Source organism: Burkholderia sp. F1 (genome assembly GCF_050813845.1).
In the GTDB taxonomy this organism is placed as follows: Bacteria; Pseudomonadota; Gammaproteobacteria; order Burkholderiales; family Burkholderiaceae; genus Burkholderia; species Burkholderia ubonensis.
The window spans coordinates 345,286-806,658 of sequence record NZ_CP172423.1 but is presented as its reverse complement, the minus strand read 5'-3'; the positions used below and the strand labels follow the sequence as shown (position 1 = coordinate 806,658).

Annotated in this window: 374 protein-coding genes, 2 tRNA genes, 3 rRNA genes, 12 pseudogenes and 1 riboswitch (2 of these 392 cut by a window edge); of the genes and pseudogenes, 232 read left to right on the top strand and 159 right to left on the bottom strand. The window is 66.6% G+C overall.

The window, feature by feature from the left end; translation table 11 throughout:
• Both ACFIMZ_RS37730 and ACFIMZ_RS37725 read left to right on the top strand, forming a co-directional pair.
• On the top strand, positions 1–1,098 hold the 3' portion of the coding sequence (locus ACFIMZ_RS37730) for an adenylosuccinate synthase (RefSeq protein ID WP_431825768.1). 201 nt of this gene lie to the left of the window's left edge; the window shows 1,098 of its 1,299 coding nt (coding positions 202–1,299); its start codon lies beyond the left edge, outside the window; it ends in the stop codon at positions 1,096–1,098.
• 354 nt (positions 1,099–1,452) lie between these two features.
• Positions 1,453–2,394, top strand: coding sequence for a LysR family transcriptional regulator (locus ACFIMZ_RS37725; protein WP_060197405.1), 942 nt, complete (start codon positions 1,453–1,455; stop codon positions 2,392–2,394).
• A gap of 156 nt (positions 2,395–2,550) precedes the next feature.
• On the opposite strand, the gene ACFIMZ_RS37720 is transcribed toward ACFIMZ_RS37725, so the two are convergent.
• Positions 2,551–3,267, bottom strand: a complete 717-nt coding sequence (locus tag ACFIMZ_RS37720; RefSeq protein ID WP_431825767.1) for a dienelactone hydrolase family protein — start codon at positions 3,265–3,267, stop codon at positions 2,551–2,553.
• Between ACFIMZ_RS37720 and ACFIMZ_RS37715 the strand changes: the two genes are divergently transcribed.
• The gene (locus ACFIMZ_RS37715; protein ID WP_431825766.1) at positions 3,266–3,436 is read left to right on the top strand and encodes a hypothetical protein; all 171 of its coding nucleotides are present in this window, start codon (positions 3,266–3,268) and stop codon (positions 3,434–3,436) included. The genes ACFIMZ_RS37720 and ACFIMZ_RS37715 overlap by 2 nt on opposite strands.
• A 276-nt stretch (positions 3,437–3,712) precedes the next feature.
• Here ACFIMZ_RS37715 and ACFIMZ_RS37710 read toward each other — a convergent pair whose 3' ends face one another.
• Positions 3,713–4,015 (bottom strand): DUF4148 domain-containing protein, encoded by a 303-nt coding sequence (locus ACFIMZ_RS37710; RefSeq protein WP_431825765.1) that lies wholly within the window; start codon positions 4,013–4,015, stop codon positions 3,713–3,715.
• Between the two features lie 349 nt (positions 4,016–4,364).
• Between ACFIMZ_RS37710 and parS the strand changes: the two genes are divergently transcribed.
• From parS to ACFIMZ_RS37680, 6 genes are all read left to right on the top strand, one after another.
• Positions 4,365–4,820 carry a type II RES/Xre toxin-antitoxin system antitoxin gene (gene parS, locus ACFIMZ_RS37705; protein WP_431825764.1) on the top strand — a complete coding sequence of 152 codons (456 nt, stop codon included), beginning with the start codon at positions 4,365–4,367 and terminating at the stop codon, positions 4,818–4,820.
• Positions 4,817–5,296, top strand: coding sequence for an RES family NAD+ phosphorylase (locus tag ACFIMZ_RS37700; RefSeq protein WP_431825763.1), 480 nt, complete (start codon positions 4,817–4,819; stop codon positions 5,294–5,296). The genes parS and ACFIMZ_RS37700 overlap by 4 nt, the downstream gene beginning before the upstream one ends.
• Before the next feature lie 210 nt (positions 5,297–5,506).
• Entirely contained in the window at positions 5,507–8,956 is a 3,450-nt protein-coding gene (locus tag ACFIMZ_RS37695; protein WP_431825762.1) for an adenylate/guanylate cyclase domain-containing protein, read from the top strand.
• A gap of 77 nt (positions 8,957–9,033) precedes the next feature.
• Entirely contained in the window at positions 9,034–10,083 is a 1,050-nt protein-coding gene (locus ACFIMZ_RS37690; RefSeq protein WP_431825761.1) for a patatin-like phospholipase family protein, read from the top strand.
• Between the two features lie 54 nt (positions 10,084–10,137).
• On the top strand, positions 10,138–10,749 hold the full coding sequence (locus ACFIMZ_RS37685; protein WP_431825760.1) for an HD domain-containing protein: 612 nt from the start codon (positions 10,138–10,140) through the stop codon (positions 10,747–10,749).
• 188 nt (positions 10,750–10,937) lie between these two features.
• Complete coding sequence (locus ACFIMZ_RS37680) at positions 10,938–11,978, top strand: methyl-accepting chemotaxis protein (protein WP_431825759.1); 1,041 nt, start codon at positions 10,938–10,940, stop codon at positions 11,976–11,978.
• A gap of 47 nt (positions 11,979–12,025) precedes the next feature.
• Here ACFIMZ_RS37680 and ACFIMZ_RS37675 read toward each other — a convergent pair whose 3' ends face one another.
• Positions 12,026–12,520, bottom strand: coding sequence for a GSCFA domain-containing protein (locus tag ACFIMZ_RS37675; RefSeq protein WP_431825758.1), 495 nt, complete (start codon positions 12,518–12,520; stop codon positions 12,026–12,028).
• 164 nt (positions 12,521–12,684) lie between these two features.
• Here ACFIMZ_RS37675 and ACFIMZ_RS37670 point away from each other — a divergent pair, with 164 nt between their 5' ends.
• The 6 genes from ACFIMZ_RS37670 (at position 12,685) to ACFIMZ_RS37645 (ending at position 20,288) form a co-directional block, all read left to right on the top strand.
• Positions 12,685–13,449 carry a hypothetical protein gene (locus ACFIMZ_RS37670; RefSeq protein ID WP_431825757.1) on the top strand — a complete coding sequence of 255 codons (765 nt, stop codon included), beginning with the start codon at positions 12,685–12,687 and terminating at the stop codon, positions 13,447–13,449.
• Between the two features lie 134 nt (positions 13,450–13,583).
• Positions 13,584–14,834, top strand: coding sequence for a metallophosphoesterase family protein (locus ACFIMZ_RS37665; RefSeq protein WP_431825756.1), 1,251 nt, complete (start codon positions 13,584–13,586; stop codon positions 14,832–14,834).
• Between the two features lie 3 nt (positions 14,835–14,837).
• Entirely contained in the window at positions 14,838–18,308 is a 3,471-nt protein-coding gene (locus ACFIMZ_RS37660; RefSeq protein WP_431825755.1) for an AAA family ATPase, read from the top strand.
• A gap of 74 nt (positions 18,309–18,382) precedes the next feature.
• Positions 18,383–18,907 carry an HD domain-containing protein gene (locus tag ACFIMZ_RS37655; RefSeq protein WP_431825754.1) on the top strand — a complete coding sequence of 175 codons (525 nt, stop codon included), beginning with the start codon at positions 18,383–18,385 and terminating at the stop codon, positions 18,905–18,907.
• Positions 18,908–18,909: 2 nt separating this feature from the next.
• Positions 18,910–19,554 (top strand): DUF429 domain-containing protein, encoded by a 645-nt coding sequence (locus tag ACFIMZ_RS37650; RefSeq protein ID WP_431825753.1) that lies wholly within the window; start codon positions 18,910–18,912, stop codon positions 19,552–19,554.
• A 38-nt stretch (positions 19,555–19,592) separates the two neighbouring features.
• Entirely contained in the window at positions 19,593–20,288 is a 696-nt protein-coding gene (locus ACFIMZ_RS37645; protein WP_431825752.1) for a LuxR C-terminal-related transcriptional regulator, read from the top strand.
• Between the two features lie 29 nt (positions 20,289–20,317).
• On the opposite strand, the gene ACFIMZ_RS37640 is transcribed toward ACFIMZ_RS37645, so the two are convergent.
• The 15 genes from ACFIMZ_RS37640 to ACFIMZ_RS37570 form a co-directional block, all read right to left on the bottom strand.
• Positions 20,318–21,211, bottom strand: a complete 894-nt coding sequence (locus ACFIMZ_RS37640) for an AEC family transporter (protein WP_431825751.1) — start codon at positions 21,209–21,211, stop codon at positions 20,318–20,320.
• Between the two features lie 160 nt (positions 21,212–21,371).
• Entirely contained in the window at positions 21,372–23,219 is a 1,848-nt protein-coding gene (locus ACFIMZ_RS37635; protein ID WP_431825750.1) for a fatty acyl-AMP ligase, read from the bottom strand.
• Positions 23,220–23,235: 16 nt separating this feature from the next.
• Positions 23,236–24,126, bottom strand: a complete 891-nt coding sequence (gene fabD, locus ACFIMZ_RS37630) for an ACP S-malonyltransferase (protein ID WP_431825749.1) — start codon at positions 24,124–24,126, stop codon at positions 23,236–23,238.
• A complete protein-coding gene (locus ACFIMZ_RS37625) occupies positions 24,127–24,558 on the bottom strand; it encodes a hypothetical protein (RefSeq protein ID WP_431825748.1) in 432 nt (143 codons plus the stop codon).
• Positions 24,555–26,423 carry an AMP-binding protein gene (locus tag ACFIMZ_RS37620; protein WP_431825747.1) on the bottom strand — a complete coding sequence of 623 codons (1,869 nt, stop codon included), beginning with the start codon at positions 26,421–26,423 and terminating at the stop codon, positions 24,555–24,557. The genes ACFIMZ_RS37625 and ACFIMZ_RS37620 overlap by 4 nt, the downstream gene beginning before the upstream one ends.
• A gap of 29 nt (positions 26,424–26,452) precedes the next feature.
• On the bottom strand, positions 26,453–27,709 hold the full coding sequence (locus ACFIMZ_RS37615; RefSeq protein WP_431825746.1) for a diaminopimelate decarboxylase: 1,257 nt from the start codon (positions 27,707–27,709) through the stop codon (positions 26,453–26,455).
• Entirely contained in the window at positions 27,706–28,959 is a 1,254-nt protein-coding gene (locus ACFIMZ_RS37610; RefSeq protein WP_431825745.1) for a fkbH domain protein, read from the bottom strand. Before ACFIMZ_RS37610 ends, ACFIMZ_RS37615 begins: the two co-directional genes overlap by 4 nt.
• Entirely contained in the window at positions 28,956–30,017 is a 1,062-nt protein-coding gene (locus tag ACFIMZ_RS37605; RefSeq protein ID WP_431825744.1) for an NAD(P)-binding domain-containing protein, read from the bottom strand. Before ACFIMZ_RS37605 ends, ACFIMZ_RS37610 begins: the two co-directional genes overlap by 4 nt.
• Positions 30,018–30,022: 5 nt before the next feature.
• Positions 30,023–41,731 (bottom strand): thioester reductase domain-containing protein, encoded by an 11,709-nt coding sequence (locus tag ACFIMZ_RS37600; RefSeq protein ID WP_431825743.1) that lies wholly within the window; start codon positions 41,729–41,731, stop codon positions 30,023–30,025.
• Between the two features lie 56 nt (positions 41,732–41,787).
• Positions 41,788–43,200 carry a gamma-aminobutyraldehyde dehydrogenase gene (locus tag ACFIMZ_RS37595; protein WP_431825742.1) on the bottom strand — a complete coding sequence of 471 codons (1,413 nt, stop codon included), beginning with the start codon at positions 43,198–43,200 and terminating at the stop codon, positions 41,788–41,790.
• Positions 43,194–44,615 carry an aminotransferase gene (locus ACFIMZ_RS37590; protein ID WP_431825741.1) on the bottom strand — a complete coding sequence of 474 codons (1,422 nt, stop codon included), beginning with the start codon at positions 44,613–44,615 and terminating at the stop codon, positions 43,194–43,196. Before ACFIMZ_RS37590 ends, ACFIMZ_RS37595 begins: the two co-directional genes overlap by 7 nt.
• Positions 44,616–44,623: 8 nt before the next feature.
• On the bottom strand, positions 44,624–45,649 hold the full coding sequence (locus tag ACFIMZ_RS37585; RefSeq protein ID WP_431825740.1) for a TauD/TfdA family dioxygenase: 1,026 nt from the start codon (positions 45,647–45,649) through the stop codon (positions 44,624–44,626).
• A gap of 53 nt (positions 45,650–45,702) precedes the next feature.
• Complete coding sequence (locus tag ACFIMZ_RS37580) at positions 45,703–46,221, bottom strand: SET domain-containing protein-lysine N-methyltransferase (RefSeq protein ID WP_431825739.1); 519 nt, start codon at positions 46,219–46,221, stop codon at positions 45,703–45,705.
• Positions 46,222–46,319: 98 nt separating this feature from the next.
• The gene (locus ACFIMZ_RS37575) at positions 46,320–54,356 is read right to left on the bottom strand and encodes an alpha/beta fold hydrolase (RefSeq protein WP_431825738.1); all 8,037 of its coding nucleotides are present in this window, start codon (positions 54,354–54,356) and stop codon (positions 46,320–46,322) included.
• Positions 54,357–55,459: 1,103 nt separating this feature from the next.
• Positions 55,460–55,897, bottom strand: a complete 438-nt coding sequence (locus ACFIMZ_RS37570; RefSeq protein ID WP_431825737.1) for an ATPase — start codon at positions 55,895–55,897, stop codon at positions 55,460–55,462.
• A gap of 743 nt (positions 55,898–56,640) precedes the next feature.
• On the opposite strand from ACFIMZ_RS37570, the gene ACFIMZ_RS37565 reads away from it, so the two are divergent.
• The 5 genes from ACFIMZ_RS37565 (at position 56,641) to rrf (ending at position 61,815) form a co-directional block, all read left to right on the top strand.
• Positions 56,641–58,173, top strand: a 16S ribosomal RNA gene (locus ACFIMZ_RS37565).
• 63 nt (positions 58,174–58,236) lie between these two features.
• Positions 58,237–58,313 (top strand) — tRNA-Ile (locus ACFIMZ_RS37560).
• Positions 58,314–58,352: 39 nt separating this feature from the next.
• Positions 58,353–58,428: transfer RNA gene (locus tag ACFIMZ_RS37555), tRNA-Ala, on the top strand.
• A 276-nt stretch (positions 58,429–58,704) separates the two neighbouring features.
• Positions 58,705–61,586, top strand: a 23S ribosomal RNA gene (locus ACFIMZ_RS37550).
• 116 nt (positions 61,587–61,702) lie between these two features.
• Positions 61,703–61,815 (top strand): 5S ribosomal RNA (gene rrf, locus ACFIMZ_RS37545).
• The 16S, 23S and 5S rRNA genes sit together here with 2 tRNA genes alongside, the layout of an rRNA operon.
• Positions 61,816–61,904: 89 nt before the next feature.
• On the opposite strand, the gene ACFIMZ_RS37540 is transcribed toward rrf, so the two are convergent.
• Positions 61,905–62,597: a TetR/AcrR family transcriptional regulator gene (locus ACFIMZ_RS37540; RefSeq protein WP_431825736.1), complete on the bottom strand. Its 693-nt coding sequence runs from the start codon at positions 62,595–62,597 to the stop codon at positions 61,905–61,907.
• Positions 62,598–62,951: 354 nt separating this feature from the next.
• Between ACFIMZ_RS37540 and ACFIMZ_RS37535 the strand changes: the two genes are divergently transcribed.
• The 11 genes from ACFIMZ_RS37535 to ACFIMZ_RS37485 all read left to right on the top strand — a co-directional run bounded on the left by ACFIMZ_RS37535 (position 62,952) and on the right by ACFIMZ_RS37485 (position 76,530).
• Positions 62,952–64,232, top strand: a complete 1,281-nt coding sequence (locus ACFIMZ_RS37535) for a Zn-dependent hydrolase (RefSeq protein WP_431825735.1) — start codon at positions 62,952–62,954, stop codon at positions 64,230–64,232.
• Positions 64,233–64,357: 125 nt separating this feature from the next.
• On the top strand, positions 64,358–65,695 hold the full coding sequence (locus tag ACFIMZ_RS37530; RefSeq protein ID WP_431825734.1) for an NAD(P)-dependent oxidoreductase: 1,338 nt from the start codon (positions 64,358–64,360) through the stop codon (positions 65,693–65,695).
• A 68-nt stretch (positions 65,696–65,763) separates the two neighbouring features.
• The gene (gene preA, locus ACFIMZ_RS37525) at positions 65,764–67,071 is read left to right on the top strand and encodes an NAD-dependent dihydropyrimidine dehydrogenase subunit PreA (protein WP_431825733.1); all 1,308 of its coding nucleotides are present in this window, start codon (positions 65,764–65,766) and stop codon (positions 67,069–67,071) included.
• Positions 67,072–67,177: 106 nt separating this feature from the next.
• Complete coding sequence (locus ACFIMZ_RS37520) at positions 67,178–68,686, top strand: NCS1 family nucleobase:cation symporter-1 (protein WP_431825732.1); 1,509 nt, start codon at positions 67,178–67,180, stop codon at positions 68,684–68,686.
• Between the two features lie 38 nt (positions 68,687–68,724).
• Complete coding sequence (hydA, locus tag ACFIMZ_RS37515) at positions 68,725–70,182, top strand: dihydropyrimidinase (RefSeq protein WP_431825731.1); 1,458 nt, start codon at positions 68,725–68,727, stop codon at positions 70,180–70,182.
• A 324-nt stretch (positions 70,183–70,506) separates the two neighbouring features.
• Entirely contained in the window at positions 70,507–71,496 is a 990-nt protein-coding gene (locus ACFIMZ_RS37510) for a nucleoside-specific channel-forming protein Tsx (RefSeq protein WP_431825730.1), read from the top strand.
• Between the two features lie 49 nt (positions 71,497–71,545).
• Positions 71,546–72,592, top strand: a complete 1,047-nt coding sequence (locus ACFIMZ_RS37505; protein ID WP_431825729.1) for a purine-nucleoside phosphorylase — start codon at positions 71,546–71,548, stop codon at positions 72,590–72,592.
• Positions 72,593–72,695: 103 nt separating this feature from the next.
• The gene (locus ACFIMZ_RS37500) at positions 72,696–73,949 is read left to right on the top strand and encodes a NupC/NupG family nucleoside CNT transporter (RefSeq protein ID WP_431825728.1); all 1,254 of its coding nucleotides are present in this window, start codon (positions 72,696–72,698) and stop codon (positions 73,947–73,949) included.
• 15 nt (positions 73,950–73,964) lie between these two features.
• Positions 73,965–74,762 carry a deoxyribose-phosphate aldolase gene (gene deoC, locus ACFIMZ_RS37495; protein ID WP_431825727.1) on the top strand — a complete coding sequence of 266 codons (798 nt, stop codon included), beginning with the start codon at positions 73,965–73,967 and terminating at the stop codon, positions 74,760–74,762.
• An 11-nt stretch (positions 74,763–74,773) separates the two neighbouring features.
• Positions 74,774–76,093 (top strand): thymidine phosphorylase, encoded by a 1,320-nt coding sequence (deoA, locus tag ACFIMZ_RS37490; RefSeq protein WP_431825726.1) that lies wholly within the window; start codon positions 74,774–74,776, stop codon positions 76,091–76,093.
• A gap of 47 nt (positions 76,094–76,140) precedes the next feature.
• Positions 76,141–76,530, top strand: a complete 390-nt coding sequence (locus ACFIMZ_RS37485) for a cytidine deaminase (RefSeq protein WP_431825725.1) — start codon at positions 76,141–76,143, stop codon at positions 76,528–76,530.
• A 52-nt stretch (positions 76,531–76,582) separates the two neighbouring features.
• On the opposite strand, the gene ACFIMZ_RS37480 is transcribed toward ACFIMZ_RS37485, so the two are convergent.
• The 4 genes from ACFIMZ_RS37480 to msrB all read right to left on the bottom strand — a co-directional run bounded on the left by ACFIMZ_RS37480 (position 76,583) and on the right by msrB (position 81,151).
• Complete coding sequence (locus ACFIMZ_RS37480) at positions 76,583–77,692, bottom strand: Rieske 2Fe-2S domain-containing protein (RefSeq protein WP_431825724.1); 1,110 nt, start codon at positions 77,690–77,692, stop codon at positions 76,583–76,585.
• A 270-nt stretch (positions 77,693–77,962) separates the two neighbouring features.
• A complete protein-coding gene (gene msrA, locus ACFIMZ_RS37475) occupies positions 77,963–78,703 on the bottom strand; it encodes a peptide-methionine (S)-S-oxide reductase MsrA (RefSeq protein WP_431825723.1) in 741 nt (246 codons plus the stop codon).
• A gap of 32 nt (positions 78,704–78,735) precedes the next feature.
• Positions 78,736–80,604, bottom strand: a complete 1,869-nt coding sequence (locus tag ACFIMZ_RS37470; RefSeq protein WP_431825722.1) for a cytochrome c biogenesis protein DipZ — start codon at positions 80,602–80,604, stop codon at positions 78,736–78,738.
• A gap of 31 nt (positions 80,605–80,635) precedes the next feature.
• Positions 80,636–81,151 carry a peptide-methionine (R)-S-oxide reductase MsrB gene (gene msrB, locus ACFIMZ_RS37465; RefSeq protein WP_431825721.1) on the bottom strand — a complete coding sequence of 172 codons (516 nt, stop codon included), beginning with the start codon at positions 81,149–81,151 and terminating at the stop codon, positions 80,636–80,638.
• Positions 81,152–81,582: 431 nt separating this feature from the next.
• Here msrB and ACFIMZ_RS37460 point away from each other — a divergent pair, with 431 nt between their 5' ends.
• A complete protein-coding gene (locus ACFIMZ_RS37460) occupies positions 81,583–82,659 on the top strand; it encodes an MBL fold metallo-hydrolase (protein ID WP_431825720.1) in 1,077 nt (358 codons plus the stop codon).
• Positions 82,660–82,815: 156 nt separating this feature from the next.
• Here the strand turns inward: ACFIMZ_RS37460 and ACFIMZ_RS37455 are convergent, their stop codons facing one another.
• The gene (locus ACFIMZ_RS37455; RefSeq protein WP_431826054.1) at positions 82,816–83,430 is read right to left on the bottom strand and encodes a c-type cytochrome; all 615 of its coding nucleotides are present in this window, start codon (positions 83,428–83,430) and stop codon (positions 82,816–82,818) included.
• Between the two features lie 668 nt (positions 83,431–84,098).
• On the opposite strand from ACFIMZ_RS37455, the gene ACFIMZ_RS37450 reads away from it, so the two are divergent.
• The 3 genes from ACFIMZ_RS37450 (at position 84,099) to ACFIMZ_RS37440 (ending at position 88,692) form a co-directional block, all read left to right on the top strand.
• Positions 84,099–84,833, top strand: a complete 735-nt coding sequence (locus ACFIMZ_RS37450; protein ID WP_431825719.1) for a response regulator transcription factor — start codon at positions 84,099–84,101, stop codon at positions 84,831–84,833.
• A complete protein-coding gene (locus tag ACFIMZ_RS37445; protein WP_431825718.1) occupies positions 84,830–86,344 on the top strand; it encodes a HAMP domain-containing sensor histidine kinase in 1,515 nt (504 codons plus the stop codon). The genes ACFIMZ_RS37450 and ACFIMZ_RS37445 overlap by 4 nt, the downstream gene beginning before the upstream one ends.
• A gap of 419 nt (positions 86,345–86,763) precedes the next feature.
• Complete coding sequence (locus ACFIMZ_RS37440; protein WP_431825717.1) at positions 86,764–88,692, top strand: SMI1/KNR4 family protein; 1,929 nt, start codon at positions 86,764–86,766, stop codon at positions 88,690–88,692.
• Between the two features lie 18 nt (positions 88,693–88,710).
• On the opposite strand, the gene ACFIMZ_RS37435 is transcribed toward ACFIMZ_RS37440, so the two are convergent.
• Positions 88,711–89,814, bottom strand: coding sequence for an AraC family transcriptional regulator (locus ACFIMZ_RS37435; protein WP_431825716.1), 1,104 nt, complete (start codon positions 89,812–89,814; stop codon positions 88,711–88,713).
• A 435-nt stretch (positions 89,815–90,249) separates the two neighbouring features.
• Between ACFIMZ_RS37435 and ACFIMZ_RS37430 the strand changes: the two genes are divergently transcribed.
• Positions 90,250–91,356, top strand: a complete 1,107-nt coding sequence (locus ACFIMZ_RS37430) for a hypothetical protein (protein WP_431825715.1) — start codon at positions 90,250–90,252, stop codon at positions 91,354–91,356.
• On the opposite strand, the gene ACFIMZ_RS37425 is transcribed toward ACFIMZ_RS37430, so the two are convergent.
• Positions 91,328–92,248, bottom strand: coding sequence for an AraC family transcriptional regulator (locus tag ACFIMZ_RS37425; RefSeq protein WP_431825714.1), 921 nt, complete (start codon positions 92,246–92,248; stop codon positions 91,328–91,330). The two genes, ACFIMZ_RS37430 and ACFIMZ_RS37425, sit on opposite strands and share 29 nt — an antisense overlap.
• Before the next feature lie 132 nt (positions 92,249–92,380).
• On the opposite strand from ACFIMZ_RS37425, the gene ACFIMZ_RS37420 reads away from it, so the two are divergent.
• The 3 genes from ACFIMZ_RS37420 to ACFIMZ_RS37410 all read left to right on the top strand — a co-directional run bounded on the left by ACFIMZ_RS37420 (position 92,381) and on the right by ACFIMZ_RS37410 (position 96,335).
• Positions 92,381–93,346 carry an SDR family NAD(P)-dependent oxidoreductase gene (locus ACFIMZ_RS37420; RefSeq protein ID WP_431825713.1) on the top strand — a complete coding sequence of 322 codons (966 nt, stop codon included), beginning with the start codon at positions 92,381–92,383 and terminating at the stop codon, positions 93,344–93,346.
• Between the two features lie 200 nt (positions 93,347–93,546).
• Positions 93,547–95,184 (top strand): AMP-binding protein, encoded by a 1,638-nt coding sequence (locus ACFIMZ_RS37415; RefSeq protein WP_431825712.1) that lies wholly within the window; start codon positions 93,547–93,549, stop codon positions 95,182–95,184.
• A complete protein-coding gene (locus tag ACFIMZ_RS37410) occupies positions 95,184–96,335 on the top strand; it encodes an AraC family transcriptional regulator (protein ID WP_431825711.1) in 1,152 nt (383 codons plus the stop codon). Before ACFIMZ_RS37415 ends, ACFIMZ_RS37410 begins: the two co-directional genes overlap by 1 nt.
• 92 nt (positions 96,336–96,427) lie before the next feature.
• Here the strand turns inward: ACFIMZ_RS37410 and ACFIMZ_RS37405 are convergent, their stop codons facing one another.
• A complete protein-coding gene (locus tag ACFIMZ_RS37405) occupies positions 96,428–97,624 on the bottom strand; it encodes an FAD-dependent oxidoreductase (protein WP_431825710.1) in 1,197 nt (398 codons plus the stop codon).
• 112 nt (positions 97,625–97,736) lie between these two features.
• Here ACFIMZ_RS37405 and ACFIMZ_RS37400 point away from each other — a divergent pair, with 112 nt between their 5' ends.
• The 5 genes from ACFIMZ_RS37400 (at position 97,737) to ACFIMZ_RS37380 (ending at position 104,453) form a co-directional block, all read left to right on the top strand.
• The gene (locus tag ACFIMZ_RS37400) at positions 97,737–98,567 is read left to right on the top strand and encodes an AraC family transcriptional regulator (protein WP_431825709.1); all 831 of its coding nucleotides are present in this window, start codon (positions 97,737–97,739) and stop codon (positions 98,565–98,567) included.
• A gap of 263 nt (positions 98,568–98,830) precedes the next feature.
• Positions 98,831–100,621: an acyl-CoA dehydrogenase gene (locus ACFIMZ_RS37395; protein ID WP_431825708.1), complete on the top strand. Its 1,791-nt coding sequence runs from the start codon at positions 98,831–98,833 to the stop codon at positions 100,619–100,621.
• Between the two features lie 30 nt (positions 100,622–100,651).
• On the top strand, positions 100,652–102,325 hold the full coding sequence (locus ACFIMZ_RS37390) for an electron transfer flavoprotein-ubiquinone oxidoreductase (RefSeq protein WP_431825707.1): 1,674 nt from the start codon (positions 100,652–100,654) through the stop codon (positions 102,323–102,325).
• Between the two features lie 43 nt (positions 102,326–102,368).
• A complete protein-coding gene (gene bktB, locus ACFIMZ_RS37385) occupies positions 102,369–103,565 on the top strand; it encodes a beta-ketothiolase BktB (protein ID WP_431825706.1) in 1,197 nt (398 codons plus the stop codon).
• Between the two features lie 33 nt (positions 103,566–103,598).
• On the top strand, positions 103,599–104,453 hold the full coding sequence (locus ACFIMZ_RS37380) for a 3-hydroxybutyryl-CoA dehydrogenase (RefSeq protein ID WP_431825705.1): 855 nt from the start codon (positions 103,599–103,601) through the stop codon (positions 104,451–104,453).
• An 89-nt stretch (positions 104,454–104,542) separates the two neighbouring features.
• On the opposite strand, the gene ACFIMZ_RS37375 is transcribed toward ACFIMZ_RS37380, so the two are convergent.
• On the bottom strand, positions 104,543–105,202 hold the full coding sequence (locus tag ACFIMZ_RS37375; RefSeq protein WP_431825704.1) for a TetR family transcriptional regulator: 660 nt from the start codon (positions 105,200–105,202) through the stop codon (positions 104,543–104,545).
• A 91-nt stretch (positions 105,203–105,293) separates the two neighbouring features.
• Here ACFIMZ_RS37375 and ACFIMZ_RS37370 point away from each other — a divergent pair, with 91 nt between their 5' ends.
• Together ACFIMZ_RS37370 and ACFIMZ_RS37365 are read left to right on the top strand one after the other, a co-directional pair.
• Complete coding sequence (locus ACFIMZ_RS37370) at positions 105,294–105,476, top strand: hypothetical protein (protein WP_431825703.1); 183 nt, start codon at positions 105,294–105,296, stop codon at positions 105,474–105,476.
• A gap of 3 nt (positions 105,477–105,479) precedes the next feature.
• Positions 105,480–105,965, top strand: coding sequence for a DUF1772 domain-containing protein (locus tag ACFIMZ_RS37365; protein WP_431825702.1), 486 nt, complete (start codon positions 105,480–105,482; stop codon positions 105,963–105,965).
• Between the two features lie 27 nt (positions 105,966–105,992).
• On the opposite strand, the gene ACFIMZ_RS37360 is transcribed toward ACFIMZ_RS37365, so the two are convergent.
• Positions 105,993–106,793 carry an AraC family transcriptional regulator gene (locus ACFIMZ_RS37360; RefSeq protein WP_431825701.1) on the bottom strand — a complete coding sequence of 267 codons (801 nt, stop codon included), beginning with the start codon at positions 106,791–106,793 and terminating at the stop codon, positions 105,993–105,995.
• 90 nt (positions 106,794–106,883) lie between these two features.
• Here ACFIMZ_RS37360 and ACFIMZ_RS37355 point away from each other — a divergent pair, with 90 nt between their 5' ends.
• Positions 106,884–107,792: a DMT family transporter gene (locus ACFIMZ_RS37355; protein ID WP_431825700.1), complete on the top strand. Its 909-nt coding sequence runs from the start codon at positions 106,884–106,886 to the stop codon at positions 107,790–107,792.
• Between the two features lie 17 nt (positions 107,793–107,809).
• Positions 107,810–108,748 (top strand): ATP-binding protein, encoded by a 939-nt coding sequence (locus tag ACFIMZ_RS37350; protein ID WP_431826053.1) that lies wholly within the window; start codon positions 107,810–107,812, stop codon positions 108,746–108,748.
• Positions 108,749–108,896: 148 nt separating this feature from the next.
• Here ACFIMZ_RS37350 and ACFIMZ_RS37345 read toward each other — a convergent pair whose 3' ends face one another.
• The 3 genes from ACFIMZ_RS37345 to deoC (ACFIMZ_RS37335) all read right to left on the bottom strand — a co-directional run bounded on the left by ACFIMZ_RS37345 (position 108,897) and on the right by deoC (ACFIMZ_RS37335) (position 115,556).
• The gene (locus tag ACFIMZ_RS37345; protein WP_431825699.1) at positions 108,897–109,328 is read right to left on the bottom strand and encodes a hypothetical protein; all 432 of its coding nucleotides are present in this window, start codon (positions 109,326–109,328) and stop codon (positions 108,897–108,899) included.
• Positions 109,325–114,160, bottom strand: coding sequence for an RHS repeat-associated core domain-containing protein (locus tag ACFIMZ_RS37340; RefSeq protein ID WP_431825698.1), 4,836 nt, complete (start codon positions 114,158–114,160; stop codon positions 109,325–109,327). Before ACFIMZ_RS37340 ends, ACFIMZ_RS37345 begins: the two co-directional genes overlap by 4 nt.
• A 715-nt stretch (positions 114,161–114,875) precedes the next feature.
• Complete coding sequence (gene deoC, locus ACFIMZ_RS37335) at positions 114,876–115,556, bottom strand: deoxyribose-phosphate aldolase (protein ID WP_431825697.1); 681 nt, start codon at positions 115,554–115,556, stop codon at positions 114,876–114,878.
• 138 nt (positions 115,557–115,694) lie between these two features.
• Here deoC (ACFIMZ_RS37335) and deoR point away from each other — a divergent pair, with 138 nt between their 5' ends.
• Complete coding sequence (deoR, locus tag ACFIMZ_RS37330) at positions 115,695–116,465, top strand: DNA-binding transcriptional repressor DeoR (RefSeq protein ID WP_059610072.1); 771 nt, start codon at positions 115,695–115,697, stop codon at positions 116,463–116,465.
• Between the two features lie 16 nt (positions 116,466–116,481).
• On the opposite strand, the gene ACFIMZ_RS37325 is transcribed toward deoR, so the two are convergent.
• The 3 genes from ACFIMZ_RS37325 to rbsK are packed head-to-tail and all read right to left on the bottom strand — an operon-like array spanning position 116,482 to position 119,905.
• Entirely contained in the window at positions 116,482–117,552 is a 1,071-nt protein-coding gene (locus ACFIMZ_RS37325) for an aldose 1-epimerase family protein (protein WP_431825696.1), read from the bottom strand.
• 2 nt (positions 117,553–117,554) lie between these two features.
• Positions 117,555–118,928 carry an L-fucose:H+ symporter permease gene (gene fucP, locus ACFIMZ_RS37320; protein ID WP_431825695.1) on the bottom strand — a complete coding sequence of 458 codons (1,374 nt, stop codon included), beginning with the start codon at positions 118,926–118,928 and terminating at the stop codon, positions 117,555–117,557.
• A gap of 50 nt (positions 118,929–118,978) precedes the next feature.
• Entirely contained in the window at positions 118,979–119,905 is a 927-nt protein-coding gene (gene rbsK / locus ACFIMZ_RS37315) for a ribokinase (RefSeq protein WP_431825694.1), read from the bottom strand.
• Between the two features lie 362 nt (positions 119,906–120,267).
• Between rbsK and ACFIMZ_RS37310 the strand changes: the two genes are divergently transcribed.
• The 4 genes and pseudogenes from ACFIMZ_RS37310 to ACFIMZ_RS37295 form a co-directional block, all read left to right on the top strand.
• Entirely contained in the window at positions 120,268–120,606 is a 339-nt protein-coding gene (locus ACFIMZ_RS37310) for a tyrosine-type recombinase/integrase (protein ID WP_431825693.1), read from the top strand.
• Between the two features lie 103 nt (positions 120,607–120,709).
• Entirely contained in the window at positions 120,710–120,955 is a 246-nt protein-coding gene (locus ACFIMZ_RS37305; RefSeq protein WP_059610068.1) for an AbrB/MazE/SpoVT family DNA-binding domain-containing protein, read from the top strand.
• Positions 120,952–121,350, top strand: a complete 399-nt coding sequence (locus ACFIMZ_RS37300; RefSeq protein WP_431825692.1) for a PIN domain-containing protein — start codon at positions 120,952–120,954, stop codon at positions 121,348–121,350. Before ACFIMZ_RS37305 ends, ACFIMZ_RS37300 begins: the two co-directional genes overlap by 4 nt.
• Before the next feature lie 77 nt (positions 121,351–121,427).
• A pseudogene (locus tag ACFIMZ_RS37295) lies at positions 121,428–122,174 on the top strand (IS3 family transposase); the annotation flags it as partial.
• Between the two features lie 165 nt (positions 122,175–122,339).
• Here ACFIMZ_RS37295 and ACFIMZ_RS37290 read toward each other — a convergent pair.
• The 3 genes from ACFIMZ_RS37290 to ACFIMZ_RS37280 all read right to left on the bottom strand — a co-directional run bounded on the left by ACFIMZ_RS37290 (position 122,340) and on the right by ACFIMZ_RS37280 (position 129,338).
• Positions 122,340–125,336, bottom strand: a complete 2,997-nt coding sequence (locus tag ACFIMZ_RS37290; RefSeq protein ID WP_431825691.1) for a GH92 family glycosyl hydrolase — start codon at positions 125,334–125,336, stop codon at positions 122,340–122,342.
• A 67-nt stretch (positions 125,337–125,403) separates the two neighbouring features.
• Positions 125,404–127,863: a GH92 family glycosyl hydrolase gene (locus ACFIMZ_RS37285; protein WP_431825690.1), complete on the bottom strand. Its 2,460-nt coding sequence runs from the start codon at positions 127,861–127,863 to the stop codon at positions 125,404–125,406.
• A gap of 989 nt (positions 127,864–128,852) precedes the next feature.
• A complete protein-coding gene (locus ACFIMZ_RS37280) occupies positions 128,853–129,338 on the bottom strand; it encodes a hypothetical protein (RefSeq protein WP_431825689.1) in 486 nt (161 codons plus the stop codon).
• Positions 129,339–129,826: 488 nt separating this feature from the next.
• On the opposite strand from ACFIMZ_RS37280, the gene ACFIMZ_RS37275 reads away from it, so the two are divergent.
• Positions 129,827–133,372, top strand: coding sequence for a beta strand repeat-containing protein (locus tag ACFIMZ_RS37275; RefSeq protein ID WP_431825688.1), 3,546 nt, complete (start codon positions 129,827–129,829; stop codon positions 133,370–133,372).
• Positions 133,373–133,549: 177 nt separating this feature from the next.
• Here ACFIMZ_RS37275 and ACFIMZ_RS37270 read toward each other — a convergent pair whose 3' ends face one another.
• On the bottom strand, positions 133,550–134,407 hold the full coding sequence (locus tag ACFIMZ_RS37270) for a DUF2071 domain-containing protein (RefSeq protein ID WP_431825687.1): 858 nt from the start codon (positions 134,405–134,407) through the stop codon (positions 133,550–133,552).
• Between the two features lie 80 nt (positions 134,408–134,487).
• The gene (locus ACFIMZ_RS37265) at positions 134,488–135,528 is read right to left on the bottom strand and encodes an AraC family transcriptional regulator (protein WP_431825686.1); all 1,041 of its coding nucleotides are present in this window, start codon (positions 135,526–135,528) and stop codon (positions 134,488–134,490) included.
• Positions 135,529–135,684: 156 nt separating this feature from the next.
• On the opposite strand from ACFIMZ_RS37265, the gene ACFIMZ_RS37260 reads away from it, so the two are divergent.
• The 18 genes from ACFIMZ_RS37260 to ACFIMZ_RS37175 all read left to right on the top strand — a co-directional run bounded on the left by ACFIMZ_RS37260 (position 135,685) and on the right by ACFIMZ_RS37175 (position 157,240).
• Positions 135,685–137,370, top strand: a complete 1,686-nt coding sequence (locus ACFIMZ_RS37260; RefSeq protein ID WP_431825685.1) for an acyl-CoA synthetase — start codon at positions 135,685–135,687, stop codon at positions 137,368–137,370.
• A gap of 15 nt (positions 137,371–137,385) precedes the next feature.
• Positions 137,386–138,153 carry a 3-hydroxyacyl-CoA dehydrogenase gene (locus ACFIMZ_RS37255; RefSeq protein WP_431825684.1) on the top strand — a complete coding sequence of 256 codons (768 nt, stop codon included), beginning with the start codon at positions 137,386–137,388 and terminating at the stop codon, positions 138,151–138,153.
• A 19-nt stretch (positions 138,154–138,172) separates the two neighbouring features.
• A complete protein-coding gene (locus ACFIMZ_RS37250; RefSeq protein ID WP_431825683.1) occupies positions 138,173–139,366 on the top strand; it encodes an acetyl-CoA C-acyltransferase in 1,194 nt (397 codons plus the stop codon).
• A gap of 357 nt (positions 139,367–139,723) precedes the next feature.
• A complete protein-coding gene (locus tag ACFIMZ_RS37245; protein ID WP_431825682.1) occupies positions 139,724–140,050 on the top strand; it encodes an H-NS family nucleoid-associated regulatory protein in 327 nt (108 codons plus the stop codon).
• Positions 140,051–140,519: 469 nt separating this feature from the next.
• Positions 140,520–140,846: a hypothetical protein gene (locus ACFIMZ_RS37240; RefSeq protein ID WP_431825681.1), complete on the top strand. Its 327-nt coding sequence runs from the start codon at positions 140,520–140,522 to the stop codon at positions 140,844–140,846.
• Between the two features lie 294 nt (positions 140,847–141,140).
• On the top strand, positions 141,141–141,713 hold the full coding sequence (locus tag ACFIMZ_RS37235) for a GNAT family N-acetyltransferase (protein ID WP_431825680.1): 573 nt from the start codon (positions 141,141–141,143) through the stop codon (positions 141,711–141,713).
• A gap of 622 nt (positions 141,714–142,335) precedes the next feature.
• Positions 142,336–143,037, top strand: coding sequence for an energy transducer TonB (locus ACFIMZ_RS37230; RefSeq protein WP_431826052.1), 702 nt, complete (start codon positions 142,336–142,338; stop codon positions 143,035–143,037).
• Positions 143,038–143,112: 75 nt separating this feature from the next.
• Entirely contained in the window at positions 143,113–144,039 is a 927-nt protein-coding gene (locus tag ACFIMZ_RS37225) for a MotA/TolQ/ExbB proton channel family protein (protein ID WP_431825679.1), read from the top strand.
• Positions 144,040–144,056: 17 nt separating this feature from the next.
• Positions 144,057–144,479 (top strand): ExbD/TolR family protein, encoded by a 423-nt coding sequence (locus ACFIMZ_RS37220; protein ID WP_431825678.1) that lies wholly within the window; start codon positions 144,057–144,059, stop codon positions 144,477–144,479.
• Positions 144,480–144,488: 9 nt separating this feature from the next.
• Positions 144,489–144,917 carry an ExbD/TolR family protein gene (locus ACFIMZ_RS37215; RefSeq protein WP_431825677.1) on the top strand — a complete coding sequence of 143 codons (429 nt, stop codon included), beginning with the start codon at positions 144,489–144,491 and terminating at the stop codon, positions 144,915–144,917.
• Positions 144,918–145,157: 240 nt separating this feature from the next.
• Complete coding sequence (locus tag ACFIMZ_RS37210) at positions 145,158–145,733, top strand: helix-turn-helix domain-containing protein (protein WP_431825676.1); 576 nt, start codon at positions 145,158–145,160, stop codon at positions 145,731–145,733.
• Positions 145,734–145,983: 250 nt separating this feature from the next.
• Complete coding sequence (locus ACFIMZ_RS37205) at positions 145,984–148,728, top strand: TonB-dependent receptor (RefSeq protein WP_431826051.1); 2,745 nt, start codon at positions 145,984–145,986, stop codon at positions 148,726–148,728.
• An 86-nt stretch (positions 148,729–148,814) separates the two neighbouring features.
• Positions 148,815–150,692 carry an extracellular solute-binding protein gene (locus tag ACFIMZ_RS37200; RefSeq protein WP_431825675.1) on the top strand — a complete coding sequence of 626 codons (1,878 nt, stop codon included), beginning with the start codon at positions 148,815–148,817 and terminating at the stop codon, positions 150,690–150,692.
• 14 nt (positions 150,693–150,706) lie between these two features.
• A complete protein-coding gene (locus tag ACFIMZ_RS37195; RefSeq protein WP_431825674.1) occupies positions 150,707–151,759 on the top strand; it encodes a microcin C ABC transporter permease YejB in 1,053 nt (350 codons plus the stop codon).
• Positions 151,713–152,819 carry an ABC transporter permease gene (locus ACFIMZ_RS37190; RefSeq protein WP_431825673.1) on the top strand — a complete coding sequence of 369 codons (1,107 nt, stop codon included), beginning with the start codon at positions 151,713–151,715 and terminating at the stop codon, positions 152,817–152,819. The genes ACFIMZ_RS37195 and ACFIMZ_RS37190 overlap by 47 nt, the downstream gene beginning before the upstream one ends.
• The gene (locus ACFIMZ_RS37185; protein WP_431825672.1) at positions 152,819–154,453 is read left to right on the top strand and encodes an ABC transporter ATP-binding protein; all 1,635 of its coding nucleotides are present in this window, start codon (positions 152,819–152,821) and stop codon (positions 154,451–154,453) included. The genes ACFIMZ_RS37190 and ACFIMZ_RS37185 overlap by 1 nt, the downstream gene beginning before the upstream one ends.
• Complete coding sequence (locus ACFIMZ_RS37180; RefSeq protein WP_431825671.1) at positions 154,446–155,882, top strand: TldD/PmbA family protein; 1,437 nt, start codon at positions 154,446–154,448, stop codon at positions 155,880–155,882. The genes ACFIMZ_RS37185 and ACFIMZ_RS37180 overlap by 8 nt, the downstream gene beginning before the upstream one ends.
• Positions 155,879–157,240: a metallopeptidase TldD-related protein gene (locus ACFIMZ_RS37175; RefSeq protein ID WP_431825670.1), complete on the top strand. Its 1,362-nt coding sequence runs from the start codon at positions 155,879–155,881 to the stop codon at positions 157,238–157,240. Before ACFIMZ_RS37180 ends, ACFIMZ_RS37175 begins: the two co-directional genes overlap by 4 nt.
• 54 nt (positions 157,241–157,294) lie before the next feature.
• Here the strand turns inward: ACFIMZ_RS37175 and ACFIMZ_RS37170 are convergent, their stop codons facing one another.
• Positions 157,295–158,164 (bottom strand): LysR family transcriptional regulator, encoded by an 870-nt coding sequence (locus ACFIMZ_RS37170; RefSeq protein WP_431825669.1) that lies wholly within the window; start codon positions 158,162–158,164, stop codon positions 157,295–157,297.
• 77 nt (positions 158,165–158,241) lie between these two features.
• Here ACFIMZ_RS37170 and ACFIMZ_RS37165 point away from each other — a divergent pair, with 77 nt between their 5' ends.
• Positions 158,242–159,480, top strand: coding sequence for a multidrug effflux MFS transporter (locus tag ACFIMZ_RS37165; RefSeq protein ID WP_431825668.1), 1,239 nt, complete (start codon positions 158,242–158,244; stop codon positions 159,478–159,480).
• Positions 159,481–159,915: 435 nt separating this feature from the next.
• Positions 159,916–160,491, top strand: coding sequence for an isochorismatase family cysteine hydrolase (locus ACFIMZ_RS37160; RefSeq protein ID WP_431825667.1), 576 nt, complete (start codon positions 159,916–159,918; stop codon positions 160,489–160,491).
• Here ACFIMZ_RS37160 and ACFIMZ_RS37155 read toward each other — a convergent pair.
• The gene (locus tag ACFIMZ_RS37155; protein WP_431825666.1) at positions 160,488–161,198 is read right to left on the bottom strand and encodes a DUF3142 domain-containing protein; all 711 of its coding nucleotides are present in this window, start codon (positions 161,196–161,198) and stop codon (positions 160,488–160,490) included. The genes ACFIMZ_RS37160 and ACFIMZ_RS37155 overlap by 4 nt on opposite strands.
• Before the next feature lie 7 nt (positions 161,199–161,205).
• Positions 161,206–163,377: a hypothetical protein gene (locus ACFIMZ_RS37150; protein ID WP_431825665.1), complete on the bottom strand. Its 2,172-nt coding sequence runs from the start codon at positions 163,375–163,377 to the stop codon at positions 161,206–161,208.
• A gap of 590 nt (positions 163,378–163,967) precedes the next feature.
• Between ACFIMZ_RS37150 and ACFIMZ_RS37145 the strand changes: the two genes are divergently transcribed.
• Positions 163,968–164,462 carry a hypothetical protein gene (locus ACFIMZ_RS37145; RefSeq protein ID WP_431825664.1) on the top strand — a complete coding sequence of 165 codons (495 nt, stop codon included), beginning with the start codon at positions 163,968–163,970 and terminating at the stop codon, positions 164,460–164,462.
• A gap of 68 nt (positions 164,463–164,530) precedes the next feature.
• On the opposite strand, the gene ACFIMZ_RS37140 is transcribed toward ACFIMZ_RS37145, so the two are convergent.
• Positions 164,531–165,034, bottom strand: a complete 504-nt coding sequence (locus tag ACFIMZ_RS37140) for a hypothetical protein (RefSeq protein ID WP_431825663.1) — start codon at positions 165,032–165,034, stop codon at positions 164,531–164,533.
• A gap of 493 nt (positions 165,035–165,527) precedes the next feature.
• Here ACFIMZ_RS37140 and ACFIMZ_RS37135 point away from each other — a divergent pair, with 493 nt between their 5' ends.
• The gene (locus tag ACFIMZ_RS37135) at positions 165,528–166,793 is read left to right on the top strand and encodes a leucine-rich repeat domain-containing protein (RefSeq protein ID WP_431825662.1); all 1,266 of its coding nucleotides are present in this window, start codon (positions 165,528–165,530) and stop codon (positions 166,791–166,793) included.
• 109 nt (positions 166,794–166,902) lie between these two features.
• Here the strand turns inward: ACFIMZ_RS37135 and ACFIMZ_RS37130 are convergent, their stop codons facing one another.
• Positions 166,903–167,451 carry a hypothetical protein gene (locus ACFIMZ_RS37130; RefSeq protein ID WP_431825661.1) on the bottom strand — a complete coding sequence of 183 codons (549 nt, stop codon included), beginning with the start codon at positions 167,449–167,451 and terminating at the stop codon, positions 166,903–166,905.
• A 60-nt stretch (positions 167,452–167,511) separates the two neighbouring features.
• On the bottom strand, positions 167,512–168,225 hold the full coding sequence (locus ACFIMZ_RS37125) for a hypothetical protein (RefSeq protein ID WP_431825660.1): 714 nt from the start codon (positions 168,223–168,225) through the stop codon (positions 167,512–167,514).
• Between the two features lie 374 nt (positions 168,226–168,599).
• Here ACFIMZ_RS37125 and ACFIMZ_RS37120 point away from each other — a divergent pair.
• The 3 genes and pseudogenes from ACFIMZ_RS37120 to ACFIMZ_RS37110 all read left to right on the top strand — a co-directional run.
• Positions 168,600–168,779, top strand: a pseudogene (locus ACFIMZ_RS37120) (transposase); the annotation flags it as partial.
• A gap of 228 nt (positions 168,780–169,007) precedes the next feature.
• Positions 169,008–169,259: pseudogene (locus ACFIMZ_RS37115) on the top strand (transposase domain-containing protein); the annotation flags it as partial.
• 62 nt (positions 169,260–169,321) lie between these two features.
• On the top strand, positions 169,322–170,164 hold the full coding sequence (locus ACFIMZ_RS37110) for a PhzF family phenazine biosynthesis protein (RefSeq protein WP_431825659.1): 843 nt from the start codon (positions 169,322–169,324) through the stop codon (positions 170,162–170,164).
• An 89-nt stretch (positions 170,165–170,253) separates the two neighbouring features.
• Here the strand turns inward: ACFIMZ_RS37110 and ACFIMZ_RS37105 are convergent, their stop codons facing one another.
• The gene (locus ACFIMZ_RS37105; protein WP_431825658.1) at positions 170,254–170,868 is read right to left on the bottom strand and encodes an intradiol ring-cleavage dioxygenase; all 615 of its coding nucleotides are present in this window, start codon (positions 170,866–170,868) and stop codon (positions 170,254–170,256) included.
• 371 nt (positions 170,869–171,239) lie between these two features.
• The gene (locus tag ACFIMZ_RS37100) at positions 171,240–172,124 is read right to left on the bottom strand and encodes a LysR family transcriptional regulator (RefSeq protein WP_431825657.1); all 885 of its coding nucleotides are present in this window, start codon (positions 172,122–172,124) and stop codon (positions 171,240–171,242) included.
• Positions 172,125–172,283: 159 nt separating this feature from the next.
• Here ACFIMZ_RS37100 and ACFIMZ_RS37095 point away from each other — a divergent pair, with 159 nt between their 5' ends.
• Together ACFIMZ_RS37095 and ACFIMZ_RS37090 are read left to right on the top strand one after the other, a co-directional pair.
• Positions 172,284–172,619, top strand: coding sequence for a nuclear transport factor 2 family protein (locus tag ACFIMZ_RS37095; RefSeq protein ID WP_431825656.1), 336 nt, complete (start codon positions 172,284–172,286; stop codon positions 172,617–172,619).
• A gap of 148 nt (positions 172,620–172,767) precedes the next feature.
• Complete coding sequence (locus ACFIMZ_RS37090; RefSeq protein ID WP_431825655.1) at positions 172,768–173,289, top strand: N-acetyltransferase family protein; 522 nt, start codon at positions 172,768–172,770, stop codon at positions 173,287–173,289.
• 585 nt (positions 173,290–173,874) lie between these two features.
• Here ACFIMZ_RS37090 and ACFIMZ_RS37085 read toward each other — a convergent pair.
• Together ACFIMZ_RS37085 and ACFIMZ_RS37080 are read right to left on the bottom strand one after the other, a co-directional pair.
• Positions 173,875–178,164 carry a S8 family serine peptidase gene (locus ACFIMZ_RS37085; protein ID WP_431825654.1) on the bottom strand — a complete coding sequence of 1,430 codons (4,290 nt, stop codon included), beginning with the start codon at positions 178,162–178,164 and terminating at the stop codon, positions 173,875–173,877.
• A gap of 1,017 nt (positions 178,165–179,181) precedes the next feature.
• Positions 179,182–179,499: pseudogene (locus ACFIMZ_RS37080) on the bottom strand (hypothetical protein); the annotation flags it as partial.
• A gap of 154 nt (positions 179,500–179,653) precedes the next feature.
• On the opposite strand from ACFIMZ_RS37080, the gene ACFIMZ_RS37075 reads away from it, so the two are divergent.
• Positions 179,654–179,959, top strand: a complete 306-nt coding sequence (locus tag ACFIMZ_RS37075; protein ID WP_431825653.1) for a hypothetical protein — start codon at positions 179,654–179,656, stop codon at positions 179,957–179,959.
• A 45-nt stretch (positions 179,960–180,004) separates the two neighbouring features.
• Positions 180,005–180,799: a helix-turn-helix transcriptional regulator gene (locus ACFIMZ_RS37070; protein WP_431825652.1), complete on the top strand. Its 795-nt coding sequence runs from the start codon at positions 180,005–180,007 to the stop codon at positions 180,797–180,799.
• 219 nt (positions 180,800–181,018) lie between these two features.
• Here the strand turns inward: ACFIMZ_RS37070 and ACFIMZ_RS37065 are convergent, their stop codons facing one another.
• From ACFIMZ_RS37065 to ACFIMZ_RS37020, 10 genes are all read right to left on the bottom strand, one after another.
• The gene (locus ACFIMZ_RS37065; RefSeq protein ID WP_431825651.1) at positions 181,019–182,563 is read right to left on the bottom strand and encodes a tetratricopeptide repeat protein; all 1,545 of its coding nucleotides are present in this window, start codon (positions 182,561–182,563) and stop codon (positions 181,019–181,021) included.
• A gap of 34 nt (positions 182,564–182,597) precedes the next feature.
• Positions 182,598–183,509: a hypothetical protein gene (locus ACFIMZ_RS37060; protein ID WP_431825650.1), complete on the bottom strand. Its 912-nt coding sequence runs from the start codon at positions 183,507–183,509 to the stop codon at positions 182,598–182,600.
• A gap of 185 nt (positions 183,510–183,694) precedes the next feature.
• Positions 183,695–184,150: a GNAT family N-acetyltransferase gene (locus ACFIMZ_RS37055; protein ID WP_431825649.1), complete on the bottom strand. Its 456-nt coding sequence runs from the start codon at positions 184,148–184,150 to the stop codon at positions 183,695–183,697.
• 168 nt (positions 184,151–184,318) lie between these two features.
• Positions 184,319–185,179: a PhzF family phenazine biosynthesis protein gene (locus ACFIMZ_RS37050; protein WP_431825648.1), complete on the bottom strand. Its 861-nt coding sequence runs from the start codon at positions 185,177–185,179 to the stop codon at positions 184,319–184,321.
• A gap of 140 nt (positions 185,180–185,319) precedes the next feature.
• Positions 185,320–185,745, bottom strand: a complete 426-nt coding sequence (locus ACFIMZ_RS37045; RefSeq protein WP_431825647.1) for a GNAT family N-acetyltransferase — start codon at positions 185,743–185,745, stop codon at positions 185,320–185,322.
• A gap of 55 nt (positions 185,746–185,800) precedes the next feature.
• Positions 185,801–186,922 (bottom strand): ABC transporter permease, encoded by a 1,122-nt coding sequence (locus ACFIMZ_RS37040; protein ID WP_431825646.1) that lies wholly within the window; start codon positions 186,920–186,922, stop codon positions 185,801–185,803.
• Entirely contained in the window at positions 186,919–187,977 is a 1,059-nt protein-coding gene (locus ACFIMZ_RS37035) for an ABC transporter permease subunit (protein ID WP_431825645.1), read from the bottom strand. Before ACFIMZ_RS37035 ends, ACFIMZ_RS37040 begins: the two co-directional genes overlap by 4 nt.
• A 6-nt stretch (positions 187,978–187,983) precedes the next feature.
• The gene (locus ACFIMZ_RS37030) at positions 187,984–189,861 is read right to left on the bottom strand and encodes an extracellular solute-binding protein (protein ID WP_431825644.1); all 1,878 of its coding nucleotides are present in this window, start codon (positions 189,859–189,861) and stop codon (positions 187,984–187,986) included.
• A gap of 5 nt (positions 189,862–189,866) precedes the next feature.
• Positions 189,867–192,017 carry a TonB-dependent siderophore receptor gene (locus tag ACFIMZ_RS37025; protein ID WP_431825643.1) on the bottom strand — a complete coding sequence of 717 codons (2,151 nt, stop codon included), beginning with the start codon at positions 192,015–192,017 and terminating at the stop codon, positions 189,867–189,869.
• Positions 192,018–192,109: 92 nt separating this feature from the next.
• The gene (locus ACFIMZ_RS37020) at positions 192,110–192,736 is read right to left on the bottom strand and encodes a TetR/AcrR family transcriptional regulator (RefSeq protein ID WP_431825642.1); all 627 of its coding nucleotides are present in this window, start codon (positions 192,734–192,736) and stop codon (positions 192,110–192,112) included.
• An 856-nt stretch (positions 192,737–193,592) separates the two neighbouring features.
• Here ACFIMZ_RS37020 and ACFIMZ_RS37015 point away from each other — a divergent pair.
• The 24 genes and pseudogenes from ACFIMZ_RS37015 to ACFIMZ_RS36900 form a co-directional block, all read left to right on the top strand.
• Positions 193,593–194,306 carry an autoinducer binding domain-containing protein gene (locus ACFIMZ_RS37015; protein WP_431825641.1) on the top strand — a complete coding sequence of 238 codons (714 nt, stop codon included), beginning with the start codon at positions 193,593–193,595 and terminating at the stop codon, positions 194,304–194,306.
• Positions 194,307–194,638: 332 nt separating this feature from the next.
• Positions 194,639–196,510, top strand: coding sequence for a hypothetical protein (locus ACFIMZ_RS37010; protein WP_431825640.1), 1,872 nt, complete (start codon positions 194,639–194,641; stop codon positions 196,508–196,510).
• A complete protein-coding gene (locus tag ACFIMZ_RS37005; RefSeq protein WP_431825639.1) occupies positions 196,507–198,063 on the top strand; it encodes an AMP-binding protein in 1,557 nt (518 codons plus the stop codon). Before ACFIMZ_RS37010 ends, ACFIMZ_RS37005 begins: the two co-directional genes overlap by 4 nt.
• Entirely contained in the window at positions 198,060–198,317 is a 258-nt protein-coding gene (locus ACFIMZ_RS37000) for a hypothetical protein (protein ID WP_431825638.1), read from the top strand. Before ACFIMZ_RS37005 ends, ACFIMZ_RS37000 begins: the two co-directional genes overlap by 4 nt.
• Before the next feature lie 10 nt (positions 198,318–198,327).
• The gene (locus ACFIMZ_RS36995) at positions 198,328–198,915 is read left to right on the top strand and encodes a GNAT family N-acetyltransferase (RefSeq protein ID WP_431825637.1); all 588 of its coding nucleotides are present in this window, start codon (positions 198,328–198,330) and stop codon (positions 198,913–198,915) included.
• On the top strand, positions 198,890–199,984 hold the full coding sequence (locus ACFIMZ_RS36990; protein ID WP_431825636.1) for a C45 family autoproteolytic acyltransferase/hydolase: 1,095 nt from the start codon (positions 198,890–198,892) through the stop codon (positions 199,982–199,984). Before ACFIMZ_RS36995 ends, ACFIMZ_RS36990 begins: the two co-directional genes overlap by 26 nt.
• A 42-nt stretch (positions 199,985–200,026) precedes the next feature.
• Positions 200,027–200,362, top strand: coding sequence for a ferredoxin FdxA (gene fdxA / locus ACFIMZ_RS36985; protein WP_431825635.1), 336 nt, complete (start codon positions 200,027–200,029; stop codon positions 200,360–200,362).
• Between the two features lie 16 nt (positions 200,363–200,378).
• Positions 200,379–201,839, top strand: coding sequence for an MFS transporter (locus ACFIMZ_RS36980; protein ID WP_431825634.1), 1,461 nt, complete (start codon positions 200,379–200,381; stop codon positions 201,837–201,839).
• Positions 201,840–201,869: 30 nt separating this feature from the next.
• On the top strand, positions 201,870–202,175 hold the full coding sequence (locus tag ACFIMZ_RS36975; protein ID WP_431825633.1) for an acyl carrier protein: 306 nt from the start codon (positions 201,870–201,872) through the stop codon (positions 202,173–202,175).
• A complete protein-coding gene (locus ACFIMZ_RS36970; protein ID WP_431825632.1) occupies positions 202,172–203,389 on the top strand; it encodes a beta-ketoacyl synthase N-terminal-like domain-containing protein in 1,218 nt (405 codons plus the stop codon). Before ACFIMZ_RS36975 ends, ACFIMZ_RS36970 begins: the two co-directional genes overlap by 4 nt.
• Positions 203,386–204,306: a beta-ketoacyl synthase N-terminal-like domain-containing protein gene (locus tag ACFIMZ_RS36965; protein WP_431825631.1), complete on the top strand. Its 921-nt coding sequence runs from the start codon at positions 203,386–203,388 to the stop codon at positions 204,304–204,306. The genes ACFIMZ_RS36970 and ACFIMZ_RS36965 overlap by 4 nt, the downstream gene beginning before the upstream one ends.
• Positions 204,307–204,310: 4 nt before the next feature.
• Positions 204,311–205,264 carry an alpha/beta fold hydrolase gene (locus tag ACFIMZ_RS36960; protein ID WP_431825630.1) on the top strand — a complete coding sequence of 318 codons (954 nt, stop codon included), beginning with the start codon at positions 204,311–204,313 and terminating at the stop codon, positions 205,262–205,264.
• Between the two features lie 6 nt (positions 205,265–205,270).
• Positions 205,271–205,987, top strand: coding sequence for a TenA family transcriptional regulator (locus tag ACFIMZ_RS36955; protein WP_431825629.1), 717 nt, complete (start codon positions 205,271–205,273; stop codon positions 205,985–205,987).
• Between the two features lie 9 nt (positions 205,988–205,996).
• Positions 205,997–206,806: an aldolase gene (locus tag ACFIMZ_RS36950; protein ID WP_431825628.1), complete on the top strand. Its 810-nt coding sequence runs from the start codon at positions 205,997–205,999 to the stop codon at positions 206,804–206,806.
• 28 nt (positions 206,807–206,834) lie between these two features.
• Positions 206,835–207,764: a diiron oxygenase gene (locus ACFIMZ_RS36945; RefSeq protein ID WP_431825627.1), complete on the top strand. Its 930-nt coding sequence runs from the start codon at positions 206,835–206,837 to the stop codon at positions 207,762–207,764.
• Positions 207,765–207,801: 37 nt separating this feature from the next.
• A complete protein-coding gene (locus tag ACFIMZ_RS36940; protein ID WP_431825626.1) occupies positions 207,802–208,971 on the top strand; it encodes an acyl-CoA dehydrogenase family protein in 1,170 nt (389 codons plus the stop codon).
• 8 nt (positions 208,972–208,979) lie between these two features.
• Positions 208,980–209,726 (top strand): SDR family NAD(P)-dependent oxidoreductase, encoded by a 747-nt coding sequence (locus ACFIMZ_RS36935; RefSeq protein ID WP_431825625.1) that lies wholly within the window; start codon positions 208,980–208,982, stop codon positions 209,724–209,726.
• Between the two features lie 49 nt (positions 209,727–209,775).
• Positions 209,776–210,213 carry an acyl-CoA thioesterase gene (locus tag ACFIMZ_RS36930; protein ID WP_431825624.1) on the top strand — a complete coding sequence of 146 codons (438 nt, stop codon included), beginning with the start codon at positions 209,776–209,778 and terminating at the stop codon, positions 210,211–210,213.
• Positions 210,210–210,674 carry a 3-hydroxyacyl-ACP dehydratase FabZ family protein gene (locus ACFIMZ_RS36925; RefSeq protein ID WP_431825623.1) on the top strand — a complete coding sequence of 155 codons (465 nt, stop codon included), beginning with the start codon at positions 210,210–210,212 and terminating at the stop codon, positions 210,672–210,674. Before ACFIMZ_RS36930 ends, ACFIMZ_RS36925 begins: the two co-directional genes overlap by 4 nt.
• Before the next feature lie 49 nt (positions 210,675–210,723).
• The gene (locus ACFIMZ_RS36920; protein ID WP_431825622.1) at positions 210,724–211,017 is read left to right on the top strand and encodes an acyl carrier protein; all 294 of its coding nucleotides are present in this window, start codon (positions 210,724–210,726) and stop codon (positions 211,015–211,017) included.
• Positions 211,014–211,748 carry a hypothetical protein gene (locus tag ACFIMZ_RS36915; protein WP_431825621.1) on the top strand — a complete coding sequence of 245 codons (735 nt, stop codon included), beginning with the start codon at positions 211,014–211,016 and terminating at the stop codon, positions 211,746–211,748. Before ACFIMZ_RS36920 ends, ACFIMZ_RS36915 begins: the two co-directional genes overlap by 4 nt.
• A 164-nt stretch (positions 211,749–211,912) precedes the next feature.
• Positions 211,913–212,653 carry a hypothetical protein gene (locus ACFIMZ_RS36910; protein ID WP_431825620.1) on the top strand — a complete coding sequence of 247 codons (741 nt, stop codon included), beginning with the start codon at positions 211,913–211,915 and terminating at the stop codon, positions 212,651–212,653.
• A gap of 184 nt (positions 212,654–212,837) precedes the next feature.
• A complete protein-coding gene (locus tag ACFIMZ_RS36905; protein WP_431825619.1) occupies positions 212,838–214,517 on the top strand; it encodes a DKNYY domain-containing protein in 1,680 nt (559 codons plus the stop codon).
• A gap of 141 nt (positions 214,518–214,658) precedes the next feature.
• Positions 214,659–214,742, top strand: a pseudogene (locus ACFIMZ_RS36900) (ferredoxin--NADP reductase); the annotation flags it as partial.
• Between the two features lie 462 nt (positions 214,743–215,204).
• Here the strand turns inward: ACFIMZ_RS36900 and ACFIMZ_RS36895 are convergent.
• The 9 genes from ACFIMZ_RS36895 to ACFIMZ_RS36855 all read right to left on the bottom strand — a co-directional run bounded on the left by ACFIMZ_RS36895 (position 215,205) and on the right by ACFIMZ_RS36855 (position 222,782).
• Entirely contained in the window at positions 215,205–215,846 is a 642-nt protein-coding gene (locus ACFIMZ_RS36895; RefSeq protein WP_431825618.1) for a hypothetical protein, read from the bottom strand.
• Positions 215,847–215,851: 5 nt separating this feature from the next.
• On the bottom strand, positions 215,852–216,037 hold the full coding sequence (locus ACFIMZ_RS36890) for a hypothetical protein (RefSeq protein ID WP_431825617.1): 186 nt from the start codon (positions 216,035–216,037) through the stop codon (positions 215,852–215,854).
• A complete protein-coding gene (locus ACFIMZ_RS36885; RefSeq protein ID WP_431826050.1) occupies positions 216,034–217,203 on the bottom strand; it encodes an MFS transporter in 1,170 nt (389 codons plus the stop codon). The genes ACFIMZ_RS36890 and ACFIMZ_RS36885 overlap by 4 nt, the downstream gene beginning before the upstream one ends.
• A gap of 215 nt (positions 217,204–217,418) precedes the next feature.
• Positions 217,419–217,856 carry a FixH family protein gene (locus tag ACFIMZ_RS36880; RefSeq protein ID WP_431825616.1) on the bottom strand — a complete coding sequence of 146 codons (438 nt, stop codon included), beginning with the start codon at positions 217,854–217,856 and terminating at the stop codon, positions 217,419–217,421.
• On the bottom strand, positions 217,853–218,770 hold the full coding sequence (locus ACFIMZ_RS36875) for a branched-chain amino acid ABC transporter permease (RefSeq protein WP_431825615.1): 918 nt from the start codon (positions 218,768–218,770) through the stop codon (positions 217,853–217,855). Before ACFIMZ_RS36875 ends, ACFIMZ_RS36880 begins: the two co-directional genes overlap by 4 nt.
• Positions 218,767–219,690, bottom strand: a complete 924-nt coding sequence (locus ACFIMZ_RS36870) for a branched-chain amino acid ABC transporter permease (protein WP_431825614.1) — start codon at positions 219,688–219,690, stop codon at positions 218,767–218,769. Before ACFIMZ_RS36870 ends, ACFIMZ_RS36875 begins: the two co-directional genes overlap by 4 nt.
• 1 nt (position 219,691) lies before the next feature.
• Positions 219,692–220,411 carry an ABC transporter ATP-binding protein gene (locus tag ACFIMZ_RS36865; RefSeq protein ID WP_431825613.1) on the bottom strand — a complete coding sequence of 240 codons (720 nt, stop codon included), beginning with the start codon at positions 220,409–220,411 and terminating at the stop codon, positions 219,692–219,694.
• Positions 220,408–221,649 (bottom strand): ABC transporter substrate-binding protein, encoded by a 1,242-nt coding sequence (locus ACFIMZ_RS36860; RefSeq protein ID WP_431825612.1) that lies wholly within the window; start codon positions 221,647–221,649, stop codon positions 220,408–220,410. Before ACFIMZ_RS36860 ends, ACFIMZ_RS36865 begins: the two co-directional genes overlap by 4 nt.
• Positions 221,650–221,846: 197 nt before the next feature.
• Positions 221,847–222,782, bottom strand: a complete 936-nt coding sequence (locus tag ACFIMZ_RS36855) for a LysR substrate-binding domain-containing protein (RefSeq protein ID WP_431825611.1) — start codon at positions 222,780–222,782, stop codon at positions 221,847–221,849.
• 156 nt (positions 222,783–222,938) lie between these two features.
• Here ACFIMZ_RS36855 and ACFIMZ_RS36850 point away from each other — a divergent pair, with 156 nt between their 5' ends.
• Both ACFIMZ_RS36850 and ACFIMZ_RS36845 read left to right on the top strand, forming a co-directional pair.
• On the top strand, positions 222,939–223,955 hold the full coding sequence (locus tag ACFIMZ_RS36850; RefSeq protein ID WP_431825610.1) for an alpha/beta hydrolase family protein: 1,017 nt from the start codon (positions 222,939–222,941) through the stop codon (positions 223,953–223,955).
• Between the two features lie 34 nt (positions 223,956–223,989).
• The gene (locus ACFIMZ_RS36845; protein ID WP_431825609.1) at positions 223,990–224,202 is read left to right on the top strand and encodes a hypothetical protein; all 213 of its coding nucleotides are present in this window, start codon (positions 223,990–223,992) and stop codon (positions 224,200–224,202) included.
• A gap of 38 nt (positions 224,203–224,240) precedes the next feature.
• Here the strand turns inward: ACFIMZ_RS36845 and ACFIMZ_RS36840 are convergent, their stop codons facing one another.
• The 3 genes from ACFIMZ_RS36840 to ACFIMZ_RS36830 all read right to left on the bottom strand — a co-directional run bounded on the left by ACFIMZ_RS36840 (position 224,241) and on the right by ACFIMZ_RS36830 (position 227,346).
• Positions 224,241–225,383, bottom strand: a complete 1,143-nt coding sequence (locus ACFIMZ_RS36840) for an aminodeoxychorismate synthase component I (RefSeq protein WP_431826049.1) — start codon at positions 225,381–225,383, stop codon at positions 224,241–224,243.
• Between the two features lie 131 nt (positions 225,384–225,514).
• A riboswitch (ZMP/ZTP riboswitch) is annotated at positions 225,515–225,600 on the bottom strand.
• 65 nt (positions 225,601–225,665) lie between these two features.
• Positions 225,666–226,703 (bottom strand): LLM class oxidoreductase, encoded by a 1,038-nt coding sequence (locus ACFIMZ_RS36835; RefSeq protein ID WP_431825608.1) that lies wholly within the window; start codon positions 226,701–226,703, stop codon positions 225,666–225,668.
• Between the two features lie 19 nt (positions 226,704–226,722).
• The gene (locus tag ACFIMZ_RS36830) at positions 226,723–227,346 is read right to left on the bottom strand and encodes a glutathione S-transferase family protein (protein WP_431825607.1); all 624 of its coding nucleotides are present in this window, start codon (positions 227,344–227,346) and stop codon (positions 226,723–226,725) included.
• A 126-nt stretch (positions 227,347–227,472) separates the two neighbouring features.
• Here ACFIMZ_RS36830 and gcvA point away from each other — a divergent pair, with 126 nt between their 5' ends.
• Positions 227,473–228,363, top strand: a complete 891-nt coding sequence (gcvA, locus tag ACFIMZ_RS36825; protein ID WP_431825606.1) for a transcriptional regulator GcvA — start codon at positions 227,473–227,475, stop codon at positions 228,361–228,363.
• Between the two features lie 79 nt (positions 228,364–228,442).
• Here gcvA and ACFIMZ_RS36820 read toward each other — a convergent pair whose 3' ends face one another.
• On the bottom strand, positions 228,443–229,042 hold the full coding sequence (locus ACFIMZ_RS36820; protein WP_431825605.1) for a LysE family translocator: 600 nt from the start codon (positions 229,040–229,042) through the stop codon (positions 228,443–228,445).
• 106 nt (positions 229,043–229,148) lie between these two features.
• Here ACFIMZ_RS36820 and ACFIMZ_RS36815 point away from each other — a divergent pair, with 106 nt between their 5' ends.
• Both ACFIMZ_RS36815 and ACFIMZ_RS36810 read left to right on the top strand, forming a co-directional pair.
• Complete coding sequence (locus tag ACFIMZ_RS36815; protein ID WP_431826048.1) at positions 229,149–230,015, top strand: LysR substrate-binding domain-containing protein; 867 nt, start codon at positions 229,149–229,151, stop codon at positions 230,013–230,015.
• Positions 230,016–230,119: 104 nt separating this feature from the next.
• A complete protein-coding gene (locus tag ACFIMZ_RS36810; RefSeq protein WP_431825604.1) occupies positions 230,120–230,653 on the top strand; it encodes a hypothetical protein in 534 nt (177 codons plus the stop codon).
• Between the two features lie 245 nt (positions 230,654–230,898).
• Here ACFIMZ_RS36810 and ACFIMZ_RS36805 read toward each other — a convergent pair whose 3' ends face one another.
• From ACFIMZ_RS36805 to ACFIMZ_RS36795, 3 genes are all read right to left on the bottom strand, one after another.
• On the bottom strand, positions 230,899–231,234 hold the full coding sequence (locus ACFIMZ_RS36805) for an H-NS family nucleoid-associated regulatory protein (RefSeq protein ID WP_431825603.1): 336 nt from the start codon (positions 231,232–231,234) through the stop codon (positions 230,899–230,901).
• A gap of 72 nt (positions 231,235–231,306) precedes the next feature.
• On the bottom strand, positions 231,307–232,593 hold the full coding sequence (locus ACFIMZ_RS36800; RefSeq protein WP_431825602.1) for an MFS transporter: 1,287 nt from the start codon (positions 232,591–232,593) through the stop codon (positions 231,307–231,309).
• Positions 232,594–232,725: 132 nt separating this feature from the next.
• Positions 232,726–233,631, bottom strand: coding sequence for a LysR substrate-binding domain-containing protein (locus ACFIMZ_RS36795; RefSeq protein WP_431825601.1), 906 nt, complete (start codon positions 233,629–233,631; stop codon positions 232,726–232,728).
• Between the two features lie 765 nt (positions 233,632–234,396).
• Here ACFIMZ_RS36795 and ACFIMZ_RS36790 point away from each other — a divergent pair.
• The gene (locus tag ACFIMZ_RS36790; protein WP_431825600.1) at positions 234,397–236,943 is read left to right on the top strand and encodes an EAL domain-containing protein; all 2,547 of its coding nucleotides are present in this window, start codon (positions 234,397–234,399) and stop codon (positions 236,941–236,943) included.
• Positions 236,944–237,063: 120 nt separating this feature from the next.
• Here ACFIMZ_RS36790 and ACFIMZ_RS36785 read toward each other — a convergent pair whose 3' ends face one another.
• The 5 genes from ACFIMZ_RS36785 to ACFIMZ_RS36765 form a co-directional block, all read right to left on the bottom strand.
• On the bottom strand, positions 237,064–238,083 hold the full coding sequence (locus tag ACFIMZ_RS36785) for an extracellular catalytic domain type 2 short-chain-length polyhydroxyalkanoate depolymerase (protein ID WP_431825599.1): 1,020 nt from the start codon (positions 238,081–238,083) through the stop codon (positions 237,064–237,066).
• A gap of 514 nt (positions 238,084–238,597) precedes the next feature.
• A complete protein-coding gene (locus tag ACFIMZ_RS36780; RefSeq protein ID WP_431826047.1) occupies positions 238,598–239,026 on the bottom strand; it encodes a hypothetical protein in 429 nt (142 codons plus the stop codon).
• Positions 239,027–239,132: 106 nt separating this feature from the next.
• Positions 239,133–239,495, bottom strand: a complete 363-nt coding sequence (locus tag ACFIMZ_RS36775) for a hypothetical protein (RefSeq protein WP_431825598.1) — start codon at positions 239,493–239,495, stop codon at positions 239,133–239,135.
• A gap of 212 nt (positions 239,496–239,707) precedes the next feature.
• Positions 239,708–240,796 (bottom strand): ATP-binding protein, encoded by a 1,089-nt coding sequence (locus ACFIMZ_RS36770; protein ID WP_431825597.1) that lies wholly within the window; start codon positions 240,794–240,796, stop codon positions 239,708–239,710.
• Complete coding sequence (locus ACFIMZ_RS36765; RefSeq protein ID WP_431825596.1) at positions 240,793–241,563, bottom strand: response regulator; 771 nt, start codon at positions 241,561–241,563, stop codon at positions 240,793–240,795. Before ACFIMZ_RS36765 ends, ACFIMZ_RS36770 begins: the two co-directional genes overlap by 4 nt.
• Positions 241,564–241,661: 98 nt before the next feature.
• Here ACFIMZ_RS36765 and ACFIMZ_RS36760 point away from each other — a divergent pair, with 98 nt between their 5' ends.
• The 36 genes from ACFIMZ_RS36760 to ACFIMZ_RS36585 all read left to right on the top strand — a co-directional run bounded on the left by ACFIMZ_RS36760 (position 241,662) and on the right by ACFIMZ_RS36585 (position 288,703).
• On the top strand, positions 241,662–242,828 hold the full coding sequence (locus ACFIMZ_RS36760) for an efflux RND transporter periplasmic adaptor subunit (protein WP_431825595.1): 1,167 nt from the start codon (positions 241,662–241,664) through the stop codon (positions 242,826–242,828).
• A gap of 20 nt (positions 242,829–242,848) precedes the next feature.
• Positions 242,849–246,010, top strand: a complete 3,162-nt coding sequence (locus tag ACFIMZ_RS36755; protein WP_431825594.1) for a multidrug efflux RND transporter permease subunit — start codon at positions 242,849–242,851, stop codon at positions 246,008–246,010.
• 28 nt (positions 246,011–246,038) lie between these two features.
• A complete protein-coding gene (locus ACFIMZ_RS36750; RefSeq protein ID WP_431825593.1) occupies positions 246,039–247,463 on the top strand; it encodes an efflux transporter outer membrane subunit in 1,425 nt (474 codons plus the stop codon).
• A 385-nt stretch (positions 247,464–247,848) separates the two neighbouring features.
• The gene (locus ACFIMZ_RS36745) at positions 247,849–249,333 is read left to right on the top strand and encodes a flavin monoamine oxidase family protein (protein ID WP_431826046.1); all 1,485 of its coding nucleotides are present in this window, start codon (positions 247,849–247,851) and stop codon (positions 249,331–249,333) included.
• An 11-nt stretch (positions 249,334–249,344) separates the two neighbouring features.
• Complete coding sequence (locus ACFIMZ_RS36740; RefSeq protein WP_431825592.1) at positions 249,345–250,001, top strand: c-type cytochrome; 657 nt, start codon at positions 249,345–249,347, stop codon at positions 249,999–250,001.
• A gap of 34 nt (positions 250,002–250,035) precedes the next feature.
• Positions 250,036–250,728, top strand: a complete 693-nt coding sequence (locus ACFIMZ_RS36735; RefSeq protein WP_431825591.1) for a hypothetical protein — start codon at positions 250,036–250,038, stop codon at positions 250,726–250,728.
• 124 nt (positions 250,729–250,852) lie between these two features.
• On the top strand, positions 250,853–251,473 hold the full coding sequence (locus ACFIMZ_RS36730) for a TetR/AcrR family transcriptional regulator (protein ID WP_431825590.1): 621 nt from the start codon (positions 250,853–250,855) through the stop codon (positions 251,471–251,473).
• A 280-nt stretch (positions 251,474–251,753) separates the two neighbouring features.
• Complete coding sequence (locus ACFIMZ_RS36725) at positions 251,754–252,587, top strand: phytanoyl-CoA dioxygenase family protein (RefSeq protein ID WP_431825589.1); 834 nt, start codon at positions 251,754–251,756, stop codon at positions 252,585–252,587.
• A gap of 16 nt (positions 252,588–252,603) precedes the next feature.
• Complete coding sequence (locus ACFIMZ_RS36720; RefSeq protein WP_431825588.1) at positions 252,604–253,017, top strand: RidA family protein; 414 nt, start codon at positions 252,604–252,606, stop codon at positions 253,015–253,017.
• Between the two features lie 355 nt (positions 253,018–253,372).
• Entirely contained in the window at positions 253,373–254,740 is a 1,368-nt protein-coding gene (locus ACFIMZ_RS36715; protein ID WP_431825587.1) for a DUF1329 domain-containing protein, read from the top strand.
• Between the two features lie 77 nt (positions 254,741–254,817).
• On the top strand, positions 254,818–256,659 hold the full coding sequence (locus tag ACFIMZ_RS36710; protein WP_431825586.1) for a DUF1302 domain-containing protein: 1,842 nt from the start codon (positions 254,818–254,820) through the stop codon (positions 256,657–256,659).
• 63 nt (positions 256,660–256,722) lie between these two features.
• Positions 256,723–259,083: an efflux RND transporter permease subunit gene (locus ACFIMZ_RS36705; protein ID WP_431825585.1), complete on the top strand. Its 2,361-nt coding sequence runs from the start codon at positions 256,723–256,725 to the stop codon at positions 259,081–259,083.
• A 31-nt stretch (positions 259,084–259,114) separates the two neighbouring features.
• Positions 259,115–259,411 carry a hypothetical protein gene (locus ACFIMZ_RS36700; RefSeq protein ID WP_431825584.1) on the top strand — a complete coding sequence of 99 codons (297 nt, stop codon included), beginning with the start codon at positions 259,115–259,117 and terminating at the stop codon, positions 259,409–259,411.
• 31 nt (positions 259,412–259,442) lie between these two features.
• Positions 259,443–260,408 (top strand): WD40/YVTN/BNR-like repeat-containing protein, encoded by a 966-nt coding sequence (locus tag ACFIMZ_RS36695; protein WP_431825583.1) that lies wholly within the window; start codon positions 259,443–259,445, stop codon positions 260,406–260,408.
• Positions 260,409–260,473: 65 nt separating this feature from the next.
• On the top strand, positions 260,474–261,976 hold the full coding sequence (locus ACFIMZ_RS36690; RefSeq protein ID WP_431825582.1) for a flavin monoamine oxidase family protein: 1,503 nt from the start codon (positions 260,474–260,476) through the stop codon (positions 261,974–261,976).
• Positions 261,977–262,651 carry a c-type cytochrome gene (locus tag ACFIMZ_RS36685; RefSeq protein ID WP_431825581.1) on the top strand — a complete coding sequence of 225 codons (675 nt, stop codon included), beginning with the start codon at positions 261,977–261,979 and terminating at the stop codon, positions 262,649–262,651.
• A 30-nt stretch (positions 262,652–262,681) separates the two neighbouring features.
• Positions 262,682–262,849 (top strand): hypothetical protein, encoded by a 168-nt coding sequence (locus ACFIMZ_RS36680; RefSeq protein ID WP_431825580.1) that lies wholly within the window; start codon positions 262,682–262,684, stop codon positions 262,847–262,849.
• Positions 262,850–263,035: 186 nt separating this feature from the next.
• Positions 263,036–264,169 (top strand): saccharopine dehydrogenase family protein, encoded by a 1,134-nt coding sequence (locus tag ACFIMZ_RS36675; protein WP_431825579.1) that lies wholly within the window; start codon positions 263,036–263,038, stop codon positions 264,167–264,169.
• 42 nt (positions 264,170–264,211) lie between these two features.
• Positions 264,212–265,765: a class I adenylate-forming enzyme family protein gene (locus tag ACFIMZ_RS36670; RefSeq protein ID WP_431825578.1), complete on the top strand. Its 1,554-nt coding sequence runs from the start codon at positions 264,212–264,214 to the stop codon at positions 265,763–265,765.
• A gap of 38 nt (positions 265,766–265,803) precedes the next feature.
• Positions 265,804–267,045, top strand: a complete 1,242-nt coding sequence (locus ACFIMZ_RS36665; RefSeq protein WP_431825577.1) for a thiolase family protein — start codon at positions 265,804–265,806, stop codon at positions 267,043–267,045.
• A 156-nt stretch (positions 267,046–267,201) separates the two neighbouring features.
• Positions 267,202–268,545, top strand: a complete 1,344-nt coding sequence (locus ACFIMZ_RS36660; protein WP_431825576.1) for an NAD(P)/FAD-dependent oxidoreductase — start codon at positions 267,202–267,204, stop codon at positions 268,543–268,545.
• Positions 268,546–269,051: 506 nt separating this feature from the next.
• Entirely contained in the window at positions 269,052–269,726 is a 675-nt protein-coding gene (locus ACFIMZ_RS36655; protein ID WP_431826045.1) for a TetR/AcrR family transcriptional regulator, read from the top strand.
• A 170-nt stretch (positions 269,727–269,896) separates the two neighbouring features.
• Complete coding sequence (locus tag ACFIMZ_RS36650) at positions 269,897–271,186, top strand: acyl-CoA dehydrogenase family protein (RefSeq protein WP_431825575.1); 1,290 nt, start codon at positions 269,897–269,899, stop codon at positions 271,184–271,186.
• Between the two features lie 178 nt (positions 271,187–271,364).
• The gene (locus tag ACFIMZ_RS36645) at positions 271,365–272,114 is read left to right on the top strand and encodes an electron transfer flavoprotein subunit beta/FixA family protein (RefSeq protein ID WP_431825574.1); all 750 of its coding nucleotides are present in this window, start codon (positions 271,365–271,367) and stop codon (positions 272,112–272,114) included.
• A 15-nt stretch (positions 272,115–272,129) separates the two neighbouring features.
• A complete protein-coding gene (locus tag ACFIMZ_RS36640; RefSeq protein ID WP_431825573.1) occupies positions 272,130–273,074 on the top strand; it encodes an electron transfer flavoprotein subunit alpha/FixB family protein in 945 nt (314 codons plus the stop codon).
• 194 nt (positions 273,075–273,268) lie between these two features.
• The gene (locus tag ACFIMZ_RS36635) at positions 273,269–273,943 is read left to right on the top strand and encodes a histidine phosphatase family protein (protein WP_431825572.1); all 675 of its coding nucleotides are present in this window, start codon (positions 273,269–273,271) and stop codon (positions 273,941–273,943) included.
• Between the two features lie 25 nt (positions 273,944–273,968).
• Positions 273,969–275,000 (top strand): phosphotransferase, encoded by a 1,032-nt coding sequence (locus tag ACFIMZ_RS36630; protein WP_431825571.1) that lies wholly within the window; start codon positions 273,969–273,971, stop codon positions 274,998–275,000.
• A gap of 59 nt (positions 275,001–275,059) precedes the next feature.
• Complete coding sequence (locus tag ACFIMZ_RS36625; RefSeq protein ID WP_431825570.1) at positions 275,060–275,824, top strand: SDR family oxidoreductase; 765 nt, start codon at positions 275,060–275,062, stop codon at positions 275,822–275,824.
• 7 nt (positions 275,825–275,831) lie between these two features.
• On the top strand, positions 275,832–276,590 hold the full coding sequence (locus ACFIMZ_RS36620) for an SDR family NAD(P)-dependent oxidoreductase (protein ID WP_431825569.1): 759 nt from the start codon (positions 275,832–275,834) through the stop codon (positions 276,588–276,590).
• Between the two features lie 81 nt (positions 276,591–276,671).
• Positions 276,672–277,934 carry an acyl-CoA dehydrogenase family protein gene (locus ACFIMZ_RS36615; RefSeq protein WP_431825568.1) on the top strand — a complete coding sequence of 421 codons (1,263 nt, stop codon included), beginning with the start codon at positions 276,672–276,674 and terminating at the stop codon, positions 277,932–277,934.
• Positions 277,935–278,099: 165 nt separating this feature from the next.
• Positions 278,100–278,423, top strand: coding sequence for a hypothetical protein (locus ACFIMZ_RS36610; RefSeq protein WP_431825567.1), 324 nt, complete (start codon positions 278,100–278,102; stop codon positions 278,421–278,423).
• Positions 278,424–278,493: 70 nt separating this feature from the next.
• The gene (locus ACFIMZ_RS36605; RefSeq protein WP_431825566.1) at positions 278,494–279,390 is read left to right on the top strand and encodes a LysR family transcriptional regulator; all 897 of its coding nucleotides are present in this window, start codon (positions 278,494–278,496) and stop codon (positions 279,388–279,390) included.
• A gap of 278 nt (positions 279,391–279,668) precedes the next feature.
• Positions 279,669–280,823 carry a branched-chain amino acid ABC transporter substrate-binding protein gene (locus ACFIMZ_RS36600; protein ID WP_431825565.1) on the top strand — a complete coding sequence of 385 codons (1,155 nt, stop codon included), beginning with the start codon at positions 279,669–279,671 and terminating at the stop codon, positions 280,821–280,823.
• A gap of 287 nt (positions 280,824–281,110) precedes the next feature.
• Complete coding sequence (locus ACFIMZ_RS36595) at positions 281,111–282,307, top strand: ABC transporter substrate-binding protein (protein WP_431825564.1); 1,197 nt, start codon at positions 281,111–281,113, stop codon at positions 282,305–282,307.
• A 45-nt stretch (positions 282,308–282,352) separates the two neighbouring features.
• On the top strand, positions 282,353–286,045 hold the full coding sequence (locus ACFIMZ_RS36590) for a response regulator (RefSeq protein ID WP_431825563.1): 3,693 nt from the start codon (positions 282,353–282,355) through the stop codon (positions 286,043–286,045).
• A 36-nt stretch (positions 286,046–286,081) separates the two neighbouring features.
• The gene (locus ACFIMZ_RS36585; protein WP_431825562.1) at positions 286,082–288,703 is read left to right on the top strand and encodes an EAL domain-containing protein; all 2,622 of its coding nucleotides are present in this window, start codon (positions 286,082–286,084) and stop codon (positions 288,701–288,703) included.
• Here ACFIMZ_RS36585 and ACFIMZ_RS36580 read toward each other — a convergent pair.
• The gene (locus ACFIMZ_RS36580) at positions 288,634–290,262 is read right to left on the bottom strand and encodes an AAA family ATPase (protein WP_431825561.1); all 1,629 of its coding nucleotides are present in this window, start codon (positions 290,260–290,262) and stop codon (positions 288,634–288,636) included. The two genes, ACFIMZ_RS36585 and ACFIMZ_RS36580, sit on opposite strands and share 70 nt — an antisense overlap.
• Positions 290,229–290,573 (bottom strand): hypothetical protein, encoded by a 345-nt coding sequence (locus tag ACFIMZ_RS36575; protein WP_431825560.1) that lies wholly within the window; start codon positions 290,571–290,573, stop codon positions 290,229–290,231. The genes ACFIMZ_RS36580 and ACFIMZ_RS36575 overlap by 34 nt, the downstream gene beginning before the upstream one ends.
• On the opposite strand from ACFIMZ_RS36575, the gene ACFIMZ_RS36570 reads away from it, so the two are divergent.
• From ACFIMZ_RS36570 to ACFIMZ_RS36555, 4 genes and pseudogenes are all read left to right on the top strand, one after another.
• On the top strand, positions 290,572–291,048 hold the full coding sequence (locus tag ACFIMZ_RS36570) for a universal stress protein (RefSeq protein ID WP_431825559.1): 477 nt from the start codon (positions 290,572–290,574) through the stop codon (positions 291,046–291,048). The genes ACFIMZ_RS36575 and ACFIMZ_RS36570 overlap by 2 nt on opposite strands.
• Positions 291,049–291,163: 115 nt before the next feature.
• On the top strand, positions 291,164–291,439 hold the full coding sequence (locus ACFIMZ_RS36565) for a DUF1488 domain-containing protein (RefSeq protein WP_431825558.1): 276 nt from the start codon (positions 291,164–291,166) through the stop codon (positions 291,437–291,439).
• A gap of 47 nt (positions 291,440–291,486) precedes the next feature.
• Positions 291,487–291,678: pseudogene (locus tag ACFIMZ_RS36560) on the top strand (Hsp20/alpha crystallin family protein); the annotation flags it as partial.
• A 47-nt stretch (positions 291,679–291,725) separates the two neighbouring features.
• Entirely contained in the window at positions 291,726–291,965 is a 240-nt protein-coding gene (locus ACFIMZ_RS36555; protein WP_431825557.1) for a hypothetical protein, read from the top strand.
• A 36-nt stretch (positions 291,966–292,001) separates the two neighbouring features.
• Here ACFIMZ_RS36555 and ACFIMZ_RS36550 read toward each other — a convergent pair whose 3' ends face one another.
• From ACFIMZ_RS36550 to ACFIMZ_RS36540, 3 genes are all read right to left on the bottom strand, one after another.
• The gene (locus ACFIMZ_RS36550) at positions 292,002–293,774 is read right to left on the bottom strand and encodes a SulP family inorganic anion transporter (protein ID WP_431825556.1); all 1,773 of its coding nucleotides are present in this window, start codon (positions 293,772–293,774) and stop codon (positions 292,002–292,004) included.
• Between the two features lie 162 nt (positions 293,775–293,936).
• Positions 293,937–294,224, bottom strand: a complete 288-nt coding sequence (locus tag ACFIMZ_RS36545; RefSeq protein WP_431825555.1) for a hypothetical protein — start codon at positions 294,222–294,224, stop codon at positions 293,937–293,939.
• 173 nt (positions 294,225–294,397) lie between these two features.
• Positions 294,398–295,399, bottom strand: coding sequence for an Acg family FMN-binding oxidoreductase (locus ACFIMZ_RS36540; RefSeq protein ID WP_431825554.1), 1,002 nt, complete (start codon positions 295,397–295,399; stop codon positions 294,398–294,400).
• 191 nt (positions 295,400–295,590) lie between these two features.
• Here ACFIMZ_RS36540 and ACFIMZ_RS36535 point away from each other — a divergent pair, with 191 nt between their 5' ends.
• Positions 295,591–296,580 (top strand): zinc-dependent alcohol dehydrogenase family protein, encoded by a 990-nt coding sequence (locus ACFIMZ_RS36535; RefSeq protein WP_431825553.1) that lies wholly within the window; start codon positions 295,591–295,593, stop codon positions 296,578–296,580.
• Between the two features lie 70 nt (positions 296,581–296,650).
• Here the strand turns inward: ACFIMZ_RS36535 and fnr are convergent, their stop codons facing one another.
• From fnr to ACFIMZ_RS36515, 4 genes are all read right to left on the bottom strand, one after another.
• Positions 296,651–297,424: a fumarate/nitrate reduction transcriptional regulator Fnr gene (gene fnr, locus ACFIMZ_RS36530; protein ID WP_431825552.1), complete on the bottom strand. Its 774-nt coding sequence runs from the start codon at positions 297,422–297,424 to the stop codon at positions 296,651–296,653.
• A gap of 447 nt (positions 297,425–297,871) precedes the next feature.
• On the bottom strand, positions 297,872–298,705 hold the full coding sequence (locus ACFIMZ_RS36525) for a universal stress protein (RefSeq protein WP_431825551.1): 834 nt from the start codon (positions 298,703–298,705) through the stop codon (positions 297,872–297,874).
• Entirely contained in the window at positions 298,702–299,205 is a 504-nt protein-coding gene (locus ACFIMZ_RS36520; protein ID WP_431825550.1) for a universal stress protein, read from the bottom strand. The genes ACFIMZ_RS36525 and ACFIMZ_RS36520 overlap by 4 nt, the downstream gene beginning before the upstream one ends.
• A 141-nt stretch (positions 299,206–299,346) precedes the next feature.
• Positions 299,347–300,186: a universal stress protein gene (locus ACFIMZ_RS36515; RefSeq protein ID WP_431825549.1), complete on the bottom strand. Its 840-nt coding sequence runs from the start codon at positions 300,184–300,186 to the stop codon at positions 299,347–299,349.
• 260 nt (positions 300,187–300,446) lie between these two features.
• Between ACFIMZ_RS36515 and phbB the strand changes: the two genes are divergently transcribed.
• The 3 genes from phbB (at position 300,447) to ACFIMZ_RS36500 (ending at position 304,157) form a co-directional block, all read left to right on the top strand.
• The gene (gene phbB / locus ACFIMZ_RS36510) at positions 300,447–301,193 is read left to right on the top strand and encodes an acetoacetyl-CoA reductase (RefSeq protein WP_431825548.1); all 747 of its coding nucleotides are present in this window, start codon (positions 300,447–300,449) and stop codon (positions 301,191–301,193) included.
• Positions 301,190–303,019 (top strand): PHA/PHB synthase family protein, encoded by a 1,830-nt coding sequence (locus ACFIMZ_RS36505; protein ID WP_431825547.1) that lies wholly within the window; start codon positions 301,190–301,192, stop codon positions 303,017–303,019. Before phbB ends, ACFIMZ_RS36505 begins: the two co-directional genes overlap by 4 nt.
• 97 nt (positions 303,020–303,116) lie before the next feature.
• A complete protein-coding gene (locus ACFIMZ_RS36500; protein ID WP_431825546.1) occupies positions 303,117–304,157 on the top strand; it encodes a zinc-dependent alcohol dehydrogenase family protein in 1,041 nt (346 codons plus the stop codon).
• Positions 304,158–304,223: 66 nt separating this feature from the next.
• Here the strand turns inward: ACFIMZ_RS36500 and ACFIMZ_RS36495 are convergent, their stop codons facing one another.
• Entirely contained in the window at positions 304,224–305,627 is a 1,404-nt protein-coding gene (locus tag ACFIMZ_RS36495; RefSeq protein ID WP_431825545.1) for an MBL fold metallo-hydrolase RNA specificity domain-containing protein, read from the bottom strand.
• Between the two features lie 160 nt (positions 305,628–305,787).
• Positions 305,788–305,979 (bottom strand): DUF2964 family protein, encoded by a 192-nt coding sequence (locus ACFIMZ_RS36490; RefSeq protein ID WP_431825544.1) that lies wholly within the window; start codon positions 305,977–305,979, stop codon positions 305,788–305,790.
• A 350-nt stretch (positions 305,980–306,329) separates the two neighbouring features.
• Here ACFIMZ_RS36490 and ACFIMZ_RS36485 point away from each other — a divergent pair, with 350 nt between their 5' ends.
• Positions 306,330–306,989, top strand: a complete 660-nt coding sequence (locus ACFIMZ_RS36485; protein ID WP_431825543.1) for a dienelactone hydrolase family protein — start codon at positions 306,330–306,332, stop codon at positions 306,987–306,989.
• 118 nt (positions 306,990–307,107) lie between these two features.
• On the opposite strand, the gene ACFIMZ_RS36480 is transcribed toward ACFIMZ_RS36485, so the two are convergent.
• Positions 307,108–307,305 (bottom strand): hypothetical protein, encoded by a 198-nt coding sequence (locus ACFIMZ_RS36480; protein ID WP_431825542.1) that lies wholly within the window; start codon positions 307,303–307,305, stop codon positions 307,108–307,110.
• A gap of 278 nt (positions 307,306–307,583) precedes the next feature.
• Between ACFIMZ_RS36480 and ACFIMZ_RS36475 the strand changes: the two genes are divergently transcribed.
• Positions 307,584–308,777: an NnrS family protein gene (locus ACFIMZ_RS36475; RefSeq protein WP_431825541.1), complete on the top strand. Its 1,194-nt coding sequence runs from the start codon at positions 307,584–307,586 to the stop codon at positions 308,775–308,777.
• Between the two features lie 34 nt (positions 308,778–308,811).
• On the opposite strand, the gene zwf is transcribed toward ACFIMZ_RS36475, so the two are convergent.
• Positions 308,812–310,287: a glucose-6-phosphate dehydrogenase gene (gene zwf / locus ACFIMZ_RS36470; RefSeq protein ID WP_431825540.1), complete on the bottom strand. Its 1,476-nt coding sequence runs from the start codon at positions 310,285–310,287 to the stop codon at positions 308,812–308,814.
• 193 nt (positions 310,288–310,480) lie between these two features.
• Between zwf and ACFIMZ_RS36465 the strand changes: the two genes are divergently transcribed.
• Both ACFIMZ_RS36465 and ACFIMZ_RS36460 read left to right on the top strand, forming a co-directional pair.
• On the top strand, positions 310,481–311,059 hold the full coding sequence (locus ACFIMZ_RS36465) for a TetR/AcrR family transcriptional regulator (protein ID WP_431825539.1): 579 nt from the start codon (positions 310,481–310,483) through the stop codon (positions 311,057–311,059).
• A 95-nt stretch (positions 311,060–311,154) separates the two neighbouring features.
• Positions 311,155–312,030: an SDR family NAD(P)-dependent oxidoreductase gene (locus ACFIMZ_RS36460; protein ID WP_431825538.1), complete on the top strand. Its 876-nt coding sequence runs from the start codon at positions 311,155–311,157 to the stop codon at positions 312,028–312,030.
• A gap of 28 nt (positions 312,031–312,058) precedes the next feature.
• Here the strand turns inward: ACFIMZ_RS36460 and ACFIMZ_RS36455 are convergent, their stop codons facing one another.
• A complete protein-coding gene (locus tag ACFIMZ_RS36455; RefSeq protein ID WP_431825537.1) occupies positions 312,059–312,598 on the bottom strand; it encodes a hypothetical protein in 540 nt (179 codons plus the stop codon).
• Positions 312,599–312,756: 158 nt separating this feature from the next.
• On the opposite strand from ACFIMZ_RS36455, the gene ACFIMZ_RS36450 reads away from it, so the two are divergent.
• On the top strand, positions 312,757–313,290 hold the full coding sequence (locus ACFIMZ_RS36450; protein ID WP_431825536.1) for an aldo/keto reductase: 534 nt from the start codon (positions 312,757–312,759) through the stop codon (positions 313,288–313,290).
• On the top strand, positions 313,287–313,709 hold the full coding sequence (locus ACFIMZ_RS36445) for a lipocalin-like domain-containing protein (protein WP_431825535.1): 423 nt from the start codon (positions 313,287–313,289) through the stop codon (positions 313,707–313,709). The genes ACFIMZ_RS36450 and ACFIMZ_RS36445 overlap by 4 nt, the downstream gene beginning before the upstream one ends.
• 2 nt (positions 313,710–313,711) lie before the next feature.
• Here the strand turns inward: ACFIMZ_RS36445 and ACFIMZ_RS36440 are convergent, their stop codons facing one another.
• Both ACFIMZ_RS36440 and ACFIMZ_RS36435 read right to left on the bottom strand, forming a co-directional pair.
• Positions 313,712–314,128: a YybH family protein gene (locus tag ACFIMZ_RS36440; RefSeq protein ID WP_431825534.1), complete on the bottom strand. Its 417-nt coding sequence runs from the start codon at positions 314,126–314,128 to the stop codon at positions 313,712–313,714.
• Positions 314,129–314,187: 59 nt separating this feature from the next.
• Positions 314,188–314,886, bottom strand: coding sequence for a helix-turn-helix transcriptional regulator (locus ACFIMZ_RS36435; protein ID WP_431825533.1), 699 nt, complete (start codon positions 314,884–314,886; stop codon positions 314,188–314,190).
• 101 nt (positions 314,887–314,987) lie between these two features.
• Between ACFIMZ_RS36435 and ACFIMZ_RS36430 the strand changes: the two genes are divergently transcribed.
• The 3 genes from ACFIMZ_RS36430 to ACFIMZ_RS36420 all read left to right on the top strand — a co-directional run bounded on the left by ACFIMZ_RS36430 (position 314,988) and on the right by ACFIMZ_RS36420 (position 317,376).
• Positions 314,988–315,356, top strand: coding sequence for a VOC family protein (locus tag ACFIMZ_RS36430; RefSeq protein WP_431825532.1), 369 nt, complete (start codon positions 314,988–314,990; stop codon positions 315,354–315,356).
• Positions 315,357–315,560: 204 nt separating this feature from the next.
• Positions 315,561–316,643, top strand: coding sequence for a sensor histidine kinase (locus ACFIMZ_RS36425; protein ID WP_431825531.1), 1,083 nt, complete (start codon positions 315,561–315,563; stop codon positions 316,641–316,643).
• 1 nt (position 316,644) lies between these two features.
• Entirely contained in the window at positions 316,645–317,376 is a 732-nt protein-coding gene (locus tag ACFIMZ_RS36420) for a LytR/AlgR family response regulator transcription factor (protein ID WP_431825530.1), read from the top strand.
• Between the two features lie 41 nt (positions 317,377–317,417).
• Here the strand turns inward: ACFIMZ_RS36420 and ACFIMZ_RS36415 are convergent, their stop codons facing one another.
• Complete coding sequence (locus tag ACFIMZ_RS36415; protein ID WP_431825529.1) at positions 317,418–318,326, bottom strand: LysR family transcriptional regulator; 909 nt, start codon at positions 318,324–318,326, stop codon at positions 317,418–317,420.
• Between the two features lie 121 nt (positions 318,327–318,447).
• Between ACFIMZ_RS36415 and ACFIMZ_RS36410 the strand changes: the two genes are divergently transcribed.
• Positions 318,448–319,191, top strand: a complete 744-nt coding sequence (locus tag ACFIMZ_RS36410; RefSeq protein WP_431825528.1) for an SDR family oxidoreductase — start codon at positions 318,448–318,450, stop codon at positions 319,189–319,191.
• A gap of 58 nt (positions 319,192–319,249) precedes the next feature.
• On the opposite strand, the gene ACFIMZ_RS36405 is transcribed toward ACFIMZ_RS36410, so the two are convergent.
• Complete coding sequence (locus ACFIMZ_RS36405; RefSeq protein WP_431825527.1) at positions 319,250–320,023, bottom strand: AraC family transcriptional regulator; 774 nt, start codon at positions 320,021–320,023, stop codon at positions 319,250–319,252.
• Positions 320,024–320,121: 98 nt separating this feature from the next.
• Here ACFIMZ_RS36405 and ACFIMZ_RS36400 point away from each other — a divergent pair, with 98 nt between their 5' ends.
• From ACFIMZ_RS36400 to ACFIMZ_RS36390, 3 genes are read left to right on the top strand one after another with little or no spacing between them, the layout of a single operon-like run.
• Entirely contained in the window at positions 320,122–321,603 is a 1,482-nt protein-coding gene (locus tag ACFIMZ_RS36400) for an efflux transporter outer membrane subunit (protein WP_431825526.1), read from the top strand.
• Positions 321,604–321,645: 42 nt separating this feature from the next.
• Positions 321,646–322,764, top strand: coding sequence for an HlyD family secretion protein (locus ACFIMZ_RS36395; protein ID WP_431825525.1), 1,119 nt, complete (start codon positions 321,646–321,648; stop codon positions 322,762–322,764).
• Positions 322,761–324,344 (top strand): DHA2 family efflux MFS transporter permease subunit, encoded by a 1,584-nt coding sequence (locus ACFIMZ_RS36390; protein ID WP_431825524.1) that lies wholly within the window; start codon positions 322,761–322,763, stop codon positions 324,342–324,344. Before ACFIMZ_RS36395 ends, ACFIMZ_RS36390 begins: the two co-directional genes overlap by 4 nt.
• Before the next feature lie 168 nt (positions 324,345–324,512).
• On the opposite strand, the gene ACFIMZ_RS36385 is transcribed toward ACFIMZ_RS36390, so the two are convergent.
• The 3 genes from ACFIMZ_RS36385 to ACFIMZ_RS36375 all read right to left on the bottom strand — a co-directional run bounded on the left by ACFIMZ_RS36385 (position 324,513) and on the right by ACFIMZ_RS36375 (position 327,597).
• Positions 324,513–325,322 carry a TlpA family protein disulfide reductase gene (locus tag ACFIMZ_RS36385; RefSeq protein WP_431825523.1) on the bottom strand — a complete coding sequence of 270 codons (810 nt, stop codon included), beginning with the start codon at positions 325,320–325,322 and terminating at the stop codon, positions 324,513–324,515.
• Positions 325,323–325,410: 88 nt separating this feature from the next.
• Complete coding sequence (locus tag ACFIMZ_RS36380; protein ID WP_431825522.1) at positions 325,411–326,616, bottom strand: sugar transporter; 1,206 nt, start codon at positions 326,614–326,616, stop codon at positions 325,411–325,413.
• A 45-nt stretch (positions 326,617–326,661) separates the two neighbouring features.
• Positions 326,662–327,597: a LysR substrate-binding domain-containing protein gene (locus ACFIMZ_RS36375; protein ID WP_431825521.1), complete on the bottom strand. Its 936-nt coding sequence runs from the start codon at positions 327,595–327,597 to the stop codon at positions 326,662–326,664.
• Between the two features lie 225 nt (positions 327,598–327,822).
• Here ACFIMZ_RS36375 and ACFIMZ_RS36370 point away from each other — a divergent pair, with 225 nt between their 5' ends.
• The 6 genes from ACFIMZ_RS36370 (at position 327,823) to ACFIMZ_RS36345 (ending at position 332,885) form a co-directional block, all read left to right on the top strand.
• Positions 327,823–329,205, top strand: a complete 1,383-nt coding sequence (locus ACFIMZ_RS36370) for a 2-hydroxycarboxylate transporter family protein (protein ID WP_431825520.1) — start codon at positions 327,823–327,825, stop codon at positions 329,203–329,205.
• A gap of 31 nt (positions 329,206–329,236) precedes the next feature.
• Positions 329,237–330,415 carry a CaiB/BaiF CoA transferase family protein gene (locus ACFIMZ_RS36365; protein WP_431825519.1) on the top strand — a complete coding sequence of 393 codons (1,179 nt, stop codon included), beginning with the start codon at positions 329,237–329,239 and terminating at the stop codon, positions 330,413–330,415.
• 19 nt (positions 330,416–330,434) lie between these two features.
• On the top strand, positions 330,435–331,241 hold the full coding sequence (locus ACFIMZ_RS36360) for an HpcH/HpaI aldolase/citrate lyase family protein (RefSeq protein ID WP_431825518.1): 807 nt from the start codon (positions 330,435–330,437) through the stop codon (positions 331,239–331,241).
• Positions 331,242–331,469: 228 nt separating this feature from the next.
• On the top strand, positions 331,470–331,778 hold the full coding sequence (locus ACFIMZ_RS36355; RefSeq protein ID WP_431825517.1) for an H-NS family nucleoid-associated regulatory protein: 309 nt from the start codon (positions 331,470–331,472) through the stop codon (positions 331,776–331,778).
• Between the two features lie 136 nt (positions 331,779–331,914).
• Complete coding sequence (locus tag ACFIMZ_RS36350) at positions 331,915–332,220, top strand: H-NS histone family protein (protein ID WP_431825516.1); 306 nt, start codon at positions 331,915–331,917, stop codon at positions 332,218–332,220.
• A 176-nt stretch (positions 332,221–332,396) separates the two neighbouring features.
• Positions 332,397–332,885: a hypothetical protein gene (locus tag ACFIMZ_RS36345; protein WP_431825515.1), complete on the top strand. Its 489-nt coding sequence runs from the start codon at positions 332,397–332,399 to the stop codon at positions 332,883–332,885.
• A 218-nt stretch (positions 332,886–333,103) separates the two neighbouring features.
• Here the strand turns inward: ACFIMZ_RS36345 and ACFIMZ_RS36340 are convergent, their stop codons facing one another.
• The 3 genes from ACFIMZ_RS36340 to ACFIMZ_RS36330 are packed head-to-tail and all read right to left on the bottom strand — an operon-like array spanning position 333,104 to position 335,827.
• Entirely contained in the window at positions 333,104–334,138 is a 1,035-nt protein-coding gene (locus ACFIMZ_RS36340) for an extracellular solute-binding protein (protein ID WP_431825514.1), read from the bottom strand.
• A complete protein-coding gene (locus ACFIMZ_RS36335; protein ID WP_431825513.1) occupies positions 334,135–334,950 on the bottom strand; it encodes an ABC transporter permease in 816 nt (271 codons plus the stop codon). Before ACFIMZ_RS36335 ends, ACFIMZ_RS36340 begins: the two co-directional genes overlap by 4 nt.
• A complete protein-coding gene (locus tag ACFIMZ_RS36330; RefSeq protein WP_431825512.1) occupies positions 334,934–335,827 on the bottom strand; it encodes an ABC transporter permease in 894 nt (297 codons plus the stop codon). Before ACFIMZ_RS36330 ends, ACFIMZ_RS36335 begins: the two co-directional genes overlap by 17 nt.
• A gap of 289 nt (positions 335,828–336,116) precedes the next feature.
• On the opposite strand from ACFIMZ_RS36330, the gene ACFIMZ_RS36325 reads away from it, so the two are divergent.
• Positions 336,117–337,190, top strand: coding sequence for an AraC family transcriptional regulator (locus ACFIMZ_RS36325; RefSeq protein WP_431825511.1), 1,074 nt, complete (start codon positions 336,117–336,119; stop codon positions 337,188–337,190).
• 71 nt (positions 337,191–337,261) lie between these two features.
• Here ACFIMZ_RS36325 and ACFIMZ_RS36320 read toward each other — a convergent pair whose 3' ends face one another.
• Positions 337,262–337,600, bottom strand: coding sequence for a hypothetical protein (locus ACFIMZ_RS36320; RefSeq protein ID WP_431825510.1), 339 nt, complete (start codon positions 337,598–337,600; stop codon positions 337,262–337,264).
• On the opposite strand from ACFIMZ_RS36320, the gene ACFIMZ_RS36315 reads away from it, so the two are divergent.
• The 5 genes from ACFIMZ_RS36315 (at position 337,599) to ACFIMZ_RS36295 (ending at position 344,137) form a co-directional block, all read left to right on the top strand.
• On the top strand, positions 337,599–339,008 hold the full coding sequence (locus ACFIMZ_RS36315; RefSeq protein ID WP_431825509.1) for an HD domain-containing phosphohydrolase: 1,410 nt from the start codon (positions 337,599–337,601) through the stop codon (positions 339,006–339,008). The two genes, ACFIMZ_RS36320 and ACFIMZ_RS36315, sit on opposite strands and share 2 nt — an antisense overlap.
• Before the next feature lie 92 nt (positions 339,009–339,100).
• Positions 339,101–340,870: a histidine kinase gene (locus ACFIMZ_RS36310; RefSeq protein WP_431825508.1), complete on the top strand. Its 1,770-nt coding sequence runs from the start codon at positions 339,101–339,103 to the stop codon at positions 340,868–340,870.
• 283 nt (positions 340,871–341,153) lie between these two features.
• Positions 341,154–342,593, top strand: coding sequence for a UbiA family prenyltransferase (locus ACFIMZ_RS36305; RefSeq protein ID WP_431826044.1), 1,440 nt, complete (start codon positions 341,154–341,156; stop codon positions 342,591–342,593).
• Complete coding sequence (locus ACFIMZ_RS36300; protein ID WP_431825507.1) at positions 342,594–343,799, top strand: hypothetical protein; 1,206 nt, start codon at positions 342,594–342,596, stop codon at positions 343,797–343,799. It abuts the gene before it with no gap.
• Positions 343,799–344,137 carry a small multidrug resistance protein gene (locus tag ACFIMZ_RS36295; RefSeq protein WP_431825506.1) on the top strand — a complete coding sequence of 113 codons (339 nt, stop codon included), beginning with the start codon at positions 343,799–343,801 and terminating at the stop codon, positions 344,135–344,137. Before ACFIMZ_RS36300 ends, ACFIMZ_RS36295 begins: the two co-directional genes overlap by 1 nt.
• An 84-nt stretch (positions 344,138–344,221) precedes the next feature.
• On the opposite strand, the gene ACFIMZ_RS36290 is transcribed toward ACFIMZ_RS36295, so the two are convergent.
• Both ACFIMZ_RS36290 and ACFIMZ_RS36285 read right to left on the bottom strand, forming a co-directional pair.
• On the bottom strand, positions 344,222–344,563 hold the full coding sequence (locus tag ACFIMZ_RS36290) for a hypothetical protein (protein WP_431825505.1): 342 nt from the start codon (positions 344,561–344,563) through the stop codon (positions 344,222–344,224).
• A gap of 343 nt (positions 344,564–344,906) precedes the next feature.
• Complete coding sequence (locus tag ACFIMZ_RS36285; protein ID WP_431825504.1) at positions 344,907–345,569, bottom strand: LysE family translocator; 663 nt, start codon at positions 345,567–345,569, stop codon at positions 344,907–344,909.
• Between the two features lie 300 nt (positions 345,570–345,869).
• Here ACFIMZ_RS36285 and ACFIMZ_RS36280 point away from each other — a divergent pair.
• From ACFIMZ_RS36280 to ACFIMZ_RS36190, 19 genes and pseudogenes are all read left to right on the top strand, one after another.
• Positions 345,870–346,070, top strand: a pseudogene (locus ACFIMZ_RS36280) (hypothetical protein); the annotation flags it as partial.
• A gap of 100 nt (positions 346,071–346,170) precedes the next feature.
• Positions 346,171–346,656 carry a hypothetical protein gene (locus ACFIMZ_RS36275; protein WP_431825503.1) on the top strand — a complete coding sequence of 162 codons (486 nt, stop codon included), beginning with the start codon at positions 346,171–346,173 and terminating at the stop codon, positions 346,654–346,656.
• A 323-nt stretch (positions 346,657–346,979) separates the two neighbouring features.
• A complete protein-coding gene (locus ACFIMZ_RS36270; RefSeq protein ID WP_431825502.1) occupies positions 346,980–348,443 on the top strand; it encodes a PepSY-associated TM helix domain-containing protein in 1,464 nt (487 codons plus the stop codon).
• Between the two features lie 166 nt (positions 348,444–348,609).
• Positions 348,610–348,762 carry a hypothetical protein gene (locus ACFIMZ_RS36265; RefSeq protein ID WP_431825501.1) on the top strand — a complete coding sequence of 51 codons (153 nt, stop codon included), beginning with the start codon at positions 348,610–348,612 and terminating at the stop codon, positions 348,760–348,762.
• Positions 348,763–348,813: 51 nt separating this feature from the next.
• Positions 348,814–350,934, top strand: coding sequence for a TonB-dependent receptor (locus ACFIMZ_RS36260; protein ID WP_431825500.1), 2,121 nt, complete (start codon positions 348,814–348,816; stop codon positions 350,932–350,934).
• Positions 350,935–351,364: 430 nt separating this feature from the next.
• Positions 351,365–351,892, top strand: a complete 528-nt coding sequence (locus ACFIMZ_RS36255) for a sigma-70 family RNA polymerase sigma factor (protein WP_431825499.1) — start codon at positions 351,365–351,367, stop codon at positions 351,890–351,892.
• A gap of 3 nt (positions 351,893–351,895) precedes the next feature.
• Positions 351,896–352,909, top strand: a complete 1,014-nt coding sequence (locus ACFIMZ_RS36250; RefSeq protein ID WP_431825498.1) for a FecR domain-containing protein — start codon at positions 351,896–351,898, stop codon at positions 352,907–352,909.
• Between the two features lie 326 nt (positions 352,910–353,235).
• Positions 353,236–355,611: a TonB-dependent siderophore receptor gene (locus tag ACFIMZ_RS36245; RefSeq protein WP_431825497.1), complete on the top strand. Its 2,376-nt coding sequence runs from the start codon at positions 353,236–353,238 to the stop codon at positions 355,609–355,611.
• A 412-nt stretch (positions 355,612–356,023) separates the two neighbouring features.
• Positions 356,024–358,186, top strand: coding sequence for a TonB-dependent siderophore receptor (locus ACFIMZ_RS36240; RefSeq protein ID WP_431825496.1), 2,163 nt, complete (start codon positions 356,024–356,026; stop codon positions 358,184–358,186).
• A gap of 143 nt (positions 358,187–358,329) precedes the next feature.
• On the top strand, positions 358,330–359,400 hold the full coding sequence (locus ACFIMZ_RS36235) for a TauD/TfdA family dioxygenase (protein WP_431825495.1): 1,071 nt from the start codon (positions 358,330–358,332) through the stop codon (positions 359,398–359,400).
• Positions 359,401–359,407: 7 nt separating this feature from the next.
• Positions 359,408–360,454: an ornithine cyclodeaminase family protein gene (locus ACFIMZ_RS36230; RefSeq protein ID WP_431825494.1), complete on the top strand. Its 1,047-nt coding sequence runs from the start codon at positions 359,408–359,410 to the stop codon at positions 360,452–360,454.
• Positions 360,448–361,830, top strand: a complete 1,383-nt coding sequence (locus tag ACFIMZ_RS36225) for an alanine racemase (protein WP_431825493.1) — start codon at positions 360,448–360,450, stop codon at positions 361,828–361,830. Before ACFIMZ_RS36230 ends, ACFIMZ_RS36225 begins: the two co-directional genes overlap by 7 nt.
• A gap of 2 nt (positions 361,831–361,832) precedes the next feature.
• Positions 361,833–362,879 carry a cysteine synthase family protein gene (locus tag ACFIMZ_RS36220; protein ID WP_431825492.1) on the top strand — a complete coding sequence of 349 codons (1,047 nt, stop codon included), beginning with the start codon at positions 361,833–361,835 and terminating at the stop codon, positions 362,877–362,879.
• Positions 362,876–364,252, top strand: a complete 1,377-nt coding sequence (locus tag ACFIMZ_RS36215) for an MATE family efflux transporter (protein ID WP_431825491.1) — start codon at positions 362,876–362,878, stop codon at positions 364,250–364,252. The genes ACFIMZ_RS36220 and ACFIMZ_RS36215 overlap by 4 nt, the downstream gene beginning before the upstream one ends.
• On the top strand, positions 364,249–365,334 hold the full coding sequence (locus ACFIMZ_RS36210) for a FecCD family ABC transporter permease (RefSeq protein ID WP_431825490.1): 1,086 nt from the start codon (positions 364,249–364,251) through the stop codon (positions 365,332–365,334). Before ACFIMZ_RS36215 ends, ACFIMZ_RS36210 begins: the two co-directional genes overlap by 4 nt.
• Positions 365,331–366,398, top strand: a complete 1,068-nt coding sequence (locus ACFIMZ_RS36205; protein WP_431825489.1) for a FecCD family ABC transporter permease — start codon at positions 365,331–365,333, stop codon at positions 366,396–366,398. The genes ACFIMZ_RS36210 and ACFIMZ_RS36205 overlap by 4 nt, the downstream gene beginning before the upstream one ends.
• Positions 366,395–367,258, top strand: coding sequence for an ABC transporter ATP-binding protein (locus ACFIMZ_RS36200; RefSeq protein WP_431825488.1), 864 nt, complete (start codon positions 366,395–366,397; stop codon positions 367,256–367,258). Before ACFIMZ_RS36205 ends, ACFIMZ_RS36200 begins: the two co-directional genes overlap by 4 nt.
• Positions 367,245–368,228: an ABC transporter substrate-binding protein gene (locus ACFIMZ_RS36195; protein WP_431825487.1), complete on the top strand. Its 984-nt coding sequence runs from the start codon at positions 367,245–367,247 to the stop codon at positions 368,226–368,228. Before ACFIMZ_RS36200 ends, ACFIMZ_RS36195 begins: the two co-directional genes overlap by 14 nt.
• A 32-nt stretch (positions 368,229–368,260) precedes the next feature.
• Positions 368,261–368,659, top strand: a complete 399-nt coding sequence (locus ACFIMZ_RS36190; protein WP_431825486.1) for a ParB N-terminal domain-containing protein — start codon at positions 368,261–368,263, stop codon at positions 368,657–368,659.
• A 254-nt stretch (positions 368,660–368,913) separates the two neighbouring features.
• On the opposite strand, the gene ACFIMZ_RS36185 is transcribed toward ACFIMZ_RS36190, so the two are convergent.
• On the bottom strand, positions 368,914–371,100 hold the full coding sequence (locus ACFIMZ_RS36185; protein ID WP_431825485.1) for a hypothetical protein: 2,187 nt from the start codon (positions 371,098–371,100) through the stop codon (positions 368,914–368,916).
• A 1,284-nt stretch (positions 371,101–372,384) separates the two neighbouring features.
• Positions 372,385–372,768, bottom strand: a complete 384-nt coding sequence (locus tag ACFIMZ_RS36180) for an ATP-dependent protease (protein ID WP_431825484.1) — start codon at positions 372,766–372,768, stop codon at positions 372,385–372,387.
• 648 nt (positions 372,769–373,416) lie between these two features.
• Between ACFIMZ_RS36180 and ACFIMZ_RS36175 the strand changes: the two genes are divergently transcribed.
• From ACFIMZ_RS36175 to ACFIMZ_RS36125, 11 genes and pseudogenes are all read left to right on the top strand, one after another.
• Positions 373,417–374,001: a hypothetical protein gene (locus ACFIMZ_RS36175; protein ID WP_431825483.1), complete on the top strand. Its 585-nt coding sequence runs from the start codon at positions 373,417–373,419 to the stop codon at positions 373,999–374,001.
• A 239-nt stretch (positions 374,002–374,240) separates the two neighbouring features.
• Positions 374,241–374,685, top strand: a pseudogene (locus ACFIMZ_RS36170) (integrase); the annotation flags it as partial.
• A gap of 263 nt (positions 374,686–374,948) precedes the next feature.
• Complete coding sequence (locus ACFIMZ_RS36165) at positions 374,949–377,456, top strand: type VI secretion system Vgr family protein (protein WP_431825482.1); 2,508 nt, start codon at positions 374,949–374,951, stop codon at positions 377,454–377,456.
• Positions 377,457–377,509: 53 nt separating this feature from the next.
• Complete coding sequence (locus ACFIMZ_RS36160) at positions 377,510–380,587, top strand: lytic transglycosylase domain-containing protein (RefSeq protein WP_431825481.1); 3,078 nt, start codon at positions 377,510–377,512, stop codon at positions 380,585–380,587.
• Positions 380,571–381,440 (top strand): hypothetical protein, encoded by an 870-nt coding sequence (locus tag ACFIMZ_RS36155; protein ID WP_431825480.1) that lies wholly within the window; start codon positions 380,571–380,573, stop codon positions 381,438–381,440. The genes ACFIMZ_RS36160 and ACFIMZ_RS36155 overlap by 17 nt, the downstream gene beginning before the upstream one ends.
• 31 nt (positions 381,441–381,471) lie before the next feature.
• Entirely contained in the window at positions 381,472–381,723 is a 252-nt protein-coding gene (locus ACFIMZ_RS36150) for a PAAR domain-containing protein (RefSeq protein WP_431825479.1), read from the top strand.
• 1,293 nt (positions 381,724–383,016) lie between these two features.
• A pseudogene (locus ACFIMZ_RS36145) lies at positions 383,017–383,181 on the top strand (type VI secretion system protein TssA); the annotation flags it as partial.
• Between the two features lie 96 nt (positions 383,182–383,277).
• Positions 383,278–385,284: a type VI secretion system Vgr family protein gene (locus ACFIMZ_RS36140; RefSeq protein WP_431826043.1), complete on the top strand. Its 2,007-nt coding sequence runs from the start codon at positions 383,278–383,280 to the stop codon at positions 385,282–385,284.
• 12 nt (positions 385,285–385,296) lie between these two features.
• Positions 385,297–386,589, top strand: coding sequence for a DUF2169 family type VI secretion system accessory protein (locus ACFIMZ_RS36135; RefSeq protein WP_431825478.1), 1,293 nt, complete (start codon positions 385,297–385,299; stop codon positions 386,587–386,589).
• Positions 386,574–386,930 carry a DUF4150 domain-containing protein gene (locus ACFIMZ_RS36130; protein WP_431825477.1) on the top strand — a complete coding sequence of 119 codons (357 nt, stop codon included), beginning with the start codon at positions 386,574–386,576 and terminating at the stop codon, positions 386,928–386,930. Before ACFIMZ_RS36135 ends, ACFIMZ_RS36130 begins: the two co-directional genes overlap by 16 nt.
• A 7-nt stretch (positions 386,931–386,937) precedes the next feature.
• Positions 386,938–387,957 (top strand): ParB N-terminal domain-containing protein, encoded by a 1,020-nt coding sequence (locus tag ACFIMZ_RS36125; protein ID WP_431825476.1) that lies wholly within the window; start codon positions 386,938–386,940, stop codon positions 387,955–387,957.
• Positions 387,958–388,571: 614 nt separating this feature from the next.
• Here ACFIMZ_RS36125 and ACFIMZ_RS36120 read toward each other — a convergent pair.
• From ACFIMZ_RS36120 to ACFIMZ_RS36110, 3 genes are read right to left on the bottom strand one after another with little or no spacing between them, the layout of a single operon-like run.
• Complete coding sequence (locus ACFIMZ_RS36120) at positions 388,572–389,045, bottom strand: RES family NAD+ phosphorylase (RefSeq protein ID WP_431825475.1); 474 nt, start codon at positions 389,043–389,045, stop codon at positions 388,572–388,574.
• Positions 389,042–389,470 carry an antitoxin Xre/MbcA/ParS toxin-binding domain-containing protein gene (locus ACFIMZ_RS36115; RefSeq protein ID WP_431825474.1) on the bottom strand — a complete coding sequence of 143 codons (429 nt, stop codon included), beginning with the start codon at positions 389,468–389,470 and terminating at the stop codon, positions 389,042–389,044. Before ACFIMZ_RS36115 ends, ACFIMZ_RS36120 begins: the two co-directional genes overlap by 4 nt.
• Before the next feature lie 21 nt (positions 389,471–389,491).
• Positions 389,492–389,704 carry a ribbon-helix-helix domain-containing protein gene (locus ACFIMZ_RS36110; protein ID WP_431825473.1) on the bottom strand — a complete coding sequence of 71 codons (213 nt, stop codon included), beginning with the start codon at positions 389,702–389,704 and terminating at the stop codon, positions 389,492–389,494.
• 558 nt (positions 389,705–390,262) lie between these two features.
• Between ACFIMZ_RS36110 and ACFIMZ_RS36105 the strand changes: the two genes are divergently transcribed.
• The 4 genes and pseudogenes from ACFIMZ_RS36105 to ACFIMZ_RS36090 all read left to right on the top strand — a co-directional run bounded on the left by ACFIMZ_RS36105 (position 390,263) and on the right by ACFIMZ_RS36090 (position 394,673).
• A complete protein-coding gene (locus ACFIMZ_RS36105) occupies positions 390,263–391,849 on the top strand; it encodes a glycosyl hydrolase family 18 protein (RefSeq protein WP_431825472.1) in 1,587 nt (528 codons plus the stop codon).
• Positions 391,850–391,969: 120 nt separating this feature from the next.
• A pseudogene (locus tag ACFIMZ_RS36100) lies at positions 391,970–392,158 on the top strand (hypothetical protein); the annotation flags it as partial.
• Between the two features lie 256 nt (positions 392,159–392,414).
• Complete coding sequence (locus tag ACFIMZ_RS36095) at positions 392,415–392,651, top strand: hypothetical protein (RefSeq protein WP_431825471.1); 237 nt, start codon at positions 392,415–392,417, stop codon at positions 392,649–392,651.
• Between the two features lie 483 nt (positions 392,652–393,134).
• Positions 393,135–394,673 carry an IS3 family transposase gene (locus ACFIMZ_RS36090; protein WP_431825470.1) on the top strand — a complete coding sequence of 513 codons (1,539 nt, stop codon included), beginning with the start codon at positions 393,135–393,137 and terminating at the stop codon, positions 394,671–394,673.
• A 67-nt stretch (positions 394,674–394,740) separates the two neighbouring features.
• On the opposite strand, the pseudogene ACFIMZ_RS36085 reads toward ACFIMZ_RS36090, so the two are convergent.
• A pseudogene (locus tag ACFIMZ_RS36085) lies at positions 394,741–394,824 on the bottom strand (nuclear transport factor 2 family protein); the annotation flags it as partial.
• Between ACFIMZ_RS36085 and ACFIMZ_RS36080 the strand changes: the two are divergent.
• A pseudogene (locus tag ACFIMZ_RS36080) lies at positions 394,822–395,247 on the top strand (LysR family transcriptional regulator); the annotation flags it as partial. The pseudogenes ACFIMZ_RS36085 and ACFIMZ_RS36080 overlap by 3 nt on opposite strands.
• 74 nt (positions 395,248–395,321) lie before the next feature.
• Here the strand turns inward: ACFIMZ_RS36080 and ACFIMZ_RS36075 are convergent.
• The 12 genes from ACFIMZ_RS36075 to ACFIMZ_RS36020 form a co-directional block, all read right to left on the bottom strand.
• On the bottom strand, positions 395,322–396,347 hold the full coding sequence (locus ACFIMZ_RS36075) for a methyltransferase (RefSeq protein ID WP_431825469.1): 1,026 nt from the start codon (positions 396,345–396,347) through the stop codon (positions 395,322–395,324).
• A gap of 83 nt (positions 396,348–396,430) precedes the next feature.
• Positions 396,431–396,826 carry a nuclear transport factor 2 family protein gene (locus ACFIMZ_RS36070; RefSeq protein ID WP_431825468.1) on the bottom strand — a complete coding sequence of 132 codons (396 nt, stop codon included), beginning with the start codon at positions 396,824–396,826 and terminating at the stop codon, positions 396,431–396,433.
• A gap of 24 nt (positions 396,827–396,850) precedes the next feature.
• Complete coding sequence (locus tag ACFIMZ_RS36065; RefSeq protein ID WP_431826042.1) at positions 396,851–397,849, bottom strand: NAD-dependent epimerase/dehydratase family protein; 999 nt, start codon at positions 397,847–397,849, stop codon at positions 396,851–396,853.
• A gap of 18 nt (positions 397,850–397,867) precedes the next feature.
• Complete coding sequence (locus tag ACFIMZ_RS36060; RefSeq protein ID WP_431825467.1) at positions 397,868–400,675, bottom strand: AMP-binding protein; 2,808 nt, start codon at positions 400,673–400,675, stop codon at positions 397,868–397,870.
• Positions 400,676–401,518: 843 nt separating this feature from the next.
• Positions 401,519–402,490 (bottom strand): alpha/beta fold hydrolase, encoded by a 972-nt coding sequence (locus ACFIMZ_RS36055; protein WP_431826028.1) that lies wholly within the window; start codon positions 402,488–402,490, stop codon positions 401,519–401,521.
• A gap of 6 nt (positions 402,491–402,496) precedes the next feature.
• A complete protein-coding gene (locus ACFIMZ_RS36050; RefSeq protein WP_431826027.1) occupies positions 402,497–402,916 on the bottom strand; it encodes a PaaI family thioesterase in 420 nt (139 codons plus the stop codon).
• A 13-nt stretch (positions 402,917–402,929) separates the two neighbouring features.
• Positions 402,930–404,747: a fatty acyl-AMP ligase gene (locus tag ACFIMZ_RS36045; RefSeq protein ID WP_431826026.1), complete on the bottom strand. Its 1,818-nt coding sequence runs from the start codon at positions 404,745–404,747 to the stop codon at positions 402,930–402,932.
• Positions 404,744–405,730, bottom strand: a complete 987-nt coding sequence (locus tag ACFIMZ_RS36040) for an amidohydrolase family protein (protein WP_431826025.1) — start codon at positions 405,728–405,730, stop codon at positions 404,744–404,746. Before ACFIMZ_RS36040 ends, ACFIMZ_RS36045 begins: the two co-directional genes overlap by 4 nt.
• Before the next feature lie 39 nt (positions 405,731–405,769).
• The gene (locus ACFIMZ_RS36035) at positions 405,770–406,795 is read right to left on the bottom strand and encodes an acyl-CoA desaturase (protein ID WP_431826024.1); all 1,026 of its coding nucleotides are present in this window, start codon (positions 406,793–406,795) and stop codon (positions 405,770–405,772) included.
• The gene (locus ACFIMZ_RS36030) at positions 406,792–407,724 is read right to left on the bottom strand and encodes a class I SAM-dependent methyltransferase (RefSeq protein ID WP_431826023.1); all 933 of its coding nucleotides are present in this window, start codon (positions 407,722–407,724) and stop codon (positions 406,792–406,794) included. Before ACFIMZ_RS36030 ends, ACFIMZ_RS36035 begins: the two co-directional genes overlap by 4 nt.
• Positions 407,725–407,736: 12 nt before the next feature.
• A complete protein-coding gene (locus ACFIMZ_RS36025; protein ID WP_431826022.1) occupies positions 407,737–408,021 on the bottom strand; it encodes an acyl carrier protein in 285 nt (94 codons plus the stop codon).
• 25 nt (positions 408,022–408,046) lie between these two features.
• A complete protein-coding gene (locus tag ACFIMZ_RS36020; protein WP_431826021.1) occupies positions 408,047–409,081 on the bottom strand; it encodes an acyl-CoA desaturase in 1,035 nt (344 codons plus the stop codon).
• Positions 409,082–409,522: 441 nt separating this feature from the next.
• On the opposite strand from ACFIMZ_RS36020, the gene ACFIMZ_RS36015 reads away from it, so the two are divergent.
• Positions 409,523–410,926, top strand: a complete 1,404-nt coding sequence (locus tag ACFIMZ_RS36015) for a GGDEF domain-containing protein (protein WP_431826020.1) — start codon at positions 409,523–409,525, stop codon at positions 410,924–410,926.
• Positions 410,927–410,995: 69 nt separating this feature from the next.
• Here the strand turns inward: ACFIMZ_RS36015 and uvrA are convergent, their stop codons facing one another.
• Positions 410,996–416,902: an excinuclease ABC subunit UvrA gene (gene uvrA, locus ACFIMZ_RS36010; protein WP_431826019.1), complete on the bottom strand. Its 5,907-nt coding sequence runs from the start codon at positions 416,900–416,902 to the stop codon at positions 410,996–410,998.
• A 262-nt stretch (positions 416,903–417,164) separates the two neighbouring features.
• Here uvrA and ACFIMZ_RS36005 point away from each other — a divergent pair, with 262 nt between their 5' ends.
• The 3 genes from ACFIMZ_RS36005 (at position 417,165) to ACFIMZ_RS35995 (ending at position 419,030) form a co-directional block, all read left to right on the top strand.
• On the top strand, positions 417,165–418,505 hold the full coding sequence (locus ACFIMZ_RS36005) for a zinc carboxypeptidase (protein WP_431826018.1): 1,341 nt from the start codon (positions 417,165–417,167) through the stop codon (positions 418,503–418,505).
• Between the two features lie 62 nt (positions 418,506–418,567).
• On the top strand, positions 418,568–418,870 hold the full coding sequence (locus ACFIMZ_RS36000) for a type II toxin-antitoxin system Phd/YefM family antitoxin (RefSeq protein ID WP_431826041.1): 303 nt from the start codon (positions 418,568–418,570) through the stop codon (positions 418,868–418,870).
• Positions 418,871–418,886: 16 nt separating this feature from the next.
• On the top strand, positions 418,887–419,030 hold the full coding sequence (locus ACFIMZ_RS35995) for a hypothetical protein (RefSeq protein WP_431826017.1): 144 nt from the start codon (positions 418,887–418,889) through the stop codon (positions 419,028–419,030).
• Between the two features lie 139 nt (positions 419,031–419,169).
• On the opposite strand, the gene ACFIMZ_RS35990 is transcribed toward ACFIMZ_RS35995, so the two are convergent.
• The 6 genes from ACFIMZ_RS35990 to ACFIMZ_RS35965 form a co-directional block, all read right to left on the bottom strand.
• Entirely contained in the window at positions 419,170–420,405 is a 1,236-nt protein-coding gene (locus ACFIMZ_RS35990; RefSeq protein WP_431826016.1) for a hypothetical protein, read from the bottom strand.
• Between the two features lie 38 nt (positions 420,406–420,443).
• Positions 420,444–421,115, bottom strand: coding sequence for a hypothetical protein (locus ACFIMZ_RS35985; RefSeq protein ID WP_431826015.1), 672 nt, complete (start codon positions 421,113–421,115; stop codon positions 420,444–420,446).
• A 417-nt stretch (positions 421,116–421,532) separates the two neighbouring features.
• Positions 421,533–422,924 (bottom strand): dihydrolipoyl dehydrogenase, encoded by a 1,392-nt coding sequence (lpdA, locus tag ACFIMZ_RS35980; RefSeq protein WP_431826014.1) that lies wholly within the window; start codon positions 422,922–422,924, stop codon positions 421,533–421,535.
• A 5-nt stretch (positions 422,925–422,929) separates the two neighbouring features.
• Entirely contained in the window at positions 422,930–424,210 is a 1,281-nt protein-coding gene (locus ACFIMZ_RS35975) for a dihydrolipoamide acetyltransferase family protein (protein ID WP_431826013.1), read from the bottom strand.
• Between the two features lies 1 nt (position 424,211).
• Positions 424,212–425,255 (bottom strand): alpha-ketoacid dehydrogenase subunit beta, encoded by a 1,044-nt coding sequence (locus ACFIMZ_RS35970; protein WP_431826012.1) that lies wholly within the window; start codon positions 425,253–425,255, stop codon positions 424,212–424,214.
• Positions 425,256–425,257: 2 nt separating this feature from the next.
• A complete protein-coding gene (locus tag ACFIMZ_RS35965) occupies positions 425,258–426,490 on the bottom strand; it encodes a 3-methyl-2-oxobutanoate dehydrogenase (2-methylpropanoyl-transferring) subunit alpha (protein WP_431826011.1) in 1,233 nt (410 codons plus the stop codon).
• 133 nt (positions 426,491–426,623) lie between these two features.
• Here ACFIMZ_RS35965 and ACFIMZ_RS35960 point away from each other — a divergent pair, with 133 nt between their 5' ends.
• Positions 426,624–426,878, top strand: a complete 255-nt coding sequence (locus ACFIMZ_RS35960) for a hypothetical protein (RefSeq protein WP_431826010.1) — start codon at positions 426,624–426,626, stop codon at positions 426,876–426,878.
• On the opposite strand, the gene ACFIMZ_RS35955 is transcribed toward ACFIMZ_RS35960, so the two are convergent.
• The gene (locus tag ACFIMZ_RS35955) at positions 426,866–428,014 is read right to left on the bottom strand and encodes a porin (protein WP_431826009.1); all 1,149 of its coding nucleotides are present in this window, start codon (positions 428,012–428,014) and stop codon (positions 426,866–426,868) included. The genes ACFIMZ_RS35960 and ACFIMZ_RS35955 overlap by 13 nt on opposite strands.
• Positions 428,015–428,307: 293 nt before the next feature.
• Between ACFIMZ_RS35955 and ACFIMZ_RS35950 the strand changes: the two genes are divergently transcribed.
• Positions 428,308–430,245 carry an SMP-30/gluconolaconase/LRE-like region family protein gene (locus ACFIMZ_RS35950; RefSeq protein WP_431826008.1) on the top strand — a complete coding sequence of 646 codons (1,938 nt, stop codon included), beginning with the start codon at positions 428,308–428,310 and terminating at the stop codon, positions 430,243–430,245.
• Positions 430,246–430,979: 734 nt separating this feature from the next.
• Here ACFIMZ_RS35950 and ACFIMZ_RS35945 read toward each other — a convergent pair.
• Positions 430,980–431,855 carry a LysR family transcriptional regulator gene (locus ACFIMZ_RS35945; protein ID WP_431826007.1) on the bottom strand — a complete coding sequence of 292 codons (876 nt, stop codon included), beginning with the start codon at positions 431,853–431,855 and terminating at the stop codon, positions 430,980–430,982.
• Between the two features lie 102 nt (positions 431,856–431,957).
• Between ACFIMZ_RS35945 and ACFIMZ_RS35940 the strand changes: the two genes are divergently transcribed.
• Positions 431,958–432,938, top strand: a complete 981-nt coding sequence (locus ACFIMZ_RS35940; protein ID WP_431826006.1) for a zinc-binding dehydrogenase — start codon at positions 431,958–431,960, stop codon at positions 432,936–432,938.
• Positions 432,939–433,094: 156 nt separating this feature from the next.
• On the top strand, positions 433,095–433,403 hold the full coding sequence (locus ACFIMZ_RS35935) for a YciI family protein (protein ID WP_431826005.1): 309 nt from the start codon (positions 433,095–433,097) through the stop codon (positions 433,401–433,403).
• A gap of 527 nt (positions 433,404–433,930) precedes the next feature.
• Here the strand turns inward: ACFIMZ_RS35935 and ACFIMZ_RS35930 are convergent.
• From ACFIMZ_RS35930 to hyfB, 9 genes are all read right to left on the bottom strand, one after another.
• Positions 433,931–434,617, bottom strand: coding sequence for a tectonin domain-containing protein (locus tag ACFIMZ_RS35930; protein ID WP_431826004.1), 687 nt, complete (start codon positions 434,615–434,617; stop codon positions 433,931–433,933).
• Between the two features lie 178 nt (positions 434,618–434,795).
• A complete protein-coding gene (locus tag ACFIMZ_RS35925) occupies positions 434,796–435,008 on the bottom strand; it encodes a twin transmembrane helix small protein (RefSeq protein WP_059529979.1) in 213 nt (70 codons plus the stop codon).
• Positions 435,009–435,010: 2 nt separating this feature from the next.
• Complete coding sequence (locus ACFIMZ_RS35920; protein ID WP_431826040.1) at positions 435,011–435,355, bottom strand: hypothetical protein; 345 nt, start codon at positions 435,353–435,355, stop codon at positions 435,011–435,013.
• A gap of 80 nt (positions 435,356–435,435) precedes the next feature.
• Positions 435,436–435,951 (bottom strand): NADH-quinone oxidoreductase subunit B family protein, encoded by a 516-nt coding sequence (locus tag ACFIMZ_RS35915; RefSeq protein ID WP_431826003.1) that lies wholly within the window; start codon positions 435,949–435,951, stop codon positions 435,436–435,438.
• On the bottom strand, positions 435,951–437,510 hold the full coding sequence (locus tag ACFIMZ_RS35910; protein WP_431826002.1) for an NADH-quinone oxidoreductase subunit C: 1,560 nt from the start codon (positions 437,508–437,510) through the stop codon (positions 435,951–435,953). Before ACFIMZ_RS35910 ends, ACFIMZ_RS35915 begins: the two co-directional genes overlap by 1 nt.
• Positions 437,511–437,513: 3 nt before the next feature.
• Positions 437,514–438,977, bottom strand: a complete 1,464-nt coding sequence (locus ACFIMZ_RS35905) for a hydrogenase 4 subunit F (RefSeq protein WP_431826001.1) — start codon at positions 438,975–438,977, stop codon at positions 437,514–437,516.
• The gene (locus tag ACFIMZ_RS35900) at positions 438,970–439,629 is read right to left on the bottom strand and encodes a formate hydrogenlyase (RefSeq protein WP_431826000.1); all 660 of its coding nucleotides are present in this window, start codon (positions 439,627–439,629) and stop codon (positions 438,970–438,972) included. The genes ACFIMZ_RS35905 and ACFIMZ_RS35900 overlap by 8 nt, the downstream gene beginning before the upstream one ends.
• Positions 439,630–440,580 (bottom strand): respiratory chain complex I subunit 1 family protein, encoded by a 951-nt coding sequence (locus ACFIMZ_RS35895; RefSeq protein WP_431825999.1) that lies wholly within the window; start codon positions 440,578–440,580, stop codon positions 439,630–439,632.
• On the bottom strand, positions 440,574–442,580 hold the full coding sequence (gene hyfB, locus ACFIMZ_RS35890; RefSeq protein ID WP_431825998.1) for a hydrogenase 4 subunit B: 2,007 nt from the start codon (positions 442,578–442,580) through the stop codon (positions 440,574–440,576). Before hyfB ends, ACFIMZ_RS35895 begins: the two co-directional genes overlap by 7 nt.
• Positions 442,581–442,829: 249 nt before the next feature.
• Here hyfB and ACFIMZ_RS35885 point away from each other — a divergent pair, with 249 nt between their 5' ends.
• Together ACFIMZ_RS35885 and ACFIMZ_RS35880 are read left to right on the top strand one after the other, a co-directional pair.
• Positions 442,830–443,597, top strand: a complete 768-nt coding sequence (locus ACFIMZ_RS35885) for a YoaK family protein (RefSeq protein WP_431825997.1) — start codon at positions 442,830–442,832, stop codon at positions 443,595–443,597.
• 106 nt (positions 443,598–443,703) lie between these two features.
• Positions 443,704–443,889, top strand: coding sequence for a CopG family transcriptional regulator (locus tag ACFIMZ_RS35880; protein ID WP_010097212.1), 186 nt, complete (start codon positions 443,704–443,706; stop codon positions 443,887–443,889).
• A gap of 25 nt (positions 443,890–443,914) precedes the next feature.
• Here the strand turns inward: ACFIMZ_RS35880 and ACFIMZ_RS35875 are convergent, their stop codons facing one another.
• Both ACFIMZ_RS35875 and ACFIMZ_RS35870 read right to left on the bottom strand, forming a co-directional pair.
• The gene (locus tag ACFIMZ_RS35875) at positions 443,915–444,757 is read right to left on the bottom strand and encodes a spermidine synthase (protein WP_431825996.1); all 843 of its coding nucleotides are present in this window, start codon (positions 444,755–444,757) and stop codon (positions 443,915–443,917) included.
• A gap of 54 nt (positions 444,758–444,811) precedes the next feature.
• The gene (locus ACFIMZ_RS35870) at positions 444,812–445,156 is read right to left on the bottom strand and encodes a zinc ribbon domain-containing protein YjdM (protein WP_431825995.1); all 345 of its coding nucleotides are present in this window, start codon (positions 445,154–445,156) and stop codon (positions 444,812–444,814) included.
• Positions 445,157–445,349: 193 nt separating this feature from the next.
• Between ACFIMZ_RS35870 and ACFIMZ_RS35865 the strand changes: the two genes are divergently transcribed.
• From ACFIMZ_RS35865 to ACFIMZ_RS35850, 4 genes are read left to right on the top strand one after another with little or no spacing between them, the layout of a single operon-like run.
• The gene (locus ACFIMZ_RS35865) at positions 445,350–445,811 is read left to right on the top strand and encodes a hypothetical protein (protein WP_431825994.1); all 462 of its coding nucleotides are present in this window, start codon (positions 445,350–445,352) and stop codon (positions 445,809–445,811) included.
• A 9-nt stretch (positions 445,812–445,820) separates the two neighbouring features.
• On the top strand, positions 445,821–446,084 hold the full coding sequence (locus tag ACFIMZ_RS35860; RefSeq protein ID WP_431825993.1) for an HPr family phosphocarrier protein: 264 nt from the start codon (positions 445,821–445,823) through the stop codon (positions 446,082–446,084).
• 5 nt (positions 446,085–446,089) lie between these two features.
• Positions 446,090–446,896, top strand: a complete 807-nt coding sequence (locus ACFIMZ_RS35855) for a fused MFS/spermidine synthase (protein ID WP_431825992.1) — start codon at positions 446,090–446,092, stop codon at positions 446,894–446,896.
• Positions 446,897–446,946: 50 nt separating this feature from the next.
• Positions 446,947–447,168: a hypothetical protein gene (locus ACFIMZ_RS35850; protein WP_431825991.1), complete on the top strand. Its 222-nt coding sequence runs from the start codon at positions 446,947–446,949 to the stop codon at positions 447,166–447,168.
• A 19-nt stretch (positions 447,169–447,187) separates the two neighbouring features.
• Here the strand turns inward: ACFIMZ_RS35850 and ACFIMZ_RS35845 are convergent, their stop codons facing one another.
• From ACFIMZ_RS35845 to ACFIMZ_RS35810, 8 genes are all read right to left on the bottom strand, one after another.
• Positions 447,188–448,348 carry a VWA domain-containing protein gene (locus ACFIMZ_RS35845; protein ID WP_431825990.1) on the bottom strand — a complete coding sequence of 387 codons (1,161 nt, stop codon included), beginning with the start codon at positions 448,346–448,348 and terminating at the stop codon, positions 447,188–447,190.
• 14 nt (positions 448,349–448,362) lie between these two features.
• Positions 448,363–450,621: a DUF5682 family protein gene (locus ACFIMZ_RS35840; RefSeq protein WP_431825989.1), complete on the bottom strand. Its 2,259-nt coding sequence runs from the start codon at positions 450,619–450,621 to the stop codon at positions 448,363–448,365.
• Positions 450,621–451,712, bottom strand: a complete 1,092-nt coding sequence (locus ACFIMZ_RS35835) for an ATP-binding protein (RefSeq protein WP_431825988.1) — start codon at positions 451,710–451,712, stop codon at positions 450,621–450,623. The genes ACFIMZ_RS35840 and ACFIMZ_RS35835 overlap by 1 nt, the downstream gene beginning before the upstream one ends.
• Positions 451,709–453,283 (bottom strand): DUF5691 domain-containing protein, encoded by a 1,575-nt coding sequence (locus ACFIMZ_RS35830; protein WP_431825987.1) that lies wholly within the window; start codon positions 453,281–453,283, stop codon positions 451,709–451,711. Before ACFIMZ_RS35830 ends, ACFIMZ_RS35835 begins: the two co-directional genes overlap by 4 nt.
• On the bottom strand, positions 453,280–454,806 hold the full coding sequence (locus tag ACFIMZ_RS35825) for an SWIM zinc finger family protein (RefSeq protein WP_431825986.1): 1,527 nt from the start codon (positions 454,804–454,806) through the stop codon (positions 453,280–453,282). Before ACFIMZ_RS35825 ends, ACFIMZ_RS35830 begins: the two co-directional genes overlap by 4 nt.
• Positions 454,807–454,822: 16 nt before the next feature.
• Positions 454,823–455,380 (bottom strand): sugar O-acetyltransferase, encoded by a 558-nt coding sequence (locus ACFIMZ_RS35820; protein ID WP_431825985.1) that lies wholly within the window; start codon positions 455,378–455,380, stop codon positions 454,823–454,825.
• Positions 455,381–455,502: 122 nt separating this feature from the next.
• Positions 455,503–456,033 (bottom strand): N-acetyltransferase family protein, encoded by a 531-nt coding sequence (locus tag ACFIMZ_RS35815; RefSeq protein WP_431825984.1) that lies wholly within the window; start codon positions 456,031–456,033, stop codon positions 455,503–455,505.
• Positions 456,030–456,623: a helix-turn-helix domain-containing protein gene (locus ACFIMZ_RS35810; protein ID WP_431826039.1), complete on the bottom strand. Its 594-nt coding sequence runs from the start codon at positions 456,621–456,623 to the stop codon at positions 456,030–456,032. The genes ACFIMZ_RS35815 and ACFIMZ_RS35810 overlap by 4 nt, the downstream gene beginning before the upstream one ends.
• A gap of 180 nt (positions 456,624–456,803) precedes the next feature.
• Here ACFIMZ_RS35810 and surE point away from each other — a divergent pair, with 180 nt between their 5' ends.
• Complete coding sequence (surE, locus tag ACFIMZ_RS35805; RefSeq protein WP_431825983.1) at positions 456,804–457,598, top strand: 5'/3'-nucleotidase SurE; 795 nt, start codon at positions 456,804–456,806, stop codon at positions 457,596–457,598.
• On the opposite strand, the gene ACFIMZ_RS35800 is transcribed toward surE, so the two are convergent.
• From ACFIMZ_RS35800 to ACFIMZ_RS35780, 5 genes are all read right to left on the bottom strand, one after another.
• Positions 457,524–458,903, bottom strand: coding sequence for a DUF6895 family protein (locus ACFIMZ_RS35800; RefSeq protein ID WP_431825982.1), 1,380 nt, complete (start codon positions 458,901–458,903; stop codon positions 457,524–457,526). The genes surE and ACFIMZ_RS35800 overlap by 75 nt on opposite strands.
• Before the next feature lie 53 nt (positions 458,904–458,956).
• On the bottom strand, positions 458,957–459,181 hold the full coding sequence (locus tag ACFIMZ_RS35795; RefSeq protein WP_431825981.1) for a hypothetical protein: 225 nt from the start codon (positions 459,179–459,181) through the stop codon (positions 458,957–458,959).
• A 387-nt stretch (positions 459,182–459,568) separates the two neighbouring features.
• A complete protein-coding gene (locus ACFIMZ_RS35790; RefSeq protein ID WP_431825980.1) occupies positions 459,569–459,952 on the bottom strand; it encodes a DUF4150 domain-containing protein in 384 nt (127 codons plus the stop codon).
• Positions 459,953–459,964: 12 nt separating this feature from the next.
• Positions 459,965–460,633, bottom strand: coding sequence for a DUF3540 domain-containing protein (locus ACFIMZ_RS35785; protein WP_431825979.1), 669 nt, complete (start codon positions 460,631–460,633; stop codon positions 459,965–459,967).
• 40 nt (positions 460,634–460,673) lie between these two features.
• On the bottom strand, positions 460,674–461,373 hold the 3' portion of the coding sequence (locus ACFIMZ_RS35780; protein ID WP_431825978.1) for a pentapeptide repeat-containing protein. 383 nt of this gene lie beyond the right edge of the window; the window shows 700 of its 1,083 coding nt (coding positions 384–1,083); the start codon falls outside the window, past its right edge; it ends in the stop codon at positions 460,674–460,676.

Here is a 461,373-nt window from a genome sequence, read left to right as displayed (position 1 = left end):
GGCAACGGCGTCGCGCTCGACCCGGAAGCGCTGCTCGCCGAGATCGCGCGCATGGCGGAACTCGGGGTCGCGGTGACGCCGGACAACCTGTCGATCGCCGAGAACGCCACGCTGGTCCTGCCGATTCACCGGGCCGTCGATCGCGCACAGGAGCAGTTGCGCCGCGAACCGATCGGCACGACGCTGCGCGGGATCGGCCCCGCCTACGAAGACAAGGTCGGCCGCCGGGGGCTGCGGGTCTGCGACCTGGCCGATCCTGACGGACTCGCGCACAAGCTCGACGCGCTGCTCGATCATCACAATGCGTGGTTCCGTGGCCTGGGCCTCGACACGTGGTCACGCGACGCGATGCTGCCGATGCTCGCCGACCTGGCGCCCAAGGTGCTGCCGTTCGTGCGGCCGGTGTGGGCCGACCTCAACGACGCGCACGACCAGGGCAGGAAGATCCTGTTCGAAGGCTCGCAAGCCGTGATGCTGGACATCGACTGGGGCACGTATCCGTTCGTGACCTCGTCGGGCACGGTCGCGTCGGCGGCGGCCGCCGGCACCGGTCTCGGCGCGTCGAAGCTCGGCCACGTGCTGGGCGTGACCAAGGCCTATGCGACCCGCGTCGGCGGCGGGCCGTTCGTCACCGAGCTTGCCGACGAGGTCGGCGAGCGGCTGCGGGAACGCGGGCGCGAGTACGGCGTCAATACCGGCCGGCCGCGCCGCTGCGGATGGCTCGACGCCGTCCAGCTGCGCCAGGCCGTCAAGGTGTCCGGCATCGATTCGCTGGCGTTGACCAAGCTCGACGTGCTGGACGGGTTCGACGTGATCCGGCTCGGCGTCGGCTACGAGCTCGACGGAAAGCGCATCGATCATCTGCCCGCGAGCCTTGCTGCGCTGGCCCGCGCGAAGCCGGTCTACGAGCAGTTCGACGGGTGGGCCGGCACGGTCGCCGGAACACGGCGGCTCGGCGACCTGCCGCAAGCGGCGCGCCGCTTCGTCGAACGCGTCGAGGCGATCGCGGGCGTGCCGGTTTCGCTGATCACGACCGGACCGGAGCGCGACGACACCATCGTGCTGCGGAGTCCGTTCGATTCGTCCGTGCGCGCGTAGCGCGCCGCAGGCAACCCGGTCGCCCACGCCGGTAGCACAGTCAGGAGTCCGGCCGAGCGGGCGTGTGGCGACATCGACGATGCGTCGTCCGGAAGCGTCGGGCTGACCGCCACGGTCGGGATCATGCCGAACTGGACACGCCCTTACCGCTCCTGTACTGTTCCGCACCATTCGTGCCGAAGCGGAATGCGCGCACACATATGCCTGTGTGGATGTCCCGCTTCGGAGCGACGCCGTCGGCAGCTTGCGCAGCAAGGCTCGCGCGGCGGCGATCCAGGCACGGTCCCGGCCTCGCGCAACGCGACGCGCCCGGGCCGCGTGGCGCGAGGCGATCTCATTCCCGGGGGCTGGTCGATGGACACGCTGCAGATGATGCGCATATTTGTCCGCGTCGCGGAGGAAGGCAGCTTCACGAGCGCTGCCCAGCGCCTGGACATCACGACCGCCTACGCATCGCGTTCGGTTGCGCAACTGGAAACGCATCTGCGCACGCGCCTCCTCAATCGCAGCACGCGCCGCATCGCGCTCACCGATGCGGGGCAGCGCTACCTGGATCGCTGCCAGCGGGTGCTCGCCTACATCGACGAGGCCGAGGCGGAAGCGGCGGACGCGCAGGCCAAGCCGTCGGGCCGGCTGCACGTGCACGCGACGACGAGCTTCGGCCAGGCGTACGTGGTGCCGGCGGTCGTGCGCTACCGCGAGCGCTATCCGTCGGTGGCGGTCGAGCTGACGCTGTCGCAGCATGTGCCCGACATCATCGACGAAGGCTACGACGTGTCGCTGCAATTGAGCACGACGGAGCTGCCCGATTCGGGACTCGTGTCGCAGCGGCTCGGCACCGTGCACAGCGTGCTGTGCGCGTCGCCCGCGTACCTGCGCGAACACGGCACGCCGCAGACGATCAAGGACCTCGAAGCGCACGCCTGCCTGCAGATCGTCACGCCGGTGTTTCCGCGCGACCGCTGGCATCTCGACGGCCCTGACGGCCGAGAGACCTTCGAGCTTCCGCTACCCGACTTTCAGGTGAATGTCGCCGATGCGCTGGGCGCCGCGCTGCGCGCCGGTCTCGGCATCGGCTCGCTGCCGATGTCGACCGCGGTGCCCGCCCTGCGCAGCGGCGCGCTGGTCCGCGTGCTGCCCGAATACCGGCTGCAGAAGCTGACGGTCTACACGCTGTATCCGTCGCGGCAGTATCTCGACGCGAAGATCCGGACGTTCGTCGAGTTCCTGCGGGAATGCGTGCCCGAGATGCTGGCCGCCGACGAGGCGGCGCTGTGCGGTTCCGGTCAGTCCTGAGTCGGCGCGGCGTCGCCGGCACGGCGTAACGCGCTCCGGTTGCACTGTTCTTTGCGAACCGATGGCGGCCGGCACGACGCATCCGGGACCCCGACCATCATCCGCCGGCCGCATGCTCCCGGCCGGCAGACGACGATCACGCGTATCGCAACGCGCTTACTTCGGCTCGGTCGTCCACAGCGTGCGGCCGAGGAACGTGAGCGTCCGGTCCCATGCGATCTGCGACCATGCCGGATCGTACTGCGTGTCCGGCAGGCGGCCGGCGCCGACGGCGGTCTCGTTCGCGAACGCGTGATGCGCGAGGTAGCGATGGAACGTGAAGTCGACGTTTGCGGCGCCCAGCTTCTTTTCCAGCGCGTCCACCTGATCGATCGTGAAGAACGCATCCTGCGTCGCCCAGTGGCCCATCACGGGCGCCTTGATCTTCGATGGGTCGATGTAGTCGAGCGGGGGCAGGCCGTACCACGCGATGCCGGCCGCCACGTCGGCGTTCTGCAGCGCGAGCAGGGTCAGTGCGCCGCCCATGCAGAAGCCGGTGACGGCGATGCGCCCGGCGCGCGTCTTCAGGTACTGCACCGCGCCGGGAATGTCCTGCGACGCCGCGTCGCCGAAGTCGAGCGCGCTCATCAGGTGGTGCGCTTCTTCCGCCTCGACCGTCGATTTCCCGCGGTACAGGTCGGGAACGAGCGCGAAGTACCCGGCCCGGGCGAGCCGGTCCGCGACGCCGCGGATCTGGTCATTCAGGCCCCACCATTCCTGGATGACGACGACCGCGGGCGCGCCGTCGGTCTTTTCCGGCGTAGCCAGATAGCCCTGCAGTTCCTGGCCGTCCGGGCGGCGAAAGGTGATCATGGATCCGGATGCTTGAGACATGAAACCGCTCCTTTTGAAAAATGCGCATGGGTACCGCTTCAGAACAGCCGGCGAGCGCGGCAGCGACCGGGATCTTCCCGGCGGTCTTCACGACCTGCCCGCGGCCGCTTCGGCCGGCTCCGTACTCGCCGGAATTCTATGCTCAAACGTGCCGGGTCTGCGCTCGTGATGATGGCGGTCGGCCGGCCCGGAACGTGGCCGTCGTCGGGGCGCGAGGTGCGAGCGCAGGTTCCGGCCGCTGGCGCGGCGGTACGGCGCTCGAAGCGCGTCGACTGGCCGGAATTCAAGCATTCCTGATTATTTCGGGCGGAAACGGCTTCGCATGCCGTGGGGACGTTCGCGGCGACCATGCGCGGCCGAATGTGAAAACACCACGCCCCCGACGATCGGGGGCGTGGTGTTCCGTCGTTCGACCGTGCTCGCTATGCGCGAGCGACGGGCGGACTCAATGACCGAAGTAGACCGAGCCGGGGCCGCTCTGCGTGAGCGACACGACGTGGCCCGCGCGAACGCCGGCGGCTGCCTGCGCGCCATAGCCGGTTTCGTCGGCGCTGGTGACGCGCGTCTGCGCGGCCTGGAGCGCCTGCGGGTAATGGACGTCGGACACTTCCGGCTTGTACCCGGCCTGCTCGAGCTGGACCAGTTCCGCGCGAACCTGCGCGCGCGTCGGCTGGCTCGATTGGGCGAATGCGCCATACGATGCGGACAGGGCAGTGGCTGCGACCACGGCGTAGATGAACGATTTCATGTTGACCTCCGGTTTCGTTGATTTCGCGCTTCACTGGTAGTGCTGAGCGGTTGATTGCATCGTAGCGATGGCGATACCGGCCGGAAATACCGATTCCCGCGAAAAATTATTGCAATTGAGTTAACGATCCGGGGTGGAGTCCGGGCTTTGTCGGGTGATTGTTGGGAGGGCGTGGAATGATCGGAGGCGGGCTCCCCGTTCACATGTTTGAGCTTCGAAGAGTTGTTACGTGACAAAGTCGGGATCGATCAGCCGATCGTTTCCCGCCGATCCGACCACGCGCTATCCCGCATCGCCAACGGTTCGGCAAAACGCCTATAATGATTGGGCAAATTGCCGAGGAGGGTCCATGGCAACCATCGCTTTCCATCCGTCCGGCGTCGCGCATCCGCGCCAGGCCGAGTTCGCGATTCTCGAACAGTTGCTGGCAACCCGCGTCCGGTCGGGCGCGGATCTCGCCGAGCTGGCGAGCGCGCGCGTCGACGTCGCGGTCATCGACCGGCTGTCGGAGCGCGGGCTCAAGTCGGACGAGCTGGCTTTCATCATCCCGCGACGGACGCTGAGCCACCGCCGCCAGGCGCATGAGCGCCTGTCTCCCGAAGAGTCCGACAAGGCGATCCGTCTTGCGCGGATCGTCGCGCAGGCCACCGCGACCTTCGGCGACCCGGACAAGGCGATGGCATGGTTGCGCGGCGGGCTCCAGCGCTTCGGCGGCCGGACCTCGCTCGACATGGCAAGCACCGAGCACGGCGCGCGGCTCGTCGAAGAGGCGCTCACGCAGATCGACGAAGGGTACTTCGCTTGACGACGCTGTGGCGGATCAGCAATTACGCCGACCTGAAGGGCATCGGCGGATTGCGTGCCGGCGGCCGCTGGCATTTTGCGGGGCAGCCGGTCGTGTATCTCGCCGAGCATCCGGCGCTGGCGCTGCTCGAGACGCTCGTCCATCTGGAGATCGCCTCCGTCGCGCAACTGCCGGACGGCTACCAGCTGCTGCGGGTCGAGGTGCCCGACTCGGTTGCGGTGGCCGAGATCGCCGAGCACGACGCGCCGGCCGACTGGCGGACGAATCCCGACTGGACGAAGGGCGCGGGCACCGAGTGGCTGCAGACGAAGCCGAGCGCGTTGCTGCGCGTGCCGAGCGCGGTCGTGCCGCATGCGCATAACTTCCTGCTCAATCCTCTTCACCCGGCCACCGCCGAGATCCGCGTCGCGGAGATCGTGCAAGCCCCGTACGACAGCCGGATCCTGCGGCTGATCCAGCCGAAGCCGACGGCGTGACCCCGCATGCGCCGCGCGGCATGCCCGCCGGCTCGCGTGAAGCCGGCATCGCGTCGGCAGGCCGCTCGACGATGCGGATGACGTCGCGCGCATGACGCGCATGGCCGTCGGTCGGAACCGAGGGAATGCCGTATCCCGATCGCCGCTTGCCGCACGCAGGTGCGGCACTAGAATGTGTAGGAGCAGGTTCCGGGCAGGGGAAGCGATCGTATGCGCTGCGCACATTGCGGATTCGACAACCCCGCCGGGGCCGGCTTCTGCGAGACCTGCGGGGCCGCGTTGACGCGCACCTGCCCGCGCTGCGGCCACGAGTCGGGCGCCTCCGCGAAGTTCTGCAGCGAATGCGGCGCGCCGCTGGCCGATGCAGGCCCCTCGCCGCGTCCGCTGCCGGCCGCCGGGCCCGCCGCTCCGCCGCCGGCGCCGATCCCGCCGATCCATTACACGCCGCAGCACCTCGCCGAGCGCATCCTCGCCGAACAGGCGGCGATGGAAGCGCGCGGCGAAACCGCCGGCGAGCGCAAGACCGTCACCGCGCTGTTCGCGGACATGGCCGGCTCCACCGCATTGATCCACGATCTCGATCCGGAAGAGGCCCATCGCCTGATCGAGCCCGTCGTCGCGCTGATGATGGAAGCCGTCCACTACTACGAAGGCTACGTCGCGAAATCGCTCGGCGACGGCATCCTCGCGCTGTTCGGCGCGCCGATCGCCCACGAGGATCATCCGCAGCGCGCGCTGTTCGCGGCGTTGCGCATGCAGCAGGCGATGCGCCGTCACAGCGACCGGATTCGTCTGGAGAGAGGCATTCCGCTGCAGATCCGCGTCGGCGTGCATACCGGCGAAGTCGTCGTGCGCTCGATCCGCACCGACGACCTGCACACCGACTACGATCCGGTCGGGCACACGATCCACATCGCGTCGCGGATGGAGGGCATCGCGACGCCGTCGTCGATCCTCGTCAGCGAGTCGACCCATCGGCTGGCCGAGGGCTATTTCGAGTTCAAGGCGCTCGGCGCCACCCAGGTCAAGGGCGTTCCGGAGCCGCTGCCGGTGTACGAGGTGCTGGGTCTCGGCGCGCTGCGCACGCGGCTGCAACTGGCCGCGCACCGCGGCCTCGCACGGTTCGTCGGCCGCGAGGCCGAGCTGGCGCACCTGCACGGCGCGCTGCAGCAGGCCGGCGCGGGACGCGGGCAGGTCGTCGCGGTGGTCGGCGAGGCCGGCGTCGGGAAGTCGCGGCTGTTCCACGAGTTCAAGGAGCGCACGCGGCGCGGCTGCCTGCTGCTCGAGACTTTCTCGGTGTCGCACGGCAAGGCCTTCGCGTATCTGCCGCTGATCGAGCTGCTGAAGAACTATTTCCAGATCACCGCGCAGGACGACGAGCGGCGCTGCCGCGAGAAGGTGATGGGCAAGGCGCTGACGCTCGAGCGCAGCTTCGAGGATCTCGTGCCCTATCTGCTCTACCTGCTCGGCATCGGCGAGCCCGGCGCGGCGCTGGCGGAGATGGACCCGCGCATCCGCCGCGAGCGCACCTTCGACGCGATCACGCAACTGCTGGCGCGCGAGAGCCGCGACCAGCCGGTCGAGCTGCTGTTCGAGGACCTGCAATGGCTCGATCGGGAGACCGAAGCATTTCTCGCCTGCCTGATCGAGCGCGTCGAGCGCACGCGGATCCTGCTCCTCGTGAACTACCGGCCGGAGTACCAGCCGGTCTGGACGCACGCGGCCCATGGCAGCCAGCTGCGGCTGGAGCCGCTGGGCCCGGCCGAGGCCCAGGGTCTGCTCGCCGCGCTGCTCGGCGACGATCCCACCCTCGCGCCCCTCAAGCAGCTGATCCTCGAAAACACGGAGGGCAATCCGTTCTTCATGGAGGAAGTGGTCCAGACGCTCGTCGAGGAACACGCGCTGCTCGGCGAACCGGGGCGCTACCGGATCGAGCAGATTCCGGCCGCGCTGCATATTCCGACGACCGTGCAGGGCGTGCTGGCCGCCCGTATCGACCGGCTCGCGATCGACGAGAAGGAGCTGCTGCAGATGCTCGCGGTGATCGGCAAGGAGTTTCCGTTCAGCCTGATCCGCCGCATCTGCGACGGCCAGACCGCGCGGACGGACGACGATCTGCGCCGTCTGCTGGCACGGCTGGAGGTCGCGGAATTCATTTACGAGCGGCCCGCGTTCCCGGAGGTCGAGTATTCGTTCAAGCATGCGCTGACGCAGGAAGTCGCCGGGCACTCGCTACTCACCGAGCGGCGCAGCGCGCTGCACGAGCGCACCGCGCAGGCGATCGAGGCGCTGTTCCCGACCCGCATCGCGGACTACTGCGGCGAACTCGCGCACCACTACCGGCTGAGCGGCAACGTGCCGAAAGCCGTCGAGTACCTGTACCGCACCGGGCAACAGGCGCTCCAGCATTCCGCGCAGCCGGACGCGATGCGTCACCTCGGCGCGGCGCTGGAGCTGCTCGAGCGCATGCCCGATACGCCCGAGCGCGCGCATCAGGAACTGACGCTGCGGATCGCGCTGGGACCGGCGTTGATGGCGGTCCGCGGCTATGGGGCGCCAGACGTCGCGGCGAACTATACGCGCGCGCTGGCGCTGTGCGAGCAGATCGGCGAGATCTCGCAGCTCTTTTTGGTGCAGCTCGGGCTGAGGACGCATTACCACTTGCGAGCGGAGTACGCGACTGCCCGCGAGATCGGCAACAGGATGTTGCGCATGGCGCGCCAGGCAAAGCATCCGGGGCTGCTCGTGGAGGCGCATCTTGCGCTGTCGGCCGGCCTGTTTTTCGAAGGCGATCTCATGCGCGCCCGGGCTCACGAGGAGCGGGCGCTGGCACTGCTCGACGCCGAGCCGCGTTCCGGGCCCGTGTTCGCCGGCACGATCGATCCGGGCATCCGCTGCCTGAATTTCCTCGCGTGGACCCTGTGGCATCAGGGCTGCGCGGATCAGGCGAACCTGCGCTGCCGGCAGGCGCTCGCGCGGGCCGGGCAGGTCACCCATGTTCCGACGCTGGCGCTGACGCTCGCCTATGCGGCCCAGTTTCGGCAGCTCCGGCGCGAAGCCGACGCGGCGCGCGAGCACGCCGAAGCGCTGATGACGCTTGCGACCGAGCAGGGGCTGCCGTTCTGGCATGCGTGGGGCGCGGTCCTGCGGGGCTGGGCGCTGAGCGAGCAGGGCGACCTCGCGAACGGGATCGCGCAGATGCGCGCGGGCCTCGACGGCTACCGCGCGACCGGCGCCGCGATGGGCTGCACGCACTTCCTCGCGCTGCTCGCGGACAGCTGCGCACGCGCCGGCGATCCGGCGGCGGGCCTCGGCGCGATCGACGAAGCGCTGGCGCTGGCGGCGCGCACCGGGGAGCGCTGCTACGAGGCCGAGCTGCATCGACTCAAGGCGTCGCTGCTGCTCGGCGCGGCGGGCGGTGCGGATGACGCCGAAGGCTGTCTTCGTCGTGCGATCGACGTCGCGCGCCGCCAGCGCGCCCGTTCGTTCGAGCTGCGCGCGGTGCTGAGCCTCGCGCGCGTGTGGCAAGGCCAGGGCCGGACGGCCGACGCGCGGCGGATGGTGTCCGACGTGTACGGCGGCTTTGCGGAAGGTTTCGATACGGCCGACCTGCGCGATGCCGCCGCGCTGCTCGACCAGCTTGCTTCGAACGGCGGGTGAGCCGCACGCGCTGAAGCGCATCGGCGACGCGTGCGCGCGCGGCCGGCGCAAGCCGGCATCATGACGGGAGACCGAAGATGGCCACGAAGAGCGAAAGGCGCCGCGGACGTGACGAATGCAAGCCGGTCGCGCTGGCGCTGCAGGGCGGCGGCATGCACGGCGCGTTCACGTGGGGCGTGCTGGATCGCCTGCTCGAGGACGGCAGGCTGTCCATCGAAGGCGTCAGCGCGACCAGCGCCGGCGCGATGAATGCCGCCGTGCTCGCGCATGGCCTGCTGCAGGGCGGCGAGGCCGCCGCGCGCGGCGCGCTGCACGATTTCTGGCACGCGGTCGCGGAGTCGGCCGAGCAATACAATCCGCTGCGCTGGATGCCCTGGCTGAAGGGCACGCACAGCTTCGGGCTCGACCACTCGCCGCTGTATGCGTTCGCGGACATGGTGCTGCGGATCTTCTCGCCGTACCAGTTCAATCCGCACAACCTGAACCCGCTGCGCGAGGTGCTGGAGCGGCACGTCGATTTCGACGGGCTGAGGAAGCGCTGCCCGATCGGCCTCTACCTGAGCGCGACCAACGTCGAGACCGGCAAGATACGGATCTTCTCGGGCGACGACGTCTGCGCGGAAGCCGTGCTGGCGTCGGCCTGCGTGCCGACCCTGTTCCATGCGATCACGATCGACGGCCAGCACTACTGGGACGGCGGCTACATGGGCAATCCCGCGATCTATCCGCTGATCTACCACTGCGACACGCGGGACGTCGTGATCGTGCACATCAACCCGCTCGTTCGCCCGGGCGTGCCGGTGACGGCGGCGGACATCCTCAACCGCATCAACGAGATCAGCTTCAATTCGTCGCTGATGCGCGAGATGCGCGCGATCGCGTTCGTCACCGAACTGATCCAGCAAGGCAAGCTCGCCCGCGACGAGATGAAGGAAATGCGGATTCACTCGATCCGCTCCGACGAAGCGATGTGCGCGCTCAGCGTCTCCAGCAAGTACAACGCGGACTGGGATTTCCTGTGCGGACTGCGCGACAACGGGCGGCGCGAGGCGGACGCGTGGCTCGCGGAGAACTACCGGCATGTCGGCGAGCGGTCGAGCATCGACATTCGCAGGGAATTTCTTTGAGCGCCGCCGCGAAACGGACGCAAGGGCCGGACGCGTTGACGCAAGGGAACCGGGATGAGCCAGACGCAGGCGCGCTTCGTCGCATTATGGACCCGCAGCGGCGGCCTCGATGCCGAAGCCGTCTATGCGGACCTTGCCCGGCGCTATGGCGAAGCGGCGCGTCACTACCACACGCTGCGCCATATCCGCCGCTGCCTGCGCGATCTCGACCGGGCGCGCGACGTGGTGCCGCATCCCGACCGGGTGGAGCTCGCGCTGTGGTGCCACGACGTGATCTATCGGCCCGGCGCCCGCGACAACGAGGCGCGCAGCGCCGACTGGTTCCGGCACTGGGCGGCGGGGCGCATCGCAGCGGGCGAGCGCATTCGCGACATGATCCTGGCGACGCAGCACAGCGTCGTGCCGGCGGAGCCGGATGTCCGCTTCGTGGTCGACATCGATCTCGCGGTGCTGGGCGCGACGCGCCGCCGTTTTCGCGAAGACGGCCTGCGGCTGCGCGCCGAGCGCACGGACCTCGACGATCGCGCGTACGACCGCCAGGTCCGCGCGATCCTCGGCGAGCTGCTGGCGCGCCCGAGGATCTATCACACCGATCTGTTCCACGCGCGCTGCGAAGCGCGCGCGCGCCGCAACCTGACGTGGCGGCTCGGCTTGCCGACGCCTTGAGCCGGCCGGGCGGCGCGCTCGCCACCAATGTGGTGCATCGCCTGTGCGACAACCGTGCATCGGCGGCGCGGCGCGGGCTGCCGGAATGCGTGCATGGCCGTGCGGCAAAGCAGGCCCGATAGCAGGCCCGATACTTGCGTTCCTCTGTCGAAAAGGAATCGCGACACCACTACGAGAGAGACCCGCACATGGCCAACCCGCAAGCAATCGTCGAACTGACCCATGAAGTGAAGAAGCTGGCCACCGGCAAGATCGGCGATATCAACGACATCAACCGCGAGACGACCTTCCTCGCGTTGAACGCCCTGATCGAGGCGGCGCGCGCAGGCGATGCCGGCAAGGGCTTCGCCGTCGTTGCGAACCAGGTGAAGCACGTGTCGAAGCGCATCGGCGACATCACCGACGGGCTCAACAAGGAGCTTGCGGGCGCGCTGACGCGTCTGACCGAGCTCGGCGACAGCATGATCGAACGGATGCGCTCGCATGAAGGGCAGCGCTGCGCCGACCTGGCGCTGAACATGATCGACATCGTCGATCGCAATCTCTACGAGCGGTCGTGCGATGTCCGCTGGTGGGCGACCGATTCGTCGGTCGTCGATTGCGTGGCGCACGAGAGCCCGGCGGCGACCGCGCACGCCTCGCAGCGGCTCTCGGTGATCCTCGACAGCTATACGGTCTACAAGGACCTGTGGGTCGTGAATGCCGACGGCGTCGTCGTCGCGAGCGGACGCGAGGCGACCTATCCGGCGCAGGGGCGTCACGTGGGGGACGCACGCTGGTTCAAGGCCGCGATGAAGACGTCTTCCGGGGCGGACTACGTGGCGTCGGACGTCGAGCGGCTGCCGTGGCTGAAGCAGGCGCAGGTCGCGACCTATTCGACGGCGATTCGCGACGGCGGGCGCGAGCACGGCCGGGTGCTCGGCGCGCTGGTGATCTTCTTCGACTGGGAAGCGCAGGCGGCGGCGGTCGTCAACGGCGTGCGGCTGAGCGACGACGAGTGGGCGCGGACGCGCTGCATGATCGTCGACGCGTCGTCGCGCGTGATCGCGAGCTCGGACGGCAAGGGCGTGCTGCAGGAGCCGTTCCGCCTGAAGACCGACGGCAAGGCCGCGGGCTTCTATCGGCTGCACGACGGCACGACCGTGTCGTTCGCGGCGACGCCCGGCTACGAGACGTACAAGGGGCTCGGCTGGTATGGCGTGATCTGCCAGCGGCCGCAGGGAGCGTAGGCGCTTGCCGCCGCCGGGGCCGCGGCAAGCGCCGCGGCCCGGTCAGGTCACGAGTAATGCTCGATGAACAGGTCGGTGATGGCCTTGACCACGTCGTCGCCGACGTGAAGGGCGGCATCGTCGTCGTGGCCGTAGAAGGGCCCGACATGCCCGCCGAGCCAGCGCACGACCTCGAAGCTCGGCCAGTAGGCGACGTCCGGATGCTTCGTGACGAACTCGTGGGCGACGACGCGCAGCGTCGACTTCGAAACGCAGTCCGCCTGCATCGCCGACTTGAATTCGAACGTGGTCGTCAGCGGCACCGTGCTCACGGTAATCATGATCTTCACGTTCGGGTTCAACGTGCGCATGTACGACGCAATGTACTCGAGATTCTCCGGGTTCTCCTGCACCGTCGTGGTCCGGAAGTCGTACATTTCCGCGAAGGCGCGCGACGCGAACGTCGAGCTCGACGGCATCACGAACTCGCCGGACTGCCTGTCGAAGAAGGCCGGCGCCACGCCGAGCGTGTAGATGAACACGTTCGCCGCGACGTTGCGCACCGCGCGCCATGCTTAAATATCGGGTCCGATCGCAACCGGCGGCCGGCTTTGCCGCGCCGGTTGCCGATGGCCGCCCCGTCCGATCGACATCGTGACGGCACTTGACACGAAATTGCCGCGCCCGGGCCCCGGCGCGGCCGATAACATTCCGAGGATTGACGACCATGACCGTCCTGTTCCGTCTGCTTGCGCTCGTTTGCGCGCTCTGGCTCGCTGCCTGCAGTTCATCGTTCCCGCCGCCCGCCGGCACCGCCGCTTCCGCCGCGCCGGACGCCGGCGAGCGTCGCGGGCTCGGCACCGCATGGGGCGAGGCGGTGCGCTCCGAGACGCGCCGCGTCGATTTCGAGCGCGCGAACCCGACCACGCCGACCGACGTAACGTCGGTCTACTACAACGACGCGCTGCCCGGCCGTCCGGCCGCGGCGGCGGTGCGCAAGCTGCCGACGCGGGTCGCGCTCGCGAAAGGCGACGTCGAGCTGTCCTTTGCGGACGAGCGCGGCGCGCCGCTGCGCCTCGCGCGCAGCGACGGCCGCTGGCACATGGCGGGCGTCGAGGGCGCGCGCTACGTGATCGTGCTGCGCAACCAGGGGCGCCGCACGTTCGAGGTCGTGTCGACGGTCGACGGGCTCGACGTGCTGTCCGGCCGCCAAGGCAGCTACCGGAACGGCGGCTACGTGCTCTACCCGGGCCGCACGCTGACGATCGAAGGCTTCCGCAAGAGCCAGGACGAGGTGGCGGCATTCCGTTTCGCGTCGGTGCCGGACAGCTATGTCGCGAACGCGAAGTTTGGCGATACGGCGAACGTCGGCGTGATCGGCGTCGCGCTGTTCGCGCAGAAGGATGACGAAGACGCGTTGCGCCGCAATGCGAATCCGTTCCCGGGCAACGACGATCGCTATGCGCCGCCGCCCGTGCCGCGCGGCGAATGACCGGCGCGGCATTGTGTGCGGTCGCGGCGGATTGACCACTACAATCTGCCGGTTGACGCCGGTTCGGCGCGACGCCGCCGCAACCGGCGGCAGCGCGCACCGGCCACTCCCCGCCAAGCATCAAAGGAATCGTCGTGAAGTTCATCCACGCGGCAGACATTCACCTGGACAGCCCGCTGCACGGCCTGAGCGCCTATCCCGATGCGCCGGCCGCGCAGCTGCGCAATGCGTCCCGCGACGCGCTGCGGCAGCTCGTGGATCGCGCGATCGAGGAGGAGGTGGCCTTTCTCGTCATCGCCGGCGATCTCTACGACGGCGACTGGAAGGATCACAACACCGGCATCTTCTTCGGCCAGCAGATGGGGCGCCTGCGCAAGGCGGGCATCCGCGCGTTCGTGCTGTGGGGCAACCACGACGCCGAGAGCGAGATGACCAGGAAGCTCACGCTGCCGGACAACGTCACGGTGTTCAGCCCCCGCAAGCCGGAAGTCCATCGCCTGCCCGAATTCAACGTCGCGCTGCACGGGCAGAGCTTCAAGGACAAGGCGGTCGTCGAGAATCTCGCGGTCGGCTATCCGGAACCCGTGCCCGGCTGCTACAACATCGGCGTGCTGCATACGGCGCTCGAGGGTTACACGGCGCACGCGAGCTACGCGCCCTGCACGCTTGCGGAGCTGCACGCGAAAGGCTATGACTACTGGGCGCTCGGGCACGTCCACGAGTTCCAGCAATGGTCGGGGCCGTCGACGATCGTGTTTCCGGGGAACCTGCAGGGCCGGCACATCCGCGAGACGGGCCGGCGCGGCGCGGTGCTCGTCACGGTCGAGGGCGGCGAGACGCGCGTCGAGCGCCTGTATCTCGACGTGCTGCGCTGGGAGGCCGTCGCGGTCGATGCGGCCGATTGCGTCACGATCGCCGACCTCGCGCGGAAGATCGGCCAGTCGCTGGAAGCGCTGCTGACGGTCGACGGCCACGTGCCGCGCGCGGTGCGCGTGACGGTCACGGGCCGCACGCCCGCGCACGGGCTGTTCTTCGGGCGCGCGACGCAGCTGCGCGCGGAAGTGCTGAACCAGATCGGCATCATCGGCAACGAGCGGCTCTGGCTCGAGAAGGTCAAGGTCGCGACGTCCGCGATGGATCTGTCGCAAGGCGAGACCGAGCAGCTCGAAGCGCTCGAGGACCTGAAGCAGATCCTCGCGGACGCCGCGCACGATCCGGAATTTCTCGCGCTGCTCGAACGCGACCTGAAGCCGTTCGTCGGCAAGGTGCGCAGCGAGGTGAAGGAAGAGGTGCCGTTGCTGTCGCTGGCGCGGTCCGGCGAGCTGACGGCATTGGTGCAGCAGGTCGGCCCCGCGTTGCTGGCGCGCCTGGCCCAGGGGGAATGAACGATGCGCATCAAGCGACTCGACCTGATCAAGTACGGCAAATTCACCGACGCGGCGCTCGGCTTTCCGCGTGCGGACCACGATTTTCATGTGATCGTCGGGCCCAACGAGGCCGGCAAGTCGACGATCCGGACGGCCGTGTCGGAGCTGCTGTTCGGGATGAAGCTGCAGACGCCGCTCGATTTCCTCCACAGCACGCCGGAGCTGCGGATCGGCGGCGTGCTCGAAGGCGCGGCCGGCGAGATGGCGTTCCATCGCGCGAGAGGCCGCACGCCGCTGCGCACGCCGGCCGACGAGCGGCTGCCGGACGACTATCTGGCGGCCGTCCTCGACGGCGCGAGCAAGGAATTCTTCGAGCAGATGTTCGGACTCGATCACGGGCGGCTGGTCGAGGGCGGCAGGAGCATTCTCGACGCGTCCGACAAGCTCGGCCAGGTGCTGTTCGAATCGGCGGCGGGCGTCGGCAGTCTCGGGCCGGTGCGCGAGGAGCTGGAAGCGCGCTCGGGCGAGCTGTGGGCGCCGCGGCGCAGCGGCAGCGCGTTCGCGGTGGCCGAGACGTCCTTCGCCGAAGCGGTGGGTGAGCTGAAGGCGGTGCAGGTGCGCACGCGGGACTGGGTCGATCGCAAGGAGGCCCGCGAAGCCGTCGATCACGAGATCGAACGGGCGCGCGCCGACCAGCGCCGGCTCGAATCGCTGCGCTCGAAGCTCGAGCGCGTGCGGCGGCTCGCGCCGTATCTGAAGGAGCTGACGGTCAAGGAAGCCGCGCTGGTCGAGCTCGGCCTGGTCGTCGAGCTGCCGCCGACCGCCCAGGCGGATCTGCTGAAGGCGCAGGGCGATCTCGCGGCGGAGCGGAAGGTGCTGGAGGAGCGGCGCACCGATCTGGCCGGCAAGCGGCACGCGCGCGATGCGATCGTCGCGGACGGCGACGCGCTCGCGCTGTCCGCCGACATCGATGCGCTCGACCGGCTGCGCAGCGCGTGCGCGAATCATCCGCAGGACCTGCTGCTGCGCGACGCGGAAGTCGAGCGCCACCTGCTGGCCGCGTTCGGCGCCGCGGCGCAGCTCGGCTGGCCCGCGGACGAAGCGGCGTTGCGCGCGGCGCTGCCGAAGGCGCTGTCGCTGAAGACGGTCACCAACCTGCTGCGCGAGCACGGCGCACTGCATCAGGCGCTGATCGGCGCGCGCGAATCGCTCGACGAGAAGGTGCGCGAGCTTGCGCAACTGCAGGACCAGCTCGACCGGCTGTCGACGGTCGAGGCGCCCGAGGCGCTGCGCATCGCGCTCGCCGACGCGCAGGGCTTCAGGAACAGCGCGTCGCGGGAACAGGCGCTCGAGCGCGAGGTCGCGCTGGCGGAACGCGCGCTGACGGACGCGCTCGATGGGCTCGGGCAGTGGCGCAAGCCCGTGGCGGCGCTGCGCACGCTCGACCTGCCGTCGACGGCGCGGCTCGTCGCGTGGCAAAAGGACGACAACGAGCATGCGGGCGCGGTCGCGGCGGCGCGCGACGCGCTGGATCATGCTCGCGAAGAGCTCGAGCGGCTCGAATTGCAGGAAAAGCACTTCGCCGAAGACCACAAGGTCGTCACGACCACGGACGTGCTGGCGGCGCGCGCGCGCCGCGACGGCGCGTGGGGCGACATCAAGCGCGGCGCGGTCGGCCTCGACGCCGGCGCGCCGGCGCTCGACGACGCGATCCGGCTCGCGGACGAGCTCGTCGATTCCCGGCTTGGCACGACGCAGGCGGCGGCGACGCTGCAGGCGCTGCGTCAGCAGGTCGAGTCCGCCCGCACCAGTGTGACGCGCAGGCAGGCCGCGCTGGGCGAACGCGAGCAGGAACTGTCCGCGCACCGGGACGCGTGGACGCGGCTCGCGATGAACGCCGGCGTGCCGGGCATGCCGCTGGCCGACATGACCGACTGGCTGGCGAAGCGCGAGACGGTGTTCGCCGCGCAAGCCGAATGCGAGCGTCAGGCGCACGAGTTCGAATCGACGCGCGCCGCGCGCGTGGCGGCCCAGGCGGCGCTGCTGTCCGCGTTGCGTGCGGTGTCGCGCGGGAGCGAGGCCGACGGGCTCGCGGCGCTCGTCGCTGCCGCGGAGTCGTTCGTGCAGTCGGCGGAGAAATCGATCGCGCAACAGGGCAGCCTGGAGGATCAGGCGCGTCAGGCCGAGCGCGCGTGCGCGGGCGCGCGGGCGAAAGCCGATCACGCACAGGCGGCCTATGACGCGTGGCAGGCGCAATGGCGGGAGGCGCTGGCGGACGCGAGGCTCACCACGAGCGCGGTGACGCTTGCGGCGGCGGAGGGCGCGGTCGAGCTGGCGAACGCCGTCGCCGCCGAACTGGCCGCCGCGGACGCGCCGCGCAGCCGCATCGCCGCGATCCGCGCTGACCTGGCTGCGCTGGAACGCGATGCGCGGCGGCTGGCCGAAGTGCTCGATCCCGAGCTGCTGGCCGCCGGCAACTGGCCGGAAGTCGCGCGCCGGCTGACGGCGCGGCTCGTGGCCGCCACGGAGACCGCGAAAGCGATCGACCGCGCCGACGACGCGATTCGGCACGCGGAGGGCAAGGTGGCCGATGCCGTTGCCGCGGTCGCGGGCGCGGACGCCCGGATTCAGCCGCTCCTCGAGATGGCCGGCGTGGAGGCGATCGACGCGGCGCTGCCGCTCGCCGAGCGCTCCGACCGGCATCGCCAGCTTCGGCAGGCCGTCGATGCGGCGCGGGAGGCGCTCGTGCGGGATGGCGACGGTCTTTCGCAGGAAGCGATCGAGGCCGAGATCGCGGAACAGGACCTCGCCGACGTGCCGGCGCTGCTCGAATCGGCGAAGCAGGCGCTGGGCGATGTCGGCAAGCGCCTGAACGAGCTTGCGCAGAAGCAGGTGGTCGCGGAGCAGGCGTTCGGCGCGATCGACGGCCAGGCGAATGCGGCCGTCGCCGAGGCGAAGCGGCAGGAAGCGCTGGCCGCGATGGGCGACGCCGCCGAGCAGTACCTGGAGGCCGCGACGGCAAGCCGGCTGCTGAAGTGGGCGACGGATCGCTATCGCGACCAGAAGCAGGGGCCGATGCTCAAGCGCGCCGGGGAAATCTTCGCGGGGCTCACGCTGGGCGAGTTCGCGCGGCTGACGGTCGATACCGAGCGCACGCCGCCCGCGCTCCATGCGAAGCGGACGAAGGGCACGGCGGTCGAGGTGACCGGCATGAGCGAGGGAACACGCGACCAGCTGTTCCTGGCGTTGCGGATCGCCGCGCTCGAACTGCAGCTGCGCAACCGGACCGCGCTGCCGTTCGTTGCCGACGACCTGTTCATCAACTTCGACGACGAGCGCGCGAAGGCGGGCCTCGAGGCGCTGCGCGACCTGTCGACGCGCACGCAGGTGCTGTTCCTCACGCACCACGACCATCTGCTGCCGCTGGTGAAGGCGGTGTTCGGCGAACGGGTCAACGTGGTGGCGCTGCAGCGCGAGCCGGCGGCCGCCTAGTCCGCAAGCATGCACGAGGTCACGAAAGGCCGGCGCGCTTCGCGCGTCCGGCGACTTGGGGGGAGGGGACAATCATGAACAAGCTGGTGGCGGCCATCGCGTTCGCGGCGGACAAGCATCGCAATCAGCGGCGCAAGGACGGCGAAGCGTCGCCGTACATCAATCACCCGATCGCACTGGCCGACGTGCTGGCCAACGAGGCCGGCATCGAGGACGAGCGCGTGATCGTCGCGGCGGTGCTGCACGACACGCTCGAGGACACGGAGACGACCGAGCAGGAATTGCTGCGCCTGTTCGGCAAGGACGTCGCGGATATCGTGATGGAGGTGACGGACGACAAGTCGTTGCCGAAGGACGAGCGCAAGCGTCTCCAGATCGAACACGCGGCGCACATCAGCCGTCGCGCGAAGCTGGTCAAGCTGGCCGACAAGATCTGCAACGTGCGCGACGTCGCGCGGCATCCGCCCGCGGACTGGCCGCTCGAACGCAGGCAGGCGTATTTCGACTGGGCCAAGGCCGTGGTCGATCGCATGCGCGGCGTGCATCCGGGGCTCGAGGCCATCTTCGACGCCGCGTATGACGCGCGGCCGTCGGCGTGACCATGCGCGCGAAGCGATCGGCTTGCGTCGCCGGCGTTGATGTGGGCGGGAACCGGAAGCAATGCGATCTCGTGATTCTGTGCGGCACGTCGGTCGTGTATCGCGCCGACGGCGTTGCGCCGGAAGCGCTGCCGCCGCTGTGCGTCGAGCACGATGTCGTGGCCGTCGGTGTCGATTCGCCTTGCCGATGGTGGGCCGGGGAAGGCCATCGGCCGGCCGAGCGTGCGCTGGTGCGCGAACGGATTTCGTTGTTCTCGACGCCGACGCGCGAGCGCGCGCTGGCCAACGCCACCGGCTTCTATGACTGGATGTTCGTCGGCGAGCGGGTCTATCGGGCGCTTGCCGGCGCATACCCGCTGCTGACCGCGCCGCACTACGCGGGCGGGCGCGTGAGCTTCGAGACCTATCCGCACGCGATCACGTGCGCGCTGCTGGGCAAGGACGTCGCGTCCGCGAAGCAGAAGCGCGTCCAGCGCAGGCAGCTGCTGGAAAGGATGGGAATCGACGTTGCGACGCTGACTTCCGTCGACGCGAGGGATGCCGCGCTGTGCGCGTTGACTGCGCAATGCGTGATCGAAGGGCGTGCCGACGTTTATGGGGACGCGGAAGGCGGATACATACGGGTGCCCATGACGCGCGCGCCGTAGCGGCGCCGACTTCCGCGCGGACGCGTTCGCTTCCGCGTATGCCGGTTCGCGTCGTGCGTCGTCCCGCACCGGCGACGGGCTATTTTTCCGGCATGACGTTAGACCTTATTGTTGCGGACGACCAGCCGATATTCGCGTTGGGTGTGGAGCGAGTGGTCGCGGGTCACGGCATCGGATGCGTGACTCGTCGCGTGTCGGACAGCACGACGCTGATCGCGATCCTGCACTCGGACGCGTGCGATGTGCTGGTGACCAACTTCATGTTCGAGGGCGACCAGCAGGGGGGCGGATTGCGTACGCTGGGGTACGTTCGACGGAATTTCCCTGCGCTGCCGATCGTGGTCTTCACCGTAGCGGAGAACTACGCAATCTGTCGGGAGATCTGGCGCCTGGGCGTCGCCGCGCTCGTCAGCAAGGCCGACTCGCCGGGTGAGCTGCTGCTGGCGATACGGTCGGCCACTTCAGGGCAGCGTTATCGCTCCGCGATGATACGAAGATGCCTCGAAAGCGCGCCCAGCCTTCGAGGGGCGTGCCGCCTGTCGCCTAGGGAAGTGGAAATCCTGCTGCTTTTCGTGACGGGGTTGTCCGCTTCCGAGGTGGCCGAGCGCCTCAAGCGCAGTGTCAAGACGGTGAGTCGACACAAGCGCTCCGGCATGGAAAAGCTTGGCGTGTCGACCGATTACGAGTTGTTCAATTACATGAGGGAGTTTGGTGGCGGGGGTGTCGATGGATGACGGACCGGATCGCCGCGGAAGCGGCCCGGCTACGTCAATCGAACCCACAGCCACGCGGCGGCGATCGACGCGGGCACGCCCAGCGTCATCAGCGCGCCCGCGAGCGGCGGATCGAGCTTCTTGTCGATGGCGATGAGTCCCGCGACGATCATCGGCGGCATTGCCGCCTGCACCAGCGCGACGGCGAGCGGCACGCCCCGCTGCGAGAACACGTAGAGCCCGCAGCCGAGCACGATCGCCGGCACGACGAGCAGCTTCAGACCGATGCCGACCATGAAATTGCGCGCGGCGTCGCGCGCGCTGCGCAGGCTGAAGCTCGCGCCGACCGAGATCATCGCGATGGGCGTGAGGGTGGCGCCGAGCGCGTTCAGCACGTCCTCGACGACGGGCGGGAACGGCACCGGCCGCAGCAGCAGCGCAAGCGCCATCGCCTGAATCGGCCGGTAGCCGGCGAGCTGCCGCGCGACGCCGCGCCAGCGCATCGCGCCGCCCGCGTACAGGTCGGCGACGACGAGGCCCGCCGTGCACATCACGATGAAGTTCGCCTGGTCGACGACGAGCGCATGGCCGATCGCGGCGCTTCCGATCAGCGCCTGCACGACCGGCACGCCGACGATCGACGTGTTGCTCGTGCCGCACACGAGCGTGAGGCAGCCGACCGTCGCCTTGTCGAGGCGCAGCAGCGTGCCCGCGGCGAGCGCGAGCGCGGCCGTCGCCGCGAACACGATCGCAGGCGTCGCGAACAGCCACAGCACGTCCGCGCCGAACGCGATCTTGTGCAGATGCTGCAGCACGAGCGCGGGCAACGAAATCTGGATCGCGAAGAAGTTGAGGCTGGCCGGGAAGTTGGCCGGCAGGCGCTTGCTCCGCGCGAGCGCGGCGCCTGCGACGAGGCAGGCGAGAACGAGAATCAACGAAGCCATCGATCGGCGTTTGAACGAATCGGGTGCCGGAAGGCCCGGCGGGCCACCCGTGCGGGTGGGGGGCGAAAGCCGGCGCGGGACCACGACAAAGGCGACGGACCGGGCGCGCGCCCCGCCGGACTATAACCCGGCAGGGCGCGCGCCGCGAGGCTGCGCCGGATCAGTGCGTAACCGACGCGCACCGTTCGACCACGGGTGCGAGCCATGCCTGCGCGGCGCCGTGCAGATACGCGTCCTCGATCGTGTACGCGCCGTCCGCGAGCATCCTCGCGCAGGTCGCACGCTGGATCTTGCCGCTCGACGTCGTATGGATCTCGCCTTTCTTCACGCGGACGATACCGCTCAGCGTCAACTGGCACGCGTCCCACACCTCGCGGGCGATCTCCGGCGCGAGCGTGGCGAGGTCGAACGGGCCGGTCGCCTCGAGCACGACGACGACGCCCGCCTGCGCGTCGCGCTCGACCATGATCGCCGCGAGCCGGTTCGGGCGAATCTGGTCGGACACGTTCAGGACCGCGCCTTCGATGTCCTGCGGATAGTAGTTCGCGCCGTTCAGGATGATCAGGTCCTTGATCCGCCCGGAGATGAACAGGTGGCCGCGGTCGTCGACGAAGCCGAGGTCGCCCGTGCGCAGCATGCCGTGCGGAAACGCGTCGGAGCGGTATGCGCGGAACGTCGCGTCGGTCGCGTCCGGGCGGCCGAAGTAGCCGTGACAGACGCTGTCGCTCGCGACGCAGATCTCGCCGATCTTGCCGGCCGGCTGCACATCGCCCGTCGCCGGATCGACGATGCGGAACGTCTGGTCCGCATCCGCGAGCGCGCCGACCGACACGACGTCGATCGACCTGCCGTCGCCCCCGTGCGGCTCGAAGCGTCCGTCGGCGAGCGCCGCGTAGTCCGCGCGCCGGATCACGACGGGTGCACCGATCTGCGTCGACGTTGCGACGAGCGTCAGCTCCGCGAGCCCGTAGCATGGCGCGAAGGCGTCGTAGCGAAAGCCGGCGGACGCGAACGCGTCGGAAAACTTGCGCATGATCCTTGGTTGTACCGGCTCCGCGCCGTTGAAAGCACACTCCCACGTGGAGAGGTCGAGCGAGCCGACATCCATGCGGTCTGCGCGTCGTTGGCAAAGATCGTACGCGAAGCTCGGTGCGCCGCTGCAGGTCGCGCCGTATTCGGACACCGCATGCAGCCAGCGGGTCGGCCGCTGCAGGAAATCCTGCGGCGACATGAATACGGCGGGCCGCCCCGCGTAGATCGGCTGCAGGATCCCGAGGATCAGCCCCATGTCGTGATAATGCGGCAGCCACGACACGCCCAGCCAGCGCTCGCGGTCGCCGCCGAAATGCCGGTAAAGCAGCCGCGCGTTCGCGACCAGGTTGTCGTGGCCGACCATCACGCCCTTCGGATCGGACGTCGAGCCGGACGTGTACTGGAGGAACGCGATGCTGTCGGGCGCGACGGCGGGCAGCGCGGGCGCGGCGTCGCCGAGGTCGCCTAGGTCGCCGTTGCAGTCGGGAATCGCGCCGGCTTCACGGCACGGCGGCGTGACGATGCCCGCTGCGCCCAGCTCGGCGCGCACGGCGTCCATCTCGCCGTTGCCGCAGATCGCGAACGACGGCGCGCAGTCGCGCGCGATCGAGATCAGCCGGCGGCGTTCCTTCTCGGTGCGCGGCGGCAGCGCCGGCACGGCCATCCGGCCCGCGTAAAGGCAGCCGAAGAACGCCTCGATGAAGTCGGCGGCGGACGGGAAGATCAGCAGCACGGGGTCGCCCGGCCGGCCGTGCGCGACGATCTCGCGCGCGATCGCCAGCGCGCGGCGATGAATGTCGCGGTAGCGCATCACGCGATCGGGCATGCGGCCGAAGCCGAGGTAGCCGTACGCGAATTCGTCGGGCGTCGTCTCGGCGCGAAAGCGCAGCACGTCGGCGAAATTGGCCGCGGGCGCGAGCGGCGGCGGCGCGGTCAGCGAGCGGCAGGCGGCGAGGGCGGACTGGATGGATGACATGTCGGATCGAGCCTCTTCAAAGTGGGGCGGGTTGCAACGCGGCGGGCCGCCCGGATGGTTCGCGCCGGATCGCGTCGACCAGGCGCGTGAGGATCCGGCGGCCGGGGCCGAGCTCGACCCATTCGTCGACGCCCGAGCGCAGCATGGTGCGGACGCTGTCGCGCCAGCGCACCGGCTGGTCGAGCTGCTCGACGAGATAGTCGGCGGGCGTGCCGGGCGGCTGATAGGGGCGCGCGGTCACGTTCGACACGACGGGCCGCGCGGGCTGGGCGAGCGCGAAGCGCGCGACGAACGCTGCGAACGCCGGCTTGAGCGGCGTCATGCAGCGCGAGTGAAACGCGCCGCTCACCTTCAACGGAAGAACGGTGACGTCGCCGCATGCGTCCAGCATGCGCGCGGCGGCGTCGACCGACGCGGCCGGACCCGCGATCACGGTCTGCCCGGCGCTGTTGAAGTTCGCGAGATCGACGTCGTCGAGGCCGGCGGCGCGCAGCCGGCGGCCCAGCTCGGCCGCGGTGACGCCGACGATGGCCGCCATCGCGCCGCCGTTCACCGACGCGAACAGCTCGCCGCGCCGCTTGACGATCTCGAGCCCGGTGCGGAAGTCGAGTGCACCCGCGGCGAGGAGCGCGCTGTATTCGCCGAGGCTGTGCCCGGCGAGCCAGACGTCCGTGTCGTCATGCGCGTCGCGCCAGGCGGCGAGGTGCAGCGCGTTGACGACGAAGATCGCGGGCTGCGCATAGCGGGTGTCGGCGAGCAGGCCGTCCGGATCGTCGATGCAGAGCCGCTCGACCGACAGGCCCATCACGTCGTCCGCCGTTTCGACGAGCTCCGGAAAACGCTCGAAGAGGCCCTCGCCCATGCCCGCCGCCTGCGCGCCCTGGCCGGGAAAAATCAATGCCTTCATTTATGCTCCCGCGAACATGTAGCCGCCGATGCCGAGCGCGGCGAGCATCGCCATCGCGACGATCCCGCCGAGCTTGTGCTGCACGCGATCGATGCGCTCCCACGCGGCGTAGTCGCCGCGCGCCGCGTAATGCCGGCGCCGGACGACGATCCACACGCACACGGCATTCAACGCGATCGCGAGCATGCCGAACGCGACCTTCGTCAGCAATAGCGGCGTCGGCGCGCGATGCGCGAGCAGGATCGCGCCCGTGACGAGCACGATCGTGAATGCCGGAATCTCGACGTACTTGTCGGTGGCCCAGTGCAGATTCGAGATGAACGTGCGCTGCTCCGGACTCCGATCGATCGCGTGTTCGAAGATGCCTTCGACGATCACGCAGCTCATCCACGCGGCGACGAAAACCAGATGCAGGAACAGTACGAGCCTCATGGCGTCTCCTTCACGGGGTCGCGCAGCGTCGCGAAATGCTCGAGCAACTTGCGGCGGAGAATCTTGCGCGTCGGGCCCTTCGGCAGTTCGGGCAGATCGTCGAGCGCGTTCAGCAGCACGACGTGCCGCGGGCACTTGTAATGCGCGATGCGGCCTTCGCACAGGCGGCGAACGTCGTCCTGGCGGAGCGTCGACGACACGCGCAGCTTCACGTACACGCACACCTCCTGCCCGAGAATCGGATCGGGCACGCCGAGCGCCGCGCATTCGACGACATCGTCGCAGCCGTGCAGCACGTTCTCGATCTCGGCCGGGTAGATGTTCTCGCCGCCCTTGATGATGAGGTCGTCGACGCGCGTCGCGAAGAAGAAGCTGCCTTCGTCGTCGCAATAGCCGTAGTCGCCGGTATGCAGCCAGCCGTCGCGAAAGCGCTCGGCGCTCAGCTCGGCGCGCGCGTGGTAGCGCGTCGCGACGTTGTCGCCGCGGATCAGGATCTCGCCCGTTTCGCCCGCCGCGGCCTCGCGGCCGTCCGCCGCGACGATCCGCAGCGCGTTGCACGGCAGCGCGACGCCGATCGAGCCGAAGCGGCGGCGCTCCGCGGGATGGCGGTTCATCGTCGCGAACGACGTCGTCTCGGTGAGCCCGAAGCCCTCGAACACCGGCACGCGGTATTCGCTCTCGAAGCGGCTGCGCACTTCGTCGAGCAATACCTGGCCGCCGCAGACGATGCCGCGCAGCGTGTCGTCGGTGCGCTTCAGCCCGTATTCGAGGAACGCGGACAGGAACGCGGGCATCACGCTCGTCCAGTTCACGCGATACGTGTCGACCAGCTTCCAGAACGACGGCAGCGCCGACCTGCCTTCGAGGATCACCGAGCTGCCGCCCGCGATCAGCGGCGACAGCAGCGTGATCACCTGGCCGTTGTTGTGGAACAGCGGCAGGATGCACATCGTCCGCGTGCCGGGCTCGAACGCGAACCAGTCGACGAGCGCGCGCGCGTCGGACAGGAGGTTGCGGTGCGACAGCACGACGCCCTTCGGGTGGCCCGTCGTGCCGGACGTGTAGAGGATGCTCGCGTCGTCGTCGGCCGCGAGATCGGTTTCGGGCGAGACCGACGCATGCGCGGCCGCGGCCGCGAGCGCTTCGAGACCGAAGCCGGAGGCGGCGTCCGCGCTGGCGATGCGCGCGCCGCCATTGCCGCTATCGCTGCCGCCTAGCTCGGCGCGTACCGCGTCGCACAGATGCGTCATGCGCCGGTCGAACACGACGAGCTTCGCGCCGCTGTTGCGGACGATGTACGCACACTCGGCCGCGCTCAGCGCCGGATTGATCGGCACCGACACGACGCCGAGCAGGTGCGCGCCGAAGTAGTACGCGAGGAACTCGGGGCCGTTCGGCAGCACGACCGACAGGCGGTCGCCGCGCCGCAGCCCGTGCTCGCGCAGCCTTTCGGCGGCCGCGCGCGCGAGCCCGTAAAACGCGCGATACGTGTAGCGGCGATCGTCGGCAGGGAAGAACAGGAACGGCTGGTCGGACAGCGTGTCGGCGCGCGCGCGCAGCAGCGCGCCGATCGTGTCGGGCTCCGTGCCGGCCGCCGCGTCCGGCGTCGCGGGTGCCTGCGGCGCGTCGCCGCCCGGCCCGCGTTGCCGCTCGATGTGCTGCAGCAGCCGCTCGAAGCTGTCGAGCCGATAGGCCTCTTCGATGTCGATGTCGACGCCGAACTCGGCGGCGACCTTGCCAAGCAGCTGGACGTGCGCGAGCGACGACCATTCGGCGAGATTCTGCATCGACACGCCGGGCCCGAACGGCGCGCTCGTGAAGATCCGGCTGCCGAGGGCGCTCAATTGTGTTGAAAGCGAGGACACGCTGGGGCTCCTTGTCGTTGAGGTTGGAATCAGTGCGGCGCGGCGCCGAACAGCGCGAGCTCGCGAAACTGTCCGCGCAGGCAATGGTTCGAGCTCATCGACGACGCATAGCCGCCCGCGTTCAGCAGCGCGACGAAGTCGCCCGGCTCGACGGGCGGCAGGCTCACGTCGCGGCTCCACAGATCGAGCGCTTCGTTGATGTTGCCGGCGAGACACACCGATTGCGCGGCGCCCGGTCGCCGCACGCACGGGACGGGTTCGCACGGCAGGTCGTAGAACGCGGGCTCGATCGCGAGATTGAAGCCGCCGTTCAGTCCGACGAAGCGGCGGTCGCGCTTGAGCTCGACGTAGGCGACGCGCAGCACGAGCATGCCGCCGTCCTTCGCGATGAAGTCGCCGGGCTCGATCGCGAGCGCGAGCGGCCGCGCGCCGAAGCGTGCGTGCACGGCCGCGCGCCAGCGTTCGAGGTCGAGCGGCCGGTCGGTCGCGCGATGCGGCAAACCGAGCCCGCCGCCGAGATTGATGCCGCGCAGCCCCGGCACGCGCGCGACGAACGCGTCGAGCGCATCGAGCACGCGCTCGAACGATGCGAGCTGCGGATCGAGATAGCCGCAGCCCGCGTGGCAATGCAGCCACGTCACGGTCAGGCCGTGCCGCGCGGCGAGCTCGAGCGCCGCGCCGAACTGCTCCGCGTAGATGCCGAACTTCGTGACGGTCGCGCCCGCGTAGCTCAGGCGCTCGCTGTCGCCGTAGCCGATGCCGACGCCGGGGTTCACGCGTATGCCGATCTCGCGTCCGGGCGAGCGGCTGCCGAGCAGCGCGATTGCTCCCAGGGTGTCGCAGTTCACGTGCACGCCAGGCAGTGCGGCGAGGAGCTCGGCTTCGTCCGGCATCATCCCGTGCGCGGTGTACGAGATGCGCTCCGGCGCGAAGCCGCACGCGAGCGCTTCGCGCAGCTCCTCGGGCGAACACGCGTCGATGCCGAAGATCGGCGAGCGCCGCAGCTCGGACAGCAGCGGGCGGAAGCGATTCGCCTTCATCGCGTAATGGATGCGGAAGTCGCCGCGTTGCAGGCCGCCGAGCGCGCGTTGCAGGCGCGCGACGTTGTCGACCGCGCGCTGCGGGTCGTACAGGAACACCGGCTCGGCGAACGCGGCCGCGAGCGCGGCGACGTCGCGGCCGCAGAAATGCAGCCCGCCGTCGCGATAGTGCAGCCGGTCGCGCGCCCACCAGTCGGCGGTCGGCGCGGCGCCGGCGGGAGTGAAGGCGTCGAGGTTCGCGTTCATTGATGGGTGGCCAGGTGAGCGGTTGAGCGGGAGAAAAGCGGCGCGAGATCGAGCGCCTGCGCGGTCGCCGCAAGCGCTTGCGGCACCTTGGCGCACGCGAGCACCGCATCGGCGAGCGCGGACGGCGCGATGCGCAGCCGCGCGCGCGGGCCGCTTCGATCGATGGCGACCCCCGCTTGCGCGGCGATCGCGTCGATGAAGTCGACGGCCGGCTGGTTACCGTCCGTGCGGATGGTGTCGAGCGCGACGGCCGGCAGCGCGGCGCGTTGCGCCGCATGCGCGAGCGCGAGCAGCACGCCGTGCTCGACCTGCTTGCCGAGCACCGTGCAGCTCAGCACGAATTCGGCGAGGACGGGCAGGCCGGCGTCCGTGCGCACGAGCGCGAAGCCGCTGCAGCCGTATTGGCCGAAGCGGTCGGCGACGGTCAGCGCGAGTCCGCACGCGTCGCGCGAAGTCACATCGAGCAGGTCGGCTTCGAGATACGCGTGGCCGCTCAGATGGAATGTCGCGGCCGTATGGCTCAGGCGCGCGCTCTTCGCGAGCGCCGCCTCGTCGTCGAGCGGGACGCTCGCGATGCGCAGTTGCAGGCGCTCGAAGAAGCGGGCGAGCGACGGGGCAGGCGTCGCGGGCGCTGCGTCGGCGTGCGCGCGCGTGTGCGGCGTCACGGCGTCGAGCGCGTCGGCCGCAGCGGCTTCGCCGCGCAAGCGCCCGGCGAGCCATCGCGCGAACGCCGCGAAGCCGTCGATCGTCAGCGGCACGTGGCCGAGCCTGTCCGCGACCGGATCGAACGGCTGCGCGATCGCGCTCGACGCGACGAAGTCGGCCCAATCGAACGCGCGCAAGCCGGGCAGGTCGAGCAACGCGCGTTCGAGCCGCCGGCACGTGTCGGCGAGCGCCGCGCCGTGCGCGTCGAGCGCCGGCGACGGCAGCACGACGATGCGAGGCGGCGTCGCACGGCCGTCGGCGAACGACGTGAGCGCATCGAGCCACGCATCCGCGCGTTGCGCGAGCAGCGCGGCAAGCGCGTCCGGCGATTGCGCGCGGTCGCTCACTTCGTGCCGCACGAAGTCGGCAAGCCGCACGAGCAGCAGCGTCGCGTCGTCCGCGTGCTGCGGATCGGGCGCGAGCAACGCTTGCAGCAGCTGGCCGTAACGCGTGAACGCGATCGCGTCGAAGCCCTGCGCGCGCAGCAGCGGGTCGAGCGGCGACGCGGTGAACGTCGCGCCGACGTAGAGGCGCCGGGCGCTCATCGTGCGGCCTCCGGCTCGGCGTCGGCGGCCGCGGGCGGCGCCTGGTAGAGCCCCCCCGCGGCTTCGGTCGGGAACCGGAACGCCGCGCGGACTTCCGCGTGCGCGACGTTGAGCGGCCGCTTCAGCACCGCGCGGCGCGCTTCGTCGAGCGACGCGTAGTCGTTTGCCGCATGCGTCTTCAGATACGCGGAGAAGTCGCCGCTATCGATCTGGTCGAGCACGCGCGCGGCCAGCTCGCGCACGGCGGCGGGCAGCGTGCGGCCGCGCCAGCGGTGATAGCCGACCTGGCAGGTCGGCGAGCCTTGCAGCGCGACGACTTCGTCGAGCCCGATGTCCGCGCCGTCGAGCATCATCTTGCCCATCTCGCCCGAGCCGTAGACTTCGAGCAGCGCGGCCTTCGGATTGAAGCCGCGCTCGACGAGCACCTGGAAGCCGGTCTCGACGAGATCGACGAGCGCGGGCGCGAGGAACTGCTCCTGGAACAGATCGAGGAAGGTCTCCTGCCGGTAGCTCAGCGCCATCACGCCCGCGCGCGTGAAGCCGACCGCGCGCGCGATCGCGAGCACCCTGTCGCGCGCGCGGCCGGTGTGGTCCGCGACGATGTCGAAATACGCGGGCGCGCCCTGCCCCGCGAGGTAGTAGCGGCGGATCGGATCGCCGTACATGCGCGGCGCGAGCATCGCGAGGTCGCGTCCGGCGAGCGGACGCACTTCGCCCTGCACGAGCGAGTGCCCGTGCGCGACGCACAGCAGCGCGCCTTCGCGCAGGTTCGGCGCGATGTCGACGTCGAACACCGCGCCGTGCGCCTCGTCCGGAATCAGCAGCAGCACGATGTCCGCGTGCGCGACCGCTTCGGCGATGCTCGTCACGCGATGGCCTTCGGCACGAGCGAGCGCGAAGTAACGGTCGTCGATGTTGCCGACGCGCACCGACACGCCGCTGTCGCGCAGGTTCGCGGCGAACGCGCGGCCCTGGATGCCGTAGCCGATCACGCTCACGGTGAGGCCTTCGAGCGGCTGCAGCGATGCATGTTCGTCTTGATAGATGAGATCGTTCATGAATGTCACGTGTGGGAGTGAAGGGGAGAAGCGCGCTCGCCGTCGTCCGGCGGGGCGGCGAGCGCGCGCAGGTCCGCGTCGTCGTCGAACATGCCGCGCAGGTATCGCTGCAGCAGTGCGTCGTCGAACGCGGGCACGACGATGCCGGCTTCCGCGAGCTCGCGATGGGTCGCCGTGCAGTCGTAGATGAACGTCGTTTCCTCGCGCTCGCGTGCGAGCTTCACGAGCTCCGCGTCGCTCATGTTCATCATCCATTGCACGACGGGCACGATCGATTGCACGTCGCCGCGCCGGTAGCGCACGCGCAGCTCGTCGATCCACGCGAGGTGCGCGAGCATGCGCATCGGCGTCGGCAGATGCGCGTTCATCATCTCGAACACCGTGCGCATCGGCGTGACCTGCATCGTCGACAGATGGAATACGCCGCCGCCGCGCGGATGCTTCGCGCCGAGATGCGCGAGCGCGCGCGCGACGTAGTCGACGGGCGTGATCACGAGGTCGTAGCGGAAATCGTCGAATGCCGCGCCCATCAGCACGCAGCTCTTCAGCAGCCGGTAGTACGCCTGCTGCTCGTCGTAATGGCCGTGCCGCACGTCGCCCGTCACGAGGCCGAGACGGAACACGTTGCACGGCACGCCGCGCGCGGCCGCGAGATGCGTCAGCTGCTCGCCGACCCATTTGCTGGTCGTATAGCCCTGGTCGGACGGGTGCCTTTCGGCGTCGATCGGCGCGGATTCGGCGAACACGTGCGTGCCGGTGCGCTCGCGCATGCTGAACACCGCGAGCGTCGACACGTAGTTGAACGTCTTCGGCCTGCCTTGCGTCGCGATCCGCAGCAGCTCGATCACGCCGTCGACGTTCGCCGCGCGCGCCATCTCGAACGATTCGAGATGGTTCATGCTGGTGCCGTTGTGATAGATCGCGTCGACCTCGGCGACGAGCCGCGCGCGATCGGCTTCCGACAGGCCGAGCCGCGGGCGGCCGAGATCGCCCGGCACCGCGACCACGCGCGCGTCGTCGCCGTCGCGCCACAGCGACCATCGTTCGAGTGTCGCGCGGATTCGTGCGAGGCCCTGCGCAGCGTCCGGCGAGCGCACGAGGCAATGGATCGTCGCGTCGGTGCGGTCGATCAGCTCGCGCAGCAGGTGGCGGCCGACGAAGCCGGTCGCGCCTGTCAGCAGCAGCGCGCGCGGCGCGTCGGCGACCGGCGCGGGCAGCGGCGCGACGTCGCCGGGCAGCACGGCCGCGCGCGCGAGGTCGACGTACTCGGGGCCGTCCGGCGCGTCGCGCATCCGCTCGGCGAGGCGGCGCACGGTCGGCGCCATGAAGATGTCCGCGACCGACAGCGACGTGCCGCATGCCTCGTTGATCTGGTAGACGACGCCGATCGCGAGCATCGAGTGGCCGCCGCAGTCGAAGAAGTTGTCGTCGATGCCGAGCGCGTCGAGCTTCAGCGCGGCCGCGAAGATCGGCGCGAGCGTCGCCTCCGCTTCGTTCGTCGGCGGCGCGTACGGCGCGCGGCGCGCGTGCGCGTCATCGGCCGGCGCGGCGAGCAGGTGCTCGGCGTCGTCGCGGATTTGCGCGGCGAGCCGGTTCCATGCGTCGTCGAGCGGCACCGACGCGTGCTGGAACGCGACGCGCGCGATGTAGCTCGCGAGCGCCGCGTAGTACTCGCTCGTGAACGGCACGTGGCCGGCCGCGTCCGCATGCGGATCGAACACGTCGGCGACCGGATAGATCGCGGCGACGTCGCGCCAGTGCGCAACCGTGATCGACGGTCGATCCGCGAGTGCGGCAACGAGCGCGAGGTAGGGGGCGAGCGACGAGTCGATCGCGGGGGTATCGTCCTGCTCGTCGATGTGCTCATCGTGCGCGGCGAGCGACCCCGCATCGTCCGGCAGCACCAGCACGAGGACCGGCACCGCGAGCGACGGCGCCGCGTCGCTCAGCGCGTCGGCGAGCTCGTCGACATGGCGCGCGATCCGTCCGGCCGCCACGTCGGCGTTGTCGGTGGCATCGGCGGCATCCGCGTCGTCGTAGCGCAGCCAGTCGCGCGGCCGAACGAGCACGACGTTGATCCCGTGGCGATTCGCATGGAACGGCGTCGACGGATCGTAAAGCGTCTGGAACAGCTGGCCGTACGGCGCGAAGCCCGGCTCGATCGGCTGGCCGGTCGCGGCGCCCCAGTAGCGCAGCGTGCCGGCGAGCGGGCGGTCGGTGAACGTCGACGCGATCTCGATGCGCAGCGGCGGCATCGCGTCGGCGATCGTCCGTTCGAGCGCGAGCTCGGCTGGCGGCGCGAGACCCGCGAGCGGCAGCGAAGGATGCGCGAGCAGCGTGCGCAGCAGCTCGACGTAGTACGTGGCGATGGTTTCAGCCGTCGAACGATCGAAGAGGTCGGCGCTGTATTGCAGCACGCCGTCGATCGCGCGATTCGACGCGCGCAGCCGCACGAACAGATCGTAGTCGAGCCAGCCGGAATCGACTTCGACGGGCTCGACGCCGTCGGGCAGCACCGGCATCGGGATCACGTTGAACATGATCTGGTAGAGCGGATTCGCGCCGCCGTGCCGCGCCGGCTTCAGCGCTTCGACGAGCCGCGGGTACGGCACGCCGAGATGGTCGAACGCGCCGTGCACGGTGCGCCGCACGAGCGAGAGGGCGTCGGCGAACGTCTCGGCCTCGCCGAGTCGCGTGCGCAGCACGAGCGCGTAGGCGAGGCTGCCGATCATGTCGGCCGTGTCGTCGTCGGCGCGGTTCGCGTAGGGGCTGCCGACGACGACGTCGTCGCGGCCCGACAGCACGCGCAGCGCGACCTTGAACGCGGCGAGCATCACGACGAAGCGCGACAGCCGGTGCGCCTTGCAATACGCGTCGAGCTGCGCGGTCAGTTCCGGCGGGAACGCGAGCGGCACGCTCTGCCCGCGGTAGCTCGGCACGGACGGCCGCGCGCGGTCGCACGGCAGCGGCAATGGCGGCGGCACGTCGCGCAGGCGCTCGAGCCAGTACGGCAGCTCGCGCTCGACCGTCGCCGGCAACGCGTCGCGTTCGCGCGCGGCCCATTGCGCATATTGCGGCTGCGCGCCGTTCGGCACGCAGGCTTGTCCCGTCAGCGCGGCGCGCGCGAGCGCGTCGAGCAGCACGACGACGGACACCGCGTCGCCGACGATGTGATGCAGGTTCAGCAGGATCACGTGGTCGTCGTCGCGCAATTCGAGCACGGTCAGCCGGCTCGGCTCGCCCTGTTCGAGCGCGAAGCCTTCGCGGCTCGATTCGGTCAGGCACTCGGCGATGCGTGCGGCCTGATGCTTCGGCAGCAGCGCCGACAGGTCGTGACGGCGGATCGTCGCCGCGCGGTGCGGCGCGACTTCCGCGCACGGCTCGCCGCCGCGCACGACGAAGCGGGTGCGCAGCACGTCGTGCGAATCGACGAGCGCCTGGTACGCGGCTTCGAGCGCATCGGCATGCCATTCGCCGCGCACGCGCAGCGCGCCCGGCAGGTTGAACGCCGGATTGGCGGGGTTCAGGCGGTCGAGGAAGAAGAACTGCTGCTGGTTCGACGACAGCGTGTGAACGCGCGGGCGAGCGTCGCGCGATGCGGGCGCCGGGCACGGCTGAGGTGCGGATTCTCGCGTGGACGTGCCGGCGCTCGGCATGCCGCTTGAGGACGCGCTGTCCGATGCGATGCAGGTCGCCCTTGACGGTCCCGTCTCCGTCAGCAGCACGTCGATCGCCTGCGCGCATTCGGCCAGCGTCTGCGCTTCCAGCATCAGGCTGAGCGGGATCTTCACGTCGAGCGACTGCTGTAGCAGCCGGTGCACGCGCGCCGCGCGGATCGAGTCGCCGCCGAGCGACAGGAACGACTCGCTCATGTCGACGTCCGGATAGCCGAGCAATTGCGCGACCGTTCGGCGCACGAGTGTGGCGACATCGGGCGTCGACGTGTCCGGCGGGGCGGCGTTTGCGCCGTGCGTTGCAAGCGCGCTATCGGTCGTCGATTCGCGCACGGGCTCGGCAGCGAGCGTCGCATCGTCGCGGAGCCAGTAGCGCGGGCCGTCGAACGGATACGTCGGCAGGTGCACGCGCCGGCGCGCGCGGCCGTGATGCAGCACCGACCAGTCGACGCCGAGCCCCTGGCACCAGAGGGACACGAGCCTGTCGAGCTTGCCGGTCGCGATGCATTGGTCGACGAGCGACGCGCGCAGCTCGAGATCGGCGTCCAGCTCGGCGAGGCCGTGGCGGTCGCCGGTGAGCCGATGCGCGTGCCAGCCGCGCGATGCGTCGCCTTCGACGAACGCGGCGAGCGCCGCTTGCAGCTCGCCGACCGACCCGACGACGCAGCCGAAACGCGAAGCCATCGCGTCGCGCCCGATCTGCAGCGTGCAGGCGAGATCGTGCAGGTGGTCATCGTCGACTTCGCCGGCGGCGAGCACCGCGTGCAATTGCTGCGCGCGGCGGCGCAGCGCGTCGTCGGTCGCGGCGGACAGCACGACGATCGCCGGTCCGGCGTGGTCGTCGCCGGTCGCGACGCGCGTGTCGACGAACTCTTCGAGCACGACGTGCGCATTCGCGCCGCCCGCGCCGAACGACGACACGCCCGCGATCCGCGGCCATCCGTCGAGATCCGGTTTCGGCCACGGCGCGAGCGTGCGTTGCAGCACGAACGGCGATTGCGCGAAATCGAGGTCGGGATTCGGCTCGTCCGCGTGCAGCGTCGGCACGAGCTCGCGATGCTTCATCTGCAGCAGCACCTTCGTGACGCCTGCGACGCCTGCCGCGCTCTCGCAATGGCCGATGTTCGACTTGACCGAGCCGAGCGCGCAAAAGCCGCGATCGGCGGTCGCGTCGGCGAACGCGCGCGTGAGGCCCGTGAGCTCGATCGGATCGCCGAGCGCGGTGCCGGTGCCGTGCGCCTCGACGTAGCCGACCGCGCGCGCGGGCACGCCGCTTCGCGCGAGCGCGGCGCCGACGACCGCCTGCTGCGCGCGCGGGTTCGGCACCGTGAGGCCGTGCGTCTTGCCGCCCGCGTTGATCATGCTGCCGCGGATGATGCCGTGGATCGCATCGCCGTCGGCGAGCGCGCGCGACAGCGGCTTCAGCACGAGCACGCCGACGCCTTCGCCGTCGACGAAGCCGTCCGCGCCCGCGCCGAACGCGCGGCACGCGTCGCCTGCCGACAGCATCGTCAGCGACGACAGTCCGACCAGATGCTTCGGATGCTGGATCAGGTTGACGCCGCCCGCGAGCGCGCAGTCGCAGGTGCCGCTGCGCAGGCTGTCGAGCGCGAGATGGATCGCGGTGAGCGACGACGAGCACGCGGTGTCGACGGCGAGGCTCGGGCCGTGCAGGTCGAGCGCGTGCGACACGCGGTTCGCGATGCTCCAGAACTGCGTGCCCGTCGGGTAATCGCCGTTCATCACGCCGACGAACACGCCGACCTGGCGGCTCGCGCTGAGCGTCGCGGGCGTGTAGCCGGCGTCCTCGATCGCGGCCCACGATTCCTCGAGGAACAGGCGGCCTTGCGGATCGATGTGCGCCGCGTCGCTCGGCGCGATCCGGAAGAACGCGGCGTCGAAGCGGTCGATCTGCTTCAGGAAGCCGCCCCACCGGCTGTACGTGCGGCCAGGCGCGCCTTTTTCCGCATCGAAGTGCGTGCGCCAGTCCCAGCGCTCGGCGGGCACTTCGGTGATGCAGTGGCGGCCCGCGCGGAGATTCGCCCAGAACTCGCGCAGGTTGTCCGCCTGCGCATAGCGGCCGGACATGCCGATCACGGCGACGGCCGTGTCGTCGGCGCTCGAGGGTGTCGCGGGGCGCGCGGGCGGGGGCGTCGTGTCCGGCTGCTCGATCGCGCGTTTCGCCGGCGACGCATGCGTCGCGGCCGCCGCATCGCCGCCGAGCACGCGCTCGCATGCGGCGCGATGCTCGGCGACGAAGAAGCCGGCGAGCGCGTTCAGCGTCGCGTGCTCGAACAGCGTCGCGTTCGGCAGCGCGACGCCGAGCGCTTCCCGCAGCGTCTTCGTCAGGCCGATCACGAGAATCGAGTCGACGCCGTAATGGCCGAGCGGCTGATCCGGCGCGAGCTTGCCGGCCGGCATCTTCAGCGTCCGCGCGACGAGCTGCGCGAGCCATTGGACGCAGCGCTCGCGCAGGTTCGCGCCGGTCGGCGAAGCCGCGGGCGCGTGCGTGGCCGATGCGGCCGAATGCGCAACGGTTGCGCGCGAGTCGGCATCGTCGCGCGCCGCGTCGCGTGCGTCGGCGATCATGGGCTGCACGATCACGCCGTCGCTGACCGCGACGATCACGCCTTGTCCCGCCGGCGCAGGGCCGGCCGGACCGCCGTCGGGCACCGCGAAGCCGGCTTCGCGCAACGCGCGCGTCCAGCCGTCGCGCGACAGCAGCGGGCTGCCCGGCAGCCGGCGCGCGCTGTCGCGATGCCGCCACCAGCCCGGCAGCAGGCCGAACGTCGCGTGCGCGAAGCCGTGCGTGTCGAGCAGCTCGTTGACGATCAGGCGGCCGCCCGTCTTCAGCAGCGCCTTCGCGTTGCGCAGCGTGACGCCGATGTCCTGCGTCGCGTGCAGCACGTTGGTGGCGATCACGATGTCGTAGCCGCCGGCGTCGAGCGCCTGCCCGGCGACGGGGCGCTCGACGTCGAACAGCCGGTAGCGCAGCACATCGCGGCCGTGGCCGAACGTCTGCTCGGCGTTCAGAAGGAACGCCTTCGAGATGTCGGTGAAGTCGTAGCGGCCGAGGCGCGCGCCGCTCGCGTCGAGCGCCGCGAGGAGCGGCACGGTCGTGCCGCCCGTGCCCGCGCCGATCTCGGCGAGCGTCGCCGCTTGCGCGGCCGGCGCGCGGCCGACCAGGTGCAGCACCGCATCGGCGAGCGCGCGATTGCAGCGGTCCGCCTGCTCGTTGCGCTGATAGACGGCTTCGACGCGGCTCAGGTCGCCGTCGGGGAACAGGATCGACGTCGCGGGCACGCTGCCCTGCAGGATCGCGGGCAGTGCGTCGAGCGTCGCGTCGACGAGCGCGAGGTGGGCATCGAGCAGCGCGGTGCGTTCGAGCCCGGCGCGCGCGTGGGTCCATTCGGTGCGCGCGATGTCCGGCGACGGCGGCGCGCCGGCGATGCGGCCCGTGCGACCGTCCCACGCGATGTGGTCGTGTTGCGCGATCAGCGTCAGCGCGTGGGCGAGCCAGCGTCGGTACGCGGGCGCGATGCGGCCGGCGCGCAGCGCGGCGTCGAGGTCGAACCTGGTGTCGCCCGACGCATCGCCGTCGCCGAACACGCGCAGCGCGTCGAGCTCCGCGAACAGGCGGTGCGCAATCGCGCGATCGAGCGACGCGAGCGCGTGCTGCCACTGCGGGCTGTCGCCCGTCGCGTCGACGCGCGGCAGCGGCGTGTTGGCGAGCGCTTCCGTGGGCGGCGCGATGCGGGCGGCGAGTGCGGGCGCGAGCGTCGGCACCGCGGCGCGCGCGATCGTCTTCAGATAGCCGACCTGGTCGACGGGCGCGACGAGCAGCGCATCGACGACCGCCATCGCGGCCGCCGGCTCGATCGAGCCGATGCCGAGCGCGGCCATGCGCCGGCGATACGCGTCGGACGCGACGACGCCCGTTTGCCCCCAGTAGCCCCAGCTCACGACCTTGACCGCGCATCGGACCTGCGTGCGCAGCCAGTCGGCGAACGCGTCGCGGAACGTGCAGCCCGCCGCGTAATTGCTCTGGCCCGCCGCGACGAATGCGCTTTGCAGCGACGAGAAGAACAGGATGAAATCGAGCGCGTCGTCGCCGAACACGCGCGCGAGGTTCGCGGTGGTCGCGACCTGCGCGTTCAGCGCCGCGCTGAACTGCGCTTCGTCGAGCTGCGCGAGGCCGCCGTCCTGCAGCACGATCGCCGTGTGCACCACGCCGTCGATCCGGCCGAAGCGAGCGAGCACCGCGTCGCGCGCGGCGCGCAGGCTGCCGGCGTCGCCCGCGTCGGCGCTCAGGTATGTCGGGCGCGGCCCGAGCGCGGCGAGCGCATCGCAGTGCGCGTCGATCTGCGCGTCGAGCGGCCGTCGCCCGATCCACACGACTTGCGCGCCGCATGCGCGGATCGCGTGCTCGGTCCACACGCGGCCGATGCCGCCCGCGCCGCCGATCGCGACGTAGACGCCGCCCGGCCGGTACGGCGGCGTGGCAGGCGACGGCAACGCCGCGAGCGGCACGAGCCGGCGCGCGAACCACTGGCCGTGCCGGTGCAGCAGCAGCGGATGGCCGGCTTCGGCCTCCTGCGTCCGCCAGTCGGCGGGCAGCGCGTCGGCGTCGGACAGATCGATGAGCCGCACGCGCCAATGCGGGTATTCGTTCGCGAGCGATCCGCACAGTCCTGCGAGATCCGGGTGCGCGGGGAACGCGGGTGCGTCGCCCGGCATCGTCCACGAGCGGACGGTCAGCACCGTCAGCTCGAACGCGCGATCGCCGACGCCGAGCGCGAGCAGCCGCTTGACGAGACGGAAGCCGTCGAGGCCCGCGCATCGCGCGAGCGGCGCGTTCGCGTCCGCCGCCGTGGGCGGGAGCCAGACCAGATGATCGATGTGCGCGTCGAGTTCGGCGATGTCGTCGATCACGCGCGGCGGCGTCGGATGCGTGGCCGCGAGCGCGGCGCGCTGGGCCGGCGTGCCGCCGAGTACGGCCAATGCGCCGGTGCGCCGGGAGCGCGTGGCGGTGCTCGCCGCGTTCGCCGCAGACGGCAGCCATTGCGGCGCGAGCAGATGGTCGCCCGGCGTCGCGAGGCACGGCGCTTCGCGCGCGGTGCTGCTTCGTGCCGATGCAAGGGCGAAGCCGCGCAGCGACGCGCACGATTCACCGCTCGCGGTCACGAGATCGAGATCGAACGTGCGACGGCCGGTCTCGTTCGGCACTTCGCGGATCCACGCGTGGCTGCTGTCCGCAACCGGCCCGGTCAGTTCGATGCGCGCGAGCGCCGCGGGCAGGAGCGCGACTTCGATGCGTCCCGCGTCCGCGAGCTGCAGGCCCGCAATCGCCTGGAACGCGCCGTCGAGCAGCGCGACGATGCGCGCGTCGCCCGCGGTGCGCGCGAGCGCCGCCGCGTCGAATTCGGCGAGCGCCTCGTCGCGGCCGACCGCGATCGCGCGGAGCGGGCGAAAGGTCGGACCGTAGTCGATGCCGATCGCGGCGAACGCGTCGTAGCACGTATCGGCCGGGATCGATTGCGTGCAGCGCGCACGGATCGCTTCGAGGTCGAGCGCGGACGCGCCGGTTGACGTGCTCGCGACCCGCGTCGCGTATCCGTGGCCGAGCGGCGTATCGACGGCGGGGGAGACGGCGATCGCGAACCGTGCGTCGTCGTTGACGCGTTCGTCGCGTGCAAGCGTGACGTGCAGATCGGTCGGCGCGCCGATTGCGATCGGCGCGAGCCATGCGATGTCGTGCAGCGCGACGTTCGTGTCCGCGTCGATCGCGCCCGCTTCGAACGCGCGCCACGCGATCACGATCTGCGCGGCGGCGGCGAGCACGGGCTCGCCGGCGAGCCGATGATCGGCGACGAGCGGCGCATCGGGCGCGATCGACAGCCGGTACGCGCCGTCGCCGTCGGGTGCGAGCGCGAAGCGCGTCGGCGCGGCTTCGTCGGTCGGCCAGTGCCGCTCGCCTTCGAACGGATAGACGGGCAACCGGAGGCGCGGCGTCGCCTCGTCCCATGCGGCCGGCAGCGGCTCGGACCCGCCCGCGAGCCACGCCGCGTGTGCGCTCGCGGGCGGCTGCAGGCGAGCGTCGTCGCGCACGAGCGTATCGGCAGGGCCGTTCAGCGCGATCGCGAGCTGCGCGCGCAGCTCGTCGAGCGACGCGCAGGTGATGCCGAAGCGGCATGCCATCGGCTCGCGGCCGACCGACAAGGTTTTCGCGAGCGCAGGCAGCCATGCGTCGTCGGCACGCTCGACATCGAGCCAGCTTGCGAGCTGTGCGGCGCGCGCGCGCAACGCCGTGCCGGTGCGTGCGGACAGCGGGATGAACCACGCGAGCGGACCGGCGGCATCGGACGCGCTCGCCGGAGCGATCGGTCGGTCCTCCGCGGATTGCAGCACGACGTGCGCGTTCGACCCGCCGAAGCCGAACGAGCTGACGCCCGCGCGCAGCGGCGTCGGCGTCGCGTCGTCCGGCCACGGCGTCGGTTCCGTGACGACGTGGTAGCGGCTGTCGTCGAGCTTCAGATATGGATTCAGCGCGCGGCAATGCAGGCTCGCCGGCAGCATTCGCCGGTTCATCGCGAGCACGACCTTGACGACGCCCGCGAGGCCCGCCGCCGCTTCGAGGTGCCCGATGTTGGTCTTGACCGAACCGAGGCCGCAGCGCGCCGGCGCGTGCGCATCGACGCACTCGCGCGCGTACGCGTCGAAGCCCTGGCGCAGCGCCTGCACTTCGACCGGATCGCCGAGCGACGTGCCGGTGCCGTGCGCTTCGACATATGAAACGGTGGCGGGGTCGACCCCCGCATCGCGATACGCGGCCGCGACCAGCGCGGCCTGCGCGTTCACGTCGGGCGCGGTGAGGAACGCCGCGCGGCCGCCGTGATTGACCGCGCTGCCCTTGATCACCGCGCGCACCGGATGCCCGCCCGCGCGCGCGCGAGCGAGCGGCATCAGCACGAGCGCCGCGACGCCTTCGCCGCGCACATAGCCGTTCGCCGATGCGTCGAACGTCCTGCACCGTCCGTCGGGACTCAGCATGCCGGCGGCGGCGAGCGCGCGATGCAGCCGCGTCGTCAGCATCGCGTTGACGCCGCCGACGATCGCGACGCTGCTCTCGCCGCGCCGCAGCGCGCGCACCGCGCGGTGCAGCGCGACGAGCGAGCTCGAGCATGCGGTGTCGACGGCCTCGCTCGGTCCGTGCGTGCCGAGCAGGTGCGACAGCCGGTTCGGCAGCATGGCGTGCGCGTTGCCGACCGCGAGATGGCCGTCCGCGCCGGGCAGCAGCGCCATGTAGTCGGACGTGCTGACGCCGACGAACACCGCCGCGTCGCTGCCCGTCAGATCGGACGGGCGGACCGCCGCGTCTTCGAGCGCGGCCCACGCGGTCTGCATCAGCAGGCGCTGCTGCGGGTCCATCTGCTCGGCTTCGCGCGGCGAGATGCCGAAGAACGCGGCGTCGAAATATTCGATCCGCGGAATGAAGCCGCCCCAGCGCGACGCGGGCTCGCCGTCGACCGCGCGCCAGTCCCAGCGCGACGGCGGCGTTTCGGCGATCAGATCGTCGCCCGCGGCGAGGTGCCGCCAGAATTCGTCGAGGTCGGCCGATTGCGGGAAGATGCCCGCCATGCCGACGATCGCGATGTCGCTTTCCGCGTCGTCATGCGTATCGTCGGCTTCCGCGCGGCTGCCTGGCGCAGCGGCGGGCGCGTCGGCCGGCGCGTTCGTATCGTTCCCGATCTCGAAGCCGTGCCTGCGCGCAACCTCGGCCGCGTGCCGCGCGAGCAGATGCGTGGCGATCGCGCGGGGTGCGTGCACGTTGAAGAACAGGGTTGGATCGAGATCGAGACCGTAGTAATCGCTCAGGCCTCCGGACAATTCGACGAGCTGCACCGAGTCGAAGCCCAGCGTGTGCAGCGGACGCTCCGAGGCCGACGCGTCGAACGTGCGGCCGGCCACGTCGCCGGCGAGCGACAGGACGGCCGCCTCGACGGCCGCGGCGAGTTCGCGGGAAGGAAGGGATGGGGTCATGGGAATCGTCTGTGTCGGGTTCGAAAAGGCACGCGCCGCGCGATGCGCCGTGCGCGTCAATGCCGCCACATCACGTGGCGCGGCTGCGTGTAGTCGGCGAGGCCGAGCGTCGACAGATCGGAGCCGTAGCCGGACTGCTTGGTCCCGCCGTGCGGCATGTCGGACGTGTAGGTGAAGTGCGCGTTCACCCATGTGACGCCCGCCTCGATGCAGGCGGCGAGCCGCATGCCGCGCGCCGCGTCGCGCGTCCACACCGACGACGCCAGTCCGTATTCGGAGTCGTTCGCCCACCGGAGCGCCTGCGATTCGGTGTCGAACGGCGTCAGCGTGACGACCGGGCCGAACGCTTCGCGGCGCATCGGCGCATCGTCGTGCCGCACGCCGGCGATCACCGTCGGCGCGTAGTAGCAGCCGGGGCCGTCAAGCGGCGCGCCGCCGCAGAGCACGGTCGCGTGCGGCAGCGCGGCCGCATCCTGCACGAAGCGATCGACGCGCGCGCGATGCGCGGCGCTGACGAGGGGGCCCATCTCGACGTCGGCGCGATCGGGCGCGCCGACGCGCAGCGTGAGCGCCGCGTCGGCGAGCCGCTGCGCGAGCGCGTCGTGGATGCCGCGCTGCGCGTAGATCCGCGTCGCCGCGGTGCAGTCCTGCCCGGCGTTGTAGAAGCCTGCATAGCGGATGCCGGCGACGACCGCGTCGAGATCGGCATCGTCGAACACGAGGACGGGCGCCTTGCCGCCGAGCTCGAGATGCGTGCGCTTCAGGTTGCCGGCCGCCGCGGCGAGCACGGACTTGCCGGCTTCGACCGAGCCCGTCAGCGAAATCATCCGCACGCGCGGATGCGCAGCGAGCGCGCGGCCGACTGTCGCGCCGTCGCCGGGCACGACGTTGACGACGCCAGCCGGAAAGAGGCGCGCGAGCGTCGCTTCGAGCGCGACGATCGACAGCGGCGTCCACTCCGACGGCTTGAACACGACCGTGTTGCCGGCCGCGAGCGCCGGCGCGAGCTTCCACGCAGCCATCATCAGCGGGTAGTTCCACGGCGCGATCTGCGCGACGACCCCGACGGGATCGCGCCGCACCATGCTCGTGTGTCCGTGGACATACTCGCCCGCGGACGGCCCGCTCGCGGTGCGCGCCGCACCCGCATAGAAGCGGAAGCAGTCGGCGGCAGCGGGCAGCTCGTCCTGGACGACGAGATGGAGCGGCTTGCCGGTGTTGCGGCTTTCGATGCGCGCGAGCGTGTCCGCCTGCCGCTCGATCTCGTCGGCGAGCGCGAGCAGCAGGCTCGCGCGCGTCTGCGGCGTCGTCGCGCGCCAGGCGGGGAATGCCGCTTCGGCTGCCGCGACGGCGCGCTCGACGTCGGCGACGCTCGCGGCGGCGGGCGACGCGAGCGGCTCGCCCGTTGCCGGATCGACGAGCGCAAGGGGCTCGCCGCTTCCCTCGATGCAGTTGCCGTCGATCAGCATGTCTCGCTTTCCTCGCGAACGGGTGCGCGTTCCGCGAGCTCGCGCTGCGTGCGCTCGAGCGCGGTCGCGAGAATCGCGCAGATTTCGTCGATGTCGGCGCGGGTCACGGTGAGGGGCGGCGACAGGATGCACATGCTCTCGTACGGCCGCACGAGGAGGCCCATCTCTTCGCAATGGCGATCGACGCGCTGGGCAATCGCGATGTCCGCCGGCGTCGGCGCCGCGCCCGTCGCGCCTGCGCCGCTCGTGCATTCGATGCACGCCATCAGGTGGTCGCCGCGCACGTCGCCGACGATGGGGAAACGCCGCAGGGTTTCGAGCTGGCGAATGAAGTAAGGGCCGACGTCGCGCACGTGCTCGCAGATCCGCTCGCGCGCCATCAGGTCGATGTTCGCGAGCGCGGCCGCGCAGGCGACCGGATGGCCCGAATATGTGAAGCCGTTCGTGAATACGCCGTTGCCGTACGCGTGCTCGCCGGACACCGCAGCGACGAGCCGCTCCGAGATCAGCAGCGCGCCGAGCGGCTGATAGCCGGACGTGAGCCCCTTCGCGACGACGATCATGTCGGGCTCGATGCCGAAATGCGCCTGCGACGCGAAGAAGTGGCCGACGCGGCCGAAGCCCGTGACGACTTCGTCGGAGATGTACAGGATGTCGTGTCGCCGGCAGCGCTCGCGCATCGCGGCGAGGTAGCCGGGCGGCGGCACGATCACGCCGCCCGACGCGAGGATCGGCTCGGCGATGAAGCAGGCGATGCGGTCGGCACCGAGCGTCGCGACCAGCGTGTCGAACTCGTCGACGAGCATCGCGCAGAACGCGTCGACGCTCATGCCGGCCGGCCGCCGGTACGGATTCGGCGACGACAGGTGATGGACGATCGTGTCGTCGTAGTGGAAGCACGTGCGGTCCCATGCCTTGCCGGACACCGATGCGGCGAGATACGTGCTGCCGTGGTACGCGTCGCCGCGCGTGACGATGTGGCGCTTCTGCGGGCGGCCCGTCGCGCCGAAGTAGTAGTGCGCGAAGCGCAGCGCCGATTCGACCGCGGTCGAGCCGCAGGTGGTCAGGTGCACGCGCTTCAGGTCGCCGGGCGCGAGGTCGGCGAGGCGCGCGCCGAGCGCGGCGGCCGGCTCGTTCGTCATCGCGCCGAATGGTGTGTAGAACGGCATGCGCAGCGCCTGGTCGCGGATCGCGTCCGCGATCTCGCGCCGCCCGTAGCCGACCGTCACGCACCACATGCCGCCGATCGCGTCGAGATAGGTGCGGCCTTCGGCGTCGGTGACGCGCGTGCCCTGCGCGTCGACGACGACGGTCGGCGTCTCGCGGCCGAGCGCGGACAGGTCGGCCCATGGGTGCAGCAGGTGGCGCGTGTCCTGCTGCGCGCTCGTGACGGGGGAATCGATTTGGTATGCCATCTGAAACCTCAATCGGTCAGGCTGACGAGATGCAGCCGCGGCCCGGAGAACGCGAAGCGGCCGTGCTGCACGTAGATGTTGTCGAGCACGAGCACGTCGCCCGGCCGCATCGCGACCGCGCGCGACGTGCGCCACAGTGCCGCGCGCAGCTCCGTGACGAGTTCGGGATCGATCGGCGCGCCGTCGCCGTACGTCGTCGTCGCCGGATAGCGCGCGTCGTCCCGGTCGGACGGGAAGAGCGGATGGCTGCGCCAGTACGACGCGTTCAGCTCCGTCACCTGGTTGAACCACAGCGGTGCGCCGCCTGCGGGATCGTCGAGGAACGCGTCGTGCACGTAGCCGTAGCCGAGGCCGGCGTCGTCGAGCCAGCGGTGCTCGTAGCCCTTGTCGCGCATCAGCGCGTCGACCGCGTGACGGTCGCGCAGGCCGAACGTGTCCATCCAGCCGATTTGCGTCGGCGTCGATTCGCGCGGCAGATAGCGGTGATAGCCGATCCGCCTGCGCTCGAACCTCGCGAGAATCTCGTCGGGGATCTGCCCGGCGGCGAGCCGGATGTCGTTGATCGGCACTTCGCCGCCTTCGTCCGCGGCGGCGGCGCAGAAGAAGAACACCTTGCGCGGCGGATTCGGCAGATAGGCCATCTCGTTGTGCGGCGCCATCGTGATGCGCGGATCCTCCTGGCTCGCGAGGAGTGCATAGCCTGCGTCGCGCGCGCGCACCGCGATGCCGCCGTCGTAGCTGTGCGGCGCGTAGCCGAGCGCCTGCATGAACGCGTCGAAGCCGGCGCGGTCCGCGATCGGCAGCCCGCGGAACAGCAGTGCGCCCGTATCGGGCAACCGTGCGTCGATCGCGTCGCGGCAGAGCGTGGCCGCTTCGGCCGGCGTCTCGGCGGCATGCGCGAGCCCGAGCGCCAGATCGTTCGCGACCGGAATCGTCACCGGCACGCTCGGGCTGTCGGCGCCCGCGAGGTAGGCGCGGCCGCGGACGGGCACCTGGCGCCGGTCGTTTTCCTGCAGTTCGATGAAGCCATCCATAAACCGTTTCCCCATTCTGTTGATGAAGCGGGCGGCGCGGCGGCGCACGCCGCTCACACGAGCGTGTGCGTCTGCAATGTGGCTAGAAACACTTGCCCGTTTTCGTTCGGCAGCTCCTTCGCGCCCGTGATCCAGCGCCGGCAGTTCGGCGCGCCGCAGTGGCATTCGAACTGGCGCATCAGCACGTCCTCGGTCGACGCATAGTCCATCGTCAGCATCTCGTCCGCCGCGATGTCGCGCAGCGACCAGAGCTCGAAGCCCGCCATGTCGAGGCGCACGTTCGGATCGCACGAATGCAGCAGCAGCCCGGTGAAATGCGGGTCGTACAGGTGCGTGTGGGCGTTGATCTGCAGCGTGTGCAGCCGGCAGAACGCGGTGATTTGCCCGGACACGCGCGCCATCCGCCGGCCGCGCGCGAACGCCTTCAGCGCGCGCACGCCCGCGCCGCGGCCGTCCTGCGTCTGGATGATCTGGAACGCGTCGGTCGACGGATAGCCGTCCTCGACCATCAGGTCGGCCGACGGATAGATTCCCGTGCATTGCTGGACGGGTTCGATGAGGGTGATGGTCATGCTGCTCTCCTTGACTGGATTGGTGCGCCGGGCGGGAGCGCCCGGCGACCTCTTCTTTGCGGCCGCGTCTGAATGCGCGGTTCACGGGATGGGCGGATCTATTCGTCCGCGATGCCGGCGACATTCCGCATCCGGCGGGCCAGCTCGCCGATCTTCAGCGTCGGCGATGCAAGCGTCGAAAGCGGTATCTGCACACCGAATTTCTTGAAAAAGCCGTTGCGCATCTGCGCGAGATCGAGTGAATCGAGCCCGAGCGTCGCGAGATCGAGCCGCTCGTCCCAGCGGCTCACGTAGTCTTCGAGGAACGCGCGAACGGGGTCGCGTACGCTGGCGGGGCGTGCCGGTCGTGCGGGTTCGCTTGCCGCTTGTATCGAGCGTGCCGAACCCGGGCCGCCGGCGCCGCGCATGACGGCCGCTGTGCCGGATGCGGGGGCGCGCGCCGACGCGAAGACGGCCGCGTCGCCGCGCGCGATCTCGGCGACGATCGGCGCGTCGCGCCACGGCGAGCGCGGCCAGTCGACGTCGCAGACCGCGAACTGGCGCCCGGCCGTCGCGCCGCCCAGCGCGTCGGCGAGCAGCGCGCCGAGCGCGGCGAATGCGGCGTCCGGCGCGAGCGGGCGCTCGCCGTCCTGGATCGCGCGACGCAGCGCCCGGTCGTTGCGCGCGCTCATCCCGACGTCGGCCCAACTGCCCCACTGGATGCTCAGCACGGGCGGCTGTCCGGGCTTTCCGGGCTGCGGGGGCCAGCAGGCGAGCTGATCGAGCCACGCGTTCGCGGCCGCGTAATTGGCCTGGCCCGGCACGCCGAGCAGCGCGCTCGTCGACGAGAACGCGACCGTCCAGCGCGTGCGCCAGCGCGGCGCGTGCGCGAGCAGCGCGGCGAGGCTCTGCTTCGGCGCGAGCACGCGGCGCAGCCGCGCGTCGTCAAGATTCGCGATGAGGCCATCGTCGAGCACGCCGGCGAGATGGAAGATGCCTTCGACTTCGTCGAGCGATTCGAGCGCGGCGTCGAGCGCGCGCGCGTCGGCAAGGTCGACCGATACGGCGCGCACGCCGCGCGGCGCGCACGCGGCGTCGCGGCACAGCGCGATGATCCGGTCCGGCGCCACTTGCTGCTCGTCGATCAGCCAGTCGACGAGCGCGCGGCCGACGCCGCCCGTCGCGCCGGTGACGAGATACGGGCCGCCCGCCGCGCCGAGCGCACCGGCGGGCAACGCCGGCGCCGCGTGCGGCAGCAGGCGCGGCACGCAGATCCGGCCGGCGCGGCGCAGCAGCCACGGTTCGTTCGCGACGCGCGCGGCGTCGCGCGCGAGCTCGGCGGCCCAGCGCGCATCGGCGGCGCGCGGCGCGAGATCCGGATGATCGTCGGCGAGCACGAGCCGCACGCGCAGCGCCGCTTGCTCGGCGCTCGCGACGCGCGCCGCACCGACGAGCGGGCCGCTTCCCGCGTCGGCGGGCAGCACGAGCGACAGCGTGCCCGCGCATTCCCGCGCGGCGAGCGCCTGCCACAGCTTGACGAAGCCCGCGCATCGCGCGACGCCGAGCGGATCGTCGGCCGCGCCGACGCACAGCAGCACCGCGTGGCCGTCGCTCGCGCGCAGGCGCGGCGCGAGCCATTCGAACGCGTCGGCTTCGTGGCCCGTCGTGTAGACCGCGCAGTCGGGCAGTGGCGCGGCGTGCGTCGCATCCACGACGCTCGGCTGCCAATGCAGCGCGAACGTCGGCGCGGGCGGCGTCGTGCGCGCATCGCGCTGCGGTCGCAGCCACGCGGCCACGCGCGCGACGATGTCGGCTTCGCATCGGATCATGAAGTCGTGGCCGCCCGGGTACGCGTGCCGGCCCGCGAGCGGCGCGGACGAGATCCGCGCCCAGTCGCCGGCGAGCCGCCAGTCGAACGCCGGATCGTGTTCGCCGCCGTGAATTTGCAGCGGGATCGTCAGCAGCGGCTGCCGGCCGCCGTCGCGCCAGCGCTGCGCGATCCGGCGCGCGGTGCGCGTATCGGCGTCGAGGTCGGCTTCGAGCACCGGCCGGAAGATTTCCTGCCACAGCGGATCGTCGCGCAGCGCATCGGGGACGAGCAGGAAGCTGTCCGCGGGCGCGTCGATCGCGGGCTGCTCGAGGAGCGGCGCACGGCCGACGACGACGAGCCCCTTCACCCGGCCGCTCGCCGCCCAGGCACGCAGCGGCCCGACCAGCAGCTCGGTCGCGGCCGCGCCGCCGTAGCTCAATCCGCAGAACGCGACGGGCAGGTCGCCCGCATCCGCGACGATCGCGGCGGCGATCGCGTCGCGCGCGGCGAGGTCATCGGCGTCGTCGTGCGCGGGCGATTCTTCGGCGCGCGCGTTGCGGCCGGGCCATTCGATCGCGACGATGTCGAGCCAATCGGGCGCGGTGCGCGCCCAGCCGTCGAAGCTGCGGCTGCTGCCGCCCGCATACGGGAAGCAGTACAGCTTCATGCGCGGCCGGCGGCGCGGCCTGGGTCGCGCGAGCCAGCGCGATGCGCGGGCGTGCGGCGGGTCGATGCGGGAGCCGGACGCGGCGTCGTGGCCGGCCGCGCCGCAGGATCGCGATTCGGCGGCGCACGCGCATGCGCCAGAGCACGTTCCCGTCGACGCTTCGGCTTCGGCCGAAGCGGGCGCCGCGTCGACGTAGATCGACGCGTCCGGCCTGGTCCAGTAGCTGTCGGGTTCGAACGAATACGCGGGCAGCGGCGCGCGCGCGAGCGCGCGGCCGGGCGACGCGGCCTCGTGCGCGTGATACGCGCGCCAGTCGATCGGCACGCCCGCGCTCCACAATTCGCCGATCATGTTGCAGAAGTGCTCGGCATCGTTCGCTTCGCTGCGCGCGGCGGGCAGCGACGGCAGCACGCGCGGCGCGCCGGCATCCGCCGCGAGATGCTTGCCGATCAGGCTGCACAGCACTGCGCCGGGGCCGATTTCGAGCACGACGTCGGGCTGCCAGCGCAGCAGTGCGGCGACGTTGTCCGACCAGCGCACCGGCTCGAGCAGATGGCGCGCCCAGTAGTCGGCCGATGCGGCGTCGGCGCCGAGCCAGCCGCCCGACACGTTGCACGTCATCGGAATTCGCGGCGTCGCGCCCTCGATGCGCTGTGCGGCGAGCGCGTCGGCGACGGGCTGCATCAGCGGCGTATGGAACGGGTGCGACACCGGCACCGGCCGGCATCGGCAACCAAGCGCGGCGAGCGAGCGCGCGGCGTCGGCGAGCGCCGGTTCGGCGCCCGCGAGCACGAGCGTGTCGGGCGCGTTGCGCACCGCGATCCAGAGATCGGCGCGCTGCGCGATCCACGGCTCGATGCGCGTTTCGTCGCCCGTCACGGCGAGCATGCCGCCGCGCGCGTGCGTGCCGTCGGCGGCGACGAACGTCGTCAACGCGTCGGTCGCGCTCGCGCGCACGGCGACGAGCGCGGCCGCCTGATCGAGCGTGAGCGCCTCGGCGGCGACGGCGGCCGCATACTGGCCGATGCTGTGTCCCGCGACCGCCACGGGCCGCACGCCGTACTCGCCGAGCACCGATGCAAGCGCGTGCTCGACCGCGAACAGCCCGCATTGCGTGACGAGCGGACGGCGCATCGCGTCGTCGTCGGCGTTCAGAATTGCGGCCGCGATCGGCGCGCCGAGCGCGCGTTCGAGCGCCGCGCACGCCGCGTCGAAGTGGTGGCGGAAGCGGCCGGCTTCCGCGTTCGATCGATACAGCTCGCGCGCCATGCCCGGATGCTGCGAGCCCTGGCCGGAGAAGCAGAACGCGACGGTCGCGCCGGGCTTGGCCCGCACGGTGGCGCCGGGTGCATCGAGTGCTTCGGCAAGCGAGCCGGCGCGTTCCCGGAGCGCGGCGGCTGCTTCGGCCGGCTGCGCGGGCACGGCGACCGCGACCCGCAGCGGATGCGCTTCGCGCGCGACGTGCAGCGTATACGCCGCGCATCCGAGTTCGGCGGCGTCCGTCGTCGCGACGCGCTCGGCGAGCGCGCGCAGGTTGCGCGCGAGCGCGCCCGGCGTGCGTGCGGACACGGTCATCAGGTGGCGCGCGCGCGGCACGCCGTCGGCAGGCGCGGCGGCGCGCGCGGGCGCTTCCTCGACGATCACGTGCGCGTTCGTGCCGCCGATCCCGAAGCTCGAGACGCCGGCGCGCCGCGGCAATTGCGTCGACGGATCGGCGACCGACCAGTCGTCGACGTCACGTTGCACGACGAACGGCGACGCATCGTGCCCGACGAACGGCACGAGCTTCGGATTGAGCGTGTCGAAATGCACGGTCGGCACGCGCTGCCGGTGCTGAAGCTGCAGCACGGTCTTGATGAGCCCGGTGATGCCGGCCGCGCAGTTCGCATGGCCGATGTTGCCTTTCACGCAACCGATCGCGCAGCTGCCCGCGACGGGCGCGTCGTCGCCGCGCGTCTGCGCGAACGCGTCGGACAGTCCCTTCAGCTCGATCGCGTCGCCGATCAGCGTCGCGGTCGCATGGCACTCGACGTACGAGATCTGCCCGGAGCGCACGCCCGCCATGTCGAGCGCGTCGACGATGCAGCGCCGCTGCGCGTCCGCATTCGGCGCGGTGTAGGCCGCCTTCATCCGGCCGTCGTTCGACAGCCCGACGCCCGAGATCACCGCGAGGACCGCATCGCCGTCCGCTTCGGCCAGATCGAGGCGCTTCAGCACGACCGCGCCGACGGCATCGCCGAACAGCGTGCCGCTCGCGCGCGTGTCGAGCGGCCGCACGTGGCCGTCGGCGCTGCCGACGAGGCCGTCCTCGTAGCAGAAACCGAAGTTCGGGAACGACAGCGCGGACGCGCCCGCGATCGCCATCTCGCATTGGCCGGCGCGGATCGCCTGCACGGCCTGCGCGACCGCGACGAGCGCGCTGCTGCATGCGGCGCCGACCGACACCGCGGGCCCGCCGAGATCGAGCTGGTACGCGACGCGCGTCGCGATGTAGTCCTTCTCGTTGCCGATCTCGGTGAGCATCAGGCGGCCCGGATCGAGCGGCGTGAGCAGCCCGCCGCCTTGCAGGTGATGGACGAGATAGCCGTCGATCCCGCAGCTCGCGAACACGCCGGTGCGCGTGCGATAGCGGTTGTCGCTGCGCGCGTAGCCCGCCTGTTCGAGCGCGGTCCACGCGACTTCCATGAAGAGCCGGTGCTGCGGGTCCATCAGCACGGCTTCGCGCGGGCCGATGCCGAAGAACAGCGCGTCGAACTTGTCCGCGTCGCCGACGACCTGCGCGGCCGACACCCAGTCCGGATGATCGAGCTGCGCGGCGTCGACGCCTTTCGCGAGCAGCTGTTCGCGCGTGAAGCGCGACAGGCTGTCGACGCCTTCCGTCAGGTTGCGCCAGAACGCGTCGACCGAGCTCGCGCCCGGGAAGCGTCCGGCCACGCCGACGATCGCGACTTTCGGCGCGTCGGCGGCCGATGCGGCGCGCGCGGCGTGCGGCCGGCGGGCGTCGTCCGCGCGCGGGTGCCCGGCGGCGTCTCGCGAGCGGCGGCAGTAGTCGGCGAGATCCTGCAGCCGGCTGTGCTGGTACAGATCGACGACGGCGAGCGTCAGCCCGAGCCGCTCGCCGAGCAGGCCGACCGCCTTCGCGGCGCTCAGCGAGTTGCCGCCCAGCTCGAAGAAGTGATCGTCGCGCGCGACCGACGCGACGCCGAGCACGTCGCGCCAGACATCAGCGAGCCGCGCCTCGAGCCCGTCGCCCGCGACGGGGGCCGCGGCGTCGCGCGAGGCGGTCGGCGGAGGCGGCGGCAGCGCTTGCTTGTCGAGCTTGCGCGACGTGCCCGCGCGCAGCGGAAACGTGTCGAGGCCGATGAAATGCGCGGGCACCGCGTATTCGGGCAGCTTCGCGCGCGCTTGCTGGCGCAGCCGCGCGAGCGTCGTGTCGGACGGCGCGCCGTCGACGCCGACGACGTACGCGGCGAGCGTCGACGGTTGCCGCGTGTGCGGATCGTCGATCGGCACGACGAGCGACTTGCTGACGCCGTCGACCGCGTCGAGCACGTTCTCGATCGCATGCAGCAGCACCTTGAAGCCGCGGATCTTCACCGTGTTGTCGATGCGGCCGAGGATCGCGATCTGGCCGTCCGGCAGCAGCCGCGCGCGGTCGCCGGTCCGGTAGACGGGCGCGTCGTGGCCGTGCTCGGCGAGCGCGCGCACGGACGGCAGGAATTTCTCGGCGGTGCGGGCCGCATCGTCGAGGTAGCCGGGGCCGAGGCCGGGCGTCGCGATATACAGCTCGCCCGTCTCGCCCGCCGGCACCGCGTGTCCTTCTTCGTCGAGCACCGCGAGCGCACAGCCGGGCAGCGGCCGGCCGATCGGCACGCGCTGGCTGCCGGCGTCGGTGCGCGACGGCAGCAGATCGGCGTAGCAGACGTCGAGGCTTTCCCACGTGCTGTACGCGTTGACGAGCCGCACCGACGGCGGAAACGCCGCGCGCGCCTTGTCGACGACGCGCTGCGGCACGACTTCGCCCATCAGGAACCACGCGGACATGTGCGCGAGCGCGTCGCGCAGTTGCGCGGCGATGCCGGGGAAATCGAGCACGCTTTCGAGCAGCGACGGCGTGACGACGAGCCGCGTGATCCGTTCCTGGCGCAGCAGCGCGACGAGCCTGGGCGGATCGAAGATCACGTCGTCGCCGATGACGACGGCCGGGAGGCCGAACATCAGCGGACGCAGGCATTCCCATGCGAGGAACACGTTGAGCCCCTCGCGTTCGCCGTCGGCGTACGGATACAGCGCGTCGCGCGCGTGGAAGCAGTAGCTCGTGCCGACGTGCGTCGTGAGGACGGCCTTCGGCTTGCCGGTCGAGCCGCTCGTCAGCGACACGAACGCGATGTCGTCGCGCCGGGCCGAGACGGGCGTCCATTCGCGATCCGCGCGCGGCGCTTGGGCGCCGACGAGCGTGCAGCGCGCGTCGGGCAGATGCCTGGTCGCGCGCGCGAGCAGCGCGGGGATCGTCGCGATCTGCGCGACCCGGCAGCTCGCGACGAAGTCGCCGACGAGCGAATCCGGCCAGCTCTTTTCGAGCAGGCACACCGACGCGCCGATCGACCACGCGGCGACGATCGTCAGCACGTACTCGGCGCCGTGCGGCAGAAAGACGCCGACGACGTCCTGCCGGCCGACGCCCGCCGCGCGAAACGCGTCGGCGAGCTCGACCGCATGCGACGCGAGCTGCCGGTAGGTCCACGTGCGTTCGCCGTCCTTCAGCGCGAGCGCATCGGGCGTGCGCGCGACGTGCTCGCGAATCGCGGCGAGCACCGAATGCGCATCGCCCCAATCGTCAACCGCGCGCAGGCACGCGGCGACGCGCGTGTTCGCATCGGGCGCGGCCGCGACGATCGACGCGGGGCGTGCCGCGAGCCACCGCTCGATGTGGCCGGCGACGCTCGCGCACAGTGCCGCGCGGGATGACGGATCCAGAAAATAGAAGTGATTGCCGTCGAACGATTCGACCGGGCATGCGTGTTGCGGCGAAACGTGCGCGCGCCATGCGCGCAGGTCGTCGACGGTCGTGCTCGAATCGGCCGCGCCGCCGTAGATCGCGCAGGGCGCACGCAGCACGTCGCCGCGCGCGTGCAAATAGGTTTCCGCGAGTCGGAGGTCGGCCCGCAATGGCGGGAGAACGTAGCGGGCGACGTCGGGATCGTCGAGCGCGGCGTCCGGGAAGTAGCCCCAGCGCCGCACGGCCTCGACGAAGCCGGCGTCGGGCAGCGTGTGCGTCTGCCGACGCCATGCACCGGTTGCGCGTTCGCGCGAGGGCGCGGGATGGCCCGACAGGAAGACGCCGGCCGGCTGCACGCCGCCGCGTTGCTCGAGCTCGCGCGCCACTTCGTAGGCGAGCAATGCGCCGAGGCTGTGGCCGAGCAGGAACAGCGGTGCGCCGTCGTCGAGCCGCGCGACCTCGGTCGCGAGATCGTCGACGAGAGACGGCCAGTCGTCGTAGAACGGAATGTGCTGGGTCGCGCCGCGACCGGGCAGGCTGAGCGTCGTGAAAGCGAATGCGTCGCCGAGTCCACGCGCGATGTCGGCGTAGCTGGCGTCGCTGCCGCCCGCGAACGGGAACGCGACGATCCGGGCCCGGCTATCGAGAGATCCGTTGCTCGTTGAAACTATTTGCTTCATGAGAACCACTCCAAATGAGCGCCGTCAACCTTGTATCTTTAACCTCAACACCAATCGACGAAACTCGACCAATGGCAATTCGAAAATACTGGCTATAGTGAAGTGCAGCTCGCGGCATTGATTGAAATGCGCGCAGGGTGGCCATTGCTTGGAAATGGCGGTGTGAAACGCGATCCATCCATGTAGGATAGTTGCGAGAAGATAGCAAATTTATGTGGTTTGAAATCTGAGATTTTTCTCAGTTTTAACTGAATATCATCTGGTTTGATCCTGGTCATACAAAATCACGCATTTATTTCGCATGTATTTTTATGCGTGCCGGAGCTGCCCCATGCATCTCGGAGCACGACGATCCCCTGATATGGCGAGCAGTCTTGCGACTATCACCTTCTGGTGCCGAGTGCATGGGTACGGGACGTAAAGGCCGGCGAATCAGTCTTGCCGGCGTCTGAGTTGGCTGCTAAGGGGGAAGATGTGAAACTGCGTCGATGGCGATCGGGTGAGGACTTGCTGCCCGCTCCCGGTTACCGAAATGTCGTATGTGTTGGACGCGGCGCCATTTGCTCCAGTGTTGGATCGGCAACGCTTCTTGGAGATGCGTTCATATCAAAACGGCGTCGAATTGACGAAAATCAATATGTTTTTCATCCGTGTCATCGCGTCATAAGATGAAGCCATTGCCGTGTTTTCCCCATATTGACAATTCCGTGAATTACCGATGCGGGCAATGTGCGGGCGTTTTTAGTCGTTCGGGTGCCCGTGGGATTAATTGGTATGAAATGGTTACTTACCTTGCTCTGGTGGCTTCCGCGCTTATTAATGCGGCCGCAACCCATGCTCAGGCGGCTTGGATATATTTGACGCGGATTAGCTGAATCGATGTGGGTCCGTCGCTCAAGGTGAGCTTTTACGGGAAGCGGACAGGCGGCGCGAGCGGATGTGCATCAGGCCAACTGTGCTGTCGATCCGGGAGGGCTCGAATAGAGTCGGTTTCTGCTTCTGATAATGAGCGAGTCGCCCGGGCGGTGCGGCCTGCATCGCCGAGCGGAGCAGTGAGCCGTTTTGCATGGACTCACTGCCTGTTGCCGGTGTTCCCAGGCTGCTCAATCGTCGAGCAGGGACGGCGGCACGTCGGCGGGATTGGTTTCCTGCGCCATGCCGTAGTGCATTTCCGCATCGTCGATCATGACCGTCGCGACGTCGATCAGTTCGTCAAGGCGCTGCAGCAATGCATCGCGCCACTCCGCGTCCTCGTCACGTTCGGGCGTCTTGTCCAGCTGTTCGACGATCGATTTCGCCGTCTGCAGGAAGGGGATCGCCTGCTGATAGTTTTCGATGGCCACCAGTGCGGCATTGCGCGCGCCGACCAGCAGCTCCCGGTAATCATCCGCCGGCTCGGACTGTCCCCCGATACGAGGCAATACATCTGAAATGCGTTGCAGGAGCGGCGGGACCTGTTCCTCCAGCGCGGCGGCGCGCTGGTGTAGTGCTGCGTATTCGGCGCGGAGATCGGCTTCGTCGGATTGAGTGGAGCTGTCCATCGTTGGTCATTGTGCGTGGTGCGATCGCGGCATGATACTCGACGGCGCATTCAACCTTCATCCCATAAATGGGACCCTGTATGGAGGCGTGGCGCCGGCGCGGTCAGCCAGGCGCAGGCAGCACGATCGGGTTTGTGGAGCGCGTCCCGTTGCGGCACCTGACGTCTTATCTATATATAGAGAGACATGCGTCAATGGATGATGCGCCTTACGCGGGCCAAGGGCGTTGCGACTCACGGTTCATAAATTCAAAAGCCCCCGTGCGCTGCCGCGCACGGGGGCTTTTGAATTTATTTTACGAAACCCCTTGCGCGGAACGCGGGAGGTGCCTAGAATCACGCCTCTTTCGCGCTCACGGCAACGCGGCGCGGAAGGGGGAAACGGAGCTGGTTGGCGGTCGTGGTTGGACACCCGGTCAGCGAAGGAAGATGAACCCCGCAGTCGCAACGATGTAGTAAAAAAAGTTGTTGACGAACTGCGAAACAGTGTTCATAATCTCGTTTCTCTGCTGCTGACAACGCAGCGCTGCTGGGAAAGACGAAGTGCTTCTCGCAGAAATGCTCTTTAAAAATTAACAGCCGATAAGTGTGGGCGCTTGATGACCGCGAGCCGATCTTCGGATCGGATTAGCAAAAGTATCAAGAGTCTCACACTAAAGTAAGTCAGGTTTATGAAGCAATTCATATTCCTGTCAGCTTTGAGTGAGCGACCGGTTCTACGGAACCGAAAACAGTAACAGGTTTGAACTGAAGAGTTTGATCCTGGCTCAGATTGAACGCTGGCGGCATGCCTTACACATGCAAGTCGAACGGCAGCACGGGTGCTTGCACCTGGTGGCGAGTGGCGAACGGGTGAGTAATACATCGGAACATGTCCTGTAGTGGGGGATAGCCCGGCGAAAGCCGGATTAATACCGCATACGATCTACGGATGAAAGCGGGGGATCTTCGGACCTCGCGCTATAGGGTTGGCCGATGGCTGATTAGCTAGTTGGTGGGGTAAAGGCCTACCAAGGCGACGATCAGTAGCTGGTCTGAGAGGACGACCAGCCACACTGGGACTGAGACACGGCCCAGACTCCTACGGGAGGCAGCAGTGGGGAATTTTGGACAATGGGGGAAACCCTGATCCAGCAATGCCGCGTGTGTGAAGAAGGCCTTCGGGTTGTAAAGCACTTTTGTCCGGAAAGAAATCCTCTGCCCTAATATGGCGGGGGGATGACGGTACCGGAAGAATAAGCACCGGCTAACTACGTGCCAGCAGCCGCGGTAATACGTAGGGTGCGAGCGTTAATCGGAATTACTGGGCGTAAAGCGTGCGCAGGCGGTTTGCTAAGACCGATGTGAAATCCCCGGGCTCAACCTGGGAACTGCATTGGTGACTGGCAGGCTAGAGTATGGCAGAGGGGGGTAGAATTCCACGTGTAGCAGTGAAATGCGTAGAGATGTGGAGGAATACCGATGGCGAAGGCAGCCCCCTGGGCCAATACTGACGCTCATGCACGAAAGCGTGGGGAGCAAACAGGATTAGATACCCTGGTAGTCCACGCCCTAAACGATGTCAACTAGTTGTTGGGGATTCATTTCCTTAGTAACGTAGCTAACGCGTGAAGTTGACCGCCTGGGGAGTACGGTCGCAAGATTAAAACTCAAAGGAATTGACGGGGACCCGCACAAGCGGTGGATGATGTGGATTAATTCGATGCAACGCGAAAAACCTTACCTACCCTTGACATGGTCGGAATCCTGAAGAGATTCGGGAGTGCTCGAAAGAGAACCGGCGCACAGGTGCTGCATGGCTGTCGTCAGCTCGTGTCGTGAGATGTTGGGTTAAGTCCCGCAACGAGCGCAACCCTTGTCCTTAGTTGCTACGCAAGAGCACTCTAAGGAGACTGCCGGTGACAAACCGGAGGAAGGTGGGGATGACGTCAAGTCCTCATGGCCCTTATGGGTAGGGCTTCACACGTCATACAATGGTCGGAACAGAGGGTCGCCAACCCGCGAGGGGGAGCTAATCCCAGAAAACCGATCGTAGTCCGGATTGCACTCTGCAACTCGAGTGCATGAAGCTGGAATCGCTAGTAATCGCGGATCAGCATGCCGCGGTGAATACGTTCCCGGGTCTTGTACACACCGCCCGTCACACCATGGGAGTGGGTTTTACCAGAAGTGGCTAGTCTAACCGCAAGGAGGACGGTCACCACGGTAGGATTCATGACTGGGGTGAAGTCGTAACAAGGTAGCCGTATCGGAAGGTGCGGCTGGATCACCTCCTTTCTAGAGCTATCTCGCACAAGTTGAGCGCTCACGCTTATCGGCTGTAAATCAAGACAGACTCAGGGGTCTGTAGCTCAGTCGGTTAGAGCACCGTCTTGATAAGGCGGGGGTCGTTGGTTCGAATCCAACCAGACCCACCAATTGTCTGGCGGAACACACCTGAGGAAGTCTCTGTACATGGGGGCATAGCTCAGCTGGGAGAGCACCTGCTTTGCAAGCAGGGGGTCGTCGGTTCGATCCCGTCTGCCTCCACCAATCTTCAATGACAAGCGTTCGACGTGGTCGAATCCTTGTCATTGGCGATTGAGCCAGTCAGAGTGATATGAGTAACACCATATCGGCTGTCGTTCTTTAACAATCTGGAAGAAGTAAGTAATTTGGATAGCGGAAGCGTCTTTGAGATGGACGTGAAAACTATCCGGGTTGTGATTGTATCGATGTATCTCAAGATGATTCGAACTTCATGTTCGGCTCAATTGGAATACGGCACAACGCGAGAACTCAACCTGTAACGAGACAGACTCGTTATAGGGTCAAGCGAACAAGTGCATGTGGTGGATGCCTTGGCGATCACAGGCGATGAAGGACGCGGTAGCCTGCGAAAAGCTACGGGGAGCTGGCAAACAAGCTTTGATCCGTAGATGTCCGAATGGGGAAACCCACTCCTTTTGGAGTATCCATAGCTGAATACATAGGCTATGTGAAGCGAACGCGGTGAACTGAAACATCTAAGTAACCGCAGGAAAAGAAATCAACCGAGATTCCCAAAGTAGTGGCGAGCGAAATGGGATGAGCCTTGTACTCTTTATTTGTATTGTTAGCCGAACGCTCTGGAAAGTGCGGCCATAGCAGGTGATAGCCCTGTAGGCGAAAACAGTATGAAAGAACTAAGTGTACGACAAGTAGGGCGGGACACGTGAAATCCTGTCTGAAGATGGGGGGACCATCCTCCAAGGCTAAATACTCGTGATCGACCGATAGTGAACCAGTACCGTGAGGGAAAGGCGAAAAGAACCCCGGGAGGGGAGTGAAATAGATCCTGAAACCGCATGCATACAAACAGTCGGAGCCTCGCAAGGGGTGACGGCGTACCTTTTGTATAATGGGTCAGCGACTTACGTTCAGTAGCAAGCTTAACCGTATAGGGCAGGCGTAGCGAAAGCGAGTCCGAATAGGGCGTTCAGTTGCTGGGCGTAGACCCGAAACCAAGTGATCTATCCATGGCCAGGATGAAGGTGCGGTAACACGTACTGGAGGTCCGAACCCACTAACGTTGAAAAGTTAGGGGATGAGCTGTGGATAGGGGTGAAAGGCTAAACAAACTTGGAAATAGCTGGTTCTCTCCGAAAACTATTTAGGTAGTGCCTCGTGTCTCACCTTCGGGGGTAGAGCACTGTCATGGTTGGGGGGTCTATTGCAGATTACCCCGCCATAGCAAACTCCGAATACCGAAGAGTGCAATCACGGGAGACAGACATCGGGTGCTAACGTCCGGTGTCAAGAGGGAAACAACCCAGACCGCCAGCTAAGGTCCCCAAATATAGCTAAGTGGGAAACGAAGTGGGAAGGCTAAAACAGTCAGGAGGTTGGCTTAGAAGCAGCCACCCTTTAAAGAAAGCGTAATAGCTCACTGATCGAGTCGTCCTGCGCGGAAGATGTAACGGGGCTAAGCTATATACCGAAGCTGCGGATGCGTGCTTGGCACGCATGGTAGGAGAGCGTTCCGTAAGCCTGCGAAGGTGCGTTGAAAAGCGTGCTGGAGGTATCGGAAGTGCGAATGCTGACATGAGTAGCGATAAAGGGGGTGAAAGGCCCCCTCGCCGTAAGCCCAAGGTTTCCTACGCAACGTTCATCGGCGTAGGGTGAGTCGGCCCCTAAGGCGAGGCAGAAATGCGTAGCTGATGGGAAGCAGGTCAATATTCCTGCACCATTGTTAGATGCGATGGGGGGACGGATCGCGGAAGGTTGTCCGGGTGTTGGAAGTCCCGGTCGCTGCATTGGAGAAGGCGCTTAGGCAAATCCGGGCGCGGAATTCAAGGGTGTGGCGCGAGCTTCTTAGGAAGCGAAGCAATTGGAAGTGGTTCCAAGAAAAGCCTCTAAGCTTCAGTCTAACGATGACCGTACCGCAAACCGACACAGGTGGGCGAGATGAGTATTCTAAGGCGCTTGAGAGAACTCGGGAGAAGGAACTCGGCAAATTGGTACCGTAACTTCGGGATAAGGTACGCCCTTGTAGCTTGACCAGCCTGCGCTGGAAGGGTGAAGGGGTTGCAATAAACTGGTGGCTGCGACTGTTTAATAAAAACACAGCACTCTGCAAACACGAAAGTGGACGTATAGGGTGTGACGCCTGCCCGGTGCCGGAAGATTAAATGATGGGGTGCAAGCTCTTGATTGAAGTCCCGGTAAACGGCGGCCGTAACTATAACGGTCCTAAGGTAGCGAAATTCCTTGTCGGGTAAGTTCCGACCTGCACGAATGGCGTAACGATGGCCACACTGTCTCCTCCCGAGACTCAGCGAAGTTGAAGTGTTTGTGATGATGCAATCTACCCGCGGCTAGACGGAAAGACCCCATGAACCTTTACTGTAGCTTTGCATTGGACTTTGAACCGATCTGTGTAGGATAGGTGGGAGGCTATGAAACCGGAACGCTAGTTTCGGTGGAGCCGTCCTTGAAATACCACCCTGGTTTGTTTGAGGTTCTAACCTTGGCCCGTGATCCGGGTCGGGGACAGTGCATGGTAGGCAGTTTGACTGGGGCGGTCTCCTCCCAAAGCGTAACGGAGGAGTACGAAGGTACGCTAGGTACGGTCGGAAATCGTGCTGATAGTGCAATGGCATAAGCGTGCTTAACTGCGAGACCGACAAGTCGAGCAGGTGCGAAAGCAGGTCATAGTGATCCGGTGGTTCTGTATGGAAGGGCCATCGCTCAACGGATAAAAGGTACTCTGGGGATAACAGGCTGATACCGCCCAAGAGTTCATATCGACGGCGGTGTTTGGCACCTCGATGTCGGCTCATCTCATCCTGGGGCTGTAGCCGGTCCCAAGGGTATGGCTGTTCGCCATTTAAAGAGGTACGTGAGCTGGGTTTAAAACGTCGTGAGACAGTTTGGTCCCTATCTGCCGTGGGCGTTGGATATTTGAAGGGGGCTGCTCCTAGTACGAGAGGACCGGAGTGGACGAACCTCTGGTGTACCGGTTGTCACGCCAGTGGCATCGCCGGGTAGCTATGTTCGGAAGAGATAACCGCTGAAAGCATCTAAGCGGGAAACTCGCCTTAAGATGAGATATCCCTGGGGACTAGATCCCCTTGAAGGGTCGTTCGAGACCAGGACGTTGATAGGTCAGGTGTGTAAGCGCAGTAATGCGTTCAGCTAACTGATACTAATTGCCCGTAAGGCTTGATCCTATAACAAGTCTGTTTTACAGCGGTTGAATGACCGCGATGTGTGCGATACGCACAACCTAAATTACTGCTTCTTCCAAGATTGGTCGCGCTGCGAAGCGACGCGACAACCCTCTTTGCCTGATGACCATAGCGAGTCGGTCCCACCCCTTCCCATCCCGAACAGGACCGTGAAACGACTCTACGCCGATGATAGTGCGGATTCCCGTGTGAAAGTAGGTAATCGTCAGGCTCCCTAAGCCAGAAACCCCCGCCTAACCGGCGGGGGTTTTTGCATTTCCGGCACCGAAAATATCTCCGTCGACCGCGCGGCATTGCCGCCTATCGTTTCGCGTTCGGCGAAACCGCCCCGCACGCACGAATCACGAGCCGCACGACCTGCTCGGTCTTCTCCGCGAACGCCTTCTGCGTCAGCGCGCGCTTGCCGCTCAGCGCGCGGATCTGCGCATCGAAGTCCGCGTAGTGCTGGGTCGTCGCCCAGATCAGATACATCAGCGCCTGCGCGTCGATCGGCGCGAGCAGCCCGCGCGCGATCCAGTCGTCGATCACCTTCACGCGCGTATCGAACCACGGCTTGACGCGCTGCGCCAGGATGTCCTGCATGTGTTCCGCGCCGTGGATGATCTCGTTCGCCCACACCTTCGAGCCCAACGGCCGCCGGCGCGACAGCTCCATCTTCGCTCGCACGTAGCCGCCGATCGCTTCGACCGGATCGTCGCTGTTCTCGAACGTGTTGGCCGCCCGATGCCAGTCCTCGAACAGGTCTTCCAGCACCCGGCGGTACAGCGCCAGCTTCGTCGGGAAGTAGTAATGCAGGTTGGCCTTCGGCAGGCCCGCGCGTTCGGCGATCATCGCCGTGCTCGCGCCTTCGAGCCCGCGCTCCGCGAACACGGCTTCGGCGCACGCAAGCAGATGCGCTTCATTCGACTCCCGGATGTGCGCCTTGCGCCGCCGCAAAGGCGTGGGCGTTGCGTCGCTTTCCATCGCTTCGGTTACGGCTTCGTCACGTTTCATCGTTGGCCTCGCACGGCGCGGATGCCGCGTTGCGCTTCATTCTAGCCGCTCGTCCACGGGCTGGCACGCACCCGGATCGCGTTGCGCATCACGCGATGCTGCGACGCAGTGGCACGCTTCTCGCTACAAGTCTTCACGCAAGAAAGACATTGATTTGCCAATGGGATTCGCCTAAAACCTGTCCAATCGGACAGGATTGGACGAGCGGCGGAGGACCCGGGCGAATCGCCCGGTCACTCGCCGGCAGTGAACCGGAAACGTGCACCTTGCGCGTGCGGCCATGCCCCGGAACAGGCCGCGCATGCACCGGCAGCGACTGAACCGACAGCATGACTGATCAGAGGAGCGACGCGAATGAACGCGGTATCCGAAGCAGCGAAGCGAGCGGTACTCGACCCGTCGATCAAGGTCGACGGCAAGCGTTTGTGGGACAGCCTGATGCAGATGGCGAAGATCGGCGCCACGCCGAAAGGTGGCGTCTGCCGTCTCGCCCTCACCGATCTGGACAAGGCCGGCCGCGACCTGATCGTCAGCTGGGCGAAAGCCGCCGGCTGCACGGTGACGGTCGACCAGATGGGAAACGTGTTCATGCGCCGCGAGGGCCGCGTGCCGGGCGCGCCGCCCGTCGTCACCGGGTCGCACGCGGATTCGCAGCCGACAGGCGGCCGGTTCGACGGCATCTACGGCGTGCTGGGCGGGCTCGAAGTGATTCGCAGTCTTGATGACCACGGGATCGAGACCGAGCATCCGGTCGAAGTCGTGATCTGGACCAACGAGGAAGGCTCGCGCTTCGCGCCCGCGATGGTCGCGTCGGGCGTGTTCGCCGGCGTGTTCTCGCTCGACTACGGCCTGTCGCGCAAGGACGTCGACGGCAAGACGATCGGCGACGAGCTCGCGCGCATCGGCTATGCGGGCGACGTGCCGTGCGGCGGGCGTCCGCTGCACGCGGCGTTTGAGCTGCATATCGAACAGGGGCCGATTCTCGAAGCCGAACAGAAGACGATCGGCGTCGTCACCGACGCGCAGGGGCAGCGCTGGTATGAAATCACGCTGACGGGACAGGAGGCGCATGCCGGCCCGACGCCGATGCCGCGTCGCCGCGATGCGCTGCTGGGCGCATCGCGCGTCGTCGATCTCGTCAACCGGATCGGGCTCGATCACGCGCCGTTCGCGTGCGCGACGGTCGGCATGATGCAGGTCTTTCCGAATTCGCGGAACGTGATCCCCGGGCGCGTGTTCTTCACCGTCGACTTCCGGCATCCGGACGACGCCGTGCTTGCGCAGATGGACGCCGCGCTGCGCGACGGCGTCGCCCGCATCGCGGGCGGCATCGGTCTCGGCACGCAGCTCGAACAGATCTTCTACTACAAGCCCGTTGCATTCGATGCCGACTGCGTGGGGGCCGTGCGCGCCGCGGCCGATCGCTTCGGCTATTCGCATCGCGACATCGTGTCGGGCGCGGGCCACGACGCGTGCTATCTCGCACAGGTCGCGCCGACGTCGATGGTGTTCGTGCCGTGCGTCGACGGCATCAGCCACAACGAGATCGAGGACGCGACGCCCGAATGGATCGAGGCGGGCGCGAACGTGCTGCTGCACGCGATGCTGTCGCGCGCGTGCGAACCCGCTTCATGACGACGCAGCCCTAGCCGGCATGTCCGTTATCGACTGACCGCATCGCCCATAAAACCGCCGTCCCGGCTGCGCATTCGCGCAGCCGGCAGGCACGGCTATGTCCTCACTTTGACGAAGGAACGTGTATGGCCACCCAGCAAACCGGCGATATCGCCGCGCACCGCCTGTCGTCCACGCAACTCTCGTGCGAATTCGCCGACATCGCGCCGCTGCTCGATCCGACCGCCGCGGCCGCGGCGGCAAGCCGCTGTCACTACTGCTACGACGCACCGTGCGTGCACGCATGCCCGACGCAGATCGACATCCCCGGCTTCATCCGCAAGATTGGCAACGGCAACCTGAAAGGCGCGGCGACGGACATCCTGTCCGCGAACCCGCTCGGCGGAATGTGCGCACGCGTGTGTCCGACCGAGATCCTGTGCGAAGGCGCATGCGTGCGCAATCACCAGGACGCGCAGCCCGTCGCGATCGGCGCGCTGCAGCGGCACGCGACCGACTGGGCGATGGCATCGGGCGCCGTAGCGTTCCGGCGCGCGCCCGACACGGGGCGTCACGTCGCGGTGGTCGGCGCGGGGCCGGCCGGGCTTGCGTGCGCGCATCGGCTCGCGCTCGCGGGGCACCGCGTCACGCTCTTCGATGCGCACGCGAAGGCGGGCGGGCTCAACGAATACGGCATCGCGGCCTACAAGACCGTCGACGATTTTGCGCAGCGCGAGGTCGACTGGCTGCTGTCGATCGGCGGCATCGAGCTGAAGACGGGCGTCGCGCTCGGACGCGACGTGACGCTCGACGCGCTGCGCCAGCAGCACGATGCCGTGTTTCTCGCGATCGGCCTCGGTGGCGTGCGCGCGCTGGCGCTCGCCGGCGAGGACCTGGCCGGCGTGATGAATGCAGTCGATTTCATCGAGCAGGTGCGGCAGGCCGATGCGCTCGAGAACGTGCCGGTCGGGCGTCGCGTGGTCGTGATCGGCGGCGGCAATACGGCGGTCGATGCGGCGGTGCAGAGCCGCAAGCTCGGCGCAGCCGGCGTCACGATGGTCTATCGCCGCGGCGTCGAAGCGATGAGCGCGACCTGGGCGGAACGCGAGTTCGCGCAGAAGAGCGGCGTCACGCTCGTCACGCACGCGAAGCCGGTGCGCCTGCGCGGCGTCGACGGGCAGGTGACGGGCGTGGAGTTCGAGGCGGCGTCGGGCGAGCACTTCACGATCGACGCGGACATGGTGCTGAAGGCGATCGGCCAGACCCTCGTGCCGGTCGGCATCGAGCGCGAACTGCTGACGCTCGACGGCAGCCGGATCGCGGTCGACGCGGACGGGCGGACCACCTTGCCGGATGTCTGGGCGGGCGGCGATTGCGCGGCCACGGGCGGCGTCGACCTGACGGTCCAGGCCGTGCAGGACGGCAAGCACGCGGCGGCGTCGATCGACGCCGCCCTCGTGCAGCGCGACGCGCAGGCGGCCTGAGCCGGCAGCACGTACACGCCGAGCACCCGACCGATCACGACAACGACCCCACCCTCACGGAGCCGAACATGGCCGACCTTCGCTGCACCATCGCGGGCATCACTTCGCCGAATCCCTTCTGGCTCGCGTCCGCGCCGCCGACCGACAAAGCCTACAACGTGAACCGCGCGTTCGAAGCGGGCTGGGGCGGCGTCGTCTGGAAGACGCTCGGGCTCGATCCGCATGTCGTCAACGTCAGCTCGCGCTACGGCGCGGTGCAGTGGAACGGCCAGCGCATCGCGGGGCTGAACAACATCGAGCTGATCACCGACCGCCCGCTCGACGTGAACCTGCGCGAGATCGCCCAGGTGAAGCGCGACTGGCCGGACCGGGCGCTGATCGTGTCGCTGATGGTGCCGTGCAACGAGCGCGACTGGAAATGGATCCTGCCGCTCGTCGAGGATACGGGCGCCGATGCGGTCGAACTCAACTTCGGCTGCCCGCACGGGATGAGCGAACGCGGGATGGGCGCGGCCGTCGGGCAGGTGCCGGAGTACGTCGAGATGGTCACGCGCTGGGTCAAGGAAGGCACGAAGCTGCCGTGCCTCGTGAAGCTGACGCCGAACATCAGCGACATCCGGATGGGCTCGCGCGCCGCGTACAAAGGCGGTGCGGACGGCGTGTCGCTGATCAACACGATCAATTCGATCGTCGCGGTGGATCTCGACCAGATGGCGCCGATCCCGACGGTCGACGGCAAGGGCACGCACGGCGGCTACTGCGGGCCGGCGGTCAAGCCGATTGCGCTGAACATGGTCGCCGAAATCGCGCGCGATCCGCACACGCCGAACCTGCCGATCTCCGGCATCGGCGGCATTTCGACGTGGCGCGACGCGGCCGAGTTCATCGTGCTCGGCGCGGGCAGCGTGCAGGTGTGCACGGCCGCGATGCATTACGGCTTCCGGATCGTGTCGGATCTCGTGGACGGCCTGTCGAACTGGATGGACGAGAAAGGCTACGCGACGCTCGACGACGTGCGCGGACGCGCGGTGCCGAACGTCACCGACTGGCAATACCTGAACCTGAACTACGACATCAAGGCGCGCATCGACCAGGATCGCTGCATCCAGTGCGGGCTGTGCCATATCGCGTGCGAGGACACGTCGCACCAGGCGATCACGCGCGCGAAGGACGGCGTGCGCCACTTCGAGGTGATCGACGCGGAATGCGTCGGGTGCAATTTATGCATGCATGTCTGCCCGGTCGAGCAGTGCATCACGATGGAGCGCGTCGATGCGGGCGGCTATGCGAACTGGACCACGCATCCGAACAATCCGGCGCGCGTCGACGCAGGCGCGAGCGCGGCGGAGCCCGCGAAACACGCGAAGGCTGCCTGACCGGCGTGCGGCGTCCGGTACCGGTCCGGGCGCCGTTTCCGATCCTTCCGGTCCGGCGTCGCGCGCCACGCGGCGCGGGCGTGGTTGATTCCGTGGAGCGTTTTCGATGAAGCTGACAGCGAACCCCGCCGATCCCGACGGCGCAGCCGCGCACGGCGGCAGTCTCTACAACGACGACCTTGCGCCGACGACGGCCGCGCAGCGCACGTGGAAGTGGTATCACTTCGCGGCGCTGTGGGTCGGGATGGTGATGAACATCGCGTCGTACATGCTCGCGGCCGGCCTGACCGAGGAGGGCATGTCGCCGTGGCAGGCGGTGCTGACCGTGCTGCTCGGCAACCTGATCGTGCTCGTGCCGATGCTGCTGATCGGCCACGCGGGTGCGAAGCACGGCATCCCGTACGCGGTGCTGGTGCGCTCGTCGTTCGGCACGCAGGGCGCGAAACTGCCGGCGCTGCTGCGCGCGATCGTCGCGTGCGGCTGGTACGGCATCCAGACCTGGCTCGGCGGCAGCGCGATCTACACGCTGCTGAACATCCTGACCGGCAATGCGTTGCACGGCGCGGCGTTGCCGGTCCTCGGCATTTCCGTCGGGCAGCTCGCGTGCTTCCTGGCGTTCTGGGCGCTGCAGCTCTACTTCATCCTGCACGGCACCGATTCGATCCGCTGGCTCGAAAGCTGGTCGGCGCCGATCAAGGTCGTGATGTGCGTCGCGCTCGTCTGGTGGGCGACGTCGAAGGCGGGCGGATTCGGCTCGATGCTGTCGGCGCCGTCGCAGTTCGCGGCCGGCGGCAGGAAGGCCGGGCTGTTCTGGGCGACGTTCTGGCCGGGCCTGACCGCGATGGTCGGCTTCTGGGCGACGCTCGCGCTCAACATCCCGGATTTCACGCGCTTCGCGCATTCGCAGCGCGACCAGGTGATCGGGCAGTCGATCGGGCTGCCGGTGCCGATGGCGCTGCTGTCGGTCGTGTCGGTGGTCGTGACGTCGGCGACCGTGGTGATCTACGGCAAGGCGATCTGGGATCCGATCGACCTGACGAGCCGGATGACGGGCATCGGCGTCGGCATCGCGCTCGTGATCCTCACGCTCGACACGATGTGCTGCAACCTCGCCGCGAATCTCGTCGGTCCTGCCTACGATTTCTCCAGCCTGTGGCCGAAACGGATCTCGTATCGCACGGGCGGCCTGATCACCGCGACGATCGCGATCGTGATGATGCCGTGGAAGATCCTCGCGACGACCGACGGCTACATCTTCACGTGGCTGGTCGGCTATTCGGCGCTGCTCGGGCCGGTCGCGGGCATCCTGATGGTCGACTACTTCCTGATTCGCGGCACGCAGCTCGATACGCGCGCGCTGTTCGACGAGAACGGCCGCTTCAGCTACGCGCGCGGCTGGAACCCCGCGGCGCTCGCCGCACTGGCGGTCGGCGTGCTGCCGAACCTGCCGGGGTTCCTGCATACGGCGTTTCCCGCATCGTTTCCGAACGTGCCGGCGTTCTTCAACATGCTCTACACCTATGCCTGGTTCGTCGGCCTCGTGCTGGCGTCGGCCGTGTATGGAACGTGGATGAAATGGCGCGCCGGGCAAAGCGCGCAGGTGGCGAGCGCCTGAACGGCACCGACATTGTCAGTCAACGAGGAGGCAGCAACATGGCAACCCTGATTCGCGGCGGCACCGTCGTCGATGCGGACCGCACGCATCGCGCGGACATCCTGTGCGCCGACCCGCAGGACGGCGGCACGATCCTGCAGATCGCGGAGCGGATCGACGCGCCGGCCGGCGCATCGATCGTCGACGCGCACGACCAGTACGTGATGCCGGGCGGCATCGATCCGCATACGCACATGGAGCTGCCGTTCATGGGCACGACGGCGAGCGACGATTTCTTCACCGGCACCGCCGCGGGGCTCGCGGGCGGGACGACGAGCATCATCGATTTCGTGATCCCGAGCCCGAGGCAGCCGCTGATGGATGCGTTCCGCGAATGGCGCGGCTGGGCGGAGAAGGCGGCGGCCGACTACGGCTTCCACGTCGCGGTGACGTGGTGGGACGAAACCGTGCACCGCGACATGGGCACGCTCGTGCACGATCACGGCGTGTCGAGCTTCAAGCATTTCATGGCGTACAAGAACGCGATCATGGCCGACGACGAGATTCTCGTGAACAGCTTCTCGCGTTCGCTCGAACTCGGCGCGCTGCCGACCGTGCATGCGGAAAACGGCGAACTCGTGTTCCGCCTGCAGCAGGCGCTGCTCGCGCGCGGGATGACCGGGCCGGAAGCGCATCCGCTGTCGCGCCCGCCGGAAGTGGAGGGCGAGGCCGCGAACCGCGCGATCCGCATCGCGCAGGTGCTCGGCGTGCCGGTCTACATCGTCCACGTATCGTCGAAGGACGCGGTGGACGCGATCGCGCGCGCGCGCATCGACGGCCTGCGGGTGTTCGGCGAAGTGCTGCCGGGCCATCTCGTGATCGACGAAGCCGTCTATCGCGATCCGGACTGGACGCGCGCGGCGGCCCACGTGATGAGCCCGCCGTTCCGCTCGGCCGTGCATCGCGAGGCTTTGTGGCGCGGGCTGCAATCCGGGCAGCTGCATACGACGGCGACCGATCACTGCGTGTTCTGCGCGTCGCAGAAGGCGATGGGCCGCGACGACTTCACGAAGATCCCGAACGGCTGCGGCGGCGTCGAGGACCGGATGTCGGTGCTGTGGCATCACGGCGTCAATCACGGGCGCATCACGCCGAACGAATTCGTGCGGATCACGTCGACGAACGCCGCGCAGATCTTCAATCTGTACCCGCGCAAGGGGGCGGTGCAGGTTGGGGCGGACGCCGATCTGGTCGTGTGGGATCCCGCCGCGACAAAGACGATCTCGGTCAACACGCATCATCAGAAGGTCGACTTCAATGTGTTCGAAGGGATGACGGTGCAGGGCGTCGCGACGCATACGCTGACGCGCGGCGCGCTGGCGTGGGCGGACGGCGAGCTGCGCGCGGTGCGCGGCGCCGGGCGCTATCTGAAGCGGCCGCCGACCGCGGCCTACTACGACGCGGCGCGGCTCGCGAACCGGCTCAGGGAGCCGCATCCCGTCGAGCGAGACGGCTGAGCCTTGCGCGCGGCTTCGTCGCCGTGCGTCGCCGCCGGGCCGGAACCGGGTCGCGGTCCCGGCGGCGAGCACGGCGGCGGCCGGATGCCGCGCGCGCCGCAACCTGTCCGAACGGTCAATATATGGCACGGGTTGTGCTTGATCCTTCCTGCTTCATCCGCAGGACACGCCTGAAGCTGACTGATTGGTCAACATCGATGCGCGTGCGCACCTGAAGCAGGCGGCGCGCTCGAATGTGGGGCAACCGGGACGCGGGGCGAGACATGCTCGACGAGACGCGCGTCGAGCCTTCGACAACAACAATACGGACGCAGGATCAGGCGCATGTGCATAGAAGAACTGAACAACGAGTCAAGAGGCGAAAGGCATTCGAAATACCCGGCGGCACGCATCGGCCTCGCGCTGCTGACCCTGGCGGCCGGCATGCTGGCCGCGACGCCGGCGCGGGCCGAGTCGCCGCCGGCCGGACCGCTGCTCGCCGAGAGCGGCGCGGTCGTGCCGAACCCGCCGCCGCCGCCTGCGCCGTCGCCGTATCTGTCGACGTGGTTTCACCAGAGCCTCGGCGTGATCGGGTCGAAGAACATCCGTTTCGGGCCGCACCGGACCAACGACGTGTACCTGGAATACGAGTACTTCGGCAGGAAGGGCCCGTTCGACCTGTACGGCTACGTGGACGTGCCGCGCGTGTTCGGCGTCGGCAACGGCTACGACACCGGCATCACGAACAAGGGGTCGCCGCTCTTCAGCGAACAGGAGCCGCGCGTGTCGATCGACGACCTCGTCGGCCGCCGCCTCGGCTTCGGTCCGTTCAAGGAGTGGTATGTGGCGTTCGACTGGATCTACGACCAGGGGCACAACACGGCGGGACGCCAGAACACGCTGTATGCGGGCTTCGGTACCGACATCGACACGCATACGAAGCTGCTGTTGTCCGCGAACCTGTACGTGCGCCGGCAGTGGGAAAACTACGGCGCCGCCAACCAGAACTCGTGGGACGGCTACCGCGCGCAGATGAAGTACATCTACCCGATCGGCACGTTCAACGGCGGCAACCTCACCTACGTCGGCTTCTTCAACTACGACTTCGGCTCGAAGCTGCGCGAGCAGTCGGGCGGCGACGCACGCACCGACACCGCGTTCGTCGCGACGAACGTGCTGATCTATTCGTTCAAGCACTGGCGGTTCTGGACCGCGGCCCGCTACTTTCATAACGGCGGCCAGTGGAACGGCACGGAGCTGAACTTCGGCGACGGGCCGTTCCAGAACCGCTCGACCGGCTGGGGCTATTACGCGAGCGTCGGCTACCAGTTCTGACGCCCGACGCCATCGCAGCAACCAAAGAACCACTCACGCGAGGATTTCCATGCTCAAGAAGGGATTGCTTCAACTGCTTGCCGTGCTGGCACTGGCAGGCACGTTCGCGGCCGGCGCGCATGCGGCACGCGACGGCGCGCGGCGGCCGCGTCCGGTCAAGGTGCTGATCGTCACGATGTTCGGGCCGGAAGGCAACGCGTGGCTCGATCGTCTCGGGCCGCTGCAGCGGATCGCGGTGCCGGGCCTGTCGCCCGACTATCCGGCCGTGAGCTGCACGCGCGACGACGTGTGCGTGCTGACGACCGGGATGGGCCACGCGAACGCGGCGGCCTCGATGGCCGCGCTGGTCTACTCGCGCCGGTTCGACCTGCGCCGGACCTACTTCCTCGTCACCGGCATCGCCGGCATCGATCCCGCGCAGGGCACGCTCGGCTCGGCGGCGTGGGCCCGCTACCTGGTCGACTTCGGCATCCAGTGGGAACTGGATGCGCGCGAGATCCCGGCCGGCTGGAAGTCGGGCTATCTCGGCATCAACACGAAGAGCGAGAGCGACAAGCCGCCGCTCGACTACCGCACCGAAGTCTTCCAGCTGAACGAGGCGCTGCTGCAGAAGGCGCTCGCGCTGTCGCGCGGCGTGACGCTGCACGACAGCAAGGAGGCGGCCGCCTATCGCGCGAAGTATCCCGATGCGCCGGCCAACCAGCGCCCGACGGTGATCCAGTGCGACACGCTGGCGGGCGACACGTGGTTCTCCGGCACGAAGCTCGGCGAGCGCGCCAGCGCGTGGACGCGCCTGCTGACCGACGGCAAGGGGGTGTACTGCACGACGCAGCAGGAAGACAATGCGACGTTCGAAGTGATCAGGCGCGCGGCGGCGGCGGGCCTTGCCGATCCGCAGCGCGTGGCCGTGCTGCGCTCGGGCTCGGATTTCGACCGTCCGCCGCCCGGCGGCTCGGACGTCGACAACCTGCTCGACTATCAGAACCAGGGCGGGTTCGTGCCGGCGCTCGACAATCTCTATCTCGCCGGTTCGCCGCTCGTCAACGCGATCGTGAAGGATTGGGCACACTGGCAGCACGGCGTACCGGCCGAGTGACGGCGGCCATGCGCGTCGCACCGGCTCGCGCCGGATGCGGCGCGTTCATTTGACGGGCTCGCTTCCGGCGAGCGCGTTCCAACAACGAGAGAGGGGGCACCACGTGGATATTCTGCGCAGTCTGTCGGGCATGCTGTTCCTGCTGTTGATCGCCTATCTGCTGTCGAACAACCGGCGCGCGGTGCGCGGCCGCACGATGATCGCCGCGCTGCTCACGCAGCTCGCGATCGGCGCGCTCGTGCTGTTCGTGCCGGCGGGCCGCGCGGCGCTCGCGACGGCCGCCAACGGCGTCAACCGCGTGCTCGACATGGGCAACCACGGCATCGCGTTCGTGTTCGGCGGGCTGGTCGACAACCGGATGTTCCAGCTGTTCGGCGACGGCGGCTTCGTGTTCGGGCTGCGCGTGCTGCCGATGATCATCTTCGTGACCGCGCTGATCGCGGTGCTGTACTACATCGGCGTGATGAAATGGATCGTCGCGATCCTCGGCTCGGCGCTCGCGAAGCTGCTCGGCGTGAGCCGGATCGAAGCGTGCTCGGCCGTCGCGACGATCTTCCTCGGGCAGAGCGAGATGCCGGCGCTCGTGAAGCCGTTCGTGAAGCAGATGACGAGCGCGGAGATCTTCACGGTGATGGCGAGCGGCATGGCGTCGATTGCGGGCTCCGTGCTGGTCGGCTATGCTGGCCTCGGCGTGAAGATGGAGTACCTGCTCGCCGCGTCGTTCATGGCCGTGCCGGGCGGGCTGCTGTTCGGCAAGCTGCTGTTCCCGACCGTCGAGCCGAGCCGCATCGTCGTCGAGGGGCTCGATTTCGACGACAAGCGCGCGGCCAACGTGATCGAGGCGGCCGCGTCCGGCGCGTCCGTGGGCTTGAGGATCGCGATCAACGTCGGCGCGATGCTGATCGCGTTCGTGGGGCTGATCGCGCTGATGAACCTGATCGTGAGCGGCGCGGCGGCGCTGGCCGGTTTCCCGCACGTCACGCTGCCGGGCCTGCTCGGCCGCGTGTTCGCGCCGCTCGCGTGGATGATCGGCGTACCGTGGCATGATGCGGTGCTGGCCGGCAACTTCATCGGCGAGAAGCTGATCTTCAACGAGTTCGTCGCGTACGGCGACCTGTCGCCGTACCTGAAGAACGGTGCGCAGGGGCTCGATCCGAAGACGATCGCGATCGTGTCGTTCGCGCTGTGCGGCTTCGCGAACTTCTCGTCGATCGCGATCCTCGCGGGCGGCTTCAGCGCGGTCGCGCCGGAACGCCGCTCGGAGGTGGCCCGGCACGGCCTGCGCGCGCTGACGGCCGCGACGCTGTCGAACCTGATGAGCGCCGCGATCGCCGGCCTGTTCTTTTCCCTGCATTGAGCGAGATTTGCCCGCATGAAGGCTTCCCCCATCGATTCCGTGTCACGCAACCTGCTGGCCGAAGCGGCGCTCAGGGCGCTGCATCTCGTCGATCTGACGTCGCTGAACGACGACGACACCGACGCCCGGATCGACGCGCTGGCCGCGTCGGCCGACACGCCGGTCGGCACGCCTGCGGCGCTGTGCGTGTATCCGCGCTTCGTTGCGACCGCGCGCGCCGCGCTGGCGGCGCGCGGCCTGGCGCTGCCGATCGCGACCGTGACGAACTTCCCGTCCGGTGACCTGCCGCCCGACGCTGCGGCGCGCGAAACCGCCGATGCGGCCGCGCTCGGCGCGGACGAGATCGACGTCGTCTTTCCGTATCGCGCGCTGCTCGCGGGCGACGCGCAAATCGGCCGCGAGCTGGTCGCGCAATGCCGCGCGGCCGCGGCCGGCAAGTGCCTGAAGGTGATCGTCGAATCGGGCGAGCTGCGCGAGCCGGCGCTGATCCGGCAGGCGAGCGAGATCGCGATCGAGGCCGGCGCGGACTTCATCAAGACGTCGACGGGAAAGGTGCCCGTCAACGCGACGCTCGACGCGGCCGCGATCATGCTCGGCACGATCCGCGAGTCCGGGCGCGCGGTGGGCTTCAAGGCGGCGGGCGGCGTGCGCACCGCTGATGAGGCGGCCGCCTATCTCACACTGGCCGAACAGGTGTTCGGGCCGGGCTGGGCGACGCCCGCGACGTTCCGCTTCGGCGCGTCGAGCCTGCTCGCGAATCTGCTTGCCGTGCTCGGGCACGCGCCCGGCGCGGTCCGGCCATCTTCCTATTGAGGGTATCGACGATGTTTCTGCCGCAGGAATTCATTCGCAAGAAGCGCGACCGCCAGCCGCTCGGCCGCGATGAGATCGCCGCGTTCGTGCGCGGCGTGACCGACGGGAGCGTTACCGAAGGCCAGGTGGCGGCCTTTGCGATGGCCGTGTATTTCAACGACCTGAGCGTCGACGAGCGCGTCGCGCTGACGCTCGCGCAGCGCGATTCGGGCGAGGTGCTCGACTGGCGCGGGCTCGACCTGGGCGGGCCCGTGATCGACAAGCATTCGACCGGCGGCGTCGGCGACGTCGTGTCGCTGATGCTCGGCCCGATGGTCGCCGCGTGCGGCGGCTTCGTGCCGATGATTTCCGGGCGCGGGCTCGGCCATACCGGCGGCACGCTCGACAAGCTGAGTGCGATTCCCGGCTACGACGTCACGCCGGACACGCAGGCGTTTCGCCGCACGGTGCGCGACGTCGGCGTCGCGATCATCGGCCAGACCGCGCAGCTCGCGCCGGCGGACAAGCGGATCTACGCGACTCGCGACATCACCGCGACCGTCGAATCGGTCGCGATGATCACCGCGTCGATCCTGTCGAAGAAGCTCGCGGCGGGGCTCGACGGCCTCGTGATGGACGTGAAGGTCGGCTCCGGCGCGTTCATGCCGACCGACGAGAAATCGGTCGAGCTGGCGCGCAGCATCGTCGACGTCGGCAACGGCGCGGGGATGAAGACGACCGCGATCCTCACCGACATGAACCAGTCGCTCGCGCCGTGCGCGGGCAATGCGATCGAGGTCGCGTGCGCGATCGACTACCTGACCGGCAAGTCGCGGCCGGCGCGTCTGCATGAGGTCACGATGGCGCTGTCGGCGCAGTTGCTCGTCACCGGCGGGCTGGCTGGAGATGCCGCGCGCGCGCACGCGATGCTGCAGCAGGCGCTGGATTCGGGCGCGGCCGCGGAGCGCTTCGCGAAGATGATCGCGATGCTGGGCGGCCCGGCGGACCTGATCGACGCGCCCGCGCGTCATCTCGCGCGGGCCGCCGTGACCGTGCCGGTGCCGGCGCCCGCGAGCGGCGTCGTGCAGCGGGTCGATTGCCGCGCGCTCGGGCTGGTGGTCGTCGCGCTCGGCGGCGGCCGCACGCGCGCGGAAGACGCGATCGATTACGGCGTCGGGCTGTCGGCGCTGGCGGAGCTCGGGCAGCGCGTGGCGGCCGGCGAGCCGCTCGGCTTCGTGCATGCGCGCGACGCGGACGCCGCCGCGCGCGCGGTCGCCGAGATCCAGCGCATCTATACGGTGGGCGAAGCGGTCGAGGCGCTGCCGCCGACGATTCATCGGTGGGTCGATTGATCGCCGGCGCCGATTCTTCCAATCTTCGAACCTGAGAGGGCACCGCAATGGAACGAGACGATCTGATCGAACACGCGAAGGCCGCGCGCGAACGCGCGTATGCGCCGTATTCGCGCTTCAAGGTCGGCGCGGCGCTGGAAGCGCGCGACGGCACGGTCTTTCACGGCTGCAACGTCGAGAACGCGTCGTACGGGCTGTGCAATTGCGCGGAGCGCACGGCGATCTTTGCCGCGATCGCGGCGGGGTATCGTCCGGGCGACTTCACGCGGCTGGCCGTCGTGGCCGACACGGACGGCCCCGTCGCGCCGTGCGGCGCGTGCCGGCAGGTGATCTCCGAAATCGGCACGCCCGATATCGAAGTGATCCTCAGCAACCTGAAAGGCGATGTCGAGGTGACGAGCGCGCAGGTGTTGCTGCCGGGCGCGTTTCGACTGTAACGGGCACACGCGGCGGCGGCGCGCTGTTGCGCCGCCACACCCGTGCGCCGTATCAGGCGTCGTCGCCCGCGTCGCGGATCGGGATCACCGCGCGGCCGCCGCAATGGCGCAGCAGGTCGCGCAATTCGTTGATGACCGGAAACACCTCGTGGTTCCAGTCGGCGCCTTGCGCGTCGTGCGCCTCCTGCTCGAGCTCGACGATCCAGCGGTCCTCCTTGAAGATGCGTTCGGTGAACCACACGAGCAGCGGCCACGCGAGGTCCAGCGCGAACGGGATGCCGGGCTTGCGGATCGACAGCAGGCCGAACGTGCGGTTGGTGCGCTGCGCCGCGTCGAGCGGCACGTAGACGATCCACAGGTCCATCACCAGCGTGCCTTCGCTCGAGAGGATCCGCAGCGTCTGGTATGGATAGCCGGTGCGGACCGTCATCACGCTCTTGTCGGTCTGGTCGCCGGCTTTCTTGCTGGCGCCGAACACGAGCGCCTCGCCGACGGGCTGCTTGCCTTCCATCCGCGCGAATGTGTAGTCGACCTCGACCCAGTCGTCGCCGCGACGGCGGCCCACGGAACGCGCGCGCATCTGCCCCATCTGCCGCCGATGCAGGAACTGGTGGTTCATGTCCATCAGGTTCTCGTGCATGAACGAGTAGTGGCACTTGACCTCGCGGCCGAAGCGGCGCGTCTTGTACGCGTTGTCCGCGACCGACGGCAGCTCGGGCAGCGACCGCTCGCCGGCCAGCGCGGCATCGCCGGGAAACACGAAGATCAGGCCGTGCGCCTCGCGGCACGGATACGCGCGCACGCCGTTCGGCAGGCGCTCGCGGCCGAGGTAGGGCACGTCGATGCAGCGCCCGGTGCAGTCGTAGGTCCAGCCGTGATAGCAGCAGCGGATCGATTCGCCGGTCACGACGCCCGCGTGCAGCGGCACCTGCCGGTGCGCGCAGCGGTCCTCGAGCGCGAACACCGCGCCGGACCCGGTGCGCACCAGCACGATCGGATCGCCGGAGAAGCGCACGCCGAGCGTGCCGCCGCGCTTGACCTCGCGCGACCAGGCGAGCGGATACCAGTGATCGGGGTGAATCGGCACGCGCCGCAGGTCACGCGTCTGCGTGCTGGCGGGCGGTTCGACAGGATTACTGTCCAGCAAAGGCGCAATACGCATGCTTGACTTCTCCATCCGGGGCGGGAGCGGCGACCGTCGCCGAACGCGAGCGGCCACCGTGATCCAGTCTACGCGAAGTTGGCAGGGGGAAGCCGGCCTTGCGCGGCAGGGCTAGGGTTGTTCTCTACGAATCCGCGCCTGCAGGAGGGCGATGCGGCGGTTGCGTGCGATGTGATCCGCCGCAACGCGCAACGATCCGCGTGGCACGGCGACGTGCACGAAGCGGATCGTTGCGCGCGCGTCGATCTCGATGGCGGCTCGACGGGCGCGTCAGAGGTGCGTCTGACGCCACAGCACCGCGTCGGACCGGTAGATCGACGGGAACAGCTGCTTCAGTCCGGCGACCTTCGGCAGGTCGTTGATCGCGATGTACGGCGCGTCCGGATGCAGCTCGAGATAGTTCTGGTGATAGGTCTCGGCCGGGTAGAACCCGTTGAACGGCTCGACGCGCGTGACGATCGGCGCGGGGAACGCGTGCGCGTTGCCGAGCTGCGCGATGTACGCGTTCGCGACCGCGCGCTGCTGCGCGTTGGTCGGGAAGATCGCCGACCGGTACTGCGTGCCGTCGTCGGGGCCCTGGCGGTTGAGCTCGGTCGGATCGTGCACGACCGAGAAGAAGATCTGCAGCAGCCGGCCATAGGTGATCTGCGCCGGGTCGTAGACGATGCTGACCGATTCCGCATGGCCGGTCAGCCCGGTGCCGACGAGCGTGTAGTGCGCGGTCGCCGCCATGCCGCCCGCGTAGCCGGCCGTGACCTGCTTCACGCCCTTCACGTGCTCGAACACGCCCTGCACGCCCCAGAAGCAGCCGCCGGCGAGGACGGCCGTCTCGTTGTGCGATGCCGCGGGCGTTTCGTCGAGCGCGGGCGCCGGCATGGCGGCGACCGGTTCGGCGGAGCGGACGATGCTTTGATAACCGAACGCGGCCGCGGCGGCGACTGCGAGAACGGCGAGGCGATGCCGGACGGCCCCGCGTCGCGGGGGCGAGTGGCGCGATGATGTCGTACTCACGATGTGCTCCTGTGCAAGAAGTCCGCCGGCGCTCAGCCGAACGTAAACGAATACGCGCGCACGCCGGGGTCGGCAAACTCGATCGAGAACGTGCGGTCCGCGATCGGGCCGGCCTGGCGGACGAGCTGATACAGCCGCTGTCCGGTCACGGTGCCGTAGCCGCGCGCGTCCACGTCCGCGCCGTGCGCGTCGCCGGGCGCCGCGCCGTCGAGCGTGACCCGGAAGCGCACCGGCCGGCCGTTCGCGTCGGGCCCGAGCACGAGGTGCAGGTCGCGCGCATGAAAGCGGTAGACGATCCGGCCGGCCGGCGCCGCGAGCGCCGCGTCCTCCGCGCCGACCTTCCACGTGCCGGCGAGGCCCCAGTCGTTCAGGCCGGGCCGGGCCGGCGCGTCGTAGCGATGCGCGGCGTCGCGCACCACGCCGCCGGGCGACGCGAAATCCGCCGCGCGCGCATAGCCGACGTAGGTTTCTGGCGACCGGACGTCCGCGTTGTCGGCGGCGGCCTGCGCGCCTTGCGCGGGTGCGCCGGCAAGCCCGACCGGCACCTTCAGCGCGTCGGGACGACCCGCTTCGGCGAGCAGCGCCTGGATCGCCCGCTCCGATTCCGCATAGTCGCCTTCGCCGAAGTGGTGGCGGCGGATCCGGCCCTGTGCGTCGACGAAGTAGTGCGCCGGCCAGTATTCGTTGCCGAACGCGCGCCAGATCGCATAGTTGTTGTCGATCGCGACCGGATAGCCGATGCCGAGATCGTGGACGGCCTTCCGCACGTTGCCGATGTCGCGCTCGAACGCGAATTCCGGCGCGTGCACGCCGATCACGACGAGCCCGTACGGCGCGTACTTGCGCGCCCACGCATTGATGTACGGCAGCGTGCGCAGGCAGTTGATGCACGAGTAGGTCCAGAAGTCGACGAGCACGACCTTGCCGCGCAGGCCGGCGGTCGTGAGCGGCGGCGAGTTCAGCCACTGCACCGCGCCGTCGAGCGGGGGCAGCGTGCCTTCGACCGGCAGCGCGGCCGGTGCGGCGGCGCGCATCGCCTGCACGGCCGGTTGCGGCGATGCGTCCGCGGCCCGCATCATCGCGCCGTCCGGCTGCGCGGGCGCGCCTGCGGCGGTCATGACGCCGGTGGTCGCCGCGCCGCCCGTCGTGGCCATCGCCGGTTGCGCGGCCGACCCGCGTTCGGTGAGGCGGTCGACGAGCTTCGTTTCGAGGCCGGCCGTGGTGACCGTCGACAGCTGCGCAAGCGCGCCCGTATCGAGGCCGAGCGCGATCGCGCCGACCCCGGCCAGCAGCGCGGCGCCGATCCCGCGCTTGATCCATTCGCCCGCGCCGAGCGAGCGCTTCATCGCCGCGAACACCTTGCCGCCGATCACGAGCGCGACGCCGAGCGACGTCGCGGCGCCGGCCGCGTACGCGACGAGCAGCAGCGTCGTGCCGACGTTCGCGCCGTGCAGCGCGGCGCCGGTCAGCACGAGCCCGAGGATCGGCCCGGCGCACGGGGCCCACAGCAGGCCGGTCGCGATGCCGAGCAGGAGCGACGAGCCGGGGCCGGCCGGGCGGCCGTCGCGCTGCGCGAGGCCGGTGAGCCGGTTGCCGGCGGCGACCAGCGGGCGGGTCAGGTGTTCCGCGAGCCGCGGCATCAGCAGCGTCAGCCCGAACACCGCGAGCAGCGCGAGGGCGGCCCAGCGGCCGGCCTGGTTGGCCTGCGCGGCCCAGCCGCCGCCGACGGCGGCCAGCGTCGCGACGACGGCGAACGTGAGCGCCATGCCGGCGAGGAGCGGCAGGCCGCTGCGCGTGAACGGCTGGTCGGCGCGCGCGAACACAAACGGCAGCACGGGCAGGATGCACGGGCTCAGGATCGTGAGCACGCCGCCGAGATAGGCGAGGACGATGAGCAGCATGGGGCAGTCTCCGGGAGGTTTCGGGGCGGGATCAGGTCGAGGCCGGGTGGAACGCGAGCGCGAGGCCGTTCATGCAGTAGCGCAGCCCGGTCGGCTTCGGCCCGTCGTCGAACACGTGGCCGAGATGGCCGCCGCAGCGGCGGCACAGCACTTCGGTGCGGATCATCCCGAACGACAGGTCGGTCTTCGTGATGACCGCGTGATCGAGCGGCGCCCAGAAGCTCGGCCAGCCCGTATGGCTGTCGAACTTGGTCGTCGACGAGAACAGCGGGAGCTGGCAGCCCGCGCACGCGAACGTGCCGCGCCGGTGCTCGTCGTTCAGCGGGCTGCTGTACGGCCGCTCGGTGCCGGCTTCGCGCAGGATCTCGTACTGGGCGGGCGTCAGCAGCCGATGCCATTCGGCGTCGCTGCGGGTGACTTCGAAGCCGCCGGCGGCCGGGGCCGCGACGGCGCTGCGCAATAGCGCGCGGCGGCCCGCGGAGGTCAGCGCGGCGAGCGCCGCGAGACCGGTGGCGCCGGCGAACAGAAAGCGTCTGCGGGTGTGCATGATGGGCTCCTGGGTGCGGGTCCTGGAAACATGCGCACATCGTAGAAACGGGCCGGTGTCGAAGTCCTCACGGAAAGTTAAAAGATTTGTGATTGTTGCCGGTGTGTTCAGGGACTGGCCGACCGTTCGTGCCGGTGCTCCGGAACTGCCAACGATTCACTCCACGAGGCGCCGGATGCTCGCGGCGACCGTGCAGGATCGAACACGTCGCGCATCGTCCGGGGCCTTCAACCATCTTGATTCATGTCAATATGCGGTCGCCTGGAAGGTCGAAGTTGAAAACAAGGTGCTTTGATTCACTGCGTTGATCAACGCGTGCGGCGAGGGAAACGTCTCGGAAAGCCCCACGTTGAACATCGATACAGCATGCGAATGCCGGGGAACGGGACATGGGTTCAACCCGCACGCATCGATCAATCGGTGATACTGAAATGAGCGACGACACCCTGGCCACCCCTGTCGAGACCAGACCCGTTCTGGATTACCCGTGCGGCGACGCAGAGGTGCCAGGAGCGGCGCGCGAGGTTGCGCCAGGGGTGTTGTGGATGCGTATGCCAATGCCGCTCAGCCTGATGAATCACGTCAATCTGTGGGCCGTGCGGGACGGCAACGGGTGGGCGGCCTTCGACACCGGACTGCAGACCGGCGATACCGCAGATGCATGGCGGGGGCTCTTCGCAGGCGGTGGTGCGCTAGCGCAGGGTGGATTGACACGGCTCTTCGTCACACACGCGCATCCGGATCATAGTGGCTTGGCAGGGTGGTTGACGCGAAAGTTCCGCTGCCGGCTCTGGATGACACGGACGGAATACCTGATGTGCCGCGTCGTGGCGGCCGATGTCGGTCGCGATACGCCCGACGATGTCGTGAGCTTCTATCGAAGGGTAGGCTGGGACGAAGATGCGATCGACGTCTACCGCACTTGCTTCGGCGGATTTGGCAAGTATGTGTACGCTCCACCGGACAGTTATCAGCGCGTGCGTGACGGCGAGGAACTGCGCATTGGCGATCACATGTGGCGCGTCGTCGTTGGCACCGGGCACTCGCCGGAGCATGCCTGCTTCCATTGTTCTGAATTAAAGCTGCTGATCTCGGGCGATCAGGTGCTGCCGCGTATTTCGCCCAACGTTTCCGTCATCCCGACCGAACCCGATGCCAACCCGACGGGCGACTGGCTGGATTCACTCGACAAGATGCGGCTGGAGATACCCGATGATGTCCTGGTTTTGCCGGGTCACGAAGAGCCGTTTCGCGGGCTCCACCGTCGGCTCGGCTATCTGAAGCGTAGCCAGCACCTTGCATTGGATCGCCTGCGGGAGGCGTTGCGGGAACCCAGGCGGGCAGTTGACGTATTTGCGCAGTTGTTCTCGCGTCCCATAGGATCCGATCCCGATCTACTGGAGGTGGCCACCGGTGAGAGCATTGCGCATCTGAATTATCTGCTGCATCGGAGCGAAGCCGAGATGAAACTCGATAACGGCGGCATCGCCTGGTACCGCATGAAATGAGGCAGCGCGGAGCCCAGTGGGTGACGATCGCCAGACTTGCAATTGTCCTTCGAATCAATTGCCAAGCATGCGCCGCGAAGCGGTATTGCCACCCCGGGATCCCTCGACTGGCTCGAATTGCGGTGACGATGATCCTTGTCGGGATCGTCGCTAGCACTACTGCGATTCGAGCCACGTGGCGACTGCTTTGGCGTCGTCGGAATCCAGTGTGTGAGCGACGGCCGTCATGACGGGGGCATTGGCGCGCGTCCCGTTCTTGAAGAACTCGATCTGCCGAAGCAAGTAGTTTTGGTGTTGTCCTGCAAGCCGCGGAAATATGCCGGCACCCTGGCCTTGCGGGCCGTGGCACGACGCGCATGCGGGGGTTCCCCGGTCCGGGGCGCCATGCTCGAAAATATCCTTCCCTCTCGCCATCAGCGCGGCGTCACCGGCCTTGCCATGCACCGGTTCCTGATGCGAGTAATAGTCGGCAAGCGATGCGATCGTCACGTCGTCGAGCCGCGACGCGATACCCCACATATACGCGCGTGCATGCGTCTCGCCCCGCGTGTGCTCGCGGAAGCCCCTGAGCTGCATGGTGAGATATTCCGGCGTCTGAGCGCTCAAGCGCGGGAACATGGGTGATTCGCTGTGTCCGCGAGCACCGTGGCAAGTGGCACAGAGCTGCTGGGCGAGACGCTCCCCGTCCTCAGCGCGAGCAAGCGACGGGAAGCTGCCGATCGCGATGACGATCGGTAGCAGTGACAACGGCAAGAGAAGCATCGTCTTCATCTTTCTTTGCTGCCAGTCGAACTGCGGTGCAACCACACGATAGGCATCGGTCACTTGCTTTGACATCGACGTCTTCCATGTCCGGCTAATGCCTGCATCGCGATAATGAATACAGTGTGAGAGTGCTGGAAGGCGGTGGCCTTGATTCAAGTCAAATGCGAAAATTTTCCAACGTCCTCGTTTTCAGCGTGCGTACCCTGTCATTTTCGGGATGCGCTCAGCTGAGGCCGCGCGGAGGTCTCGCAATGACGCTCGGTGCGCAGGGAAGGTGCAGCAAACCGATGACGGTGCGCAGCACGTCGGCACGTCGACCTCCATCAACGCGGCGCTTCCGCCTCGGCAGGGAACGAATGCTCCATCACTCACATTCCCGCACGGCTGACCGTGAGCGCCGCATGGGAATTCCGCCAGCGCTCGCCAAGGGCCGCTTCGCCACCTCCGCTTTTTCGTGTTTATTTGGTGTTCGAACCGGGATGAGGGACATCTCATTTCGGAAGCCGTAACGAAGGGCCTTGCTGGTATTGGCTCGCGGCAAGCGCGCCATCCAAAGTTAAATTAAATGTGATCACTTGCCGCCGCAAAATTTTGCACAATGGCGGCAGGGCGGCATCCGCCGCCATCCGACCCCGACCGAGACCCCGACGCGCCGCGTGCGGCGCCGCTCCGATATGGACTACCCGAAGGACCACCCGAAACGCATCCTGATCGTCGAGGACGACGCCGACATCGCCGACGTGCTGAGCCTGCACCTGCGCGACGAGCGCTACGAGGTCGTGCACAGCGCGGACGGCGCCGAGGGCCTGCGGCTGCTCGAGCAGGGCAACTGGGACGCGCTGATCCTCGACCTGATGCTGCCGGGCGTCGACGGCCTCGAGATCTGCCGGCGCGCACGCGGGATGCAGCGCTACACGCCGATCATCATCACGAGCGCGCGCTCGAGCGAGGTGCACCGGATCCTCGGCCTCGAGCTCGGCGCCGACGACTATCTCGCGAAGCCGTTCTCGGTGCTCGAACTGGTCGCGCGGGTCAAGGCGCTGCTGCGCCGCGTCGACGCGCTCGCGCGGGATTCGCGCGTCGACGCGGGCACGCTCGACGTCGCGGGGCTGTCGGTCGACCCGATCGCGCGCGAGGCGAGCGTCGACGGCGTGCGCATCGACCTGACCCCGCGCGAGTTCGACCTGCTGTATTTCTTCGCGCGGCATCCCGGCAAGGTGTTCTCGCGGATGGACCTGCTGAACGCGGTGTGGGGCTACCAGCACGAAGGCTACGAGCACACGGTCAACACCCACATCAACCGGCTGCGCGCGAAGATCGAGGCGGATCCGGCCGAGCCCGCGCGGATCCTCACCGTGTGGGGACGCGGCTACAAGCTGGCCGCGCCGGGCCAGCGGGACGCGTCATGAAGCTGACGCTCACCCAGCGGCTGTCGCTCGTGTTCTCGGTGCTGCTGCTCGCGTGCTCGGGCGCGTCGGCGTGGCTGCAGATCCGCGCGAACGACATGCGCGAGATGGAAGTCGTGCAGGGCCTGTCGCGCGATCTCGCCGCGCACATCGCGAACATCACGCCGCTGACGGACGCGAACGGGCTGCGCCCGGACGCCGTGCGCACGCTGTTCGGCCAGCTGATGGGCGTGAACCCGAGCGTCGAGGTGTACCTGCTCGACGACGCGGGGCGGATCAAGGGCGACGATGCGCCGCCCGGGCACGTGAAGCGCGACCGCGTCGATCTCGCGCCGGTGCAGCGCTTCCTCGCGGGCGAGCCGCTGCCGATCCTCGGCGACGATCCGCGCAGCCCGAGCGCGCGCAAGATCTTCAGCGTCGCGCCGCTGCGCCGCGCGGGGCAGGCGCCGGCGGGCTACATCTACGTGGTGCTGCTCGGCGAGGCGCACGACAGGCTCGCGGCGCGGTTCGACGCCGGCAACGTGCTGCGCACGACGCTGTGGTCGATGGCGCTCGTCGCGCTGCTCGGGCTGCTGGCGGGCCTGACCGCGTTCAGCTTCATCACGCGCCCGCTGCGCCGGCTGACCGACGCGATGCGCCGCTTCGACGCGGACGGCGAGCCCGACACGCAGCCGGCCGTGCCGCGCTCGCCGCCCGGGCGGCGCGGCGACGACATCGCGCTGCTCGAATCGACGTACGCGCAGATGGCCGACCGGATCGGCGAGCAATGGCGCGCGCTGACGCGGCAGGACCAGCAGCGGCGCGAGCTGATCACGAACATCTCGCACGACCTGCGCACGCCGCTCACGTCGCTGCACGGCTACCTGGAGACGCTGTCGCTGAAGACCGACTCGCTCGGCGACGCCGAGCGCCGGCGCTACCTGTCGATCGCGCTCGCGCAGAGCGCGAAGGTCGGCCGGCTCGCGCAGGCGCTGTTCGAGCTCGCGCGGCTCGAATCGGGCGGCGTGCAGCCCGAGCGCGAGCCGTTCTCGCTCGTCGATCTCGTGCAGGACGTGTTCCAGAAGTTCGAGCTGGCCGCGAAGGCGCGCGACGTCGCGCTGCATGCGCGGATCCCGCCGCGCGTGCCGAACGTGTCGGCGGATCTCGGGATGATCGAGCGCGTGCTGACCAACCTGCTCGACAACGCGCTGCGGCACACGCCGGAGCATGGCGAGGTCGAGATCGCGCTCGAGCCGCGCGACGACACGGTCGTGGTGACGGTCGCGGACACCGGCCCGGGCATTCCGCCGGAGCGGCGCGACGGGCTGTTCCGGCGGCCGCAGCGACCGACGGGCGCGGGCGGCGCGGCGCAGGGCGGCGGGCTCGGGCTGTTGATCGTCCACCGGATGCTGCTGCTGCACGGCAGCGCGATCCGGCTGGTCGACCGGGCCGGGCGGGGGGCGGTGTTCGAGTTCGCGTTGCCGGCGGCGAGCGGCGCGGGCGATGCCGGGAGCCGTTCGGGGGCCGCGCGCTGAGCATTGAAATATCCGGCTCAGCGTTAAGGATGACGTTCATCCCGGATGATGGGCGTGCTTGAAATTACATTCCTGACAAAGCTGTCAGTTATATTTCAATCGAGTGATTCGCTAAATTCGGTGCGTAGCGAAAAACTCATTTTGATGATCCGAAAGTCAGGAGGGAGCGCGATTTCGTGGACTGCCACGATTCACGCGCATGCCGAAAGCGCCGTCGACGTATCGCCGATCCGTACGACGGTCTCCTGTCCCATCTCGACGTAGACATCACGCCGGTCGACCGTGGCCGACGTTGCGTTGGTTCGAGGATCAGTGCGAACCGCTGCATACCCATACGGCAATCCATGAACGAACGCGCGAACTTTCCTGCCTGGCTCAGGCACGCATACGAACGATGTGAAGATACGGTCCCGGGCGCGATGCAAAGCGAGACGGTGCCGATCGAGGACGCGGTGTCGCGCGTCGCGGCGACCGACGTGATCGCTCCCGAGGACGTGCCGTCCATTCCACTCTCCGCATGCGAAGGCTATGCGCTGCGTGCGTCCGACACCGCTCGCGCCTCTCGTCGCGAGCCGGTCGAGCTCGACGTCGAATCCAATTGGCGCATGCTGGCGTCGCGCGTGAGCAGTCCGGCGGATCGAGCGATCGGCGCGCAGCGAGCGGTCGAAATGCCGGCCTACTTTCCGTTGCCGGAAAACGCCGACGCGGTTGTGCCGAAATCCGAGCGTTCGATGACGTTTCCGGGCCTGCGGTTGCAGGCTCCGTTGCCGCCCGGCCATCACGTGATTGCGCCGGGCAGCGAATACCGGAAGGGGGACGTGTTGCTGCCGAAGGGGGAGCGGATCACCGCCGGGCGGCAGGCCGCGCTGATCGCCGCGGGCGTGCGCGAAATCGCCGTCTCGAAGCGGCCGCGCATCGGCGTCGTGATCGTCGGCTACGATCAGGTGCCGCCCGGAGACGCCCGCAAGCCGTGGCAACGGCCGGACACGAGCGGGCCGTATATCCGCGCGACGCTGCGCCGATGGGGGTATGACGTGCCGCCCGTCGAATATCTCGATCCGCCTGACATGACGCGGTCCCTGGTTGACAGGCGGCAGGACGAATACGCATTCAAGGTGAAGCTGGTCGAGCTCGCGCAGCGCTACGACCTGATCGTCGGCGCGGGAGTGCCGGCGGAGTCGTCTCTGCAGATCCAGGGCCTGAATGCGGAACAGATGTACTCGAACGGCCAACAGCGCGTCCAGCTCAAGCAAACGCCGGCCGGCCGCTTCAATTTCGGGCGGAGCGACAATCGCTCGCCGCCGAAGCGGTGGACGGTTGCGCTGACGAGACCTGACGGCACGCAGCGTGGAACCCTGGCGCTGACGTCCTACGACCAGGCGACGCTCATCAATCTGCCGGGCCATGTCAGCGCGGTGGCGGTGTTGATGCATACGATCGTGTCGCGCGTGCTCGATTTGCTCGAGCACGTCGCGACGCCGGGACCGGTTTGGGAAACCGGGGCGCTCGCGCACGATGTCGAACGCAATGCCGAGTGCAACGCCATGCAATGGGGCAACCTGTGCCGCGGCGCCCACGGCGAGTCGCGGATCCGGCTGCTGCCGTTCCAGGGCGATGGGCCGATCCGCGGGGTCGCGCATGCCGATGTGGTCGTCGCGATTCCCGCAGGGGAAAGCCCGCTGCCGGCCGGCGCATCGATACTTTTCCTGCGGCTCGACCGCATCGGCCCCGAGGCGGCGCCGATTGCAGCAATGCCGGTCGCGGCGGACGCCGCGACACGGCCGTTGCAACCGGCCGCGGCCCGGACATCCGTTTCCGACGTCGCGAGCGCGGATCTGCGCGAAACGTGGAAATGGCTCGAGGACTGGTTCGCCACCGATTCGGCGCGCCTGCCGGGCGGACTCAACGGGCCGGCTTCCGACGTCGATCTCGCGGCGTTGCAGGCGACGCTCGGCGCAACGCTGCCGGAGGAATTCGTCGCCAGCCTCCGGATTCACGATGGTCAGGCGGAACCGGGCGCCGCGTTTGCCGAAAGCGACGCGCTGCTGAGCGCGCGGGAGATCGTCGCGCAATGGTCGATCTGGAAAGGTCTCGTCGCCGGAGGCGATTTCGACGAATTCACCTCCGAGCCGGACCCCGGCATCAAGGACGACTGGTACAACCTCAAGTGGATTCCGTTCACGCATGACGGCAGCGGCAATCACTTGTGCATCGATCTCGATCCCGCGGAAGGCGGCGTGGCGGGGCAGGTGATCCGCGTCTGGCACGACGACGCGCAGCGCGAGCGCGTTGCAACGAGTTTTCCGGCGTGGCTTGCGCGCGTCGCCGCCGAGCGCATCACACGCTGATGCCTCGACGATCGGCCACTATCCCCGCTTGCGCCGCACGTCGCTCGGCGTCGTGCCGGTCCAGCGCTTGAACGCGTGGCGGAAACCCACCGCATCGCTGAAGCCGAGCGTTGCCGCGATGTCCTCGGTGCTGAGCGTGGTCGTGCTCAGGTAGTCGATCGCCAGCGCCTTGCGCACGCTCGTCAGCAGTTCGCTGTACGACGTGCCTTCCGCCTCGAGCTTGCGGCGCAGCGTGCGCGCGGTGATGCACAGCGTCTGCGCGATCGCGTCGATGTCCGGGAACTGCCCCGGCGTGCGCGTGAGTTCCTGGTAGACGCGGCGCGTGATGCCCGACTGGGTGCGCAGTTCGTCGAGCAGCCGCGCGCAGTGCGACGACACCTGCGCGGCGGTGATCGGGTTCGCGAGCTGCGGCGCGCGCGTCAGCCACGCGGCCGGATAGCTGAGCACGTTGCGCGGCTGGTCGAACGCGAGCGGGCATTCGAGCGCGTCGGACAGCATGGCCGCGTGCGGCGGCTCCGGCTGCGTGAACTGTGCACGCGCCGGCACGCACCACGCGCCCATCACGTCCTTGATGATCGTCACGTGCAGCGCGAACTGCATGTCGATCAGGAAGCGGTACAGCGGCTCGTCGAGACAGGGCAGCGGCATGGTTTCCCGATCGGGAAACAGCCACGACACCGTGTCGTCCTGCACGACCCAGCGGATCTCGAGCATGCGGTTCGCGAGCTGGTGGTATTTGACGGCCGAATCGAACGCGTGGCCCATCGATTCCGAGCACAGCATCGCGTAGCCGTACATCCCGTAGCTCGACACGTGCAGCCGATGCCCGACCCGCACGCCGAGATCCGGGTTGCCGTATCCGCGGATCGCGTTGCTCGCGGCCGTCAGGAACTGCTGCGACGACGTCAGCGTGAACGGATCGGCGATCGCGGCGGGATCGAGATCGGTCCCCGCCAGCACCGCAGCGGCGTCGAGCCCCAGGTCCGACGCAACCTGCAGCAGGACGGCGAGCTTGGACGGCGAGAAGCACTTCTCGCGCAGCATGGCGGGCAGCGCGGCGTCGGGCGACCGATCGCCGGGGGGGCGTGTCTGAGCCGGTTTCAACAGCGCATCGCGCAGCATGAGTGAGTCCTGAGTCCGATTCGATACCGATTCCGGGTACGCGATTCTGCCCCCGAATGCGCCGGGTCGCCACAGGGTTCACCCTGAGTGCGGCCGTCGCCGGCGGGATGGATTGCCCGCCGCGCGCGGCGGATGAAAAACTTGATTGAGGTGTTCAGGTTCTCTTGTATGCCAGCTTGAACTCATTGTCACTGGCTGGACATCGGATGTATTTAGACGTTGATTGCGGCAGTCTGTTCAGGGCGAGCTGCACAAGGTGAAGTTTCGATCGGGATAACCGCACATTTGTTGCGAATAAATCGTTCAGTTTGTGCGCGGCCCTCTAGTCAGCGGAAGGCAATTCTTGCGAATATAAGCAGCCACGTAGACGGCCGGCTGTTGCTTTTGGCACAACCGGAACTTCCCACTGCTACCACGAGGATGTCGGCAAGATAAATGCATAAATACCTTACAATTCCATTATTTCTCGCGCTCCTGTTTGCTGTTGGCGGCGTTGCCGAGAAATATTACGTCGTTGCAAGCCTGGGCTGGGCGATCGGAATGGCTATCTTGTTTTTTATCCCCAAGACGGGTGAGAACATGGGGTGGTTCAGTTCAAAAAAGATCGCAAATTCCTATTTTTTGACTGGGTTGCTGATGGTTGCCGCAGGGGCGCTTGGTGCAGGGTTTGCAATATCGCAGCTGAAGCTTCAGGCGGATCAGCTTGCAATAGCGAAGTTCGCGGTGCTGGCATCATCCGCACTTCCAGGTGGTGCTTTGTGCGCGGACGCGATTCTTGGATTGGATATCGAAGCAAGTCAAAAGAGGATCTCCCTTGGATTTTCCCTGATTTTTGGTGGAGTGTTTGCGCTGGCAGTTGCGGTATGTATTGTTTTTCTCAAAAAGGGTGGAGATTTTCCAGATTTAAAATATTTTAATTTCTATCTGCATACGATTGGTGCGAGCTTACTATCCTGCTTGGGGCCGATTCTTGGAGCCTACGCCATACAAAGGATGGAGGAGGCTCGTCATACGAGCACGTTTCGTAGTGCGGACATGCTTGCGCTCAGCGGCGTATTGGGTATCGGGGCCTCAATCATGGCTCTTTTTATAACCAAATCCGCGATGCCGATGCTGGATTTGGGGGGCGCCGCCGAGACCTTCGTCGATGAGATTCTCCCTGCGTACGGCGCAACGGTTTCCGCATGCCTGCTTGCGAAGGCACTCGAAATCAATCGTTTGGCATTTGACGAAGAAGAATGGCTGCGTCGAATCGGAGTTGCGCTCACGAACAACGGAGGATACGAGATCAGCACGAACGGGAGAAATCAGAAAATTCTCAAAATCTCAGCCAATTCGGCATTCAATCTCAAGGTCGACGTCGAGGTGTCGCTTAGCGGGCCCGTGCGTAAACGGCTTGCCGAAGGTGGTGGGTTGATTCGCTTCGCAATATTCGAACTTGCCATGAAATATCTGAAAAACAAATTTCATAAATCACCGGAGGCTACGCACTTTTCGATAAAGGAGGATATCCTCACTGCGCTCGAAGGTTATGGATCCTGACGCGAAATTCTCGAGGCGAGCAACCGACGATTCGCTTGAACGCATGGCTGAACGCACTATCGGAGTCGTAGCCAAGCGACTGTGCGACCGCGGATACCGATGCGGTCGAACGTCGCAGCGTGCGCATCGCGAGTTGCATGCGCCAACGCAACACGTATTCGAGCGGGCCGAAGCCCATTCGTTGCTTGAAGCGAGCCGCGAACGTGGAGCGTGACACATTGCAGTGCGCTGCGAGATCGTCGACGGTCCAGCGCCTTGCCGGCTCCGCGTGGATCGCGGTGAGCGCGGTTGCGATGCGCGGGTCCGTGAAGGCGGCGAGCCAGCCGGTGTCGTCGTGCGCCCGCGTGCCCGCGTGGATTCGCAGGATCTGCACGAGCATCATATGCGCGAGGTGGCGCACCATCAGCGGTGCGCCAAGCGACGTCGAGCCGAACTCGTGCGCGAGCCGCTGCAGAGCCCAGCGCAGCACCGTCGCCGGTTCCGAGCGACCGCTCACGATTACCACGGCGGGGAGGTCGCCGAGCAGCAGTCGCGCGTCGTCCTCGAACGTGAAGCGGCCGCCGACCAGAAAGCAATTCGTCGGCTCGCCATAGTGAGCGATGCCGTCCCGTGTCTCACGGTAGACATCGGCTGCCGCGACGGGGGGCACGGCGAGATCGCTCGCCAGCACGAATCTGCGCGGTGCGGCGAGCAGGAAGCAGTCGCCCGCCTCCAGCCGCGCCGGCGGGCCGGCGCCGTCGACTGCGAGCCAGCAGCTGCCGTCGACTACCGCGTTGAATTTGATGCCGTCGGGAGGGGGGATGTCGATCGCCCAGTCACCGCCCGCTCGCAGGCCGGTGAAGTATGAGCTGCGCGTTTCCAGCGACGACAACACTTCAGATAGCGGATCCATGGTGCATTTTGGACGATCTCGACGATTTTCAGGATTTTATGGCATTCCCGGTCCAGCTCTGCTCTCCGAGAATCAGGCGACACGACAGCGCGATCGATGACCGGACGCGCGTCGCCCACGCAAGGAGCTCAGATGACGAACCAGCAGATTCCCCTTTCCTCCGGATTCAATGCGGCCTCGACGGCGCGTGACGTGCTCGTCGGCGTCGACCTCGCTGGTACGACCGCGATCGTCACCGGCGGCCACTCGGGCCTGGGTCTCGAGACGACGCGCGCGCTGGCCGCGGCTGGCGCGCGGGTGGTCGTGGGCGCGCGACAGCCCGACGCTGCGCGCAATGCGACACGAGACATGGATGGCGTCGAGATCGCGGAGCTGGATCTCGCGGACCTCACGAGCGTGCGTGCGTTCGCCGCGCGTCTCGTCGACGCGCGGCGCGCCGTGCGCATCGTGGTCAACAGCGCGGGCGTGATGGCCTGTCCCGAGGCGCGAGTCGGACAGGGGTGGGAGGCGCAGTTCGCGATCAACCATCTCGGGCACTACGCACTCGTCAACTGGCTGTGGCCCGTGCTCGCGCATGGCGATGGCGCGCGCGTGGTAGCGGTGTCGTCGCTCGGCCACCGGCTGTCCCCGATCCGCTGGGACGACGTGCAGTTTGCAGGCGGCTACGACAAGTGGCTCGCGTACGGGCAGTCGAAAACCGCGAATGCACTGTTCGCCGTTCACCTCGACGCACTCGGCGCGCCTTGCGGCGTGCGTGCGTTCTCACTGCATCCGGGCAAGATCGCGACGCCGCTGCAGCGGCACCTGACGCGCGAGGAGATGATGGCGGCCGGCTGGATCGATCAACATGGCCGGCCCGTCGATCCGACCTTCAAGACGCCGGAGCAAGGCGCCGCGACCCAGGTGTGGGCGGCGACGTCGCCGCTTCTTGACGGACTCGGCGGCCTGTACTGCGAGGACTGCGACGCCGCGCCGGTCACGACGGGCGATGAGGAGGCCGGCGTGCGCCCGCACGCGATCGATCGGGAGCAAGCCGCGCGACTCTGGCAGTTGTCCGCGCGCCTGACGGGGGTCAACGCATTCGAGCGACATGACTGAAACGACCCGCTTGTCCGTTTCGATCATCTTTACGGCCGCGTCGATCATTTGCAAAGCGCGCCCGGCGGGCGATAGTCGGCGTTCGTGAGACGGTCCGCGCCCGAGCGGGACGGGGCGTCGACCGAGCGGCGCCAACATCGATCCGGGAGCGGGTCCCGCGATGCGCGAAGCCTGTGCGCCGGCCGCCCAAGGATACCTACATGATCAAGAGACACTGGACCGCGTCATACGGCGCGATCCCCGCCGAAATCGATCCCGATCGCCATCCCTCGATAAATGCGCTGCTGGACGACGCGATGCGCCGGTTCGCCGACAAGCCGGCGTTCCGCGCGTTCGGCCAGACGCTGACCTATGCGGACGTCGACCGCCTGTCGACCGCGCTGGCCGCCTATCTGCAGCAGGTCGTCGGGGTCCGCAAGGGCGATCGCGTGGCCGTGATGCTGCCCAACGTGCCGGCGTTTCCGGTCGTCTTCATCGCCGTCGCGAAGATCGGCGCCGTCCAGGTCAACGTCAATCCGCTCTACACCGCGCGCGAGCTCGAGCACCAGCTCAACGACGCGGGCGTCGAGACGGTCGTCGTGTGCGGCGGCTCGACGCGCACGTTCGCGGACGTGATCGCCAACACGCCGCGCATCCGGACCGTGCTTACCGTGGGCCGCGGCGATCTCGGCGTCGTCGACGTGCCCGACGCCGTGCGCGAAGCGCTGCCGCGCGACGCGATCGCGCTGACGGACGCGCTCGCCGCAGGCGAGCGGCTCGCCTGCGAGCCGGTCGCGCTCGGCGGCGACGACCTGCTGCTGCTCCAGTACACGGGCGGCACCACCGGGCTGTCGAAGGGCGCGGCGCTGTCGCATCGCAACCTGCTCGCGAACATCGCGCAGTTCGGCGTGTTCGTGTTCGATGCGCAGCGGCCGGGCGAGGAAGTCGTCGTCACCGCGATCCCGCTGTATCACATCTTCGCGCTGACGGTGAATTTCCTGTCCTATTTCGCGATCGGCGCGGAGAACTGGCTGATCGCCAATCCGCGGGACATCGACGCGTTCATCGACGTGCTGAAGGCCGCGCGGCCGACGGTGTTCGTCGGCGTGAACACGCTGTACGCGGGGCTCGCGAACCACCCGCGCCTGAAGGAGATCGACTGGTCGCGCCTGGTGCTGTCGGCGGGCGGCGGCACGGCGGTGATCGACGTGATCTCGGCGCGCTGGAAGGCCGTGACGGGCTGTTTCATCCGCGAAGGCTACGGGCTGTCGGAAACCTCGCCCGTGGTCACGTTCAATCCGCCGTCCATCGACGCGTTCACGGGCACCACGGGCCTGCCGCTGCCGTCCACCGACGTGAAGCTGCTCGACGACAACGACCGCGAGGCCGCCATCGGCGCGCCCGGCGAAGTCTGCGTGAAGGGGCCGCAGGTGATGCGCGGCTACTGGCAGCAGCCGGAAGCGAACGCGCGGGCGTTCACCGCGGACGGCTACTTCCGCACCGGCGACATCGGCGTGTTCGACGACAAGGGCTTCCTGAAGATCGTCGACCGCAAGAAGGACATGGTCATCGTGTCGGGCTTCAACGTCTACCCGAACGAGGTCGAAGCGGTGGCGACCGCGTTCCCGGGCGTGGCCGAGTGCGCGTGCATCGGCGTGCCGGACGCGAAGACGGGCGAGGCGGTCAGGCTGTTCGTCGTCGCGGCGGAGGACGCCGTCATCACCGAGGCGGACCTGATCGCGCATTGCCGCGCGAACCTCGCGGCGTACAAGGTGCCGAAGGTGATCCGTTTCATCGAACGGCTCCCGAAATCGACCGTCGGCAAGATCCTGCGGCGGGAACTCAGCCACGCCGATTGATGCGGGGGCGGCAGCGCGGCGCCGGGGCGTTTGCGGCGGCGGCGGGCGCCGTCCGCCGGCGCCGGGTCAAGTACAATGCCAGCGGTTCGTTGGACGCGTACGCCATGACCGGCCCAGATTCCAGTTCCTCCCAGCCTGACCGACCGTCGACGTCGCCGAGCGCGACGGTGCCGATTTCCCTCGTCAACGGTTTCCTCGCGAGTGCGGGCCTGCAGCCCGACGTGATCCAGCGCTATCTGCGCGGGGCCGGCATCCCGAGCGAGCTGCAGGGCGAACCGAATGCGCGCGTGACCGAGGAGCAGTTCTCGACGCTGTACCGGACGCTCGCGATCGACCTCGACGACGAAATGCCCGGCATCTTCTCGCGCCCGCTGCGCGGCGGCACGCTGAAGTACCTGTGCCTCAGCCTGCTCGATGCCCGCAACCTCGAAACCGCGCTGCATCGCTTCGGTCAGTTCTTCCACATCCTGCTCGACGACTTCTTCGTCGAATCGAAGCGCGATGGCCTGATCGGCCAGGTCGTGATCCGGCCGAATCCGGCCCTCGGCCCGCTTGGCCCGCTCGGCCACGAGCTGATGCTCAAGCTCGTGCACGGCGTGTGTTCCTGGCTGATCGGCCAGAAGATTCCGCTGCTGCAGGTCGAGTTCGCGTGTCCGCGGCCGCGCCATGCGGTCGATCACCTCTACTTCTTTTCGGGGCCGGTGCAGTTCGACTGCAGCCGCACGCTGATGCGCTTCAGCGCCGGCTACCTCGACGTGCCGATCCGGCAAAGCAAGCGCAACCTGCGGAAATTCCTCGCCCGCGCGCCCGGCGACTGGATTTTCGAATCGTTCAGCGAGCAGCTCGTCTGCCATCGCGTGCGGCAGTATCTGTCGGGCCGGCTGCCCGACCTGTCGACGATCGAGGAGGCCGCCGCGAGCCTGCACTGCTCGGTGCGCACGCTGAGCCGCCACCTGCTGGCCGAAGGCTCGACGTTCCAGGTGCTGAAGGACGAACTGCGGCGCGACATCGCGATCCAGCGGCTCACCGACACCCACGACACGATCGCGGCGATCGGCGCCGATCTCGGCTTCGACGATCCGAGCGCGTTTCATCGCGCGTTCCGGCACTGGACGGGCAGCACGCCCGGTACTTACCGGCGACGCACGTAGCGTCGCGGCGGCCTCTCGCCTTGCTCCCGATCGGGATGCAACGTGACCCCGATCGACGGGGACTTCGGATCGAGCACGAAAGCCGGCTTGCATCAGGAAAACAGCAGTGCCGCCGCGCGGTCCGATGCGGCCACGGCGTCGGTTGCCCACCCGCGCATCTGTTCGGCGTAACGGGCGACGGCATGCCGGACGCCGTGACCGTTTCCCGCGTGCTCGGCCAGGAGGGCGGCCAGCGCGCCGGCGCCCTTGAGCGCGGTGTTGGCGCCTGCGCCTCCCGCGGGGCTCATCGCATGGATCGCATCGCCGAGCAGCGTGACGGGCCCGGCAGGCAGCGGTAGGTCGGGTCGCCCGCGGCGAACGGGCAGCGCGGCGACGGCGGACGGCGGCGTGTCGCACAGCAGGCGCTGCAGGGCCGGGTGCCAGTGCCGCACGACTGGCTCGAGCGCGGCAGGCAAGCGGGGCGCGACTGCGGACGGGCTGTCCAGCCCGAAACGACTGCGCGGCCCGATCAGCGCCCAGTAGAAGTAGTCTTCCGGCGGCGAAAGCCGGCAGCGCGGCACGGTGCTCGCCGCGCGCGCGGGCAGGTCGGTCCGGAAGCGCATGTCCTCGAGGACCGCGCTGCAGCCGTCTGCAAACACCACGCTGGTGCCGCCGCGCAGCACGGCTTCGTCGCCTTGCGCGACGCCGGCGTGCGGCAGCCGGGTCTTGCCGTAGAGGCAGATGCTGCCGGTGTCGTCCGGTGCGGCGGCAGGGGCAAGCTGCGACCGGATTGCGGAGTTGACGCCGTCCGCTCCCACCAATACGTCGCAATGGACCCAATCGCCGTGTGCGAACAGCGCCTGCACGCGTCCGTCGGGCAGCATCCGGTAGTGGTCGATCGCGTGGGCGAAATGGACGTGGCGCTCGATGCCCGCCATCAGGATCTCGCGCATGGTCAGCCGGTTGATGCTCAGGTCGGCCAGGTCTTCCGGTTCCGGTGCTTGCGGATCCGGCTGCCAGCAGGCCGGCACGCGCCCGGCAGCGGGTGCGAGCCGGGGCGTCAGGAACCGCGTGCCGGCTGTGCGCTGCGAGGCCGACGCGCGGAGCAGCGCGTAGGACCCGGCGGGCAGGCTGGCGGCCAGCGCGCGCTGCCCCGTCGCGTCGATGCGGATGCGGAAACCCTGCTGGCGACTGTCGATCGCGGGATCGCGCTCGTACACGTCGAAGGCGATGCCGGCGCGTTTCAGCGCCTGGGCGAGGCACAGGCCGCCCAGGCCCGCGCCGACGATGGCGACATGGATTTTCTGCATGTGAACGTCTCCGAAAGTCGCGCCAAACGGCGCGGTCCGGCGCACATTGTTCCGTGATCGCGATCACGCACGATAACGGCATATGGCCATCGAATGCCGTAAACTGGCCAACATGAAAGAAGCCGTGGCGACCGAGACGACCTCCCCCGATTTCAGCGAGTGGCTGGACGGCCCCGCGCTGATCGCGCTGCGCGGCAACGACGATCCGGCGAGTGCCTATCGTCTTGGCACGCGCGAGTACGACTGGCACACGCATGCGCGCGGTCAGGTGCTCTGCGTGGAGGCGGGATTGATTCATGTGCATACGCCGCACGGCGCCTGGCTGCTGCCGCCTCGCCGCGCCGGCTGGGTGCCGCCGGGCGCGCCGCACCGGGTGCGGGTCAGCGGCGCGCCGAGCGGCTGGGTGCTGCTGGCCTCGCCGGCGTTCTGCGCGAGCCTGCCGGCCCGGCCGTGCGTGATCGGCGTCAGCGAGGTGCTGCGGGCGCTGGCATATCGCGCGATCGACTGGGACAAGCAGGCGGCGCTGGCACCCGAGCACGAGCGGATGGCTGCGGTGATCCGTGACGAGATCCGGCGCGCACCGCGCGAGGCGCTGCATGTGCCGATGCCGGGCGATCCGCGGCTTGCGCGCGTGGCGCGGGCCGTCCTCGACGAGCCCGGCAGCCCGCGCACGCTCGATGCGTGGGCGGCGTTCGGCACGATGTCGCCGCGGACACTGCGGCGGCTCATGGTGGCAGAGACAGGGCTGAGCTTCGCGCAGTGGCGCCAGCAGGCGCGGCTCGCTCACGGTCTCGACATGCTCGCGCGCGGCCGGCCGGTCGCCGAGGTGTCGGACGCGCTGGGCTATGCGTCGCCCAGCAACTTCATCGCGATGTTTCGCAAGGCCCTGGGCGATTCGCCGGCGCACTATTTTTCCCGCCGGCCCGACGGGCAGCCGGACTGAGCGCGTTGCATCGCGACCCGGCCGTTTGCCCGAGTGCGGTTGCCGCGTCGACGTTCGCGTTCGACCGGCTCCCGTGACGACGATGACGACGCCGGGCGGCAATGCATTCCGTGGCCGATTTTGTCAGTAGGTGGGCCGGATATGACAATGGGAATCCGGAAGCATGACGGTACGATCTGCCGGACATCGCCGTTCGCTGGCCGATTTTGCCGTATCGGACCGCATGGCGAACCCCTAATTCCCGCCTGATTGGAAGATCGACCATGAGCTATACCGCCCCCGTCAAGGACATGCTGTTCGTGCTGAAGGAACTGGCCGGCATCGACGCCGTCGCGCAGCTGCCGGGTTTCGAGGACGCGGGCTTCGACACCGCGCAGGCGGTGCTCGACGAATCCGCGAAGTTCTGCGGCGAAGTGCTGGCGCCGCTGAACGTCGACGGCGACCGCGATCCGAGCAGCTGGAAGGACGGCGTCGTGACCGCGACGCCGGGCTTCAAGGAGGCGTTCCGCCAGTTCGTCGAAGGCGGCTGGCAGGGGCTGCAGCATCCGGCCGAGTATGACGGCCAGGGGCTGCCGAAGCTGATCGCGACGCCGTGCATCGAGATGCTGAACGCGGCGAACCTGTCGTTCGCGCTGTGTCCGCTGTTGACCGACGGCGCGATCGAGGCGCTCCTGACGGCAGGCACCGACGAACAGAAGCAGCGCTACGTGCCGAAGCTGATCTCGGGCGAATGGACCGGCACGATGAACCTGACCGAGCCGCAGGCCGGCTCGGACCTCGCGCTGGTGCGCTCGCGCGCCGAGCCGCAGGGCGACGGGTCGTACAAGGTGTTCGGCACCAAGATCTTCATCACGTGGGGCGAGCACGACATGGCCGAGAACATCGTCCACCTCGTGCTGGCGCGCACGCCGAATGCGCCGGAAGGCGTGAAGGGGATTTCGCTGTTCATCGTGCCGAAGTTCCTCGTCAACGACGACGGCAGCCTCGGCGCGCGCAATGACGTGCACTGCGTGTCGATCGAGCACAAGCTCGGCATCAAGGCGAGCCCGACCGCGGTGCTGCAATACGGCGACCATGGCGGCGCGGTCGGCTACCTGATCGGCGAGGAGAATCGCGGCCTCGAATACATGTTCATCATGATGAACGCGGCGCGCTTCGGCGTCGGGATGCAGGGGATCGGCGTGGCCGATCGTGCGTACCAGAAGGCGGCGGCATTCGCGAAGGAGCGGGTGCAGAGCCGGCCGGTCGACGGCTCGGCGAAGCAGTCGGTGGCGATCATCCAGCACCCGGACGTGCGGCGGATGCTCGGCACGATGCGCGCGCTGACGGAAGGCGCGCGGGCGCTGGCCTATGTGGCGGCCGCGCACAGCGACATTGCGCACCGCCATTCGGACGAGGCGACGCGCGCGCGCCACCAGGCGATCTACGAGTACCTGGTGCCGGTCGTGAAGGGCTGGAGCACGGAGATGGTGAACGACGTCGCGAGCCTGGGCGTGCAGGTGCACGGCGGGATGGGCTTCATCGAGGAGACGGGGGCCGCGCAGTACTACCGCGACGCGCGGATCCTGGCGATCTACGAAGGGACGACGGCGATCCAGGCGAACGACCTGGTGGGCCGCAAGACGGTGCGCGACGGCGGCGCGGTGGCGAAGGCGCTGCTCGGCGAGATCGGTCGGACGGTCGACGCGCTGGGCAAGCTCGACGGCGCGGCGGCGGCGTCGATGAAGGCGCAGCTGGAGAAGGGCGCGCGGGCGCTGTCGGCGGTGGTCGATTATGTGGTGGCGAACACGAAGCAGGATCCGAACGCGGTGTTCGCGGGCAGCGTGCCGTACCTGAAGCTGGCGGGCGTGGTGCTGTGCGGGTGGCAGATGGCGCGCGCGCTGGTGGTGGCGCATGCGAACCGCGCGAGCGATCCGGCGTTCTTCGATGCGAAGATCGCGATCGCGCAGTTCTACGCGGAACACATTCTCGTGCAGGCGGGCGGGTTCGAGGCGTCGATCGTCGGCGCGAAGGGCGGCGAGGGTGTACTCGCGTTGACGGAAGACCAGTTCTGATCCGGAACTGCGGCAGGAGGAGACTCAGCTTTGACCAAAGATGAACTGATCGCGCAATACGGCCCGCGCGAATCGATGGAATACGACGTCGTGATCGTCGGCGGCGGCCCTGCCGGGCTGTCCGCGGCGATCCGGCTCAAGCAGCTCGCCGCTGAAAAAGGCGCCGAGATCGGCGTCTGCGTGCTCGAGAAGGGCTCGGAAATCGGCGCGCACATCCTGTCGGGCGCGGTGATGGACCCGCGCGCGATCAGCGAGCTGTTCCCCGACTGGAAGGAACAGGGCGCGCCGCTCACCGTCGAGGTGACCGAAGACCGCTTCCTGTTCCTGTCCGAGAAGAGCGCGATGCAGACGCCGAACTGGGCGCTGCCGGACAACTTCAAGAACCACGGCAACTACGTGATCTCGCTGGGCAACGTCACGCGCTGGCTCGGGGCACAGGCCGAGGCGCTGGGCGTCGAGATCTTCCCGGGCTTTCCGGCCGCCGAGATCCTGTACAACGACGACGGCTCCGTGAAGGGCGTCGCGACCGGCAACATGGGCATCGGCAAGGACGGCGAGCCGACCGAGAACTTCCAGCTCGGCATGGAGCTGCACGCGAAGTACACGCTGTTCGCGGAAGGCTGCCGCGGCCATCTCGGCCGCCAGCTGATCTCGAAGTTCAAGCTGGACGCGAACGCCGATCCGCAGGCGTACGGGATCGGCATCAAGGAACTGTGGGAAATCGATCCGGCCAAGCACAAGCCGGGCCTCGTGATCCACACCGCCGGCTGGCCGCTGAAGTCCGATACCTACGGCGGCTCGTTCCTGTACCACATGGACAACAACCAGGTCGTGGTCGGCTTCGTGGTCGGCCTCGGCTATACGAACCCGTACCTGTCGCCGTTCGAGGAATTCCAGCGCTACAAGACGCACCCGTCGATCCGCGCGTTCCTCGAAGGCGGCAAGCGCGTATCGTACGGCGCGCGCGCGATCACCGCGGGCGGGCTGCTGTCGCTGCCGAAGACGGTGTTCCCGGGCGGCGCGCTGATCGGCGACGACGCGGGCTTCCTGAACGCGTCGCGGATCAAGGGCAGCCACGCGGCGATCAAGACCGGCATGCTGGCGGCCGACGCGGCGTTCGACGCGGTGCAGGCCGGCCGTCAGAGCGACGAGCTCAACGCGTATCCGGATGCGTTCAAGCAATCGTGGCTGTACACGGAGCTGTACCGCGCGCGCAACTTCAAGCAGTGGATGGCGAAGGGGCTGTACCTCGGCACGCTGATGGTCGGCCTTGAGCAGAAGGTGATGGGCGGCAACGTGCCGTGGACGCTGCATCACAAGCACGCGGACCACGAGATGCTGAAGCCGGCGTCGCAGTGCGAGCCGATCGAGTATCCGAAGCCGGACGGCAAGCTGACGTTCGACCGGCTGTCGTCGGTGTTCATCTCGAACACGAACCACGAGGAAAACCAGCCGGCGCACCTGACGCTGAAGGATGCGAACGTGCCGGTGGACGTGAACCTGCGCACGTACGCGGGGCCGGAAGGCCGGTTCTGCCCGGCGGCGGTGTATGAATTCGTGAAGAACGACGACGGCAGCGACCGGCTGGTGATCAACGCGCAGAACTGCGTGCACTGCAAGACCTGCGACATCAAGGACCCGACGCAGAACATCGTGTGGGTCACGCCGGAAGGCGGCGGCGGACCGAACTATCCGAACATGTAATGCGTGACCGCGCATGCGTGCGCGAACGAACTGGAGAGAGATGATGAGCCAAGCAGCAAAGGAAGTGGTGGTGGTGAGCGGCGTTCGCACCGCGATCGGCGATTTCGGCGGCAGCCTGAAGGACTTCGCGCCGACGGAACTCGGCGCGAAGGTCGTGCGCGAAGTGCTGTCGCGCGCGAACGTGCCCGGCGACGCGGTCGGCCATGTCGTGTTCGGCCATGTCGTGAACACGGAACCGCGAGACATGTATATCGCCCGCGTCGCGGCGATCGAAGGCGGCGTCGCGCAGCACACGCCCGCGCTGACCGTGAACCGGCTGTGCGGCTCGGGCCTGCAGGCGATCGTGTCGGCCGCGCAGACGATCCTGCTCGGCGATGCCGACGTCGCGATCGGCGGCGGCGCGGAGAGCATGAGCCGCGCGCCGTACACCGTGCCGGCCGCGCGCTTCGGGCAGCGGATGGGCGACGGCAAGCTCGTCGACATGATGCTCGGCGCGCTGCACGACCCGTTCCAGACGATCCACATGGGGGTGACGGCGGAAAACGTCGCGCGCAAGTACGGCATCACGCGCGACGACCAGGACGCGCTCGCGCTCGAATCCCATCGCCGCGCGGCGCGCGCGATCGCGGAAGGGCGCTTCAAGGACCAGATCCTGCCGATCGCGATTCGCACGCGCAAGGGCGAAGTGCAGTTCGATACCGACGAGCATGTGCGCAACGACGCGAGCACCGACGATTTCACGAAGCTCAAGCCGGTGTTCCAGAAGGAGAACGGCACGGTGACGGCCGGCAACGCATCGGGCATCAACGATGCGGCGGCGGCCGTGCTGATGATGAGCGCGGATGCGGCGCGCGCGCAGGGCGTGAAGCCGCTCGCGCGGCTCGTGTCGTACGCGCATGCGGGCGTCGATCCGGCCTACATGGGCATCGGCCCCGTGCCGGCGACGCAGAAGGCGCTCGAGCGCGCGGGGCTGACGATCGCCGATCTCGACGTGATCGAGGCGAACGAAGCATTCGCCGCGCAAGCCTGCGCGGTGACGAAGGAGCTGGGTCTCGATCCGGCGAAGGTCAACCCGAACGGCTCGGGCATCTCGCTCGGCCATCCGATCGGCGCGACCGGCGCATTGATCACGGTCAAGGCACTGTACGAACTGAAGCGCATCGGCGGCCGCTACGCGCTCGTCACGATGTGCATCGGCGGCGGGCAGGGGATTGCGGCGATCTTCGAAAACCTCCAGTAATCGAACGCTCAACACCCGACCACAGGAATCGTCATGGCAATCGAAACCGTAGGCGTCATCGGCGCCGGCACCATGGGCAACGGCATCGCGCAAACCGCGGCCGTTGCGGGACTCAACGTCGTGATGATCGACGTCAACGACGCGGCGCTCGCGAAGGGCGTCGCCACGCTGAAGGGCAGCCTCGACCGGCTCGTATCGAAGGACAAGCTCGACGCCGCGACGCGCGACGCCGCACTCGCGCGCATCGAGACGTCGACTGACTACCAGCGCCTCGCTGCGGCCGACATCGTGATCGAGGCGGCCACCGAGAACGTCGAGCTGAAGGCGCGTATCCTGAAGCAGATCGAAGCGGTGGTGCGTGCGGACGCGATCGTCGCGACCAACACGTCGTCGATCTCGATCACCGCGCTCGCCGCGCCGCTGGCCGACCCGTCGCGCTTCGTCGGCATGCACTTCTTCAATCCGGTGCCGCTGATGCCGCTCGTCGAGATCATCCGCGGGCTGCAGACGAGCGACGCGACCGCGGCCGCGGTGCGCGCGCTGACGGAGCGCTTCGACAAGTCGCCGATCGGCGTGCGCAACTCGCCGGGCTTCGTCGTCAACCGCATCCTGGTGCCGATGATCAACGAGGCGTTCTTCGTGCTCGCCGAAGGGATCGCGTCGGCCGAGGAGATCGACCAGGGGATGAAGCTGGGCGCGAACCATCCGATCGGGCCGCTCGCGCTCGCGGATCTGGTCGGCCTCGACGTGTGCCTCGCGGTGATGGACGTGTTCCTGAAGGACTTCGGGGATCCGAAGTATCGTGCGTGCCCGCTGCTGCGCGAGATGGTGACGGCCGGTCGCCTCGGGCGGAAGACGGGGCACGGGGTGTACGACTACAGCGCGTGATGCTGCCGCATCGTCGCGACGGGCCGGGGGGGCCGGTCGTCGCGGCGATGCATGCTTTCCGGATTTGCCGGTATCGGCGCAAATACCCCCTACGCCGCAAGCACCGCCAGATCCACCGGCAACGTCCGCTTGAACATCGCCAGCCGCTGCCTTGCCGCCTTTGGCGGCAACCCGATCGCGTAGCGGACCGCCGCCGCGATCAGCACCATCGTCAGTTCCGAGAACGCGGACAACTGCGCATCGCGTGCCTCCGGCGCGATCTCCCGCAGCCGCTCCGTCAGCAACCCCGCCAGAAACGCGCCGTCCGCCTCGTCGAGCGCCTGCAGCGCCCGGTCGGCCTGCGTCGCGCGCCAGATGTCGCGCATCAGCGGCTCGTCGACGAACATCCGGTAATAGCTGTCCGTGATGCGGCTCAGCGTGCCATGCAGGTCCTCGACTCTCTTCATCCGCGACAGATCGCGCCGCACGCATTCGTGCCCGAGCGCGTTGTAGCGCTCCGCCAGCGTGCCGATGACGGCCGTCTTGTCCGGAAAGTACTGGTAGAGCGAGCCGAACGCGATGCCGGTCCGCTCGACGATGTCGCTCATCCGGAACGCGTCGCAGCCCTTCTCGACCATCACCTCGGCCGCGCACGCGAGAATGCGCTCGAAACGCTCGCGGCTGCGCTGCTGGGTCGGAACGAGCCGCGCCCGGCCCGGAGCGCTCGCGACGTCGTCGCTGCCGGTCTGCTCCGATTTTCGCGTTGCCATGCCCCCTCCGGAAAAACTTGATCTTTCAAATACGAGAGTCTATCGTGTTTTAAAAACGCGAGACATGCTCGCTTTCCAGAAGGAGACGCTCATGGCAACGCTTCCTGTCCTCATCGTCGGCGGTTCAGGCAAAACGGGCGCACGCGTCGATGCGCGCCTTCGCAAGCTCGGCATCGCGACCCGGCCGGTGTCGCGCTCGACCGGCATCGCGTTCGACCGGGCGCGTCCCGGCACGTGGCGCGCGGCCGCCGCGACCGGCGTGTGGAGCGCCTGAACCATGCGCGCGCTCGTCACGCTGGTCCTGCTGTGGTTTTCCGCGATCGGCTGCGGCTTGATGGCCGGGGTTTATTTCGCGTTCTCGACGTTTGTGATGACGTCGCTCGGCCGCGTCGCGCCGGCGGCCGGCGTCGCCGCGATGAACGCGATCAACGTCGACATCGTCAGGTCGCTGTTCATGCCGGTCTTTCTCGGCACGACGCTGGCGTCGCTGGCGCTGGCGATCCTCGCGCTGCTTCATCGCGGCGAACCCGGCGCGATATGGATCGTCGCGGGTGGCGCGAGCTACGTGCTCGGCATGTTCGTCGTCACGATGGTCTTCAACGTGCCGCTCAACGACGCGCTCGCCGTGACCGATCCGTCCGGCGCGGAAGGGGCCGCGTTCTGGACGCGCTACCTGCGCGACTGGACGCTCTGGAATCATGCGCGCACGGTGGCATCCGCGGCGGCGTGCGGCTTGTTCATCGCCGCGCTCGCGGCGAGATAGCGCCGCCGCGCGACCGTGCCGCGCGGACTACGTGTAGAACGCCGACGGCGACACGCCGAAATGGCGCTTGAACATCGCGGAGAACGCGCTCTGGCTGCTGTAGCCGTGGTCCATCGCGACGGTCAGCACCTTCTCGCCGTGCGCGAGCCGCTTGAGCGCGAGCAGCAGCCGCGCCTGCTCGCGCCAGCGGCGGAAGTTGAGCCCCGTCTCGCGCAGGAACCCGCGATGCAGCGTCCTGACCGACAGGCCGAGGATGTCCGCCCAGTCGGCGATCGTGCGCAGGTCGTCGGGGGCGGCGACGAGCGCGTCGCAGATCGTCCGCAGCCGCGTGTCGTGCGGCCACGGCAGGTAGAGCGGCAGCAGCGGCGCCGCGGTCACTTCGGCGAGCAGCAGGCGCATCAGGTGATCGTGGCGGGAGCCCGGCGCGTAGGCAAGCGGCACGTCGACGGCCGCGAGGATCAGTTCGCGCAGCAGCGGATGCACTTCGACGACGCAGCTCCGCCCGGGCAGATGCTCGATCGCGCCCGGCTCGACGAACACGGTTCGCATCTGCACGTCGCCGCTCATCTGCACCGTATGGTCGAGCCCCGCCTCGAGCCAGACGCCGCGCGTCGGCGGTACGACCCACGACGCGCCGTCGGACTGGACGTGCATCACGCCCTCGATCGCATACAGCAGCTGCGCGCGGCGATGGCGATGCGGGGCGATGCAGGTGCCGTGCGGGAACGTCGCCGCCATCGCCGACACGGGCATCGGCGTCGACTCGTAAGGCAGGTGGGCATCCGGGCTCGTGGATGCGAGTGTCCGATTGGCGACAAGTCGTGGCATGTTGGCGCGAGACAGGCAGTTGGGCGGGCAGGCACGATGACGCTTCGATTCGCATCAGGTGCCAACAACGATATTAATCGCTCATACGCCATGAACAAGACCCGCGCGCTTTTCCCTTTTTTCGCGATCGCACTCTGGGCCGGCAACGTCATCGTGTCGAAGCTGTCCGCGTCGACGATCGATCCTGCGGCGATCACGTTCTATCGGCTGCTGCTGGCCGTCGCGCTGATGAGCGTTTTCACGCTGCGTCCGGCGTGGCGCAATCGCGCCGTGCTCGCCGCGCACCTGCCGAAGCTGGCCGTGCTCGGCCTGCTCGCGATGGCGCTGTTCCAGTGCCTGTCCTACGAGGCGGCGAAGACCGCGACCGCGACGAACATGGCGATCATCACGGCGCTCGTGCCGCTGATGACGATGGCGCTCGGTTCGCTGCTGCTCGGCGATCCGCCGGGCGCCGGCATGGTCGGCGGCGGGATGCTGTCGCTCGCCGGCGTCGTCTGCCTGATCACGCAGGGCCACCCGATGGCCGCCGCTGCGCGGGGCGTGCATGCGGGCGACCTGCTGATGCTCGCCGCGTCGGCCGCCTATGCGTTGTACGGCGTGCTGCTCAAGCGCTGGCACATCGGCAGGCTGCCGGTCTGGCAAGCCACGTACGTGCAGGCCGTCGCCGCGCTGGCCTTCATGACGCCGATGCTGCTGCGGCTGCCGGCGCAGGCCGCATGGCCGACGCGGGCGAGCGTGCCGCTGATCCTGTACGCGGGCGCGCTGGCGTCGGTGGTGCTGCCGTATCTGTGGATGCAAGGCGTGAAGCACCTCGGCCCGAGCCGTTGCGCGATGTTCATGAACCTGCTGCCGGTGATGACGGCCGGCATCGCGATCGGCGCGCTCGGCGAGTCGCTGCAGCCTTACCACCTGTTCGGCGGTGGCGTCGCGCTCGCCGGCGTGATGGTCGCGCAACGGTTCCCGCTTTCGGCGCGCCAACCGCAAGGCGCGCGGCAATGAACGTCGGCCCGCGCACGATGGACCCGGTCCCGCTGTCGGAAGGCGTCCTGCTGACGCTCGCGCACAAGCTCGAGCGGATCGCGAACGCGCTCGAGGCGATGACGCGCACCGAGCGTCCGATGGAGGTCGATTTCGACGCGTCTGTCGCGTTCCGCTGGCGCGGCTTCGACAATCCGCGGCGCGCGGCGCCCCTTGAACCCATCCCGTCGCCGGCGCTGATCGCATTCGATGCGCTGCGCAACGTCGAGCGGCAGGCGGCCGTCGTCGAACGAAACACCCGGCAGTTCGTGCGGGGCCGCACGGCGAATCACGTGTTGTTGACGGGTGCGCGCGGCACCGGCAAGTCGTCGATCGTGAAGGCTTGCCTGCATGCGTTCGCGAAGGACGGGCTGCGCGTGATCGAGGTCGGCAAGGACGGGCTGAAGGATCTGCCGGCGATCGTCGAGCTGGTCCGTGCGCGGCCCGAGCGCTACGTCGTGTTTTGCGACGACCTGTCGTTCGAGGCCGGCGAGACCGGATACAAGGCACTGAAGACCGTGCTCGACGGGTCGGTGGCGACGGACCTGTCGAACGTGCTCGTGTACGCCACCTCGAACCGCCGGCATCTGCTGCCCGAGCACGCGAGCGACAACGCGGACGTGTCGCGCGCGGAGAACGGCGAGCTGCATCCTGGCGATGCGGTCGAGGAACGGATCTCGCTGTCCGAGCGCTTCGGCATCCGGGTGACGTTCTACGGCTTCACGCAGGAACAATACCTGGCCGTTGTCGAAAGCCGCCTGGCCGCCGCCGGCTTCGATGCGGGGCAGATTCGCGCGGCGCGCGAGCCCGCGTTGCAGTGGGCGTTCGAACGCGGCGCGCGGTCGGGCCGGATCGCGGCGCAGTTCGTGCTCGATCATGCGGGCCGGCTCGATGTGGCCGAGGCGGACGGATGCGTCCGCGCGCGGCATGCGGGGTGAACCGCTCGCTGTCTCGTTCATTTGACGTCGCGTGCTGTTCGGATTCCGATGATATCAACGCGAGATTCACAGCCTTATTGGTCACAAAATTCCGCCGCAGGTCATGGTCATAGCGGGCGATTGCCTGTTACCGCCGAACGAACTTATGTTATTCACCTCCCTCGTCGGGAAGTTTTTTTGCTTCATCAACAATGGCATCAATATTTGCGGAAAGAAAACTGCAAAACCTTTCCAGCCAGGCATCGCATGCTGTGCGAGAGGAAGGCCAATCCGCAAATTTTTCCATTAACTTTGGACCTTCCAAAATAACGCGTCCGGAATTCTCGCACGCATCAGAATCAATATTTATGCGGCCGTCGGAAATGTCAACGGAAACAGTAATTGCTATTTCGTCTCCATTTTTATGCTTTAGTATGCTCAAATATGCAAATAGAATGAAATTTTCCGTCCCATACGCCCCCACAAGGATTGTCATCCCATCCGTGCGGCAAATGATATCCTCCTTCAATTTCTCTAGGGCTTCGATTATGGGATTTAATAGAAATCCAACATCCTTGCTTACATTTCGTATTGCCGTCATTTTTTCATAACTCCCACAACAGCATTTTCGAGTTCTTTTGTCAGCGGATGATCCCCTCCTTCTGCTCTGCTTTGAATCCAGCCAGCCATCTGCGAGGGATCTTTGGGTTTGATGGAAATGTGTCCTGTTTTCTTGTTGTCGCAAATGGCGCACAATTTGTTTAATTTGGATGAGTCAATGGCGACATTCTTGCCCGGAACGGGATTAATGTTGGCAGATAATCCCGTCGCGTCCTGCGTACGGGGAGTCAAATTCACTGGAGTTCGACTACCCCCGCGATATATTACTCCGAGGTTTTCGCCTTCCAGCCCAAGCGGATCAATCCATGTGATGGGATTTCTGCCATAAGCATAGACGTTGATGCCACCCGCCAGCCCGATCGGGTCCTGCGATATGAACCGCCCCGACGTCGGATCATAGTACCGATACCGGTTGTAGTGCAGCCCCGTCTCGTCATCATGGTACTGCCCCTGGAACCGGATCGGGTTCCCCGCTTCATTGCGTTCCGGCTGCGCCTGCCAGATGGTCTTCGCCGCCCCCCACGCGCGAGACCGGCCGAGCCACACCACCTTCCCCGACTCGTCCAGCAGTTCCTGCGGCGTCCCGAGATGATCGTTCTGGTAAAACAGCGTCGCATGCCGCGTCTTCGCCGGCACCTGCACGAACCGGCCATCCGTCCCCGTCGCGATGAACGCCGCTTCCACCAGCGTCTCGTCCAGCCGCGCCAGCGGCACGAACGTGCCGGGTTCATGCAGATAGATCGACGCCCCTTGCCACTGATGCCGCTCGCTGAGCGTATGCATCCGCTGCGCCACCGGCAGCGCGTACGCATCGTCCGGATCCTCGCGCGCGATCTGGACCGGGCGGAAGGTCAACGGCTCACGTTCGCCCGGCTGCCGCGGCGGCAGGTGGAAGCGCTCTTCCATCAGCAGCACGTCGCCGTCCCACGTGAACACCGTCCGGTCGATGCGGCCGTCCGGCCGGCCCACCTCCTTCAGCGTGCGCCGCCCGAACGCGTCGTATTCGAAGCTCACCTGCAATGCCGGCCGCACCGTGCCCGGGATGAACGCGGTGCCGTCCTGCGTCCGCTCGATCCGGTCGATCTCGTTCGCCGCCGGCGGTTTCGCGTAGCGATCGGCCCGCTTCAGCCGGTTCGCCGCATCGTATGCGTACAGCCACGTCACGCCGCCCGGCTCGGTTTTGCGGATCAGGTTGCCGTGCGCGTCATGGTCGTAGCGGATACGGTTCAGCGCCTTCAGCACGTTGCCCATGCATTTCGGCAGCGCGCGCTCCCACTCGATCAGCCTCCAGTATTCCGCCGCCTCCTGTTTGCGTCGCTCGAAGTGGGCCCGTGGTTCGTCCTGGCCCGGGTGCGCGCGCCGCCATTCCACATCTCGCGCGGCGGCCCGGCCATGCCGCGCCGTCATCTCGTCCAACGTTTCCTCGGTCGGGCGCGGCGGAAGCTGCTCCGGATCAATCGGATTGCCGGCCGGATCGAACGCAAAGACTTCCTTCAGGTCTGGCGTCACCGCCTTCAGCAGCCGTCCCACCGGATCGTACGTGTAGTCCGTCGCCCCGCGCGTGCGATCCTCGATGCGCGTCAGCTGGCCCGCCGCGTCGTACCGGTACTGTCGCGCGGCGATCCAGTCCGTCGGCAGCGTGTGTGCATCGCGACGCACGATCACCCGCTGCAGCCGCCCCGCCGGGTCGTATTCACGTCTCTGCTCGAAACTGCGGTGACGGCGGGCGATCTCGCGATGCAACTTGTCGCGCTCGAAGTCGACCAGCGGCTGGCCGTCCAGCAGCACGCCGTGCACATGGCCCGAGCCGTAGCGCAGCCAGTCGATCGTGCGCGTATTCGGCAACTGCGTCCGGATCCGGTTGCCGAGCGCGTCGTATTCGTGCCGCGTCACCGCCGTGTAGGCGACACCCGTGTCCGGGCAGTGGGTCTGCTCTTCGGCAATCAGGTTGTCGGCATCGTCGTAATGCAGCCGGACCTTGCTGCCGTGGCTTTGCGCGGTCGTCAGCCGGCCGCGCGCGTCGTAATAGAAGTGCTCGGCAACCCGGCCGCGGCCATCCGGACCTTCGATCTCGCGCCGCGTGAGCCGCCTGAGCGGGTCGTGCGTGTAGACCGTTTTGACGTCGCCTTGCTGTGAGCCGGCCAGCCGGCCCGCCTCGTCCCACCGGTAGCGGGTCGTGCTGCCGTCGAAATCCGTCTGTTCGATCAGCTGCCCCAGCGCGTCGTAGCGGAACCGGGTCTGCTCCTGGTTCTCGTTGGTCAGTGCGGTCAGCCGCCACTGCCGGTCGTACGCATACGTCAGTTGTCGGCCTGCGGCATCCTTGCGCCAGGTCGGCCGCCGGCGCGCGTTGAATGCATACTCCGTCACCTGGCCCGCGCCGTCCCGGTAGGTGCGCAGGTTGCCTTCGCCGTCCCACGTGAAGCGCTCCTTGACGTCGTCCGGATACGTGACGCTGACGACCTGCCCCCGCGCGTCGCAGCGGTAGCGCGTCGCGTGGCCCTCGGCATCGGTGACGCGCGACAGGTGGCCGCGCTCGTCATAGCCGTAGCGCGTCGCGTGGCCGGAACAGTCGGTCGACTCGACGAGCCGCCCCGCGTTGTCGTGGCGGAAGCGCTTCACGCCGCCTGTCGGGTCGGTCAGCGACAGCAGGCGGCCGTTGCCGCTCCATGCGTAGCGCGTGGTCCGCCCGGCGGCGTCGGTTGCCGATACCGGCCGGCCGAGCGAATCGTATTCGGTCTGCGTGAGACGGCCATCCGGCGCCGTGACCGTGATCGGCAAGCCGTCCGCGTTGTATTCGGTGCGTGTCGTGTTGCCGAGCGCATCCGTTTCGGCGGTGAGGCGCCCCTGCGCGTCGTAGTCGAAGCGCTGCGTGTGGCCCAGTGCGTTTTTGGTGCCGACGAGGCGGTGGTGTGCGTCCCACTCGAATGCGTCCGTGGTTCCATCCGCATATTCGACCAGCACGATCCGGTTGTGATAGTCGTAGCGATGGAGCGTCGCGTGGCCGTCCGCATCGGTGACTTTCGTGTACCAGTGCTCGCGGTGGTACTCGAAATGCATCTCGTCCTGAATGTGCTGCCCGTCCTCACCGAGCCAGGTGCGCACGCACTTCGCATCGGCCGGCGCGGGCTCGCCTGCGCGCTTGCCCGGCCAGTCCCATTCCAGATTCGCGGCGTTGCCGTTGAAGTCCGAGTAGCGCGTGAGCAGGTGCTGCTGGTACGCGTACGTGCGCCGGAATCCCAGCATGTCGACGTGGCTGGCCAGGTCGCCTGCCGCGTCGTAGGAGTAGCGGGCGAGCGCTTCCCGGGCGAGACCCGCCACGCTGGTGCGGTAGATCCCCGACACCCGTCCGTTGACGTATTCGAGGCGGATCGTGTTCTCTGCACCGTCGCTGAGCGTGGCGAGTTCGCCGGCTTCGTTGTACGAGAAGGCCAGGCCAAGACCGTCGCGGCCCTGGCGGGTGACGAGGCGATAGCACACATGCATCACCGTGCCATGCCGTTCGTAATCCTCTCGACTGCCGTCGGGATAGGTCAGTTGAATGCGCCGATTATCCGGGCGCGTGATGACGAACTGCTCGGCCGGCACCTCGACCGATTCGCCGATCCCCACCGGCGGCAACGGCACCGCGCGGTTGTCGGGATCGAAGAACGTCAGGAGGCCGTCCCGTTCTTCCAGCGACAGGTGATACGGGCTGCTCCAGCGTGCGCCGAGCGGACTCGCGTCATACGCCGCGAGGCTCGACCGGTAGCGCCGTGTCCACACGATCGGCACGATCCCGTCGAGCATGAAGTCCGTCTGCTCGAGGTTCTCGTCGCCCATTGCGTAGTTGACCGGCTTCGCGCTCGCGGTGGGCGGGCACCCGCAGCCGTCCTTCGCCGGTAGCGGGCTCGGCTCCGCACCCTTCTGCGTCGAATCGCGATGCTCGCCGCGCTTCTTGTGCGGCGCCAGCATCGTGCCCGGTGCGGCCTGCGCGACATGCGACGGCACCTTGCGCGCGCGCCGCGCCTTGATCTCCGCGGTGATCTGCGCGGCCATGAACAGCAGGCTGCCGGCCTGCGCCACGTCGCCGAACGCCGCGTCGAGCATCGGCCCCGTGTTGCGGTCGAATTCGTCGAGCCACGCGACGATCGCGTCGCGCTGGCCGGACAGCTCGAGCAACTGATCGATGCCGTGCAGCGCGATTGCTTCGGTCGACGGCACCCAGGACAGGAATCCGCTGTTTTTTTGGATGCGCCCCATCTGCTCCGCAGCCGAGACCGGATTGATCACGAAGCGCCGCACCGTCCGCGACGCCTCGCGCACGCCCTTGACGATGTCGTCCTTACATTGCTTCAGGTGCGCATCCAGATCGGCCATGAACGCGATCACGTCGCCGCCGGCCGTTGCCCAGAACAGATCGACCAGCACCGCCGCGCCCGCGCCCTTCGCGAACGCGAGCAGCACCTCCTTGACGACCACGCGGGCCGGCCGGGTCGCATTGCCCGCCGCGGGCACGACCCCGATCGCGTCGATCGCGAGGATGCTCCAGCTGAGGACCTTCTTCGCGCCGCCCGGCTCGCTGCAGATCCGGTAGATGTCGACGCCGACGTCGTAGAGCGACATCGCATTGCCGACGACCGGAAGCATGTACAGGCACTGGATGAAAATCTCGAGGCCGTGGTTCGTGACCGATTCGGCGCGGGCTGCGACCACCTTCGGCGATGTCGCGGGAGCGGGAACCGGGCTGACGATCACGCGCCGGGCTTCGGCGTTCTGCTGGATGGCTTGGGGAATCGGGCGCTGCGGGGTGGGAAGGGTCTCGGTGCAGGCCATGAGTTTGTTCTTTGTCTGGAGGAATCGGATGCGGGTGCCAAAGCCAGGGGCAATTCGACGCAATGGTCTTGGTCAGGCTTGGGGGGAGGGGGGATACGCGCGCCACCATTCGAACAAGAACTGGGCGAAGCGCAACGGACGTCGCCTCCAATCGCCATGTCCGATTCCGGCACGCACGCTGACTGATAGATGCGCATCGCTTGTATGAATGGCGCGGCAAACGGCTCGACGACCACCCGACACGATTCGAAATCGCGCGCCTTGCGTATCTGACCGAAGCCGTTCGTCGTAGGCGAACGAGATGATCGACAAATCTTGCGTCTGAGGCGCCCGCTGGCACCGCAAGGAAATGTGACTGGCGATCAGATAACCACTGCAAGAGCGCGCCATGTGCACCTCGTTCTCGTGCCATCCCGTTCTCTCAGTTACATTTTTGTTCGCGAAAGCTGAAGAGATAACGGATGGCTGAAGGCACGTCCAGCAGATGGAAACGGTTAGCAACAATGTTCGTGAGCGAACATCCTTGGCGTCACAGAAGATTTGCGGACGCTTGTTTCGGAAGAGGTGCTTTTGTCATTGGCGTACTTAAACGCGCACAAACGGACCGCTACCGGATAGATATTGTGAAAGCGGGGAAACACTTGCCGTGCCGCTGCGCGCTTCGTCAAGCGCGCAGCGAACGCATCGGCATTTCCGGGCATCGGCGCCCGGCGTATCAATAGGCGCCGTCGCTCGCGCTTGCGTCGGTCACGATCGTGATGCCCGAGCTCGTGCCCAGCCGCGTTGCGCCGGCGTCGATCATCGCGACGGCGGCCGCGCGGTCGCGCACGCCGCCCGACGCCTTCACGCCGATCTCCGGCCCGACCGCGCGGCGCATCAGCGCGACGTCCGCGAGCGTCGCGCCGCCATGACCGAAACCGGTCGACGTCTTCACGAACGCGACGCGCAGCTCGCGGCAGATCTCGCAGACGCGCACCTTCTCGTCGTCGGTCAGCAGCCCGGTCTCGAGGATCACCTTGAGCGGCACCGGGCCGCACGCGGCCTGCACGGCGGCGATGTCCGCCGTCACGTCGGCGAGGCGGCCGCTCTTCAGCGCGCCGAGATTGATCACCATGTCGATTTCGCCGGCGCCGGCCGCGATCGCGGCCGACGCTTCGAACGCCTTCGCGGCGGAGAGGCCCGCGCCGAGCGGGAAGCCGACGACCGCGCACACGTTGACGTCCGTGCCGTCGAGCTCGCGGGCCGCGAGCGGCACGTTCGCCGAATTGACGCAGACCGAGTAGAAGCGGTGTTCGGCCGCCTGGCGGCACAGTTCGCGAATCTGCGCATCGCTGGCGTCGGCCGCGAGCAGCGTGTGATCGATGGTTTGGGCGAGTTGGGCGTTGGAAAGCGGCATGTTTCAGACTCCACTGAGCCGTGCGGCGGGACCGCCGCACGAAAAGTTGATGTTTTCACATCGGTTTGTTACAAATACGACATTTCGGCCGGGCGCTGGCGTCCGGCCCGACGAGCGGCTGGCAAGCAGGGCACGAGCATGGAAACGAAGAAGGGCGAACGGATCAAGACGCTGATGAATGTGCTGCAGGGGCAGAACGCGATCCATCTGCGCGAAGTCGCCGAGCTGTTCGGCGTGTCCGAAATGACGATCCGCCGCGATCTCGCCGACAACCCGCACGGCGTCAGCCTGATCGGCGGCTACGTGACGCGCCATTTCGCCGCGCAGCGCAGCGACATCGGCGAATACCTGATCAGCGCCGAGAACAACCGCCAGACCGAGGAAAAGCGCCGGATCGGCAAGCTCGCCGCGCAGTTCGTGAAGACCGGCGACACGATCTTCGTCGATTGCGGCTCGACCACGCCGTTCGTCGTCGACTTCATTCCGGACGACCTCGAATTCACCGCCGTCTGCAATTCGCTGAACGTGTTCGCGAAGCTGCAGCAGAAGCCGCACTGCAGCGTGATCCTGTGCGGCGGCACGTATCACCGCAAGAACATGGTGTTCGAGTCGGTCGCCGAATCCGGCATTCTCGACACGATCCGCGTGTCGAAGGCCTTCATCTCGGCGGCGGGCGTCAGCGACCGCTGCGGCGTCACCTGCTTCAACTTCCACGAAGTCGATGCAAAGAAGAAGGTGATGCAGCACGCGCAGAACCGCTTCCTGCTCGTCGACCACACGAAGTTCGACGAAGTGCGCGCCGCGTACTTCGCCGAGCTGACCGACTTCAACTACGTGATCTCCGACGGGCAGTTGAGCCGCCGCTACGAAACGGCGATCCGCGAGCACGGCATCGCGCTCGTGACCTGACGCACGGCTTGCGACGTCACGCATGCGGCGCGGCCGTCCGGATGCGCGCTTCTTCGGCGCTCAGGTAGCCCGTGAGGACTTCGAACCGGCGCGTTTCGGCCGGCGCGAGCTGCGCGACATGGCCCTTGCGGCGCTCCGCTTCGTAGCCTTCCGGCTCGCAGGTCGACGGCAGTGCGAATGCGGCGACCTGCTGGTCCGCGTTGTGCAGGACCCAGCGCGTCACATGCGGAAACTGCTCGGGGCGATACGCGGTGTGGAACGCGCCGCCGTCCGGATGCGCGAGCAGGAAATGCGCGACGCCGTTCTCGTCGGTTTCCGCGCCGTTCATGAAGAAGACGATCTCGGGGTCGTACAGCACGGGCGCATCGAGCGTGCCGAGCCGTTCGGGTTCGCGCGCGAGCGCCGCCGTGTAGTCGCGCCAGGCGGCGGTCGGCTTCACGTGCGCGGGGACGCTTGCGCGCAGGCGCAGGCCGCCGCGCGGCAGCGCCTGCACGAAGCGCGCGCCCGGCACATATGCGTAGTTCAGGTGCGCCATGTACATCAGGTCCATCGGCGCGCCGCCGAGGTTCGTGACCGCCATGCGGACCGTCATCTGCGCATCGCGTTCCGCGAGCCGCACCGACGGCCGCGCGACATAGTGGCTGCCGAACCCCTGCACGTATTCGTATTCGCCGGTCACTTCGACAAAGGCGCCGTTCGCATCGGCGCCGACCACCAGGCTGGCGCGATCCATCGGCGCGCAGGGCATCTCGCCGTGCAGCGCGTGGGTGTCGTCCGGGCCGGGGCAGCCGTTGCGCAGCAGGCCGCTGTGGAACATGAAGCAGCCATACGTATCGATGATCGACGCCGCGCGCTTCGGCTGCCGGAACATGTGCTTCATCGTCAGGTCGCGGCCGTCGAACGCGGCGGCCCAGATCATCTGGCCGAGATACGGCAGCACGACGAGATGGCCGCGGCGGTTCTCGATCTTCAGCGCCTCGACGCCGGACGGATACGTGTACGCCGTTACCGTGAGCCCGTCGGTCCGGTACAGCACGCGCGGCGCTTCGCGGAAGTCGTCGCGCCGCAGTTCGATTTCGCCTTGCATGCTCAGGCTCCCGACGGATTGCGTGTGTCGGTGTAGCGCGCTTGCGCATTCGCCGCTGGCGCCGCATCAGGCGTGGCGGCGGGCAAGTGCCGCAGGCAGTGGAAGCCGTAGTAGACGATCACGACGAAGCACGCGAGCGGCACGGCGAACGCGAGCTGCATGTTGCCGCCGGTGTGGTCGGAGATCAGCCCCTGGATCAGCGGCACGACGGCGCCGCCGACGATGCTCATCACGAGGATCGAGCCGCCGTACTCGGTGTCCTTGCCGAGGCCGTCGATCGTGAGGCCGTAGATGGTCGGCCAGCACGGGCCGAGGAAGATGCTGACGCCGACCGCCGCGTACACCGCGGTGATGTCGTGCACGCTGATCGTGTACGCGAGCAGCGCGATGCACAGGATGCCGTAGACGATCAGCACCTTGGCCGGGCCGACGCGCTTCATCACGAGCGTCGCGATCAGCTTGCCGACGAAGAACGCGAAGAAGGTCGCGAGCAGGTAGCGCGACGCGCCGCGCTCGGTGAGCCCGCCGATCTGCATCGCGAGCCGGATCGTGAAGCTCCACACGCCGACCTGCGCGCCGACGTACAGGAACTGCGCGACGACGCCCGCGACGAAGCGGCGGTTGCCGGCGAGGCGCGCGAGCGTGCCGCGCGCGTCGACGCGGTGCGTCGCGGCGTCCGAGCCGTTGCCCTTGCAGGCCGGGTACGGCGTCAGCGCGAACACGACGAACACCGCGACGAGCACGACGATCAGCCACCGGTACGGCTCGAGCGTGGCCCGGATCATCGCGAGCTGGTGCAGGTGCGCGTCGGCGGCCGACATGGCCGCGAGCTGCGCATGCGACGCGTCGCCTTCCTTGAAGATCAGGAAGCTGCCCATGACCACGCCGGCCATCGCGCCGAACGGATAGAACGTCTGCGAGATGTTGAGGCGACGCGTGCTGGTTTCGCGCGGGCCCATCAGCGTCGAGTACGAGTTCGACGCCGTTTCGAGGAACGACAGGCCCGCGGCGATCACGAACAGCGCGACGAGGAACATCCCGTACTTCGCCATCGACGCGGCCGGAAAGAACAGCAGGCAGCCGATCGTGTACAGCAGCAGGCCGACGAGGATCGTCGTCTTGTAGCTGAACTTCTTCACGACGGTCGCGGCGGGAATCGCGACGAAGAAATAGCCGAGATAGAACGCGGATTGCACGAACGCCGATTCGAAATCGGACAGGAAGAACGATTTCCTGAACTGCGCGATCAGCACGTCGTTCAGGTTCGCCGCGGTGCCCCACAGCGCGAACAGGCAGCACAGCAGCGTGAACGCGAAGAGGGGCGTGCGGTTCAGGTAATAGCCGTCGGGTGTGGGTTCGATTCTGGTTCGGCTCATGGGTGTCTCCTTCCCGGGTTGTCTCGTCTTTGGACGTCGCGTCGCGGCCGTCAGAGACCGGCGTCGCGCATGAAGCGTTCGAAGGTGGCGGCGTCGGCGTACGACTTCTGCGTGCCGAGTCCGGTCACCGAGTGCGCGGCATACGCGGACGCGTAGCGCATCGCGGCGGCGGCGTCGCGCGTTTCGACGTAGTAGCGCGCGAAGCAGCCGATGTACGCGTCGCCCGCGCCGGTGGTGTCGCGCGCGTCGACGCTGACGCCCGGCACGTGGCGCACGCCGTCGCGCGACACGAGCAGCGAGCCTTGGTCGCCGAGCGTGACGATCACCTGCCTGAGCCCGCGCTCGACCAGCGACGCGGCGGCGCGCGCGGCGGTTGCGGGGGAATCGACGGGCAAGCCGGACACGATCGCGAGCTCGGTTTCGTTCGGGACGAAGAATTCGACCGGGCGGATCCGCTCGAAATCGAGGTCGGGCACGGCCGGCGCGGGATTCAGCAGCACCGGGATGTCGTGCCGCGCGCCGAACGCGATCGCGTGATAGACGGTGTCGAGCTCGATCTCGAGCTGCAGCACGATCAGCCCGCATTCGCGCAGCGTCGGCGCGGCCGCGTCGATGTCGGCGGGCTTCAGGTGGCGGTTCGCGCCCTTGACGATCAGGATGCTGTTGCTCGAATCGGGCTCGACGAAGATCGGCGCGACGCCGCTCGGCACGCCGGGCACCTTGCGCACGTGCTCGGTGTCGATGCCGGCGCGCTCGAAGTTGCGGATCGTGTTGTCGGCGAACACGTCGTCGCCGACTTTCGTCACCATCACGACCCGCGCGCCGAGGCGCGCGGCCGCGACGGCCTGGTTCGCGCCCTTGCCGCCGCAGCCGAGCTCGAAGCCGGGCGCTTCGAGCGTTTCGCCGCGCGCGGGCATGCGGGTGACGTAGGTCACCAGATCGACCATGTTGCTGCCGATGACCGCGATTGTCTCCATGCGTTGTTTTCCTTGGAATGATTGGGGCGGATGCCGGGGAGGGGGCAGGCCGCGAATGTATGATAATAAAATAACACAAAATGTGAAAATGCAATCTTTGTATGTGATGGGGGTCACGGGCGGACGTTGCCGCCGCGAGGCCGCTCACACAACTAAAGTCGTGTCGATCGAGCGCTCGCTTCTGCCCCGGCCCCCTGCAGCACGCGGGCGCCGGACAGCCAGGCTTTATCACCAAGGGCTGTCGGCCGCGCTGCATCTTCCTCTCACATCCGAGGGCACTCGAAGCCTTCGACCGCTATGTCGAGTGGCGGTATCGTCGTAGTGCCGGCGTGTCGCTGGATCGTCGCGAGTATCGAGGCCTCATGCCTCGCACACGGTTGATTCTCACGCAGAAAGGTGGCCCGTTCGAGCTGAGCGTGAAGCGCCACGTGAACTTTGCCGGAGATCCCGTCGAATACCTGGCCGCCGACAGCCTGCAGAGTTACGTCACCAGCTTGTATCGCGCTGCAGGCCTCAGGGCCGGCTGCAGCAGCCACAGCGGCCGCCGGACCTTTGCGAGCCGCCTGGTCGCGCAAGGCCACTCGCTTGATACGGTACAGATCCTCTTGGGCCATTCGCATCTCGATCACGTCTCGCCCTATTTGGACGTGTCGGAACGCGATCGGCGGGAAGCCGTCGCCGAGATTGATCTCGGCGAGTGATGCCGGCCAATCTCGGCGGTCATTTGCCGTTCGGTACGTCTGCGGTTCACCCTTGCTTTTCGATTTGCCTTACCTTAAAGTAAGGAATATTGGAGGTATCACCATGACAGCAGCAACTATCACTTCGAAGGGCCAGGTCACGATCCCTGTGGACGTGCGCAATCAGCTTGGCCTGGCGTCGGGAGACCGGATCGAATTCAGCTTCAATGAGACGACCGGCCGGTATGAGATCTACCCGGCCACGCGCTCGCTCGCGTCGCTCAAGGGCATCGTGAAGAAGCCCGCTAAACCGGTGTCGGTCGAAGACATGAATCGGGCCATCGCCGAGCAGGGGGCATCCGCACGATGATCGGACTGGATACGAACGTGCTGGTTCGCTACTTTGCCCAGGACGACGTCGTTCAGTCGAAGAAGGCGACGGCGCTGATGGAGTCCCTGTCGGCCGAGCGGCCGGGGTACGTTTCGCAGGTCGCACTGGTCGAGGTCGTGTGGGTACTCGGGCGCTGCTATGGTGTCGAGCGAGGGCAGATGAAAGACATCATCGACTCGATGATCGGCACCAAGGAATTGATCGTTGAAGGCGCGGACACGGTGCGGAAGGCGCTTCGGGTTTTTGTGGCGTCTGCGAAGTCAGATTTCGCGGACTGCTTGATCGAGCGTTCAGGGCATGTAGCCGGGTGCGAGTTCACGGCTACTTTCGACGTGACGGCCTCGAAGGTCGCAGGGATGCAGTTGATTAAGTAATCACGGCACGAGCCGATAAACTGGAAAACGGAGAGTATCCACGAGTACAGGACCTCCATTTTCGCAGCAAGACGCCTGCCCTGGACGATATTCCGCTCGTCATCGAGCTGCGAGCACTGGTTGCAGACCTGCCCACGTACGGCTACCAACGCGCATGGGCGCTGCTGAGACGAAGCCGGGACACGCTGGGCCGCCCTCGTGTCAATGCAAAACGGGTTTATCGCGTCATGCGTTGCCACGGCCTGCTGCTCGAACGCCGACCTCGTCATGCCCCATCTACCCGTGGGCACGATGGCAAGGTTGCCGTGGACAGGAGCAACGTGCGCTGGTGGCCGGACGGTTTCGAATTCCGCTGCGACGACGGCGCGCCCTTGCGCGTCAGCTTTGCGCTGGACTGCTGCGACCGGGAAGCCATGAGCTGGGCCGCGACCACGGGAGGCTACACCGGCGACATGGTGCGCGATGTGATGCTTCAGGCTGTCGAAAGCCGCTTCCACGGCGCACTGCGAACTGACGGCGAAATCGCGTGGCTGAGCGACAACGGTTCCTGCTGCATTGCCGGCGAGACGCTGACGTGCTCGCAGCAAATCGGCTTGAAACCCGTCACGACACCCGTGAGAAGTCCGCAGAGCAACGGGATGGCTGAGCGCTTCGTCAAAACGATGAAGCGCGATTACGTTTCGTGGATGCCCAAGCCCGACGTCAGAACGGCGCTGCAAAACTTGGCCATTGCGTTCGACCACTACAACGAGTCGCATCCGCACAGCGCCCTGAAATACCGTTCGCCACGCGAGTTTCGCCACCAAGCAAATTCTCCAACCTAAGCGTGATCGCCTGTCCGGTCATGCAGGGGCAAGTCCAGTCGGCATCTCCCGGCACCGGCCGCCGAAACGTCCGTCGATTCAAGCCAACGAGCGCGCACGCCCGTCCGAATGGAAATTTGGCCTGCATCCGGAGCCATCGCAATCTGGAGGCAGGCCACGTCACGGTCAGCCGCCAACCGCTATCGCAAACACGTGCTGACGCCCGCTGCTGACCTGATACGGGAACGTGACGCTTTTCACGGCCCGGGTCGGATCGATAGCCTGCGTCCACTGGAACACCTTGGCCGATACATTATCCGCGCTGCCATCCATCTGCACGCGCGTCGGCGTCGACAGCGCAACCGTGTTGTAGGCGCCCGGTTGCCTGCTTCCGCCGTTCAGCGTCCAGTCGTCGAATGTCAGATCGAATGCCGCCTGCGTGCCGTCGACATAGGTGACGGTCAATTTGCCGGTGGACGGGCCATTGGTCGCGCTGCCGAGCAGCGACAGCGACGTGCCGCGCAACGGTGTCGAAAACGTGATCGTCTGCCCCTGGACGACCATGTTGTCCAGCCCCATCTTGCCGTCCGGCCAGACGAACGCCAGGCCGTTGAATGCGAGCTGCGCACCCGGCGCCGCGCCGACCGCGGCGAGCGCCTCCCGCGAATATCGCCATCCCGATCCATCGAACGTATAGCCTTCGGCGGCGAGGTCCGGCCTCGAACCGTTCGCGCCGATGCCGGTGTTGTTGAGCGCATCGGCGATGCCGGTGAATCCGTCGAGGCCATAGGACGGCAATTTCCCGGCGGCGGATGCGCCCCATTTCGACGGCTCGCTGCCCATCGCGATATCGAGTCTCGCCCCCTTGCGCAGATCGTCCCGCAGCCATATCCACGGCGCGTCGAATGCGGAGCCGTTGAGCGAAGCGCTCTGGATGTAGCGCGAGTCGGGGCCGGCTCCGATCGCGTTGATGACCAGTTGCTTCGTGCCGTCCGCCCAGCGAACGACGGCCTTCGGAAACACGGGCGAGTGCAGTGCGAGCCCGCCGACGGACGGGATGGCCGGGTACGCACCGAGCGCGGCCCATACGTACCACGACGATACCGCGCCGAGATCGTCGTTGCCGGGCAGCCCGCCGGGGCCGTCGCTGAACACGGCGGCGATGTTCTCGCCCGGATTGCCGTTGACGATGTCGCGCACCACCTTCTGCGTGCGCCACGGCGCGCCGGCCCAGTTGTAGTGCCACGGCGAAGCGAAGCTTGGCTCGTTGCCGATATAGAAATTCGGCGGCGACATGCCGGCGTTCAGGTTGGAAAAGTACGCATCCAGTCGCTTCACGACAGCGTCGTTTCCGCCCATGAGCGCATACAGTTCGCGCGTGTCGTGCAGCGTCATCCACGTATATTGCTCGGCGTTGCCCTCGACCATGTCCTGGTTCGCAATCGGCGAAAGTTTCCAGCTGCCGTCGTCGAAGCGCGGCAGGATCTGCTTCTGCTGCGCATTGAACATGTTCTTCCACTGCGCGGCGCGCGCGAGGAACTGGCGATAGGCCGGTTCGTTGCCGAGCGATTTCGCGAACGATGCGATCGCAAAGTCGACGGCGCTGAATTCGGGCGTGAGCGAGCCGGCCCACCACCCTCGGCTGAGCGAGACGAAACCGCGCGTCAGGTGATCGCCCATCCGGTCATCGCCGTCGCGCGGAATCGTGTTGCCGCAACGAACCACGCGTTTGTTGCCGGCCAGCCTCATGTACTTCAGTGCGCCCGCGGTATCGAAGGCCGTGGCGCCGAATGCATGGCCGCCGACGATGACGGGCACGCCGGAGTCGCCCGGCATGATGCCTTGGTCGACGTTGATCGGCGACCAGCGCGGAATCGCGCCGCACTGGTCGGCGTCGGTCACGAGCGACTGCAGCATGTCGCTGGTCTCGTGCGGGAACAGCATGCCGAGCAACGGCATCAGGCTTCGATACGTGTCCCAGTTCGAATAGTTCACGTATTGCGTGCGGCCGCTCTCGACCCGGTGAACCTTCCTGTCGAAGCCGATGTAGTCGCCGGTGACGTCGCTGTTGACGTTCGGCGACAGCATCGAGTGATACAGCGCCGTATAGAACTTGCGCTTGTCGACGAGCGATCCGCCATCCACCTGGATCGTATTCAGCCGATCGTTCCATTTGTCGTCGGCGGCCTTGCGCACGGCGTCGAAATCCCAGTTGGTCGCGGGATTTTCCGCATCCAGGTTCCGCTTCGCGTTGTCGATACTGACGTACGACAACGCCACCTTCATCTGAATCGGCGCGTTTTTCGCGGCAAAGCGCACTTTCGCGTTGCCGTTGCCGAGGTCGGTCGCCGTCTTGTCGATGTTGCGGTCGAACCGGATGTAGAAATAGACCGTGTAGTTCGGTGCGCCGCAGAAGCCGCCGCCAACCGTCGAGCCTTGCAGCGCATCGTTGGCCGCATAGCCGATGCTGCCGGTCGTCGATGCCTTGGTGTTCGTGCGCGTGGCGTCGATCACGAGCGCAGGCGCCTGCGCGCTGTCGGGAAAGGTGAAACGCCCGAAGCCGGTGCGTGTCGTCGCGGTCAGCTCCACCTTGATGCCGTCGTTCAGCGCGACGCGGTAGTAGCCCGGCGACGCGGTTTCGTTCTCATGCTTGAAGTTCGCCGCCGGCTTGACGAGGTTCGATGCCACGGTGGCCGGATCGAGTGCCGGCATGACCGGGAGTTCGCCGGAATTGCCGTCGCAGCCCGCGCCGCTCATCTGCGTGAGCGGGAAGCCGATGATCGTGTTCTCCGTATAGACATAGCCGACCGGCGTGTCCTTCCCGCCGCCGGGCGTGATACTGGGCGTCATCGGCGTCCACTGCACCATGCCGAACGGCGTGGTGGCGCCGGGGAACGTGCCGCCGCGCTCGCCGGCCGGCACCGGGTCGGTCGCCCGGACACTGGCGTTGGCGGTGCCGATGAACGGATTGACGTACTGGGTCAACGCCGCCCGCACGTATGATTCCTCGGGGACGACGGTCGTGCTGTCCGACGGGCTGATCGGGCTGCCCGCCCCGGGCTGCGCGGCATCCGCACGCGTCGACGAAACCTTGGAAGGCGACATGTCGTCTTCCCCGTTGCAGCCGACGAGCAGCAAGCTCGCCAGGAGTGCAGTCAATACGGCGTTGTATCGTCTCTTCATGCCTCCTCCTTTGATTTTGCAGTAGTAGGACAACCGCGTCGCGCAGCAACCTCGACTTGCGACAGGATCAGGGCGACGGTTTCGCGACGGCCTTCGTGTAGTCCGCGCCCGGGCCGGACGGCGGCGCCAGCGCGGCACCCGTTGCCCAGTCGGTCGGCGTGGACGACAACGTGTAGGTCAGCGTGCCGCCGTCGGCAATTGCCGCGAGCGGCAACCACGATCCCTGATAGGCCTTTCCGTTGAGCCGCACGGACTTGATGTACGGCTTGCCGTTCAGCAGCGCCTCGTCGTCGGACTCGATGCGCAGCTTCTTCGTGCCGTCGGCGAGCCAGACCGTCATGCCCTTGAACTGCGGCGTCGACATCGCAAGGCCAGGCGCCGACGGCACGACCGGATAGAGACCGAGGCTCGCCCACAGGTAGAGGCCGGACGTTGCGCCGAAGTCGTCGTTGCCGGGCAGGCCGCCGGGTGCGTTGAAGAAGGTCCGCGTCATCACGATCGGGATCACGCGCTGCGTGAGCTGCGGCCTGCCGGTCCAGTTGTATGCCCACGGCGTCTGCAACGACGGCTCGTTGCCGATGTACAGCGTGCTGCCCGATTCGCCGCTGTTGAGCGTCGATGCGCTCGGCAACGGGCCGTTGAACGGATCGGTCTGGCTGAGGCCGAACAACGTGTTCAGTCGCGCGATGGCCGCGGCGTTGCCGCCCAGTTGGTTGATCAGCTCTGCGTAGTCATGGCCGATCGTCCAGGTGTAGTTCGGCTCGGTTGATTCATGGAAGCCGCGATTGTTGTTGAGACTGAAGTCCCATTGTCCGCTCGAGTTCTTCGTGACGAGCCCCTTCGTTTCACCATAGTAGTTGTTGCCGGACGGAATATTCGCGTTGAAGATGTTGATCCAGTTGCGGCCGCGCTTGCGCAGCGCAGTGACGGTGCCCGCGTCGTCGGTGCGTCCAAGCGCGGCGAGGAAGTTGCCGATCGACGTGTCCGTCGCGGTCAGTTCCAGCGTCATCGAGCCCGCGTGATGGCTTCCGGCAACCTCGGTCGACACATAGCCGTTCTTCAGATAGAAGTCGCCGACCGTGTTCACGCCGGCGCCGTCGTCGACGCTGCCCATGTTGTTGCATGCGCCCTCGACGAACGGGCTGCCCGGTCCGCCCGTGCCGAACGCGGATTGCAGCATGTACCTGCGAGCGGCGCCGATATCGAAGCCGCGTGCGCCGAACGCATAGGCACCCGCGATCGCGTTCGGTGCGTGGTCTCCTTCCATCGGCTTGGTGTCGTCGCTGCCGTCCACCCAGTGCGGGAACGCGCCGCACTGCTTCGCATCGGCCACGAGCGATTGCATCATGTCGCTCGTCTCGCCCGGGAACATCAGCGCCTGCAATTGCGTCAGCGAGCGGTACGTATCCCACAGCGAGAATCCCGAATAATGCGTACGGTACGCATTCGGATTGCCAGGTACCGGATACTGCGACACGTTGGCCGTGTCACGTCGGGGCGCCGTGTTCGACGGATCGGCGAGATTGGCCTGGCGCATGCCGCGATAATCGCCGTTGACATCGCTGTAGACCGTCGGTCCCGCCATCGCGTGATAAAGCGCCGTATAGAACTGCGTGACGTAATCCTTCGCGGTCTTGGCTTGCGCATCCCCAAAGCTTCCCATCGCACCCGGTTGGGCGAGATCGAGCTGGATCGTGTTGAGCCGGCTATTCCAGGTCGCATCCAGCTTGCCCCTGACCTTGTCGAACGACCAGCCGGGGTTTTCCGTCGTCAGATTCAGCCTGGCATTCGCCACGCTGACCGACGAAATGCCGGCCTTCAACTGCACGGTCGTCTTGCCGCCATCGGCCTTGGGCACGAACACGAGCGTTGCGACACCGTTGGCGACTTTGGTTGCATTCGGATCGAGCGGGGTATCGAACGTGATGTAGAAGTTCACCGGCTTGTACCAGGTGCCGCCACAGAACGCACCGACCACCGTCGTGCCGGACACGACGCCCGCCTGGGCATCGACCGTGATGTTGACCGAGTCCGGTATCAGCGTCGTCGGAACGCCCGACTTCATGCCATTGCTGCGCAATGCATTGATGACGAGGGTCGGCGCCGAACCGGACGGATAGGTGAGGCGCGCCATCCCGGTACGCGTCGTTGCCGTGAATTCACTGAGAATGCCATTGCTGGTCGTCACGCCGTAATAGCCGGGCGACGCCACCTCGTCATCGTGCGAGAACGACAGCGAACCACCGCCCGGAATCATTGCGACGGCGCCCTGCCCGCGGCAACCGGGGCCCGCCAGATGCGTCAGGCTGAAAAAGTCGATGGTCGTATCGGAGTAGTAGTAACCGCCGGAACCGTTACCCCATGGCGACCTGCTGCCGGGCGTATCGGGACCAAAGCTGACCATGCCGAACGGCGCTTGCGCCGCCGGGTTCAGATTACCCGGGAAAAGGCCGCCGGCCTTGGGCGCGCCCGTGCCGATGAAGACATTGACGAACTTCGTCAGGCCAGCGATATCGTTACGCTTCACGGACGCGGGCGCGTTATCGCTGCCACCGGTCGTCTCGGGATTCGCATTGGCGGAGCCGCCATTTCCTGGAGGATTGACCACGGCTCCCGAAACAAGACGTATGGCGGGCGTGGACTCGACCGAGTCGCCACCGCATCCTGATGTAATCAGGGCGATTGTCATGGCGGTTACCACCGCCCAATGCATCCTTCCGTTCATTCAGGTATCCATATCATTGATTTAAAAAACATGCGGCTTTCCACTGTCCACCGCAGTTTGCCTTGGGGAAGCGTATATCTTCCACCAGGGAATTCTCCCTATTTTTGGTGTGTTTATCTAAACAATGCTTATTTGCTGGAAGGTTAAACAAATAAGGCGTGATGTGTCATACGAGCATGAAACCGAAAACCGAGGCGGGACAATTGCAAACGCGTCTACAGACTGTATCGGTCGGCAGGCGTGCCGACCGGCCCGAAAGTCGTCCGCGTATTGATTAACCCTAAAGACATCGGCGGCGGGAGGTCGTAAATCCATCCTGTCCTCGATCCAGCTCAACCACTGGCTGATAAGCACCTGATCGGGCGGGCATTCCCGCGTTTTCGCATCCTCGAAAACGCGCCAGACGCCATGCCGTGCGCGCTTCACGTGCGACCGAGAACGGGTTTTTGGACACGTTTTCGGGGACGATTTGGCCGCTGCACGGATCTGCTGGATTTGCCGCATTATTTCGCTTTCAGCCGAGCCGGTTCTTCGTTACGTCCTGACGCCGCCCCGATAGTAATCGTTGTTAGTCGCCGCACGACATCCGGCTGCTCCAGTGCCGTCGGTTTCGCATCACGTGCCACTGGCTCTTCAAGTATGCGACCGGCAGGCTCCCTTGGCCTACCTTGTGTGTGCGCCGGCGCGGGTGCCGCGTCTGTTCGTCCGGATGTCAGCGCTCGACGAGGTATCGAGCGCGTGGGTGGGCTGCGTGCGGAATCGTGTCGCGCGCCTTGGCGCGCGAACGGGCGCTAGATCAGCCGTTCCGACAGCACACGAAACGCGACGCCGGGAACGACGAAGCAGAACGGCGCGCCGACCGCGCCGATCCGCTGCAGGAACTCGCCGTGGCCGACCGGCTCCACCGGCCTGAGCGGCTTGACAGCCTCGACGTCGATCGGCAGGTCGATGCAGGCGTGGGCGAGGCCATTGCAATCCTCGACGTGCGCAACCGCGCCGTGCTGCAGGCTCAGGAACGTCACCGCGCTGTGCCATGAATCGAAGAACGGCGCGAGTTCGGCGGGCAGCGTGCTGAATCGTCCGTCATGCGGCGTGTGTTCGAAGCGCTGCGCGAGTTGCGACGGCCGCGCTTCCCGGCCAGTAATCCGTGAGGTGTTGCATGTCGCCCTTGAAACCACCAGACTTCCGGATGCCTTTGGCCCGGCGCTTATGTTTGTTTCAAAATATTTAACTATGTCGACTTTGTTGATGAATGTTTGAATTTTCACCATCAGCATGAGCTCGCGGGGAATGCCTCCCGGCGGGAGTCGGCAAACTTGTATATCTTTTCGACCATGCTCGGCATCGAATTGGCGTTACCGGTGTCGCTGCGACAAAGGCGCATTCTTTCAATTTAATGACATATGTATTACGTGCGGGGTCGATGTGAGGAAATGGCTTTTGCTTGCTCTAAATGTTGTGGCAACATTGACCGTTACTTGTTTTTTTCTGTCTTGTTCTTATCGCCTGGCCTTTCCAATGGGGAAGCATGACAGGCAAATTTCGATCGTCGAATTATTCATGCTGCTGCCCACGGTGATCAGTATTTTGTGGCTGCTGGCACGGTTATTAAGAAAAGATCGATCCGGGACTTGCCTTTATAGATTTTGCTCCTGGGCGGCTGATGGCAAGCCCCATCGCCGTCTGGTCGCGAGCATCATCGGTGCAATGGTACTCGTTGGAATCTTGAAGTTTTCAGCCTTGATTATGAGGACGGTGCTTTAACATGGATCCTGTTACATCTACGATTACTTTGCTTGTTATCGGAGACAACACGCTCTCCGCCAGTAATGCCGGGCTGAAAGAAGGAGCGACGCTCGTCTCTTCGAGTGGTCAGATCGTGGGGTTGATCGGCTCGGTGAACCCGGCTGGAACGATCGCAACCAACCCGGCCGCAGCCGTGGTTACGGCATTGAAAATAACCGTCGACGTTCAGTCTGGGAAGCCGATACAGCTGGGAGACCTCCTTGCCGTAACTGGCAATCTTGTCGCAACTGCCGGGGCCGTTGCATGCTATATACCTGGTGGTCAGGCCGTTGGCGTAGGTGCGATTATTGTAGGTGACTTGCTGAATATCGGTGGACTTTATCTCGATCGCTACCAGATAGGAGATGCATTTAAATCCGTTTACAACGCCATCTCCCAGAATGGATCCGTTCCCGTCAACTCGCCCGATGGCGCAACGCTCCAAAGTTTCGTCGCGAACCATAACGGCAGGGATAGCGGAGGCGCAACCGTCGCGGCAACCTTCAACACCGACGACACGGTGGGCAAGATAACGTCCTACGACAAGTCCGGCAACATCATTCAGACAGACAGTTATACCTATACCAAGGACGGAACCGGAAAGGTCGCGACGGTCACCGAGAATCTCTACAACGCCAGCGGCACGTTACTGTCGTCCACGGTGACTGACGCGGATAACTCCAGCGCGACAACCGTCTACAACAGCCCGGCCGACTCGCATCTCGTCACCGTCACCAACAAGGATGCCAACGGCAAGATCACTCAAATTGCCACTACCGTTGCCGACACCAGCGCGAATACCTATGACACGACCGTCACCGACGCTTCCGGGAAAGTGCTTTACACACGGATCAGCACATATGTCGACGGCATGCTGTCGACCCAAGCCGAATACGACCCGTTAGGGGTGCTGACTCGTCAAACTGCTTTTTGGTCCGGAAAGCTCCTCCTGATCGATAGTTACTCGGGCGGCACCCTTGTCGGTCGGCTCGAGTATCGATACGACGACAACGGTAACTTCATCGATATCAACGCGTCCGGAGCAAGCTCGATCACGGGAAGCAATCTGCAGATCACCCTGGACCGATACAATATGATGCGCTTTTCGCCCGCAGCGAACCTGACGCTGGTCGGCACCGGCAATACGGTGACGGCTGCATGGCTCAACGAGCCCTACCACGGCTACGACTCTGTTTTCAATTTGGTGGCAGGCGATAGCATCAATATCGTCGACATGGGGGGTATTACGATCAATGGCGGTGCAGGCGAAGCCATTACGCTGACGAGTGTCGGCCCCGGCCCCAGCGATACGGTCAACGTGAGCGGCGACTCCGCGAACCTTGTCGCCGCGGATGGCCAAGCCGCGGGCATTACCTTGACGCAGGGTTCCGCAGCGACTTTCTCCGGCAGCGGCAACACGATCAGGGCTGCCGCAAGAGCAAGCATCTACAACGCAACCGGCGACGACATCGTCCTGACCGGCAACGACGTGCTCTTGCAATTCGGCAGCGGCAATCGGATTGTCGCCGCCGACGGCGCCAGCGTGAATATCCTCAATGAAACGAACGACACGATCACCGGTAACAACGAAGTGATCGTCTTCGGCGGCAGCCTGACGTTGAAAGGAACCGGCGATGTCGTCTCCGGCGGCGGCACTTTGACCCTCATCGACAATGCAAGCGTGACCTTCAACGGCGGCGGCACGATCAAGGCCGGCGCCGGTGATGCGATCACGATCGGCAGCGACGCGGGCGTGGTGACGATCAACGTGAACGGCGATGCCGCCGGCGGCAGGACAACCGACGGCAAAGCAACGGGCATCGTGCTGGGCCGCAACGTCAAGGCGACGATCGTCGGCGCCGGCAACGCGGTCACGGCCGCCGGAAGCAACAACCTGACAGCAAGCCACGACGACATCACACTGAACGGCAGCAACGTCACCGTAACGGGCGAAGGCAATCACATCACCGCGATTGCCAACGCCACCATGACCTTGTCCGGCGTGAACCTCGACGAAACGATCGTCGGCGATGGCGAAACCATCGAGGCGTTCGGCCAAGGTTCCTTGACGCTACGGGGCACCGGCGACATCGTCACGGCCAACCGCACCACGCTCACGCTTGCAAATTCCGGATCCCGTCTGACGCTAGGCGGTGGCGATGACACGATCGTCTCCGGCGGAGGCGATGCGATCACGATCACTTCCGCGCAGGCTGGAACCCGGCACGACGAGTACACGCTCAAGGTCTCCGGCTCTGACAGCGTCGTGCTCGGCCAAAACGTCGACCTGTCGATTGACGGCAGCGGAAACGCCATCACCGCTGCGGGCAACGACAACATCACCGGAAGCGGAAACAAGATCGCGTTGACCGGCGACGGCACCTCGATTACCGGCGATAAGAACGCGATCACGGCGTCGGGCAGGACCGTGATCGTCGAAAACAGTAATGACGATACGTTGTTCGGCGACAACAATACGATCGAGGGCGGCGTCTCGACGCTGAGGCTGGAAGGCACCGGCAACACGGTGGCCTCGGGCGCGATCGCCGTGACGCTCGTCGCCGGCGCCAGCGTCACGGTGAGCGGCGGCGGAAACACCGTGTATGCCGGGTCGGACAACGCGGTGACGATCAATGCGCCGACGGACCCTTACAATAATTCGACCAACTACGTCGAGGTGAGCAACGATACAGCCGGGATCGTAGTGAACCAAGGCGGGCGGGTCAGTATCAAGGGAACGGGCAACCGCATCACGACGCATGGCGCCTACAACGTCGGGGCTGACGGCAGCACCATTACCTTGGACCGGAGCGGCACCGACGTCTCTGGCGACAACAACGTGCTATACGCGGCCGACAACCTGAGCTTGTACGTCTATGGGAGGAACAACGTGGTCTTCGGCAATAACGAGACCATCAATTCCTACGTCGGCAGCCTCACGCTGAAGGGCAGCGGTGACAGCGTGACGACGTCCGGCAGCACGCTGACGGCGAACGGCATCGGCGTCACGCTCACCGGCACGAACGACACGATCGTCGGCGATAACGATGTGCTGACGCTCGGCAGCGGCACCATGAACCTCACGGTCCAAGGGGCCGGCGAAACGATCGTCCTGTCCGATCCCACGATCACCGCGGCGTCGTTGAAGGTGAGTGCCTCCGCTAACGGAAAGGACTTGCTGTTGACCGATAGCGCGACGGGCAATCAAAGGATCGCATTCGACGGAATGCTGGCGGCAGGCAATCAGGGCGCGACGCAACTGCAGTTCGCCGACGGCACGGTGTGGACGCGTGCGCAGATGCTGTCGATGGCGCATGCGGCGGGTACGCCGAGTGTTCCGCCGTCTCCGGTTGGGACGCCGGGCAAGAACGCAACCGATGTTCAGGCCAGCCAACTGATCCATGCGATGGCGGCGTTTTCGGCAAATCGCTCGAGCGCGGATTGGATGTCGCCGGCGAGTCCGGTGACGGCCGACACAGCGGTATTGGCCCAAGGGTATTCCGCATCGCATCTGCACAGGCCGTAAAGGCGCCGACGCAGTGAATGTCAAGCGCGGGCCGTCGACGGCGGCCCCGCGCGGCGGCGCTTTTGTACGTGCCGCCAGTCCGTCTCATTGAAATCGAACAGGGCGAGTTTTCGAGGAGAAACAGTAGCCCCGACACGATGCTTGCTTCGTGGGGCGAGGCGGCGACACGTATCCAGGCTAGATCAGCCGCTCCGACAGCACACGAAACGCGACACCGGGAACGACGAAGCAGAACGGCGCGCCGACCGCGCCGATCCGCTGCAGGAACTCGCCGTGGCCGACCGGCTCCACCGGCCTGAGCGGCTCGACGGCATCGATGTCGATCGGCAGGTCGATGCAGGCGTGGGCGAGGCCATTGCAGTCCTCGACGTGCGCAACCGCGCCGTGCTGCAGGCTCAGGAACGTCACCGCGCTGCGCCATGAATCGAAGAACGGCGCGAGTTCGGCGGGCAGCGTGCGTTCGGAGGTCGTCTCGGCGACGCAGCGAAAATCCGGCGCGCTGCCGTCGCCGCCCGCGAGCAGCGTGCTGAATCGTCCGTCACGCGCCGTATGTTCGAAGCGCTGCGCGAGATGCGACGGCAACGCGTCGCTGAACAGCCGGCTGCCGAGCGCATAAAGCGGATGGTCGAAGACGTTCTTCACGAACAGGACCGTCTGTTTGGCCGGCGCCTGCTCCGGAAGGGTATCGACGTAAAGCCGCCAGTTGCTTTGCAGCGGCGACGGAAAGAGCCGGCGCAGCGGGCCGGCGGCGCGCGGGCCGAAGTGGCGGTGCGCGTAAGTCAGGATGGTGAACGGCGTCTTGCCGTCGCGCGCGGCCAGCCCGACGCCGGGCGGCACCAGGTGGGCGACGTCCGCGAGATCGACGAGCCACGTGCAATACACGACGTCCCGCACGTCACTGGCGAGTTGCAGGAACGGCAGCCGCGACAGCAGCGCGCGGCGGGCGCGCAGCAGCGGCCGGCTCGCGACGACCCGGTTGGCGAGGCGGCCGACGATGCCGGCGGACGGATGGACGAATGCGTTGGTATCAGACATGGCCGTTGTTGTTGTGATGGACTGACGCGCGGCGCGAAAGCAAACACCTTCGGCTTTGGCGGGCGCGCGTGCAAGGTACCTCAATTGCCGGCATCGCGCCGCTTTCGATCGAGTTCTTCGGGAGGCGGGCCGGATGGGCGACGCAAGCCCGCATGATCCGACCGAAACCCGCCGGGCGACTGCCCGGTCCATTTGCGGAACGCGCGATGAAACGCGCTCGGCTCGGAGAAGCCCAGCTCGCCCGCGATGTCGGCCACGCTGCGCGTGCCGTCGCGCAGCAGCGACTGCGCGATGACGCTGCGCATCTCGTCCTTGATCGCCGCGAAGCTCTGCCCTTCGCTGCGCAAGCGCCGCCGCAGCGTCGCCGGCGGCATGTCGAGCCGCGCGGCCAGCGCGTCGAAGTTCGGCCAATCCGCCGCCGGAATGGCCTTCAGGTGCGCGCGGATCTTCGCGACCCATCCCGAGTCGTGCCGGTAGCGCACCAGGATGTTGGCGGGCGCGCCGCGCAGGAAGGTCTTCAGCGCCTGCTCGGAGCGGATCGTGGGCAGGCGCAGATAGGCCGCGTCGAACGCGAGCCGGCAATCGGGCCGGTCGAAATGCACCGGCGCGCCGAAGAACTGGCTGTAGTCGGCGCGATGGACGGGGCTCGCGCACGAGAAATCGATGCGCCGCAACGGAATGCGCCGCCCGATCAGCCAGCACGCGAGCCCGAGCAGGATCAGCCAGAACGTGCGGTAAGCGAACGCGGGGCGTGGCCCGCCCGCGTCGGCGAGCACGATGCGCGCCTCGCCGCCGGCCACCTGCAGCCGGCCGTGCGGATGGTCGAGCACCACCCGCAGAAACCGCAGCGCGCGCCGCAGCGCCTGCTCGAGCGTGGCCGCATGCAGGACCGCGTGACACATGAGCGCGAAGCTGCCGACCCGCATCGGCCGCGCGGCGAGGCCGAAGAACTCGTCGTCCAGCGCGTCGGCCATCGCCAGCCACAGCCGCCCGTACTGCTGGATCGTGACCGGGCTGTCCACCTCGGCCGGCAGCCCGGCCGCGCGCAGCAGCGGCTGCACGTCGACGCCTTGCTGCCGCAGGCACGCGAGCGCGTCCTCGACGAAGCCCGGCGCAATCATGTGCCGTTCCACCACAGACCCTCCGGATATGGCATTTCCGATCAGGATCGTAGACTCGATTTGTCATTGTTTGCAATGTCGGCGATGACTACCATCGGGAACGAATCTGCCGCGCCGGCCGATCTGCCGGCCGCGAGTCAACGGGAGGAGACACCCATGCCAGACCAGATCGCCGACGCCGTACCCGCTTACGCCGACGCGGTGGCCCGCTTCAGCCTCGACGCCGCCGCGGCGCGCCTCGACGGCGACCTCGCGCGCGGGCTGAACGCCTGCGTCGAATGCTGCGACCGTCACGCGGCGGCCGGCGGGACCGCGCTCGACTGGATCGACGCCGGCGGCCGGCATCACAGCTTCAGCTTTGCGGAGATGCAGGCGCTGTCGGCGCGCGTCGCCCATCTCCTCGTCGCGCAGGGCGTCGGGCCCGGCGACGTCGTGGCCGGTTTGCTGCCGCGCACGCCCGAACTGGTCGCGACGATCCTCGGCGTGTGGCGCGCGGGCGCGGTCTACCAGCCGCTGTTCACGGCGTTCGGGCCGAAGGCGATCGAGCACCGGCTGCGCATGAGCGACGCGAAGCTGGTCGTGACCAACGTCGCGAACCGCGCCAAGCTCGACGAAGTCGCGGCGTGCCCGCCGGTGGCGACCGTGCGCCGGCCGGACGAGCCGCTGCATGGGCCGGACGAGCCGCTGCGCGGCGGCGACATCGATTTCCTCGCCGCGCTCGATGCGCAGCCCGAAGCGTTCGAGCCCGTGCCGCGCACCGGCACGGACCTGTTCCTGATGATGTCGACGTCGGGCACGACCGGGTTGCCGAAGGGCGTGCCGGTGCCGCTGCACGCGTTGCTCGCGTTCGGCGCGTACATGCGCGACGCGGTGGACCTGCGCCCGGACGACCGGTTCTGGAACATCGCGGACCCGGGCTGGGCCTACGGGCTCTATTACGCGATCACCGGGCCGCTGCTGCTCGGCCATGCGACGACGCTGGTCGAAGGCGGCTTCTCCGTCGACGCCACCTATGACGTGATCGAGCGGCTCGGCATCACCAGCCTCGCCGGCTCGCCGACCGCGTACCGGCTGCTGATGGCGGCCGGCGCCGAGCCGGCCGCGCGCATCCGGGGCCGCCTGCGCGTCGTGAGCAGCGCGGGCGAGCCGCTGAATCCGGAAGTCATCCGCTGGTTCGACGCCGAGCTTGCCGCGCCGATTCGCGATCACTACGGGCAGACCGAGCTCGGCATGGTGGTGAGCAACCATCACGGCCTCGCGCATCCGGTGCATCCCGGCTCGGCCGGCGTCGCGATGCCCGGCTACCGGGTCGCGGTGCTCGATGACGCGGGCCGCGAACTCGGGCCGAACCGGCCCGGCGTGCTCGCGGTCGACATCGCGCGCTCGCCGCTGCTGTGGTTCACCGGCTACTGGCGCCAGCAGACGCCGGCCATCGCCGGCGGCTATTACCGAACCGGCGACAACGTGGAGCTGGAGCCGGACGGCAGCATCAGCTTCATCGGCCGCGCGGACGACGTGATCACGTCCGCCGGCTACCGGATCGGACCGTTCGACGTCGAAAGCGCGCTGATCGAGCATCCGGCCGTGATGGAGGCGGCCGTGATCGGCGTGCCCGATCCGGAGCGCACCGAGATCGTCAAGGCGTACGTCGTGCTGTCGGGCGGCTACGCGGGCTCGCCGACGCTGGCCGACGAGCTGAGCCTGCACGTGAAGAAGCGCCTGTCGGCGCATGCGTATCCGCGCGCGGTCGAATTCGTCGACGCGTTGCCGAAGACGCCGAGCGGCAAGATCCAGCGCTTCGTGCTGCGCAAGATGGCGATCGAACAAAACGCGACGAACTGAACGGAGGAACAACGAATGAACATCGACAACCGCGTATTTCTCGTCACGGGCGCCGGCTCCGGCCTGGGCGCGGCCGTGGCGCGCATGGTCGTCGAGCACGGCGGCCGGGCGATGCTGGTCGACGTCAACGGCGACGCCGCGGCGGGCGTCGCGCGCGAACTCGGCGCGGCGGCGCGCTGCCACGCGGCCGACGTGACCAGCGAAGCCGACGGGCAGGCCGCGCTCGCCGCCACGCTCGACGCGTTCGCCCGGATCGACGGGCTCGTCAACTGTGCGGGCGTGGCGCCTGGCGAGAAGGTCGTCGGGCGCGACGGGCCGCACCGGCTCGCGAGCTTCGCGCGCGCGGTCTCGATCAACCTGGTCGGGACCTTCAACATGATCCGGCTGGCGGCCGACGCGATGTCGAAGCAGGACGCCGACGCGAACGGCGAGCGCGGCGTGATCGTCAACACCGCGTCGATCGCCGCGTTCGACGGGCAGATCGGGCAGGCGGCCTATGCGGCGTCGAAGGGCGGCGTGGTCGGGATGACGCTGCCGGTCGCGCGCGAGCTTGCGCGCTTCGGCATCCGCGTCGTGACGGTCGCGCCGGGCATCTTCGCGACGCCGATGATGACCGGGATGCCGCAGGACGTACAGGACTCGCTGGGCCGGAGCGTGCCGTTTCCGTCGCGTCTCGGCCGCCCGGAGGAGTTCGCCGCGCTGGTGCGGCACATCGCCGAGAACACGATGCTGAACGGCGAAGTCATTCGACTCGACGGCGCGCTGCGGATGGCGCCGCGCTGACTCTCAAGGAGAAGGAATCATGACGACACAACACGATCCGATTGTCATCGTCGGTGCGGCCCGCACCCCGATGGGCGGTTTCCAGGGCGACCTGGCCGCCGCGACGGCGAGCGAGCTGGGCGCGGTGGCGATTCGCGCGGCGCTCGAACGCGCCGGCGTGCCGGCCGACCAGGTGGACGAGATCGTCTTCGGCTGCGTGCTGCCCGCGGGGCAGGGACAGGCGCCGGCCCGGCAGGCGGCGCTGAAGGCGGGGCTGCCGCTGGCGGCGGGCGCGACCACGGTCAACAAGATGTGCGGGTCCGGCATGAAGGCCGCGATGTTCGCGCACGACCTGCTCGTCGCGGGCTCGGCGCGCGTGATGGTGGCGGGCGGCATGGAGAGCATGAGCAACACGCCGTACCTGCTGCCGAAGGCGCGCGGCGGCTACCGGATGGGGCACGGGCAGGTGCTCGACCACATGTTCCTCGACGGCCTCGAGGACGCGTATGACAAGGGCCGCCTGATGGGCACGTTCGCCGAGGACTGCGCGGCGACCTACGGCTTCACGCGCGACGCGCAGGACGCGTTCGCGATCGCGTCGCTCACGCGCGCGCAGCAGGCGATCGCGAGCGGCCGGTTCGCTGCCGAAGTGGCGCCGGTGCACGTGCGCGCGGGCAAGACCGACACGGTGGTGAGCATCGACGAGCAGCCGGGCAAGGCGAAGCTCGACAAGATCCCGACGCTCAAGCCGGCGTTCCGCGAAGGCGGCACGGTGACGGCCGCGAATTCGTCGTCGATCTCGGACGGCGCCGCGGCGCTGGTGCTGATGCGCCGGTCGGAAGCGGAGAAGCGCGGCCTGACGCCGAAGGCGGTGATCGTCGGCCATTCGACTTATGCCGACAAGCCCGCGCTGTTCCCGACGGCGCCGGTCGGTGCGCTGCGCAGGCTGTCGGAGAAGACCGGCTGGGCGTTGCGCGACGTCGACCTGTTCGAGATCAACGAAGCGTTCGCGGTGGTCGCGATGGCCGCGATGCGCGATCTCGACCTGCCGCATGACAAGGTCAACGTGCACGGCGGCGCGTGCGCGCTCGGCCACCCGATCGGCGCGTCCGGTGCGCGCGTGATGGTCACGCTGCTCGCGGCGCTCGAGACGCATGGGCTGCGGCGCGGCGTGGCGTCGCTCTGCATCGGCGGCGGCGAGGCGACCGCGATCGCGATCGAACGCCTGTCCTGATCCGGCGACGCGGATCCGGCGTCCGGATTCGCGGTGACGTCGTGCGAGGGGCAGGGCCGGGGCGGGCTGCAAGGGCCCGCCCCGGCTCGTTTACGTTCCCGCCTGTCGGCCGCGAACGTCGAAGGAAGCGGCGATGCCCGCTCGGACTGCTACAATCGCGACTTGTTTCATTCAGTGTGCTTGACGTTACGGACTCTGAACGGCTCGCGAGCGGCATGATCGACTTGCGCAGAAGGCCGGGCGGTCACAACCCCGACACCGCATCATTCGGCAACGGTCAGGCAGACTGTGAACGAATGATGGGAATCCGCGTGCCCCGGTCGATGCCGGGCACCGCATCGACGAAGAAAACGCCACGTGACATCCAGCAAAATTCAGACGCTGCAGCAGCAGCTCGGCCACCTCAACCTCCTCCTCGAAGAAGCCCGGACAAAAGAGAAGGCGGAAGCATTGGCCAGGATCCGGGAACAGGTCAAGGAATACGGCATCACGGAGGTGGAACTCCTCCGTGCGGCCGGCTTCGTGAAGGACCGGCCGAAGAAGCAACCCGCCAAGTACTACGATCCGTCGTCGGGTAATTCCTGGTCGGGTCGCGGCGCCCGCCCGAAATGGCTGGCCGGCAAGAATCCGGACGACTATCTGATCCGACCCGAAGCCAAGCCCTGGTGGCCGGGCGAGGACTGATGCCATCCGGTCGGGCGTCGCCGATCCGGCCCGCCTGATCCCGGCCGCTCGGCCGGCGCTGTCGTTTTCCGCCGTCGTTTCCCGCTGTCGTTTCCGCATGTGACGGAAGCGAGTCAGCGAAGTGACATGCTTGCGCCCCCCCTGAATCGAACGGCGACGCGTGCGCCGCGCGATGGCCGGCCGAGGTCGTTCGAGCCTTCGCTTGGGGTCTGATCCGTTCATTCATCCGATCGCGAGCCTGCGCTCGACCGGCGGCGCGCGGTCGCTCCACGCGCGCGACGACGAACGGGGCGTCTCCGATGACCTACACTAGAAGCCCGCTCCTCGTGGAGCCGGTGGCCGTCCGGGCGCAATCAACCTGCATCGCTTCGTCCCACGGCTTGCCGCCTGCGGATGGCGGTGGAACGGAAACACGGCGTGATCGGCTGCCCGGATGCGCCGGGCGCCGACATTCATGTAGGAGGTCATCATGTTGCAAGCCAGCGAGATGCAACAGCGCTTCAGCCACCTGCAGCAGACGATCAGCGAGGCATCACGGACCTGCCACTCGGACAAGACAGCGCCCAGGGACTTGCTGAACTGGGTGGACGAACTCGACAGGGAATGCAAGACGGCGAAGAAGGTCATCGCGTCCCGCGACGACGATCGCATCCGCCAATGGGTCGACGATCTCGAGCGGATCGGCGATCGCGCCGAGCAAGCCTGCATGCAGGCCAGCGGTGTCGATGCCGGCATCATGAATGCGGTGAGCTCGATGCATTCGGAGCTCTCGGATCTGAAGCGGCAACTGCACTGAGCGATTCTCCCGGTATGGCGCGTCGCCGGGCGGGTAAACCGCGACGGGGTTTACCTGTGTCGAACGCGGGATTTTCGAGGAGTACGATCAGTTGTCCAGTTTGTTTTTGAGGTTTCTCAGAGCGAAGCTCGCCCGCGTACCGCGGGCATTTTTTTTGTCCGCGATCCGGGCCACCGCACGGATCCGCAACGCCTCCGCCTTTTCGTCTGATCAGGCGCGTGTGGGCGCTCATGCCGACGACGGCAGGCTGCGCTATCTTCCCGCCTTCGACTTCCGTTCCTGCCCAATCCGCCGATGAAATTCGCGATCCCGATCTTGCCGAACCCGCTCGTCACCGACCGCCTGCTGCTCCGCCCGGCCAATCGGGCATACGCGCCGGATCTGCTCGCGTACTACGTCGAAAACCGGACGCATCTGATGCCGTGGGAACCGTCGCGGCCCGATTCGTTCCATACGCGACATGCGATCGAGATGCGGCTGCAGTCGATGGAGGAGAACATCGCCGCCGGCCGTGCCGTGCACCTCCTGATATTCGATAAGGATGACGATCGATTGATCGGCGATTGCAATTTCACGCAGATCGTTCCGGAGCCGTTCCGCGCGTGCTATCTCGGGTTTTCGATCGCACGCGATTGCGAAGGGCGGGGACTGATGCACGAGTGCCTCGAAACCGCGATTCGCTACGTGTTCGACGAGCTCGCGCTGCATCGCGTGATGGCCAATCATCGTCCCGAAAACCGGCGCAGCGCGCGGCTCCTCGAACGGCTCGGATTCGAGCGGGAAGGCTATGCGCGCGCGTATCTGCGCATCAACGGCGCATGGGCCGACCATGTCCTGACCGCGCTGATCAATCCGGCGCTGGTTTGACGGCGTGCATCGGTGGTGCGTTTCCGCGCTGATCGCCAATTAATTTCCGGTACTTAATGATCGGATGACGAAATTATGTGAAGGCCGTTTTTGCTTCGCGAGAGGCGGTTTCAAGCGGCCATATCCGGATAAAAGTTTGATGTGATCAAACTTTATCTGATTATTCTAAATCGTGGATATAAAAGATGTTTGATTCAATCAAACGTCCTGTATTTTTCGTAATTAATTTGTTAAGTTTGATGTGGTCAAACTTTGAGTGTTTCATCAAAAAAAGTTTGACGCTCATTTTTTTTCCTTGATATCTTCCTCAATCACGAAGCGACGGTTTGTTTAGGAATATTCAATCAGCTCGGGGTTATTTCTCGGCGCGGCCCGCTTGATTTCGGCTTGGCCGCACGCTGCCGGCCGCCGTTCGAGCGGACGAATATTCGCTACATTTCCCTGAATCGAATTGGGCTCGATGAATGAGCCGCCTTGTCCGTGCGTGAGCGGCGGGCAACGTGAATTGCATATTAATAAATAAGCAAATCATGATTAATGGGAATGGCATTCAAGTCCGTCGTAATCCGGGCCGTTGTCCGAAAAGACCGGCGAATTTCGCGTTGGGGGACTGAAGGTGGGTATCAAAGTCGACGAAGGAGTGCTCGCGTCCAACAGTGGGCTGGCCCGGCTCGGGCGGCCGCGGCAATTCGGCGGGAAGCCGCGGAACCCGGTGCGCCGGTTCGGCGGTATCGCGATCGTGCTGCTGCTGCACGTCGTACTGGTCTATGCGCTCCTCAACGGCCTCGCGACCAAGGTCGTCCAGGTCATCCAGCATCCGATCGAAACCCGCATCATCGAACCGGTGAAGCCGCCGCCGCCTCCGCCGATGCCGGTGGTCAAGCTGCCGCCGCCGAAAGTGGCGCTGCCGCCGCCGCCGTTCGTCCCGCCCCCGGAAGTGCCGGTGCAGGCGCCGCCGCAGGCGACGATCACCCACCAGGCCGCACCGGTGCCGTCCGCGCCGGCCGTGCAGGCGCCCGTCGTCGCGCCGCCCGCGCCCGTCGCGAAGCCGGTGAGCCACGAGGTCGGCGTCGTCTGCCCGAATTCCGATCAGATGCGCGCATCGATGCAGTATCCGAAGGAAGCGCAGGAAAACAACATCACCGGCGACGTCACGATCGAATTCGTCGTCGACGCCGACGGCAACATCACCAACGAGCGTGTCGCGCAATCGGCGGATCCGATCCTCGACCGCGCGGCATACAACACGGTCAAGCGATTCAAGTGCGTGGCGCAGGGGCAGTCGGTGCGCGTGCAGGTTCCGTTCTCGTTCAACCTGAACTGAGCAGGGAAGAGCGGTGCCGGAACGGCAAGATCTGGCATGTAAATTAGTAAGTTAAACGAAAGAATTGGAGTAGGTATGGAAAAGCGTTCACTGGCCGCGCTGGCGGCCTGCATGTTGATTTCCGTCGCCGCGGTCGATGCGGTCGTCGCGCCGCAGGCGGCGTTCGCGCAGGCGAGCGGGCCGGCCGCCGCCCCGGCATCGGCCACGACAGCGGCCACGACAGCGGCCGCGACGACGTCCGCGCCGCAGGCCGCCGCGGATGCGCCTTCGCCGCCGCCCGCGCCGGCGGCGACGAAAGCCGTCGAGAATCCGTACGGTCTCGGCGCGCTGTGGAAGAACGGCGATTTCGTCGCGCGGTTCGTGCTGATCCTGCTCGTGATCATGTCGATGGGCAGCTGGTACATCATGATCGCCAAGTTCCTCGAGCAGTTCCGCGCGAACCGGCGCGCGAAGCTCGCGGACGAGCAGCTCTGGTCGGCCCCGTCGCTGGCGGACGGCGCGAAGCTGCTGGACGACGCGTCGCCGTTCCGCTTCATCGCGGAGACCGCGATCGAGGCCGGCGAGCATCACGACGAGGCGCTGCTCGAGGCGGTCGACCGCAATACGTGGATCGACGTGTCGGTCGAGCGCGCGATCACCAACGTGTCGAACCGGCTGCAGGACGGCCTCGCGTTCCTCGCGACGGTCGGCTCGACCGCGCCGTTCGTCGGCCTGTTCGGCACCGTGTGGGGCATCTACCACGCGCTGACCGCGATCGGCATCGCGGGGCAGGCGTCGATCGACAAGGTCGCGGGCCCGGTCGGCGAGGCGCTGATCATGACCGCGATCGGGCTGGCGGTCGCCGTGCCCGCGGTGCTCGGCTACAACTTCCTGGTTCGCCGCAACAAGTCGGTGATGGAGCGCGTGCGCAACTTCGGCGCGCAGCTGCACACGGTGCTGCTCGCGGGCAGCCGGCGTCCGGTGCGGGCCGCCGGCGCGCGGGCCGCGTCGCTCGTCCACTGACGCGGGCGGGGTGCGCGATGGCCATGAGCGTCGGGCAGGACGACAACGACGAGGTGATCGCCAACATCAACACGACGCCGCTCGTCGACGTGATGCTGGTGCTGCTGATCATCTTCCTGATCACGATCCCGGTCGTGACTCACACGATCCCGCTGGCTCTGCCGAAGGAAACGGTGCAGCCGCTGCAGACGACACCAAAAAGCGTCGAGATCGCGGTGAATCGCGACGGGCAATTCTTCTGGGGCGAAACGCACGTGGACGGCCCGACGCTGCTCGCGAAGCTGAAGGGCATCTCGCAGATGTCGCCGCAGCCCGACGTGCACGTGCGCGGCGACGAGAACACGCGCTACGAATTCATCGGACGCGTGATCACCGCGTGCGAGCGCTCGGGTATCGCCAAGGTTTCATTCATCACGGAGCCGCCGGCGCGCGGCGGCTAGGAGTCGACGATGGGCATGAACGTATCTTCGGGTAGCGGCGGCGAGCCGGACGTGATGGTCGACATCAACACCACGCCGCTGATCGACGTGATGCTGGTGTTGCTGATCATGCTGATCATCACCATTCCGATCCAGATGCACTCGGTCAGGATGGACCTGCCGGTCGGCAATCCGCCGCCGCCGGCGAAGCCGCCGGAGGCCGTGCAGATCGACATCGGCGCCGACGGCGCGACGAACTGGAACGGCGCGCGGGTGCCGGATCGCGCGGCGCTCGAGCAGAAGCTGGCGCAAGTCGCCGCGCAGCCCGAGCAGGCCGAGATCCGTCTGCGGCCGGACCGGCTCACGCCGTACAAGGCGGTTGCCGGCGTGCTGGCCAGCGCGCAGCGCGTCGGCGCGACGAAGATCGGCCTCATCGGCAACGAGCAGTACATGCCATGAAGCGGGCGGGCCTGCCGACGATCCGGTAACGGCAGGAATCGAGAAAAGGCGAGATATCCACATTGGTTTGCAGTGCGAATTGACGTGAGGCGATGTGAATAGCGGGAAAACCGTAACATCGAATCCAGGTCGCGTGACCACGGCTCCTGCCGGTACGCAGCCGCGCTGGAGGCGTGCTGCGATCGTGTCGGCCGGGCGCGCATTCATCAAACAGTTTCGACTACGGGTTCGTGTCTCACTATGGCTTCGCCTTCCGATGAATCGATGCTTGTCGCCACCTCGATGGGGAACAGGATTCGCACGCTGCGGCGGCAGCTCAAGCTGACGCTGGACGTGACCGCCGCGGCGGCCGGCATTTCCAAGCCGTTTCTGTCACAGATCGAACGCGGGCGCGCGATGCCGTCGATCGCGTCGCTCGTCGGGATCGCGAGGGCGCTGGGCGTGACGATCGACCGCTTCGTCGGCGCGCCGGACGAAGCGCCGCCGGCGTGCCAGTGCGAAGCGCTGCCGCAGCCCGGCACCGAGGCGATCGCGCACGCGCTGGCCCACGTCTCTCACCTGGCGAACGGGACGAAGCTGGACGCGATGCTGTTCCGGATACCGGCCGGTCAGGCGGCGCCGGAAGTCGCGTCGTACGCGGGGGAGGAATTCCTCTACGTGATGACCGGCGAGATCGAGCTGACGCTTGACGACCGCACCTTCGTGCTGAAGGCGGGCGAGACCGCGCATTACGAATCGACGGTGGCCCATGCGTGGAGCAACGCCGCCAACGAGGAAGCGGTGATCGTCTGGGTCGGTGCACCAGGACAGGGATGATCGACGAAATGGGCACCGCGTGCCCGGCCGGACGATTACATCAGGATGACTGAATGAGTCGAGTCGTCTGATTCGCAACGCAGAAGGACGAACACGGCATCGCGCGTCGCGTCGCCGGCGGGTTCGAAGCAGCGCAAGTGGCAGGTCCGCAATAACGGGGACCGGTATGCAGACGCCCGGCATCGGGCGGGGATCGATGAGATCCCGCTGCAAAACCGGCGGATTCTTATCGATGAGCGAGTGGGGCAAGATGAAGCAGAGAGCTTTGGCGTTGGCGATCAAGAGAATGATCTGGGCGGAAGTGGCGCTGACGGCCACGCTGGCGGCGCCGGCGTTCGCGCAGAGCCAGCCGTCGCCCGGGGGGGCGGCGGTCGCGGAGGCGGTTGCGAACGACGCGCCATCCGGCGGGGAGGCCGCGGCGCAGGGCAAGAACAAGGTCGCGCAGATCAGGCGCTTCGAGGTCACGGGCTCGCTGATCCGCAGCGCGGACAAGGTCGGCTTCAACCAGGTCCAGACCGTCACGGCCAAGGACATCGAGCAGAGCGGCTATACGACCGTGTCGGATTTCCTGCGCGGCGTATCGGCCAACTCGTCGAGCAGCTGGGGCGAGGGCTCGGGCGCGCAGGGCAGCTTCGCGCCCGGCGGCGCGGGCATCGCGTTGCGCGGGCTGAGCGAGAAATACACGCTGGTGCTGGTGGACGGGCAGCGCGTCGCGCCGTACGCGTTCGCGGTGAACGGCACCGACCAGTTCTTCGACCTGAACACGCTGCCGATCAACATCATCGACCGGATCGAGATCGTCAAGACGGGCGCGGTGTCGCAGTATGGTTCCGACGCGATCGCAGGCGTCGTGAACATCATCACGAAGAAGAACTTCCAGGGCCTCGAGCTCGACGGCAGCTACGGCGGCGCGACGCAGGACGGCGGCGGCGCGGGCACGACCCGGTTCAGCATCCTGGGCGGCATCGGCGACCTGAATGCCGACCGCTTCAATGTCACGGCGGCACTCAGCTACTACAAGTCGAACGGGATTCTCGCATCCGACCGTGACATGACGCAGAACCAGGATTTCTCGAACTTTCCCGGCGGCCTGAACAACGAATCGCTGTCGTACTGGCGGCGCAACGGCGCCAACATTCCGCTCGGCCCATGCCCGAGCGGCGGCCGGCAGCTTCCGTCCGGTTCGACCGCGCAGGCGTTCGGCTCGGCCGGCACCGTGTGCGGCAACAACACCGCCTACGCGTCGTCGATCTCGCCGTGGACCGAGCGCCTGAGCGCGAAGGTGCACGCGGACTTCAAGATCAGCGACGCGATGCAGGCGTTCGCCGATCTGTGGGAAAGCAACAATACGACCGTCACGAACACCGGCGTCGGCCGCCTGGGCTCCAGCACGCAGACGTTCGATCCGGCGACGGGCGGCGTCAAGCTGGTGTCGAACGTGGTGCCCGGCAGCAATCCGTACAATCCGTTCGGCGTGCCGACCCAGTTGCGCTATGCGTTCGGCCAAACGCAGTCCGTGCGTACCAGCGCGAACTTCTGGCGCGCGGCGACGGGCGTGAAAGGCACGTTCGCGACGCCGAAGGCCGGCGACTGGGACTGGTCAGTCGCGTACTCGCACTCGCAGAGCGTGGTGTCGAACAACTTCTCGAACCGGATCCGCGCGTCCGTGCTGGAGAACCTCATCCAGAACGGCGGATTCGACTTCGCGAACCCGTCCGCCACGCCGAACGGCCTGAACGGCCTGTACGGCAACGCGCAAACGCAGGCGATCACGAAGCTCGACACGGTCGACGCGACGATCGCGACGCCGAACCTGTTCACGCTGCCGACCGGCAACGTCGGCCTCGGCCTCGGCGCGCAGTTCCGGCATGAGTCCCAGTACATCGGCACCGGCCTCGGCTGGGCGGACGGCACGTTCATCGCGCCGGCGATGCAATCGGTGAACGGCCAGCGCAACGTCGCGGCGATCTACTACCAGATCGACGTGCCGATCCTGAAAAACCTCACCTTCAGCCAGTCGGGCCGCTACGATCACTACAGCGATTTCGGCGGCGCGTTCTCGCCGCGTTTCGCGCTGCGCTTCCAGCCGGTGCGCGAGTTCACGACGTATGCGTCGTATACGCGCGGCTTCCGTGCGCCGACGCTGATCGAGAACACGTCGTCCCGCACCTTCGGCACGCAGGGCGTGATCGATTCGCACGATCCGAACAACCCGGGCGCGTACAACCTGACCGAGGAGATCCAGGCGGGCAACCGGAACCTGCAGCCCGAGCGCACGAAGAACTACAACATCGGCTTCCAGCTTTCGCCGACGCGCACAACCGACATCGGCTTCGACTGGTACAAGATCCACGTCGACAACGTGATCGGCACCGACGACGTGCAGGCGGTGGTCGACGCGAACGACCCGTCGCGCGTGGTCCGCAACCCGAACGGTTCGATCGCGTACGTGCTGCTGCCGTACAAGAACCTGTCGCATCTCGACACGGACGGCTTCGAGACGACGTTCCGCCAGTCGGTGAAGACGGCGGTCGGCACGTTCACGCTGTCGGGCGACTGGGCGTACGTGTGGCACTTCAAGATGCCGGTGGGCGGCGTCGAGACGGACTTCGCGGGCAACAACGGCTCGGTGAACCAGCCGTTCGGCGGCAGCTTCCCGCGCTGGAAGGGCAACACCGACCTGAACTGGAACTACCGGAAGTGGAACACGACGCTGACGTGGATCTACGTGGGCCCGTACAGCCAGGCGATCCTGCCGGCCGGGAACTATCCGGGCCAGCAGGACAGCGTCGCGTCGTACAGCCAGTTCAACCTGAACGTCAGCTACACGGGGTTCAAGCACTGGACGCTGTATGCGGGCATCAACAACATCTTCAACCGCAAGCCGCCGTTCGATCCGGTGTACATGAACGCGGCCTACCAGACCGGCTACGACACGTCGCTGTACACGTACGTCGGCCGCTTCGCGCAGGCCGGCGCGACGTACCGGTTCTGACGGCGCAGGGCCGGCCGCTTGCGTGCCGGCATTTCGAATCGACCTCGCATCGGCCGCGCGCCGATGCGACCACACGAAAATTGACGATGACAGTGTTGATGTTGCATGTGCGCTCGCTCGCGACGCGCGTCGCCCGCGTCGTGAGCGCGGCCGTGCTCGCTTACGGCGTCGCGACGGCGGGCGCGGCGGCGGCGCCGGCGATCGCGCAGTTCGGCCAGCCGAAGTATCCCGCGGGGTTCACGCATTTCGACTATGCGGACCCGGACGCGCCGGACGACGGCACGCTCAGCTTCCAGAACTACGACGAGGCGCAGAGCTACGACTCGCTGAATCCGTTCCTCGTGCGCGGCTCGGCCGCCCCGGACATCCTGCATCTGATGTTCGACACGCTGATGCAACGGAGCTGGGACGAGCTTGCGTCCGAGTACGCGTTGATCGCCGACGACGTGCAGGTCGCGCCCGACGGGATGTCGGCGACGTTCCATGTCGATCCGGCCGCGCGTTTCTCGAACGGCGACCCGATCACCGCGGCGGACGTCAAGTACTCGTTCGACACGCTGTCGAGCCCGCAGGCGTCGCCGCTCTTCAACGCGCAGTTCGCGGTGATCCGGCGCGCGGTGGTCGTCGACCGGCAGACGGTCCGCTTCGACTTCAACCGCGCCGAGCGCGCGGCGCCGCTGATCGCGGGGGACCTGCCGGTGTTCTCGCCGAAGTGGGGGATGCGCCCCGACGGCACGCGCCCGCCGTTCGACCAGATCGCGACCGCGCCGCCGATCGCGAGCGGCCCGTACCTGATCGGGCAGCGCAAGAACGACAAGCAGATCGTCTACGCGCGCAATCCGCGCTACTGGGCGGCGCGCCTGCCGTCGCGACGCGGCATGTACCGCTTCGCGCGCGTGTCGTTCAAGCTGTATCTCGACCAGTACACGATGCTCGAGGCGTTCAAGGCGGGTGACATCGATGCGCGGGCGGAATACAGCGCGACGCAATGGGCGCGCCGGTACGTCGGCAAGCATTTCCGCAGCGGCTTGCTGACGCGCGCGACCTTTCCCGACGGCCCCGCGCAGATGCAGGGCTTCCTGATCAACCTGCGCAAGCCGCAGTTCAGCGACGTGCGCGTGCGCCATGCGCTGGCGCTCGCGTTCGACTACGAGTGGATGAACCGGATGATGTTCTACGGGCAGTACCGCCGCACGAACAGCTTCTGGGAAGCGAGCCCGTTCGGCGCGCAAGGCGTGCCGAGCGAGAAGGAGCTTGCGCTGCTCGCGCCGTATCGCGCCGAGCTGCCGCCCGAGGTGTTCGGCCCGATGGTCCGGCAGCCGTCTACGCTGCCGCCCGGCTCGCTGCGCGACAACCTGAAAGCGGCGCGCGACCTGCTCGCGCAGGCCGGCTGGCGCTACCGGGACGGCGCGCTGCGCGACGCGAACGGCACGCCGATGACGATCGAGATCATCGACGACCAGCCGGGGATGGACCGGCTGATCCTGCCGTACATCCAGGCGCTCGGCACGCTCGGCATCCGCGCGTCGCTGCACGAGCTCGACAGCGCGCTGTACCAGCGGCGCATGGACAACTTCCAGTACGACATGACGACCTTCATCTACCCGCCGGTCACGATCCCGGGCGCGGAGCTCGCGCGCCGCTTCGGCAGCGCGGCGGCGTCCGAGGTCGGCTCGGAGAACTATCCGGGCGTGCGCTCGAAGGCGGTCGACGCGCTGATACGCGCGGCGCTCGCCGCCGACACGCTGGAAGACCTCGAGACGGCGACGCGCGCGCTCGACCGCGTGCTGATCAACCTTTACCTCCTCGTGCCGCAGTACTACCTGCCGAATGCGCGGATCGCCTACAAGACCACCTTCGGGCATCCGGCCGTCCTTCCAGGCTCCTACTCGTACGAGGACTGGATCATCGACTACTGGTACCGGAAGCGGCCCGCGGGCGCCGCGCCGGTTGCCGGCACCTGACGGAGGGCGAGACAATGCTTGCCTACATACTCAGACGGCTGCTGCTGATGATCCCGACGCTGATCGGCGTCGTGACGATCACGTTCGTCGTCACGCAGTTCGTGCCGGGCGGTCCGGTCGAGCAGGTGCTGACCCAGTTGCGCCACGGCAACGCGCATGGCGGCGAAGCGGGCGGCGGCGGGGGCGGCTATCACGGCAGCCAGGGGATCGACCCGCAGCAGATCGAGCAGATCCGCAGGCAGTTCGGTTTCGACAAGCCGCCGCTCGTGCGCTACGGGATGATGCTGACGGCCTACGCGCGCTTCGATCTCGGCCAGTCGTACTTCGTGCATGCGCGCGTGTGGGACGTGATCCGCTCGAAGCTGCCGGTGTCGATCACGCTCGGCCTGTGGACGGTGTTCCTCACCTACCTGATCTCCGTGCCGCTCGGCATCGCGAAGGCGGTGCGCAACGGGTCGCGCTTCGATACGGCGACGAGCGTGCTCGTGCTCGCCGGCTACGCGATTCCCGGTTTCGTGCTCGGCGTGCTGCTGCTGATGCTGTTCGGCGGCGGCACGTTCTGGCAGCTGTTCCCGATGCGCGGCCTCACGTCCGACGACTTCGACGAACTGACGCTGGCCGGCCAGGCGCTCGACTACCTGTGGCACATCGTGCTGCCCGTCACGGCCGCGGTGATCGGCAATTTCGCGATCGTCACGATCCTGACGAAGAACACGTTCCTCGACGAAATCGGCCGGCAGTACGTGCTGACCGCCCGCGCGAAGGGCGCGCCCGAGCGCGACGTGTTGGGCAAGCACGTGCTGCGCAACGCGGCGATCCCGCTGCTGACCGGGCTGCCCGCCGCGTTCGTCGGCGCGTTCCTGAACGGCAACCTGCTGATCGAGACGCTGTTCTCGCTCGACGGCATGGGCCAGCTCTCGTACGACTCGGTGATCCGCCGCGACTATCCGGTCGTGCTCGGCTCGCTGTTCCTGTTCACGCTCATCGGTCTGCTGACCAAACTCATCGCCGACATCTGCTATGTCCTCGTCGACCCCCGCATCCAATTCAACCGCCTGGACCGCTGAGAAGGCGCGCGCCGGCCAATCCGCGTCGCCGTGGCGGCGCACGTGGCGGCGCTTCCGCGCGCAGCCGCTCGGCTACTGGAGCTTCGTGATCTTCGTCGCGCTGTTCGCGCTCAGCCTGTGCGCCGACGTGCTGTCGAACGACCGGCCGCTCGTGCTGCGCTACGACGGGCACTATTACTTTCCCATCGTGAAGGACTATCCGGAAACGCAGTTCGGCGGCGATTTCCCGGCGAAGACGAACTATCTCGATCCGTATATCCGCGCGAAGCTCGACGCGCGCGGCAACCTGTCGGTCTATCCGCCGAACCGCTTTCGCTACGACACGATCGACTACTTCGCGTCCCGGCCGTACCCGGCGCCGCCGTCGGCCGGCAACTGGCTCGGCACCGACCAGTTCGGCCGCGACGTGCTCGCGCGACTGCTGTACGGCTTCCGGCTGTCGGTGCTGATGGCGCTCGCGCTGACCGCGTCCGGCACGCTGATCGGCGTGCTGGCGGGCGCGCTGCAGGGCTTCTACGGCGGCCGCACCGACCTGATCGGGCAGCGGCTGATCGAGATCTGGAGCGCGCTGCCGGACCTGTACCTGCTGATCATCTTCGCGTCGATCTTCGAGCCGTCGCTGTGGCTGCTGTTCGTGCTGCTGTCGATGTTCGGCTGGCTCTTGCTGTCCGACTACGTGCGCGCCGAGTTCCTGCGCAACCGCGGGCTCGACTACGTGAAGGCCGCGCGCACGATGGGGCTGACGAACCGCCAGATCATGTGGCGGCACGTGCTGCCGAACAGCCTGACGCCCGTGATCACGTTCCTGCCGTTCCGGATGAGCGCGGCGATCCTGTCGCTGACGAGCCTCGACTTCCTCGGGCTCGGCGTGCAGCCGCCGACGCCGAGCCTCGGCGAGCTGCTGAAGCAGGGCAAGAACAATCTCGATGCGTGGTGGATTTCGGCGTCGGCGTTCGCCGCGCTGGTCGTCACGCTGCTGTTGCTGACGTTCATGGGCGACGCGCTGCGCAACGCGCTCGACGCGCGCACGCGCGGGTCCGCATTCGGCGGAGGCCAATGATGACGAAACCGTTGCTGGAAATCGACCGCTTTACCGCGCAGTTCGGCGACCGGACCGTCGTGCGCGAGCTGAGCCTGTCGGTCGCGCGCGGCGAGCGCGTGGCGCTCGTCGGCGAATCGGGCTCGGGCAAGAGCGTGACCGCGCTGTCGATCCTGCGCCTCGTGCGGCAGGCGCGGCTGTCGGGACGCGTGCTGTTCGACGGCGAGGATCTGCTGACGAAGACCGAGCAGCAGATGCGCGGGATTCGCGGCGCGGACATCGCGATGGTGTTCCAGGAGCCGATGACGGCGCTCAATCCGCTGTATACGATCGGCCGGCAGATCGCGGAAAGCCTGCGGCTGCACGAAGGGCTGCGGCCCGGCGCGGCGCGCGCGCGGGGCATCGAGCTGCTGCGCCGCACCGGGATTCCGGAGCCAGAGCGGCGCATCGACAGCTATCCGCACCAGCTGTCGGGCGGCCAGCGGCAGCGCGCGATGATCGCGATGGCGCTCGCGTGCCGGCCGCGCCTGCTGCTCGCCGACGAGCCGACCACCGCGCTCGACGTGACCGTGCGCCAGCAGATCGTCGACCTGCTGCTCGAACTGCAGGCGCAGGAGGCGGCCGCGCGCGGGATGGCCGTGCTGCTGATCACGCACGACCTGAACCTCGTGCGCCGCTTCGCGCAGCGCGTCGCCGTGATGGAGCGCGGCGTGCTCGTCGAGACGAACGCGACCGGCGCGCTGTTCGACGCGCCGCAGCATCCGTATACGCGCCGCCTGCTCGACAGCGCGCCGCGCCGCGCGATCGAGCCGGTCGCGGCCGACGCGCGGACGATCCTCGACGTGCGCGCGCTCGCGGTCGACTACCGGACCGCGGCCAGGGGCTGGCGCGCGGTGTTCGGCCAGAGCGCGTTCCGCGCGGTGCACGACGTGCAGCTGCGCTTGCGTCGCGGCGAGACCATCGGTATCGTCGGTGAATCGGGATCGGGCAAGTCGACGCTCGCGTCCGCCGTGCTCGGCCTGCAGCAGCCGGCGGCCGGCGCGATCGAGATCGACGGGCTGCCGCTCGCGGCGCTGCGCGCGAACGCGGGGCGGCGCGCGCTGTACGGGCGGATGCAGGTCGTGTTCCAGGACCCGTTCGGCTCGCTGTCGCCGCGCATGACGATCGAGCAGATCGTCGGCGAAGGGCTCGCGCTGCATCGGCCCGAGCTGACGCTCGCGGCGCGCCGCGCGCGGATCGCCGCGCTGCTGGAGGAAGTCGGGCTGCCGGCCGACGCGCTGCCGCGCTACCCGCACGAATTCTCCGGCGGGCAGCGGCAGCGGATCGCGATCGCGCGCGCGCTGGCCGTGGAGCCCGAGCTGCTCGTGCTCGACGAGCCGACCAGCGCGCTCGACGTGTCGATCCAGAAACAGGTGCTGACGCTGCTGACGAACCTGCAGGCGCGCTACCGGCTCAGCTACCTGTTCATCACGCACGATCTGGCCGTGATGCGCGCGATGGCGCATCGGGTGATCGTGATGCAGGCGGGGCGCGTGGTCGAGGAAGGCGAGACGCTGCAGGTGCTGCATGCGCCGTCCCATCCGTATACCCGCGCGCTGATGGCGTCGTCGATGCTGACGCCGATGCGTGAAACGAGCGAGAGGGCACATGATTGAAGAGAGTTGGGCGCATGCCGCCCGCGGATTGCGCAGCGACGCCGACTTCTGGTCGCTGCGCGTCGTCGACGAGACGACCGAGGATCACCAGGTCCGCAACGACGTCGCGCTGCCGCTGGCCCGCGTGCGCGACCGCGGCGCGATGCTGGTCGCGTGGGCGGGCGCCGGCGCGGGCTACGCGGCGACCGCGAACCTGTCGGCGGCCGGACTCCAGGCGGCGCTCGACGTGGCGACCGCGCGCGCGAAGGCGAGCGCCGCGTGGTCGCTGATCGATCACCGGCAGGCCGCGCGTCCGCGCGAGAGCGGCGCCTATGCGTCGCCGGGCCTCGATGCGTCGCTGCCGTCGCGCGCCGAGTGGATCGAGCGACTCGCGCACGAATGCGCGGCGGCGCGCGTCGACGCGCGGATCGTCGAGCGCACGGCCAGCGTGTCGATCACGCACACCGACCAGCTGTACGTGACGAGCGACGGCGTGCGGATCGACCAGCGCTTCCGCTTCCTGATGCCGGAGCTGAGCGTCGTCGCGCACGCCAACGGCGACACGCAGGTGCGCTCGCTCGGCCAGTCGGGCACGCTCGCGCAGGGCGGCCTCGACGTGCTCGCGCGCTACGGCTTCGACGGCGCGGGCGCGCGGGTCGCCGACGAGGCGCTGCAGCTGCTCGCCGCGCCGAATTGCCCGTCGGGCCGTCGCGACCTGCTGCTGATGCCGGACCAGATGATGCTGCAGATCCACGAATCGATCGGCCATCCGCTCGAGCTCGACCGGATTCTCGGCGACGAGCGCAACTTCGCGGGCTGGAGCTTCGTGACGCCCGGGATGTTCGGCGCCTATCAGTACGGCTCGTCGCTGCTGAACGTCACGTTCGATCCGGGCCTGCCGTCCGAGGCCGCGTCGTACGCATTCGACGACGACGGCAGCGCCGCGCGCAAGCAGTACCTGATCCGCAACGGCGTGCTCGAGCGGCCGCTCGGCGGCGCGCTGTCGCAGCAGCGCGCGGGCCTGGCCGGCGTCGCGAACTCGCGCGCGTCGAACTGGAACCGCCCGCCGATCGACCGGATGGCGAACCTCAACGTCGAGCCCGGCGACCAGCCGCTCGACGCGCTGATCGCGGGCATCGAGCACGGCATCCTGATGCGCACCAACACGTCATGGTCGATCGACGATCGCCGCAACAAGTTCCAGTTCGGCTGCGAGTTCGGACAACTGATCGAAGACGGCAAGCTGACGCAGGTCGTCAAGCAGCCGAACTACCGCGGCATTTCCGCGAGCTTCTGGCGCAGCCTGCGCGCGGTCGGCGACGCGAGCACCTTCGGCGTCTACGGCACGCCGTTCTGCGGCAAGGGCGAACCGATGCAGGTGATCCGGGTCGGCCACGCGTCGCCCGCGTGCGTGTTCGCCGACGTCGACGTTTTCGGGGGCGCACGATGACGGGATTCGATACGACGAGGGCCGCCGCGGCGCTCGACTGGCGCACGCACTTCGCGCGGCTCGCCGACGAAGCCGGGCGGCTCAAGGCGCCCGGCGAGACGGTGCTGCTGTGGTTCGCCGGCGAGACGACCGATTTCGTCCGCTTCAACGAAAGCCGGATTCGCCAGACCGGGCGCGTGGTGCAGGGCAAGCTGTCGGTGCGGCTGATCGACGGCGCGCGGCAGGCGAGCTGCACGTCGACGCTGGCCGGCGATACCGCCGCCGACCTGCCGGACCTCGCGGCGACGCTTCGCGCGCTGCGCGACGGGTTGCGCGACGCGGCCGACGATCCGCACCTGCTGTACGACACGTCGACGTGGACGCAGGACACGCGCCGCACCGGCCGTCTGCCGGACGCGGATGCGCTCGCGCGGATCGTGGCCGAATGCGCGCGCGGGCTGGATTTCGTCGGCTTCTACTCGGGCGGCTCGCTGGCGCGCGGCTTCGCGTCATCGACGGGCAGCCGCGGCTGGCACGAAGTCGAGAACTTCGATTTCAACTGGTCGCTGTACGAGCCGGGCGGCCGCGCGATCAAGACGGCCTATGTCGGCGACGACTGGGACGACGCGGTGTTCGCGCGCAAGGTCGAAGCGGCCGCCGCGCGGCTGCCGGTGCTCGGTCGCGCGCCGAAGGCGCTCGCGCCCGGCCGCTATCGCGCGTATTTCGCGCCGGCCGCGATCTACGAGATGACCTACCTGATCGGCTCGGACGGCTTTTCGGCGCGCGCGCACCAGAGCGCGCGCAGCGCGCTGCACAAGCTGCACGCGGGCGACGTCGCGCTCGATCCGCGCGTGTCGATCTCTGAGGACCTGGCGCTCGACCTCGTGCCCGCGTTCAACGCGGACGGATATCGCCGCGAGAGCGTGCCGCTCGTCGTCGCGGGGCGCAGCGCGGCGCGGCTCGTCGGCGCGCGCAGCGCCCGCGAGTACGGACTGACGCCGAATGGCGCGGACGCCGGCGAGATGCCGCAGTCGCTGTCGATCGCGGGCGGCACGCTGGCGGACGACGACGTGCTCGCCGCGCTCGATACGGGGCTGTACGTCGGCAATCTCTGGTACCTGAATTTCTCGGACCGGATGAATTGCCGGATGACCGGGATGACGCGTTTCGCGACGTTCTGGGTCGAGGGCGGCAGGATCGTCGCGCCGGTCGACGCGATGCGCTTCGACGACAGCTTCTATCGGCTGTTCGGTTCCGGGCTGGAGCAGCTCGGCGCGACGCCTGCGCTGCAGTTGAACGATGCCGGCTGGGGCGAGCGCGCGACGGGCGGCGCGAAGGTGCCGGGCGCGCTCGTGCGTGCGTTTGAATTGACGCTGTGAAGGAAGGGGCGATGCCGATCGGCGGCGCGTCCCGTCGCCCACCTCCCGCGTGCGTCAACGCGCAAACGCATCGACAAGCGCGTCGACCACGACCCGCACCCTCGCCGTATGCGCCAGATCCTGGTGCAGTACCAGCCAGGCTTCGTATGGCCTGGCGCGATGCCGGTCGGGCCAGATGCGCACCAGGTCGGGGTCGCGAAGCGCGAGGTAGCCGGGAAGCTCGCCAAGCGCGAGGCCCGCGCGCACGAACGTGGCGAGCATGAGACTGGAGTCCAGTTCGGCCACGACGCGCCCCTCGGTCATGGGTTCGCCGACCAGCGTGTCGTCTTGCTGTTGCGTGACGCCCGTCTGGTATCGGGCAATATCGTGCCCGGCGAAATGGCTGCCGGGCCGGGGCTCGCCGAAACGGTCCAGGTAGCGCCGTGTCGCGTAGAGCCCGACCTCCCAGCGCCCGAGCAGGCGCACGATCAGTTCGGGCTGGTCAGGGCGCGACGTGCGCACGGCGATATCCGCTTCGCGCCGCGCTAGATTGAGCACGCGCGGCGTGGTGCCCATGATCACGCGCACTGCCGGGTGGCGGCACTGCAAGCGCTCGATCGCCGGCACCACGAAATCCACCGCCAGCGCGTCGGTCGTGGTCACGCGCACGTCGCCGGCCGGCAGCGCGTCAGCGCCTTCGCTGCGCCGCTCGAACGAGATGGCCATGCATTCCATGGCCTCGGCCGTTCCCAATACCTGCTGGCCGCTGTCCGTCAGCGTGAGGCCGCCGGTCGTGCGCAGGAACAGGCGGCTGCCCAGGTCACGCTCGAGGCTGCCCAGCCGCCGCCCCACCGTCGTCTGATCGACGCTTAGCTGCTCCGCCGCGCCGCGCAGCGTGCCGGCGCGATGCACGGCGAGAAAGATTCGGACGTCGTCCCAGTTCATATGTCCCGTCGAGGCTGCAAATTTGCAGATCATATCTGCGAATTCATGCATTTTCACCTATTCGACGGATCCGTAACATGGCCCGCTCCTATCTCAATCACGCATGCCGGCGGCGCCGGCGTGCCCGGAGTTTCGTCATGCCACGACTATCGTTGATTCTCACCGTCGCGGTGCTGAGCGCGTTCGGCCTCATCGCGTCGGACGTCTATCTGCCCGCCATGCCGGACATGTCCATCGAGTTCGGTATCGCGGACTGGCAGATGCCGCAATCCGTCTCCGCCTATCTGCTGGTGCTGGCGGTCGCGCAACTGGCCTACGGCCCGCTGTCCGACCGTCACGGCCGCAAGCCGGTCCTGCTGGCGGGTATCGCGGTTTACATCGCGGGCTCGTTGGGCTGCGCGTTGGCCGGCAGCTTCGCGGCCTTCCTGATCTGGCGCATGGTGGAAGCGTTGGGGGCAGCGTCGGGCCTCGTCATCGGCCGGGCCGTCATCGCCGACACCTGCGACAAGCGCACGTCCGCCAAGGTCTATGCGGTGGTTTATCCGCTCGTTTCGCTTTCGCCGGCCCTCGCGCCCGCCATCGGCGGCCATCTCGCCGCGGCGGTCGGCTGGCGTGCCGACTTCCTGTTCGTCGCGGCGTTCGGCGCGGCCGCTCTGCTGATGGTGCTCGCGTTGCTGCCCGAGACGCTTCCTGGCGGCGTTCGAACCCGGACATCGCCGTTCGCCGGCTTTCGCGATGTGTTGCGTGACCCCGCCTTCCGCCGCTATACGCTGGTGGTCTGCACGATCTATTGCGCGTGGTTCGTCTACCTGACGCAGTCGCCCTTCCTGTTCGCGCGGCAAGGCCTGAGCGAGGAACAAAGCGGTTGGCTGTACCTGCCGCTGACGGCCGGCATCATCTCGGCCAACCTGCTGGCCAAGCGCTTGCTCGACCGTTGGCCGTACGACCGCATCGTCGCGGCCGGCATCGCCTGCTTCGTGCTAGGCGGCTTGGCCTTTGCCGCCGTGGCCACGTTTCGGCTTCAGGGCGTCGCAGCGGTGGTGCTGCCGATGTGCGTGGTCAGCCTGGCCAACGGGTCTTCGCTGTCGCTGGCCGTTTCGGGCGCGGTCGCGAGCGAGCACGGCCGTTCAGCCACGGCGTCGGGTCTCGTCGGCTTTTGCCAGATCGGCAGCGCGGCGCTGGTCGCGACGAGCGTGAGCGCGCTGTTCGGTACAAGCGGCAAGGTGCTCGCCGCGTCGGTTCTGGTGCTCGGACTGCTGGCGCTCTCGACATGCGTTCCGCAACGTCGGCACATGCGTTCGGTGGACCCTGCATGACGCGTCTGGCCGTTCGGAACCGCTTGATTCGGTTCTTCCCCGCCATTGCCGCATTCGACATGACCTCGTGCCGCATCGGTTTGTATGTATACTCGATCGCTCAACGAGCGGGGCGTATCGGAGGACAATAACCGCGTCCTGGCAAGCTTGGTCAAATGCAGTTCAAACGAGTAGAACGATAATGACTGGCACTTGCGACGCTACGCTTGTCGGGCTTTCCTGTCTCCTTGCAGTCTTTGCATCGTTCACGGAATTGAATGTTTCGGACCGCCTGGACGCGATCGGAAATCGACCGCTCGGCCCGTGGATCGTTTTCGGCGGCTGGGTCATGGGGCTCGGCTCCGGTCGATGCATTTCATCGGCATGCTGGCCAGCGAAGCGCCGCCCAGGTGGTGAATATGAACCGCGTGTCGACGTAAAGGAGAAGGGCCCAGCATGAGCTCACAGACTTCCGCCATCGTGCCGGCGCAAACCGCGCTCATCGTCATGCATTACCAGACCGACATTCTCGGGCTCTTTCCATCGGTCGCGCCGGACTTGCTCGCCAATACGCGCAAGCTATGCGACGCGGCGCGGGCCAAAGGCGTCGCCGTCTATTTCGCGAACCTCCGGTTCAGTCCGGGCTATCCGGAAGTCAGCCCATTGAACAGGAACGGGCAGGGGATCAAGCAACTGGGTCTCTTCGTCGACGACCGGACCGCGCCGGAGTTGGGCCAGCAGGCGAATGAACCGCTCATCACCGCGCATCGCGCCAGCGTGTTCTTCGGCACCGATCTTGAAGTGCGACTCTCCGCACAAGGCGTCGATTCGCTGATCATGGTCGGCATTGCGTCGACCGGTGTCGTGCTGTCGTCGGTCGCGTATGCGAGCGACGCGGATTTCCGCCTGTATACGGTCAAGGATTGCTGTTACGACCCGGATCAGGTCGTACATGAACATCTGTTCTCCACCGCATTCGATTCGCGCACGAAGGTGCTGTCGCTCGCGGATGCGTTGCAATTGCTCGCCTAGGATGCATTGCGCAGGAATACGACGTAGCCGCGAAACCACGGATTCGCCGCGAGGTAGGGCGGCGCATCCCACTCGCCGCCTTCGATCACGCCGATGCGGAACGGCAGCTGCAGCCGGGCGACGCGGGGGAGATAGGCTGCGTAGGTTGGGATCGTGCTGCGCCCCTGATAGGTCTGCACGACCACTTCGTCGACGATCCCCCGGAGCTGGTTGACCTGGTCGGTATCGATGCGGCTGCTCCAGTCCAGGAGCCCCGTGATGCTCAACCGGCAATCGGCGGGCAAGGTCTCGCGCAGGGTCCGCAGAAACGCCAAGTAGTCCTGAAGATGGCGCGTGCGCGCATCGAAGTCGATCTGGATGCCCGTGATCGTGCGGCCCGACGCACGCCAGCGCGCGAGCTGGGCCAGCATGATCTGCGTGACCCGCGGCGTCCAGCGCAGCGTATGGGCGCGATAGACGAGCCAGATGCGCGCGTTCGGCGCGGGCGGCAGCGCGACGCCCTGGGCGATGAAGCGCACTTGCGCATCGTCCTGGGGCGACGCCTCGATCTGGCCTTGCAGCACGTAGACGGTGCGTGCATCGCGCACGACTGCTTGCGGCTTCACGCCCGCCCATAGCCAGAACGCGTCGTACTGCGCGGGGTCGACCGTGCCGGCTAGCGCGATGCGCGCATAGAGCAGCAACGCGGTGCACAAGATGCGCTTCACGCCTGGCTCACCAGTAGTACTTGAGCGCCTGCGCCCATGGGCTGCCCGGATAGGCGGACTTCAGCGTATTGAACCAGCGCTTGCGGGTGTTCTTCGGAACGTCGTTCCCGCCGCAATCGTTGTAGCCCGACGGCGCATAGCATTTGATCGCCCGATAGAGCGCGTAGGCCCGGTCGTTGGAGTTCGCCTGCGCATCGTCCATCACCGCGACGTAGCTCGGCATCCGCTCGTACCGCTTGCCCTTGAACAGCGACGGCGCACTCCCGAGCGTCGGCGGCACGCGCGCGGCGCTGGCAGGTGCGGGGCTGGCAGTCCACGACGGCATCGAATATTCGCCGAGACCCGGAGCGGGCGGATGGCGGCGCACGAAGTCGGCGAGGCAGTTCACACTTTTCGCATCGGCGGGATCCTGTTGCAGCGCCGCCGCGATGTCGCGCGCGGACGGGCACGCGTAGCCGTCCTCGTTCCTGGCGCCGGGCAGGGTGAACGGCTTCAACGCATCGGAAGGCGCGTCGGGCACCAGCGCGACGTCCGCGACGAAGTCGGCGTAGCGCGCGCGCGTTAGCTCCTTGTACAGCAGCGTATAAAGCGCGATGTCGCGCAGCGCGCCGCTGGTCGATTTGTTCTGCGCTTGCGCGCGCAGCAGGTCCGCATTGGCCGCGCGTTGCAGCAGGACTGCACGGATGGCGGCGTTCTGCACGGGTGAATCGTCGGCGAATGCGTCGTCGGCGAGGCCGGCCTGTTCCAGGTTGATGGCGAGTGCAAGTTCCAGCGCCTCGCGCTGGAAGCGGAGTTTCGCGAGCGGGATCAGGTCGCGCCAGAGCTGCCGCGCCTTGTCGGACTGGCCGCTGTCCTCCAGCGCGAAGGCGCGCAGCGTCTGCTGGCTCAGGCCAAAGTAGTCGAGCGACGCGCCGGGCGTCTGCGGCAACAAGCCGAGCGCCGCGTCCGGTTTATGCCCGACATGGACGTACCAGGTGGCAAGCAGATAGTCGTAGAGCGCGGGCGCGCCGGCGAATCGCGGCTTCTGCGCCTGCAATTCGCCCAGTGCCAGCGGCTTGTCGCGGCTCGAGTCGCCGCTGTTCGACGTGCGCATGCGCAGCAGGTCAGCGGTTGCCAGCACCGCGGGCGACTGGATCTGGCGCGCGTCGAATCCCGATGCGAACAGCAGCTTGTTGTCGAGTTCATTCGCCAGCTGCATGAGCGGCACGTTCGACGCCGTGGGCGACCAGCGCGCGAACGCCTTGTCGTAGAGATCGGCTTGCTGCGCGACGTTCCCGCCGAGCCACGCGACGCGCCGCAAGAGACCCGACGCGGAGGCCGCATAGCGCCCTTGCGGATAAATCCGCAAGTACGTGCGAAAGACCGTATTCGCGGCGTCGAGCGAGACCTTCGTCACGCTCCCGCGTGACGGCGTGGGGCTGTCGTTGTCGAAGGCATTGGCCTGCGCGGCGTTCAACTGCGCGCGCCCGGCCATATAGAGCCCGGTCTCCATCAGCCACGGGTTGGCGCTGCGCGATATGCCGGCGAACGCCTTGGTCGCGGCGAGGAAGTCATGGCGGTAGAACGCGTTCGTGCCGTCGAGGTAGGCCGCGAACTGCTGCCCGATCGGCGATTTGAGCGCGGGCTGCTTCCAGGCGGCATCGGCGCCGCCCGCGTGGCAGGTCTTTTGGGCGATTTCGGCGCGCGCGGCGCGCAGGCGCGCGGCTTCGTCGGTGGGGAGGTCCTTTGCGGCGTTCAATGCGTCGCTGAATGCGTCGGAGCCGGAATTCATGCTGCGGCAAATGCTGCCTTCGCCATCGGCGTATTGATTCGCCGGGGCGGCGGCGTTCGACGCGTTGTTGGCCGTGTCGGGCTGCTTCTGGCCGATGTCGATCCATCCGGAGAAGTCGTACGAGAACGGCACGATGATCCGGTTTACCCGGTCTGCAGGCGGGATGGTCTTCGGGTCCGGGAAGAGCTGCGCGACCTTGCCGCTGTCGACCATCAGCAGCATCGCGTTGATGCGCGTGTCGTTCGCGGGGCTCAGGATCGGCATGCCCCCGCAGGAGTAGGTGTTCTGCCGGAGCGTGACGGGTGAATAGCAACTTTCGTCCGAGCTTGCATGGGCGCTGGAGATGCAAAGCAGGCTCGCCGTCAGCGAGGCGATCAGGTTTCGGTGCAGCAACGTGGTTTTCGGCATTGTTCTTGTGCTGGGGTGGAGTCGGGCGGATTCGAGATTTCGGCCATGGGCTCGAAGCCGCTTGTGCAAGGCGTGCTTGCTCGGGGGAGCAAGGCCAAAGGGCTTGATTCTATTGAATGTGGATTGTGGCTAGCAAGAGTGCAAGCCGAGCGGCTGTCGGCGAGACCACGCCGGAGTATGCACGCGGCCACGCGGAACGTTGTTGCTCAAGGGGCCGGGAGCACGAACACGTTGCGACTGGGCGTGTTTTGGCGCGTGCCGTGCGGTAGCGAAAGACCGGGTTGCGCGGCCGCCGACGTCGTCGGCACTTCGATTGTGGAATTCAACGTGCTGATGGTGACGTCGGCGGGCAATTTCAGTGGTCGTGGCCGACCCGGAGGAGACATTGGTGGCGCCAGAAAGCGGACATCACTCCGCGTCTGCGGCGCTTCACTTCGAGCGCTGGATCTCCATCTGCGGCTGGCGCGACTTTAATCAGCTTCAGGATGGTCCAGCCCCGGCATTCCATGGTGTGTCGCTCAAGTTTCTACCATCTCGTGTCGTATACGTTTCTGACGAACAGACATAAACAACACGGAAGAATACGAAACATGCGACGACTCGATTTCTTGCTGGTCGCTTTGATGATATTGACATTATCAGGCTGCGGCACTATTGGTCCATCGGTATATCAAGAGCCATCGGAAGGCGACACGGCTACTCTGGTGTTTAGTAAGGGCGGACACATGCTGGTAATACCCAATATCTACTCCGGCGCTGCTGAATGCACAGATAGAACGCGCCTGCCGCCTGTTCCCGATGACGGTGAAGTCGCACGGAAAATCATGGCTGGGCGACCGATTTCATTTTCTCTCGTGCGTACGGAGAATTATCTGGCAGAAGGCTGCATCAGTACGGTCACCTTCATACCCGAGGCAAATCATCGGTACACTGCTCGCGTGAAGGGACATGGAACCACATGTCGCATAGATCTCGCCGATGCCGGAAAACCGGGCGATGAATATGCACCGCCCAGGGTAGTGCCCACGACGAACCGCAAATGGCGCCGCCCTTTGAGTGAGCATGGCCCGTTTTGCACTGACTAGCCGTTGAACTGAAGGAGAACGCTTGTCCAGTATCGCCGGTGTCCCATTTTTCACCGGCGGTGCCTATGCTATTGCCCGACAGGCTCCAAGGCGAGATCGCTGGGGTAACGATCTCGCATGCTCCGGCGGACAAGATATCCCGAGTGCGAAGTGACATTTCTGAACATCGTGTACCCTGCACTTGTCTTTGCACCCGGGCGACCATGCATAAAGCTCCAGTACCGATCGTCCTCGTCCTGGCATGCTATCGCATGAATGATCGAATTAGGGTCTGCATTTGCCAGTGAATTGGTGTAGGAGCCGGCGAGCGAATGACAAGTGTCAAGATGAAGAACTCGACCGGTCTCCTCAACCGTTACGGTTGCAGTACGGCCTTCGCCGAATACCACGTCAATGGTCTTGCGCTTCATTGAGTCGTCGCCGGTTGCGTCAGAAACGAAATACCGTCCCTGAAACTCTCCGGAATAATCGTCGGACACGATGTGCGCGGTAGTGCATCCGCCCAGCATAAAAGTGCAAGCGCATCCGGTGGCGAATGCTGTAAGCAGCTTGATCAGCAGATTCTCGGTCATCCTTTCCTCGTCCATCCTTCCACCTGGCAATTGTCGTGCGGTATCGATCTGTAATGTCGACTCGGCACGGGAATACTTGAGGGTAATTGTTACTGCTGCGGGTTCCGGTGTATTGCTGTCGCGCTTTCGGACATGTTTGGGGGAGTACGCCTACTGTCAAAGATACTCAGGGTTCGGAACAAGCGGCTGCGAGGGCATTCCCGATCGCGGGTCGGCATTCCTTTCCACCGATATCGAAATGGCCGGATTGTCGCCAATCCGGAAGCGTTCGGCCAACGACTGTTTCTGGCCGAGGCCGGAAGCTCGAAGCCGGGTGCCGGTTGTGCGCTGACGACCCGACCGCCGACTTCCGTGGTCGCCCCACGCCGGACGTCGACTTGGCGCCACCTCTACGTCGACCTGGCAGTGCGGTGCTCCCTGTAGATGCCTTCATCGCAGGACGGCCTCGCTGTTCGTGTATAAAGGAGGCAACCTTGGACATGCGGAGGCCGGTGTGGCCGAAACCCCACCCTCGAACACAAAGCCGGCTGCGGAAGGCTTGCGCAAATCGGGTTGGCGTCGTGCCAGGCCATGGGCCATCGGCGGCGGCATCGGCCTTCTGCTCGCATGCTTGCTGGCGGTCTTGAGCCCTTTGCGGGAAAAATCGGATGAACGGGCGCTGACCGACCTGGGATTTTCCAGGGGCACCTGCAATGACAGCAATGGTTCAGGTACCACATCCGATTCAGGATGCCTGGCGTTGCGGGCAAAGCCGGAATTGACGACGGCGCAGGTCGCGGCCGCGATGCCACGTCTAAGAAAGCTCGGCCTGAGGCTCGAACTGAGTCTGGCAGACACCGAGGTCGATAGCATCGACTCGCTGAATGGACTGGATCGCCTGGAATCTCTCGACCTCGCGGGCACCCCGGTCTGGAACATCGAGGCGCTGAAGGGAATGCGTTCCCTTAAAAATCTTGTACTCCACCGCACCAAAGTCGAGAACATCGATGCGCTAAAAGGATTGACCGGCCTGCAATCGCTGAATCTCTGGGAGACCCGGGTCTCCAATCTCGATGCGTTGAAGGACCTGACTGACCTGCGGCAACTCGACATTCGCGGCACGCAGGTTCGGGACCTCGACGCGCTCGGGAAATTGCCTCACCTGGAAACACTCAAACTGGGCGGCGCCAGGAATGTCCGCGACATCGAGCCACTCAGCCGGCTCACCACCCTGAAGACGCTCGACCTTAACGAGACCCAAGTCGAGAGCATCGATGCGTTGAAGAAGCTGCACGATCTGCAAGCACTCTATCTGGCAAACACGCCCGTCCGGAACATCGATTTGCTGAGGGAAATGCCCACGCTGACCACGCTCGTACTCGACGGCTCCAAAGTCGAGAACGTCGCTGCGACGCGGGGATTGGTCCAGCTGGAAACACTCGTTCTTGCGCGCACGCAAGTCACGAACATCGATGCGCTGAAGGGCCTGACGGGCCTGAGAAGACTCAACCTCGCCGACACCAGGGTCGAAAACATCGATGCGCTGAGCGGCCTGACGGGCCTCCTGATGCTCAATCTCTTTCGCACCAGGGTTCGGAATATCGACGCGCTAAAGGGTCTGACCGGTCTGCAAGAGCTCTATCTCGCAAACACGCCGGTCCAGAACGTCGAAGTGCTGAAAGGCCTGACCGGACTGCGAGAGCTCGTTCTCTATGGCACCATGGCCAGCAACGTCGATGAGCTCAAGGCGGCCTTGCCAAACACTCGAGTCGTCTGGTGAATGGCTCGATAAACGATAACTGTCCACCCAAGTGCAGTTCGAGCACTCAAGTTGCCGCGACCAATGCGTCGACTCCCAATCCGTTTACTCGTCTGGTCATAGCGTTCGCCTAACATGCTGTGCCGCCTTCGACACGCAGGGTTACGGTCGCGCCCTTGTGGGTGACTATCAGGAAACCGGTTTGCTCGGTCGAATCGGCTTGCTCATTCGTGGCTCGATTCTCGAGCGTCTCGATCACCCGAGTGGTGTGCGAAGCATCTTCGAACACGTGGGTGTACCGGAGCACATCCTCGGCGCTCGACTTATCCGCCTTGCTGGAGGTCAAATGCACTCGGGTGAGCGTGCCATCAATCCGAACGAAGCCGGTTCCCTCGGTATCCGAGCTACTATCGCGGAAGACGGGTCCAGCCGACTCTGGCGCCCCCACACGCGTCAATTCGGTCGTGCAGCCATTAAGTTCATTTTCACCGTCGTCGAGCGAAAGCGTATCGACTGCGAAGGAACGAGGCGACGCGGATTTCGATGACTCAGGCTGCGCCGTTCCAGCGTGATAAGCGGCGGCATGAGATGGCGTCGCCGAATGGTCGTTGCAGGCCGTGAGCGAGCTCGCCGCGCCGCACAGCATCACCAAGGACGGGATGATTTTTTTTATTGGCATGGATGGATGGGCCGAATTTCTGAAACTTGAGATATTTAGGCGTCCCTTATCTCATCAAACTCACGTAGCGCCCGCAGCCGTCATCGGTGGCGGATAAGCGGAAGGCGACAGGTTTCGAAGCACCATGCGATCAAGCTCGGCTCGCGCATGCGCAATTTTCGCGTCGGCTGCAACGATTCTCTTTTGGTGGCGATAACGCGCCACGAGAACCGAACCGATTATCACCAGACCGAAGACGACATTCGCAACGGCCGGCGTATCGTCTGCCAGCTGGCCGGCCACGGTACCCACGATCGCCCCGGCAGGCACGCCGATCGCAGCAGCCAGGATGCCATCGACGATCCAGTTCTTCGAAGGGTATTTGAGCCGGGCGACATTGAGTGCGACGACGGCATCCACCATGCCTTCCACCTTGCCCTGTACGGTATCAAGCTGCTCCTCGATGACCTCCATCAGGTGACGGGCACGCTCCTTGTCCGATTTGGCAAGCACACCGGCGCTGGAATAGGTTTGCAGGATGCGTTCCACTTCTTTCCACGTGGCTTCCAGATCGGTCGAAACCAGACCTTCTTCCCGCAGATGGTTCCACCCGGTGTCGACATCGTTGAGGTCGACGTAGGTGCCGTACGTTGCACAGCACTCGAAAACCGCAAATGCGCGACGTAGCGCAAGTTCAGTGGTGAAGTTGTCATTGACGCGCGACCGTTGGCTTTTCGCCATGTCGATCGTCGAGGTGCTTGATGATTCGCTGCGTTTTCCGAATCCGAATCCCATGCGCGTCCTTCGTTTGTTTGGAGGCCAGGATTCAACATGTTGAGATTTCCCGACCGGCCAATTCTACGACAATTACATCCACACATCGACTTCGCTGCCTTCAGCTTCCAAACGTGCGAAGCCCATTTTTCACGATTCAAATCCTGCTCGCGAACAGGCCGAAGCGACAGTCAATAAACGTCTGGAACCTGCTTGGCCCCCTTGCTCACTGATTGTTGACGATCCTGGGTGCGATGCCGGATGTCTCAAATTAGCCGATTCGAGTCGGTGCGCTTGGTTGCGTTCGCAACGTAATGGGCTCGGCCCGACCGTTTCCCGATGCTGATTTTTCCGATACATGATGGGCGCGTTTAGATTGACGGAGCCAGTCAGCCATGTCGAACGCAGCGGGCCGCACCCATCCCCGTCGCACGTACGCGCGAGAAATCAAGCAGCAGGTGATCAGAGGGACGTTGGAGCCCGGCATGTCGGTGTCGATTGTTGCGAGACGGCACGACATCAATGCCAATGTGGTGTTCGGATGGCGCAAGCAATATCGTGAAGGCAAACTGGTCATCCCTGCACCCGACGCTGCGCCGAGCGTGTCAAGCACGGAGTTGCTGAGTGTCGACGTGATCGACTCGGCATTGGTACTTCGGGCGCCGGAGCCGATAGTGACGTCGGAAGCGACGAGCAACGTACCGATGCCGGCGCCCATGTGCGAGATCGCGCTGCCGGCAGGGACGCGCATCTGGCTGGCAGCCGGCGTGACCGACATGCGCTGCGGGTTCCAGGGGCTGGCCGAACGCCTGAAGGTGCAAATCGACAAGCTCAGGCGCATGTGCTTCGGGAGCAAGTCCGAGAAACTGGCCCGGCAGATCGATAAACTCGAGGCGCGGCTGGAAGACCTGACGGCGGGCCAAGGGGCGGCAGAGACGCGAGGGCAGCGAGACAAGGCGTCGAAGGGACCGCCCAGTCGAGGGCCCACGCGAGAACCACTGCCACCGCACTTGCCACGCGATGAAATCGAACTTGCGCCGGATCCGGCTTGCCCCATACACGAGGGTGAGATGGAGTGTAGACTCGCCGTCCTACCAGAACACCAACAGGACACTCCATGAGTTCCCTGCGCTTCAAGCAGGTCGACGTCTTCAGTTCCACGCCCCTCAAGGGCAACCCGGTGGCTGTCGTGTTCGATGCCGACGGGCTCGATGACCGGCAGATGGCGACCTTCGCCAACTGGACCAACCTCAGCGAGACCACCTTCATCCTCCAGCCCAGGGACCCGCGGGCCGACTACCGCCTGCGGATCTTCACCACCCAGGACGAACTGCCGTTCGCCGGACATCCGACCCTGGGCAGCTGCCACGCCTGGCTGGAGTCCGGCGGTGTGCCCCAGGGGGAGGAGATCATCCAGGAATGCGCGGTGGGGCTGGTGCGGATCCGCCGCCAGGGGCGGCAGTTGGCGTTCCTGGCACCGCCCTTGCTGCGTTCCGGGCCGGTGGCGGCCGAGCTCCTCGAACAGGTGCGCCTGGGGTTGCGCCTGGCACCCGGGGCGATCGTCGCCGCCCAGTGGGTCGACAACGGCGCCGGCTGGCTGGCGGTGATGCTCGCCAAGCGCCAGCAGGTACTGGACCTGCAACCCGACTATCCGGCGTTGAGCGGGCTGGCGGTGGGGGTGATCGCACCCTGCGACCCGCAGCACGACGATATTGACGCACAGTTCGAGGTGCGGGCCTTCATCGCCGGCGACGGCATGCCCGAGGACCCGGCCACCGGCAGCCTGAACGCCGGCATTGCCCAGTGGTTGCTGGGGGCCGGACTGGCACCAGCGCGCTACCGCGTCAGCCAGGGCCTGAGCATGGGGCGCGCCGGGTGCGTCGAGGTGGAGCAGGTGGGCGACAAGGTGTGGATCGGCGGCAACGCCATGACCTGCATCGAAGGCCGCCTCATCCTGTAGCCCAAGCCTGCGGCACCCGTGGCGTTCTTACGGCAGATCGTCGCAGCCTGCTCCACGGTGGCCGCAGCGAGTGCCTGCTCCGACTTTCGCTACGTGAACGCGAGCACGAAATCGAACCGGGCCGCCTTTTGCTCGCCGTGGTCGTCGAGCGTCATCAGCAGTCGCCGATCGAACAGGAAATCGCGAGCGTTGCGCGGCTCCCCGGGAAAGTACAGTTGGGTAGTGAGGATCGGCCCGTTCGGCGGCTGCACCGTCACATGGAAGTGTCGTGTGCGTCCCGGATATAGACCCGGCACGATGGTCTCGAGGCGGTAGCGTCCTTCGCCGTCGGTGAATTGGTGGCCGCGCAGCCGGAACCCCTCGACGTCGTACTCCCCGGCGTCATTGGCGTGCCAGAAATCGAGCAAAGCCCCGGGCAGCGCCCTGCATCGTGTCGACAGTACCCGCCCGGTCAGGACGATCTTCGTTCCGTTGATCCCCGGTTCGAGCAGCGATGCGCGTTGCGGCGAGTGCGGCAGGAAGAACGGGCCCGCGGTCTGCCGCGGCGTCGGTTCGTGATCGTCGGCGCAGGCGGGCGTAGCAGAAACTTCGCCGGTCCGGCCATAGCTGGCATTGCCGAGGGCCAACAGCAGCAACGTGGACGGCACTGCACCCGACTTGCGAAGAAAATCGCGCCGTCCCTGGCTCACACTTCGTGTACGCATCGTGGACGCTCCTTGCTTCCCGCCCGATCGTCACGCTGCGCGGTGCGCGCTGCGGCGCCGACGAGCGTCCGTGCGGGCGTCGTCGCGATGAGCGGAGCCCGCACCTGTGCCAACCATGGTAAGCCGAAACTTCAGGTCGGGTGAGTCTTCAGAGGCGCAGTTGGCGAATGACCGGTCGTCGGCGATCCAAGCCCCCGTTCGTGCCATCACGACAGGCTCGTTCCGCAATGACCGCTTCTGAGCGATTCGAATTGGCGCTATCGACCCTATTCGGTCAGTCAATTTTCTACAACGCGGTCATTCATGCGTCGCGGCATGTGATATGCCTGTTGCCCCGACAGCAGCGAACCGAACCGGCAAATGGTAAAACCCTACGCCAATCGCAGATCCCACAGCACATCAAGTACGTGCTGCGTGGAACGCTCAACGTACCCCGCACGATGGGCAATGCCGAGCCGACGCCACAACGCCGGGCGCAGTGGACGCATGACAATGCGCTTGTCGGGTAATGGCGTAGTGGCTTCATGGGGCAGCAGCGCTGCGCCGTAACCTGCCGCTACCAGACTCTTGATCGCGTCGTTGTAGTTGAGCTGAATGCGCGGCACGGGATGGTGCCCGCCGGTCGCGAACCACTCCGTAGTCAGACGCGAGAGGCGCGTGGCCGCGTCATTGAGAATGAGCGGCTGGGCGGCGAGCCATTCAGGCGTGACGCGGGCCGGACACCGCCAATGCGCCGGGACAAAGGCCATCACGGGGTCGCGGCGCCAGGGCTTGATCACGAGCCCGGCCACCGGGGGCTGAGGCAGTGCGACCAGCCCGACATCGAGCGTTCCATCCGCCAGCCGGGATAGCGTTTCGTGCGAAGTGAGCACGGCAATCTGAATGTCGATAGCGGGATGCTGCTGGCGCAGCACCTCGAGCGCCTGCGGCAACAGGTGCGCGATCACGCCGGTCGACGCGCCGAGCCGCGTGCGCCCCTCGAGCCCCTGCACCTGGCGCTGAATATCGTCTAACGCCTGCTCCGCATCGGCCAGCAGCCGGCGCGCGCGCTCCACCAGCACCTCTCCTATCGCCGACGGCCTCACATGTCCGCGCTTGCGTGACAGAAGGGGCGCCCCAATGCGGTCTTCGAGTTCGGCGATGTGGAGGCTGACCGTGGGCGGCGCCAGGTGCAATGCGCGCGCCGCTTCGGCAAATGAGCCGCGGTCGGCAATGGCGACCAGAGTGCGCAAGCGGTCCAGGCTGATCTCTCGCATGTCGGTGTCCAGATTCAGAAAAACTGAATATTTACGTCATAAAATTCAACTTTCTCTATTCTAGCGATCCATTGAACATAGGGGCGCCCCCTCATCCTGAAGAAGTTTCCCGAAAAAATGACCAGCACCCCGTGTTCCCCTGCTTCGATCGAGTTTCCGGTGCAACAGCAACTCGCCGCATACAATGCTCGAGACATCGACGTATTCATGCAATGGTGGGCTGATGACTGCGAGTACTATGAGTTTCCCTCGCGTCTTCTCGCTCACGGCGCTTCGGAAATTCGAGAGCGTCACGTTACCCGCTTCAAGGAACCCGACCTCTTCGGGCGGCTGATTCACCGCGCAGTAGTCGGCAATCTTGTCATTGATCAGGAGTGTGTGACACGCACATTCCCGCAGGGTGTGGGCGAGGTCGATGTGCTTGCGATCTATGAGATCGTCGAAAGCAGGATCGCGAAGGCCTGGTTCAAGATGGGCAGCCCACGACTATATTAACGACGGGTAGGGCATACTCCGGACGTTACCACGCAAACATTGCGCACGTAGAGCAATGGCAAAATTCTATTGCCGAATCGATGCGTTCGACTTCGTCTCGGCAGATCAGCAAAAGCTGTCCATGTGACCCTGAACCGCTGGAGCACCGATGAGAATCCGTATTGCGACGGTGGCAGATGCATTGCCACTTGCCGAATTGAAACGTGACACATTCCGCGAAACATTTCTTTCGGAGGGGTATGGCATCGACTACCCGCCGAGCGATCTAATCAAGTATGAGGAAGAAAACTACTCGGTAACTACCATCACTGACCAGCTCAACAAGCGAGAGAATCGCACGTGGGTAGTTGAGTGCGAGGACGGCGGCTTGATTGGTTACGCGCAGGTGGGGCCGTGCAAGCTTCCGCACCCGGATGTACCAGAGGGGGCGGCGGAAATATATCAAATCTACATTCGGCGCAGTGCGCAGGGAACCGGCGTTGGACGACAGTTGTTTGACTCGGCGCTCGCCTATCTGGCAGTGGAACGCCCCGGCGCGGTATGGCTCGGAGTGTGGTCCGGTAACACGAAGGCCATTGCGTTCTACGAAAAGGCAGGTTTCAGCCTGGTCGGCACTTACGATTTCAAGGTCGGCAAATCGACTGATCTGGAGCTGATCTATCGTCGTTGATTCGTGCTGTCGGGATCAACCGGCTACGGCGGTCGACGATTGCGGTCCAGGGGCGACCTTCGAGCCGGTCTTTATGACGCGCAGATGAGTAGGCGCGACGTTTCGATCGGCTTCCGGTCCGCTAACGGGTGCCAACGATCCAGACTGCATCGCTGACTGACCGCCTCTGGCCGGTTACTGACCGATGAGCAGTCCGCGGAATAAAGCTTCCGCAGGGAGTCGAGAGTGCGAATCCCATAGCCTGCTTCACTCGCCTTCTTTCCATTGCTGCCGATGCATGATGTGTCGACAGCGACAGCGACAGCGACACGGCTGAGCGGTCTGAACGCGCCCGCGTCGACTTCCACTTGATTGGACATGTCAATTTCGCGACTGGATTCCCCCTGCCGGATCAGAAAGCGCGCGATGCCGGTACCGGCACCAACGCATCCCGCGTTCGACGACGATGGGCCGATATAAACCGGCCCGGCCGCAAATGCGACCGGGCCGTCAGTGCCCGACCTTCGCGATACACCGTTCGATTCCTCGAACGAAACGATGACTGAACGGCATTACGCGCCAGACGGACGTTCTTTCAAGCCTGGGTCAGCACACATTCACCAGTGCCGGGCCGACGCTCGAGCCGATACCCGCGATGTTCTGCTGCGGCGCCCAGGTGAAGCCGTCGAAGGTCGAGAACCAGGCACCCTGGTCACCGACGACGCCCTTCCAGGCCATGAACACCTTGCCGGCGTAGACGGTCAACGAGGGGCCGAAGCTTGTGCCGACGCCGGGCACGTTTTGCTGTCCCGACCAGCCGCTGCCATCGAACGTGGCGAACCAGATGCCCTGGTCGTCGTCCATGCCTTTCCACGCAGCCAGGACCTTGCCCTGGTAGACCGTGAGCACCGGTCCGACGCTGGAAGCCACGCCGGGAATCTGTTGCTGGGGCGCCCACCCGTTGCCGTCGTAAGTCGTGTACCAAAGGCTCTGGTCGCCGTCGACGCCTTTCCACGCCATCAACACCTTGCCCTGATAAGCCACCACGGAAGGCCGCTCGCTTGTGCCGACGCCGGGCACGTTCTGCTGCCCACTCCAGCCCAGGCCGTCATAGGCGGAAAACCAGATGCCCTGATCGCCGTCGATGCCTTTCCACACCATGAACAGGCGTCCCCCGAAGGTGGTCAGTGACGGGCCCACGCTGCTGCCGACGCCGGGGATGTTTTGCTGCGGCGCCCAGCCATTGCCGTCATAGCTGCTGAGCCACAGGCGCTGATCTCCGGCGATGCCTTTCCACGCCATGTGGATCTTGCCGTCGAAGAGCGCGAGCGTCGGGCCGATCTCGCTGCCCACGCCGCCCACGTTGCGTTGCGGCAGCCAGCCGTTGCCGTAGAAGCTGGTGAACCAGATTCCCTGGTCGCCTTCGATACCTTTCCACGCCATGAAGGGCGGTTGCGTGAGCGCCAGCGCCGGCCCAACGCTGGTGCCAACGTTGTTGACGTTCTGCTGCGGCGCCCAGCCGTTGCCGTCGAAGGTGGCGAACCAGATGCCCTGGTCGCCTTGCACCCCTTTCCAGGCCATCAGCAAGGTGTCGCCCAGCGACACGAGCGACGGGCCCACACTGGTGCCCACACCGCCGATGTTCTGCTGTGGAGCCCAACCGTTGCCGTCGAAGGTGGTGAACCAGATGCCCTGGTCGCCTTGTACCCCTTTCCAGGCCATGTATAGCCGTCCTTCGAAAACAGCCAGGGCGGGGCGGAAGCTTGTGCCGACGCCGGCAATACTCTGCTGCGGCGCCCAGCCGTTGCCGTCGAACGTCGAGTACCAAATGCCTTGGTCTCCGTCCACCCCCTTCCACGCCATCACGACGTTGCCGTTGAACGCAGCGAGCGCCGGACCGACGCTGGTGCCCACGCCGGCGATATTCTGCTGCGGCGCCCAGCCGGTGCCATCGTAGACGGAGAACCAGATGCCCTGGTCCCCGTCCACCCCCTTCCATGCCATCACGACCTTGCCGTTGAACGCAGCGAGCGCCGGACCGACGCTGGTGCCCACGCCGGCGATGTTCTGCTGCGGCGCCCAGCCATTGCCGTCGTAGACCGAGAACCAGATGCCCTGGTCGTTCTCGACGCCCTTCCAGGTCATCAGTGTCCCGCCGTCGAACTCGGCGAGCGCAGGGCCGACGCTGGTACCCACGCCGGCGATGTTCTGCTGCGGCGACCATCGGTCGCCATCGAAGGTCGAGAACCAGATGCCCTGGTCACCATCGACGCCTTTCCAGGCCATGACCGCATTGGTGCTCGTCGGGAATGGCGGCGAGTAGCTGCACGAGCCTGCCGGCGCCGGACAAACCGTGGCTGACGCCGGAGAGACGATGCCGTTGATGTAGTAGGCGTAGCCGGCAGGCGCCGCCCCTTGCGTCGAGACGATGAAGTTGTTGCTGTCGTCGAAGTAGTTCAGGTAGACAGTCTGGCAATTGGGCCCGCAGCCGTCGCATACCTCCGGGTTGACCAGATTCGCCTGTGGATCCACCGCGGTCTCGGCCATTTCGTGACTGAGCACTTGCGCGTAGCTGCCCGCGGCATCCGACAGCGTCAGGCCGGTGCCGAACAGGTTAATGAACATGTAGGGCAGGTTGGCTTTCGAGTGATAGCCGCCGATGCCGTTGGACGCAAGCGCATTGGTGTTGAGCATACCCACCGGATTCAGCACGACGACGCAATCGTTCGAACCAAGGCCGTTGGTGTTCGCGACCGCATTCACCCAGCCCTGCAGCTGGCTGTCGTTGTACTGATTGCTCGGCAAGGTCACGGCGAGCTGCAGCACGTTGGGGGACACCGACATGCTGTTGCTGCCGAATTGCGACGCATATTCGCAGATCGGTGTGCGGGCCAGTGTTGCATAGGCAATCGCAGTCGACATGTCGGCGTTGGGCACGGCAATCGCTTGTCCTGTGTCTTGTGCCGTGAACGTGATGCTGGCGAAGTAGAGCGTGCCGTTGAACAGCGGATCGCGCAGCGTGACCCCGGTGGATGGCAGCAGGTTCGAATCGAACAACTCGGCGATCCGGGCCTTGAAGCGGGTCTCGGGCAGAGCGTCGACGTCGCCGCGCGTCCGGATGCGGTGCAGGTGCTTCAGCACCGATGGCGGCACCAGGCTCAGCAAACCTTGCGCGGGCTCCTCCCTCGGCACCAGGTCGGGCGCGAGCCGTTGCAGATGGCGGGCATTCTTCATCGCCCGGGTAACGGAGATGCGCTCGACGTGCTGGCCGGGACGCTTCGCAATGGTGGTCGATGCGAGGGGCAACTTTGCCAGCAGCGCGGCGCCGTCCGGGCTGCCCCAGCCGGTGACCGCGTCGAAGCCGACGCCGGCCGAATAGCCCGCCGCCGTGCCGGCCGCATTGCCGCCCACGGTGATGTCGTTGCAGCTGACCGCGCCGAGCGGCTGGCCGTTGGTGTTCGGATTGGCCTGATACAACAACGGCGTCAGGAAGCCGATCGGCTTGCCCGCCTGCCGCAGGCGGGCGATCAACGCGGCCCACAGCGGCGTGGCGGCGCTGGTGCCGCCCGATACCTGCGGCGTGTTCTGCGCCACCATGAAATAACCGGTGCCGCCGGCCGCGTTCGCGGCCACGTCGGGCACGATGCGGCCGGCCGGCGCGTGCGGATTGACCGACGGAATGTTGGCGGTTTGCCAGCTCGGCCGCGGGTTCATCGCACTGACACCGCCGCCGGTGCTGCCGCCCTGGTCGCGACGCAACCCATCGCCCTCGAACCACACCACCTCGCTGCCGGTCGCCCGCGTCAGTGTGGTGCCGCCGACCGACAGCACATACGGGCTGGAGGCGGGGAAGCTGACGTGCGCCTGGCCGTCTGCCACCTGGTCGTCCGAGCCGTCGTCGCCGCTGGCCGCGCACACGGTGATGCCGACGGCCGCCAGCTCCTTCAACGTCGCGTTGATCTCGTCGATCGCCTGTTGCGTCCAGATGTCCTGGCCTTCGGCCAGTCCGTAGCTGACGGACAGCACCGACAGCGTCGCGTTGTCGGTGATCGCGGCGTCAAGGATGTCGATCCAGCCTTTCTCGGTCCACTGGCTGAAGTAGACGACGATGTCGGCCTTGGGACACACGCCGGCAATCACCTCGACATCGAGCATCGTTTCACCGATCGCGTCGGGGTCGTTCTTTTGCTGCGGCGGCAGCACATGGACATTCTTCACCGCCACGCCGGGGGTGGCCGGCAGGCCGCCCAGCTGCACGAAATGCTGCAGGTCGCGGGGGAGGTACTCCCCGCCGAACTCCAGGATCCCGATGGTCTGACCGGCGCCGTCGCCGGCCGGGAACCGGTAGGCATCGGCAAGTTCCTGCGGCAGGTACCACGGCCGCGCCTTGGCCGGCGGCAGCGCATCGGCGGCCTGCAGTTCCATCAGCTTGCGGTGCTTGATCATCGGGCGGGAGTCCAGCCCGAACACGCCGGTGACGATGCCGTCGAGCGAATGCGGGATGTGGATGTCGCCGACGCGGCCACGGTAGAGCCACTTGTCGTGCTTCACCCGAAACAGCTGCACGCCGAACGCCTTCTCCATCGCGTCGACCGGGCCGGCGACCTGCACGGCGCGCGTTGCGGTGCTCTTGGACGTCACCGTCAAGCCAAAGGAGGCCAGCACCTTTTCGACAGTGTCGAGGTCGCCGGCTTCGGCTCCATATTTGCTGACCAACTCGTCATAGCTCATCGCCTGGCTGGGTACCGGCTCCGGTAGGGGGGTCTTGCGGCGCACCTTCACCGTGACTTCGCACCACTCGTGACCATCGGAACGGCCCAGCACCTGAGAACCGGGGCGCGGGTAACGTCGTGATCCCTTGAGCGGCAGATAGGCATCTGCACTGCTGGCAATCATGATTCGTCCTCCTTAATCAATGACTGAAGGCTTGTTCAGGGTGAATAGGCGCTGTGCACAAGCCCATCAATCACAGCGCTTGATTGGGAGAACCATGCCGTGCACGTTCCCGGACTTGGGCCAAAGCGGATCGGCGTCGCTGTCGTTCAGTGCGAGAACGGATGGCGACACCGTTCCGTCCTTGACGCAGGTGAGCGTGGAAATACCGCACACGGCATCGCAGCGGTTGATGCGATCCGGTCCAGCGAGACATCACGGCAGCGAGCCTCCCGCGCATGGCCGCCAACTGCCAATACCGAGGATGAGCGCCAGCATTCAATAGCGCGATATCGAGGCATGCATGGTGTGGCTCGCATCCTGATCGAAACAGTGGGCATCATTGCGCGCCAATTCGGCGGTCGAAATATCGATATCCGGCATGCGCGAACAATGCCGGCCTGCAAGAGCCATTTCCACATCGCTGCCTTTTTCATTACCTCACTCCTGATAGCCTGGAGACGCGGCGGCGAGACGTTCCCGAGCGGGCCGTATCCGGGCTGACGGCGCATGACGCTACTGGGGGTGTCCAGGGTGCGCGCTGGATGCAAGTGTCCATAGTCACCGCATTATTTTTTTATTTTCTTGTTTAATTACCGACTGTCCCCGGACACAAATCAGGCCCACCACGATAGGTGAGAAGTACGTCTTTTTTTCAAGTTTTCTCGGGACATCGAGCAGTCCAGTCCAACCCGGTCGACAAATTCCTTACCGCATCTCCGCAATGCGATGCTCCGCGTGCACACACTTGCGCTACCGGCTTTGAATTGTGCAAACCGGCGACGAAAGCGGGTATGGGGGACCTGCCTATCTTTGCAGTAGGCAAATTCTCACCGCCGGTTCGCGGCTTGCGAGTGGACGAATCACGAAGTCACCCGTGCCGAGTTCGGTCGCGGACCGAAGATCGACCGAGGCGATCGTTCGACGCAACCGCCGCGATCGTCGCTGAGAACGTCCGCTTTCTGCGACCGGGGCAGCCCACTATCGACCTGCTGCCGCCGGTCGGCAGATTCTTATGGACGTCGGCAATGCAGCGCGTCGCTTGAAGTATGTCGCTAATGGGTTGGACGTTTCCTTCCATCGCAGTGGAGTCAAATCGATCCGTCCGCTGTCGCGCCCGAGGCGGTATCGGTTGCCTCTACCGGTGCGCCGCTTACCTCGGCCAGGTTTGCCGGGATGCCGTCGAGGAAGTTTCCCGTTCCACCTTCCGGCACCGTTTACCCAGGCGACATGCAGGGTGCCCTCGCTATCAACGAGAAATACGTCGGTCTGATCTGAAATGCCGAATTGATTTGAGGCGGGCAACTTGACCATTTTCTTTCCCCGTCCTGTGCAATAACGTGTCGCGTTTTGCGTTTCGCACTTGACACGCCCTTGCCTATACTTTCGTTCAGATTGAGTACGTTCGGCACTCCCATTTGGGAGGGGAATCGTCCTCAGACCGGTGGCAACCATGACGCGCGTCGAAGCAATCCATCAAGCGATCCGGCATGTCTATGAAGCGGCGCTTGCACCCGACGGCTGGTCACACGCGGGTATCTCAGTCACCGAGGCGACTGGAGCGCACAAGGCAATTTTCCTGGGGGTTTCGGCAGCGACGGTACCTGGGTCGGCAATCACGACCGGCTTCGATGCCGAGTACGCGCGGCGCATGCAACGGAAATTCGACACGCAGCCACCGAACTGGGTCAAGGCGATTCCGGTCGGCGTGCCACTGCGCCAGACTTCGTTTGTCTCGGACGGGGCGTTCCGGCGATAGGATTTCTATTGCGACGCAGTGCGACCGACGGGTGGATTTTATGGAATGCTCGCGCCGCTTGTTCCCGATCGATGTGTGTATTTTGTCGTGGGCCGAGATCTCGGGGTGGCCGATTTCAGCGACGACGATGTCGAGGCCGCCCGATTGATCGTGCCGCATCTGACGACGGCGCTGCGGGTACAGAATCGTCTCGCTGCAGCGGATCTCAGGACAAAGGACGCATACGAAGTCATTTCGCGTCTGGAGTTCGGCGTGATTCTCCTCGACGCGAGGATGCGCCCAATTTTCGCCAATCGTCGGGCCGAAGCATTGGCGCGCCGCGGCGACGGGCTTCTGCTCAATCGCAACGAAGTGTCTGCGGCGTCGCCCGCCGACGCCAGGAGCCTGCACAACGCGATTGCGATGGCGGTCGGCTTGAACGCCGGCGGCCGAGATGCCAGCGAAGCCGTCGCGCGACCCTGGGCGCCGCTGAAATGCCATGTGTCGCGCCCTTCGCCCCATCTTCCGCTGGTCATTCGTGTGGTGCCGGTCTCTGCGTCGGAAGTACCGAACGGAATAAGTACAGCCACACGGGTCATTCTGTTCGTGATGGAACCGGCTAAGCCGCCGGAGATTGATCCGGGCTTCCTCGTCGCGACTTTTGACCTCACGCGACGCGAGGCGACGCTTGCGGCGCTGCTCGCGCGCGGCCCGGACCTCGCCGAGGCGGCGTCGCAATTGGGCATAGGCCTGGGAACCGCGCGCGGTTATCTGAAGCAGATCCTGGCGAAGACGGACACGCACCGGCAGGCGGAACGGGTATCGCTGCTGCTTCGCGCGAGCATGCCAATCGTGCGTTGAGCAGGCAGGAGATCCAGCGCCGGCCGACCTGCCGGCTCGCCGCCGTGCAGCCTCGAATGTGTTGCATCGCCCAGTTGAATCCGCAGCCGAGTCCGGATCGATGACGCGGTTGGTGTTCGGATGGCCGATGCTGTCCTGAGCCTGCTTACGCCGCCCCTATTGCACGCGTACGCAGAGTATCCGTACAGCAGTCATTCACCCGGCTTCTTCCTCAGGAATTCAATGACCTGGCGAGAACGGTGCATTCAGATTGAACGCGGACAGTCCCCCATAACCGACCGGCTTGTCCGCGAGCACGATATCGCGGCCGATCTGCCATCGTTCGGCCGCCTGTCGTCCCTGAACCTGCTCGTCGTAAGGCAGGCCCAGCGACATTCTCTGGAGCTGCTGCTGCGCGAATTCATATCCGCGCCGCGCCGCGAGCCAATTCCACGCAAAGCCACGGCGCGCATCGCGCGGGACGCCCTTTCCCGCGTACCAGGCGTGCGCGAGATCGTATTGCGCGCGCGCATCGCCGGCCATCGCGGCCGGTTTCAGCCAGCGGACCGACGCGGCGTAGTCGACCTTCACGTATTTGCCTTCCTGATACATCCAGCCGAGATTGCGCTGCGCTTCGGGCGCGCCTTGCAACGCCGCGCGCTCGAGCCAGCGAACGCCTTCCGCGTTGCTCTGGGGCACGCCGCGCCCCAACAGATAGAACCTGCCGAGCGCAGCCTGCGCGGGCGCGTTCCCGCGTTCCGCGCCTTGCCTGTACCAGTTGGCGGCCGCGACGTCATCCTTGGGTACGCCCCGGCCCCATTCGTACATGTAGCCCATCGACGTCATGCCGCCCGCGTCGTTCAGGGCGATCGCCTTGCGGTACCACGCGAGCGCGCCGACGAAATCGGCCTTGCCGTCGATGCCTTGATACGCGAGGTTGCCAAGTTCCGCATAAGCGTGTGGGTCGCCCGCACGCATGCCCTTGAGCAGCCACGTATTGGCGAGCTTCAGGTCAACCGGCACGCCGAGGCCGTGCAGATACATCCGGCCGACGTTGGTATTAGCCTGTCCGACGCCTCCGCCAGCCGCCTGCGTGTACAGGGCGAGCGCCTTCTGGTAATCGAGCGGCACGTATCGGCCGCCTTCATAGAACGTGCCGAGATTGTTGCGCGCGATGGCGAATCCCTGCGTACTCGCCTGCTCGTAGAGCCGGACGGCGCGTGTGCCGTCGCGCCGCACACCGATGCCGTTGTCGTACAGATACGCGAGCGCGCTCAGTGCGCACGGATTGTTCTGATCCGCCGCGCGCTGAAACCATCTGGCCGCCGTCTCGGGATCGCGCTGCACGCCCGCGCCGTAGAGGTAAAGCACGCCAAGGCCGTGCTGGCCGTACTCGTTGCCTTGCTTGGCGTACTTGCGGAAGATCGTCTCTGCTTTCGCATAACTGTCGGCGCCGGGCCTTTTCGCCATGCCGAACGCGGCAAGCGCAAGTTCGCCGTATGCATCGCCGCGACGCGCGGAGCGTTCGAGCATCTCGAACGCGGCCGAATCGTTGCGCGCCACGCCCAGCCCCTGCATCGTCAGGATCCCAAGCTGGGCTTGCGCGCGCGCATCGCCTCGCTGCGCGAGCGGTTGCAACATCAGCGCGGCCATCTCGTATTGCTGACGCTTCAGGGCCGCTTCGGCGTCGCCGAGGCTCGCGGCCGCAACCGGCAGGCTGGCGGCCACGGCCGGCGTTAAAGACAGGCAAACGCCCGTGAGGCGCAGGGTCGTTCCGATTGTCATGAGGTCTGGATGGATTGAACGAAGCATTTGCACATCAGGCGAAATCCGGCAGATCGCCGTGCGGTGGCGGCGTCTTGTTCCGCCTGCGCCGCGCAAACACAAGCAGCAGCCATGCAATGATGGCGACCACGGTCACGCCGAAGTTGGCCGCTCCCCACTCCATTTCGTACGGGCGGAATGCGGGGCCGAGATAACGCGCGAGTGACGCGGTGTAGGGAACGAAGCCGATCAGGGCCGCGGTGATTGCGACGACGAACACCATTAACGCTACGCCGCAATGCCAAGCGCGCGCACCGCGCGGCGCCACCAGCGTCGCCGCGACGAGCAGGGCAAGCGAGACGAGGAAGTGAAACTGGGGGGCACGGTCACCAAATTGTGCATCCATCCAGCCGTTGCCGAGAAACATGCCAAGGTAGGTGCTGTAGAGCAGCGCGATCGACGCGACGAACAGAACACGCGTGGCGAGCGACCGCAGTCCTTGCCGCGCATCGCCGCGAGTTGCATTCAAATGCCGGTCCCCTGCCTTGCTGTAGAGCGCCGCTATCGTGGCCACGATCGGCGGCACGGCGCTCGATGCGAGTGTCCAGGGTAACAGCGCGAACCAGGCGGTGCCCGCCACCGCCGCGCCAGACGCATACAGCTTGCGTCCCCACGCGCGCCCCCGCAGCGCCGCAATGCTCGCGACAAGCGTTGTCATCGACCACAGCGCCGCGACGCCCCAGGCGCTGCGTTGCTGCACGGAGTACGTGGTGGCAAGCGCGGCCCAGTCTCGCCAAAAGACACCCGCATAGGACGCAAGCGAAACAAGTGACATGGTCGACTGAAGTATCGACGCAAGGATCATTACGTAGAGCGTTGTGTTTCTTTTCATCACTGCTTGTTCTGCCGGGGCGACGTCAGCACGGCCTTGTTCGGAAGGGGGCGAGTCGTCATGTTTCAGATGCAACCATCAATTTTCGACGCAAAGCTGGCGACCAAACGCGCTCCGCTGGTTGCGCCATGCGCCATCGAGCGAGTCGCTGTCGTTGGCACGGCAGCCATTCCTCATCGCCAGAGCAAGGCTGCGGATTCAACTCGTCAACGAGCAGCTACCTGTCCAACGGAACTTCATTGTCCGCACGAAGCTCGGCCTCAGGCTGCGATGTGTTTCTGCATGAATACACTCAGTGGGTCGTTCGTATAATTGCCAAACGGTCCCCGGCGCTCATAGCCGGTTGACGCATACAGGGCCAGCGCTTCATGTTGATACGGTCCGGTTTCGAGCTTGAGCAACTTGCAGCCGGAGTCAATCGCCCGCGACTCGAGCAGAGCCAGGAGTCTCTTGGCGACGCCTTGCCCTCGACCGCGAGGGCTGACATACATGCGTTTGAGTTCGCCAAATTCAGGGCAGAGGACGATCGCCCCGCAGCCGATTGCGTCGCCCGTACCATCCCTCGCAACGGCGAACAGGACATTCGGTTGCTTCAACGATGCCAGGTCAAGGATGTGCCTGCTCTCTGGCGGATACAGGGTGTCCTGATAGGCGTCCAGCTCTGCAATGAGGGCAATCACGTCGGGTTGATCGGGTGATTCGAAAGCGATAGTCATGGCTGAAGAAGCGGAGCGAAACGGAAGCTGGAGTACCGGTCGACGAAAGAACGACCGATGACGGCCGCTCCCCGACCCGGAACGGTCGGTTGGCTTGATCCGAAACGGTCATTCAGGCGCCAGAAGGCGCCTGCTGTCATGCAATGCCTGTTGGCGGATAAGCTGCCTTTAGACGTTGACGACACCGCGTCCGAGTTCTATTACCCGGCCGCCAACGCCGATCTCGCCATTCGCGCTAACCGATAGCCGCAGCAGACAAGGCCGGCCAACGGCTTCACCTTGCTCAACCTGAAAGGCGGCGGGCACATTCTGGTTGGTGGCAAGCAACCAGCCACCGAGATTCGCACAGGCTGATCCGGTACCCGGGTCCTCCGAGATGCCGCCTCCCGCCTTCGCAAAGAAATAGCGGGAGACCACCTTCCCGGGGCGGCTGGAGTCAAACGCGAACACATATGCCGTCTTGCGGCCGAGACTGCTTTTCGGCCACATATCGAGCCATGCGCTATCGGGCCGGGCGCGGCGCACGGCGTCAGTGTCCTTGACTGCGACCAGCAGTTGATCCGCGCCGGTGTCGACCCAGATGGGGGATGCGAGCAAATCACCCTCCGTCAGTCCCAGCAGCGCTGCGGCTTTTGCATCAGGCAGCTCGCAAGCGGCTGTTTTCGGCATGCCCGCGTGCGGCGCAGCGAATGTCCACACGTCGTCATCCGCATGGACGGCTACCACCCCGGCTTTGAATTCAAGTTCGAGATCGTTGCCCGCATCAAGCATGTCTCGCACGACATGCGCTGTACCGAGCGTGGGATGCCCCGCAAAGGACATTTCATAGCCAGGTGTGAAGATGCGTACCCGCGCATGTGCACGGTCCGACGGCAAAACAAATGTCGTTTCGGACAGGTTGAACTGTACGGCCAGTGCCTGCATTGTCGCTTCATCAAGGCCCCGCGCATCTTCGAACACACACAGGGGGTTGCCGCCAAACGTAGATTCGGCAAATACATTCAGCAGGCGGAAGGCATATGTTGTCATTCGACTCTCGTGTTGGTATCGCGATCACCGTACTTCAAGGGAGCGGTGACGGGCTGGTCGCGTTGGGGGGAAGATTGTCGCCGATGTATGTTGAATGTTCGAGGATTGCTTTGTCAACGAATCGCGAATCCATACAGCGGTCATTCACCCAGCTTCTTCCTCAGGAAAATCCGCGAATGCCCGACGGGGTAGTCCGGCAATTCGCCGAAGCAAACGTACCCGAGCTTTTCATAGAACGGCCGCGCCTGGAATTCGTGCGTATCGAGCCATGCGCTGTGGCACCCGCGCGCAATTGCCTCCTGTTCGGCCAACTGCATGAGACGGGTTCCAACGCCCTGACCGCGCGCGCTGTCCGGCACGACGAGCAGCTGGGTGAACAGCCAGCCATATCCCGTGGCCCCCCACAACCCGCCGACGACCTTGTCTTCCGTATCGCTCAGCACGACGACCAGCGGGCGAGAGTGGCTGGGGCCGGCCTGGCTTTCGTTGAACCGGACGAGCGGCTCGACGATCTGCTTGCGCGTGTTTTCGTCTGCGTGGTCCGTCAGTGTGTATGTGTAGGTCATCGAGGGCCTCGGATGATGAATGGTAGTCGAGCAACATCCCGGATAGGGCATTGCATCATAAATCACCGGCCTCCGCGCCCGCCTGCTCGCGCTGCGCGAACACCTCGCGCAACGCATCGCCGATGAAGGTCAGCAACAACAACGTCACCACCAGCACGCCGATAGCCGTCGCCGAAATCCACCACGCATCCAGATGCGCCTTCCCTTCGGCGAGCAGTTCGCCGAGGCTCGGCGCAGGCGGCGGCACGCCCATCCCGAGAAAATCCAGGCTCGTGAGCGCGACGATCGCGGCGCTCATCCGGAACGGCAGATAGGTAATCACGGGCGTGAGACTGTTCGGCAGGATGTGCCGACGCATGATCTGCCAGTCGGAAAGCCCGAGCGTTCGCGCGGCGCGCACGTAATCGAGCGAGCGCTGCCGCAGGAACTCGCCGCGCACGTAATCGGACAGCGTGATCCAGCCGAACGCGGCGAGCAGCGCGAACAGCAGCGGCAGGCTCGGCTCGAAGATCGACGACAGGATGATCAGCAGATAGAGGTCGGGCAGCGCATTCCAGATCTCGATCAGGCGCTGCCCGACCAGATCGACGCGCCCCGCGTGGTAGCCGAGCACCGCGCCCGCGAGCACGCCGACGAGCGCGCCCGACAGCGTAAGCGCGGCGGCGAACAGGATCGAGCTGCGAAAGCCGTACAGCGCGCGCGCGAACACGTCGCGGCCGAACGCGTCGGTGCCGAGCCAGTTCTCGGCGGAAGGCGGCGCGGGAAACGGCCGCGCCGCATGATAGGCGACCGTGTCGTAGCGATAGTGGTCCGGCGCATAGAGCGCGAAGTTGCCGGGCCGCGCGAACTGGTCGCGGATGAACGGGTCGAGGTAGTCGGCCTCGGTCGGCAGTGCGCCGCCGAATTGCCGGTCGGCATACGCGTGCAGCGCGGGGAAGAGCCAGCGCCCGTCGTAACGGGCGACGAGCGGCCGGTCGTTGGCGAGGCAGCCGGCAAGGAGACTCGCGGCGAACAGGATCCCGAAGACGACGAGGCTCGCGAAGCCGACCTTGTGACGGCGAAAGCGCTGCAGGATGCCGGCGGTGCGAGCGGGCGCACCCGTCTCCGGGAGCGCGATCGTGCCGGCAACGTCAGGGTGAGCAGGGGAAGCGGCTGTCAACGAAGTAGACGGTTTCATCGTGCAATGCCGCCAAAGTGAATGCGCGGATCGATCAGCGCATACATGAGGTCGCCGGCCAGCTTCGCGAGCAGGCTCACGGCGGTGAAGACGAACAGCGAGCCGAGCACGACCGGATAATCCCGGCCGACGATCGCGTCGTACGAGAGCCGCCCGACGCCGTCGAGCGAGAAGAGCGTTTCGATCAGCACGCTGCCGCCGACGAAGGCGGCCACGAACGCAGCGGGAAAACCGGTGGCGATCGGAATCAGCGCGTTGCGCAGCACGTGCCGCCACACCACGCGGCGTCGGGACGCGCCTTTCGCGCGGGCGGTCAGCACGTACTGCCGCGCAAGCTCGTCGAGAAACGCGTTGCGCGTCAGCATGACGACCATCGCAAGGCTGCTCGCGACCGATGCCGTCACCGGCAGGACGAGGTGCCACAGGCGGTCGAGCACGCGCTCGGCGAACGGCAGCTGGTCGTAGCCGTCCGACGCGAGGCCGCCGAGCGGAAACAGGTGCAGGAATCGGTCGCCGCTGAGCAGCATCAACAGCAGCACACCAAGCACGAAGCCGGGAATCGCATAGCCCGCGAGCAGCGCGGCGCTCGTCGCGAGGTCGAACGCCGAGCCGCGGCGCAGCGCCTTGGCGATGCCGAGCGGCACCGAGATCAGGTACGTGAGCGCGAGCGTCGCGCCGCCGAGCGCGATCGTGACGGGCAGCTTGCCGCAGATGAGCGCCCACACCGAACGGTGCTGGAAGAACGACTGGCCGAGGTCGAGCCGTGCGTAGCGCGACAGCATCCGCACGTAGCGCGTGAGCGGTGGCGCATCGAAGCCGAACTCATGGCGGATCGCGGCGACCTGCGCGGGATCGACGCCTTCGTTGCCGTGATAGCCGCCGTCACCGTTGCCTCCGCCGCCGCCTTCGCCATGCGGCGACGCGCGCTGCAGTTGCGCCATCACCTGTTCGACGGGGCCGCCGGGCACGAACTGCATGACGGCGAAGGTGACGGTCAGCACGCCGAGCAGCGTAGGGATCATCAGGAACAGCCTGCGGCCGATGTACGCGATCATCAGGAACTACTCCTTGTGTGCGGTCGCGGCCTCGGGGCTGGCATGCCACCAGCCGATCACCCAGTCGGCCCAGCGATATTGGCGGGGCGTGCGCGCGGGCGGCGCGATGCGCCGGTTCCACGCGATCCGCGCATGCGTGATGTGCCACTCGGGCACCATCACGTGCTCGCCCAGCAGCACGCGGTCCAGCGCGCGCGCCGCCGCGGTCAGCTCGCGTTTGCCGCGCGCGTGCTGCACGGCCGCGATGAGCGCGTCCACGGCCGGCGACGCGACGCCCGCGTAGTTCTCCGACCCGGGCGTGCGCGCCGCGCGGCTGCCGAAGCGCCGTTCGAGCTCCGCGCCCGGCAGGCTGGCCGCGCGGTAGCCGACCGTGGTCATGTCGAAGTCGAAGCGCTTGAGCCGTTCGTTGACGACGGTCTGGTCCATGATGCGCAGCCGCGCGTCGATGCCCAGCAGGCGCAGGTTGCGCACCACGATCAGCAGGATGCGGTCCATGCCGGAGCCGTCGTCGAGCAATTCGAGCGTGAGCGGCGTGCCGCCGGCGTCGCGCAGCACGCCGTCGCGATATCGCCAGCCGGCGTCGGCGAGCAGCGCTTCGGCGGCCGCGAGGTTGCGGCGCAGGCCGTCCGGGCCCGACGTATCGGGCGGCGGCGGCAGCGTGCCGAACACGCCGGCCGGCACCGTATCGCGCAACGGTTCGAGCAGCGCGCGCTCGTCCGCGCCGGGCGCGCCGGTCGCCGCGAATTCGCTGTCGTCGAAATAGCTGCGGGTGCGCGTGTACTGGCCGTAGAACATGTTGCGGTTGATCCACGCGTAGTCGAGCGCCAGGCCGATCGCCTCGCGCACGCGCCGGTCGCGGAACTTCGCGCGGCGCAGGTTGAAGACGAGGCCCTGCATGTCGCTGATGCCGTGCTCGGGGAATTCGCGCTTGAAGAGCGTGCGGTTCGCGAATGCGGGGCCGGCATAGCTGCGCGTCCATTGCCCGGCGCTGCCTTCGAACATCGCGTCGATCTCGCCGGCGCGGAACGCCTGCAATGGCGCGTACGGATCGCTGTAGAGCCGGAAGCGCACCGTCGAGAAATTGAACATGCCGCGCCGCACCGGCAGGTCCGCGCCCCAGTAGCGCGGATCGCGCCGGTAGACGATGTCGCGGTTGCTCGCGCGCGACGCGATCCGGTACGGGCCGCTCGCGACCGGCGGCACCGTCGCGAGCTGATCGAAGGTCAGCGTCGCGCCGCCGGGGGCGCGCGCCCAGTTGCGCGAGAACACGTAGAGATCGCCGGCGGCGAGGGCGGCGCGCCGGCCGGGCGTGCGGAATTCGAAACGCACCGTCTGCGCATCGACGACGACCGCCGCGCGGATCAGCGCATAGCGGCTGCTGTAGACAGGTGACGCGGCCGGGCTCGCGAGACGCTCGAACGAATCGCGCACGTCGTCGGCCGTGACGGGCGTGCCGTCGGAGAAGCGCGCGGCCGGGTTCAGGTGGAAGGTGGCGGAGAGACCATCCGGCGCGAGCGCGACGCGATCGGCGAGCAGCGGGTATTGCGTGCCGACGTCGTCGAGGCTGCGCTGCATCAGCGTTTCGAACATCAGGTTCAGCAGGTCGGGCGCCGGGTTGCCGCGCAGCAGGAACGGATTGAGCGAATCGTAGGTGGAGAACGCGTCATAGTTCGCGAGCGTGAGCGTGCCGTCGCGCGGCGGCTCGGCGTCGGTCCATGGAAAGCGCGCGAACGCCGGGCCGGGCGACATGTCGTCGAAGGCGGACAGCACGGTTTGCCAGTGCGGCGCGGTGTCGACGGGCGCACCGGCGGCCGCGCGCGCGACAGGCGCGCCCGTGGTCGCGGTCGCGGCACACAGCGCCGCGACCGCTGCGGCACGGCGCATCGCGCTCACAGGTCGAACCTCGCGTTCAGCGCGACCGTGCGCGGCGCACCGACAAAGAGGTAGCCGGACTGCAGGAAGCCCCAGTAGCGGCGATTGAAGAGATTGTCGACTTCGGCACGCAACGTGACGCCGTGACCGCCGACCGTCGTCCGGTAGCTGACGCCCGCATTGAACAGCGTGTAGCTCGGCAACGTGTACTGGTTGAAGCTGTCGGCCATCATCGCGCCGAAGTAGTGCGCCTCGGCGCTGGCCGTCACGCCGGGCAGGCCCGGAATCCGGTCGCTGACCTGCAGCACGCCCTGCCAGCGCGGAATGCCTTCGACGCGCTTGCCGACGAGATCGGCTTCGGTCTCGTTATAGGTGCCCGCGGTCCACGACGCGCCGGCCGTGACCCGCAAGCCGGCCGGCAGGTCCGCGCGAGCGTTCAGCTCGAGCCCCTGGATGCGCTCGGAGCCGTTCGACACGTAGACGTTCTGCGCGTTGCCGTATTCGGCGCCGCGTTCGATCCGGAACAGCGCGGCTGATGCGCCGACCTTCGCGCCGTCGAATTTCACGCCGACTTCGTACTGCTTGCTCTTCATCGGCTTGAGCACTTCGTTCGCGTTCACGTAGGTCTGGCCGGCGGTGCCGCCGTCTTCGAGCGCTTCCACGTAGCTCGCGTAGAACAGCAGGTCGCTGCGCGGACGGAACATCAGCGCCAGCGTGGGCGTGATCGGCGTGTACGTGTAGGTCGCGCTCGCGTCGCCCGGCCTGGTTCGCGACGACTGGTGGTAGTTCGTGTAGCGGATGCCGGCGAGGAACGACCAGTACTTGAGGAAGCTGAGCGTGTCGCTCGCGAACACCGATTTCTGCTGCGAACTGAAGTTGTCGAATTGCAGGCCGTAGTCGTAGGTGCCGTTCCACGTATGCGTCGTGATCGGCCCGTACAGGTTGTTCGTGCCGATGTCCGTAAACAGCGACTTCGGCACGGTCTTCTTGCTGAGCCATTGCTCGGCGACGCCCGCCACGACCTGATGGGCGATCGGGCCGGTGGAGAACCTGCCTTCGACCGTCGCCTGCACCTGGTCGTAGATCGACGAGCCGCGCGCGCGGTTGAGGAACGTATCGAAGTCGCCCTGCGGGTCGAGCAGGCCGAGCCACTGCCCCGAGTAGCTGCGCTCGTCCTTGCTGTGGCTGTAGTCGACGCTGGCCTTCCAGACCGGATCGATCTGCCAGTGCAGGCCGGTGCCGAGGAAATAGACGTTCGAGTTGAACCACGTATCGTCGTAGGCCGACAGGTTGGTGCGGCCGCTCGGCGCGCGCGGCAGGCTTGCGCCCTTGTACGCGTCGAGCTTGAGATCCTGGATGCCGCCCGCGACCTTGCGCGACTGGTAGATGCCGTCGAAGGTCCACGTGAGCGCGTTCGTGAGCCGCGCGTCGAGCGACAGCGATTCGGAATTGCGCAGCACCGACGAGCCGCTGTAGGTGCCGCCCTGCTCGTGCGTGATGTTGAAGCGGTAGCCGAGCCGGCGGTCGGGGCCGAAGCGTCCGCCGGTGTCGATGTGCTCGCTGAACACGCCGTCCGAGCTGTAGCCCGCATCGGCACTGAACGTGAAGGTGTCGGTCGGCTTCTTCGTGACGAAGTTGATGATGCCGCCCGGCGCGCCGAAGCCGTACATGAAGCCGGACGCGCCCTTGAGGAGCTGGATCGACTCGAACGACTCGACCGGCAGCTCCACCGTCGTCATGTAGAACGGCAGGCCGTTGATCTTGTAGCCGTTGTAGTCGTCGAGCGCGATGCCGCGCACGTTGATCGAATACGCGTTGAACGAATAGGTGTCGCCCAGCGACAGGACGGCCGCATCTTCCGCAAAGACCTTGCCGAGCGCCTTGACCTGGCGGTCCTCCAGCTCCTGCTGCTTCACGACGCGCGTGGAAAACGGCGTTTCGAGGTCGGAGCGCGTGCCGAGCGCGCCGCTCGATACTTGCGGCGCATGCTGGCGTTTGCCGTTGACGGTCACGGTCGCGAGGCTGTGGACCTTGCCGTCGGCGGGCTCGCGGTCCTTCGTGGGCGGCTTCGGCGCGGCGGGCGTCGTGGTCGAGGCGTCGTCCGCGGCGTGCGCGACGGACAGGGCAAGCGTTCCCGTGCCCAGCAGCAGGGCGGAAAGCATGCGCATGCGGAATGCTCTTGTCTTCATCAATAGGAGTGCGATATTTCAGGTGGATTCCGGCAGGCCGGGAACGGGTGGCAATCAGCCGTGGAAGAAACTCATGCGGAATCGGCGCTCGGCTGGTCGAGGAACGCGTCGAGCATGTCGACGAAATGCTCGAACGCGCGATCGGGAATCGCATGGTCGCGCACGAACAGCTCCTGGAAACACAGCCCGCGGATGAAGCACGCGATCACATAGCGTGTGAGCTCGGGCGAGCGCGACGCGTCGATGCGGGTGCGCGGCAGGTGGTCGCTCGCGTCGTCGCCCACCGGATGCGTGAGCAGCGCGGCGTTGAAGCGCTCGCGCAGGTCGCGGTCGTTGCGCAGCGCCCAGTAGAACTCCTGGGTCATCGAAAACGTCTCCTTCATCTGCGCGCGCCACGCCGCCACTTCGTCGCGCACGCCGGCTGCCGGCTGGAGGCGCGCCTCCAGCGTCGCGAGCTTGCCCTCGAGCCACACCATGTACGACGCGACCAGCAGCTCGTTCTTGTGCGGAAAATGGTGCAACAGCGCGCCGCGCGACAGGCCGGCGCGCTTGCAGATCTCGGTGATGGACGTCTTCGCGACGCCGATTTCCATCAGGCAATCGAGCGTGGCGCTGATCAGCGCGAAGCGGGCGGACGCGCTGCGCTCGTGCTGCGAGCGTCGCGCGCGCGGCGGCGTGGTCGATACGGCATTCGTCATGGTGTGGCGTGCGGCGCGCCGGCTCACGCCGCGCCCCGTTGGATTGCGCTGAACAGGGAAAGAACCAGGAAACAGTACGAGCGGTATGTTATTGAGCGGCGCAGGGGGTGTCCAAGAACATCCTGTCACATGCTTATCTGCGTGACGGACGGCGCTGTACGGTTTTCGTCGAGGCCCGGGCGGGCGCAGCGCGCGATGGGCACGGATTGAACCCGAATGCGGGTCGATTATTCTCCGGGTCTGGTCGGATGATTTACTCCGATATTTTGACCGAAGCACCAATTCGGCTCGCTTCACTAAATGACCCTGTTTGAAACGGGTTATCAGTGCCCGTGTCTTGACAAAATGCGGGTAATTCGAAATCGTCAAGGTACTTTTTTGATTATCGAAATAATTTCGATGATTATTCGGGTGACTCTGGGGAAATTCACGTTTCCAGGCCACGCTGTCGCTGCTGGTATGCGTCCGGCGCATGCGAATTCTGCAAAAATGTAATTTGAGTCGCATGGGGTATTCACCTCCAATACAAAAGCCCTTTTTTTGGGGGCAGAAATCAAAACAGTTCTCGTCGTTCTTTTAAAATAATTCGTAAAACGTGACGGAGCATCACGGGGGGGCGCCGGTCACGGGATGACGGCTTGTCCGATTCCGCCGCGTCGAAGCGAAATCTTGTCGTCGTTGTACATCGAGCAGTCCCACCATGGAATCAAAGTCCCCGGCGTGCTTTTCTCGATCGTGGCCGGACGGTAACCCCGTCCGGGCGCACACGCGCGTCGGCCGGGCCGCGGCGTCCGTTCGACGCGCCGGCTCCGCGCATGACGCGCCGGCACAACCGGAGACGCGATCAGGAGCCAAGATGACAAACTGGGTTGAAGAGCTGTTGGCCGGACTGGAGCAGGCCGGTTCCGAACGGGAGATCTACGGCTGGATCGAGCACGCGGCGCGCAGTCTCGGCTACGAGTACTGCGCGTACTGCCTGCGCATGCCGTGGCCGGTGTCGCGGCCGAGGATCTATATGCTCAACAACTATCCGGAAGCGTGGCAGAAGCGCTATCAGGAGGCGCGCTACGCCGACATCGATCCGACCGTGAAGCACGCGCGCCGCTCCCAGGCGCCGATCGTCTGGAGCGACGCCTGCTTCGCCGCCACGCCGGAGCTCTGGTGCGAGGCGCAGGCGCACGGATTGCGGCACGGCTGGACGCAATCGGCGTTCGACAGCTGCGGCGTATCCGGCATGCTGACGCTCGCGCGTTCCAAAGGGCCGATCACGCCGGCGGAACTCGAGCAGAACGAGTTCAAGATGCGCTGGCTCGTCAGCACCGCGCATCTCGCGATGACCGGCGAGCTGATGCCGAAGCTCGCGCCCGACACCGAGCGCGGCCTCACCGATCGCGAGGTCGAAGTCCTCAAATGGGCGGCGGACGGCAAGACGTCGGGCGAGATCTCGACGATCCTGGTGATCTCCGTCGATACCGTCAACTTCCACGTCAAGAACGCGGTGACGAAGCTCAAGACCGCGAACAAGACCTCCGCCGTGGTGCGCGCGACGATGCTCGGGCTGCTGAGCTGAACCGCCGCGCGTTCCTTCCCCGCTGATCGTGCCGAAGCCGCGCATGCACCGACGCCGTGCACTCGCTGCCGCATCGCATGCGCGCTGTCCGAGCGTCGCATGCGATGCGCAGACGGTTGTAGCTCCTAACTTTGGTAGTTGTCGCGCCGCACGTCGCGCGCTGAAATCTCACTCCAGCGAATGGTCACGTGAGATTGCCGCAGTGTCCGCACGAATCGGTCGTTCGCCTCGCTTCGTCCGGTCGAAACGATGCACCCCGGCAGGCGTGCTCTCCGGCAGGTCCGGCGCGCGCGTCATTTGATCGAGTTTCCTTGCTTGAGGAGAGGTTGACGATGGACCCCAGAGCACACATGCCGACGCAGGACCGCGGATCGCACAGCCTGTACGGGTTCGACATGACCGAGTACCTGCGCGGCGGCTCGCATGCGGGCCGGCCGGCCGGCGACGTCGCGCGGCACGCGGTCACGCACGGCGGCATCTATCCGGTCGAGCAGGCGCGCCTTGCGCTCGGCGCCTACGAACGCGCCGCGCTCGACGTGCTGCAGCGCCATCGTGAACTGCTCATCGACGCGGATACGCCGGCTGCCGCCGGCGGCGCCGCAACGCTCGCGCTCTACGTGAATTCGCTCGGTCGCCTGCACATCCGGCCGGCATCGGCGCCGAAGGTCGCCTATGACGCGCACGACCGCTGGGTCGATCTCGGTACCGTGACCGTCGGCGCCGACGTGCTCGCCGAGATCGACGCGGGCGTCGCCGCGTGGCGCGCGATCGAGCGCCGCAGCTTCGCCGAGGTGCGCGCCGCGATGGACCGCGTGCATGCGCAAGGCCAGCTGCCGCGCGTGCTCGAGGAAGTCATCGATCACGTCGAGCACGTCGAATCGGTGTGCTTCTACGTCGGCGATCGCTTCTTCGCACTGATCGACCGCTACACGAACCTGATCGACAGCAAGGGCGGCAAGGGCCATCTGCCCGGGCTGCGCGACCAGCCGTACCCGGCCTGGAGCGACGACGACGTGCTGATCGTCGCGGCGCTGCACGCGCTGTTCCTGTCGGGCCGCTCGGTGCGCTTCGAGGAATTCAACGGCGCGCTGCTGAGCGCGCAGGACGTCGTCGGCCGGCTCGACCGGCTCGCGGCCGCCTATACGGACGCCGGGTGCGAGGTCGCGGTGCCGCACGGGCTCGACCTGTTCGAGCGCGCGCGGAAGATCCGCGAGCAGACGCTGTGCGCGATCGGCAAGCCGTGGCTGCGCTACCGGTGGATCTACGGGCTCAACTTCCAGAAGACCGAACGGATCCTGCGTTCGAGCGCGTCGACCGAGGCGCACGACCAGTGGTATCGCGAGTTCGGCGACGACTTCCGCCAGTTCGCGTCGCCGCACGGCGAATTCTCGCCGCCCGAATACGTCGCGATGGCGCTGCTCGCGAACGCCGCGATCGCGCGCGACGTCGCGGGCGTGCGCTGCGACGCGGGCAGCACGGCCGTCACGAGCTGGATCGAATACCTGATCGAGAAGACCGTCGCATCCGCGGTGCTCGCGACCGGCTCGGACTACGGGATGTCGAGCTCGCTGCGCGATATCGGCCAGCTCGTCGCGTACGACGAGACGACGCTGCTCGACACGATCCACGCGCTCACGCCGGCAAGCTTCTTCACCGCCTACGTGTCGCACCGGACGATCGAGCGCTTCGGCGAGCCGGAGAGCACGATGATCGCGAGCTCGGTGCAAAAGCGCATGCAGTTCAACCGCTGGCACTTCATCCCGGGCAACTTCGACCGGCCGCTGATTCGCGCGTCGCGCCACTGGTACTACCCGCCGCTCGTGCCGGACATCTCGTCGCACTCGGACATGCACCGCGCCGCGCACAACCGCGCGCGCGTCAAGTACTCGATCCGCGTGCCGGGCCCGGACATGTCGCGCCCGCCGCTGAACATCGCGGGCCAGCGCTATCGCGGCTTCTACGACGTGCGCGTCGTGCGCGCGGAAGGCGACGAATATTCGACCGAGGACATGCTGCGCGTGCGCCGCCGCACGCTGTGGCTCGAAGCGCTGTACACGGCGCTGGTCAACTACCTGATGACGCCGGACGCGCGCCGGCTCACCGTCAAGGGATTCGACGCGGGCACCTATCTCGACCTCGCGGGCGACGTGCTGCCGAACGCCGCCGATGCACTGCGCGCGACGGCCACGGAGGGCGCACTGTGACCGCGTCCACGGCAAGCGTCGTCAATACCGTCGCCGCGAACGGCGGCAAGCGCGCGACGCATCGCGTCACGTTCTTCCAGCAGGGCGGGCGCATCGTGCTCACGCATGCGCAGCTCGACGCGCAGGCGGCGCGGCTCGCGCACGCGTTGCGCGCGGGGGGGCTCGCGCCCGGCGCGCGCATCGGGATCGTCGCGCGCAACGGGCTCGCTTGGGTGCTGCTCGATCTCGCCGCGCTGAAGGCGGGGATCGTGACGGCCGGCTTCGAGTTCGGCAAGTTCCGGCCCGACCAGGCGCTCGTCGACAAGTACGCGCTCGACGCCGTCTATGCGGACGGCGCCACGTCGTTCGATCCGGCGCGCGACCTGCGCGCGCTCGTCGATGCGCATGTGCGCACCTGCGGCGACGGGCGCGGCGTCGATCCGGTCGCGCCGCCGTTCGATTCCGCCGCGTATGCGCGCGACGACGTCACGACGATCAAGTTCACGTCCGGCAGCTCCGGCGAGCCGAAGGGGCTCGCGGCGCGCGCGGGCAGCATCGACGCGTCGCTCGCGGCGGTCCAGCAGCTCTACGCGCACGGCGACGGTGACGACGTGCTGGTGTTCCTGCCGCTGTCGCTGCTGCAGCAGCGCTACTGGATCTATTCGGCGCTGACCTACGGGCACGACGCGACCGTCGCGCCGTTCGAGTTCGCGCTCGAGGCGACCCGCGAGCAGCCGCCGACGGTCGTGATGGGCGTGCCGGGCTTCTACGACGGCGTGAAGAAGCGCATCGAGCGGACCACGCCGCCGGACGATGCCGGCCTCGACGCGCGGCGGCGGCGGATCGACGCGCTGCTCGGCCCGCGCATCCGCTACCTGTGGACGGGCTCCGCGCCGGCGAACCCGGCGACGCTGCGCTTCTTCGACGAAGCGGGCGTGCCAATCTTCGAAGGCTACGGGATGAACGAGACGTGCATCGTGACCAAGAACCATCCGGGCGCGGCGCGCACGGGCAGCGTCGGCCGGCTGATCCCGGGCAAGCGCGCGCGGATCGACGACGACGGCGTGCTGATCGTCGGCGCGGACGAGCCGGTCAACACGCAATACCTGTACAGCGAGCCCGGCGCGAGCGAGCGGATCTTCCTGCCGACGGGCGAGGTGCGCACCGGCGATCTCGCGCGCTTCGACGACGACGGCTACCTGTACATCCTCGGCCGCGCGGACGACCTGATCGTGCTCGCGAACGGCAGGAACGTGCATGCGCGCAAGCTGGAGGAGCAGGTCAAGGCGCACGTCGGCGTCGAGGAATGCGTGCTGTACGGCGCGGGCCGGCCGTACCTCGTCGCGGTGATCTCGCCGCAGGACGCGCGCGCCGACCACGCGGCGATCCACGCGCATCTCGCGGACCTCAACGCGACGCGCGTGCCGCACGAACGGATCGTGAAGGCGTTCATCGCGCCGCAGCCGTTCGGCGGCGAGACGCGCTTCGTCACATCGCAGTTCAAGCCGAAGCGCAAGGAAATCTTCAGCGCGTTCAAGAACGAAATCGATCGACTTTATGGAGGGCAAGCGTGACCGACATCGAATCCATCGTGCGGCGCCACTTGTGCGACGTAGCGGGACGGCCCGCGTCCGATGCGGCGACGCTGCCGCTCGACGACGACCTGACGTTCGACTTCGGCCTCGCGTCGCTCGAACTGATCGTGCTGCTGAGCGGCGTGTGCGAAACCGCGCGCGTGCCGCTCACGGCATTCGGCGAGGACGATCTCGCGACGCTGCGCACCGGCCGCGACATCGTCAGCCTGCTGGCCGGCAAAGTACACGCATAAAGGACCACTGATGAGCTGGAGCATTCCGAACCTCCTGAGCGCGGCGCTCGAGAACGACGTCGTGAAGCTGCGCCGCATCGGCGTCGACGACAAGGCAGGCTTCGCGCAGATCGCCTACGACCCGGACAGCTGGACCTACATGGTGTCGGCCGTGCAGGACGAGCCGGGCCTCGTCGCATTCCTCGAACGCGCGATCGCGGATTCGCTCGCGGGCACGCGGATCGTGTTCGCGATCATCGACAAGGCGAGCGGCCGCTTCGCGGGCACGACCGCGTTCGGCAACCTCGCGCCGGCCGACCGCCGGATCGAGATCGGCTGGTCGTGGCTCGGCGCGCCGTATCGCGGCACCAGCGTGAACCGCGCGGCGAAAGGGCTGCTGCTCGACTACGCGTTCGGCGAACTGGGCTGCGAGCGCGTCGAGTTCAAGACCGACGTGCTGAACGCGCGGGCGCGCGCGGGGCTGCAGGCGATCGGCGCGACCGAGGAAGGCGTGATGCGCAGCTTCAACGTCATGCCGAGCGGCCGCCGTCGCGACGCGATCTACTACAGCATCCTCAAGGCGGAGTGGCCCGATGTCCGTGCGACCCGATTTCGTTGAGCCGGCGGTGCGCGTGCCGCACGACACGCCGTTCGCGATCGACGCCGACGTCGGCCCGGCGCGCCGCGTGCGGCTCGCGGGCAGCCGCCGCGAGATCGGCCGCCGGCACGGCGTGGCGCTGCGCGACGCGATCGGCCAGTTCCTGACCGATCGCATCGCGCGGCTCGCGCCGCTCGTCACGGCCGCGCGGCTGCGCGAGCTGGCGCCGCTCGTCGCGAGCCACGCGCGGGTGATCGAGCGCGCGCTGCCCGATCTCGCGGAAGAGGTGCACGGGCTCGCGGAAGGCGCGGGCATCACGCTCGAGGATGCGTACCTGCTGCAACTGCGCCGCGAGCTGACGGGCTTCCAGCGGATTCCCGCGCGCGGCGACTGCACGACCTTCGCGCGGCATGCGAACGGGCAGGCGGTGGTCGCGCAGACCATCGACCTGAACGGCGACATGGCGGGCGAGCTGAGCGTGCTGGAGATCGCGCCCGACGCGGGCGGCGCGCACGTCGCGCTCGTCAGCTTCACCGGGCTGCTCGGCTATCTGGGGATCAACGGCCACGGCGTCGCGATCGGCCTGAACCTCGTGCTCGGCGGCGAATGGCGGCCCGGCATTCCCGGCTACCTGACGATCCGCCATCTGCTCGACACCTGCGCGAGCGTCGACGAATGCGTGGACACGCTGCGCCGGCTGCCGCGCGCCAGCTCGCGCGCGCTGACGATCGCCGACGCGCAACGCGTCGTGACGGTCGAGTACCTGCCCGACGACCTGGTCGTGATCGAAGGCGCCGAGCATGCGCACACGAATCACTTCCTGCATCCGGCCTTCGCGGCCGGCGACGCGCTGAACCCGTTCGCGCGCACGTCGTCGCTGCGCCGGCTGGACGCGTGCCGCGCCGGGCTCGCGCGCCTGCCGGACGACGCGGATGCGGCGGCCTGTCTCGCGCTGCTCGGCGAGCCGCCGATCGAGGTCGCGCCGGCGGGCGACGTGCGGCGCGAGTGCACGGTCGCGTCCGTCGCGATGTTTCCGGCGCGGCGCGCGCTGCACGTGCGCGGCCGGCCGGGTGCGCCGCCGCACCGATGACCTGGACCGACTCCTGATTCCCGTCCCCACCGGAGACCCGCGATGACCTACGTCGTCACCGAGAACTGCATCAACTGCAAGCACACCGACTGCGTCGAGGTGTGCCCCGTCGACTGTTTCCACGAGGGCGAGAATTTTCTCGTCATCGATCCGGACGAGTGCATCGACTGCGGCGTCTGCGAACCGGAATGCCCGGTCGGCGCGATCCGCCAGGACGTCGCGCTCGATGCGGACCAGATGCTGTACGCGAGCCTGAACCGCGAGCTCGCGCAAAGCTGGCCGTCCCTCACGATCCGCAAGCCGGCGCTGCCTGACGCGGCGCAGTGGAAGGATGTCGAGGGCAAGTTTCAACAACTCAAGCGCGATGCGATCGCGTAAGCAACCAGGATTTTTTATGTCGAATGTTGGAATCAACCGGGCCGGCGTCGCCGATGCGGCGTCCGAACGCGCCGCGCCGCACCGCCGGATGCTGCCGCTGCTGCTGATCGGGCAGGGGATGGCCGCGATGGACACGTCGATCGTGAACGTCGCCGCACCCGCGCTGCGCGCGGACCTGGGCATCTCGGGCGCGCTGCTGCAGCTCGTCGTCGCGGGCTACATCCTCGCGTACGCGGTGTTCCTGATCACCGGCGCGCGGCTCGGCGACGATTACGGCTACCGCCGGCTGTTCGTGTCCGGGCTCGCGATCTTCACGGTGTCGTCGCTCGCGTGCGGCGTCGCGCCGAGCACGTGGCTGCTGATCGTCGGGCGCATCGCGCAGGGCGTCGGCGCAGCGATGCTGGTGCCGCAGGTGATGTCGCTGATCCAGCGCAGCTTCGAGGGACCCGCGCGGGCCCGCGCGATCGGCTACTACTCGATGATCCTCGGCCTCGGCTCGACCGCCGGCCAGGCGCTCGGCGGCGTGATCATCACCGCCGACTTCGCGGGGCTGTCGTGGCGGCCCGCGTTCCTGATCAACGTGCCGATCGGCATCGTGCTGCTCGCGCGCGCGCGCTCGGTGCTGCCGGCGCTCGCCGGGCCCGAGCGGCGCAAGCTCGACCTGGTCGGCGTCGCGCTGCTGACGGGCGCGATGCTGCTGATCGTCGTGCCGCTCACGTTCGGTCACGACGTCGGCTGGCCCGCGTGGGTTTGGGCGTCGCTCGCGGCGGGCGTCATCGGCGTCGCGACTTTCCTGCGTTTCGAGCGCGCGCTCGCGCAGCGCGGCGGCAGCCCGCTGCTCAACCTCGACGCGGTGCTCGCCACCGGCATTCGGCCCGGGCTCGCGGTCGTGTCGATCGGCTTCATCGGCTACGGCGGCTGGCTGTTCGCGTGCGCGCTGTACCTGCAGACCGGCCTCGGCTTCTCGCCGATGATCTCGGGCTTCGTGTTCGCCGCATACGCATTCGGCTTCGGCATCTCGAACGTGAGCTGGTCGAAGCTGCCCGCGCGCCTGCTGCGCTTCACGCCGGTGGTCGCCCTGATCGCGATGGCGGCGGCAAACCTCGCGTTCGGGATGACCGCGCGCCACGCCGGCTGGGTCGCCGCGGTGATGGTGCCGCTGCTGTTTTGCGCGGGCGCGAGCCACGGCCTCACGTTCGGCACCACCGTCAACCAGATGACGCAGCGCATCGCGCCGCAGCACGCGCCCGCGCTGAGCGGGCTCGTCACGACGTCGGTGCAGCTGTCGATCGTGATCGGGGTCGCCGCGCTCGGCGCGATCTACCTCGCGGTCGCGGCGCCCGGCGCGCACGTGGCGTCCGCGCACGCGATCGCCGACGTGACGTTCGCGATCGGCGCGCTCGCGCTCGTCGCGATCGCGTGCTCGCTGCGCCTCGCCACCGCGCGCGCGCCGGCCGCGGCGCCGCAGCCGGCGTGATTCCCCGGAACGAACCACAAGGACCGATTCGTGAACGACCAACCGCTGATCCTCGACGCCGCCGTTGCGCCGTCGCCCGTGCCGTTGCGCGCGCAACTGATCGACGAATTGCGCGCGACGGTCGCGGCGACGCTGCACGTCGCGCCCGACGCACTCGACGCCGACCTGCCGCTCGTCGACGCGGGCCTCACGTCGGTCGAGCTGATCGACCTGGTCGTCGCCTGCCAGGCGCGCCATGCGATCGCGTTCCCGCCGGAGCTTCTGGTCGGGCTGACGCTCGGCTCGCTCGCGGATGCCATCCTGGCCGCCCGCGACGCGGGAAAGGACGCGCGATGAGCACGCCGATCGCCATCACCGGCTTCGGCGTGCTGTCGCCGGCCGGCGCGACGCCGGACGCGCTGTGGCGCGCGCTGGAGACCCGCGCGGTGCTGAACGGGCCGTGGCCGAAGCGGCCGCTGGCCGGCTATCCGGCCGACAACGTGATCGCGGTGCCCGAGGTGGTCTGGCGCACGCTCGAGCCGGCCGCGACCGGCGTCGAGAACCGCGCGGCCGCGCTCGCGCGCCACGCGATCCGGCAAGCGTTGGCCGACGCGCGGCTCGCCGGCGCGGGCAGCCTGCGGATCGGCTGCATGCTCGGCACGACGACGGCCGGCGTCGAGGTCGCGGAGAACGTGCTCGTCGACGCGCCCGGCAGCGACGCGGCCGGCGCGGCGGATCTCGACGCGAGCGCGTCGCTGCCGGGCCACGACGGCCGCTGGCGCGGCCCGCTCGCGGTGCTGTCGACCGCCTGCTCGTCGGGGCTGCTCGCGCCGGCGCTCGCGATCGACGCGCTCGCCGCCGGCGAGGCCGACGTGATGATCGCGGGCGGCGTCGACGTGCTGCTCGAATACACGATCTGCGGCTTCAACGGGTTGCGCGTCGCGACGCGCGACCGGTGCCGGCCGTTCAGCGGGGACCGGCAGGGTGTGGTGCTGTCCGAGGGCGTCGCATGCGTGTGCCTCGAACCGCTCGACGCGGCGCTCGCGCGCGGCGCGCCGATCCGGGCCGTCGTGACCGGCCATGCGGCGGGCTGCGACGCGGCGCACGCGACCGCGCCGGACATCGGCGGCGTCGCGCGCACGATCGCCGCCGCGCTCGCGGCGAGCGGCGTGGGCGCGGACGCGCTCGGCGGCGTGTTCGCGCACGGCACCGGCACGCAGACCAACGACGGCGCCGAAATCGCCGCGCTGCGCCGCGCGTTTGCCGACACCTACGGCCGCGACGCGCTGCCGCCCGTCACGTCGATCAAGTCGACGCTCGGGCATCCGCAGGCGGCGGCCGGCACGTTCTCGCTCGTCGCGGCGGCGCTCGCGCTCGCGCGGCGGCGCCTGCCGCCGACCGCGAACCTCGACGTGCGCGACGACGCGCTCGGCGACGTGCGGATTGCCGACGGCGACGGCCTGCCGCTGGCGGGCGACAGCGTGCTCGTCAACGCGTTCGGCTTCGGCGGCAACAACTGCGTGATGGTCGTTGCCGACGCCGCGCGCGCCCGTCAGGAGGCCAGCGCATGAGCACCGTGACGCCCCGCGCGTCCCGCCGCGCGCTCCGGATCGCGGCGGCCGCCGCGATCGTGCCCGCCGCCGACGGCGTGCTGACCGACGCGCATCTGCATGCCGAGCGCCGCTCGCGCAAGGTCGGCCCGCTGCCGCTGAAGGCGCGGATGACGCTCGCCGCGGCCGAGCGGCTGCGCGCCGCGCTCGGCGACGCCGACCGCGCGACGCCCGTCGGCCGGATCGGCGTGAGCTTCGGCACGCTGTTCGGCGCGATCGACGTCGCCGAGCAATGCGTCGGCACCGTGCGCGCGGAAGGCTTCGAGCAGGTGACGCCGTCTTGGTACGCGGCGGGCCTGCCGAACGCGACCGCCGCGATCGTCGCGTCGCTGTTCGACTGGCGTGGCCCGAACCTGACCTTCCTCGGCTACCAGGCCGGCCTCGACGCGATCGTCGGCGCGTGCCGGCAGCTTGCCGCCGGCCACGCGGACGCGGTGTGCGCGGGCGGCTTCGACCTGCCGAGCGCCCGCTACGTCGAGCGCGCCGGCGCGCCGCTGCGCGACGCGCAGGCGCTCCATCCGGGCGCGGGCGTCGTGTGGCTCGCGGCCGGCGCGGCGCGCGCGGGCGACCTCGGCCGGATCGTCGGCTGGTCGCAGCAGGCGTTCGACGCCGATGCGTTCGACGCGGCGCACGCGCGCGGCTTCCCGGCGCTCGTCGCGGCCGCGCTGCCCGGCGCGCCGGCCGATACGGCGCCGGCGGTGCACGTCGTGCGCCCGGGCGCGCCCGGCGCGATCGAACGGCTCGCGGCAAGCGCGCCGGTCGCGCTCGCCGAAGGTCTCGCCGGCGCATGGCGGCCGGGGCTGCACGCGCTCGTTGTGAAAGGGCTCGGCACGCTCGCCACGTGCGTGATCGTCGACAACCAACCGGTCAGGGAGTGACGCGATGGCCGACCTCATCGACCTGCGCGTGGCGCTGCCGTACCTCGATGCGCGGCTGCGCGCGTTCGATGTGCTGCGCCCGCTCGACGCGCTGACGCCGCGCGCCGTGACCGCGAGCGACGGCACGCCGCTCGCCGCGTTCGACGCGGGCGACCCCGATGCGCCGACGGTGCTCGTCGTCAACGCGCTCGGCGTATCCGCCGCGTTCGTCGCGCCGCTCGTCGCGCGGCTTGCCGATCGCTGCCGCGTGATCACATGGGAATCGCGCGGGCTGCCCGACGCGCGCGGCGATGCGTCCGACCTGTCGCTCGCGCGCCATGCCCGGGACGCGGCGGACGTGCTCGCCGCGCTCGCCGGCGCGAGCGCGCGCGTCGCGGCGATCGTCGCGTACTGCTCGGGCGCGAACGTCGCCGCGTACGCGCTCGACGAGCGCGTGCTGGCCGCGAACCGGCTCGCGATCGTGAGCCCGTCGCTCGAAGTCGCGGGCGTCGCGGACAAGACGCTCTACCAGAGGACGGTGCCGCCGCTGTGGACGCGCATCGCGGAGGCGGGCGCGCAGCACGCGGCGCTCGTGCGCGTGCTGCTGAGCCAGGCGCGGCGCGTCGACGACGGCTCGCTCGACTACCAGCTCGCGACGCTGAACGGGCTGCCGTTCGGCGACGACGATTCGATCTGCCGCTATGCGCGGATGCAGGCCGCGTGCCTGCGCGAGGACTGGGCGGCGCGGCTCGGCCGCCTCGCGCTGCCCGCGCTGGTGCTGCACGGCGCGCGCGACGACGTGATTCATGCCGCGACGTCGCGCGGCGTGGCGCAGGCGCTGCCCGGCGCCACGCTCGAGACGATCGACGACGCCGGCCACTTCGGCGTGTACACGAGCCGGGCCCTGCGGGAACGGGTCGCGGCGTTCCTGGGCGGCGCCGGCCGGCCCGCAGGCGAACGACATCCTGACAAGGAGTGATGGACGATGAAGATGCATCTCACCGTGCTGGAACAAGCGAAGGCCGATCTCGTCGGCCGGATTCGCGATCATTCGTTTCTCGCGCGCTGCCGCTCGGGCGACGTGCCGCTTGACGAGCTGAAGCTGTTCCTCGTCCAGCAGGGCCTCTACAGCGGCTACTTCACGCGCTATCTGTGCGCGCTGATGGCGAACCTGCCGGACAACGCGGACGTGCTGAAGCTCGCCGGCAACCTGTGCGAGGAGCTCGGCCTCACCGACGACAGCGAGACGCCGCACAGCCTCGTCTACCGCGCGATGCTCGAGCACTTCGGGCTGACGACCGAGGGCGCGCAGCCGCTGATCGGCACGCGCCGGCTGATCGACGCGATGTTCGACCACTGCCGCCACCCGGACGCGTCGCGCGGCCTCGCCGCGCTGTGCCTCGGCGCGGAGGCGCTGGTGCCGACCGTCTACGCGGACATCATCAAGGGCTTCGAGCGGCACGGCGTCGCCGCGCCGGCGCTCGCGTTCTTCCATCTCCACGTCGAATGCGACGACGGCCATGCGGAGACGATGCGCGACATCATGGTCGACATCGCGCAGCGCGACCCCGAGCGGATTCCGGCGATGCTGAGCGCGGGCTACGCGCTCGTCGACGCGCGCCTGGCGTTCTTCGATTCGATCGAGACGGGCTTCGCGCAGCGCGGCGACGCGCACCACCCGCAGCTCGAAACGATCCAGTAAGGGGGCGCGATGGCCGATACGCTGATGCTCGACAAGGCGACGCTCGTCGCCCGCGCGAAGGGCGAAATGCGCACGCATCTCGCCGCGCTCGACGCGACGGTGCGCCAGAAGGTGGCGCTGACCTGCGGGATCCTGTTCTCGCACGGGCACGATTCCGGGCTCGCGGGGCAGATCACCGCGCGCGCCGCCGCGCCCGGCACGTTCTACACGCAACGCCTCGGGCTCGGCTTCGACGAGGTGACCGACGCGAACGTGCTGACCGTCGACGAGGACCTGAACGTGCTCGACGGCGACGGGATGCCGAACCCCGCGAACCGCTTTCATACGTGGGTCTATCGCGCGCGCCCGGACGTGCAGTGCATCGTGCACACGCATCCGCCGCACCTGTGCGCGCTCGGGATGCTCGGGCGGCCGCTGAAGGTGTCGCAGATGGACGCGTGCATGCTGTACGACGACGTCGCCCATCTCGCCGCATGGCCCGGCCTGCCGGTCGGCAACAGCGAAGGCGAGATCATCGTCGGCGCGCTCGGCCGGAAGCGCGCGCTGCTGCTCGCGCATCACGGGATCGTCGTGGCCGGCCGCTCGGTCGAGGAGGCGTGCGTCGTCGCGGTGCAGTGCGAGCGCGCCGCGCGGCTGCAGCTGCTCGCCGAGGCGGCCGGCGAGATCGTCGACATCGACCCCGCGCTCGCCCGCGAGGCGCACGACTGGATCCTGCAGGACACGCGCTCGCGCGCGTCGTTCTTCTATTTCACGCGCCGCCTGCTGCGCTCGCTCGACGCGCAAGGCCGCCGCGCGTACGGCCCGCTCGCGCTCGCGTGAGCGCCGCCTTTCACGGAAGACCCGACACATGTACACGACGCTCAATCACGACGCGAGCTTCACGCAGAAGGTCGTCGAACGCCTCGCGGCCAGCTGGAACCACCGCGTGGCCGTGCGCCAGGAACGGCTCGACCTGACGCAGTATTGCGACGACGCGATTCCCGAGTTCCCGGTGCCGATGGTGCCGTTCTGGGACGACGCGGATTTCGCGCGCCTGGCCGACGCGCGGAAGCGGCGCTTTCTCGGCGCCGCGTGGGTCGCGTACAACGAGAAGGCGATGTATCTCGAGGACGAGATCGTCCAGCCGCTGTGCAGCCTGCTGCTGAAGGGCCGGCTGCCGGGCGCCGGCGACCCGCGGCTCAAGCAGGTGCTCGCGCAGATCCAGGTCGACGAGCAGTTCCACATCCTGATGTGTCTCGACGTCTGCCACTGCGCGCGCGAGCGCCATGCGCTCGACGGCTACGCGATGCCGGAGCCGCTGGTCGGCGCCGGGCAGCGTGCGCGGCTCGCGCAGGTGGGCGACGACGCGCGCCGCGCGGCGATCGTGCGGCTCGCCTATGCGTCGATCGCCGAGATGTCGATCAACGCGTACCTGACGCAGGTGTCGGGCGACATGACGATCCAGCCGCTGAACCGCATCAACACCGACATGCACCGCCGCGACGAGGCCGCGCACAGCACCGCGTTCCACGAGATCGTCGCGTCGGTGTACCGCGCGCTCGACCCCGCCGGGCAGCAGGCGTTCCGCGACGAGATCGCCGCCGCGCTCGACGTGTACACGACGCCCGATGCGAGCGCGTGGGCGTCGATCCTCGCGTTCCTCGACGTGCCGGGCCGCGAGCGGATCCTCGCCCGGCTCGACGCACGCACGCGCGGCGTGCGGCTGAATCGCGACTACGCGACGCTGCGCAGCCTGTTCGACGAGCTCGGCATCGCCGCGCCGCGCGCGTTCGCATGACGCGCGCCGCCGACCCCTCCGCCTAATCGGGAGCCGTATGAAGATCTTCGATGCCTCGATCCTGAACCTGCCGTTCTACGACGCCGCCCACCGCACGCTCGCCGCCGACCTCGAAGCGTGGGTCGACGCGCACGCGTACCTGCCGCGCGAATACGCGCACCTGAGCCCGTCCGAGCGCGGCCGCGTCTATGCGCGCGTGCTCGGCGAGCACGGCTGGCTGCGCCATGCGGTCGATCCGGCGCCGGGCCGCACGCGGCCCGACGTGCGCAGCCTGTGCCTGATCCGCGAGGCGCTGTCGTATCTCGACGACCTCGTCGACTTCGCGTTCGCGATCCAGGGCCTCGCGGCCGCGCCGATCGCGTGGTTCGGCTCCGATGCGCAGCAGGCTGCATGGCTCGGCGCGCTGCGCGACGGCACCGCGGTCGGCTCGCTCGCGCTGTCCGAGCCCGACGTCGGCTCGAACCTCGCGGCGCTCGCGGTGGCCGCCGAGCGCACGCCGGACGGCTATGCGGTCAACGGCCGCAAGACCTGGGTGTCGAACGGCACGATCGCGACGCACCACTCGGTGCTGCTGCGCACCGGCGACGGCCCCGGCGGGCTCGGCCTGAGCTTCCTGTCGGCGCCGGCCGCGACGCCGGGGCTCACGGCGACCGGGATCGAGCTGGTCGCGCCGCGCGCGTTCGCGAGCCTGGCGTTCGACCGCGTCGCGCTGCCTGGCGACGCGCTGATCGGCGCGTCCGGCGCGGGCTTTCGCTACGCGATGGAGATCCTGAATCTCTACCGCGTGACGGTCGGCGCGACCGCGCTCGGCTTCGCGCGGCGCGCGCTCGCCGCGTCGCTCGACTGGTCGCGCCAGCGCACGGTCGCGGGCGGCAAGCTGGTCCAGCAGCAGTTCACCGTCGACAAGCTGGCCGGGATGGCGACTTTCGCCGACGCCGCCGCGCTGCTCGTCGCGCGCTCGGCGTGGGAGTTCGACACGGGCGTCGCCGACGTCGCCGCGCACGCGAGCATGGCGAAGCTGTTCGCGACCGACGGCGTCGCGCAGGTCGTCGACGACACCGTGCAGCTGTTCGGCGCGGCCGGCCTCGTCGCCGGCTCGACGCCCGAGCAGCTATACCGGCAGGTGCGCGCGCTGCGCATCTACGAAGGCACGTCGGAGATCCAGAAGATCGTGATCGCGGGCAGCGTCTCGCGGCCGCGCAAATGAGCGCGGGGGTGGGTACGGGCGTGGGCGACGGGCGCGCCGTGCTCGTGACGGGCGGCACGCGCGGCATCGGGCTCGCGATCGTGCGCCGGCTCGCGGCGGCCGGCTGGCGGGTCGCGGCGTCGTATCGCGGCGACGCGGCGGCCGGCGCGCGGCTCGCCGATGCACTGGCGAGCGCCGGCGTCGAGCACGCGGTGCTGCAGGCGGACGCGACCGAGCCGGACGCGGTGCGCCGGCTCGTCGCCGACGTCGTCGCGCGCTTCGGCAGCCTCGACGCGCTCGTCAACAACGCGGGCATCGTCGACGACGCGCCGTTCGTCACGCTGCCGCGCGAGCGCTGCGCGAACGTGCTGCGCACCAACCTGCTCGGCGCGATCCGCACGACCGGCGCGGCGCTGCCGCACCTGCTGAAGTCGGCGCGGCCGGCGGTCGTCAACGTCGCGTCGCTCGGCGGCGTCGTCGGCAAGGAAGGGCAGGTCGCGTACGCGGCGAGCAAGGGCGGACTGATCGGCTTCACGCAGTGGCTCGCGCGCCGCTACGGCGACGCCGGGCTCGCGGCGAACGCGGTCGCGCCGGGCTTCATCGACACCGACATGATCGCGTCGCTCACGCCCGCGATGACCGCGCACATCGTCGGCGGCAGCGCGGCGAAGCGCATCGGGCGCGCGGACGAGGTCGCGCAGGCCGTGCAGTTCCTGCTCGAGCCCGGCTACGTGCACGGCACGACGCTGCGCGTCGACGGCGGCTTCAACCGGTGACCCGGACATCGGGTCTTCATCAGGATCAACCCGGCAACGGACACGCATCATGCGAACAAACGAAGACGACACGACGCTCGACTACGAAGTGGGCTACGCGGACACCGACGCGGGCGGCATTGTCTACCATGCGCGCTACATCGAGATGGCGGAGCGCGCGCGCAACCGGCTGATGCGCGCGGCCGGCTACTCGTTCGCGCGGCTCGCGGACGACGGCGCGCTGTTCATCGTGCGCCGCGTCGAGGCCGTGTATCACGCGAGCGCGTGGCTCGAGGACCGGCTGACGCTGCGCGCGCGGATCGCGAGCGTGTCGGTGTCGCGCTCGGTGTGGGTGACCGACGTCGCGCGCGACGGCACGCCGATCGCGCAGGTCACGATCGAGATGGTCGCCGTCGATCGCGCGACGCGGTGCGCGGTGCCGCATCCGCCCGCGCTGATCGACTGCCTCGCGCCGTATGCGGCGCAGCGCGCGGTCGCGCCGGCATGACGGCCGCGACCGACGCGGGCGTCACGCTCGCCGCCGCCGACGTGCTGCGCTGCCTGCCGCACCGGCCGCCGTTCCTGTTCGTCGAGCGCGCGCAGGTCGCGGCGGACGGGCTCGCGATCGTCGGGCATCGGACTTTCGCACCTGATGAGCCGTGGTTCGCCGGGCATTTTCCGGGCGATCCGCTGGTGCCGGGCGTCGTGCTGATCGAATTCGTCGCGCAGACGGCCAACCTGCTGGTCGGCCATCTCGCGGGCGGCGAGGCGCGCTGCCATCTCGTCGGCGTGCGCAACGCGCGCTTCGCGCAGCCGGTGCGGCCCGCGCAGGCGATCGAGGCGCACGTGCGCGCGGGGCCCGACGGCGCGCTGCCGCGCGCGGGCGGCATCGCGACGTTCGACGCGGCCGTGCTGCGCGGCGGCGCGCGCTGCATGAGCGCGAGCGTGACGATTTACCTGACGCAGTAACGCAATCCGCCCGGCTCGCACCGGGCCATCAACCGGAACGGAGACGCAGATGAGCCAGCCTTGGACGAAGGACCAGGTGATCGACGTGATCAGGACGGAGCTGCTGCCGGCGCTCGAATCGGCGGCGGGCGTGGCGCCGGAATCGATCGGCGCAGAGACCGCGCTGCTCGACAACGGGCTCGCGCTCGATTCGCTCGACGTGCTCGATCTGCAGGTGGCGCTCGAGCGCCGCTTCGGCGTGAAGCTGCCGGTGTTGAACCGGCAGCTGATCGACGGGCCGCGCAACAGCGTCGGCGGCCTCGCGAGCCTCGTGCTCGACCATCTGCCGCAGGTCACGGCTTGAGCGCGCGGGTGCTGGTGATCGACGCGCACGGCCCGGTCGAGCGCGCGCTCTGCGCGTGCCTCGCCGAAGCCGGGCTGCGGGTCGTCGCGCATGTCGCGGACGACGCGGACGCTGGCGCAGCGGACTTGTTGAACCTGCCTGGCGTGCAGGTTGTGCGCGCGGCCGATCCGGCCGCCGCGCTCGACGACTGGAACGACGCGCACGGCCCGTTCGACCGCATCGTGTTCGGCCAGCCGCGCGATACGCGCGCGGGTTCGGACGCTCAGGAGGACGATCCATTCGACGCGCTCGCGGACGGCGTCGAAACGCGGCTCGACGCGTTCCTCGCGACGCTGCAGGTGGCGTCGGCGCTCGCGCTGCGTCGTGGCGACGGCGCGCAGATCTGGGCGCTGACGCAGGACGACAGCGTCGGCTATTACCTGGACACCACGCCCGGCGCGCTGCCGATCGACGTGCGCGCGCGGCACGCAGCGCTGAAGAGTCTCGGCAAGGAGATGCTGCGCTTCGGCGTGCGCGTGAACGTCGCGCACCTGCAGCCGGTCGCCGAGGCGGCGGCCCCGGACGCGTGGCATGCGGCGCGCGACGGCCTGAAGGCATTCGCGCTGCGGTTCCGGCCGTCGCCCGCGGCGTCCGTCGCGGCCGCGCTCACCGCGTGGATCGCGCGCGACGACCTGCCGCTCGCCGGCATGGTGGTGCCGATCGGCATCGGTTTTGCGGAGAACAACGTGTGAAGGCCGGTGAATGGCTGGTCGATGTCGGTGCGCCCGGGATGCCGGTGTCGCGGCCTTCGACCATGACAACGAGCGCGGCCCATATACGGATTCGATACTTAAATGCTGCTCTCGCACATCGCGACGCATATACCGTCGATCGTCGCTATTTACGGTTTTCGTGATTGAATCATATAATTTATTTGTCAGATTTGAGTTTGCCATCTGACAATTTTGCGAGCTTCCAGTCGCATCATGCGGTCGAAGTCTTCTTCATATGCAGTGAAAAATTCAACAAGGAGATTCTTATGAGATCGGTGTGTATGGGCGTGATTTCGTTTATGTGTGGCGTTGGCATGGCTATTGAGCCGGTGATTGCCGCGGAATTATTTCAAGCATCCGAAGTCGCTGCGAATAATATTTCAAGCGCGAGCGGAAAAAAGGGGGGCTTTAAACTGGATGCCGCGCAACAAGCCGAGCTCGATCAGGCGCTCGGTTCCTATCCCCGGCAAAACTATCAGGGGCCTTACTTTGGCGCGACGCCTTACTGGAATCCAGGCTCGGGGCCTTTTTGTCTCTACAATTGCCCCCCGCCGGTAGGCAGCGTATCGGCATCTCCTCAACAAGTCAGCGTTCCGCAAAATGGGACGGGCGCAACAACGCTGCACTGGACATGGGATGAATCGCGCAGACAACCGATTGCCGAATATGCATGCCTTTGGGTGAGCGCCGGTAATGAACCCAATGCTCACATGGTGGATTGTGAACATCCTGGTAACCCATATACGGTCAATGTTCCCTGGATCGCGCCTGGCACGTATACATTCTGGGTGGCTCTGGGTAACCCCAAGGGAGGGCCTTCTACCGTGCCAATTGTCAATCTGATTCGATTTGCCCAGACAACCGTGGTAGGCATTTCCCAGTAGTTGCGGTGACGTTGCCAAACGCGTCGACACAAACCACCCTCCAGCAGTTCCAATGCAACCCGGAATGATATATTCCCGCGCAGTGTTGAGCGTGCTGTGCTCTTGGGGTGGTTAAGCAAGGCGACCCGGCTGCGGCCGGGTCCCATCCGAGTATTCTGTAAAAGACGATAACAAGGATTTCCTGATGTCAGAGCCGTTGTTGCTGGTTGCCACTATCCCGTGTTCCGCGGCCGCCTTCCGTCGCTGGCTGGATGCCCCGGCCGACGCGGTGTTTGACGATTGGCCGGAAGTGCTGGCGGGTCTGCCGCCGACGATTGCCGCCGCCACCATCAAGGACGAGCTGATTAAACGGATGGCCAACGCGCTTACCGCTGGCGACGGGTACCTGCTGTGCCTGCATGACCAGGCCGCGCGCGAATTGCGCTTCGCCGCCTACGAGAACTATGGCGACACTGTGCAAAGCCGGGCCGCCATGCGCGATCTGCTGGCCCTGCTGCGTACCGCCGCGGACTTCCGCGACGGCAGGAGCGAGGACCATGCCGTGGTGTACGACCTGGGCAGTACCAAGCCGGTGGCCATCGTCGGCATTCGCCAAGGCCGGAGCGAGGTGCTGGCGAGCACGGAGGCGGTCTGGCCGGAATGGCTGCGCGACTGGTTGGTCAGTCTCGGCGAGATCGGTCCGGATGCCGACCTGAGTCGTGCACTTGCCCCGCCCTTGCTGCGCGGACTCAAGCAGCTGATCAACCTGGGAGCGGCCAAGGCGACGCCGCAGCAGCCTTTCCGCTATGACCTGGAATTCCACACCGACGGCAGCCAGGTCATTCACCACAGCTTTGTTAACGATCACCCGCCGGCCGTCGTGGCGGGAGCCGACCCCGGCTCGTTCCGCCGCGTTACCGCCGGCAGCCATGGCGAGGCGTTCTATGCCGACCGCCACGGCGTGTGGTACCTGGATTTCCAGAGGCGCCTGTATCGCCTGCAGGACCGTACCGGCACCATGCTGCGCGGCTTTCGGCCTGGCGGCGCGGACGGCGAACCGCTCCTGCTATGCGGCAACACCGTCCGGCACCTGGTCAGGACCGACTATGTGGACAACACGCCCGCAGGCCGGCAACGCTTATTGGAAGAGACGGTGCAACGAGGCGGCCTGCCGGTGTGCGAAGCGGTGCACCAGCTTTTCTGGTTGGCGCATGCCGACGTGGACGGCGCCAGCTTCCGCCATCTCGACGAATACCTGTTCGAAGACGACAAGCATGTCTACCTGATCGCGACCGACAGCGCGTTGAGCATGCTCGATGGTATCCATCCGGGTACGTTGCAACGTGTCGGCGACCTGTGGTGCAGTGCCGATGAAGCTTTTTTCTGGTCACGGCGCATCCCGCTGCGCCATGGCCCCTTGCGCCATCTGGGCGGCCACTACTATGGCGACGACCGGCACGGCTACTACCTGCACGGCACCCTGGTGCCTCTGGAGGGAGCCGGTGGAACACTGGTCCGCGCGCCTTTCCATCGCGCCCTGGCCTACGACGGCGGGCAGGTATGGTACGAAGGCAAGCTGGTGCCGGATGCCGATGGCGACACGGTAAGCGCCGTGCCGAATGCAGGCTTCCACTATTGGCAGGATGCCCGGCGGGTTTACTACGCCGCGCACCCGCTGCCCGGCGCTATTCCCGGCGAGTTGCGGGTCTTTCCCGAATCGGTCTACGCCCGCCAGGGGCAGGAGATCTACTTCATGCAGGTGCCGATGCTCAACGCGGACGCCGACAGCTTCGAAGTCATCGACTGGTGCAGCGCCCGTGACGCCAGGCACGTGTATTACCGTGACGCGCCGCGCACCGAACTGGCGGAGGAGGAAGATGAATAGGCGATCGCGCAGTGACTCAAGCCATTGACGCGCATGCGTCTCATCATGTTGGGTACCGTCACGTGTCCAACGAGACGGAGGACGGCTTATGGGCCGGGTAAGGCTACGTGCGCCGCTTCATGCATGCGATTCCCGACGCCGGGGAGGTTGATGCGCGACAAGCTCGTCTACTACCCGACGGTCACCCGCGAGTCGTACCGCAATTGCGGCCGCATCACGAATCTGGCTCTTGTCGGTGTCTCCGGCCGATAGCGCGGACGCGCGCCGCCCGCATTGTTTGCAAACTGCCAGGAAAGAAAGCGAAGGAAAGCAAGGAAATAGGCATTGCAAAACCGGCACCATCTTTGAAGCTGGTTGTTGTCTCTCTTCTTTGCGCGTGCTCGGTTCTTCCTTTAAGCATGTTTCTACCGTCCGAAGCATGTCCGACGCTTCTCAGCTCGACTCGTTTCTGGGGTTACACGGTCTGCCTCGCCTGTTCGACCGGTGCATTCCATGCATTCCTCACCGGGGCACCCATGACTGCAAGAATCTTGTTCAACGTGTCGCCCGCGGCACTGGGTGCGTACATGGGGGCCATTACATTGGGGTTCATGTCGGGAAGCTTCCTGTCCGGACGCTATTCATCGAGCCGGCAGTTGAGCGGGGCGATTATGTGGCTGGGCCGCGCGAGCTGGCCGCGATCGGCCGCTACGTCCGCCCCGGCTCGCCACGCATCATCACGCGCCGCACCAGTGCGCGCCATTGCGCGGCACGCGCCGGCGCGCACGGGCGTTCGAGCGTCGCGACCCGCAGCCGCGGCGGCACGCGCATGCCGTCCGGCGGCGGGCCGTTCATCCCGCACACCGTAAATCCGTGACGGGCGAACGTCGCGTGGCGCTCGTCGAGATCGGGAAACACCGCGCAGCGCACGGCCGCGCAGCCGTCCAGTTCGGCCAGCGCGGCGATCCGCGCCAGCAGCGCGCCGAGCACGTCGGCGGCGTGCGCGCCGTCGCGCACGTACAGCCGGCGGATCTCGCGCGGGCTTCCGGGCCCGCCGCCGGCCGCGACAGCCGCAACCGCCGCGCAACCGAGCGGCACGCCGTCGACGCGCGCGACGTACACGGCGCCGTGCGGCGGCGCGTACGGACCCGGCAGCGACGTCAGCTCCGCACCGAGCCGCGGCATCGTCACGCCGTGCCGCAGCAGCGCCATTTCGTATTCGAGCAGCAGGTCCTGCACGATTTCCTCGTCGTCGGGAAACGTCGCGACGCGCACGTCGACCGGACGCGCGCGCGCCGCGGCGCCGAGCCGGGCCGGAAGCGAGGAGGAAAGCGTGGACGAAAGCGTCATGGGCGTCACCCGCAGAGCGAGAAGCCGGTGAGCAGCGACAGGAGCGCGGACGGCGTCAGGTAGCCGGCGAAGCTCCACGCGACGAGCGCGAGCAGGCCGAGCGACACGGCCCCGACGCGCGCGATGCGCATCGTGCGGGCCGCGCGGCCGGAGCGGACCGCGTGGCGCGCGGGATGGAGTGCGGTACTCATGCGGGCTGGGCCGCCGCCGGCACGGCGAGCCGCGCGACGCGCCGGTCGTTGATCGGCAGGTGCAGCAGCCCGGCGATCACGCCGAGCGCGATCGAGCCGTACCACAGCAGGTCGTACGAGCGGGTCGCGTCGTACACGACGCCGCCGAGCCACACGCCGAAGAAGCTGCCGAGCTGATGGCCGAAGAACACGAGGCCGAACAGCGTCGTGATGTAGCGCACGCCGAACACCTGCGACACCACGCCGTTCGTCAGCGGCACCGTGCCGAGCCAGATGAGCCCCATCACGAACGAGAACACGTAGAGGCTCGCCTGCGTGAGCGGCAGGAGCACGAACAGCGCCATCGCGGCCGAGCGGATGAAATAGATGCCCGCCAGCAGGTACTTGCGCCGCAGGAAGCCGCCCGCGTAGCCGCACAGGAACGTGCCGATCGTGTTCGCGAGCGCGATCGTCGCGAGCGCGATGCTCGCCTCGCGCGCGGTCATGCCCTTGTCGAGCAGGTACGCGGGCATGTGCGCGGCGATGAACGCGAGCTGGAAGCCGCACGCGAGAAAGCCGAGATTGAGCAGCCAGAAGCCGCGGTGCGACAGCGCTTCCTTCATGGCCGCGCGGATCGTCTGGTCATGGCCGCCTTCGGCGCCGTGGGTGACCGGGCGATCGCGCAGCCAGCCGGCGAGCGGCGCGGTCGCGAGCATCACGACGGCCAGCACGACGATCGCCGTCACCCAGCCGAGCCCGCCGATCATCCCCTGCGCGAGCGGCACCATGCAGAACTGGCCGAGCCCGCCGATCGTGCCGGCGACGCCGAGCGCCCAGCCGCGCTTGTCCGCCGCGAAGAGCCGCGACAGCGCGCCGTACACCGCGCCGAATGCGGTGCCCGACAGCGCCACCCCGACCAGCACGCCGGTGCCGAGCGTATAGACGCCCGTGGTCGCCGCGTACGCCATCACGAGCAGGCCGAGCGCATACAGCACCGCACCCACGAAGATCACCCGCGCGGACCCGAAACGGTCGGCGATCATCCCCGTGAACGGCTGCGCGACGCCCCACAGCAGGTTCTGCAGCGCGAGCGCGAGGCCGAACGCTTCACGCGACCAGCCGCGGTCGAGCGTGACCGGCATCAGGAACAGCCCCTGCACGTTGCGCACGCCGAGCGCCGCGCCCATCACGATGCCGCCCGCGATCACGAGCAGCCAGCGGCGCTTCCACGCCTCTTCAGGTCCGATCACCGTCGTCTCCTTCTCCTGTTGGACACGTTCATGCGTCCGTCGCACGCAGGCGACGACCGTTCGGCTATTAGAGCGCCGGCCGGACCGTTCCCTCAAGTGACTCTTCAGGCGGCTTCGCATGCACGGCGCGCATGCGAGACGGTCAGCCGGGCTCAGCCGGCGCTGCTGCCGCCGCCGTCGAAGCGCAGCTTGCGCACCACGCGGTCGCGCACCGGCGAGCTGAACGTCAGCTTCACGAGCCACACGCCGTCCATTTCCAGCGCGAGCCGCGCGCGGTAGTGCCCCGGGCGGCCGCCGGGCGCCGCGTCGACCGGCGCAAGGTTGTGCGCCATCGGCATCGACGGCATGTCGGCCGTCACCGTGAAGCGCGCGCCGTCGACGGGCGCGTGCGTGCGCGGGTCGGCGAGATCGATCGCGCAGTCGTAGGCGGACGCGGCGCCGGCGGGCACGCATGCGATCCGTGCGTCGGGCGGCGCGGCCCGCGCGGCGGGCACGGCCGTCGACAGCGCGGCGAGCGCCGCGACGACGCGCGCGACATGCCGCATCGGCCGGGCGAGGGCACGGAAAGGGGCGGGATGCGGGAAGGTCATGCTTGCTCCGGTTGGCGTCGCGCCGCGCGGCGGCGCGGGCGTCGCAGCGGCAGCCGCAGCGACGCGACGAGGGTTTCGTCGATCAGCCCGCGCGGGCGCACGACGAGGATCACCGCGACGAGACCGCCGAACACGATCATCCGGTAGCCGTGAAACAGCCGGCTGCCCTCGAGCAGGCCGAGATCGACGGCGACGCCCGCGAACGGCCCGAGCGGCGCGCCGAGCCCGCCGATCAGCGCGTACGACAGCCCGTGGATGCCGAGCATCACGTCGAAGTTGTCCGGCTCGACATAGGTGTTGCAGTGCGCGTACAGCGCGCCGCCGAGCGCCGCGATCCCGCCCGCGAGCGCCGCCGCGCCGAGCTTCGTGCGCCGCACGTCGATGCCGAGCGCGCCGGCGAGCGCCGGGTCCTCGCCGGTCATCCGCAGCGCGCGGCCGAAGCGCGTTCGTTCGAGCACGACGAGCCCGGCGAGCACGAGCGCGAGCGCGCTCCACACGACGAGCGCGACGTCGCCGGGCGTCATCCCGTGCTCGAACACGTAGCGGATCCCGGCAAAGCCTTCCGCGCCGTTCGGGCCGACCGGCTCGCCGTCCGCGCCCGGCCGCTGCACGCGCACGACCGCCAGCGCCTGGCGCACCGTTTCGGCGGCCGCGAGCGTCGCGAGCGAGAAGCCGAGCGCGTGCAGCCGCAGCGTGAGCGCGCGCAGCACGAGCCCGGTGGCGACGCCGACCGCCGCGGCGAGCGCGAGCGCGGCCGCGAGCGGCCACGCGAGGAGCACCGTCGCCGCCGCGCCCGCATACGCGCCGAGCGCGAACGGCGCCTGCTGGCCGAACGACCAGTCGCCGCCGATCGCGAGCACGTACGCGGACAGCGCGAGAAACGCCAGCAGCCCGAAGTTCGCGAGCAGCGTCATTGGCCGGCCTCCACGCGGCCGAGCAGCGCGGCGCGCGCGCGGGTGCCGGGCACGAGCGACGCGAGCCCGCCGGGCCGCACGCACAGCACCGCGAGCAGCAGCAGGTTCGACGCGAGATCGCGGTATTCGGCGCCGACGCGGGCCTGCAGCACGGTCTCGACCGCGCCGAGCGCGAGCCCGCCCGCGATCGCGCCCGGCATCGAGCCGAAGCCGCCGAGCACCGCGGCGGCGAGCCCCTTGAGCGTCGCCCACATCGCGAACATCGCGCTCACCTGGCCCTGGAGGCCGGCGATCAGGCAGCCGCCGAGCGCGCCGAGCGCCGCCGCGAGCGCGAACACCCGCGCCGACACGCGGCGCACGTCGATGCCCATGAACGCGGCGGCCGCGGCGTCGTCGACGACCGCGCGCACCGCGAGGCCGAACCGGGTCCGGTGGATCAGCAGCCAGCAGCCGAGCGTCGCGAGCGCGGCGCAGCCGAGCGCGATCGCGTGATCCGCGCGCAGCGGGCCGGCCTGCCACGCGGCCGGCAGCCGCGCGAACGGCGACGGGAACGGGTTCGCGTGCGCGGGCAGCAGCAGCACGCTCGCTTCCTCGATCTGCATCCACACGGCGAAGCTGGCGGCCATCGCGGTGACGTTCGTGCCGACCTTCGCGCCGCCGCGATGCGGCGCGAAGCACAGGCGCTCGACGTACAGGTTCGCGACGAGCGTCGCCGCCACCGCGACGAGCGGCGCGGCGAACAATGCGGCGACGGGCGGCAGCGGCGCCGTCAGCCGGATCGCGGCGTACAGCCCGAACATCACGGTCGCGCCGTACGCGAGATTCACGCGCCGCAGCACGCCGAACACGAGCGTAAAGCCCGACGCGAGCAGCGCATACGACGCGCCGAGCGCGAGGGCGTCGAACGGCAGCGCGCCCATGTCAGCCCGCGGCGAAGCCGGGTTGCGGGGCCGGCGCGTCGCCGAGATACGCGCGGCCCACGGCCGGATCGGCGAGCACGCGCGCGGGCGTGCCGGCCGCGAGCACGCGGCCGCGTTCGAGCACGACGATGCGCTCGGCGAGCTGCGCGACGAAGCCGACCCGGTGCTCGACCAGCACGATCGCGACGCCGCGCGCACGCAGCGCGGCGAGCCGTTCGCGCAGCGTCGCCAGTTCGTCCGCGTCGAGCCCCGACGCCGGCTCGTCGACCAGCAGCACGCGCGGGCGCAGCGCCAGCGCGCGCGCCAGTTCGAGCCGGCGCCGCTCCGCGAAGGTCAGCGTCGCCGCGAGCGCGTGCCGCCGGTGCGCGAGCGCCGCGTCCAGCAGCGCGGCGTCGGCGGCGTCACGCCCGGCCGTGGCGAGGTTGTCGCGCACCGACAGCCGCTCGAACACCCGCGGCTGCTGCGACGTCCATGCGATGCCGAGCGCGACGCGCCGCCACGCGGGCACGCGCGTCACGTCGGCGCCCGCGAAGCGGATCGCGCCGGCCGTCGGGCGCAGCGTGCCCGCGACGAGGCCGAGCGTCGTGCTCTTGCCGGAGCCGTTCGGCCCGATCAGGCCGACCGTCTCGCCTGCCGCGACGTCGAGGTCCAGCCGGTCGATCGCGCACACGTCGCCGAAGCGGCACGTCACGCCGCGCAGCGCGACAAGCGCTTGCGTCACGGCTGGCGAACCGTCGGCGCGGCGCCCGCGAGCTCGCTGCGCGGCGCGGGCCGCTCGATGACAGTCCACTCGTTGCGGCGCGCCTCGACGAGCACGAACGGCTTGATCGACTCGCGATCCGCCGTGCGCTTCACCGGGCCGAGCAGGCCGTCGGCCGTCTTCATCGCGGCGAGTCCCTCGCGGATCTTCTCGCGGTCGGCCTGCACGGTGTCGGGCTTCGCGAGCACGCCGCGCGTCTCGATCGCGGCGCGGATCATATGGAGGATCTCCCACGCGGCCATGCTGTGCAGGTCCGCGTAGCCGCCATAGCGGGCGGTCTCGGTCGCGGCTTTCTGCGCGTCCGGGTTGATCGTCGCGAAGCTGGTCGGGATCACGAGCCCCTCGGCCGCCGGCCCGCACACCTTCAGCAGCTCGGGCGTCGAGCTGCTCGTGAGGCCGACCAGCACCTTCGGCCGCACGCCCTGGCGCTGCATTTCCTTGAGCACGCCGCATGCCGAGTACGGGTGCGCGGAGATCGCGACGACGTCGGCATGGGTCGCCTTGATCGCGCGCACCTGCTCGGCGAAGTTCGTGTCGTCGAGCAGCCAGCGCGTCTCGCCGAGCACGTCGAAGCCGGCCGCCTGCGCGCGCGGCTTCATCACCTGGTACCAGGTCTGGTTCGAGTGGACGAAGTTCTGCTCGACGCCGCCGTACACGGTGCGCGCGTCCGGGTGCGTGCGCCGGACCCACGCGAACACGTCGTCGTACATCGCATTCTCGTCGGGAATGTTGCGGAACGACCAGTCGGACATTTTCGCGAGACCGATCTTCATCGCGACGTCGGTGAAGACGGGCAGCTGCAGGCCGGAATCGGTCGCGTCGCCGGCCTTCTTCTGCAGCGACCCGTACACCGCCTGCACGACCGGCGAACAGGTCGTGCCGACCGCCGCCAGCGTGTCGGTCTGCGCGAGGCGCCGCACGATGTCGACGCCCTCGGTCGGCTTGCAGTTGTCGTCGAGGTAGCTGATCTCGATGCGGCCGCGCGCGCCGTCGCCGAGCTTCACGCCGCCCGCGCGATTGATGTCGTCGGCGGCGGCGCGCAGCGCCGCCTCGCTGTTGACGCCGAACGGGCGCAGCACGCCCGACGTCGCGCCGAAGCCGGTGATCCGGATCACGCGCTCTTCGGCGGCGGCGCGGCCCGCGCCGGCGAGCGTCGCCAGCGCGAGCGCGGCGGCCAACCAGGGTTTGAGGTGTTTCATCGCGAGTGCCTCCTGATGCGCGGCGGGCGGACGCCCGGCTCGGGCGCCGCGGACGCTGCGGTGCGGTCGTTGGAACGTCGTCGATTTCACCGCGTTGCGCCGAGCGCGGACAACTACCAGCTTTGGTAGGTGGCGGCGCGGCGCGGGGTGCGCGAAGGTCTCGGGGGGCCGGCGAACGGGCGTGGCCGGCCGGGGCGCTATGCGGCCGGCGACGGCGCGGCGGCGTCGCCCGCGGCCGTGCGGGCCTCGTCGACGATCCAGTCGACCACCGCGCGCACGTCGGCGCGCAGCGTCTCGTCGGCCTGGCACAGCCAGTATGCGTGGCCGGAGGCGCGGCCCGCGGGCGCGTCGCCGATCGCGACGAGCCGGCCGTCCGCGAGCAGCGGCTCGATCAGCGCGCGCCGGCCGAGCGCGATTCCCTGGCCGGCGAGCGCTGCCTGGATCACCTGGTCGTACTGGTTGAAGCGCAGGATGCCGCGCGGCCGCAGCGTGTCGAGGCCGAGCGCGCCCAGGTGATCGGACCATTGCAGCAGCGGCCGGCGCGCGCCGTCGAATTCGAGCAGCACGTGGCGGGCGACGGTGTCCGCATCGAGCGTCGTGATGCCGAGCGACGCATGCGCGACCGGCACGATCGTTTCGTCGAACAGGCGGATCGCGGCCGGCGGCACGCCGCTCGCCGGCGCATAGCGGATCGCGAGATTGATCCCCTCGGTGCGCGCGTCGAGCACCCGGTCGGTCGCGGCGACCCGCAGGTCGATGTCGGGATGGCGGCGCTGCAGGTTGCCGAGGCGCGGCAGCAGCCACAGCGCGGCGACGCCGATGCTCGCGGTGACCGTGACCGGCTGGCGCGCCTTCGGATGCGTCAGCAGATCGACGACGTCCTGCATCTGCTGCACCGCGGCGTCCGCCGCGCGGAACAGCCGCTCGCCTTCGGCGGTGAACGTGATCGCGCGGTAGCCGCGGTTCAGCAGCCTGACGCCGAGCGCCTCCTCGAGCGCGTTGACCTGGCGGCTGACCGCCGACTGGGTGAGACAGAGGTCCTGGGCCGCGAGCGTGATGCTCATGCGGCGGCCGACCGCGACGAAGCCGCGGACCAGGTCGAGCGACGGTAGCCGGACGAGCGGGACTGCCATGCGTGCTCCTCATGCGAGAGATGCAAGAAGATTGATTGAGCGAAACAGCCCGGTCAAGTGAAATAGGCACAGTGGCGTATCCGCGTGGGTCGTGCGCGGCCTTGGCGATGCGACACGCATGACACTCGGGCATGTGGAGATTTTCGAATGAGCGGAATGAGTGACAGGGACACGAACATCGCCGAGCCGGAATCGATTGCGCTGACGGCGGCGGACGGCTATCCGATCAAGGGCTTCGTCTGGCGCCACCGCGCGGGCCAGGACGATGGCGAGCCGCGGCCCGTCGTGATCGTCAACGCGGCGACGTCGGTGCGCTGCCGCTACTATTTCCGGTTTGCCGCGTACCTGCACCGGCACGGCTACGACGCGATCGTGTACGACTATCGCGGGATCGGCGAATCGCGGCCCGCGCAGCTCGCGCGGCTCGACGCGACGTGGCTCGACTGGGGCGAGCGCGATTTCGAGGCGGTGCTGCGATATGCGCTCGCCGAGTTTCCGGGCCAGCCGATCGACGTGGTCGCGCACAGCATCGGCGGCTTCGTCGCCGGCCTCGCGCCGTCGAACCATCTGGTCCGCCGCGTGTTCACGATGGGCGCGCAGTACGCGCACTGGCGCGACTACGCGCCGCGCGGCAAGCTCGCGATGCTGTGGAAGTGGCATGTCGTGATGCCGGTGCTGTCCGCGCTGTTTGGCTACTTTCCGGCCAAGCGCCTCGGCTGGATGGAGGACACGCCGAGGGGCGTTGCGCTGTCGTGGAGCCGCAGCCGGCCGGATTTCGAGGACACCTACCGGCGCGCGCCGATCGCGCGCGACGACGCGCAGCGCCGCGCGCTCGTCCGGCGCTTCGCCGGGATGCGCGCGCAGGTGCTCGCCGCGAGCGTCACCGACGACCCGTTCGGCACGATTGCCGCGATCGAGAGGCTGCTGCGGTATTTCACGCGCAGCAGCGTCGTGCATCTGCGGATCCCGCCGGATGCGATCGGCGTCGACAGCATCGGCCATTTCGCGTTCTTCCATAGCCGCTTCGAAGCGACGCTGTGGCCGATTTCGCTCGGCTGGCTGAAGACCGGGACGCTCGCGCCGGCGACGCCCGGCCGGATCGTGTCCGAGCGCGACGCGCCGAGGCAGGCCGATGCGGAGCCGGCGGTCGAGCATCAGATCGTGCTGTTGTGAGCGGGCGGGTTGACCTGTCGAGCGAGGTGCGGATGTGCTGCTGAGTCCACATGAAATCGCCGCGCTGATGGTGCTGGCCAGCGCGCCATGCCAGCTGGACGGCGAGCTGGCGGAGGTCCGTGCGCTGCTCGGCCACGGCCTCGTCCAGCTCGACGCCGATGCGAGCGAGCACGCGCGCGTGCTGCTGTCGGTTCAGGGGCGGGACGTCGTGTCGCGGCTGGCGTCGACGCCGGCTGCGCGGGGGTAGTGGTCAGCGCGTACCCGGGGCGCCGGTAACCGGGATCGTCAGTTCCATGCTTCGCCAAACACGTCACCCAGCACGCGGGATTTCCATTGGCATTCGCGCCACTCGAGATCCGCTTCGGAGTCGAACACCACGCCGCCGCCGACGCCATATACGCCGGTGCCGTTTCTTTCCAGCACAAGCGTCCGGATGGCGACATTCAGCGAAAAATCCCCGTTGGGCGCCATCCATCCGATGCTGCCGCAATAGAGGCCGCGATCCGCCATTTCAAGTTGCCGGATGCCGCGCATGGCGGCGATCTTCGGCGCGCCGACGACCGAGCCGCACGGGAAGAGTGCGCGCAGCACGTCGAAGAAGGGGGTGTGCCCGATATCCGCGTTGATCGTCGACGTCAGCGTCCAGATGGACGGGTAGCGTTCAAGCTCGAACAGCTTCCCGACGGTGACGGAGCCGGTGCGGGCGATTCTGCCCATGTCGTTGCGCAGCAGGTCGACGATCATCGCGTTCTCGGCCCGGTCTTTCGAGCTTGCCTGCAGCATGCGCGCGGACATCCGGTCCGCTTCCGGGTCCGCATGCCGGGGCGCGGTGCCTTTCATCGGGCGGCTCGTCAGGATTCCTCCGGAGCGGGACAGGAAAAGCTCGGGCGAGAAGGACAGGACATATGAGTCGCCATCGTCGATATAGGCCGCATGCGAGACCGGGTGCAGATTGATCAGGCTGCGATAGAGCGACTCCGGGTCACCTTCGTACCTGACGTCGACCGGAAGCGTGTAGTTGATCTGGTAGACATCCCCATTCTCGATCGAGCGCTTGATGGCCGAGATCCTTTCCTTGTATTCGTCGAAGCCGATTCTCGGGCGAGCACTGAGAATGCGGCTGGAGCGATGCGCCGGCAGGGATTTCCACGCGGGCTCGTGCGACGCGCGCTCGAAGACGAGGGCGGTCAGGCGAGGCGTGGCGTTGTCCGCGGAATGCGAACCGTTTTCCATCAGCGCGGGTTCGAGCCACTCGCCCAGGGAATAGGCGAGTTTGAGGGCAATCCAGCGGCCTTCCTTTTGTGCATCGTCGATATCGGCGATGGCCTGCGGCAGTTCATCGACCGTGCTGGCGGAAATTTTCTTGACGAATCCATGCAGCGCAAGGGCGCTGTCCTGGATGGCATTTTCAAAGCGGCAAGTGACCATCAGACCCGCCGCGCGATGAGCGCGCCGGTTTCCGGCGCATGCGTGGACGAACGGAATGATCCGGGAACCCGGAGGCAATGGGAGGCGCGGGAGAGGGCGGGCATATTCCTGACCGTCGAATGGTTCAAAGGGAAACAGGCCCAGGCGCGCGGCAACACGATTCACGTCGCGCTTCCCGATAGTGTTCTATCTCGTGGCGCCAGTTACGCGACGCGCCGATTCTCTCATACCCGTATCGGCTTTTGTCGTTCGTGTCGTGAGCGCATTCAATGCGGGACGCGGTCACCACGAGGCCGCGAATGCCGCCGGTCCTTCGTGCGATGGAAAATGCGGCAGCACTTCCTCGGCCAGTTCCTGTATCACCTCCGCCGCTGGCCGTGGCGAGAACTGGATACCCAGCGCGGCATGGTTGACGCCCGCTTCCCGCCATTCCTGCAGCAACGCGATCAGCCCCTTGCGTCCGGTTCGCAATATGAACCCGCCGCGCAGCGGGGTGCGCGGGAAGTCAGGATCGTCCACCAGATCCAGCCATTCGTTGGTCATGTGCGGCCGGAATCCGCCGTCGGGAATCAAGGCGCGCCACACGCGGATTTTCTCGGCCAGGCGCTGCGGCCCCAGGCAGTCGTGCGTGGCGCCGGGATAGGTCAGCCAGCCATCCGCTTGCGCGGCGATCCATGCCTGCGACTGGCCGGACGAACCGGTGACGATCAGCGGAACCATGCCGGCGGCGGGCTTGGGCAGGCACTCGGCGCCGTCGAAACGCCCCAGCGGCGAATCGATCGCCAGGTGGCCCGCCCCCATGAGCTGGCGGAAATACCCGACCGCCTGCGCGAACCGTGCGCCCCGTGCTTCATGTGCCAGGCCATAGGCCGGAAATTCGATGGGCCGGTCGCCTGACGCGATGCCCAGCACCAGCCGGCCGCCCGACAACCGGTCGATGGTGGCTGATGCCTTGGCCAGGTCGATCGGATGGCGCAACGAGAAGATTGCGCTGCCCGTTGCCAGTGCAACTTTCTTCGTCCTTGCGGCAAGGAAGGCCAGATAGGTGAAGGGATCGAATACCTGTCCGGCGTCGCCGAACGACGGATCGAACAACGGCACGTCGCGCACCCATACGGCGGCAAAGCCGCGGCGGTCGAGGTCCGCGACGAGGTCCGCCTGCCCGGCCAGCGCGCGCATGTCGCCGTCATAGACGCGCAGCGGCAGAAAGATGCCGATCGTCAGCCGGTCGGGCGCGAACATCCGCCGGTAGCCCGGATGCACGGCAAACGCGGGATAGGAGGCCCCGCATGGAGCCTGGAGGGAATCCATGTCGTTCATGTTCTTTGAGTCCTTGAATTCATGCATGCGTTGCGGGCGCGGGCAGCGTGACGCCCTTGCGTACCGCGGGTCGTGCCGAGACACGCTCATGCCACGCGCACAGGTGCCGATGCCGGCCGAAATCCAGGTCGATGATCCGCGCGATGTGCGTCCAGCCGAAGGTGGCGATGTCGGCGATGGAATAGTCGTTGCCGGCCAGGTACGCATGCGCGGCCAGGCGCGCGTCGAGCACCGCGAAGGCGTCCTCCGTCAGGCGCCGGTAGCGTTCGATGGCGGCCGGGATGCGTTCGTCGGCGAGCAGCTCGAAGTGGACGCGCTGACCGAGGATCGGCCCCATGCTCGACGCTTGGAACTGCAGCCACTTGATCGCCTCCCAGCGGGCCTGGGTACCTTTCGGCAGGAGCCTGCCGGTCTTTTCGGCGAGATAGAGCAGGATGGCAGCCGACTCGAACAGCGTGATGCCGGTCTCGTCATCCGTGATGACCGGAATGCGGCCGTGCGGATTCAGCGCGAGAAACGCCGGCTGCCGGTGTTCGCCCGAGTCGACTCGGACGTGATGCAGGCGATAGGGCAGCGCCAGTTCCTCCAGCGCAATCGTTGCCTTGAAGCCGTTGGGCGAGCTGTCGGTGTAGAGGTCGATCATCGTGCGCTTTCTATGTTTAGATAATCTGAATCAAGTTGAAAAACTAAACTTGAGTCATTGTCTTTCACGTGAAACGTCCGAAAAAGCGATAATTTCTACCCGACGAATTTAGATAATCTAAATCCAATGTCCACCTTTCTTCCGTTGCAGGCCTTGCGTACCTTTGTCGAAGTCGGTCAACGCGGCAGCGTCAAGGCGGCTGCCCAGGCGCTGCATGTCACGCCGGGCGCCGTCAGCCAGCAAATCCGGCTGCTGGAGGACCGGCTCGGCGTGGCGCTGTTCGAGCGGGCGCGACAGGGCGTGCGCCTGACCGAGGCCGGCGCCGGCGTCCATCCGTCGCTGCGCGATGCCTTTGCACAGATCGATGCGGCCGTGGATGCGCTGGAAGCGATCAAGGCTCGCCAGACCCTGACGGTCAGCACCGTGGCGACCTTTGCCGCGTCGTGGCTGGTGCCGCGTCTGGGGCGCTTCAACGCGCGCCACCCGCATATCGAGGTGCGCGTCGAGGCGACGTCCGCGCTGGTGGATTTGCGCCGTGATCGCGTGGACGTGGCGCTGCGTCACGGTCTGGGGCGTTATCCCGGGCTGGAGGTCACGCGGCTCATGGCGCCGGTGCTGGTGCCGGTGGCCAGCCCCGGCCTGGTGGCGAAGGGCCTGATGGTTGGGAATCCTGGAGATTGCCTGAACTATCCGCTGCTGCACGATTCCGACCGTGCCGACTGGCCGCTCTGGTTCGCCGCGCATGGTGTGCCTGACGATCCGCGCGCCGCACGCGGGACGGCCTTCGAGGATGATTTCCTGCTGATTCGCGCCGCGGAAGCGGGGCAGGGCCTGGCGCTGGTGCCGGAGGTGTACGCGCGGGAAGAAATTGCCGCGGGGCGTCTGGTGCAGGTCCTGGACCGGCCTTGGCCGGCCAGGTTCGCCTACTATGCGGTCACCCGGCCGGACGCCGCGCAGCGGCCGGTAGTGCGCGCGTTCATGGATTGGATCGTTGAAGAGGCCGCGGGCGTGGCATGACGGGGCACGCGGCTTCCCGGGGCGTTGAAGCGTTCTCCGATCATCCTCTTGTTCGCATGCGCGGGTCGGAAATTCGACGCTACGACAGCCACATCGGAATGATCGAGGCCACGAGCAACAGCGCCAGCATCCCGTTGAGCAGCCGCCATTGCAGATCGGTTCGCAGCAGGCGGGCGAACAGCAGCCCGGCGGCGCACCACACGGACAGCGACGCCATCGCCGCGACGCCGAACGCGCAGCCGAGCAGCACGCCCAGCCGAAGCGGCCCGGGCGCGAGCGCCGCGAACGATGCGGCCGCGCCGAGCGTCATCGCCCATCCCTTCGGGTTGTGCCACAGCATCCAGACGCCGCTCGCGAAGCCGGCCGGCTTGCGCAGATGCGCGTCGAGATGCGGTGCGCCGCTGCGTCCGATGCGCGAGGCGAGCCACACCAGATAGCACGAGCCGATCGCTTTCATGCCGAGCTGCAGCGCAGGCATCGCCAGCAAGATGCCGCCGAGCCCCGCGGCCGCGGCGGCGGCCATCGACGCGAGGCCCGCCGCGATGCCCGCCATGTAGGGCAGCGACCGCCGAAAGCCGAAATGGGCGCCCGATGCGGTCGCCAGGGTCGTTGCGCCGCCCGGCGTAACGGTGGAGACGATGACGAACAGGAACAACGGCAGGTAATCGTGGAGCAGCACATGGTCTCCAGGCGGTCGAAGATGACGATCTGCTGTTTTACCTGCGCGCCGCGCGTAGAAACAGCGAATGTTCCTGATGCGTGCCATTAGCCTCCATAATGCCGGGATGCCACGCAATCTCGACATCGCCTTGCTCCGCGCCTTCGTCACGGTCGCCGACCGCGGCAGCATGACGGCTGCCGGTCATGTGCTGCATCTGACGCAAGGCGCGGTCAGCCAGCAGATCGCGCGGCTCGAGGCGCTGTCCGGGCCGTTGTTCTTTCGCGAATATCGCGACCTGCGCCTGACCGCGGCGGGGGAGCGGATGCTGGGGCACGCGCGGCGCCTGCTGGACGTTCACGACGCGTTGTGGACGGACATGACGGCGGGCGCGGTGGACGGCGTGGTTCGCCTCGGTGCGCCGCAAGACCTCGTCGGCGCGTATCTCGGTCCGATCCTGAAGGGCTATGCGCAGGCGCATCCGCAGGTGGAGCTTGCGCTGACCTGTGCGGCTTCGCCGGCGTTGCTGCTGGCGCTCGAGCGCGGGGAAATCGACGTGGCGCTGATCGAGGAGCCGGCGGGCGCGTCGCGCGGCGAATGCATTGCCGTCGAGCGGCTGGTGTGGGTCGGGGCGCGAGGAGGAAGCGCGCATCGGATGCAGCCGCTGCCGGTGTCGATGGTGGATGAGACCTGCGGGTTTCGGCAGGCGGTGCTCGATGCGCTGCGCGAATGCGGGCGGGCGTGGCGGACCGTGTTCGAAAACGGCAGCATCGATGCGACGGCGGCGACGGTGCGCTCGGATCTGGCGGTGACGGCCTGGCTGGCGTCGACGGTTCCGGACGGCCTCGATGTTCTGCCGTCGGAAAGCGGGTTGCCTGAATTGCCGGGCTTCGCGATCAATCTTCATGTGTCGCTGGGGCAAGGGTCGGCGGCGGTGGGGGAGTTGGCGCGGTGCTTGAAAGAGGGGTTGGGGCGGGGGCGGCAGGCGGCGTGATTGGCGTCCGTTTGGCCCGGTGATCGAAATCCGGTGGACTTGCGCCGATGGTGCCGAGATTGTGCCGAATGCCGTCGCGGATCTGAGCAATGGCCGGACACCCAATGAGAAACTGCACGCAGGCCACCTGCACATCACTGCAAATGATCCGGAAATCCATAGGCGCGATTTTTACCGTGGGGCGCACATGCGGGCTTGGCGCGCTGGCGCTTGGACTCGGTGCGTGGGTCGTGCCGGCAATGGGTGCGGCGCAGGACGCCGACGGGTCAACCTGTCATGCAATTCACATGAAACGGGTCGTCACGCTGTCGGGACAGTACGCGGTCGACTACGACGACGAAGCGATCGGGTCGGACGTCTGGTTTACAGAGGACGATGCATCGGCGAAACGGCTCCCCGATCGTTCGCAACGATCCGGCGTGCTCGTGTTCACGAACCGGAGCGATGCGGCGCGCCGCCTGCGGATTCCGGCAGAGCGGCCACGCGGTGTATGCCGGCTCGAAGGGACCGCGAAAATAGCAATCCGGGAACTGGAAACCACCTGCCCGGGGCAGGAGGCGCCGGATCATGCCGTTCTGGAACGGGTCGTCAGCGCGAGCGCGCCAAAGCGGGTTGCCTGTGACGCCTCTGCTCGATGATCGGATGAAAACCGGTTGCCGTACCCAATCAGCTCGACCGAGTCCGGCCAAGAAAAAAGGCGATTGCTGTCAAGCAATCGCCTGAAACCATCCGCTGGTACGCAAGGCCACCCAGCACAGACGGGACACGGCCATGCAGCCGCGCCTAAGGCACTCGAGGCCGAGCAGGTGCCCGAGCCGGAAAGCGACGGGCTATCTCGGCGACCATTCGCATGAATTCCGTCGGGACCTTCGCGAGCGACCGGTCATCTCGCGCCGCGTTCACGCTGCCGCGTGATCAGGAACGGGTCCCGGCTCCTGCCCGCGATCCACAGCGGCGGTCTGCCTCGACCGCTCCACGTCGCGCCGGTTTCCGGGTTGCGGTACTTCGGAGCGACCGAACCACGGCGTTTCCCTCGACCTCCGTTCGGCTTGGCTCGGCCAAAGATGTCCTCCGCGGAAATGCCGTACTGACAGACGGTCTGTCGTATCGCCTTGATCGCGTCCGCAGCTTCCTTTTTCCGTGCAATCTCGGCCGCCTCCGACACCGACTTCAATCTCGCCTGGAGCTCTCGATAGGTTTCAGAATTCAGTTCGCTCATTTTTACGTTGCCTATATAAATTTCCATCCCCGATCGTTGAATTCGACGAGATGTTCCGCTCACGCGAACGGCTCACTCCTTGCGCGGGGACCAACATGCCGTTGCGATAAAGCTGAGGGCAGCGGTTCCCATCACGTAAAAAGCCGGAGCAAGATTATTCTGCGTTGCTGCAATTGCCCACGTGAGAATCGCTGCGGAAAAGCCCCCGAACGTAATGACGGCAAGGTTGTACGAAATCGAAATGCCCGTGGAGACGATTTGACGCGGAAACGTATCGCTCAACGCGGCGAGGATCGGCCCTTCATAGCACGCGATAACAAGTCCGAACACGATCTGGAACAGCAGCAGCGAATGCAGCCCGGGGCTCGCATTCAGGAGCTTGAACAGCGGGTGCGCGGCAATGATGGCCATGACGAGCGCCCCCATGAGAAACGGACGCCGTCCGTATCGATCGGAGAGGTGACCAAAAACGGGCGTGACGAAAAGAACGATCGACGCCCCGACGAGAACGGCGATAAACCCTGTCGATGCCGGCAAGTGCAGCACTTTTGTTGCATACGTGGGGATATAGAAGAGCAGGACATACGAGCACACGGTCCAAAAAATCACCAGACCGAATCCGATCAGCGCCTTGCTCTTCCACCGGCGCGCAATCTCGATCACCGGCGTGCGCTCCCGAACGCGGGAAACGTCCTCCGTGGAATCATGCGCCTGGTTGCGGATGTAGATCCCGAGCGGCCCCAGGCACAAGCCAATCAGGAACGGTATGCGCCACCCCCATGACTCGACCTGATCCACACTCAGATACTTGACGAGCACGACCGCCAGAACCGATGCAAGAATGATCGCAAATCCGATGCTCGCCTGAATCCAGCTGGTGTAGTAGCCCAGCCGCTCGGCAGGCACATGGTCTCTCAGGAATCCGGTGGCGCCACCCATTTCGCCGCCGGCGGAAAAACCTTGCAGCAGGCGCGCGCACACGATCATCAATGGCGCGAATATTCCGGCATCCTTGTAGGTCGGCGCAAAGGCAATCAAGGCCGTGCCGACCGTCATCAACGATATCGTGATAACGAGCGTTGCACGACGCCCGATCTTGTCCGCCATGCCTCCGAGGATGATGCCGCCCACCGGCCGCATGAAAAATCCAACGCCAATCGTGGAAACGGACAGCAGCAGGGACAGGTTGTCATCCGAGGTGGGAAAGAACAGTTTCGCAATAATGACCGAAAAGAAACCATAGGAAATAAAATCGAACCACTCGAATCCATTTCCGATGATGACGGCGACGACAGCCTTCGTCCTTTCCTGTGCGGTGGAGTCTCGCCTGCTGTCGTGCAAGCCAACGGTGGTTTCCATATTCTTGTGACCTCGGATTTTGATGTTATGGCGCCATTGGCATTGATCAGTGGCGCAGCCAATGGTACGGGTTTTTCCTGACTATTTACTCTGAAATTTTTTCCGGCAAGGCCGAGTTTCTGGAATGCCTGGTTATCGCCTGCGTGGCATCCGCTTCAGCAGCCACTCCCGGAATCGCGCCACGGCTGCCGTATCGCGCCGATCGTCGGGCCAAACCAGCTGGTACGCGCCGCCGAAGCTTGCGCTTGCATCCGACGCGAGCACCAGGTCATTGCTTTCAACCAGCGGCGTGATCATATGGTTCCATCCAAGCAGGACGCCGTGGCCGCGCAGCGCAAGCTGCAGCAATACGGGATAGCTGTTGGCGGTGATCGTACGCAATGGCTTGTACGTGATCTCGCTGTCGCACAGATGAAACCAGTCGCGCCAACTCATCCATTGACGCTGCTGTTCCTCCGCGACCAGCAATGTCGAACTCATCAATTCGAGCGGCAGGACACGCCGGCGGCCCAGATAATTCGGCGCACAATACGCGTGCACCTCTTCCTCGATGATGCGAATGCCGCTCATGCCGGGGGGCGGCGCGTCGCGAATGTAATAAACGCCGATGTCGAATTCGGCGGGATTCAGATTGAAAACCCCCTCCCGAACCAGGATCCGGATCGCCACGCTCGGGTACTCGCGGCTGAATTCGGCAATGATAGGAGTCAGGAACATGCTGGCCGTGCCGGATGCGCATGCAATCGTGATGCTATGGGGAGTCGGCTCTTTCATGACGAGCGCCGTGGCCTCCGAGCAGGAAACCAGCATGTCGTGAATCCGGTCGGCATAGGTTTGCCCGGCACGCGTCAGATGAAGCGCCTTTGCGTCTCGCACGAACAATTGCATGCCCAGGAAACTTTCCAGCTTGACGACCTGCTTGCTGACCGCGCCTTGCGTCACGTTCAGTTCCTCGGCTGCACGCGTGAAGTTGCCATGCCGGGCGGCGGCATCAAAGAAGACAAGGCATTGCAGGGGCGGAATCGGGTGGATTCTCATGCGCGTTCCATATGACGTGGCTTGACCGACATGCGATCGCAAGCCTATGCAAGCACTTGGCGGCACGTCTTTCAGCGATCGAAAAAATGGTCATTCAAGCGAAGCGTTCTTCGAGGGAGCTTCCTGTCACCGTCAACCGATAACATGTCGCCCCCCTCCGGAACTCGGTATGTCGCGACGAATGAAACAGCCGAGTTATGTGTTTCCTGACGGTGTGCGGCACGCTATCGGAATGGAACCGAATAATCAAGAACCGTTGGCGCGGATCTCCCGAATGCGCACTCTACGCCGGCATCTCATAATGCCGCTGTATAGACAGCTCGGATGCGCGAGGGTGCATGAAAAGATGAATACTTTATTTTAATATTTAATAAAATTGAATTATTGCGATACCGTAAGGTAACGACGTGGCGATGTATTTGTTATACAGGTCGATTCGCCGAGCCGGCGCGCCGCGCCCGCGGTCGCCGCGGCCCTCAACTCTTGCCCGAACCTGTCGTTAACCCGGGATGGTCACCTCGGGGTATGTGCGACCCGAAGCGTGGGCCACGTTGATACGGGATCGTCAGATGCGCCATCGAGGCCAGTGTGCCGTGTTCTCCGCCGCGACGCGCCGAGCGATCGGTCACAATTCCTGTTTGCGAGGTCATGGGATCCGCAGCCGTCGACGGCACGTGCGGGCGCAAGCCGCTTGCCGCGGCGCGCAAGCCCGCCGGTTGCCGGATCGAAGCTCGCGTACGAGGGTTCACTGTCTTTGGTCTGAGCATGTATCCGAGCACCTACGATGTTCCCATTGCGCGCCTCGTTGCGCGTCCGATACTTTCCTGCACGCGAACCACGCCGGTGCGAGAGGTCGCCCGACGCATATTCGCCGAGCGTTGCAGTTCGATCGTCGTGATGGAGGAAGGCGAGGTCGTCGGCATCTGGACCGAGCAGGACGCGCTGGCGGCCGGGGACAGCCCGCAGGCGCTCGACCGGCCGGTCGGCGACGTGATGAGCAGCCCGGTGCTGACGCTGGAGGCCGATACGCCGCTCGGCGAAGCGGCGGTGAAGTTCAAGCAGTCGGGCGTCCGTCACTTCGTGGTCGTCAGGGACGGCGTTGCGATCGGCGTGCTGACCCAGACCGATGTCGTGGTGAACCAGGGGGCCGAGTTCTTCCTGCGCCTGAAGCCGATCGAATCGATTCGCGTCCATTCGCCCGTCATGGTGCCCGAGCATGTCGCGCTGCATGAGGTCGTTGCGCGGATGCGCGCGGAGAGGCTCGATGCCGTCCTCGTCGCCTACGACGATGGCGAGCATGGCATCCTGACCGAGCGCGACATCGTCCGGCTGATTGCGGGGGGCGGCTTGCAGGGGGCTGTCGGCGAGCATGCGAGCAAGCCGCTGCAGATGCTGGCCACGAATCAGAGCCTGTACGCGGCCCACCGCTACATGATGCAGCAGAACATGCGCCATGTCGGCATTCGCGACGACCACGGCGGCCTCACCGGGCTGCTCAGTTTTGCGGACGTCCTGCAGGGTATCGAGCACGAATACGTCAACGAGCTTCGCAGCGCGTTGCGCGAGCGCGACGAAGCGCTCGGCCTCGCGCGCTTCAACCTGCGCATGGCGGATCGGGTCTTCGAGTCGGCGCTCGAAGGCATCATGGTGACCGACCGGCACGCCCGGATCGAGCGCGTGAACCAGGCGTTCACGCGCCTGACCGGGTACACGGAGGACGAAGTGGTCGGGCGTGATCCGAGCCTGCTGAGTTCCGGCCGCCAGACGCCGGATTTCTACCAGAAGCTCTGGCATTCGCTCACGACCGACGGCCACTGGCAAGGCGAAATCTGGAACCGGCGGAAAACCGGCGAGCTGTTCCTCGAATACCTGACGATCACCAGCATTCGCGACAACGACGGCAAGATTTCGCACTACGCGGCGATCTTCTCCGACATCACCCAGCGGCGTCAGGCAGAGGAGCGGCTGGGCTACCTCGCCACGCACGACGTGCTCACCGGCCTCGCGAACCGGACGCTGTTCGAGGAGCAGCTGGCGCATGCGATCGTTCAAGCGAAGCGGCGCAGCGGCAAGGTCGCGGTGATGTATCTCGATCTCGATCGATTCAAGCTCGTCAACGACACGCTCGGCCATAACGCCGGCGACGAAGTGCTGAAGGTGGTGGCCGGCCGGATCGTCGCGGGAGTGCGCGCGAGCGACACGGTGGCGCGCATGGGCGGGGACGAATTTGCGCTCGTACTCGAGGAATTCGACGATGTCCGCGACGTCGGGCGGATTGCGCGCAAGCTGCTGGATGAAGTGGGGCAGGCGATCGATCTCGGCGGCCGCGAGATCTTCGTGACGCCGAGCATCGGCATCAGCATCTATCCCGACGACGGCGCCGAGGCGGAGCAATTGATGCTGCTCGCGGATCAGGCGATGTACGGCGCGAAGAGCCGGGGCAGGAACGTCTTCCAGTTCTTCGAGAGCAAGATGACGTCGTCGGCGATGGAGCAGCTCGAAACGCTCGGCGAACTGCACCGCGCGCTCGAGCAGAACGAATTCCGTCTCTTTTATCAACCGCAATACGATCTGTCGAGCGGCAGGATCGTCGGCGTCGAGGCGCTGCTGCGCTGGCTGCATCCGCACAAGGGGCTCGTGCCGCCGGGCGACTTCATCGGGCTCGCGGAACGATCCGCGCTGATCGTGCCGATCGGCAAGTGGGTGCTGCGCGAAGCATGCCGGCAGGCGCGCAGGTGGCTGGACGACGGCTTCGAATTCGGCCGCATCGCGGTGAACGTGTCGGCGCGGCAGTGCTTCGCCGACAGCTTCCTTGCCGACCTGACGACCATTCTCAGCGAGACCGCGTTGCCGCCCGAATACCTGCAGCTCGAATTGCTCGAAAGCATGGCGATGAACACGCGCGAGGAAATCGGCATTCTGCTGCGGGAGCTGGCGACCCGGGGGATCAGCCTCGCGATCGACGATTTCGGCACCGGCTATTCGTCGCTCGTGTATCTGAAGGACCTGCCGGTCGATACGCTGAAGATCGACCGGTCGTTTCTCGCCGATTGCGGCTCGGACAGTCCGGACGACGCGATCGTGCGGGCGATTGTCGCGATGGGGCGCGCGCTCGGTCTCGACGTCGTCATGGAGGGCGTGGAGACGGAGAAGCAGCTGGCGTTTCTGCAGGAGATCGGCTGCCACCAGGTGCAAGGGTTCCTGCTGGCACGGCCGCAGCCGGCCGAACAGCTGGTCGGGATTTCGCAGAGTCGCAGCGACGGCCGCGCGGCGGCCGGAGACGATTGCGGGGCGGAACTGCTGGCCGGGTGAGCGCGCGGGTGGGGGCAACGCACTGCCGGTGGTCAACGTCGCGCAGCGAATCGTCGAAGGCGTCGCCAGCCCGTCCCGCATGCGCCGCACCCGCCCGGCGCATGCGTTCGCTCCGCCGCGTCAGGGCTTCGACGTGAGCCGCCCGATCATCGCGTTGACGGCAACCATCTGCACGCCGGCCTTCACCGCGTAATCCTTGCCCGTATAGCCGAACCAGTCCCAGCAGCCTTGCGGGTTGTTCGGCTGGGTGGACGCGTCGACCTGCGGGTACAGGACCACGATGTTGTTGGTGTCGGCCCAGCGGTTGTAGCTGGTCTTCTGATAGAAGTCGTCGCCGACGACGCTCGCCGATTGCTTGCAGCCGTGGAACGCGACATGGACCCGGCACGCGGTGCCCTGCGTGCATGCCTGCGGCACATACGCATACGCCTGATCGGCCATCCCGGTCGCGGTGCCGGCGAACTCGCGCTGGTTGAACGCGATGATCTTTCCGCCGGGCTGGTCGGCCGGCGGATTCAGCGGGCCGTAGATGAACGACAGCAACGCGCCCGGCTGGTCGTAGCTCTGCTTGTCGACCGTGCAATGGTTGATGTACGGGGTCGCCGTGATCGGGCAGTTGTTGCCGAAATCCGGCGTAATCAGCGCATGCCCGGCCGGGACCGTCTTCACGTACTTGAGATTGCCTTCCGGCACGCCGGCGTCCTTGAAGAACGACACGGTCGTGTCGACGGCCCGCTGGTACACCACCGTATCCTTGGTGCCGCTGAACACGTAGATGCGGTCGTTCTGCAGGCCGGCGAGCGGATCGATCTCGCCGCGCGCGGCGAAGCCCTTGGCGGTGCGCAGCAACTGCGCGGGATTGGGCAGGACGCCCGGGAGCATCCCCATGCATTTGCTGGTGTTCGCCAGCTTGCCGGTTGCGCAGTAGTAGGGGCCGCCGGCGACGATCCCCGAGCCGACCACGGAGTCGGAGTAGGCGACCTGGTACTGCACGGCCATGAACGCGCCGGACGACAGCCCGGAGACCGACGTATGGGCGGGATCGGCGCCCAGCGCGGGCAGCGGATCGACGGCAAAGGCGGCACGGGAACACAATGCGGTGCCGATCGCGGCAGCCGCCAGGGTGCGGTGGAATTTCACGGCAATACTCCTGTTTCGTCGAGGGTTCGAATGCACGAAGCGTCCATGGGCGCAGCAGTCGAATGGCTGGCTGCTGCGTTTGTCACGACACAAGCAGATACGATTGCGTGAATCTTGAAGCGGCGGATCGAAGCGCCGGAGGGCGGTCGGCCCGGGCACGCGGGCCGGCTTGTCCGGCTGAGGATATTGCCATCGCATGGATGACGGTTTCGAGGCGGCGCGCGACGTGTCGAAGTCACCGCGCGCTGCCGGGTCGTCACGCACGCCGGATGGCGGAAAGCGGGAAGCATCCCGCGGGGGAAAACTGTGCATGAAAAACGATTGTTGAGGCACCTGCTTCATCTGACAGGTGCGGCAATCGTTCGCATTCCGTGCCGGGATCAATGCGGGCCGGAAATCGCTTTGGGCGATTATTCCTTCATTGGCCGCGTGATCCGGATTGGCGGAATGATGCGGCTGATTGGACAGCGGATTTGCTCTGTGTCACGTAAAGGAGGATCCCCTTGCGGCGTGGCTATTGCGTCGTGCTTGGCGGGCTCTTGGGTGGCGGCGGCGGCGGGGCATAGACAGGCCGTCCTGGCTTCGGCGCCACGGCCATCTGGCCATAGACGGGCACTCGGTGCCCGCTCGCATACATGCACTGCACGTAGGCTATATCGTAGCGGCGCTGCACGGCATGGCCGGAGTACTGAGCATTGCCGGCGCCCAACGCGGAACCGGCCAGCAGGCCCGCGCCCGCACCCACCGCGGCACCGGGGCCACCATTGAAGGCCGCTCCGGCGGCAGCCCCCACTGCGGTGCCGACGGCCGCGCTGGCGACTGCGCTTTGTGCGCTCGCCTGCGACGCCGTCGCTCCACCCACCTGTCCGAGCGCATATTGGCGGCAGCCGGCGTCATCGGCGCGGAACTGATCGAAACTCTTGCCGGTACCGGGCAGCACCATCACGCTGGGGCCCGTCGGCATCACGGTGCACGCGGCAAGCGTTAGCGCCGCTAGTGCGGGCAGGTATCTGGCAGACATGGGAGGCATGACGACACCTCTGCTTTGCTCAGTTGCTGGCCGGCGGCTGCGCGGGTACCTCGCGCCAGCCCCCAGGACAGGTCTGTACATAGGGATAGAAACCTTCGGGTTGGTCGCAGCGATACCAACTGCTTTGCTGCATCACCTCGTCCGCCTGTTCGATGTATTGCGGGGGCGAGGTTGGCACGGCTACCACTTCCGGCGGGTAGTAGTACCAAGGGTAGCCAAAAGGATAGCCAAAGCCGAAGCCCGAGCCGACAAAGACGTGTACCCGGGAGTGATGAAAGCCGTGATGGCCCCCGTGGAAATGAGGATGATCGGCCAGAGCCGCACCGGTTCCGGTGATTGCCGCAAGCACCAGTGCCAACTGGCACAAGTTGCGCCCGTTCATACGATTTACCCAAAGCGAATACAGACCCGGCCCAAACAGGGAACCGGGCTATTTCTATTGAATACCAAACTGTGAATGGTGGGAGGGGTGGCGCGTGCATTGAAACCCGGCGTTACCGCTGTTACGTGAACAGGACGCGGGAAAGCCGTTGTAATGCGGCGCACCTGGCGAAATCCCGCGCCTACTCGAATCGCCGCGACAGCGCACCGCCTTCAGGCCTGAACCCGCTCCGGCATGCGCGCCGACGCCAGGTCATCGGGCCACTGCAATTCGAACACCGTGCCGCCGCCGGCGGCCGGACGGCACGTCGCCTGTCCGCCGTGCGCATGCGCAATGGCCGCCACGACGGCCAGCCCGAGGCCGGTGCCCTTGCCGGAACGCGCCCCGTCCGCCCGCCTGAACGCGTCGAACACGTGCGGCGCGAAGTCGGCGGGGATGCCCGGCCCATCGTCCTCGACGCTCAGATGGCAGCGTCCGTGCTCGACGCGCGTCCGGATGCGGATCGAACCGGGCACCGCGTGCAGGCGCGCGTTTTCGAGCAGGGCCAGCAGCGCTTGCCGGATCCGCACCGGGTCGCAGCGCATGGGACGCTCGTCCAGGTCGAGCACGGCATGCTGGCCCGCCGCCTTGAGCGCATCGTCGAACACCGCGACGACGGCCTCGACGTCGGCGCCCAGGTCGGCCTCCTGCACCTGGAGGTTCAGATGGCCGCTTTCCGCGAGGCCGACCACGCGCAGGTCCTCGATCAGCCGCCCGAGCCCCTCGACCTGGGTCAGCAACCGGCGGAACTGCGTTTCGTCGGACGGAAACACCCCGTCAGCCAGGCCCTGCAACCGCCCGCGCAGGATGGTGACGGGCGTGCGCAGCTCGTGGGCGATCGCGGCATTCCAGAATGCCCGCTCCGCGGTCACGCGTTGCAGTTCGCTCGCGAGCGCGTTGAAGTCGTCGGCCAGCAACGCCGCTTCGTGCAGCGAGCGGTCGCCCGCGACGGCGCGCGCGTCGAGATCGCCCTGCGCGACGCGGCGGATGCCGTTCGCCACCGAGTTGAGCGGCACCAGGATCCGGCGCGCGAGCCTGATCGCCATCAGGACGGCCAGTGCGAGGCCGAGCAGCGTGGTGGCGATCAGCCATGCCCATTCCGGCCCGGTCGGCACCCAGCCCATTTGCGCGCATAGCTTGGGCCAGTAACGGAATGTCAGAAAGTAAAAAGCATAGGACGTCGATATGAGCAGCGCCGCCACGCCGAACGCGATGGTCGCCATCGACAGCGCGATCTGGCGGCTCATTCCCTCCAGCTTCATTCGAGGCTCCAGAGCTTGTAGCCGACGCCGCGCACGCTGCACGGGATGCCCTTGACGCCGAGATCCTCCAGCTTCTTGCGCAGCTTGCTGATGTGGCTGTCCACGGTCCGCTCCATCGCGTCGCCTTCGGGCAGGCAGGCGGTCATCAGTTCCGCGCGGCTGAACACGCGCTTGGGCGCGCGCGCCAGTTGCGTGAGCAACTTGAACTCGGTCAGGGTCAGCGTGAGGGAATGGCGCTGCTGCCCGACCTGCACCACGGCTTCGTAGTGGTCCAGATCGATTTCCAGCGGCGGCACGCGCAGCACGCGCTGCTCGCTGTCGTGCAACGCGGCCATCGACCGGCGCAGCACCGCCTGCGTGCGCGCGACGACTTCCGCGGGATTGAACGGCTTGACGACGTAATCGTCCGCGCCGATGCGCAGCCCCATCAACTTGTCGATGTCCTGATCGAGCGCCGTCAGCAGGATGACGGGGGTGCTGCCCCGGTGGCGGATCTCGGTCAGCACCTTCCAGCCGTCGACGTGCGGCATCTGCACGTCGAGCAGCACGAGGTCGGGCTTGACGGACAGGTGGAGATCCAGCGCGCGGCGCCCGTCGGCGGCGTGCACGGTGCGAAAGCCGCTGCGCGCGAAGTAGGCGGCGAGGATGTCCGCGATCTCGGGCTCGTCCTCGGCAATGAGGATCAAGGCTTGGGCATGGTGAGCCGCGCCGGGCGGCTTGGGGGTGTCGGGCGTGACCACTACGTTGCATCCATTCGGCGGCTCCATCGAATCTCCATACTACCGTAGAAGAAACGCCATCGGGCGCACGCACACTGCCGCGTGTCAGGGTCGGCAATTGGCTGCCTGCGTCTCATGGAGTCCATATGAAGAATGAACAACTGGCCCGCTACGGCGGCGTCTACGCGCTGGTGGCCGCATTGCTGGCGGGCTGCGGGCAATCCGACAAGCCGGCCGCCCCGCCTGCGACCCCGGTCGCCGCGATGACCGTGGCGCCGGCTCCGCTGAAGCTGACCGAGGACCTGCCCGGCCGGATCGCGGCGGTGCGGATCGCCGAGATCCGGCCGCAGGTCAGCGGCATCGTGTTGCGCCGGATGTTCGAGCAGGGCACCGAGGTGCGCGCCGGCGATCCGCTGTTCCAGATCAACCCGGCGCCGTTCAAGGCCGACATGGACACGGCCGCCGCCGCGCTGCAGCGGGCCGAGGCGGCGCTCGAGCGCGCCAGGGTGCAGACGGCGCGGCTCAAGCCGCTGGTCGAAGTGGACGCGATCAGCCGCCAGGTCTATGACGATTCCGTGTCGCAGCGCGACCAGGCCGCGGCCGATGTCGCGCAGGCGCGCGCGACGCTGGCGCGCCGGCAGCTCGACCTGAAGTTCGCCACGGTGGAGGCGCCGATCACGGGCCGCATCGACCAGGCGCTCGTGACCGAGGGCGCGCTCGTCAGCGGCACCGACGCCGTGCCGATGGCGCGCATCCAGCAGATCGACCAGGTCTACGTCGACGTGCGCCAGCCGGCGTCGTCGCTCCAGCACCTGCGCGACACGCTGGCGTCGCAGGACGGCTATGCCCGCACCGGCCTGCCGGTCGAGGTGCTGCGCGACGACGGCACGCCTTACGACGTGAAAGGCCGGATGCTGTTCTCCGGCGTGAACGTCGATGCCGGCACCGGCGACGTGCTGGTGCGCGTGCTGGTGGACAACTCGAAGCGGCTGCTGCTGCCGGGCATGTACGTGCGCGCCCGGATTCCGCGCGCGAACTACGCGAACGCGCTGACAGTGCCGCAACAGGCGGTGGTGCGCGCGGACGGCAAGGCGCAGGTCTGGGTGCTCGACGCGAAGAACCAGGCGCATCTGAAGCCGGTCGAGCTCGGCGAGCAGGCGGGCCGCAGCTACCGCATCAAGTCGGGGCTGCAGGCGGGCCAGAAGGTCGTCGTGGAAGGGATGGAGCGTCTGGCCGACGGCGTCCCGGTCGCCGCGAGCGCGTGGAAGTCGCCTGATGCAGCGGCCACCGCGGCCACCGCGGCCGCGCGCTGAGTCACGGGGAGCGTCCTGCCATGTCTCAATTCTTCATCCGGCGCCCGGTTTTCGCGTGGGTCGTCGCGCTGTTCATCATCCTGATGGGCGTGATCGCGATCCCGCAACTGCCGATCGCGCGCTATCCGACGGTCGCGCCGCCGACCGTCACCATCAACGCGACCTACCCGGGCGCCACGCCGCAAACCATGAGCGACGGGGTGCTGAGCCTGATCGAACGGGAGCTGTCCGGCGTCAAGAGCCTGCTCTACTACGAGTCGTCGGCCGACACGTCCGGCACCGCGAAGATCACCGTCACGTTCAAGCCCGGCACGGATCCGGCGCTCGCGCAGGTCGACGTGCAGAACAAGCTGAAGGCCGTCGAGCCGCGCTTGCCCGCGGTCGTGCGGCAGAACGGCGTGATCGTCGAGTCGGCCTCGTCCGGCTTCCTGCTGTTCGTCGCCCTCAAGTCCGATAGCGGCCGTTTCGACGAAGGCGAGCTGTCCGACTACATGGCGCGCAACATCGTCGAGGAGCTGCGTCGCGTCGAGGGCGTGGGCCGCGTGCAGATGTTCGGGTCCGAACGGGCGATGCGCATCTGGGTCGATCCGTCCAGGCTGATCACCTACGGCCTGTCGATGAGCGACCTGACGGCCGCCATCAGCCAGCAGAACGTCCAGATCGCGCCGGGCAGCGTCGGTGCGTTGCCGGCCATGTCGGGGCAGCGGGTGACCGTGCCGCTGACCGTGCAGGGCCAGCTGACGACGCCGGAACAGTTCGCCGCGATCGTGCTGCGCGCCAACGCGAACGGCTCCAAGGTCGTGCTGGGCGACGTCGCGCGGGTGGAGCTCGGCTCGCAGTCCTACAACTTCGTCAACACCGAGAGCGGCAAGCCCGCCGTCATCGCCGGCGTGCAGCTCTCGCCGGGCGGCAACGCGGTCAAGACCGCGGATGCCGTGCGGGCGCGGCTGGAGGAGCTGCGCAAATCGATGCCGTCGGGCATGAGCGATTCGATCCCGTTCGACACCGCGCCCTTCGTCAAGATCTCGATCGAGAAGGTGCTCCATACGCTGCTCGAGGCGATGGTGCTGGTGTTCCTGGTGATGTACCTGTTCCTGCAGAACGTGCGCTACACGCTGATCCCCGCGATCGTGGCGCCGGTCGCGATGCTCGGCACCTTCACGGTCATGCTGGCCTCCGGCTTCTCGATCAACGTGCTGACCATGTTCGGCATGGTGCTCGCGATCGGCATCATCGTCGACGACGCGATCGTCGTGGTGGAGAACGTCGAGCGCCTGATGGCGGAGGAGGGCCTGTCGCCGAAGGACGCGACGGTCAAGGCGATGAAGGAGATCACCGGCGCGATCATCGGCGTCACGCTGGTCCTGACCGCCGTGTTCCTGCCGATGGCGATGTCCAGCGGCTCGGTCGGCGTGATCTACCAGCAGTTCACGATGGCGATGGCGGTGTCCATCCTGTTCTCGGCGCTCCTCGCGCTCACGCTGACTCCCGCGCTGTGCGCGACGATGCTCAAGCCGATCGCGCATGGGCACCACGAGAAGCGCGGCTTCTTCGGCTGGTTCAACCGCCGTTTCGACCGCATGACGCAGTGGTACGCGACGCGCGTCGGCCGGCTGATCGGCCGCGCGGGACGGGTGATGCTGCTGTTCGTCGCGATCTGCGGCGTGCTGGTGGCCGGCTTCCGCGAGCTGCCGTCGTCGTTCCTGCCCGAGGAGGATCAGGGCTACTTCATGACGGGCTTCCTGCTGCCGTCCGACTCGACGGCCGAGCGCACGCGGGATGTGGTCAAGACGCTCGAGCGGCATATCGCGTCGCGCCCCGGGATCGAGTCCAGCATTTCGATCGTCGGCTACGGCTTCTCCGGCTTGGGTCCGAACGCGGCATTGAATTACGCGGTGCTGAAGGACTGGGACAAGCGTAACGGCGCGACGGCCATGGACGAAGCGATGCAGGCCCAGCAGGCGATGGCGGGCGTGACCGAAGGCTCGGTGATGAGCCTGATGCCGCCGGCGATCGACGAGCTGGGCACCAGCTCGGGCTTCTCGATGCGCCTGCAGGACCGCGCGAACCAGGGCAATGCGGCGCTCAAGGCGGCCGAGGCCAGGCTGCTCGAGCTCGCGGCGCAAAGCAAGGTCGTGGTTGGCGTCTATCCGGACAGCCTGCCGGCCGGCGCCAGCATCCGCCTGGACATCGACCGGCAGAAGGCCGAGGCGCTGGGCGTGTCGTTCACGAGCATCAGCGACACGCTGTCCGGCGCGATGGGCTCGACCTACGTCAACGACTTCCCGAATGCGGGGCGCATGCAGCAGGTGATCATCCAGGCCGATGCGCCGGCGCGGATGCAGATCGACAGCGTGATGAAGCTCTACGTGCGCAACGCGAGCGGCGGCATGGTGCCGTTGTCCGAAGTGGTCCGGCCGGTCTGGTCCGATACGCCGCTGCAGATGGTGCGCTACCAGGGCTACCCGGCCGCGCGCATCTCGGGCATGGCCGCGCCCGGCTACTCGAGCGGCGCGGCCATGGACGAGATGGAGCGTCTGGCCAAGCAGTTGCCGCCGGGCTTCTCGGTCGCGTGGACGGGCCAGTCGCTGCAGGAGCGCCAGTCCGCTTCGGAGGCGCCGATGCTGATGGCGCTGTCGATGGTCGTGGTGTTCCTGGTGCTGGCCGCGCTCTACGAGAGCTGGTCGATCCCGCTGTCGGTGATGCTGGTCGTGCCGCTGGGCCTGATCGGCGCGATCGGCGCGGTGATGCTCCGCGGGCTGCCCAACGACGTGTACTTCAAGGTCGGGATGATCACCGTGATCGGCCTGTCCGCGAAGAACGCGATCCTGATCGTCGAATTCGCGAAGCAGTTGCGCGAGGAAGGCAAGGGGCTCATCGAGGCAGCCGTGGAGGCGTCGCGGCTGCGGCTGCGCCCGATCCTGATGACGTCGCTGGCGTTCGGCCTGGGCGTGGTGCCGCTGATGATCGCGGTGGGCGCGAGCGCCGAGACGCAGCACGCGATCGGCACCGGCGTGTTCGGCGGGATGGTGACCGCCACGGTGCTGGCCATTTTCTTCGTCCCGGTGTTCTTCGTGTTCGTGATGGGCGCGCAGGAGCGCATCGAGCAGTGGAAGGCGTCGCGCCGGAAACCTGCGTCGCCGGGGCATGAACCCAAGGGGCAATGCGATGACGCCGCCTAATGTTTCCGCTGACAAAAGAGTGCATGTGATGAGGTCGCTGATTCTTCCGATGGTGCTGGCGTTGTCGGCCTGTTCGCTGGCGCCCACGCTGGTGAAGCCCGAGCTGCCGGTGCCGACCGCCTACACGCAAGGCGCCGCGCCGGAAGCCGGTGCGCACGCGGCCGATCTCGGCTGGCGCACGATGTTCGGCGATCGCCGCCTGCAGCGCCTGATCGAGCTCGCGCTCGAGCACAATCGCGACCTGCGCCTGGCCACGCTGAACGTGGAGGCGGCGCAGGCCCAGTACGGCATCCAGCGCTCGGCCCGGCTGCCGTCCATCAATGCCGGCGCCGGCTTTACGCGCCAGCGCACCCCCGCGGATTCGCAATCGAACCCGCCGATCCTCGAATCCACGCAGAATCAGTACGGCGTGAACGTCGGGATCAGCGCGTTCGAGATCGATCTGTTCGGCCGCGTGAAGTCGTTGTCGGATGCCGCCTTTGCGCGCTATCTGGCAACCGACGAAGGGCGCCGGGCCGTGCAGATCTCGCTCGTCGGCGCGGTGGCGGATGCGTACTTTGCCGAGCGCCTCGCGCAGGAGCAGCGCGCGCTGTCCGAACGCACGCTCGCCGACTGGCGGCAGTCGCTCGACCTGGCGCTGCGCCTGAGGGAAGCCCATCAGGCCAGCGGCGTCGACGTCGCGCAGGCCGAAGGCCAGGTCGCGAGCGCGGCCGCGGACCTCGAAGCGCGCACGCGCGCCGTCGACCAGGCGCGCAACGCGCTGCGGCTGCTGGTCGGCACCGAGCTGCCCAAGGACCTGCCCGAACCGGTGCCGCTGGAGCGCCAGCCGGTCATCACCAGGCTGCCGGCGGGGTTGCCGTCCGAGCTGCTGTTCCGGCGGCCGGACATCCTGCAGGCCGAGCAGAACCTGGTGGCCGCCAACGCGGATATCGGGGCGGCGCGCGCCGCGTTCTTCCCGCGGTTGTCGCTGACGACGACGCTGGGCTTCATCAGCCCGACCTTCGGCAACCTGTTCGACGGCGGCCAGCGTACGTGGGCCTTCTCTCCGCAAGTGACGGTGCCGATCTTCCAGGGCGGCAGGCTGCGTTCCGAACTGCGTCTGGCGGAGGTGCGCAAGTCGAGTGCCGTCGCCGAATACGAGCGGGCGATCCAGACCGCGTTCCGCGAGGTCGCGGACGGCCTCGCCGGCCGCGAAACCTACGGCCGGCAGATCGACGCGCAAACCCGCGTGGTCGTCAGCGCCGAACGCCGCACCGACCTGTCGAACCTGCGCTATCGCGCGGGCATCGAAGGGCGACTGGAACTGCTGGATTCGCAGCGGCAACTGTATGCGGCGCGACAGGCGTTGCTCGACCTGCGACGCAGCGAACTCGGCAATGCCGTTGCGCTTTACAAGGCGCTCGGCGGCGGCCTGACGGATACCGACGTCGCGCCGATGGCGAAAGCGCAATGACGCCAGGCCGGCGCGTCGCGCGCGGCACACGCGCCTGGCCCGGAACGGGCAGCCGGCATCGGGATGTTCGCCGGCGGCCTGTCGAATCCGGTTTTTGAGCGGGGCGCGTCAGCAGTCTGAAGACAGGGGAATACCCTGTCTTTTTTTTTCTCCGTAATGTTATGTATCATGACCTATGTTTTGTAACATGTACTAATAATGATGAGGCAGGAAGCCAGAAATCCTTCCGGTGCCGAAGGGGTTTTATTTCGGAAGCCGAAAGGATTTATGGCCGCCGGCGCATTTCCTTCGACTCGATCCGGATCCAGATTCCGGGCAACCGTTTCGCGCGCGCTGCCTCGACGGGCCACTGACGCACGACTTTCCTGGCATGAGAAAAGACACCATGGCGAAGAAGTCTTCACCCAACCGTTCGGCCGACCTGCAGCGAAGGCAATGGCTCAAGTACGCCGGCACCTCCGTCGCCGCCGCGGGTATCGCAATGGGCGCCGCCCGTGCAAACGCCGGCGCCGCCCAGGCGGCCGGCAACCCGGGCGACGTGCTCGATGTCGTCATCGTCGGCGCGGGGCTGGCCGGCCTGACCGCCGCGCGCGACCTGCGCCACGCCGGCTGCGAGTCGTTCCTGGTCCTGGAAGCGCGGGACCGCGTGGGCGGGCGGACGCTCAACTACGACGCGGGCGGCGGCTATGTCACCGAAGTCGGGGGCCAGTGGATCGGGCCCGGCCAGACCGCCGTGGCGGATCTGGCGCGCGAGCTGGAGGTCGACACCTTCCCGAGCTACTACAAGGGAAAGACGGTCGTGCTCGGCGGCGACGGCCGCGTGGAGGTGGACCTGAACGGCACCTTCGGCACCGACGAGGCCATCGGCGCGAAGCTCGGCAAGCTGTCGCGCGACGTGCCGTCGGGCGCGCCGTGGAAATCGCCGAAGCTCGCCGAGCTCGACAAGCTTTCGGTCGGCGACTGGCTGGCCGCGCAGAACATCGCGGCTGAAGATCAGGTGGGATGGAACGGGTCGGTCGCGCTTTCCGGCGGCGTGATGCCGGCCAAGATGGGGCTGCTGCACTTCCTTTCGATGATCAACTCGGCCGATTGCGATTACTCGCAGCTCGACTCCATCCGGCATAGCGCCCAGGAAACCCGCTTCGTCGGCGGCTCGCAGATCCTCAGCATCAAGATGGCCCGGCAGCTCGGCGACAAGGTGCGCCTGTCGTCGCCGGTGCGCCGGATCGCCGACTGGGATCGCGAGGTCGTCGCGCTGCATACGGACCGTGGCGTGGTGCGCGCCCGGAAAGTCATCATGGCCATCCATCCGGCGTTGTGCAATCAGGTGCAATTCGATCCGCCGCTGCCGGACAAGCGGGCCGCGCTGCAGCGCGCATGGCCTGCTCATTCGCCGGCGCGCAAGACGGCGATGATCTACAAGCGCCCGTTCTGGCGCGACAAGGGGTTGAACGGCCACATCTTCCAGTTCGACGGACCGATCATCTGGGCCTACGACAACTCGCCTCCGGGGGGCGAGATCGGGATCATCAATGCGTTCGTCAAGAACGCGGTGATGCCGTCGGACCTTCAGGCGGCGAAGCGCATGCATACGGAGCTCTATGCGCAGGCGTGGGGCAAGGAAGCGTTGTCCCCGGTGGCTTACCACGATCGCGACTGGGGGCAGGCGGATTCGTGGACGATCACCTGCGTGTCCGCGATTCCGCCGGGTTTCTGGAGCGCGCATGGCGAGGCACTGCGGCCGCCTTGCGGCAACCTGATCTGGTCGGGCACCGAAACGGCGAACATCTGGGCCGGCTACATGGATGGCGCCGTGCGTTCGGGCCACCAGGGTGCGCTCCAGGTGCTCAATGCGCTGCGCCGGGCATAAGGAGAGCCGACATGAAGAAACGCATCCTGTTTGCCGTTGCCGCCATCGTCGTGGTCCTGCTTGCGATTTACGGCCCCGGTCTCGTCGATCTCTATCGTCTGCAGCGCTACGTCACGACGTCCGCGCAGGCCAGTCAGGCCGACGGCGGCCAGTGGCCGCGCTTGCCCGACGTGTGCCTCGGCTGCCACGGCGTCAACGGCAATTCGCTGAATCAGGGCTACCCGAGCCTGGCGGGACAGCCGCCGTCATACGTCGCGGAGCAATTGCACAAGTTTGCCGATGGGCAGCGGGCCAATCCGATCATGGGCCCGCTCGCGATGACGCTGAGCGACGCCGAGATCAAGCGCCTGTCCGACTACTACGCGAAGCAGGCCCCTGCCGAGAATCGTTTCTTCGAGCCGGATGCCCGGTTGAAGGCGCGAGGCGAGCAACTGGCGAAGGCAGGGGCATGCGCGGCGTGTCACGGCGCGCAACTGATGGGCCAGGGCCCGTTTCCGCGCCTCGCGGGTCAAGGCGTCGACTACGTGCTGAAGCAGCTCGACGCGTTTGCCGCCGGCACGCGCAGCGAATCCACCGGGACGATGCAGCGCGTCGTCGCGGCCATGTCGCCGGAAGACCGCAAGGCGGTGGCTCACTATCTGGCTAGCGTCAAGCCGGCGCAGCAATGATCAATCCAGTGCAATCGGGAGGAGGCATTTAATCATGGATCAAAGAACTTTCGTGCTTTGCATGGCCAGTGCGTTGCTGGCAACGACGACGTGCATCTACGGTTGGAAGTTTCTCAAGAAGCGCAACTACCTGCTGGGGATCGAGTGGCTGATCGTGACGGTTTCCTCGACCAACGCGCTGATCTATTTTGCAACCGGCTTCGAGATCTCGGGTCTTGTCTCGCATGTGCTGGATGCGTTTTCCCGAGGGTTCGGCATGCCGATCGTCGCCGTCGCGGGCCTGATGGCGGTGACGCACGGCTACAAGCCGTCGGCGCGCCAGGATGTCGCGCTGTTCGGGATGTCCTTCGTGGGAACCGCCGTGCTGGTGGGCGCCGGTTTCATGGCCAAGGTGTTGCCTTACTTCTACGTCGCGATGTGGATGCTCCTGTCGATCTATCTGGCCTGCTTCGTGCGGAGATTGCTGGGCGCGGGGCAGCTGTTTCATGCGGTGACCACGACCGTGGCCCTGGTCGCATCGCAGGTGATCGCCTGCATCTACGATTTCTACCCGATACCCGGCGACGCGCATAACGTCGTGTTCAATTTCTTTGTGCTCGCGCTGGTCACGTGGTCGTACGTCACGGCCTCGCTCTATTACGCGTATTGCGCGCTGGAGCGCGCCAATCGGACCGATCGCGTCGGGGACATCCCGTCGGCACGGGACCGGCATCGTCGCCCTGCATGACCACGCACATCGTCGGGAAAGCGGTTCGGTATGGATCCGGAGAGACATGACGAATGAATCTCGTACGGATTCGCGCGCTTCCTGGCCCGATGCGCCGCCGATGGCGGCAGCCGGATGCACGCCCGTGAAGCCGCCACGCTTGACCCGGGTGCAGAAGCGGGATCGGACGCGTGAATGCCTGCTGACCGCCGCGCGCGCAGTGTTCCTGAAGAAGGGATACGTCGCGGCGAGCATCGAGGAGATCGCGATATTGGCCGGCCGCACGCGCGGCGCGTTCTATTCGAATTTCAGTGACAAGACCGAGCTGCTGCTCGAGTTGCTCAAGCGCGATTGCGACGGGATCAACGCGGAATTGCAGCGGATTCTCGAAGCGGGCGGGCCCCGCGACGCGATGCAAAGGATGGCGCTCGAGCACTATCGGCAGCACGTTCGCCGGCACGAGTCGTTCCTGATGTGGATGGAAGCGAAACTGCATGCGGCTCGCGATGCGCGGTTCCGCGAGCATTTCAACGCATTTCTGCGGGACAGGCAGGACCGGATGACGGCGTACGTCGCGGCTCTCGCGGAACGCACGGGTGCGCCGCTGCCGCTGCCCGCGGAGGTGCTGGCGGTCGGGCTGCTGGGGCTGTGCGACGGCGTGCAGTCCTGTTGCGCCGTCGATCCGCAGCGTGTCACCGACGAACTGGCCGACGCGGTGCTGGCCGGCTTCTTTGCGCGAGCGGTGTTCGATCGTGCGCCTGATTGAAGGCGCGCCGAGTCGCGGCCTCTCCGCTTATCGGCTCGCACGCCGTGCCGGTTCGACCCGTCTCTTCCCGATCCGGTGACAGTCGCCGGCGTTCCGCGGTCGCTGTCGCATTGCCTGTTCTTGCTCCCTGATCCACACGCTGCACAGGACAGGGAATACCCGGTCTTTTTCTTTTTTTTGTTTTTGTCATCATGACCTAACATTGGCAACATGTTCTACGAGAGAAACGGCCGGAAGCATCCGCGACCGGGCTCTCATTTGACTCATCAGGAGATGACCGATGGATGAATCCAAGCGCAAGGCTTTCGCGGAAGACGGGGCGGTACTGATCGAAGGCCTGCTCGACGACGAACAGCTGGCGATGTGCCGGACGGCATTCGACTGGGGTATCGAGAATCCCGGACCGATGGTCTCCAGCATCCTCGACGGCACCGAGTTCAAGTCGCACGTCGACAACGCCAATCCGTACGCGAAGGAACGGCTCGACGAACTGGTCAGCAAGCTGCCGATCGGCAAGCTGTTTGCCGAGCTGTGGGGCTCGAAGAACGTCTGGTATTTCGCCGAGGAACTCTTTCTCAAGAAGGGCGGCAAGGGTGCCCGCTCGCTGTGGCACCAGGACACGTCGTACCTGCCGTGGCAAGGGATGCACTTCGGCAATGCGTGGATCAGCTTCGAGGCCGTCCCCAAGCGCAATGCGCTGGAGATCGTCCGTGGTTCGCATCGCGGCCCGCGTCACGACGGCACGACGTTCCAGAACGCCGACGATCCGACCGAACCGCTGCACGGCGGCGGCGTCTGGCCGCGGATGCCGGACATCGAGGCCGAGCGCCGCGCTGACCCGAATGCGTACGACGTCATTTCGTGGGCAACCAAGCCGGGCGACGTCCTGCTGCTGCATCCCGGCGTGCTGCACGGCGGCGGGGTGGTCGATCCGGACTTCCCGGACCGCCACACGCTCGTGCTGCGCTTCTTCGGCGACGACGCCGTCTACAGCCCGTTGCCCGACGACAGCATGTCCGGCTACTCGCCGGTGGGCGTGCTGTTCGTCGAGGAACTGGCGTCGCTGAAGGCCGGCGATCCGTTCCGCGCCCCCTGTTTCCGTCAACTCGTTTGAACAAAGGAGTCAACTCATGGCAGCAGTCAACAAGCGGCAAGCGATCGTTCCGCCCGGGTTCAAGGCATGGTACGACGCCTACCATTTCGCGCCGGCCACGCGCGTGGGCGACACGATCTGGGTGTCGGGCCAGGTCGGGATCGGCGCGGACATGAAGCCGGGCGAGGGTGTGCAGGCGCAAGCCCGGATCGCCTTCGAGTCGCTGAAGGCGATTCTCGTGGAGGCGGGCGCGAGCCTCGCCGACGTCGTCGAGCTGACGACTTTCCACACCAACCTTCAGGGCGAAACCGAGGCCTTCGCGGCCGTCAAGGACGAATATTTTCCGGACCGCTACCCGTCGTGGACCGCGGTCGGCGTGACGCAGCTCGCGCTGCCGGGGCTGTGCGTCGAAATCCGGGCGGTGGCGGTCGCCGGGTCGGGTGCGGCCTGAGTTCGGCAGCCCCGTGAACCGCCCGGCCGGCGCGGCGTCGCGGATGCCGTTTCCGGCCGGTCAGGACGGGTTGCGCCGGACCGGTCGGGACCCGGCGCAATCAAGCGGAGTGCCTATGGAGTGAGCCGCGCCTTTCTACCAGACTTTGGGCATGCGGCCGATAAAAGTCGCAGTCCTGAGTATTTGTGTGACGAATATCCGGCGGCGCGCTTGCTGGTTTCTCGATCGACCGGGTCGAGGCGCGGCGCCGCCGGAAAGTGGCCTGGCCGGTTGGCCGAACAACCGGATCGGAACGAACGCCGACCGTCCGTCAGTGGCGCGACCGGCGAATGAATGCGGAATCGGAAGGAGACTCATGATGAAGAAGCACACACTCGGAGCCGTGTCGGTCATCGCGGCGGCCTTGCTGCTCGTGGCCGGTGAAACCGCCGCGGCGGACGATCTCACGCCGGTCGGGGCTGAGCGCGGCGCGAACAAGGACGGCACCGTGCCCGCGTTCGCCGGCCGGCAGGCGACGCCCTCCGGCTGGGAATACGGGAAGGTTCGCGGCGAATTCTGGAAGCATCGGAGCGAGAAGCCGCTTTACTCGATCGACGCCGCGAACGTCGACAAGTACGCCAGCCAGCTCACGCCGGGACAGATCCAGCTGATCAAGCAGCAGAAAGGCTATCGGATGGACGTCTATCCGTCGCATCGCGAATGTCAGTTCCCGGAGGTCGTCGAACAGAACTCGAAGGCGAACCTGACGTCGGCGAAGCTCGCGTCGAACGGCGAGACGTTACAGTCGGCGATTCTGCCCGGCGTGCCGTTCCCGCAGCCGAAGAGCGGCGCCGAAGCGATCCTGAACTATGAAATGCGGTATCGCGGCGAAGGCATCGAATGGCCGCTGGACGTCACGACCATTTCGCCTCGCCCGGGCGGCGGCGAATGGATCGACGGGATCGGCCCGCAGGTCTTCTTCTTCCCGTCGGGCAAGCTGGGCAAGAGCTCGCCGCAGGACGTCGACCAGCTCAGCCTGGCCGCCTACTTCACGGCCAACTCGCCGGCGGCGCTGGCCGGGCAGGCGTTCGTGCAGCGCCAGTATTTCGACAAGGTATCGGAAACGTACTACTACTTCCCCGGGCAACGCCGGGTGAGACGCATGCCGGCCTATACGCACGATGCGCCGCTGATCGGCTTCGAGAACCAGTATCTGATCGACGAAGCGAACATGTTCAACGGCCCCATCGACCGGTTCAACTGGAAGCTGATGGGCAAGAAGGACATGATCGTGCCGTACAACGCGTTCGGCATGTACACCTTCAACGCCAAGCTGCGTGACGTCGCGACGCCGAACGGCATCGCCGCCGGTCATCGCCGCTACGAGGTGCATCGCGTGTGGGTGGTCGAGGCGACGGTCAAGCCGAGCGCGCGCCACGTCGCGTCGAAGAAGGTGTTCTATCTGGACGAGGACAGCTGGCTCGCGCTCGTCGGCGAGGACTACGACGCGCAGGGCAAGCTGTGGAAGGTGCGCGAGAGCTATCCGATCCCGGTGTGGGAGCTGGGCGGCACCTGCGACAACGAACCGTTCGTGCAGTACGACCTGATCAACGGACGCTATGTGGTCGATTCGTCGACGATCGGCCAGGGCAAGGACGTTCGCTGGTATCAGCAGGTCAACGATCCGCGCTTCAAGCCGGATTTCTTCACGGCGGAATCGCTGCGCTCGGTCAGCGATCGCTGAAGCATGCTGCATAAATAACTCATAGAGCCGACGCGCGCGAGCGCGCCGTCGGCATCCGGTTTGGGTGAGGTGGGGCGATGAAAGCGAAGAAGGTCGTTAGGATGACTACGATTTCGATTGCCGTGCTGGGTGCGGCGACGTCGAGTGCATACGGATACGATTTCACGATGGGAGAAGGCGCTGTCCAGGGTTCGTGGGTGACCAATCTCACGGCGGGCGCGGGCATCCGCACCAAGAGTCCGAGCTGCTCGCTCACCGGCGACCCGAATGCCTACGGGTGCGGCGCGGCGGCCAACACCAACCAGTGGGGCTACGGCGACAACGGCGACCTGAACTACCGGAAAGGGCAGCCGTTCAGCACGTACCTCAGCGCGACCAGCGAACTGCTGCTGAAGATGCCGGGCGAGGGGCTGAAGTTCATGGTGCGCGGCACGGGGATGTACGACTTCCTGGCCGGGAACACGGCCAGAACGCCGCTGTCGAGCACCGCGTCCGCGCAGGTGGTCTACAACGCGCAATTGCTCGACCTGTGGGCGCAGAAGGATTTCACGATCGGCGGCAGGAACGCGCACGTGCGGCTCGGCAACCAGGTGATCAACTGGGGCGAGAGCGTGTTCGCGCAGAGCGGCATCAATACGACCAACTCGCTCGACACCCAGAAGCTGCTGATTCCTGGCACGCAGCTCAAGCAGGCGCTGCTCCCCGCGCCGATGCTGAGCGTGGCCGCGGATCTGTCCCACGGGTTCAGCACCGAGGCTTACTACCAGTTCCAGTGGAACGGCAACCGCTACCCGCCGGTCGGCTCGTACTGGTCGCTGGCCAACGTGTTCGGCCGTGGTGCGGAACCGTTCACGATCAACACGAACAACCTCAACGTGGCGGGCCCCGGTGCGGGCACGATTGCGAACGCGATCGGCGGGGGCGGCGCGGCAGGCAATCAGGGAACGCTCGACGGCATCAAGAACGGGCTCGTGAACGGCAGCTTTTCCGGGCCGCCGTTCAACGACATCGGCATTCCGGTCTCGACGCAGCTGCCGGCGAAATACCGGCCGCAGTTCGGCGTGAAGTTCAACTACTCGCCGCGTTCGTTCGACGCGAACTTCGCGTTCTACTACATCAACTACATCGACAAGTCCCCGGTGCTCTCGACGCTGGCGAACGGCACCGCGCAGTGGTCGTATCTCGGCAACCGCCAGCTGTTCGGCGCCAGCGCGAACTTCGGCCTCGGCCCGTGGGCGATCGGCACGGAACTGTCGTACCGGCCGCGCGACGCCGTCGCGTTGTCGAGCTGCTTCGGCGCGGGCGGCCCGCTGGACCTGAACACGAACGGCGTACCGGGGACCAACTGCCAGCAGTGGGTCGACAAGAAGAAGTTTCAGTTGGACATCAACGGCCTGCTGGCACTGACCCGCAGCGAGTATCCGTTCCTCAAGCTGCTCGGTGCGGATTCCGCCGCGCTGACCTGGGAACTGACGTGGATCTATTACCCGGGCCTCGGATCGAGCGTCACACGCACGATCAACGGTCAGCCGGTCACGCAGGTGCCGGCGACCGGCTATTTCCCGTGGCTGAACAACAACTCGGGGCTCGGCTATCCGATCACGGCGGGGCAGGGCACGTCGAGCTCGGTGGGCGCGACGATCGACTTCAACTGGACGTATGACGGCACGCTGATCCCCGGCTGGCAGGTGACGCCCGGCGTGACCTTCACCACCGGGCTGTACGGCTACACGCCGACGTTCAGCGCGAACTACATGCAGGGCGCGAAATCGGTGAACGTCTACGTGCTGTTCAACCAGAATCCGCCGAAGTGGCAGGCGGGCATCAACTTCGCGGCGTTCTTCGGCGGGCACAACACGGTTGGTCAGCCGTACGCGGATCGCAATTTCGTCGGCTTGTTCGTGACCCGGAACTTCTGACGCGGGAACTCATGGGAGATGGCGCACGTCGTGCGCCGCCGGAATACTTGAAGGGGTAACGTCGTGCTCAATCGTCTAGTCAGCCGTCTGGAAAGAGGCTTCTTCGGCCATCGCGCGATCGTGCTTGCCGCGATCGGGCTGTTCACCGCCGCGATGGCCGTGTTCGCGGTGCAGTTGCGCATGGACGCCGGCTTCGAGAAGCAGATGCCGATCGGCCATGAATACATCCGGACGTTTCAGAAATATCGTAACGACCTGCTCGGCGCGAACCGGATCACCGTCGTCGTGCGGGCCCGGAAGGGACCGATCTGGACAAAGGAAGGGTTGACGCGGCTGTACAAGGTGACGCAGGCGGTCACCTACCTGCCGAACGTGGATCGGATCGGCGTGCGCTCGCTGTGGACGCCGAACGCGTTCGTCAACGAGATCACCGATGAAGGGTTTCGCGCGGAGCCGATCATCTCGGGCACCATCACGCCCGACCAGCTGACGCCCGGGATCGTCGCGAATATCCGCCGTGCGACGACGCTCGGCGGCTATGTCGGCACGCTCGTCTCGCACGACGAGGACAGCGCGATGATCACGGCCGAGCTGAACGAACGCGATCGCGACGGCAAGGTGCTCGACTACGTCGCGTTCAACCGTCTGCTCGAACAGCAGATCCGCAAGCCGTTCGAGGACGCCGGCTACGAGATCCAGGTCATCGGCTTCGCGAAGCAGATCGGCGACATCGCCGACGGCGCGACCGCCGTGCTCGGCTTCTGCGGCGTCGCGCTGCTGCTGACCGCGCTGGCCGTCTACTGGTACTGCCATTCGGTTCGCTTCACCGTGCTGCTGATCGTCTGCTCGCTCACGTCGCTCGTCTGGCAGTTCGGCACGCTGAAGCTGCTGGGCTTCGGTCTCGACCCGCTCGCGGTGCTGGTGCCGTTCCTCGTGTTCGCGATCGGCGTGTCGCACGGCGTGCAGCAGGTGAACTTCATCGTGCGCGAGATTTCGCACGGGCACGGCTCGTACGAAGCGGCGCGGCGCAGCTTCAGCGGCCTGCTGATTCCCGGCGTGCTCGCGCTCATCACCGCGTTCGTGTCGTTCATCACGCTGCTGCTGATTCCGATTCCGATGGTGCGGGAACTCGCGATCACCGCGTCGCTGGGTGTTGCATACAAGATCGTCACGAACCTGATCCTGCTGCCGGTCGCGGCGTCCTGCTTCAACTTCACGAAGACCTATGCGGACAGCGCGCTGAAGCGCGGCGAGCGGCGCTCGGCGTGGCTGCGCGGGCTCGCACGCATCGCGCAGCCGAAGTATGCGGGCGTGACCGTCGCGGCGACGCTGGTGGTGTTCGCGCTGGCCGCCTGGCAAAGCCGCGACCGCGTGATCGGCACGCTGCAGCCGGGGGCGCCGGAGCTGCGCGCGGACGCGCGCTTCAATCGCGATGCGACGTCGATCGCGGGCAACTACGACATGGGCCTCGACTGGCTGACGGTCGCGATCGAGTCGAGCGGCAAGGCGTGCGACAACCCGGCGGTCGGGTTGTACGAAGACGACTTCACGGCGGCGATGCGCACCGAGCCGGGCGTCGTGTCGGTGCAGTCGTATTCGGCGCTGCTGCGCACCTACAACCAGGGCTACAACGAGGACTACCCGAAGATGAACGTCGTGCCGATCGCGCCCGAGAACTACGGGGCGGTGTCGGTCGACGCCGGCCGCATCAAGGGCTTCATGAACGGCGACTGCAGCATGACGGCCGTGCACCTGTTCCTGACCGACCACAAGGCGACGACGATCAACCGGATTCTCGACGACGTGAAGCAGTACCGCGCGTCGCACGTGTTCCCGGGCGTCAACGTCCGGCTCGCGGCGGGCAATGCCGGCGTGCTGGCCGCCACCAACGACGAGGTCGAGAAGAGCGAGCTGCCGATGATGCTGTACGTGTACGCCGCGATCCTGATCCTCGTGTTCCTCGCGTACCGCGACTGGCGCGCGATGCTCGCGTGCTGCCTGCCGCTGTCGGTCGCGACCTTCATCGGCTACTGGTTCATGAAGGCGCTGCAGATCGGGCTGACGGTCGCGACGCTGCCGGTCATGGTGCTGGCGGTGGGCATCGGCGTGGATTACGCGTTCTACATCTACAACCGGCTGCAGGTGCACCTCGCGGGCGGCCAGACGATCGTGAAGGCGGTCCAGCACGCGATGCTCGAAGTGGGCGTGGCGACGATCTTCACGGCGATCACGCTGGCGATCGGCGTCGCGACGTGGAGCTTCTCTGCGCTGAAGTTCCAGGCCGACATGGGCAAGCTGCTGGCGTTCATGTTCCTCGTCAACCTGCTGATGGCGATGACGGCGCTGCCCGCACTGGCCTCGGTGCTGGAGCGCGGGTTCCCGCGCCGCAAGCCGGCGCGCGCGCCGGGTTTGTTCAGCCACTGACGCCCGCGAACACCACTACAGAGGCCCAGCCATGATCAAGACTCTTGTTGCCTGTACCGCGCTTTGCGCCGCCGCAGAGGCATTTGCGCCATTCCATGGATCGCTTGCGGACCGGACCGCGCTGCCGGCCCGCGCGCGGACCGCGCCGACCGACGCAACGCGCGCCGGCGCGCGCATCGCCACCGTCGACGAGAACGGCGTCGTTCTCGTGTCGGACGACGACGGCAAGACCTGGCGGCAGGCGCCGCGCGTGCCGGCGTCGGCTACGCTGCCGACCGTTGCGGTCGGCGATGCAAGGTTCGGCCTGGCTGGCTTGTTCACCCACTGACGTCCGCGAACACCACTACAGAGACGCAACCATGATCAAGACCCTTGTTGCCTGCATCGCGCTTTGCGCCGCCGCGGCGGCGTCCGCGCAATCCCATGGAACGGTTGCGGACTGGACCGCGAAGCCGGCGCACGCGTGGGCCGCGCCCACCCGCATGATGCTGACGGACGCGACGCGCGCCGGCCGGCGCGTCGTCGCCGTCGGCGAGCACGGCGTGATCCTGCTGTCGGACGACGACGGGCGCGCGTGGCGGCAGTCGCGGCGCGTGCCCGTGTCGGCGACCCTGTCGGCCGTCTCGTTCGCCGATGCACAGCACGGCTGGGCGGTCGGCCAGTGGGGCGTGATTCTCGCGACCGCCGACGGCGGCGAAACGTGGGAGCGGCAGCGCATCGACACGTCGGTCGACCAGCCGCTGTTCTCCGTCATCTTCACCGGCGCCCGGGACGGGATCGCGGTCGGCCTGTGGTCGCTGATGCTGCAGACCCATGACGGCGGCAAGACCTGGACCCGGACGACATTGCCGAAGCCGCCGGGCGGCGGCAAGGCGGACCGCAACCTGTACCGCATCTTTGCCGATCGCCAGGGCGCGCTCTACATCGTGTCGGAGCAGGGGACCGTGCTCAAGTCGACCGACGGCGGGGCGAACTGGCGCTACCTGCAGACGGGCGGCAAAGGCTCGCTGTGGACGGGCGTGGCGATGCCTGATGGCCGGATCGTGGTCGGCGGGCTGCTCGGCAGCCTGTTCCAGAGCAGCGACGGCGGAGCGACCTGGGCGCCGTTGAACCCGGGCACGAAGAGCTCGATCACCGACGTCGTCGCCGCCGGAAACGGGCTGCTTGCGGTCGGACTCGACGGGCTGGTGTTGAAGCAGCGTGCGAACGGCGAATCGTTCGAGGTCGCGCAGCGTCCGGATCGCGCGACGCTGACCGCGGCGCTGGTCGGCGCAGGCGGCAAGCCGCTGCTGTTTTCGCAGGACGGCGTGCTTGCGTCGCCGTGAGCACGCCCGGCCCGTCCGCGTTGATGAATCAGTGATCCTGATAAAAACGGAGCAAGGAAAACGCGATGAAAATCGTCGGAGTAAAGAAGCGGGATCGGAAGCACACGGCCGATATACAGACCCGGCGTCAGGTCCTTCGCCTCGCGGCCGTGGGCGCCGTGTCGCTGGCTGCGGGCGAGGTGTCGCTGGCGGCGGGTGCCGCGGGGCCACCCGCGAACCGCGACGTGCTGGACGTCGCGATCATCGGCGCCGGTCTGGCGGGACTGACGGCCGCGCGCGACCTGAGCCGCGCCGGGTGCGATTCGTTCGTCGTGCTGGAGGCGCGCAACCGGGTCGGCGGGCGCACCTTCAATCACGAGCTGGGCCACGGCGTCGTGTCCGAGGCCGGCGGCCAGTGGATCGGCCCGGGCCAGACGGCAATCGCCGACCTGGCCCGCGAGCTCGAGGTCGATACGTTTCCGACCTGGTACGCGGGCAAGTCGGTCATTCTGGCGGGCGACGCGCGGGTCGCGCAGGATCTGCACGGCGGCACCGGCGGCGACGAAGCGATCGCCGCGAAGCTCGGCGAACTGGCGCGCGGCGTGCCGTCCGGCGCACCGTGGAATGCGCAGCGCGCGGCGGAGCTCGACAAGCTCACGTACGGCGAATGGCTGGCGAAGCAAGGCGTGAAATACGAGGACGGGTACTTCATCGCGCTGGCCGCGAAGCTGTCGCTCGGCGGGGCGCCCGCGCAGCTCGGGCTGCTGCATTACCTGTCGGTGATCAACAGCGCCGGCTGCAACTACGGCCGGCTCGAGTCGATCAAGGGCGGCGCACAGGAAACGCGCTTCGTCGGCGGCTCGCAGGTGCTCAGCACCAAAATGGCGCGCGAACTCGGCGGCAAGGTCCGGCTGTCGTGCCCCGTGCGCAAGATCTCCGGCTGGGATCGCGACGTCGTCGACGTGCGGACCGAGCAGGGCGTCGTGCGCGCGCGCCGGGTGATCGTCGCGCTGAATCCTGCCCTGTGCAACCAGATCGTGTTCGATCCGCCGCTGCCGGAAGGGCGTTCGCAGTTGCAGAAGCGCTGGCCCGCGAATGCGCCGATGCGCAAGACGGTGCACGTCTACGAGCGGCCATTCTGGCGTGACGACGGCTATTGCGGACAGATCTTCCAGGTCGGCGGCCCGGTGTTCCTCGCCTACGACAACTCGCCGCCGGACGGTTCGGTCGGCGTGCTGAGCGCGTTCGTCGCGCCGGGCTCGCTGCCCGCCGAGCCTGAAGCCGCCGAGCGGACGCTGTCGGCGATCTATGCGAAGGCGTTCGGCGACAGGGCGCTGCGCCCGACGCAGTTCCACGACTTCGACTGGGGCCGGGTCGATCCGTGGACACTGCAGTGCATCCATCCGATCCCGCCGGGCTTCTGGACGAAATGGGGCAAGTTCCTGCAGCCCGAGGTGGGCCGCCTGATCTGGTCGGGCACGGAGACCGCCGACATCTGGGCCGGCTCGATGGACGGCGCCGTGCGCTCGGGGCATCGCGCGGCGCTGCAGGCGCTCGGCAATCTGGCACAACGCAGCGTGAGGGCATAAATGAAGCGGGCAATGATCATCGGCGCTGTCGTGGCAATCGTCGCATTGGCGGGCGCGCTCTACGGACGCGACATCCTGGACGGAATGCGTTTCGAGAAGGCGATGAGCCGGATCGGCGAAGCGGACCAGGCCAACGGCGGTCCGTGGCCGCAGCCGCAGGAGACCTGCTTCTTCTGTCACGGCGCACGCGGCCAGTCGCTCAATGCCTGGTATCCGGCGCTGTCCGGCCAGCCCGAGCCGTATCTCGCGGCGCAGCTGCGCGCGTTCGCCAGCGACGCACGCCACAACGCGTACATGGGGCCGCTTGCGAGGGATCTCGACGACGGGCAGGTCAAGACGCTGGCCGCCTATTTCGCGCGGCAGACCCCGACCCGCAACGAGGACGTTCCGGCCGACGCGGCGCTCGCGAAGCGCGGCATGGCCCTGATCCAGGCCAGGAGTTGCCTGGCCTGCCACGGCGCGACGCTGATGGGCAGGGATCAGGCGCCGCGACTCGCGGGCCAGGGGGAGACCTACCTCGCGACCCAGCTCGCCGCGTTCAAGACGGGCGAGCGCAAGGATCCCGCCGGCGCGATGAATGGCGTGGCCGCGACGCTGTCGGGCGACGACATCCGGGCGGTGGCGCACTACCTGGCCAGCGTGTCGCCCGGGCAGGCCGACGTCGCGGTTCGATAGGTCCGACATCACAGCGCAGTGGCGGAAGGAATGGGATCGGTTCACGGCACGCGCCACGCTGCGCACCGGTCGGCGACGCGCGCGGGCGACGCGGCGGCGGCAGTCGTGCGCGACGGTTCCGGCATGTTCGCGGCAGGTCGGCAGGGCAGGGAATACCCGGTCTTTTTGTTCGCGCTGTTGTTTGTCATGATGACCTAACATTGGTAATGTGTTCTAGAAATGACCGGCCGGAATCCGGTCCCGGCAACATCGGCAAAGGAAGCAGCTTGACGCTTGCGAAATGCACCTGGCCGGCTTCGGCCGCCTGACGCGCGACGCGGCACCCGCATCGACTCACGTTTGATCGATCCGATTCATCACCACTCGAGTTTCAGGAGACAAACCATGGCAAAGCACCCCGTCGTCGTCTATGGCGCAAGCGGTTACACCGGCATGTTGATCATGGACTGGCTGATCGACCAGAACATCCCGTTCACGGCCGTCGCGCGTAATGCGGGCCGGGCGAAGGAAATGATGGCGCAGCGCGTCGTGCGCCTCGAATCCGCGGAATACGAAATCATCGAGGCGGAGCACACCGTCGATTCGCTCGTCAACGCGTTCCGCGGCGCGAAGGTGGTGTGCAACACCGTCGGGCCGTTCACCAATTTCGGCCTCGTCGGCGTCGAAGCGGCGCTGAAGGCCGGCTGCCATCATCTCGACACGACCGGCGAGCAGTCCTACATCCGCAACGTGCGGGACCAGTTCGGCGAACTGTACCGGCAGGCCGGCCTGCTGGTGTCGTCGTCGAATGCGTACATGTACACGTTCGCGGAAATCGCCGCCGAACTGGCGCTCGAGACGCCGGGCGTCGATGCGCTGGAGACCGCGACGCTGACGCGTGGCCCGCGCGGGTCGGGCGCGGGGGTGAGCGTGGGCTCGACGGCCACGATCTTCGACGGTTCCCGCCATGAAGCGTTCTACCTGTGGGAGAAGAAGCTCACCCCCCATGCGCCGGACGCGTCGTTCAACGTCGCCGCGCCCGAGTTCATGCAGCCGGTGTTCTGCCTGCCGTGGGGCGGCACGTCGCTGCCCGTCTACTTCGAGCGCGATCCGCGCGTGCGCAGCTGCATCTCGTGCGTAGGCTTCTACGACAACAACGTGATGCAGCTCGTGCACCAGTTCGGCCAGAAATGGGAAGCCGAATACAAGCACCTGCCGCGCGAGCACCAGGACGCGGTCCTGAAGCAGGTCGTCGATTCGACCACGCCGTCGATGCCGCCGCGCGAACGCACGACGATCCAGCGCAGCGTCGATTTCGCGATCGGCCGCGGCCAGCTCGCGTCGGTGCGCGCAACCTTGCACGGGATCACGCCGTACATCTCGACGGGCGCGATTCATGCCGCCGGCGCGATCAAGCTGCTCGACGGCGAGACCGCGAAGGTCGGCTTCGCGTCCGGCTCGAAGGCGTTCGGGCATCGCTACCTGCTGGGCTTCCTCGAGCAGCGCGGGCTCGCGCGTGCGACCGTGACGCAACTGTAAGGCCCGCCGTCAAGCCGGAACAGATCCTAAGGATAACGAGACATGGCAATCATTGATTTCTTCGACCGCGGGTGGCGCATTGCCCCGAACGGCATTGCGTATATCCAGGGCGAGCGCAGCTATTCGTTCCAGGAGATCGGCGAGCTGTCCTGCCGCATCGCCAACGGGCTGCTCGCCGCCGGATTCGCGAAGGAAACCAAAGCGGCCGTCTGGGCGGACAACGACGTGACCGCCTGGGGTTGCGTGCTCGGGCTCTGGCGTGCCGGCTTGGCGTATATCCCCGTCAACGGGCGCAGCACGCCCGGGGAGAACCAGTACGTGCTCGATGCGTTCGACTGCGAAGTGCTGTTCTTCCAGCAGGCGTTCGCGCCCGCGATCGACGCGTTGCGCGCCAGCCTCACGAAAGTGAAGCTTTGGGTGTGCATCGACGCCGACCTGCCGTGGGCGCCGTCGCTCGCGACGTGGAGCGCGGGCCAGCCGTCGACGATGCCGTTCGTCGATTACGGCATGGACGACGTCGTCACGCTGTCGGCGACGGGCGGCACCACCGGCGCGCCGAAGGGCGTAATGAACACGCACCGCTCGTTCCAGACCTACTTCGCGCAGTTCATGATGGCATGCGCTTATGGCGCGGAGCGCCCGGTGAATCTCGCCGCGGCCCCGATGACGCACACCGCCGGGATGATGTCGCTGCCGTGCACGGCGCGCGGCGGCACGGTGGTCGTGCTGCCGAAGCCCGATCCCGCGCTGTTGCTCGGCGCGATCGCGAAGCATCGCGTCACGGAGTTCTTCCTGCCGCCGACGGTCATCTACCGCCTGCTCGACATCCCCGGCATCGAGAAGCTCGATTACTCGTCGCTTAAGTATTTCCTCTATGGCGCCGCGCCGATGTCGGTGGAGAAGCTCAAGCGCGCGATCGACGTGTTCGGTCCCGTGATGGCCGGCGGCTACGGGCAGACCGAAGCGCCGGCATCGATCGCCAACATGACGCCGGCCGAGCATTTCGTCGACGGCAAGCTGGCGTCCGACGAACGGCTGTCGTCGGTCGGCCGGCCGAATCCGCTCGTGCGCGTCGAGATCATGAACGATCGCGGCGAGGTGCTGCCGCAGGGCGAGACCGGCGAGATCTGCGTGCGCGGCGACCTCGTGATGAAGGGCTACTACAACGCGCCGGACAAGACGGCCGACACGATCGTCGACGGCTGGCTGCACACGGGCGACATCGGCCATCTCGACGCCGAAGGCTACCTGCACATCACCGACCGCAAGAAGGACATGATCATCAGCGGCGGCTTCAACGTGTACCCGAGCGAGATCGAGCAGGTGATCTGGGCGCACCCGGCGGTGCAGGACTGCGCGGTGATCGGCGTGCCCGACGACAAGTGGGGCGAGGCGGTGAAGGCCGTCGTCGAGCTCAACGCCGGCCAGAGCGTGAGCGCCGAGGAGCTCGTCGCGCTGTGCAAGGAGAAGCTCGGCTCGGTGAAGGCGCCGAAGAGCGTGGATTTCGTCGCCGCGCTGCCGCGCAGCACGGTCGGCAAGGTGTTGAAGAAAGACCTGCGCGAGCAGTACTGGCAGGGGCAGCAACGCAGGATCTGAGTCCGGGGTCCGAGTCCATCACCCATGAACGACACACCATGAGCCATATCTACATTGCCGGCATCGCGATGACCGTGTTCGGCCGGCACTTCGAGCGCAGCATCGACGATCTCGCGGGCGAGGCGCTGCGCGGCGCACTCAAGGACGCCGGCTGCGGCACCGATGCGATCGGCGCGGCTTTCTACGCCGGCATCACCAACGGACAGCTGCAGGGCCAGCTGTCGATTCCGGGACAGGTCGTATTCAGCAAGATCGGCGTCGAAGGCGTGCCGGTGTTCAATGTCGAGAACGCGTGCGCGTCGGGCAGCACCGCCGTGCATCTGGCGGTACAGCACCTCAGGGCGGGCGCCTGCGACGTCGCGCTGGCGCTCGGCGCGGAAAAGATGAACGTCGAGGACAAGGCGAAGGCACTCGCGCTGTTCGAGACGGGGTGGGACGTGTCCCGCGTCGACGAAAACTTCGCGACGCTGGCGAAGATGGGTGAAGGCGTTGTGCCGCCTCCGGGATCGGAATCCGACAAGCCGTACAGCCGCTTCATGGCGATCTACGCGGCGATGTGCCGGTATCACATGAAGACCTACGGCACCACGCAGCGGCAGATCGCCGCCGTGTCGTCGAAGAACCATCTGCATTCGGTGCACAACCCGCATTCGCAGTTCCGCAAGCCGTTCACGATCGACGAGGTGCTCGCGGCGCCGCCGATCACCTATCCGATCACGCTGCCGATGTGCGCACCTGTGACGGACGGCGCGGCCGCGGCGATCCTCTGTACCGAGGAGGGCCTCGCGCGCATCGGCGCCGATCGCAGCCGCTGCATCCGGATCGCGGCGAGCGTGATCCGCAGCTTCACGCATCGGCCCATCGACGAGCCCGGGAAGAGCATCGGCCGCCTCGCGGCATTGCAGGCGTATGAGCAGGCAGCGCTGGGCCCGGAGGATATCGACGTCGCCGAAGTGCACGACGCGTCGGCGATGGGCGAGATCATCCAGGCCGAGAATCTCGGACTCGCGCCGCTCGGGGAGGCTGGCGCCGCGGCCGAGCGCGGCGAATTCACGCTCGGCGGGCGCATCCCGATCAACACGTCGGGCGGCCTCGAATCCAAGGGTCATCCGCTCGGCGCGACGGGGATCGGTCAGCTCTACGAACTGGTCACGCAATTGCGCGGCGAGGCGGGCGAGCGGCAGGTGCAGGGCGCGCGGCATGCAATCCAGGAGAACGGCGGCGGATTGCAGGGCGTCGAGGAGGCCGCGCTTGCCGTCCATATCCTGAGCAGGCACTGAGGAAGGCAAACCCGGGTATCCCGGCGCGCGTTCGCCGAAGGACGGGCGTCGGGGCGGAGTGGCCGCACGCGAAGCGCGGCCGGTGCAATGGCGACTGGATCGCCGATGGCCGCGAGCGCGGCCGCGTTCCTCGTTTTCCGGAAGGAGGGAATCAGAATGAGTGCAGCGCTGGAAACGTACCGTCCGCTCGGCGGATGGGTGGAACCGCCGGATGATCCGCAGCCGCCGCTCGACGGCGAGATCGGCGCGGACGTGATCGTCGTCGGCGCCGGCTTCGCGGGCCTGTCCACCGCGCTGGAGCTGGCCGCGCGCGGTGCGCGCGTGGCCGTGCTCGAACGCGAGTTCGCGGGCTTCGGCGCGAGCGGCCGGAATGCGGGCTATCTCGCGGGCGGCCAGGGGCTCGAGTACGAGCTGTTCCTCAAGCGCGTGGGGCGCGCGCGGGCGAAGCAGATCGTCCGCTTCTACGACGACGGCGTCGCCTACGTCGAACGCAAGCTCCGCGAATACGGGATCGATTGCGACTACCAGGCGACGGGGATCATCCGCGCCGGCGTGCATGCGTCGCAGGAGAAGCGGTTGCGCGAGAGCATGGAGACGGGCGTCGAACTCGGTTCTCCGGCGGTGTTCCTCGATCACGCCGCGATGCGCGCGCGCGGCATCCCGCCGGCGTTCCTGTTCGGCTGCCACATGCCGCACGGCGGCACGCTGGATCCCGGCAAGTACGTGATGGGGCTGCGGCGCGCGGCGCTCCGCGCGGGCGTGAAGATCTACGAAAACACCGCGTTGCTTTCGTATACCGAGGGACCGGTCGTCAAGGCGCACACCGCACGGGGCAGCGCGACTGCGCCGTTCCTCGTGCTCGCCACCAATGCCTATACGCCGCAGCTCGGCTTGCTCGGCGACAAGGTGATGCCGCTGCGGGTCTCGGCGATCGAGACCGAGCCGCTGTCGGCGGCGCAACTGGCGGCGCTGGGCTGGCCGCGGCGCGAAGGCATCGTGACCTCGCATCTGACGATGGAAAGCCATCGCCTGACGGTGCGCAACACGCTCGTGGTGACGACGAAGCGGATCCATTACGTCTATGGCTCGCAGACGCCGAACGTGCCCGACAACGACGCCTATCGCGCGCTCGTGAAGACGCTGCACGACCGTTTTCCGGAATTGGGCGACGTCGCGGTCCGCGCGTGCTGGAGCGGCTATATCAGCCTGGCCGGCGATGCGTTGCCCGTGGTTGGCGAAACCGGCGAGCACCGGAACATCGTCTACACCGCCGGGTGTTCCGGGCATGGCGTCGGCACCCAGTCGCTGATCGGCGAACTGCTGGCCGAGCGGATCCAGGGCGCCGAGCATCCGCTGCTGGCGGTATTGCGCCACAAGACGCCTTCGACGCTGCCCGAGCCGTTGCGATGGTGCGCGATCAACGGGGTACTGGGCGTGGCGAACCTGCTCGACGACCGGGTGAACCGCAAGGCGCGCGACGCGGCCGCGCGAAGCAGATAGCAACGGGTGTCGCGGCTGAAGTCACCCGATCGGGAACGTCCGGCGGGCTGGCTCCCGATGCGTCGAAACGCCGGCCGATCACGCGCCCGGACAAGCCGGACGGGCGTAGGGCCTGTTCACGCTAATAACGGGCTTGCGAACGTGCCTTTCCGCCCGCAGTGCAAGGAGAGAGGAGGCGCAATAGCCGTAGCTATTGCAACGACGAACGACGCCGCAATGCGGGCGGAAAGGCACGTTCCCCTGATTGAAAAAACCTTCGTGGGGCTGGCCGCCAGAAGGGCCGATCGCCGCGTCATGCTCCTTGCGAATACGTTGAGTATTCGCTTCGTCGCATTCCTTGCGCTCGGCCCTTCTGGCGGCCAGCGCAAGCCCGTTATTAGCGTGAACAGGCCCTAAGCGACTTGTTGGAAAATGCGTCAGGCATCGGGTATAGTCATCAGCGCCCGGCGCAGCGCCGGCGAGACTATTTCCACGAGGCCAGAGCGCCCAAACGACGACGGAAAGCGATGACAGTGCCCATTGAGCAGCGCAACGGCAGGAAACGGCGCACATCGAGCGCAGCACCCGCAGGAAACGGCACCGACGGCTTGCGGGCCCAGGGCGTGCGCACGCGCAACACGATCGTTCGCGTCGCAAGAAAACTCCTGCTCGAAGGCGGCGCCCTCGATTTCTCGCAACGCGCGGTCGCCGCTGCCGCAGGGATCAGCGTCAGCAACCTCCAGTACTACTTCCCGACGCGGCTGGCTGTATTGCGGGCGGTCATCGAGCCCGCCATCGGCACGTATCTGAAAGACCTGACGCGTGCGCTCGACAGCGACGCGTCGCCGCGCGAGATGCTCGACGCGCTCATGGAAAGGGCGCTGCGCGACGCGAAGGATGCGCAATACCGGGCGCTGTGGGCGCACTTCTTCTCGTTCGCGGCGATCGACGACGAGTGCCGCAGGCTGGTCGACGAATGGTACGCCACGCTGACGCGCGAGCTCGCGCAGCTGGTCCGCGCCGCCGATCCGAAGCACAGTGCGGCCGACAGCCGGCACGTCGCCACGCTGCTGATCTCGCTGGCCGACGGGCTGGCCTTTCAGGCCGGCGTGGGCCGGAATACGCCGGCGCTCGAGGCGAGATTCATGGAAACCGCCCATTACCTCGTGTACGGAAAGCCGTCGAGCGCCACCGGGAAATAACGGCCGAAACGCCACCGCGGCATCCGCAAGAGACAGGGGAATACCCTGTCTTTTTTTTCTTCCATGTGTTTGTCATCATGACCTATGTTTGGTATGTATTACTAGATGTGGGATGACCGGATGCACCCGCTGTCCGGTCGGCATGCTTCCAGGAGAGGAGGAGAACCGAAATGATTCGTCTGCATAAATCCGCTGCATTGCCGTCGGTCGGGCTGACCGGTTTCGAGACGCCGTTGAGCGAGGAAGAAAGTGCGATCCAGCACACGGTCCACCGTTTCGCGCGTGACGTGCTGCGCCCGATCGGCCGTGAGCTCGATCGCATGTCGCCGGAGGAGGTGATCGCGCCGGGCTCGCCGTACTGGGCGGCCGTTGTCGAGAGCGCGAAGCTCGGGCTCGATCCGCAACTGATCGCGCAGTTCCCGCCGGAGGTCGCGGTCCGCATCGAATCGCTGATCGGCGAGGAGCTCGGCTGGGGCGATTCGGGCCTGGCCGTTTCGCTTGGCGCCGCGACCACGCCGTTGATGATGGCCCAGTCGGTCGGCAACCAGGAACTGATCGACATGTGCGCCGGCAAGGTCGGCTGCTGGATGAACACGCAGCCCGACCGCGGCTCCGATGCCGCGATCCTGTATCGGCAGGAACTCAGCGCGGGCGGCAAGCAGCCGACGGGCAATGTGACCGCGAAGGTCGGCGCCGACGAAATCGTCATCAACGGCCAGAGCTCGGCGTGGGTCTCGAACGGTTCGGTCGCGCAGGTCGCGCTCGCGTATATGGCGGCGGATTACGGCGACGGCTTCTACGGCGAAGGGGAGCAGGGCGCGTTCACGCACGGCATCGGCATGATCATTCCGCTCGACCTGCCGGGCATCTCGCGCGGCAAGCCGCTCGACAAGATCGGCCAGCGCGCGTTGCCGCAGGGCGAGATCTATTTCGACAACGTCAAGGTGCCGAAGCGCTTCGCCATTGCGTTGAAGGACGAGTACCTCGGCAACCTGGCCTCGACCTGGTCGTTTGCCGGCACGCACATGTGCCAGGTGTTCGTCGGCGCGGCCCGCGCCGCGTTCGAGCTCGCGCTGGCGTATTGCCACGAGCGCAAGCAGGGCGGCGCGCTGCTGATCGACCACCAGATGACCCAGTTGCGCGTGGGCGAGATGCTGCGCCGGCTGGAGATGGCGCGCGCGATTGCCCGCCGCAGCCTCGCGTATTCGCGGATGTCGCCGCAGAGCCACCCGTATGCGACCGCGCAGGCCAAGGTGAGCGTGACCGAGGAAGCGATGAAGATCACGCACGAGGCGTTCCAGCTGTTCGGCGGCAACGGCACGACCCGCGAATTCCCGATCGAGAAACTCTTCCGTGACGTGCGCTCCGCGCTGATCGAGGACGGCGAGAACTACATTCTCACGTCGCGTCTCGGCGTGCTGGCCGGGAAGCTCTATCAGGACGGGTGGGCGCGGGATTAAGCGCGCGCGACGGCGACGGGGCTTCCGGCGGGGGCGAAGCCGGGAGCCCTCGCGCGTCCTGTGTTCGTTCAACCGGGTAACCGGTCGATGTGGTCGATTCATTCAGGAATCCGGATCGGTTAGCCACTTGAAGGGACTGGGCGGCCGCTGTATCGAGGAAATTGAATCAGGAGCAGCAATGAAAGTGCTGGTAGCAGTGAAGCGCGTCGCGGATGCGAACGTGAAGGTGCGCGTGAAGGTCGACGGATCGGGCGTCGATCTGGCAAACATCAAGATGAGCATCAATCCGTTCGACGAAATCGCCGTCGAAGAGGCGGTGCGATTGAAGGAAGCGGGCGTGGCGACGGAAATCGTCGCGGTGTCGGTCGGCGTCGCGCAAGCGCAGGAAACGCTGCGCACGGCGCTCGCGATCGGCGCGGATCGCGCGATCCTCGTCGAGTCGAACGACGGCGTCGAGCCGCTCGCGGTCGCGAAGCTCCTGAAGGCGCTGGTCGACAAGGAGCAGCCGCAGCTGGTGATCCTCGGCAAGCAGGCGATCGACAACGATTCGAACCAGACCGGCCAGATGCTGGCTGCGCTGGCGGGCCTGCCGCAGGCGACGTTCGCGTCGAAGGTGACGATCGCCGACGGCAAGGCGACGGTCGCGCGCGAAGTCGACGGCGGCGCGGAAACGCTGTCGCTGACGCTGCCGGCCGTGGTCACGACCGACCTGCGCCTGAACGAGCCGCGCTACGTGACGCTGCCGAACATCATGAAGGCGAAGAAGAAGCTGCTGGAAACGGTGAAGCCGGAAGACCTCGGTGTCGACGTCGCGCCGCGCCTGAAGACGCTGAAGGTGGTGGAGCCGCCGAAGCGCGCGGCCGGCGTGAAGGTGCCGGACGTGAAGACGCTGGTCGAGAAGCTGAAGACCGAAGCCAAGGTGCTGTAAGAGGAGCGGAAAGAAATGACGATTCTGGTGATTGCAGAACACGACAACGCGTCGATCAAGGCCGCGACGCTCAATACGGTGGCGGCGGCAGCGGTTGTCGCGATGTTCGTCGACGAGGCGATCCATGTGCTGGTCGCGGGACACAACGCGCAAGCCGCGGCGGATGCGGCGGCGAGGATCGCGGGCGTCAGCAAGGTACTGCTGGCCGACGCGCCGCAACTGGCCGAAGGCCTCGCGGAAAACGTCGAGGCGACGGCGCTGAACATCGCGAAGGATTACTCGCACATCCTCGCGCCGGCGACCGCCTACGGCAAGAACATTGCGCCGCGCATCGCCGCGAAGCTCGACGTCGCGCAGATTTCGGACATCACGGCGGTCGATTCGGCCGACACGTTCGAGCGCCCGATCTACGCGGGCAACGCAATCGCGACCGTGCAATCGGGCGATCCGGTCAAAGTGATCACGGTGCGCGCGACGGGCTTCGATCCGGTGGCGGCGGAAGGCGGCAGCGCGCCGGTCGAGAGGATCGACGCGGCGGCCGACGCCGGCAAGTCGCAGTTCGTGAGCCGTGAGGTGACGAAGCTGGACCGTCCGGAGCTGACGAGCGCAAGCATCATCGTGTCGGGCGGTCGTGGCCTCGGCAGCGGCGAGAACTACACGAAGGTGCTGGAGCCGCTGGCCGACAAGCTGCAAGCGGCGCTGGGCGCATCGCGCGCGGCGGTCGACGCCGGCTACGTGCCGAACGACTACCAGGTCGGCCAGACGGGCAAGATCGTCGCGCCGCAGCTGTATATCGCGGTCGGCATCTCGGGCGCGATCCAGCATCTGGCCGGCATGAAGGATTCGAAGGTGATCGTCGCGATCAACAAGGATCCGGAAGCGCCGATCTTCAGCGTCGCGGACTATGGGCTCGTCGGCGATCTGTTCACGCTCGTGCCGGAGCTTGCGGCCGCGCTCTGACCGAAGCAGGTTGCGCGGCTTTCATGAAAACGGTTCCATGCGTCGTTCCGATCGACCGCCAGCCGTCAACCCCAACGCTTCGCCCGACCGGTCATCCTGAAATTCACATCATGAATACCGATCAATTCAACAAATAAATTTCAAAAATGCACGCCCGGCCGCTAACCTGAACGCTATTCATGAATGAGCACGCGATGGCTGAACTCTATCTGGTACGGCACGGACAGGCGTCGTTCGGCACGGAGAACTACGACCGGCTCTCCGCGCTCGGCGAACGGCAAAGCGTCTGGCTCGGCGAATACTTCGCGCAGCAGGACATCGTGTTCGACCGCGTGATCTGCGGCACGCTGGCGCGTCACGCGCAGACGGTCGACGCGATCCTGCGCGGGATGGGCCGCGAGGATGCCGGCTACGACCGTCATCCGGGCCTGAACGAATACGACTTCGACGGGCTGTTCGCCGCGGCCGCCGGCGACTACCCGGAGCTCGCGCGGCTCGCGGCCGGCTCGATGAAGGAGCATTTCCGCGCGCTGCGGCAACTGCTGCAGCTATGGTCGGAGGACAAGCTGAGCGGGCCAGTCCCCGAAACGTGGGCGCAGTTCCAGCAGCGCGTCGCCGACGCGCGCGCCGCGATCCGGCAAGGCGGCGGGCAGCGCGTGCTCGCGGTGAGCTCGGGCGGGCCGATCGCCGTCACCGTGCAGCAGGTGCTCGCGGCGCCGGCGTCGAGCGCGATCGCGCTGAACCTGCAGATCCGCAACAGCGCCGTCTCGCAGTATTTCTTCAACGCCGACGCGTTCAACCTGGCGTCGTTCAACGGCATCCCGCATCTGCAGGACCCCGAACGGCATGCCTTCCGGACCTACGGCTGACCCACCTCACGGAACGATCGCGACGATGACGAACACACCGCAGCAACTCGATATCGCCAGGCTGACGCAGTATCTGGAACAACACATCCCCGGCTTCGAGGGGCCCGTCGACGCGGAGAAGTTCGCCGGCGGCCAGTCGAACCCGACCTTCCTGCTGAACGCGAAGAGCGGCCGCTATGTGCTCCGGCGGCAGCCACCGGGCGAGCTGCTGAAGTCCGCGCATGCGGTGGACCGCGAATTCCGCATCCTGACCGCGCTGTCGGGCACCGCGGTGCCGGTCGCGCGTCCGTATCACCTGTGCGAGGACCGCGACGTGATCGGCAGCCTGTTCTACGTGATGAGCTACGAGGACGGGCGGATCTTCTGGAATCCCGCGCTGCCCGACCTGCCGAAGCCGGACCGAGCGACCTGCTACGACGCGGTGCTGCAGACGATGGTCGCGCTGCACGAGGTCGACGTCGACGCGGCCGGCCTGTCCGACTACGGGCGGCCCGGCAATTATTTCGAGCGCCAGATCGGCGTGTGGACGAAGCAGTATCGCGCGGCGGAGACGGAGCGGCTCGACCCGATGGAGACGCTGATCGACTGGCTGCCGAAGGCTTGCCCGGCCGATACGGGCCGGCCGGCGCTCGTGCACGGCGACTTCCGGATCGACAACCTGATGTTCGAGCGCGACAGCTACCGCGTGAAGGCGGTGCTCGACTGGGAGCTGTCGACGCTCGGCAATCCGCTCGCCGACCTCGCGTATTTCTGCATGTGCCTGCGGCTGCCGTCCGACGGCAACGTTCCGGGGCTCGCGGGCCAGGATCGCGACGCGCTCGGCATCCCGCACGAAGCGCAGATCGTCGCGCGCTATTGCGAGCTGCGCGGGATCGCGCCGATCGAGAACTGGCACTTCTATCTCGCGTTCAGCTTCTTCCGGCTCGCCGCGATCGCGCAGGGCGTGAAGGCCCGCGCGCTGAAGGGCAACGCGTCGAGCACGAAAGCGCGCGAAGTCGGTGAAATGGCGGGGCGGCTCGCCGAGGAAGCCGTGCGCGTGATCGACGCCCATCGCTGAACAACCCGAAGCCGATGCGGCGCGCGCCGCACGCACATACATACATGGAGGAGCAATAGATGGCAACGAATCTGTTCGACCTGACGGGGAAGATCGCGCTCGTGACCGGCGCGAGCCGCGGGATCGGCGAGGAAATCGCGAAGCTGCTCGCGGAGCAGGGCGCGCACGTGATCGTGTCGAGCCGCAAGATCGACGACTGCCGCGCGGTCGCCGACGAGATCGTCGCGGCGGGCGGCAAGGCCGAGGCGCTCGCGTGCCACGTCGGCCGGATGGAGGACATCGCCGCCGCGTTCGAGCAGATCCGCGCGAAGCACGGGCGCCTCGACATCCTCGTCAACAACGCCGCCGCGAATCCGTACTTCGGCCACATCCTCGATACCGATCTTGCGGCCTACGACAAGACCGTCGAGGTGAACATCCGCGGCTATTTCTTCATGTCGGTCGAGGCCGGCAAGCTGATGCGCGCGCAAGGCGGCGGCGCGATCGTCAATACCGCGTCGGTGAACGCGCTGCAGCCGGGCGACCGGCAAGGCATCTATTCGATCACGAAGGCGGCGGTCGTCAACATGACGCGCGCGTTCGCGAAGGAATGCGGGCCGCTCGGGATTCGCGTGAACGCGCTGCTGCCGGGCCTCACGAAGACGAAGTTCGCCGGCGCGCTGTTCGACGATCCGGCGATCTACGAAGCCTGGAAGGCGAAGATCCCGCTGCGCCGTCACGCGGAGCCGCGCGAAATGGCCGGCACGGTGCTGTACCTCGTGTCGGACGCATCGAGCTACACGAACGGCGAGTGCATCGTCGTCGACGGCGGCCTGACGATCTGAGCGCGCGATGAAGCTCGACAGCTACGCAGGCCAGGTCGTGCTGATCACCGGCGCCGCGAGCGGCTTCGGCGCGCTGCTGGCGAGCGAGCTCGCGGCAATGGGCGCGCGGCTCGTGCTCGGCGACGTGAACGCCGACGGGCTCGAGCGCGTGGCCGCGCCGCTGCGCGCGGCCGGCGCCGAGGCGGTCGCGCAGCGCTGCGACGTGCGCGCGGAGGCCGACGTCGCCGCGCTCGTGGGCGCGGCGGTCGCGCGCTTCGGCCGGCTCGACGTCGGCGTGAACAACGCGGGCATCGCGCCGCCGATGAAGGCGCTGATCGACACCGACGAAGCCGATCTCGACCTGAGCTTCGCGGTCAATGCGAAGGGCGTGTTCTTCGGGATGAAGCACCAGATCCGCCAGATGCTCGCGCAGGGCGGCGGCGTGATCCTGAACGTCGCGTCGATGGCGGGCCTCGGCGGCGCGCCGAAGCTGGCCGCCTATGCGGCGTCGAAGCACGCGGTCGTCGGGCTCACGAAGACGGCGGCCGTCGAATACGCGCGCCGCGGCATCCGCGTGAACGCGGTCTGCCCGTTCTACAGCGCGACGCCGATGGTGACCGACAGCGACATCGGCGACAAGCAGGACTTTCTCGCGCAAGGCTCGCCGATGAAGCGCCTCGGCCGGCCGGAGGAAGTGGTCGCGACGATGCTGATGCTGTGCGCGAAGGAAAACGCCTACATGACCGGCCAGGCCGTTGCCGTCGACGGCGGCGTGTCGGCCCTCTGAGCGAACGGAAACGCGGAAGCGGTCAGGATTCCGATCAGTCGATAGCCGGGGAATTCACCCCCTCATTTCAGGACCAGAAACATGAACTTCGAATACTCGCCCAAAGTCAAGGAAATGCAGGCGCGCCTGCTGGCGTTCTTCGATCGGCACATCTATCCGAACGAGCATCGCTTCGAACAGGAGGTGGCCGCGAACCGCCGTGCGGGCAATGCGTGGGTGCCGACCACGGTGATCGAGGAACTGAAGCCGCTGGCGCGCGAAGCGGGCCTGTGGAACCTGTTCCTGCCGCGCTCGACGCGCGCGCCGGAAGGCCTGTCGAATCTGGAATACGCGCCGCTCTGCGAGATCATGGGACGGGTGCCCTGGGCCGCGGAAGTGTTCAACTGCTCCGCGCCGGACACCGGCAACATGGAGACGCTCGAACGCTATGCGTCCGAGGCGCTGAAGGACCGCTGGCTCGAGCCGCTGCTGCGCGGCGAGATTCGCTCGGCGTTCCTGATGACCGAGCCGGCCGTGGCGTCGTCGGACGCGACCAACATCGAATGCCGGATCGAGCGCCAGGGCGACGAATACGTGATCAACGGCCGCAAATGGTGGTCGTCGGGCGGCGGCGATCCGCGCTGCGCCGTCTACATCGTGATGGGCAAGACCGACCCGGACGCGGGCCGCCACGAGCAGCAGTCGATGATCGTGGTGCCGGCCGACACGCCGGGCATCACCGTGCTGCGCCACCTGCCGGTGTTCGGCTACGACGACGCGCCGCACGGCCACATGGAAATCGACCTGAAGGACGTGCGCGTGCCGGTGTCGAACATCCTGCTGGGCGAAGGCCGCGGCTTCGAGATCGCGCAAGGCCGCCTCGGGCCGGGCCGCATCCACCACTGCATGCGCAGCATCGGCATCGCCGAGCGTGCGCTGGAGCTGATGTGCAAGCGCCTGACGTCGCGCGTCGCGTTCGGCAAGCCGCTCGCGCAGCACAGCGTGTGGCACGAGCGCATCGCCGAAGCGCGCTGCATGATCGAGCAGGCGCGCCTGCTGACGCTGAAGGCCGCGTACATGATGGACACCGTCGGCAACAAGGTCGCGAAGGCCGAGATCGCGATGATCAAGGTGGTGGCGCCGAACATCGCGTGCCAGATCATCGACTGGGCCATCCAGGCGCACGGCGGCGCCGGCGTGTCGGACGACTTTCCGCTGGCGGCGGCGTACGCGAATCAGCGCACGCTGCGCTTTGCCGACGGTCCGGACGAAGTGCACCGCGCGGCGATCGCCAAGCTCGAGCTCGCGAAGTACCTGCACCGGCTCGGCGGCGTGGCCGACATGCCGGTGACGCGCGGCGCGTAGCGCCGGCGGCATGACCGACGCACGACATGGGTCGGTCATGCCGGCGCGATAACGTCAGTTTTCTCGCGGTCGAGGATAATCCGGCTGATGCGATGCGCCCCGGGCGCCATCGCATCACGGGTTGCGGTTAGCGGTTGACGTCCCACTTGCGACGGAGGCATCGCCATGATCACTGAAATCGTCTTCTTCAAGCTCGAGCCGGGCGTGGATGTTTCCACGCTCCTGGAACGCTACGAAACCACGGCGGCGAAATGGGCGCAAAACCCCGACTTGCTGCATAAATGGTACTTCTACGACGAGGCCGCCCACGAAGGTGGCGGCGTATATATCTGGCGTACCCGCGAGGCGGCCGCGCGATGGCATGGCGCCGAATACAGGGCGATGGTCGAGAGGGTCTATGGCCATCCGCCTGAAATACGCGTGCTCGACGCCCTTATTCACGTCGATGCAGCACAGCAGAAATACGAGATCATCAGCAAGACAGCCTGACGCGATTCGGCGTCCCGGCATGGACGCAAGCGCGGCGCACGCCTTAAGATGCGGGCGAGGAGGCGACGCGATGCGCTTATCGAAGCTGGACCTGAACCTGTTCGTCGTATTCGAGGCGATCTACGACAAGCGCAACCTGACGCGCGCGGCCGAGGTGCTGAGCATCACGCAGCCGGCCGTCAGCAATGCGCTCGCGCGGATGCGCAAGTCGCTGAACGACCCGCTGTTCGTGAGCACGCCGGCCGGCATGAAGCCGACGCCGATGGCCGAGAACATCATCGGCCGCGTGCGCGAGGCGCTGCAGCTGCTCGACTCCAGCGTGCACGAGGGCGACGTGTTCGATCCCGCGTCGTCCGCGCGCGTGTTCCGGCTGAGCATGAGCGACCTGACCGAGGCGCTGGTGCTGCCGGCGCTCGGCGAGCTGCTGCAGCAGCAGGCGCCCGGCATGCACGTTCACAGCTACTACACCGATCGGCGCGAGGTGGCGACCGCGCTGGCGAACGGCTCCGTCGACATCGCGGTCGACGCGCCGCTGATCGACGATCCGTACCTGCACCAGGCGCAGGTCGAACGCGACCGCTACGCGTGCATGATTCGCCACGACCATCCGTTCAAGGGCAACGTGCTGACGCTGGACGATTACCTGGCGATGGGGCACATCCACGTGTCGAGCCGCCGCACCGGCGCCGGCCACGTCGACGCGGAACTCGCGCGCCTCGGGCGGCGCCGCAACATCCAGATGCGCGTCCAGCACTACATGGTCGCGCCGCTGATCGCGATGCGCGGCGATCTCGCGCTGACCGCGCCGGTCCGGCTGCTGCGCCGCTATCCGGCGCGCATTCTCGAGCTGCCGTTCGAGGTGCCCGACCTCGAATACTGCTGCTACTGGCATCGCAGCGCCGACCGCGACCAGGCCAACCAGTGGCTGCGCGAGCAGCTGATACGGTTGTTGCGGGACGTCGGCTGACGAAGCCGGCTTCCGGCGGGCAAAAAAGCAAACGTATTGAAGATGCTGCCTTTCATGCGCCATTTGAGCGCATTTGACCGTTATTTGATTGCCGTTTCATGACGCGGCTCAATCGACGCGCGTCAGTAGAGCATCGGTCAATTATGTTCACTTGACACAATTCCCGGCGGAGTGACAATTTTGAGATTGCCGGCGCCGTTCCGAGATAGATGGCGGGCGTCAATCGGCAATCCATTGAGACGCAGATCAAAGCGTCGTCCACATTTTAGGAAACACAGATGAGACAACAAAAAGCGCTCAAGACGCGCAAGCACGTGCTGATCGGGGTCGCGACCATTCTGTCGTCGGTGGCTGTCGCCGATGCGATGGCGGACCAGACTGTCAGGATCGGCAGCGTCGAACCGCTGACCGGCGGGATTGCCCACCTCGGCAAGGACAACGAGAACGGCGCGCGTCTCGCCATCGAGGAAATCAACGCGAAGGGCCTCACGATCGGCAGCCAGAAGATCACGCTGCAGCTCGACGGCCAGGATGACGCGGCCGATCCGCGCCAGGCCACGCAGGTCGCGCAGAAGCTCGTCGACAACAAGGTCGTCGCGGTGATCGGCCACCTGAACTCGGGCACGTCGATCCCGGCGTCGAAGATCTACAGCGACGCTGGCATCCTGCAGATCTCGCCGTCGGCGACCAACCCGACGTACACGCAGCAGGGCTTCAAGACGACGTACCGCGTCGTCGCGACCGACGCGCAGCAGGGCCCGGCGCTCGCGGCCTACGCGCAGTCGAAGGGCATCAAGAGCGTCGCGGTGGTCGACGATTCGACCGCCTACGGCCAGGGCCTCGCGAACGAGTTCGAGAAGAAGGCGAAGGCGCTCGGCCTGAAGGTCACGTCGCACGACGCGACGAACGACAAGGCGGTCGACTTCCGCGCGATCCTGACCAAGATCAAGGGCGAGAACCCGGACGCGATCATGTACGGCGGCATGGACGCGACGGGCGGCCCGTTCGCGAAGCAGGCGAAGCAGCTCGGCCTGCGCGCGAAGATCTTCTCGGGCGACGGCGTGTGCACCGAGCAGCTGTCCGACCTCGCGGGCGAAGCGGCGTCGAACGTGGTCTGCTCGCAGGCCGGCGCGGCGCTCGAGAAGATGCCGGGCGGCGCGGCGTTCAGGGCGAAGTACGAGAAGCGCTTCGGCCAGGTCATCAAGTTCGATGCGCCGTTCGCGTATGACGCGGTGTACATCATCGTCGACGCGATGAAGCGCGCGAACTCGACCGATCCGGCGAAGATTCTCGCGGCGGTGCCGGCGACGAACTACTCGGGCGTGATCGGCACGACGAACTTCGATGCGAAGGGCGACCTGAAGCACGGCGTGATCTCGCTGTACGGCTACAAGAGCGGCAAGAAGACCTTCCTCGACGAAGTGAAGATGTAACGCATCATTCGCGCGCTGCGCGCCGATCGCCGGCAATCCACCCGGATTGCCGGCGATTCGCGTTTACGCGCCCGATCGATGCAACGCGTCATTTGATTTAAAAAAAGAAATAAAAAATCGAATCGTCAACCGTATCGAAATGACGAGCGGGTTTCAGTCCGCCCTCTGCTTGCAGTCGCATTTGATGCAATCTATATATATTTTGTGACCGTATCCTGCCGCGCGGGCAGGCGGCGGGCGCATTGCCGGGCAGACCTTCATCACCGTGCGCTGCAAAGGAACGTGGCATGAGCGCGAGTGCGTTTTCGGCATGGTTCTGTTTCGTTCGCGCAACCTGGCGCGGGACGCTGGTCGCTTGCGTCGTCGCGATGCCGGCCACCGGCGCGTGCTTCGCGGCGGAGCCCGGCGTGACCGACGACGCGATCCGCCTCGGCATGGTCAACGCGCAGACGGGCGCGGCGGGGGGGCTCGGACACGGGTTGCGCATCGGGGCTCAGGCCGTGTTCGACGACGCGAACGCGCGCGGCGGCGTGCACGGCAGGAAGATCGACCTCGTCGTCGCCGACGATCGCTACGAGCCCGACCGGACCATCGACGGCACGCTGGAGATGATCGAACAGCGTCACGTGTTCGCGCTGTTCGGTTACGTCGGCACGCCGACGACCGTGGCGGTGCTGCCGATCATCAAGGACACCGGCATTCCGCTCGTCGGCGCGCTCACCGGCGCGATGGCGCTGCGCAAGCCGGTGATTCCGGAGGTCTTCAACATCCGCGCCAGCTATGAGGACGAGGCGCGCGCGCTGGTCGACCATTTCATCGCGCACGACGGCGCGAAACGCTTCGCCGTGTTCTATCAGAACGACGCCTTCGGGCTCGCGTTGCTGGCGGGCACGCGGCTGGCGCTGCAGCGTCATGGTCTGGACATCGTCGCGACGGGCACCTTCCGGCGCGGGACGACGGCGGTCGACACGGGCCTCGCGTCGGTGCTGGAGGGCCGGCCGGACGTCGTCATCATGGGCGGCCCCTATGCGCCGATCGCCGCGTTCATGCGCGACGCGCGCCGCGAGGGCCTCAAGGCCCGGCTCGCGGCGGTGTCCTTTGTCGGCACCGACGACCTGCTGCGCCTCGTGGGCGCCGACGGCGACGGCATGCTGATCTCGCAGGTCGTGCCGCTCCCGCAGAGCAATCGCGACGTGATCCGGGACTGCACGCGGCTGATCGAGCGGCGCTTTCCGGGGGAAAGCGCGGGCGTGGCTAACCTGGAGGGCTGCATCGACGCAAAGATCATGCTGATCGGACTCGAACGCGCCGGCCCGTCGCCGACCCGGGCGACCCTGATGCAGGCGCTCGAATCGATCCGGCATCTCGACCTTGGCGGCCTGGTGGCCGATCTGGGCGCGGACCATCACCAGGCGCTGAACGCGGTATTCCTCACCGAAATCGCGCACGGACAGCTCACGCCCCTGGACGCGCCGGCCAGGTAACGCATTCGGATGGCCGCGCGGGCCATCCCGATCCCGGAGGGCTGCATGGACATCAAGGCCAAGCTTGTCGCCAGCACCAGCCTGATGCTGCTCGGCGTGCTGGTGATCTCCGCGACCAGCCTGCTTGCCGTGCACCGCATTGCGTCCGGGGTGCGCACGCTGACGACGGAATCGCTGCCGTTGCAGGTGCGCAGCAACGAACTCCAGCGCGCGTACGGCGAGCTCGCGGCGGATTTCCGGCGGCTCGAGCGGGCGCAGGACGCGTACGAGCAGGAAGAGGCGACGTCGGCGATCGAAACGCAATTGCAGCGGATCGCGACCGTCACGGCCGCCGTGCGCGCGATCGACATGCGCGACATCGACGAACCGTACGACCGCCTGAAGGCGATGCTCCAGTCGATGAACGAAGGCGTCGGCGAGCGTCTGCGGGACAAGGCGCAGCTCGACGTGGACGGCTTGCTGGTCGAGCGCACCCAGGAACGCAGCGAGACGCTGCTGACGGCGATCGGCAAGGAGACCGAACGGATGGACAGCCAGGCCGACGCGGCGGTGAGCGACGCGCTGGCGGCCAACACCGCGTTCAACCGGACGATTCATGCGCTCGACCAGATCCGCGCGAATGTCAAGGACATCATTACCCTCGTCGATAACGTCGACGACGCGCCCAACCGATACCGGCTCGCGCCGCTGCGGGAACGGATGAAGGCCGCCTTCGACGGTGCGCGCAATGCGATGGCGCTCGCGACGCCGAACGTCGATGCCGCTGCGACGCGCAATGTCGCGAATGCGCTCGAGCGCGTGGCGGCCGACATCCTCGACGGCAATGAAAGCCTCATCGCGCTGCGCGGCAGGATGTTCGCGGAGCCGTCCGCCGCCGCACGCTACCACGCAACAGTGGACCAGGTCTGGAAGGCCCTCGATGCGCTGGACATGAAGCTGGCGGAAATCGGCGATCCGTTCGCGTTGCGGATCGTCAAGGCGCGACAGCGTCTCGACGAAGCGATCGCCTTTCAGCGGCGAGCGGCCCGGATCAATTACCTGTCGGCCGTCGTCAAAGGGGGCGTCGAGGAATTGACGGCAGGCGTCCGCATGGTTGCGCAAAGCGAAGGCTCGCAACAGCTCAAGCGCGCCGATGACGAGATACAGGAGGATATCGGCAACCTTGCCGCCGCCACGAACGCGCTGCGGGAGGCGCTCGTTGCCAACGGGAAGGGCAAACCGGGCCGCGCGCAGGGTGTGGCTCCGCTGGCCGCGGAACTGACAGGATCCGCACGCCATGTCCTGGCGGTGAAGTCGCACATGCTGTCCAACGACGCGACCATGCAGCGCATCGTCGCGGATGTCGACACGACCGCGAATCGCCTCGCGGCCGATGCGGAACAGGAGGTCGTGCGCATCGATCTGCAGCAGCGCGGCATCGTGTCACGGGTCTACCGCTCGATGGCCGGGGCGGTCGTCATGATTGTCGCCGCATCGCTGCTGCTCGCGGTCTTTGGCCTCGCGATCAGCCATCGCATCGGCACGTCGATCGCGCGCCCGCTGTCGAACCTGACGCGCACGATGGCGCGCATTCGCGGCGGCAGCGACCTGTCGCCGCGAATGCGTCATCAGGGCACCGGCGAAGTCGCGACGCTGATCGCGGGCTTCAACACGATGCTCGACGAGATCGAACGGCGCGACGTCGAATTGCAGGCCGCGATCGCGGCGGCGGAAGCCGCGAATTCGGCGAAGTCGGAATTCCTCGCGCGGATGAGCCACGAAATCCGCACGCCGATGAACGGCGTGCTCGGCATGACCGAACTGCTGCAGCGCACGCGGCTCACCGCGAAGCAGCGCAACTTCGTCGACACCGTGTACCGGTCCGGCCAGACGCTCCTGGCCATCATCGACGACATCCTGGATTTCTCGAAGATCGAGGCCGGCAAGCTGGTGCTGGAGCGCATCGTGTTCAACCTGTACCAGCTGCTCGACGACGTCGTCTCGCTGCTCGAGCCCGCCGCCGCGCGCAAGGCGCTCGCGCTGCGGTTCCGCAAGCAGGGCCCGGTGCCGGAATGGGTGCGCGGCGACCCGGTCCGGCTGCGGCAGATCCTGACGAACCTGGTCGGCAATGCGATCAAGTTCACCGAGCGCGGGCAGGTCGAGCTGGCCGTCTCGTATTCGGATCGCGGCCTCGTCGTGTTCACGATCGCCGACAGCGGCATCGGCATCGCGCCGGACGTGTCCGCGCAGCTCTTCAAGCCGTTCCAGCAGGCCGACAGCTCGACCGCCCGCAAATTCGGCGGCACCGGGCTCGGGCTCGTGATTTCCCGTCAGCTGGCCGAGATGATGGGCGGCGCGCTCACCGTCGAATCCGCGCCCGGCCGGGGCTCGGTGTTCACCGCGACGGCGCGGCTCGAGCCGGCCGGTGGCGCGGCCGGCGCGGTCGAGGGCGCGCGACGGTCGCTGGCCGGGCTGAAGGTGCTGATCGCGGACGACAGCGAGACCGACCGCCGCGTGCTCGTCGAGCATGCGATCGAATGGCAACTGCGCGTCGCCACGGCCGGCGGCGGCGACGACGCGCTGGCGCAGCTGCGGGCCGCCGCCGCCGACGGCCAGCCGTTCGACCTGGCCATCGTCGACGTGCGGATGCCGGGCATGGACGGCATCTCGCTCGTGCGGCACATCCGCAATGACCCCGTGCTGCGCGCGCTCAGGATCATCACGCTCACCGCGTTCGAAAGGATGGACAGCATCCAGGTCGCGCACGAGCTCGGCATCGACGCGCGCCTGACCAAGCCGCTCCACGGCTCGGACCTGTACGCGTGCATCGCGTCGGCGATGCACGTGACGCCGCCCCGGCTGCCGTCGTCGGCGCCGCTCGCCGACGACGCCGAACCGGACGACAGTCCGCCACCCGGCACGGTCTCGGCGCGCGTGCTGCTGGTCGAGGACAACGCGGTCAACCAGCAGATCACGCTGGCGATGCTGGACGACACGGGCTACGCGGTGGCCGTGGCCGAGAACGGCCGGCAGGCGCTGGAGAGGCTGGCGAACGAACGGTTCGACGTCGTGCTGATGGATTGTCAGATGCCGCTGATGGACGGCTTCGAAGCGACGCGGCTGCTGCGGCGGCGCGAGGCGGAAACGGGCGCGACGCGGCTGCCCGTCATCGCGTTGACGGCCAATGCGATCAGCGGCGACCGGGAGCGGTGCCTCGCCGCCGGCATGGACGACTACCTGAGCAAGCCGTTCCGTCGCGATGTGCTGCTGAAGCTGCTCGCGCGCTTTGCGCGCGGCGATGCGCCGGCGGTGGCGGCGGCCGCGAGCGATGCAGCGATCGACGCGGCGATCGACGCGGCAATCGACCCGAAAGGCGCGGCCACGGATGACGGCGCGGACGACGACGCGAACGTGATCGACCGCAACGCGCTCGACGCATTGCGCGCGCTGCAGCGGCCCGGCCGCCCCGACGTGGTGACCCGGATCATCGACCAGTTCAATCTCGATGCGCCGCGGCTGATCGGCGACATGCATGCGGCCGTCGCGGCGGGCGACGCCGTCGCGCTCAAGATTGCCGCGCATACGCTGAAATCGAGCAGCGCGAACGTCGGCGCCCATCTGCTGTCGGCCCGTTGCCGGGCGATCGAGCAGTTCGCGCGCGCCGCCGAAGTCGCCGCGGCGGCGGACCTGGTCGCCGGCACGAACACCGAATTCGATCGCGCGCAGGCCGCGTTGATCGCGGAGCGGGTTGCCGGATGAGCCACTGAAGCAATGGGAAAAGGAGGGAACCGAGTCGTGAACGATCGAAATTCCGATGCGCCGGTGATCCTGGTCGTCGACGACGACGCGATGACGCGCCTGCTGGTCGTGGAGACGCTCGAGCCCGACGGCTTTCGCGTCGAGGAGGCGGCGGCGCCGCAGGAAGGCATCGATGCGTTCCTGCGTCATCGCCCCGACCTCGTGCTGCTCGACGTCGAGATGCCGGGCGGCGACGGCTTCGCATGCTGCCGCCGGCTGCGCGCGCTGCCGGAAGGGCGCCGCGTGCCGATCGTGATGCTGACCGGCAACGACGACGACGCGTCGATCGCGAGCGCGTTCGACGCCGGCGCGACCGATTTCGTGTCGAAGCCGATGCGCTGGAAGCTGCTCGGCTACCGGATCCGCTACCTGCTGAGGGCCGCCGCCACGCTCGAACGGCTGGCGATCGCCGAGACCAGCCTGACCCATGCGCAGGCGCTTGCACACGTGGGCAACTGGGAGTGCCAGGCCGGCCGCGCGGACGGCTACTGGTCGCCGGAGCTGTACCGGATCCTCGGCCTCGACCCCGAGCGCACGCCGCCCACCTTCGAGCGGCTGCTGCAGGCCGTGCCGGCCGGCGAGCAGCCGTTGCTGAGCCAGTCGTTCACGAGCCTGCGCACCGAAGGCGCCGCGTTCTCGCTCGAGCACCGGCTGATTCACGCGGACGGCACCGAGCGCCATGTGCTGCACCAGGCGGAATCGGGCCGGGACCTGAACCACGCGATCATCCTGCGCGGCATCGTGCAGGACATCACCGAGCGCAAGGTGCAGCAGGGGCGCATCGAATACCTGGCGAATCACGATGCGCTGACCGGCCTGCCCAACCGCAACCTGCTGAGCGACCGCATGGAGCAGGCGATGTCGCAGGCGCGGCGCACCGGGCAGCTGGTCGCGGTCATGGTGCTCGACCTGGACCGCTTCAAGCACGTCAACGACACCTTCGGCCATTCGGTCGGCGACGGCCTGCTGCGGGCCGTCGCGGCGCGTCTCAAGGCGGCCGTGCGGGATGGCGACACGGTTGCGCGGCTCGGCGGCGACGAGTTCGTCGTGATGCTGGTCAACCTGTCGTCGCCGGCGGATGCGGACGCGATCGGCCGCAAGATACTCGGCACCTTCGTCGCGCCGTTCGCGTTCGACGGGCATGACCTGCACGTGACGACGAGCATCGGCGTCAGCGTCTGCCCGATCGACGGCGCCGACACGGAGACGCTGCTGAGGACAGCCGACGCCGCGCTGTATTGCGCGAAGGAGCGCGGGCGAAACTGCTACAGCTTCTACACGCGCGAGCTCGGCGCCCGGGTGGAGGAGCGGGCCGAGCTCGAGAGCGCGCTGCACCAGGCCGTCGAGAACGACGAGCTGGCGCTGTACTACCAGCCGAAGGTCGATCTGAAGACCGGCCAGATCAGCGGCGCCGAGGCGCTGATTCGCTGGCGGCGTCCGGGCGTCGGCGTGATTCCGCCCGACCGCTTCATCCCGATCGCGGAGGAAACCGGGCTGATCGTGCCGATCGGGGAATGGGTGTTGCGCACCGCATGCGCGCAGGCCGTCGCGTGGCAGCAGGCGGGGCATCCGCCGATCCCGGTCGCCGTCAATCTGTCGGCGCGCCAGTTCCGGCAGCAGGACGTGGCCGACATGGTGCGCGCGACGCTCGACGAAACCGGCCTCGCGCCGGCCTGGCTCGAGCTCGAGCTGACCGAGAGCGTGCTGATGCAGGACCGCCGCGCGATCGCGCGTACGCTGCGCGAGCTGAAGGCACTGGGCGTCGTGCTGTCGCTGGACGACTTCGGCACCGGCTATTCGAGCCTGTCGTACCTGAAGGACCTGCCGATCGACGTCGTCAAGATCGACAAGTCGTTCTTGAGCGACGTGACCACGAGCGCGGAAGGGGCGTTGCTGACGCGCTCGATCATCGCGATGGCGGAGTCGCTGAACATGGAGACGGTGGCCGAGGGCGTGGAGACGGAAGCGCAGTTGTCGTTCCTGAACCGGCATCGCTGCGATGCGATGCAGGGCTACTACTTCAGCCATCCGGTCACGGGCGCGGAAATCGCCGACATGCTGTCCGCCGGCGCGGAGCTGCCGGACCATTGCCGGCGGCGCGAGCTGCTGCACCGGACGCTGCTGCTGGTCGACGACGACCGGTCGGTCCTGCAGCAGCTCAGCCGGGCGCTGAGCCGCGACGGCTACGAGATCCTCGGCGCGACCGATCCCGACGAAGCGCTCGACCTGCTCGCGCAGCATCGCGTGGGCGTGATCGTGTCGGACTTCCGCATGCCGGCCCGCTCAGGGATCGACCTGTTGCAGCGGGTCAAGGCGCTGTATCCGGACGTCGTGCGCATCCTGCTGTCCGGCTATGCCGACGCGCAGTCGCTCGGCGACGCGAGCGCCGCGGAATCGGTGCAGAAGTTCCTGACCCGGCCGTGGGACGTGGCGCTGCTGCGCCAGCACATCGCCGAGGCGTTCCGGCAATTCGAGCGCGGCGACGTGATGGCGCCGCCGCAGGGCGGGACCGGCGCAAATCCCGCGCATTCCGGCAATCCGTCCGGATCTCACGCGGCGCTGGCCGCCGCGCATGCGGGCGTCGCGAACAGCGGCGCCCAGAAGGCTTCGCGCTCGTAGGCCGCCGGTTCGACGTCGGTATCGAAGCGGACCGCGAGCGCGCGCTCCGCGGCGGTCAGCGGCTCGGCCCGCGCGAGCTGCCCGGCGAGCACCGCCGTGCCGGCGTCGGACGCGTCGCGGCCCTCGGCCGCTCTCGCCGCGACGCGCGCAAAGAGCGTCGCGGGGCTTGCCGCGAAATCCAGGATCACGACCGGTATGCCGATGCGCCGCGCGAGCGCGATGAACGCGGCCCGGTTCCGCTCGCGCAGGAAGGTCGCGTCGACGATGGCCGTATGGCCGCTTGCGAGCACGGTGTGCGCGTGCGCGAGCAGCCGGCCGTAAAGTGCGTCGATCGCGGCGGCCGAATAGGCCGACGCAGGCAGCCGGGCGTCGGCGGGCCGGCCCGCCTCGCGCTTGCGCTCGGCGTCGCTCGACAGGCGGATCGCGCCGAGCCGGCCGGCGAGTGCGCGGCTGGCGAGCGATTTGCCCGAGCCCGACACGCCGTGGCAGAGCAGCAGGCGGGGCCGCGCGTCGCGCGCGCGCGCCGCGATGGTCGTCGCGACCCGCAGATAATGCGCGCGCCCGGCGGCATCGCCGCGCAGCCGGGCGGCCAACGCGCGCACTAGCGCACGATAGGCCACGTAGAACGGCAGCACGTCGAGCGCCGCATAGTCTCCGGTTGCCGCCAGCCATCCGGCGAGCAGGCGCTGCGCGCAGTCGTCGCGCCCGCGGGCCGCATAGTCCATCACGGCGAACGCGAGATCGCTGGCGACGTCGATCCAGCGCAGCGCGTCGTCGAATTCGATGCAATCGAACATCAGCAGCCGGCCACGCCAGCGAACGATGTTGTCCAGGTGCAGATCGCCGTGACACGCGCGCACGAAGCCGTTCGCATGACGCTCGGCCAGCCGCGGCGCGACGCGCGCCAGCTCGGCTTCGCACCACGCGCGCAGCGCGGCCTCGGACGGCAGCGCGGCGTCGAGCGCATCGAGCAGCGGCCGGCATTGGGCGGAGACCGTGGCGGCGCTGCCGAAACGCGCGCGCGGCGCACGGCGGGGCGCATGCAGATGATAGTGCGCGAGGCGCGCCGCCAGCGCGTCGGCGTCCGCGAGGCCGTCGTCGTGCCGCGCGCTGCGCGCGGACAGCATCGCGCGCGCATCGAAACGCCGCATGCGCACCACGTATTCCAGCGGACCGTCGCTCGTGCGCCGCGCCTGCCCGCGCGACGCGCTGCCGACCGTGCCGGCGAACGCGCCGCGCCGGCCCTGCGCGACGAGCGGCCAGACGTCCAGATACAGCGGATCGGCAAGCGGGCGATTGAGCGTGCGCTCGGCCAGCGCGCAACGCCGGCGCTGCGCGGGATGCGTGACGTCGACGAAGCCTAGCTTCACCGGCTTGATGATCTTGTACGCATAGCGCCCCGCGAGATACACGGCCGACAGGTGCGTGTCGATCCGCCGGATCTGGCCGGCGGGATGCGGATAGGTGGCCGCGCGGCGCAGCGCGCGATCGACGCGCCGCGCGTCGCGGCGCGCTTTGCCGCCAGTCAGCGCGAAGGGAATGCGGCGCGTATCGGGCATGGCGCGAAGTCGGGTTCAGTGCAACGCTCGCGCACGGCGAGCGCTCGTGGTCGGGCCGGCGCGCAGCGGAACCGTGCGGGAACCGTGCGTGCCGGCCAGCCGTATTCGACCGGACTTCGCCGCGCCGCCGCTTGACCTGCATCAAGCGCGGGCGTGCGGCCGCTTGCGGCATGCGACGCGCGACCGTTCGTCGCGTCGATGCGCCGGGGACGCTTGATGGAAATCAACGTTCGAATCGTGCGGCCGTCGATGATGGTGACAGAGCCGGACGCGACGACAGCGCCCGGCCATTCACCCAGCGAGGTTCGCATGTATACCAACATCATGGTTGCCGTGGACGGCAGCACGTCGTCGAAGCACGCGCTCGACGAAGCCCTGAAGATGGCGAAGCTCAGTGGCGCCCGCCTGTTCGCGGTCTACGTCGTCGACACGTCGGTCCTGTTCACTTTTGCCGGGCGGGTCGATCCGGACGTGCTGCTCGAAGAGGCCCGGCGCGACGGCGTCGCGGTGCTGCGCGAGGTCGAGCGGACCATCTCGCATGCGGCGGTGAACGGCGAAACGGAACTCGTCGAGACGGCGGCCATCGGCGAGGACATCGCGGAACGCCTGCAGCGCTATGTCGACGAGCATCACATCGATCTGGCCGTGGTCGGCACGCACGGGCGGCGCGGGATCCGGCGCATGGTCATCGGCAGCGTCGCGGAGCGCTTCCTGCGCGGATCGAGCTGCCCGGTCCTGCTCATGCGCAGCGACGACGCGCCGCGTGCCGCCGCAGCGGCGGCGTAGCGCGGCTTCGGCATCGTCCGGCGCCGATTGACGCAGGTCAACGGCGCGCGGGACGGTGAATCCACGCCTTCGGCAAGAGGCGGCCGATCCTGCGCCGCCGAATCAGGAGACCGTCATGCGGATCTCGTTTCCTGTCGAACAACCGGCGTATTGCGGGCCGGACCTCGTGCTGGCCTTTCCGGCGCTCGTCGAAGGCGGTCGCGTGCAGTGCGCGATCACGGCCGAGGCGCTCGAGGATCACTTCGGCGCGGCGTCGCCGCGCGAACAGGATCTGGCGGACGCGTTCGCGCGCCATCGTCCCGCGATCGAGCGGGCGGCACGCAGCATGCTGGAAGCAGTGGGCGGACGGCCCGTGCTGCTGCACAGCGGAGTCTTCCGGTTCTATGCGTGAGCCGGCCGGAGGCGCGCCGCTACGCTGGATTTCAACAAGGGTGGCTCGTCCCTCGCGCGACCCGCCGCGTGGAAGGCGAGCGCGTGATCCGGCGCGAGCGCTACAGCGGCGCGATCAGCCGCTCGTTCTCGCTCGCGGACGAGATCGACGAGGCCAGCGCGACGGCCGCGTACCAGGACGGCATCCTGTCGCTGACGCTGCCCAGGAAGGCGCGGGTCGGACAGAAGAAGCTGACGATCGGCCGAGCGGCGGCTCGAGATGGCGCGGGATCAATGAGGGGGCGGAGATGGCGGTATCAGGCGAGCTTCACGAAGCGGACTGGTCGGTGGCGATCGAGACGGTCGCCGCCGACGGGGGCGGCTACCAGTGCCGGGTCCATGTGACGCACAAGGCGCCCGATGGCGCGTGCGAACGCGCGTTCGCGCACAGCCGGATTTTCGCCAGCGAGCGCGAAGCGGCGCTGGAAGGACTGCGAACCGGCATGACGTGGATCGAAATGAAGAAGTCGGACACGTTCACCCTCTGACGCGAATCGGCCGCCCGATGCGGACGTCGTCCGCTTTCAGCGTCGCGCGGGCCGCCTGAGCTTGCGCCGCACCTGTCTGCGGCGCGTGCGCGACACCTGGCCGGCCCGCGCGTCGTCCTGCCGTTGCCGGACATGGTGCGCAACGGCATCCGTCACCGTCGGAAAGAAGTTCGCCGGCCCGAACGTGTCGAACAGCCCGTAGGCGCGCAGGCGGTCCTTGACCGGCCCTTTCATTTCGGCGAAGCACAGCGCGATCCCGCGCGCCCGAAGTTCGTCGGCCAGTGCGACGAGCCGGTCCGCCGCGCTGACGTCGATGTCGGTGACGGGCTCGGCCGCGACGACGACGTGCGACACCGGCGACGTCGCGCGCTCGAGCGCCGCGTGCAGGTGCTCGCAGAAGATCTCGACGTTCGCGTAGAACAGCGGCGCGTCCCAGCGAAACAGCACGAGCCCGGGCGTCTGCACGGCGTCCGGGTGCCGGGCGACGTCGTGATAGCCGCGCACGCCCGCCAGCCGGCCGAGCACCGCGTCGTACGGATGCCAGGCGCGCCACACGAACGACAGCAGCGACAGCGCGCTCGCGAGCAGGACGCCGGGCACGACGCCGAAGCCGATCACGCCCGCGAAGCACAGCACCGAGATCAGGCATTCGCCGCGACGCATCCGGTACAGCCGCACGACGCTGCCGACGTCGGCGATGCCGAGCGCCGCGTAGACCACCACCGCGGCCAATGCGGCGCGCGGCACCTGCGTCAGCAGCGTCGGCGCGACCACGAGCAGCAGCACGATGCAGGCGGCCGCGACCAGGTTCGTGACCTGGCTCTGCGCGCCGGCGGCCATCGCGACCGGCGTGCGCGACGCGCTGCTGCTGACCGCGCAGCCCTGCATCAGGCCGGCCAGCAGATTGGCGGCGCCCAGCGCGACGAGCTCCTGGTTCCGGTCCGGCGTGTCGCCGGCGCGCGCGGCGAGCGCGCGGGACAGCATGCTGATGTCGGCCAGCGACACGAGCGCGATCGCGAACGCGCCCGACGCGAGCGCCGTCACGTCCGCGAGCGAGACGGCGGGCAGGTGCGGCGCGGGCGCGCCGGCGGGCAGGGCGCCGACCGTCGCCACGCCGTGCAGCGGCGGCAGTTGCGCGACAATGGTGGCCGCCAGCACGGCGATCAGCACGCCGGGCCAGCGCGGCGCCACGCGCTTCAGCAGCGCAATGGCCGCGAGCGCGCCCGCGCCGAGCACGCAGGCGTTCGCGGAAAACCGGTGGTCGAGCAGCCCGCGCGCGATCTGCCGGAAGACGGCGGCCATGTCGCCCGACGCGGCAGGCAGGCCGAGCAGTTCCGGCAGCCGGCCGACGATGAGCGAGACCGCGATGCCGTTCAGGTAGCCGTACTGGATCGGGCGCGACAGCAGGTCGGTCACGAAGCCGAGCCGGAGGATGCCGATCAGCACGCAGATCGCGCCGGCCGACAGCGCCAGCGCGGCGGCGAGCGCGATCGCGCGCGACGGGTCGTGGCCGGCGAGCAGCGCGATGGCGCCGGCGATCAGCGCGGCCAGCGCCGAATCGGGCCCCAGCACCAGAATCCGGCTCGGGCCCAGCAGCGCATAGGCGAGCAATGCGGCGATCGACGCGTAGAGTCCCGTCACGGCCGGCAGGCCGGCGGCCTGCGCATAGCTCATGCCGACCGGCACGAGCACGGCGGTGAGCGCGACGCCCGCGTAGAGATCGCGCCCGAGCCACGCGCGCCGGTAATCCGACAGCAGCGCGATCCCCGGGAGATGCGGGGCAACGCGTTCGGGAAGGCGCCAGTTCATGGCGCGTGCGCCGGGGGAAGTGGCGCGCCGTGCGCCGCGTTCGCCGTCGGCGTCATGGGAACGATGCGCATCGTCTCGCCGCGACGGTGGCCGGCGGCAACGCGCCGACGGAACGAGAGGCCGGATCGGCCGCGGCGGCCGGGCGCCTGCCGGAGTCCGGCATCACGCCGCTTCGAGCATCGCAAGCTGCAGCGCCTGCGCGAAGCGGGCCAGCGTCTCGATCGACCCCGTCACGCTTTCGTAGCGTTCGCGGCCGATCATCGCATCGAGCGTGACGAGCATGCCGGCGTCACGCGCGAGCGCGACGAGTGACAGCGTGTCGGGCAACGCGCGCGATCCTTCGGCGGGCGACCCCGCGGCAGGCGTTGCGGACGGCGCGGCGCAAGCGGTTGCGTCGGTCTGGTACGTGGCCCGATAGCCCGAGTCGGAACGAAACGTAGCGTGTGACATCGCGCTTCTCCTGGTCGCCCTGCGTCGTGTCGGCGTGCGGCATGGCCCGTCGCCGTGTATCCAGTATCGTCGGGGCCCCCGGGCGATTCAATCAGGCGGCCCCGAAGTTGTCGTAGGAATCGCGCGGGCGCGATCAGCGGATTCCTACACGCGGCGTGCGCGTTCGGACCGGATTACGACACGACCTCGCCGAGCGGCCGGCGCGGCGAATGCGGCGCATGCGGGCCGCGTCCGACGCGCAGCAGCAGCTGCGGCGTGCCGCCGAGGTCGAACAGGTGCGCGAGCTGCTTGCGCAGCGCGGCCGTTTCGACCGGCTGGTTCAGGTACGACGCCGTGTAGCCGGCGCGCGCGGCGACGAGCAGCATCCGCTCCAGCCCCTGCCCCGCGGCGAGCCACGCATCGCGGTCGTCGCGCGCGGTCGCGATGCAGACCAGCAGCGGCGACGCGCCGACGAGCTGGTGATGCAGCGCGGCGAGCCCGTTGCCGAGATCGAACGTGCGCACCGCGGTCGTGACGATGGGCGTCGCGTAATCGAGCAGCGCCGGCACGCCGGCCGCGAACGCGGGCATGCCGTCGACGCGCCGGCGAGGATCGACCCAGCTCGCCAGTTCGCGCCGGAACCGCGGGTCCGCGAATTGCTGGCGGTCCGCATCGGCGATCAGCTCGGCGATCTGGGCCCGCCGGGCGAGCGACTCCACGCAGCCCACGTCGACGCCTTCCGCCGCGCCGGCCTCGACCAGTTCACGCTGCAGCTCGCCGGGAACGGGATCGCCAGCGAACGGCGCGCGTGTCGTGACCCGTTCCGGGATCGCGTCGAAGAGCGCGCCGAGACTCGCGTCGGCGTAGCCGTCGTCGCAAACGCGCACGAGCGCGAGCAGGTCGGGATCGACGTCGGACGGGAACGTGCCGATCATGTGCGCGAAGCCCGCATGAACGAGCGCGACGCGCAGGTTGAGCAGCGCCGCGCCGCAACTGATGATCAGCTCGCGGTCGAACGGATCGACGACCGGCAGCGCGCGCACCCGGTCCGCGCAGACGGCGATGGTGTTGCCGTCGACGATGAACCGCCACGGCTGGGAGTTGTGGCTCGACGGCGCGAGCACCGCATAGCGCAGCAGCGACCGCAATTGATCGTCGAGAGGAGCGCCTGCCGCGAGTGAGGTAGGGGAGTTCAACTGGCATTCTCCAGGTAGCCGCCGAACGGCGGAACGCAGTTCAATCGTGTCAGCAACCGCCCGGGGCCCGTTGACCCAGGTCAAGCGCCGGCGGCCGGGGCGTGCGGATGTCGTGCCGGGCGAGTAGTCTTGAAGCGGGTAAGGCGCGCCTGATGGCGGGCGCGCGACGGCGCTGGAGCACGGAGGCCGGGATGCTTGCGATGATCTTCGACGGCGGCACGCCGCAGTTGCGCGAGGCGCGCGTGCCGGACCCGTCGCCCGCCGCCGGGCAGTTGCTGATCGACGTGCGCGCGTGCGGCGTGTGCCGCACCGATCTGCACGTCGTCGACGGCGATCTGCCCGACCCCAGGCTGCCGCTGATTCCGGGGCACGAGATCGTCGGCACGGTGGCCGCGCTGGGCGACGGCGTGACGGGTTTTTCGGTCGGCGACCGGGTCGGCGTGCCATGGCTCGGGCACACCTGCGGCCATTGCGCGTATTGCGTCGCCGGGCGGGAGAATCTGTGCGATGCGCCGGGCTTCACCGGCTATACGATCGACGGCGGCTACGCGGAGCGCACCGTGGCCGACAGCCGCTATTGCGTGCACCTGCCCGAACGCTATTCGGACCTTCAGGCGGCGCCGCTACTGTGCGCCGGCCTGATCGGCCACCGCACGCTGCGCATGGCGGGCGACGCGCGTCGGATCGGCATCTACGGTTTCGGCGCGGCGGCGCACCTGGTTGCGCAGGTCGCGCGGCTGGAGGGACGCAAGGTGTTCGCGTTCACGAGGCCCGGCGACGCCGCCGCCCGGCAGCTCGCGCGCGGGCTCGGCGCGGCATGGGCAGGCGGCAGCGACGAGCCGCCGCCGGAAACGCTCGATGCCGCGCTGATCTTCGCGCCGGTCGGCGCGCTCGTGCCGGCGGCGCTGCGCGCGGTCGACAAAGGCGGCATCGTCGTGTGCGGCGGCATTCACATGAGCGACATCCCGGCGTTCCCGTATGCGTGGCTGTGGGGCGAGCGCCGCATCGCGTCGGTGGCGAACCTGACACGCGCGGACGCGGTCGCGTTCATGAAGGTGGCCGACGCGATGCCGCTGCGGATCGAAGCGGTGCGCTATCCGCTGACGGACGCGAATCGCGCGCTCGACGACCTGCGCGCGGGACGCGTGTCGGGCGCCGCGGTGCTGGACACGCGCGGTTGAGCGGCGCGGCGTTCGCTCGGGAGGTGGCGCGTGCCGCGCGGTGGGTCGCGCAACCCGCGCCTTCGGGCGTTCAGACGCTCGCGAGGCCGTCGGCATCCACGATGCGGATCTGCTTGCCCTGCGCCGCGAGCATCCCGTTGCGCTGGAATTTCGACAGCATGCGGCTGACCGTTTCGAGCTTCATGCCGAGATAGCCGCCGATTTCGTCGCGCGTCATCCGCAGCACGAATTCCGCGGACGAGTAGCCGCGCGCCTTGAAGCGCGTGGAAAGGTTCAGCAGGAACGCGGCGACGCGCTGTTCGGCCGTCATCGTGCCGAGCAGCAGCATCAGCGCCGATTCGCGGACGATCTCGCCGCTCATCATCTGGTAGACGTGATGCTGCATCGTCCGCACCTCGTGGCACAGCTGTTCGAGCTGGCCGAACGGGATGATGCAGACGGTGCTGTCCTCGAGCGCGATCGCGTCGCCGTTGTGGTGTCCGGCATGCAGGCCGTCCAGCCCGAGCGACTCGCCGACGATCTGGAAGCCCGTCACCTGCTCGCCGCCGTCGCGATGCATCACGACGGTCTTGAACGAGCCGGTCCGCACCGCATAGATGCTGTGGAACGCATCGCCCGCGCGGTAGAGCGCCTCGCCGCGCTTCACGTGACGCGTCGTGCAGATCATCGCGTCGACGCGCGCGAATTCCGCGGGCGTCAGCGCCTGCGGCATGCAGACGCTGCGCATCGCGCAGGACGAACAACGGGCCGCGGTGCGCTTCGGCTGGTCTTCGCGGGTGACCGGGTACAGCGAAGTGACGGGGCGGGAGGGCGTGGCTGTCACGGCATCGGCATGGCTCAGCATGATCTGCTCCAGTTGTTGGGTCTGCGGCGATCGGGACCCGGGTGGGGTCGCGTCGACCGTTTTGCGTGCGGCGTCGATTGTCCGCCGTCTTTGTGAAAGGAAATCCGTGCCGGACCGGTCCGATCGATGCCGCCGTCCGGGTTTCTGGACGCGCACGGCTATCCGGCTTTGACGGTGATCAGTATGGACGCTCCGGCACCCGAGCGGAATCAGCGTGGATTGAAGATGCGGTAGGCAACGTGGAAGCCGTGTAGGGCGATTCCTACAGACGTGCGGCGTCTTGCCGCAGGAGGGCGGCGGCGAGGCCCTTGACGCATCGCGCGAATCGTCTCTCGGCGTTCGTCCGGATCGTCGAACGGCGCATGCCGCGTCGGGGCGTCGCTGCCGCGCGCCGCCGCGCGGAAAGCGGACAGCGGGGCGGCCGGATGCGGCCGCCCCGTGCGCCGGTCAATGCGACATCAGCACCGGCACCGTCATGGTTTCCAGGATGGTGCGCGTCGCGCCGCCGAGCACGCGTTCATGCATCCGCGTGTGGCTGTACGCGCCCATCACGATGAGGTCCGCGTGCAGATCGCTGGCCCGGTTCAGCAGCGTCGCGCCCGAGCCGATGTCGCCCTCGCGCGGCGTCGTCGAGAACGACGCGCGCACGCCGTGGCGTTCGAGGTAGGCGGCGACGTCGACGCCCGCCGGCGTCTTGTCCGGATCGGGGCGCTTGCGCGCGACGGTTTCGACGTTGACGAAACGCGCGCGCATCAGCAGCGGCATCGCGTCGGCCACCGCCCGCGCGGCCTCGCGGCCGCCATCCCACCCGATCAGCACGTTCTCGCCGAGCGTGCGAATCCGGCCCGCGTACGGCACGACGATGGCCGGACGTCCGCTCGCCATCACGACGTCCTCGACGAAATGGCCGGCGACGTACGTCATGCGGTCGTGCGGGTCGAGCTGGCCGAGCACCAGCAGGTCCGCATGACGCGCATGCAGGATCGCGGTCTCGGTCGCGGGGCCCGCGGGCGCCCGCCATTCGACGCTGCGCCCCGCGCGTTCGGCCGCTTCGAGGAAGCGCGCCTCCGCCTGCTTGCGGCGCGCCTCGCACAGCCGCTCGTACACGGCGAGCTCGAGCGGCTCGCCGGGCCGGAACAACGGCTCGAGCAGGTCCTGGCAGACCACGTAGAGACCGATCAGATGCGCGTTCCAGCGTCCCGCGAGCTCGAGCGCGAGTTCGACGCGCGCCTGGCAGCGCTCGCTGTCGTCGAGATGGACGAGCAGGGTCTTGTAGCTCATGACGGCTCCTTGTCGGTCGACGCCGCGACGGGTTCGGCGGCAGGCTTCGGCGCGCAGCGCGCCGGAATCATCAGGACGGGGCGCGTGGCGCCGCGCAGCACGCGCTCGGCGACGCTGCCGAGCACGAGGCGCCGGAAGCCGCGCCGGCCGTGCGTGCCCATCACGATCAGGTCGGCTCCCGTTTCCCGCGCGACGATCAGGATGCGGTCCGCGATGTCTTCGCCGGCCGGCTCGACGTTGGCGATTCGCGGCGTGCCGGACACGCCGCGCCCGGCCATCCGTTGCGCGGCGTCGTCGGTGACGCGCAACCCTTCTTCACGGAACGCGTCGATCAGGATCGACGGATCGTAGCCGAGCGGGTCGTAGGCCGGCACCATCAGATCGACGACGTAGACGGGGGTGAGCCGCGCGCCCGTCTCCGACGCGAGGGTCAGCGCGGCATCGAGTGCATGCGAGGACGTTTCGCTGCCGTCGAGCGCGACGAGAATATGCGAGTACATGGCGGTTCCCCTGGAGAGGCGCGGATGTCTTCATCATCGGCGCACGCGGGGCGCTCGCGCTGATCTGGATCAAGCGGCCCGGCCGTTCCCGCCGGGCCGCGAGGCGCGATGCGCCGGCCTCGCGCATCGGCTTCGACCCGCTCAGTGCGACATCAGGACCGGCAGCGTCATCGACTTCAGCACGGTGCGCGTCACGCCGCCCATCAGCAGCTCGCGCCAGCGCGAATGGCCGTAAGCGCCCATCACGAGCAGATCGGTGCCGGTCTCGTACGCGCGCGACAGCAGCGTGTCGCCGATCGACGCGCCGGCGCCGCACTCGATGTCGAGCACGTTGACGTCCGATGCGTGCCGCGCGAGCATCAACGCCGCGTCCGCGCCCGGGATGCGCACGTTGGCGTCCGGGTGATTGCCGTTGGCGACGGCGATGACCGTCGTGCGCTTCGCATGCTCGATGAAGGGCATCGCGTCGTGGGCGGCGCGCACGGCCTCGCGGCTGCCGTCCCACGCGACGAGCACGCGCTCGCCGAGCGTCGGATACTCGCCTGCATACGGGACGAACAGCACCGGCCTGCCGGCCGACAGCACGAGGTTCTCCGGAAACTGGTCGTCGATGAAGGTGTCCGGATCGTCCGGATCGCTCTGGCCGACGATCACGAGATCCGCATGGCGTGCGTGGCGCGGCACGACGAAGTTGGCGCGCGCATCCGCGCAGACCCAGTTGCCCGACACCTTGGCCCGTGCCGTTTCCGCGTGAAACAGGCGCTCGAGCGCGGCATGGCATTGATTGCGCCGTTCCTCGCGTTCGCGGAAATAATCTGCGGACCCGGCCATCACGTAGAACGATGTCAGTTCCGGCGTATAGACTGCAAACAGGCCGGTCAGATGCGCGTCGAAACGCCGCGCCAGCCGCAACGCGAACTCGAGGCGCGAATGCGCGCGCCGGCTCGTGTCGAGGTGCACGACGATGCTCTTGTAGCCCATCACGGTCGCTCCATCGACGGTGGATCCGTCAGTGCAACCCAGTCTACGAAGCAGCGTGCCTGTGCGCTTGACTCAGATCAACGGCGCCCGTGCGGCATCGACGCACAGTGGCGGGGCCGCCGCGCCGGGCGCCGGCGGGCGGCATGGAACCTGATCCCGATCAACGGACCGGATTGAAAGGGGGACGATGATGGTCGAAGCCAACGTCACGTCGCTCGACGGCTGCCGAACGGGCTGCGATGCGGCACAGGAGAGCATCTATGCGAGATGAGCGTGTTGCCTTCGTTACCGGCGGAATGGGCGGCCTCGGCGCCGCGATCAGCCGCCGCCTGCATGCCGCCGGAATGACGGTGGCGGTGTCTCACTCCGAACACAACGATCACGTCGCGACGTGGCTCACGCGCGAACGCGACGCCGGGCGCATCTTTCACGCGTTCGAGGTCGACGTGGCCGATTTCGATTCGTGCCAGCGATGCGGGAAGCGCGTGATCGATCAACTCGGGCGCGTCGACGTGCTCGTCAACAACGCGGGCATCACCCGCGACGCCACGTTCGCGAAGATGACGAAGGCGATGTGGGACGCGGTGCTGCGCACCGACCTCGACGGCCTGTTCAATATGACGAAACCGTTCGTCGGCGGGATGATCGAGCGCGGCTTCGGACGCATCCTCAACGTCGGCTCGGTGAACGGCTCGCGGGGCGCGTACGGACAGACCAACTACGCGGCCGCGAAGGCCGGCGTGCACGGGTTCACGAAGGCGCTGGCGCTCGAGCTCGCGAAGCACGGCGTCACCGTCAATACCGTATCGCCCGGCTATCTGGCGACGGCGATGGTCGAAGCCGTGCCGAAGGACGTGCTCGACGCGAAGATCCTGCCGCAGATTCCGGTGGGCCGACTCGGGCAGCCCGACGAGATCGCGGCGCTCGTCGCGTTCCTGTGCTCGGACGAAGGCGCGTTCGCGACCGGCGCCGATTTTGCCGTCAACGGCGGGATGCACATGAAATGAAAGTGGTCGCCATGCGCGGCTCCGCCGCACGAGATCCCGCCAGCCACGACGTGGCCTCCGCTGCTGCGGACGTGCGCCCGCAACCGCGCGCGGACGAACGCAAGCGTCCCGACGCGACGCCCGCCGAGCAGTGGAACCGCGCGGCGCACGGGAGCCTCGCCGCGATGACGTTCGGCCTGTCGCCGGTGTCGCTGGCGCTGGCCGTGCTCGACTGGGGCGCGCATCTCGCGGTGTCGCCGGGCAAGTGCCTCGACCTCGCGACGCAGGCGTGGATCGCGGCCGCGTCGTGGCCGGCCGGGGCGCCCGCCGCGCGCGACGACACGGACGAAAACGGTTACGCGGTGCATGCGGGGGAAGCCGACCCCCGTTTCGCCGCGCCCGCCTGGTCGAACTGGCCGTTCCGGCTCTATCGCGACGGCTTTCTCGCGACCCAGCGCTGGTGGCGGGAGGCGACGCGGGGCGTGCCGGGCGTCGAGCGGCATCACGAGGAGCTGGTCGGCTTCGCGGCGCGCCAGTGGCTCGACGCGTGCTCGCCCGGCAACTTCGTCGCGACCAATCCGGTCGTGCTCGAAGCGACCGCCCGCACCGGCGGCGCGAACCTCGCGGCGGGTCTGCGGCATTGGCTCGAAGACGCGCATGCGATGGCCGAACGCATGCGCGGCGTGCATGCGCGCAAGGCGCCCGCGTATCTGCCGGGGCGCGACGTGGCGATCACGCCGGGCCGGGTCGTGTGGCGCAATGAATTGTGCGAACTGCTGCAGTACGAACCCGTGACGCCGAACGTCGCGCGCGAGCCGATCCTGATCGTGCCGTCGTGGATCATGAAGTACTACATCCTCGACCTGCAGCCGCACAATTCGCTGATCCGCTTCCTGGTCCAGTCGGGCCATACCGTGTTCGCGATCTCGTGGCGCAACCCCGGCGCGCAGGCGCGCGACCTCGGCCTCGACGACTACGTGCGAGACGGCTTCGTCGCGACGCTCGACGCGGTGCGCGCACGGTGCGGCGAGGCGGTGCATGCGGTCGGCTACTGTCTCGGCGGCACGCTCGTCGCGATCGGCGCGGCGGCGCTGGCCCGCGACGCACGGCACGACGCGTTGCGCTCGATCACGCTGCTCGCCGCGCTGACGGATTTCAGCGAGCCCGGCGAGCTCGGCCTGTTCATCGACGCGAGCGAACTGGCGGCGCTCGATGCGCTGATGTGGCGGCAGGGCTATCTGGACGGCTCGCAGATGTCCGCCGCGTTCCAGCTGCTGAACGCGCGCGACCTGATCTGGTCGCGCATGATGAGCGAGTACCTGCTCGGGCGGCGCACGAAGCCGAACGACCTGATGTCGTGGAACGACGACACCACGCGCATGCCGTACCGCATGCACACCGAATACCTGACGAAGCTCTTTCTCGACAACGACCTCGCGGCCGGCCGCTACTGCGTCGACGGCCGGCCGGTCGCGCTGTCGGACCTCGTCGCGCCGATGTTCGTCGTCGGGACCGAACGCGATCACGTGTCGCCGTGGCGCTCGGTCTACAAGCTGCATCTGCTCACGCACAACGCGCTGACGTTCGTGCTGACGACGGGCGGCCACAACGCCGGGATCGTGTCCGAACCGGGCCATCCGGGCCGCCACTATCGCTGCGCGACCCGCGAGCCGGGTGCGGCCTTCCGGAGCCGGCAGGATTTCCTGCGCGATGCGGCCGTGGTCGACGGATCGTGGTGGACCTGCTGGCGCGACTGGTTGCGCGCGCAATCGACCGGCGACGTGCCGGCGCGCATGCCCGATGACGGATCGGGGCCGGCGCCGGGCACTTACGTTCTCGAGGCATGAGCAGGCGTTGCCGCTTGATGCGGGTCAAGCAGGCCGGCCCGCCGGTCTCCTACATTCATGAGCGCAGGGGCAACGCCCCATCGACGGAGAACACCAAATGAAAGCACTCGTATATCAAGGCCCCGGGCGCAAGGCGCTCGAGGAGCGGCCGATGCCGGAACTGCAGGCGCCGACCGATGCGATCGTCAGGATGACGCGTACGACGATCTGCGGCACCGACCTGCACATCCTCAAGGGCGACGTGCCGTCGTGCGAGCCGGGGCGCATCCTCGGTCACGAAGGCGTCGGGATCGTCGAGCGGGTCGGCGCGGCGGTCGACACGCTGAAGCCGGGCGATCACGTGCTGGTCTCGTGCATCTCGTCGTGCGGCCGGTGCGACAACTGCCGCCGCGGCCTGTACTCGCACTGCGCGACGGGCGGGTGGATCCTCGGGCACCGGATCGACGGCACGCAGGCCGAATTCGTGCGGATTCCGCACGCCGAGACGAGCCTGTACCGGGTGCCGCCCGGCGTGGACGAGGACGCGCTCGTGATGCTGTCCGACATCCTGCCGACCGGCTTCGAATGCGGCGTGCTGAACGGCAAGGTGCAGCCGGGCTGTTCGGTTGCGATCGTCGGCGCCGGCCCGATCGGGCTCGCGGCGCTGCTGACCGCGCAGTTCTATTCGCCCGGCCGGATCATCATGATCGACCCGGACCACAACCGGCTCGACGTGGCCCGCCGCTTCGGCGCGACCGATTGCGTCGACGGCCACGCCGGCGACACGGTCGCGGAGGTGATGAAGCTGACCGACGGCGTCGGCGTCGATTGCGCGATCGAGGCGGTCGGCATTCCGGCGACGTTCGAGATGTGCACGTCGATCGTCGCGCCGGGCGGCGTGGTCGCGAACGTCGGCGTGCACGGCGTGAAGGCGGACCTGCACCTCGAGAAGCTGTGGGATCGCAATATCGCGATCACGACGCGGCTGGTCGACACCGTCAGCACGCCGATGCTGCTGAAGACCGTGCGCGCGGGGCGGCTCGATCCGACGCAGCTGATCACGCACCGCTTCTCGCTCGACGACGTCGGGCAGGCGTACGACACGTTCGGCCGCGCGGCGGAAACGCACGCGCTCAAGGTCATCATCGAGATCGCCTGAGCGGCCGGCGGGCGCGCCGCGATTGCGGCGCCGGCCCGCCGTTCGCATGCAACCTGCCCGACCTGCCTAGCGCGACAGCGCCGCGTGCTCGTCGGCGTCGGCCGCCGCGATCTCGTCGAGATCAACCGTCTGCTGATAGGTCGGCACTTCGCACGGCCAATGCAGCCGCTCCTCGATGCGCCGGCGCAACGCATCCGCGGCGGCCGGTTCGCCGTGGGTCACGAACGTGCGGAGCGGCGGCTGCTGCATCGCGCCGAGCCACTGCAGGATCTCGTCGTAGTCGGCATGGGCGGACAGCGCCGCGATGGTTTCGACCCGCGCGCGCACGCGCACGTATTCGCCGTGGATCTTCAGCGTCGGCTCGTGCGCGGCGAGCGTCGCGCCGCGCGTGCCGGCGGCCTGGTAGCCGACCAGCGCGATCGTGTTCCGCGCGTCGGGGGCGTAGCGGCTCAGGTGATGCAGCACCCGCCCGCCCGTCGCCATCCCGCTGCCGGCAATGATCACCATCGGGCCTTGGTGCGCGGCGATGGCCTTCGACTGATCGACCGTGCGCACCATGGTCGCCGCATGGCCGAGCGCGTCCGACTCGGACAGGGTCAGCCGGTGCTCGAGGAGGTGATGGCGATAGACCTCGGTCACGTCCGTCGCCATCGGGCTGTCGAGATACACCGGGACGTGCGCCATGCGGCCGGTCGCCTTCAGCCGCGCGATGATGTGGAGGATCTGCTGCGCCCGGCCGACGGTGAAGCACGGCATCACGACCACGCCGCCCCGCGCAAAGGTCTTCTCGAACAGCGCGGCCAGTTCGCCTTCGGGGTCCGAATCGGGATGCAGACGGTCGCCGTAGGTCGATTCGACGACCACGTAGTCCGCATGGGCCGGCGGCGTCGGCGCGCGCATGATCGGGTCGTGGCGGCGGCCGAGGTCGCCCGAGAAAGCGAGCACCTTGTGGTTCCAGTTCATCACGACGCTCGCCGCGCCGAGAATGTGGCCGGCGGGCAGCAGCCGGAACGACAGCGCGTCGCCCAGCGGCGCGCATTCGTCGAACGGGCGCGGCGTCAGCAGGCGCAGCGCGCGCAGCGCGTCGTCCATCGTGTACAGCGGCCGCGCCGGATGGTGTTTCGAGTAGCCGTGGCGGTTCGCGAAATCCGCTTCCTCCTCCTGCAGCCGCGCGCTGTCGCGCAGCATGATTTCGCACAGCTCGGCGGTCGCCGCCGTGCAGTACACCGGGCCGCGATAGCCGGCGCTCGCGAGCACCGGCAGGTAGCCGCTGTGGTCGAGGTGCGCGTGCGTGAGCACGACCGCGTCCAGCGTGTCGGGCGGGACGGGCAGCGGGCTCCAGTTGCGCAGGCGCAGGTTCTTCGTGCCCTGGAACAGGCCACAGTCGACCAGCACGCGCCGGCCGCCATGCTCGACCAGGTATTTCGAGCCGGTGACGGTTTCGGTCGCGCCCAGGAAAGTCAGTTTCATCGCTCGCCTCGACGGGAGTTGCGGGTTTCGGTGATGCGATTACATCGCGGCCACGCGTCCGATCGTGGATGGAAATCAGGAATTGCGGCGCGTGACCGGCGTTTTCCGGTCGATCCTCGCAAGGTCGCGCGCGCGGCCGGCCGGCGCGGGTTTGCGCCCGCTATCGCTCGTCCCGTGCGGTCGGGTTGAGCAGCGCGACGAACGCGGCGATGCCCGCCACCAGCGCGACGATCGCAAACGCGAATACCCGCTGGTTGTCGAACAGCAGCCCGTGCACGATGCCTGCCAGCGCGCCGAGCGCGACGAACACGAAGATCGTCGCGAACACGATCCGGGATTGCTTGCGTACCATGAAGTCCTCCTGAATGACGGCCGCCGGTTGCCTGGCGGCCGCGCGATTGAGGTCATGATCGCGTGCGGGGGCGCGGCGCGGTTGATCTGCATCAACAGACGAAAACGGCCGGCGCGCGCCTGCCGACGTGCGTGCGCGTGCAACGTGCCCATCCGCGGCTGACCTGGATCAATTTCGCCCCGTTTCGCACGGCATACCGTGACATATATCGACGGCAACCGCAGGCGAACGATCGTGAAGACCGAAGCCGAATTGCGAAGGGACGCGGGACAGGCGTCGCGCCTGCGCGAAGCGGTCGCCCGGGTGACGGTCGCGTAGCCGGCGCGGCGCGCGGCCAAGCGAGGCGCAACATGCAGAAACGCGAGATCGCGATCCCGATCGACCGGACCCGGCTCGACGGCGTGCTGACGCTGCCGAAGGGCGCGCGCGGCGTCGTCGTGTTCGCGCACGGCAGCGGCAGCAGCCGCCTCAGCCCGCGCAACCGTGCCGTCGCGCAGACGCTGGTGAAGGCCGGACTCGCGACGCTGCTGTTCGATCTGCTCGATCGCGACGAAGAGCAGGTCGACTGCGTCACGGCGCTCTATCGCTTCGACGTCGATCTGCTTGCCCGTCGTCTGTGCGCCGCGATTGCGTGGATACGCGCGCTGCCGGAATGCCGGCCGCTGCCGCTCGGCCTGTTCGGCGCGAGCACGGGCGCGGCGGCCGCGCTCGTCGCGGCCGCGCGCGAACCGGCCGTCGGCGCCGTCGTGTCGCGCGGGGGCCGCCCCGACCTGGCCGGCGATGCGCTCGAACGCGTCGCCGCGCCGACGCTGCTGATCGTCGGCGCGCGAGACGAGCAGGTGCTGCAGCTCAACCGGCTGGCGGCCGCGCGACTGACGTGCGAAACGGCGATCGAAATCGTGCCGGGCGCAACCCACCTGTTCGAGGAGCCCGGCGCGCTCGACGCCGTCGCGCGGCTCGCCGCCGCATGGTTCATCCGCTGGCTCGCCGGCCATGCAGAACGCCGATAGCGTAGGGATCCTGATGTATCGGCTGTTTCATCGATTCGAACGACTGGCGTTCGGCATCGTCACGCAAACGCGGCGAAGATGAACAGCGCATGCGCCCCGGCTCCCGGACGCGGGAACGTCAATGACGACGGTCGATCGTCTCCAGCATCGAACGTCCGCTTTCCGTCAGATGAGCCCGCCGGCTTTCCGATGCGAGCAGCTCCAGCGCGACGAGCTGGCGCTCGACGAGCGAGGTCAGGTCGCCGAGATCGAGGCCGGTCGGATCGGCCGCGTCGTCGATCAGCAACAGTGCGGCAAATTCATGCGGGCTCAGCATGATCGTCTCCTGAAGATGAAGGTGTCCGCATTGGAGGCATGGTGGGCTCGCGTTGGCCGTTCCCGCTTTCCGGGCCATCGAGGCGGTCATGCCGTGTGTATCAAAACTAGGCATTTTCATGCGGTGTCGCGACGTGCATTTTGTCGCACTCGGCGCTCGCGCTTGACGTGGATCAGACATTCGTACGAGATGCCACTGCGGCTCGTAGGGAAACCGTCTCGTCTCGATCCTGGCGGCGCTAGGATGGTCCGAACCACCATCCTCCGCCGGAGAAGGACATGAAGATCAGCGAACCGATGAAGCCAGCGTCGACGCCCGCCACGCTGCCGGTGCTGCAGCTCGGCCTGCGGCCGTTCTATGCGGGCGGGGCGTTGTTCGGCGGCGTGGCGATCGCCGCGTGGCTGGCCGCGTGGCACGGCGCACCGGTCGCCGGACGCGCCGCGTCGATGACCGGGTTGATGTGGCACGTGCACGAGATGATCTTCGGCTTCGTGGCGGCGATCGTCGTGGGTTTCCTGCTGACCGCCGTGCGCGCATGGACGTCGCGCGAGACGCTGCGCGGCGCGTCGCTTGGCGCGCTCTGGCTGTTGTGGGCGGCGGGGCGGTTGCTGGTGTGGTCGGGGCCGGAGCCGGTTGCCGCGGTCGTCGATTCGCTGTTCCTGCCGCTCACGGCGATCGTGCTGCTGCGCGTGCTGCTTGCCGTGAAGAACCGGCACAACGTGTTCCTGCCGGTGGCGCTGGCTTTGTTCGGTGGACTGAACGTGCTGTTTCACGGGTACGCCATGGCGGGCCGTGAAGATCTCGCGCTGCGTGCGGCGTATGCGGCGACGGGGCTGATCCTGTTCTTCGTCGCGGTGATCACCGGGCGAATCGTGCCGATGTTCACGACGAACGCGATTCCGGGTTTCGCGATCCGGCGCTTCAGGTTCGTGGATGCGCTCGCCGCACCCGCGGTCCTGCTGACGTTGCTCGCGGACGCGGCCGGCGTGCCCGGCTGGATCCTGATCGCCGCCGCAGGCGCGACCGCGCTGCTGCACGCCGTGCGCATCGCCGGCTGGCGGTCGTGGCGCGTGGGCAATCGGCCGATCGTCTGGATTCTCCACGTATCCTGCCTGTGGATTCCGGCTGGATTCGCGATGCTCGCACTGTCGGTCGCCGGCATCGTGCCGCATTCGCTGGCGGTGCATGTGCTGACGGTCGGCGCGATCGGCGGGGCGATCATCGCGATGGTGACGCGCACCGCGCTTGGCCATACCGGGCGCAAGCTCGTCGCCGGGCCCTGGGAGCGGCTGTGCTACGGGCTGATGATCGGCGCGACGCTCCTGCGCGCGTTCGGGCCGCTGATCCCGGGCACGCCGTACGGATTCTGGCTCGATGCTTCCGGGGCCTGCTGGATCGTCGCGTTGCTCGCGTACACGATCCGCTACGTGCCGATCCTGATCTCGCCGAGGGCCGACGGCCGCGCGGATTGACGGCGGCCGCGCCGGCGGGCCGCCGCCGTTCAGGTCAGGCTTCCTCGGACCACGACATGTTGTTCCGCGCGAGCAGCGCGGACGACGCGGCCGGCCCGAACGTGCCCGACGTATACAGCCGCGGCCGGTCGCCGAGCTGCTGCCAGCCGTCGAGGATCGGCTCGACCCACGCCCAGGCGGCCTCGAGCTCGTCGCGGCGCATGAAGTGCGTGAGGCGCCCGCGGATCACGTCGATCAGCAGCCGCTCGTACGCTTCCGCGCGACGCTCCGGAATGGCCTGCTGCAGGTCGAGGTTGAGGTTCACCGGCACCATGTTCATGCCGCTGCCCGGCTCCTTCGCGAGCATCTGCAGCTGGATCGATTCTTCCGGCTGAAGCTGGATCACGAGCCGGTTGCTGTAGTGGCGCGGGCCGCTCGGGATGATCGAGAACGGCAGGTCCGCGAACTCGATCACGATTTCCGACTGGCGCTTCTGCAGCCGCTTGCCGGTGCGCAGGAAGAACGGCACGTTCGCCCAGCGCCAGTTGTTGATGTGCGCGCGCAGCGCGACGAAGGTTTCCGCGCGGCTGTCCGGCGGCACGTTGTCTTCCTCGAGGTAGCCCTTGACCGGCTGGCCGTCGATCGCGCCCGCCGTGTACTGGCCGCGCACCGTGTCGCGCGCGATGTCCGACGGCGACATCGGCCGCAGCGAGCGCAGCACCTTCAGCTTCTCGTCGCGAACCGCATCCGGATCGAGCGACACGGGCGGCTCCATCGCGACGATGCACAGCAATTGCAGCAGGTGGTTCTGCACCATGTCGCGCAGCGCGCCGGTATGGTCGTAGAAGCCCGCGCGGCTGCCGACGCCGACCGTTTCCGCGACGGTGATCTGCACGCTGCGGATGCAGGGCGCCTGCCACAGCGGCCCGAAGATCGGATTGCCGAAGCGCAGCACCATCAGGTTCTGCACGGTTTCCTTGCCGAGGTAGTGGTCGATCCGGTAGATCTGCGATTCCTCGAAGTGCTTGCCGACCGCATCGTTGATGGCCTTCGCGGATGCGAGGTCGTGGCCGAGCGGCTTCTCGAGCACGACCCGCGAACGGGCGTCGACGAGGTCGGCCGACGAGAGGTTGTCGCAGATCGTCGTGAACAGCTCCGGCGACGTCGACAGGTAGAACACGCGAATCGCGTCGCGGCGGGTTGCTTCCGCGAGGCGCGCGTAGTCGGACGCGTCGTGCACGTCGAGCAGCACGTAGCGGAACAGGTCGAGGAAGCGCCCCCACGCCTGCGGGTCGAACGCCTTCTCGTCGATGAACGGCCGCGACTGCTCCTCCATGAACTTCAGGTAGCCGTCGATGCCCCAGTCGCGGCGGCCGACCGCGACGATCCGCGTTTCGGGCGGGAGGTTGCGGTGCAGATGCGCCATGTACAGCGCGGGCAGCAGCTTGCGGGCGGCGAGGTCGCCGCCGCCGCCGAAGATGACCATGTCGACGGGCTGATCGGCTGCGTTCTGGGTAGGCTGATTCGTCATGGGTGGTTCGCTGTCTGAAACGGTGGGCGTTGAACGAACGTCGAAGGCGCCGGTGCGGCGGTGCAACGAAAACCCTAATAGTGCACGCTTTTGCCGAATCGCGTGCGCGCGCGCCATCGATGCGCGACGCCGCTTGCGCGATCCCCGCAGGCTCGCATATGATTGAGCAATCACTCATTCAAGGCGGCAAATCTTGGCACGACCCCGCAGTCTCGACAAGCACGAAGCGATTCTCGCCGCGGCGGCCTGCGCGCTCGCCGAACACGGCGCGGCCGCGACCACCGCGCGCATTGCGCGCCTGGCGGGGGTGGCGGAGGGGACGGTGTTCACGTATTTCGACACCAAGGATGCGCTGCTGAACGCGCTGTACCTGCATCTGAAGGCCGACCTGCGGGGCGCGATGATGACGGGCTTCCCGGAGGACGGCCCCGCCGAGCCGGCGATGCGCCACGCGTGGAACGGCTACGTGTCGTGGGGCGTCGCGAATCCGGACGGGCGGCGCGCGCTGCGGCAGCTCGAGGTCAGCGGACGCATCGACGACACGCATCGCGACGCGGGCGCCGAAGGATTCGGTCCGATCCGCGCGGTGTTGCGCGATCGGATCGCCGCGTCGGGCACATTGCGGCCCGACGAGGCGCTGGCGTTCTGCGGCGCGTTGTTCACGTCGATCGCGGAAACGACGATGGAATCGGTCGCGCGCGATCCGGCGCGGGCCGATGCGTACCGCGAAGCCGGCTTTCGGGCGCTGTGGGCGGTGTTGCACACGCTGTGAACGTGCGGTGCGTCGCGAGCATCATCGACGCGCCGTCTTTATTGATGAGTGAGTAATCATTCATTTTGTGTGGTGTCATTCTCGAGGAGTGGAACATGTCGAAAGTCTGGCTGGTAACAGGGGCCGCACGCGGCCTGGGGCGGTCGATTTCGGAGGCGGTGCTCGCGGCGGGCGACCGGCTCGTGGCCGGTGCGCGCGATCCCGCGCGGCTCGCGGATCTGGCCGAGCGCTACGGCGACCGGCTGCTGCCGGTCGCGCTCGACGTCACGGACGCAGCGGCGGCGACGCGTGCCGCCGCTGCCGCGCGCGACGCGTTCGGGCGCATCGACGTGCTGGTCAACAACGCGGGCTACGGCCATACGGCGCCGTTCGAGCAGATGAGCGCCGACGATTTCCGCGATCAGATCGAGACGAACCTGTTCGGCGTGGTGAACGTGACGCGCGCGGTGCTGCCGACGATGCGCGCGCAGCGCGCGGGCCACGTCTTCCAGGTGTCGTCGGTGGGCGGGCGGACGTCGACGCCCGGCCTGAGCGCGTATCAGGCGGCGAAATGGGCGGTCGGCGGATTCAGCGACGTGCTTGCGAAGGAGGTTGCGCCGTTCGGCGTGCGCGTCTGCACGCTCGAGCCGGGCGGGATGCGCACCGACTGGGCCGCCGAGGCGAAGCGCGGCGTCGACGACATGCTGCCGGACTACCAGCCGTCGGTCGGGCGCATTCTCGACTTGCTCGGCGCGTACGGCGGCCACGAAGTCGGCGATCCGGCGCGGATCGCCGCGCTGATCGTCGAGTTGTCGCGTCGCGACGACGTGCCGATGCGGCTGTTGCTGGGCGGCGACGCGGTGTTCGTCTGCGAGCAGGCCGAAGCGCAGCGCGCGGACGAGGCCGCGCGCTGGCGGGAAGCGTCGCTGTCGACGCAGTTTCCGGATGCGAAGTTGCCGGACGGCTTGCAGGCGTTGAAGGGGCTCGAGTGACGGGGCGCCGCAAACAGCGCAGGCGGCGTCAGGAATCGCGCGCGCAGGCCCCGTCCTGACTGCGCGCGCGCCTCGCGTATCGCATCGCGCGCGCGACGACGTTGAGCGCGCGTCCGAGCGGCATGCCGACGAGCAGGCCCCAGACGGCGAACGCAGCGAGCGCGAAGCCGGTCGTCGCCGCCCACGGCTGTTCGGACGCGACGGCGTAGTGCAGGTACGTTTCGGCCGCGAACGTGAGCATCAACGTCGCGAGCAGGCTCGCGTCGCCCGGCAGGCGCACGAGCAAGCCCGATGCGCGAACCGCGAAGTCGAGCCGCCAGCGGCGCGCGTGCACCCAGCCGAACGCGGCGCCGGCGCAAAGGCCGGCGAGCGCGGCGATCCCGGCGCCGGGGCCCGCTCCCGGAAACAAGGCCCTCAGGCTCGTGACGCCCAGCATCGCGAACGCGACGGGAAACAGCAGCGTTCTCGAAGGCGACGCTTCGCGCGGGAAGCAGCGCTTCACGCCGAGATACAGCAGTGCGAAGAACAGCAGATAGACGTAGGCCGGCAAGGAGAGGAACGGGTGCATGGTCGAAGGGAATGCGATCGGTGGCGACGAACGCACGATAGCGGCCGGCGAACGCGCCTGCCGCGATTTGCGACGAAGCGCGCGTTCGGCGCGACGAACGGCGGCCGGGGCCGACGAGCGCATGCCTGTCGGCCATCCGTGCGATTTCACCGGGGCGGGTGACGATCGTGAACACATTCGAAGGCATCGGCTCGATTTTGTTGATATTGAATGGCGATTCCCATTACGGCCGAACGCGCGCTGCTGCCGATGGCCGCGAGCCTCGGCCTCGGCGTGGCGGGCTGCTCACCGCGAAATACCGGCATGACCGACAGGGCCGTCTGACGGATTGGGGCGGCCGGGTCATCCGGCTCGAGGACAGCGCGCAGCGCACCGGGATTCTCGATGCGGTGCTCGCGATCGCCGACGAATGCGGGCACAGGCCGGCGCAGGTGGCGCTCGCGTGGACGCTGGCGCGCGCGCGCGGCGGCCCGGCGAGGTTCGTGCCGGTGCTGGGGCCGCGCAGCCGCGCGCAGCTCGACGCGTGCCTGGACAGCCTGTCGATCGGCCTCGAAGCCGCGCAACTGGCGCGCCTGGACGCCGTCAGCGCGGTGCAGGCGGGGTCTCCGCACGAGGTGGGCGCGAACGCGCTCGCGCGGATGCTCGGCGACGAGCGCCATCGTGTCGAACCGCGCAACGGCGCGCCGGCATGACGACGCACCCAATGCGTGAGCAGCTCGTCGGCGCGTGGCGGCTCGAAGCCTTCGTCACCGTCGAGGCGGACGGCGTCGGCCCCGGCCCGCTGGGCGACGCGCCGACCGGCCTGCTGGTGTACGACGGGAACGGCTACATGTCGGTGACGATGATGGGCGATGCGGACGGCGTGCCCGCCGACGCCGCGGCGCGCCGCTACATGAGCTACGCCGGCACCTGGCGCTGCGACGGCGACAGCGTCGTCCACCGGATCACCGTCGCGCCCGATGCCGCGTGGATCGGCACGGAGCAGGTCAGGCGCATCGAGCTGAGCGGCACGACGCTCAGGCTCTACGGCAGGTCGCTGACGGGCGACCGCCGGCTGCGCCTGCTCGAATGGACCCGTCTGCCCCGTGCGGCCGGTTCGCCCGACGGATGACGTCAGGCGCCTGCGCCCGGCGCGGGCGGGACGTCCGCGTGCCGATGCACCAGCTTCCACGCGTCGCCGATACGCCGGAACACCTCGGTGACGCGGATCCGCATGTCGATCGGGTGGGGCTGTCCCGACAGCTGGACGGTCGCGATCTGGTATCCGGTCCAGAACGCCAGCTTGTCGTCCGCCGCCTGCTGCAGGATGTCGAGGCGGCTCTTGCCGCCGGGCTCGAACAACTTCGCGTCGCTGATATAGCGCGCGCCGACCTCGGCCGCGCCCGACAGGCTGTCGCCCCGCGGGCTGTGGAAACTCGCGTCGCCGTGCTTGGCCACCAGCCTGTCGAGCGGCGCGGGATCGCCGCTGACATACGCTTGCGCGGCTTTCGTGCGAAGCGCAAGGAATGCATCGAATCCGGAATCGCTCATCGCTCTGCTCCTCGTCAATGTCGAGCTTCGATGATAGTGGCCGGGACTGTCAGATTCTGTCAGCGGGGCGTGGCGACCGCGTCGGCCAGGGTGTCGCGCCACGCGGCGAGTAGCGCCTGCTTGCGGCGCGGGTAGCGCTGGTCGAGCGAAGTCAGGTCGGACATCCTGTCGGTGCGGAAATGGCGGAAATCCATCCGCCGTTCGCACCACGCGACGAGGATGCGGGCTTCCTCGAAGAAGCCGAGCGCGACGGGCCACACCGTGCGCGTCGATTGCTCGCCATGACCGTCGGTATAGCGGAACGCCAGCTTGTGCTCGAGCCGGATCGCCCGCCGGATCGCGGCCATGTCGATCGACTCCGCGGGCTTTGCGTCTCGCGGGCCGACCAGCAATGCGTTCGAGTCCAGCGAAGCACGCAGCGCGTCGGGAATGACCGAGGCGATCTTCGCGATCGCGTTCGTCGCGGCGCACGCCAATTGCTCGTCGGCGCGCTTGCCGACCCAGCGCGACCCCAGCACGAGCGCTTCGATCTCGTCCTCGGAGAACATCAGCGGAGGCAGGATGTATCCGGGGCGAAGCACATATCCCATTCCCGCGGCCCCGTCGATCGACGCGCCTTGCGATTGCAGGCTCGCGATGTCGCGATAGATGGTGCGGACGCTGACGCCGAGTTCGTCCGCGAGCGCCTGGCCGCTGACCGGGCGACGATGGCGTCGCAAGGTCTGCAGGAGCGCGAGCAAGCGTTCGGATCGGGCCATGTATGCCTCCGGAAAGATTCGATGCTGCCAGAAATTGACGCGGACGTGTCATAACCTCGTCGGGCGTTCAGGGTCCACCACTCACACAGGAGATTCGTACGATGCCCACCCCTAATCTGATCTTGTTGTATGTCAAGGATCCGGCGGAAAGCAGCCGTTTCTACGAGAAGCTGGTCGGGAAAGCGCCGTTCGCAAGCTTTCCGACCTATGTGGCGTTCGGCTTCGACAACGGACTGACGCTCGGGTTGTGGTCCACGCAGGCGCCGGACTTCGTCAGCGACGGCACCGGGCAGCGCACCGAGCTGGCCTTCATCGTCGCCGGCGACGCGGAGGTCGATGCGCTGCATGACGCGTGGCGGGAGAGCGGCGTGACGATCGAGCAGAAGCCGGCGACCGCCGTGTTCGGCAGGACGTTCGTCGCGCTGGACCCGGACGGGCACCGCATCCGGGTCTGTACGCCGGACGATTGAGCCGGTCCGGAATCCGTTGCGGGCGATCGCGCATCCGGCGGCCGCCCGGCAACGCGACGGGGTGCGGGGCGAACGGCCCCCGCCCGTCGGCGCGTCGTGCGTCTGGTCGCGTCCGCATGCCGTTCGTCTCGTGCGTGACAGCCGGTGCGCGTTTGACGTTAAAGTCACGCATCGCACTCGTCTGCATCGCAACCGTTCGACACCATGCAAAGCCGGCTCCATTCGATCTTCTCCGGGCGGCCGCCCAAGACGGCCGCGCCGACGCCGTTGCGCGGGCTGCCGGCGCTCATCGCCCTCGTGCTGTTCAATTGCGCGGTCGGCCTCGGTTTCTGGGCGAGCCGGCCCGATGAAGGCGTGCTCCCGTACCTCGTGGTCGCGAACGGCATCGGCCTGTGCGCGCCGCTGTTCGGCATTGCCGTGGACAAGCTGTCGCGCGGCCGGCTCGCGACGCTGCCGAAACTGCTGATCGTCGTGCCGGCGAGCGTGTTCGCCGGGTTCGAAATCGCCGCGTCGACGATCGGACACGTTCCGCATCTGGTCGGGCACGCGAGCGTTCGGTCCTGGCTCGCATACGCGTCGTCATTCGCCGTCACGTGCGCGGCCTACGCCATCGTTTCCCTGTCCATGCAGGCGGCGCGCATGCGCGCGTCGCTCGAGACGCAGCGCCGCGAAGCCGCGGAAGCGCGCCAGGCGGAGACGGCCGCGCGCCTCGCGCTGCTGCAGGCGCAGGTCGAGCCGCATTTCCTGTTCAACACGCTCGCGAACGTGCAAAGCCTGATCGAGCGCGATCCGGCGCGCGCGTCGACGATGCTCGACAGCCTGAACCGCTACCTGCGCGCGAGCCTGAGCCGCACGCGCCATGCGACGTCGACGCTCGGCGACGAAATCGAGCTCGTCGACGCGTTGCTGAAGATCGCGTCGATCCGGCTCGGCGCGCGGCTCGCGTATTCGATCGACGTGCCGATGCCGCTGCGCGGGCTGGCGTTTGCGCCGCTGCTGCTGCAGCCGCTCGTCGAGAATGCGTTGCGGCACGGCATCGAGCCGTCGCTCGACGGCGGCGAGATCCGCATCATGGGCACGCGCAGCGGCGACAGGCTCGAGCTGAGCGTGATCGACACCGGCGTCGGTCTCGGCCACGGCGGCCCGACGCTGCACGGCGGCGTCGGGCTGGCGAACGTTGCCGCGCGCGTCAAGGGCCTCTACGGGGAACGCGGCCGCATCGCGGTCGGCGGCACGCCCGGCGCCACGCGGGGCGTGACCGCGACCTTGCTGATTCCGATCGACTGACATGCCGACCGCACTGATCGCCGACGACGAACCGAACCTGTCCGAAGCGCTCGCCGCGCGCCTCGGCCAGCTCTGGCCCGAGCTCGACATCGTCGCGATGCCGCGCAACGGCGTCGATGCGCTCGCCGCGCTCAACGCGCATCGTCCCGACATCGCGTTCCTCGACATCCGGATGCCGGGCATCGACGGCCTGAAGCTGGCGAGCATCGTGCCGGACGTGCACGTCGTGTTCGTGACCGCGCATGACGAGCACGCGGTCGACGCGTTCGATCGCGCGGCGGTCGACTATCTGCTGAAGCCCGTCACGGACGAGCGGCTGCTGCGCTGCATCGCCAGGTTGCAGCGCGGCGCGCCCGCGCGAAGCTTCTCGCCGGCGTCGGCCGACAGGCTGGCCGCGACGGAGTCGGCCCCGATTCGCTGGCTGACCGTCGGCGTGAAGGACGCGACGCGGCTCGTCTCGATCGCCGACGTGCTGTATTTCCAGGCGCTCGACAAGTACACGGAAGTCGTGACGCAAACGGATCGGCACGTGATCCGCACGCCGCTCAAGGAATTGCGTGCGCGCGTCGACCCGGATCAATTCGCGCAAGTGCATCGCAGCGTGATCGTCGCCTATGCGGCGATCGATCGCATCGAGCGTGACCTGTTGGGCCGCCTGCGCATTCATCTGCATGGCTGCCGCGACGTGCTGCCGGTCAGCCGGGCCTATGCGGGGCACTTCCGGCAGATGTAGGGATGCATGCCGCGCGGCCATCGGCATCACGTTCCCGCGCGTCAAACGCCCCGGACCTGATCCGGCACCTCCCGAAATACCTCCTCCAGCCACTGCACGAAGATCCGCACGCGACGCGACAGCTGCCGGTTGTGCAGATAGAGCACCGACACGGGCATCGGCGGCGGCGGACACGCGGGCAGCACGACCTTCAGCCGCCCGTCCGCCAGCTCGCCGGCAATCCGGTATCGCGGCACCTGAATCAGCCCGGCGCCCGCGAGCGCGGAGCCCGTGTACAGGTCCGCGCCCGTCACGGAAATCGTCGAGCGCATCCGGATTCCGACCCCGACGCCGTCGACCGTGAATTCGAGCGGCACCGGCTTGCCGGTCGCGCTCGACACGTAATCGACCGCGAAGTGCGCGTCGAGGTCCGCGAGCGTCGCCGGCTCGCCGAACCGTTCGAGATAGGCCGGACTGGCGACCGTGACCTGCTCCATCGCCGCGATCTGCCGCCCGATCAGCGACGAATCGCGCAGCACGCCCGCGCGCAGCACGCAGTCGACGCCTTCGCGCACCAGGTCGACGAGCCTGTCGTCCTCGCCGATATGCAGCCGCAGGTCCGGATAGCGCGACAGGAACGCGGGCAGCGCCGGCACCACGAAGTGCCGCGCCAGCGTGCCCTGCAGGTTCGCGACCAGCAGCCCCCTGGGCATCGCGTCGCGAAACGCGCCCTCCGCTTCGTCGAGGTCCGCGAGCAGGCGCACGCAGCGGTGATAGTGGGCCTCGCCGTCGTGCGTGAGACGCACCTGGCGCGTCGTGCGCTCGAGCAGGCGCGTGCCCAGCCGCAGCTCGAGCCGCTTGATCAGGTTGGTGATCGTCGCGCGCGGGATGTCGAGGTCGTCGGCGGCCCGCGAAAAGCTGCTGCGCTCGGCGGTTCGCACGAAAGCCTGCATTTCCTGGAATCGATCCATAGGATGCTCGTCGGCCAATCGTTGAAGCAAATGGAATAGTGATGGCGAAACTGCGCTAATTATCTCAGTTCCGATGCCGGCCATCATGTCGCTCACGTTCCCACCCAACATGGAGATTCCGATGAGCGCAGCACACCACGCCGGCGTCGCGATCGTGACCGGCGCATCCCGCGGTATCGGCGCGACCATCGCGCGCCGCCTCGCACGCGACGGCTTTGCCGTCGCGATCAACTACGCGTCCGGCTCCGCCGACGCGGACGCGCTGGCCGCCGAGCTCGCGCGGGAGGGCGGCCGGGCCGTCGCCGTGCGCGGCGACGTATCGAAGGCCGGCGACGTGCGCCGCCTGTACGACGTGGTCGAGCAGCAGCTCGGCAAGGTCGACGTGCTCGTCAACAACGCGGGCATCCTCAAGACCGCGCCGCTCGGGGAAACCAGCGACGAACTGTTCGAGCGGACGTTTTCGATCAACGTCGGCGGCGTGTTCAACATGCTGCGCGAAGCCGCCGCACGCATGAACGACGGCGGCCGGATCGTCAACCTGTCGAGCACGACGCTCGCGCTGAACCTGCCGGGCTACGCGATCTACAACGGGACGAAGGCGGCGGTCGAAGCGTTCACGCGCGTGTTCGCGAAGGAGCTGCGCGGGCGCCGCATCACCGTGAACTGCGTCGCGCCGGGGCCGGTCGCGACCGAGCTGTTCCTGAACGGCAAGACCGACGAACAGATTGCGCAGTTCGCGAGGATGCCGCCGCTCGAACGGCTCGGCCGGTCCGACGATATCGCCGGCGCCGTCGCGTTCCTCGCGGGCCCGGACGGCGCATGGATCAACGCCCAGGTATTGCGCGCGAACGGCGGCATCGCCTGAGCGGGCGTCGCGCCGCGCGCGCATCGGCGATCGATCGTCGCGACACGGGCAATGGCGCTCAGCGCCGCCGGAAGTACTCGCTCGGCGGCACGCCGAGCGCCCTGCGGAACATCGCCGCGAACGCGCTGGGGCTGTCGTAGCCGTGCTCGAGCGCGAGTTCGAGGATCGGCGTGCCGGCGGCGAGGCGCGGCAGGCTCAGCAACAGCCGCGCCTGGCGGCACCACGCGCCGTGCGTCATGCCCGTCTCGCGCCTGAAGGTGCGCGCGAGCGTGCGCTCGTTCATGTGCGCGTCGCGCGCCCACGACTGCAGCGTGACGACCGACGACGGTTCGTTGATGAGTTGCGTGCACAGCGCGACGAGCGCCGGATGGCGCGGCATCGGCACATGCAGCGACAGCAGCGGCGCGATCTCGATTTCGTCGAGGATCAGCGCGAGCACGCGGCCCGCGCGATGCGCGAGGTCGTAATCGGCCGGCAGTTCGCACGCGGTCACGATCAGCTCGCGCAGCAGCGTGCCGACTTCGATCACGCGGCATTCGCGCGGCAGGCTCGGCCGCACTTCGTGCGCGACGAATACCGTGCGCATCTGCACGTCGCCGGCCATCCGGATCTCGTGCTGCGTGCCGCCCGGCACCCAGACGGCGCGGCCCGTCGGCACGACCCAGCTGCCGGCATCCGCATGCACGAGCATTACGCCCGAAATCGCGTGAATCAGCTGGCCGTGCCGGTGCGAATGCGGCGGATACGCGATGCCGGCCGCCGCGTCGGAGGCGACGACGGCGATCTGGCGGTCCTTGTCCTTGCGTTCGAGCGCGCTGAAGAATTGATCCATATGTCCTTTTCTCGACGACGAATGCGCTTTGCGCGCGAGATCGACTGAATGGGTCGAAATTACCATAGGCGCATCGTTTGTTCGACAGCCATTGCACGATGCACGCCTCGTCATTTCTTTCGCTTTCCTTCGATTCAGCCGTTGCTGCCGCGTCCCGCGCGCCGCGCGTCGCGGTCGCGCTGCTGAGCGCGGCGACGTTGGCCGCGTGCTCGGTCGGCGAGCCGTACCGGCCGCCTGCGACCGACGCGGCGCGTACTGCAGCGTTCGACGCGGCGGCCAAGGCGCCCGTCGCGCCCGGCGGCGCGCTGCCCGACCGCTGGTGGCAACTGTTCGACGATCCGGCGCTGAATGCGCTCGTGGGCGACGCGCTCGCGCAGAACCGCGATCTCGCGGTGGCCGCGGCGCGCGTCGCGCGAGCGCGGGCCGTGCTCGACGAAGCGGGCGCCGCGCGCCTGCCCGATACGACAGCCGGCTTCGGCGTCGACTACGGCAAACACGCGCCCGACCAGATCGTCGCGAGCGCGAAGGGCACCGATGCGCGCACGCGCCGGGGTTTCGCGCCGTCGTTCGCGGTGTCGTGGGAAGTCGATCTGTGGGGGCGCGTCGGCCATCTCGTTGATGCCGCGCGCGCCGATGCCGAGGCCGTGCAGGCCGCGTCGGATGCGATGCGCGTCGCGGTGGCCGCGGAAACCACGGCCGCCTATGCGCAGGCGTGCGCGTACGGCGAACGGATCGACGTTGCCGAGCGCTCGGTCGAGATCGCCGACCGGCTTGCCGCGCTGACCGAGCGGCAGCGCGCGCACGGTCTGGTCTCCGATCTGGAAGTCGCGCGCTCGCGCGCATTCGCCGACGACACGCGCGCCGAACTGCCGGCGCTCGCGGGCGCCCGCCGCGCCGCGCTGTACGAACTGGCCGTGCTGACGGGGCGCGCGCCCGGCGAGATTCCCGACGCGGCCGCGCGCTGCCATGCGACGCCGGCGCTTGCGCGACCGTTTCCGGTCGGCGACGGCGCCGCGCTGCTCCGGCGTCGTCCCGATCTGCGCGAGAGCGAGCGCCGGCTCGCCGCCGCGAACGCGCGGATCGGCGTCGCGACGGCCGAACTGTATCCGTCGATCGTGCTTGGCGGCTCGGTGAACTGGCTGTCGACGTCGGGCGATCCGTCGTCGCTCGGCGACAAGTACGCGATCGCATGGGGCGTCGGGCCGATGATCACGTGGCGCTTCCCGAATCTCGCGGCGAGCCGCGCACAGCTCGCGCAGGCGCGCGCGGACGATGCCGCCGCGCGCGCGTCGTTCGACGCGCAGGTGCTGCGCGCGCTGAAAGAAACCGAGCAGGCGCTCGCGCGGTATGGCGCCGAGTGGCGCCGCAAGTCCGCGCTCGAAACTGCGCGCGCCGAGCACGCGCGCGCCTTCCGGCTCGCCGGACTGAACTACGACGCGGGCGCGCTGGATTTTCTCGGTGTGCTCGACGCGCAGCGCAGCCTCGTCGCGATCGACTCGGCGCTCGCCGCGTCGACGCAGCAGGTCGCGCTCGATCAGATCGCCGTATTCAAGGCGCTGGGGGGCGGCTGGCAGCGTTAGCCGGCCGTTCGTGAATCCGCACGCAAACCAACCATTCCGATCATGAGCACCACTGCCGTACCCGAAAAAAATGCCCGGTTCGCCGGGCGCCACTGGATCATCCCGGGCGCTTTCATCGTCGTCGTCGCGCTGGCCGCGTTCGGCTGGCGATGGTGGACGGTCGGCCGCTTCATCGAGCACACCGACGACGCGTACGTGCGCGCCGACGTCGTGACCGCCAGTTCGCGCGTGGCCGGGTACGTCACGCGCGTCGCCGTCGACGACAACCAGCCCGTCCGGCGCGGCGACGTGCTCGTCATGCTGGACGACCGCGACTATCGCGCGAAGGTCGACGATGCACAGGCCGCCGTCGCGGCGGCCGATGCGACATTTCAGGCCGAACAGGCCGCCGCAGCGACGCTCGACGCGCAAGTCGGCCAGCAGCGCAGCGTGATCGAGCAGGCGCAGGCCGACGCGGCCGCCGCGCGCGCCGAAGCCGCCCGGCGCGACGCCGACGCGCTGCGCTACAAGCAGCTGCTGGCCGAATCGGCCGCGAGCGGACAGCGCTGGGAGCAGGCACACGCGGATGCGCTGAAGGCGCGCGCCGAACTGGCCCGCGCAAGCGCGGCGGTACGCGCGCAGGGCGACCAGCAGACGGTGCTGCGCCGGCGCCGCGCGCAGAGCACGGCCGCGATCGAGCAGGCGCGTGCGCGGCTCGCCGCGTCCCGGGCGAAGCTGGCGCTCGCGCAACTCGATCTCGAACACACGGTGATTCGCGCGCCGCGCGACGGCACGATCGGCCAGCGGGCGGTGCGCGCCGGCCAGTACGTCGAGGTCGGGATGCCGCTGCTCGCGGTCGTGCCGCTGCGCGACGTGTATGTCGTCGCGAACTTCAAGGAGACGCAGCTCGGCGCGATGCGCGACGGCCAGCCGGTCGAGCTCGACGTCGATACTTACTCGGGACGCACGCTGCACGGCCGCGTGCTCGGGCTGTCGCCGGGCTCGGGCGCGGAGTTCGCGCTGCTGCCGCCCGACAACGCGACCGGCAACTTCACGAAGATCGTGCAACGCGTGCCCGTGAAGATTCGGCTCGATACGCCGCCGTCCGGCCTCGTCCTGCGGCCCGGCATGTCCGTGATCGCGCGCGTCGACACGCGCGGCGTGCCGGGAGCGGGCTCGTGACGGCCGCGGCGGCGCACGCCGCGCAACACGAAGCCGTATCGCTGCGCGCGTGGGTCGCGGTGCTCGGCGGCGTGTTCGGCTGTTTCATGGCGGGGATGAACGTGCACGTGACGAACGCGTCGCTGCCCGACATCCGCGGTTCGCTCGGCGCGAGTTTCGAGGAAGGCGCATGGATCTCGACCGCGTATCTCGTCGCCGAGATCGTCGTGATTCCGCTCACCGGCTGGCTCGTGCAGGTGTTCTCCGCGCGCCGCGTGCTGCTCGTCGGCGCGTCCGGGTTCCTCGCGTTTTCGATCGCATGCTCGGTCGCGCCGAACATCTCGTCGATGATCGTCGCGCGCGCGTTGCAGGGTGCGTTCGGCGGCGTGCTGATTCCGTTGTCGTTCCAGCTGATCGTCACCGAGCTGCCGCCGTCGCGGCATCCGTTCGGCATGGCGCTGTTCGCGGTCGCGAACAACGTCGCGCAGGCGGCCGGGCCGTCGCTCGGCGGCTGGCTCACCGACATGTATTCGTGGCGCTGGATCTTCTATCTGCAGATTCCGCCCGCGATCGCGCTGATTGCTGCGATCGGCTGGGCGATCCGGCCCGTGCCCGTGCAGCTGTCGAAGCTGCGCCAGGCCGACTGGTTCGGGATCGCGACGATGGCGATCGGGTTGAGCGCGCTGCAGATCGTGCTGGAGGAAGGCGGGCGCAAGGACTGGTTCGCATCGGACCTGATCGTCGGGCTTGCGATCGTCGCGGCGGCGGGGCTGGTCGCATTCGTCGCGATCGAGTTGCGGCGCGCACAGCCGTTCATCAACCTGCGGCTGCTCGGCCGCTACAACTTCGGGATCGCGAGCCTGATGCAGTTCCTGTTCGGCGCGGTCGTGTTCGGCGTCGTCTTTCTCGTGCCGAACTACTTCGCGGAGCTGCATGGCTACAGCGCGCGCGATATCGGTCTCGCGATGATTCCGTACGGGGTCGTGCAGTTCGTGATGTCGTTCCTGACGCCGCCGCTGATGCGCCGCACGAGCCCGCGCGCGACGATCGTGCTCGGCTTCGGGCTCGTCGCAGCCGGCTGCCTGATGAACTTCCATCTGACCGCCGACGCCGCGTCGAACGTGATCGTGCCGTCGCTCGTCGTCCGCGGAATCGGGCAGTCGCTCGTCGTGATCGCGCTGTCGGTGATGGCCGTCGACGGGATCGAGAAGGCGCAGCTCGGGTCCGCGTCCGGCGTGTTCAACACGGTGCGCAATGTCGGCGGCGCGATCGGCATCGCGGTGGCGAGCCAGATCGTCGTCGAGCGGCAGAAGCTGCACGCGATGCGGATCGGCGAGGCCGTCACGCCGTTCTCCGAAGCCTTCCAGGAACGGATGGCGACGCTTGCGCGACTGCTGGCGCGCGTGCAGGTGCCGCGCGCGGACGCGTTGCCGGGCGGCGCGACCGGGGGCCCGCACGAGCTGGCGCTCGCACTCGTCAACCAGCGCGTGATGCGCGAGGCGCTGCTGATGGCGTACAGCGATACGTTCCTGATCGCCGGGGTCGCGATGATCGGGTGTACGGCGGCGGCATTCGTGTTGCGGGGAAAGAAGAGCGGATGACGGGGGCAGGCGCGAGATATGCGGGATGCGGGGCGTGTGAACGTTTGTTCGCGGCCTTGGGGATGACGATGGACGCTTGACCTGCCGCGGGTCGACCCGCTCGCGGCAGCGAGAATGAGGGCCCGCGGACGATGAGGAATGACAGCCGCCAGCGGCGGCCAACGAGCATCACCGGCCGAAGCGTTGCGTCACGGTGTCCTTCAGCCGCGCGGCGCTCAGCTCGCCCATGTGCGATTCGACGAGTTCGCCCTTCGCGTCGAAGAAGAGCGTCGTCGGCAGCCCGCGCGAGCCGTACGCATGCATCGCGTGCAGAGAAGGATCGAGCAGCACGTGGTCGAAGCGCAAGCCTTGCTGTTCAAGGAACGCACGCACCGCTTGCGCGTTTTCGCCCTGGTTGAGCATCAGGACCGTGAGGTTCGGATGATCGCGCTGCGCTTGCTCGAGGATCGGCATCTCGCGCCGGCAAGGCGGGCACCACGTCGCCCACAGGTTCACGACGACCGGCTTTCCGGCAAAGCGCCGCGGCGACACGGGTGTGGCATCGAGCGCTTCGATCTGCATCGTGGCGAACGGCGGCGCGGCGCGCTGCAACAACGCCAGCGTGCCCTGCGCGATGCCCCACGCGACGAGGCCGGCGGCCATCCCGGCCAGCACGGGGCGACGCAGCGCCGGCCGGCGGCGCAGTCTCCAGCCGGCGCACACGAGCGCGGCCGCGAGGCCGATGCGCCAGTCGAAGCCGCCGTCGCCGAGCGCGACGATCGACCGGGGCGCAGCCACGTACTCGGACCACCACTGCGCGACATAGCCGATGCGCGCGGCGATCAGCCCGAGCAGCAGCGTGTCGAGGCTCAGGCTCGACGCGCTCTTGTGCAGGCCGTCCGGCGGGCGGCGCTGCATGAAACGGGCGACGAGCCACGCCAGCAGCGCGGCTGCGGCTACCGCGACGACGCGGATCGAGAAGGGACCGATGCTCAACATGGGAAAGACCGGGCAGGAGGATGGGTGTTCGACCCGTGGCGGTGAAGCCGGGCGGGCTGCTGTTCGTGTCGCTCATGCATCCGTTCCGCTACGCGGGCGAACCGGGATTCGGCGCCGCCCTTCTCCTCGCGTGCACGCGCAACGCCAGCCAGCATACGCCCACGCCGAGCCCGCCGACGATGCCGCCGAACGTGCCGATCCACGCGAGTCCGAAGTCGCGCGCGATGTGGTTGCCAAGCAGCGCCCCTGCGCCGATCCCGACGTTGTAGAGCGCGGAAAAGATCGAGACGGCGAGATCGGTCGCGTCCGGCGCCAGTTTCAGCACCCATGCCTGCATCGCGAGGCCGAAGCAGATGATCGCGCCGCCCCAGACCACGGTGTGAACCGACAGCGTGACGAGGCTGAGCGCGCTGGGGAACAGGATCAAAAGGCAGGACGCGATGACGACGATCGACGCCAGCAGGAATTGCGCCGGCCGGTGCGGGTAGAGGCGGTTGAAGCAGAGGGCGGCAGGAATGCCCGCGCCGCCGAACAGGATCAGGATGGTCGTGATGCCGCTTTCGCTCGCATGGCTGACGTGCTGGAGGAACGGTTCGATGTAGGTGTACGACGTGAAGTGCGCCGACACGACGAGCATCGTGAGCAGGTAGAGCAGGATCAGCGTCGGGTTGCGCAGCAGGGACGGCAGGCTGGCGAGCGAGCCCGTCCGCTGGCTCGGCAGTGCGGGCAGCGTCGTCCGCAGCATCAGCAACGCGACTGCCGCGGCGCCGGCGATGATCAGGAAGGCCGTCCGCCAGCCCAGTGTCTCGCCGATCACGCGTCCGAGGGGAATGCCCGCCACCATCGCGATCGATGTTCCCGTGGCAAGCAGGCCGAGCGCGCGGCTCTTGTTCTGCGGCGGCGCCAGCCTCACCGCCAGCGAGATGGAGATCGACCAGAAGATCGCATGCGCGCACGCGATGCCCACCCGGCCGAACACCAGCACCGGAAAGCTCCACGCGACGCCGGTGATGACGTGGCTGGCGATGAACAGCACGAGCACCCCGGCCAGCAGCTTGCGACGCTCGATCGTGCGGGTCGCCAACGTCAACGGCAGGGACGTCGCGGCCACGGTCCACGCATAGATCGTCAGCATCAGGCCGACGTCGGTCGGCTGCATGTGAAGGCTGTCGCCGATCGCGCCGAGCAGGGCAACGGGGACGAATTCGGTGGTGTTGAAAATGAAGGCGGAGAGCGTGAGTGCCCATACGCCCCACCACGAATGTTCGGAGGAGACCGGTTCAGACGTCGACATGCTGGGTTCACGCAAGGATCGGGAACCGCCGATTATCGCGTATGACTATTGCAATGCCGAACGTAACGTAATGCCGGGCCATTTCCCCGAGTTGTGCAACTCGCACACGAGCTCGGAAATGCACCTTCGCACCGCTAGCGCCGCGGGACTGATCGGCAGGGTATTCGACCAGCACAGGCTGACCGGCCGACGGATTTCCGGATCGACGACTCGCCTGGCTGGCGGCCTGCTTCCCGCGTCTCGCGTCGACAGAACGGACGACGGCAGGATGGCATACGCGTCGCCCGTATGCGCGATTTCGAGCTCTGCGGGCAATGAATCGATATCGGCTGCAATGTTCAATTCAACGCCAGCCTGCGCAAACGCCCGTTCGATCAACAATCGCAGCCCGTTCGGAGAACTCGGCGCAACGATCGGGAGATTCGCCAGTTGCGACAATGAACACGGGTCATCGGCGCCTCCCGGCAGACCGTGTCCGATCACGTAAAGGCTCTCGTCGAAGAGTGGCGATAGCGACATGCCGGTGGTCTCGGACTCCCGAAACAGCACGGCGAGATCCAGGCGTCCGTTCAGCAACAACTCGCTGATGTAGCCGCTCAAGCTCTCGAACATCTGGAACCGAATGCCCGGGTAGCGCTGCCGCAAGCGCCTGAAGAGCGGAACACCCAGGATCGTGGCGATCGTCGTGGGGAACCCGACTGAAACAGTCCCGGACTCGGCATTCCCGCCTTCCTTGACGTCACGCCGGATGTGCTCGATCTGTCGCAGTACATTTCGCGCATGACGATACAGGGTCATGCCGCCATCGGTCGGCGTGACCCCTTGCGCGCTCCGTTGCACGAGTTGCGTGCCGAGCTCCTCTTCGAGGGCGCGGAGCTGCTGACTCAAAGACGGCTGAGCGACCGCGAGAATATACGCTGCCTTGGATAAGCTGCCGCTATCCACGATAGCGACGAAATTGCGCAACTGTTTGAGGTCCATGAGGGCGATGCCGGGTGCCGATCCATTCGGCGCAGTGCTTCTGACGCAGCGGCCGAATTCGATTTTCTATTTACAAAACATGAATAAATAAAGCCATTGGATACATTTATCCATCTATGTCGAGGGATATTGATTTTCCTTATACCCCTATCCAATAACAGTATTTCCGCTCGATCACTCGTTCGACATATTATGCGCTGATAAAAAACTGGCCTGGGAATAATAATGAATGAAACCACGAAAGTCCGAGGAGTCTATGTTCAGCAACCCACAAGCCGGGATGGCGAAATCGGGCGTGTTTCGCGCCTGAGCCGGGTTGGCGAAGCGTGGCATAAGCTGATGAACGTGCGAATTGGCGTCATTCCTCTACCCGTTCACATCGTGCTTGCGCTCTCCGTATTCGCTTTCGCGGCAATGGGCAAGCTGTCGGCCGAGCTCGCACCGATGATTGCCTGTCTCGCGGTTTGCGGCTTTACCTGTTTCGAGCTCGGCAACCGCATTCCGGTATTCCGCAGCATCGGCGGGCCGGTCATTCTGTCGACCATCCTGCCGTCGTACCTGGTGTTCTCGAAGGTGCTGCCGCTCGCGCTGCTGAAGCCGATATCCGAGTTCTGGAAATCCGCCAACATCCTCTATCTGTTCATCGCCTGCATCATCGTCGGAAGCATCCTGAGCATGGATCGCAAGGTGTTGATCGGTGGATTCCTGCGGATCTTCGCGCCGCTCGCGGCGGGGTCGATCGCGGCGATCATTGTTGGCGGAGCGGTAGGGACGCTGCTCGGAATGGATCCGTTTCATACGGTCTTCTTCGTCGTGATTCCGGTGATGGCCGGTGGAGTCGGCGAGGGCGTCATTCCCCTTACGCTCGGTTACGCCACCCTGCTGAATCGTCCGGCCGGCGAATTGCTTGCACAGGCCCTGCCGGCCGTGATGCTCGGCAACATCTGCGCGATCGTCTTTTCGGGCCTTCTCGACACGCTCGGCAAGCGATATCCCGCTCTGACGGGAAACGGGCAATTGATGCGCGCCGGAGATGACACGCTGACCGACGGCAACGTCGGCCGAGGCGAAACGCGAGTCGATATCGCGGATATCGCCGCGGCCGGCCTGATTGCGGTGTGCCTGTATTTCCTCGGGATGCTCTCGCAAAGCGCATTCGGTTTGCCGGGGCCGGTCGCGATGTTGACGCTCGCGGTCGCCGCCAAGATCGGATACGTGTTCACGCCGTCTCTCGAGCGAGGTGCGGGATTCGTGTACCAGTTTTTCGCCAAGGCCGTTACGTATCCGCTCCTCTTTGCCGTCGGGGTAGTCATCACGCCGTGGCAAAAGATCGTCGACGCCTTCAACGTTCCCACGATCCTCACGATCGTCGCAACCGTCGCCTCATTGATGGGCGTGGGTTTCTTCGTCGGACATCGCATGAAGATGTTCCCGATAGACGTCGCAATCGTCACGGGGACGCATAGCGGAATGGGCGGCACCGGAGACGTCGCGATACTTGGCGCGGCGAATCGGATGCGTTTGATGCCGTTCGCCCAGATCGCAACCCGTATCGGCGGCGCGATCACGATCACGATCAGTCTTCTCGTGCTCGCCCAGATCGTCTGACACCAGGAAGCAAACCCGGGAGAGTACCGAAATGCATCCGCTTGAGGGGGTTACCGTGATAGCGCTCGAGCACGCGATCGCGGCGCCATTCTGCTCGCGTCAGCTCGCGGACCTTGGCGCACGCGTGATCAAGATCGAACGACCGAGTGCAGGTGATTTCGCTCGTGCATACGACGAGCGCGTATTGGGCATGTCCTCGAGCTTTGTCTGGGCGAACCGCTCCAAGGAGAGCCTGACACTCGATCTGAAGCAACCCGTCGCGCACGAGGTACTGATGCGTCTCCTCGCCGGCGCCGACGTGTTTATCCAGAATCTTGCCCCCGGGGCTGCCGATCGCCTTGGTCTCGACTACGAAACCCTGAGCGCGAGCTTTCCCGGCCTCATCGTCTGCGGGATATCGGGCTATGGTCCGGACGGGCCCTATCGCGACAAGAAGGCATACGATCTGCTGATACAGAGCGAAGCCGGCCTCCTCTCGATCACGGGCACGCCGGATTCGCCTGCAAAGGCGGGATGCTCGATCGCCGACATTGCGACCGGAATGTATGCGTACACGAACATCCTCTCCGCACTGCTCAACCGTCAAAGGACCGGGCGCGGGTGCCGTATCGATATTTCGATGCTCGAGTCGATGGTCGAGTGGATGGGTTTCCCGATGTATTACACCATCGACGGTCAGCCCCCGCCTTCGAGATCAGGCGCATCCCACGCGACCATTTTCCCGTACGGGCCGTTCGCCACCGGAGAGGGGAAGACGGTCATCCTCGGTTTGCAGAATGAACGGGAATGGAAGGTGTTCTGCAGCGACGTGCTGAATCTTCCGCTGCTCGCCGATGACCGTCGGTTCGCATCGAACTCCCAGCGTATTGAGCATCGCGCAGAGCTGGCCGCCCTCATCAGAGAAGTCTTTTCGTCTCTGACCGCGGAAGAACTGACCGCCCGGCTGGACGCGGCCGGCATTGCAAATGCACACCTGAACGACATGCAGGAAGTGTGGGCGCATCCGCAGCTGACGGCCCGGAACCGCTGGACAAGCGTCTCGACTGAAAAAGGGCTCGTCCCGGTTCTCCTGCCACCTGGCGCGGACGCGTCCAGCCCGCCTGGGCTGCGTGCCGTTCCATCGCTGGGCGAGCACACCGACGCAATCCTGGGAGAGCTCGGCTTCACTGGCAGCCAGATTCGGCAAATGCGCGCAACAAGCGCAATTTGATAGAGAGAGGGAGAGATACATGCCGTCCCGTTCCTGGCTATTTGTCCCAGGGAATCGCCCCGATCGTTTCGCGAAGGCGGTGCAGTCCGGCGCCGACGTTGTCGTGATTGACCTGGAGGACGCGGTTCCATCGGATAAAAAGGCGGTTGCGCGAGGAGCGATTCAACAGTGGCTATCGCCAGCAGCTCGTGCCGTCCATGTTCGAATCAACGGCGCCGAAACCCCATGGTTCGACGAGGATGTCGCTGCGTTCGCCTCTGACGAACGCGTCTCCGGCCTCGTCATTCCAAAGGTGGAGTGTGCCGGCGCCATCCGCCGCGCAGTCGGGAATGCGCACCCGGCATTGAAGGTCGTGCCGATCATCGAAACCGGCCGCGCCTTCGCGTCGTTGAATGAGATCGCGCACGCGCCGCAGGTTGACCGACTCATGTTCGGGACCATCGACTTTCAACTCGATGTCGGAATCGAAGGCGACGGCGACGAACTGCTCTACTTCCGGTCAAAGTTGGTGCTCGCCTCCCGAGTTGCCGGCATCGCGCCACCCATCGACGGTGTCGTGACGACGATCAACGATGCCAGTACGCTGGAGCGCGACGCTCGACGGGCTCGCAGCCTGGGCTTTCGAGGAAAGGCATGCATCCACCCGGCGCAAATCGGGGCCGTGCACGCGGGGTTCACCTATTCCGACGCGGAAACGGAATGGGCGCATCGAGTCGTCAGGGCAGCTCGCGCCAGTGGCGGAGAAGCGATCGTGGTAGATGGAAAGATGGTCGACAAGCCGATCGTTCTCAAAGCCATCGAAATCGCGGCGGCAACGAGCCAATGACGCAACGCCGCCGTCGGGATCGGTAACGCGAGCGCCACGTGCCAGACGCGAGCGAAATCCACGAAGCGCGATGGCAGATTTTCAGTTCCGGACCACCGTCCGCGCATATCCGGCCCGGCTCGAGTCGGACTCTTTTCGATCGATGAGGATTGCAGCCATCTATTTGATGCGTCCCAAATGGAGGGTGTGATTATTTTTAATTAATCTTATATTTAATGGGGGTGAATTATGTCAACGTATGCAGAGCTCAAGGCCAAGCTCCAGGCCCTCTCCAGGGAAACAGAAGAAGCCAGGCAACGGGAGTTCGGAACCGCTCTGTCGATGGTTCGAGATGCCGTACAGACGTACGGCATCTCGCCGGAGCAGATCAATCCTGCGTGGAGACGTACAAGTGACACGGACAGGCGCAAGGGGCCGATCACCCCAAAATACCGAAACCCGGCAACGGGAGAGACCTGGAGTGGACGAGGGCGCACTCCGAAATGGATGACCGGCCAATCGCGAGCCGAATTTCTAATTGAGCGGCCGTCTCTGTAATCGCCAGGAAGCCGATTGGATCATATCCGGGATTCAGTCTCATTCAGTCCGCCATCGGAGATAATGCGAAATGAAAGTGATCGCAATGACAGAATGGCGACAAGTTTAAAGAGTTTATTCATTCCGAGGAAGCGAGATGTCGACCTACCGGGATCTCAAAATCAAGATACGAACGCTCCAGGCTCAGGCCGAAATCGCGCGCAAGAAGGAAGTGCAGGGCGCCATAAATGAAATTCAGAAAATAATCGCCCAGTTTGATCTGAAACCCGAAGATCTGTTTGCCGGTATTCAACGCAAGTCACGCCGGGTCAGGCGTCGCGCGCCGGCCATGGCGAAATATCGTGACCCCGTATCCGGCGCCGTCTGGAGCGGACGCGGACGGGCACCGCGTTGGATCGCCGGCCGCGATCGCGAGTTGTTTTTGATCGGGACGTCATCATAGAGGCATACAGATTGCGGTGCGATCAAGCAGTCTGAACTTCAGAGGATTCGCACGCACCGCTCCGAGACCATTCCCGACGTCGGTTCCGAACATGGATTGGCGTCGCTCGAACCGGAGGCGGGGGCGGTCGGCCCCCCGGCGACGCTCAAAGCTGCTTCGACCGCCAATGCAGACGCGTGGAAGGCAGCGGCTGCGGCGGCCTTGTGCTCACGTCGTCGGCGCAGCGGCTCGCGGGGCATTGCACGCTCGACGAGCGTGCAGGTGCCTTCCTCGGCGCCGTCGATTTCGCGTCGCCTCCAGCCGCGCCGTTCCTGCGCCGGCGGCGACCGGTCGGTGGTGTTCGGCTCGTCGGTGTCCAGACCGCGTTCATACAGTTCAGCATTGACGTCACTCCCCGTGTGGTTGGCGAAACATCGCGCGTCGCGAACGGCGCGTCGACCGCCGATGCGGACGCCGCCCGGCGTCGATCGGCATGGAATAAAAGGCGCCGTGAGCGCATCTCGTCGGAGAAGCGCCCGCGGCGAAGCCACCGGCCAATAGAGAGAGCCAAACGGGAATTGGGCGGTGGTGTGAAGCGTGGAAGGAGAAAGCGGCCCTCGACGGGATCGTGGCTGTCGAAGGCCGAAAGCCCGTCTGGCTTATCCGAGGCACGCGGCCGGATCTGATCGCGTGTCCAGACGGGACTCCAGGGGAGTCCGGGATGCGCGAGGCGTCGCGCGAAGAAGATGCATGATGCGTCATACTTTTCGTTGTCGAATCAATTTGCCGATTCGCTACGGATAACGAATCAATATGGACCTGGCAAGGCGTTTTGAACCTCGATCCAGCGATGGTCCGCCGACCGGCCGGCGAAACCGGCCGGTCGGCGGACATGGAAACAGCCTCAGCCTTTCAGCTTGACCCACACCTTGTCGCGCAGCGCCATCGCGGCCGGCGAGCAGATCTTCATCGGCTTCAGGCGCTTCTGGAACTCGGGCGGCGGGTTGATCGTCGGGTCCTTCTGCAGTTCGGGCGTCAGGAACTGCGTCGAGCCGACGATCGCATCGTGATAGCGATTGAAGTTCGACGCCTCGGCAATGTTGCGCGGCTCCATCATCCAGTTGATGAAGCGATACGCGTTGTCGCGATTCTTCGCCGCGTTCGGGATGACGAAATTGTCGACGTATTGATGCACCCCTTCCCGCGGATACATGAAGACGATGGTCGGCAGCACCTTGTGATACTTGGCCGCGTCGGCGCTCCAGTCGTGGTTCATGATGACCTGCCTGGACTGGAAGCGCTCGACCACGCCGTCGTTCGCGTAGGCGAGAAGCGACGGTTTCTGCTTCTCGAGCACGGCGAGCACGCGCTTCGCGTCTTGCGGGTTCTCCGAGCATTCGTCCTGCCCCAGGTACCAGGAGGCCGCCATGTACAGCTCCTCCTGGACGTTCAGCGCGACGATCTTGCCCTTCAGGAATTCCGGCGGCTCGAAGAAGGTCTTCCACGTGTCGGGCAGCACCCCGTTCGGGACGCGCGACGTGTCGTAGACCAGGCCGGTCGTGATCACCTGGTACGGCATCCCGTAGTCGCGATTCGCGTCGCCGACAGGATGCGCGTACTCGGGCCGGATATTCCTGGCGTTCGGCAATTTGGTCTTGTCGAGCTTTTCGATCAGGTTCTGCTTGCCCAGCATCGACACGTAAAGGTCCGAAACGATCACGACGTCGTAGTCGCTGCCGCCGGCCTTCATCTTCGTCGCCACCGCGGCATCGCTGTCATACGCGGTGAGCGTGACGTCGATCCCGGTTTCCTTCTTGAACTTCTTGAGCAGCTCCACCGGGTAATAGCCCGGCCAGTTGCCGAAACGCAGTGCTTGCTCGGCATGTGCGGATTGCATCATGGCCATGCCGGCCAGGACGACGGTTGCAACGATCTTCATGTTCCCCGCTCCAGGATTGACAGTTGTTTTTCGCTGTTGGCCGCCCGCGAGAGCCAAACCGACAGCAGCGCGGCGCCGAACGAGAAGAACAGCACGATCGTCGCAAGCGCATTCACGTTGGGTTTGACGCCCCGGGTAATGAGGCCGTAGATGTACATCGGCAGTGTCGTCGTCGCCGTCCCCGACAAGAAGTACGTCGTCGCGAAATCGTCGATCGACACGACGAAGGCGAGTGCGAACCCGGCCGCGACCCCCGTGCGGATCAGCGGCCAGACGATCTGCCGAAAGACGCGCCAGCGATTGGCGCCGAGATCGGCCGCGGCCTCGAGATACGACGGGTCGATCCTCGACAGCGAGCCGCGAATCGGCAGATACGCGAACGGGAGGCAGAAAACCGCGTGACCGAACACGATCGTCCAGAAGTTGAGCTTGACCGCCACGATCGAAAACAGGATGAGCGTGCCGAGCGCGAGCACGATCTCGGGCACGAGCAACGGCGACGCGACCAGGATTCCCGTGAAGTCCGCCGTTCGCCGCGTGTTGTTCCACAGATGGAGTGCGGTGGGAATGGCGATCAGCGAGGACGTCGTCGCCGCAAGGGCGGCGATCGCAAAGGACGTGCGGGCGGCCGCGAAAGCGGCGGCGTCGTGCAGCACGGTCTCGTATCCGCTCAGCCCGAATCCTTGCCACACGGTCGCCGATCCGCCGTTGTTGAAGCTCAGCGCGACCAGCGCGACGATCGGCGCGTACAGGAACAGGAAGAAGACCCAGGCGCCCGCGCGCAATCCCGGGAACTCACGCACATTGCGCACGCCGGCCTCCTGTCCTTGCCTTCACGAGCAGGCGCTTCGCCAGCACGCAGAGCAGCACCAGCGCGTACATCGCCATCGCCAGGGACGCGCCGAGCGGCCAGTTGTGCGCGTCGCCGAACTGGAGGTTGATCAGGTTGCCCAGCATCATCGACTTCGCGCCGCCCAGCATGTCCGGAATCAGGAACGCGCCGAGCGACGGCACCAGCACCAGCATGCACCCGGACACGATGCCGTGCCGCGCCGACGGCGCGATGATCCGCGTGACCACCGTCCAGGGTGTCGCGCCGAGATCGAACGCGGCGTCGACGATGTTCCAGTTCATGTGTTCCAGGCTCGTGAAGATCGGGAGCACCATGAACGGGATGAACGCGTAGACCAGGCCGATCACCGTCGCGATGTCGGTGTACAGGATCGTGGGAACGTGGGTCCCGAACAGGCCGCCGAGCACCGTCGAGATGACGCCGCCGCTCCTGAGAAGCAGGATCCAGGCATACAGGCGGACGATCAGGCTGGTCCAGAACGGTACGGTGACGAAGATGAGCAGCCACGTCCGGCGACGGGCGGGTTGCATCGCGATATAGAGCGCGGCCGGGAAACCGAGCGCGAGGCACCCGACGGTCGCTGCGATCGACAGCGCGAAAGTCCGAACGGCGATGGCCGCGAGTCCCGTGTTGAACGTCCAGTTGCCGTCGAAATCCTGCTCGAACAGAATCCGCCAATAGGCGTCGGCGCTGAAACTCCCCCAACGCACGCCGCCCCATTCTTCCGGCGCGGAAATCGACGCGAATGCGATGACGGCCATCGGGAGCACGACGCCTGCCGCGAGCAGCAGCAGCGCAGGCGCGGCCAGCGACTGCCCGAGCCATGCGGAATTCACCCGGAACCGGGGCAGGAATGCAAAATCGGTCGCGCTCGGTCGAGGCCCTGTCGCCCCGGACACATGCTCTCTCATAACACGTTCGGCCCGCTTTATTATGCTTCGCAACAGGGTTCGTTCGCTTCGCCCCGGGGGGGTTATATTCAAATCATGCCGATCGTACTTTTGCGGTTTTGCCCCGGATAGTCAATAGGCACTTGGTGACAATCGTAGGCATTTCACGACAGATCGAGCCTATACTCTCGTGAAATGGGGCACCCAATACCGATGCATTCGGATGGAGCAAGCGATGAACGGCTCGATGGATTCAACACTTGACCATGTCGATGAAATTCAAACTCCGGTTTCGCTTCACACCGTCTCGATCATCGTCGATCTGCTTGACGAGGCCGGCGTTGCTGCGGAGGCGGTATTGCGAGGCGCGGATATCTCCGTTCAGCAGCTCGAGAACGATGAAGTGTCGATCACGTATGCGCAGGAGCTCGCCGTGCTGGAGAACGCCAAGCGCCTGTCGCGGGACCCCGCGCTCGGCTTGAAGATCGGGCAGGCGATACACGTTTCGATCGGCGGGGTGCGCGGCTACGCGATGCAATGTGCGCCGACCTTTGGCGAAGCGTGGCAATTCGCATGCGACCATCCGCTCACCGGCGAGTCCTATTTCAGGATGAGAGTGGAGGAGCATGGGGATCTGGCGTCGATAGTCGTGGACGGATATCGCTTCAACGAGAACCTGCGGCAGTTGAATACGGAAATCTGCGTGGCCACGATTCGGACCGAGTCGGAAGACATGCTCGGCTATCCGGCTCCATTTACGAAAATTGAATTTTCGCTGCCAAAATCAAAAGTCCCGAAACGAACGTTCAAGAGAATATTCGGCTGCCCCGTCGAATTCAACGCGCCGCATACCCGGATCATCTTTCCCGCGTGGTTGCTGATGTCGAAGCTCCGGTTCTCGAATCGGGCGGTCTTCCGGCAGCTGTTGCCGCGCTGCAATCAGCTGGAATGGCAACTGGCCAATCACACGAAGCAGTCGATCACGGCGAGGGTGACCCAGCTCCTTTATCAGTCGTGGGCCCGATACCGAAGCCTGAATGCGGTTGCCGACGCGCTCGGCATGAACGCGCGCACGCTGCAGCGCCGGCTCGAGATCGAAGGAGCGAACTTCAATGCGCTGGTGAAGAGCGTGATGATCGATCTCGCGAAGAACTTCCTGCAGAACCCGGCGATCGCATTGTTCGACGTCGCCGAAAAGCTGGGCTATTTCGACGTCGCCACGTTCAGCCGGGCGTTTGCCCGCATTTCGGGCGAGAAGCCCGGCGCCTACCGGAAGATGCTGTTGTCGGGGCAGCGAGAGGGGTTATAGCAGAGGGGGCGACTGCCTGGTCCGCCAACCTTGAATCCCGGCAATGACGTTTCGGATGGCTTTCGGAAATTTCAAAGCAAGGCGCGCGCAAAGCTGCTTGAAATTTCGGGTGCGAATTCATAGCATTGTCGAGAGCCATGCTTGCCAGCGCCACAAGCAGGACGTCGCCGATCAAGGACAGCAAAAACAAGCCGCAGCCGGCCGTGCACGTCGCGCATGTCCATATTCCGGGGAATCATGAACGCGCCATCCGCTGCGCAACGGCAGCCTGATGCCGCCATTTCGATCTCCCCGCAACCGGCGCATGCGAACGCGCGCCGGACATTGATCCGCGTTTTCCCTGATGCAGAAACGACGGCGCTGGCCGATGTTGCAGGCAAGGCGTGAGAATCCAATACGAGGGCCACCATGACGACGCCGGCAACAAACAGCACAACAGGCGGCAGCACGACAGTCGACGCGACGCAGCCGGACGACGATACGCCCGCCGCGCCGGTGATCCTGCTCGTCGACGACGAACCCGCGGTGCTGTCGGCGCTCAAGCGCCTGCTCAGGCCGGCGCGCCATGAGGTGCTGACCGCCGACGGCGGTGAGGCGGCGCTCGAGATCCTGGCGTCGACCGAAGTCGACCTGATCGTATCGGACATGCGCATGCCGCACATGAGCGGCGCGACGTTCCTCGCCCGCGTGCGGGCGTTGTACCCCGACACGATGCGCATCCTGCTGACCGGCTATTCGGAAATCGACTCGGTGGTGCAGGCGATCAACGAAGGCGGCATCTATCGCTACCTGAACAAGCCGTGGGACGACCACGATCTGCTGCTGACGATCGAACAGGCGCTCGAACAGCGGCGCCTGCGGCGCGAGGCCGCGCGGCTGACGGCGCTCACGCAGGCGCAGAACGAGACGCTGCGCCAGTTCAACACGGAGCTCGAAACCCAGGTTCGGGACCGTACCGAGGAACTGGGCCAGACCGTGATGTTCCTCGAAGCGGCGCAGCGCGACCTGAAAAGCAATTTCACGGCGATGGTCCAGATCTGCGCGAGCATGATCGAGCTGCGCTGCGGGGCCGCCAGCGGGCAGTCGATGCGCATCGGCGAAATCGCGCGGCATCTCGCGTTCGCGTCCGACATGTCCAGTCTTCACGCGCAGGACGTCTATTACGCCGGGCTGCTGCACGGGATCGGCAAGCTGTCGTTGCCCGACGAGCTGCTGCACAAGCCGCTGAGCCGCATGACCACGGACGAGGCGCGGCTGTTCCAGCAGCATCCGCTGCGCGCGCAAATGGTGCTGACGCCGGTTGCGCAGCTTCACCAGGTCGCGTCGATCGTGCTGCACCAGTACGAGCGGTTCAACGGCCGCGGCACGCCGAACGGCCTCGCGGGCATCGATATTCCGCTCGGCTCGCGGATCGTCGCGGTTGCGCGCGATTTCGAGGGGCTGCGCCTCGGCGAGATCGGCCCGCCGCATTCCGTCGAACAGGCGCTCGACGTCCTCAAGTCGCAGGCCGGCGTGCGCTACGACCCGCAGATCGTCGAACGCTTCGTTGCGCTGATGAAAAGGCCCGCGACATTGGGCATCGCATCGTCCGTGTCGGAAGTGAAATCCGGACAGCTGTGCGAAGGGATGCAGCTCGCGGACGATCTGCGCACGCATCGCGGCGTGCTGCTGATGACGAAGGGCAGCGTGATGACGACCCATCAGATCGACCTCGTGCGCCGTTTCGAAGCGCGCGAAGGGACGCCGTTCGACATTCTGGTGCTCGCCGCCCCGAGCGCGCCGAAGCCTGTGCCGGCGGCCGGCGGCCCGGCCGGGTGACGGCGACGCGGCGCGATCGCAGCGTCGCATGACCGGCCGCACAACCTGCCGCACCGCGCGGCAACGGCACCTTCATCTGACCGAGCGCGACCATGCAAGGCACCTACCATCTGTCGCTCGTCCTGCTGTCGCTCGTCATCGCGACGCTGGCGTCCTACACGGCGCTCGATCTGGCCACGTTCATTTCGCTGCTCGACAAGCCGCGGCTCAGGCGCGCATGGCTGGGCGGCGGCGCGGCCGCGATGGGCACCGGAATCTGGTCGATGCATTTCGTCGGGATGCTGGCGTTCTCGCTGCCGATTCCCCTCGGCTACGACCTGGTCGAGACGGGCGTATCGCTGGCGATCGCCGTGCTCGTGTCGTACTTCGCGCTGAGCGTGGTGACGCGCGCCACACAGACGCGTTCCCGGCTGCTCGCCGGCGGCGTGCTGATGGGGGGCGGCATCGCCGGCATGCATTACGCGGGCATGGCCGCGATGCAGATGCAGCCGGGCATTCGTTACGATCCCGCGCTGTTCGCCGCGTCGATCGGCATCGCCGTGCTGGCGTCGACCGCTGCGCTGTGGCTCGCCCAGGCGCTGCGCGCGCGGAATGCGGGATTTGCGGTCGCGCGACGCGCGGGCGCGGCGACGCTCATGGGCATCGCGATCAGCGGCATGCATTACACGGCGATGGCGGCGGCGCATTTCGCGCCGGACGCGCGTTGCGGCGCCGCGAACGGCATCGATACGCCATGGCTGGCAACGACGGTCGCGCTGTTCACGCTGGCGATCCTGATCGTGACGCTGATGATCTCGCGCTTCGACGCACGCACGATGTTCCTGCGCGGCATCACCGACATGCTCGAGGACCTCGTGCAGGTGCGGACGGCCGAGCTCGAACACGCGCTGCGCCGATACGAGCTGACGACCGAGACGTTGCAGCGCACCCGCGTGCACATGGCGCGCGAGATCGAGGAACGCAAGGCGGCGCAAGCGCGCCTCGAACAGGAGAAGGACGAGCAGCGGCGCCTGCTGCACGAGCTCGAGGAAACCCACGTTCAACTGCTGCAGTCGGAAAAGCTCGCGTCGATCGGCCAGCTCGCGGCCGGCGTCGCGCACGAGATCAACAATCCGATCGGCTTCGTCAGCGCGAACCTCAATACGCTGAAGACCTGGGTCCGCGGTCTGCTTGCCGTGGTCGCCGCGCACGAAGCCGCGATGCCGAGGCACGATGCCGAAACCCGCGTTGCGCTGACGGCGGCGGGACGCGTGGCGGATATCGACTACATCCGCGGCGAGATCGCGACGCTGATCGATGAATCGATCGACGGGACGATGCGGGTGCGGCGCATCGTGCAGGACCTGCGCGACTTCTCGCGCCCGGGCAGCGACGAATGGAGCGTCGTCGACATCCACGCGGGCCTCGAGAGCACGCTGAACGTCGTCCACAACGAGCTCAAGTACAAGGCCGACATCGTGCGCGAGTACGGCGACGTGCCGCATGTCGAATGCCTGCCTTCGCAACTGAACCAGGTGTTCATGAACCTGCTCGTCAATGCGGCGCAGGCGATCCCGGGACGCGGCGTCATCACGATTCGCACGACAAGCGACGGCGATCACGTGACGATCGCGATCAGCGATACCGGAAAGGGCATGCCGCCCGACATCATGCGCCGGATCTTCGATCCGTTCTTCACGACCAAGCCGGTCGGGCAGGGGACCGGACTCGGGCTGTCGGTGTCGCACGGAATCATCGAGCGCCATCGCGGCGTCATCGATGTGACAAGCGAGCCGGGGTGCGGCTCGACTTTCTCGATCCGATTGCCGATCCGGCACGAGCGGGACGACGCGAATGCCGCCGTGTTGCGGCATGAGGCGTGAATGTTCGGCTTGCCGTGTTTTGCGCAACTAACGGTCTAGTCGACCGTAACCCGCCAAGCGCGCCCCGGATTCCCGGCGCGCGACAAAGGCTTGCCATCAGGCGGAGCGGGTATTCCGAAACGTCAAATTGGGACGTGTCTCATGTTGTATCATTCCGAGCCGTTAACAAAATGAAGGGAAATGAAGCGCGCGAGGGAACGAGTCTCACGCCAGCAGCACGTCATGGCGATGATTAACATGTCGTCATGAATAATTGATTCAAACAACACAAATAGTATTGAAAGTGCGTGAGACCAGGGATTTACCGCTTGTCGTCGATCTCGACGGCACGCTGACAACAACCGACACGCTAGCTGAATCCGTCATCCGCGCCGTCCGGCGCAAGCCGGCGAGCCTGCTGCGATTTCCGTTCTGGCTCGCCAGCGGCCGCAGCACGTTCAAGGCCAGAATTGCGGAGCAGGCCGATCTGCGCGTCGAACATTTGCCTTATCGAGCGCCGTTGGTCGAATATCTCGAACAGGAGCAGCAGCGAGGCCGCAAGATCGTCCTCGCGACGGCCGCGCATCGCTCGATTGCGGAACGCGTCGGCGAGCATCTTGATCTGTTCGACGAAGTCATCGCGACCGATGGCGAGACCAACCTGAAAGGCGAAGCGAAGCTGGCGCGCATCCGCAAGCAGGTCGGCGAGCGTTTCGTCTATGCGGGCGACAGCAAGGCCGATCTTCCTGTCTGGGCGGCGGCGCAGGGCGCGATTCTCGCGGGCGCGGCACCGGCCGTTACCGCGACGATCCGCGACACCGTGCGAATCGAACGCGAATTCTCGAACGAATGCGTCAATGTCTCGACCTGGTGCAAGGCGCTGCGCGTGCATCAATGGCTGAAGAACCTGCTGCTGTTCGTTCCGTTGCTCACGGCGTTCGCATTCTTCGATGGCGACAAGGTCACGACATTGTTGGTGGCGTTTCTCGCGCTGTCCCTTGGCGCGTCCGCGACTTACATCGTCAACGATCTGTGGGATCTCGACAACGACCGCCGACATCCACGCAAGCGCAATCGCCCGTTCGCGAAAGGCACGCTGTCGATCGCGCAGGGGATAGGCGGCGGCGCCGCACTGCTCACGCTGGCATTTGCGCTCGCCTGCGCGGTGTCGACGCGATTCGCGGCGATGTTCGTCCTGTATCTGATGTCGACCTCCGCGTACAGCTGGCGCCTGAAATCGATCGTGCTGCTCGATGTCATCATGCTGTCGCTGCTGTACACGCTGCGGATCGTTGCCGGTGCCGTAGCGGTCGGCATCGCCGTCAGCCACTGGCTGCTCGCGTTCTCGGTCCTCACGTTCCTGAGCCTCGCGCTCGTCAAGCGCTGCTCGGAGCTCGTGCTGCTGCGGCAGAGCGACAAGCGCGAGTCCGCCGGCCGCGACTACCGGGTCGGCGACCTCGAAGTGCTGTGGCCGTTCGGCATCGGCGCATCGCTTGCCGCGGTGGTCGTGTTCGGGCTCTTCATCAACGCGCCTGAAACGGCCGTGCGCTATGCGTCGCCGCATTTGCTCTGGCTCGTGCAGATCGCGTTGATCTATCTGTTCGGTCGGCTGTGGGTCACGACGGTGCGCGGTGCGATGCACGACGACCCGATCGTGCACCTGCTCGAGAATCGCGGCAGCCTCGGGGTGCTGCTCGTGATGGTGGCGATCGTGCTGGTCGCGCATTTCCTGCCGATCCTGTAAGTGGAACAATTGATACCCATGACGGAAAAGAATCGAAAAAGAGTGGCGGCGTTCTGCCGTTTCGCGATCGTCTACGTGATGCTGTTCATCTGCGCAGGCAACATCACCAACAGCATGCTGCTGAAATGGGGATTCCGCGACGACCAGGGCGGGGATTTTGCGACCAGCTACAGCCTGGTCGGCATGATGAACGGCGACGCCCCGAAGCCGTTCGCCTATCGCTCGTCGTTTCCGCAGGCCGCGAAGTGGCTGACCGAGCAGCTCGATCCGGAGAAGCAACAGAAGATCTACCGTTCGATCAAGCGCCACGATTCGCTGCGCAACGCCTATTTCTCGGGCGTGCCGAGCGAGTACTGGACACCGGTCGTCGCGATCACCTATCACCTGACGTACATCGCGATCGTGTTGTCGACGCTGTTCGCGCTGCTGCTGGTCTACAAGCTCGCACGCCTGCACGGACTGAATTTCGGCCAGTCGGTCGGCTTTCTCGCCGCATTCAGCTTTATCTATCCGCTGACGTTTCAGCAAGGCGGGTACTACTACGATTTCTTCGAGATTCTCGGCGCGCTCGGTGCGTGCTATTTCCTGCTGCGGCAGCGCATGGTGGTGTGCACGCTGCTGATCGCGATCTTCTCGCTGAACAAGGAAACGTTCTTCCTCGTTCCGCTGGCGCTGTTCTTCCTGCATGACAGCGACGTCGCGCTGTCGAAGCGGTTCGGCTGGCTCGCCGCGCAGCTTGCGATCTGCTTCGCGACACGCCACTTCATCATGAGCGGATATGCCAATAATGCCGGCGACTTCGTCGCCTTCCAGCTGTGGGGCAACCTGAAATTCTGGGTGAATCCGGCGTCCTACCTGTCGTTCTACAACCTGGTCGGCAAGGGTATTTTCACGCCGAGCCTGGAGAATCCGCTGATGCTGGTGCCGCTCGCGGTGTTCTTCCGCGCGGCGTGGCGCAATACGCCGGCGCGCTATCGCCGCTACTTCCTCGCGGCCTTCGTTCCGGTGGTGCCGCTGTTCCTGCTGTTCGGGTGCCGCGACGAGGCGCGCAATTTCTCGGTCGTGTTTCCGGCGATTATCCTGATCGCGCTGCATGGCGCGACCCGGTTCGACGCGATCTTCGGTGGCCGTGCCGCGCCCGACCATGGCGGAGCGGCGCGTACGCCGCGTGTGTCCGGCGTTGCCGAGGCGAGGGAGACCGCGTGATGAACTGGCTGATCCTCGCCGCAAGCGGCGCGTTTGGCGGACTGGCAAGCGTGCTGTTGCGCGTCGCCGCGGTGCAAGGCGCGGCCGCCGCCGCTTCGGCGCTGTTGCCGTGGGTGCTGCGCGGCGCGGCGATCGGCGCATACGGCGTCGGTTTCGTGCTGTATGCGTTTGCGCTGCGCAAGGCGAACCTGAGTGTCGCTTATCCGTTGATGGTCGCGATTTCGATTCTTGTCGTGCTCGGCTTCACGGCATTGCATGAACACGTGCTGCGTCCGACCCAGGTGGTGGGGGCGCTGGTCATTCTCGCCGGCATCTGGATGGTGACCCGGTCAGCGTAAGGCACAAAGACATGGCCACTCGACGAGTGGCCTGTCTTCGCGATCGTGCACCGCGTGTGTCGGTACGCTACGCCAAAGCCACGATCAGTAGCCGTAGTAGCGGTAATGGTCGTAGTCGTCGTCGTGATGGTGACGACGATGCTTGTGGCGACGATCGTCGCGATCGTTATCGCGGTTGCGCGAGCTGCGATTGAGATTGCCGCCGAACGCCGCGCCGAGGAGGCCGCCCGAGCGGGCACCCAGTGCTTGACCCGCCGCAGTGCCGCCGCCGCCGAGTGCGCCGCCAATGATTGCGCCCGTCTGCTCGTCACGTCTCGCAGTTACCGCGCCGCCGCCAATCGCGTTGTTCAAATCGTCCGCCGCTGCCGGCAGTGCGGTCGCACCAGCAAGCGCAATGACGAGGGTAGGGGCGATCTTCTTCCACATGCCCGTGTTCTTCCTTGTTCGCAGGTTCGTTCCGGTAGGGCGCTCGAATCGATCCGCGTCGCTTCAAGCATGGCGCCGGATGCTTGCGCGTTCATTTCAATTTGCTTGCGGAGAAGAATGGCACCGGCTCCGGCGCTTGCTTCCTCATTGTCGTAACAAGATGTTTGCGCGTCGGGAGGCAGGGAGAGCGACGCAGGATTGAGCGCGATTTCGGCGGGTCGGCGCGGGCGGGATCTGCGGCGTCGACGCCGCACAGGATGGACGCGAAGTACAGCACGTTCAGTACGACATCGACATACCGGCACGGTGACGAAATCCGGTGCGCCACGCAGATGCGACAAGTTCAGAACTTCAGCGCCAGCATTGCGATGCCGAATGAAAAAAAAGCGAGCGCACTGATGCGCGACAGCAGGCGAGAGGTAGCTGGGCGACCGAGGTAGGCCTTGGTCCTGCTGGCAATGCCGGCATATGTCGCGTGCACCAGTACGAGTGCGACGCAGTAGGTGGCAATCGCCGCGATCAGCCTTGGCAACGACGCATTGCCGTTGCCGTCCGTGGCGAACTGCGGCAGCACGGAGAGAAAAAAGAGCAGGGACTTGGGATTGCTCGTCTGGAGCAGTGCGCCCTTGAGCAACAGCGGCCCGTGCCGAACAGTATCCGTCGACAAACCCGACGCCGGAGGACTAGCCGCTTGTTCGCCCACGGTGAACTGCGGACGCGCAAGCCGCGCACCACGCCAGGTGGAATAAGCAAGATAGAACAGATATGCGACACCGCAGTACTTGAGGACAAGGAACAGCGGTTGCGACGAGCGAATCAGCACGCCGACCCCGGCCGAGCAAAGCCCCGCCATGGCGGCCGCGCCGAGCGCGAGACCGACAACGCCGTGCATTGACGCCAGCCAGCCGCTGCGGATGGCATTGTTGAGCGTCATCAGCACGCCGGGGCCGGGGCTCGCGACGGTGACAAGCGCCATCCCCATGAACAGCAAGTAGACGTGGTTCAAAAATGGCTCCTTCAGCTTCCCCGCATCATTCGGGGCTTCGCGGCAAAACCGATTTAGTGCTGTCTGGGCACGTCGCCGATCGGCGTCGCGCAGACGAAAGTACACGGCACAAGCGAAACCGCATTTTTGCTGAAGGAGATGTTGATATGCAAATCAGATTTCTGTCAGCATGTGTTCTTATTTTCTCAACACATTGGCATGACTGTTCGCCCTCCTTTGGATACCGGTGTGACACTTGCGACGCACTGGCTGATACCGCGGCTGCGTGCGTTCTGCGAGCGTCATCCGCGCATTCACGTGCAAGTGGCGGCCGGCTTGAGCTTTCCGGTCGGCCTTCTGGGCAGTGCGTACGCCGGTGAGTATGGCCGCGTCTGGCGCATCCCGGTGAACTTCAGGATCGGTCGGAATGGGCTCTTCGTCGACAATGGCTGGGATGACCCGAAGCCTGCCTGGACCGCTGATCGCCTCGAGCGCGTAGTCACGCCGCTCCTGCGTGGATAGAACAGCGGCGAAATCGAGTGAACCCCCATGAACTGATCGGTGGTGGGTATTGCAACAGGGGAATCGGCTGTTGCACCGAACCGATGTACAATCGCGCGCCATGAACGCACTTCGCCACTTTCTGCACCGGCAAGGCGTCGCGCGACAGCTTATGTGGGTTCTCATTCTCGTACCGCTACTGTCTCGCGCGCTGATGTCGGGCGCCGTGATGCTCGATCCGGACGGTCCGGACGCGGGCTCGGTGGTGCTGTGCTCCGGCCGCGGTCCGCTGATCCTCGGCGCGACCGCGCCGACGGCTCGATTTGATGCAAGCGCGCCGATCACGCCAGCCAACGACGCACTGGCGCTCGTCGACGCGCTCAAGCACGGTACCCACACCGGCAAGCCGGCGCCCGCTGACGGCGGCAACGGCGTTTGCTCGTTCAGCGCGGCACTATTCGCCGCAATGGCGTTGTTCGTGCTGCTCGTGCTGCTGTTTCCCGCCGCGGCTCCGCGGCGTTTCCGGCTTCCTCCCGACTGTCTTCTCCCGGCGCGATCGATATTCGACGATCGTCCGCCTTCCCGCGCCCCACCTCAGTTCTGCTGAACGTTCCGTTGCATCACCCGCGTGCGTCGACGTGCACGGGTGTCCATACGATTCGTTTCGCTGAACCCGCTTCATCCATTCAACCGAACGCTCGCGTCGCGCGGGTGACGTCGGCCTACGCGCTGCTTGCGCGTGCCGATACGTCGCACGTTCCGCCGCAGCACGTGTGCCGTTTCGACCTGCGCGTGCCGTACCGTGCCGCCGCCGGTCGGTGTCGCACGTAGCCTGCGTCGTCGCCGTCGCCGCCAGGTTGCGCATCGCGTCGTGACGAGGACCGGCTCGGGTCCGCCCCTTCTGATCGACGACAACGAGGAGGTAACACTATGTCGACCACCGTCGAGCAGGCGATCTCGCCCAATCGTTCCGCAAGCGCCGGTTACCGGACGCTCTGGCGCTGGCATTTCTACGCCGGCCTGTTCGTGATGCCGTTCCTCGTGATCCTCGCGATTACGGGAACACTGTACTGCTTCCAGCCGCAGATCGAGCCGTTGCTGTATCCGCACCGGCTGATCGTCGAGCCGCGCGATACGCCGAAACTCGATGCCGACACGCTGCTGGCGAAGGCGCGCGCTGCGATGCCGGCCGATGCGACGCCGGTTTCCGCGCAGGTGTCCACTGCGCCGGATCGCAGCGCCGAATATGTGTTCCGGCTCCGCGACGGCAGCCGGGAGAGCGTCTATGTGAACCCGTACGACGGCAGCGTGCTTGGCACGCTGAGCGTCGAGCGCCGCTTCATGCAGGTCGACCGGATGCTGCATCGCAAGCTGCTGCTCGGAAAGACGGGCGAACTGTTGATGGAGCTTGCCGCGTGCTGGACGTTCGTAATGATCGGCACTGGCGTCGCGCTGTGGTGGCCGCGAGGAACGGCGCGCGTCGGGCGCGCGTTGCGGCCAGACCTGTCGCTGCGCGGCCGGCCCTTGTGGAAGAGTCTCCATGCGACAGCGGGCATCTGGCTCGCCGCCGGCACGGTCGCCTTCATTCTGACCGGCCTGCCGTGGTCGGGCTCGTGGGGCAAGTACTTCAAGGGGCTTGCCGCAACCGTGAATCTTGGAGAGCCGCAAGGCGTGTGGGGCGGCCTGCCATTGCGTTCGTCGCGTCCGGGCGCGGCACCGGCCGGCATGGATGCGCGTGCCGCGGTACCCGCCGCGCATCACCACGACGGAGGCGGCTCGATGCCGGGGATGGTGATGGACGATCTACCGCTGCCACAGGCGCCGTGGGCGGTCGGCAACGTGCCCGTTCCGCATTCGCCGTCGACGCCGACGCCGATGCCGCTTGCACTCGACCGCGCAATTGCCATCGTCGCCGGGCTCGGCGTGACGAGCGGCTACACGCTTGCGCTGCCGGCCGGCCCGGACGGTGTGTTTACCGCGTCGTACTTTCCTGCCGATCCGAAGGCGGAGCGGACGATCTACATCGACCAGTACAGCGGGGCGGTGCTCAAGGACATCCGCTACGACGATTACGGCGCGGTGTCGCGGGCCGTGTCGTACGGCACGTCGCTGCACATGGGGCGGTATTTCGGATTGGCGAACCAGGTCATCTGCGCGGTCCTGTCGCTCGGACTTGCCGCGATGGCCGCGACGGGCGCCGTGATGTGGTGGAAGCGCCGCCCGGCGGGGAAGCTGGGTGCGCCCACGCGCGAACGCGGTGCGCCCCCTATGCGCGCCTGGATCACAGGTCTCGTGCTGCTCGGGATCGTGTTTCCGCTGATGGGGATGACGATCGTCGCGGTGTGGCTGATCGACCGGTTGCTGTTCGGCCGTGCGGCGCGCGCGGCGGCCTGATTTGTCCTGGCGTCGACGTTCAACTCGAACAAGACGGTGCTGCAGGGCATCGAGGCCGGCGCGTCGGGCTAGATCGACGACGTGACGGGCGCCACTCCGCATATCGATGCAGGAACAACGAAGCTTCCTGTTCATTTTCTTCATGAAACGACACATCCGGAACCGCATGCTTACCGCATGGATCGCGAGCGGCATCGCGCTCGCCTCGGCGGCTGCGGGCGCCCGAGCGGCTGACAACACGTCGCCCGCCGCTGCGCCGACGCAGATCGCGGACTGGACGCAGCGCGAGATGGCGGGCCTCACGCTGCCGAGCTACTGACCCGGCGCTGCACAAAACAACCGATATCACCGATCCCAAGGAGCACGAATCATGAAGTACAGACTGATGCTGCCCGCGGCCGCCGTCCTCGCGACATTCCCGCCGGTCGGGCAAGCACAGGAAAGTGGCGCCGACGCACCCGGCGCAACGCTCGCGCCAATCCGCGTCGATGCGCAGAAGCCGGCCCCGCTGATCCGGCCGCTCGACACCGGCAGCCACCTCGGCCTGTCGCCGTTCGAAACGCCCGCGAGCGTCGAGCAACTCGACCGCGCCACGCTCGATACGCGCGGCGACAGCACGATTGTCGACGCGGTCAGCCGCGCGACCGGCATCAGCGAGTCGCCGCATCCCGGTAACGGCGGCTCGGAGCTCAGCGCGCGCGGCTTTGTCGGCGCGTCGTCGGTGACACAGCTCTACGACGGGGTGCGCCCATACGGCGCGATCGGTGTCACGTTCCCTTTCGACACGTGGTCGGTCGATCACATCGACGTGTTGCGCGGCCCGGCGTCGGTGATCTACGGCGAAGGCGCAATCGGCGGTGTCGTCAACATCGTGCCGAAGAAGCCGACGCGCACGCCGATCCAGAACGCGCTGCAGGTCGGAGCAGGCACCGAAGGCACGGCGCGTGTCGCGTTCGGCAGCGGCGGCGCCATCAACGACAAGCTGTCGTATCGCTTCGACGTCAGCGGCAACCGCTCGTCGAACTGGGTCGATCGCGGCGATTCCCGCAATCTGTCGTTTTCCGGTGCACTGCGCTACGACGTGACGCCCGACTTGTACGTAACGGCGTCGTACGCGCAGGGCTTCCAGCATCCGATGCAGTATTTTGGCGTGCCGCTCGTGAACGGCGCGCGTGACCCGGCGCTGTACAAGAAGAACTACAACGCAGGCGACAGCGATATCGCGTTCCGCGACAGCTGGGCGACCGTGTCGGCGAACTGGCAACCGAGCGACGGCCTGAACGTGACGAGCACGCTGTACAGAATGAAGAGCAACCGCCACTGGAAGAACGCCGAGTACTACACATACCTGCCGTCGAGCGGGCAGATCCGGCGCAGCAGTTACACGGAGATCTTCCACGACCAGGAGCAGTACGGCAACGTCACGTCGGCCACGGTGAGCAGCGCGTTGCTCGGTATGCGCAACACCTTCTCGGCCGGCTTCGAGTTCAGCCACACGTCGTTCCAGCACGATAACAACTCGCCGTATTCGGGCACGTCGACGGTCGATCCGATCGATTTCGATCCGGGCAGCTTCATCAACGTCGCAGGCACGTATCCGAAGTATCGCAGCCAGGCCAACCAGTACGCGCTGTTCGCCGAGAACCGGCTCGAAATCACGCCGCGCTGGTCGGTCATCGGCGGCCTGCGATACGACCACGCGAGCGTGAATCGCGACGATCTCGTCAAAGGCGGCGGCTTCACGAAGGTGTTCGCGAACACCGGCTGGCGCATCGGAACCGTGTACGACGTGCGGCCCGGTCTCGCCGTGTACGGCCAGTATTCGGTCGCGGCTGATCCGGTCAGCTCGCTGCTGATGCTGAACGCGTCGAAGGCGAATTTCACACTCGCGACCGGCAGGCAGATCGAGATCGGCGTGAAGCAGTCGTTCCTTGGCGGCAAGGCCGAATGGACGCTGGCCGCCTACCGGATCGTGAAGAACAACCTCGTGACGGCCGATCCGCTAAACCCGAACCAGTCGATCCAGGTCGGGCAACAATCGTCGCGGGGGCTTGAGGCGACGGTCGGCGCGGAGATCGCGAGGGATTGGCGCGTCGACGCGAACGTGTCGATCCTGCGCGCGAAATACGATGAGTTCCAGCAGTCGTCCGGCGGCGCGACGGTTTCGCGCGCGGGCAACGTGCCGGTGTCAGCGCCGCAGCGGCTCGCGAACCTATGGGTGAGCTGGCGTTTCGCACCGGACTGGACGGGCATTGCGGGCGTCAAGTACGTCGGCAAGCGTTTCGCCGACACGGCGAACCGGCTCGTGATGCCGTCGTATACGACCGTCGACCTCGGGCTCGCGTGGAAGCCGCGCAAGGACACCACGGTGACGGCGCGTGCCTACAACGTGTTCAACCGTCACTACGTGCAGTCGGCCTACTACGACGAGACGCAGTACCTGCTCGGCAACGATCGGCGGCTCGAGGTGCTGGTGAACTACCGCTTCTAGTGCCGCGCAACGTGTGCCGGTGGGGCGGCGCGTCGAACGCAATGCAGGTCCGCTTCGGCGGACAAGGGGAGCGAGATGGACAGACGCACTTACCTCGTCCTGGCCACGACAAGCAGTCAGGGAGCCGTGATGGGTTTCCTCGGCGAGCGGAAAAGGTCAATCAGCAGATGACCGATTTCAGTGAACATTTTTTTAGGGATGGAGCGCTCGGCGCTTGTCGCGCTTAGATTGGTCGACCCGGGTGAAACGCACTGAAATCAAGGCCACCATATTGACGGTAATGCAAGGCCGGATTTCGGGCGACTGAGGCACCGACACGGTCTCGTCAGGTAGCCAGGGAGTTGCAAGAAATGTGGAAAGTGGTTTATAAATGCAAATGATTCGCATTTTACTTGCCATCTGCAGCCATTGATGTTGAAAGGGTTGTTACATGACCGCCGCCCAGTTCGCCTTGCATCAGGATGTGCACACCCTTTACCGTGACCACCATGGCTGGTTGCAGGGCTGGCTGCGAAGGCGGTTGGGTAACGCCGTCGATGCCGCCGACCTTGCTCATGACGCATTTCTCCGCCTGATCCTCAAACCGGCCCCCAAAGGCTTCGACAGTCCTGTCGAGGCACGTGCCTATCTACGCACGATGGCGCAGGGGATGTGCATCGACCTGTTTCGCCGCCGTCAGGTCGAGCAGGCGTGGCTGGATTCATTGGCTGCGCTCCCCGAGCCCTGCGAGCCGTCGCCCGAGTACCGCGCGATCATCATCGAAACGCTGATGGAAGTCGGCGAGTTCATCAGCCGGCTGCCAGAGAAGGCGAGGAAGGCTTTCATCATGGCGCAGATCCATGGCTTGCCGAGCCGCGAGATCGCCGGCGAACTGGCTGTCTCGGAGCGGATGGTGCAAAAGTACCTCGCGCAGGCCATGCTGCATCTGGCGCTGCTCGACGCCGGACTGGCTCACTGACGCGTGTCGGCGACGCCTTCCCCGTCTGCCGCCGAGAGCGGCGTCCAGACGGACTACGAGAGCCTCGAACAGGCCGCCCACTGGTATGCCGCGCTTTATGCCGACGGTGCAGCTGCCGAACACCGTGAAGCGTGGGAGCGATGGCTGGCGGAACGTCCGGAGCATCGTCGCGCGTGGGCTCATATCGAGGCGGTGAGCCGCCGGTTCGAGCCGTTGCGACGCGAGGGCGATGGCGAGCGCGAGGCGCTCGCGGCTGCCGTTCAGGTTTCTGCCAGGCGCGCGATGGGCCGCCGCCAGGTGCTTGGTTGTCTGGCGGCACTGGGCGGGACGGGCATCGCAGGATGGTTGGGAGGGCGCTTCATGGCCCTGCCGGATCGGTTCGCCGCATGGCGATCGGACTACCGCACGGGTGTCGGCGAACGGCGCGACGTTCTGCTGGCCGACGGCACACGCGTCTGGCTGAACACGAGCAGTGCGTTCGACGTCGACTACGACGGCGTCCGACGTCTGCTGACGCTGACGATGGGCGAAATCCTCATCGATACCGGCAAGGACCGCCAAGGCCGGCCGTTCTTCGTCGACACCCCGAACGGCCGGATGCAGGCATTGGGTACCCGCTTCACCGTGCGGCAGACGGACCGGTGCACGCTGCTGGCCGTTTTCGAAGGGCGCGTCCGGATTCGGAACCGCTCGGGGCGCTTCGAGGTGGTTGCGGCCGGCCAGCAACGGCGCTTCGCAACGGACGTCATTTCCGGCGCGGCGTTCGCCGATCCTGCGCGCGAAGCATGGTCGCGTGGCGTGATTCTGGCCGAGGACGTCACGCTTGACACGTTGATCGCGGAGGTGAGTCGCTATCAGCATGGTCGCATCGGCGTCGACCCGCAAGTTGCGGGGATCCGGGTTGTCGGCCGCTTCCCGGCAAACAATCCGGACCAGACGCTCGCGATGCTCGAACGCGATCTGCCGATCCGCGTGCGGCGCACGCTGCCGTGGTGGACCTCGATCGAAGCCAAATAACGCGCGGGGCCAGGTCCGGCGCCCGCGCTCGGCGCGGCTGACCGGCCGGCTCGAAAATAATTTTCCGATTTCGGTTCGCATTTCCCGTCCTCATCCGGTTAACCAATACAAGAGGACGATTCGGAGATCGAGCCGCATCCTGCCTGGCTCTGCTTGACGCGGACAGACCTCTTCCCGCCCATTTCCACCTCGAGGAAAGCTGTCTTATGCGTCGCCTGCCGTTTCCTTCGAACCAAGACGCTCCCGTGCGTGCGCGCTGCGTCGGAGGAAGAACCCACGCCTCGCGGGCCGTACATCGTCACGCGGCCCGGGCAGGGCGATTTGCCATGCTCGGCATCGCGCTCGCCGCGAGCGGCGCCTGGTCGCAGGCATTCGCGCAGACGCCCGCCGGCACGGCAACCCAGGCTGTCGCCCGACGCTATGACATCCCGTCCGGGCCGCTGTCCTCGACCTTGAGCCGGCTTGCCGATCAAGCGGACATCCTGCTCAGCGTGCCGGGTGACCTGACGGCGGGAAAGACCAGCCCCGGCGTACATGGCTCGTATTCCGTCGATCGTGCGTTCCAGGCCATTCTGAGCGGCACCGGTCTCGAGGCGGTGCGGCAAGGCGACGGCAGCTACTCGCTCCGTCCCGCACCGGCCGCAGGCGCACAAGGCGTGCTGCCTGCCGTGACGGTGATCGGCAAACGCATCGGCGATTCGGTGGCCGCGCCTTATGCCGGCGGGCAGGTTGCGCAAGGCGCCACGGTCGGCCTGCTGGGTGATCGCGACTATATGGATACGCCGTTCAGCCTGACGAGCTATACGGAAAAACTCATCCGCGACGAGCAGTCGACCAGCGTGGCCGAACTCCTGACCACGACCGATCCTTCGGTCCGTGCGGCGATCGACAGCGGCAACCGTTACGACGCGATCACGATCCGGGGGCTCCGCGTCGAAAACAGCGAAATCGCATTGAACGGGCTCTTTGGGCTCGTGCCGGCCTATCGCGTCAGCCCCGATCCGATCGAGCGCATCGAAATCCTCAAGGGGCCGGGCGCGTTGCTCAACGGCATGCTTCCGCAGGGCAGCGTCGGCGGCAGCGTCAACGTCGTGACGAAGCGCGCCGACGACACGCCGCTTACCCGCCTGACGACCGAATACCTGTCCAACTCCGTATTCGGCGGCCACGCAGACATCGGCCGGCGTTTCGGGAAGCGCGGGGAATTCGGCATCCGCATCAACGCGGCCCGTCGCGAAGGCCATACGCCGATCGACGACCAGTCGAGACGGAACAGCGCGCTTTCAGTCGGGCTCGACTATCGCGGCGAGCGCCTGCGCCTGTCCGGCGACGTCATCTACCAGGACGACTACATGCGAGGGGCCGCGCGCGGCTATACCCCGATCGCCGGCATCGCGGTGCCGGAGGCGCCCGATCCCCGGATCAATCTCGGACAGTCCTTCGCCTACGCAAGCTCGCACAGCCTGACGGCGCTGGGGCGCGCAGAGTACGACCTGACGTCCGGCGTGACGCTGTTCGGTGCGGTGGGCATGAATCGCTTCGGCTACGACAAGCTGGAAGACCCCGGCGCGACCATCACCGACATGCTGGGCAATGCGACGTCGTCGTCGAAATACCAGGAGGGACGATCGCGTGCGCTGTCGGCGGAAGCCGGGGTCAGGGCTCGCTTCGGGACCGGACCGATCGATCATCGGTTCGTCGTCGGCGGCAATTATCTGCAGCAGACGACATGGTTCGGGCAGACCGTCTACGGAAGCTATCGGACGAACATCTACGTGCCGACCCGGCTATCGGGCCCCGGGGCGCCGCTGTCGCATTCGCCGGAGGCCAAGGACAGTGCGCAGATCCTGCGCAGCATCGCCATGGCCGATACCCTGTCTGCCGCGGGCGGCCTCGTGCAACTCACGCTGGGCGTGCGCCACCAGCAGGTCGCCAGCAGCAACTTCGCCGCCTCCGGCGCCGAAACCGCTCACTACGACCAGGGTGCAACGACACCCTCCGTCGCGCTGGTGATTCGTCCGCTCGACCAGCTTTCGTTCTATGCCAACTACATCGAGGCGCTGACGCCCGGCGCCACGCCTCCCGCCGACGCGGCCAACCCCAACCAGGTGTTCGCGCCTTTCAAGTCGAAGCAATACGAGGTTGGGACCAAGCTCGATCTCGGTCGCTTCGGCGCGACGCTGGGACTGTTCCAGATCGACGTGCCGAGCGGGATCGTCGACCCCGTCACCAGGATCTACAGCCTCAACGGCCTGCAGCGCAATCGCGGCGTCGAGCTTTCCGGTTTCGGGGAACTCGGCCGTGGCGTCCGGGTGCTGGGCGGTGTGAGCTGGCTCGACGCGAGGCTGCGTCGCACTCAGGGCGGGATCAACGACGGCAATTACGCCGTCGGCGCGCCGTCGCTCCAGGCCAATCTCGGTGCGGAGTGGGACACGCCCTTCATCCCCGGGTTCACGTTGGTCGGACGCGTCATCTATACGGGCAAGGCCTACGTGAGCCAGGACAACACGCAGCACGTTCCGAGCTGGACACGATGCGATCTCGGGGGCCGCTTGACGACCCGGGTCGTGGGCCGGGACGTCACGCTCCGCGCGAGCGTCACCAATCTATTCAACAAGGACTACTGGCAAGCGAATCCAACCGGATATCTGATCAGCGGCATGCCGCGCACTTTCTGGCTGTCGATGTCGACCGACTTATAGCGCGCTCCATGACGGCAACTTTCCTACGGACGTGCAGCACGCTCGCGGCGCTTGAGTTCCACCGCCGGAACCATTCGCAACCCGGCGGCCTGTTCGACTTTCGAAGCAAGGCGGACCTCGGATCGATTGGCTCATTTACATCGGATTGCGAAGTTATTGTTGACATTGCATCTCAAAAAGAAATAATTCTCATTTCAAATTTTGCGCGGCCTGGCTTTCCCCGGATGCTGGACGCCGGAACAACAGGTTGCGCGGCAGGAGACACGCTATTGCGTACCGGGGCGTCGCGCTGACGCCGCTCAGGTACAGCGGGTAGCGACCGATTTTCACAACAAGGTAAAACGGAAGCGGAATAATGCGGCTGATAAGTAGTGCAAATGGTTTGGGGGAGCGGGCACGTGCCGCGCGGCGAGTGCCGGCGCGTCCCCAGGACAGGTTGATTCTCGCGGGTGCGCTGGCGCTCGCATCGTGGCATCTGCATGCTCAGGAGGCCGCGGGCAAGAGCGCGCAAGTCGCGCAGGACAAGGCCTCGGCAGGCGCCGCGAGCGCCGTGCCCCTGGATGCGGCGGCCGCCGGTGCGGCGACGCTCGATATCATCTCCGTGCAGAGTAGCCGTCCGTCGCTGTACGCGGTGCCCGACGTCAACGTCGGCGCGCTCGGCGCGAAGGATCCGAAGGATCTGCCGCTGTCGGTGGCGTCCTATTCGGCTGAACTGATCGAGGCCCAGCGCGCGCGCACGCTGATGGACGTGCTGAAGAACGACCCGTCGGTGCAGAACACGGCGGTCGGCGGCGCGATGGACAACATCAGCATCCGCGGCTTTCCGGTCGACTGGACCAATACGATGCGGCGCGACGGGATGCCGGTCGCGCCGTACTACGACCTGCCGCTCGAGAACGTCGAGCGCGTCGACGTGCTGAAAGGGCCGTCGGGTTTCCTGTACGGCGTGAACTCGCCGGGCGGCACGGTCAACTACGTGCTCAAGCGCCCGACCCGCGACCGCTTCACGACCGTTACCGGCGAAGTGCGCAGCTACGACGGCTACTATGGCGCGGTCGACACGGGCGGCCCGATCGGCGACGGCCAGTTCGGCTATCGCTTCAACGTGGCCGGCGAGAAGGTCGGCAACTTCGGCCATTCCGGCGACCTGCGCCGCACGTTCGTGAGCGGCGCGATCGACTGGGCGATCTCGCCGCGCGCGCTGCTGCGCTTGAACTTCGACTACCAGAACAAGCGTCTCGCCGCGCAGCCCGTGATCGGCACGCAGCCGGACGGCTCGCTGCCGCCGCAGTTCGACCCGCGCACGCTGCTCGGGCAGCCGTGGCTGCAGTACCGCACCAACACGTTCAATATCGGCGGCCAGTTCGACTTCAAGCTGACCGACAACTGGACTTTCACGACGCAGATCGCGCAGTCGTATAACAACCGCGACGCGGCGTTTCCCGACATCTACTCGGTCGCGGCGAACGGCGACATCCTGAGCGGCGACATCTACCTGTCGCCGAATCAGAGCTTCCGCGTCCTGTCGACGAACACGTTCGTGACCGGCAAGTTCAACACGGGGCCGCTCGCGCACCAGTTCGTCACGGGCGTGTCGACGCGCAACTACGATTCGCAGCAGGGCGGCTTCGGCGTGATGCCGATCGCGGTCGGCAACATCTTCAATCCGGTCTATTCGCCCGCGCAGACGACCACGTTCCCCGGCAAGACGGCCACGAAGAACTTCCAGCCGAGCGTGTTCATCAGCGACCTGATCGACATCGGCTCGCACTGGAGCGTGATGCTCGGCCTGCGCCACGTACGCTACCGCGACGATTCGTACGCGCCGTCCGGTGCTCAATCGCACTACGAGACGAGCGTGAACGTGCCGTCGGCAGGGCTGATCTTCAAGCCGCTGCCGGCGCTGTCGACCTACGTCAGCTACTCGGAAGGCTTCGAGCAGGGCGGCGTCGCGCCGTACAACACGCGCAACGCGGGCCAGAATCTCGTGCCGGTGAAGAGCAAGCAATACGAAGCGGGCGTGAAGGCCGACATCGGCAGCGACCTGACCGTCAACGCAGCAGTGTTCCGCATCGAGAAGACGCTGCAGTACGTGAACGCGGCGAACTACTTCGTGCAAGCCGGCACGCAGCGCCATACGGGCGTCGAGCTGATCGCGAACGGCCGTGTGACGCGCGACCTGTCGATCGTCGCGGGCGCCGCGTACCTGCATGCGCAGCAGGACGATACGGGCGACCCTGCGACGAACGGCAAGCGCGCCGCGAACGTGCCGACCTTCCAGGCGAGCGCGTTCCTCGATTACCGGATCGCAGCCGTAAGCGGGCTCAACGTCGACGCGGGCGTCTACTTCGTCGGCCGCCGGCCACTCGATGCGGCGAACACCGTATCGCTGCCGGGTTACGTGCGCTTCGATGCGGGCGCGCGCTACCAGGCGCGTATCGGCGGCCACACGACGATCTTCCGCGCCGGCGTGCAGAACCTGACCGACAAGCGCTACTGGGCCGCGGCGAACTACAACTCGGTGTGGCCGGGCCAGCCGCGCACGTTCTTCCTGTCCGCGCAGGTCGACATGTAGCACGCAGCATCGGCAGCACGAGACACGGCGGCCATCGGATGCGTCGCAGAGCGCACCGGCCGTCTCCCCACGAAAACAGCTTATCCGCAGGGCTTCCGCCGCGCCGCCGGCGCGGGGCGCCCGTTTTCACACGAGGGAATCGCATGAATCTTGCTGAAGGCATCGATCCATCCGGTCTGAGGCCGGTCTCGAAGTCGCTCGCGATCTACGAATTGCGCGACGACGAAGTCGCCGGGCTCACGCACGTCGCGCGCGACCTGATCGCGCATCACGACAGTGTCGAGAGCCCGTCGTTCGCGCACGACTGCATGCTCGCCGCCCAGGAACTGCCGCGTTCGCTGCGTGCGCTCGCGCACCGCTACCGGCAACTCGAGCTGCCATGCAGCGTCCTGCTGCTGCGCGGAATGCCGGTCGACGACATGCGCATCGGCGCGTCGCCGTCGCACTGGGACGCGCCCTGGCGCAATCCGCCGTCGCTGCTCGAAGAGGCGATGCAGTGCCTGATGACGTCGCTGCTCGGCGACATGTTCGGCTGGCGCACCCAGGAGAACGGCCGGTTTCTGCGCCACATCGTGCCGATCAGGAAGGACCATGCGGAGCAGCTCGGCGGCGGCAGCAGCGTGACGCTGGTGTGGCATAACGAGGAGGCGTTTCACGAGCATCGCGCCGATTTCCTGTCGATTCTCTGCTACCGCAACGACGAGCACGCGCAGACGATTTTCTGCGGCATCGACGAGATCGAGATCTCGGACGAGATGTGGCGTGTGTTGAGCGCGCCGCGCTTCACGATCCTGCCGGACAAGTCGCACCTGCCCGAGCAGAACGTCAGCGACCAGTGGCGCCTCGACGATCACGTGTTCGAGCGAATTCGCCGCATGCACGAAAGTCCGGAGCCCGTGCCCGCGCTGTCGGGGCTGCGCGCGAAGCCGTGGGTGCGCGTCGACGAGGCGTTCATGGCGGCGCTGCCGGGCGACGACGAGGCCGAGCGCGCGCTGCGCTGGCTGATCGACGCGTGCTATGCGCACCAGACCAGCGTCGTCATGCAGCCGGGCGACATGGTCTGGGTCGACAACAAGCGCGCGGTGCACGGGCGCACGGTCTATCGCCCGAACTACGGGCCACGCCAGCGCTGGCTGCGGCGGGTCAACGTTCACGTCAACCTGCGCGAGACGCTGCCGTTCCGGCAGGCGCCGACCACGCGCGAAATCCTGTGAGGCGCAGATGAATACGATGACATTCGACCTGGCCGCGACGGCCGAAACCGGCGCCGACGTGCGCCCGCGGCTCGCGATGCAGCCGTCTCAGCTGCTCGTGCTCGGCAAGCGCGTGATCGACGAGCTCGACTACGACCCGGCGATGGTGCTCGATGCGGTCGAGCGCGCGTACCTCGGTCTTGCCACCGGCGAATCCGACAATCCGCGCAAGCTGATGAGCCAGCCTGCGGACAAGCACTCGGTCGCGTATTCGATGCTCGGCCGCGACGGCGGTCGCCGGACGGTCGGCTTCAAGACGTCGTACAAGCATGACCCCGAGCACAGCCGCGAGCTGCAGAAGTACTACACGACGCTGCTGCTGTTCGACGACGAGACCGGCATGCCGGTCGCCATGATGGACGGCAGCCTCGTCGGCTCGCTGCGCACGCCGGCCGTTTCGGCGTTGATCGCGCGCGCGGCCGCGCCGCACGCGCGCACGGCGCTCGTCGTCGGCACGGGCACGCAAGGACGGATGGCTGCGCCATTCCTGTTGACCGCGCTGCCGGACGTCGAGCGCGTGATCGTGCACGGCCATTTCGATGCCGGCCTCGAAGCGGTCCGCAACACGCTGAGGCGCTTTCATCCGGGCCGCGACATCGAGGTGTCGACCGATCTCGGCGCGTCCGCGCGGCAGGCGGACATCGTGCTCGGCGTGGCCGGCGCGGGCGCGCCGGAAGCGGTGCGTCACGCCGGGCTGAAGCCCGGCGCGCTCGCGCTGCTGGTCGGCTACGGCATTCACGCCGACGCGCTCCATCACGCCGACTACCGGATCGCGACGAGTGAAGCGCAAATGCAGGTGACGGGGATGGATCTCGTCGACGAGACGGGCAAGCTGCCGCCTGTCGATGCGGAGTTGCCGGACATCCTGCTCGGCCGCAAGCCGGCGCGCCGCGCCGACGACGAGATCGTGTTCGCGTTCAACAGCGGAATGATCGTGACCGACATCGCGCTCGGGCGCGTGCTGGCCGACGCGGCGCGCGCGAAGGGGCTCGGGAAGGAGGTCGAGCTATGGTGAACCGTATCCCGCGGTTGCCCGCGTTGTGGGATCCCGCGCAGCGCGACTTCGTGGATGAACATGAGGCGATGATCCACGAACTCGCGAACGGCTTCGATGCGCCCCTTCATCTGCTGTTCCCGGAGCGGTTCGCGCGCAATGTTGCGGCGTTTCAACGTGTGCTCGACGAACGTCGCGTGGCGGGGCGCGTGTACTACGCGAAGAAGGCGAACAAGGCGCGCTGCTTCGTGCGCGCCGCTGCCGACTCCGAAATCGGCGTCGACGTCGCGAGCGTGGGCGAATTCGCAGACGCAATGGCCGCGGGTGTCTGCGGCACCGACATCGGGGTTTCCGGCCCCGCGAAGGCGAGCGACCTGCTTCGGCTCGCGGTGCTGCACGATGCGCTGATCGCCGTCGACAGTCCCGACGAGCTCGGCCGTCTCGCCGCGATCGCGCAGCAATGCGGGTGCACCGCGCGCGTGCTGCTGCGCATGGAGCCGGCCGCGCAGGCGAAAAGCCGATTCGGTCTGGGCGCTGCGGCGCTCGATACGGCGCTGTCGTTCTGCGCGTCGAATCGGTCGTCGCTGGTGCTCGAAGGCTTTTCGTTTCACCTGTCGGGCTACAGCGCGGAGGCGCGCTGCGTGCAGGCGGGGATCGCGGTGCGCGCATGCGTGCAGGCGCGCGCGCTCGAACTTTCGCCGCACACCATCAACATCGGCGGAGGCTTCGCGATGTCGTACGCGAATGCGGACGACTGGCGTGCGTTCCAGGCAGCCCACGGCCCGGACGACTACCACGCGAAGAAGGTGTTCGACGGCTTCTACCCGTATCACCAGGCGTGCAGCGGCGCGCAGATGCTCGACGCGATCCTGTGCGGCATACCGGACGGCGAATCGAAGTCGCTCGCCGATCTGCTGCGCGAGCACGGCCTGCAGATGATGCTGGAGCCGGGGCGTGCGCTGCTCGATCAGGCCGGGTTCACGGTCTTCACCGTGCAGGGCGTGAAGGATCGCGGCGACTATGGCGTCGCGACCGTGAACGGCACGAGCTTCAGCGTCTCGGAACAATGGTTCGCGAGCGAGTTCCTGCCCGATCCCGAGCTGCTGGCCGCCGCGCGCGCGTTGCAGCAACCGCCGCGCGCGTCCGGACCGTACCGCGCCTGCGTCGGCGGCGCGAGCTGCCTCGACTCGGACATGCTCACGTGGCGCAAGGTCGCGTTCGCGCAGCGTCCCGAACCCGGCGACCTGCTGCTGTACCCGAACACGGCCGGCTACCAGATGGATTCGAACGAATCGCCGTTTCATGAATTGCCGCTGCCCCCGAAGCTTGTCGTAACCCTCGATGGTGCGCGCCCGCGTTGGCGCGTCGACCGCCTTTCCCCGTTTTCCGGAGCCTGACGATGAATATGCGTTTCCTGGGTGAACAACCGACGATCACCGTGCCGGCGATCGTATCGAAAGTGTCGGACCTCGTCGGCCGCACGCCATTGTTCGAGCTGATTCGCGGCGCCAACGGCGCACGCATCCTGCTCAAGCTCGAATCGACGAATCCGACCGGCAGCGCCAAGATCCGGATGGCGCGGCAGATGCTGGACGAAGCCGAGCAGGACGGCAGCCTGCGGCCGGCAGGCCGTGTGATCGAATCGACGTCCGGCAACACCGGCATGGGGCTCGCGTTGCTGTCCGCCGAGCGCGGCTACCGATTCACCGCGGTGGTCGACTGCCACGCGTCGAAAGACAAGCTGCGCGCGATGCAGGCGTTCGGCGCGGAGCTCGTCTATGTGAGCGAGGGCGATGCGCTCGCGACGGCGGATCGTGAGGCGCTGGCCGAGCGGATGGCGGCAGACGATCCCGACAGCATCTGGACCGAGCAGCACAACAATCCGGCGAACGGCAACGGCTATCGCGGGCTCGCGCGTGAACTGCGCGACGTGCTCGGCGAGCGGATCGACTACCTGGTCGGCTCGGTCGGCTCGGTCGGCACGGGCGGGTCGCTGTTCGGCACGGCGCGCGAGCTGTGCGCGACCGGCCCCGCGCCGCGCGTGGTGGGTGTCGAGCCGGTCGGCTCGATCGCGTTTGGCGGGGAGGGCGGCTCGTACTACCAGTCGGGCACAGGTACGCCGCCCGGCGCGGAGATAGGCGCGCTCGTCGACTACGCGCTGCTCGACGAAGGCGTCAAGGTGACGGACGCGGCCGCGTTCAACACCGCGCGCTACATCGCACGCAAGCGTGCGCTGCTCGTCGGCGGTTCGGCGGGCGGCGTGATCTGGCACGCGCTGAAGATGCTCGGCACGCTGCCGCCGGATTCGACGCTCGTCGTGCTGGTCTGCGACGGCGGCGAAAAATATCTCGATACCGTATTCAACGACGACTGGATGAACGAGCGCGATCTGCTCGACGATTCCATTGCCCGCGAACTCGATCCCATCTTTGCCGACGCCGCATGAAGCTTCATCGACAGTTCTGGCTCGACGCCAGAAACATCGGCGCGCTTGCCGCGCCGCTCATCCTCACGCAGCTCGCGCAGGTCGCGCTGACCACGACCGACATCGTGATGATGGGGATGCTCGGCCCGCGCGAGATCGCCGCCGGCGGCCTCGCGCTGACGATATTCAACCAGCTGCGCACGATGGGAACGGGGCTCGTGACGGGCACCGGCAACCTTGTCGCGTTCGCCAACGGCCAGCACGACCATTCGGAGATCATGCGTCTCGTGCGCGCGAGTTTTGCGTTGTCGACCCTTGCGGCGCTTGCGTTCGCGCTGTTGATGCTGTTCGTCGAGAAGCCGCTCGTGTGGCTTGGCCAGGACCCGGCCGTGGCGCGGCAGACTGCGTTCTATCTGGCGGCGGCTGCGCCCGGGATGCTGCCGTGTCTCTGGTTTCAGTCGCTGCGCCAGTACACGGTCGGGCTGCGCAAGCCGGGGCCGCTGCTCGCGATCACGGTCGCGTCGATCGCCGTCAACGCGGCCCTCGACTACGCGTTGATGTTCGGCCGCTTCGGCCTGCCCGAACTGGGTTTGACCGGCGTGGCGTGCGCGACGAGCGGCGTGTACCTGATTTCGTTCGTCGCGTTTCTCGCGATCGCGAAACGCCGGGCGGAACTGGCCGAGCACCTGTCGCTGGACGCCTGGCGTGCCGATGCGCAGGCGCTCGCACGCACATGGAAGATGGGGCTGCCGATCGCGGCCACCTATGGCTCCGAGGCGGCGTTCTTCACCGTGCTCACGCTCGTGATCGGCACGCTCGGCACCGACGCGCTCGCCGCACAGACGATCGTCAACCAGGTGATCTACATCGTGTTCATGATCTCCGTCGGCTTGTCGCATGCGTCGTCGATCAGCATCAGCCATGCATGCGCGCAGCACGACTATCGCGGCGCGCGGCGTCTCGGGTATACGGGGCTCGTGCTCGGCGTCGGCGCGATGCTGATCGTCGCGCTGCCGTATCTCGTCGCGCCGACGCGCGTGCTCGCGCCGTTCCTCGGCCACGGCGCGGCCGCGAACACCGACGTGCTGCGGCTCGCAACCGGCCTGCTGACGATTGCCGCGTTGCTGCAGATCTTCGATTGCAGCCAGAACATCGGCGTCGGCATCCTGCGCGGGCTCGGCGACGTGAAGAGCTCGTTCCGGATTTCGATCGTCGGCTACTGGATGATCGGCCTGCCGGTCGCCTGGGCGGCCGGCGTGACGCTCGGCTACGGGATCTACGGGATCTGGATCGGACTCGCGATCGGGCTCGCCGCCACGGCGACGATGCTGCTGCGCAAGTTCGAATACCGCCTCGGCATGCTGGCCAAACAGGCGAGCGCGAGTCATTCATGAACGAACGGCATGGGGTGAGACGACAGGGGGCCGGCGGGCAGTCGCCGGACGGGCATCGCGCGCAGGCGTCGCCGCCCGGTTCGGCACGTGAGCCGCGTGCCCGCATTGGCGCGATCGTGCTCGCACTGATCGTCGCGCTGGGTGTCGTAGCGCTCGCGAGCCTGTGCGCGGGCAACTTGGTGCTCAGCCCGGCCGCCGCGCTCGAAGCGCTGGGCAGCGGCGGCGACGCGCCCGCCGCGCAGATCGTCCACGCATTGCGGTTGCCGCGCTTCATCGCGGCGCTGCTGGTCGGCGCCAGCCTCGCGGTGGCCGGCGCACTGATGCAGGGCATCACGCGCAACCCGCTCGCCGATCCGACGCTGACCGGCGTCGTCAGCGGCGCGGCGCTTGCGGTCGTCGGGGCAACCGTGCTGGCGCCGGACGTGCCGGCCGGCGCGCTGCCGTTCGTCGCACTGATCGGCGGCGGCGGGGCGGCAACGCTCACGTTCGCGCTTGCATGGCGCGCACGCCTGTCGCCGCTGCGCCTGTCGCTGGCCGGGACGACGATCGCCGCGCTTGGCAGCGCGGGCATCATCTCGCTGATGACCGCGGCCGGCCCGCAGGCAGGACCGCTGTTCTATTGGCTGGCGGGCGGCCTTTCGGGTGTCGGCTGGCAGCAGGTCGCAATGGTGGCGCCGTGGACCGTCGCCGGGCTCGCCGCCGCGTTCGCCGGCGCGCGTGTGCTCGACACGCTCGCGCTCGGCGACGAAGCGGCGCAGAGCGTCGGCCTCGACTTGCTGCGCTGGCGCCTGATCCTTGGCGGCATCGCGGTCGCGTTGTCGGCATCGGTGGTCGCGATGGCGGGGCCGGTCGGCTTCGTCGGGCTGTGCGTGCCGCATCTGGCGCGCGTCGCACTTGGCGGCGGGTATCGGCGCACGCTCGGTGCGACCGCGCTGGCCGGCGCGCTGCTCGTCGCTGCCGCCGATCTCGTCGCGCGCACCGTCGCCGCGCCGCGAGAATTGCCGGTCGGTTTTCTGACCGCGCTGGTTGCGACGCCGCTGCTGATCGTGATGATCCGGCGCGACGAAGGGGCATCGTCATGACCGGCACGGCGAATCCGTCGGTACGCGCGGCGAGCGCGCAACGCAAGTGGTTGCGCACGATCACGCGTGGCGCGGGCGGGGCGGTGGCGCTGGCACTCACGATCGTGCTTGCGGTGCGGTTCGGTGCGGCCGACTTCCCGTGGACGGCCGCCGTTCAGGCCTTGATTCATCGTGACGGCGCGCACGACGCCGCGTTCGTGCTGTGGGAGCTGCGCATGCCGCGCGTGCTGCTCGCGCTGATGATCGGCGCGCAGCTTGCGGCGAGCGGGCTCGTGCTGCAGGCGGCGCTGCGCAACCCGCTCGCGGAGCCGGGCGTGATCGGCGTGTCGTCCGGCGCGACGCTCGGCGTGATGGCGCTGCTGCTCGTCGCGAATTTCTCCGGCTCGCTCGACAGCAGCCGGCTCGACGCGTACGACGCGACGTGGATGACGCTCGTCGCGCAATTCGGCGGTGTCGGCGCGGCGATCGGCGTTTATGCGCTCGCGTGGCGCAACGGCACCGCGCCGTTCCGGCTGATCCTGATGGGCGTCGCGGTCAGCGCCGCGCTGTATGCCGTCGCGATGACGATCCTTGCGGGCTGGGGTTCGAGTCGCATCGAGGTGCTGCTCACATGGCTGTCCGGCAACCTGTACGCGCGCGGCTGGCAACACGTGCTGCTGCTCGCGCCGTGGAGCGCCGCGACGATCGCGCTGATGCCGGCGATCCTGCCCACGGTGCAGGTGCTGACTCTCGGCGACGATGCGGCGGCGAGTGTCGGCCTCGATGTCGAGCGCTGGCGTCTCGTCGCGATCGTATACGCGAGCTTCGCAGCCGCGTGCGCGGTGGCGATCGCCGGTCCCGTCGCATTCGTCGGGCTGGTTGCGCCGCATCTCGCGCGGCTTGCGATTGGCGGGCCGCTTGCACGGCAGGCGCCGTTCGCGCTGCTGACCGGTGCGCTGATCACGGCGCTCGCCGATCTGGCCGGTCGTGTCGTCGTCGCGCCGGCCGAAATTCCAGTGGGTGCGGTCACCGCGCTGTTCGGCGCGCCGCTGTTTCTCTATCTGCTCTCCCGATCTTCCCGATGACACTCGTTGCCCGCGATCTCTCGCTGGGATACGGCGCGCGCCGTATCGTCGACAACCTGTCGCTGTCGATCGAGCCCGGCCGGACCACCGTGCTGCTCGGTCCGAACGGTTCCGGCAAGAGCACGCTGCTGCGTGCGCTCGCCGGCCTGCTCGCGCCTCGCGAAGGCGCAGCGCTGCTCGACGGCGTGCCGCTGCAGCACTGGCCGCGCCGCAAGCTCGCGCGTCGCATCGCCTTTCTCGCGCAGACCCAGGACGTGCCGCCTGGCCTGACCGTGCAGGAACTCGTGCGTCACGGACGATTCGCGCATCGCACCTGGCTGCGCGGCGAAACGGACGACGATCGCGACGCGGTCGATTGGGCGCTTGAGACGGCCGGTCTCGCCGCCATGCGCGAGCGTCCGCTCATCGCGCTGTCGGGCGGAGAGCGGCAGCGCGTGTGGATCGCGATGGCGCTCGCGCAGCGGGCGGACATCCTGTTGCTCGACGAGCCGACGACCTATCTCGACCTTGGACATCAGCTCGACGTGGTGACGACGCTGCGGCGCCTCAACGAGACGTTCGGCCTGACGATCGTGATGTCGCTGCATGACCTGAACCAGGCAATGCGTTTCGCGGACCGCGCGGTCGTGATGCGCGACGGTCGGCTGATCGCCGACGGCATGCCGGTCGACGTGCTGACGCCTGCCTTGGTCGCCGACGTGTTCCATGTGCTCAGCGAGCGGTTGCACGGCGCGAGCGACGGCGTGCCGGTGTGCCATCCGCTTGGCTATGCGGCGCCGGGAAGCGGGGCGTCCGATGCGCAACGGGTTCCCGGCAACGTCTTGCCTTTCGTTTGGCGGGTCTCCAATGATCGACCGTAAGCGCCGCGCACTCGCGCTCGCGTTGCCCGCGTCGCTCGCGTCCGTGCTGGCGCGGCCCGTTCGCGCAGCGGCACCGTCCGTGCCGTACAGCGTGGTCGACGATCGCGGCGTGACGCTGCGCTTCGACACGGCGCCACGCAGGCTCGCGACGGTTTCGTACTTCGGCGCCGATACCGCGCTCGCGCTCGGCGTGCAGCCGGTTGCTTCGACGTTCCTCGTGCGCGGCCGCCGCCCCGCGTATCTGCTCGACCGGATGGATCGCGTGATCGATCTCGGTCAGCGCGCCAGCCCGAGCCTGGAGTTGCTGGCGAGCACGCATGCCGAACTGATCGTCGCGATCCGGCGCTACACGGAGGCGAATGCGGCGAGGCTGCAGCAGATCGCGCCGTATCTCGCGCTCGATCTCGAGGTCCGCGCGGACAGCGACCGCAGCATCGCGCTCGTCGGCGCGGCGCTGGGGCGCGCCGAGGCCGCCGCCGCGCTGAACCGGCGCTTCGCCGGCGTGTGCGCTGAGGTTCTCGCGCGCGTCGCGTCGCGCCGTGCGCCGCGCTACCTGTTCGTCTGGGGCGCTGGCGTGGCGCCGTGGGCGTTCTACGACGAGAACATGACCTGCTCGCTGCTGAATGCGTTGGGCGGCGTCAACGTCGCGGGGCGCAATCCGCTGCCGTCGCGACGCGACAACACCGCGTTTCAGATGAGCCTCGAGACGCTGCTGATTGCGGAGCCCGACATGATCTTCGTGTACGACGACGGCGGGCCGCGCGGCTTCGAGACGAATCCGGTGTGGCGGCACCTGACCACCGTGCGCCGCGTACGGATCGTGCGCGTCGGCGATCACTGGATCGAATCGTTCGGCCCGATCGCACGTCATGCGGTGCTGGCCGAGGCTGCCGCGCATTTGCATCCGGACCGGTTCGCACGGCCCGACCTGCGCGAGATCGCTTCATCGTATCTGGGCCAGGCGGGTTGATTTCCCTTTCATCAATTTCAAAGGATCGCGCCATGCAGCATGACACCTGGACCATCGAGCTGATTCCGACCGAACGGATCCTGCCGAACGAAGAGCATGACGAAATGCGCCTGCTCGAAGTGCTGGACAGCATTGCGCGCAGCGGCCGCTGGACCACGCCGATCGTGCTCGAGCGCGCGAGCCTCGCGGTGATGGACGGGCATCACCGGCTGGCGACGGCACGTCGTCTCTCGCTGCCGCGTGTGCCGTGCGTACTGCTTGATTATGCGCAGGTCGGTGTCGAGGCGCGTCGCCCGAACTTCAATGTCGACGGCGACCAGATCGTTGCGCGCTCCCGGGCACGCATGCTGTATCCGCCGAAGACGACGCGGCATATTTTTCCGCAGCCGCTGCCGGTATGCAGTATCGACATCGCCACGCTATCAAGGTGAGAGCGCTGTATCGAGATGGACGATTTCTCTTCTCGGGCGCCGTACCTGCCTCGGCCGGTACGAGGTCTGGCCACCTCCTCGCCGAGCCCATGCCGGCGATGGCATGGGCTGGTCGACGTCGTCGGGTCCGCTTTCGGTGACGCATTCCCCGCCGCTTGGCCGCGCCGGTCCGATCGAACCGGCGCGGCCAAGCGGCTCTCGCGCGGCGTGCGATCGACGTCGACGCCTCATCGAACGATCGAACGCCGGAATGGTTACGACGCCGCGCCTTTCACGGCATTGGCGGCATTCCCGGCCGCCGTCTCGGTCGAGCCGCGCCGCGGCGCGTCGCCGCCGGCCGCGCGCGCCTCCCACCAGTACTTGCCCGCGCGCAGTTGCGGATCCTGGATCGCCAGATAGGTCGTGCTCCACTGTTGCGCGGCGTTCGCCTCCGTCGCGTCGGCGCTGCGCGTGCCGAACGCCTCCGTCTGGTATTGCCCGTTCGCATACGACCACGACCACATCTCGGTCAAGCGCATGTCCTTCGCGTTCGCGATCACCTGCCAGATCTGCTGACGCGCCTGCGTAAGCAGCGTGCGCACGTCGCTCGGCAAATCGGTACGCGCGAGCTGACGGTCGAGGCCCGCGACCCACATCGCCTGCTGCCACGACCAGATCACCGTGCCGTGATACGCGGCGCTCGTGAAGCGCGGCCACAGCGTCGGGCCCGCGTACGCCGGATTCGCGATCAGCATGCCGACGTCGGTCACAAGACCGACCGGGAACGGCTGCATCACGCCGGTGACGATGTGCGCGAGCAGCGCGGGCGACGGATTGCCGAACAGCAGCACGAAGCCGCCGTCCGAGTGCATGATCGGAATCGGGTTGCCGCTCGAGTCGAGCGCGATCGCGTCGAACTGCAACGCCGCGTTCGGCACCACGCCGGCGGGCACGCCCGCCTGCGGCGCATACGCGGCGAGCTTCGCGCGCGCGTCGTTCGGCGTGACGGCCACCTGGAAGTACGGCGGCGCCGCGCGCTCCCAGACTTCGGCCGCCGCGCCCGCGTTCGCGAGCACGGCGCGCTGGTCGGCGCTCAGGTACGGGTCGAGCAGCCCGCGTGCGAGGAAGTTGCTCGTCGCGCGCAGCGCGGCCGGCACGAGCGCGACGTTCACGTCGTACGGGTAGACGCCGCCGCCGATGCCGTCGGTGCTGTCGCGCCAGTTGCCGACGATCTCGCCGGGACGCAGATGGATCAGGTTCGCAGCGAGCGCCTGCTGCGCGAACGGCTGCGCGGTCTGCGCGACGCGCAGCAGATTCGCGACGAAGCGGCTGCCGTTCGTCACGCCGTCACCGCCCTTTTGCGCGAGATACGCGGCGGCGCGCGCCTGCCCACGCGGATCCTCGATCAGCCAGTCCTCCATGATCGGCGCGAGCATGTAGTCGCCATCGATCATCTTGTAGTCGTAGGTCGGCGTCGGATCGTTCGGGCGGCCGTGCTTCCGGTTGTCGATCAGCGCGAATTCGCCGATGCCTTCCTCGTGCGCGACCTTGCCGTCCGGCGACAGGCGGCTCAGCACCGAGCCGAGCCCGGCCTCGATCACGTCCGGCTGCAGCACCGGCATCAGCATGCGCACCGAGATCAGCGTGTCGCGGCCGAAGTAGGTGTCGTACTGCCACGAGCCTGCGAGCAGCTTGTCGCTGAAGCTCAGGAATTCGAACACGTTCTGGCTCAGCGGATCGGGGTTGACCGCGGACGTGAACAGATTCGCGTGCGTGATCGGCTGCAGCGGCGTCTCGCCGCTGAACGCCTCGATTCGCAGCCGCAGCGCCGGTGCGCCGGACGGCGATTGCAGCAGCAGCTTGCCGGCGCCGTCAGTGGCGATCGCGCCGCCGTCGATCGCCGTGACGCGTAGCGCGTAGCCCGGCGCGCCGTCGACGCGATTGCGCTGCCAGAGTGCGACGTTGCCGGACACGGACGGCCGCGCGACGATATCGGACGGCACGGTCGCGCCGCCGTTGTAGTCGCGCAGGAAGCGCACTGAGCTGAGCAGCGCCTGCCGGATCGACAGGCTGTTCGTATCGGCCGATACGTCGACGCGGATGCCGTACAGCGTCCGGCCCGACGCGTCCAGCATGGTGGAGGGTGAAATCGGCGTGTCCTGGCTCCAGTTGACGGGCTGCGACGTGTCGTCGAACCAGAGGCCCGTGCCGCTGTTGCCGGCCGGAAACACGACGAGCAGGCGCGGCTTCGTCGATGCGCGCATCAGCAGATGCGCGGCGATCTTGTCTTGCCGATAGAACGCGTTGATCTGTCCACCGCGGTCGAGCCGGAACGCGAGCGCGGATGCGGGCGGATCGCCGTCGTCCGAAATGTCGTCTTGATCGGAACAGCTCGCGAGAAAGGCAATGAAAAGGGCGAATAAATAACTTAAGACTTTCCTCGTATCAAGACGCGCCTTCATATCTCCTCCATTTGCTCGTGGGCAAGGGAAATTGTGTCGAAGAGCCCGATGAACGGACGTCGCCCGGTGGCGAAAGCACTGCTGAATGACGCTTGAATCGGGATGCTCGGTGCGAGACGGCCGGATGCTCGCGGGATCGTGATGCGGATCGCGTGCCGACGCGGCAATGTGCGCGTGTCGCGCGCGTAGCCACCGGGGCCGGCGAGCCGCTGCTTCTGCGGCCGGATGCGAGCCGGGTCGAATGCGGAGGACGCGCGACGCGCCGATGTGCACCGCGCTCGCCGAGTGCGACGCGAGCCTGTCGCGCATCGGAGGAAACGTTTGAACTTCGGCTACGTCGCGTGCTGCGCGCTCGTTCCCACACGCAGGGGTGGTTCGTCAGCACGATTGCATGCTAAACCATTCGTCTGATTAATTGGGCGGGAATGTGTATTGCTTATCGCATTTTTTAATCACGCAGAGTTGTCAATGAATCGCGCAGCGGCGCATTGGCGCGGCGAATTGCGGGACGCAATCAGTGTTGATTTTCGGCACGCCGGATGTCGAGCGGCCAGGTCGTGCGGATCGATTAGTCCGCAGTCGTTCGCAGCGCGGCCGTGCGATGATGGAGCCGTTCAAGCGCAGGTGTGATTCGGCACTGGCGCGTCAAATAATCGTGTCCGTGCTGCGATCTTGTGTCCATCGCGCTGCGCGAGGGTTCGCCCATGCTGGCTGAGCACCTGCGGGAGTCGATCAGCAAGCATGACGCCCCCTGCTTGACGTCCGTCTCGCCCGCAACTGATCGAGCAGTTCGCGTCACGGTGGGCCGACACGGCGTCGTTCGCCGATCATGAGGTCGGGCGCTTGTTTCGGTCGCTGCTTTAGGCGTTCCTTCATCCTCTTGGCGCCGAATAAATTGAGTTGTGTGAGCGCGGAGCCGGCTCCGGCCAGGTTTTTGGGGGCAGCGCGAGCGGTCGGGCAGGGGATGGAGTGGAAATGCCCTATCTGATAACTCGGCTTATCTCGTTACCACGCCGTTCTACGAGGTCCACAAACGCCGGCGTGCGATACCGAATGGCCGCTTCGGCGAGACGCGACGGCGTTTTGCGACCCGTTGCTGCCGCTCGAGCCGTTGCATCTCCTAGAACAGGCATCAGAGCACAACGGTCACTCGTTCCGAAGATCCGAAAGCTTGTCCTCCCTTAGCGGATCGGTTGCAGCAACTGAGCGCCCGGCGTACCACGTGACTGACCTGACTCTAGCCCCGCACCCGGCACGACTCGAGACCCCAATGGCAAGCAATGGTCAGAGATCTCCGCGCACTTCACCGGTTCCCAGCGCGCTCCGCCGCCGGTTGACTTCCGCCCAAAGCTCATCGCTGTCGTCATTGCGCAGCAGGACCATCCAGTCCAGTTGATCGTCGGTCACGCCGAAGTATTCCAAGATTTCCCGGCGAACCGCATCGATGAACTGCGCGTATTCCGGGGTTGCCTGGGCCCGCGCGTGCAAGGCATCGTATGCTGCATCGTCCGCGCCGCCGCCGTGCTTGTCGATATAGCGCGAGATCCACTGGTCTCGTTCGCGGTCGTAATCGGCCTCGGCGCGCATCGCTTGCACAGCCGTGTAGAAATCCAATTGGGCAAACGCGGCGATCGCCGCCGTTGTCGCCTCGTCGAATGTAGTCGTCATCCCATCTCTCATGTTGGTCATGGCACATCATCGCACGGGCCACATCTGGGCAGGTGCCTCGAATCCGGATGGTGCAACACGCCCCTGGGCGCCGACGTTTAGCCGGTGCGAAGGCGCTATACCGGGGCGTTCATGTCTTCGAGTGCGCCACGCATCGGGGCCGCACGGGCAACAGGACACTCGTTTTGCTGCACTGCATGCACCGCGATGAAAACAACCGGGCGTGCCAGATCGCAGAACAAGTTTCGAGCGTATCGCTGCGAACGTCATGCCGGCACTTAAGCGCCAATATGGGCGCTGGTCGTGAATTGCTCATCATGGCGGAACTCCGCAGGATACCTCCCTGGTGGTACGTTACGGGCTCAAAACGACCCGGAGCGGACTTTCAACGTTCTCGTCAGCGGACGGTCACGAACAGGACCATCGAGTTCAACTGGTCTCGCGATGAAGCCGAACGCGATCCTGTCGCCAGCCGTCATAGCCGACTCACACCGCATCGCACGAGCACGCACTGAAGCCATCGCAGGCGATCGGCACGGCGGTGATGCTTGCCCGCGTCCGACTCGTCGGGCAATGACGCATCTTTTCCCATCAAGTTTGCCGCAGGCCCGCCGTAAGACAGGGTTTAACTGCTCAAGGCCTTGCCTCATGTCGTTCACTTCCCTGGCGCACGTCCTCGGCGTTTCCGCGGCTGCACTTTGCCTCGGCGCCTGCGCTATGCCGCCTACGCCCCAGTCGAATGCTTTGGCACCCGAAGAGCGAGCGCGAGCCATCGCGGCGATTTCGCATTTCATGTCGGACGGCGATGTAAACAGTTTCGATTCTGTATCGAAGGGTTTCGACGCACCCCTGTACAGAACCGAGCACCACACCGGAGCCGGACGCACACTTTATGTCACGTACCGCGGGTTCCAGAAACGAAGTGACGCCTTCTCCATTGATTCCACTTACCGGCAAACCTGGAGCGAAGCCTATAGCAAACATCCGACCGTATCGTCCGACCTGGATTTGCGGATGAGCCACGATTTCTGCCTGACGCGCGACGAGCTCAGGCAAGCGTTCGGTGACCAAGTCGACAGGCACGACGACCCCAAGGGTAAGTACGGCGGCCTTACGACGAGCAAGAATCTCGCGCTGGTCGTATTCACCGACGACGGCAGTTGCGTGAAGTACATCAGTATTTTCGCTCGCCGCGAGCACGCACCCAAAACGACGACCACGGAGTTGCACTGAGTGGTGGGGCTTCCCCACTGGCGGTCCGCGCGTGTCGGAATTGAGCCCCGTGACGATCGGTCGATGCGATCCAGCGTTGGCTTGCAACGCGCCAAGTCGGCTACGGCGGACGACGCTACCCGCTGCTATGCAGCCTCAAGTGTGTTGCATCGACGGGTTGAATCCGCAGCCGATAACAGTCGGCCGCACCTAACCACTTGACCTGCCCCCTTGAGTAGGGCCCGGCCGTCGAGCCGGTGCGCGGCCAGCTGGTCCCGCTCGAGCGGCTTGCCGTGCCGCATCCGCTGTCTGTCCGGCGCGCAGGGCGCGAACCGCGCGCCGGCGTTCCCGTACGTCGCCGCGCAGCATGATCTCGACGCGATCCGCGCGTACCTGAACCGCTACGCGAGCCAGGGCGCGACGCAGCTCGCGTACCGACGCGAGCTCGAGCGCTTCCTGCTGTGGGCGATCGTCGAGCGCGGCGTCGCGCTGTCGTCGCTGCGGGTCGAGGACTGCGACGCGTACAAGGCGTTTCTCGCCGCGCCGGCCGACGCGTTCTGCGGGCCGCCGGCGTCGCGCGCGTCCGGCCGCTGGCGCCCGTTCGCGCCGGGCGGCCTGTCGCTCGAAAGTCAGCGGTATGCGGTACGCACGCTGCGCGCGGCGTTCGAGTGGCTGGTCAGGGTGCGCTACATGGCCGGCAACCCGGTGGTACTCGAATGCGGTTTAACTATCGCTGATGTTTCTGTGGCCAGATCTCCCTACGTAAATGCGCGAATTACCATATGATCCGAGTTTGTCTTTTTCGACGAAGCGATTCGATGCACGACTCAAGCGCTACGACTTAATTAGCACCCGAAGCGCAAAGGTGGTGAAAGCACATGCAATCAATTCGTCGCATTGTTTAATAATTGCAGTCGCGGCTCTGAGAGGGCAATAACGGCCGAGATTGCTTACCATGGGATGTCCGCATGAGCGGGGAAGTCTTGCTGAAGGCGCTGCGCGGCGGGCACGCGCAGTTCGATCGCATCGTCAAACTCGACACGCCGCTCGGCGACGACTGGCTCGTGCCGCTGTACGTCAAGATTCAAGCACGGCTCGGGCGGAATTTCGAGGTCGTCGTCGACGCGTCATCGGTCGTCGGCGACAAGATCAAGCTCAATGCCCTGATGCTGCAGCCCGTCACGCTCTGGATTCGCCAGACGGACGGCAGCTATCTGCCGATTCACGGCTACGTGCAGCAGGTTCGGCGCCTGGGAAGTGACGGATCGCTCTCGTATTTTCAGCTCCGCTTCGCCTCCTGGTTGAGCTTCCTCAAGCTCAGCAGCGACCGTCGAGATTGGCAGGAAACCCCTGGCTGGCAAATCCTGACCGACGTGCTGAACAAGCATCCGCAGGCGTCCGGCCACTACGGGCTCGAGCTGCGCGGGACGATTCCCTCGTATTCGCACCGCGTGCAGTGGGAAACCGACTGGAACTTCGTGCACCGAAGCCTGGAAGAGATCGGTGTGTTTCCGCGCTTCGATTTCGCGAAGGACGGCAAGTCGCATAAAGTCGTCATGATGGACGACCTCTATTTCGGGCCGTCGCTGCCGAATTCCGACATGAAGTTCAGTCATGCCGGCACGGATGAAGATTTCGACGGACTCACCCAGTTGAGCGAGCAGCAAGACGCGCAAAGCGAAACGCTGACGATCGGCACGGTCGACTACAAGCGCCCCAATCTCGACCAGCAGGTCAGCATGCCAGCGGCGGATCTGGAGGATTTGCCGGGTCAAGGCGAAGACTATCTCTATACCGGTTCGCAGACCTGGGGAGCATCCGACGTCGGCGAACAGCAGGCCCGCATTCGCACCGAGGAATGGGCGTCTCGGTCGAAGCGCTATTTCGCGATCGGTAGTCCGCGCTACGCATTGCCCGGCTACTGGTTCAGGGTGTCAGGGCATCCCGTTCTCGACACGCAGCCGGAGGACGAGCGCGAGCTGTCGATCATCGCGAGCGACTGGCTGATTCAGAACAACCTGCCGGGCGTCGACGCGCTCACGCGGTTTCCGCGCAGCCTGCGCAGCGAAGTCGAGCGGGTCCAAGCGGCCGGGACGGGTGCGACCGTGATCCATCGCGATGGCGGTGTCGGATTCTTCCACGTCGAGATCGAGGCGCAACGGCGCAAGACGCCGTTCCGCAGCCCGTTCGAGCACGAGAAGCCGGAGATGCACCTGCAGACGGCGATCGTGGTCACGGACAGCGACGAGGAAATCCTCACCGACGATGGCAACCGCGTGCGGGTCCGCACATCGAACAGCCGGAACGATCGCAATACAAAGTCGACGACGTGGATTCGCGCGGCAATGCCGGACGCCGGCGCGAAGCGCGGCGGCTACTTCCCGCTGCGAAAAGATGACCAGGTGCTCCTGGGATTCGTGAACGGCGATTGCGACCGGCCGGTGATCATCTCGAGACTGCATGGGGGTGCGACGATGCCCGTATGGCATACGCACGGCCTGCTGTCAGGATTCCGGTCCCGTGAATACGGCGGCGACGGTTTCAACCAGCTCGTCATGGACGACTCGAGCGGTCAGAACCGCGCTCACCTTTACTCGTCAAGCTACAGCTCTCATCTTCATCTGGGTTACTTGATCGAGCAGTCCGACAACACACGCGGCTCGTTCGTCGGCAGCGGCTTCGATCTCAAGTCGGAGGCGCACGGTGCGATTCGGGCGGTACAAGGCCTGTCGATCTCGACCCATCCGGCCGCGGTACAGCCGATGAACGTGTCGGCCGCGACTGATCAGCTCGCGGCTGCGGAAGCCGTGTTCGAGACAGTCTCGCAGGCGAGCGAAACGAACCGGGCCGAGAGCCTGCAGGACGGCAGCGATGCGCTGAAGGCGTTTACCGAGATGACGCAGAGCAGCGTTCCGGGCGTCACGAAAGGTGGTCGCACGGCAGGGGGGGGAACGGGAAGTGCCAACGGCTTTGCGAAGCCGGCCATGCTGCTGTCGAGTCCGGCAGGTGTCGGGATCTCCAGCCAGCAATCGCTTCACGCCTCGGCAAATCAACAGGTCAACGTGGTGTCCGGAAAGAACGTCAACGTTGCGGCCGGGAAGTCGCTCCTCGCAAGCGTCATGGACAAGATCAGCCTGTACGCTCAAAACCTCGGGATCAAGATCTTCGCGACCAAAGGCCCTGTCGAGATCCAGGCTCAGAACGATGCGCTGACGATGCTCGCGCAACAGGACATCATGATCGAGAGCGCGTCCGGACGGATGGTTCTGCGCGCGGAAAAGGAACTGATTCTTAACGTCGGTGGTTCGTATATCAAGATCACGCCGAACATGATCGAGAACGGCACGTCAGGCCAGATTCTCGAGAAATGCGCGTCGTGGGACAAGCCCAGTGCGTCGACCATGACGTTGCGCGATCCGTTGCATGGCACACCCGTGTCGAAGCACGGCGGTTACGCGGACGATTTTTCCGGCTGATCCGGATTCGGCCAGGATTTGATGCACGATAACGACTTGCGATTCTAATTGCCATGACGGACAAGCACCCTCCCAAACAACCACCGAAGAAACCTGAGCCCGACGCTAAGCCCGCGTATACGCCTCTTGCATGGAGCTATCCGTTTTCGCCCGCGACCAAGGAAGGCGCGGCGCCGGACGCCACGGATCCCATGACCTATATGAAGGTGCTTGCGACCGCTGAGGATGGCTTTTATCCGCTGGGAGCCAGCGGCATCTGGCATGGCGGCATTCACTTCGGTCAGAAGACCGGCGAGGCACTGAAACAGGACGAAGGCGTACGCGCAATCGCCACCGGGGAGATCGTCGCTTACCGGCTCGACAAAGAGTGCCCCACGTTGACGTACCAGGACACGCGCCACGCTTTGTATTCGCGGGGCTTTGTGCTGATCCGCCATACCCTGCAATTGCCGCCCGCACCGAGAAAGCCGGACCCTGTTCCCGCACCCTCGAATGCACCACCCACATCGCCCGCCTCGGGGGCCAATGGGACACCTCCGGCACCGGCCTCTGCGCCAGCCCCGGCACCGGCTCCTGCGCCGTCCACTCCGCCTCCCGATGAAACGCTGACGTTCTTCAGTTTGTACATGCATACGCTCGACTGGAAAACGTATAAGGCGGCGCTTGATCAGCCCAAAACGGAAAACGCGGATCCCAAGGCACCGCGGCTCACGCCTCTTCCGTACTGGGAAGCCGACCGCTCGTATCGAGCGTTGAAACCGAACAAGCAGGACCTTCCCAAACCGAAGTCGATCAATCCCGATGCGCCCGGCGACGATCCGTCGCAGCCGCAGCAAGGTGCGGATGATGCGCTGCCGGAGCCTGTATCGGGTGTTCGGGTTCGTATTACCCCGAACGGCAAGCTCCTCGGTTTGCTACCCGAGGGGACGGAACTCACCGTGAACGAAGCCGATAACGGCGGCCGCAAGGGGTGGGTAAAGATCACGAAGATTATTAAAGGCGATCCGGTGGGCCCAGTTGTAGGTCAATCACCGGACGTGCAGTTGAAGTGGAGTTACGTCTTTCTTTCGGAACTGGAGCCGATTCCTCAGTCCGGCCCCGTCGATAAGGTGGTCGTGCTCAAGAAGCCTTACCGCGTCAACGCGGGAGACGTTGTCGCACATTTCGGGCAATACCAGCGCTACAGGGAAGCAAAGCTCACTCCTCCGGTACCGAGTCGGCCGTTGCTGCATCTCGAAGTCTTTGCCGGCTCCGATCTTCCGGCGTTCATCGCCAAGAGTCAGGCACGCGCGAAGGAGCTGCCAGATAGAGACAAGCCGTTTCTGGAGGTTCAGGCCGGCGCAAAACTCGTGACGAAAGTTCCGGATTCGGATTACACCCTCGAGCAGACGGGTTTGAAGCTGGTACCTGTCGGCGATCCGAAATCGCGATGGGTCAAGGTGCAGCCCAAGACCGTAAAAATGCCTGCCGCGCAGCCGGAGCCAGCCGGGCCGGCCGGCAAGGGGAAGAAGCACAAGGAGAAGCCACCGAAAAAGCAGGCGCCGATCGAGACGCCGACCGGCAGCCCGTTCTGGATCGACAGCAGCCTGGGCCTGGTCAATCAAATGACGACGGCACCCGTCAAGGGCTGGAAAGACTTTCCGTTGAAGGTCAGCCAGGCGGACGGGCCCGGAACCGACTTCCGAAACGTGTTACGGGTGGTCGATCTCGACAAGCAGGGTCCACAAAGCTTGGCACGAGAAGACAAGGACGCGAGCGGAAATACGAAACGCTGGTGGAACGTGATAGTCGGCACGAAAGAGGGCGGAACCCGTCAAGGCTGGGTGCGCGAGCAGGATCATCCGAAAGTGAAGCTGTGCAGCCCGTGGGACTGGCCTGGGTTCGATCTCGTCGACAACAGTTCGACCAAAATGGTCGACATGTTCAAGCGGTATCTGTTCGTCGCGGGCCTGGCCATGGGAGACGATCAAGACAACTTCAAGCCGAGTGCGGATGCGTTGGCCACCAGCGACCTCATCCAGAAGCTCGAAAAGGCCATTGACGCTAATCACGATGGCAAGGTAACCGCCGCGGAATTGGCGGATGCGCAGACAACGCAATGGCTGGCCGAGGCGATCTCGCACATGGTCGTGAAGAGCGAGAGCGAGTGGGGCGGTAACATGGGGAAGTGGGAGGACATCACGCCTCATATGAAGCTCGTGCCGTGGAAATGGGTCAACGAGATGGAGCGGATCAAGAAGCTGCAGTGGTGGGAAGAGGTTCAAGGGATTGACGCGAAGATTCTTCCGAAAGAGCCGAAGCCGTGGCATTTTCACCCGATCGGGTTGATTGGGAATTTTGTGTGTGAAGGCGGGGATTGTATTCCGTTGGTCGAGGCTCAAAGGATTGCATTATTTATTTCGGCAGCTTTTGAAAACGGCAATCCAAAATTCGACGGATTGGCGGATAATTTTGATCGCATGGGCATGTCTTTCGGGTTGATTCAGTGGAACTTCGGAATGAATACGCTTGGGCCTGTTCTCAAAAAAATGCATGATGCCGACCCTCAGGCCTTTGAGGCTTCATTTGCGCCTGGCACAGATTATCAAACAATTTGGAGCGCCATAAGCAGCGGTAACTCAGCGGCGCAGTTTAATTGGGCGATTGCACAGCAAGGTAAAAATAGGGATAATTGGACGAAAACATTTAAGACAATTGGATCTAATAAGAAGTTTCAGGATATCCAAATTCAGGAGGCTGCAAAGTATCATCAAGATATCCTGGGCTGCTTGAAATTTTTGCGTGGACTGCGCCCCGATTTGTTGGAGTCCGTGCAACTCGTTACCTATTGCGCCCTGTATGATTTGTGCGTCCAGCAGGGAGATTTAAGTAAGGCGTCGCATCAGATAAAAGAGCGTGTGGCTACGGAAAAGCCTTCCACGCAGATGGATTTGTTGAAAATTGCAGTCCAAGAAAGAGCGAAGACGGCAAACCCCACGTGGGTATTTGATTGCACTAGTCGCAGAATGGGAATTATCCAGCAAAAACCATATCCACACCCACCAACAAAGGGCGAAAAGCCTACGCCAAGAGATAATATAAACTTCAAACTGCTTAATGGAAAGGCGGATAGAAATGTTTGCGGACTATAAGTTTTTTTTGTCAAGGGTGCTTCTTGTTGTCGCCGTGGCTGTAGGCGCAACGAATGCAATGGCCGAAGAAAAAGAAGGCGCTGTGAAATGTGGGTCAGGAGATGAGTGCGCGACACCCGTCCCAAACGATGTTTTGGAAGCAAAAAACCTGTGTCCAAATTCGTCAATGCAGATGTCATGGAACAAGAAAAGTGACTGGTCGTTGTTGTCGTGTCCATGCAATTGCTCCGAGCAGAATAATAAAAATTGGTTTGTCAGTCGCAGTGGAGCGGTAATCGGGTTGGAGGCTGGGCGCTATTCTTCTCGCTCGTTATTCTCGTCAACGCTGAATCCGACAGTGCCCGACATTATGGCGTCGCATTCGATGTGCAAGCCAGCGGACCGGAAAATGATTGACCGAAGTGTATTTTTGTTATTGGACAAAAGGCCGTCTGGCAAAAGTGATCCGTATTGCTACGATGTCATTTATGTCATTGATCGCAATGGGGGTATTGAATTTGTCGAAAATGGAAGTGTTATCAAAAAAAATAACCGCGATTATTTCGTGGGGGTTGGTGATTCAGAAGGGAATGATTTGAGGTCGCTCGCAAAAAGAATCTCCCCCTCTTGGGAAATGGCAGTAGACCAAGCGAAAGAAAAAGATCTTGCTATCACTGTCGAGCGCGCGTACCTGTATGACCAGCCATCCGCCAAAGGAGCGGGAAAGGCATACTTGATAGACGGCGATAGAGTGACGGCGCTCGGAGATGCCAAAAACGGATTCGTTAAATTTCGATATGTAACAAAGAAAGGCGTAGTTCTTGAAAAGTGGCTGAGATGCGAGGACGTAAACTATTGCCATCAAGGTAATTGAATTATGGGCGGACATTGTCGCGGAGTAAATCATGATGAACTTGATTCGCATCGGTGACGAGACTGACCACGGCGGCAAGGTCGAAACAGGCTCCAGCACAATGCGTTTCGATGGCCGCTTTGTCGCTCGCAAAGGCGATCGAGTTTCGTGCCCGCAGCATCCCGAGGTGTCGCCGAACATCATCGAGGAAGGCGATGCGTCCATGACGGATGACGGCATCCCGATTGCCCGGCACGGGCATCAGGCGACGTGCGGTTGTCACCTCATTTCTAGTCTTATCTGAAAGAGCCGCGTAGTTGGGGCGATCTTGTGCGCGAAGAACGCGCACGAGATCGTCATCTTGCGACTGCCGAGCGGCCAGCTCGGGCCAGGTGGCCAGACGTCGCAACGCTGGCACGATCTCACCTACGGCGGAGATTGCGGCGCAGGCCGGGCCGGCCGTACCGATCGCTTTGCCTCATCAGCTCGACATCTCGTGCCGTACGTCAAGATCGCCAGGTGTGCTTGAGTCGGACTCGGTGACCAGTTCCCGATGAAGCCTGGCGGCCCCCACCGGCGAGTCGACGTTGGCATGGAGAGACGTTCCATCCCACAATTCGACGACCCACTTACCACGCACGCGACAGACACCGATCGTCCATCCGCTGCGATGCGAATAGGGGTCCCCTTGATTCTGCTACGTTTTACCGGCTAGACCGATCTAGGCGCGACAAGCCTTAGCGGTCCGCCCCTAAAACATAAATCAATCAAATCAGTCATTTCCTGACTGGTCTTCCCGTCGTTCCTCAACACCTCTTCGCTTAACCTATGCCGGCGATGGCGTGCGCTGGTCGTTGGGTCCGCTTTCGGTGACGCATTCCCCGCCGCGATCGATGCTGCGACCGACGCCGCGCCTTTCACGGCATTGGCGGCATTCCCGGCCGCTGTCTCAGTCGAGCCGCGCCGCGGCGCGTTGCCGCTGGCCGCGCGCGCTTCACACAAGTATTTGCCCGCGCGCAGTTGCGGACTCTGGATCCCCAGATATGTCGTGCTCCACAGTTGTGTTGGTGTTCACAATAGGCGCTAGCCGTGCTCAGTAACCATGCACGGTTGCGCGGTGACGCATAGGGTTGACAACCGCACAGCGCGGTCGCGGTGACCACTTTGCTTCGCTTGGTGCAAGCAACTGATTCGCTGGGGATTATTGCATCGGTGAGTCGGCAGACTCGCGAATTGACAACTCTATTGCCTAAGTTGCGACATCATCATTTTCCTCTACTCCAGACGCGAAATTGCCATGAGCAGATCTTTCCTGCGGTTTATTCCGGATTTGATTGATCGGCGGAATTCGAGATCAGTCGTCCGAAAAAAGGGCGGCAAGCAATTTGTCTCGCATTATGCGGCCGCGTATCTCATTGTCATTCGGACCGATGATGCATCCGCAATTCAATCGATATGATCTGCTTTCAGGAGCCCCGGGTCCTCGCGGGACGCTAGCGGCGCCCAGCCGCCGGACGAAGCGTGGCCGGCGCCTGCCGAAAACGTCGCGGATCACGCTGACGATGCCGTGCGGCCACGCGTGCGAGGGACGGTGCCGGATCGTGTCGCCGCAGCCGAATTGATCCGCGACGCGCGGCTGTGGTTCGAGCAGCACGAGCCGAGCAGGCAGGTTCCAGCGTTGCTCGGGCGCGCAGAGCATCTGGTCGGGAAGCGCATTGCGGAAGTGGTGCATGCGATTCCCGCGGAACTGCTGGCGCTCTAGGCCGGCGACGCGCCGTGACAGCATGGGACACGGCGCGCGCCTGTCGTCGTACTTTGCTGTTTGATACATCTCTGGAGGAAATCCGTGGATTCCATCATGCCGAATGTTCGTGTCGCGCGCACCGTGGTGCTTGCCGGCCCCGCGCTGCCGACAACGCCCATCGGCGAACCCGCGCTGCAACTGAGCGCGATCCGCGGCAACGAAACGTTGTCGGAGATTTACGCGTACACGCTCGACTGCCTGACATCGCCGGACATGACGATGCCGGAAGAGCAGGCCGCCAACCTCGACCTGAAGGCGATGATCGGCAAGGCGCTGACCGTGACCGTGCAGCTCGACGGCATGGGGGCGTTCGCGCCGGGGATGCCGGGAATCTCTGGCGCCTCGCATATAGGGCAGGGCAAGCGCGAGATCAGCGGCATTGTGACCGGCGCGAGCTTTGAAGGGCAGTTGAACCGGCAATGCCGTTACCGGCTGACGATGCAGCCGTGGATCACCCTCGCCGACCAGCGCTCGGACTACCGGATCTTCCAGAACAAGACCGTCGACGAGATCATCGACGAGGTGCTGAAAGCGTATTCGTATTCCTATGACAAGCGGCTGAGCGGCCGGTATCCGAAGCTCGTCTACCAGGTGCAGTACGGCGAGACGGATTTCGCGTTCATCCAGCGGCTGATGCAGGAGCACGGCATTTACTGGTTCTTCGAGCATTCGAACAAGGTGCACCGGATGGTGCTGGTCGATCACCTCGGCGCGCACAAGCCGGTCGACAGCGCCGCGTATCGTACGCTGCGGTACTACCCGCCTGGGTACAAGATCGACATGGAGCATGTCGACGCGTTCAGCACGACGGCGCGCATCGAGTCCGGCCGCTGGGCAACGAACGACTTCGATTTCGAGAGGCCGAATGCGCGGCTCGGTGTCGAGAACGCGCTGCCGCAGGACACCGTGCACAACGGGCTCGAGCGCTACGAATGGCCTGGCAACTATACGGACCCGGCGCAAGGCGAGCATTTCGCGCGGGTGCGGATGGAGGAGGTGCGCGCGCAAGGGGAGCGCGCGTCGGGCGGCGGCACAGTGCGCGACGTCGTGTGCGGCACGACCTTCACGCTGGAGGGTTACCCGCATAGTGGCGCGAACCGGGAGTATCTGGTGCTCGGCGCGTCGTTCGAAGCCGTTGAAACGGCAGGCGCGACGGGGTTGGATGAATTTCAGATCGGCACTACGTTCGTCGTGCAGCCTTCGACCACGGTGTTCCGGCCGCCGCGCACGGTGCCGCGACCACGCACGCGCGGGCCGCAGACGGCGGTCGTGACCGGGCCGCAAGGGCAGGACATCTGGACCGACCAGTACGGGCGCGTGAAGCTGAAGTTCCACTGGGACCGCTCGCCGGTGCGCGACCAGAACTCGTCGTGCTGGGTGCGGGTGTCGTACGCGTGGGCGGGAAACGGCTTCGGCGGCATCCATATCCCGCGCGTCGGCTCGGAGGTGATCGTCGACTTCGAGAACGGCGATCCGGACCGGCCGATCGTGACCGGACAGGTGTTCAACGCGCTGCACATGCCGCCGTGGGCGCTGCCGGACAATGCGACTCAAAGCGGATTCCTGACACGCTCAGTCAAGGAAGGGTCACCAGCGAATGCCAATGCGATCCGGTTTGAGGACAGGCGTGGGCAGGAAGAAGTCTGGATTCACGCGGAAAGGGATCTACGTATTGATGTCGAAAACAATGAAGCAGTCCAGATCAATCAAAACCGCACCGAGACGATAGGCGTAAGTGAGACGGTTACGATTGGTGGTACGTACAGCCAGACAGTCGGACTCACGTCGAATGTGACGGTCGGCGCTTCCTATACGTTGAGCGTTATGGGGGCGATGGCCGTTACTGCAGGACTAGCGAGCAATGAAAGCGTGGGATTGTCAAAGACGACCTCTGTCGGCAACGCATATACGATCGATGCCGGAGACCGGTTCGAGTTGAAGGTTGGCGAGGCGTCAATCGTCCTCGAGAAAAGTGGCGATATCAACATCCGTGGCAAGAGTGTAACCATTAGCGGCAGCGACGGGATACAGGTGCAAGGCAAAACCATCGATCTGAATTAGGGAGCGGACAGGATGGAGTTTCGCAATCTAACGCCATTTGACGCCATGGCCTTTAACGCGGTTGACGTTGCTGCCAACGAATTTCATGTCGTTGTCCTGAAGGCCGCCTATGCGCTGGAGCGAAGCGCCAACGCGGAACCTGGCGGCGATACACACCACTGCGTATTGCAAGAAGGTGACTTAGCCGTGTCGCTGACGATGGCCGACAAGTACGAGGGCGTCGATGCAAATAGCAGCGTCAGGTGTGAAAGTGATCTTGCCCCCTTCAAGCCACTATGTGACGTCGTAATACGTGCAACGTCCTATGCGCCAAACGGGGTGCCGGCCCGATGGTGGCCTGCGCACGTCCGGGTGATTGACGGTGATGCGTTGGTCATCGACAAAAGCCTGCGGGTACTCGGCCCACGAACGTTTATTGAAGGTCCGCACGGATGGCGCGTTAGTGAGCCCAGCGAGTGTCTTCAAGTGCCGGTTCGCTGGGAATATGCTTATGGCGGAACGAGCGTTGTCATGCCCTCTTGCAATGCGAGCGGCAAGGGTGGCGAACTTCTGTTGAATGAGGTGTGTTTTACCAATCCACTGGGTTGTGGCTGGTTGGAGAAACAGTATCTTAAGCTGAGCTTGGACAACGGCGTGCTCGCTACGCCCGATGTGCTGAGCGCACCGGCCGAAGGTTCGCCAATCAAGCAACTTCGCGCCCCGCAGATTGAAGCCCGGGAACAGCCCATCACGCTGCTTGATGTCATCGAGCACGCCAAAAGCGGACTCGACGCGCAGCAGATGGCGATGGCTGCTGCAGCCTATCAGATGACGCCCGCTGGGCTCGGCGCCATGGGACGCGCGTGGACGCCGCGACTGCAGCGTGCGGGCACCTACGACGAGGCGTGGTTGGACGCCCGTTGGCCATATTTGCCAGCGGATTTCGATTTCGGCTACTGGAACGGTGCACCGGATGACCAGCAGATCCCATGGCCCAAGCCGGGAGCAGCTTTCGAACTGGTAAATCTAGCTCATCCAGAAAACACGCGCTCAGGATTGTTAAAGACCCGGTTGCCTGCGCACCGGGCCATCGCCGCACTGCGCTACGTCAGTGGTGCCATCGTGCCGGTCGAGATGCAGCTCGATACGATGCTTGTTGACACCGAGGAGATGCAGATCTTGCTGACATGGCGCGCGAATTTTCCGCTGCAGCCAGAGGTGCGTGTCTGCGAGGCCCGCTTTGAACTGGAGCCCTCTGCACCGCTGCTGAGATTCGACCATGACGAAGAGGTCACCGAAAGGGGGGCTGTGTGGCAAACAACGTGATGGCCCGCCAGGACGGCCAGTGGATCATCGTGTCGATTTTGCCGGACGTATGCAAGACGCCGATGGGTACCAGCACGCCGCCCGTGCCGTATCCCGTGACCGCCAATCTTGGCGGCTGCCAGATCGTATCGACTACGGTGCGGGCGAACGGCAATCCTGCCGTTCGATACGACTCGAGTTTCGTGCCGTCGACCGAGGGCGATGCGGCTGGGGCGGTAGGCGGAGTGAAGAGTGGCACGGTTGGCGGAAAATGCCGGCCGAAAGAAAAATGCAGCACGGTGCGGGTGGACGGTGAGTTCATCGTGCGACACGGCGACCAATTCTGGATGAACGGGAACTAGCTTGGCCATGGGGAACACGATTGGGAGGGTGCAGGGAACGGTCGTAAAGCCCAGCATTCGGGCCGCAGCGGCGAATCCGCCGGTCCAGGCGGAGACAAAAGCGGAGAGTGGGTGGTCTTGGAGCGACCTCGGGCATGGGCTCCTGGATCTGGGTGGCATGATTCCTGAAGCCGGCTTCTTGTTTGATGGGGCCAATGCGTTGTGGTACACGGCAGAAGGAAACTACGGCGAGGCGGCGATTTCGGCTGCGTCCGCGGCGATGGACCTAGTGCCGGGAGGAGGCATTGCCGCCAAGGTGGGCAAGTATGGCTCCAAGGCAGTCCGAGCTGTCGTTAAGCATCTGCCTCAGCCTAGACCCCTCGCTCATCTGGCTGACGGTCGGAGAGGTTACCTGGCTAGCCCTACCAACACGCCCGAGCTTCCGGGGACTTCGGGGACCTCAGCTCGACGTAGTTCATCGGCAGAGGACCCTCCGAAAAACGACGGTGCGAAGGTCGAGCGTGGACAGAAATTCAAGGAGGGCGAAGGTGCAAGCAAGTTGTCTAAAGAAGATTGGGATGAAATCAAGGATCAAGAGACTGGATTGGATGAGAACGTTAAAGCTACCGTGGATGATATGTTTAAATATGGAGATCCGGTTTTTGTTGCGAGGAAAGAGGGAGGGGAGCTTGTATTTATTTCCAAAGAAAGCAAGCTTGATTTTTATGAAATAAATTCTGGAAACTCAATAATTAGATGGAATGGAGGCATGAAGGGGGATGCATCTTTTGATTATTTGAAGGTTGGGAGATACAATGTTAATGGGGGTGACTTCAAGGAGATATCTGTTGATGAGGTCATGCAAGGCCGATTCGATATTAAACCGGATAGATTGGCCGACGTTCGAAGGGCGATTGAATCTGGGACGCAGCTGAATCCTATTGTTGTTGAGTGGACCAGAGAGGGACTTAAAATCGTCGATGGAAATCATAGGTATCAAGCATCCATCGATCTTGGATTGAAAATCATTCCAGTTAAGTATAATTAGACCTTGAGTGGCCCCGGGTTATATTAGATATGAGGTGAACCAAAATTGTTTGCCTGCAATAACGTCTCGCCCGTCAGGTTGATTTGGTTCAGTATGTCAACGATTTTGCGTAGCGAGTCTCGAAAGATCGCCGGTCGGAAAGGTGGCGAGTATGACCTGATCGACAAGTCAGCGAATACGGCGGGTTACGAACGAGCAGCGTTGCCCGGCGATGACAGAGTGCGGGAGCCGTGGATCGATGTGACGCTCGATTCAAACACGGCGACCACCGAAGATGGGCAGGGACCGCTTCTTGTGTGTGGGATGCCATGTTGAACTCGCGCAAACAGCGCTGATTTCTGGTTGGTTTGGTCGTGATCTGGTATCGGCCGGAGATCCCGCGCCGCAGCTTCCGTCGCGCGGCTTGGCGCGAGCAAGCGGTCACGCCTGTCATTCATTCGGACCGACGTGTCATGATGAGCATCATATTTGACATAATGGAATCTAGCGAAGTTTTAATGGGGTCTGGTTGATATTAGAGGGCTGCAGTCAACGTCACGAACGCTGACGTCCGCGTCGCCGTCGCCGATCGCGAATTTCGCGCGCGGCGTCGTGCCGCGTGCCCCGCAGCCGGGTTACGATGCGCCGCCCGCCGGCATGACAAACAGTCGTTCATCCCATACGACCGGCCGCGGTTCCGCAACTACAATCCGTACGGCGTCCGGGTGTGCGGGATTCACCAGCGCGTTGTATTCCGCGCGCGCGACGACCGACGGCACTACCAGGATCGCGCTGCGCGCTTCCGTCAGCCATGCGTCGCCGAATCGACGGGTGATCTGCTGCGCCGGGGCATCCCACCCTTCGGGCAACGATTCGGCGGTGTGTCGTTCGATGCTCACGTCATCGGACACGGTCGACTCGACGCATGCGTGCGTCTTTGGCACCCTGCCGATACGCGCGTGGACGAGCACCTCGAGCATGGCGCCCGCGAACGTCAGCGCCGCGTAAATGACCGGACGGCCCGGGCTGTTGAAGCGTCCGCCGATCAGCATCGCGCCGGTGCCGCTCCAGATCGTGTGCCGCGTGTCGGCGATGCGGTACAACTTCATGCCGGAAGCCCGTAGAAGAGCTTCCACAGCACTTCCTCGACGCGACGCGCGCCGAGCTCGGTGAGCGCGACGTCCAGCGGTGCACGCCCCTCGAGCTCCGGGTGCGGTGCAGCCAGGAACTGGCGGGCCGCGTCTGCGTCATCCCACACGTACGCCGCGGTCGCGACGATTCGCGCTAGCCGTTCGGTCTTCTCGGATTCGTCCGGCGTGAGCCGGTCGCGCCGACGCTTGTAGGTTGCCTCGGGGATGATGCGCGCCAGCAGCGCGCGGCGCGCATCGGCGCCGTCGGTCGCGTGCTCAACGCCGGCCTTCAGCGCGGCCTTCGGCAGGCCGTCGCGCACACGGGCCTCGAGCTCCGCCAGCGTATGCGGTACCGGCCGAAGCTCCATCACGTCGGCCACCGCTTCAGGGGTCACAAGCAACATGTCGGATCCCTCCATAAAGTATCAATTGATACCAGAGTGCAGTTCACATGATACCAGATACAAGGGTGCCACGGCGCGGCCGAATCGAATGGCGGTCGGCCACTTCGGCTTGTGGCCGGCGAGCCCGCGCAGCGCAGCGCGTTGCGGATTCATTACTTCTGACGTGGCATAGGTGCCGCTGGCGACCCGCTGCCGCACGCCGTCGGCCATCTCGCTCGGGAGGCTGATACTCATTGCTGGGTGATGCCCGTGGTGCCTCCTACTCCATCCTCGTAACGCCGTCACGGACCGTGGTTTGCCAGGTGCGCGCCGGGCGTCCTGCTTCGGGTATGGAGAGCGATGCGAGCGCGGATCTCGCGCAGGGCCCCGCCGTGGACATTGTTACGTATTTAAATGTATATCCGTGCCGATGTTCAAGAATACGATGCGCTTCAACAGCGTATTCAGGTTGACTTAACAGTTATCACATTGTCATCGCCGGATTTTTCTAAATAATCGTTTTCCAAGACCTATGCCAGACTGCTTCTGTTTTTAGGACCGCCAGGCGCGAATCTCATCGTGGCGCGGGGAGTCATTCCCCTAAACGACGCCGAATAGATTTACGCAAGCCAACAACGACATCGAAATCAGTCTTGCAAAAAAGGGGGTGACCATAGATTTTCTGAAGCGCCCCGAAGTTCTCCTTGCATTTCCCAAATCCTGGCCAATACTGATACCAATTTAATACCAAATACATACCAAAGTAAGCCAGGCTTCATCACCGGCATCCGCCGTAAAGTAAAGGAGAATGTTATGCAACGTTCGATTCACCGCCTGTGCCTGCCCCTGATCGGCGCGAGCAGCCTCATCGTGGCCAGCTCTGCGGCCTATGCCCTGCCCAGCTGCAGCGCCTGGCAATCCAGCCAGATCTATAACGCGGGCGATTACGCCTTGTACAACGGCCAAACCTGGCAAGCGCAATGGTGGACGCGAGGGGAAACGCCTACAGCCAGCCAAGGGGCCGTTTGGCAGCAGCGCGCCGCCAACTCATGTGCGCCTATCAGCGGCGGTGGCTCAGGCAGCGGCGTGCCGCCGGAGCCCACGCCCACCGTGGGCTACAACGTGGGCTCTTATTTCACCCAATGGGGCATTTATCAGCGCCAGTACTTTGTGAAAAACCTGGCGGCCAGCGGCGGCGATAAAAAACTCACCGTGCTCAACTACGCTTTTGGCAATGTCTATGCCAACGGCCAGTGCGGCATGGTCACGGTGGCGGAAAGCGGCAATGGCGATGGCGGCGACGCCTGGGCGGATTACCAGCGCGCCTTCTCCGCGGCGGAGTCCGTGGACGGCCAGGCAGACAGCTGGGACACCCCACTACGCGGCAACTTCAACCAACTGCGTAAGCTGAAACTGAAAAATCCGCAGCTCAAGGTGCTGATCTCCCTGGGCGGCTGGACCTGGTCCAAGAACTTCTCCACCGTAGCCGCCAGCGACGCCAGCCGCCAGGCGCTGGTTTCCTCCTGCATCAACCTCTACATCAAGGGCAACCTGCCGCAACAAGAAAACGCTGGGGGACAGGGTGTGGCGCTGGGCGTGTTTGACGGCTTTGACATCGACTGGGAATACCCGGTGGCCGGTGGCCTGCCCACCAATCATTACAGCGCGGCGGACAAGCAAAACTTCACCCTGCTGCTGGCGGAGTTCCGCCGTCAGCTGGATGCGCTGGGCCAGCAGAACAAGCGTCGCTATTACCTTTCCGCCGCGCTGAGCGCCGGAGTGGACAAAATCCGCAATACCGAACCGAGCAACTACGGCGCTTACCTGGACTGGGCCAATGTGATGTCTTATGACTTCCATGGCGGCTGGGAAGCGCAAGGCCCCACCAACTTCCAGTCCAACCTCTACCCGGATCCGGCCAATCCGGCCCAGAACGACGCCAAGTTCTATGATATCGACGACGCGGTGAATGCCCTGGTCAGCGCTGGCCTGGCCCGCAACCGCATCAATGTGGGCATCCCCTTCTATGGCCGCGGCTGGACCGGCGTGGCCGCCGGCCCTAATGGCAATGGCCTGTATCAAAGCGCCACCGGCCCCGCGCCCGGCACTTACGAGGCGGGTTACGAGGACTATCGTGTGCTGGGGGGCCGCGCAGGCGCGCGTTATGTGCATCCCGTCACCAAGCAGCTGTGGAGCTATGACGGCACGCAGTTCTGGAGTTATGACACACCGGATGTGATCCGCACCAAGCTGGGCTATGTCAAAGCCCAGCAGCTGGGCGGCGTGTTCAGCTGGTCATTGGATGGCGACGATATGCAAGGCTCACTGCTGTCCACCATGGGCGAGTTGCGCAGCGCCACCGCCGCCACCAAGCCCACCGGGGTGACGCCGAACCGTTAATGCTAGCAAAGCATTTTTAGCTGGAGTCCAGCATGCCGGTCCGCGTGCCCAATCCCTCGCTCAAGGTACGCGGTCTTTTAACGACGCACCGGCATTGTTACGTTGGCGTAGGATAACGACATGAAAACGACCTCGCTCTATCGTGGACGCCGGTTTCCTGCGGCCACCATTTATCGTGGACGCCGGTTTCCTGCGGCCACCATTGCTCAGGCCGTGCGGTGGTATTTCCGCTTCCAGCTCAGCCTGCGCGATGTCGAAGAATTGCTGTTCGAGCGCGGTGTCGTGGTGAGCTGCGAAATGATCCGGCGCTGATGCGACAAATTTGGCGGGCCCAACGGGTTGATTGCGTTTCTGCGCCATCGAGGATACTTGGTCGATGAGATCGAGTGGCCAGGCATGGCGCCCAGCGACACACGGTAATGGATCCGTGGCTTCCATCTCAATGACTGATCAGCCACTCGTGTCCTGTTGGTAGTCAAGATCGTCGGGGCCGATCGTAGGATCGGCCGTCGCGCATCCGCTCAAGCCGCTCGAGCGCCTCGGCGAACACCGCCAGCGGCACCGCGTGCAACTGATCGTCGTGCCACGCGATGAGCGCCGCAACGAGCTCGTCCGTCTGCGGATCCAGCGCCTATTCTTCGCTCGCAATGCCTCGCTCGAGCGCCGCGTTGATGCCGCGTTCGGTGGCGACCAGGACCTCGGCGTGCAGCTCGTGCTTGCGGGCTTCGTCAACGAAACCCGCAAGCACGACCAGCTGCAGCAGAACTGCCAGTCCATGCGCCGACCCGCGGCGCATCCGTAGTGCTTGAAACGCCGCGTGATACTGCAGGGCGAGCGCTTCCGCTTTCTGTGGGGGCATTGGCAGCAACAAGGTTCGCGTGATCTTCGCGCGAGACGAAGGTTGTGGATGCCGTGGTGAGCGTCCGCGTCGATTGGACATCGTGATCTCTCGTCAAGCCTCTCAATGCACTTTGAATGTTGTCGAGAAGGCACGGAATAAGCGAAGAAGCCGACCGAGCCATGTTGGGCTTTGTCCGAGCGGATCGTTGGCCGGCCGAGTTGGGATCCGGGTTCGGCCGGTGTCTTCGACGATACGGTGCGGATGCATGGTGGTCGTCCTCGAGTGGTGTGGGCTCACTGTTTCGCTGGCTGGTCGAGCCAATAATTTCGGAGTCCAATGCAAGGTGACATAATACGTATTGGCGACAGTTTACGTTGTAGTAGCTTTTTAGAAATGTCGTGTTCCGAGGTGCGGACGAAAACTTGGACTACCTGGAGGTAGTTCATGTACTCGTACGAAGACCGCGTTCGAGCGGTTCGGCTCTACATCAAGTACGGTAGGAGCGCAGCGGCAACTATTCGCGAGCTGGGATATCCTTCGCGCAAGAACTTGGCACGATGGTACCGTGCGTTCATTGAGGTTGGCGATTTGCCGGCGGGCTATCGCCGCTCCAGGCCACGATACTCCGCCGAACAGAAGCAGATCGCGGTCGAGCATTATTTGAGTCATGGCTGCAATTTTGCCGGGACCACGAGAGCACTGGGATATCCGTGTCGCGCAGTGCTGGCCGCGTGGGTCCACGAACTGCGCCCCGATATTCGGAAACGTCTTGTCAGCAATGCTCCGAATGTGCAGTCGTCCCCAGAGTTGAAGCAGTCAGCGGTCATTGAGCTGTGCACCAGAAACGGAGGTGCACGCGTGATCGCGGAAAAGATAGGCGTGAGCAGGCCGACGCTATACAACTGGAAAAATAAGTTACTAGGTCGTGAGGCTCCGGCATCCATGAAACGCCATAAGAATCTGGCATCGGCCCCTGAGCGGGCAGAACTGGAGCAGCAGCTGGAATCGCTTCGACGCGACATACGGCAGCTGCAACTCGAACACGACATCCTGAAGAAGGCCAATGAACTGTTAAAAAAAGGCCTGGGCATCGACCCGCGGCTCCTGAGCAATCGGGAGAAGACGACGCTGGTTGATGCCCTCAGACAAATCTATGCACTGCCAGAACTGCTCGCCGTATTGGGTCTTGCTCGCAGTTCCTACTTTTACCATCGCGCACGACTGCTTGTCGCTGACAAGTATGCTGGCGTGCGTCGTGTCATCACAGACATCTTCGAACTCAATTACCGTTGCTACGGCTATCGCCGGATACGCGCGGCACTCGGTAAGCGGCAGGTCTTCATATCGGAGAAAGTCGTGCGACGTTTGATGAGGCAAGAAGGCTTGGCCGCTGGCAGTGCCCGCCGGCGTCGCTACGGCTCCTATCAAGGAGAAATAGGCCCCGCGCCAGAGAACCTCGTCAATCGTGATTTCCGGGCGGCAGCGCCGAATAAAAAGTGGCTCACCGACATTACGGAATTCCAGATTCCAGCCGGCAAGGTGTACCTATCGCCTGTGATCGACTGCTTCGATGGGCTCGTTGTCAGTTGGTCGATCGGCACGCGTCCGGATGCCGAGCTTGTGAATACCATGCTCGATGCAGCGATCGAGACAGTAGCCGAGAGCAAACACCGGCCAGTGGTCCACTCCGATCGCGGTGCGCACTATCGCTGGCCCGGGTGGCTCTCACGGATGCGCGATGCCAGGCTGATTCGCTCGATGTCGCGCAAAGGTTGCTCGCCCGACAATGCGGCATGCGAAGGTTTCTTCGGCCGGCTGAAAACGGAGCTGTTCTATCCTCGGGACTGGCAGGCTACAAGCATCGAGCAGTTCATCGAGGTAGTCGACTCTTACATCCGCTGGTATAGCGCAAAGCGGATTAAGATCTCGCTTGGCTCACTGAGTCCGCTCGAATACCGGGAGAGCCTCGGACTCGCGGCATAAACCAGTCCAAGATTCTAGCCGCACCCCCTTCTGGCCATTTAGAAATGTCGTGTTTTGGCTTGTAGGTTGATCGCCGCGCGCCCGACGCCCTGACGCACACGTCGGTCGGCGTGATCGCGCTCTCGCCGGACGCCGCTGCGACCTTCGCGAAGAGTTCGTCGCGGCGGCGCAGCTCGGCAGCATCAGCAAGGCCGCCGATCATCTATGCCGCACGCAGGGCGCGGTGAGCCGCCAGATTCAGCAGCTCGAAGCCCACTATCGATGCGCGCTGTTCGTCCGCCAGCCGGAGTGGCGTTGCTGGCTCGACGCGGACGGCGCCGCGCACATCGACGCGGCGCGCGGCCCCGTATTCGACACGCTCGAGCTGACGCTGACCGCCGCGGCGGAAGGACATGGCGTCGCGATCGGTGATCCGCGGATGGCGTGCGACCGGCTCCGGGCGGGCGTGCTGACGATGCCGATCCGCGAAACGGCGACGAACGGCCTGTCCTACTACCTCGTCTATCCGCCGCAGCGCGCGACGCAGCCGAAGATTCGCGCGCTGTCGGTCGTGCTCGCGAAGCGAGCGCGAGCGGACTGCTCGCAGCGATCGAACCGCTCGAACTGCCCGCGCCGCTCACCGCTCGCCGCGATCCGCGGCACCCGCCGTCACGGCTTGATGCCCTCCATCACGCTATGCGCGCCTTGCGTCGGATGAACGGCCGTCATCGACAGCCCGGCCGCCGCATAGAGCCGCCCGTACCCTTCGGCCGTGCGCCCGTGCCCGCCGGAACTCATGATCAGCATTTCGAGATCGTGCAGCTTCGCGAAATGCGGCTCGGCCGGCGGCGTGAGCACCGCCTCGACGAGCAGGAGCTTGCCGCCCGGGCGCATCGCTTCCGCGCAGTTCGTCATGATCCGCGTCGCCTGCTCGTCGTCCCAGTCGCAGATCACGTGCTTCATCACGAAGACGTCACCGTGCGCGTCGATCGATTTGCTCGCGTCGCCCGCGACGACCTTCACCCGCCCGGTCAGCCCGTGCTTCGCGAACAGCTGCCGCGCGCCGTCGCACGCGTGCGGCAGCTCGAAGAGCACGCCGTTCGCATTCGGGTTCGCGAGCAGCAGCGTCGCAAGCAGAAAGCCATGGCCGCCGCCCACGTCGACGATCGTGCGCGCTTGCGAAAAATCATAGGCGCTCGCCACCGCGGGCGATTCCAGTTCGCTGACGCTCGTCATCGCGTCGTTGACGATCGCCGCGATCTCCGGATGCGCATCGATGTACGCGAAGCCCGGCCCGCCCACGACATGCTCGAACGCGCTGCGTCCGGTCTTGACGCTGTACATCAGTTGCCCCCATGCCCGCCATCCCGCGTCCATCCCCGCGAGCCGCACGAAGCCGCGCATCGAGCCCGGCGCGTCGCGCCGCAGCGCATCGCCGAGCGGGCTGTTGCGAAACCGCCGGCCCTCCTCCTCGACGAACACGCCGAGACTGCCGAGCGCGCGCAGCACGCGGTAAAGCGCCTCGGGGTGGGTGTCCGTCGCGGCGGCCAGCTCGTCCGCCGTCCGTTCCCGCTCCGCCAGCAGATCTGCAATGCCGAGCTCGGCGGCGACATAGAGCGCCTGCGCGTGCCATTTGCCGGTGACCATCTGCAGTATCGCGATATGGGGCGACTGTCCCGCCTGCACTTCCGTCATCAGATTTCTCCTTTCGATCGATCGAAATACGAATGCGTAAGAATGCGTATGTATGCGGCCCGCCGCCGCGCGAGCCGGTACGGTCAGTCCGCGATCAGCTTGATCATCTCGGCCGTGTCGAAGTGATCCTCGAACGTGACCGCCCGGCCGTTCTCGAACCGCCAAACGTGCACGAACTTCAGCGTCGCGCTGCGCCCGTTGGCCGCGGTGATGCGGCGCGTGCCGAGCACGACGATCCGCTCGCCGGACTCGATGAACTCGTCCGGCGCGATCCGCATCTCGGCGATGTGCGTCGGCACGTGCCTGATGAACGCGATCACTTCGTCGTGGCCGCGCTTCGTTCCGCCGAGCCCGTACGGGCTCATGCCGTCCGGATGGGTCCAGCGCACGTCCGGCGCGAGCGCCGCGAGCACGCCGGGCAGGTCGCGACGGTGGAATGCCTCGTATGAGTCGCGCACGGTCTGCATGTTGATCGACATTGCAAATAGCTCCTGTCTCGCGCGTCAGCGCTGCTCGGCCGGCAGCGTCTTCAACGCGCCGGGAAAGTGGGTTTCGATGGTCCGCCGCACGCCTTCCTTCCAGTGCACCGTGCAATCGCCGATCAGCGCGCGACGCTTCGTGTTGTCGAACGCATAGGTTTCGCGCGTCACGTCGCCGCGCTCGAAACGCGCATCGACACCCGTGATGTCCGCCACGTATTGCAGGCAATCCTGAATGCCGACGGCCTCGTCGCCGCCCCAGTTCAGCACGAGCGCGGGCGAGCTCGCCGCCTCCCACAGCAGCGGCACCTGGCGGACGAGATCGTCGGTGTGGATCAGCGACGCCCAGTTCTGGCCCTCGCGCGGCACCGGCACCGGCTTGCCGGCGAGCAGTTGCCGGTACAGCAGCACCGGCACGCCGCCGTGGCCGTATGGGCCGTACGCGACGTTCAGGCGCGCGATCACGGTCGGCAGGCCGAGCGTGGCCGAGAACGCGCGCACGACGCCCTCGCACGAGATCTTCACGATCGGATAGGCGGGCAGCCAGTGCGCGACGCCGTTCAGCGGGTCCGTCTCCGCATACGGATGATCGAGCGCCTGCCGCGCGTACAGGCTGCCGCTCGACACGTAGATGAACGATTCCGCGTGGCGGCAATGCGTCATCAGGCGCCCGGTGGCGACCGTGTTGATCTCGATCGCCTTGTCGAAATCGCCGTCCTCGCCGCGCCTCACCGCCGCGTGCAGCACGTGCGTGAAGTCGTCGGGCAGGCCGTCGAGCGTGTCGCGCTCCATGTCCCACCGCCACGTGTTCACGCCCTTCGCGCGCAACGCGTCCTCCACGCCCGCGTCGCCGAACCGGCCGATCGCCCACACCTCGTCCCGCGCCGCCAGCGCTTCGGCGACGGGCCGCGCCACCTGGCCGGTCGCGCCCGTGATCAGAACCTTGCGCTTCGCGTGCCGCCGTTTCGCGTCACCGCGCGCTTCGTTGACAGACACTGCCATGAGCCTCCTCTCCCTGTTCATCGTGATGTCGGACATCGGTCATTTGCCGCCGAGCGCGCGATTGAGCTCGGCCCGCAGCACCGCCTGGAACGTCGCGACGTGCGCGGGCCCCATCAGCGTGTAGTGCTCGCCCGCCACGTCGATGTAGCGATTCGGCGCGCGCGTGAACTCGTCCCATCGGCGCAGTTGGTTGTTCAGCCAGTCGTCCTTCGTGCCGCGCAGCGGGATCGCGTAGAAGATCGACATCGCCTGCACGTTGCCCGACGGCACGTACGAACGCCCGAGCGTCAGCAGCGATTGCGCGAGCCCCGCCCATGCGCGGAATTTCGGCAGATCGAGGTCGAGCTCGGCGAGCCGCCCGGGCGGCGCGTGGTCGATCAGATACGCGAGCGGGTCCTGCTCCGGCATCGCGGCGCGCAACTGCGGCGGCAGCGTCAACGACTGCTGCTTGTCGATCAGCGACAGGAAGAACGCGAGGTTGACCGCGCCTTCCACCTCGTCGAGCTCGTCCATCCGGTACTTGATGTGCGGCGGCAGATTGAAGCTGCCGACGAAGTCCACGCGCTCGCCCTGCGATTCGAGCACCTTCGCGATCTCGAACGCGACCGCGCCGCCGTACGAATAGCCGGCCACCGCGTACGGCCCGTGCGGCTGCCGCTTGCGGATCGCGTCGACATACGTGCTCACCATCTCGTCGAAGCTGGAGAAATACGTCTCCCCTTCGTTGAAGCCGCGCGCGCGCAGCGCATAGAACGGGCGCTCGTTGACGAAATACTTCGCGAGATTGACGAACACGAGCACCTCGCCGACGCCCGGGTGCACGCAGAAGAGCGGCGTCTTGCCGCCCGTGAGCTGCAGCGGCACGACGGGGTCGTAATCGCCCGCCGTCACGCGCTCGCCCGACGCGAGGCGCGCGGCCAGCGCACGCACGGTCGGATTCTGGAGAATCGTCACGATCGGCAGGTCGACGACGCCGAGCCGCTGCTCGACGTGGCGCTTGAGCTTCAGGATGTCGAGCGACGTGCCGCCGAGATCGAAGAAGCTCGCGGTCGCGCTGATCGCGTCGGGCGCGACCTGGAACATCTCCGCGAAGATCGCGGCGACCGCGGCCTCGGTGTCGCCCTCGGGCGCGGCGTAGCCGCCCATCTGCCGGTTCGCGAGATCGGCGACCAACGCCTTGCAGCCGTCGTAGCCGCCCGCTTCGAGCCGCTTGCGCATGATCGTGCGCTGGGTCTTGCCGAGGCTCGTCTTCGGAAACTCGTCCTCCGGCAACGGCAGGATCAACGCGGGCCGGAAGCCCCACAGCAGGATCGTGCTGTTGCGGATCGCGATGATGACGCGATACAGCGCGTCATCGTCGTCGAACGGGAACGACGGCGTAAACGTCACGACGAGCTGCTCGGATTCGTCGCCGGTGCTGCGCGTCGGGAACGCCGCGACGAACGAGCGCTTGATGCCGTCGAGCGCTTCGAGCGTCGTCTCCAGCTCGTGGCTGAAGTAGTTGACGCCGTTGACGATGATGCTGTCCTTGCTGCGGCCGACGAGCCACAGCCGGCCGCGCTCGATGCGCCCGAGATCGCCCGTGCGGAACCAGCCGTCGCTCGTGAACGCCGCGCGCGTCGCCTCGGCGTTGTTGTAATAGCACTGGAAGATCATCGGGCCGCGCACCTGGAACTCGCCCGCTTCGCCGTCCGGCAGCACGTTGTTGCGGTCGTCCGCGATGCGCATCTGCAGGCCGGCCACCGGCAGGCCGAGCGACGCGAACTCGCGGCCCGCGTCGCCGTGCGGAAATTCGCGCGAATACACGGAGCCCGCGCACGTCTCGGTCATCCCGAACGCGGGCCACAGCGCGTCGCGCGCGAGGCCGCACGGCGCGAGAAGATCGAGGAAGCGCTGCCCGGTCGCGACGACGATCGCCTCGCCGCCCGACACGGCGTGCCGCAGCGACGAGAGATCCACCGAGCGGCGCCACGCCGCGAGCGCCTCGTCGCCCATCGCTTCGAGCGCGGCGTTCAGTTGCCCGAACAGGAAGTTCGGCGAGAAGGTCATCGTGACGCGATAGCGGCTGACGAGCCGCAAGAAGCGCAGCGGATCGGTCAGGATCGCCGCGGATTCGACATGGAGCTGCACGGCGCCCACGTAGAGCGGCAGCAGGTGGGCTTCGAGCAGCGCGGCGACGTGATCGAACGAGATCCAGTTGAGCGTGACGTCCGCGCCGGCGAGCTGCTGCGTGTCGTTCTTGCCCGCCATCGACGCGAGCAGGTTGCCGTGCGTGAGCACGACCGCCTTCGAATTGCCGGTGGAACCCGACGTGAGCACGAAGACGGCCGGGTCCGACGGTTGCGCGACATGAACCGATTCGTCGGGCGCGCCGGCGCGCAGCGCGTTCAGGTTGACGGCGAACGCGTCGCCCGGCAGATCGCTGTTCAGCGCTTCGGTGGTGACGAGCAGCGGATGGTCGAGCAGCGTGTCGACGTGCGCGAGATGCTTCGCCCAACGCTCCGGATCGTTGCGGATCGGCACGAGCGGACACGGTATGAATCCGCCGAGCGCGCACGCCCAGAACGCCGGGATGAAATCGTTCGCGTGCTCGAGCAGCAGCGCGACCTTCATGCCGGACCGGTAGCCGCGCGAGCGCAGACCGCCCAGGATGCGGCGCGCTTCGTCGAGCAGCTCGGGATACGTGACGAAAGCGCCCTTTTCCTCGGATTCCGCGGCGATGAAACGCACGCCCGTATGCGGATGCAGCCGTGCGGCCCGCAACAGCAGGTCGACGATGTTGTGCGGCGAAGTGACGCGCGATTCGTGTTCGGAAACGCACGGCAAATCGAGAGTGGATGTCGTCATGGTGCAGGTACTCCATGCTGGCGGTGCAAGTGGTGAACGAACGTCCGGACGCGTCCGCACGGACGCGTTGATTGACGATTGCGGGTGAATCCCTACCTGACTGGCCGCCGATCCTCGCGAAGACGGACCGGCAGCCGATTGACACTCGACTGCGTGAGACGAACCGGGCGCTTGCCCGGCAAATAGCGGAATGGTTCGATCGAATCCCGACAACGGGCGCCGATGCGATCCGAAATGCCAGATTTCATTCCGAATCGCACACGGCGATGAACGGGATTTCGAAATAATCGGCCGATTGCACGGATAAAAAACGCCGATTGATTCGATTGTTTTCCGTGCATCAATGATCGGCGCGATTCATCGGCCGATCAACGGCGTTCCGGCGCCAGCGGTCCGCCGGCACCGGTTCGATCGACAACATTGAAACGAAACGCAGTCTACGACAAAACGCGTGAAGTTTGAACGCGTTTTGCACGAATTAATTCATACAAAAGTGCGGCATTTTTATTGAATGCAATTTCGCGCAAATCAATTCATCTCGCCATTCACGCCATCGAAATTATGCGATTTTATTTGGCGACTTATACCCCTATCAAATGATATAGGGGTATCGACACGGTTCGTGATTATCCTCTGCAGCGCATAATCACGAATCCCGGCCGACTCTCGAAGTGCCGCATGCCGAGATCCGCCACCCGCCAGTGGTCCATCGCTCGCACTCCCGCGCGAAAAAGCGGACTGTGCAGCGCAGCGGGAAAAAATCCGTGAAGCCATCGGGCGGGCGGAAGGCGAATATTTGGTCACGCCCGTAGTTGCCGATAGCAAACACGCAGTCGAACGCAATCACCCCGCGTTCTGCGTGCCCAGCCAGTCCAGCAGCACTTTCGAAAACGCCGGACTATCCTCGAGTTCCGGCGAATGCCCTGCCTGCTCGAAGAACGCATGCCAGACGGCGTGCGGCACCTGGCGTGCAATCGACAGCTTGTCGCTGTGCCGATGCGTGCGATCGGCGGCGCCCCATGTGACGAGCGTCGGCTGCCGGACCGAGACCGCTGGCGGCGCTCGGTCGTAGAAATGCTGCCAGAGCGAGCCGAAGCAGCAGAACGCACCTTGCTTGAACGCGGACTCCAGCAACGGCGTGAACTCGCGATAACGGTCTTTCGCCATCGCCCGCCGGAACCAGGCGATCCCGATCTTGCGCGCGCCGAACGCGCAGGCAAACTGCCCGACGAGCGGCGTCGCAAGCAGCTTGCGGGCATCGACGTGGCGCGCCCAACGGACCTGATCGCTCCACGCGGGGCTTTGCCACAGCATCAGTTTCGCGATTCGCTCGGGCTCTCGCGCGGCGATCTGCAATGCGATGTGCGCCCACACGCACGAGAACGCGAGCAGATACGGTCCTTCGTCCAGCTCGATCAGCATCTGCTCGATCGCCGAGCGGTAAGCGTCGAACGAGAACTTGAAACCGCGCTTCGGCACCGAGAAGCCGAACCCGGGCGGCTCGAAGCAGACGACGCGCGCGGACGGCTCGAGCAACGCAATCAATTGGTCGTAGTGTTCGATCACGCTTGGCGGATCGCATACCAGCACGATCGTCGGCCGCTCGCCGGACCGCTCGCCCGCGATGCGCACGCGAATGCTCGAATCGGGCAGCTCGCAGAAGCGGACGCCGGGCCTCGATTGCGCGGCCGAGTCGCGCTTGAGCCGCGCCGCGCGCATGCCGAGCCGCAGCGGATCGAGCCAGGTCACGTCGATTTCGGCACGTCGTTCGCGAGCGGCCGCATGCGGCGTGTCCTTCAGATGTGGGGCGCTCATCGCGATCTACTTCGTCGGCCAGAGGATCATCTGCGTGCAGCGGAACGTCGCGAGCAGCTTGTCCGTTTCGCGATGCCGGACGGTCGCGTCCCAGACCTGCGTCATGCGGCCGCTATGGATCGCGCGCGCCTCGCAGACGATCACGCCGGCGCGGGCCGACCCCATGAAATTGCTTTTCAGCTCGAGCGTGCTGAAGCTGGACGCGCCTTCCGGCAAGCTCGCGAGACACCCGTAGCCGCATGCGGTATCGGCGATGCTGACGATCGTGCCCGCATGGAGGATGCCGTGCGCGAGCACGGCTTCGCGAATCGTCAGCTCGGCGAGCACGTGGTTTTTCTCGACCCGGTTGACGACGATGCCGAGCAGGCCCGGCAGATAGTCGGCGCCGAATCGGTTGAAGTAGTCCGCGTCCAGTTTTTCTTGCATGCTGCGTTCCTCGTCAGTTGTTCCGGATGTCGTTCGGCGCGTCGAGCTGCGCGCGCCACTGCGTGATCACCGGCAGCGTGTCGCTGAGAAACAGCTCGCGACAGGCGTGCCGCTGGACCTTGCCGCTGGTCGTCTTCGGTATCGCCGACGGCGACGTGAAGACGATGTTGTGCACCGCTATGCCGTGGTGCAGATTGATCGCCTGACGCAGCCTGCCGAACAGCGCGTCGGGTGCATGACCGCTTGCCTGATCGCCTTCGCTGAACGCCTTCAGGTAGCGCGCCCGCAGCTCGCGCACGACGATCACCTGCGGCGTGGCGTCGGCCTCGAGCGCGAACACCGCGCATCCGCCGGGGCGAAACAGCTCGGCGTCGAGCGGCTCGATCGTCTCTTCGACGTCGTGCGGGTAATGATTGGCGCCGCGTATCAGCATCATGTCCTTCAGGCGTCCCGTGACGAACACGTCGGATCCCGATCGATAACCGTAATCGCCGGTGCGCAGGAACCGCCCGTCATAGCCGGGCAGCTCGGCGTCGAAGGTCTGCTCGCTCAGCGCGCGATTGTTCCAGTAGCCGAGCGCGACGCTCGGCCCTTGCGCCCAGATTTCGCCGACCTGGCCATCGCCGCACGGAACGCGGGTGTCGGGATCGACGATCAGCGTCAGGCTGTCGCCGGCTGCGTCGCCGCATCCGATCGTCGTGCCCGCGAGCTGCGCTTCGGGTTCGCGCGCCGGCTCCGCATCGCCCGGCGCGACCGGGATGACGGGGGGCTGCGATTTCAGTCCGCCCGTCATGAACAGCGTATGCTCCGCCAGGCCGTAGCATGGATAGAACGCCCGCGCATCAAAGCCGCAGCGCGCGAAGCGCTGCGAGAACGCGTGCAGCGTGCCGCGCCGGATCGGTTCGGCGCCGACGAACGCGAGGTCCCACGAGCCGAGATCGAGCTTGTCCAGATCGGCATCCGCGATGCGCATCGTCGCGAGCATCTGATAGGCGAAGTTCGGACCGCCGCTCGTCGTCGCGCGTCGCTCGCCGATCATGCGCAGCCAGCGCAGCGGGTGCTTGAGGAAATCGATATGCGACATCAGCGCCACCGGAAAACCGACGTAAAGCGGCTGAAGGATGCCGCCGATCAGGCCCATGTCGTGATACGGCGGCAGCCAGATCACGCCCTGGCTGTCGGCGTCATGCTCGAAGCGGCTCGCGATCAGCGCGGAGTTGTGCAGCAGGTTCCGATGGCTGATCATCACGCCCTTCGGCGCGCCGGTCGAGCCGGACGTGTATTGCAGGTAGACGGGCGTCCCGTGATTCACCGGCCGCGGAACGTAGCGCTCGACGACGTCGCCCAGCATGTCGACCGTGACCCAGCGCAGGCTGCCGAGCGTGGACGAACCGGCTTCGATGCGACTGGCGTCGTTGCGCACGGCCGTGGTCGACAGGATCGCGACCGGTGCGCAATTCTCGACGATGCCGATCAGCCGCCGCAACGTGCGTTCCGCCTGCGCAGGCTCGACCGGATAGGCGGGCACCGCGACGACGCCCGCGTACATGCAGCCGAACAGCGCGACGATGTAGTCGATTCCGGGCGGAAACAGCAGCAGCACGCGATCTCCGGGGCGGGCGACCTGCTCCAGCGCCGCCGCGACGATGCCCGCGCGCCGGTCCAGATCGGCGCAATCGAGATGCTGCTCCGCGCGCTCGCCGCCCGTCACGAATGTGTAGACCCGCAGGTCAGGCTGATGCGCGGCGCGGTATCGCGTCAGTTCGACGAAATCTGCAAACGTGTCGGCGGACGGTGCGCCGATGGACGTCGAGCGGTCGACATGCGTCATGGCGCCGGCTCCGTGGTCGGTTCGGCCGTGAGCGTTTCGGCTGACGCGCCGGCGGGCGCGTCGCCGTCGAACAGTGCACTGGCGTTTTCCCACAGCACCTTGTGAAGCACGTCCTCGGGCAGGTAGCGCTTCAGCTGCTCGATTTCGAAATCCCATTCATACGGGATCAGCGGAAAGTCGCTGCCGTACAGAAAGCGGCCGGGACGATCGCATATCTGCGGCACCAGCTGTTCCAGCGCGGGCTTCCACGGGGTCGGCAGATGCGGATGCGCGCCGCGCGGATAGCGCGTCTCCCGCAACGGCCGGACATCGGGCACGATCTCGCCGGTCGCGGCGCGATGGCCGCCCAACGCCATCGCGGTATCGAAGTGCAGGTTGGGAAATTCGTCGAGCAGGTCGACGTATTCCTGAACTTCGTCGTAGCCGATGTGCGGAACGATGACCTTCAGATGCGGCGTATGGCGCATCGCACGCCGGAAGCGCCCGACATTGCAGAGGCCGCGGATTTCGTCGAGCTGCGTATTGTTTTTCGCGACGGCGCCCGAATGCAGATTCAGCACTTTGCCCCGGTCGGCGACCGCTTCGAAAATCGGCACGAGCGCGTCGTCGTCCGGCGCCATCTTCAGCAAATGGCAGTGAATCTTGAGGCCGGCGAAGTTCAATTCGTCCAGGAGGCGGACGGTTTCGCGCGCGCAATCGCGGTCGAGCGGATGCACGGTGCCGAACGGCACCAGGAACGCCGGATGGCGCGACGCCAGTTGCGCGACGAAGTCATTCAGGAATGGCGCGATGCCCGGCTGCCCCGCATAGCAGATGCCGGCGGCACGCGCGACGCCGTGCTCCTTCAGGAAGGCGATCGATTGCTCGGCGAGCAGTTCATGACGAATCTTCCATGCGTCGCGCGCGTAGCTCTTCCAGACGAGCTTCGACACGACGTCGGGCAGCACATGCACGCGCGCATCGAAGATCTTGGGTGTCGTCATCGCGAGGTCCGGTTGATGGCTGTCGCAGGGGAACGCGAGTCATGCATCGCGGTGACGCGGGTCCGCAAGCCGCTGGCGGATCGCGTCCGGATCGGGATGCTGAACGTCCCACACCAGCCCCAGCCGCTCGAGCAGCGCGATCAGCGATCCGGTCACGTCGATCTGCCATCGATGGAAGCCCGTGCTCGCGTACTGCGGAAAGGCGTGGTGGTTGTTGTGCCAGCCGGCCCCGAGCGTCAGGATCGCGAGCCACCACACGTTGCGGCTCTGGTCGCGGCCGGGAAACGGCCGGCGGCCGCCGAGCGAATGGCCGATGGAATTGACCGCCCAGATCGCGTTCGTCGCGAGGAAAATCCGCACGGTGCCGCCCCACAGGAGGCCCAGCAGCGCGCCCCGCCACGACAGATCGAGCAGCCCGCCGAGCGCGGCCGGCAACAGCAGGCCCAGCAGCAGCCAGAAGTCGTACGCGAGATGAATGCGCAACAGCGTCGGATCGCGGTACATGTCGTTCGCGTATCGATTCCAGCCCTTGGGGCGCGCGGACGACGGGTCGAACAGCCAGCCGACGTGGCCGTGCAGGATCCCTTTCGCGCGGCCGACGAAGCCGTGCCCGCCGATCTGCGGCGTATGAGGATCGCCGGGACCGTCGGCGTTCGCATGATGCAGCCGGTGAATCGCCACCCACCACATCAGCGGTCCCATGTAGGCGAGCGAGCCGAGGATCGCGAGCGCGACCTTCATCGACGGCGCGGCCTTGAACGCGCGATGCGCGAAGTAGCGATGCAGCGCAAGCTCCATCCCGAGGATGTTGAGCACGTAGAAGATCACGAGCATCGCGATGTCCTGCGCGCGCGGAGCCAGGCCGAATCCGCCCCAAAGCGCGAGTGCGGCGACGGTGCCGACTGCCGGTATCGACGCGACCCCCAGATGGCGCGCCGACGATGCGCGGGACAGATGCCCGGCCGCGTGTTCGCCGGGCATGGACGAGCTTGCCGAACCGGCCGGCGATGCCGCGCGGTCCGGCGCCTGCGCACGGTCGGCGCTGTCGGCGGCCGTGTCCTTCATACGGCGGCCGCCCGATGCGAGCTCGCATGGATCCGGGTCGGCTCGATGCGCCGGAACGTGATCCGGTACAGCACGAACGCGCCGAGATCGAACGAATAGCTCATCGTCCGGTACAACCGCTCGTAGCGCTCGACCACGTCGAGCGGCGCGAGTTCGAGCGCCTCGCGGCGATGCGCGCGCAGGTTCTCGAACCACGCGCGCATCGTCTTCACATAGTCGTGGCGATCGTTGCGGACGAGCTCCACTTCGAACAGCATTTCGGAGGCCCGGACGATATCTGCGAGGTACGGCAGATCCGATTCCGGAAAGACTTCGCGCGCGATGAAGAGATCGGCGTGCCGCGCGTCGCGCGCAACGTCGCCGTACCCCATCGTCTGCAGCGACATCCGGCCGCCCGGCTTCAGGAACGCATGGCATTTCCTGAAGAAATGGCGATAGGCTTCCACCTTGTCTTCGTCGATCTTCGCGAAATGCTCGAACGCGCCGAGCGAGATGATGCCGTCGAACGGCTGCTCGGGCGCGTAGTCCTGCCAGTTTCGCAACATCACGTCGATGCCCGGGTGCCGATATCGCTCGCCGACGTATTTCAACTGCTCGTTCGACAGCGTGAGCCCCACGGCCTCCTTCACGCCGGCGACCGTGACGAGCCGGTCGAGCAGCGCGCCCCAGCCGCAGCCGATGTCGAGCACGCGCGCCGCGCCGCGCGCCCGGATCTGCGCGATGTGATAGTCGAGCTTGCGGATCTGCGCCTGCTCGTGCGTATCGCCCTGCTCGTACATCGCGCACGAGTAGTTGCGGCCGCTTTCCTGCGCGAGCGCGAGGAACGCGTTGCCGATGTCGTAGTGATACTGGATCGCGTCGGCGGATGCACCGTACGGCACGTCGCGCCCCGGCGCGCCGGCTTCCCGGCTCTGGATCTGGACGGTCATCGTTCGGTCTCCCTATCGCCCGGCCCACAGATCGGCAAGCGCCTGCGCGAGCGCGTCGATCGTCGGATATTGATAGGGCAGGCTCGGGGACAGCTCGAAGCCGACATGATCCTCGAGATCGCCGACCATCTTCATCGCGTCGGCCGAATCGAGGCCATAGTCGATGAACTGCCTGTTCACGTCGATCGATCCGCTGTCGGTGCGCAGCCTGGCTGCCAGATAGCCGGTCATCCAGTCGAGGATGGCCTCGCGGCTTTTCGCGTCGTGTTCCACTGCATTCGAGGTGGCGCTCTTCATTCACTCGGCTCCGGTAGAGAGTGGGTCATGGTGCAATGCGCTTCTTTTCGATCAGTTCCGCGGCGGGGCGATGCACGTCGTAGACGAGGTGCAGGCGTTCCAGCACGCGGACGAACAGCCCGCCCGGATCGATCTGCCACCAATGCAGCCCGGTGAAGGCGGACGCGGGAAACGCGTGATGGTTGTTGTGCCAGCCCTGCCCGAACGTCGGGATCGCGAGCAACAGGCTGTTGCGGCTCCGGTCGTGCGCGGTGGTGTGGAAATCGCGCCGGCCGATCACGTGACACAGCGAGTTCAGCGCCCAGATGCAATGGCTGACCGCGAAGATCCGCACCATGTCGCCCCACAGGAAGCCGAGCAGCACGCCCATCCACGAACGCGACACGAGCCCGCAGATCAGCGGCGGCAGTACGAGCCCGATCCAGACCCAGCGGTAATAAGCCATATGCTGCTTGAAGACGAGCGGGTCCTGGTAGAGGTCGGGCACGTATTTTTCCCATCCGGCCGGCCGCGTCGACTCGCCGACGAACAGCCATCCCATGTGACTGTGATACAGGCCCTTGAGCCGGCCGCCGACACCTTCGCCCGACAAGTGCGGCGAATGGGGATCCCCGTCGCCGTCGCTCGTCGAATGATGGCGCCGATGGGTCGACGCCCACCAGTTGACGGGGCCGTGCGCGCCCATCGAACCGAGCGCGATCAGCGCCACCCGCACCCACGGCTTCGCCTTGAACGCCTTGTGCGTCACGTGGCGATGAAAGCCGACTTCGAGCCCCAATGCGGTGGCGAAATAGAAGACTGCGAACGCGATCAGTTCGATGGCGCCCGGCACGTAGCCGGCGACCCATAACGCGATCGCCGCGACCGTGCCCAGCGCGGGAAGCAGCGTGACAACGGCGGCGATGCGGCGATCGAGACGGACGGTTGAACGGGGCGAGATCCTTGTCGGGCGAGCCGAGCCATGCGAACCGGAAGAACTGGACTCGGGAATCGCGCTTCCGATCGCACCCTCGGGCTGGCTCGCACCGTCGCTCGAATACGGAGGCTGGCCGGGACTCATCAGATGTCTCTCAGTAAAGGTAAATTGTCTGGCACATATTCCATGGATGAAATTGGAAACTCAAAATGAATTTTCCTATCGTCAACGCTGACGCATTTGGTATCCCGAAGCAATTTTTCGATATTAATTCGCGATTTGAATACGAAAATGGATAAGGGTCGATGGAAACCGATTCCAGGACGTCTTGCGTTTGCTGTTGCGTTTGCCGGCCAGCGCTCTTTCGTTTCGTTGAACGGTCGACGTGCATGAATTCGATATCGATTCGGATTGCTTGTCGGCATCGGGCTCAGCCGGTTTTCCGGAATCTAAAACAATCGAAGTCAATGACGACACAAGATCGAATTGATTTTCGGGGATGCGGGTTATTCGGTCGGCATGAAGGTCAGTCCGAATGCGCCCCTTTGCCTATACTGGAACCATCCGACGAAACTGGGGCAGAACATGAGCATCCATGTTGCCGCCGACGAGACATCCGGGCCGGTCCATCTGATCACCAGGGGCTATGCCAGGCTTCTGCTGATCGGCTTCGCGCTGGTGCCGCTGTATCTGATTGCCTACCTGTACTACTTCCAGAATCCTTCGCTGAAATTCGAGAATCACGCCTTTCACGAACTCGCGATTGCCGCCGCTACGCTCGAAGGCGGGTTCGTCACCTATGTATGCTGGCGTTGCTATCGCCTGTCGGGCGAGCCGCTGTTACGCTGGCTCACGCTGGGCTTCCTGGGCTTTTCCCTCATCTATGCATTGCATGGCGCCTTTACCGGCATGGCGCATCACAATATCTGGCTGTTCCTGCTGTATGGGCCGGCCTCCCGCCTGGCGATGTCGATCCTGATTCTCGCCGGGCAGCTCGCCTACAGCCGTGCGGCCGACAGCGAAGCAACCCGCACCGATCGCCGCGCGTGGACGGCGTGGATCGCGCTGTTCGTACTGGTCGACGTCGCGGTTGCCGGCGTCGCCTACTCGCCGGTGGCGGGCAGCCCGTGGGTGCGCCTTTCGATGGAAGGCGGGGCGCTCGTGTTCTTCGCCGTGAACGTCACCGCGCTCGTCCTGCGCCGTATCCATTCGCCGCTGATGACGATCTACGGCATCTCGGTGGCGTCATTCGCACTGTCCTCGCTCGCCTTCATCCTCGGACGGCCGTGGAATCATATGTGGTGGCTGGCGCACGCGATCTTTGCAGCCGGGTTCTTCCTGCTCAGCTTCGGTGTCGTGCAGGCGTTTCACACGACGCGTTCATTCTCGAAAATCTATAGCCAGGAAGAGCTGTTTGCGCGCTTGAGAGAAGCCATGGCGCGAACGGAGCGAGCGCTGCAGGAGTTGCAGCGGACCAACGAGAAGCTCGAGCATATGGCTGCAACGGACCCGCTTACGGGCGCGGCCAACCGGCGGCATTTCCTCGACCGCGTGGAAACCGAAATCGCGCGGGCGAAACGCAATGGCGCGCCGTTCTCGTTGCTGTCGCTCGATCTCGACCACTTCAAGGCGATCAACGACAGCTACGGGCATCAGGCCGGCGACGAGGTGTTGCAGCGCTTCGTCAAGAAATGTCTCGACACGATCCGGCCGTACGATGGCGTCGCGCGGGTTGGCGGAGAGGAGTTCATGGTGCTGCTGCCGCAAGCCGGGCTGGATACGGCCCGGTCAATCGGCGAGCGTATCCGCGAGGCGATCGCCGGCACGCCGTTCGAGGCGGGCATCGGCAAGCCGATCGAGGTCACCGTGAGCGTTGGCGTCTCCGAGTTCGGCCGCGACGGCGAGACGGTCGACGCGATTCTGCGCAAGGTGGACGAACGCCTGTACCGCGCCAAGGGCCAAGGCCGCAACCGGGTCGTTGCAGCGTAGCCCGTGGCACGCTTTCCGGGCGGAAACCTGCGTGAACGGCGGGTCCGCCATCCACCGGACCCATCCCGCTCACGCCGCGCCCGCCTCTCCTCTTCGACCATTTTCGCCGCGGTCAGCGCCGCTTCGCGCCAGCACGGGCTCGAGCGCGCGCCCCGTATGACTCGCGCTCACCTGCACGAGCCCTTCCGGATGCGCGGCCGCCACGATCGCGCCGCCGCCCACGCCGCCCTCCGGGCCGAGGTCGATGATCCAGTCCGCTTCCGCGATCACATCGAGGTCGTGCTCGATCACGACGACACTGTGTCCCGCATCCACGAGCCGGTGCAGCACATGGATCAGCTTCGCGACGTCGGCCATATGCAAGCCCACGGTCGGTTCGTCGAGCACGTACAGCGTATGCGGCGCTTTCTGGCCGCGCCGCGTGATGTCGTCGCGCACCTTGCTGAGCTCGGTGACGAGCTTGATGCGCTGCGCCTCGCCGCCGGACAAGGTCGGCGACGGCTGGCCGAGCGTCAGGTAACCGAGGCCGACGTCCTTCATCAGCTGCAGCGGATGCGCGATGTTCGAGATCGGCGCGAAAAACTCCACCGCTTCGTCGATCTCCATCGTCAGCACGTCGCCGATGTTCCGGCCGCGCCACGTGACCGCGAGCGTCTCCGGATTGAAGCGCTGCCCGTGGCACACATCGCACGGCACCTTCACATCGGGCAGGAAGCTCATGCCGATCGTGCGCACGCCCTGCCCTTCGCAGGCGGGGCAGCGCCCTTCGCCGGTGTTGAACGAGAAACGCGACGCCGTGTAGCCGCGGGCTCGCGCCTCCAGCGTGTCCGCGAACAGCTTGCGGATGGCGTCCCACACGCCGATATAGGTCGCCGGGCATGAGCGCGGCGTCTTGCCGATCGGTGTCTGATCGACTTCGAGCACGCGGTCGATATGCTCCCAGCCGCTGATCGACTCGCAGCCCTGCCACGCATGCGTGACGCTGAGCGACGGCCTTGGCGCGCTGCGCGCCAGCACGCTCGCGCGTCGATTCGCCGCCTGCGGCGCCTCTTGCTGCGCGGCCTTGCGCGCGCGTCGCGTCGCCGGCGACGACAGCACCGAGCGGCCCACCGCATCGAGCAGGTTCGCCATCAGCACGTCGCGCGCGAGCGTCGACTTGCCCGAGCCGCTCACGCCCGTCACCGCGACGAGCCGTCCAAGCGGAATGCCGACCGTGACGTCGCGCAGGTTGTGCAGCTTGCCGCCGTGCACCGTCAGCCAGGTCTCCGGCACCGCCGGCCCGTGCTTCGCGCCCGGCAGGCTCACGCTGCGGCGCGGCTGCAGCGGATGCACGATCGGTTGCGCGAGGAAGCGCCCCGTCAACGAATCGGGCTGCGCGGACAGGTCCGCGACGCCGCCCTGCGCGACCAGCGTGCCGCCGCGCTTGCCGGCGCCCGGCCCGACGTCGATGATGTGATCGGCGCGGCGAATCGTGTCTTCGTCATGCTCGACGACGACGAGCGTGTTGCCCTTGTCGCCGAGCTTGCGCAGCGCGTTCAGCAGGATCTGGTTGTCGCGCGGATGCAGGCCGATCGTCGGCTCGTCGAGCACGTAGCACACGCCCTGCAGGTTGCTGCCCAGTTGCGCCGCGAGCCGGATGCGCTGGGCCTCGCCGCCCGACAGGCTCGGCGCCGCGCGATCGAGGCTCAGGTAGCCGAGCCCGACTTCCTCGAGAAACGCGAGACGGCTGCCGATCTCGCTGACGATGTCGCGCGCGATCTGCGCGTCCCGCCCGGCGAGCTGCAGGCCGTCGATCCAGCGACGCGTGTCCGACACCGTCCATTGCGCGACATCGACGATCGGATGGCCGTCGAAGGTCACCGCGCGCGCGGACGGATTCAGACGCGTGCCGCCGCAATCCGGACACGGCTCGTCGCCGACGCCCTCCGGCTCCTGCTCGTCGGACGGCAGCGTCTGCTCGCGGCCACGCCCGTCTTCGGCGAGCATCGTGTCGTCGTAGGCCGCGCGCTGTTCGCGCGTGAGCGTGACGCCCGTCCCCACGCAGGTCGTGCACCAGCCGTGCTTGCTGTTGTACGAGAACATCCGCGGGTCCAGCTCCGGGTAGCTCGTGCCGCACATCGGGCACGCGCGCTTGACCGACAGCACCTTGACCTCGCCGATCCGCGCGGTCGAATGATCGTTGGTCATCGCATGATGCAGGCCGTCGAGCGGCGCGAGCAGATGCATCACGCCCTTGCCGAGCTCGAGCGTCTCGTTCAGACGCTGCCTCAGCTCGGCCTCGTGGTCCGGCGACACGACGAGGTCGGCCACCGGCAGCTCGATCGTATGCTCGCGGAAGCGATCGAGCTTCGGCCACGGGTCCACCGTCACGAATTCGCCGTCGACGCGCAAATGCGTATTGCCGCGCGCCTTCGCCCACTTCGCGAGATCCGTGTACACGCCCTTGCGGTTGACGACGAGCGGCGCGAGCAGCCCGACGTGCTCGCCGCGGTGGTCGCGCAGCAGCTGCGCGGCGATCGATTCGACGGTTTGCGACGTCACCGGCGTGCCGTCATGGATGCAATGCTGCAGGCCGAGCTTCACATACAGCAGCCGCAGGAAGTGCCAGACTTCGGACGTCGTCGCGACCGTGCTCTTGCGGCCGCCGCGCGACAGCCGCTGCTCGATCGCGACGGTCGGCGGAATGCCGTACACCGCGTCGACTTCCGGGCGCCCCGCCGGCTGCACGATCGAGCGCGCGTACGCGTTCAGCGATTCGAGGTAGCGACGCTGGCCTTCGTGAAAGAGGATGTCGAATGCGAGCGTCGACTTGCCGGAACCGGACACGCCGGTCACCACGTTGAACTTGCCGTGCGGAATGTCGACGTCGAGCGCCTTCAGGTTGTGCTCGCGCGCGTTGACGATCCGCACGACATCGTCGCCTTCGATTTCCCGCCGCGCACGCGCCGCGTTCAGCGCGGCCTGCAACGGCACGCCCTCCTCCGCGGGCTCGGCTTCGGCGCCCATTGCGCGGTCGTAGTGCAGCAGCGCCGCGCCGGTATGCGATCCGGCGCATGCTTTCACGTCGTCGGGCGTGCCCGCGCACAGCACGAGGCCGCCGCCGTCGCCGCCTTCCGGGCCGAGGTCGATCAGCCAGTCGGCCGCGCGGATCACGTCGAGATTGTGCTCGATCACGATCAGCGAATGGCCGCTCGCGAGCAGCTTGCCGAACGCCTGCATCAGCTTCGCGATGTCGTCGAAGTGCAGCCCCGTGGTGGGCTCGTCGAACATGAACAGGCGCGCTTGCGCGACGCGCGCCTCTTCCGTGACGACACGGCGCCCGCTGCCGGCTTTCGCCGACTCGGCGAGAAAGCCCGCCAGCTTCAGGCGCTGCGCCTCGCCGCCCGACAGCGTCGGCACCGGCTGGCCGAGCTTCACGTATTCGAGCCCGACGTCGACGATCGGCTGCAGCACGCGCAGCACCTCGGCGTCGGCGGCGAAGAACGCCGCGGCTTCGCTGACGGTCAGGTCGAGCACCTCGGCGACGCTGAGTGCGCGGCCATCACGCTCGATCCGCACTTCGAGCACCTCGGCCCGGTAGCGCTGGCCGTCGCAGTCCGGGCAGCGCAGGTAGACGTCGCTCAGGAACTGCATCTCGATGTGCTCGAAGCCCGAACCGCCGCACGTCGGGCAGCGGCCGTCGCCCGAGTTGAAGCTGAACGTGCCCGCACTGTAGCCGCGCTGCAGCGCGAGGGGCGCCTTCGCGAACAGCTTGCGGATCTCGTCGAACGCGCCGACATAGCTCGCCGGGTTCGAGCGCGTGGTCTTGCCGATCGGCGACTGGTCGACGAACACGACGTCGCCCACCTGCTCCGCGCCCGCGAGGCGGCGGTACGCGCCCGGCGACTCGGTCGCCTTGCCCAGGTGCCGCGCCATCGCCGGATAGAGCACGTCCTGCAGCAGCGTCGACTTGCCGGAACCCGATACGCCGGTCACGCAGACGAGGCGCTGCAACGGAATCTCGACCGTGACGTCGCGAAGGTTGTGCTCGCTCGCGCCCTCGAGCACGATGCGCGGCGTGTGCTGGTCCACCGCGCGGCGCGACCAGTGCGACGCGTGCGCGACGTGCTTGCGGCCGCCGAGATACTCGCCCGTCAGCGTGCGGGCCGAACGGATCGCGCCGGGCGTGCCGTCGTAGACGATCGTGCCGCCGCGCTCGCCCGGGCCGGGGCCCATGTCGATCAGCCGGTCGGCCGCGAGCATCACCGACGGATCGTGTTCGACGACGACCAGCGTATTGCCCGCGTCGCGCAGGCGCTGCATCGCCTCGACGATCCGGTTCAGGTCGCGCGGATGCAGCCCGATGCTCGGCTCGTCGAGCACGAAGAGCGTCTTCGTGAGCGAGGTGCCGAGCGCCGTCGTCAGGTTGATCCGCTGCACCTCGCCGCCGGACAGCGTGCGGCTTTGCCGGTCGAGCGTCAGGTAGCCCAGCCCCACGTCGCACAGATACTTCAGCCGCGTGCGCACCTCGGCGAGCAGCAGCTTCAGCGCATCGTCGAGCAGCGCGCTCGGCAGGCTGATGTCGTCGAAGAAGCGCCGGATGCGCTCGATCGGCAGCAGCATCAGGTCGTGCACCGTCAGGCCCGGCAGCGCTTCGAGCTGCGCGCGGGTCCAGTCGACGCCGCGCGGCAGGAAGCGGCCGGCAGGCGCGAGCGCCGCGTCGGCGTTCGCCTTCGTGCCGAGCCGCCACAGCAGCGACTCCGTCTTCAGGCGCGCGCCGCCGCACACGTCGCACGGCGTGTAGCTGCGGTATTTCGACAGCAGCACGCGGATATGCATCTTGTACGCTTTCGATTCGAGGTAGGCGAAGAAGCGCTTCACGCCGTACCACTGGCTCTGCCACTTGCCGTCCCAGTCGGGCGAGCCGTTGATGACCCAGTCCCGCTCATCGGACGTCAGCTCGCTCCACGGCGCATCGCGCCGGATGTTCGCCCTCGCCGCGTAGCGCATCAGGTCGTCCTGGCATTCCTTCCACGCGGGCGTCTGCATCGGCTTGATCGCGCCGCCGCGCAGCGTCTTGCGCTCGTCGGGGATCACGAGGCCGAGATCGACGCCGATCACGCGGCCGAAGCCGCGGCAGGTTTCACACGCGCCGTATGCCGAGTTGAACGAGAACAGTGCCGCCTGCGGATCCGCGTAGCGCAGATCGCTGTCCGGGTTATGGAGCCCGGTCGAGAAACGCCACACCTCGGATTCCGGCGCCGCGTCGGTGGCGTTTTCCGGCACCTGCGCGAGCACGTAGACGTTCACGCGCCCGCCGCCGCGCTTCAACGACGCCTCGATCGCCTCGATCACGCGCACCTTGTCGACCTGATGCAGGCGGAAGCGGTCGGCCACCACGTCGAGCACCTTGCGCGGCCCGGTGGGCGACGCGACTTCGCGCCGTGCCTGCACCCGCGTATAGCCGCTCGCCGACAGCCACTGCTCGACTTCCTCATCCGTGACGGTTTCCGGCAACTCGACCGGAAACGTGACCACGAGCCGCGGATCGTGATCCGCCGTGCGCGCGGAGAGGTCCGCATAGATCGTCTCCGGCGTGTCGTGCCGCACCGGCTGCGCGGTCTTGCGGTCGAACAGTTCCGCCGCGCGTGCGTACAGGAGCTTCAGGTGGTCGTTGAGCTCGGTCATCGTGCCGACGGTCGAGCGCGAACTGCGGACCGGATTGGTCTGGTCGATCGCGATCGCGGGCGGCACGCCATCGACGCGGTCCACTTGCGGCCGGTCCATCCGGTCGAGAAACTGTCGCGCATACGCGCTGAACGTCTCGACGTAGCGCCGCTGGCCCTCGGCGTACAGGGTGTCGAACACGAGACTCGATTTGCCGGAGCCCGACGGGCCGGTGACGACCGTCATTTCGCCGGTGCGCAGGTCGAGGTCGATGTGCTTGAGATTGTGCTGACGCGCTCCGCGAATGCGGATCAGATTGCTGGATGACAATTTGTCTGCCCGTCTGAATGAGTTGGCCAGGGTCACGGCGCCACGATGCGGACACGCGAGCGGGCCGGTTTCGGACGAGTACTATACTGTATATTCGTACAGTTCTCCATTCGTGGCTGTTTCGGGGTTGCCGCCGACAGTACTGCGCCGCTCCGCGGGGAGACAAGCTTTTGGATCGGCTCGGCCTTGGAGTCCCCCTCTGCCGTGCTACTTTTTCGTCTTTAGCCCGCCTCTCCGACCATCAACCGCGATGATCTCCCCGTTGCTCGAAACCATCGGAGCCGTGCCGGACTTGCCGGCGATTCCCACCTTCCAGCAGATGGTGCGAAACACCATGGCGACCGCCCTGCGCCATCCCGACCTTGCAACCGTGACCAGGGTTGGCGTATCGGGTCAGGGCGAACCGATCGACATGATTTCGATCGGCGATGGCCCGATGTCGGCGCTGTTTGTCGGGGCGCCGCATCCCAACGAACCAGTCGGATGCCTGGTCATCGAGCATCTGATCGATCGCTTGTGCCACGATCATGCGCTGCGTCACGCACTGCCCTACCGTTGGCATTTCATCAAAGCGATCGAGCCGGATGCACTCCGGCTGAACGAGGGATGGTTTTCCGCGCCGGGAGATCTCTTGCGCTATTACGAGCACTACTACAGGCCCCCGACGGAACAACAGGCGGAATACACATTCCCGTTTGCCGAGGATGACCGGCTGGCGCGCCATCCGATGCCGGAGAACCGGGCCTGGCGCAAGGCGATCGAGCTGGCGAAGCCGGATTTTCTCTATTCACTGCACAATTCGGAGTTCGGCGGGGCGTTTTATCTTCTCTCCGACATGCCGGCCGGTCTGGCGGCCGAGTTGAAAGCGCTGTGCGACACCTATGGGTTGCCCCTCAATACGGTTGGCGACACTGCACTCAACGAGCTTCGATGGGAGCCGGGGCTCTTTCGGTTCCCCAATATGCAAGACCTCACGGAACGCACACAGGCCGTTTGCCGGGAACCCGGCGTGCGCCCAACGGGAAACTCAAGTGCCGGATACACGTCGGCCATGGGCACGCTCTCGTTGTTTGCCGAAGTTCCATACTGGGACTGTGAACGGTTGCGGGATGACACCCATTCACCTCATGGCGGCGCCGATGTCGATGCGGCGCTCGAAACATTGAACGTCGAGGTGGTCGCGCTGGCGAAGCGTGCGCTGGCGCTCGACTGCGCGAAATCCAATCAGGCGGCGTCGAACATGTGGCGCGTGGTGCAAACGCATTGCGATCATTTTTCGAGCCTGGGCAACGCGATGGTTGCCGATCCGGCGCGCGACCGGAAGCTTACATGGGCAGAGCACACGATTCGACACATCGGTGGACGACTCGAGCGGCTCAGCACCGTCGGGCTCGCCAGCAGGCTTGCCCTGATGTCGCTGGATCGAAGCGACGGCTTCCGTTTGGCCGCCGACTGCCACGACGTTCTGTTGCAGCAGATCGACACGTTGACCCAAACGGAAGGTTTACGGCCGGTTCCGCTCAAGCGGCTCGTTCAATTTCAGTTGCACGCAGGACTTGCGACCATGGTTGCGTTGAGCTCCCGCAAGCCAAGGCCTGGATAGAGGTGCATCTGTCCGGCATCCGCATGGCTGCCATGCGATCACGCTGCGGGCGGCACAGGATGATGTCCATCGCTGCCCTTGATGTGATTCCGCTGTCCCAAGCCAGGGCCAATCTGTCCGAACTGGCCGACCAGGTGAAGGCCGGGGCCGAGAAAATCATCGCGAAAAACGGCGAAAGCTACGTTGCCGTCATCGACGCGCAGCGGCTGGACTACTACCAGCAGCTGGAACGCGAGCGCATCCACTTGTTGCCGATGGAAGACGCGAGCAAGGGCTTGGCCGACGTATCCGCGGGCAAGGTAAAAGACGCTCGCAGCCCCCTTTCCGACATCAAGCGCCGCCGCACCACCAAAGCAGCCGGCTAACCGGCTGATTCGCCCCGTGAAAGCCCTCCATACCGTTAAGCTCACCGCCAACTTCGAGCACAACCTTGAACAAGTCGAAGCGTTCCTGCTGGAAGCCGAAACGCCGCAGGCGTTCGATGCTCTGCTGGACGATTCGCCACCAGCGGCAACTGTCGTTTGATTGGGCCAGTCACTGGCCGGCGTGAGCGGATACCTCTCGTTCCGGAAACCGCGCTCTGCCGAAAAAGTGTGACAGGTGGTCAGGCTGCTACACCGCGGCGACCGGGACGGTCGGCACGCCGGCGTATGGCGCAGGTCTGTCATGATTCCGTCGACGGCTCTCCAACCCGCACGGCGCCTTCCGGATACTCGATACCAATCAACCCGTGTTTGTCCCGGATGCCCAAAGGCGGGGCAGCCTCCACGCTCGCGCGATCGGCCCATTCGCAAACGGCCAGATTCGTGTTGGTCCGGTAATAGACGCGATGTTCGTCGACGGCAAAGAATCTCGTCAGAAAACACAGACTCTTTGCATCGAGCCCCGGCAACGGCTTGCGATAGTTCGGCCCCCACAGCACATGACCGCTGTCGTCGATCAGCACATCGTGAAAGACCGCGCGCGCGGTCTTGACGTCCACGCGCCCCGGCTTGGTCACGATCTTGCCATCGTAAAGAACCTGCTCGCCGATACGGGCATACCGGTAACCCAGGCTGACCACGCGGGCCGGATCGGCGATGCCGCGCTTGCGCACGCCGGCGCAGAACAGGTGCTTCGCATCCCTCGCGTAGGCGCCGCCGATATGCGCCAGACTGGCGACATCGGCCTTGACCACGACCAGACAGCGTTCGCCTCGATCGTAAATATCGGGCCCGAAATAGTAAGCCTGCCGCGAATCGCGATACCAGTCTCCGCCCAGGGATTCCAGCGTATCGGCGTCGCCATCGGCAACGAGTCCTTCGCCTGCGTATTCGTAGCTGCACGCGTCGCCGCTGGCGTAGTAGCGCAGCCCCGACGCATCGACGGCGAAGTTGTCGATCAGATGCCGAAAGCTGCCGAGATCGAAATTATTGAGGGCGCGGTACCGACGCCCGCTTCCGATGCGGGCCCATACCCGTTCGCCGTCGCTATGGAACGGGCCGCCGAGCGGGTCGAGCGGCCCGGTCCTGGTATCGCGCGCGGCCCGTTCTTCGGCCTCCTGCCGGCGCCGCGCCTCCTCGGCGTCGTCGATCGCCTGCTGCTCCGGCGTGACCTTCCATGCGTCCTTCTGCGCCTCCATGTGGCGTTCATGCAAGGACTGCACGGAGGCGATGCAAAACACGGCCTGCGGTATGGAGCGCAGATACAGGGCCCAATCCTCGTCGTCGCACCGGTAAAAACAGTGCATCGCCTCGCCGTCCCATCGGGACGGATCCGTGCGAGCAAGGAGAGCGGACTTGACGTCCTTGACCTTGCCCGGCACCACGAAAGTGACGCTGTAGTCGGTTTCACCGAAGAACGCGAGGCTGTCGTCATCAAACAGACGACGCATCAGTTTTTCCAGCTCTGGCAAGGTCATGGGCTCAGTCGATCCAAGTGCCGGGCAACATGGCCACGTCATCGCTTGCGAGGCTGCTTTTGAGCAATGATGGCCGCCTCGTTCTGCGGTCGCTTCAGCACCAGAAGCTTCCGGGAGGCGTCGACAAGATCCGGGTCCAGCGGCAGCGCATCGACTTGCGCGGACCGCGGGCGATCGGCGGCCGGCGCGGCGCCGGAATGGCGCAGCACCATCGCCGTCGTCTCCGGGGATAGATGCTTGAACACGTCCTCGCTCGCCTGTCCCCATGACCGGATGATCGGCCCCCAGTAGTTCTGGTGGAGCTTGTGCTTGTCCCCGATGATCAACCTGCCGTGCCGCGGATAGGAGCACGACGACTTGATCAATTGCTCGACCGCCGTTGCGATCGCGTCGAATCGCAACGACTCGGCGACGCAGAAGGTGACGAGCGAATGAGCCAGGCCGCCCATGCCGCCGCGCGTCGTGCCCCACTTCAGCTTGTCGATCGCCTCGTCGATCCCGATCGCGTACAGGCGCTCCTCTCCCGCCTTGTTGAAGCTTGTTGCAACGATGTAGTCGTCGTCTTTCTTGTCATCGAACGGATATCGATGAAAGTGATCGGAATATTTGCCGAACGGATGCCCGTTCAGGCTGTTGATGTACAGGTCGCTTTTTCGAATATTCAACGTAATGCCGCTGGTGTCCGTCGACGCGAACAGGCGAACGTTCACCGTTGCTCCCGGATCGCGCGTCGCGCACACCCGATACGCCTCGCCATCGAACCGGATCAGGTTGGTCGGATCGGTGATCGCGTTTCTCAGTTTCGCGATCTGGCTGCCCCAATCCCATCTCACTCTCAATTCGTACATTGTTGTTCTCCGCCAAACGTTTCGGAATCAGTCGCGGCTTTATATTCTGCTTCTTGCCGCGCTGCGGAACGCACAGCCCTGTCGACGACGCAAACGGGCCATGGTTGAACATCTTCGGCAGATGTTCTGCGGTCATTCTATACAGGTCGAGATGAACCACCTTCACTGCGCTGCGTATCGATTCCGGGAAAATATGCCGGCATCGGACGCCGCCGGCGACCGGGATCGCGCCCACGCTCGAAACCCGCGCAGGCGCCGCCCCGGCCCCGACGTACTCCCTCAGATATGCACCGCGTGCCCCAACGCCCGCAACGCCGCCTCCTGCATCGCCTCGCCGAGCGTCGGATGCGCGTGGATCGTGCCGCCGACATCCTCGAGCCGTGCGCCCATCTCGATCGACTGCGAGAACGCCGCGGCCAGCTCCGACACCCCTCGCCCGACCACCTGCCAGCCGACGATCAGGTGCGTGTCGCGCCGCGCGACGACGCGCACGAAGCCGTCGGTGGCCTGAAGTGTCATCGCCCGACCATTCGCGGCGAACGGGAACGACGCGCTCAGGCAGTCGACGCCGGCCGCCCGTGCGTCGTCCGGCGACCAGCCCGACGTCACGATCTCGGGATCGGTGAAGCAGACGGCGGGAATCGACGCGGGCACGAACTTGCGACGCCGGCCGGCGATCAGCTCCGCGACCATCTCGCCTTGCGCCATCGCGCGATGCGCGAGCATCGGCTCGCCGGCGACGTCGCCGATCGCCCACACGTTGCGCATCGTCGTCCGGCATTCGTCGTCGATGCGCAGCGCGCGGCCGTTGCGTTCGAGCGGCAGCGTCTCGAGGCCGAAGCCGTCGACGCGCGGCCGGCGGCCGACCGCGACCAGCACGCGATCGGCCGGCAGTGTCCGCTCGGCGCCGTCGGGCGCCTGCACGCGCACCGCGCCGTCGTCCGCGAGCCCGAGCACCTTGTGGCCGAGCCACAGCCTGACGCCGAGCCGCGCGAGCGAATCGGCGACCGGCTTCACGAGCTCCGCGTCATACGCGGGCAGCACGCGCTCCGCCGCCTCGACGACGCTGACGTCGACCCCGAGCTTGCGATAGACCGTCCCGAGTTCCAGCCCGATGTAGCCCGCGCCGACGACGACCAGCCGCTTCGGCAACGTCTTGGGCGACAGCGCCTCGGTCGACGACACGACATGCCCGCCGAACGGCATCGACGGCAGCGCGACCGGCTCGGAACCCGTTGCGAGCAACAGATGCTCGCAGCCGATCCGGATCGTCTCGCCGCCGGCGGCGACCTCGACGGTCTTGCCGTCGATCATGCGCGCGTCGCCGTGCAGCACGCGCACGCCGTTCTTCTTCAGCAGCGCGCCGACGCCGCGCGTCAGTCGATCGACGACGCCATCCTTCCACGCGACGCTGCGCGCGATGTCGATCTCCGGCGTGTGCACGCGGATGCCGAGCGCCCCTTCGCCGGCCTGGTCGCGCGCCTGCTCGAATGCGTCGGCGACGTGGATCAGCGCCTTCGACGGAATGCAGCCGATGTTCAGGCAGGTGCCGCCGAGCCGGTCGCGCTCGACGAGCAGCGTCGGAATGCCGAGCTGTCCGGCGCGAATGGCGGCGACGTAGCCGCCCGGGCCGCCGCCGATCACGAGCAGCGTGGTGTGTTCGTTCTTCATTGCGCTCACTCCACGAACAGCAGCGCCGGGCGCTCGAGCAACGCGCGCACCGCCTGGATGAATTCGGCCGCGTCCATGCCGTCGACGACGCGATGATCGAACGACGACGACAGGTTCATCAGCTTGCGCGCGACGACCGCGCCGTCGCGGAACATCGGCCGCTCGACGATGCGGTTCACGCCGACGATGCCGACCTCCGGATGATTGATGACCGGCGTCGACACGATGCCGCCGAGCGGGCCGAGGCTCGAAATCGTGATCGTCGAGCCGGTGAGTTCGTCGCGCTGCGCACGGTTGGTGCGCACCGCGTCGGCAAGCCGCGCGATTTCGGCCGAGATCGACCACACGTCGCGCGCTTCCGCGTGACGCAGCACGGGCACCATGAGGCCGGCGTCGGTCTGCGTCGCGACGCCCATGTGCACCGCGCCGTGACGGGTCACGACGCCGGCCTCGTCGTCGAAGCGCGCGTTGATCTGCGGAAAGTCGCGCAACGCGATCACCATCGCGCGGATCAGCAGCGGCAACGGCGTGAGCCGGCCGCGCGCGTCGCCGTAGCGGCGGTTCAGTTCCGCGCGCAGCGTCTCGAGCTCGGTCACGTCGATTTCCTCGACGTAGCTGAAGTGCGGGATGCGCCGCTTCGCTTCCTGCATCTTGCGTGCGATCGCGCGGCGCAGGCCGATCACCGGCACGTCAGTCTCGTCGGTCCGCTCGTCAAAGCCGCGCGCAGGCCGGGCGTCTGCCCGGCTGCCGTCGCGCGCGTACGCATCGAGGTCCGCGTGCAGGATCCGCCCGGCGTCGCCCGTGCCGCGCACGTAGCGCAACTCGATGCCCATGTCCCACGCGCGCTGGCGTACCGCCGGCGACGCGAGCGGCCGCTCGCCCGGCGCAAGGGCCGCGCGCGGCGGCTCGGCGGGCGAGCGGCTCGCCGCGTGATCCGCATCCGCGGCAGGCGCCGCAGGCGCAGGCGCTGCCGCAGCCGTGACAGCGGCTGTCTCGGCCACGGCGGCCTCGCGCACGTCGGCGCCCGGCTTCAGGTTGCCGTCGCCGTCGACCTCGAGGCGAATCAGCTCGCTGCCGACCGCCATCATCTCGCCGATCCTGCCGCCGAGCGCAAGCACCTTGCCCGTCACGGGCGACGGAATCTCGACCGCCGCCTTGTCGGTCATCACGTCGGCGAGCGGCTGGTCCTCCTTGATCGTCTGCCCTATTTCCACATGCCAGGCCACCAGCTCGACCTCGGCGATCCCTTCGCCGATATCCGGCATCTTGATGACGTGAATACCCATGTCAAGCCTCCATCACGCGTCGCAACGCTTCGCCGACCCGGCTCGGGCCGGGGAAATACGCCCATTCCTGCGCATGCGGATACGGCGTATCCCAGCCGGTCGTGCGCTCCACGGGTGCCTCCAGGTGGTAGAAGCAATGCTCCTGGACGAGCGACACCAGCTCAGCGCCATACCCGCAGGTGCGTGTCGCCTCGTGCACCACGACGCAGCGCCCGGTCTTGCGCACCGATGCGACGACCGTATCCAGATCGAGCGGCCACAGCGTGCGCAGGTCGATCACCTCGGCATCGATGCCCGTCTCTTCGGCCGCGGCAAGCGACACGTGGACCGTCGTGCCGTACGTCAGCACCGTCACGTCGCTGCCGGTGCGCACGATGGCGGCCGAGTCGAGCGGCACCGTGTAGTAGCCCTCGGGCACCGCGCTCGCCGGATGCTTCAGCCACGACGTGACGGGCCGTTCGTGATGGCCGTCGAACGGCCCGTTGTAAAGCCGCTTCGGCTCGAGAAAGATCACCGGGTCGTCGTTCTCGATCGCCGCGATCAGCAGCCCCTTCGCGTCGTACGGGTTCGACGGCATCACCGTGCGCAGCCCGCACACCTGCGTGAACATCGCCTCCGGGCTCTGGCTGTGGGTCTGGCCACCGTAGATGCCGCCGCCGCACGGCATCCGGATCGTCATCGGCGCGGTGAACTGGCCCGCGGAGCGGTAGCGCAGCCGGGCGCCTTCCGACACGATCTGGTCGGATGCCGGGTAGAAGTAGTCCGCGAACTGGATCTCGCACACGGGCCGCAACCCGTACGCACCCATCCCGACCGCCGCGCCGACGATCCCGCCTTCCGAGATCGGCGCGTCGAATACGCGCGACTTGCCGTACTTCGTCTGCAGCCCTTCGGTGCAGCGGAACACGCCGCCGAAATAGCCGACGTCCTGGCCGAACACGACCACGTCGCCGTCGCGCCCGAGCATCACGTCCATCGCGGAGCGCAGCGCCTGGATCATCGTCATCGGCTGCGCTGCGGTCGTCGTTGCTTCTTGTTGCGCCATGATTACGCCCCCAGTTCCTGGCGCTGACGACGCAGATGCGCGGGCAGCTCCTTGTACACGTCGTCGAACATCGACGCCGGCGACGGAATCCGCTCGTCGGCCAGCGTCCCGAATTTCTCCGCTTCCTTCTGCGCGGCGATCACCTCGGCTTCGAGCTCGGCCGTGAGCGCGTCGTGCGCGCTGTCCGACCAGATGCCCTTCGCGATCAGGTGGCGCTTGAAGCGGGCGATCGGATCGCCGAGCGGAAAGTGGGTCCAGTCGTCGCTCGGCCGGTATTTCGACGGATCGTCCGACGTCGAGTGCGCGCCCGCGCGGTACGTCACCCATTCGATCAGCGTCGGGCCCAGGTTGCGGCGTGCCCGTTCGGCCGCCCAGCTCGACGCCGCGTAGATCGCGAGGAAATCGTTGCCGTCGACGCGCAGCGACGCGATCCCGCAGCCGACGCCGCGCCCCGCGAACGTCGTCCCCTCGCCGCCCGCGATCGCCTGGAACGTCGAGATCGCCCACTGGTTGTTGACGACGTTCAGCACGACGGGCGCGCGATACACGTGCGCGAACGTGAGCGCGGTATGAAAGTCGGCCTCCGCCGTCGCGCCGTCGCCGATCCAGGCCGACGCGATCTTCGTGTCGCCCTTGATCGCCGACGCCATCGCCCAGCCGACCGCCTGGATGAACTGCGTCGCGAGATTGCCGGAGATCGAGAAGAAGCCCGCGTCGCGATCCGAATACATCACCGGGAGCTGGCGCCCCTTCAGCGGGTCGCCCTCGTTCGACATCAGCTGGCAGATCATCCGTTCGAGCGGCACCTCGCGCGCGATCAGGATGCTCTGCTGCCGGTAGGTCGGGAAGCACATGTCGCCATGCCGCAGCGCCATCGCATGCGCGGCGCCGATGGCCTCTTCACCGAGGCTCAGCATGTAGAACGAGATTTTCTTCTGGCGCTGCGCGATCAGCATGCGCGCGTCGAAAATGCGGGTCTTCAGCATCGCCCGCATCCCGGCGATCAGCCGCGCGTCGTCGAGATCCGGCGCCCACGGGCCGACGGCTTCACCGCGGTCGTCGAGCACGCGCACGAGGCCGCGGGCGAGATCGGCGGTGTCCGCCGCGGCAACATCGATCGGCGGGCGTCGTACCGCGCCGGCCGGCGATAGATGCAGATAGGAAAAGTCGGTCTGGCAGCCCGGGCGCCCCGTAGGCTCCGGCACATGCAGACGCAATGGCTCTGACAGGCTCATCGTGTCGTCTCCACGCTCGATTTTGTCTCACGCTGATAGGGGCACGCGCGGCCGGTTGCCGGCTCGCGCGTGGCGTGGCGCGCGGATAAGCGCACCAACCTTGGGAATTTATGTAATGCCGATCTGCCCGTCGATGCCCAACCCGCTCGATCGTGTTGAGCAGATTTGCCATGGGTCGGGGCGCACGGCCATGCGCGCTCGCCGCCTTTGCAGCGCTTCGGATCGTTCCGGAAACTTTTACCGCTGCGGCGATCGAGGCGAAGGAGAAGAAGGACCGCGCGCGATGCGCGCGGCCGTCGAGGAAGGGTTCATGCCGGACGACGCCGGCGCGCCGATTCGTTCAACCGCGGCCGGCGCGGCCGCCCGAGCCTGCGCTCAGAACATCTGACGCAGGCCGATCGCCGCGCCGACGTTGTTGGTCCGGCCGATCTGGTCGACCCTGCCGGTGGCCGGGCCGGTTGCGCCCGGATAGTCGGCAGCGAACGCGCCGTTGCCGCGCGCGAAATCCACCGTGCCGTACACCTCGGTGTGCTTCGACAGCGCATACTCGGCCAGCACGGTCGCGGAGTAGTTGATGCCGGAGCCGAGCGTGCCGTCGAGCCGCTCCGCGTTGCGCGCATGGCCGTAATAGCCGGCCACCGTGATCAGCAGCGGCGCGGTGGCCTGCCAGTTGGCGCCCACGTAGAACGTATCGTCGATGCGGTTCGGGCTGCCCGCGCGCAACGTCGGCGCGCCGGCTTGCTGCATGTTGAAGTCCGTCGTGCCGGTCTTGTCCTGGCCGTGCAGCCAGCCGGCCAGCAGCCGCACGGCCGGGGTGACCTGATACGCGCCGCTCACGTGCAGGAAGTTCACCTTCGCGCCGTTGACCGAACTGCCGTTCAATGACGATACCGAGGTCTGGTGGAAGCCCGCGTTGATCGACGCCGGCCCGTGCGCATAGGTCAGTTCCACGCCGTACGTGCTGTCGAGGCCCATTGCGCCGGCGTGATTGCCGAAGCCGTAGATCGCGTCGACGCTGAAACCGTTGTACGAGAACTGGTACTTGACCGAATTCGGCACGGTCAGGAAGTTGCCGATGCCGTTGTACATCCAGCTGTCCTGCCAGTAGTTGCCGACGGTCAGCGGATCGAAGGTGTCGCCCATCGTGTCGTACAGCGGCGCGTACTGGTTGCCGAAGGTCAGCGTGCCGTAGCGGTTGCTCGACAGCCCGACGTACGCCTGCCGGCTGAACAGCGTGTTCGCCACGTGCAGTTTCCCGTCGCCGAGTTCGAAGCCGTTCTCGAGGCGGAAGATCGCCGACAGGCCGCCGCCGAGGTCTTCGCTGCCGCGCAGGCCCCACCGGCTGTGCGTTTCCGGGCCGACCGTCATGCCGATCAGGTCCTTGCCGTCCGGGCCGGCATTCGTTTGATAGCGAATGGCCGTGTCGACGAGGCCATACAACGTGACGGAACTCTGCGCAAACGCGGACGACGCTGCAACGGCGAACACCGCGCCAATACCACTGGAAATGACGACGCCTCTCATGAATAGGCCTCCCTGATCGGTTGATTTTGTAAGCAGTCCGATAGCTTTTCGGCTTGGGGATCGGAACTGCGATCGGGAGAATAATCGGTCATTTTCACCGCACAAATTGCCGGCAATGGAGTGGTCCTTTCCATTCTCGACAACAGTTCAACAGTGCAACAGTCGCGGCGACGAGCGTGCGCTTGTCAACGCGCGATGACCTGCCTATCTTCACACTTTGGTCACCCCCTTCAAGCAATCTGGCTGGACGACCCTTCACGCGACGGGTCGCTACCTTCAGGAGAGCATCCGCCATGGCCGAAAAAAAACGCATTCATGCCGCGCTCCTCGCCGCCGCGATCGCGACGATGGCGCCGGCCTGTCATGCCGCGCAAAACACCACCGACTGGCTGGCGAACACCTATGGCACCCTCGCCGCCCACGTCGGCAACGCCGCGCGTTCCATGTGGGTCGCGCCCGAAGGCGTCATCTATACGGCTTCCAACTGGGACGAGGACGAGGGCGGCGTCGCCGTCTACCAGAACGGCAAGAGCCTCGGCTCGATCGGTGCGCACGGCGAGTTTCAGGGCGGCGCGATCACGGGCAACGCGACGTCGATCTTCGCGGCGCTGCAGGCCAACAGGTCGTACGGCAGCGGCGCGGTGGGGCGCTACAACCGCGCTACCAAGGTCCGCGACCGGTTCATCCAGGTGAGCGCGTCGACCAACCAGACGCGGGTCGACGTCGTCACCGGGCTCGCCACGGCGGGCTCGCTCCTCTATGCGAGCGACTTCTACGGCAATCGCGTGCGGATCTTCACCACCGACGGCGTCTGGCAGCGGGACATCAACGTGTCGGGCCCGGGCGCGCTCGCCGTTGATGGCGCAGGCAACGTCTGGGTCGCGCAGAAGAGCGCGGGCACGATCGTCGAGTTCGGTCCGACCGGCGCGCTGCTGAACACCATCCGGATGGCCGGCGAGTCGCGGCCGTCGGCGCTCCATTTCGATGCGTCGTCGAAGCAGCTGATGGTCGGGGACGAAGGCCCCGACATGAACATCAAGCGCTACAACGTCGCAGGCACGCCGACGCTGGCCGGCACCTTCGGCATCCAGGGCGGTTATCTCGACACCACGACGGGCATCAAAGGCCAGGTCGGCGCGCAGCGCTTCACCCGCGTCGCCGGCATCGGCAGGGACACCGCCGGCAACCTCTATGTGCTCAACAACCCGTGGGGCGGCAGCTGGGACCTCGGCCGCAACGGCGCCACCGACATTCATGCGTACAACGGGGCGGGCAACCTGCAGTGGACGCTTCAGGCGCTCAACTTCGAGGGCATCGCCGCGCCGGACCCGGTCACGGACGGCGCGCTGTTCTATGGCGGCACCCACATCTACAGCGGCGGCGCGGGCGGCGCCTTCGTCGCGAACACCGTCGATCCATTCGCCTACCCGTCGGACCCGCGTATCAACATGAACGATGTGCAGCGCGACGAGCATTTCGGGCTGCTCGCGTCCGTCGGCGCGCACCGGATTCTCGTGGCGGCCGGCCAGAACCCGCCGATCTTCTACTTTTTCCATTTCAACGCGGCGAACGGCCATATCGCCATTCCGGATGCATCGATTCCGGGGCCTGCGTTCAATACGGCCCTGCGCGTCTCGAGCGGATTCAGCATCGACAGCAAGGGGGACGTCTGGGCCGGCCTGGACAAGACGGGTTCCATCTACCACTACCCGCTGACCGGCTTCGACGCCGGCGGCAAGCCGTCATGGGGGCCCGGTGTCCCGATCCGCGTTCCCGCGAGCATCCAGCCGCTGACGCGCATCGTCTATCTCGCGGACAGCGACACGATGATTCTCGGCCAGAGCATCGTCGGAAGTACGGACTGGACGGCGATCGGCACGCGGATCGAGGTGTATCACGGCTGGAGCGCGGGCAACACCACCGCCCCCAATCCGGTGATCACCCTCCCCAATGCCGGCGCCAAGTCGATGGACGCGGCCGGCAACCATCTGTTCGTCGGCTACTGGTTCGGCGGCAGCGGGCCCGCCCGGCCGAACGTCGACGCGTTCAACCTCACCACCGGCAATCTCGACGCCACGCTGGTCAATACCAGCAGCGCTACCGTCGACGCCAGCAGCGCCATCGACTCGATGTACGGCATCAGGGCATACCGTCGAGCGACGGGCGAATACGTGGTCACGAAGAACAACGTCAAGGGCAACAGCGTCACCGTTTATCGGTGGACGCCTTGATCGTTCGGCATCCGGCGCCCGGCGCCACGCGAAGGTCCCCCAAGGGCCGCCCCGGCGGCGTGACCCGCGCGGCGTCGCGGCACGGGTCGAACGACATGCGACGCCACGCGTCCTCGCGGCCGCCAGCGGCGCGCAACAGTACAACTTTATCGGCCACAGCCGCGGCGCCGTCGAGTACATCATGGCCGCGTGGTCGTCGCGCGGGCGCCGCCGTCCAACGGGTCTTTCTGCCGGCCGGCGGCCACACGCGGGATCGTGTTGGCACTCTGCCACGGCAACTGCTGCGCCATATCGGTGACGGCCTCGGCCAGCCGACACCTTCGATCGCGTTTCTGCGCACGCCCTACCAACGCTACAAGACCCAATACGAGCACCAGGCGTGGGCGTGCGAATACCTCGGTCCGACGTCGATCGGTGCCGACCAGTGGGCCGGGCCGACAGCGTGGATGCCTCAGAATCGCTCGCGCTCGAGGAATTGGCGCAGCATGCGCGCCACTGGCTGTACGAGCGTAGGCGCTTGATTCCCGCCGACCGAACGTTGCGAGATCTGGGGCGCGCGGTCCGGGCGGAGGCAGAACGTGGCCTGCTCGCGACGATCCAGGCGACCGTCGGCGACGCCCAACCGGTGTGCGCCGATGCGGTTTTGTCCACTCGACACGGTACGTTGGGGATGACGGTGCTCGAATGGCTGAAGACGCCGCCGGCATGGCACAGCCCGTCGCCCATTACCGAGATCAGGCGTCGCACAAATACCGCCATAGCGCCGCGGCAACGGGCCCGACCGGGCGGCCGCGCAATCGAGCCGCCACGATATCCAGTGTCGAGCGTTTGAAGTGCCGGCCCTCCAGCGTCACCAGCGTGCCGCTGCGCAGCTCCTTGTCGACCAAATGCAGCGGCATATGCCCCCATCCCATTCCCTGCACGATCAGTTCTTTCTTCGTGTGCTGGTCGGCTACGGTCCAATTGGGCGCATCCTGAATCACGAAGTAATCGCGTGTCGGTTGCTTTGCGCTATCGCGGATGACTACCTGCACGTAGCGGGACATCTGCTGCTGCGTGAGCGATCGCGTAACAGGAGATGCTAGAAAATCCGGCGCCGCAACCGGCACGAGCGTCACCCTGGACAGATCGATCCACTCGAAGCGAGTGTCGCTCTTATCGATGTGGTGAATGATGAGATCGGTCTCCCCGGACAAAAGGCGCTCCCATGGCCCGCCGATGACCTCGAAGTGCAAATGCAGCCTCGTCCGGGGCCAACCTTTGAAGAAGCGCTTCAATCGTTTCAGCACCTCGGCCGTCGGCGTGAGATCGCCAACCACGACTCGCAAATCCGTTTCCTCCCCGCGGATCAGTTGCTCGCATAGTGTTTCGAGCGAAGCGGCCTGACCCAGAACCGCTTCCGCCTGGCGGCGAAACGCCTCGCCCGCCGGCGTGAGGCCAACCCGATATTGGCTCCGATCAAGCAGCGCCACGCCCAAGCGGCTCTCCAAGTTCTTCACGGCCGCGTAGACGGCCGGGTGCGTCCGATTGAGCTTGTCGGCGGCAGCCTGGAAGCTGCCCTCGGCGATCACTGCGTCGAGGCAGGCAAGCTCGTGCAACGAAAAATTCATTGTTCGCTTCCCTTACAAGGATTGGCTAAAAATCTCAATTCCTCTTTCAGATCGCAACGCTTAGCCTAGTGTCACGCGTCTTGGACATGGAGGTAAATCGAAATGAAAGCCATTGTGCGGCAGCAGTACGGTGGGCCGGAGCAACTTCGTATTTGCGACGTCGCCGACCCGGTTGCGGGGCCAGGCGAAGTCATGATTCGGGTGAAAGCGTTCGGCGTCAACCGGGCGGAACAGTACTTTCGGCTTGGCCTCTGGGGCGAGGCGGCGGCGATCTCCGGGATCGAATGCGCGGGTGAAGTCGTGCAAGATCGCACGGGACGCTTTCTCGCAGGGCAACGCGTGTTCGCATTGATGGGCGGCATGGGGCGTACCCGCAGCGGCAGCTACGCGGAGTTGGTCGTTGCGCCGGCCGCCAACGTTGTCCCGGTTTGCAGCGGGCTCGCGTGGGACGAGTTGGCGGTGATACCGGAATCGTACGCGACGGCATGGAGCTGCCTGTTCGATAACCTGGCGTTGAAGCGAGGCGACCGGATATTGGTCCGGGGAGCAACCTCGGCGCTGGGGACGGCTGCGCTCAACCTGGCGCGCTACGCTCAAGCCGAAGTGTTCGCAACGGTACGCAACCCCGAGCGCGCATCGACGGCACGGACCAACGGCGCCGATCATGTGTTGATCGAAGGCGACGGGGTTGCCGACGAACTGCATCGTTTCGCTCCCGAGGGGAGCGATGCCGTGCTCGACTTGATCGGAACGAGCACCCTGCTGGAATCACTGCGCCTGACTCGGCGCGGCGGGCGCGTCTGCGTCGCAGGCTTTCTCGGCGGACACGAGCCGATCGATGCCTTCGATCCAATGTCGCATTTGCCGAGCGGCCGACAACTGAGCTTTTTCGGCAGTGCCTTCGTATACGGCACGCGTGAGTATCCGCTGACCGACGTGCCGTTTCAGAAGATCGTGGATTTGGCCGAGGCGGGACAAATCCGCGCCAGGCCGGCTCACGTGTTCGCCTTCGACGACATTCAAGCGGCGCATCGGATGCTGGACCACGGGACGGCCGGCGGGAAGATGGTCGTGCGCTGCTGAATGGGCGCCGCGCGTTCGCGGTCGCCCTCTTGCGACGAGGGTTCGCCGCGTCGCTGAAATTTCACGTCGCCTATATTCGATCAAGGGCCCGTCTACACTCGGGACCGAATCCGGGTGCGACGCACGCATTTTTTTCACTCAGGAGAACGCTTCGCTATGAAACACTACCTGCTGGAAGGCAAACACCTCGTACCGTTCGATGAACTCGCCGAACTTGTACCCGCACATCACGCTTTTCTTCAAAAAGGCTATGACAAAGGGCAATTTCTGTTCTCCGGCCCACACGTCCCCGCACATGGGGGTTTTCTCGTGGCACGCGCCGAATCGCGCGAGGCGCTCGATGCCCTCCTTGCCGACGAGCCTTTCGTCAAAGCAAAGAAGATGATGTTCGTTCGAATCGTCGAATTTGACGCGGCGCAATGCCAACCGATTCTAAATGACTGGTTTAAGGCTTCAGGCCATTGACGCAGGCCGTCGCGCGCGCCGATGATCGTGTTTCGTGCGCGCGCGACAGGCACGCAGCTCGCAGTACGCGTCCCGCGCCTTACCCGGATGAACATCACCTATCCGAGCCGCCGCCGTTATCCACACAAGGCGCGCGGCTGCTCGTCGAGCATGCACTCAAACACTGCGCGGCCTGAACGTGGCAGCGCTCTTCATGTGGGGCCGCAAGGCCAAGCCTTGCCAGGTTGACAGGCGTCCAAGGAATCACTGAAGCGCGATCATCCGATGCTTCAGTGCACCGTCCCGCATCGTCTTGATCTTTCCTCGCTTTTGTCTTCTACAACGACCTCGGCTGCGTCAGCGATGACCCCCGAGCCTCGATGCGACGGGCCTCGCTTCGGCGGGGCAATCCATCGGCGAATGAATCGTCACCGAAACCCGTGGCACCGTCGAGCCTCGAAATCAATCAACACGAAGGCATTCAGGGTCGCGGTGGCGATTCAATGGTCACATTGGCTTTCTCCGGGACAGAACCGCCACCGATATTCTTATGCGCGTCGATAAATGACGCCTTCCGAGTTCACTACCCACGGAAGTCCATTGGGGCTCACCGAAATATTCACGGCTCCCCCGCTCACGTTGTCCCAGCCCGTCCCGTTCCATCGATAAATGCCGAAACCGCCTCCGACCTTGTTGGTGCCGGTCACCCAGACCGACCCGTCGGCCGCCACGCCGATATCCGTGGCGGCGCCCGGCACTTGCCGCCAACCCGATACGCCGCGGACATAGATGTTGCCGGACGAGTTCACCACCCAGGGCGAACCGTCAAAACCCACCGCGATCCGCACGGCGCCGCCATCCACGCCGTCCCAGTTCGAACCGTTCCAGCGGTAGATGCCATAACCGCCTCCGACACTATTGGAGCCGATCACCCAGGCGGTGCCATCCCCGCCCACCCCGATATCGTGTGCGTTGCCTGGCAGTTGCCGCCAGTCTGCCGCGACGCGCTGGTAGATATTGCCCGAATCGTTCACCACCCACGGCGAGCCATCGGGACCGACCGCGATGCGGACCGCACCACCACTCACACCATCCCAGTTCATGCCGTTCCAGCGGTAGATGCCGAAACCACCGCCGACCTTGTTGGTGCCGATCACCCACGCCGCACCGTCACTGCCGACGCCGATATCGTTTGCTGCACCTGGAAGCTCGACCCACGAAGTACCAGTAGACATTTTCAGCTCCTTTTTATTTGGCAACAAAGATTCTGATCTTGCACTGTCTCGAGAATAAATATTTTTAACTCACATCGGGGCAGCGCATCTGAAAATATAGGATAGGAGCCCATCCTTTTAAACCAATAATCCCATTCCCTCAGTTATAAAATCGATCGGCGGGATAATTTACAAATTCCTACCGCCCGATAGGCAGCCCGGTCGGCTCGATCCAGCCAAGCCAGTACGCGAGAAGGAGCGCCAGAAACAGCGTGATCGACAATCCCACACGCGCCGCGAGCGCCCACGCCATCCGCTTGGTCGTCCCCCGATCGCGATTCATGTAGTACAGCGCGGAAATCAGGCTGCCGATAATCAAAACGAATGCGACAGCAACCAGTAACGTCTTCATCTTTAATGTCCTGCGAGATCGGAATCAGTTTGAATCAGTGCGGCCAGCTTGCGCCGCTCGGCGGCGACGTCGCTCACGCCCGTCGCCGGCCAGTCCAGCGCGACGCCATTGGCCAGCGAGTCGCGCACGAGCGTCTGGTACTGCCAGTCGCTGATCCGGCCGTGTTCCATCGCATCCGCGATCTCGTGCCGGAATGCAGAAGGAAAGCTCTGGTATGCACGCGACAGCGCCGCATACTGCCTCGCATCGATTTCCTTCGAGGACGGCATGGCGGCCCAGATGACGACAGCCACGATTGCGGTGAACGGGATGGCGGTATAGCGGAGGATGAATTTGATCGGGGTCATGAAGCGGAAGCGCGAGTCATTGCGAACAAGGCAAGGATTGTATTGAGGTTGGGGGCTTGGGCCATAAGCGGAAATCGTCCTCAGGCTCGTCGAGACCGGCATGCTGCAAGGATGCCTCGCAACAAGTCGACCGGTGGCGGCGGACACCCGGGAATCGTCACGTCGACCGGCAGGATCGACGAGACGGGGCCGCACACCGCATAACTGTCGGCGAAAATGCCGCCCGTACACGCGCATTCGCCTGCCGCCACCACGAGCTTCGGGCTGGGCGTTGCATCGTACGCGGCGAGCACGGCCGCACGCATGTTCAGCGTCACGGGCCCGGTCACGAGCAGCAGGTCGGCATGCCGGGGGCTGGCGACGAACTTGATCCCGAGTCCTTCGATGTTGTAGACGGGATTGTTCAGCGCGTGGATCTCCAGCTCGCAGCCGTTGCACGAGCCTGCGTCGATCTGCCGGATGCACAGCGCGCGCCCGAGCAGATCGAGAATGTGCTGGCGAATCTGCGGCTCCTCGTGTCGCCATGCGTCTTCCGCCGCCGGCACGGGTTCGTCGGGAAAATCGGTGCGCGCGAATTGCCGGATGAGCTGCCACATCAGAGATCGTGCCCCGCGTAGTTCAGGTTGAACGATTTGTTGATCAGCGGGAAATCGGGAACGATGTTGCCGATGATCGCATGCTCGAGCGCCGGCCAGTTCTGCCAGGATGGATCGTGGCAATGGCATCGCGCGATCACGTCGCCCGGCGCGAGCTCGAGCGCGACGAACACGTCGCCGCGCCAGCCTTCCACCCAGCCCACGCCCTGGGCAGGCGCCGCCGCGGGCGTCACGTCGACGGCAAGCGGGCCCTCGGGCAGATCGGCCAGCAGCGCGCGAATCACGCGCAGGGACTCATCGATCTCGGCGAAACGCACCGCAACGCGCGCGGCGACGTCGCCGCGCGCATCGCTGGCCGCCTTGACTGCGAAGTCGTCGTACGGCGCCGGCCGCAGGTTCGCGCGCACATCGAACGTCTGACCGCTGGCGCGGGCCGCCATGCCGCGCACGCCGAAATGCTCGACGACGGTGGTGCTCAATCGTCCCGTGCCGAGAAATCGATCCTGCAGCCCGGACTGGTCGTCGTAGATTTTCCGCATGACGTGGACGTCGCGCTCGATGCGTTCGCACTGCGCCGCCAGCACAGCCGCGTCCTCGGCGCGAACATCGACCGCCACGCCTCCCGGCACGATCCGGTCCATCAGATATCGATGCCCGAATGTGCGGGCGTTCTCCCGTATCCAGTCCTCCTTGAGCCGCGAGAACTGGGCGAGCCCGAACCCGAACCCCGCATCGTTTCCGAGCGCACCGAGGTCGCCGAGGTGGTTGGCCACGCGCTCGCGCTCCAGCAAAAGCGCACGCAAGCAGAGCGCGCGCTTCGACAGCACCGCGCCGCACGCTTGCTCGAGCGCCATGCAATAGGCCCACGAGAACGCGACGGTCGAATCGCCCGTAATCCTGGCGGCCACCCGCTGGCCGCACGACGCCGGGGTGCGTTCGAACAGCCGCTCGACGCCGCGATGGACGTAGCCGAGACGTTCTTCAAGGCGCAGCACCTTCTCGCCGACGACGGAGAACCGGAAATGCCCCGGCTCGATGATGCCGGCATGGATCGGCCCGACGGCAATCTCGTGCACGCCGTCACCGGCAACCTGCACGAACGCATAATCCGCCTCGCTCGACTCGAATGCCTCGACGCCCGTCGCCTGCCTTTGCAGCGGAAAGTAATCGTCGGGCCAGTTGCCGTGATTGAGCCACGGCCGCGTATCCCCGGCGCCGCGGGCCCGCAAGCCGGTCAGATCGAAGATCGCCCGCTGCATGCGCGCCGCGCACGGAAACACGGGGACGAGATCGGGATAGTCCCCGCCGGCGTCGGGCTTGCGCCCGGTCGCGACGCGCGTCCACAGGATGCCGTCGTCGCATTCGTACGCGGCGTTCACCGAAAACACGCCATCGACTGCTTCGCTGCCCCACATCGCCACGAGTCGGTTCCGCTCCGATCGCGCGGTCCGCGCTATCTCGAGCCATCCTGCTTCATCGGCGTCCACCACGCCCACCGGGATCTGGCCCGCACCGCGCGCGACGCGGGTGGCGGCAATCTGCATCGTTTCGAGTCGCATGCGTCACCCCGCCAGCATCGTTGCGGCCTGGCGATACCACATCGCCAGGTACGGCGGCACATAGAGCCCCAGCATCAGCCCCAGGCCCAGGTGCACGAATACCGGCAGCGGCGCGGGGCGATGCTCGAGCGGTTTGGCCGTCGTCGTTCCACCGAACACCATTCGCTGCACGCGCGCGAAGATCGCCGCGAACGCGACGGCGAGCCCGAGCAGCAGCAAGGGCGCTGTCCACGGCAGCGTGTTGATGGCGGTCGTCAGGATCAGGAATTCACTCGCGAACACGCCGAACGGCGGCAGGCCGAGAATCGCGAGTGTGCCGAGCATCATGCCCCAGCCGACCGTCGGGCTGACCTGCAGCAGCCCGCGAATCCCGTCGATCGCCTGCGTGCCGGCCTTCTGCGCCGCGTGGCCAACCGCGAAGAAGATCGCCGACTTGACGAGGGAATGCACCGTCATGTGGAGCAGCCCGGCGAACGTCGCGACCGGGCCGCCGAGACCGAACGCGAACGTCATCAGCCCCATGTGCTCGATCGACGAATAGGAGAACAGCCGCTTGACGTCCTTCTGCCGGAACAGCGAGAACGACGCAACCAGCACCGACACGAGCCCGAACCCGACCAGCAGCCGCCCCGGCAGGCCATTGCCCAGTGCGCCGTCGGCAAGCACCTTGCAACGCAGCACCGCATACAGCGCGACGTTCAGCAACAGCCCGGAGAGCACCGCCGAAATCGGCGTCGGGCCTTCGGCATGGGCGTCCGGCAACCAGCTGTGCATCGGCACGAGCCCGACTTTCGTGCCGTAGCCGACGAGCAGGAACACGAACGCAATCGACACGATGGTCGGGTCGAGATGCGTCCTGACCGCGGCAAGGCTCGTCCACAGCAGCGCGTCGCCGTCGGCCAACTGCCGGCTCGCGGCGAGGTAGAGCAGGATCGTGCCGAACAACGCCTGCGCGATGCCGACGCCGCACAGGATGAAGTACTTCCACGCGGCCTCGAGGCTCGCCGCGGTCCGATAGACGCTGACGAGCAGCACGGTCGCGAGCGTGGCGGCCTCCATCGCGACCCACAGCACGCCGAGGTTGTCGGTCAGCAGCGCGAGCAGCATCGCGAACATGAACAGCTGGTACATGCTGTGATAGAGCCGCATCCGCGTCGCCGTCATCCGGCCGCGGGCCTCCTCGACCTGCATGTACGGGCGCGAGAACAGCGACGTCGTCCAGCCGACGAACGCGGTCAGCGCGACGAGGTAGACGTTGAGCGGATCGACGAAAAAGGCCCGTCCGAACGCGAACGACGGACCGTGTTCGACGGTCCGTGCGGCAAGCACGAGCGCCGCCACGAACGTCGCGAAGCTGAAGCCGGCGTTCAGCGTGCGCGCGACCTGCGTGCGTCGCACGCCCGCAAGGCATGCGGCAGCCACGAGCGGAATGCCGAGCACGGCGAGCACGACGCGGGCGTCACTCATCTTTGAGTTTCTCGAGGTGATGGATGTCCAGGCTGTCGAACTGCTCGCGGATCTGGAACATGAACACGCCCAGGATCAGGATCCCGACCAGCACGTCGAGCCCGATGCCGAGCTCGACGATCATCGGCATGCCGTTGGTGGCGGCCGTTGCCGCGAAGAACAGCCCGTTCTCCATCGACAGGAAGCCGATCACCTGGGGGATCGCCTTCGCGCGCGTGATCATCGCCATGAACGACAGCAGCACGCACGCGAGCGCAATGCCGAGCGTGCCGCGCGCGACCGACGTCGCGAGCTGGCTGATCGGCGCCGCGACGTTGAACGCGATGATCACCAGCACGATGCCGATCAGCAGCGTGGTCGGAATGTTGATGAGCGGCTCGACATCGGCCTGGACGTTGAGCCTGCGCACGAGCCGATACAGGATCCACGGAATCACGCCCACCTTCAGCACGACCGTCAAGCCGGCGGATACGTACAGGTGCGCATCGCCCGTCACGACGCCGAGGATCAGGTTGGCCAGCACGAGCGCCACGCCTTGCAGCGTGTAGAGATGAATCAGCGACAGGATGCGCCGCTGGCTCAGCATCGCGAACGACAGCAAGAGCAGCACCGCCGCGAGGAAATTGATCAGTTGCGTCGCGTAGCCGTGCATTCACGCCCCCAGCAGCAGATGGACGAGCATGCCGATCACCGCGAGCAGGAACGCCGTCGCAAGGAACTCCGGCACCCGGAAAATCCGCATCTTGGCGTTGGCCGTCTCGACCACGGCGAGCGCGGCGCCGCCCGCCATCAGCTTGATGAAGAGCGCCGGCACCGCGAACACCAGCGCGAGCGGATTGCCCGCCGCGGCGATTCCCCACGGCATGAAGAGTGCAAGGCCGATGCACGAGTATGCGAACAGCTTGAGGCTCGCCGCCCACTCCATCAGCGCGAGGTGCCGCCCCGAATATTCGAGGATCAGCGCCTCGTGGATCATCGTCAGCTCGAGATGGGTGGCGGGATTGTCGACGGGCAGCCGCGCGTTCTCGGCGAGCGACACCAGCGTGAACGCGATGCCCGCGAAGGCGAGGCTCGGATAGATCGCCAGCTCGCCCCGCCCGAGCGTCGCGACGATGCTCGTGAGCAGCGTCGACTGCGTGATCAGCGAGGCCGACAGCAGCACCATCAGCAAGGCCGGCTCCGCCAGGAAACCGATCAGCATTTCGCGGCGGGCGCCGAGCGTGCCGAACGCCGTGCCGACGTCCATCGCGGCGAGCGACAGCGCGACCCGCGCGAGCGCAAACAGGCCGACGAGCGCGATCGCGTCCGCGGCGGGCGACAGCGGCAATTCGGTCGACAGCGTCGGCACGATCGCGCAGGCGAGCGTCATCGCCGCCCACACGACATAGGGTGCGCCACGGAACACCGGACTTGCGTCGCAGGCGACGACCGACTCCTTGTTGAACAGCTTGTGGAGCATCCGGTACGGTTGCCAGATGCTGGGCGCGCGCCGGTTCTGCAACCACGCGCGGCACTGGTTGACCCAGCCCGTGAGCAGCGGCGCGGCGGCGAGCGCCACGACGATCTCGAGGGTTTGCGACAACACGCCGGATACGGTCACCATCGTCTCACCAGCAGCAGGAGCAGGATCAGCACGGCGAAGCTGTAGGTCAGGTACACGGCAATCTTGCCCGTCTGCAGACGGCCCGCCCATTCGGCCGTGCGTTGCGTCAGCGTCGCGATGCGCTCGTAGAGCGCGGACCAGGTGCGGTCGGTGACCGAGACCCGATAGGCCGGCTGCGCATCGAACGGCGACGGCAGTTGCCGCTCGATGCGCAGGAACGGCGCGAAGATCTCCCGGATCGGCTGCCCGAATCCTTCCGCCGTGTCCTGCATGCGCGCATTCGTGAACGGGAAGCCGCAACTCCACGGCGCGGCGCGGCGCAGCCGGCCGTGGTAGAAGCGTCGCACCAGCACCCACGCGAGCCCGCAGCACGCGACGAAAAACAGCATGAACACGGCGGGCATGTAGCTGGCCCGCGCGGTCGACACGGGCACGAGCAGCAGCCAGCCGTGGTTGTCCGCGCCGATGCCGGCCCCGACCAGCGTGCGCGTGACCCGGTCCAGAATCTTGACGAACTGCGCGGGCATCAGGCCGAGCAGCACGCCGGCCGCCGCGAACCAGCAGAACGCGAGCCGTTCCCATCCGTTCGCGTCGCGTGCGCGGCTCAGCTTTGCCTCTCTCGGCTGCCCGAGGAAGACGATGCCGAAGAACTTGACCATCGTGTAACCGGCCAGCGCAGCCGTCATCGCGATCAACGCAGCCGCGATCGGCACCGTCATCGCGAGCACCGAATTCGGCAAGCCCGGGGTGAACAGGAAGCTCTGCAGCAGGAGCCACTCTGCGACGAACCCGCTCAGCGGCGGCAAGCCGGCGCTGGCGACGACGCCGGCGAGCACGGCCCACGCGGTCCACGGCATGAAGCGGATCAGGCCGCCGAGCTTGCCGAGATTGCGCTCCCCGGTGGCGTGCAGCACGGCCCCCGTGCCGAGGAACAGCAGGCTCTTGAATGCCGCATGCGCGACGATCTGATAGAGCATCGCCGTCAGCGCGAGCGCGGACAAGCTCGTCATGCCGTACGCGCGAAACAGCACCGCGACGCCGAGCGAGACGATCATCAGGCCGATGTTGTCGATCGACGAATACGCGAGCAGGCGCTTCATGTCCACCTGGATCGTGCTGAACACGACGCCGAGCAGCGCGGTGCCGACGCCGAGCACGAGCAGCAGCACGCCCCACCACGCGAACTGCACGTGCAGCAGGTCGAACAGGGTGCGCAGCAGGCCATACAGGCCGACTTTCAGCACGAAGCCGCTGAGCAGCGCCGATACGGGGGACGGCGCGGCGGGATGGGCATCCGGGAGCCAGACATGCAGCGGGAACACCCCCGCCTTCGCGCCGAATCCGACCAGCGCGAACAGGAACGCGAGCGACGCCCAGAGCGCATCGAGCGATTGCGCCCGCATGTTGGCAAACGTGTAGTCGCCGGTGCGCGCCTGAAGAATGCCGAAGCACAGCAGCAACGCGAGCGCGCCGACATGGGAGATCAGGAAATACAGGTAGCCGGCGCGGCGGATCTCGCCGATCCGGTGGTTGGTCATCACGAGGAAGGTCGCGGACAGCGTCAGCGTTTCCCACGCGACCATGAATACGTAGGCATCGTCGGCGACGAGCACGAGCGCGATGCTCGCCAGGCAAACGTGGTATTCGAAGCAGATGAGCCCGGGCGCGGCCCCTTCCCCCTTGCGGAAATAGCCGGCGGAGAAGGCGCCGATCCCCGCGCTGACGACGCCGAGCACGAACAGGAAATAGCCGGAGAGCCGGTCGACGCGCAGATGGAACGGCAACTCGGGCAGCCCGAGCGGCAGTATCGCGGTGGAGGGTTCGGCAAGGATGCCGGCGAGCCCCGCCGCCCCGAGCAGCAGCCCGCCCAGCGCACCGAGCGGAAACAGCCCGTGCGCAACGAACCGCGTGCGATGCAGCACCGCGAGACCGAGCGCGCCGAGCGCGAGCCACGCGGCCGCGACCAGCAGGACGAAATGGACGACCGGCACGGGTGCCATCCGGAATGTCTCCAGTACGCTCGGATTGGACGAGGAGCACGGAGCGAACCCGAAGCGCCGGGCGCGATCCGTCCGTATTATGACATCGAAAGCCCCATCCAGATAACAGGATATGATAATGGCGTTATCATGCGAGACACATGTTTGACGAAATCGGGCGCACCGGCGAGCGCCTCGCCTGCCTGGGGCGCCCGAAGGTTCCATCCGCGATGTCGTTGCCGCGGTTCCGAGTGATCGAGTCAAGAGCCTATGCCTGCGCAGTACTTTCGAAGCCTGACGGGAAAACACCGCAGCGCGGCCGCGAACCGCCAGCTCGGGTTGTCGCTCGCCTTCGTCGCCGGTGCAACCAATGCCGGCGGCTTTCTTGCGGTCAGGCAATACACGTCCCACATGAGCGGCATCGTGTCGGCGATCGCGGACCAGGCGGCGCTTGGGGATGTCCGGCTCGTGCTCGCCGGCATCGGTTCGCTGGCATCGTTTCTCGTCGGAGCGGGATGCTCGGCGGTGCTCGTCAACTGGGGACGACGCCGGAGCCTGCAAAGCCAGTACGTCCTGCCGCTGCTGGTCGAGGCCGCGCTGCTGCTCCTGTTCGGCCTGCTCGGCAGCCACCTCGCGCTGTGGGAGGCGTTTTTCGTCCCGGTGACCGTGATCCTGCTGTGCTTCATCATGGGGCTGCAGAATGCGATGATCACGAAGCTGTCGGGCGCGGAGATCCGCACGACGCACATGACCGGCATCGTGACGGATCTCGGGATCGAGTTGGGCAAGCTGTTTTACTGGAATCGATCGGCGGTCGATGCGGACGCGCACGCGGTCATTGCCAACCGCGCGAAGCTGCGGATCCACGGGACGATGCTGGCGTCGTTCTTCGTTGGCGGCCTGACCGGCGCCATCGGCTTCAAGCACGTCGGCTATGTGTCGACCGTCCCGCTGGCCGCGGCGCTCGTCACGCTCGCGATCGTGCCCGTGGTCGATGATGTCCTGGCCTACGTCTATCGGTTCGACCGCAGGCATTGACCTCGCAGGCGCCTTGGCCGGCTGCGCCGGGCGGCCTTTTCCCGCCGCGCCGTCGAAGGCAAATGCATTATAATTCGATTAGCATATTCGCCGACCCGTCCCCGCAATGGAAACGAAAACCGCACGCCTGACCGTTCTGATCGATCCCGCCAAGAAAGAGGCATTCGAAATGCTCTGCTCGGCACAAGATCTGACGCCGTCACAAGTCGTACGGCAACTGATCCGCGAGTATCTCGAGCATCACGGCGTGACCTACAAGACCAAGAGCCCGCTCGGCAAGCGGGTGAAGTGACGCGCTGAATGCGCGCGGGCGGCGCTCAAGCGCCGATTTTCCAGTGCCCCTGCGCAGGCCCTTGCGGGTGCCAGGTCAGCCGTTCCGGATCGAGGCGCTCGCCTTGTTTCAGGCGCTTGGCAGTGGCGGCCAGCTCGAGTTCGCCGGCAAAGGCAAATAAGCTGGCGCGCTCGAGCAGGACTCGCGTGGACGGCAAACGACGGCCGCTCCTCCAGGCGAACGCGACGAAGTTGCTGTCGTCGCCGCACCGCACGATCGCACAGGACGCACCGAACACGGCCTTCAGCCGCTCGAGGTGCAGCGGCAGCGCCGGATCATCGTCCGTGAAGTTGATCACGAGCACACCCGTCTCGGTCAAACGCTCGCGACATGCGTCGAAGAATGCGATGTCCGCGCAGCGGCTCGCGATCCCTTCCGTGACAAAGGCGTCCAGCAGGATCACGTCCGTCCGGATGTTCTCCAGCATCACGTAGTCCGCGCCATCGGCGCACACCACCTTGAACCGCGCGTCGTCCGCCGGAATCCTGAACACGTCACGCAGCGCGATCACCTCAGCGCTGATCTCGACCGCATCGATCGCTGCCTCGGGCAGATTCCGATAGCAAAACTTCGCCAGTGATCCCCCGCCGAGCCCGATCATGCAGATGTGCTTCGGAGCGGGCTGCAGCAGCAGGAATCCCATCATCGCGCACGTATAGTCGAGCGTGAGCTTGTCCGGATTCCTGAGCGACATGAAGCTCTGGGTGGCAAAGTGATCGAAGTGCAGCGACACCGCGTGCTGCGTCTCCAGCACGAAGGGTCGCTCATCGCTCATCGGCGTCGACAGGAATTCGACGTACGCATCGTAGGATGTTCGAGCCTCATCCATTCTCGGTCTGCCCGGAAAATCAAACAGTCGGTCGAATCAACCGCGAGCGGCCGGTCAGACCTTCTTCAGGAAACAGGCCTTGAGCATGAAGCTGCCGGCGTCCGTCTTGCAATCGATCTCGTGATCGCCGCCGACGATCCGGATGCTCTTCACCTTGGTGCCCATCTTCAACGTGATCGACGAGCCCTTGACGCGCAAGTCCTTGATCAGCACGACCGAATCGCCATCCGACAGCACGTTGCCGTTCGCATCCTTGACGACGCTGCCCGCAGGTTCGTCGCCCGCGTCGGCGCCGGCGCTCGCCGACCATTCGTGACCGCAGTCCGGGCATACGTACAGCGCGCCGTCCGGGTACGTGTTTTCCATCGCGCATTGCGGGCATGAGGGGACGGTGTTCATTGCAGCTTCCATCGGGACGGTTTCGAGTCGATCAGTGAAAAAGTGCCGGCGAGCAACCCGCCTCACCCGAGGCGGCCATCGGTCCGGCACGCACAGCATTATAATACAATTCACATATTCTTACCGGTCGATTATAATCTGCCGCTCACCGCCTTTCACCGGACTTGCGGGCGGTTTCGCTGAGGATGTCGACATGTTCGAGCTGGATGGTGCATTGCTGTTGCCCGATCGGCGCCCCGTGACGCTGCGTGAAGTCGCGGGACGCCGGGGGCTCGTCGCCGTGGGCGTCGGGCGCGGCGGCGAACGCGGATTCCAGATGGTTCACCGTTTCCATGACGTCGGAGAGCAGCTCGCGGTGGCAGGCATCCATCTGGTCTTCGTCTATCCGAGGGAGTCGGCCCGGCACGTGATGGATCCGATCTCGGTCTCCAGTGCGCGGTTCCGGCGCCATCCGTGCCTGCTGCTGGATGCCGACGACCGCTGTTTCGAGCAGGGCGTACCGCCTCGATCGCTGCGCGCGGTGTGCCTGAACGACGACATGAAACGACTCGATGGCATCGACATCGATTTGCAGAGCACGACGTGGGAGATCGAGTGTCGGGCGTTCCTGACGCACTGCCAGATCGACACGGCGAACTGCCCCCAACGTCTCTAGAGCAAAAACGTGGCCACAGTTGTGCACTTACAAGTCGGTTCCGGCTGGAATCGAGATCGCGCGTACGCCGCTCAAGACGCGCTCGTCGACATGGCGCGCCGCTTCGAAAGCGACATCCTGCTGATCGCCAACGGGCGCCGCGGCAATGCGAAGGACGGCATGGCGATCGCATCGTTGCAGGTGCGCGGCGGCACCTCCGCTCAAGTGCTGGCCGCCGGCCCGGATGAAGAAGCCGCGCTTCGGGCGCTGTTGCCGTTGCTGCAGGAGGGGTGACCTGCATGCCACCCATCGACTTGCCGTTCCTGGGGATTCGCGCCGCTCACGCTGCCGCGGATGTACCGGTGATCGTGGAATCCGAGCACCTCGTCTCGCTGTGCTTTGACGGCCGCGGCATGCAAAGCACGATGCTGCGCGTCGCCCCCGACGCGCTCGCACTGGGCTACACGCGCACGATGATGGGATTCCTGCTGCTGCAGCCGGCTCCGGCGCACATCGGCATGATCGGGCTCGGCGGCGGCTCGCTGACGAAGTACTGCCGTCGGCACCTGCCGGGCGCGCGCATCACCGTCATCGAAATCAATCCGGACGTGATCGCGCTGCGCGACCGATTCTGCATCCCGCCCGACGACGAGCGGCTGTCGGTCGTCTGCGCGGACGCCGCGCAGTACATGTCGACGACCACGCAGACCTTCGACGCGCTTCTGCTGGACGGCTTCAACGCGAACGGCGTTCCCGCCGAACTCGCCGGCGCGGCCTTCTACACGGCCTGCCGCGCGCGGCTGAATGACGACGGCGTGCTGGTTGCCAACCTGCTGCATGGCGATCCGCGACTCGGCGACGCGCTCGCTGCGCTGCGCGATACGTTCGGCGCCTCGGCCGCACTCGCCCCGGCCGAAGACAGCGCGGAGAACCTCATTGCTTTCGCGTGGAAGAGCGATGCCGGGTTGCCGTCGCTCGAGACGCTGATGACCCGCGCGGATCGACACGCCGGGCGGCACAGCGTCGATCTCGTCGAAGCGGCCGTACGCATCGAGCTTGGCGCCAGCTACGACTGGACGCGCCTGGGCGCCTGCCGCGCCACCTGATCCCGCAACACCCGGTGCCCTTGGTCACCCTCAACTTTTTTGGAGAAGCGATGAGCGACAGCGATACGTCAAACGCGCAAGCCATTTCGGCGTCCGCCATCTGGGCGCTGGAGCGCCTGGCCGAGATCCGCTATGGACGAGAGACGCCCGCGCTGGGCTGGTCCGTCACGCGGGAGCTCATCAGCGCGGGATTCGTCAACTACCCGATGAACGGCCGGCCCAGTATCTCGATCACGACGGCCGGCCGGACGTTCCTGAAGAACCGGAAATAGCGTCCGCTGCCGGGCCCCGTCACGTGGCCCGGTTGGTCACGAAACCCTGCCTGGCCGCCCACAGGTTGATGTCCTGCTTCAGGATGGCGGCGGACATCAGCGCGGGAAACTGGTCCGGCGTACACGCAAAGGCGGGAATGTCGAGCGCGGCGAACCGGGCGGCGTTCTGGTGATCGTAGCCGGGCGCGCCGTTGTCGGCGAGCGCCAGCAGGCAGATCACATTGACGCCGGCGTGCTTGAGCGCGGCCGCGCGTTGCAGCATCTCGTGACGGTTGCCGCCTTCGTACAGGTCGGTGATCAGGATCATGATCGTGCGCTCGGGCCGATCGATGATCTGCTGACAGTAGCCGAGCGCGCGGTTGATGTCGGTGCCTCCACCCAATTGCACGCCGAACAGCAGGTCGACCGGATCGCCCGCTTCGTCGGTCAGGTCGACGACGTTGGTATCGAAGACGACCATGCGCGTGCGCACCGCGCGCAGCGACGCCATCACGGCCGCGAAGATGCCCGCATAGACGACGGACGCCGCCATCGAGCCGCTCTGGTCCACGCACAGCACGACGTCGCGCAGCGCCGAGCGCTTGCGCGCGTAGCCGACCAGCTTCTCCGCGATCACGGTGCGCCGGTCGGGCGCATAGCGGCTCAGGTTCGCGCGGATGGTGCGATGCCAGTCGATCTCGTTCGGGCGCGGCCGATAGTTGCGCTCCGCGCGGTTGAGACTGCCGGCGATCGCCTGGCGCATCGGCTCCTTGAGCCGGCGCTCCAGCTCGTCGACCACCTTGCGCACGACGCGCCTGGCCGTGTCGCGCGTCTTGGCCGGCAACACGCGCGACAGCGACATCAGACTGGCCACGAGGTGGACGTCGGGTTCGACCGCCTCGAGGAGCTCGGGCTCCAGCAGCATCTGGCGCAGGTTCAGCCGCTCCAGCGCGTCCTGCTGCATCACCTGCACGACCGGCGCGGGAAAGAACTCGCGGATATCGCCGAGCCAGCGCGCCACGTTGGGCGTGCTGGCGTTCAGCCCGCCCTTGCGCTCGCCGCCGTACAGGTCGTCGAGCGCCTTGTCCGCGCGCGTCAGCGTGTCACCGAGGCTGACGCCGCAACTGCCTTGCGCGTCGCTGCCCAGCACCAGTCGCCAGCGTGCCATGCGGTCCGTTACGATCGGGGAATCCTTGCTCATTTCAGTTACCCGGCTCAGTTGCCCAGAATGGCCGCCAGCACGGGCAGCACACGCGCCGCCCGCTCGTGGTTGATGTCGACGGACACGCTCGCCGCCGCCGGCGGCGGCGCATCCATGTGCTTCACCTTGCTGCCCATTTCGCGCCGTTCGGCCGGCTGGAAATCGGCGAACGCACGGCGCAACAGCGGCAGGCGCTCCATGAACACCTGATCGTCGAGCCCGCTCAGCCAGCCGTCGATCACGCGCCAGAGCGCATCCTGCTGCAACAGCAACAAACCGCTGCCGCGCAGCAGGCCGGTGAGCCAGCCCGTCGATTCCGCCGGCGGCGTCGCGACGGCCAGCGCGAGGCCGGCCTGTCGCGCCAGTTCCTCCGCGTCGAGACGCCGGCGATCGAACGCCTGGCGCAGCGCGAAACCGCGCACGGCGGGCGCGACCGCGTCGTCGGCGGTCAGCGCCACGAGGCAGCTCAACCAGTCGCCAAGCAGGTCGGCAGCGTCGAGCGTATCGAGTGCGGCCTGTACGTCGTCCATATGGCCAAGCAGCGCCATCGCCATCGGCTCGTCGACATGGCGCGCCGCCGCGGCGAGGCCCACGACGATGCGCTCGACCAGGCCCTCCACGATCGGCCGCAGCGCGTTGCCGTCCGTGCCGCGGACGTCGCCATAGCGCGCCACGCGAGCCAGCGGCGGCAGCGCGGCCATCAGGTGCGTCAGATCGGCGGCGACGGCCGCCTGGGTCTGCACGCAGGCGAGCAGCACCGCCACCGCCTTCGGCAGCCGGGCCAGCACGGCCTGGTCGAGCATCGCGGTCAGCGCCGGCAGCTCGGCGGCGGCCTGTGCGCGCTCGCACAGCTTGTGGGTCGCGGCGTCCTCGATCGTGTTGCCGTAGCGGCTGGCCCCGATCAGCGCAACCACCATTTCGGGATTCCAGCGCAGTTGCCACGACTCCCGGAACGTCCCCGTGCGATTGGCGTCGCCCAGCAGCGTCCCCCAGCGCACGTCGACCAGTCCGAGCCGGCGCAGCAACAGGCTGCGCTCGCGACCGCCGTCCTCGCGCAAATCGAGGTCGAGGGGCTTGATCTCCGTCGTGGGCTTCAGGCGCAGGCGCTTTTGCTGCGCCTCCAGGTCGCGCTGCAGCGGCGCGGCGGCGGCCGCTTCGGGCACCGCGCCGAGCCGTTCGCCGACCTCGAGCTTGCGACGGATGACGTTCAGCGGCTCCGGCTGGCCGTGACACAGCACCGTGAGCATCGCTTCGCGCTGCTCGGCCAGGCCCGGCAGCGGCAGGTCGCGCATGGCCGCGAGCGCGTCGGCGAGGCGCACCGTTTCGATCACGCTCGCGGATGACGCATCCAGCCCCTCGTCGCGCATCAGCCGCGCGCCTTCGGCGACCCAGCGCAGGCCGGCGCGGTCCGGGCTTTGCCACAGATGCCGATACCAGCCCGGCGATTCGACGCCCGCTCCGTAGCCGCTCGCATAGGCCAGGCGGTCGTCGCTCCAGGGCACCCAGGTCGCCTCCACCTTCGTCCTGGGCAGCCCCTTGAGCAGCGCCGCGTCGTCCTTGACGGTCGCGGGCTCGACCAGCGCGGGGACGTGCCACGCGCCGCACACGACGGCAAGGTTCTCGTAGCCGCGCTTCTGCGCTTCGCGGATGCGCGTGCGCATATGGGCTTCGCGACGCGCGTCGCGAAGTTCAGGTGCGGGCGCATGTTCGCGCAACGCGGTCATCGCTTCCTCGATCGCCGCAAACAGTTCGCCCGCGTCGCGCCGTTGCTCGATCTCGACCTCCCACCACAGCTCGTGGTCGTCGAAGCCGGCCGCGCGCGACAGCTCGCCGATCGGGTCCATTCGCCATGCAACCAGCGTGTCCGCGTCGCTGGCCTGCTCTCCGTTCGTATTCGCGAGATCGAGCGCTCCCGCGTCCTCGCGCACGTCCGCCTCCCTCTCGCGCGCCAGCGTTTCGGCGAAGCCGTGCATCGCGGGCAGGTCCATGAACCACAGCGGTATGCGTTGCGCGCACGCGTGGCGAATCGCCTGCCATTCGGGCGAGAACTCGGCGAACGGATAAAACACGCCGAGGCGCGGCGCGTCGTTCGGGTAGATCAGCAGCGCAACGGGCGGCACCATGCCCGCGTCGGCCGCGAGCGCGACGATCCCGTCCGCTTCCGGCGGGCCTTCGAGCAGCACGATATCGGGCTGCTGCGCCGCCAGGGCCGCCTGCAGCGCCCGCGCGCAGCCGGGGCCGTGGTGACGGATGCCGTAGTAGCGCACGGCCATCAGGCGACGTCCATGCAGGCGCGGTAGAAGTCCTTCCAGTCGTCGCGCTCCTTGACGACCGTCTTCAGGTACTCCATCCACACGAGCTTGTCCTGCACCGGATCCTTGACGATCGCGCCGGTCAGGCCGGCGGCGAGATCGGCGGCGCGCAGCACGCCGTCGCTGTAGTAGCCGGCCACGGCCATCCCGTGCCCCAGCACCGAAATCGCCTCGGCGGTGGACAGCGTGCCGCTGGGCGATTTCAGCCTGGTCTTGCCGTCTTCGGTCAGGCCGTTGCGCAGCTCGCGGAACACGGCCACGACGCGCCGCACTTCTTCCAGCGCCGGCTTCTCGGCCGGCAGCTCCAGCGCGCGACCCAGTTCCTCCACGCGGCGGCTGACGATGGCAACCTCCTCGTCGAAGCTGTCCGGCGTGGGGAGGATCACCGTGTTGAAGCGGCGCATCAGCGCCGACGACATCTCGTTCACGCCGCGGTCGCGGTTGTTGGCCGTCGCGATCACGTTGAAGCCGCGCTGCGCCTGCACCTCGATGCCCAGCTCGGGCACCGGCAGGGTCTTCTCCGACAGCAGCGTGATCAGCGTGTCCTGCACTTCGCTCGGCACGCGCGTCATTTCTTCCAGCCGCGCAATCTTGCCGTCGCGCATCGCGTTGAGCATCGGGCTCGGCACCAGCGCCTGTTCCGTCGGGCCTTCCGCCAGCAGGCGCGCATAGTTCCAGCCGTAGCGCAGGGCCGTCTCGTCGGTGCCGGCCGTCCCCTGAATCAGCAAGGTCGAGTTGCCGCTGATCGCGGCGGCGAGGTGTTCCGACACCCAGCTCTTGGCCGTGCCCGGCACGCCGTACAGCAACAGCGCTCGGTCCGTGGCCAGCGTCGCCACGGCGATCTCGATCAGCCGGCCGCTGCCGATGTACTTGGGCGTGACCTCGAAACCGTTGTCCAGCTTGCCGCCGATCAGGTAGGTCTTCACCGCCCACGGCGACAGCTTCCAGTTGGCCGGACGCTGGCGCTTGTCGTGCCGCGCCAGTTCAGCCAGTTCCTCGGCATATTGCACTTCGGCGTGTTTGCGCAGCACGGTGTTGAGGTTGGCCGTCATAGCGGCATCTCCTTGATCACGGTTTGTCTTGCGTGCGCGAGGGCGACGATGCCCCTCGCGCGGTCGAGATTGAAAATCGCGTCGGCGGGCGCTGCCGAGAGGCTGCCGGCGTACACGTCGACGACGGGTTCGAGCACGGCGAGATCGGCGTCCTGCACGCGCAGGAGCGCCAGCTCGATCAGGCCGGTCACGTCGTCATGCTGTCGGGTCTCGCCGGCTTCACGCCGGGCGCGCCAGGCACCGAGCGCCGCACAGGCGATGGCGCTGGCCACCGCGTTCGGCCACGGTGCGGGCATCGCCTCCAGGCCGCGGCGGGCCACGTACAGATTGCCGAGGGTCAACTGGCGGCACACCAGCTCGACACGCGCCTGCGCGCTCACCACCTGCCACAGGCGCTCCTGGTACGGTTGCAGCACGTTGGAATCGGCCAGCGAGCGCCGCAGCAGTGGTTCGGCCCAGCCGGCCTCGCCGTGGCGGCAAGCGGCAGCGGCGCAGCCCGCCAGCAGCGCGTCGGCCCATTCGTGCGCGGCCATCACGTTCAGGGCGTCGTCGGGTGTCGCCGCCGCCGATGCGGACCCGCGCACGGGCGCGATCGCCGCAACCAGCTGGCGCAGCCAGAACGCACGCTGACCTTCGCCCTGCGGCGGGTTGGCGGCGATGCCGTCCCGCTCCCAATCCTTGGGCAATTCAGCGGGAACCTCGAGCTGCAGGACCGGCTCGGCGCGTTTGCCAAGCATCGCGACCAGCCGCGATACGGCGCCGCTTGCGGCCCCGGCCGGCTGCCAGCGCAGGCAGGCGTCGGCACGCGCCTCCATGCGCTTGACCAGCGCCGATTCGGGAAGCCGCAGCAGCAGTTCGGCGGCACTCTGGCGCACGGCCTGGCTGCGGTCGTCCAGCAGGCTTTCCAGCATCGGTTCGTCGGCCGGCGACAAGCCGTGCTGCAACACGGCCACGAACGCCTGGCGCTGCTCGGCCTTTTCCTTGGGCAGCACGGCCTTCAACGCGTCGCGCGCGCGGGCGGCATCGCGGCGACGCAGCGCAGTCAGCGCGCGCACGCGCGCCGCCGTGTCGCCCTCTTCCCACGCTTGCAGCAAGGTCGCCTCGTCGTCGGCCGGGGCCTGTCTGGCGGCCAGCAGCGCCTGCCACTCGGGATGCTGCGAGGCCAGCCAATGCCCGCGCCGCCCGATGACGGGCCACCACACGCCGAACCGTGCCGGCCTCGCGAACACGGACGGCAGGAGCGCATGCGGAAGGCGCCGGTTCGCGCGCGTCATGCGCGCCACCAGCCATTCGGCCAGCCCGCCAAGCTCGCCCGCAATGGCCGACGTCAGAATGGGGCCTAACGTGACCGGCGTTTCCGGCACCGGGTCCGGCCCGGCTGCCGGTTGGGCCGTGGCCGAAGCAGGCACACGGCCGGCAGCGCCATAGACGGCCATGCAGCCGGCCTGCAACAGAAGGCGTCGTTCCGGGCCGGCGGCGGGCAGTTGCCCGTCGATCCCGGCAACCGTCGAGACGTCCGCGCCCACATTGGCGGTGCCGATCAGGGCGGTGCGGATGAGCGCTTGCATCATTGCACCTCCGTCAGGACCTGATACCGCCCGTCCGCATACAGGCCCAGCGGGCGCACCGCCTGCCCGTCCCATTCCACGGCGACAGCGTGCGGCGCACCGCCGGCGATCGCGGCCCACAGCCACTGATCGCGCCCGGCCAGCGGCAGTGCATCGCCATCGGCGCCGACCACCCGCCACTGCCCGTTCTCAAAAGCGGGCACGCACGCATCGAGCACGGTCGCCATGCGTTCATGCCACGGGTTGAGCGCCAGCAAGGTGGCCGCCGCATCGAGCAACTGCCGATGCGTGCGGACCAACGGGAAGGCGCCCGGCGCGGCCGCGGGCGTCGCGACGCCCTTGAGCATCGCGCGCAGCGAGCCGGCGCCCGGCCAGAACGCCAGCTCGCCTTCGAACGCGGTGCCGGGCAACCACGACGCGGCAAAGGGCTGGTTGCCCGCGGCGAATTGCAGCAGCAGCGCATGACGCCCGCTGCGCGCGCCGATCAGCCAGCTGCGCTGCACGCGCACCCGCTCGTCGGCTTCGATGTGCTGGCCGATCACCTGCCAGCAGTCGTGTTGCGTGTCGCCGTGCGCCAGCACCTCGTCTTCCCGCAGCGAATAGCCGATCAGCTGGCGCAGTTGCTGTTGCAACGGCGGATCGAGCTGCTCGATGCGCTCATACGCGCGCACGGCCAACGACAGGCGGCCCAGTTCGGCCAGCAGCAGTTCCGGCCAGTCGGGACGACTGCCGGGCAGATCGGCCAGCGCCCGCACGCGCGCGGCGAGGCCGCTCGCCTGTGCATCGACCAGGCGCGCCGCCGCCTGCTCCCAGAGACCGGGCCCTTCGGAGGGCAGGCGCGCCAGGCCGTTGCGGACCAGATCCTCGAGCCACACCTGCAGCGCCGCCAGGCCGTCGCGCACGCGCTGGTCGCGCTTTTCCGCCCGCTTCTGCTGGGCCGCGTCGTCGACGGGTGCGTCCGCTTTGGCGGTCGCGCGCGCCTCCTTCCTTGCGGCATTGTCGGCGCGCTTGTCGAGCCAGCTGGTGACCCATTCCGGCTCGTCCGTCTCGTCCGTCTCGGCAACGGCGTCCGGCTGATTGGCGGCCAGCACCAGCAGACCGAGTGCATGCTTGCAGGGGAACTTGAAGCTGGGACACGAGCACTTGCTGGCGAAGTCGGCCAGGTCCACGCGCACCTGGTAGGGATTCTTGCCGCTGCCCTGGCATTCGCCCCAGATTGCCCGGGCGTTGCGCCCCAGGAGCGGCCATTGTTTCGGCTGAGCCAGTTTCTTGCCGTTCGAGGCCGACCCGCTGTCGGGCGCAAGCGCAAGAACCTGCTGTTCGGTTAGCTGCATAGGGGCCGCTATGAGAGTGACGTGCAGTGATGTGCGGGGGATGAAGTCGCTGCCTTCGGATGGTTCGATGCGGGATGCTTCGATTCGAGCCGCATCGAATTCAGTGATGTCCTCGACCTGGCCCGAGTATATCCGAGCGGGCTGCCCTGCCGGTCGAGCATGGCCCGGCGGACGCAGGGTGTGGCGGGCCACGTTTGTTCGAATGGTCCTATTCGGCAATCGAACGAATGACCGTCGCCGGATTTCCACCGACAAGCGTATTCGGGGGAACGTCCTTGGTGACGACGGAGCCCGCGCCGACAACCGAGTTTTCGCCCACCGTCACGCCACCGATGATCGTCGCGCCGGCTCCGATCCAGACGTTTTTTTCGATCACGATGGGCTTTGCGACCACGAACGCGCGCCGCTGCGAAGGTTCGATGGGGTGACCGGTCGTGATGAGGCTCACGTTCGGTCCGATCATCACGTCGTCGGCAATATCGAGCCCGCCAAGGTCGTAAAAAGTGCAGTTCTGGTTGACGAAAACATTGCGGCCGACGCTGATATCGACCCCGCCGGCCGTATAGAACGGCGGGATCAATAAAACGCTGTCGTCCACCTTCTTGCCGATGAGTTCGCTGAACAAAGCCCGAGCTTCATCCGCATCGTTGAACGTCAAACGGTTAAGACTGGCCGTGATCGCCATCGCTCGTTTGACGTTCGCCAACATGGCGGCCGATTCCGGCGTTCTCCTGGGAATTATCTTGGTGCGCTCATCGTTCGCCATTCGTTGTTTTCTCCGTGTGCGGTCGAACCCGCGTTCGGCGCGTGACGTCCGCACCGGGGGGCTGCAGCATCTGGGCGCGCGTTGTCGTGCCGACCTGTGTCGAGGGTCTCGCTGAACTGACCTCAAGCCAGTTGCTTGTGAAAGAAAGTCGTCGCGCAATACCTGCCATCCGGCATCAGCGCGTAATTGGGCACGTCCCCGACCCGTTGCCACCCTGCACGCTCATACAGTCTCGCCGCATCGCTGCCGGTCACGGTGTCGAGCACGAGAACGGCCTTGCCCGCCGCCCGGGCCGCGTCATCCGCCGCGGCCATCAGACGCGCGCCGACGCCCTGGCGTCTTGCATCGCGATGGACCAGCATCTTGGCGATGTCGGCGCGATGCGGCTGGTTTTCGGGCAATGCGGTGATCAGTTGCACGGTGCCGACGACTCGGCCGTCAGCGCGCTCCGCAACGAGCAGGATCCGCTCGCCGCGAATGACACCGTCGGCGACCTGCCGCCAGAACCGCGCGGCGGTATCCCGCGAGATCGGCAACATGAAGCTGACGGATGCGCCGCCCTCGACGCAGTCGATAAGCACGTCGGACAACGCGTCGACATAGGTCGTCACCTCGTCGCCGCTCACGCGCCGGATGGTTATCGATTCGGTCAATTTCTGCTCCGGGATGCGTCGGCGGACAGGTTGCACAGCGCGACAAGATAGCGGGCCGGACGAGCCGACGTGTTGCGATAGCCGATCGGACGGTCCAGCTTCATCGCCATGCAGTCGCCCGTTTCGAGCTGCCATTGCCGGTCGCCATAGGTGAGCTCCATGACGCCGTCGATGACCCAGATCTGCTGATGGATGTCCGCATCGCGCATCGCTGTTTCGTATGCCACCTGCTGTCCCGGCGGAAACTCGACTTCCACCAGCTGAATCGGCGACCACGCGGGCGGCGACAGGTTGCGCCGCACGTAGCCCGACTCGGGATCGGTCCACCGCGATTGATCGCGCAACGATGAACGCGGCGACAGCTCGGTGGCGGATTCGGATGCCACCGGCTCGAACAGCGAAGCCACCGACACGCCGAGCGCCGTCGCCAGCTTGTCGAGCACGACGGCGGTCGGGCTGCTTTGCCCGCGCTCGATCAGCGAAATATTCGAGCGGCTGACCGAGCTCCGCTCAGCAAGGGCGTCAAGCGACCAACCCCTGGCGTCGCGAAGTTCGCGAATGCGTTGCGCGATTCGGGTGTGAATGTCCATGTCATCCAGTTTTATGGATTGTACCTCCAGTAAACTAGATTGCGGAATGGACCTTGTCAATGAGGCCGATGGCCGGATCTCCATGCCGGCGCAACCGACGCGCGCCCGGGCACGTTACGGGCTCGTGTAGTATTTGCCGTCATGCTTTCCCGGTCCATTTCGTCTCCACAAGGATTCCCGATGTCAGAAACCGCGCCGATCTTCAACCGCGTCCTGCTCACCAACGACGATGGATACGATGCACCGGGCCTGAAGATACTCGAACAGGCCGTCGCGACACTGGCGCGAGAAATCTGGGTCGTCGCGCCCGCCGAGGATCAAAGCGGCACGTCTCACTCGCTGAGTCTTCATGAGCCGCTCAGGGTCCATCACAAAGGCGAACGACGCTTCGCGGTCCGGGGCACGCCGGGTGATTGCGTCGCCGTGGCAGTCGGCCATCTGATGGGAGACGCCAGGCCCGATCTGGTGCTGTCCGGCGTGAATCGCGGCGCGAACCTCGGCACCGAAACGGTCTTCTCGGGAACGGTCGGCGCGGCGATGACGAGCATGCTGCTCGGCGTTCCGGCAATCGCGTTGAGCCAGGCGTTTACCGATCGCAATGCCGTTCCATGGAATACGGCGCTGGAACACGCGCCGAACGTCATTCGTCAGCTCGCCGCGCTCGGCTGGGAGCGCGACGCGTGCCTCAACGTGAACTTCCCCGCGATTCCGGCAAAAGACGTCGGACCGATCAGGATGACGAGCCAGGGCGCCGGCGTCCTTCAGGGTGTCGAGGTGGTTGCGCGCCGCGACCCGCGCGAGCTCGACTACTATTGGCTCAAATTGAGCAGAGCGCCGCGCGAGGATGCGGCGGATTCGGAAACCGCTTCGCTCAACGCCGGACACGTCACCGTCACGCCGCTAAAGTTCGAGCGGACCCATGAACATGCCCTGTCCGGCCTGCGTTCCCGCCACCTCGATTTGATTCGGCATTGACTGGGTTCCGTACGTAGCAGAGCCTCGCTCGGTCGCGCGATCGGAGAAGTACTGAACCAGGAATTGCCCGCGGCGGAGCAGCGCAGCCGCCTGCACGGCGGACGGCGAACAGCACAGGTCATGTTTGACCGCGACAGCCAGCGCATGTCGCACCAACCGCAAATCGCCGCCGTTCTTCGCTCGACGGAGGATGGTGGCGAGCAGCAAGGGCGAGAGCCGATCCTGTTCATTCGGCGTGAGCGCGTCGAACTGCCGCCGCCACGCAAGTGTTTCGGCCGTGTCGTCGATGAGATCGATCAGGGCGGCCGCCGCGCCCCGATAACGCCGATCCGCGGACAAGGAATCGGGTGGCGTGGCGCCGCCTCGCAAGGCCAACGAGCACAGGAATCCCATGACATAGTTTGCGTGATATGACGTCACGAGCGCATATTGCCTCTGCTCGTCACCCGTCAGCTTGTCGCATTCGGCCGCAACGAAGCTATAGCCGGGCAGAAACCCCCGTTCGTCCGCCACGGCGGTGAGCCGCCGAAACGCGAATACGGCCGCGGGGCTCCATGGCAGACCGAGCATCGGCCAGGTCATCAGCACCTCCGCCACGAGATCCAGGTCGTCGGTGTCGAGCGCGAACGCAAGCGCGGTCTCGGCATCGAGGACAATCGCGGACGACTTGCGGGGCAGCCTCGGACGGCGATCGCCAAAATCCGTCGCGTACATCAGCGAATGCGTGAACGCATAAACGTCGAACCGGCTCGAACCGAACGCATCGAGCGCCCGGCCCAGCATCGATTGAACGAGAATCGACCGCTCGCCGTGATCGGGTCGATGCGCGGCGCCCCACAGGCGGGCAAGCCACTGCTGTTCCAGCTGCCGATGCGGCAGCCGTTCGGGACCCACCACCGCGCCGCTGGCGTGGCACAGCGAAAGCAGATGGTCGAGCTTCGCATCCGGGTAACCCAGGCGGCCGAGAATGATGTGCGCGACCGCATGTTCCAGCGCCCGTCCCGGATCGACGCATAGTGCGCTCGCCACATGCTCGCTCCTCGCGAAGCGATTGATCTGGCCGATGACGGCGTCGACGCGTTCCGATATTCGCCGCTCGTGATTTGCCGCCCCTTTCGCGCATAAAACGAGCATCGCGGATTCCGCGACGATCTTGTCGCGGAAGGTTGTCTGAAAACCAGGAATACCCGGATCGTCTCCGCGCGAAGGGCGCGCCTCGTCAATCGACGCAAGCATCCGCGCGGCAATGTGAAGGGCGTTGAGGACTCGCCCGGCCAGGTCGGGCGAGTCCGATCGATCCGTCATCCGTGTTGCGCTCCTCGTCGAAGGCGAACGTGCGCTCGCATCGTTCGAGTTTTCTATTCCCGCTCGGACACGCGCTCGACGAATTGCTGTTGATACGGTTCGGGCGGGATGCAGATATCGAACACCCGCCAGTTGATCACCAGCCCGATCGCGTCGCCGGTGGCGGCCGCTCGCGGACCAAACTTGGCAATGATGCGTCCCAGCGCTTCAAAGTCGATTGCATTGCTTTCGGCAAGCGCGCTGACCACTTCCGACTGCAGCTCGGTTCGCTTCGTCATATCACCTCCGATCTATGCTGATGGCCGATCTCGCGGCGGCAAAAATTGCCGACTCAAATATCGCGTAGACAGGGAGTACGAGCCATTAGGACTGTCTGCAGAGGGTGTGTTTTTCTTCCGCGATGCCGCAAGCTTCATTGCATGGAATTTTCCACGGAATTATTCACTCGGCCTTTCCTTATCGTTCTCGCCGAAGTTTTATCGACAGAGCAGACGGAATTAAAAATAGGCGATCCCTCAACGAATGCAAGCCGATTCGAACACGGCGAGCGGCCTGGCCACGATCAATCATTTGAAACCGATATTTCAGTAAACCCTTGGCTAAAACACCCCCGGAATTCGCATGCGGCTATCCGGCCGATTCACGAAACACGCCGGCCGCGCCAGTCACGAAAGTACGAGCACCTTCAACTGGCTGGGCGACGTGCCCGCGCCGCTGGCATTGCCGGTGTTCTGCTGCGTCGGGTCGGTCATCCGGGTGACCGGGCTGCCGGACAGGATCACCTTGCCCGAGCCCTGCGGATTGCGGGACGTCCCCCCTACCGTTCCCGACGCGACGCCGCCCATCGCCCCGCCTGCGTCGCCGCTCGACGACGGAATGACCGTCGCGGCATTGTGAGCGGGGCCGCCGACCAGGATCACGTTCGGAACATTCGGCACCGCGCCGGCACGCTGCGCCTCGTTCTGATACGGGACAGGCGCGCCCGCCGGCGGCGTCAGGTTGACGCTCATCGCCATGTTCTTGCCGTCCGCGCTCGAATTCGCAAACATGAATACGTCCTCCTAACCGAGATGGATCTGTCCGGCATCGATCTTCGACAGCTGCTCGGACGTGATCAACGTGTTGTTCGCATGCAGCCGCATGGTCCCGGTCGCCGCGTGATCGACATGCGACGCGCGCAGGTGCTCGACGGTTTCCACCGTGCGGAAGCTGCTGCGGCAGGATTGGGCGACGCGGTCCATCACCATCTCCAGGATCCTGCCGATCAGCCGGATCTTGCCGACCCGGCCATGGAATTCCGCGCTCGTCATCGTCGCCCGCTCGGACGACAGCGACGCCTCCTGCGCCGACATCGCGAGCTGCGCCGTCTTGATCGACACATGCTCGCCGCTTCGCAGCAGGAGCGCATCGCGGCTCTTCACGCAAACGTCCCGCGTCGACTCCAGCACGAGGTCGCCGTCGACGACGATGTGCACGCCGTCCGCGTCCGGACGCTCGAGGATCGCGGTCACGTACGTCACATACGCGCCTCGCTCGTCCGCTCGCGAAATCGCGACGCGATCGCCGGGCCGGGGTTCGACAAGGCAACTGAATGCGCGCCGGCAATGCAGCTTCGCGCCGTCGCATGCCGCGACGAGCCGCCCGCCGGGCAGTACGTCGACGATCGTGGCCACCGTTTCCGGCGTCGCGGGCGAAACGCCGGCGCGCCGTTCTGCGACTGTTGAATGCATCTTCCCTCCTTCGATTCAAGACGGTTCGAACACGTAACGCCTACCGATCGTCGCGCTCGCCGCGTTCATCCCGGTGCCGCGACCACGCCTGCGCGTCGGCCAACGCCTGATCGCGTTCGATCGCGCCGGGATGCGCGCGCCACGCGATATCGGGCGAAATCGCCCCATGAAAACCGGTCCGTGCGAAGCACGCGTCGTCGAATTCGGCCCCGGTCAGGTTCGCGTAAGAGAAATCCGAACCCTCGAGGCTCGTCCGCGAAAAGCGCGCGCCGTTGCATTGCGCGTGCTGAAGCACGGCCCGGTCCAGTTTCGCGCCGCTGAAATCGACGTTCCGGATATCCGCCTGAACCCAGATGCTGTCGCTCAACGCGGCGTCGCGGCAGGCCGCGCCCTGCCCGTCGGCCTCGTAGAAAATGCTGAACGGCGCATCGACGCCGTCGAGCCGCGCCCCCGACAGCTTCGCGCCGTGGAAATTGCAGTACGCCAGATTGGCGGCGGTGAAATCGACATCACGGAGATCCGCGCGGACGAACTGGCAGCGATGCATTCGCTGGCCGCGCATCCGCTGGCCGACCAGCGTGGATTCGGCGAAGACCGTGTCATGGAACGTCGCATCGGTCAGCCGCAATTGCGTCAGGTCGAGCTGGTAGAAAACCGCCTTGCGCACCTCGGCCCGCGCGAAATCGGCGCCCGCGAGCCGCGTCTCGCAGAACACGGCGGCTTGGATCCGCCCGTCATGA

What these genes read in the sequence shown, in the direction of transcription:
- ACFIMZ_RS36355 (WP_431825517.1), top strand. Translation starts at nt 331,470, where the DNA reads ATGTCAACGTATGCAGAGCTCAAGGCCAAGCTCCAGGCCCTCTCCAGG.
- ACFIMZ_RS37505 (WP_431825729.1), top strand. Translation starts at nt 71,546, where the DNA reads ATGCTCAAGAAGGGATTGCTTCAACTGCTTGCCGTGCTGGCACTGGCA.
- ACFIMZ_RS36150 (WP_431825479.1), top strand. Translation starts at nt 381,472, where the DNA reads ATGATGAACTTGATTCGCATCGGTGACGAGACTGACCACGGCGGCAAG.
- ACFIMZ_RS35875 (WP_431825996.1), bottom strand. Translation starts at nt 444,757, where the DNA reads ATGGATGAGGCTCGAACATCCTACGATGCGTACGTCGAATTCCTGTCG.
- ACFIMZ_RS37355 (WP_431825700.1), top strand. Translation starts at nt 106,884, where the DNA reads ATGAACAAGACCCGCGCGCTTTTCCCTTTTTTCGCGATCGCACTCTGG.
- ACFIMZ_RS36775 (WP_431825598.1), bottom strand. Translation starts at nt 239,495, where the DNA reads ATGAACGGGCGCAACTTGTGCCAGTTGGCACTGGTGCTTGCGGCAATC.
- ACFIMZ_RS37010 (WP_431825640.1), top strand. Translation starts at nt 194,639, where the DNA reads ATGGACCCCAGAGCACACATGCCGACGCAGGACCGCGGATCGCACAGC.
- ACFIMZ_RS36200 (WP_431825488.1), top strand. Translation starts at nt 366,395, where the DNA reads ATGACACTCGTTGCCCGCGATCTCTCGCTGGGATACGGCGCGCGCCGT.
- ACFIMZ_RS37715 (WP_431825766.1), top strand. Translation starts at nt 3,266, where the DNA reads ATGAAACCGCTCCTTTTGAAAAATGCGCATGGGTACCGCTTCAGAACA.
- ACFIMZ_RS36430 (WP_431825532.1), top strand. Translation starts at nt 314,988, where the DNA reads ATGCCCACCCCTAATCTGATCTTGTTGTATGTCAAGGATCCGGCGGAA.
- phbB (WP_431825548.1), top strand. Translation starts at nt 300,447, where the DNA reads ATGCGAGATGAGCGTGTTGCCTTCGTTACCGGCGGAATGGGCGGCCTC.
- ACFIMZ_RS37370 (WP_431825703.1), top strand. Translation starts at nt 105,294, where the DNA reads ATGGCAACGCTTCCTGTCCTCATCGTCGGCGGTTCAGGCAAAACGGGC.
- ACFIMZ_RS36515 (WP_431825549.1), bottom strand. Translation starts at nt 300,186, where the DNA reads ATGGGCTACAAGAGCATCGTCGTGCACCTCGACACGAGCCGGCGCGCG.
- ACFIMZ_RS36905 (WP_431825619.1), top strand. Translation starts at nt 212,838, where the DNA reads ATGTCAGAGCCGTTGTTGCTGGTTGCCACTATCCCGTGTTCCGCGGCC.
- ACFIMZ_RS36630 (WP_431825571.1), top strand. Translation starts at nt 273,969, where the DNA reads ATGACGAACACACCGCAGCAACTCGATATCGCCAGGCTGACGCAGTAT.
- ACFIMZ_RS36655 (WP_431826045.1), top strand. Translation starts at nt 269,052, where the DNA reads ATGACAGTGCCCATTGAGCAGCGCAACGGCAGGAAACGGCGCACATCG.
- ACFIMZ_RS36535 (WP_431825553.1), top strand. Translation starts at nt 295,591, where the DNA reads ATGCTTGCGATGATCTTCGACGGCGGCACGCCGCAGTTGCGCGAGGCG.
- ACFIMZ_RS36000 (WP_431826041.1), top strand. Translation starts at nt 418,568, where the DNA reads ATGTCCATCGCTGCCCTTGATGTGATTCCGCTGTCCCAAGCCAGGGCC.
- ACFIMZ_RS36505 (WP_431825547.1), top strand. Translation starts at nt 301,190, where the DNA reads ATGAAAGTGGTCGCCATGCGCGGCTCCGCCGCACGAGATCCCGCCAGC.
- ACFIMZ_RS35810 (WP_431826039.1), bottom strand. Translation starts at nt 456,623, where the DNA reads ATGGACATTCACACCCGAATCGCGCAACGCATTCGCGAACTTCGCGAC.
- ACFIMZ_RS35905 (WP_431826001.1), bottom strand. Translation starts at nt 438,977, where the DNA reads ATGAGTGACGCCCGCGTCGTGCTCGCCGTGCTCGGCATTCCGCTCGTG.
- ACFIMZ_RS36245 (WP_431825497.1), top strand. Translation starts at nt 353,236, where the DNA reads ATGCTCGGCATCGCGCTCGCCGCGAGCGGCGCCTGGTCGCAGGCATTC.
- ACFIMZ_RS36645 (WP_431825574.1), top strand. Translation starts at nt 271,365, where the DNA reads ATGAAAGTGCTGGTAGCAGTGAAGCGCGTCGCGGATGCGAACGTGAAG.
- fabD (WP_431825749.1), bottom strand. Translation starts at nt 24,126, where the DNA reads ATGAAGGCATTGATTTTTCCCGGCCAGGGCGCGCAGGCGGCGGGCATG.
- ACFIMZ_RS37085 (WP_431825654.1), bottom strand. Translation starts at nt 178,164, where the DNA reads ATGATTGCCAGCAGTGCAGATGCCTATCTGCCGCTCAAGGGATCACGA.
- ACFIMZ_RS37325 (WP_431825696.1), bottom strand. Translation starts at nt 117,552, where the DNA reads ATGCAAGGCGAAATCGAACTGCGGCGCGACGACTTCCGCGAAGCGCCG.
- ACFIMZ_RS36015 (WP_431826020.1), top strand. Translation starts at nt 409,523, where the DNA reads ATGAGCATCCATGTTGCCGCCGACGAGACATCCGGGCCGGTCCATCTG.
- ACFIMZ_RS37690 (WP_431825761.1), top strand. Translation starts at nt 9,034, where the DNA reads ATGGCCACGAAGAGCGAAAGGCGCCGCGGACGTGACGAATGCAAGCCG.
- ACFIMZ_RS36050 (WP_431826027.1), bottom strand. Translation starts at nt 402,916, where the DNA reads ATGCAAGAAAAACTGGACGCGGACTACTTCAACCGATTCGGCGCCGAC.
- ACFIMZ_RS36880 (WP_431825616.1), bottom strand. Translation starts at nt 217,856, where the DNA reads ATGACCTTCCCGCATCCCGCCCCTTTCCGTGCCCTCGCCCGGCCGATG.
- ACFIMZ_RS36040 (WP_431826025.1), bottom strand. Translation starts at nt 405,730, where the DNA reads ATGACGACACCCAAGATCTTCGATGCGCGCGTGCATGTGCTGCCCGAC.
- ACFIMZ_RS36290 (WP_431825505.1), bottom strand. Translation starts at nt 344,563, where the DNA reads ATGTGGAAGAAGATCGCCCCTACCCTCGTCATTGCGCTTGCTGGTGCG.
- ACFIMZ_RS37575 (WP_431825738.1), bottom strand. Translation starts at nt 54,356, where the DNA reads ATGAAGCAAATAGTTTCAACGAGCAACGGATCTCTCGATAGCCGGGCC.
- ACFIMZ_RS36325 (WP_431825511.1), top strand. Translation starts at nt 336,117, where the DNA reads ATGAACGGCTCGATGGATTCAACACTTGACCATGTCGATGAAATTCAA.
- ACFIMZ_RS37070 (WP_431825652.1), top strand. Translation starts at nt 180,005, where the DNA reads ATGCTCGCGCCGCTTGTTCCCGATCGATGTGTGTATTTTGTCGTGGGC.
- ACFIMZ_RS35835 (WP_431825988.1), bottom strand. Translation starts at nt 451,712, where the DNA reads ATGACGGCCAACCTCAACACCGTGCTGCGCAAACACGCCGAAGTGCAA.
- ACFIMZ_RS36770 (WP_431825597.1), bottom strand. Translation starts at nt 240,796, where the DNA reads ATGAAGCTGGAGGGAATGAGCCGCCAGATCGCGCTGTCGATGGCGACC.
- ACFIMZ_RS35955 (WP_431826009.1), bottom strand. Translation starts at nt 428,014, where the DNA reads ATGAGAGGCGTCGTCATTTCCAGTGGTATTGGCGCGGTGTTCGCCGTT.
- ACFIMZ_RS37205 (WP_431826051.1), top strand. Translation starts at nt 145,984, where the DNA reads ATGAAGCAGAGAGCTTTGGCGTTGGCGATCAAGAGAATGATCTGGGCG.
- ACFIMZ_RS36395 (WP_431825525.1), top strand. Translation starts at nt 321,646, where the DNA reads ATGAGCACCACTGCCGTACCCGAAAAAAATGCCCGGTTCGCCGGGCGC.
- ACFIMZ_RS36460 (WP_431825538.1), top strand. Translation starts at nt 311,155, where the DNA reads ATGTCGAAAGTCTGGCTGGTAACAGGGGCCGCACGCGGCCTGGGGCGG.
- fdxA (WP_431825635.1), top strand. Translation starts at nt 200,027, where the DNA reads ATGACCTACGTCGTCACCGAGAACTGCATCAACTGCAAGCACACCGAC.
- ACFIMZ_RS36605 (WP_431825566.1), top strand. Translation starts at nt 278,494, where the DNA reads ATGCGCTTATCGAAGCTGGACCTGAACCTGTTCGTCGTATTCGAGGCG.
- ACFIMZ_RS36260 (WP_431825500.1), top strand. Translation starts at nt 348,814, where the DNA reads ATGAAGTACAGACTGATGCTGCCCGCGGCCGCCGTCCTCGCGACATTC.
- ACFIMZ_RS36575 (WP_431825560.1), bottom strand. Translation starts at nt 290,573, where the DNA reads ATGCGAACCTCGCTGGGTGAATGGCCGGGCGCTGTCGTCGCGTCCGGC.
- ACFIMZ_RS35960 (WP_431826010.1), top strand. Translation starts at nt 426,624, where the DNA reads ATGCCCAACCCGCTCGATCGTGTTGAGCAGATTTGCCATGGGTCGGGG.
- ACFIMZ_RS37530 (WP_431825734.1), top strand. Translation starts at nt 64,358, where the DNA reads ATGGCCACCCAGCAAACCGGCGATATCGCCGCGCACCGCCTGTCGTCC.
- ACFIMZ_RS37025 (WP_431825643.1), bottom strand. Translation starts at nt 192,017, where the DNA reads ATGCGCATGCTTTCCGCCCTGCTGCTGGGCACGGGAACGCTTGCCCTG.
- deoR (WP_059610072.1), top strand. Translation starts at nt 115,695, where the DNA reads ATGGAAACGAAGAAGGGCGAACGGATCAAGACGCTGATGAATGTGCTG.
- ACFIMZ_RS36410 (WP_431825528.1), top strand. Translation starts at nt 318,448, where the DNA reads ATGAGCGCAGCACACCACGCCGGCGTCGCGATCGTGACCGGCGCATCC.
- deoC (WP_431825697.1), bottom strand. Translation starts at nt 115,556, where the DNA reads ATGCCGCTTTCCAACGCCCAACTCGCCCAAACCATCGATCACACGCTG.
- ACFIMZ_RS36835 (WP_431825608.1), bottom strand. Translation starts at nt 226,703, where the DNA reads ATGAACGACATGGATTCCCTCCAGGCTCCATGCGGGGCCTCCTATCCC.
- ACFIMZ_RS36885 (WP_431826050.1), bottom strand. Translation starts at nt 217,203, where the DNA reads ATGGGCGCGGCGCTCGGCGTGCGCAACGTGCAGGGGCTGTTCCTGATG.
- ACFIMZ_RS35940 (WP_431826006.1), top strand. Translation starts at nt 431,958, where the DNA reads ATGAAAGCCATTGTGCGGCAGCAGTACGGTGGGCCGGAGCAACTTCGT.
- ACFIMZ_RS37345 (WP_431825699.1), bottom strand. Translation starts at nt 109,328, where the DNA reads ATGACGGCAATACGAAATGTAAGCAAGGATGTTGGATTTCTATTAAAT.
- ACFIMZ_RS35950 (WP_431826008.1), top strand. Translation starts at nt 428,308, where the DNA reads ATGGCCGAAAAAAAACGCATTCATGCCGCGCTCCTCGCCGCCGCGATC.
- ACFIMZ_RS36075 (WP_431825469.1), bottom strand. Translation starts at nt 396,347, where the DNA reads ATGACGGAAGTGCAGGCGGGACAGTCGCCCCATATCGCGATACTGCAG.
- ACFIMZ_RS36070 (WP_431825468.1), bottom strand. Translation starts at nt 396,826, where the DNA reads ATGTCGATCAACATGCAGACCGTGCGCGACTCATACGAGGCATTCCAC.
- ACFIMZ_RS37160 (WP_431825667.1), top strand. Translation starts at nt 159,916, where the DNA reads ATGAGCTCACAGACTTCCGCCATCGTGCCGGCGCAAACCGCGCTCATC.
- deoA (WP_431825726.1), top strand. Translation starts at nt 74,774, where the DNA reads ATGTTTCTGCCGCAGGAATTCATTCGCAAGAAGCGCGACCGCCAGCCG.
- ACFIMZ_RS36195 (WP_431825487.1), top strand. Translation starts at nt 367,245, where the DNA reads ATGATCGACCGTAAGCGCCGCGCACTCGCGCTCGCGTTGCCCGCGTCG.
- ACFIMZ_RS36700 (WP_431825584.1), top strand. Translation starts at nt 259,115, where the DNA reads ATGATCAAGACTCTTGTTGCCTGTACCGCGCTTTGCGCCGCCGCAGAG.
- ACFIMZ_RS37375 (WP_431825704.1), bottom strand. Translation starts at nt 105,202, where the DNA reads ATGGCAACGCGAAAATCGGAGCAGACCGGCAGCGACGACGTCGCGAGC.
- ACFIMZ_RS36555 (WP_431825557.1), top strand. Translation starts at nt 291,726, where the DNA reads ATGGCGGTATCAGGCGAGCTTCACGAAGCGGACTGGTCGGTGGCGATC.
- ACFIMZ_RS36765 (WP_431825596.1), bottom strand. Translation starts at nt 241,563, where the DNA reads ATGGAGCCGCCGAATGGATGCAACGTAGTGGTCACGCCCGACACCCCC.
- ACFIMZ_RS36615 (WP_431825568.1), top strand. Translation starts at nt 276,672, where the DNA reads ATGAACTTCGAATACTCGCCCAAAGTCAAGGAAATGCAGGCGCGCCTG.
- ACFIMZ_RS36375 (WP_431825521.1), bottom strand. Translation starts at nt 327,597, where the DNA reads ATGGACCTCAAACAGTTGCGCAATTTCGTCGCTATCGTGGATAGCGGC.
- ACFIMZ_RS36120 (WP_431825475.1), bottom strand. Translation starts at nt 389,045, where the DNA reads ATGAAGTTGTACCGCATCGCCGACACGCGGCACACGATCTGGAGCGGC.
- ACFIMZ_RS36270 (WP_431825502.1), top strand. Translation starts at nt 346,980, where the DNA reads ATGTCGACCACCGTCGAGCAGGCGATCTCGCCCAATCGTTCCGCAAGC.
- ACFIMZ_RS36980 (WP_431825634.1), top strand. Translation starts at nt 200,379, where the DNA reads ATGTCGAATGTTGGAATCAACCGGGCCGGCGTCGCCGATGCGGCGTCC.
- ACFIMZ_RS37190 (WP_431825673.1), top strand. Translation starts at nt 151,713, where the DNA reads ATGTCCTCGTCGACCCCCGCATCCAATTCAACCGCCTGGACCGCTGAG.
- ACFIMZ_RS36625 (WP_431825570.1), top strand. Translation starts at nt 275,060, where the DNA reads ATGGCAACGAATCTGTTCGACCTGACGGGGAAGATCGCGCTCGTGACC.
- ACFIMZ_RS35925 (WP_059529979.1), bottom strand. Translation starts at nt 435,008, where the DNA reads ATGAAGACGTTACTGGTTGCTGTCGCATTCGTTTTGATTATCGGCAGC.
- ACFIMZ_RS36105 (WP_431825472.1), top strand. Translation starts at nt 390,263, where the DNA reads ATGCAACGTTCGATTCACCGCCTGTGCCTGCCCCTGATCGGCGCGAGC.
- ACFIMZ_RS36545 (WP_431825555.1), bottom strand. Translation starts at nt 294,224, where the DNA reads ATGTCACACGCTACGTTTCGTTCCGACTCGGGCTATCGGGCCACGTAC.
- hyfB (WP_431825998.1), bottom strand. Translation starts at nt 442,580, where the DNA reads ATGGCACCCGTGCCGGTCGTCCATTTCGTCCTGCTGGTCGCGGCCGCG.
- ACFIMZ_RS37610 (WP_431825745.1), bottom strand. Translation starts at nt 28,959, where the DNA reads ATGAGCGCCCGGCGCCTCTACGTCGGCGCGACGTTCACCGCGTCGCCG.
- ACFIMZ_RS36045 (WP_431826026.1), bottom strand. Translation starts at nt 404,747, where the DNA reads ATGACGCATGTCGACCGCTCGACGTCCATCGGCGCACCGTCCGCCGAC.
- ACFIMZ_RS37250 (WP_431825683.1), top strand. Translation starts at nt 138,173, where the DNA reads ATGACGACACAACACGATCCGATTGTCATCGTCGGTGCGGCCCGCACC.
- ACFIMZ_RS36165 (WP_431825482.1), top strand. Translation starts at nt 374,949, where the DNA reads ATGAGCGGGGAAGTCTTGCTGAAGGCGCTGCGCGGCGGGCACGCGCAG.
- ACFIMZ_RS35880 (WP_010097212.1), top strand. Translation starts at nt 443,704, where the DNA reads ATGGAAACGAAAACCGCACGCCTGACCGTTCTGATCGATCCCGCCAAG.
- ACFIMZ_RS36020 (WP_431826021.1), bottom strand. Translation starts at nt 409,081, where the DNA reads ATGAGTCCCGGCCAGCCTCCGTATTCGAGCGACGGTGCGAGCCAGCCC.
- ACFIMZ_RS37180 (WP_431825671.1), top strand. Translation starts at nt 154,446, where the DNA reads ATGATTGAAGAGAGTTGGGCGCATGCCGCCCGCGGATTGCGCAGCGAC.
- ACFIMZ_RS36920 (WP_431825622.1), top strand. Translation starts at nt 210,724, where the DNA reads ATGAGCCAGCCTTGGACGAAGGACCAGGTGATCGACGTGATCAGGACG.
- ACFIMZ_RS37045 (WP_431825647.1), bottom strand. Translation starts at nt 185,745, where the DNA reads ATGACCTACACATACACACTGACGGACCACGCAGACGAAAACACGCGC.
- ACFIMZ_RS37590 (WP_431825741.1), bottom strand. Translation starts at nt 44,615, where the DNA reads ATGGCATACCAAATCGATTCCCCCGTCACGAGCGCGCAGCAGGACACG.
- ACFIMZ_RS36520 (WP_431825550.1), bottom strand. Translation starts at nt 299,205, where the DNA reads ATGTACTCGCATATTCTCGTCGCGCTCGACGGCAGCGAAACGTCCTCG.
- ACFIMZ_RS36790 (WP_431825600.1), top strand. Translation starts at nt 234,397, where the DNA reads ATGTATCCGAGCACCTACGATGTTCCCATTGCGCGCCTCGTTGCGCGT.
- ACFIMZ_RS37400 (WP_431825709.1), top strand. Translation starts at nt 97,737, where the DNA reads ATGAAAGAAGCCGTGGCGACCGAGACGACCTCCCCCGATTTCAGCGAG.
- ACFIMZ_RS37510 (WP_431825730.1), top strand. Translation starts at nt 70,507, where the DNA reads ATGTGCATAGAAGAACTGAACAACGAGTCAAGAGGCGAAAGGCATTCG.
- ACFIMZ_RS36600 (WP_431825565.1), top strand. Translation starts at nt 279,669, where the DNA reads ATGAGACAACAAAAAGCGCTCAAGACGCGCAAGCACGTGCTGATCGGG.
- ACFIMZ_RS36755 (WP_431825594.1), top strand. Translation starts at nt 242,849, where the DNA reads ATGTCTCAATTCTTCATCCGGCGCCCGGTTTTCGCGTGGGTCGTCGCG.
- ACFIMZ_RS36425 (WP_431825531.1), top strand. Translation starts at nt 315,561, where the DNA reads ATGCAAAGCCGGCTCCATTCGATCTTCTCCGGGCGGCCGCCCAAGACG.
- ACFIMZ_RS35895 (WP_431825999.1), bottom strand. Translation starts at nt 440,580, where the DNA reads ATGGTGACCGTATCCGGCGTGTTGTCGCAAACCCTCGAGATCGTCGTG.
- ACFIMZ_RS36060 (WP_431825467.1), bottom strand. Translation starts at nt 400,675, where the DNA reads ATGACGACATCCACTCTCGATTTGCCGTGCGTTTCCGAACACGAATCG.
- ACFIMZ_RS36110 (WP_431825473.1), bottom strand. Translation starts at nt 389,704, where the DNA reads ATGAGTATCAGCCTCCCGAGCGAGATGGCCGACGGCGTGCGGCAGCGG.
- ACFIMZ_RS36405 (WP_431825527.1), bottom strand. Translation starts at nt 320,023, where the DNA reads ATGGATCAATTCTTCAGCGCGCTCGAACGCAAGGACAAGGACCGCCAG.
- ACFIMZ_RS35855 (WP_431825992.1), top strand. Translation starts at nt 446,090, where the DNA reads ATGCCACCCATCGACTTGCCGTTCCTGGGGATTCGCGCCGCTCACGCT.
- ACFIMZ_RS35945 (WP_431826007.1), bottom strand. Translation starts at nt 431,855, where the DNA reads ATGAATTTTTCGTTGCACGAGCTTGCCTGCCTCGACGCAGTGATCGCC.
- ACFIMZ_RS35795 (WP_431825981.1), bottom strand. Translation starts at nt 459,181, where the DNA reads ATGACGAAGCGAACCGAGCTGCAGTCGGAAGTGGTCAGCGCGCTTGCC.
- ACFIMZ_RS35970 (WP_431826012.1), bottom strand. Translation starts at nt 425,255, where the DNA reads ATGGCGCAACAAGAAGCAACGACGACCGCAGCGCAGCCGATGACGATG.
- ACFIMZ_RS37100 (WP_431825657.1), bottom strand. Translation starts at nt 172,124, where the DNA reads ATGCGAGAGATCAGCCTGGACCGCTTGCGCACTCTGGTCGCCATTGCC.
- ACFIMZ_RS37235 (WP_431825680.1), top strand. Translation starts at nt 141,141, where the DNA reads ATGAAATTCGCGATCCCGATCTTGCCGAACCCGCTCGTCACCGACCGC.
- ACFIMZ_RS37040 (WP_431825646.1), bottom strand. Translation starts at nt 186,922, where the DNA reads ATGAAACCGTCTACTTCGTTGACAGCCGCTTCCCCTGCTCACCCTGAC.
- hydA (WP_431825731.1), top strand. Translation starts at nt 68,725, where the DNA reads ATGGCAACCCTGATTCGCGGCGGCACCGTCGTCGATGCGGACCGCACG.
- ACFIMZ_RS36840 (WP_431826049.1), bottom strand. Translation starts at nt 225,383, where the DNA reads ATGGTCACTTGCCGCTTTGAAAATGCCATCCAGGACAGCGCCCTTGCG.
- ACFIMZ_RS36315 (WP_431825509.1), top strand. Translation starts at nt 337,599, where the DNA reads ATGACGACGCCGGCAACAAACAGCACAACAGGCGGCAGCACGACAGTC.
- ACFIMZ_RS36480 (WP_431825542.1), bottom strand. Translation starts at nt 307,305, where the DNA reads ATGCTGAGCCCGCATGAATTTGCCGCACTGTTGCTGATCGACGACGCG.
- ACFIMZ_RS37055 (WP_431825649.1), bottom strand. Translation starts at nt 184,150, where the DNA reads ATGACTATCGCTTTCGAATCACCCGATCAACCCGACGTGATTGCCCTC.
- ACFIMZ_RS36895 (WP_431825618.1), bottom strand. Translation starts at nt 215,846, where the DNA reads ATGACGCTTTCGTCCACGCTTTCCTCCTCGCTTCCGGCCCGGCTCGGC.
- ACFIMZ_RS36995 (WP_431825637.1), top strand. Translation starts at nt 198,328, where the DNA reads ATGAGCTGGAGCATTCCGAACCTCCTGAGCGCGGCGCTCGAGAACGAC.
- ACFIMZ_RS37130 (WP_431825661.1), bottom strand. Translation starts at nt 167,451, where the DNA reads ATGCCAATAAAAAAAATCATCCCGTCCTTGGTGATGCTGTGCGGCGCG.
- ACFIMZ_RS36610 (WP_431825567.1), top strand. Translation starts at nt 278,100, where the DNA reads ATGATCACTGAAATCGTCTTCTTCAAGCTCGAGCCGGGCGTGGATGTT.
- ACFIMZ_RS36525 (WP_431825551.1), bottom strand. Translation starts at nt 298,705, where the DNA reads ATGAGCTACAAGACCCTGCTCGTCCATCTCGACGACAGCGAGCGCTGC.
- ACFIMZ_RS36485 (WP_431825543.1), top strand. Translation starts at nt 306,330, where the DNA reads ATGCAGAAACGCGAGATCGCGATCCCGATCGACCGGACCCGGCTCGAC.
- ACFIMZ_RS36635 (WP_431825572.1), top strand. Translation starts at nt 273,269, where the DNA reads ATGGCTGAACTCTATCTGGTACGGCACGGACAGGCGTCGTTCGGCACG.
- ACFIMZ_RS36640 (WP_431825573.1), top strand. Translation starts at nt 272,130, where the DNA reads ATGACGATTCTGGTGATTGCAGAACACGACAACGCGTCGATCAAGGCC.
- ACFIMZ_RS36850 (WP_431825610.1), top strand. Translation starts at nt 222,939, where the DNA reads ATGAGTGACAGGGACACGAACATCGCCGAGCCGGAATCGATTGCGCTG.
- ACFIMZ_RS37195 (WP_431825674.1), top strand. Translation starts at nt 150,707, where the DNA reads ATGCTTGCCTACATACTCAGACGGCTGCTGCTGATGATCCCGACGCTG.
- lpdA (WP_431826014.1), bottom strand. Translation starts at nt 422,924, where the DNA reads ATGAAGAACGAACACACCACGCTGCTCGTGATCGGCGGCGGCCCGGGC.
- ACFIMZ_RS36065 (WP_431826042.1), bottom strand. Translation starts at nt 397,849, where the DNA reads ATGAACAGGGAGAGGAGGCTCATGGCAGTGTCTGTCAACGAAGCGCGC.
- ACFIMZ_RS36955 (WP_431825629.1), top strand. Translation starts at nt 205,271, where the DNA reads ATGAAGATGCATCTCACCGTGCTGGAACAAGCGAAGGCCGATCTCGTC.
- ACFIMZ_RS36780 (WP_431826047.1), bottom strand. Translation starts at nt 239,026, where the DNA reads ATGGTGCTGCCCGGTACCGGCAAGAGTTTCGATCAGTTCCGCGCCGAT.
- ACFIMZ_RS37170 (WP_431825669.1), bottom strand. Translation starts at nt 158,164, where the DNA reads ATGAACTGGGACGACGTCCGAATCTTTCTCGCCGTGCATCGCGCCGGC.
- ACFIMZ_RS37625 (WP_431825748.1), bottom strand. Translation starts at nt 24,558, where the DNA reads ATGAGGCTCGTACTGTTCCTGCATCTGGTTTTCGTCGCCGCGTGGATG.
- ACFIMZ_RS36725 (WP_431825589.1), top strand. Translation starts at nt 251,754, where the DNA reads ATGGATGAATCCAAGCGCAAGGCTTTCGCGGAAGACGGGGCGGTACTG.
- ACFIMZ_RS36255 (WP_431825499.1), top strand. Translation starts at nt 351,365, where the DNA reads ATGACCGCCGCCCAGTTCGCCTTGCATCAGGATGTGCACACCCTTTAC.
- ACFIMZ_RS37110 (WP_431825659.1), top strand. Translation starts at nt 169,322, where the DNA reads ATGAGTTCCCTGCGCTTCAAGCAGGTCGACGTCTTCAGTTCCACGCCC.
- ACFIMZ_RS36225 (WP_431825493.1), top strand. Translation starts at nt 360,448, where the DNA reads ATGGTGAACCGTATCCCGCGGTTGCCCGCGTTGTGGGATCCCGCGCAG.
- ACFIMZ_RS36115 (WP_431825474.1), bottom strand. Translation starts at nt 389,470, where the DNA reads ATGTTGCTTGTGACCCCTGAAGCGGTGGCCGACGTGATGGAGCTTCGG.
- ACFIMZ_RS36860 (WP_431825612.1), bottom strand. Translation starts at nt 221,649, where the DNA reads ATGAAACACCTCAAACCCTGGTTGGCCGCCGCGCTCGCGCTGGCGACG.
- ACFIMZ_RS37105 (WP_431825658.1), bottom strand. Translation starts at nt 170,868, where the DNA reads ATGCGTACACGAAGTGTGAGCCAGGGACGGCGCGATTTTCTTCGCAAG.
- ACFIMZ_RS36805 (WP_431825603.1), bottom strand. Translation starts at nt 231,234, where the DNA reads ATGAGCGAACTGAATTCTGAAACCTATCGAGAGCTCCAGGCGAGATTG.
- ACFIMZ_RS37050 (WP_431825648.1), bottom strand. Translation starts at nt 185,179, where the DNA reads ATGACAACATATGCCTTCCGCCTGCTGAATGTATTTGCCGAATCTACG.
- ACFIMZ_RS36670 (WP_431825578.1), top strand. Translation starts at nt 264,212, where the DNA reads ATGGCAATCATTGATTTCTTCGACCGCGGGTGGCGCATTGCCCCGAAC.
- ACFIMZ_RS35865 (WP_431825994.1), top strand. Translation starts at nt 445,350, where the DNA reads ATGTTCGAGCTGGATGGTGCATTGCTGTTGCCCGATCGGCGCCCCGTG.
- ACFIMZ_RS37425 (WP_431825714.1), bottom strand. Translation starts at nt 92,248, where the DNA reads ATGGATCCGCTATCTGAAGTGTTGTCGTCGCTGGAAACGCGCAGCTCA.
- ACFIMZ_RS37600 (WP_431825743.1), bottom strand. Translation starts at nt 41,731, where the DNA reads ATGACCCCATCCCTTCCTTCCCGCGAACTCGCCGCGGCCGTCGAGGCG.
- ACFIMZ_RS35840 (WP_431825989.1), bottom strand. Translation starts at nt 450,621, where the DNA reads ATGGCCGTGCGCTACTACGGCATCCGTCACCACGGCCCCGGCTGCGCG.
- ACFIMZ_RS37660 (WP_431825755.1), top strand. Translation starts at nt 14,838, where the DNA reads ATGCGCATCAAGCGACTCGACCTGATCAAGTACGGCAAATTCACCGAC.
- ACFIMZ_RS37275 (WP_431825688.1), top strand. Translation starts at nt 129,827, where the DNA reads ATGGATCCTGTTACATCTACGATTACTTTGCTTGTTATCGGAGACAAC.
- ACFIMZ_RS37710 (WP_431825765.1), bottom strand. Translation starts at nt 4,015, where the DNA reads ATGAAATCGTTCATCTACGCCGTGGTCGCAGCCACTGCCCTGTCCGCA.
- ACFIMZ_RS37460 (WP_431825720.1), top strand. Translation starts at nt 81,583, where the DNA reads ATGAGCGACGACACCCTGGCCACCCCTGTCGAGACCAGACCCGTTCTG.
- ACFIMZ_RS36830 (WP_431825607.1), bottom strand. Translation starts at nt 227,346, where the DNA reads ATGATCGACCTCTACACCGACAGCTCGCCCAACGGCTTCAAGGCAACG.
- ACFIMZ_RS36710 (WP_431825586.1), top strand. Translation starts at nt 254,818, where the DNA reads ATGAAAGCGAAGAAGGTCGTTAGGATGACTACGATTTCGATTGCCGTG.
- ACFIMZ_RS37695 (WP_431825762.1), top strand. Translation starts at nt 5,507, where the DNA reads ATGCGCTGCGCACATTGCGGATTCGACAACCCCGCCGGGGCCGGCTTC.
- ACFIMZ_RS37535 (WP_431825735.1), top strand. Translation starts at nt 62,952, where the DNA reads ATGAACGCGGTATCCGAAGCAGCGAAGCGAGCGGTACTCGACCCGTCG.
- ACFIMZ_RS35785 (WP_431825979.1), bottom strand. Translation starts at nt 460,633, where the DNA reads ATGCATTCAACAGTCGCAGAACGGCGCGCCGGCGTTTCGCCCGCGACG.
- ACFIMZ_RS36660 (WP_431825576.1), top strand. Translation starts at nt 267,202, where the DNA reads ATGAGTGCAGCGCTGGAAACGTACCGTCCGCTCGGCGGATGGGTGGAA.
- ACFIMZ_RS36875 (WP_431825615.1), bottom strand. Translation starts at nt 218,770, where the DNA reads ATGACGCTGCTCGCGAACTTCGGGCTGCTGGCGTTTCTCGCGCTGTCC.
- ACFIMZ_RS36795 (WP_431825601.1), bottom strand. Translation starts at nt 233,631, where the DNA reads ATGAGAATCCACCCGATTCCGCCCCTGCAATGCCTTGTCTTCTTTGAT.
- ACFIMZ_RS37415 (WP_431825712.1), top strand. Translation starts at nt 93,547, where the DNA reads ATGATCAAGAGACACTGGACCGCGTCATACGGCGCGATCCCCGCCGAA.
- ACFIMZ_RS37435 (WP_431825716.1), bottom strand. Translation starts at nt 89,814, where the DNA reads ATGCTGCGCGATGCGCTGTTGAAACCGGCTCAGACACGCCCCCCCGGC.
- ACFIMZ_RS36415 (WP_431825529.1), bottom strand. Translation starts at nt 318,326, where the DNA reads ATGGATCGATTCCAGGAAATGCAGGCTTTCGTGCGAACCGCCGAGCGC.
- ACFIMZ_RS36090 (WP_431825470.1), top strand. Translation starts at nt 393,135, where the DNA reads ATGTACTCGTACGAAGACCGCGTTCGAGCGGTTCGGCTCTACATCAAG.
- ACFIMZ_RS37200 (WP_431825675.1), top strand. Translation starts at nt 148,815, where the DNA reads ATGACAGTGTTGATGTTGCATGTGCGCTCGCTCGCGACGCGCGTCGCC.
- ACFIMZ_RS37090 (WP_431825655.1), top strand. Translation starts at nt 172,768, where the DNA reads ATGAGAATCCGTATTGCGACGGTGGCAGATGCATTGCCACTTGCCGAA.
- ACFIMZ_RS37340 (WP_431825698.1), bottom strand. Translation starts at nt 114,160, where the DNA reads ATGGCCTGCACCGAGACCCTTCCCACCCCGCAGCGCCCGATTCCCCAA.
- preA (WP_431825733.1), top strand. Translation starts at nt 65,764, where the DNA reads ATGGCCGACCTTCGCTGCACCATCGCGGGCATCACTTCGCCGAATCCC.
- ACFIMZ_RS36295 (WP_431825506.1), top strand. Translation starts at nt 343,799, where the DNA reads ATGAACTGGCTGATCCTCGCCGCAAGCGGCGCGTTTGGCGGACTGGCA.
- ACFIMZ_RS37150 (WP_431825665.1), bottom strand. Translation starts at nt 163,377, where the DNA reads ATGCCGAAAACCACGTTGCTGCACCGAAACCTGATCGCCTCGCTGACG.
- ACFIMZ_RS36125 (WP_431825476.1), top strand. Translation starts at nt 386,938, where the DNA reads ATGGGGAACACGATTGGGAGGGTGCAGGGAACGGTCGTAAAGCCCAGC.
- ACFIMZ_RS36155 (WP_431825480.1), top strand. Translation starts at nt 380,571, where the DNA reads ATGTTTGCGGACTATAAGTTTTTTTTGTCAAGGGTGCTTCTTGTTGTC.
- ACFIMZ_RS37645 (WP_431825752.1), top strand. Translation starts at nt 19,593, where the DNA reads ATGCCGGTTCGCGTCGTGCGTCGTCCCGCACCGGCGACGGGCTATTTT.
- fucP (WP_431825695.1), bottom strand. Translation starts at nt 118,928, where the DNA reads ATGAGCCGAACCAGAATCGAACCCACACCCGACGGCTATTACCTGAAC.
- ACFIMZ_RS36180 (WP_431825484.1), bottom strand. Translation starts at nt 372,768, where the DNA reads ATGACGACTACATTCGACGAGGCGACAACGGCGGCGATCGCCGCGTTT.
- ACFIMZ_RS35990 (WP_431826016.1), bottom strand. Translation starts at nt 420,405, where the DNA reads ATGACCTTGCCAGAGCTGGAAAAACTGATGCGTCGTCTGTTTGATGAC.
- ACFIMZ_RS36495 (WP_431825545.1), bottom strand. Translation starts at nt 305,627, where the DNA reads ATGAAACTGACTTTCCTGGGCGCGACCGAAACCGTCACCGGCTCGAAA.
- ACFIMZ_RS35885 (WP_431825997.1), top strand. Translation starts at nt 442,830, where the DNA reads ATGCCTGCGCAGTACTTTCGAAGCCTGACGGGAAAACACCGCAGCGCG.
- ACFIMZ_RS37030 (WP_431825644.1), bottom strand. Translation starts at nt 189,861, where the DNA reads ATGCGCCGTGCCGCAGCGGTCGCGGCGCTGTGTGCCGCGACCGCGACC.
- ACFIMZ_RS36685 (WP_431825581.1), top strand. Translation starts at nt 261,977, where the DNA reads ATGAAGCGGGCAATGATCATCGGCGCTGTCGTGGCAATCGTCGCATTG.
- ACFIMZ_RS37430 (WP_431825715.1), top strand. Translation starts at nt 90,250, where the DNA reads ATGCATAAATACCTTACAATTCCATTATTTCTCGCGCTCCTGTTTGCT.
- ACFIMZ_RS37480 (WP_431825724.1), bottom strand. Translation starts at nt 77,692, where the DNA reads ATGCGTATTGCGCCTTTGCTGGACAGTAATCCTGTCGAACCGCCCGCC.
- ACFIMZ_RS37310 (WP_431825693.1), top strand. Translation starts at nt 120,268, where the DNA reads ATGCCTCGCACACGGTTGATTCTCACGCAGAAAGGTGGCCCGTTCGAG.
- ACFIMZ_RS37265 (WP_431825686.1), bottom strand. Translation starts at nt 135,528, where the DNA reads ATGATTGCGCCGGGCTTCGTCGAGGACGCGCTCGCGTGCCTGCGGCAG.
- ACFIMZ_RS37220 (WP_431825678.1), top strand. Translation starts at nt 144,057, where the DNA reads ATGGCCATGAGCGTCGGGCAGGACGACAACGACGAGGTGATCGCCAAC.
- ACFIMZ_RS37445 (WP_431825718.1), top strand. Translation starts at nt 84,830, where the DNA reads ATGAAGCTGACGCTCACCCAGCGGCTGTCGCTCGTGTTCTCGGTGCTG.
- ACFIMZ_RS36025 (WP_431826022.1), bottom strand. Translation starts at nt 408,021, where the DNA reads ATGAAGAGCGCCACCTCGAATGCAGTGGAACACGACGCGAAAAGCCGC.
- ACFIMZ_RS37300 (WP_431825692.1), top strand. Translation starts at nt 120,952, where the DNA reads ATGATCGGACTGGATACGAACGTGCTGGTTCGCTACTTTGCCCAGGAC.
- ACFIMZ_RS36160 (WP_431825481.1), top strand. Translation starts at nt 377,510, where the DNA reads ATGACGGACAAGCACCCTCCCAAACAACCACCGAAGAAACCTGAGCCC.
- ACFIMZ_RS37670 (WP_431825757.1), top strand. Translation starts at nt 12,685, where the DNA reads ATGACCGTCCTGTTCCGTCTGCTTGCGCTCGTTTGCGCGCTCTGGCTC.
- ACFIMZ_RS36595 (WP_431825564.1), top strand. Translation starts at nt 281,111, where the DNA reads ATGAGCGCGAGTGCGTTTTCGGCATGGTTCTGTTTCGTTCGCGCAACC.
- ACFIMZ_RS36190 (WP_431825486.1), top strand. Translation starts at nt 368,261, where the DNA reads ATGCAGCATGACACCTGGACCATCGAGCTGATTCCGACCGAACGGATC.
- ACFIMZ_RS37595 (WP_431825742.1), bottom strand. Translation starts at nt 43,200, where the DNA reads ATGCTGATCGACGGCAACTGCATCGAGGGAAGCGGCGAGCCCCTTGCG.
- ACFIMZ_RS37125 (WP_431825660.1), bottom strand. Translation starts at nt 168,225, where the DNA reads ATGGGATTCGGATTCGGAAAACGCAGCGAATCATCAAGCACCTCGACG.
- ACFIMZ_RS36490 (WP_431825544.1), bottom strand. Translation starts at nt 305,979, where the DNA reads ATGGTACGCAAGCAATCCCGGATCGTGTTCGCGACGATCTTCGTGTTC.
- gcvA (WP_431825606.1), top strand. Translation starts at nt 227,473, where the DNA reads ATGTCCACCTTTCTTCCGTTGCAGGCCTTGCGTACCTTTGTCGAAGTC.
- ACFIMZ_RS36990 (WP_431825636.1), top strand. Translation starts at nt 198,890, where the DNA reads ATGTCCGTGCGACCCGATTTCGTTGAGCCGGCGGTGCGCGTGCCGCAC.
- ACFIMZ_RS35935 (WP_431826005.1), top strand. Translation starts at nt 433,095, where the DNA reads ATGAAACACTACCTGCTGGAAGGCAAACACCTCGTACCGTTCGATGAA.
- ACFIMZ_RS36930 (WP_431825624.1), top strand. Translation starts at nt 209,776, where the DNA reads ATGCGAACAAACGAAGACGACACGACGCTCGACTACGAAGTGGGCTAC.
- ACFIMZ_RS35850 (WP_431825991.1), top strand. Translation starts at nt 446,947, where the DNA reads ATGAGCGACAGCGATACGTCAAACGCGCAAGCCATTTCGGCGTCCGCC.
- ACFIMZ_RS37420 (WP_431825713.1), top strand. Translation starts at nt 92,381, where the DNA reads ATGACGAACCAGCAGATTCCCCTTTCCTCCGGATTCAATGCGGCCTCG.
- ACFIMZ_RS37540 (WP_431825736.1), bottom strand. Translation starts at nt 62,597, where the DNA reads ATGAAACGTGACGAAGCCGTAACCGAAGCGATGGAAAGCGACGCAACG.
- ACFIMZ_RS35915 (WP_431826003.1), bottom strand. Translation starts at nt 435,951, where the DNA reads ATGTGGCAGCTCATCCGGCAATTCGCGCGCACCGATTTTCCCGACGAA.
- ACFIMZ_RS37685 (WP_431825760.1), top strand. Translation starts at nt 10,138, where the DNA reads ATGAGCCAGACGCAGGCGCGCTTCGTCGCATTATGGACCCGCAGCGGC.
- ACFIMZ_RS36035 (WP_431826024.1), bottom strand. Translation starts at nt 406,795, where the DNA reads ATGAAGGACACGGCCGCCGACAGCGCCGACCGTGCGCAGGCGCCGGAC.
- ACFIMZ_RS37075 (WP_431825653.1), top strand. Translation starts at nt 179,654, where the DNA reads ATGACGCGCGTCGAAGCAATCCATCAAGCGATCCGGCATGTCTATGAA.
- ACFIMZ_RS36745 (WP_431826046.1), top strand. Translation starts at nt 247,849, where the DNA reads ATGGCGAAGAAGTCTTCACCCAACCGTTCGGCCGACCTGCAGCGAAGG.
- ACFIMZ_RS36720 (WP_431825588.1), top strand. Translation starts at nt 252,604, where the DNA reads ATGGCAGCAGTCAACAAGCGGCAAGCGATCGTTCCGCCCGGGTTCAAG.
- ACFIMZ_RS37640 (WP_431825751.1), bottom strand. Translation starts at nt 21,211, where the DNA reads ATGGCTTCGTTGATTCTCGTTCTCGCCTGCCTCGTCGCAGGCGCCGCG.
- ACFIMZ_RS36340 (WP_431825514.1), bottom strand. Translation starts at nt 334,138, where the DNA reads ATGAAGATCGTTGCAACCGTCGTCCTGGCCGGCATGGCCATGATGCAA.
- ACFIMZ_RS37725 (WP_060197405.1), top strand. Translation starts at nt 1,453, where the DNA reads ATGGACACGCTGCAGATGATGCGCATATTTGTCCGCGTCGCGGAGGAA.
- ACFIMZ_RS35965 (WP_431826011.1), bottom strand. Translation starts at nt 426,490, where the DNA reads ATGAGCCTGTCAGAGCCATTGCGTCTGCATGTGCCGGAGCCTACGGGG.
- ACFIMZ_RS36800 (WP_431825602.1), bottom strand. Translation starts at nt 232,593, where the DNA reads ATGGAAACCACCGTTGGCTTGCACGACAGCAGGCGAGACTCCACCGCA.
- ACFIMZ_RS36680 (WP_431825580.1), top strand. Translation starts at nt 262,682, where the DNA reads ATGGGATCGGTTCACGGCACGCGCCACGCTGCGCACCGGTCGGCGACG.
- ACFIMZ_RS36665 (WP_431825577.1), top strand. Translation starts at nt 265,804, where the DNA reads ATGAGCCATATCTACATTGCCGGCATCGCGATGACCGTGTTCGGCCGG.
- ACFIMZ_RS36965 (WP_431825631.1), top strand. Translation starts at nt 203,386, where the DNA reads ATGAGCACCGTGACGCCCCGCGCGTCCCGCCGCGCGCTCCGGATCGCG.
- ACFIMZ_RS37450 (WP_431825719.1), top strand. Translation starts at nt 84,099, where the DNA reads ATGGACTACCCGAAGGACCACCCGAAACGCATCCTGATCGTCGAGGAC.
- surE (WP_431825983.1), top strand. Translation starts at nt 456,804, where the DNA reads ATGTCAGAAACCGCGCCGATCTTCAACCGCGTCCTGCTCACCAACGAC.
- ACFIMZ_RS36620 (WP_431825569.1), top strand. Translation starts at nt 275,832, where the DNA reads ATGAAGCTCGACAGCTACGCAGGCCAGGTCGTGCTGATCACCGGCGCC.
- ACFIMZ_RS37520 (WP_431825732.1), top strand. Translation starts at nt 67,178, where the DNA reads ATGAAGCTGACAGCGAACCCCGCCGATCCCGACGGCGCAGCCGCGCAC.
- ACFIMZ_RS36320 (WP_431825510.1), bottom strand. Translation starts at nt 337,600, where the DNA reads ATGGTGGCCCTCGTATTGGATTCTCACGCCTTGCCTGCAACATCGGCC.
- ACFIMZ_RS36370 (WP_431825520.1), top strand. Translation starts at nt 327,823, where the DNA reads ATGAATGAAACCACGAAAGTCCGAGGAGTCTATGTTCAGCAACCCACA.
- ACFIMZ_RS36760 (WP_431825595.1), top strand. Translation starts at nt 241,662, where the DNA reads ATGAAGAATGAACAACTGGCCCGCTACGGCGGCGTCTACGCGCTGGTG.
- ACFIMZ_RS36135 (WP_431825478.1), top strand. Translation starts at nt 385,297, where the DNA reads ATGGAGTTTCGCAATCTAACGCCATTTGACGCCATGGCCTTTAACGCG.
- ACFIMZ_RS36055 (WP_431826028.1), bottom strand. Translation starts at nt 402,490, where the DNA reads ATGAGCGCCCCACATCTGAAGGACACGCCGCATGCGGCCGCTCGCGAA.
- ACFIMZ_RS37210 (WP_431825676.1), top strand. Translation starts at nt 145,158, where the DNA reads ATGGCTTCGCCTTCCGATGAATCGATGCTTGTCGCCACCTCGATGGGG.
- ACFIMZ_RS36265 (WP_431825501.1), top strand. Translation starts at nt 348,610, where the DNA reads ATGCTTACCGCATGGATCGCGAGCGGCATCGCGCTCGCCTCGGCGGCT.
- ACFIMZ_RS37175 (WP_431825670.1), top strand. Translation starts at nt 155,879, where the DNA reads ATGACGGGATTCGATACGACGAGGGCCGCCGCGGCGCTCGACTGGCGC.
- ACFIMZ_RS36550 (WP_431825556.1), bottom strand. Translation starts at nt 293,774, where the DNA reads ATGAACTGGCGCCTTCCCGAACGCGTTGCCCCGCATCTCCCGGGGATC.
- ACFIMZ_RS37580 (WP_431825739.1), bottom strand. Translation starts at nt 46,221, where the DNA reads ATGACCATCACCCTCATCGAACCCGTCCAGCAATGCACGGGAATCTAT.
- ACFIMZ_RS37485 (WP_431825725.1), top strand. Translation starts at nt 76,141, where the DNA reads ATGGAACGAGACGATCTGATCGAACACGCGAAGGCCGCGCGCGAACGC.
- ACFIMZ_RS37015 (WP_431825641.1), top strand. Translation starts at nt 193,593, where the DNA reads ATGACAAACTGGGTTGAAGAGCTGTTGGCCGGACTGGAGCAGGCCGGT.
- ACFIMZ_RS36350 (WP_431825516.1), top strand. Translation starts at nt 331,915, where the DNA reads ATGTCGACCTACCGGGATCTCAAAATCAAGATACGAACGCTCCAGGCT.
- ACFIMZ_RS35800 (WP_431825982.1), bottom strand. Translation starts at nt 458,903, where the DNA reads ATGACGGATCGATCGGACTCGCCCGACCTGGCCGGGCGAGTCCTCAAC.
- ACFIMZ_RS36695 (WP_431825583.1), top strand. Translation starts at nt 259,443, where the DNA reads ATGATCAAGACCCTTGTTGCCTGCATCGCGCTTTGCGCCGCCGCGGCG.
- ACFIMZ_RS36420 (WP_431825530.1), top strand. Translation starts at nt 316,645, where the DNA reads ATGCCGACCGCACTGATCGCCGACGACGAACCGAACCTGTCCGAAGCG.
- ACFIMZ_RS35830 (WP_431825987.1), bottom strand. Translation starts at nt 453,283, where the DNA reads ATGATGCAAGCGCTCATCCGCACCGCCCTGATCGGCACCGCCAATGTG.
- ACFIMZ_RS35930 (WP_431826004.1), bottom strand. Translation starts at nt 434,617, where the DNA reads ATGTCTACTGGTACTTCGTGGGTCGAGCTTCCAGGTGCAGCAAACGAT.
- ACFIMZ_RS36675 (WP_431825579.1), top strand. Translation starts at nt 263,036, where the DNA reads ATGGCAAAGCACCCCGTCGTCGTCTATGGCGCAAGCGGTTACACCGGC.
- ACFIMZ_RS36890 (WP_431825617.1), bottom strand. Translation starts at nt 216,037, where the DNA reads ATGAGTACCGCACTCCATCCCGCGCGCCACGCGGTCCGCTCCGGCCGC.
- ACFIMZ_RS36205 (WP_431825489.1), top strand. Translation starts at nt 365,331, where the DNA reads ATGACCGGCACGGCGAATCCGTCGGTACGCGCGGCGAGCGCGCAACGC.
- ACFIMZ_RS35845 (WP_431825990.1), bottom strand. Translation starts at nt 448,348, where the DNA reads ATGAGCAAGGATTCCCCGATCGTAACGGACCGCATGGCACGCTGGCGA.
- ACFIMZ_RS37720 (WP_431825767.1), bottom strand. Translation starts at nt 3,267, where the DNA reads ATGTCTCAAGCATCCGGATCCATGATCACCTTTCGCCGCCCGGACGGC.
- ACFIMZ_RS37680 (WP_431825759.1), top strand. Translation starts at nt 10,938, where the DNA reads ATGGCCAACCCGCAAGCAATCGTCGAACTGACCCATGAAGTGAAGAAG.
- ACFIMZ_RS36030 (WP_431826023.1), bottom strand. Translation starts at nt 407,724, where the DNA reads ATGACCGTCCAGATCCAGAGCCGGGAAGCCGGCGCGCCGGGGCGCGAC.
- bktB (WP_431825706.1), top strand. Translation starts at nt 102,369, where the DNA reads ATGAGCCAAGCAGCAAAGGAAGTGGTGGTGGTGAGCGGCGTTCGCACC.
- ACFIMZ_RS35900 (WP_431826000.1), bottom strand. Translation starts at nt 439,629, where the DNA reads ATGCACGGCTACGCGACGCAACTGATCAATTTCCTCGCGGCGGTGCTG.
- ACFIMZ_RS36400 (WP_431825526.1), top strand. Translation starts at nt 320,122, where the DNA reads ATGCACGCCTCGTCATTTCTTTCGCTTTCCTTCGATTCAGCCGTTGCT.
- ACFIMZ_RS35920 (WP_431826040.1), bottom strand. Translation starts at nt 435,355, where the DNA reads ATGACCCCGATCAAATTCATCCTCCGCTATACCGCCATCCCGTTCACC.
- ACFIMZ_RS37165 (WP_431825668.1), top strand. Translation starts at nt 158,242, where the DNA reads ATGGCCCGCTCCTATCTCAATCACGCATGCCGGCGGCGCCGGCGTGCC.
- ACFIMZ_RS36735 (WP_431825591.1), top strand. Translation starts at nt 250,036, where the DNA reads ATGGATCAAAGAACTTTCGTGCTTTGCATGGCCAGTGCGTTGCTGGCA.
- ACFIMZ_RS36815 (WP_431826048.1), top strand. Translation starts at nt 229,149, where the DNA reads ATGCCACGCAATCTCGACATCGCCTTGCTCCGCGCCTTCGTCACGGTC.
- ACFIMZ_RS36215 (WP_431825491.1), top strand. Translation starts at nt 362,876, where the DNA reads ATGAAGCTTCATCGACAGTTCTGGCTCGACGCCAGAAACATCGGCGCG.
- ACFIMZ_RS36750 (WP_431825593.1), top strand. Translation starts at nt 246,039, where the DNA reads ATGAGGTCGCTGATTCTTCCGATGGTGCTGGCGTTGTCGGCCTGTTCG.
- ACFIMZ_RS36500 (WP_431825546.1), top strand. Translation starts at nt 303,117, where the DNA reads ATGAAAGCACTCGTATATCAAGGCCCCGGGCGCAAGGCGCTCGAGGAG.
- ACFIMZ_RS36925 (WP_431825623.1), top strand. Translation starts at nt 210,210, where the DNA reads ATGACGGCCGCGACCGACGCGGGCGTCACGCTCGCCGCCGCCGACGTG.
- ACFIMZ_RS37635 (WP_431825750.1), bottom strand. Translation starts at nt 23,219, where the DNA reads ATGTCATCCATCCAGTCCGCCCTCGCCGCCTGCCGCTCGCTGACCGCG.
- ACFIMZ_RS37065 (WP_431825651.1), bottom strand. Translation starts at nt 182,563, where the DNA reads ATGACAATCGGAACGACCCTGCGCCTCACGGGCGTTTGCCTGTCTTTA.
- ACFIMZ_RS36310 (WP_431825508.1), top strand. Translation starts at nt 339,101, where the DNA reads ATGCAAGGCACCTACCATCTGTCGCTCGTCCTGCTGTCGCTCGTCATC.
- ACFIMZ_RS36140 (WP_431826043.1), top strand. Translation starts at nt 383,278, where the DNA reads ATGCCGAATGTTCGTGTCGCGCGCACCGTGGTGCTTGCCGGCCCCGCG.
- ACFIMZ_RS36275 (WP_431825503.1), top strand. Translation starts at nt 346,171, where the DNA reads ATGAACGCACTTCGCCACTTTCTGCACCGGCAAGGCGTCGCGCGACAG.
- ACFIMZ_RS36360 (WP_431825518.1), top strand. Translation starts at nt 330,435, where the DNA reads ATGCCGTCCCGTTCCTGGCTATTTGTCCCAGGGAATCGCCCCGATCGT.
- ACFIMZ_RS36945 (WP_431825627.1), top strand. Translation starts at nt 206,835, where the DNA reads ATGTACACGACGCTCAATCACGACGCGAGCTTCACGCAGAAGGTCGTC.
- ACFIMZ_RS37350 (WP_431826053.1), top strand. Translation starts at nt 107,810, where the DNA reads ATGGACCCGGTCCCGCTGTCGGAAGGCGTCCTGCTGACGCTCGCGCAC.
- ACFIMZ_RS36940 (WP_431825626.1), top strand. Translation starts at nt 207,802, where the DNA reads ATGAAGATCTTCGATGCCTCGATCCTGAACCTGCCGTTCTACGACGCC.
- ACFIMZ_RS37365 (WP_431825702.1), top strand. Translation starts at nt 105,480, where the DNA reads ATGCGCGCGCTCGTCACGCTGGTCCTGCTGTGGTTTTCCGCGATCGGC.
- ACFIMZ_RS37260 (WP_431825685.1), top strand. Translation starts at nt 135,685, where the DNA reads ATGCCAGACCAGATCGCCGACGCCGTACCCGCTTACGCCGACGCGGTG.
- ACFIMZ_RS36475 (WP_431825541.1), top strand. Translation starts at nt 307,584, where the DNA reads ATGAAGATCAGCGAACCGATGAAGCCAGCGTCGACGCCCGCCACGCTG.
- ACFIMZ_RS36590 (WP_431825563.1), top strand. Translation starts at nt 282,353, where the DNA reads ATGGACATCAAGGCCAAGCTTGTCGCCAGCACCAGCCTGATGCTGCTC.
- ACFIMZ_RS36855 (WP_431825611.1), bottom strand. Translation starts at nt 222,782, where the DNA reads ATGGCAGTCCCGCTCGTCCGGCTACCGTCGCTCGACCTGGTCCGCGGC.
- ACFIMZ_RS36445 (WP_431825535.1), top strand. Translation starts at nt 313,287, where the DNA reads ATGACGACGCACCCAATGCGTGAGCAGCTCGTCGGCGCGTGGCGGCTC.
- ACFIMZ_RS36185 (WP_431825485.1), bottom strand. Translation starts at nt 371,100, where the DNA reads ATGAAGGCGCGTCTTGATACGAGGAAAGTCTTAAGTTATTTATTCGCC.
- ACFIMZ_RS37570 (WP_431825737.1), bottom strand. Translation starts at nt 55,897, where the DNA reads ATGGACAGCTCCACTCAATCCGACGAAGCCGATCTCCGCGCCGAATAC.
- ACFIMZ_RS37145 (WP_431825664.1), top strand. Translation starts at nt 163,968, where the DNA reads ATGCGACGACTCGATTTCTTGCTGGTCGCTTTGATGATATTGACATTA.
- ACFIMZ_RS35910 (WP_431826002.1), bottom strand. Translation starts at nt 437,510, where the DNA reads ATGCGACTCGAAACGATGCAGATTGCCGCCACCCGCGTCGCGCGCGGT.
- ACFIMZ_RS37455 (WP_431826054.1), bottom strand. Translation starts at nt 83,430, where the DNA reads ATGAAGACGATGCTTCTCTTGCCGTTGTCACTGCTACCGATCGTCATC.
- ACFIMZ_RS37410 (WP_431825711.1), top strand. Translation starts at nt 95,184, where the DNA reads ATGCGGGGGCGGCAGCGCGGCGCCGGGGCGTTTGCGGCGGCGGCGGGC.
- ACFIMZ_RS36960 (WP_431825630.1), top strand. Translation starts at nt 204,311, where the DNA reads ATGGCCGACCTCATCGACCTGCGCGTGGCGCTGCCGTACCTCGATGCG.
- ACFIMZ_RS37360 (WP_431825701.1), bottom strand. Translation starts at nt 106,793, where the DNA reads ATGCCACGACTTGTCGCCAATCGGACACTCGCATCCACGAGCCCGGAT.
- ACFIMZ_RS36570 (WP_431825559.1), top strand. Translation starts at nt 290,572, where the DNA reads ATGTATACCAACATCATGGTTGCCGTGGACGGCAGCACGTCGTCGAAG.
- deoC (WP_431825727.1), top strand. Translation starts at nt 73,965, where the DNA reads ATGAAGGCTTCCCCCATCGATTCCGTGTCACGCAACCTGCTGGCCGAA.
- ACFIMZ_RS36870 (WP_431825614.1), bottom strand. Translation starts at nt 219,690, where the DNA reads ATGGGCGCGCTGCCGTTCGACGCCCTCGCGCTCGGCGCGTCGTATGCG.
- ACFIMZ_RS36455 (WP_431825537.1), bottom strand. Translation starts at nt 312,598, where the DNA reads ATGCACCCGTTCCTCTCCTTGCCGGCCTACGTCTATCTGCTGTTCTTC.
- ACFIMZ_RS36365 (WP_431825519.1), top strand. Translation starts at nt 329,237, where the DNA reads ATGCATCCGCTTGAGGGGGTTACCGTGATAGCGCTCGAGCACGCGATC.
- ACFIMZ_RS35790 (WP_431825980.1), bottom strand. Translation starts at nt 459,952, where the DNA reads ATGTTTGCGAATTCGAGCGCGGACGGCAAGAACATGGCGATGAGCGTC.
- ACFIMZ_RS37395 (WP_431825708.1), top strand. Translation starts at nt 98,831, where the DNA reads ATGAGCTATACCGCCCCCGTCAAGGACATGCTGTTCGTGCTGAAGGAA.
- ACFIMZ_RS37650 (WP_431825753.1), top strand. Translation starts at nt 18,910, where the DNA reads ATGCGCGCGAAGCGATCGGCTTGCGTCGCCGGCGTTGATGTGGGCGGG.
- ACFIMZ_RS37215 (WP_431825677.1), top strand. Translation starts at nt 144,489, where the DNA reads ATGGGCATGAACGTATCTTCGGGTAGCGGCGGCGAGCCGGACGTGATG.
- ACFIMZ_RS36230 (WP_431825494.1), top strand. Translation starts at nt 359,408, where the DNA reads ATGAATACGATGACATTCGACCTGGCCGCGACGGCCGAAACCGGCGCC.
- ACFIMZ_RS37035 (WP_431825645.1), bottom strand. Translation starts at nt 187,977, where the DNA reads ATGATCGCGTACATCGGCCGCAGGCTGTTCCTGATGATCCCTACGCTG.
- ACFIMZ_RS37270 (WP_431825687.1), bottom strand. Translation starts at nt 134,407, where the DNA reads ATGTCTGATACCAACGCATTCGTCCATCCGTCCGCCGGCATCGTCGGC.
- ACFIMZ_RS37240 (WP_431825681.1), top strand. Translation starts at nt 140,520, where the DNA reads ATGTTGCAAGCCAGCGAGATGCAACAGCGCTTCAGCCACCTGCAGCAG.
- msrB (WP_431825721.1), bottom strand. Translation starts at nt 81,151, where the DNA reads ATGCACACCCGCAGACGCTTTCTGTTCGCCGGCGCCACCGGTCTCGCG.
- ACFIMZ_RS36175 (WP_431825483.1), top strand. Translation starts at nt 373,417, where the DNA reads ATGTCGTTCACTTCCCTGGCGCACGTCCTCGGCGTTTCCGCGGCTGCA.
- ACFIMZ_RS35820 (WP_431825985.1), bottom strand. Translation starts at nt 455,380, where the DNA reads ATGGCGAACGATGAGCGCACCAAGATAATTCCCAGGAGAACGCCGGAA.
- ACFIMZ_RS37185 (WP_431825672.1), top strand. Translation starts at nt 152,819, where the DNA reads ATGACGAAACCGTTGCTGGAAATCGACCGCTTTACCGCGCAGTTCGGC.
- ACFIMZ_RS37585 (WP_431825740.1), bottom strand. Translation starts at nt 45,649, where the DNA reads ATGGATGGCTTCATCGAACTGCAGGAAAACGACCGGCGCCAGGTGCCC.
- ACFIMZ_RS36950 (WP_431825628.1), top strand. Translation starts at nt 205,997, where the DNA reads ATGGCCGATACGCTGATGCTCGACAAGGCGACGCTCGTCGCCCGCGCG.
- ACFIMZ_RS36690 (WP_431825582.1), top strand. Translation starts at nt 260,474, where the DNA reads ATGAAAATCGTCGGAGTAAAGAAGCGGGATCGGAAGCACACGGCCGAT.
- ACFIMZ_RS37225 (WP_431825679.1), top strand. Translation starts at nt 143,113, where the DNA reads ATGGAAAAGCGTTCACTGGCCGCGCTGGCGGCCTGCATGTTGATTTCC.
- ACFIMZ_RS36380 (WP_431825522.1), bottom strand. Translation starts at nt 326,616, where the DNA reads ATGTCGACGTCTGAACCGGTCTCCTCCGAACATTCGTGGTGGGGCGTA.
- zwf (WP_431825540.1), bottom strand. Translation starts at nt 310,287, where the DNA reads ATGACGAATCAGCCTACCCAGAACGCAGCCGATCAGCCCGTCGACATG.
- ACFIMZ_RS37615 (WP_431825746.1), bottom strand. Translation starts at nt 27,709, where the DNA reads ATGAACGCGAACCTCGACGCCTTCACTCCCGCCGGCGCCGCGCCGACC.
- ACFIMZ_RS37380 (WP_431825705.1), top strand. Translation starts at nt 103,599, where the DNA reads ATGGCAATCGAAACCGTAGGCGTCATCGGCGCCGGCACCATGGGCAAC.
- ACFIMZ_RS37290 (WP_431825691.1), bottom strand. Translation starts at nt 125,336, where the DNA reads ATGAAGAGACGATACAACGCCGTATTGACTGCACTCCTGGCGAGCTTG.
- ACFIMZ_RS37140 (WP_431825663.1), bottom strand. Translation starts at nt 165,034, where the DNA reads ATGACCGAGAATCTGCTGATCAAGCTGCTTACAGCATTCGCCACCGGA.
- ACFIMZ_RS35870 (WP_431825995.1), bottom strand. Translation starts at nt 445,156, where the DNA reads ATGAACACCGTCCCCTCATGCCCGCAATGCGCGATGGAAAACACGTAC.
- ACFIMZ_RS37305 (WP_059610068.1), top strand. Translation starts at nt 120,710, where the DNA reads ATGACAGCAGCAACTATCACTTCGAAGGGCCAGGTCACGATCCCTGTG.
- ACFIMZ_RS36435 (WP_431825533.1), bottom strand. Translation starts at nt 314,886, where the DNA reads ATGGCCCGATCCGAACGCTTGCTCGCGCTCCTGCAGACCTTGCGACGC.
- ACFIMZ_RS37470 (WP_431825722.1), bottom strand. Translation starts at nt 80,604, where the DNA reads ATGCTGCTCATCGTCCTCGCCTATCTCGGCGGCGTGCTCACGATCCTG.
- ACFIMZ_RS37020 (WP_431825642.1), bottom strand. Translation starts at nt 192,736, where the DNA reads ATGACGAATGCCGTATCGACCACGCCGCCGCGCGCGCGACGCTCGCAG.
- ACFIMZ_RS36385 (WP_431825523.1), bottom strand. Translation starts at nt 325,322, where the DNA reads ATGTTGAGCATCGGTCCCTTCTCGATCCGCGTCGTCGCGGTAGCCGCA.
- ACFIMZ_RS37280 (WP_431825689.1), bottom strand. Translation starts at nt 129,338, where the DNA reads ATGCTGATGGTGAAAATTCAAACATTCATCAACAAAGTCGACATAGTT.
- ACFIMZ_RS36210 (WP_431825490.1), top strand. Translation starts at nt 364,249, where the DNA reads ATGAACGAACGGCATGGGGTGAGACGACAGGGGGCCGGCGGGCAGTCG.
- fnr (WP_431825552.1), bottom strand. Translation starts at nt 297,424, where the DNA reads ATGCTGAGCCATGCCGATGCCGTGACAGCCACGCCCTCCCGCCCCGTC.
- ACFIMZ_RS36650 (WP_431825575.1), top strand. Translation starts at nt 269,897, where the DNA reads ATGATTCGTCTGCATAAATCCGCTGCATTGCCGTCGGTCGGGCTGACC.
- ACFIMZ_RS36580 (WP_431825561.1), bottom strand. Translation starts at nt 290,262, where the DNA reads ATGCCCGATACGCGCCGCATTCCCTTCGCGCTGACTGGCGGCAAAGCG.
- ACFIMZ_RS37405 (WP_431825710.1), bottom strand. Translation starts at nt 97,624, where the DNA reads ATGCAGAAAATCCATGTCGCCATCGTCGGCGCGGGCCTGGGCGGCCTG.
- ACFIMZ_RS36235 (WP_431825495.1), top strand. Translation starts at nt 358,330, where the DNA reads ATGAATCTTGCTGAAGGCATCGATCCATCCGGTCTGAGGCCGGTCTCG.
- ACFIMZ_RS36740 (WP_431825592.1), top strand. Translation starts at nt 249,345, where the DNA reads ATGAAGAAACGCATCCTGTTTGCCGTTGCCGCCATCGTCGTGGTCCTG.
- ACFIMZ_RS36810 (WP_431825604.1), top strand. Translation starts at nt 230,120, where the DNA reads ATGAGAAACTGCACGCAGGCCACCTGCACATCACTGCAAATGATCCGG.
- ACFIMZ_RS36565 (WP_431825558.1), top strand. Translation starts at nt 291,164, where the DNA reads ATGCGGATCTCGTTTCCTGTCGAACAACCGGCGTATTGCGGGCCGGAC.
- parS (WP_431825764.1), top strand. Translation starts at nt 4,365, where the DNA reads ATGGCAACCATCGCTTTCCATCCGTCCGGCGTCGCGCATCCGCGCCAG.
- ACFIMZ_RS37255 (WP_431825684.1), top strand. Translation starts at nt 137,386, where the DNA reads ATGAACATCGACAACCGCGTATTTCTCGTCACGGGCGCCGGCTCCGGC.
- ACFIMZ_RS36440 (WP_431825534.1), bottom strand. Translation starts at nt 314,128, where the DNA reads ATGAGCGATTCCGGATTCGATGCATTCCTTGCGCTTCGCACGAAAGCC.
- rbsK (WP_431825694.1), bottom strand. Translation starts at nt 119,905, where the DNA reads ATGGAGACAATCGCGGTCATCGGCAGCAACATGGTCGATCTGGTGACC.
- ACFIMZ_RS35975 (WP_431826013.1), bottom strand. Translation starts at nt 424,210, where the DNA reads ATGGGTATTCACGTCATCAAGATGCCGGATATCGGCGAAGGGATCGCC.
- ACFIMZ_RS37440 (WP_431825717.1), top strand. Translation starts at nt 86,764, where the DNA reads ATGCAAAGCGAGACGGTGCCGATCGAGGACGCGGTGTCGCGCGTCGCG.
- ACFIMZ_RS36715 (WP_431825587.1), top strand. Translation starts at nt 253,373, where the DNA reads ATGATGAAGAAGCACACACTCGGAGCCGTGTCGGTCATCGCGGCGGCC.
- ACFIMZ_RS37655 (WP_431825754.1), top strand. Translation starts at nt 18,383, where the DNA reads ATGAACAAGCTGGTGGCGGCCATCGCGTTCGCGGCGGACAAGCATCGC.
- ACFIMZ_RS37605 (WP_431825744.1), bottom strand. Translation starts at nt 30,017, where the DNA reads ATGAACGATCTCATCTATCAAGACGAACATGCATCGCTGCAGCCGCTC.
- ACFIMZ_RS36220 (WP_431825492.1), top strand. Translation starts at nt 361,833, where the DNA reads ATGAATATGCGTTTCCTGGGTGAACAACCGACGATCACCGTGCCGGCG.
- ACFIMZ_RS36970 (WP_431825632.1), top strand. Translation starts at nt 202,172, where the DNA reads ATGAGCACGCCGATCGCCATCACCGGCTTCGGCGTGCTGTCGCCGGCC.